The 461373-nt window shown below is 53.9% G+C and carries 368 protein-coding genes, 4 tRNA genes, 3 rRNA genes, 1 other RNA gene and 6 pseudogenes (1 of these 382 cut by a window edge); 196 read left to right on the forward strand and 186 right to left on the reverse strand.

The genetic code is table 11. The features are described 5' to 3' along the window. Positions 1–1942 (reverse strand): two-partner secretion domain-containing protein (locus tag SPI6313_RS24690; RefSeq protein WP_175551072.1); only part of this gene is annotated, 1942 nt, incomplete at its 3' end. A 201-nt stretch (positions 1943–2143) separates the two neighbouring features. Between SPI6313_RS24690 and SPI6313_RS04790 the strand changes: the two genes are divergently transcribed. Continuing rightward, complete coding sequence (locus SPI6313_RS04790; RefSeq protein WP_072619976.1) at positions 2144–2959, forward strand: DUF3153 domain-containing protein; 816 nt, start codon at positions 2144–2146, stop codon at positions 2957–2959. Positions 2960–3042: 83 nt separating this feature from the next. Then, positions 3043–3741, forward strand: coding sequence for a potassium channel family protein (locus SPI6313_RS04795; RefSeq protein ID WP_072619977.1), 699 nt, complete (start codon positions 3043–3045; stop codon positions 3739–3741). A 168-nt stretch (positions 3742–3909) separates the two neighbouring features. Here SPI6313_RS04795 and SPI6313_RS04800 read toward each other — a convergent pair whose 3' ends face one another. Further along, positions 3910–4662, reverse strand: a complete 753-nt coding sequence (locus tag SPI6313_RS04800) for a class I SAM-dependent methyltransferase (protein WP_072623000.1) — start codon at positions 4660–4662, stop codon at positions 3910–3912. 97 nt (positions 4663–4759) lie between these two features. Here SPI6313_RS04800 and SPI6313_RS04805 point away from each other — a divergent pair, with 97 nt between their 5' ends. Further along, on the forward strand, positions 4760–6202 hold the full coding sequence (locus tag SPI6313_RS04805; protein WP_072619978.1) for an aminotransferase class I/II-fold pyridoxal phosphate-dependent enzyme: 1443 nt from the start codon (positions 4760–4762) through the stop codon (positions 6200–6202). Between the two features lie 392 nt (positions 6203–6594). Here SPI6313_RS04805 and SPI6313_RS04810 read toward each other — a convergent pair whose 3' ends face one another. Continuing rightward, positions 6595–7938 (reverse strand): glycosyltransferase family 25 protein, encoded by a 1344-nt coding sequence (locus SPI6313_RS04810; protein WP_175551073.1) that lies wholly within the window; start codon positions 7936–7938, stop codon positions 6595–6597. Between the two features lie 224 nt (positions 7939–8162). Between SPI6313_RS04810 and SPI6313_RS04815 the strand changes: the two genes are divergently transcribed. The 4 genes from SPI6313_RS04815 (at position 8163) to SPI6313_RS04830 (ending at position 12615) form a co-directional block, all read left to right on the forward strand. Next, complete coding sequence (locus SPI6313_RS04815; RefSeq protein ID WP_072619980.1) at positions 8163–8492, forward strand: PqqD family protein; 330 nt, start codon at positions 8163–8165, stop codon at positions 8490–8492. A 262-nt stretch (positions 8493–8754) separates the two neighbouring features. Next, positions 8755–9393, forward strand: coding sequence for a hypothetical protein (locus SPI6313_RS23355; RefSeq protein WP_175551074.1), 639 nt, complete (start codon positions 8755–8757; stop codon positions 9391–9393). A gap of 250 nt (positions 9394–9643) precedes the next feature. Further along, entirely contained in the window at positions 9644–11761 is a 2118-nt protein-coding gene (locus SPI6313_RS04825) for a GlcNAc-transferase family protein (RefSeq protein WP_072619982.1), read from the forward strand. Positions 11762–11778: 17 nt separating this feature from the next. Continuing rightward, positions 11779–12615 carry a hypothetical protein gene (locus tag SPI6313_RS04830; protein ID WP_072619983.1) on the forward strand — a complete coding sequence of 279 codons (837 nt, stop codon included), beginning with the start codon at positions 11779–11781 and terminating at the stop codon, positions 12613–12615. Positions 12616–12627: 12 nt separating this feature from the next. Here the strand turns inward: SPI6313_RS04830 and SPI6313_RS04835 are convergent, their stop codons facing one another. Beyond that, positions 12628–13557, reverse strand: a complete 930-nt coding sequence (locus SPI6313_RS04835; protein ID WP_072619984.1) for an NAD-dependent epimerase/dehydratase family protein — start codon at positions 13555–13557, stop codon at positions 12628–12630. 534 nt (positions 13558–14091) lie between these two features. Beyond that, positions 14092–15027, reverse strand: a complete 936-nt coding sequence (locus SPI6313_RS04845; protein WP_072619986.1) for a diguanylate cyclase domain-containing protein — start codon at positions 15025–15027, stop codon at positions 14092–14094. A gap of 320 nt (positions 15028–15347) precedes the next feature. Between SPI6313_RS04845 and SPI6313_RS04850 the strand changes: the two genes are divergently transcribed. The 4 genes from SPI6313_RS04850 (at position 15348) to SPI6313_RS04865 (ending at position 18927) form a co-directional block, all read left to right on the forward strand. After that, positions 15348–15659: a DUF2973 domain-containing protein gene (locus tag SPI6313_RS04850; protein ID WP_072619987.1), complete on the forward strand. Its 312-nt coding sequence runs from the start codon at positions 15348–15350 to the stop codon at positions 15657–15659. Between the two features lie 86 nt (positions 15660–15745). Further along, positions 15746–16321, forward strand: a complete 576-nt coding sequence (locus SPI6313_RS04855; RefSeq protein ID WP_072619988.1) for a GNAT family N-acetyltransferase — start codon at positions 15746–15748, stop codon at positions 16319–16321. A gap of 146 nt (positions 16322–16467) precedes the next feature. Continuing rightward, on the forward strand, positions 16468–17403 hold the full coding sequence (locus tag SPI6313_RS04860; protein ID WP_217650504.1) for a bestrophin family protein: 936 nt from the start codon (positions 16468–16470) through the stop codon (positions 17401–17403). Positions 17404–17418: 15 nt separating this feature from the next. Next, complete coding sequence (locus SPI6313_RS04865; protein ID WP_072619990.1) at positions 17419–18927, forward strand: DASH family cryptochrome; 1509 nt, start codon at positions 17419–17421, stop codon at positions 18925–18927. A 17-nt stretch (positions 18928–18944) separates the two neighbouring features. Here SPI6313_RS04865 and SPI6313_RS04870 read toward each other — a convergent pair whose 3' ends face one another. The 4 genes from SPI6313_RS04870 to SPI6313_RS04885 all read right to left on the reverse strand — a co-directional run bounded on the left by SPI6313_RS04870 (position 18945) and on the right by SPI6313_RS04885 (position 24901). Continuing rightward, on the reverse strand, positions 18945–19826 hold the full coding sequence (locus SPI6313_RS04870; protein ID WP_072619991.1) for a pentapeptide repeat-containing protein: 882 nt from the start codon (positions 19824–19826) through the stop codon (positions 18945–18947). Positions 19827–20272: 446 nt separating this feature from the next. Further along, complete coding sequence (locus tag SPI6313_RS04875) at positions 20273–21181, reverse strand: helix-turn-helix domain-containing protein (protein ID WP_072619992.1); 909 nt, start codon at positions 21179–21181, stop codon at positions 20273–20275. A gap of 2 nt (positions 21182–21183) precedes the next feature. Continuing rightward, entirely contained in the window at positions 21184–22173 is a 990-nt protein-coding gene (locus tag SPI6313_RS04880; protein WP_072619993.1) for a hypothetical protein, read from the reverse strand. A gap of 217 nt (positions 22174–22390) precedes the next feature. Further along, positions 22391–24901: a glycogen/starch/alpha-glucan family phosphorylase gene (locus SPI6313_RS04885; protein ID WP_072623001.1), complete on the reverse strand. Its 2511-nt coding sequence runs from the start codon at positions 24899–24901 to the stop codon at positions 22391–22393. 256 nt (positions 24902–25157) lie between these two features. Here SPI6313_RS04885 and SPI6313_RS04890 point away from each other — a divergent pair, with 256 nt between their 5' ends. The 3 genes from SPI6313_RS04890 to SPI6313_RS04900 all read left to right on the forward strand — a co-directional run bounded on the left by SPI6313_RS04890 (position 25158) and on the right by SPI6313_RS04900 (position 29281). Then, positions 25158–27221, forward strand: coding sequence for a M3 family metallopeptidase (locus SPI6313_RS04890; RefSeq protein ID WP_072619994.1), 2064 nt, complete (start codon positions 25158–25160; stop codon positions 27219–27221). A gap of 234 nt (positions 27222–27455) precedes the next feature. Further along, on the forward strand, positions 27456–27971 hold the full coding sequence (locus SPI6313_RS22745) for a hypothetical protein (RefSeq protein WP_139276536.1): 516 nt from the start codon (positions 27456–27458) through the stop codon (positions 27969–27971). A gap of 74 nt (positions 27972–28045) precedes the next feature. Beyond that, positions 28046–29281: a hypothetical protein gene (locus SPI6313_RS04900; RefSeq protein ID WP_072619995.1), complete on the forward strand. Its 1236-nt coding sequence runs from the start codon at positions 28046–28048 to the stop codon at positions 29279–29281. 93 nt (positions 29282–29374) lie between these two features. Here SPI6313_RS04900 and SPI6313_RS04905 read toward each other — a convergent pair whose 3' ends face one another. Next, positions 29375–31099: a DUF262 domain-containing protein gene (locus tag SPI6313_RS04905; protein WP_072619996.1), complete on the reverse strand. Its 1725-nt coding sequence runs from the start codon at positions 31097–31099 to the stop codon at positions 29375–29377. 123 nt (positions 31100–31222) lie between these two features. On the opposite strand from SPI6313_RS04905, the gene SPI6313_RS04910 reads away from it, so the two are divergent. The 3 genes from SPI6313_RS04910 to SPI6313_RS04920 all read left to right on the forward strand — a co-directional run bounded on the left by SPI6313_RS04910 (position 31223) and on the right by SPI6313_RS04920 (position 34751). Beyond that, complete coding sequence (locus SPI6313_RS04910) at positions 31223–31990, forward strand: cysteine hydrolase family protein (protein ID WP_072619997.1); 768 nt, start codon at positions 31223–31225, stop codon at positions 31988–31990. Between the two features lie 99 nt (positions 31991–32089). After that, entirely contained in the window at positions 32090–32557 is a 468-nt protein-coding gene (locus tag SPI6313_RS04915; protein ID WP_072619998.1) for a cupin domain-containing protein, read from the forward strand. Between the two features lie 262 nt (positions 32558–32819). Continuing rightward, complete coding sequence (locus SPI6313_RS04920) at positions 32820–34751, forward strand: ABC-F family ATP-binding cassette domain-containing protein (protein ID WP_072619999.1); 1932 nt, start codon at positions 32820–32822, stop codon at positions 34749–34751. Positions 34752–34778: 27 nt separating this feature from the next. Here SPI6313_RS04920 and SPI6313_RS04925 read toward each other — a convergent pair whose 3' ends face one another. Beyond that, positions 34779–35126: a DUF760 domain-containing protein gene (locus tag SPI6313_RS04925; protein WP_072620000.1), complete on the reverse strand. Its 348-nt coding sequence runs from the start codon at positions 35124–35126 to the stop codon at positions 34779–34781. Between the two features lie 385 nt (positions 35127–35511). Between SPI6313_RS04925 and SPI6313_RS04930 the strand changes: the two genes are divergently transcribed. From SPI6313_RS04930 to ctpC, 4 genes are all read left to right on the forward strand, one after another. Continuing rightward, positions 35512–36426, forward strand: coding sequence for a pentapeptide repeat-containing protein (locus SPI6313_RS04930; protein ID WP_084668898.1), 915 nt, complete (start codon positions 35512–35514; stop codon positions 36424–36426). A 45-nt stretch (positions 36427–36471) separates the two neighbouring features. Then, positions 36472–37596 carry a tRNA (guanine-N1)-methyltransferase gene (locus tag SPI6313_RS04935; protein WP_072620001.1) on the forward strand — a complete coding sequence of 375 codons (1125 nt, stop codon included), beginning with the start codon at positions 36472–36474 and terminating at the stop codon, positions 37594–37596. A gap of 78 nt (positions 37597–37674) precedes the next feature. Further along, complete coding sequence (locus SPI6313_RS04940) at positions 37675–39369, forward strand: N-acetylmuramoyl-L-alanine amidase family protein (RefSeq protein ID WP_245788603.1); 1695 nt, start codon at positions 37675–37677, stop codon at positions 39367–39369. A 654-nt stretch (positions 39370–40023) separates the two neighbouring features. Further along, positions 40024–41334: a carboxyl-terminal processing protease CtpC gene (gene ctpC, locus SPI6313_RS04945; RefSeq protein ID WP_072620003.1), complete on the forward strand. Its 1311-nt coding sequence runs from the start codon at positions 40024–40026 to the stop codon at positions 41332–41334. Between the two features lie 19 nt (positions 41335–41353). Here ctpC and SPI6313_RS04950 read toward each other — a convergent pair whose 3' ends face one another. Then, positions 41354–41680 carry a 2Fe-2S iron-sulfur cluster-binding protein gene (locus tag SPI6313_RS04950; RefSeq protein ID WP_072620004.1) on the reverse strand — a complete coding sequence of 109 codons (327 nt, stop codon included), beginning with the start codon at positions 41678–41680 and terminating at the stop codon, positions 41354–41356. A 159-nt stretch (positions 41681–41839) separates the two neighbouring features. Between SPI6313_RS04950 and cimA the strand changes: the two genes are divergently transcribed. The 5 genes from cimA (at position 41840) to miaB (ending at position 46507) form a co-directional block, all read left to right on the forward strand. After that, the gene (gene cimA, locus SPI6313_RS04955; protein WP_072620005.1) at positions 41840–43468 is read left to right on the forward strand and encodes a citramalate synthase; all 1629 of its coding nucleotides are present in this window, start codon (positions 41840–41842) and stop codon (positions 43466–43468) included. Between the two features lie 53 nt (positions 43469–43521). Next, a complete protein-coding gene (locus SPI6313_RS25340; RefSeq protein ID WP_072620006.1) occupies positions 43522–43803 on the forward strand; it encodes a hypothetical protein in 282 nt (93 codons plus the stop codon). Between the two features lie 132 nt (positions 43804–43935). Further along, on the forward strand, positions 43936–44139 hold the full coding sequence (locus tag SPI6313_RS04965) for a cold-shock protein (RefSeq protein ID WP_072620007.1): 204 nt from the start codon (positions 43936–43938) through the stop codon (positions 44137–44139). 465 nt (positions 44140–44604) lie between these two features. Continuing rightward, positions 44605–44808, forward strand: a complete 204-nt coding sequence (locus tag SPI6313_RS04975; RefSeq protein ID WP_072620009.1) for a cold-shock protein — start codon at positions 44605–44607, stop codon at positions 44806–44808. A 346-nt stretch (positions 44809–45154) separates the two neighbouring features. Beyond that, a complete protein-coding gene (miaB, locus tag SPI6313_RS04980) occupies positions 45155–46507 on the forward strand; it encodes a tRNA (N6-isopentenyl adenosine(37)-C2)-methylthiotransferase MiaB (protein WP_072620010.1) in 1353 nt (450 codons plus the stop codon). A gap of 106 nt (positions 46508–46613) precedes the next feature. Here the strand turns inward: miaB and SPI6313_RS04985 are convergent, their stop codons facing one another. Beyond that, the gene (locus tag SPI6313_RS04985) at positions 46614–47642 is read right to left on the reverse strand and encodes a sulfotransferase family protein (RefSeq protein WP_072620011.1); all 1029 of its coding nucleotides are present in this window, start codon (positions 47640–47642) and stop codon (positions 46614–46616) included. Positions 47643–47749: 107 nt separating this feature from the next. Between SPI6313_RS04985 and SPI6313_RS24995 the strand changes: the two are divergent. The 3 genes and pseudogenes from SPI6313_RS24995 to SPI6313_RS05000 form a co-directional block, all read left to right on the forward strand. After that, positions 47750–47851, forward strand: a pseudogene (locus SPI6313_RS24995) (helix-turn-helix domain-containing protein); the annotation flags it as partial. Positions 47852–47925: 74 nt separating this feature from the next. Continuing rightward, on the forward strand, positions 47926–49680 hold the full coding sequence (locus SPI6313_RS04995) for an ATP-binding cassette domain-containing protein (RefSeq protein ID WP_217650506.1): 1755 nt from the start codon (positions 47926–47928) through the stop codon (positions 49678–49680). Positions 49681–49989: 309 nt separating this feature from the next. Beyond that, positions 49990–51090 (forward strand): isocitrate/isopropylmalate family dehydrogenase, encoded by a 1101-nt coding sequence (locus SPI6313_RS05000; protein ID WP_072620012.1) that lies wholly within the window; start codon positions 49990–49992, stop codon positions 51088–51090. Between the two features lie 222 nt (positions 51091–51312). Here the strand turns inward: SPI6313_RS05000 and SPI6313_RS05005 are convergent, their stop codons facing one another. The 4 genes from SPI6313_RS05005 to SPI6313_RS05020 form a co-directional block, all read right to left on the reverse strand. Beyond that, positions 51313–52119 (reverse strand): hypothetical protein, encoded by an 807-nt coding sequence (locus SPI6313_RS05005; RefSeq protein ID WP_072620013.1) that lies wholly within the window; start codon positions 52117–52119, stop codon positions 51313–51315. A 7-nt stretch (positions 52120–52126) separates the two neighbouring features. Next, positions 52127–53173 carry a tRNA dihydrouridine synthase DusB gene (dusB, locus tag SPI6313_RS05010; protein WP_072620014.1) on the reverse strand — a complete coding sequence of 349 codons (1047 nt, stop codon included), beginning with the start codon at positions 53171–53173 and terminating at the stop codon, positions 52127–52129. A gap of 186 nt (positions 53174–53359) precedes the next feature. Next, positions 53360–54268: an S-layer homology domain-containing protein gene (locus SPI6313_RS05015; RefSeq protein ID WP_072620015.1), complete on the reverse strand. Its 909-nt coding sequence runs from the start codon at positions 54266–54268 to the stop codon at positions 53360–53362. A 133-nt stretch (positions 54269–54401) separates the two neighbouring features. Further along, positions 54402–54848: a hypothetical protein gene (locus SPI6313_RS05020; protein ID WP_139276538.1), complete on the reverse strand. Its 447-nt coding sequence runs from the start codon at positions 54846–54848 to the stop codon at positions 54402–54404. Between the two features lie 161 nt (positions 54849–55009). Here SPI6313_RS05020 and pap point away from each other — a divergent pair, with 161 nt between their 5' ends. The 3 genes from pap (at position 55010) to SPI6313_RS05035 (ending at position 60166) form a co-directional block, all read left to right on the forward strand. Next, positions 55010–56503: a polyphosphate:AMP phosphotransferase gene (gene pap / locus SPI6313_RS05025; RefSeq protein WP_072620016.1), complete on the forward strand. Its 1494-nt coding sequence runs from the start codon at positions 55010–55012 to the stop codon at positions 56501–56503. Between the two features lie 231 nt (positions 56504–56734). Next, positions 56735–57772, forward strand: coding sequence for a YdcF family protein (locus SPI6313_RS05030; protein WP_072620017.1), 1038 nt, complete (start codon positions 56735–56737; stop codon positions 57770–57772). A gap of 102 nt (positions 57773–57874) precedes the next feature. Then, complete coding sequence (locus SPI6313_RS05035) at positions 57875–60166, forward strand: ATP-dependent helicase (protein WP_072620018.1); 2292 nt, start codon at positions 57875–57877, stop codon at positions 60164–60166. 106 nt (positions 60167–60272) lie between these two features. Here SPI6313_RS05035 and pstB read toward each other — a convergent pair whose 3' ends face one another. From pstB to SPI6313_RS05060, 5 genes are all read right to left on the reverse strand, one after another. Further along, complete coding sequence (gene pstB / locus SPI6313_RS05040) at positions 60273–61085, reverse strand: phosphate ABC transporter ATP-binding protein PstB (RefSeq protein ID WP_072620019.1); 813 nt, start codon at positions 61083–61085, stop codon at positions 60273–60275. Positions 61086–61177: 92 nt separating this feature from the next. Beyond that, positions 61178–62095 carry a phosphate ABC transporter permease PstA gene (pstA, locus tag SPI6313_RS05045; RefSeq protein WP_072620020.1) on the reverse strand — a complete coding sequence of 306 codons (918 nt, stop codon included), beginning with the start codon at positions 62093–62095 and terminating at the stop codon, positions 61178–61180. Beyond that, positions 62092–63078 (reverse strand): phosphate ABC transporter permease subunit PstC, encoded by a 987-nt coding sequence (gene pstC / locus SPI6313_RS05050; RefSeq protein WP_072620021.1) that lies wholly within the window; start codon positions 63076–63078, stop codon positions 62092–62094. Before pstC ends, pstA begins: the two co-directional genes overlap by 4 nt. A gap of 320 nt (positions 63079–63398) precedes the next feature. Then, positions 63399–64454: a PstS family phosphate ABC transporter substrate-binding protein gene (locus tag SPI6313_RS05055; RefSeq protein WP_139276540.1), complete on the reverse strand. Its 1056-nt coding sequence runs from the start codon at positions 64452–64454 to the stop codon at positions 63399–63401. Between the two features lie 473 nt (positions 64455–64927). Next, positions 64928–66484: an AAA family ATPase gene (locus tag SPI6313_RS05060; RefSeq protein WP_072620022.1), complete on the reverse strand. Its 1557-nt coding sequence runs from the start codon at positions 66482–66484 to the stop codon at positions 64928–64930. Between the two features lie 391 nt (positions 66485–66875). Here SPI6313_RS05060 and SPI6313_RS05065 point away from each other — a divergent pair. The 7 genes from SPI6313_RS05065 to SPI6313_RS05095 all read left to right on the forward strand — a co-directional run bounded on the left by SPI6313_RS05065 (position 66876) and on the right by SPI6313_RS05095 (position 73912). Then, positions 66876–68364: ribosomal RNA gene (locus SPI6313_RS05065) — 16S ribosomal RNA — on the forward strand. Positions 68365–68509: 145 nt separating this feature from the next. Then, positions 68510–68583, forward strand: a tRNA-Ile gene (locus SPI6313_RS05070). A 270-nt stretch (positions 68584–68853) separates the two neighbouring features. Next, a 23S ribosomal RNA gene (locus SPI6313_RS05075) occupies positions 68854–71674 on the forward strand. A gap of 35 nt (positions 71675–71709) precedes the next feature. After that, a 5S ribosomal RNA gene (gene rrf / locus SPI6313_RS05080) occupies positions 71710–71827 on the forward strand. The 16S, 23S and 5S rRNA genes sit together here with 1 tRNA gene alongside, the layout of an rRNA operon. Positions 71828–72158: 331 nt before the next feature. After that, entirely contained in the window at positions 72159–72485 is a 327-nt protein-coding gene (locus tag SPI6313_RS05085) for a Nif11-like leader peptide family natural product precursor (protein ID WP_072620023.1), read from the forward strand. Between the two features lie 97 nt (positions 72486–72582). Beyond that, entirely contained in the window at positions 72583–73425 is an 843-nt protein-coding gene (locus tag SPI6313_RS05090; protein ID WP_072620024.1) for a prohibitin family protein, read from the forward strand. A gap of 115 nt (positions 73426–73540) precedes the next feature. Next, positions 73541–73912 (forward strand): ribosomal maturation YjgA family protein, encoded by a 372-nt coding sequence (locus tag SPI6313_RS05095; protein ID WP_217650508.1) that lies wholly within the window; start codon positions 73541–73543, stop codon positions 73910–73912. Positions 73913–73921: 9 nt separating this feature from the next. On the opposite strand, the gene speE is transcribed toward SPI6313_RS05095, so the two are convergent. The 6 genes from speE to lgt all read right to left on the reverse strand — a co-directional run bounded on the left by speE (position 73922) and on the right by lgt (position 78854). After that, positions 73922–74794 carry a polyamine aminopropyltransferase gene (speE, locus tag SPI6313_RS05100; RefSeq protein ID WP_072620026.1) on the reverse strand — a complete coding sequence of 291 codons (873 nt, stop codon included), beginning with the start codon at positions 74792–74794 and terminating at the stop codon, positions 73922–73924. A 54-nt stretch (positions 74795–74848) separates the two neighbouring features. Then, positions 74849–75796, reverse strand: a complete 948-nt coding sequence (gene ispE / locus SPI6313_RS05105; RefSeq protein WP_072620027.1) for a 4-(cytidine 5'-diphospho)-2-C-methyl-D-erythritol kinase — start codon at positions 75794–75796, stop codon at positions 74849–74851. An 8-nt stretch (positions 75797–75804) separates the two neighbouring features. Continuing rightward, positions 75805–76635 carry a 16S rRNA (adenine(1518)-N(6)/adenine(1519)-N(6))-dimethyltransferase RsmA gene (gene rsmA / locus SPI6313_RS05110; protein ID WP_072620028.1) on the reverse strand — a complete coding sequence of 277 codons (831 nt, stop codon included), beginning with the start codon at positions 76633–76635 and terminating at the stop codon, positions 75805–75807. After that, positions 76635–77150, reverse strand: a complete 516-nt coding sequence (locus SPI6313_RS05115) for a cofactor assembly of complex C subunit B (protein ID WP_072620029.1) — start codon at positions 77148–77150, stop codon at positions 76635–76637. Before SPI6313_RS05115 ends, rsmA begins: the two co-directional genes overlap by 1 nt. 181 nt (positions 77151–77331) lie before the next feature. Then, on the reverse strand, positions 77332–77868 hold the full coding sequence (locus tag SPI6313_RS05120; protein WP_072620030.1) for a phycobiliprotein lyase: 537 nt from the start codon (positions 77866–77868) through the stop codon (positions 77332–77334). Positions 77869–78023: 155 nt separating this feature from the next. Continuing rightward, positions 78024–78854, reverse strand: a complete 831-nt coding sequence (gene lgt / locus SPI6313_RS05125; RefSeq protein ID WP_072620031.1) for a prolipoprotein diacylglyceryl transferase — start codon at positions 78852–78854, stop codon at positions 78024–78026. A gap of 39 nt (positions 78855–78893) precedes the next feature. Between lgt and SPI6313_RS05130 the strand changes: the two genes are divergently transcribed. Further along, entirely contained in the window at positions 78894–79736 is an 843-nt protein-coding gene (locus SPI6313_RS05130) for a methyltransferase domain-containing protein (protein ID WP_072620032.1), read from the forward strand. 426 nt (positions 79737–80162) lie between these two features. Here SPI6313_RS05130 and SPI6313_RS05135 read toward each other — a convergent pair whose 3' ends face one another. Beyond that, positions 80163–81860 carry an iron uptake porin gene (locus SPI6313_RS05135; RefSeq protein ID WP_072620033.1) on the reverse strand — a complete coding sequence of 566 codons (1698 nt, stop codon included), beginning with the start codon at positions 81858–81860 and terminating at the stop codon, positions 80163–80165. A 770-nt stretch (positions 81861–82630) separates the two neighbouring features. Here SPI6313_RS05135 and SPI6313_RS05140 point away from each other — a divergent pair. Then, positions 82631–83995 (forward strand): NAD-dependent succinate-semialdehyde dehydrogenase, encoded by a 1365-nt coding sequence (locus SPI6313_RS05140; protein ID WP_072620034.1) that lies wholly within the window; start codon positions 82631–82633, stop codon positions 83993–83995. 270 nt (positions 83996–84265) lie between these two features. Further along, positions 84266–85915 carry an acetolactate synthase large subunit gene (locus SPI6313_RS05145; RefSeq protein ID WP_072623005.1) on the forward strand — a complete coding sequence of 550 codons (1650 nt, stop codon included), beginning with the start codon at positions 84266–84268 and terminating at the stop codon, positions 85913–85915. A 238-nt stretch (positions 85916–86153) separates the two neighbouring features. On the opposite strand, the gene sppA is transcribed toward SPI6313_RS05145, so the two are convergent. Together sppA and fni are read right to left on the reverse strand one after the other, a co-directional pair. Then, positions 86154–87938, reverse strand: a complete 1785-nt coding sequence (gene sppA / locus SPI6313_RS05150) for a signal peptide peptidase SppA (RefSeq protein WP_072620035.1) — start codon at positions 87936–87938, stop codon at positions 86154–86156. Between the two features lie 16 nt (positions 87939–87954). Beyond that, the gene (fni, locus tag SPI6313_RS05155; protein ID WP_072620036.1) at positions 87955–88989 is read right to left on the reverse strand and encodes a type 2 isopentenyl-diphosphate Delta-isomerase; all 1035 of its coding nucleotides are present in this window, start codon (positions 88987–88989) and stop codon (positions 87955–87957) included. Positions 88990–89167: 178 nt separating this feature from the next. On the opposite strand from fni, the gene tpiA reads away from it, so the two are divergent. The 3 genes from tpiA (at position 89168) to hisB (ending at position 91543) form a co-directional block, all read left to right on the forward strand. Beyond that, entirely contained in the window at positions 89168–89902 is a 735-nt protein-coding gene (tpiA, locus tag SPI6313_RS05160; RefSeq protein WP_072620037.1) for a triose-phosphate isomerase, read from the forward strand. 108 nt (positions 89903–90010) lie between these two features. After that, positions 90011–90865 carry a dihydropteroate synthase gene (gene folP, locus SPI6313_RS05165; protein ID WP_072620038.1) on the forward strand — a complete coding sequence of 285 codons (855 nt, stop codon included), beginning with the start codon at positions 90011–90013 and terminating at the stop codon, positions 90863–90865. Positions 90866–90916: 51 nt separating this feature from the next. Further along, the gene (hisB, locus tag SPI6313_RS05170; protein WP_072620039.1) at positions 90917–91543 is read left to right on the forward strand and encodes an imidazoleglycerol-phosphate dehydratase HisB; all 627 of its coding nucleotides are present in this window, start codon (positions 90917–90919) and stop codon (positions 91541–91543) included. Between the two features lie 164 nt (positions 91544–91707). Here hisB and SPI6313_RS05175 read toward each other — a convergent pair whose 3' ends face one another. The 3 genes from SPI6313_RS05175 to hslO are packed head-to-tail and all read right to left on the reverse strand — an operon-like array spanning position 91708 to position 93727. Beyond that, positions 91708–92643, reverse strand: a complete 936-nt coding sequence (locus SPI6313_RS05175; RefSeq protein WP_072620040.1) for a putative 2-dehydropantoate 2-reductase — start codon at positions 92641–92643, stop codon at positions 91708–91710. Positions 92644–92646: 3 nt separating this feature from the next. Continuing rightward, on the reverse strand, positions 92647–92796 hold the full coding sequence (locus SPI6313_RS23360) for a hypothetical protein (RefSeq protein WP_175551075.1): 150 nt from the start codon (positions 92794–92796) through the stop codon (positions 92647–92649). 34 nt (positions 92797–92830) lie between these two features. After that, positions 92831–93727 (reverse strand): Hsp33 family molecular chaperone HslO, encoded by an 897-nt coding sequence (gene hslO / locus SPI6313_RS05180; protein ID WP_072620041.1) that lies wholly within the window; start codon positions 93725–93727, stop codon positions 92831–92833. Positions 93728–93946: 219 nt separating this feature from the next. On the opposite strand from hslO, the gene SPI6313_RS05185 reads away from it, so the two are divergent. The 3 genes from SPI6313_RS05185 (at position 93947) to SPI6313_RS23365 (ending at position 98929) form a co-directional block, all read left to right on the forward strand. Continuing rightward, on the forward strand, positions 93947–95503 hold the full coding sequence (locus tag SPI6313_RS05185) for a M16 family metallopeptidase (protein WP_084668901.1): 1557 nt from the start codon (positions 93947–93949) through the stop codon (positions 95501–95503). Between the two features lie 36 nt (positions 95504–95539). Continuing rightward, the gene (locus tag SPI6313_RS05190) at positions 95540–97027 is read left to right on the forward strand and encodes a M16 family metallopeptidase (RefSeq protein WP_072620042.1); all 1488 of its coding nucleotides are present in this window, start codon (positions 95540–95542) and stop codon (positions 97025–97027) included. Positions 97028–97285: 258 nt separating this feature from the next. Beyond that, positions 97286–98929 (forward strand): hypothetical protein, encoded by a 1644-nt coding sequence (locus SPI6313_RS23365; protein ID WP_072620043.1) that lies wholly within the window; start codon positions 97286–97288, stop codon positions 98927–98929. 172 nt (positions 98930–99101) lie between these two features. Here the strand turns inward: SPI6313_RS23365 and SPI6313_RS05200 are convergent, their stop codons facing one another. After that, positions 99102–100295: a BMP family ABC transporter substrate-binding protein gene (locus SPI6313_RS05200; RefSeq protein WP_072620044.1), complete on the reverse strand. Its 1194-nt coding sequence runs from the start codon at positions 100293–100295 to the stop codon at positions 99102–99104. 129 nt (positions 100296–100424) lie between these two features. Beyond that, positions 100425–100622 (reverse strand): hypothetical protein, encoded by a 198-nt coding sequence (locus tag SPI6313_RS05205; protein WP_072620045.1) that lies wholly within the window; start codon positions 100620–100622, stop codon positions 100425–100427. Here SPI6313_RS05205 and lspA point away from each other — a divergent pair. The 5 genes from lspA (at position 100608) to SPI6313_RS22755 (ending at position 106483) form a co-directional block, all read left to right on the forward strand. Then, positions 100608–101096: a signal peptidase II gene (lspA, locus tag SPI6313_RS05210; RefSeq protein ID WP_175551076.1), complete on the forward strand. Its 489-nt coding sequence runs from the start codon at positions 100608–100610 to the stop codon at positions 101094–101096. The genes SPI6313_RS05205 and lspA overlap by 15 nt on opposite strands. Beyond that, the gene (locus SPI6313_RS05215) at positions 101093–103309 is read left to right on the forward strand and encodes a transglycosylase domain-containing protein (protein WP_072620046.1); all 2217 of its coding nucleotides are present in this window, start codon (positions 101093–101095) and stop codon (positions 103307–103309) included. The genes lspA and SPI6313_RS05215 overlap by 4 nt, the downstream gene beginning before the upstream one ends. A gap of 69 nt (positions 103310–103378) precedes the next feature. Then, positions 103379–105028 carry an NAD+ synthase gene (locus tag SPI6313_RS05220; protein ID WP_072620047.1) on the forward strand — a complete coding sequence of 550 codons (1650 nt, stop codon included), beginning with the start codon at positions 103379–103381 and terminating at the stop codon, positions 105026–105028. Between the two features lie 99 nt (positions 105029–105127). Further along, positions 105128–105832, forward strand: a complete 705-nt coding sequence (locus SPI6313_RS05225) for a DUF4230 domain-containing protein (protein ID WP_072620048.1) — start codon at positions 105128–105130, stop codon at positions 105830–105832. 324 nt (positions 105833–106156) lie between these two features. Then, positions 106157–106483 (forward strand): hypothetical protein, encoded by a 327-nt coding sequence (locus tag SPI6313_RS22755; protein ID WP_139276544.1) that lies wholly within the window; start codon positions 106157–106159, stop codon positions 106481–106483. Here the strand turns inward: SPI6313_RS22755 and SPI6313_RS05230 are convergent. From SPI6313_RS05230 to SPI6313_RS05250, 5 genes are all read right to left on the reverse strand, one after another. Further along, positions 106413–107309, reverse strand: a complete 897-nt coding sequence (locus SPI6313_RS05230) for a helix-turn-helix domain-containing protein (RefSeq protein ID WP_072620049.1) — start codon at positions 107307–107309, stop codon at positions 106413–106415. The genes SPI6313_RS22755 and SPI6313_RS05230 overlap by 71 nt on opposite strands. Positions 107310–107556: 247 nt before the next feature. Further along, entirely contained in the window at positions 107557–107964 is a 408-nt protein-coding gene (locus SPI6313_RS05235) for a hypothetical protein (protein ID WP_072620050.1), read from the reverse strand. Positions 107965–108085: 121 nt separating this feature from the next. Next, the gene (gyrA, locus tag SPI6313_RS05240; protein WP_072620051.1) at positions 108086–110662 is read right to left on the reverse strand and encodes a DNA topoisomerase (ATP-hydrolyzing) subunit A; all 2577 of its coding nucleotides are present in this window, start codon (positions 110660–110662) and stop codon (positions 108086–108088) included. Between the two features lie 165 nt (positions 110663–110827). Beyond that, on the reverse strand, positions 110828–111814 hold the full coding sequence (thiL, locus tag SPI6313_RS05245; protein WP_072620052.1) for a thiamine-phosphate kinase: 987 nt from the start codon (positions 111812–111814) through the stop codon (positions 110828–110830). Between the two features lie 85 nt (positions 111815–111899). After that, positions 111900–113015, reverse strand: a complete 1116-nt coding sequence (locus SPI6313_RS05250) for a peptidylprolyl isomerase (protein ID WP_072623008.1) — start codon at positions 113013–113015, stop codon at positions 111900–111902. Between the two features lie 170 nt (positions 113016–113185). On the opposite strand from SPI6313_RS05250, the gene efp reads away from it, so the two are divergent. From efp to SPI6313_RS05265, 3 genes are all read left to right on the forward strand, one after another. Then, positions 113186–113746: an elongation factor P gene (efp, locus tag SPI6313_RS05255; protein ID WP_072620053.1), complete on the forward strand. Its 561-nt coding sequence runs from the start codon at positions 113186–113188 to the stop codon at positions 113744–113746. A gap of 114 nt (positions 113747–113860) precedes the next feature. Then, on the forward strand, positions 113861–114349 hold the full coding sequence (gene accB / locus SPI6313_RS05260) for an acetyl-CoA carboxylase biotin carboxyl carrier protein (protein WP_072620054.1): 489 nt from the start codon (positions 113861–113863) through the stop codon (positions 114347–114349). 126 nt (positions 114350–114475) lie between these two features. Then, positions 114476–114874 (forward strand): ArsR/SmtB family transcription factor, encoded by a 399-nt coding sequence (locus SPI6313_RS05265; RefSeq protein ID WP_072620055.1) that lies wholly within the window; start codon positions 114476–114478, stop codon positions 114872–114874. Positions 114875–114881: 7 nt separating this feature from the next. Here SPI6313_RS05265 and SPI6313_RS05270 read toward each other — a convergent pair whose 3' ends face one another. Further along, positions 114882–116930, reverse strand: coding sequence for an NAD(P)/FAD-dependent oxidoreductase (locus tag SPI6313_RS05270; protein ID WP_072620056.1), 2049 nt, complete (start codon positions 116928–116930; stop codon positions 114882–114884). Positions 116931–117111: 181 nt separating this feature from the next. On the opposite strand from SPI6313_RS05270, the gene SPI6313_RS05275 reads away from it, so the two are divergent. Together SPI6313_RS05275 and SPI6313_RS05280 are read left to right on the forward strand one after the other, a co-directional pair. After that, complete coding sequence (locus SPI6313_RS05275) at positions 117112–117384, forward strand: hypothetical protein (protein WP_072620057.1); 273 nt, start codon at positions 117112–117114, stop codon at positions 117382–117384. A gap of 80 nt (positions 117385–117464) precedes the next feature. Then, positions 117465–118247, forward strand: coding sequence for an SDR family NAD(P)-dependent oxidoreductase (locus tag SPI6313_RS05280; protein ID WP_072620058.1), 783 nt, complete (start codon positions 117465–117467; stop codon positions 118245–118247). Between the two features lie 14 nt (positions 118248–118261). Here the strand turns inward: SPI6313_RS05280 and SPI6313_RS05285 are convergent, their stop codons facing one another. Then, positions 118262–119326, reverse strand: a complete 1065-nt coding sequence (locus SPI6313_RS05285; RefSeq protein ID WP_072620059.1) for a peptidoglycan-binding domain-containing protein — start codon at positions 119324–119326, stop codon at positions 118262–118264. 56 nt (positions 119327–119382) lie between these two features. Further along, positions 119383–119988, reverse strand: a complete 606-nt coding sequence (gene coaE, locus SPI6313_RS05290; protein WP_072620060.1) for a dephospho-CoA kinase — start codon at positions 119986–119988, stop codon at positions 119383–119385. A 112-nt stretch (positions 119989–120100) separates the two neighbouring features. On the opposite strand from coaE, the gene SPI6313_RS05295 reads away from it, so the two are divergent. Further along, positions 120101–120982, forward strand: coding sequence for a 4-hydroxybenzoate solanesyltransferase (locus SPI6313_RS05295; protein WP_072620061.1), 882 nt, complete (start codon positions 120101–120103; stop codon positions 120980–120982). A gap of 6 nt (positions 120983–120988) precedes the next feature. Here SPI6313_RS05295 and SPI6313_RS05300 read toward each other — a convergent pair whose 3' ends face one another. Both SPI6313_RS05300 and SPI6313_RS05305 read right to left on the reverse strand, forming a co-directional pair. Beyond that, entirely contained in the window at positions 120989–121975 is a 987-nt protein-coding gene (locus tag SPI6313_RS05300) for a GGDEF domain-containing protein (RefSeq protein WP_072620062.1), read from the reverse strand. An 887-nt stretch (positions 121976–122862) separates the two neighbouring features. Continuing rightward, positions 122863–123057: a heavy-metal-associated domain-containing protein gene (locus SPI6313_RS05305; RefSeq protein WP_072620063.1), complete on the reverse strand. Its 195-nt coding sequence runs from the start codon at positions 123055–123057 to the stop codon at positions 122863–122865. 172 nt (positions 123058–123229) lie between these two features. Between SPI6313_RS05305 and SPI6313_RS05310 the strand changes: the two genes are divergently transcribed. Further along, on the forward strand, positions 123230–127561 hold the full coding sequence (locus SPI6313_RS05310) for a PAS domain S-box protein (protein ID WP_072620064.1): 4332 nt from the start codon (positions 123230–123232) through the stop codon (positions 127559–127561). Positions 127562–127797: 236 nt separating this feature from the next. Here SPI6313_RS05310 and SPI6313_RS05315 read toward each other — a convergent pair. Then, positions 127798–127871: transfer RNA gene (locus SPI6313_RS05315), tRNA-Pro, on the reverse strand. A gap of 130 nt (positions 127872–128001) precedes the next feature. Between SPI6313_RS05315 and SPI6313_RS05320 the strand changes: the two genes are divergently transcribed. Continuing rightward, positions 128002–129510: a UbiD family decarboxylase gene (locus tag SPI6313_RS05320; protein WP_072620065.1), complete on the forward strand. Its 1509-nt coding sequence runs from the start codon at positions 128002–128004 to the stop codon at positions 129508–129510. A 19-nt stretch (positions 129511–129529) separates the two neighbouring features. Here SPI6313_RS05320 and SPI6313_RS05325 read toward each other — a convergent pair whose 3' ends face one another. The 4 genes from SPI6313_RS05325 to SPI6313_RS05340 form a co-directional block, all read right to left on the reverse strand. Beyond that, the gene (locus tag SPI6313_RS05325) at positions 129530–130240 is read right to left on the reverse strand and encodes a hypothetical protein (protein WP_072620066.1); all 711 of its coding nucleotides are present in this window, start codon (positions 130238–130240) and stop codon (positions 129530–129532) included. Beyond that, a complete protein-coding gene (locus SPI6313_RS05330; RefSeq protein ID WP_072620067.1) occupies positions 130233–131420 on the reverse strand; it encodes an AAA family ATPase in 1188 nt (395 codons plus the stop codon). Before SPI6313_RS05330 ends, SPI6313_RS05325 begins: the two co-directional genes overlap by 8 nt. Before the next feature lie 260 nt (positions 131421–131680). Beyond that, positions 131681–132502: a SirB1 family protein gene (locus tag SPI6313_RS05335; RefSeq protein WP_072620068.1), complete on the reverse strand. Its 822-nt coding sequence runs from the start codon at positions 132500–132502 to the stop codon at positions 131681–131683. An 11-nt stretch (positions 132503–132513) separates the two neighbouring features. Continuing rightward, complete coding sequence (locus SPI6313_RS05340; RefSeq protein WP_072620069.1) at positions 132514–134232, reverse strand: ABC-F family ATP-binding cassette domain-containing protein; 1719 nt, start codon at positions 134230–134232, stop codon at positions 132514–132516. Positions 134233–134427: 195 nt separating this feature from the next. Here SPI6313_RS05340 and SPI6313_RS05345 point away from each other — a divergent pair, with 195 nt between their 5' ends. The 13 genes from SPI6313_RS05345 (at position 134428) to SPI6313_RS05405 (ending at position 167816) form a co-directional block, all read left to right on the forward strand. Then, on the forward strand, positions 134428–136341 hold the full coding sequence (locus SPI6313_RS05345; protein ID WP_072620070.1) for a sensor histidine kinase: 1914 nt from the start codon (positions 134428–134430) through the stop codon (positions 136339–136341). Between the two features lie 35 nt (positions 136342–136376). Continuing rightward, positions 136377–137987, forward strand: a complete 1611-nt coding sequence (locus SPI6313_RS05350) for a response regulator (protein WP_139276546.1) — start codon at positions 136377–136379, stop codon at positions 137985–137987. Between the two features lie 187 nt (positions 137988–138174). After that, a complete protein-coding gene (locus tag SPI6313_RS05355) occupies positions 138175–139098 on the forward strand; it encodes a bestrophin family protein (protein ID WP_072620072.1) in 924 nt (307 codons plus the stop codon). Between the two features lie 485 nt (positions 139099–139583). Further along, the gene (locus tag SPI6313_RS05360; RefSeq protein ID WP_072620073.1) at positions 139584–141206 is read left to right on the forward strand and encodes a B12-binding domain-containing radical SAM protein; all 1623 of its coding nucleotides are present in this window, start codon (positions 139584–139586) and stop codon (positions 141204–141206) included. An 86-nt stretch (positions 141207–141292) separates the two neighbouring features. Continuing rightward, positions 141293–142891, forward strand: coding sequence for a B12-binding domain-containing radical SAM protein (locus tag SPI6313_RS05365; protein ID WP_072620074.1), 1599 nt, complete (start codon positions 141293–141295; stop codon positions 142889–142891). A 147-nt stretch (positions 142892–143038) separates the two neighbouring features. After that, on the forward strand, positions 143039–144655 hold the full coding sequence (locus SPI6313_RS05370; RefSeq protein ID WP_072620075.1) for a B12-binding domain-containing radical SAM protein: 1617 nt from the start codon (positions 143039–143041) through the stop codon (positions 144653–144655). Between the two features lie 201 nt (positions 144656–144856). After that, the gene (locus tag SPI6313_RS05375; protein ID WP_072620076.1) at positions 144857–146764 is read left to right on the forward strand and encodes a cation:proton antiporter; all 1908 of its coding nucleotides are present in this window, start codon (positions 144857–144859) and stop codon (positions 146762–146764) included. Positions 146765–146898: 134 nt separating this feature from the next. Next, positions 146899–147021 carry a hypothetical protein gene (locus SPI6313_RS24695; RefSeq protein WP_281248360.1) on the forward strand — a complete coding sequence of 41 codons (123 nt, stop codon included), beginning with the start codon at positions 146899–146901 and terminating at the stop codon, positions 147019–147021. Positions 147022–147084: 63 nt separating this feature from the next. Next, the gene (locus SPI6313_RS05380; RefSeq protein ID WP_072620077.1) at positions 147085–148716 is read left to right on the forward strand and encodes an MBL fold metallo-hydrolase; all 1632 of its coding nucleotides are present in this window, start codon (positions 147085–147087) and stop codon (positions 148714–148716) included. A gap of 517 nt (positions 148717–149233) precedes the next feature. Further along, complete coding sequence (locus tag SPI6313_RS05390; protein WP_072620079.1) at positions 149234–149776, forward strand: tyrosine-type recombinase/integrase; 543 nt, start codon at positions 149234–149236, stop codon at positions 149774–149776. Between the two features lie 562 nt (positions 149777–150338). After that, complete coding sequence (locus tag SPI6313_RS05395; RefSeq protein WP_072620080.1) at positions 150339–159437, forward strand: non-ribosomal peptide synthetase; 9099 nt, start codon at positions 150339–150341, stop codon at positions 159435–159437. Between the two features lie 98 nt (positions 159438–159535). Then, a complete protein-coding gene (locus SPI6313_RS05400) occupies positions 159536–167044 on the forward strand; it encodes a type I polyketide synthase (RefSeq protein WP_072620081.1) in 7509 nt (2502 codons plus the stop codon). A 442-nt stretch (positions 167045–167486) separates the two neighbouring features. Beyond that, complete coding sequence (locus tag SPI6313_RS05405) at positions 167487–167816, forward strand: BolA family protein (RefSeq protein ID WP_084669178.1); 330 nt, start codon at positions 167487–167489, stop codon at positions 167814–167816. 158 nt (positions 167817–167974) lie between these two features. Here the strand turns inward: SPI6313_RS05405 and SPI6313_RS05410 are convergent, their stop codons facing one another. Beyond that, positions 167975–168592: a histidine phosphatase family protein gene (locus SPI6313_RS05410; protein ID WP_072620083.1), complete on the reverse strand. Its 618-nt coding sequence runs from the start codon at positions 168590–168592 to the stop codon at positions 167975–167977. A 253-nt stretch (positions 168593–168845) separates the two neighbouring features. Between SPI6313_RS05410 and SPI6313_RS05415 the strand changes: the two genes are divergently transcribed. From SPI6313_RS05415 to SPI6313_RS23370, 10 genes are all read left to right on the forward strand, one after another. Then, the gene (locus tag SPI6313_RS05415) at positions 168846–170015 is read left to right on the forward strand and encodes an iron-containing alcohol dehydrogenase (RefSeq protein ID WP_072620084.1); all 1170 of its coding nucleotides are present in this window, start codon (positions 168846–168848) and stop codon (positions 170013–170015) included. A 66-nt stretch (positions 170016–170081) separates the two neighbouring features. After that, complete coding sequence (locus SPI6313_RS05420; protein WP_072620085.1) at positions 170082–170954, forward strand: phytanoyl-CoA dioxygenase family protein; 873 nt, start codon at positions 170082–170084, stop codon at positions 170952–170954. A gap of 120 nt (positions 170955–171074) precedes the next feature. After that, positions 171075–171941, forward strand: coding sequence for an aspartate racemase/maleate isomerase family protein (locus SPI6313_RS05425; protein ID WP_139276548.1), 867 nt, complete (start codon positions 171075–171077; stop codon positions 171939–171941). A 247-nt stretch (positions 171942–172188) separates the two neighbouring features. Next, positions 172189–173067: a phytanoyl-CoA dioxygenase family protein gene (locus SPI6313_RS05430; protein WP_072620087.1), complete on the forward strand. Its 879-nt coding sequence runs from the start codon at positions 172189–172191 to the stop codon at positions 173065–173067. 201 nt (positions 173068–173268) lie between these two features. Beyond that, positions 173269–174096, forward strand: coding sequence for an IS1 family transposase (locus SPI6313_RS22220; RefSeq protein WP_084668882.1), 828 nt, complete (start codon positions 173269–173271; stop codon positions 174094–174096). 13 nt (positions 174097–174109) lie between these two features. Then, positions 174110–174997 (forward strand): formylglycine-generating enzyme family protein, encoded by an 888-nt coding sequence (locus tag SPI6313_RS05440; RefSeq protein WP_072620088.1) that lies wholly within the window; start codon positions 174110–174112, stop codon positions 174995–174997. Between the two features lie 510 nt (positions 174998–175507). Continuing rightward, the gene (locus SPI6313_RS05445; RefSeq protein ID WP_084668903.1) at positions 175508–175702 is read left to right on the forward strand and encodes a tyrosine-type recombinase/integrase; all 195 of its coding nucleotides are present in this window, start codon (positions 175508–175510) and stop codon (positions 175700–175702) included. 124 nt (positions 175703–175826) lie between these two features. Beyond that, on the forward strand, positions 175827–175997 hold the full coding sequence (gene psb34, locus SPI6313_RS22760) for a photosystem II assembly protein Psb34 (RefSeq protein WP_139276550.1): 171 nt from the start codon (positions 175827–175829) through the stop codon (positions 175995–175997). 316 nt (positions 175998–176313) lie between these two features. After that, positions 176314–177507, forward strand: a complete 1194-nt coding sequence (locus tag SPI6313_RS05450) for an RNA-guided endonuclease InsQ/TnpB family protein (RefSeq protein WP_139276552.1) — start codon at positions 176314–176316, stop codon at positions 177505–177507. Between the two features lie 544 nt (positions 177508–178051). Further along, the gene (locus SPI6313_RS23370) at positions 178052–178369 is read left to right on the forward strand and encodes a hypothetical protein (RefSeq protein WP_072620089.1); all 318 of its coding nucleotides are present in this window, start codon (positions 178052–178054) and stop codon (positions 178367–178369) included. Positions 178370–178447: 78 nt separating this feature from the next. Here the strand turns inward: SPI6313_RS23370 and SPI6313_RS05460 are convergent, their stop codons facing one another. Continuing rightward, positions 178448–179860, reverse strand: a complete 1413-nt coding sequence (locus SPI6313_RS05460) for an O-antigen ligase family protein (protein WP_072620090.1) — start codon at positions 179858–179860, stop codon at positions 178448–178450. Positions 179861–179994: 134 nt separating this feature from the next. Between SPI6313_RS05460 and uvrB the strand changes: the two genes are divergently transcribed. After that, positions 179995–181992: an excinuclease ABC subunit UvrB gene (gene uvrB / locus SPI6313_RS05465; protein ID WP_072620091.1), complete on the forward strand. Its 1998-nt coding sequence runs from the start codon at positions 179995–179997 to the stop codon at positions 181990–181992. A gap of 63 nt (positions 181993–182055) precedes the next feature. Here the strand turns inward: uvrB and SPI6313_RS05470 are convergent, their stop codons facing one another. Next, positions 182056–183543 (reverse strand): multicopper oxidase family protein, encoded by a 1488-nt coding sequence (locus SPI6313_RS05470; RefSeq protein ID WP_072620092.1) that lies wholly within the window; start codon positions 183541–183543, stop codon positions 182056–182058. 46 nt (positions 183544–183589) lie between these two features. After that, the gene (locus SPI6313_RS05475) at positions 183590–184108 is read right to left on the reverse strand and encodes a DUF411 domain-containing protein (RefSeq protein WP_072620093.1); all 519 of its coding nucleotides are present in this window, start codon (positions 184106–184108) and stop codon (positions 183590–183592) included. A 366-nt stretch (positions 184109–184474) separates the two neighbouring features. Between SPI6313_RS05475 and SPI6313_RS05480 the strand changes: the two genes are divergently transcribed. The 5 genes from SPI6313_RS05480 to vapC are packed head-to-tail and all read left to right on the forward strand — an operon-like array spanning position 184475 to position 189913. After that, on the forward strand, positions 184475–187018 hold the full coding sequence (locus SPI6313_RS05480; RefSeq protein ID WP_072620094.1) for a dynamin family protein: 2544 nt from the start codon (positions 184475–184477) through the stop codon (positions 187016–187018). 8 nt (positions 187019–187026) lie between these two features. Beyond that, a complete protein-coding gene (locus SPI6313_RS05485) occupies positions 187027–187953 on the forward strand; it encodes a hypothetical protein (RefSeq protein WP_072620095.1) in 927 nt (308 codons plus the stop codon). Between the two features lie 27 nt (positions 187954–187980). Next, positions 187981–189255 (forward strand): hypothetical protein, encoded by a 1275-nt coding sequence (locus SPI6313_RS05490; RefSeq protein ID WP_139276554.1) that lies wholly within the window; start codon positions 187981–187983, stop codon positions 189253–189255. A gap of 14 nt (positions 189256–189269) precedes the next feature. Then, positions 189270–189518: an antitoxin gene (locus SPI6313_RS05495; protein WP_072620096.1), complete on the forward strand. Its 249-nt coding sequence runs from the start codon at positions 189270–189272 to the stop codon at positions 189516–189518. Continuing rightward, positions 189515–189913 (forward strand): type II toxin-antitoxin system tRNA(fMet)-specific endonuclease VapC, encoded by a 399-nt coding sequence (gene vapC, locus SPI6313_RS05500; protein ID WP_072620097.1) that lies wholly within the window; start codon positions 189515–189517, stop codon positions 189911–189913. The genes SPI6313_RS05495 and vapC overlap by 4 nt, the downstream gene beginning before the upstream one ends. Positions 189914–190291: 378 nt before the next feature. On the opposite strand, the gene SPI6313_RS05505 is transcribed toward vapC, so the two are convergent. Then, positions 190292–193483 carry a DEAD/DEAH box helicase gene (locus SPI6313_RS05505; RefSeq protein WP_072620098.1) on the reverse strand — a complete coding sequence of 1064 codons (3192 nt, stop codon included), beginning with the start codon at positions 193481–193483 and terminating at the stop codon, positions 190292–190294. Positions 193484–193620: 137 nt separating this feature from the next. Here SPI6313_RS05505 and SPI6313_RS05510 point away from each other — a divergent pair, with 137 nt between their 5' ends. Both SPI6313_RS05510 and SPI6313_RS05515 read left to right on the forward strand, forming a co-directional pair. Further along, positions 193621–195768 carry a polyribonucleotide nucleotidyltransferase gene (locus SPI6313_RS05510; protein WP_072620099.1) on the forward strand — a complete coding sequence of 716 codons (2148 nt, stop codon included), beginning with the start codon at positions 193621–193623 and terminating at the stop codon, positions 195766–195768. Positions 195769–196052: 284 nt separating this feature from the next. Further along, the gene (locus SPI6313_RS05515; protein WP_072623010.1) at positions 196053–196718 is read left to right on the forward strand and encodes a DUF3120 domain-containing protein; all 666 of its coding nucleotides are present in this window, start codon (positions 196053–196055) and stop codon (positions 196716–196718) included. Positions 196719–196765: 47 nt separating this feature from the next. On the opposite strand, the gene SPI6313_RS05520 is transcribed toward SPI6313_RS05515, so the two are convergent. Together SPI6313_RS05520 and SPI6313_RS05525 are read right to left on the reverse strand one after the other, a co-directional pair. Beyond that, positions 196766–197428 (reverse strand): hypothetical protein, encoded by a 663-nt coding sequence (locus SPI6313_RS05520; protein WP_084668904.1) that lies wholly within the window; start codon positions 197426–197428, stop codon positions 196766–196768. Between the two features lie 224 nt (positions 197429–197652). After that, positions 197653–199338: a hypothetical protein gene (locus SPI6313_RS05525; RefSeq protein WP_139276556.1), complete on the reverse strand. Its 1686-nt coding sequence runs from the start codon at positions 199336–199338 to the stop codon at positions 197653–197655. A 556-nt stretch (positions 199339–199894) separates the two neighbouring features. Here SPI6313_RS05525 and SPI6313_RS25005 point away from each other — a divergent pair. Continuing rightward, positions 199895–200023 (forward strand): annotated as a pseudogene (locus SPI6313_RS25005) (RNA-guided endonuclease TnpB family protein); the annotation flags it as partial. Positions 200024–200076: 53 nt separating this feature from the next. Here the strand turns inward: SPI6313_RS25005 and SPI6313_RS05535 are convergent. Continuing rightward, positions 200077–201393: a DNA cytosine methyltransferase gene (locus SPI6313_RS05535; protein WP_139276558.1), complete on the reverse strand. Its 1317-nt coding sequence runs from the start codon at positions 201391–201393 to the stop codon at positions 200077–200079. Positions 201394–201504: 111 nt separating this feature from the next. On the opposite strand from SPI6313_RS05535, the gene SPI6313_RS05540 reads away from it, so the two are divergent. Both SPI6313_RS05540 and SPI6313_RS05545 read left to right on the forward strand, forming a co-directional pair. Continuing rightward, a complete protein-coding gene (locus tag SPI6313_RS05540) occupies positions 201505–202911 on the forward strand; it encodes a DnaJ domain-containing protein (protein ID WP_072620102.1) in 1407 nt (468 codons plus the stop codon). A gap of 23 nt (positions 202912–202934) precedes the next feature. Further along, positions 202935–203297, forward strand: coding sequence for a TIGR03792 family protein (locus SPI6313_RS05545; RefSeq protein WP_084668905.1), 363 nt, complete (start codon positions 202935–202937; stop codon positions 203295–203297). A gap of 216 nt (positions 203298–203513) precedes the next feature. On the opposite strand, the gene polA is transcribed toward SPI6313_RS05545, so the two are convergent. Next, positions 203514–206378, reverse strand: a complete 2865-nt coding sequence (polA, locus tag SPI6313_RS05550; protein WP_072620103.1) for a DNA polymerase I — start codon at positions 206376–206378, stop codon at positions 203514–203516. 84 nt (positions 206379–206462) lie between these two features. Then, a complete protein-coding gene (locus SPI6313_RS05555; RefSeq protein WP_072620104.1) occupies positions 206463–206657 on the reverse strand; it encodes a hypothetical protein in 195 nt (64 codons plus the stop codon). 239 nt (positions 206658–206896) lie between these two features. Here SPI6313_RS05555 and SPI6313_RS23905 point away from each other — a divergent pair, with 239 nt between their 5' ends. Next, the gene (locus SPI6313_RS23905; RefSeq protein ID WP_217650509.1) at positions 206897–208234 is read left to right on the forward strand and encodes a PPC domain-containing protein; all 1338 of its coding nucleotides are present in this window, start codon (positions 206897–206899) and stop codon (positions 208232–208234) included. A gap of 377 nt (positions 208235–208611) precedes the next feature. On the opposite strand, the gene SPI6313_RS05565 is transcribed toward SPI6313_RS23905, so the two are convergent. Further along, entirely contained in the window at positions 208612–209775 is a 1164-nt protein-coding gene (locus tag SPI6313_RS05565; RefSeq protein ID WP_072620105.1) for a pyridoxal-phosphate-dependent aminotransferase family protein, read from the reverse strand. Positions 209776–210057: 282 nt separating this feature from the next. Here SPI6313_RS05565 and lysS point away from each other — a divergent pair, with 282 nt between their 5' ends. Then, complete coding sequence (lysS, locus tag SPI6313_RS05570; RefSeq protein WP_072620106.1) at positions 210058–211767, forward strand: lysine--tRNA ligase; 1710 nt, start codon at positions 210058–210060, stop codon at positions 211765–211767. Positions 211768–211811: 44 nt separating this feature from the next. Here lysS and SPI6313_RS05575 read toward each other — a convergent pair whose 3' ends face one another. Beyond that, entirely contained in the window at positions 211812–212441 is a 630-nt protein-coding gene (locus tag SPI6313_RS05575; protein WP_072620107.1) for an NAD(P)-dependent oxidoreductase, read from the reverse strand. 172 nt (positions 212442–212613) lie between these two features. On the opposite strand from SPI6313_RS05575, the gene SPI6313_RS05580 reads away from it, so the two are divergent. Next, a complete protein-coding gene (locus SPI6313_RS05580) occupies positions 212614–213456 on the forward strand; it encodes a helix-turn-helix domain-containing protein (RefSeq protein WP_139276744.1) in 843 nt (280 codons plus the stop codon). A gap of 126 nt (positions 213457–213582) precedes the next feature. Here the strand turns inward: SPI6313_RS05580 and scpB are convergent, their stop codons facing one another. Continuing rightward, a complete protein-coding gene (gene scpB, locus SPI6313_RS05585) occupies positions 213583–214137 on the reverse strand; it encodes an SMC-Scp complex subunit ScpB (RefSeq protein ID WP_072620108.1) in 555 nt (184 codons plus the stop codon). Positions 214138–214170: 33 nt separating this feature from the next. After that, the gene (locus tag SPI6313_RS05590) at positions 214171–215022 is read right to left on the reverse strand and encodes an ABC transporter ATP-binding protein (protein ID WP_217650740.1); all 852 of its coding nucleotides are present in this window, start codon (positions 215020–215022) and stop codon (positions 214171–214173) included. A gap of 279 nt (positions 215023–215301) precedes the next feature. Between SPI6313_RS05590 and crr the strand changes: the two genes are divergently transcribed. Further along, complete coding sequence (gene crr / locus SPI6313_RS05595; RefSeq protein ID WP_072620110.1) at positions 215302–215811, forward strand: PTS glucose transporter subunit IIA; 510 nt, start codon at positions 215302–215304, stop codon at positions 215809–215811. Between the two features lie 275 nt (positions 215812–216086). Here crr and SPI6313_RS05600 read toward each other — a convergent pair whose 3' ends face one another. Continuing rightward, entirely contained in the window at positions 216087–217775 is a 1689-nt protein-coding gene (locus tag SPI6313_RS05600; protein ID WP_072620111.1) for a DUF3685 domain-containing protein, read from the reverse strand. Between the two features lie 149 nt (positions 217776–217924). Here SPI6313_RS05600 and ald point away from each other — a divergent pair, with 149 nt between their 5' ends. Continuing rightward, complete coding sequence (ald, locus tag SPI6313_RS05605) at positions 217925–219010, forward strand: alanine dehydrogenase (protein WP_072620112.1); 1086 nt, start codon at positions 217925–217927, stop codon at positions 219008–219010. A 188-nt stretch (positions 219011–219198) separates the two neighbouring features. Here the strand turns inward: ald and SPI6313_RS05610 are convergent, their stop codons facing one another. The 3 genes from SPI6313_RS05610 to SPI6313_RS05620 are packed head-to-tail and all read right to left on the reverse strand — an operon-like array spanning position 219199 to position 221722. Further along, a complete protein-coding gene (locus SPI6313_RS05610; protein ID WP_072620113.1) occupies positions 219199–219948 on the reverse strand; it encodes an HAD family hydrolase in 750 nt (249 codons plus the stop codon). Then, the gene (locus tag SPI6313_RS05615) at positions 219945–221177 is read right to left on the reverse strand and encodes a nucleotidyltransferase domain-containing protein (RefSeq protein ID WP_072620114.1); all 1233 of its coding nucleotides are present in this window, start codon (positions 221175–221177) and stop codon (positions 219945–219947) included. The genes SPI6313_RS05610 and SPI6313_RS05615 overlap by 4 nt, the downstream gene beginning before the upstream one ends. After that, positions 221150–221722, reverse strand: a complete 573-nt coding sequence (locus SPI6313_RS05620) for an Npun_F5749 family FMN-dependent PPOX-type flavoprotein (protein ID WP_072620115.1) — start codon at positions 221720–221722, stop codon at positions 221150–221152. Before SPI6313_RS05620 ends, SPI6313_RS05615 begins: the two co-directional genes overlap by 28 nt. 79 nt (positions 221723–221801) lie before the next feature. Here SPI6313_RS05620 and dxr point away from each other — a divergent pair, with 79 nt between their 5' ends. Continuing rightward, positions 221802–222992 carry a 1-deoxy-D-xylulose-5-phosphate reductoisomerase gene (gene dxr, locus SPI6313_RS05625; protein WP_072620116.1) on the forward strand — a complete coding sequence of 397 codons (1191 nt, stop codon included), beginning with the start codon at positions 221802–221804 and terminating at the stop codon, positions 222990–222992. A 17-nt stretch (positions 222993–223009) separates the two neighbouring features. Further along, positions 223010–223213: a hypothetical protein gene (locus SPI6313_RS05630; protein WP_072620117.1), complete on the forward strand. Its 204-nt coding sequence runs from the start codon at positions 223010–223012 to the stop codon at positions 223211–223213. Positions 223214–223229: 16 nt separating this feature from the next. On the opposite strand, the gene mnmE is transcribed toward SPI6313_RS05630, so the two are convergent. Then, entirely contained in the window at positions 223230–224600 is a 1371-nt protein-coding gene (gene mnmE / locus SPI6313_RS05635) for a tRNA uridine-5-carboxymethylaminomethyl(34) synthesis GTPase MnmE (RefSeq protein WP_072620118.1), read from the reverse strand. Positions 224601–224730: 130 nt separating this feature from the next. Here mnmE and SPI6313_RS05640 point away from each other — a divergent pair, with 130 nt between their 5' ends. Together SPI6313_RS05640 and recG are read left to right on the forward strand one after the other, a co-directional pair. Beyond that, the gene (locus SPI6313_RS05640) at positions 224731–225459 is read left to right on the forward strand and encodes a Uma2 family endonuclease (protein ID WP_072620119.1); all 729 of its coding nucleotides are present in this window, start codon (positions 224731–224733) and stop codon (positions 225457–225459) included. Positions 225460–226263: 804 nt separating this feature from the next. After that, entirely contained in the window at positions 226264–228711 is a 2448-nt protein-coding gene (gene recG, locus SPI6313_RS05645) for an ATP-dependent DNA helicase RecG (RefSeq protein ID WP_072620120.1), read from the forward strand. Here recG and SPI6313_RS23375 read toward each other — a convergent pair. The 3 genes from SPI6313_RS23375 to SPI6313_RS23915 all read right to left on the reverse strand — a co-directional run bounded on the left by SPI6313_RS23375 (position 228708) and on the right by SPI6313_RS23915 (position 229618). Then, entirely contained in the window at positions 228708–228854 is a 147-nt protein-coding gene (locus SPI6313_RS23375) for a hypothetical protein (RefSeq protein ID WP_175551078.1), read from the reverse strand. The two genes, recG and SPI6313_RS23375, sit on opposite strands and share 4 nt — an antisense overlap. After that, entirely contained in the window at positions 228838–229032 is a 195-nt protein-coding gene (locus SPI6313_RS25010) for a type II toxin-antitoxin system RelE/ParE family toxin (protein WP_342751628.1), read from the reverse strand. Before SPI6313_RS25010 ends, SPI6313_RS23375 begins: the two co-directional genes overlap by 17 nt. A gap of 127 nt (positions 229033–229159) precedes the next feature. After that, a complete protein-coding gene (locus tag SPI6313_RS23915) occupies positions 229160–229618 on the reverse strand; it encodes a type II toxin-antitoxin system ParD family antitoxin (RefSeq protein WP_217650513.1) in 459 nt (152 codons plus the stop codon). A gap of 18 nt (positions 229619–229636) precedes the next feature. Here SPI6313_RS23915 and SPI6313_RS05660 point away from each other — a divergent pair, with 18 nt between their 5' ends. From SPI6313_RS05660 to SPI6313_RS05675, 4 genes are all read left to right on the forward strand, one after another. Next, positions 229637–229885: a DUF4160 domain-containing protein gene (locus SPI6313_RS05660; protein ID WP_072620121.1), complete on the forward strand. Its 249-nt coding sequence runs from the start codon at positions 229637–229639 to the stop codon at positions 229883–229885. Positions 229886–229899: 14 nt separating this feature from the next. Beyond that, entirely contained in the window at positions 229900–230190 is a 291-nt protein-coding gene (locus SPI6313_RS05665; protein WP_072620122.1) for a DUF2442 domain-containing protein, read from the forward strand. Positions 230191–230369: 179 nt separating this feature from the next. Further along, positions 230370–230621, forward strand: a complete 252-nt coding sequence (locus SPI6313_RS05670) for a ribbon-helix-helix domain-containing protein (RefSeq protein ID WP_072620123.1) — start codon at positions 230370–230372, stop codon at positions 230619–230621. Between the two features lie 11 nt (positions 230622–230632). Further along, the gene (locus tag SPI6313_RS05675; protein WP_072620124.1) at positions 230633–230938 is read left to right on the forward strand and encodes a type II toxin-antitoxin system RelE/ParE family toxin; all 306 of its coding nucleotides are present in this window, start codon (positions 230633–230635) and stop codon (positions 230936–230938) included. Positions 230939–231051: 113 nt separating this feature from the next. Here the strand turns inward: SPI6313_RS05675 and SPI6313_RS05680 are convergent, their stop codons facing one another. The 8 genes from SPI6313_RS05680 to SPI6313_RS05710 form a co-directional block, all read right to left on the reverse strand. After that, positions 231052–231495: an aspartyl protease family protein gene (locus SPI6313_RS05680; RefSeq protein WP_072620125.1), complete on the reverse strand. Its 444-nt coding sequence runs from the start codon at positions 231493–231495 to the stop codon at positions 231052–231054. Between the two features lie 293 nt (positions 231496–231788). Next, positions 231789–234803: a S8 family serine peptidase gene (locus SPI6313_RS05685; RefSeq protein WP_072620126.1), complete on the reverse strand. Its 3015-nt coding sequence runs from the start codon at positions 234801–234803 to the stop codon at positions 231789–231791. 194 nt (positions 234804–234997) lie between these two features. Further along, positions 234998–235699: an NUDIX hydrolase gene (locus SPI6313_RS05690; protein ID WP_072620127.1), complete on the reverse strand. Its 702-nt coding sequence runs from the start codon at positions 235697–235699 to the stop codon at positions 234998–235000. Next, positions 235696–236262: a nicotinate-nucleotide adenylyltransferase gene (locus tag SPI6313_RS22225; RefSeq protein WP_084668906.1), complete on the reverse strand. Its 567-nt coding sequence runs from the start codon at positions 236260–236262 to the stop codon at positions 235696–235698. The genes SPI6313_RS05690 and SPI6313_RS22225 overlap by 4 nt, the downstream gene beginning before the upstream one ends. A 3-nt stretch (positions 236263–236265) precedes the next feature. Beyond that, positions 236266–237588, reverse strand: coding sequence for a nicotinate phosphoribosyltransferase (locus SPI6313_RS05695; protein WP_175551079.1), 1323 nt, complete (start codon positions 237586–237588; stop codon positions 236266–236268). Positions 237589–237635: 47 nt separating this feature from the next. Further along, positions 237636–238469, reverse strand: coding sequence for a phosphonate ABC transporter, permease protein PhnE (phnE, locus tag SPI6313_RS05700; RefSeq protein ID WP_072620128.1), 834 nt, complete (start codon positions 238467–238469; stop codon positions 237636–237638). Between the two features lie 13 nt (positions 238470–238482). Then, positions 238483–239394: a phosphate/phosphite/phosphonate ABC transporter substrate-binding protein gene (locus SPI6313_RS05705; RefSeq protein WP_084668907.1), complete on the reverse strand. Its 912-nt coding sequence runs from the start codon at positions 239392–239394 to the stop codon at positions 238483–238485. A gap of 93 nt (positions 239395–239487) precedes the next feature. Next, complete coding sequence (locus tag SPI6313_RS05710) at positions 239488–240384, reverse strand: metallophosphoesterase family protein (RefSeq protein WP_072620130.1); 897 nt, start codon at positions 240382–240384, stop codon at positions 239488–239490. A gap of 84 nt (positions 240385–240468) precedes the next feature. On the opposite strand from SPI6313_RS05710, the gene SPI6313_RS22780 reads away from it, so the two are divergent. Both SPI6313_RS22780 and SPI6313_RS05720 read left to right on the forward strand, forming a co-directional pair. Then, positions 240469–241518: a hypothetical protein gene (locus SPI6313_RS22780; protein ID WP_072620131.1), complete on the forward strand. Its 1050-nt coding sequence runs from the start codon at positions 240469–240471 to the stop codon at positions 241516–241518. A gap of 26 nt (positions 241519–241544) precedes the next feature. Beyond that, positions 241545–242507, forward strand: a complete 963-nt coding sequence (locus tag SPI6313_RS05720; RefSeq protein ID WP_072620132.1) for an Rpn family recombination-promoting nuclease/putative transposase — start codon at positions 241545–241547, stop codon at positions 242505–242507. Here the strand turns inward: SPI6313_RS05720 and SPI6313_RS05725 are convergent. From SPI6313_RS05725 to SPI6313_RS05735, 3 genes are all read right to left on the reverse strand, one after another. After that, a complete protein-coding gene (locus SPI6313_RS05725) occupies positions 242504–243052 on the reverse strand; it encodes a hypothetical protein (RefSeq protein WP_072620133.1) in 549 nt (182 codons plus the stop codon). The genes SPI6313_RS05720 and SPI6313_RS05725 overlap by 4 nt on opposite strands. Positions 243053–243064: 12 nt before the next feature. Then, entirely contained in the window at positions 243065–244570 is a 1506-nt protein-coding gene (locus SPI6313_RS24700; RefSeq protein ID WP_072620134.1) for a protein kinase domain-containing protein, read from the reverse strand. A gap of 243 nt (positions 244571–244813) precedes the next feature. Next, complete coding sequence (locus SPI6313_RS05735) at positions 244814–245815, reverse strand: LysR family transcriptional regulator (RefSeq protein ID WP_072620135.1); 1002 nt, start codon at positions 245813–245815, stop codon at positions 244814–244816. A gap of 251 nt (positions 245816–246066) precedes the next feature. Between SPI6313_RS05735 and SPI6313_RS05740 the strand changes: the two genes are divergently transcribed. The 5 genes from SPI6313_RS05740 to SPI6313_RS05760 all read left to right on the forward strand — a co-directional run bounded on the left by SPI6313_RS05740 (position 246067) and on the right by SPI6313_RS05760 (position 251168). After that, entirely contained in the window at positions 246067–246780 is a 714-nt protein-coding gene (locus tag SPI6313_RS05740) for an NnrU family protein (protein ID WP_072620136.1), read from the forward strand. A 71-nt stretch (positions 246781–246851) separates the two neighbouring features. Then, positions 246852–247169: a DUF6825 family protein gene (locus SPI6313_RS05745; protein WP_072620137.1), complete on the forward strand. Its 318-nt coding sequence runs from the start codon at positions 246852–246854 to the stop codon at positions 247167–247169. Positions 247170–247393: 224 nt separating this feature from the next. After that, entirely contained in the window at positions 247394–249022 is a 1629-nt protein-coding gene (locus SPI6313_RS05750; RefSeq protein ID WP_139276745.1) for an ABC1 kinase family protein, read from the forward strand. 63 nt (positions 249023–249085) lie between these two features. Continuing rightward, on the forward strand, positions 249086–249808 hold the full coding sequence (locus SPI6313_RS05755) for a Stp1/IreP family PP2C-type Ser/Thr phosphatase (RefSeq protein ID WP_072620139.1): 723 nt from the start codon (positions 249086–249088) through the stop codon (positions 249806–249808). A gap of 115 nt (positions 249809–249923) precedes the next feature. Then, a complete protein-coding gene (locus SPI6313_RS05760; RefSeq protein WP_072620140.1) occupies positions 249924–251168 on the forward strand; it encodes an ABC transporter permease in 1245 nt (414 codons plus the stop codon). Positions 251169–251181: 13 nt separating this feature from the next. On the opposite strand, the gene SPI6313_RS05765 is transcribed toward SPI6313_RS05760, so the two are convergent. Next, on the reverse strand, positions 251182–252411 hold the full coding sequence (locus SPI6313_RS05765) for a glycosyltransferase family 2 protein (RefSeq protein WP_072620141.1): 1230 nt from the start codon (positions 252409–252411) through the stop codon (positions 251182–251184). A gap of 111 nt (positions 252412–252522) precedes the next feature. Next, entirely contained in the window at positions 252523–253092 is a 570-nt protein-coding gene (gene pyrE, locus SPI6313_RS05770; RefSeq protein WP_072620142.1) for an orotate phosphoribosyltransferase, read from the reverse strand. 1195 nt (positions 253093–254287) lie between these two features. On the opposite strand from pyrE, the gene SPI6313_RS05775 reads away from it, so the two are divergent. The 3 genes from SPI6313_RS05775 (at position 254288) to SPI6313_RS05785 (ending at position 259384) form a co-directional block, all read left to right on the forward strand. Continuing rightward, a complete protein-coding gene (locus SPI6313_RS05775; protein WP_072620143.1) occupies positions 254288–257329 on the forward strand; it encodes a peptidase domain-containing ABC transporter in 3042 nt (1013 codons plus the stop codon). 135 nt (positions 257330–257464) lie between these two features. Continuing rightward, on the forward strand, positions 257465–258358 hold the full coding sequence (locus SPI6313_RS05780) for an inositol monophosphatase family protein (RefSeq protein ID WP_072623015.1): 894 nt from the start codon (positions 257465–257467) through the stop codon (positions 258356–258358). A gap of 6 nt (positions 258359–258364) precedes the next feature. After that, entirely contained in the window at positions 258365–259384 is a 1020-nt protein-coding gene (locus SPI6313_RS05785; protein ID WP_072620144.1) for an L-histidine N(alpha)-methyltransferase, read from the forward strand. Positions 259385–259620: 236 nt separating this feature from the next. Here the strand turns inward: SPI6313_RS05785 and SPI6313_RS05790 are convergent, their stop codons facing one another. From SPI6313_RS05790 to SPI6313_RS05810, 5 genes are all read right to left on the reverse strand, one after another. Then, on the reverse strand, positions 259621–260682 hold the full coding sequence (locus tag SPI6313_RS05790; RefSeq protein WP_072620145.1) for an LOG family protein: 1062 nt from the start codon (positions 260680–260682) through the stop codon (positions 259621–259623). Between the two features lie 170 nt (positions 260683–260852). Beyond that, positions 260853–261170, reverse strand: a complete 318-nt coding sequence (trxA, locus tag SPI6313_RS05795; RefSeq protein ID WP_072620146.1) for a thioredoxin — start codon at positions 261168–261170, stop codon at positions 260853–260855. A 454-nt stretch (positions 261171–261624) separates the two neighbouring features. Next, positions 261625–263022: an NCS2 family permease gene (locus SPI6313_RS05800; RefSeq protein WP_072620147.1), complete on the reverse strand. Its 1398-nt coding sequence runs from the start codon at positions 263020–263022 to the stop codon at positions 261625–261627. Positions 263023–263158: 136 nt separating this feature from the next. Then, positions 263159–264364, reverse strand: coding sequence for an aspartate aminotransferase (locus tag SPI6313_RS05805; RefSeq protein ID WP_072620148.1), 1206 nt, complete (start codon positions 264362–264364; stop codon positions 263159–263161). A gap of 50 nt (positions 264365–264414) precedes the next feature. Continuing rightward, positions 264415–265428, reverse strand: a complete 1014-nt coding sequence (locus SPI6313_RS05810; protein ID WP_072620149.1) for a 4-hydroxyphenylpyruvate dioxygenase family protein — start codon at positions 265426–265428, stop codon at positions 264415–264417. Positions 265429–265532: 104 nt separating this feature from the next. Here SPI6313_RS05810 and SPI6313_RS05815 point away from each other — a divergent pair, with 104 nt between their 5' ends. The 3 genes from SPI6313_RS05815 (at position 265533) to SPI6313_RS05825 (ending at position 268747) form a co-directional block, all read left to right on the forward strand. Continuing rightward, on the forward strand, positions 265533–265826 hold the full coding sequence (locus SPI6313_RS05815; protein WP_072620150.1) for a DUF3082 domain-containing protein: 294 nt from the start codon (positions 265533–265535) through the stop codon (positions 265824–265826). 1 nt (position 265827) lies between these two features. Continuing rightward, complete coding sequence (locus SPI6313_RS05820) at positions 265828–268047, forward strand: dynamin family protein (protein ID WP_072620151.1); 2220 nt, start codon at positions 265828–265830, stop codon at positions 268045–268047. 106 nt (positions 268048–268153) lie between these two features. Next, the gene (locus SPI6313_RS05825; RefSeq protein ID WP_072620152.1) at positions 268154–268747 is read left to right on the forward strand and encodes a fasciclin domain-containing protein; all 594 of its coding nucleotides are present in this window, start codon (positions 268154–268156) and stop codon (positions 268745–268747) included. Between the two features lie 758 nt (positions 268748–269505). On the opposite strand, the gene SPI6313_RS05830 is transcribed toward SPI6313_RS05825, so the two are convergent. From SPI6313_RS05830 to crtA, 4 genes are all read right to left on the reverse strand, one after another. Next, positions 269506–270441, reverse strand: a complete 936-nt coding sequence (locus SPI6313_RS05830; protein ID WP_072620153.1) for a histone deacetylase family protein — start codon at positions 270439–270441, stop codon at positions 269506–269508. Positions 270442–270767: 326 nt separating this feature from the next. Continuing rightward, positions 270768–271958: an HhoA/HhoB/HtrA family serine endopeptidase gene (locus SPI6313_RS05835; protein ID WP_072620154.1), complete on the reverse strand. Its 1191-nt coding sequence runs from the start codon at positions 271956–271958 to the stop codon at positions 270768–270770. A 261-nt stretch (positions 271959–272219) separates the two neighbouring features. Continuing rightward, on the reverse strand, positions 272220–273227 hold the full coding sequence (locus tag SPI6313_RS22240; RefSeq protein ID WP_084668910.1) for a cyanoexosortase A system-associated protein: 1008 nt from the start codon (positions 273225–273227) through the stop codon (positions 272220–272222). Next, positions 273217–274104 (reverse strand): cyanoexosortase A, encoded by an 888-nt coding sequence (gene crtA, locus SPI6313_RS05850; RefSeq protein WP_072620157.1) that lies wholly within the window; start codon positions 274102–274104, stop codon positions 273217–273219. Before crtA ends, SPI6313_RS22240 begins: the two co-directional genes overlap by 11 nt. A 397-nt stretch (positions 274105–274501) precedes the next feature. Here crtA and sigC point away from each other — a divergent pair, with 397 nt between their 5' ends. From sigC to SPI6313_RS05870, 4 genes are all read left to right on the forward strand, one after another. Beyond that, positions 274502–275842 carry an RNA polymerase sigma factor SigC gene (sigC, locus tag SPI6313_RS05855; RefSeq protein WP_072620158.1) on the forward strand — a complete coding sequence of 447 codons (1341 nt, stop codon included), beginning with the start codon at positions 274502–274504 and terminating at the stop codon, positions 275840–275842. A gap of 508 nt (positions 275843–276350) precedes the next feature. Then, entirely contained in the window at positions 276351–277466 is a 1116-nt protein-coding gene (locus SPI6313_RS05860) for a class I SAM-dependent methyltransferase (RefSeq protein ID WP_084668911.1), read from the forward strand. Positions 277467–277557: 91 nt separating this feature from the next. After that, positions 277558–278700, forward strand: coding sequence for a non-hydrolyzing UDP-N-acetylglucosamine 2-epimerase (gene wecB, locus SPI6313_RS05865; protein ID WP_072623017.1), 1143 nt, complete (start codon positions 277558–277560; stop codon positions 278698–278700). A gap of 61 nt (positions 278701–278761) precedes the next feature. Further along, positions 278762–279478: an energy-coupling factor ABC transporter ATP-binding protein gene (locus SPI6313_RS05870; RefSeq protein WP_072620159.1), complete on the forward strand. Its 717-nt coding sequence runs from the start codon at positions 278762–278764 to the stop codon at positions 279476–279478. Positions 279479–279518: 40 nt separating this feature from the next. On the opposite strand, the gene SPI6313_RS05875 is transcribed toward SPI6313_RS05870, so the two are convergent. Further along, positions 279519–280910, reverse strand: a complete 1392-nt coding sequence (locus SPI6313_RS05875) for a sensor histidine kinase (RefSeq protein WP_072620160.1) — start codon at positions 280908–280910, stop codon at positions 279519–279521. A 305-nt stretch (positions 280911–281215) separates the two neighbouring features. Between SPI6313_RS05875 and SPI6313_RS05880 the strand changes: the two genes are divergently transcribed. Then, entirely contained in the window at positions 281216–281716 is a 501-nt protein-coding gene (locus tag SPI6313_RS05880) for a GNAT family N-acetyltransferase (protein WP_072620161.1), read from the forward strand. On the opposite strand, the gene SPI6313_RS05885 is transcribed toward SPI6313_RS05880, so the two are convergent. The 6 genes and pseudogenes from SPI6313_RS05885 to SPI6313_RS05910 all read right to left on the reverse strand — a co-directional run. Continuing rightward, positions 281709–281945, reverse strand: coding sequence for an HNH endonuclease (locus SPI6313_RS05885; protein WP_072620162.1), 237 nt, complete (start codon positions 281943–281945; stop codon positions 281709–281711). The genes SPI6313_RS05880 and SPI6313_RS05885 overlap by 8 nt on opposite strands. Positions 281946–281972: 27 nt before the next feature. Next, the gene (locus SPI6313_RS05890) at positions 281973–282323 is read right to left on the reverse strand and encodes a KGK domain-containing protein (protein ID WP_072620163.1); all 351 of its coding nucleotides are present in this window, start codon (positions 282321–282323) and stop codon (positions 281973–281975) included. A gap of 83 nt (positions 282324–282406) precedes the next feature. Continuing rightward, positions 282407–282739, reverse strand: a complete 333-nt coding sequence (locus tag SPI6313_RS05895) for a KGK domain-containing protein (protein ID WP_072620164.1) — start codon at positions 282737–282739, stop codon at positions 282407–282409. A 693-nt stretch (positions 282740–283432) separates the two neighbouring features. Next, entirely contained in the window at positions 283433–285898 is a 2466-nt protein-coding gene (locus SPI6313_RS05900) for a dynamin-like GTPase family protein (protein WP_084668912.1), read from the reverse strand. A 452-nt stretch (positions 285899–286350) separates the two neighbouring features. After that, positions 286351–287145 (reverse strand): GUN4 domain-containing protein, encoded by a 795-nt coding sequence (locus SPI6313_RS05905; protein WP_072620165.1) that lies wholly within the window; start codon positions 287143–287145, stop codon positions 286351–286353. A gap of 52 nt (positions 287146–287197) precedes the next feature. Continuing rightward, positions 287198–292867, reverse strand: a pseudogene (locus SPI6313_RS05910) (hybrid sensor histidine kinase/response regulator); the annotation flags it as partial. A 466-nt stretch (positions 292868–293333) separates the two neighbouring features. Here SPI6313_RS05910 and SPI6313_RS05915 point away from each other — a divergent pair. After that, positions 293334–293570 (forward strand): hypothetical protein, encoded by a 237-nt coding sequence (locus SPI6313_RS05915; protein ID WP_072620167.1) that lies wholly within the window; start codon positions 293334–293336, stop codon positions 293568–293570. Between the two features lie 24 nt (positions 293571–293594). On the opposite strand, the gene SPI6313_RS05920 is transcribed toward SPI6313_RS05915, so the two are convergent. Continuing rightward, on the reverse strand, positions 293595–294863 hold the full coding sequence (locus tag SPI6313_RS05920) for an MFS transporter (RefSeq protein ID WP_072620168.1): 1269 nt from the start codon (positions 294861–294863) through the stop codon (positions 293595–293597). A 209-nt stretch (positions 294864–295072) separates the two neighbouring features. On the opposite strand from SPI6313_RS05920, the gene SPI6313_RS05925 reads away from it, so the two are divergent. The 4 genes from SPI6313_RS05925 to psbV all read left to right on the forward strand — a co-directional run bounded on the left by SPI6313_RS05925 (position 295073) and on the right by psbV (position 297641). Continuing rightward, positions 295073–295273 (forward strand): hypothetical protein, encoded by a 201-nt coding sequence (locus SPI6313_RS05925; RefSeq protein ID WP_139276560.1) that lies wholly within the window; start codon positions 295073–295075, stop codon positions 295271–295273. Between the two features lie 117 nt (positions 295274–295390). Beyond that, positions 295391–296131 (forward strand): sirohydrochlorin chelatase, encoded by a 741-nt coding sequence (locus SPI6313_RS05930; protein ID WP_072623018.1) that lies wholly within the window; start codon positions 295391–295393, stop codon positions 296129–296131. 60 nt (positions 296132–296191) lie between these two features. Beyond that, positions 296192–296941: a uroporphyrinogen-III C-methyltransferase gene (gene cobA / locus SPI6313_RS05935; RefSeq protein ID WP_072620170.1), complete on the forward strand. Its 750-nt coding sequence runs from the start codon at positions 296192–296194 to the stop codon at positions 296939–296941. Between the two features lie 205 nt (positions 296942–297146). Beyond that, positions 297147–297641, forward strand: a complete 495-nt coding sequence (psbV, locus tag SPI6313_RS05940; protein WP_217650745.1) for a photosystem II cytochrome c-550 — start codon at positions 297147–297149, stop codon at positions 297639–297641. Positions 297642–297835: 194 nt separating this feature from the next. Here the strand turns inward: psbV and bchB are convergent, their stop codons facing one another. From bchB to recJ, 3 genes are all read right to left on the reverse strand, one after another. Further along, positions 297836–299362 (reverse strand): ferredoxin:protochlorophyllide reductase (ATP-dependent) subunit B, encoded by a 1527-nt coding sequence (gene bchB, locus SPI6313_RS05945; protein WP_072620172.1) that lies wholly within the window; start codon positions 299360–299362, stop codon positions 297836–297838. 321 nt (positions 299363–299683) lie between these two features. Further along, positions 299684–300274 carry a hypothetical protein gene (locus tag SPI6313_RS05950; protein WP_072620173.1) on the reverse strand — a complete coding sequence of 197 codons (591 nt, stop codon included), beginning with the start codon at positions 300272–300274 and terminating at the stop codon, positions 299684–299686. Positions 300275–300339: 65 nt separating this feature from the next. After that, on the reverse strand, positions 300340–302643 hold the full coding sequence (gene recJ / locus SPI6313_RS05955) for a single-stranded-DNA-specific exonuclease RecJ (protein WP_072620174.1): 2304 nt from the start codon (positions 302641–302643) through the stop codon (positions 300340–300342). A gap of 360 nt (positions 302644–303003) precedes the next feature. Between recJ and SPI6313_RS24355 the strand changes: the two are divergent. Beyond that, positions 303004–303203 (forward strand): annotated as a pseudogene (locus tag SPI6313_RS24355) (IS4 family transposase); the annotation flags it as partial. A gap of 34 nt (positions 303204–303237) precedes the next feature. On the opposite strand, the gene SPI6313_RS05960 reads toward SPI6313_RS24355, so the two are convergent. From SPI6313_RS05960 to SPI6313_RS05970, 3 genes are read right to left on the reverse strand one after another with little or no spacing between them, the layout of a single operon-like run. Beyond that, positions 303238–303729, reverse strand: coding sequence for a YajQ family cyclic di-GMP-binding protein (locus SPI6313_RS05960; protein WP_072620175.1), 492 nt, complete (start codon positions 303727–303729; stop codon positions 303238–303240). A gap of 14 nt (positions 303730–303743) precedes the next feature. Continuing rightward, on the reverse strand, positions 303744–304160 hold the full coding sequence (locus tag SPI6313_RS05965; protein ID WP_072620176.1) for an MAPEG family protein: 417 nt from the start codon (positions 304158–304160) through the stop codon (positions 303744–303746). Between the two features lie 6 nt (positions 304161–304166). After that, complete coding sequence (locus SPI6313_RS05970) at positions 304167–304670, reverse strand: DNA recombination-mediator protein A (RefSeq protein WP_072620177.1); 504 nt, start codon at positions 304668–304670, stop codon at positions 304167–304169. A gap of 339 nt (positions 304671–305009) precedes the next feature. Here SPI6313_RS05970 and SPI6313_RS05975 point away from each other — a divergent pair, with 339 nt between their 5' ends. Next, positions 305010–305258 (forward strand): MoaD/ThiS family protein, encoded by a 249-nt coding sequence (locus SPI6313_RS05975; protein WP_072620178.1) that lies wholly within the window; start codon positions 305010–305012, stop codon positions 305256–305258. Positions 305259–305278: 20 nt separating this feature from the next. Here the strand turns inward: SPI6313_RS05975 and SPI6313_RS05980 are convergent, their stop codons facing one another. From SPI6313_RS05980 to smc, 3 genes are all read right to left on the reverse strand, one after another. After that, a complete protein-coding gene (locus SPI6313_RS05980) occupies positions 305279–306136 on the reverse strand; it encodes a leucine-rich repeat domain-containing protein (protein WP_084668914.1) in 858 nt (285 codons plus the stop codon). A 133-nt stretch (positions 306137–306269) separates the two neighbouring features. Continuing rightward, positions 306270–307202 (reverse strand): PRC-barrel domain-containing protein, encoded by a 933-nt coding sequence (locus SPI6313_RS05985; protein ID WP_072620179.1) that lies wholly within the window; start codon positions 307200–307202, stop codon positions 306270–306272. 156 nt (positions 307203–307358) lie between these two features. Further along, positions 307359–311006, reverse strand: coding sequence for a chromosome segregation protein SMC (smc, locus tag SPI6313_RS05990; RefSeq protein WP_072620180.1), 3648 nt, complete (start codon positions 311004–311006; stop codon positions 307359–307361). 70 nt (positions 311007–311076) lie between these two features. Between smc and SPI6313_RS05995 the strand changes: the two genes are divergently transcribed. Then, positions 311077–311715 (forward strand): alpha/beta hydrolase, encoded by a 639-nt coding sequence (locus tag SPI6313_RS05995; protein ID WP_072620181.1) that lies wholly within the window; start codon positions 311077–311079, stop codon positions 311713–311715. 24 nt (positions 311716–311739) lie between these two features. On the opposite strand, the gene SPI6313_RS23380 is transcribed toward SPI6313_RS05995, so the two are convergent. The 6 genes from SPI6313_RS23380 to SPI6313_RS06020 form a co-directional block, all read right to left on the reverse strand. Then, positions 311740–311907: a hypothetical protein gene (locus tag SPI6313_RS23380; protein ID WP_175551080.1), complete on the reverse strand. Its 168-nt coding sequence runs from the start codon at positions 311905–311907 to the stop codon at positions 311740–311742. Between the two features lie 16 nt (positions 311908–311923). Beyond that, positions 311924–312430: a DUF2752 domain-containing protein gene (locus SPI6313_RS06000; RefSeq protein WP_084668915.1), complete on the reverse strand. Its 507-nt coding sequence runs from the start codon at positions 312428–312430 to the stop codon at positions 311924–311926. Positions 312431–312451: 21 nt separating this feature from the next. After that, positions 312452–312586 carry a TM2 domain-containing protein gene (locus SPI6313_RS06005; protein WP_217650514.1) on the reverse strand — a complete coding sequence of 45 codons (135 nt, stop codon included), beginning with the start codon at positions 312584–312586 and terminating at the stop codon, positions 312452–312454. Between the two features lie 40 nt (positions 312587–312626). Beyond that, positions 312627–313751, reverse strand: a complete 1125-nt coding sequence (locus SPI6313_RS06010; protein WP_072620184.1) for an RNA-guided endonuclease InsQ/TnpB family protein — start codon at positions 313749–313751, stop codon at positions 312627–312629. A gap of 21 nt (positions 313752–313772) precedes the next feature. Further along, the gene (locus SPI6313_RS25345; RefSeq protein WP_084668916.1) at positions 313773–313934 is read right to left on the reverse strand and encodes an NINE protein; all 162 of its coding nucleotides are present in this window, start codon (positions 313932–313934) and stop codon (positions 313773–313775) included. A 163-nt stretch (positions 313935–314097) separates the two neighbouring features. Then, a tRNA-Ser gene (locus SPI6313_RS06020) sits at positions 314098–314184 on the reverse strand. Between the two features lie 174 nt (positions 314185–314358). On the opposite strand from SPI6313_RS06020, the gene SPI6313_RS06025 reads away from it, so the two are divergent. The 7 genes from SPI6313_RS06025 to SPI6313_RS06055 all read left to right on the forward strand — a co-directional run bounded on the left by SPI6313_RS06025 (position 314359) and on the right by SPI6313_RS06055 (position 324272). Then, positions 314359–318045 (forward strand): PAS domain S-box protein, encoded by a 3687-nt coding sequence (locus tag SPI6313_RS06025; protein WP_072620185.1) that lies wholly within the window; start codon positions 314359–314361, stop codon positions 318043–318045. Positions 318046–318319: 274 nt separating this feature from the next. After that, positions 318320–319684, forward strand: a complete 1365-nt coding sequence (locus SPI6313_RS06030; RefSeq protein ID WP_245788617.1) for a DUF2079 domain-containing protein — start codon at positions 318320–318322, stop codon at positions 319682–319684. Positions 319685–319754: 70 nt separating this feature from the next. Beyond that, positions 319755–321203: a hypothetical protein gene (locus SPI6313_RS06035; protein WP_139276565.1), complete on the forward strand. Its 1449-nt coding sequence runs from the start codon at positions 319755–319757 to the stop codon at positions 321201–321203. Then, a complete protein-coding gene (locus SPI6313_RS06040) occupies positions 321200–322102 on the forward strand; it encodes a hypothetical protein (protein WP_072620188.1) in 903 nt (300 codons plus the stop codon). The genes SPI6313_RS06035 and SPI6313_RS06040 overlap by 4 nt, the downstream gene beginning before the upstream one ends. A 462-nt stretch (positions 322103–322564) precedes the next feature. Next, positions 322565–323572 carry a pentapeptide repeat-containing protein gene (locus SPI6313_RS06045; RefSeq protein WP_072620189.1) on the forward strand — a complete coding sequence of 336 codons (1008 nt, stop codon included), beginning with the start codon at positions 322565–322567 and terminating at the stop codon, positions 323570–323572. Positions 323573–323635: 63 nt separating this feature from the next. After that, positions 323636–323881 carry a hypothetical protein gene (locus tag SPI6313_RS06050; protein ID WP_139276566.1) on the forward strand — a complete coding sequence of 82 codons (246 nt, stop codon included), beginning with the start codon at positions 323636–323638 and terminating at the stop codon, positions 323879–323881. A gap of 55 nt (positions 323882–323936) precedes the next feature. Next, the gene (locus SPI6313_RS06055; RefSeq protein ID WP_072620191.1) at positions 323937–324272 is read left to right on the forward strand and encodes a tRNA-binding protein; all 336 of its coding nucleotides are present in this window, start codon (positions 323937–323939) and stop codon (positions 324270–324272) included. A gap of 438 nt (positions 324273–324710) precedes the next feature. Here the strand turns inward: SPI6313_RS06055 and SPI6313_RS06060 are convergent, their stop codons facing one another. From SPI6313_RS06060 to SPI6313_RS06080, 5 genes are all read right to left on the reverse strand, one after another. Continuing rightward, positions 324711–325232, reverse strand: coding sequence for an FHA domain-containing protein (locus SPI6313_RS06060; protein ID WP_072620192.1), 522 nt, complete (start codon positions 325230–325232; stop codon positions 324711–324713). 140 nt (positions 325233–325372) lie between these two features. Further along, positions 325373–327751, reverse strand: coding sequence for a heavy metal translocating P-type ATPase (locus SPI6313_RS06065; protein ID WP_072620193.1), 2379 nt, complete (start codon positions 327749–327751; stop codon positions 325373–325375). 89 nt (positions 327752–327840) lie between these two features. Further along, a complete protein-coding gene (locus tag SPI6313_RS06070) occupies positions 327841–329184 on the reverse strand; it encodes a TldD/PmbA family protein (protein WP_072620194.1) in 1344 nt (447 codons plus the stop codon). A gap of 22 nt (positions 329185–329206) precedes the next feature. Further along, complete coding sequence (locus tag SPI6313_RS06075; RefSeq protein WP_072620195.1) at positions 329207–329764, reverse strand: Uma2 family endonuclease; 558 nt, start codon at positions 329762–329764, stop codon at positions 329207–329209. A 78-nt stretch (positions 329765–329842) separates the two neighbouring features. Continuing rightward, positions 329843–331315, reverse strand: coding sequence for a TldD/PmbA family protein (locus tag SPI6313_RS06080; RefSeq protein ID WP_072620196.1), 1473 nt, complete (start codon positions 331313–331315; stop codon positions 329843–329845). Between the two features lie 221 nt (positions 331316–331536). Here SPI6313_RS06080 and psbU point away from each other — a divergent pair, with 221 nt between their 5' ends. Together psbU and nadB are read left to right on the forward strand one after the other, a co-directional pair. Then, positions 331537–331920 (forward strand): photosystem II complex extrinsic protein PsbU, encoded by a 384-nt coding sequence (psbU, locus tag SPI6313_RS06085; RefSeq protein ID WP_072623019.1) that lies wholly within the window; start codon positions 331537–331539, stop codon positions 331918–331920. Positions 331921–332127: 207 nt separating this feature from the next. Next, positions 332128–333813, forward strand: coding sequence for an L-aspartate oxidase (gene nadB / locus SPI6313_RS06090; protein ID WP_072620197.1), 1686 nt, complete (start codon positions 332128–332130; stop codon positions 333811–333813). 44 nt (positions 333814–333857) lie between these two features. Here the strand turns inward: nadB and SPI6313_RS06095 are convergent, their stop codons facing one another. After that, positions 333858–334322, reverse strand: coding sequence for a hypothetical protein (locus tag SPI6313_RS06095; protein ID WP_084668917.1), 465 nt, complete (start codon positions 334320–334322; stop codon positions 333858–333860). Between the two features lie 147 nt (positions 334323–334469). Here SPI6313_RS06095 and SPI6313_RS06100 point away from each other — a divergent pair, with 147 nt between their 5' ends. Continuing rightward, the gene (locus SPI6313_RS06100) at positions 334470–336380 is read left to right on the forward strand and encodes a caspase family protein (protein WP_072620198.1); all 1911 of its coding nucleotides are present in this window, start codon (positions 334470–334472) and stop codon (positions 336378–336380) included. Positions 336381–336434: 54 nt separating this feature from the next. Beyond that, complete coding sequence (locus tag SPI6313_RS06105; protein ID WP_072620199.1) at positions 336435–337130, forward strand: M48 family metallopeptidase; 696 nt, start codon at positions 336435–336437, stop codon at positions 337128–337130. A 593-nt stretch (positions 337131–337723) separates the two neighbouring features. On the opposite strand, the gene SPI6313_RS23385 is transcribed toward SPI6313_RS06105, so the two are convergent. Together SPI6313_RS23385 and SPI6313_RS06110 are read right to left on the reverse strand one after the other, a co-directional pair. Continuing rightward, entirely contained in the window at positions 337724–337879 is a 156-nt protein-coding gene (locus SPI6313_RS23385; RefSeq protein ID WP_175551021.1) for a hypothetical protein, read from the reverse strand. 209 nt (positions 337880–338088) lie between these two features. Continuing rightward, complete coding sequence (locus SPI6313_RS06110) at positions 338089–339522, reverse strand: pyridoxal phosphate-dependent decarboxylase family protein (RefSeq protein ID WP_072623021.1); 1434 nt, start codon at positions 339520–339522, stop codon at positions 338089–338091. A gap of 115 nt (positions 339523–339637) precedes the next feature. Between SPI6313_RS06110 and SPI6313_RS06115 the strand changes: the two genes are divergently transcribed. Beyond that, positions 339638–340201 carry a TerD family protein gene (locus SPI6313_RS06115; RefSeq protein WP_072620200.1) on the forward strand — a complete coding sequence of 188 codons (564 nt, stop codon included), beginning with the start codon at positions 339638–339640 and terminating at the stop codon, positions 340199–340201. A 385-nt stretch (positions 340202–340586) separates the two neighbouring features. Here SPI6313_RS06115 and SPI6313_RS06120 read toward each other — a convergent pair whose 3' ends face one another. After that, positions 340587–342284, reverse strand: coding sequence for a potassium channel family protein (locus tag SPI6313_RS06120; RefSeq protein ID WP_072620201.1), 1698 nt, complete (start codon positions 342282–342284; stop codon positions 340587–340589). A gap of 223 nt (positions 342285–342507) precedes the next feature. On the opposite strand from SPI6313_RS06120, the gene bioU reads away from it, so the two are divergent. The 5 genes from bioU (at position 342508) to SPI6313_RS06145 (ending at position 349233) form a co-directional block, all read left to right on the forward strand. Beyond that, positions 342508–343485 (forward strand): (S)-8-amino-7-oxononanoate synthase BioU, encoded by a 978-nt coding sequence (bioU, locus tag SPI6313_RS06125; protein ID WP_072620202.1) that lies wholly within the window; start codon positions 342508–342510, stop codon positions 343483–343485. A gap of 129 nt (positions 343486–343614) precedes the next feature. Then, on the forward strand, positions 343615–345678 hold the full coding sequence (locus SPI6313_RS06130; RefSeq protein WP_072620203.1) for a PAS domain-containing protein: 2064 nt from the start codon (positions 343615–343617) through the stop codon (positions 345676–345678). A gap of 426 nt (positions 345679–346104) precedes the next feature. Then, entirely contained in the window at positions 346105–347040 is a 936-nt protein-coding gene (locus SPI6313_RS06135; protein WP_072620204.1) for a LysR family transcriptional regulator, read from the forward strand. An 83-nt stretch (positions 347041–347123) separates the two neighbouring features. Beyond that, positions 347124–348830 carry a helicase HerA domain-containing protein gene (locus SPI6313_RS06140; RefSeq protein WP_072620205.1) on the forward strand — a complete coding sequence of 569 codons (1707 nt, stop codon included), beginning with the start codon at positions 347124–347126 and terminating at the stop codon, positions 348828–348830. Positions 348831–348879: 49 nt separating this feature from the next. Further along, positions 348880–349233 carry a DOPA 4,5-dioxygenase family protein gene (locus SPI6313_RS06145; protein WP_217650515.1) on the forward strand — a complete coding sequence of 118 codons (354 nt, stop codon included), beginning with the start codon at positions 348880–348882 and terminating at the stop codon, positions 349231–349233. A 160-nt stretch (positions 349234–349393) separates the two neighbouring features. Here the strand turns inward: SPI6313_RS06145 and SPI6313_RS06150 are convergent, their stop codons facing one another. Then, entirely contained in the window at positions 349394–349726 is a 333-nt protein-coding gene (locus SPI6313_RS06150) for a hypothetical protein (RefSeq protein ID WP_072620207.1), read from the reverse strand. A 348-nt stretch (positions 349727–350074) separates the two neighbouring features. Between SPI6313_RS06150 and tmk the strand changes: the two genes are divergently transcribed. Then, positions 350075–350719 (forward strand): dTMP kinase, encoded by a 645-nt coding sequence (gene tmk / locus SPI6313_RS06155; RefSeq protein ID WP_072623022.1) that lies wholly within the window; start codon positions 350075–350077, stop codon positions 350717–350719. A 3-nt stretch (positions 350720–350722) separates the two neighbouring features. Here tmk and SPI6313_RS06160 read toward each other — a convergent pair whose 3' ends face one another. The 10 genes from SPI6313_RS06160 to SPI6313_RS06205 all read right to left on the reverse strand — a co-directional run bounded on the left by SPI6313_RS06160 (position 350723) and on the right by SPI6313_RS06205 (position 358100). Next, positions 350723–351280, reverse strand: a complete 558-nt coding sequence (locus tag SPI6313_RS06160) for a TolB family protein (RefSeq protein WP_072620208.1) — start codon at positions 351278–351280, stop codon at positions 350723–350725. A 12-nt stretch (positions 351281–351292) separates the two neighbouring features. Further along, a complete protein-coding gene (locus SPI6313_RS06165) occupies positions 351293–352294 on the reverse strand; it encodes a Ycf66 family protein (RefSeq protein ID WP_072620209.1) in 1002 nt (333 codons plus the stop codon). A 171-nt stretch (positions 352295–352465) separates the two neighbouring features. Beyond that, a complete protein-coding gene (gene psbX, locus SPI6313_RS06170; RefSeq protein ID WP_072620210.1) occupies positions 352466–352585 on the reverse strand; it encodes a photosystem II reaction center X protein in 120 nt (39 codons plus the stop codon). A 71-nt stretch (positions 352586–352656) separates the two neighbouring features. After that, a complete protein-coding gene (locus SPI6313_RS06175; protein WP_072620211.1) occupies positions 352657–353340 on the reverse strand; it encodes a HEAT repeat domain-containing protein in 684 nt (227 codons plus the stop codon). A gap of 39 nt (positions 353341–353379) precedes the next feature. Further along, a complete protein-coding gene (locus SPI6313_RS06180) occupies positions 353380–354003 on the reverse strand; it encodes a methyltransferase domain-containing protein (protein WP_072620212.1) in 624 nt (207 codons plus the stop codon). A 33-nt stretch (positions 354004–354036) separates the two neighbouring features. After that, positions 354037–354687, reverse strand: a complete 651-nt coding sequence (locus tag SPI6313_RS06185; RefSeq protein ID WP_072620213.1) for an HAS-barrel domain-containing protein — start codon at positions 354685–354687, stop codon at positions 354037–354039. A 132-nt stretch (positions 354688–354819) separates the two neighbouring features. After that, on the reverse strand, positions 354820–355011 hold the full coding sequence (locus tag SPI6313_RS06190; protein ID WP_072620214.1) for an NAD(P)H dehydrogenase subunit NdhS: 192 nt from the start codon (positions 355009–355011) through the stop codon (positions 354820–354822). A gap of 139 nt (positions 355012–355150) precedes the next feature. Next, a complete protein-coding gene (rodA, locus tag SPI6313_RS06195) occupies positions 355151–356410 on the reverse strand; it encodes a rod shape-determining protein RodA (RefSeq protein ID WP_072620215.1) in 1260 nt (419 codons plus the stop codon). A 45-nt stretch (positions 356411–356455) separates the two neighbouring features. Beyond that, positions 356456–357523, reverse strand: coding sequence for an Mrp/NBP35 family ATP-binding protein (locus tag SPI6313_RS06200; RefSeq protein ID WP_072620216.1), 1068 nt, complete (start codon positions 357521–357523; stop codon positions 356456–356458). Between the two features lie 94 nt (positions 357524–357617). After that, positions 357618–358100, reverse strand: coding sequence for an SRPBCC family protein (locus tag SPI6313_RS06205; RefSeq protein WP_072620217.1), 483 nt, complete (start codon positions 358098–358100; stop codon positions 357618–357620). Positions 358101–358334: 234 nt separating this feature from the next. Between SPI6313_RS06205 and hemF the strand changes: the two genes are divergently transcribed. The 6 genes from hemF (at position 358335) to SPI6313_RS06235 (ending at position 367112) form a co-directional block, all read left to right on the forward strand. Next, positions 358335–359366 carry an oxygen-dependent coproporphyrinogen oxidase gene (gene hemF / locus SPI6313_RS06210; protein WP_072620218.1) on the forward strand — a complete coding sequence of 344 codons (1032 nt, stop codon included), beginning with the start codon at positions 358335–358337 and terminating at the stop codon, positions 359364–359366. 361 nt (positions 359367–359727) lie between these two features. After that, positions 359728–360096 carry an STAS domain-containing protein gene (locus tag SPI6313_RS06215; protein ID WP_072620219.1) on the forward strand — a complete coding sequence of 123 codons (369 nt, stop codon included), beginning with the start codon at positions 359728–359730 and terminating at the stop codon, positions 360094–360096. A 225-nt stretch (positions 360097–360321) separates the two neighbouring features. Beyond that, the gene (locus SPI6313_RS06220) at positions 360322–363516 is read left to right on the forward strand and encodes a CHAT domain-containing tetratricopeptide repeat protein (protein WP_072620220.1); all 3195 of its coding nucleotides are present in this window, start codon (positions 360322–360324) and stop codon (positions 363514–363516) included. A gap of 272 nt (positions 363517–363788) precedes the next feature. Next, positions 363789–364868 (forward strand): magnesium chelatase ATPase subunit I, encoded by a 1080-nt coding sequence (gene bchI, locus SPI6313_RS06225; RefSeq protein ID WP_072620221.1) that lies wholly within the window; start codon positions 363789–363791, stop codon positions 364866–364868. A 25-nt stretch (positions 364869–364893) separates the two neighbouring features. Beyond that, a complete protein-coding gene (locus SPI6313_RS06230; protein ID WP_072620222.1) occupies positions 364894–365679 on the forward strand; it encodes an ATP-binding cassette domain-containing protein in 786 nt (261 codons plus the stop codon). 95 nt (positions 365680–365774) lie between these two features. After that, entirely contained in the window at positions 365775–367112 is a 1338-nt protein-coding gene (locus tag SPI6313_RS06235) for an MlaD family protein (protein WP_072620223.1), read from the forward strand. Here SPI6313_RS06235 and SPI6313_RS06240 read toward each other — a convergent pair. The 3 genes from SPI6313_RS06240 to SPI6313_RS06250 form a co-directional block, all read right to left on the reverse strand. After that, positions 367081–367983, reverse strand: a complete 903-nt coding sequence (locus SPI6313_RS06240; protein WP_072620224.1) for a D-alanyl-D-alanine carboxypeptidase — start codon at positions 367981–367983, stop codon at positions 367081–367083. The two genes, SPI6313_RS06235 and SPI6313_RS06240, sit on opposite strands and share 32 nt — an antisense overlap. Before the next feature lie 113 nt (positions 367984–368096). Beyond that, complete coding sequence (locus SPI6313_RS06245) at positions 368097–368786, reverse strand: glycosyltransferase family 2 protein (protein WP_072620225.1); 690 nt, start codon at positions 368784–368786, stop codon at positions 368097–368099. Continuing rightward, positions 368783–369496: a class I SAM-dependent methyltransferase gene (locus SPI6313_RS06250; protein ID WP_072620226.1), complete on the reverse strand. Its 714-nt coding sequence runs from the start codon at positions 369494–369496 to the stop codon at positions 368783–368785. The genes SPI6313_RS06245 and SPI6313_RS06250 overlap by 4 nt, the downstream gene beginning before the upstream one ends. Before the next feature lie 187 nt (positions 369497–369683). On the opposite strand from SPI6313_RS06250, the gene proB reads away from it, so the two are divergent. Beyond that, positions 369684–370817, forward strand: a complete 1134-nt coding sequence (gene proB, locus SPI6313_RS06255) for a glutamate 5-kinase (protein WP_072620227.1) — start codon at positions 369684–369686, stop codon at positions 370815–370817. A gap of 452 nt (positions 370818–371269) precedes the next feature. Then, positions 371270–372401 (forward strand): annotated as a pseudogene (locus tag SPI6313_RS22785) (IS630 family transposase). A gap of 22 nt (positions 372402–372423) precedes the next feature. On the opposite strand, the gene SPI6313_RS06270 reads toward SPI6313_RS22785, so the two are convergent. The 3 genes from SPI6313_RS06270 to SPI6313_RS06280 all read right to left on the reverse strand — a co-directional run bounded on the left by SPI6313_RS06270 (position 372424) and on the right by SPI6313_RS06280 (position 375020). Then, the gene (locus SPI6313_RS06270; RefSeq protein ID WP_072620229.1) at positions 372424–373104 is read right to left on the reverse strand and encodes a Uma2 family endonuclease; all 681 of its coding nucleotides are present in this window, start codon (positions 373102–373104) and stop codon (positions 372424–372426) included. A 48-nt stretch (positions 373105–373152) separates the two neighbouring features. Beyond that, positions 373153–374196, reverse strand: a complete 1044-nt coding sequence (locus tag SPI6313_RS06275) for a hypothetical protein (RefSeq protein WP_072620230.1) — start codon at positions 374194–374196, stop codon at positions 373153–373155. 368 nt (positions 374197–374564) lie between these two features. Next, positions 374565–375020 (reverse strand): hypothetical protein, encoded by a 456-nt coding sequence (locus SPI6313_RS06280; protein ID WP_072620231.1) that lies wholly within the window; start codon positions 375018–375020, stop codon positions 374565–374567. A 306-nt stretch (positions 375021–375326) separates the two neighbouring features. Between SPI6313_RS06280 and SPI6313_RS06285 the strand changes: the two genes are divergently transcribed. Both SPI6313_RS06285 and SPI6313_RS06290 read left to right on the forward strand, forming a co-directional pair. Next, the gene (locus tag SPI6313_RS06285) at positions 375327–376856 is read left to right on the forward strand and encodes a YifB family Mg chelatase-like AAA ATPase (protein WP_072620232.1); all 1530 of its coding nucleotides are present in this window, start codon (positions 375327–375329) and stop codon (positions 376854–376856) included. Between the two features lie 46 nt (positions 376857–376902). Continuing rightward, positions 376903–377478, forward strand: a complete 576-nt coding sequence (locus tag SPI6313_RS06290) for a Uma2 family endonuclease (protein WP_072620233.1) — start codon at positions 376903–376905, stop codon at positions 377476–377478. 73 nt (positions 377479–377551) lie between these two features. Here the strand turns inward: SPI6313_RS06290 and SPI6313_RS06295 are convergent, their stop codons facing one another. Then, positions 377552–377887 (reverse strand): XisI protein, encoded by a 336-nt coding sequence (locus SPI6313_RS06295; RefSeq protein ID WP_072620234.1) that lies wholly within the window; start codon positions 377885–377887, stop codon positions 377552–377554. Continuing rightward, the gene (locus tag SPI6313_RS06300) at positions 377875–378291 is read right to left on the reverse strand and encodes an element excision factor XisH family protein (protein WP_072620235.1); all 417 of its coding nucleotides are present in this window, start codon (positions 378289–378291) and stop codon (positions 377875–377877) included. The genes SPI6313_RS06295 and SPI6313_RS06300 overlap by 13 nt, the downstream gene beginning before the upstream one ends. Before the next feature lie 90 nt (positions 378292–378381). Between SPI6313_RS06300 and SPI6313_RS06305 the strand changes: the two genes are divergently transcribed. Further along, positions 378382–379188, forward strand: coding sequence for a TlyA family RNA methyltransferase (locus tag SPI6313_RS06305; RefSeq protein WP_072620236.1), 807 nt, complete (start codon positions 378382–378384; stop codon positions 379186–379188). A 96-nt stretch (positions 379189–379284) separates the two neighbouring features. Next, positions 379285–380247 carry an N-acetylmuramoyl-L-alanine amidase gene (locus SPI6313_RS06310; protein ID WP_072620237.1) on the forward strand — a complete coding sequence of 321 codons (963 nt, stop codon included), beginning with the start codon at positions 379285–379287 and terminating at the stop codon, positions 380245–380247. 25 nt (positions 380248–380272) lie between these two features. Here SPI6313_RS06310 and trmB read toward each other — a convergent pair whose 3' ends face one another. From trmB to SPI6313_RS06350, 8 genes are all read right to left on the reverse strand, one after another. Then, a complete protein-coding gene (trmB, locus tag SPI6313_RS06315; protein WP_072620238.1) occupies positions 380273–380914 on the reverse strand; it encodes a tRNA (guanosine(46)-N7)-methyltransferase TrmB in 642 nt (213 codons plus the stop codon). Positions 380915–381050: 136 nt separating this feature from the next. Next, a complete protein-coding gene (locus SPI6313_RS06320) occupies positions 381051–381806 on the reverse strand; it encodes a DUF429 domain-containing protein (RefSeq protein ID WP_072620239.1) in 756 nt (251 codons plus the stop codon). Further along, positions 381803–382672 (reverse strand): hypothetical protein, encoded by an 870-nt coding sequence (locus tag SPI6313_RS06325; protein WP_072620240.1) that lies wholly within the window; start codon positions 382670–382672, stop codon positions 381803–381805. Before SPI6313_RS06325 ends, SPI6313_RS06320 begins: the two co-directional genes overlap by 4 nt. Before the next feature lie 159 nt (positions 382673–382831). Further along, on the reverse strand, positions 382832–383983 hold the full coding sequence (locus SPI6313_RS06330; RefSeq protein ID WP_072620241.1) for an LptF/LptG family permease: 1152 nt from the start codon (positions 383981–383983) through the stop codon (positions 382832–382834). 104 nt (positions 383984–384087) lie between these two features. Further along, complete coding sequence (lptB, locus tag SPI6313_RS06335) at positions 384088–384816, reverse strand: LPS export ABC transporter ATP-binding protein (protein ID WP_072620242.1); 729 nt, start codon at positions 384814–384816, stop codon at positions 384088–384090. A gap of 96 nt (positions 384817–384912) precedes the next feature. After that, a complete protein-coding gene (locus SPI6313_RS06340; protein WP_072620243.1) occupies positions 384913–385476 on the reverse strand; it encodes an LptA/OstA family protein in 564 nt (187 codons plus the stop codon). 30 nt (positions 385477–385506) lie between these two features. Continuing rightward, a complete protein-coding gene (locus SPI6313_RS06345; protein ID WP_072620244.1) occupies positions 385507–385923 on the reverse strand; it encodes a DUF309 domain-containing protein in 417 nt (138 codons plus the stop codon). Positions 385924–385931: 8 nt separating this feature from the next. After that, positions 385932–386297, reverse strand: a complete 366-nt coding sequence (locus SPI6313_RS06350) for a ferredoxin-thioredoxin reductase catalytic domain-containing protein (protein ID WP_072620245.1) — start codon at positions 386295–386297, stop codon at positions 385932–385934. Positions 386298–386362: 65 nt separating this feature from the next. On the opposite strand from SPI6313_RS06350, the gene SPI6313_RS06355 reads away from it, so the two are divergent. The 4 genes from SPI6313_RS06355 to SPI6313_RS25015 all read left to right on the forward strand — a co-directional run bounded on the left by SPI6313_RS06355 (position 386363) and on the right by SPI6313_RS25015 (position 388493). Beyond that, the gene (locus tag SPI6313_RS06355; protein WP_072620246.1) at positions 386363–387049 is read left to right on the forward strand and encodes a ComF family protein; all 687 of its coding nucleotides are present in this window, start codon (positions 386363–386365) and stop codon (positions 387047–387049) included. 7 nt (positions 387050–387056) lie between these two features. Continuing rightward, complete coding sequence (locus SPI6313_RS06360; RefSeq protein WP_072620247.1) at positions 387057–387494, forward strand: GtrA family protein; 438 nt, start codon at positions 387057–387059, stop codon at positions 387492–387494. A 313-nt stretch (positions 387495–387807) separates the two neighbouring features. Beyond that, positions 387808–388146 (forward strand): P-II family nitrogen regulator, encoded by a 339-nt coding sequence (locus tag SPI6313_RS06365; protein WP_072620248.1) that lies wholly within the window; start codon positions 387808–387810, stop codon positions 388144–388146. Between the two features lie 116 nt (positions 388147–388262). Continuing rightward, positions 388263–388493, forward strand: coding sequence for a Uma2 family endonuclease (locus tag SPI6313_RS25015; RefSeq protein WP_084668918.1), 231 nt, complete (start codon positions 388263–388265; stop codon positions 388491–388493). On the opposite strand, the gene SPI6313_RS06375 is transcribed toward SPI6313_RS25015, so the two are convergent. The 9 genes from SPI6313_RS06375 to SPI6313_RS06415 all read right to left on the reverse strand — a co-directional run bounded on the left by SPI6313_RS06375 (position 388411) and on the right by SPI6313_RS06415 (position 400873). Then, a complete protein-coding gene (locus SPI6313_RS06375; RefSeq protein WP_072620249.1) occupies positions 388411–389721 on the reverse strand; it encodes an ATP-binding protein in 1311 nt (436 codons plus the stop codon). The genes SPI6313_RS25015 and SPI6313_RS06375 overlap by 83 nt on opposite strands. Before the next feature lie 158 nt (positions 389722–389879). Further along, positions 389880–390419 (reverse strand): L,D-transpeptidase, encoded by a 540-nt coding sequence (locus tag SPI6313_RS06380; RefSeq protein ID WP_217650752.1) that lies wholly within the window; start codon positions 390417–390419, stop codon positions 389880–389882. Continuing rightward, positions 390416–391558, reverse strand: coding sequence for a patatin-like phospholipase family protein (locus SPI6313_RS06385; RefSeq protein ID WP_084668919.1), 1143 nt, complete (start codon positions 391556–391558; stop codon positions 390416–390418). Before SPI6313_RS06385 ends, SPI6313_RS06380 begins: the two co-directional genes overlap by 4 nt. Before the next feature lie 118 nt (positions 391559–391676). Further along, a complete protein-coding gene (locus tag SPI6313_RS06390) occupies positions 391677–392249 on the reverse strand; it encodes a Uma2 family endonuclease (RefSeq protein WP_072620251.1) in 573 nt (190 codons plus the stop codon). Positions 392250–392487: 238 nt separating this feature from the next. Next, positions 392488–392778: a nucleotidyltransferase family protein gene (locus SPI6313_RS06395; protein WP_072620252.1), complete on the reverse strand. Its 291-nt coding sequence runs from the start codon at positions 392776–392778 to the stop codon at positions 392488–392490. 65 nt (positions 392779–392843) lie between these two features. Beyond that, on the reverse strand, positions 392844–393080 hold the full coding sequence (locus SPI6313_RS06400; RefSeq protein ID WP_072620253.1) for a hypothetical protein: 237 nt from the start codon (positions 393078–393080) through the stop codon (positions 392844–392846). Beyond that, positions 393068–393355, reverse strand: a complete 288-nt coding sequence (locus tag SPI6313_RS06405) for a hypothetical protein (protein WP_139276567.1) — start codon at positions 393353–393355, stop codon at positions 393068–393070. The genes SPI6313_RS06400 and SPI6313_RS06405 overlap by 13 nt, the downstream gene beginning before the upstream one ends. 17 nt (positions 393356–393372) lie before the next feature. Continuing rightward, positions 393373–396846 (reverse strand): Eco57I restriction-modification methylase domain-containing protein, encoded by a 3474-nt coding sequence (locus tag SPI6313_RS06410; protein WP_084668920.1) that lies wholly within the window; start codon positions 396844–396846, stop codon positions 393373–393375. Positions 396847–397516: 670 nt separating this feature from the next. Further along, complete coding sequence (locus SPI6313_RS06415) at positions 397517–400873, reverse strand: helicase-related protein (RefSeq protein ID WP_072620256.1); 3357 nt, start codon at positions 400871–400873, stop codon at positions 397517–397519. Between the two features lie 178 nt (positions 400874–401051). Here SPI6313_RS06415 and SPI6313_RS06420 point away from each other — a divergent pair, with 178 nt between their 5' ends. Next, positions 401052–402443, forward strand: coding sequence for a (Fe-S)-binding protein (locus SPI6313_RS06420; protein WP_072620257.1), 1392 nt, complete (start codon positions 401052–401054; stop codon positions 402441–402443). Positions 402444–403287: 844 nt separating this feature from the next. On the opposite strand, the gene SPI6313_RS06425 is transcribed toward SPI6313_RS06420, so the two are convergent. Beyond that, positions 403288–403361: transfer RNA gene (locus SPI6313_RS06425), tRNA-Met, on the reverse strand. A gap of 133 nt (positions 403362–403494) precedes the next feature. Further along, entirely contained in the window at positions 403495–403989 is a 495-nt protein-coding gene (locus SPI6313_RS06430; protein ID WP_072620258.1) for a hypothetical protein, read from the reverse strand. A gap of 299 nt (positions 403990–404288) precedes the next feature. Here SPI6313_RS06430 and SPI6313_RS06435 point away from each other — a divergent pair, with 299 nt between their 5' ends. Next, a complete protein-coding gene (locus SPI6313_RS06435) occupies positions 404289–405740 on the forward strand; it encodes a BCD family MFS transporter (protein ID WP_072620259.1) in 1452 nt (483 codons plus the stop codon). 116 nt (positions 405741–405856) lie between these two features. Here the strand turns inward: SPI6313_RS06435 and SPI6313_RS06440 are convergent, their stop codons facing one another. Continuing rightward, positions 405857–406528: a CADD family putative folate metabolism protein gene (locus SPI6313_RS06440; RefSeq protein WP_072623024.1), complete on the reverse strand. Its 672-nt coding sequence runs from the start codon at positions 406526–406528 to the stop codon at positions 405857–405859. A gap of 90 nt (positions 406529–406618) precedes the next feature. Here SPI6313_RS06440 and SPI6313_RS06445 point away from each other — a divergent pair, with 90 nt between their 5' ends. From SPI6313_RS06445 to ffs, 4 genes are all read left to right on the forward strand, one after another. Next, complete coding sequence (locus SPI6313_RS06445; RefSeq protein ID WP_072620260.1) at positions 406619–407134, forward strand: DUF4112 domain-containing protein; 516 nt, start codon at positions 406619–406621, stop codon at positions 407132–407134. Positions 407135–407246: 112 nt separating this feature from the next. Then, positions 407247–408437, forward strand: a complete 1191-nt coding sequence (locus tag SPI6313_RS06450) for an aminotransferase class V-fold PLP-dependent enzyme (RefSeq protein WP_072620261.1) — start codon at positions 407247–407249, stop codon at positions 408435–408437. A 432-nt stretch (positions 408438–408869) separates the two neighbouring features. Continuing rightward, entirely contained in the window at positions 408870–409565 is a 696-nt protein-coding gene (gene psb29, locus SPI6313_RS06455; RefSeq protein WP_072620262.1) for a photosystem II biogenesis protein Psp29, read from the forward strand. Between the two features lie 30 nt (positions 409566–409595). Continuing rightward, positions 409596–409692: signal recognition particle sRNA small type (ffs, locus tag SPI6313_RS06460), an RNA gene on the forward strand. 153 nt (positions 409693–409845) lie between these two features. Here ffs and ureE read toward each other — a convergent pair. The 3 genes from ureE to SPI6313_RS06475 all read right to left on the reverse strand — a co-directional run bounded on the left by ureE (position 409846) and on the right by SPI6313_RS06475 (position 411781). Continuing rightward, positions 409846–410301 (reverse strand): urease accessory protein UreE, encoded by a 456-nt coding sequence (ureE, locus tag SPI6313_RS06465; protein ID WP_084668921.1) that lies wholly within the window; start codon positions 410299–410301, stop codon positions 409846–409848. A gap of 12 nt (positions 410302–410313) precedes the next feature. Continuing rightward, a complete protein-coding gene (locus tag SPI6313_RS06470) occupies positions 410314–410760 on the reverse strand; it encodes a DUF4168 domain-containing protein (RefSeq protein ID WP_175551081.1) in 447 nt (148 codons plus the stop codon). A gap of 232 nt (positions 410761–410992) precedes the next feature. Next, the gene (locus tag SPI6313_RS06475) at positions 410993–411781 is read right to left on the reverse strand and encodes an ABC transporter permease (RefSeq protein WP_072620263.1); all 789 of its coding nucleotides are present in this window, start codon (positions 411779–411781) and stop codon (positions 410993–410995) included. Between the two features lie 73 nt (positions 411782–411854). On the opposite strand from SPI6313_RS06475, the gene SPI6313_RS06480 reads away from it, so the two are divergent. After that, positions 411855–413000, forward strand: a complete 1146-nt coding sequence (locus SPI6313_RS06480) for a DegT/DnrJ/EryC1/StrS family aminotransferase (RefSeq protein ID WP_175551082.1) — start codon at positions 411855–411857, stop codon at positions 412998–413000. Here SPI6313_RS06480 and SPI6313_RS06485 read toward each other — a convergent pair. Both SPI6313_RS06485 and SPI6313_RS06490 read right to left on the reverse strand, forming a co-directional pair. After that, positions 412955–414544: a S8 family serine peptidase gene (locus SPI6313_RS06485; RefSeq protein WP_072620265.1), complete on the reverse strand. Its 1590-nt coding sequence runs from the start codon at positions 414542–414544 to the stop codon at positions 412955–412957. The two genes, SPI6313_RS06480 and SPI6313_RS06485, sit on opposite strands and share 46 nt — an antisense overlap. A gap of 195 nt (positions 414545–414739) precedes the next feature. Continuing rightward, positions 414740–416176: a circularly permuted type 2 ATP-grasp protein gene (locus SPI6313_RS06490; RefSeq protein ID WP_072620266.1), complete on the reverse strand. Its 1437-nt coding sequence runs from the start codon at positions 416174–416176 to the stop codon at positions 414740–414742. A 159-nt stretch (positions 416177–416335) separates the two neighbouring features. Here SPI6313_RS06490 and SPI6313_RS06495 point away from each other — a divergent pair, with 159 nt between their 5' ends. The 7 genes from SPI6313_RS06495 to SPI6313_RS06520 are packed head-to-tail and all read left to right on the forward strand — an operon-like array spanning position 416336 to position 421299. Next, entirely contained in the window at positions 416336–417325 is a 990-nt protein-coding gene (locus SPI6313_RS06495) for an alpha-ketoacid dehydrogenase subunit beta (protein ID WP_072620267.1), read from the forward strand. A 6-nt stretch (positions 417326–417331) separates the two neighbouring features. Then, entirely contained in the window at positions 417332–418744 is a 1413-nt protein-coding gene (secD, locus tag SPI6313_RS06500; RefSeq protein WP_072620268.1) for a protein translocase subunit SecD, read from the forward strand. A gap of 51 nt (positions 418745–418795) precedes the next feature. Further along, positions 418796–419758, forward strand: a complete 963-nt coding sequence (secF, locus tag SPI6313_RS06505) for a protein translocase subunit SecF (protein ID WP_072620269.1) — start codon at positions 418796–418798, stop codon at positions 419756–419758. A gap of 5 nt (positions 419759–419763) precedes the next feature. Beyond that, on the forward strand, positions 419764–420144 hold the full coding sequence (locus SPI6313_RS06510; protein ID WP_072620270.1) for a hypothetical protein: 381 nt from the start codon (positions 419764–419766) through the stop codon (positions 420142–420144). Positions 420145–420151: 7 nt separating this feature from the next. Continuing rightward, entirely contained in the window at positions 420152–420538 is a 387-nt protein-coding gene (locus SPI6313_RS06515) for a hypothetical protein (RefSeq protein ID WP_072620271.1), read from the forward strand. Positions 420539–420583: 45 nt separating this feature from the next. Continuing rightward, positions 420584–420694 carry a delta-aminolevulinic acid dehydratase gene (locus tag SPI6313_RS25020; RefSeq protein ID WP_139276568.1) on the forward strand — a complete coding sequence of 37 codons (111 nt, stop codon included), beginning with the start codon at positions 420584–420586 and terminating at the stop codon, positions 420692–420694. Continuing rightward, a complete protein-coding gene (locus tag SPI6313_RS06520) occupies positions 420694–421299 on the forward strand; it encodes a molybdenum cofactor guanylyltransferase (RefSeq protein ID WP_072620272.1) in 606 nt (201 codons plus the stop codon). Before SPI6313_RS25020 ends, SPI6313_RS06520 begins: the two co-directional genes overlap by 1 nt. A gap of 62 nt (positions 421300–421361) precedes the next feature. Here SPI6313_RS06520 and SPI6313_RS06525 read toward each other — a convergent pair whose 3' ends face one another. From SPI6313_RS06525 to SPI6313_RS06535, 3 genes are all read right to left on the reverse strand, one after another. Continuing rightward, the gene (locus SPI6313_RS06525; RefSeq protein ID WP_072620273.1) at positions 421362–421706 is read right to left on the reverse strand and encodes a hypothetical protein; all 345 of its coding nucleotides are present in this window, start codon (positions 421704–421706) and stop codon (positions 421362–421364) included. A gap of 88 nt (positions 421707–421794) precedes the next feature. After that, complete coding sequence (psb35, locus tag SPI6313_RS06530; RefSeq protein ID WP_072620274.1) at positions 421795–421986, reverse strand: photosystem II assembly protein Psb35; 192 nt, start codon at positions 421984–421986, stop codon at positions 421795–421797. Positions 421987–422099: 113 nt separating this feature from the next. After that, positions 422100–424184 carry a PAS domain S-box protein gene (locus tag SPI6313_RS06535; RefSeq protein WP_072620275.1) on the reverse strand — a complete coding sequence of 695 codons (2085 nt, stop codon included), beginning with the start codon at positions 424182–424184 and terminating at the stop codon, positions 422100–422102. A 230-nt stretch (positions 424185–424414) separates the two neighbouring features. On the opposite strand from SPI6313_RS06535, the gene minC reads away from it, so the two are divergent. From minC to minE, 3 genes and pseudogenes are all read left to right on the forward strand, one after another. After that, positions 424415–425392 carry a septum site-determining protein MinC gene (minC, locus tag SPI6313_RS06540; protein ID WP_084668924.1) on the forward strand — a complete coding sequence of 326 codons (978 nt, stop codon included), beginning with the start codon at positions 424415–424417 and terminating at the stop codon, positions 425390–425392. Between the two features lie 105 nt (positions 425393–425497). Then, positions 425498–426301 (forward strand): septum site-determining protein MinD, encoded by an 804-nt coding sequence (minD, locus tag SPI6313_RS06545; protein WP_072620276.1) that lies wholly within the window; start codon positions 425498–425500, stop codon positions 426299–426301. Positions 426302–426326: 25 nt separating this feature from the next. Continuing rightward, positions 426327–426656: pseudogene (gene minE / locus SPI6313_RS25025) on the forward strand (cell division topological specificity factor MinE); the annotation flags it as partial. A 562-nt stretch (positions 426657–427218) separates the two neighbouring features. On the opposite strand, the gene SPI6313_RS23390 reads toward minE, so the two are convergent. The 3 genes from SPI6313_RS23390 to SPI6313_RS06560 form a co-directional block, all read right to left on the reverse strand. Further along, the gene (locus tag SPI6313_RS23390) at positions 427219–427374 is read right to left on the reverse strand and encodes a hypothetical protein (RefSeq protein ID WP_175551083.1); all 156 of its coding nucleotides are present in this window, start codon (positions 427372–427374) and stop codon (positions 427219–427221) included. Positions 427375–427377: 3 nt separating this feature from the next. Then, positions 427378–427467, reverse strand: coding sequence for a cytochrome b6-f complex subunit PetN (gene petN, locus SPI6313_RS24705; protein WP_072620278.1), 90 nt, complete (start codon positions 427465–427467; stop codon positions 427378–427380). A gap of 125 nt (positions 427468–427592) precedes the next feature. Then, positions 427593–428801 (reverse strand): hypothetical protein, encoded by a 1209-nt coding sequence (locus SPI6313_RS06560; protein ID WP_072620279.1) that lies wholly within the window; start codon positions 428799–428801, stop codon positions 427593–427595. Between the two features lie 127 nt (positions 428802–428928). Between SPI6313_RS06560 and SPI6313_RS06565 the strand changes: the two genes are divergently transcribed. The 5 genes from SPI6313_RS06565 (at position 428929) to SPI6313_RS06585 (ending at position 438319) form a co-directional block, all read left to right on the forward strand. Next, complete coding sequence (locus SPI6313_RS06565; RefSeq protein WP_072620280.1) at positions 428929–430275, forward strand: Mur ligase family protein; 1347 nt, start codon at positions 428929–428931, stop codon at positions 430273–430275. A gap of 188 nt (positions 430276–430463) precedes the next feature. Beyond that, positions 430464–431882, forward strand: a complete 1419-nt coding sequence (locus SPI6313_RS06570) for a hypothetical protein (RefSeq protein WP_072620281.1) — start codon at positions 430464–430466, stop codon at positions 431880–431882. 90 nt (positions 431883–431972) lie between these two features. Then, complete coding sequence (locus SPI6313_RS06575) at positions 431973–433415, forward strand: efflux RND transporter periplasmic adaptor subunit (protein WP_072620282.1); 1443 nt, start codon at positions 431973–431975, stop codon at positions 433413–433415. 472 nt (positions 433416–433887) lie between these two features. Then, entirely contained in the window at positions 433888–437211 is a 3324-nt protein-coding gene (locus tag SPI6313_RS06580; RefSeq protein ID WP_072620283.1) for a S8 family serine peptidase, read from the forward strand. A 517-nt stretch (positions 437212–437728) separates the two neighbouring features. After that, the gene (locus SPI6313_RS06585) at positions 437729–438319 is read left to right on the forward strand and encodes a transposase (protein WP_072620284.1); all 591 of its coding nucleotides are present in this window, start codon (positions 437729–437731) and stop codon (positions 438317–438319) included. A 197-nt stretch (positions 438320–438516) separates the two neighbouring features. On the opposite strand, the gene SPI6313_RS06590 is transcribed toward SPI6313_RS06585, so the two are convergent. Further along, the gene (locus tag SPI6313_RS06590) at positions 438517–439119 is read right to left on the reverse strand and encodes a Uma2 family endonuclease (RefSeq protein WP_072620285.1); all 603 of its coding nucleotides are present in this window, start codon (positions 439117–439119) and stop codon (positions 438517–438519) included. Between the two features lie 162 nt (positions 439120–439281). On the opposite strand from SPI6313_RS06590, the gene SPI6313_RS06595 reads away from it, so the two are divergent. The 3 genes from SPI6313_RS06595 (at position 439282) to SPI6313_RS06610 (ending at position 444994) form a co-directional block, all read left to right on the forward strand. Continuing rightward, positions 439282–440199: a CbiQ family ECF transporter T component gene (locus tag SPI6313_RS06595; RefSeq protein WP_072620286.1), complete on the forward strand. Its 918-nt coding sequence runs from the start codon at positions 439282–439284 to the stop codon at positions 440197–440199. A 161-nt stretch (positions 440200–440360) separates the two neighbouring features. Next, positions 440361–443774, forward strand: a complete 3414-nt coding sequence (locus tag SPI6313_RS22250; RefSeq protein ID WP_084668925.1) for a response regulator — start codon at positions 440361–440363, stop codon at positions 443772–443774. 11 nt (positions 443775–443785) lie between these two features. Further along, positions 443786–444994 carry a BaiN/RdsA family NAD(P)/FAD-dependent oxidoreductase gene (locus SPI6313_RS06610; protein ID WP_072620287.1) on the forward strand — a complete coding sequence of 403 codons (1209 nt, stop codon included), beginning with the start codon at positions 443786–443788 and terminating at the stop codon, positions 444992–444994. Here the strand turns inward: SPI6313_RS06610 and SPI6313_RS06615 are convergent. Beyond that, the gene (locus SPI6313_RS06615; protein WP_072620288.1) at positions 444989–447415 is read right to left on the reverse strand and encodes a glycoside hydrolase family 9 protein; all 2427 of its coding nucleotides are present in this window, start codon (positions 447413–447415) and stop codon (positions 444989–444991) included. The two genes, SPI6313_RS06610 and SPI6313_RS06615, sit on opposite strands and share 6 nt — an antisense overlap. A gap of 36 nt (positions 447416–447451) precedes the next feature. Further along, complete coding sequence (locus SPI6313_RS06620) at positions 447452–448804, reverse strand: oligosaccharide flippase family protein (protein ID WP_072620289.1); 1353 nt, start codon at positions 448802–448804, stop codon at positions 447452–447454. A 255-nt stretch (positions 448805–449059) separates the two neighbouring features. Between SPI6313_RS06620 and SPI6313_RS06625 the strand changes: the two genes are divergently transcribed. Beyond that, positions 449060–450058, forward strand: a complete 999-nt coding sequence (locus tag SPI6313_RS06625; RefSeq protein WP_072620290.1) for a sulfotransferase — start codon at positions 449060–449062, stop codon at positions 450056–450058. A 36-nt stretch (positions 450059–450094) separates the two neighbouring features. Further along, entirely contained in the window at positions 450095–451291 is a 1197-nt protein-coding gene (locus SPI6313_RS06630) for a glycosyltransferase family 4 protein (RefSeq protein ID WP_072620291.1), read from the forward strand. A 262-nt stretch (positions 451292–451553) separates the two neighbouring features. Here the strand turns inward: SPI6313_RS06630 and SPI6313_RS06635 are convergent, their stop codons facing one another. The 5 genes from SPI6313_RS06635 to SPI6313_RS06655 all read right to left on the reverse strand — a co-directional run bounded on the left by SPI6313_RS06635 (position 451554) and on the right by SPI6313_RS06655 (position 459016). Continuing rightward, on the reverse strand, positions 451554–452912 hold the full coding sequence (locus tag SPI6313_RS06635) for an FAD-binding oxidoreductase (protein WP_072620292.1): 1359 nt from the start codon (positions 452910–452912) through the stop codon (positions 451554–451556). Positions 452913–452981: 69 nt separating this feature from the next. Then, positions 452982–454166, reverse strand: a complete 1185-nt coding sequence (locus SPI6313_RS06640) for an FHA domain-containing serine/threonine-protein kinase (RefSeq protein WP_072620293.1) — start codon at positions 454164–454166, stop codon at positions 452982–452984. A gap of 125 nt (positions 454167–454291) precedes the next feature. Further along, positions 454292–456160, reverse strand: coding sequence for a serine/threonine phosphatase (locus tag SPI6313_RS06645; protein WP_217650518.1), 1869 nt, complete (start codon positions 456158–456160; stop codon positions 454292–454294). A gap of 405 nt (positions 456161–456565) precedes the next feature. Beyond that, complete coding sequence (gene asnS, locus SPI6313_RS06650) at positions 456566–457957, reverse strand: asparagine--tRNA ligase (RefSeq protein ID WP_072620295.1); 1392 nt, start codon at positions 457955–457957, stop codon at positions 456566–456568. A 63-nt stretch (positions 457958–458020) separates the two neighbouring features. Further along, on the reverse strand, positions 458021–459016 hold the full coding sequence (locus SPI6313_RS06655) for a DnaJ C-terminal domain-containing protein (RefSeq protein WP_072620296.1): 996 nt from the start codon (positions 459014–459016) through the stop codon (positions 458021–458023). Between the two features lie 327 nt (positions 459017–459343). On the opposite strand from SPI6313_RS06655, the gene SPI6313_RS06660 reads away from it, so the two are divergent. Further along, complete coding sequence (locus SPI6313_RS06660) at positions 459344–460549, forward strand: glycosyltransferase (RefSeq protein WP_072620297.1); 1206 nt, start codon at positions 459344–459346, stop codon at positions 460547–460549. Between the two features lie 226 nt (positions 460550–460775). Here SPI6313_RS06660 and SPI6313_RS06665 read toward each other — a convergent pair whose 3' ends face one another. Further along, positions 460776–461373 carry the 3' portion of a M48 family metallopeptidase gene (locus SPI6313_RS06665; RefSeq protein WP_072620298.1) on the reverse strand. 302 nt of this gene lie beyond the right edge of the window, so 598 of the gene's 900 nt are visible here — the last part of the coding sequence; the start codon falls outside the window, past its right edge; the stop codon is at positions 460776–460778.

A 461373-nucleotide genomic window follows, 5' to 3' on the forward strand; every position in this document is an offset into this window, starting at 1 on the left:
CCGTGCCGCCCCCACCCGGATTGGCATTGCTGCCGCCGACACCGTTGCCGCCTGCACCGCCCGCATTGCCGCCCAAGCCGCCGATAGGGATGTTGCTGCTGACGTTGCTGCCGCCGCCTGATCCACCGCCGCCGTTGCCGCCGTTGCCGCCGTTGCCGCCGGTTCCGGTGAGAGCGATCGCACCCCCATCGAGCACGCTGGCATTGATAAAAATTCCCGCACCGCCGTTGCCACCGTTGCCGCCGACTAAACCTGCCGCGCCGCCTTGGTTATTTTTGCCACCCGTTGCGCCGTTGCCTTGATCGGTTCCGGGGCTGCCGTGGCCGCCGATGCCGGTGAGGGCGATCGCCCCTGTGGTGATGAGGCTGCTGTGGTTGAGGGTGATGCCGTTGCCGCCGTTGGCTGTGCCTGTGCCGGTGAGGGCGATCGCCCCTGTGCCTGTGTTCAAAGTGGCGTGGTTGATCACGACGGAGCCGGAGCCGGTGTTGTCGGCGTTGCCGTGGAGGGCGATCGCACCGTTGCGGGTGGTGATGTCAGCGTTAACGGTAATGCCGTTGTGGGCCTGGGCAGTGAGGCTGATGCCAGGGGTGGTGAAGGTCAGGGGGGCGTTGAAGGCGATCGCATGGGTGGCTTCGAGGCGGATCGGGCTGGTGGCGGCATTGATCACGGCAGCATCCAGGCGGGAGACGGCGGGAACGTCGGCAAACAGGAGGGTTGGATTCGTGGTGTTGCCCCCCGTGGCGACGATTTCGATATCGATGGGATCGAGGCGGAGGAGGCCCGCTGCACCGTTGGGGGCGAGGGTGTTCACCGTGCCGTGAAAGCCGAGATAGTCCGCCCCGGAGACTTCGACGTTGCCGCCGTTGCCGCCGGTGGGACTGCCTTGGGCGGCAATGTGTCCGGCGAAATGGGTCGCGTGATCTGCCCAGATTGCCACTGTGCCGCCGTCGCTGCCCCCTTGGCCGTTGGCCTGGAGGCGGCTGGTGGCGTTGATATGGGTGCGTTGGGCGGTGAAGCCGTGGCCGGAACCGTTGAAATCGCCCCCGATCCGAATCGTGCCGGGTTGCGACCCGGATACGTCCAACTCAGCACCGAGCAGAGCAACGCGATCGCCCCACACATTCACCGCACCCCCCGGAGCCGCGATCGCCCCCCCAATGATCGCATCACCACCCCGCAGCGTCAGCCCATCCCACGGGCCCGTTAGATGGGCTGGCAGATCCACCGGGCGTAGCGTGGCGAGATCAGCAGGGGTAACGTGGGCGAGTTCGAGGGAGAGGAGGGAGCCGGGGCGTGTCAGGCGGAGGGATGCGCCGGGACGGGGAGCGGCGAGGGTGACGTGGGCAGCGGTGAGCGTGCCTGTGTTGAGGATCAGGGGGGCGATCGCCCCCAGTTCGCCTGGTACGTTTAAGGTTGCCGCATTGACGATAAACCCCTGGTTATCGGGGTTAAACTGCCAACCTGTCGGCTCACCGCTGAGGGTGGTGTAGTCGTTCGTGCCGAAGGCATGAAACACCCCTTCGGCAAAGTCGAGGCGATCGCTCGTCGCCAGGTAAAAACTCCCCGGCACATCCAACCCCGCCCCCGCCCCCATCACCCAACCCGCCGGATTAATCAGGTACAGATTCGCCCCACTTCCCGATAGCCGAATCAACCCCTCAATCACCGAAATATTCCCCCCCACCACACGCCCCAACACATTCGCTAGACCAGGCTGGGTGAGAAACTGGGCAACTTCCGCCGGGTTTAAGCCAAAGTCTTGAAAACTATGGAAGAGATTCGCGCCCCTGACTTGGCCGCCGGTGATGCGGTAGGTGTGGCCGTCGTGGTGAATCACTGTGCCCGTGCCGTCGGGGGCTGGGGTGATCGATTGAGCCTGCGCGGGCAGGGCGCGATCGCACAAGATAACACTCAATCCCAATGCCATCAACCAACGCAACATCGTTAGCATCTCCAGTTATAGACAATTCCTGATTTCACGTTCCTCGGATGGTCTGGGAACGTTGCCCACAGCATAGGCCAAATTGCAACGCTTAGAACGGGGAGCGATCGCGAAATTTTCCGCAGTTCGTGACAAAATGCTGGGGGGATAGTCTAAATTGAGCAAGATAACAAACGACCGCAACGGCTTGAGAGGTGGGGAATGACCAGAAGAAAACGGAGTTGGCTCCAGCAGTGGCGACGGGTGAAGCGTCAGGTGCGATCGCGCCTACATTATTTGTTGTTTTTGCTATTGTGTAGCCTCCTGTTGTCGGGATGTGTGCGTTATGACGTGGGCGTGAACGTGGTGGGGCAATATCAGGGCACGATTACCCAACATATTCAACTCGGCGAACAACTCACTAACTTTAGCCAGCGTGAAGTACAGGACTGGCTCAAAACCCTAGAGCAACGAGCCAAAGCCCTCCACGGCAAGGCCAAACGCAACTCTGACACCGACCTGGAAATCACGATTCCCTTCAGCAACGGTGCAGACTTACACCGCAAGTTTAACCAGTTTTTCAACCCCACCCAGCAGACCCCTGAACAACTGGCCACCGACCCATCACAAGATATTATCGAACTCTCTGCGGGTCTTGGTTTTACCCAAAGTAATTTCCTCTTGGTGGAGCGCGATCGCCTCCGGCTGGAAGTGGATTTGCGCAGTTTGGGCGGCTTGAATGGCGAGACGGCGTTTTTGTTGAATGCCAATACCCTGCTGAATTTGCAATTTAGCCTCACGACCCCCTGGGGAGCACGAGCGATCGCCGCCGAGGATAGCCTGGTGCAACGCCTCGGCCCGCAAACCATTTGGCAACTGCAACCGGGTCAACTGAACTACATCGAGGCCGTGTTTTGGGTTCCGAGTTTCCTTGGCTTAGGAACGGTGGTTATCATCGCCCTCGTGGTGGCCGGCAGTGGGCTAAAGCAGCGCTTTTTTACCCCGGCAATACCCCCAGCGCCGACGGTGGCGGATTAGTTTGGGAGGGTGGAGGCGCGATCGCGTCAGCATCGCTCTAAAATTGGTTTAACGTTATGGGAAGCCTTGCTTCTGCGTGAATCATGAACCTGCGGTCGTTGAAATTTCTGTCGAGTTTGCGTAAAGACAATCGTCAATTTGCTGTCATTGGCCTAGGGCGATTTGGGCGAGCGGTGGCGGCTTCGCTCTATGGCATGGGCTACGAAGTCCTCGGCACCGATATTGACGAAAGATTAGTCGCCTCTGCTCTTAACGAACAAATCGCCACCCATACGGTGCGTCTCGATTCCACAGAACCGACGGCCCTAAAGGAGGCAGGGATTTATGAATTTGATACGGTGGTCGTAGCGATCGGTAACTATGTCCAAGAAAGCATTATTACCACCCTCAATGTTAAAGAAGGCGGCGTTTCCCATGTGGTCGCCAAAGCCTCCTCCCAAATTCACGGCAAACTCCTCGAACGGGTGGGAGCCGATCAGGTGGTGTTTCCAGAGTACGAAGCAGGGTGCAGCCTCGCCTATACCCTCACCAAACCCGCCATTCTCGATCGCTTCGACCTTGACCCCCACCACAGCATCGTAGAAGTCCTCGTCCCCGAAGAATTCGACGGCAAAACGATCGCAGAAATCCAACTGCGCGGCCATTACGGTCTCACCCTCTTAGCCGTCGCCGAAGATGATGACACCTTCGAGATCAATCCCCTCCCCAATGTGCGCCTCCGCAAGGGGACAGCGATGGTCGTTTTAGGCTCAAATAAAGACCTAAAAAAACTCCCCATTTAACCACAAATTCCGGTGATTGGTCATTGCCAAAACCGCCCAGAACTGAAGTTCTGGGCTCAGAGCAAAAACCCGTTAAAACGGGTCCAGATTGAGTGGGCGATCGCCTACTTTCGTGATGAGCCAGGGATTTGAATCCCCGGCGGAGTAGATCGATTAATTATTTAATTGCTACGCAATCTTACGGGCAACATAGACCCCATAACTGATGTAGTCTCGATAGGTTTTATACAGGTTAATTTCGTGCCGTTCTGCGGTAACGATCGCTGCTGCCGCCTCGCTGTGATTATGTCGCGTTAAAAAGTCATCAAAGCGATCTTCCATCGGGTGATAATAGGTCTCTAACCAGGAGGATTCCGGCAAGATGAAATATCCAATTGGAGCATAGCCCTGCTGTTCTAAAATGCTCATTTTCGCCGATGCCACGTCCACTTCAGGATATTCAGTATTCCAATGGTCTTGGAGTTCACGGGGGCGCGATGCCGTGATCCACGTCAGTTCAGAAGCGACTAAAATACCGCCCGGTTTCAGATAACGTCGCCACTGGTTAACCCCATGGGCAAACCCAATATTGTAGATCGCACCTTCTGACCAAATCACATCAAATTGCTCATCCTCAAAAGGCAAATCATCCATCGAAGCGGCCAGGGTTGTGATTTTTTCGGCAATGCCTTGCTGCTGGGCGTGCTGTTTGAGGATCTCTAAAAATTCCGGCAGAAAATCCACCGCCGTAATCTGAGCATTTAACCGTTGTGCTAACACCAGCGTTGAAGCCCCGGTTCCACATCCCAAATCGGCAATTTTTAGCGGTGCGGCGGGGTCTAATTGGGCGAGATTGAGAGCCATTTCAGTCGCGGCATCACTACCCGGCCCTTGACGATCGCCGCCTTTATGGAAGTCGATCAGCAACGTATAATCATCCATTGGTTCTGTTGCAAAGGTTTGACTGGTGCAGAGGGATAGGATCGCCACCCGTTATGCCCATCACAGGCGATCGCTCCCCTTTTTTTCACGCTATATTATGACCCGATCCAGCCCCGATTTACCACTGTTAACCCAACTGATCGCCGCCGCACAACGGCAGCACGCCCCTTTTTATGCACCAGGGCATAAGCAAGGGCGGGGCTTTTCGGCAGCGATGGCAACACTGTTGCAACAGGCGGCGGCCTGTGACTTGCCAGAGTTGCCGGAGTTGGATAATTTGTTTGCGCCAGCGGGGGTAATTGAGGCAGCCCAGGACCTCGCGGCGGCAACCTTTGGGGCAGAGCGGACGTGGTTTTTAGTGAATGGGTCGAGTGGCGGCTTGATCGCAGCAATGTTGGCAATTTGCGGAGAGGGCGACAAAATTATCCTGCCGCGCACGGTGCATCGGTCAGTGATTTCGGGGTTAATTTTATCCGGCGCGATGCCGGTGTTTCTCAATCCGCCCTACGATGGAGCGCGGGATTTGAGTTATGGGATCACGCCGGAAGCCGTGGCGCAGGCGTTGCGAGATCATCCCGATGCGCGGGGGGTGTTGGTGGTGTATCCGACCTATCAGGGGGTCTGTGGGGATTTGGGGGCGATCGCATCCCTCACCCATGCCCACGGCCTACCGCTGATCGTCGATGAAGCCCACGGCCCCCATTTTGGCTTTCACCCCGATTTACCGCCGTCGGCCCTGAGTTTGGGCGCAGATCTGACGGTGCAATCCACCCACAAAGTCCTAGGGGCGTTAACCCAAGCCTCAATGCTCCACGGCCAGGGCGATCGCATCCCCTGGACTCGCCTCAATCGTGCCCTCGCCCTCATCCAAACCACCAGCCCCAGCTATCTCCTCCTCGCCTCCCTCGATGCCGCCCGCGCCCAAATGTCCGATCAGGGAACCGAATTAATGGGCCAAACCCTCGCCCTCAGCGATCGCGCCCATGCCCATCTCGCGCCCATCCCCCATTTGGACGTTTTAACTATGCCTGATCCTGCCCTGCCGGGGTTTTGGCAGGGCGATCGCACCCGGTTAACGCTGTTTGTGGATCGCCTCGGTTGGGACGGGTTCGCCGTTGATGAGTGGCTCCACACCACCCAAGGCGTGACGGCAGAACTCCCCCTCGCCCGCCATCTCACCTTTATCCTCAGCCTCGGCAACACCGTTGCCGATGTGGATTGCCTCGTTGCGGCCATGGCGCAACTTTCGCCCCGCGAACCGTTGCCCCCGTTGCCGACCCTCACCCCACCGTTACCGCCGATCCTTCTGTCCCCCCGCGCTGCCAGTTTTGCCCCCACGGCATCCGTCGCGATCGCCACCGCCATCGGTCAACCCTGCGGCGAGTTGATTTGCCCCTATCCGCCGGGGATTCCCGTGTTAATGCCAGGGGAAACAGTGACCGAGGCTGCGATCGCAACACTGCACCAGATCAAAACCCTCGGCGGGCAATTAACAGGCCTCAATGATCCGACCTTGGAAACGCTTCAGGTGATTATTTAAAAGGGTTGAGATGGCGCGAGATGTGTGGTTGCTAATGACTCCCCATGGAGGCGGGAGTTTTTCGCAGCTTTTTAGGGTTTTGTCTGGTAAGCTGATCAGCATCTAAACTGCATGTCAATGAGCCTGAAGCCCTTGCTCTAAGGGGATCACCCTAGAAATTCAAATGGAGATTAGCTTGACTCAATTCTAAAGGGCTGTCTCTCACCCTTTTCCTCAATCGCTACATCCCCCTTCTCGTCAAATCTTTCGCCCTCTCCTATCCCACTTTTGTCAGTCAATCAGGGGGTGAGATGTCAAGGGTTTTAATCTGCATCGTCAAAAGTATTATTCGGTTGAGTACGGTTTCTTATTATGGGGGGATTTGTCGAGGGGTGGGGAGAATCACGGGTGCATCAGAGGGTAAAGCGATCGCGCAATGCCGGATCTTCTTGAGATAGCAAAATCGGCTGACTCGACAACACTGGACGAGTGGCATAGCGTCCGGCAAAGGCACGAATATATTGATCAATCGCATAGTTCGTCTGATTCCACACCGCCACCCCCGCAATATCCGGTGGAATATCCCGCAGGATTTTGTCAAACACCGAAACATGGTACGCCAGAGCGTGGGCAGAGGTCATGGCACAGCAAGGATGTTCCAGGGCTTGGCAGTTCGGTGCGAGGGGAAATTGATTCCCCCACCGATGCCCCCCCATTTGAAAAATCTGCCAATCTATCCGCTTTAACTCTTCAACACAACGTGATACATCCTCAAGAATAGTATCTAAAAAAAGTGCATCATCTTCAAAGACAAGCACATTATCAAGACCTAATTGTTGAGCACGTTCAACAATCGTTCGATGGGATAATGTACAGCCAATATGATGAGATTCAGGGGTTTCAATCGCAGAAAAACGATGCACTCGGTGTAAAATTCCAAGTTTATAAAAGCGTTGTTCCATAATCTCCCACCGCTCAGGCTGTCGATCTAAGTTAATGCAATAAATCGCATCAAAATAGAAAAATGGATTTTCCAGTTCGGTGCTGATCTGTTGCTTGACTGTCGCAAAAGCACGGTGACCAAAATAATGCGCTCCATGCTCAAACATTGGCTCAAGTGACCACCCTAATTCGTGAAAGGCGATCGCATGATTCCGGATTGTCTCTTCCCAGGGCAACCACCCCAACGGGTTCGGATGCGGCGACGGACAAACCCTCAAACGCGACCACCCCAAGAACGGTAGACACTTCACCACGCCCCCTTGACGGCGATACTTTTCTTGTAAATAGCCAATCAATCCCCCGTCACCCAAAAAACGCGGATTCAGACCCGGCCAAGCCTCACGATGACAGGCGAATAAGCCTAGATCTTGCATCGCGATCGCAAAAGGCTCCCCCGCAATATCCTGACCCCGTTCATCACAACCCGACACCCCAAAACGTCCCTGCGACCATTGCGGTTCTAAATGAGTCGATTCAACAGCTAAAGTCTCCGTTAAGATTGGCCCCTGCCACAAATCCAGTGATGTTGACTCCGTTTGGCAATGGCGTAAAAGCTGCTGGATTGCGCCGGGACGGATTAACACCCCCGCCTCCAGACACAAAACATAAGGTGTGTTGGCCTCTTGCATCAACCGCTGGATTAAGACAGCTTGACTCGTGTGATCATAATCACAGAAAAATCGAGTTAATGGTGTACCGTAAGCATTACCCGGAGGTAGCTGCGCCTGACCCTGTCCATTAGATGTTCCCGCCACCACAATAAACTCTACAGAGTCTAAAACATCAGGATGGTAAAACTTGAATGTTTGAAGAGTCCAATCGATCAGGGTAAGATCTGCCAGGCTAATAATTCCAATCGTAAGCGGATGTGAACTAGAATTTTTAGTCTTCATCATCATGAGTAAGCTTAATGTTCATAAAAAAATCTTGAAATAGCTTACCATTTTTATTGATATTCTTTAGCGAATCAACACAGTCAATGTCAGGTAAATTCAACTCTATTTCTCCGACTGAGTTACCGAGTTTCTACGCTCAGACCAAACCCAACCACATTCCTGGGCTTGAGGTTCACAGCATTGCAAATGAACTCCTCATCTATTCCTTAGAGTTAGAAGTGAGTGTGACCCTCAATGCCTCAGCGCAAGTGATCTGGAATTTATGTAATGGTCAATCTAGCATTACTGAGATTATCGCTTCTCTGGCTCAGAGTCATGGCTTAAATCCCGAAGAAATTGCCTCGGATGTCATTACAACAGTAACCCGACTTCAGCAAGTTGGACTATTAGAGCTTTCCACTCAAGCACAATAAAAATTTTCTTTCTTCACATAATTTTCGATTACTTTTTAGGGTATGCAAATATACATTATCTCTTGGGCTTAATAATGGCGATGAAAAAAGAATTAAATGAGACTATCCAACACCAAAAATCAATGATATAGTTGAGAACTATAGCAAGCCTATTTGATTTGCGAAGCACTCAGTCCTGATCAACAAGGGGCTTAAGCTCCTTGCCTGTCTAGAGCTTCTTTAGGCTTGCGATAAGAGGTCAAAGTACAGAATATGCATATCCATGGCAATTTTAAATTATCAAGGTCACTCCATTGACCAGCAAGCAGAAACTAGGTTAGTCAGCCTTACGGATCTGTGGAAAGCGGCTAAACGCCCCGCCACCCAACGCCCCCTAGCTTGGGTGGGTTCCGTCCCTGTCCAAAAAGTGTTGGGCAGTATGGTGATGGAATCTCGTGCGGAAGCCATCTATGCTCCTCGACAAGAGTCGATCACAGGGATTGTGGGAATGCTCGTCACCGAACGCCAAGGAGGGACGCTGAGAACCTATGCAACCCCTGAGATTGCGCTGCTCTATACCCATGATCTCGGTGAAGAGATTCACGAGTGGGCATTGCAAGGGTTGGGCGCAGCATCGGGTACGCGCTGGCTCGCTCAATTGGTTCGAGGGCAGCAGGCGGAGGAACAGTATCGGCTGAAGCGACGCGCATTGCTGACGGCTGGGTGGGCGATTCCGGTGGTAACGGTGGTGGGGTTAAGCCAACACGCCCAAGCGCAGGTTTCGGGTCAATCGACAACCACAACAACGACAACGGCTGCAACGACGACGGCTGCAACGACGACGGCTGTGACGACGACGGCTGCAACGACGACGGCTGCAACGACGACGGCTGTGACGACGACGGCTGTGACGATAACATGACCACGACCAACCTCCCCCCCTCCATAAGATCCCTAGGTTAATTCTTATCTGCCTGGCATCTCTCTTGCTTGGGTAGTGGTTTCATGTAGTGAAATCTAGGGGTTCAACGCCTTGATTGTTCGTTATCTTTTCACTCCATCTTGTACCACTACCTTTTTTAAAGTCTTGAACTGAGTGAAGCTGAAGTCTCAGATATCGAACGCTCTCATGTTGTTTTGGCGATTTTCGAGATGTTTAAGCGTTATTTTTTATGCAACCATCAACCTCACTCAGTGACTCTATTTTTGTCCAAATTGCGGCTTATCGTGATCTAGAACTTGTGCCAACGGTGCGAGACGCGATCGCCCAAGCCGCCCAACCGGAGCGGATTCACTTTGGGATTTGTTGGCAATACGCCGATACTGAACTACACCTGATTGATTTATTACAAGACATCCCCAACTGTCGCATTACCGCCATTCCCGCCAAACAAGCTCAAGGCCTTGGCTGGGCACGCAACAAAGCCCAAAACCTCTGGGACGGTGAAGCCTACACCCTGCAAATTGATGCTCACATGCGCTTCGCCCCCCGCTGGGATGAGACCTTAATCACGATGTTGGCCCAATGTCCCAGCGAAAAACCTGTATTAAGCTCATATCCACCGGCTTATGTTCCCCCGCGAGACCTGGTCAGCCATACCCCCGCTCGTATGCGGGTCACCTATTTTATTGATCAGTGGGATCTCCGCCCCCAGGCTTATGGGGACTTAAGTGATTGTGATGCCCCCCAACCCGGTTCATTTATTGCCGGAGGATTTAGTTTTTCCTCAGCTCAGGTTATTCAAGAAGTCCCCCAAGATCCCAACATTTATTTCACCGATGAAATTCCCTATGCGGTGCGTTTATGGACTCATGGTTGGGATGTTTACCATCCTCATAAAGTGGTCTGTTGGCATTTTTATGGTGCAGGAAAAAACCGAATTGGGAATTGGGATGATAACCGTAGTTGGTGGCAGCGACAATGTCGTACTGCCACCTATACTAAGCAACTTTTGGGGATGGAACCGAGCACCCGTGATTTTGGCTGCTACGGGTTAGGCAAGCAGCGATCGCTTGCTGAGTTTGAGGCGCGAGTTAATGTCAATTTCAAGAAAAGAACGATCAATGGGGTGGTGGCAGATACCGAAGATGTTGCAGAAAAATCATCATCGTCAGAGCGCGATCGCACTCGCGAAAATGAGCTGCTCATGCTCTGTAGTCAACCCAACCATTCTGAGCTTCAAACCACCAAGCTGCTAGATTTAGCTCAGAATCACCTAGACTGGGATTACGTCCTGCGAGTCGCCACAGAACAGGGCATTATTCCCCTTTTATTTCAGAACCTCATTCAACACAACACGATTGATTTGTATTGGCAAGCAAAGCGTGATCTTAATCATGAATATCACGCCAATGTTATTCATAATCTGCAATATCAACAAGAACTTTTAACAATTTTAGGGCTGTTCCAAGCTCATAATATTCGAGCATTACCCTATAAAGGCGTAACATTAGCGATCGCTGCCTATGGTGATATTGTGCGGCGGCAATTTTGTGATCTAGACATTCTTGTTGATCCTGAGCAATTTATGCTCGCTCAAACTATTCTCACCGAACATCACTACCAAGCCCTCACCCCCAGTTCTGACCATGCCTGGGATTTTGTTCTGAGTAATGGCAAAATCACGCTTGATCTACATCGCTATCCAGTCCCTAAATTCTATGCATTTGATTTGACCTTCGATACCCTTTGGGAACAGGCTCAATCGGTTAAAATTCAAGATCAAATCATCATGATACCGTCCCCAGAAGACATGATTTTGATGTTAAGTATTCATGGCTTAAAAGATCGGTGGCGGCGGTTAATCTGGTTACGTGATTTAGCCGAAATCTTGCGATCTACTCCTGATTTAGATTGGGACTACATCTTAAAAACAGCACAGAAATTAGGTATTCAGCGGACGCTATATGTTGGGTTTAAATTAGCGCAGAGGGTTCTTGAGATTGAACTTCCTGAAATACTCACAGCATCAATGTCGCAGGACTCACAGCTAGATTGGTGCTGCAATTATTTACATAATCAACTGTTAGTTCCACTCAATAAATTACCTCAAGGTTTAGCTGCGATTATTGACTCATTTCGACTCGATTTAGGAGTTCGAGAACGCTGGCACGATCGAAGACGTTATATTTTGTTACGAATTCTATCCCCGACAAGCCGCGATCGCACTCTCCTAAACTTACCCAACGCCTTGAAGTTTCTATACCTCTTCATTCGCCCGGTACGCCTAGCCTATCGGTTTGCCTTTTCCCGCGTCCAACGTTTGAAGCAAGCCGAGTCAACTCCATAACCCTGTGACCTGCAAAGATGGCTCAAACAATGGTGTTTTCGTTTTGGATCACTCTCCAGGCTAAACAGGTTTATCTAAAGACAGACTTATCGGAAATTGCTGCACTCATTACCGAAGGATTTGCGGCGATGTTAGCCGACGATGAGCAGCAAATTATTGCTCAATTTTCAATCGTTCGGAAGGGTCAGGATTATCACGTTATTGATCAGGATACTGATCAAATCCTAGAGATTATTCATGATCGTGCGCACTGTTTCATTCAGCTTAAGTATCATGTCATGACCGCGTTGATTCAGGCGAATACTCAATGGCTTTGGTTTCATGCTGGAGCTGTGGCAAATCCCAACGGTGCAGTCCTCTTTCCGGCTACCGCTGGGGGTGGTAAAAGCACATTGACAACTTTTCTAACTCAACAGGGTTGGCAATATTGTAGTGATGATGTGGTTCCCCTCGATTTTTACACACAACAGATTTATCCTGTACCGCAAACGCCTCGCCCTCGTGGCGAGATTTCAACGTTGTTGAGTGCTCATCAACTCACCCAGGTCAAAAAACAGGCTGTTTCGTTCACGCCCCAACAGATCAGCGATCGCCCCCATCCTGTTCAAGCAATTATCTTTCCCCATTATCAACCAGACTCTGAAACGAAAATTCATTCTTGCTCTCCGGGACAAAGTATCACATTCTTACTGCAAAACTGTATTAATTTTCCAGATCATAAAACTCAAGCCATGCCTTTTTTAGTGAAGCTGATCCAACATATTCATCATTTTGAATTGGTGTATAGCGATCGCACGGCAGCTTGCTCTCAACTAGAACATCTTTCTCAACGTAATTGGTCTCTCGATCCTTGAACTTGCATAAAATTAGCTTCTAGAATCAACTCCCAACTGAGCCAATCCACTCTCCAGTGAAAATTGTGGTCTAATGTTCAGAAGCTGTTCTGCTTTGGTTGTATTTGCGAGCGAATGATGAATATCACCAGAACGAATTGGGTAATATTGAATTTTGCCGTGCCATTGAGGAAAGTTACATCGTAAACCTGTAATTAAGTCCAGTAGAGAAGATGACTGTCCCGTACCCAAGTTGATCGCTTCAAAGCTGCCATGATCGAGAGATACCGTTAAGGCTTGGCTGAATGCGATCGCTACATCTTGCACATAGATAAAGTCTCGTTGTTGGGAACCATCACCATAGATCATAATGGGCTTGTTTTGCTCCATAACTTGCTTAAAAATAGAAACAACATCACTATATTTTGAATTGACTTGCTGCTTGTTTCCATACACATTAAATAAACGCAAGGCGATCACTTGAAGTTTTAAACGAGGAGCAAACAGTTGCAAGTATTGTTCACTGGCGAGCTTTTGTAATCCATAGGGAGATGTGGGAATACAGGGTGTAGATTCTGCGATCGCATCATTTCCATCGCGAGCACCGTACACAGCGGCCGAACTTGCAAAAATCACTTTGGAAATCGAAAGTTTTTGACAAAGCTCAATCACTTTAACCGTCGTCGAAAGATTGTGATGATGAATTGAGATAATATTTTGCCAAGAATGATGTACAGACGGAATTGCAGCAAGGTGAATAATCGCATCAATAGGGGTTATGAAAGTCTCAGAAACTACATTCACAATATCCTCTGTAATCACATTATTCTGAAGCGATCGTGGTAAACCTTCTAAGTGTCCTGTAATCAGATTATCAACAATAGTGATTTGATGACTACGCTCTAGATGGCGAACAAGATAGGAACCAATAAAACCAGCACCACCAATAATCAAAACATGCATGAAATTAGCAATAAAGTATTTTTACTATGTACCTTTATTGTAAAGATTATCGAAATCAATATACAGCCTTTACCTTAATAACTAGGCACAGGAACAGCATTTGGTAAACCAGTTGTTCAAACACTTTGTAAGCTGATCAGGGTCTAAGCTGCATGTCAATGAGCCTGAAGTCCTTGCTGCAAGGGGATTGCCCTCGAAATTTAAATGGCGATTAGCTTAGTGTACCTTGTATTGTAGGTAAAGGCTGTAACTCTCTTCTATCACTGTGGGAAATTTCAACGAATTCTCGTGATCACAGCCAACGAAAGAATCAGCGTTTGAACCCACTCTGACAGAAGAGAGGTAAGAATTTTATATGGAGATTCTCTGGATAATTTTCTTATTAGCATTTTATACAGATTGTTTCCCCGTCATGATCGCTACTTCACTTCCTCAAAAGCGTCTGGGCATGGTTCGAGAGGTGATCCATCTCAAACATCCGATCACGCAGAGCAAACTGACATCGATTGCATTAATGCTGAGGGGATGCTGGCCTTAGTCTTGAAAGGCTTTGAGGCAGACTTTTTGGGGTTGGCTGTGGGCTTCGTTTAAGGCGGCTTCTACTGCCCGTAGCATGACTTCATAGGAGAAGGTGCGCCGGGGAATGAGGCTGGCAATGCCAATGCTGATTGTGATGATTGGGGTGGCGGCTTGGCGGGGATGGTTGATCTGGAGGGCTTGGATGCGTTGGGTCATGGTGTGGGCGATCGCGATCGCAGCGTCGGCGCGGCATTGGGGTAAGGCGATCATGAATTGATCCTCTCGATACCGTGCGAGAAAATGATGGATATCGGTTAGGGTTGCATAGAGGTGCTGCCCCACTTGGCCAAAACAGCGTTGACCCGCTCGAAAACCATAACTTTCTTCGTAGGCCATGAATTCATTGATTTGGCACAGCAACAGGGTTAAGGGCAACGCCTGGTGAGTGAGCAGATCCCATTGTTCAATGAGATATTGCGTCATGGTTTGGCTGTTCGGCAGGGTTTTGATCGGGTCGAGATCTGCGTCATTGTCATCATTTGGCTCGGTGAGTACCGCGATCGTCATTAAGCGTAACTGGAGGGTTAAACGGGCGATCGCTTCTGCTTCATAAAATGGGTACTCTAAATAGTCCGCCCCACCCACGGCAAAAACCCGCTCGCGATCGCACGGTCGGGTCGGGGTTCCCACAAACAGCACCGGCAAGGGTCGATTTTGAATCGCAGGGGGCAGCACGGTACAGAGATGATAACTATCTAGGGTTGGCAATTCCGTCGCGAGGAGGATTAGGGCGGGTAAGCGGGTGGCGATGGCGGCAGCGATCGCCGGGATATCGTCCACCGAGGCGCACCAGTGCAGTTGATAGTTTTGGGTTTGGCTGAATTGCTGAAACCACGCTGCAATGCTGGCATCAGCAGTGATCAGGAACAAAACAGGCGCAGGGGTCAGCATAGGGTCAACAAGGGCGACAGGGTTGCTAGAAAACGACAGTTTGAGGACAGAACAGTCCGCACCATGGAGACGCTGGCGAGCAAAAGACGTACCGTGAGGAACCGTAACAAACAGTTACAATGTGGTGGAGGGTTAGTGGCGAATTCATAACCGATTCTCGCAATCCGTGATGAGTGATAATCCGTGTAATAGGCAGGCCACGGTTGCCCTGAAGCCTGAGGGGGTAGCGTTGAGCGTCGCCATCACGTCCATTGATGGTCTTCATTAAACCTGTTCAAGAATGAGAACTGCTAGAATTTTGATACTAGAGGATGCTGCTTATGTTACAGATACTTTACATTTTGGTCTTTACTGTGATCGCTTTTTTCGCGGTGAGTAATTTGATTCGGAGTTTGGTTACCTTAAACATCGAATCTAATCGCCGTGTCCGGACTGGCCCTCAACCCCAAACGAACAGAGCACGCCGCCCCGTCTCAGCACCCCACCCTGAACTGTTAGACGACTATGGTCAACCCATTGATGAACCCTTGCTTGTGGTGCGTTCCATCAATGTAGACGATGCGCGTGAAAAATTGGATGCCCTGTATAAGGCCTCTCCCAGTTCATCTCCAGAGCCGACGGAAGAATCTTAACGCGGATCTGCGGCGGGGTCAGCCAATGGCAAGGGCGCGATCGCAGTTTGGCGCAAGGGTACGATGATGAACGGGATTAGACCGGCATGGGAATTTATCAAGTCCGCTTCGCTACGGAGGCTGATGCGCCCTGTTTAGTGGAGATTCACAATCGCAATGCTCGTGGGGCCTGTGACCGTTTTGATCGGGGTTTTTTGCTGGAGCCAACGAGTTTAGACGCAGTACAGGGAGCCTTGGGCAAGGGAACACGGTATCTAGTGGCAGTAAATGAGGGCGATCGCATCCTCGGTTTTGTCATGATCGCCCTCTCCCTGCTTAACCCCGTCCTGCGAGATAAAATTACCTGGACTAATCCCCACATCCCCGCCCAGACCCAGCGCGACAATCATCGCTATATTCAAATCTTGGCCGTTCACCCCGACGTGGCAGGGCGAGGGGTGGCCCGCACTCTCTATGAATCGCTCCCGATTCAGTTTCCCAATACCCTGTTTTCTGCCATCGTTGTCTGGCAACCGATTCAAAATCAGCGATCGCTCCAGTTCCATCAACGCCAAGGGTTTATCGAATTGGGCCGACTCCGCGCCGAGCAATTTCTCGACCTCCATAACTATGAAGCGATCGTGATCGGCAAAGCCACCCCACCCGCCACCTGGGATAGTTGATCAAGGTTGGATCGGGGTGCTTAAACATCCGGTGATCCAACCCTGATCACAAAAAAGACCGGAAAAATCTCCCTTGCGAATATCACCGTGAATCGCGTGAGCCTGACTTAGGATATGGTGAACGTTGATCCTGTGGTGTGATGCCCATGCCCCGCACAATTCCTGAAGAAAAACGCAATTGGTTCCGGTTTGTCTTTCAACTGCGAGCATCTGTGCTCCCCGCGATTTTGCCGCGCATTTTGGTTTGTTGTGGGTTTGCCCTGGGGGTGACGATGGTTCATCGGCAGGGTTGGCCGGTGTCGTTGCCGGTCGAAAGTAGTATTGTGCCGAGTTTGGTGCTGGGGTTGCTGCTGGTGTTTCGCACCAATACCGCCTACGAACGGTTTTGGGAGGGGCGTAAGCAGTGGGGGACGTTGGTGAATACGGTGCGCAACCTGGCGCGGCAGATTTGGGTCGCGATCGCCGCCGAAAACGCCCAAGACCGGGCCCAAAAAATCGCGATGATGCGGCTTTTGGTGGCCTTTGCCGTGACCACGAAACGCCATCTTCGTAGTGAAACGATGGCCTGTGATGAACTTGCGCCATTGATGCCTCAGCAGCGGTGCGATCGCCTCACCACCATGCACAATCCCCCCCTGGAAGTGGCCTTTTGGATTGGGGACTATCTGCAATTACAATACGATCGCGATCGCATCACCGCCTATCAACTGGCGGCCATGTTCAAACTGCTCGATACAATGGTGGATGTGTTAGGAGCTTGCGAGCGCATTCTAAAAACCCCCATCCCCCTCGCCTATTCGATCCACCTCAAGCAATTATTGCTGATCTACTGTCTCGGTCTTTCGTTTCAAATGGTGGATGAGTTTCGCTGGTGGACGGCGGTGGTGGTGGGCTTGGTGTCCTTTACCGTGTTCGGGATTGAGGAAATTGGCATCGAAATTGAAAACCCATTCGGCTACGATCGCAATGACCTCCCCCTCGATCAAATCTGCCAAACCATGGCGGCGAATATTGAAGACCTAATCACCCTTTCCCCCTCCGTCCAACAGTGGCACAAGCCCCCCTCCACCCTAGACGAATAATGCAGACTGAATCCCATGGCTGACCGTATTCTCCTGTGGTATCGCAATGATCTCCGCCTCCATGACCATGAACCGCTCCATCGTGCGGTGCAGACGGGTGGGCAAATCATCCCGGTCTATTGCATCGATCCGCGTCAGTTTGGCCAGACTCGTTTTGGATTTCCGAAAACGGGACAATGGCGCAGGCAATTTTTAGCCGCAGCGGTGGCGGATTTGCGGCAGAGTTTGCGATCGCACGGCAGCGATCTTATCCTCCGGTGGGGCGAACCAGAAGTGATCCTTCCCGATCTCGTGCGCACCCTCAAGATCACCGCCGTCTACGGTCACGCCGAAGCCACCTCCGAAGAAACCCAGGTGGAACACCGCCTCAGCACAGCCTTACAATCCCTCGGCGTTCCCCTGCGTCTCGTTTGGGGCGCAACCCTCACCCACCCGGAGGATCTCCCCTTTTCCCTCCCAGACCTGCCGGATCTGTTCACCCGATTTCGCCAACGGGTTGAAGCTGCCGGGCAGATTCGCCCCCCGTTTCCCCCTCCTGCCGCCTTGCCGCCGTTGCCTGCCATTGATTCGGGGGAATGGCCGCAAGAATTAGAACGATTGGAGGGCGATCGCACCCCTGATCCACGGGGAGTGTTAGCCTTTCAGGGGGGCGAAACCGCCGGATTCGCACGGTTACAAGCTTATTTTTGGCAGAGCGATCGCCTCAAAACCTACAAAGACACCCGCAACGGGATGCTCGGCCCGGACTATTCTTCCAAATTTTCCCCCTGGCTCGCCCTCGGCTGCCTCTCTCCCCGCTACATCTACGCCGAAGTCCGCCGCTACGAAACCGAACGGGTGCAAAATGATTCCACCTACTGGCTCATGTTTGAACTGTTATGGCGGGATTATTTTCGCTATGGGGCGGTGAATGGGGGCGATCGCCTCTTTCATGTCACAGGACTGCGGGGAATCAAACTCCCCTGGACGGTAGATTGGCCCCAATTTGACCAATGGCGGCGGGGCGAAACCGGGTATCCCCTCATTGATGCCAATCTGCGCGAACTGGCCCACACGGGCTTTATGTCCAATCGCGGGCGGCAAAACGTCGCCAGTTTCCTAACCAAAAACCTGGGGCTGGATTGGCGACTGGGGGCAGAATGGTTTGAATCTCTCCTGATTGACTACGATGTGTGCAGCAATTACGGCAACTGGAACTACACCGCTGGAGTGGGTAACGATGCCCGTGGCTTCCGCTATTTCAACAGTCTCAAACAGTCCAAAGACTACGACCCCCAAGGGGACTACGTTAAACATTGGCTACCCGAACTCGCTGCCCTGCCGCCTCACCTCGTCCATGAGCCATGGCGTTTAACCCCGGAAGAGCAACGGCGGTATGGGGTGCAGTTGGGGGTAGACTATCCGCGGCCGATGGTGGATTTTTTCATGTCGATTCGGCAGCAAGAACAACGCTATCAAGAGGCAACGGGTCAAGCCGCTGCCTCCCCTCGCCGCAAAAAATCACGCCCGCCACGATCCGAGTAGCAGTCTGTGCCGACGGGTTAAACGGCCCAGGTTAATTCGGGGGAAAAGAGATCAAACCGGTGATGTTCAGCCGGGGGGCGATCGCTATCGGAATCGTTGATTTCAGCTCCGTCCCAATCCACTCCCTGAAGGATCGCCTGATCCCAGCTTGTCCCCGTCAGGCGGGCTTGTTTCAAAATCGCGTTGGTGAGATCCGCCCGATCAAAGGAGGCCTTGATGAGGTTGGCGTTGCTAAAGTTCGCCCGGCTTAAATTCGCGCCCTGAAAATGGGTATTACAACATTTCGCCGCACTGAAATTGGCCCCAATCAGGATCGAATCTTGGCAGCGAGCATCACTGAGATCCACCCCTTCTAAATCCACGCCACTGAGATCCACATTTCGCAAAAATGCGGAAACGAGGGTAGCACCATTCGCCGACACCCCGCTGAGGTTAGCCTCACTGAGGCGCACTGCATTTAAGTTCGCCCAGTTGAGGTTGCAGCCGCTGAGATTCCCTTGGCGGAGGTTGGTTCTGTAGAGGGTTGCGCCGCTGAGGTTTGCCCCCCAAAGATTCGCCCGACGCAGGTTGGTGTGGGCCAGATTCGCCCCGGTGAGTTTGGCGCGAGGCAGTTTAGCGTTAATCATGAAGGCCCCTTCCAAGTTGGCCTTGGTGAGGTCGGCATCGGCGAGTTTGCTATCGCTCAGTTTGGCACAGTGCAGATTCGCCCAGTTGAGACAGGCGGCGCTGAAGTTGGCTTTGGTGAGAAAGGCTCGACTCAAGTTCGCGCCGCGTAGTTTGGCATTGCGAAAGTTAACGCCGATCAGTGTTGTGCCTCTGAGATCTGCACCACTGAGATCAACGCCGCTAAAGTCGCGCTGTCCCCGTTCGTAGCGTTGCAACAGTGATTGAACGTCCATAACAAAGCTCTAGATAAGAGTTCATGGCCTCGACGGCGATCGCAATCTTGAGGTGAGGTGTATGCTCTGTTTTTCCGAGTATTCTCGTCACTATCCAGCGGGAATGATGACGTTAGAGACTCAGGGTTTACACATCTCCAAGCGTCAATGGATGGGCTTGGGATTACTGCCGCTGGCTTAATTTTAAGCTGTTGGGGTCAGACCTGCATAAAAACCACGACCCAATATTTAGAAAAGTTTAAGATTATCAACTAATCATCATCAACTAATCATCATCAACGAGTTTTATCCCCTGGCAGTGGGCTAGGTTTGACTAGCGTTCTCCTGCGGCGATCGCAGCAATGATTCCGATGGGAGAGTCGGCATTGAGGCCGCGACAAACCCGAATCCCCCTGCCGGGGCAAAGGGATTTTAGGGGTGACCGTGAGGGGTTTGCTCCGGGAAAATTAGAGAAAATAGACCTGCCCATCGAGCAAAATCCGTGTGATTCCCTTGGCATAGAGATAAGACCGGGTTTTTTCAAACAGGTTGCTATCGGGCACTTTAATGACGCGGTGCGATCGCTGCTGAGAAAACCGCCGGGCCACCCGATGATTATCAAAAATCGGCAGGGTGCGCTGGCTCGTTTCATCGGAGGGAATCGAGCCAAGATCGCCAAACTCATGGAGAGGGCGGGTAATCAGTTCAGAGGTGCGATCGACCACGAGATAACAGGTGCGCGGAAACGTGGCGCGGGAGAGGGGCAGCACTTCTACACCATTGGCGGAACGGGGTTGAGGCTGGGGACGAGGCTCATCGTCATCGTCATCGTCTTCATCATCCCAGTCATCGTCATCATCGAATTCATCATCGTCTAATTCCGGCTCAAGATCTTGGTCATCAAGCAGGGTTTGAAACGGATCGAGGGATTCATCCTCATCGTCAGAGATGGGGTCTGGGGCAGACGTAACGACGGTTGCATTGCGTCGGATGGGTTTTTCCGTGGACGACGTAGCAACGAGTTCAATCGGTTTCGCCGGTTCAGGGTCAGGAATTGTTAGCTGCGTCGATCGTGATGATTGACGCTTACGGGGTTTACGACTGGTCGAGGTGGGCGAGTCGGCTTCGGGTTCATCCCCAGCCTGTTCCGTATACTGACGAATCACGTTAGCCGCACCGGTGGGGGTACGACTTAACCGCTTTTGCTGGATCAGATCTTCGTATTCGTGCTCGTTCAAACGACTTTTCAGAAAGCGGCTAATCGTAGAGCTACTGACTTGAAACCGCTCGGCTAGCGTTGATGTGGTTTCTTGCGGTTGATGGTACAAGTCAAGAATTTCTTGCTTGTCCGTCTCGGTTAACTTTCTGGGACTCATACTTATTCTGTGGTGGCGTTTGCCCGTCTGCGCCGACTTTTACGTGGTCGGCTGGAAATATCGAATTCTAACGCCGCACCAATGGCCAATAAGATACCACTAAATACGAAGAACACTTCTAGAAATCCCCCACTGGCGTACTCGGTGGGTAAGGTTGCTGCATATTTAAACCACATGTCTGCTAAGTATTTGGCAAGGGCGGCGGCGGCAATCATTTGCCAGGAGCGGGCAAAGGTTCCCCCCCAAAAGGCTAAGAGCAGCATGACGGCAATGATCAGCAAGGCCACATCGCAAATGATGTAGAAGAAGTTGATCGGGGCGGAAAATTGGAGCAAGCTGTCTTGGAGGGTATTGACCCAGATCGGGACGGGATGGCTGGGGGTTGCGTCGGTGTCTGGGGTTTCTGGGGGGAGGGTGGGCGCGGAGTCAATGGTGATTTCTGCTGTGATGGCGCTGGGTGGGGGGCTGTCTATGGCTTGGGCGGGGGCGATCGCAATCCACACCGCTAACGCTGTCCCGGCGAGGGCAATGACAATCAGCGTCACCCATTGCCACAGGGCGAGGCTCAACCGTTTTGAGAGCACCGCCAACACCATACCCACGCCTAAGCAGATATAGAATGCCATGTAAAACAGGTCGGCGGGGGACACTTCGGGATCAAGCTCCCAATAGATTTCCCAAAAGCCAAAAATGAGGTCGGCAATGAAGTAGGCCGAGATGCCGAGGCCGATGCCAAGCCAGACGTTACGACCGCTGGCAATTTTGGGGCTTTGCCAGTTGCGGTAACAGAGCGCGGCCCCGGCGATAAAGGGGATGCATTCAGCAATATAGGTTCCCCATAGATACCATAGGGTTTCTTCTACCTCCGGCTGAATGACGCTGAGGAGGAAGAATCCGAGTGATAAAACTCCCCAGACAATGCCGGCAATAATCACATTCTTGCTCGCCAGCCAAGACTGCGATTCTGATGTGTTGTCAACAGAGCTAGTCATAGGTCGTTGGGTAAAACGGTTGATGGTGCGATCGCTTTAACCGTTGATTGAATTAAAGCCACCCATCATCTTAATCTACTTGAGTCTTTTCCTTTGCAGACAAACTCGTTTCCTTTCTTAGCATCTCTTGACGAAGGGGAAAACCCCTAGAGAAAACGAGGGGCCAGATTGCCCCTCGTTCACCTCAAGCCAAGATTGAGCACTGACAGGATTGAAGTTACGACTTCAGACCGGCGGTTTCTTGGTTGTATTCTTCGAGTTCGATTTTGACGGGTTTGGCTTTCCAGATTTCGGTGACGTATTCGTGAATGGTGCGATCGCTCGAAAACTTACCCATCCGCGCCGCATTGAGGATCGACATCCGCGTCCAGCGGTCTTGATCCAAATACGCCTCGCTCACCTTATCTTGGCATTCCACATAGGCCCGGAAATCCGCCATCAGCATGTACTGATCGTTGTAGAGCAGGGAATCTACTAGGGGCTTAAACAGGTCGCGGTTGCCGTGGGAGAAGTACCCCGACGCGATGCGATCGATCACGGCTTGCAGTTCCATGTCGTTGTGATAGTAGGCCATGGGGTTGTAGCCCTGCATTTTCATCGTTATCACTTCTTCAGCGGTGAGGCCAAAGAGGAAGAAGTTTTCAGGCCCCGCTTCCTCGCGGATTTCGATATTCGCCCCGTCGAGGGTGCCGATGGTGAGCGCCCCGTTCATGGCAAATTTCATGTTGCCGGTTCCCGATGCCTCTTTCCCAGCGGTGGAAATCTGTTCGGACAGATCGGCAGCGGGGTAGATTTTTTCACCGAGGGAGACGTTGAAATTGGCAAGGAAGACGACTTTGATGCGATCGCGCACATCCGGGTCTTTATTGACAATATCCGCCACCGCATTCACCAGCTTAATCACCAGCTTCGCCATGAAATAGCCCGGCGCAGCCTTGCCGCCAAAGATGAACGTGCGCGGCACAATCTTCACCGCCGGATTTTGCTTAATCCGGTTATAGAGCGCGATGATATTGAGCACATCGAGCAACTGGCGTTTATACTCGTGAATCCGCTTCACCTGAACATCGAAAATTGAATTAGGATTCACTTCGATATTGTTCTTTTTCCAGATGTATGCCGCAAGATCTGTTTTGTTCGCCTGCTTAATCGCCCGCCATTCTTGGCAGAATTTCGGGTCATCAATGAACTGCTCCAACTTACGCATTTCATCGAGGTTTTTCACCCAGTCTGTGCCGATGCGATCGTTCATCAACTTCGCCAAGCGCGGGTTGCACAACAACACCCAGCGGCGCGGCGTGACCCCATTGGTTTTGTTAATAAACTTATCCGGCCACAGCCGCGCAAAATGGTTGAGGGTATCCTGTTTGAGCAATTCTGTATGAAGGGCTGCCACCCCATTAATCGCATGGCTCCCCACACAGGCCAAATTCGCCATCCGTACCGATTTTTGCGCCCCTTCTTCAATAATCGAGAGCTTACTCAACAATTCCGGCTCATCCGGGAACCAGGTACGGATATCTTCGAGGAAGCGAAAATTAATTTCGTAAATAATTTCCAAGTGGCGCGGTAACAGAGTTCCAAACAGATCCACCGACCACCGTTCGAGGGCTTCCGGCATCAGGGTGTGGTTGGTGTAGGCCAGGGTTTTTTGAGTGATGTACCACGACTTATCCCAATCCATATTGTGCTCATCCACCAGGAGGCGCATCAGTTCGGCAACGCTCACGGCGGGGTGGGTGTCGTTGAGTTGGATCGCGAAATGTTCGTGGAGATTGTCGAGGGTGTTGTGAATCCGTAGGTGGCGGCGGATGATGTCTTGGAGGGAAGCCGAGACGAAAAAGTATTGCTGTTCAAGGCGAAGTTGGCGACCTTGGGGGGTGTTGTCGTTGGGATAGAGAACTTTAGAAATATTCTCCGACGACATTTTGCTGGCCACTGCGCCATCGTAGTCCCCAGCGTTGAAGGCATCGAAGTTGAAGTCTTTATCTTCGCCCGCTTCCGCTCGCCACAGGCGCAGGGGATTCACGGTATTGGTGTTGAAGCCGGGTACGGGGGTGTCGTAGGGAATGGCGGTGATGCTGCGATCGGCGACCCAGGTGACTTTGGGTTGGCCTTTGTCATCGTGGGACATTTCCGTATGGCCGCCGAGTTTGACCTGAACGGTGGCTTCGGGGCGAGGGATTTCCCAGGGGTTGCCGTAGCGGAGCCATTTATCGGGGATTTCCGCTTGCCAGCCGTCGCGGATTTCTTGGTGAAAGATGCCAAATTCGTAACGAATGCCGTAGCCGATCGCAGGAATTTCTAAGTTCGCCAAAGAATCGAGGAAGCAGGCCGCCAACCGGCCTAAGCCACCGTTGCCCAGCCCTGGATCATGCTCTTGGTCGAGGATATCGCCCCAATTTAATCCTGCATCTTCGACGACTTTTTTCATGTCTTCGTAGATGCCGAGGTTGATCATGTTGTTCTCTAGGTGACGACCCATAAGAAACTCAGCGGAGAAGTAGCAGACGACTTTGACGTTCTGCTCTTCGTAGGTGTTCATCGTTTTGATGAAGCGGTGAATGAGGCGATCGCGCACTGTATAGGCCAGAGCCATATAAAAATCATTCGCCGTTGCCCACCGATAATATTTGCCTTGGATGTAGAACAAATTATCGGCAAACGCCCGCTTTAGCGTCTCCGGGCTCATCCCGGTTCGGTCATCTTCAACCCGAATCTGAATCATGTCTTGAGGGGAGATATTGGTTTGCACAGGAAGTTCTCGCTCCTTAATCCGTCAGTGCTTGGACTCATTGTGACGCGATATCCCCGATGATCTGTACTTCTTAATACTGTCTTTGATTCAGTCTCTGCCCCATCCCCCACCCAAAAACCGTCCCATGGCGCGAAATCCACACCCCCCTAGGCTTAGAAAATCCAGTAGCGTAGAAAAGACACAGTTGTGATCCCATCCACACAACGCGCAACTCCAAAATTTTTCTATGACACATTCTGACAATCCCCTGCTGCTTGGCTACGGTTTACCCCCCTTTGCCGCCATTACTCCCGATCACGTCGTCCCCGCCGTGACCCAACTCCTCCAAGACCTCACCACCGCCCAAGCCAAGCTCGAAGCCAGCGTCCCCCCCACCTGGTCAGGCTTAATCGAACCCCTCACCCAACTGGAAGAACGCCTCGGCTGGACGTGGGGCGTGATTTCTCACCTCATGGGCGTGAAAAACAGTCCCGAACTCCGCACCGCCTACGAACAAGTGGAGCCGGAATTGGTGAAGTTCAGTAATCAACTCAGCCAAAGTCAGCCCCTCTACCAAGCCCTGAAGCAATTGCGCGAGGGTGACACGTGGGCGAGCCTCGATGCAACCCAGCAGCGGATCGTAGAATCAGGGCTGCAAGATGCGGAATTAGCCGGCGTGGGCTTAACCGGGGAGGTAAAAGACCGCTTCAACGCGATTCAATTGGAACTTGCCGAACTGGGGACGCAGTTCTCTAACCATGTGTTAGACGCGACGAAAGCCTTTGAGTTGAAACTCACCGAGCCGGACGAAGTGGCCGGATTGCCGGAGAGTTGGCGCAGTTTGGCCGCCCAAACCGCCCGCCAAAAGGGTATCGACACCGCCACCCCTGAACAAGGGCCGTGGATCGTGACCCTGGATTTCCCCAATTTTGGCCCGTTTTTAAAGCACGCCCAACGCAGCGACCTCCGGGAAACTGTCTATCGCGCCTATGTGACGCGGGCGGCCAGTGGGGATCTCGACAATACGCCGCTGATCGATCGCATCCTCAAACTGCGTCAAGAAAAAGCTCAAATTCTCGGTTTTGATAATTTTGCGGAGTTGAGTTTGGCGCGGAAAATGGCCCCCAGTGTGGCAGCGGTGGAAGCCCTCCTCGAAGAATTGCGCCAAGCGAGCTACGACGCAGCCCAGCGAGAGTTAGCCGATTTAAACACCTTTGCCCAGCAGCCGGAATTGAATCTCTGGGATCTGTCCTATTGGTCGGAAAAACAACGACAAGCGAAGTTTGACCTGGACACGGAAGCCCTGCGCCCCTATTTCCCGCTGCCGGAGGTGTTGAAGGGGTTGTTTGGCTTGGCAGAACGGATTTTTGGGGTGGCGATCGCAGCCGCCGATGGGGTGGCTCCGGTGTGGCATGAGGACGTGCGCTATTTTGAGGTGAAAAATGGGGCGGGGGATGCGATCGCTGCCTTTTACCTCGACCCCTACAGCCGCCCCGCCGAAAAACGCGGCGGCGCTTGGATGGATGAATGCGTGGGCCGCGCCAAACTGGGCCAAACCACCCGCCTCCCCGTCGCCTATCTCATCTGCAACCAAATGCCCCCCGTGGACGATCGCCCCAGCCTGATGAACTTCGACGAAGTGGAAACCCTCTTCCATGAATTCGGCCACGGCCTGCAACATATGCTCACCCAAGTGGACTATCCCGGCGCATCGGGCATCCGTAACGTCGAATGGGACGCGGTGGAACTCCCCAGCCAATTCATGGAAAACTGGTGCTACGATCGCGCCACCCTCTTCGGCATGGCCAAACATTACCAAACCGGCGAACCGCTGCCCGAAGCAGACTACCAAAAACTCCTCGCCGCCCGCACCTACCAAAGCGGCATGGGAATGTTACGTCAGATCCATTTCAGCCTGTTGGATCTTGAACTCCATTCGCGCTATCAACCCGGCAGTGATGAGACTCCGTTTGATGTGCGCGATCGCCTCGCCCAAACCACCACCGTCATGCCCCCCCTCCCCGAAGATGCCTTCCTCTGCGCCTTCGGTCACATCTTCGCCGGGGGCTACGCCGCCGGCTACTACAGCTACAAATGGGCTGAAGTCCTCAGCGCCGATGCCTTCGCCGCCTTTGAAGAAGTGGGCCTCGAAAACGAAACCGCCATCCAGTCCGTCGGCCAAAAATTCCGCGACACCGTCCTCGGTCTCGGCGGCAGTTTACCCCCCATGGATGTTTTCAAAGCCTTCCGCGGCCGCGAACCCCAAACCGAAGCCCTCCTCCGCCATAGCGGTTTAGTCGCAACGGTATAATTCAATACACCCCACAGGCTCAATCTTTTAGGGTTGAACTTGTGCCATAGTGGCGCGATCGCACTCTCTTTTTATTCTTATAATTGGGGGTGCGATCGTACTCTTTAAAGTAAAGTTAATTTTTTATATTCTCGTATTTTGCCATGCTATGCTGACACTGAAATGCCAGCAAGATTTATTTCTCTACAGTTTCAAATCAAAAAAATCCCCTAGTTTCTTAGTATGAGAGGGAAAATGAAGAACGTTTGCTTCGGAATTGGTGTTGCATTGTGTGCATTATTTGCGCCCAGTGCAAATGCTGAAATGTACGATCTGGGTAAAGCTTCAACAGGTCAATCTATCACCCTAGATGGTAGTTCTGTTTCTATGAATGGGCCACGCAGCATGTCTGCTTGGGTTGGTTTTACCTACTATTTAGGACGCACGCGCTTTGCTGCGGAGGCTCATTGTTCACTGGGAGAATGGTATTCCGGTGGTTCTACCCATCGTCCCCAATCACAAGCAACTCGCAACATGCTCAGCATTGTTTGTTCCGCACGATGGCGTGATCCGAATGCTGAAGACACAGGATATATGTTGGTTTTCGATCCCCCTTCTAATGTGCGCGATCGCCCCAATGGAACTGTCATCGGGACTGTAACAGACATGATCGTGATTAATGTCTATCCAGAATCTCAAAATGGTTGGTTTTCTACCTCTCAGTTTGGCGGTGGCTGGATTCACGAATCACAAGTGCGGCCATTCTACTAATTTTGGATTTTCAAAAGGGTTGAGCATACGTTAATCATGCTTAACCCTGCATTCTTATTGAGAAATATAAACTAATGACACCTCTTAACGTAACGTTTGATATGCCTGTCGAAATTCTGTCAGGATTAATAAATGGCAGTTTATTTCGGAATGGCGGAGTCATTCAAGATGCATCTGGACGGGTTGTAATGTGGCTACGAGAAATCGGTGGGGCTGGACTATTAGCATCTAGTTCTAATTCTCTGATGCTGCCTAGTATTGATCCGGTGACTGGCATCCTAAATCTTGTGATGCAAGGTGTTAACGCAAGGATTTCAATGAGAGGGTTTGCGGCTGTTACACAGCAGCTTAATCAAATGCAAGGGATGTTAGGTGTGACGACAGCGGCGAGTATGTTGAGCTTAGGAGTTTCAGCGATGGGATTTGCTGTCATTTCAAAACGATTGAAAGAGCTAGAGCAGCGTTTAGAACATGTTCAAGTTTATTTGGAAAGAATTGACAAAAAAATTGATTTGAGCTTCTACGCCAATTTTCGAGCTGCATTAGATCTGGCAATGAATGCTTTTACGATGAGCAAAGGAGATAATCGGAGAAGTAGTGCTCTTGATGCAATTAATCAATTTCTAATGGCAGAGCATATATACACTGATTTATTAGATAAGGAGCTAGTTATTAATAGTCAGATCGGGGATGAATATTTATTAATTTTATGTCTTGCTTATATTGCAGAAGCAAGGTGTTATTTAGAGCTTGGAGAATTTGATACAGCAACCAGGCGACTGAAAGATGGAAGCGAACGGATCAAAAAACGCATTGAAACCTATGTGGATTTTTTGTTAACGTCAAATCCATTAATGTATTTACATCCAACATTAAAAGGGAAAACTGATTTATCTCGTCTTACAAGAGTTTACCAATGGAAAGATTCAGATCTTACAGAAAGTGATGTATTTGAGTTAATGAGAGATAAAATAGTACCGCCGAATGATAAAAATTGGAATTTTCAAGTTGATGAGTGGGTTAAATTGCTCCCGGCTTCGATTGTTGAACGCGATGATGTCAAAAAAGGAATTTGGGGGATTACAGAAGAGAGTAGAAGAGAAATTATTCAAAAACTCCCGGAATCACTGGCAGAAATGGAATCAATGATTGAAACAAGCCAAAGATTGACGGCTTACGAGCTAGAAGTCAAAGCTATTGATACCCTGGGAATTAGTTTTCAGGAGTGGTTGCAGCTTTGTCCCAATGAACCACAAGAAGACAGAAACTTAATGTATATTGTGCCAACAGAACCCCTTGAACTCAGTTAATAGCAGCGCACTGCTAGACTTAAGGCGATTGATTTCAATAGAACTTAAGTCTGAATAATTCCCGTTAGGTGAGGGAAATAGTGGCCGGGAAAGTCAGGGGCAAAAATCAGATTTCCAGATGTGGATCGCACGCTGGGCTAGGCGGCGTTGTCGATTAGCGATCGCATCCATATTCCATTCGTCAGCCATGATATTTTGTGTTAGCTGGTACACACTTTGTTGATAGGCCGTTTGTTTGATTTCGTAGGCTTGATTCCCCACTTGGCGATTTAAGGGGGGTTCTAATGGCGTGAGATTCCCAATCCGATAGATAACATCATCGAGTTGGGAGTCGGTGAAAGTTTTGTACCATGATTCAGCAGGTGATTCAGGTAAAATATGCTCCACTGAAAAGGCATCTTCTGTAATATCTGTTCGGTTTGAGGCATCCATTTCCAGCTTCCAAAGAATATACCGAACTAATGCCTTCTTTTGTCCTTTTGTGGATATGGAAAGAACAGAAAAATCCTGTGCGAATTTCTCATCGGTCACATAGACCGGACGCAGCGCTTCAAAAACTTGTCTAGGATAGACGATCGCACCATCCATAATCGCGATCGCCACCTTACTATACAGTGCTTCTAACTCATTGGGATTTAAACCACTGACCACTGTATAGCGAAAGGAAATGACGCAAATTAGTTTAAGCAATCGGGTGAAATTTTCATGCGCAAAGTGAGAGTAAGCCGCGAATAATGTGGGATATGCCTGCTTGACTCGAAATAATCCAAGCTCACGAATATAGGGCTGATTTTCGGGATAGTCACGCCAAAATTCATCATTGGCATTCCCTAGGGCAACGAAGAGACCGCTATAGGTTTCGAGTTGATCCAGCAAATCAAAAGCTTGCTCTCCACTGGTGACAGATTGTCGAATAATTTTAAATAAGCGATCGCGCCTGACTCTCGTTTCCTGAAGACTGAGATAATAGCGCAGAAACTCCGGAAATTTTTCCATCTGCACAGTGTTAATAATTCTACGCCATTGTCGCTGCGCTTCTTGCAAATCGTCGGGGCCTTGAAAGAGAGAAAAGAGATAATTCTTGAGTAAATCTGTTGAGCTAAGTTCGATGCCTCTAGCATTCAATGTTTCAAAGATAACGTAGGCGTTTAGCTCATCTTCCACATTGATTTGAATGAATAAAAGCTTTTGTGCAATGATACTCGTCAGAAAATCGGCTAAGTGTTCCCCATCTTGAACAATATCATACAGATTATCCAGTTGGGCAGCAAAATATTGAAACGCCTGCCAGAGTAATTGATTGGAGCGTGACAGGGCGCGTAAATTACGCGGGTGTCTCAGGTTGATTAAATTACTTTGATAGAAATCATTGTTATTTTCATTCAAAATGAGCTTGCTAGAGTAGCGTAGCGATCGCGGATCTTTATCGCTTAAATACGTACGCTTTAAAATTTCTTGTCGCTCCTGATTTGCCCCGCCATCCTCTCGTTTTTGAACCAATTGCTGAATCCTATCAATCACAGCAATCACAATAATGCTTAAGGTAGCGAGCCGTTGTTGACCATCAATGATGGTAAATTCTTTGGCGGTAGTGCTGGGATTTTGTAACACGATCGCCCCCATATAATGACTAGAATTAGAGTCAGCATCAGCTGTGAATTCTGTGTAAATGGTTAAAATATCCTGCCAAAGGTCTTCCCAGTTTTCCAACTGCCAAGAATAATCGCGTTGGAACGGGGGCACTCGGTAGATTTTGCCATTACCGATTAAGTCGCCAAAACTGGTAGTTTGGGTATCGAGGAGGTTGGTTCTAGCCATGATGGGAACACAGTTTCACCTTTAAGGTATCAGGAAACGATCGCCCCGCACAGGGTGAGCCGCTATCAAGATTGATGCCGTAGAATTTAAGTCTGAACGATATTGAACCTGTAGCGATCGCCCATGTCTGACTCACTGAAAACCCTCGGAACCCCGCCCAATGCGTGGCGCGTTGATGCCGATATTGCCGACCTCCGCCGTGAACCTCTTCCGCCTCAGATCATCACCGTTCCTACCCACTCGAAAACTCTGCGGCTGGATCTTGCCAAAACTGCTCTTTTGGTGATTGATATGCAAAATGATTTTTGTCATCCCGATGGGTGGTTGGCGGGAATTGGTGTGGATATTACCCCGGCCCGTGAACCGATCGCACCCTTGCAGCGATTTTTACCCGTCTTGCGATCGCACCACGTCCCGATCCTTTGGGTCAACTGGGGCAACCGTCCCGACCTCTTCAACATCAGCGCCGCCACCCGCCATGTGTATAACCCCACGGGCGACGGGATTGGCCTCGGTGATCCCCTGCCGAAAAACCAAGCCCCTGTCCTGGAGGCGGGCAGTTGGGCGGCGGCCGTCGTCGATGAACTCACCCCAGAACCCAATGATATTCGTGTCGATAAGTACCGGATGAGCGGGTTTTGGGATACGCCCTTGGATAGTATTTTGAAAAATCTGGGCCGCACGACCTTACTCTTTGCGGGGGTGAATAGTGATCAATGCGTGATGGCGACGCTCCAAGATGCGGCGTTTTTAAACTATGATTGCATTCTATTAAGCGATTGTGCCGCGACGACTTCCCCGGAATTTTGCACCCAAGCGACGCTTTATAACGTCAATCAATGTTTTGGCTTTGTGACAGATTCCGCCGCCTTTTTAGATGTATTGGAATAAAGGGTTAAAAGATGCGATCGCACCTCGTTCATTGCCCAGCAAACGCGCTACCCTAGCGGTAACATCTTGCCCCTGGTATCCTTCAACCCTGCCCTCACCATGACCGATCTATTAGATGCAACCAGTGACCATTGTGTGATTCCCGTGGTGAAGTCGCCCCGCGATTATCAAGCCTATCGGATTAGTCCCCAGGATACGAATCGATTGGCGATCGTGTTTGATCCGGATATTGCCTCGATGTCGTTAACCTTTTGTGTGGAAATTTTTGATCCAGGGGGAAAAACACCTCCGAACCGTCACAATATTGCCCTAGAAATGTTTTTTGTGTTGAAAGGGGAAGGGTTTGCCCTCTGTGATGGTAAGCAGGTTCCGATTCGGGCGGGAGATAGTTTACTAGTACCACCGACGGGAATTCATGAAGTCCATAATACGGGAGATGGGCGACTCTATGCCCTTTGTTTTATGGTACCCAATGAAGATTTTGCGGAGTTAATTCGGAGTGGGATTCCAGTTGAACTAGATGAAGAAGATATGCAGGTATTAGGCCGTGTTGATCGCGTACGCTAATCGCCATTTCAATTGCCAGGGCGATCCCCTTACAGCAAGGGCTTCAGGCTCATTGACATGCAGTTTAGATACTGATCAGCTTAGGTGGATGAGTCAGAATTGATCGGGTGGGATGGGCTTCTAATCATAATTCAGTAGGCTTTAGCCTACTTTCGCTCTGAGCCAGGGATTTAAATCCCTGGCGGATCTGAATCGTGGCAGCGAAGCGGCGGGATTTCGGCGGACATGAGATACTGGACAGTGACCCTCCGCCTACGATTTCATGAGTATTCTGACGCTTCAGGCTGTCCACAAAGATTTTGGCATTAAAGACATTCTCCGCTCTGCCAGTTGCAGCATTGAGGCAGGTGAAAAGGTTGGGCTGATTGGGGTGAATGGGTCGGGAAAATCGACGTTTTTAAAGATGATCGCAGGGTTGGAGCCGTTCGATGGGGGCGATCGCATCCTCAAATCCGGGGCCCGCGTCGTCTATCTGCCCCAACAGCCCGACATTGACCCCAACCTCACTGTATTAGATCAAGTGTTTGCCGACAGCAGTAACGCGATGGGATTGGTGCGGGAATATGAAGACCTTTCCCACCGGATGGCCCACGCCGCCGGGGACGATCTCGATCGCCTTATGAGTCGCCTCGCCACCGTCAGCGAACAGATGGATGCGATCGGGGCGTGGGAACTGGAAACCAACGCCAAAATTATTCTCAGTCGGTTGGGGATTGATGACTTTGAAGCACGGGTGGGCGACCTCTCAGGGGGGTATCGCAAGCGGATCGCCCTTGCCACTGCCCTCCTCGCCGATCCGGATCTGCTCCTGATGGACGAACCCACCAACCATCTCGATGCGGAATCCGTCGAATGGTTGCAAGACTACCTCACCCAATTTCGGGGCGCATTGTTGCTGATTACCCACGATCGCTACTTCCTCGATCGCGTCACCAATCGCATTTTAGAAATCGACCGCGCCGACCTCTACAGCTACGACGGCAATTATGCCTATTATCTAGAGAAAAAAGCCCTCGCCGAGGACGCAGCGGCCAGCAGTCAACGCAAGTATCAAGGCATCCTCCGGCGCGAATTGGAATGGCTTAAACGTGGCCCCAAAGCCCGCAGCACAAAGCAAAAAGCCCGCATCGATCGCATTGGTGAGATGCAAAACACCACCTTTAAAACGGCCAATAGCAGCGTTAGTATTGATACTCCGGGGCGGCGGATTGGCAAGAAAGTGATCGAACTGGTGGCGGTGAGTAAAAGTTACGGCGATCGCACCTTAATCAAGGACTTTTCCTATGAATTTGGGCCCAGCGATCGCATCGGCATTATCGGCGGCAATGGCGCGGGAAAATCCACCCTCATGAACATTATTACCGGTCGCATTCCCCCCGATTCCGGCACTGTAGACATCGGCAGCACGATCCATTTTGGCTACTTTGATCAACATTCCGAAAGTATGATCACCGCTAAAGAAGAAAACCAGCGTGTGATTGAATATATTAAGGACAGTGCCGAACTCGTCAAAACCAGCGACGGTGCGACGATCACCGCCTCACAAATGTTAGAGCGGTTTTTATTCCCATCAGATCAACAATATGCGCCGATTCATAAACTGTCGGGAGGGGAAAAACGGCGGCTGTTTTTACTCAAAATTTTAATGACTGCCCCCAATGTACTGATCCTCGATGAACCGACCAATGATCTAGATGTGCAAACCCTCGGTGTATTAGAAGACTATCTCGAAACCTTTAATGGCTGCGCGATTTGTGTGTCCCACGATCGCTACTTTCTAGACCGGACGGTGGAGTTTATTTTTGCCCTCGAACCCGGCGGGAGTTTGCGGCAATATCCCGGTAATTATTCGGTCTATCTCGATTACAAACGGGCCGAAGCTGCGATCGCCAAAGAAGCCGCCGCCCTCACCCCATCCCCAGCCCAATCCCCCGCGAAATCCTCACCCGACCCGAACAAAAACGCCACCCCATCCCGCCGCCTCTCCAACTACCAACGCCGCGAACTCGCCGAACTTGAAACCCAAATCCCCGAACTCGAAGCCCAAAAAGCCACATTAGAAGACAAAATCTACACCAATCCCCCCGCCGACTACAATCAACTGCAATCCCTCACCGATGAACTCGCCACCCTCACCGCCACCATTGATCAGGTCACAGAGCAATGGTTAGCCCTCGCAGAACTAGAGCAATAAGTCCTCATGGGGGGGCACTGGCTGGATTTACTGATCGGCGGGGGGGGTGTCGGGCGTGGTTTCGTTGCTGTGCCAATGCTGTTCGAGGGCCATCCGCTGCTCGGCTTTATGGAGAAAATAGCCCCCCATCATCGCCGATGCCAACAATTGACCCAATTGCTCGCGAGTGGTGCTCACTCTCACATCAAACTGCTGGGGTGGGAGGCCACCCAAGAGACCGATGATTTGTCCTTCCATGACTTGAGCCGCTTCGGTGCTCGGTTGGAATAGTTGGTTCGCGGTGTCTGCATTGAGGGTTTGCATGTATTGCCACAACTCATTTTGGCTGTGGTTGGCATCCAAGAAATTGGCGATCGCAGCATGGTGATTGTTCATGGTTCTGTCCTCTGCCGAAATGTCGTTTTAGAATCGTTAGCCCCACTGTAGCGAGCAAAACCCCACAGCTTGAGGGGTAGAACCGAACCCCCCAAGCTCGGATTTCCCAATCTTGAACCCAATTCGCTGCAATTCTTCAAACTTCTCATCGAAAAACACTCTAAACTCAAAGACGCTCTAAAATAAGTAAAGATTAGCCCTAGACATTGCTCGATCCTGGATATTGTCCCTTGATACAATATTCGTTCTGAATCGAAAAAATGCCCAGAATAGGAGGATGTAGGCAAGAAAGTATAGTACAAGCCGCTCAGTTGAGTCATCCCAAACCCCCAAGACTCAGATCCTTAGCGATCATGCACCCTAATCAATCACAGACCCGATAATCATGGATACGGAAGAACTTTTGCAACGCTACGCTAGTGGAGAACGAGACTTCCAAAAAGTCGATCTCCGGAACACCTTTCTCGGTGGAGTCGATCTGAGCGAAGCAAATTTCCGTGAAGCTGATTTAGCGGGCGCAAATTTAATCGGTGCGAAATTAGTCCGCGCCAACTTCCGCGAGGCCAACCTCACCGAAGCTCACCTCGAATCCAATCTCACCGAAGCCAATCTGATCAGCGCCAACCTCTACAAAGCCCACATGACCGGCGCGAAGGTACGAGATGCGAGTTTACGCGCTGCCAATTTGCAGGGCGCGATTTTAAAATCAGCCGATTTTACCAATGCGATTCTCAGTGAGGCGGACTTGCGCGATACGGACTTGAGTCGGGCGCGGTTGGTGAATTGCCATGTGGGGCGTGCCAAGTTGATGAAAGCACTGCTGATGGAGGCGAATCTCACTGAGGCGAATTTCACCAATGCGATTCTGATGGGGGCTAATCTGCACAGTGCAAACCTGACGGGGGCAGTGTTACATGGGGTCAACGCCACCAATGCCGATGCCAGTGATGCAGATTTTAGTCGGGCATTTTTGAATAGTGCGAACTTGGCAGGGATTAACTTGCAGCGGGCGAATATGCGAGCGGCGAATATGTCCTGGACAACGTTGCGCGGGGCGGATCTCACCGAGGCGAAACTGTATCGAGCGAAATTATGCTGGTCGAACTTGATCGGGGCGAAGCTCACCAATGCGGTGTTAATTGATGCGAATATCAATGAGACGAATTTTCGCAATGCTGACCTAACCGGGGCGGTGATGCCCAATGCGGGGACGGGGGAAACGTCGGAGGTTTCAACGGAGGTGAGCGATCAATTAATGGCACTGCGGGAACAGATTATGAAGGGCCGTCAACAGCAATGACGGGGATGCTCCTGGCGGACGGGGGGAATTGGGATTGCAGTTGTGATGGATGCGGGATGGCGGCAAGAGGGGCGGGTTGCGTTTCAGGTGGGGGCGGCGTTTTTTCGGCCGCAGAGCCGGATGGTGCGGGATTTAGGGGTGTTGGCGGCGGCGGTGCAACGGCGGTACACAGGCGCGTTGCGGGTGTTGGATGTGATGGCGGGTTGTGGGGTGCGATCGCTCCGCTACGGCCGCGAAAGTGGGGCGGATTTTGTCTGGGCCAATGAGGGCAATCCAGAACTAGCACCGCTTTTAACCGAAAATTTACGCCAACTCGCGACGACGATCCCCTATCAAATCTCTACGGAGAATGGGCGGCGGGTGTTGCTGGGTTGTGGGAGCCGTCAGGATTATTACGATCTGGTGGATGTGGATGGGTTTGGGGATACGATGCCGGAGTTGCCTTTGGCGTTGTGGGCGACGCGGTTGCAGGGGTCGGTGTATGTGACGAGTACCGATGGTCGTTCGCTGACGGGACATTTACCGGCGCAGATGGCGGGACGTTATGGTGTGGTGGCGCGATCGCACCCTGCCGCCCACGAGCAAGGCTTACGAATTCTCTTAGGAGCGTTACACCAACAGGCAACGGCGATGGGGTTTGGGATTCAGCCGGGTTTTTCCTTTTATACGGGGGGAACCTATCGGGTCTGGGCGCGATTAATTCCCCAACGACGGGCGAGGGCAGCAGACTATGGTTGGCTGGGCTATTGTCATGGCTGCGGTGAATATCAAACCCTAGCTTGGCAGCAGTTGGGGCGGGCGACCTGTGCAACGGAGGGGCGATCGCTGACGGTATCAGGGCCAATGTGGTTGGGGGCGCTGCACGATCGCACCTGGGTGAAAGCGATGGCGGCGATCGCGCAAGATTGGCACTGGCGCGACTGTGGCCAGCTTCTGGATCTGTTCACCGCTGAAGCCCAAATGCCCCCCTATTTCTACACCCTCCAAGCGATCGGCAAGCGGGGAAAACTGGATGTGCCGAAGCGATCGCACCTGATCACCGCCCTTCACGATCACGGCCATGAAGCGAGTGCAACCCACATCAACCCCGAAGCGATTAAAACCACGGCATCCTTGGCCGCTTGTGTGGCGATCGCGCAAGCTCTGCAAGGATCAAGAATGGTACAGTGAAAAGCAACTTTTTGAAGGGCGAGGGGATGTGTAATGAGACGATTTGGAGTGAGTGCCTGTCTTTTAGGATTGAGTCTGATGGCAAGCCCTGCCGCTGCTGAATCGGTTTCGTTAGTGTATCCCCCCAACGGCCATGAAACGACCGCCGCGCAAATTTTCCTGATTGGCACGGCTGATAGCACCGTGAGCGTCAACGGTACGACGATCCAGCAGAGTGCCCAAGGGCATTTCGCCCCCAGTTTTCCCCTGCAACTGGGAGAAAACCGCTTTACGATCCAGACTGGGGAGGCAACGATGACCCTCACCGTCATTCGTCGCCCGGTGGAAGTATTGCCCACAGGGGTCACATTTGCGCCCAACTCCCTCCAACCGACGCAAGATCTCGAACGGCTGCCGGGTGAGTCGATCTGTTTGAGTGCGATCGCACCTCCCCACAGCACTGTCACCGCCCGCCTCAGCGGCCAAACCTTCACCCTTCCCCCCCAACCCAGCACCGCCCAACTCCCCAGCAACGCCGCCATCCTCACCGCCCAAAACGACCCCATCCCCCGCACCACCACCCATTACCAAACCTGCCTCACCGCCGAGCAACCCGGTGACCTGGGTCAACCCACCTACACCCTGACGCGCTCCGGGGAAACCCTCCAAGCCGCCGCACCCGGTGCGATCGCGATCCTCAACCCCGATCAGCGCCAAGTGATTGAAGTCACGGCCGCCAGCGGCACGGCCCGCACCGGCCCCAGCACCACCTATTCCCGCCTCACCCCCCTACCCACGGGAACCCGCGCCACCGTCACCGGCCGCGAGGGAAATTGGTTGCGGCTTGACTATGGCGCTTGGATTAATGCCGATGAAACGCGGGTCTTGCCGGGGGCAACCGCCCCACCGGCCATGATTCGCAGCTTGAGCGGGCAGCCGGTGACGGGGGGGACTGAGATTGTCTTTCCCTTGACGGCTCCTGTGCCCGTGACTGTGACCCAGGGGGATGATACCTTTGCGTTAACCTTACATAATGCGATCGCCCAAACCGATACCATTTGGCTCGATGATAGCCCCCTGATTCGCCGCCTTGATTGGCAACAGGTCAACCCCACCACGATCGCCTACACCTTCCACCTCAAAACCGCCCAACAATGGGGCTACGACCTCCGCTACGAGGGCAGCAGTCTCCATCTCCTCCTCCGCCATCCGCCCCAAATTTCCGGCGAACAATTACAGGGGCTGCGGATCGTGCTCGATCCGGGCCATGGCGGGGCGGAATTGGGAGCGCGGGGGCCCGATGGCACGCCCGAAAAAGAGGTGAATTTGGCCGTATCGCGTCAGTTAAAACAGGCCCTCGAAGCACGGGGGGCAACGGTGCTAATGACCCGGACGGCGGATGTGGATCTGGGCTTGCGCGATCGCATGGACTACATCGCCCAGCAGCAACCGGATCTCGCCCTCTCCATCCATTACAACGCCCTCCCCGACAATGGCGACGCGGAAAATACCGCCGGGATTGGGATGTTTTGGTATCATCCCCAAGCCCATGATCTCGCGGTATTTTTGCACAATTATTTAGTGACAGAGTTAGACCGCCCGTCCTATGGGGTGTTTTGGAATAATCTCGCCTTAACTCGGCCGCAGATGGCTCCAACGATTTTGATGGAGTTGGGGTTTATGATTAACCCCGAAGAATTTGAATGGGTGATGAACCCCCAAGCGCAAACCCAATTAGCGCAGGCGATCGCCGCCGGTCTTACCCAATGGGTTCAGCAAGCATCCCAACCCTAACCCCATCCCTCACAGAAAATCAATGCCGTCGGATCATCCCAGGTCAATGAGGGCGATCGCAGTGTCGAGTATTTATTATCACGAAAGTTGACAAAATAAGGTTTCAGAGTACAGCACCGATAAGATCAAGATACGTGTTGTGCAGCGATCGTCAAACGTATTGATTTCCGTGGTTGTCTTGCCATATCTGTTGATCCCATTATCAATTGTTCCGATGGTACTTCTACAGGTTGTCCACCCGTTGTTCACCCAATCATTCCCCCAACCTCCCCATTAGGGGTAGAGTGCTCATGTCTGAATGGAATCGCAGACTCCAAGAAATTGGCTTAGTTATGGTTATTTTTTTGATAGCGATAGGGCTATGGTTGATTTTCTATCTTCGGAATGCCAATACCGGACAGGGGGAATGTATTGAAATTACCCCAGAAGGAGAACAAGTGACTCACCGAGGGAAACACTGTAAGTCAATGGAATTTTACTAGACCCTGCCATGGGTTCCTCGCCTCAGACCGGCAGATTTAAGGGGGAAATCAATGGGATCATTCCGGTTGAATGTACCCCGACCGAGGGGGGGAATCGACAAGCCAGTCCCAAAATCCTATGTTAGAGTGAGCTTGTGTGCTTAAGTTCTTCTCCTCATCCCAACAAGTGTTTATGGTATTGGCAAAACGTGGACTTGTCCTTGGAGCAACAGCGTTTATCTTGACCACTGTGGCAGTGACCGGCGCTGGGCTACATCTTTCCCAAGGTCAAATTTTAAATCTGAGCAGTAGCCCCAAGGAAGTCGTTGATGAAGTGTGGCAAATCATCAATCGTTATTACGTTGATGCCACGTTTAACCAGCAGGATTGGCGACAGATTCGCACGCAGTATCTAGAAGCGTCCTACGGGAATGACGAGGAAGCCTATACGGCGATCCGTGAGATGCTCGAAACCCTGGATGACCCCTACACGCGCTTCATGGACCCGGAAGAGTTCGAGGATATGCAGATCGATACATCGGGGTCGTTGACGGGGGTGGGGATTCAAATTGCGAAGGATGAGGAGAGCGATCGCCTCATCGTCGTGTCGCCCATTGACGACAGCCCGGCCTTCAATGCGGGGATTATTGCCAAAGACATCATTACGAAAATTGATGGCCAAGACACCTTGGGGATGGAGGTGAATGATGCGGTGCAACTGATTCGCGGTGAACGCGGCACAGAGGTGATCTTGACGATCCAACGGGGCGATCGCGAGATTGATTTTCCGATTGTGCGCGATCGTATTGAGATTCACCCCGTTCGTACCCGCATCGAAGAAACGCGATCGGGTAATGTGGCCTATATTCGCCTCACCCAATTTAACGCCAACGCCGCCCAAGACATGCGCGAGGCACTCCGAGAGTTTGAAGCAATGAACGGGCCGGATACGGTGGTGGGCTATGTGCTCGATTTACGCTCAAATCCGGGGGGACTCCTCAACGCCAGCGTGGACATTGCCCGGATGTGGCTTGACGAAGGCAAAATCGTCTCCACCCATGACCGTCGCGGCGAAGTGGAACGCCAAGTGGCGAACAACACCGCCCTGACGGATAAACCCCTGGTGGTGATGATTGACGGCGGTTCGGCCAGTGCCAGCGAGATTGTTTCTGCTGCCTTGCAAGATAATCAGCGGGCGATTTTGATTGGGACGGAGAGTTTTGGCAAAGGGTTGGTGCAGTCGGTGCGTCCCTTGAGTGATGGCTCAGGCTTGGCGGTGACGATCGCAGAATATCGCACCCCCAACGGCCGCAGCATCACCAAGGACAAGAAAATTAAGCCGGATGTGGTGGTGGAACTGAGCGATGAGGAGCGGGAAGAACTGCAACTCAACAACAATCGAATCGGGACGGTGGATGATCCTCAATTTGCCCGATCCCTTGAAGTGTTGCTCGAACAGGTGCTAACCCATAGCGGCACTCAATTGGAAGTGATGGTGCGTTAAGGGCTGCGTCCTGACCTCGTTACCAGAGAATGCGATCGCCCTGACCCCAGAAGCGATCGCATTTCTGTACCGTAATATCGCCCAAAACGTTCACCTGACAGGCCAAGCGCAGGCCGCTATCGGCTTTGTGGGGCGGGAGGGAAAGGCGCGATCGTTCTTTCCACTTCGGCTCGGACACCGGGCCAATAATCTTGACCGCACAGGTTCCACAGGAACCCAAGCCGCGACAGTTAATCACGCGGGCGTTACCGTTATAAAGGTCAATTTGGGCAGTTTGGAGGACTTGGCGAAGATTCGCACCGGTCTCGCAGGGTATGGATTTTCCTTGGGCTGTTACGGTTGGCATCGGTTTTCCTGATTGGGGACAATCTCTCGCTACAATTTTTGAAGACTCTCTTGATGCAGACTCGACGCATCACATGGGCTGATCTTAACGTAGTCTCATGATTGCAGGGCAGCGATCGCCCCTCCCCCCTTTGATTCAACACCCCTTATCCCTCAGGCAATGGACACGGCACGCAAAATCTGGCTCTACGACACCACCCTCCGCGATGGCGCTCAACGGGAAGGCATCGCCCTGTCCATTGACGACAAGCTCAAAATTGCCCGAAAACTCGATGAAATGGGGATTCCCTTCATTGAAGGAGGCTGGCCCGGAGCAAACCCCAAAGATGTGCAATTTTTCTGGCGACTCCAAGAAAAACCCCTCAGCCAAGCGGAGATCGTCGCCTTCTGTTCCACCCGTCGCCCCGGCAAACTCGCCGCCGAAGACCCCCTCTTTCAAGCCATTCTCGCCGCCGGAACGCGCTGGGTGACCATTTTTGGCAAGTCCTGGGATCTCCATGTTGAAGCGGGGTTAAAAACCACCCTGGCCGAAAACCTCGCCATGATTCGCGACACGATCGAATATCTCCGCAGCCAAGGGCGACGGGTGATCTACGATGCAGAACATTGGTTTGACGGCTACAAAGCTAACCCGGACTATGCCCTGCAAACCCTAAAAACCGCCTGGGATGCCGGGGCGGAATGGCTCGTCTTCTGTGACACCAACGGCGGCACGCTGCCCCACGACATTAGCCAGATCGTCCAAGGGGTATTCACCGCGTTTCCTGACCTCCGGGAACACCCCGACGCGCCCCGTTTGGGGATTCACACTCACAACGATTCAGAACTGGCGGTGGCCAATGCGATCGCCGCTGTGATGGATGGCGTGGCCATGGTACAAGGGACGATTAACGGCTACGGCGAACGCTGCGGCAATGCGAATCTCTGCTCGATTATTCCCAATTTGCAATTAAAACTGGACTATGACTGCATCGCGCCGGAACAGTTGCAGCAGTTGAGTTCCACCAGTCGAGCGATTAGTGAATGGGTGAATTTAGCCCCCAACGATCACGCGGCCTTTGTGGGTCGCTCTGCCTTTGCCCACAAGGGCGGCATTCATGTGTCGGCGGTGGCGCGAAATCCCCTCACCTATGAACATATCGCGCCCGAAGCGGTGGGCAATGAGCGGCGGATCGTGATTTCCGATCAATCGGGGTTGAGTAATGTGCTGGCGAAGGCGCGGACGTTTGGGATTGAACTTGATCCGAAGGGGACGGTATGCCGGGAGATTTTGACGCAATTGAAGCAACTGGAGAGCGAGGGGTATCAGTTCGAGGCGGCGGAGGCGAGTTTTGAACTGTTGATGCGCTCGGCCTTGGGACAGCGGCAGCCGTTGTTTACGTTGCAGGGGTTCCAGGTGCATTGCGATATTTTGCAGGGAATGGAACATTCTTACGGCAATAATGCGATCGCCACGATCAAAGCCAGCGTTGACGATCAGCCCCTTCTTGAAGTTGCCGAAGGGAATGGCCCGGTGTCCGCCCTGGATGCGGCCCTACGCAAGGCATTAGTGAAGTTCTACCCCGATGTGGCGACCTTCTACCTCACGGACTACAAAGTGCGCATTCTCGATAGTGCATCGGGAACCGACGCGATCACCCGTGTGTTGGTGGAGTCGAGCAACGGGGCGGAACGCTGGACAACGGTGGGGGTTTCGACCAACATTATCGATGCCTCCTATCGGGCGGTGGTAGAAGGGATTGAGTATGGGTTGCTGCTGAATACGCCAGCGATCGCACCTGTTTCCTAAAATGCCCCGGCTCATCCGTGCTATACTACAAGCTGTAGTTTCACAACACCACCATGCGACTCAAACGCTGGGAATCCCCCCGCCGTCGCGGTCGGAATCATAAAGGCAGCGGCGGATCAGCCCGACAACGACAGATCAAAAAACAACATAAGCTTTGGATGAAGCGGCTCAAAGCAAACCGCGACCCCCAAGACCCCCAAGAAGCGCGATCGCGATCGCGCTTCCTTTTTTTTGATCATCGATCATTTAATCCCACAGTGGAGACTACATCTGTTTCACTAGTTTCTAAAATTCTAAATTTATCCCGCTCCGAGACAAGATTCTTTAGATTTTAATTTTTCACTTTAGTTTAGAATGAACAGCCGCGAAAATTACTACTATAATCTGAGATTTAGTATTATCCAATTTGATAAACAATTTGTTATGATGGAGGCTCAGATTATTTCATACGAAAAGCGAGCTTCTCTATGGCCACAGGCACAGTAAAATGGTTTAACGAATCGAAAGGCTTCGGTTTTATCCAATCCGACGATGATAGCACTCAAGTCTTTGTTCATTTTTCCCAAATCAAAAGTACTGGTTTTCGAACCTTAGCAGAAGGGCAGAAGGTTTCCTACGATGTCGTCAGCGCCGCCAAAGGCCCCCAAGCCGAAAATGTTCATATCATCTAGTCACTCTTTCGCTGTCCTAGCAGATGAACAGCCTCAATCGTAGGACTTCATCTGTTGAAATTCATACTTTACAGTAACGTTCCAGTGCCAACCGGTATGAAGAGCATTAAAACTTAGGTTTTGAACGATTAAACGCTGACCCATCTGTGTTTCAGCATCTGAAAAAATAGATGTTAGTCCATGGCTGATTGTTGCAATCAGCCATTGTTGCGATCGCCCCTTTCGTTCCCTTTTCCCAAAGATCATGATCCGGAAGGGAATGAACACCCGATATGCGCGATCACTTTTTCGAGGGACTCAACGGCTCGAATTTTCCTCACTGAGGGTAGTCTATTGCGTCAGATCTGATGCGCGAGATCTTTTCTATTTTTTCTACTTTTGTTAAGAAGATCTAACCCTTTTATAAATTATTTGTTACTATGAATTTTGAAATAAAGTATTCAAACCTTTAAAGAGGAATGCACCATGGCAAGTGGCACAGTGGAATGGTTTAACAATACTAAAGGATTTGGTTTTATTCTGTCTGATGACGGACAGAAGGTCTTTGTTCACCATTCTTCGATCAAATCAGAGGGTTTCAGGGAATTACAAGAGGGGCAAAAGGTTACCTTTGATATTGTCCAAGCTCCCAAAGGGCCAGCCGCAGAAAATGTCCATGTGAAACAGTGAAGAAATTTGCATCAGCGCATGACTGTGATCTCCCGAAACAGGATGGTGCTTCACTGCCGAAACACACTGTCTTGATCAATTTTTCGGAAAGAGTCACCTCGTCCATCGCCCTTTCTCAATGATGGACATTGCTGGCCCTGGGAGTTTCAGGCTTCGCCTTTTGCTCAGGGTGCTTCACTAGAAAACGCAACTTCTAAATCTGAAGCGTGTTGATGGATGGCTGATCATTGCGATCAGCCATTGTTGCGATCAGCCATTGTTGCGATCGCATCCCATCCCCCAAGACAACATTTTCAGACAATTCTGTACAATAGAAAGGCTGTTTTGACCCACCCCGACCCCGCCCATGACTACCCCGCGCACCTATCACGTCATCACCTTCGGCTGTCAGATGAACAAAGCCGACTCCGAACGCATGGCTGGGGTATTAGACGATATGGGCATGATTGCCTGTGATGACCCCAACGCGGCGGATCTCGTGCTTTACAACACCTGCACTATCCGCGACAACGCCGAGCAAAAAGTGTATTCCTACCTCGGACGGCAGGCAAAACGGAAACAGACGCAACCGGACTTAACCCTTGTGGTGGCGGGCTGTGTGGCGCAACAGGAAGGCGAACAACTCCTGCGGCGCGTCCCGGAATTGGATTTGGTGATGGGGCCACAACATGCCAATCGCTTAGGGGATCTCCTTGATCAAGTGTTCGCCGGGCAGCAGGTGGTGGCCACTGATCCGATTCATATTGTCGAAGATATTACGAAGCCGCGCCGAGATAGTGAGGTGACGGCCTGGGTGAATGTGATCTATGGGTGCAATGAACGCTGCACCTATTGTGTGGTTCCGGGGGTGCGTGGGGTGGAACAGTCCCGCACACCGGAGGCAATTCGCGCCGAAATTGAAGACTTGGCACAACAAGGGTTTAAGGAAATCACGCTGTTAGGACAGAATATTGATGCTTACGGGCGCGATTTGCCGGGCAGCACCGCCGAGGGTCGCCATCAGCATACCTTGACGGATTTGCTCTATTTCATCCATGATGTGCCGGGGATTGAGCGAATTCGGTTTGCGACGAGTCACCCACGTTATTTTACGGAGCGGTTGGTGCGGGCTTGTGCGGAACTGCCGAAGGTGTGTGAGCATTTCCATATTCCGTTTCAGTCCGGGGATAATGAGGTGCTGAAGGCGATGGCGCGGGGCTATACCCAGGAGAAGTATCGGCGAATTATTGAGATGGTGCGGGACTATATGCCTGATGCGTCGATTAGTGCGGATGCGATCGTTGGGTTTCCGGGGGAAACGGAGGCACAGTTTCAGCGGACGTTAGATCTCGTTGAGGCGATTGGGTTCGATTTGCTCAATACGGCGGCCTATTCCCCCCGGCCGGGGACTCCGGCGGCGTTGTGGGAGCAGCAGGTGAGTGAGGAGGAGAAGCGCGATCGCCTCCAACGGCTCAATCGTCTGGTGGAAACGAAAGCGGTAGAGCGATCGCAACGGTATCGCGATCGCATTGAAGCAGTCCTCGTTGAAGCCCAAAACCCCAAAGACCCGACCCAAGTGATGGGCCGCACCCGAAGCAACCGTCTCACGTTCTTCGCGGGGGATATTGCCCAGTTAAACGGGCAAACCGTCCCGGTGAGAATCACGGAAATTCGCGCCTTCAGCCTCACCGGGGAACAGGTCGCGCCGGTGTTGGTGTAAGTGTTTAGCCGGTGTTAATTGCCTGTTGACCCATTGCCCCAAACCCTCTTCCATGGGGCGAGGGGCTTCATGATTTTGAAGGGCGATCGCCGGACGACATGACAAGCTAACCCAACCGGCCCAGCAGCCGATTCGCAAGATATTCTTGAGGATATTCATGGCGAGCGGGCCAATAAAACGGCTGTTGCGGTTCTTGGCGAGCATAATGGAACCGTTCAAAAATATAATCAGGCACGGTGCGATTAATTAAATGCACTTCTAAGGGAAAAATTTCCTGCTGCCACTGGTTAAGCCGGGCCTGAGAAATGCCCGAAAACGTTTGACCGGAGGTGCTATTCCCCTGCCATGCTTTCCCTAAAAAGGTGGGAGTTTCTAGAACTGGGTTGAAGTCTAGATCGAGCCAATCACAGAGTTGCCGGATCATAGCCTGTGAATCTAATAGTAAATCTTCATACTGGAGGACAAAATAATGGTCTAGCAGACGGCAATTTTTATCGAGATGATAAAAGGATTGAGTGATGCTGCGGATTTCTGTACCGATCCAGGGATAGTGCTCAATGATGCGTTTGTTGCGGTTGAAAATTTTGAATTTTCGTAGGGAAACGAGATTGGCATAGGGATTACGCACCACATGGATGAAACGAGCAGCGGGGAACATTTTTTGTAAATCAAGGGCAAATTCAAACGTCTCGGTACTTTTTTCAAGAATTCGACAATCTGGAGCAAGGGGGCGATCGAATAAGCTCTGATGAATTGCATTCATATAGATCAAAAATAAATCAGCCGGATTCATCACGTCAGACTGGCGATCGCATCCGGCAACGGCCTGCTCAACGGCCGCGTCAAACTGTTCTAAATTGAATCGTTCTTTAGAGATCGCATCGGAAAATGGGTTATCTTCCGTATTTGCATAGCGGATGCCTCCTTTAATGTTTTGAATAAATGCGTTGATGGTGCAAGGCCCTTTGCGATAGTGGGGGCTGTGCATCGCGTAGGAAATCCAATATTGCAGATGCTGAAAAAAATGGGTTTCAATGGGCGCAACAAATAAATCTGGATGACCATCAAACAGCGATCGCACCAAGCTCGTACCAGATTTATGGGTTCCAAACACAAAAATTGGGTTGTTATTCATGAAAACCTCCGTGAGCTTGGAAAACCCGCGTCTTCAGACCGGGGAGTAAAAGCGAACTCATGGGGCTTGAGCCGCACTCTCACAAGATGAATACTATAACGTGAGACATGGAACAAGCTTTTACGTACCGTTTTTATCCAACCGCAGAGCAAGAGCAGTTGCTCAGGCGGACGATTGGTTGTACCCGACTCGTCTATAACCGTACCCTAACCGTACCCTCTTTGCCTCAACCCTGGGCTTTGTCAGCCCCGATAGCTTTACCTTTCACCGATCGATTTTATTTTTGCTAGCGGTCATTTTGGGCGGGATTGGTACGGTGGAAGGGGCCTTAGTGGGGGCCGTGGTGTTGGTGCTGTTGCCGGAGTTGATTAAAGACTTTGCCACCTATCAACTGCTCGTGTTTGGGGTGCTGCTGCTCTTAACCCTGTGGCTCGCCCCGGCTGGGATCACCAGCCTGCTGAGTCGCTGGTTCGATCGCAAATCCCCCGTTTACCCGTTGGATACGCCGCCCGATGCGATGCCTGCCTTGATTACCCGTAACCATGTCGCTGCCGCGTTAGAGGTGGAGCGTGTGGGGATTCAGTTTGGTGGGGTGCGGGCGGTGAATGATGTCAGCCTGACCGCATCCCCTGGCACCGTCACCGCTGTGATTGGGCCGAACGGGGCGGGCAAAACCACGCTGCTGAATTTGATTGGCGGCTTTTACCAAACCCAAACCGGCACGATCCGCCTCGGTCAGACCGACCTTACGGCTCAGTCGGGTTTAGCGATCGCACGAGCAGGAGTCGGGCGCACCTTTCAGGCCACCCGGTTGTTTGACTCCCTCTCGGTGATTGATAACCTGCGCGTGGCAGCCCGTGAGGGACATCCCGGCTCGATCTTGGCGGCTCTGATCGGGCGGGGTAAAAATGCCCCCAAGCCGGAAAAAAATCTCCTAGAGGTGCTCTCCTTCGTGGGGTTTAAAGGAGATGTGCATCAAATTTCCGCCAACCTCCCGTTTGTAGACCGACGACTGGCGGAAATTGCCCGCGCCCTCGTGCTTGGCCCTCAATTGCTCTTACTCGATGAACCGGCCGCCGGACTCAATAAAGATGATAAGCAGACATTAGCCCGTTTGGTACGACGCATTGCCAGCAGCGGCATTCCGGTGATTCTGATTGAGCATGACATGGATCTGGTGATGGGAATTTCTGATCAGGTGGTGGTGCTCGATAGTGGCGATCGCATCTGTGTGGGCCCGCCGAAACAGGTGCAGCAAGACCCCGACGTTCTCGCCGCCTACCTGGGGGTGGAGTCTCCCAACCTCGCCCGCCCGGCAGCTCCCCATCCCCAAGCCCTGCTCACCGTGCGCCAGCTTGTGGCCGGCTACGACAAACTCAGAGTGCTCAAAGACATTGATCTCACCGTTAATGCCGGGGAACTAGTGGCCGTAATTGGGGCCAACGGAGCCGGGAAAAGCACCTTAATGAAGTCGATTACGCAACTCATCCAACCCTGGGCGGGTGATATTACCCTGGAAAATCGCTCCTTGATTGGCACGCCGACCTATGACATCACCCGGCAGGGTCTGGTGCTGGTTCCAGAAGGTCGTCAGGTGTTTAAGGAATTGACCGTGATCGATAATCTGCGCCTCGGAGCCTTCACCCGTCAGGATGACGACATTGAATCTGATATTGTCCAGGTGCTCGATCGCTTCCCTCGGTTACACAAGCGCCGCCACCAAAAAGCCGGCCTGTTATCGGGCGGAGAACAGCAAATGCTTGCCATTGGCCGGGGGCTAATGGGGCGACCCCACCTGCTGCTCCTCGATGAACCCTCCCTCGGTCTCGCCCCCAAATTGGTCACGGATCTATTCACCACCCTGGCCGAACTGCGGGATGAGGGAATGACAATTTTGCTGGTTGATCAGATGGCAAGCTTGGCGCTGGCGATCGCCGATCGTGCCTATCTCCTCGAAACGGGCCGAGTTGTCCAATCCGGGACAGGTCAAGAAATGGCCCAAAATGACCAAGTCATGAAAGCCTATCTCGGTGCTTAAACGCAATGCCAATCAAGGGTCATCATCTAGTCCCCACTCGTTTACGCACCTCACCATTCACCACGCATTCATCCACAGTCATGGCATCAAACGGCCAGAGATAGAGCGAATCCCCCCATTCCTGGGGAAAATGCAGACTCGATTGAGGTGTTTCTTGGGTCTCCTTTCGTCTGCGTTGATGCTTGGGGGTTGATGTCTCATTAAGATTGTTGGAAGCTTACCGATTCCGTGCCAAGCGTTACAACTGCGATCGCAAGCCATCCACCACAATTTCTGCAATAACGCCGTTTCAGGAATGTATTGTGTGCCATGGCAACTCAGCCACCCATACCAGCGATCGCCGTCATGCACGGAGATCAAACCGGAGAAGAACTCCTCCTCGAAGCCCTGCGCGTGCTCCAGCCGGACGTGATTCGTCAACCGCTGCAATGGATCGACTACGATTTGAGCCTCGACAATCGCCGGGCCACGAATAATCAAGTGGTGTGGAATGCAGCCGCCGCCACCTGCAAAACCGGCCTCGCCCTCAAAGCTGCCACCATCACCCCCGAAATCTCCGGCGACGTGGGCAGTCCCAACGCCATTTTGCGCGAAGCCTTGAGCGCGTCGGTGATTTTGCGCACCGGGCGACGCTTGCCCCAAATTCGACCCATCGGCGGGGTGTATGCACCGATCACGATCATGCGCATGGCGGTCGATGATGCCTATGGGGCGCAGGAATGGCGCGAACCCACCGACACCGGGGACGAAATCGCCTGGCGCACGTCTAAAATTAGCCGCTCGATCTGTCGCACTGTGGCGGAGTTTACCTTTACCCATGCCCAACGCACGGGCGCGAAAGTCTTCGGTGGGCCAAAGTTCACTGTCAGCGCCACCTATGAAGGTATGTTCAAAGAAGAGCTCGATGCGGCGGCCGAGCGTTATCCTGATGTGGCCTATCAACCGTTGCTGATTGATGCCACCTTTGCGCTGCTGTTACAAAATAGCGGCGAGGCGTTGGTGATTCCCGCCCTCAATCGTGATGGGGATTTACTGTCGGATATGGTGCTGCAAATGTACGGCAGTATTGCGGGGTCGGAAAGCTTGGTAATCGGGTTTGATCCGGCAACCTTGCAAGCAAAAACGGTAATGGCCGAAGCTCCCCACGGCACGGCCCCAGCCCTTTACGGTAAAAATATTGCTAACCCGATGGCGATGATTTTGGCGGGGGCGGCGTTGCTGACCTATGTGGGGAATCCGGTGTGCGATCGCGCCTCCCGTGCCATTTATGAATCCGTTTTCGAGGCCCTCTACGAAGGCAAAGCCACCCCCGATCTACGCGGCCAACTAAGTATGTCCGACTTCACCGACACCATCATCCAAAAAATCCAAACCAAGCTCGAAGTCTGGTCAACCCTCGAATCCACCTGAACACAGGGGAAGGAGTGCGATCGCGCCCCTTCCCCTAACACCCAATATGCTGCACTGGACTAGTTCATATTAACTACTGTTGTGTGTACGACAACGGCTGCACCAGATACACCGGAACAAGTGTTACGAGAGGTTGCCCAACGGATTGATCGGGTTGAATGCTTTGGGAGTGGCGATCGCAGACCTCGATCGCAATCCTGAAGACTCTGAATTGTGATCGCATCACTCAAAGCGATAGTTGTATTTTTCGATGATTAACTGTTCACGATCGGCCACGAGGGCGATCGCCGCCTCATCGTAGTAATCCCGAAAATGGCGATGGTTCGAGGGGTTGGACTTGTGAGACGATCGCACCTCGGCGGCTTGGATCGGGGTGAGGGGGTAGCCCACTTGGGCGAGGATCGTGATGAAATCCTCGCTGAGATGTTCCATGCGAATCACGGCGGTGAGCATATTTTGAGCTTGGTCGAAGTCGTAGAGGTGTGACCAGGTTTGGATGTGGGGTTGATAGAGGGGGGTGATATCGAGGCAATGGAGGCGGAGGTAGCGATAGGTCATCAATCCGGCGAAGGGTGCGATCGCACTGTGGGCATAGCCTTCGCGGAGATCATACTGACGTTGGGGGTCGAAGAGAAGATGCAGCCACTGGCGAAATTTTTGGGGATCATGGGCATCGCTGTAGAGGTCGGCCCACTGTTGGATCGGCTTGGTGAGTTCACCGCGTAGGTTTTTCAAGGCTCCGGTCGGGTGACGTGGCAGGTTTTTCAGATGGGGCCAAATTTCCCGCTCCCCCAGACGGCGACGGAGATCCCCCTGACCACTACAGCCAAACGCCCAGAGCGACACATACCAATCCCAAGGGTTGCGCACAGAACCAAGGATCACCTGGGAGCTATTGAGGTAGTGGCGCGGCATCCGGCGGTGTTTGCCGATCTGTTCGCCGCCGAGATAGGTGTTGAGGAGGCGAGCGATATGGGTGCAGGCGGTTTTTTGGAGTTGGAGATAAATTAAGGGTTCGGTGACAAACATGAAGGAGTTAGGACAGGATGGGCTGGGGGGCGGTGGTGGTTTGGGAGAGGGTGGCTTGTTCAATTGCCGCCGCTAACAAGCCTAACCCCGCTTCGACGGTTTCGATTTGGGAGAGGCGATCGCGCAATTCCCCCGCCCCCGGAAACCCCTTGCAATACCAGGCTAAATGTTTCCGAGATTGGTAGATCCCGCGCTGTCCTTTATAGTCCCACAGGCCGAGAAGATGGTCTTGGGCACAGGCAAGGGATGTGGCGATCGTCGGGTCGGGTAACAATTCCCCCCTGCGTAAAAAGTGGTCAATGTGACCCACCAAAAACGGATACCCCAACGTCCCCCGCGAACACATCACCCCATCGGCTCCGGTCTGCTCCAAACATTGCACCGCCGCCGCCACCGAAAAAATATCCCCATTGGCAATCACCGGCACAGTCACCGCCTCTTTCACCGTGCGAATCCAATCCCATTGCGCCGTTCCTGTGTAGCCCTGCTGCCGCGTCCGACCGTGGATCGTCAACATCTGCGCCCCCGCCTGCTCTAGGCGTTGGGCAAAGTCTACGATCGTAATTTCGCCATCACTCCATCCGAGGCGCGTTTTCACCGTCACGGGCACATCCACCGCCGCCACCACCGCCCGCACGATCGCTTCTGCTATCTCCGGCTGCCGCAGCAGGGATGAGCCGCCCCCACGTCGCGTGATTTTATTCACCGGACAGCCCATATTAATGTCAATGGTGGCGGCTCCTTCGGCAACGGCTTTGCGGGCCGCTTCCCCCATGAAATCGGGGCGACAGTCGAAGAGTTGAATACTGATCGGGTGTTCATCGGGGTCAATGGCCATCACTTGGGGCAGGGTGCGCAGGTGATGAAGTTCCGTGGCGCTGACCATTTCGGTATAGAGCATGGAGCGGGGGGCGTAGCGGCGCACGAGGCGACGAAACACGAGGTCAGTGACACCGGAAAGGGGGGATTGCAAAACCCGACTGTGGAGGGTGACAGAACCGATGCGGAGGGGTTGGGCGAGGCGGGTTTTGAGGGCGGGGGAGAGGGAGAGCATAGGGGCGGCAGAATCAAGCAAAGGAACAGCAGGAGCTAAAACGGTCTCCAAAAATTAATAGCATGGCTGCTCCGAAATTGTTGCCTGTCTCTTTAGGGTAAGAATGCAGTTGTCTTGAATTCAGTTTGCCATTCTGACGCTGGCGCGAACTGAAGACCACGCCAGCCAGTTCCTCAAATTAAGGGCTTATTTATTGCCCGGTGTGCGGCCGCCTTCGTCGTTGCTGCCCCCATGGGGGCGAGAATTACCCGGATCGCACCCTTCCGAACCATTGCCGATCCCTTGGTTGCAGTTTTGGCGAGCGGGGCGGGTGTTGGTGTCGGTGTTGGTGTTCGTTTCGATCGTGTTGGTTTCCGTCGTCTGTTCAATGGTGGTGATCTGATTCATGTCGATCACGTAAGGAGACGTAATGGCGGTCACTTGGCGGGTGCTGACGAGGGCTTGATACACTAAAACCGCCACATCAGCACGGGTGGCGATTTGGCTGAGGTTCAGGGTTTGGGTGTTGGGATTATTGATCACTAATCCATTCATGATTGCGGCAGCGATCGCCGGTCGGACAGTCGTCGGAACTTGGTTGAAATCGCTGAACAGATTCACCAGCGAATCGGTGGACTGAGTATAGGAATAGCCCAACCCTCTAACCAACGTGGTTATAACGTCGAGACGGGTCAGGGGTTGATCGGGATCAAAGGTCGTGGGTAAAAAGCCCATTTGATAGGCTGTTTGTAAGGACTTGAATGACCAGTGACCGGGGCTAATGCTGGGGAAGTTAGTGAGGGAGGTGGTGGCCGATCGCCCCTCAAAGGCTTGGGTGAGCATGGCGGCAAACTGGCCCAGGGTGACTGGCACATTGGGCTTAAATTCACCATCGGGGAAACCGCTGATGATGTTACGCTGCATCAGCACATCAATGAAACTGTTGGCCCAAAAATTCCCCGTCACATCCTCAAAGGCGAGCCAGTACGGGGTTTCCGTTTGCACCTGTGGGGTGGTTTCTTGAAACGGAGTTTGAGTGGCGATCGCATCCCCAGCCGGCAGCATCCCCAGCAGTCCCGTCACGGTCACCCAGGTCAAGGTTTTCAAAACCATCATAAAAATCTCCCAATAGTAACAACAAGCTTGGCCGTTTCAGGATACCAAGGGTTTGTGTTGCTTCCTACGGCAGATTGACGCGAAATCCGGGACAGGATGGAACATTGCAAGGGTAAATGCTCAAATCTCGCCGTTAGTTGGTGACGCAGTAGTCATTAATGCCGTTGACCAGTTCGGGTTCCCCCTGTACCGCTTGTTCCAGGCGGACTTTGGCAGTGTCTACCCCTTCGCGGTTGAGATCTTTGTAACTTTGGGAATACTCCCGTGTGGCGTTGGCGATTTCGGTGTACATCTTAACGAAGCCGCCTTGATATTCCTTCAGTTGGGGATCATCGAGTTGGAGAGATTGCATTGTTTGGGCGGCTTGATCCAGGGTATCAGCGGCTTGGAGCCACACCAACGAATCCTGATTGGTTTGATTGGCCGTGAGGATCTCGGTTTCCGCTGTCACTTGGTTGGCGATTTCCACAATGCGATTGCATTGCAGGACTTTATTGGGAGCACAGCTACTCGCTAACCCCGACACCACTAGCAGAATCATCAATGACACGCCACGCATACCGCCTCTCAAGTGAAACATGATGAGTTGATTATGAATGAATTCGGCATTGATTGTAACGCCATTTTCTCTGCGGCGTGATCCGGATTGCCAGCAGGATGGTCTTAAGTTTTTCCTTAATTTTGCAGGCGATCGCACGGTTATACGACAGGCTAATCTGAGAGGCCCTAGGGGAAAATTTCATGTTAGAGATGCTAGATTTGTCGCGATCGCTCGATAAGGCCACATACAAACGGGAAGTAGAAGCCTTAATGCAACAGTTGCGATCGCTGCAACAGTCCTGTTGGGAATCGCGCCTTCCCTTGTTGGTGGTGCTCGAAGGCTGGGCAGCGGCGGGGAAAGGGGCCTTGGTGAAAAAAATGGTCAACTACATGGACCCCCGTGGCTTCACCGTCTACCCCACCTTGCCCCCCACAGATACCGAACAGCAATACCCTTTTCTCTGGCGGTTTTGGCAACAGTTGCCACCCCAAGGGGCGATCGGGATTTTTTACCACAGTTGGTATACCCATGTCCTGGAAGATCGTCTCTTTGAACATCTGTCCTCCGAACGAGTGCCGCAAATGATGGCGCAGATCAACGCCTTTGAGCGGCAGTTAGCCGATGATGGGGTGGCGATCGCAAAATTCTACCTTCACCTCAGCCGCAAAGAACTCAAACACCGCCTCAAAAAAACCGCCAAAGACGAACTCACCGCCTGGCGGGTGCGCCCCGAAGACTGGCAGCAGCATAAACGCTACCACCAATATGTGGATCTCGCCGAGGAGATGCTGATCCAAACCAGCACCGGCATCGCGCCGTGGACGTTGGTGGAAAGTGATTGTAAACGGTGGGCACGGGTGAAAGTGTTATCTAAACTCGTGGCCGTGATCACCGAAGCCCTCGATCGCCGCGCCGCCCAGCCCCCCCCTGTCACCACGCCCCCCCAAGAAACCCTCCTCGCCACCGAACCCAACGCCTTGGCCTCGGCGGACTTAAGCCTCAAGCTGGAACGGGATGAGTATAAAGATCGGCTGCGGACGGCTCAATTAGAACTGCGTCGCCTCCAACAGCAGATTTTTCAACATCAGATTCCGGTGGTGTTGGTGTTTGAAGGCTGGGATGCCGCCGGGAAAGGGGGCGCGATTAAACGGTTGACGGATATTCTCGATCCCCGCAGTTATCGGGTTAATCCCTATGCGGCTCCGACGGCGGAAGAGAATCGCTATCATTACCTCTGGCGATTTTGGCGGACGTTGCCACCGGCTGGGAAGATTGGAATTTGCGATCGCAGTTGGTACGGTCGCGTGCTCGTGGAGCGCGTCGAAGGGTTTGCCACGGATCTGGAATGGCGCAGGGCCTACCGGGAAATTAACGAATTTGAAACCCAACTGACCACGAGCGGTTATGTAGTGGTGAAATTTTGGCTTCATATTGACCCGGAAGAACAACTGCGCCGCTTTGAACAACGACGCGAAAACCCCTTCCGGCAATACAAGCTCACCGATGAAGATTGGCGCAACCGCGATCGCTGGTCACTCTATGATGTAGCCGTGAACCAAATGATCGGCCGCACCAGCACGCCCACAGCTCCCTGGGTGGTAGTGCCGGGGAATGATAAATACTATGCGCGGGTATTTGTGATTGAAACGGTGATCCAAGCCATTCGCCAAGAGTTAACCCGCCGCACGGGTTAAGGGCAGGACTGATACAGCGAGACATACAAACAAGGGGATGTGCGCCCCTTGCCTCAACGCAAAGCTGAGAGCTTGGCCAGAAATTTGCGTCAGCCATGAAGGGTTGAGGTCGCTCCTGGGTCTGATGTGATGGGATCAGGTGCTGATCTGCCTGAAAGTGCGACAATAATTTGGGTTTGGGGTCGATTGGGCCTCAGAAAATGCGATCGCAACCAAGGGGATGCCCCAACTATGTTTGAAATTCTCACCAGTGTTCTGCTGCTGACCCTAATCTTAGTGTTGATCTATTACCTTTTGGTGCAGGTCATTCCCAAGCAGGCCTTGGTGGTGTTGGGTGGGGCATTTCTGTTGATGATTATTTTGGTGAGTTTCTTCGTGCCCAGTTATGGCCCAACGGCCCTGTTGTGGGAAATCATCTCACTGCCGCTCAAACCCATGGGGCTTGCGATTGTCCTCATTTTCATGTCGGTGCTGCGCATTAAAAAAGACAAGATCGAAAAGCCAGCCCCGACGTTTTTATGGGTCACATTAATTGTGCTTGTCATTTCCAGTAATCCCCTGATTGCCTATCAACTGGCGAAGCTGATGGAGCAAGAAGCCGTCAATATTGAAATCAAAAAACAGGGGATTTGCTTGGTGGATTGTCCTGCGGTAGGAGCCACCGTGAATAGCGGTGCGATCGTTCTGTTGGGAGCGGGCACAACGGAACCGAATATTCCCTATCGCACCCAAGTTCAACTCACGGATCAAGGCGATCGCCTCCTCTACACCGCCACTCTCTACCAAGAACAAACCGCACGGGGTAATTTTCCCCGTGTGATTGTCTGTGCGCCTCCCCGTACTGGCTTAGATGGCAATGAAGAACAACTCAACGAAGCCCAAGATATTTCGCGCATCTTGCAGCGCTTGGGCATTCCGGGTAATGTGATCGTGCTCGAAACGCGGGGCGTTCATCTCCATATGCACGCCGTCGAAGTGAAGCAAATTCTCACCCAAGCCGGGATCGGTAATACCCTCGTCACCCTCATTACCTCTGGCATCCGGCTCCGACGCGCCGCCCAAACCTTCCGCGAAGAAGGAATTAACATTATCCCTCGTCCAAGCAACTTCTATACCTTTCAAGGGGAAGGGACACCAAAGCGCAAACTCAGCCCTGCCGACCTCCTGCCCTCGATTCGGGCGTTGCAAATCACAACCCAGGTGGTGGAAGAATATTTTGCGACGATCTACTATTTCCTGCGGGGGTGGTTGTCGCCTGTGGTGTATTGATCCCGTTGATACCGGAAGCAACTGGTGAGGTCAGGGGGCTGAGGATCAAATTGGGGATCAGGTCTAAAATAAAACAGATGATCCTGTATTCTCGTTGAGTTTATGTCTGCATTACCGCCCTTGTCTGACCTGCCTCGCTCTGAATCTTGCGATCGCCTCATTGCCACCTTACGCGCCGGGTTACGGCCGGGGCAACAGGCGATCGCCGATTGGCAAGGGGGCGAGTTAGCGGTGTCGGCAGTGCCAGGGGCGGGGAAGTCCCACAGTATGGCCGTGGGGGCAGCGATCGCGATCGCTCGCCATCAACTCCACGCCCGTCAGCAGTTAGTGGTGGTCACCTTCACCCGTTCCGCTGCGGCCAATATTAAACACAAAATCCGGGCAACCCTCCAACAGTTGCAGCTTTCCGCCGCCGGGTTCATGGTGCAGACTCTCCATGGCTTAGCCCTACATATCGCCTCACGCCATCCGGAGGTGTCGGGGGTAGACCTCAATACCATGACCCTGATCACACCCACACGGAGTCATCGCCTGTTGCGTCAAGCGGTGGAACAGTGGCTGCGGGATCATCCAGAACAGTACCAAATCCTCCTGCGGGGGGTGCAGTTTGATGGGGAAGCGGCGGAACGGTTGCGGCGGCAGTCGGTACTGCGCACAGAAGTGTTGCCCAATCTCGGTAAGACGGCGATCCATGAGGCGAAAAGTTCTGGGATAACGCCGGAACAACTGCGGGCTGCCCATGGGGCAGTGGATGACCCCTACGATACATTGGCGATCGCGGCTGATATCTACGCTCAGTATGATGCGTTGATGCGATCGCACCACCTGATCGATTACGACGACATGATCCTGGCGGCGCTGCGGGTGTTAGCCCATGAACCCGTGCGCAAACTCTGGCAAGAGCAGATTTTTGCGGTGTTTGAAGATGAAGCCCAGGATTCTTCCCCGTTGCAAGCGCAGTTATTAACCCTCCTGGCCACCACACCGGATCAACAGCAATGCCATCTGGTGCGGGTGGGCGACCCGAATCAGGCGATTAACTCCACCTTTACCCCGGCTGATCCGTGGTATTTTAATCAATTTTGCGATCGCTGCAAGGAGCGCGATCGCCTCACCACCATGGATCAATCGGGCCGGAGCAGTCTTGTGATCCTCGAAGCAGCCAATCGGATGCTGGACTGGGCGAATGATCAGTTTGACCCCCAGCAACAGCCTGCGCCAGATCACCTCTTTCGCCGCCAAGCGATCCGCCCCGTTACCCTCAATGATCCCCAAGCCAACGCCAACCCTGATCCCACCGGGGCAGGGGTGGAAATTCACACCCCGCCGGATGTGAATGCCACAGTGCAGGCGATCGAAGCGGCAGCGATCGCCCACCTCACCGCCCACCCCGACCACAACGCCGCCATTCTCGTCCGGGAAAACCGCCAAGCCCACTTCCTCGCCCGTCAACTCACCCCCAGCCTCAAAGCCCGTAATATTCCCGTCTACGATGTCAACGCCACCCAACGCCACAGCAAAATTCCCAGCGACATCCTCAAAATCCTCCGCTTTATCAATCGCCCCCACTCCCCCAGTCACCTCAAAGATGCGCTTTCCGTCTTGGAAAAACGGGATCTGATCGCTGCTCAAGATTTGGATGCGTTAGCGATCGCCCCGGAGCAATTTCTCTACCCCACCCCCATCGATCCCCCCCTTGTGCCAGCAGCGATCGTCGCCCAACGCCACTGCACCCAACTCCTCCGCGCCGGAATTGAACTCCACCCCTACGATCTCCTCTCCTTCCTCGGTCTCACCCTCCAATACCAAGCCTCCGAACTCGCCACCCTCCAAAAACTCGCCGAGCGCCTCTTTCAACAAACCGCCCGCCAACGCACCCTCGCCGCCATCATCGACACCCTCCAAGACATCGTCACCGCCGAACAATTTGAAGCCGTCGAAGCAGACAGCGATGACCGCTACACCCAAGCCGGACAACTAACGATCATCACCATGCATAAAGCCAAGGGCCTGGATTGGGACTATGTGTTTTTGCCGTTCTTGCACGAGGATGTGATTCCGGGGGATGCCTGGATTCCCGCCGGTCAAAAGTTTTTAGGGGACTGGAGTTTAGGCGATGTGGTGCGGGCCCAAATTCGGGCGTTGGTGCGCCAGGCGGACGCTAACCCCCCTAAGCCATTACCCCAACCGGACGAAGCCTGGCACATTGCCCAACGCCTCAAAACCGCCGAAGAATACCGCCTCCTCTACGTTGCCATGACCCGGGCGAAACGGTTGCTGTGGCTGTCGGCAGCGCGTCAAGGCCCCTACCGTTGGAGTATGGTGCAGAGTCAGGGCACGATCCATAAACTGAATCCGAAACAGCCCTGTCCGGTGCTTCGGGCCTTGCGGTGATCGGTGCGAATCGGATCGGATGCTTGCCCAAATAATAAAAAAAGGTAGAACCTGTCTACCTTTTTGGATTGTGTTTGTGATGAAAGCCAGCCGAAGGCCAGCGCTGTTAGCCGAAGCGGCCACTGATGTATTCTTGGGTTTTTTCCTCTTTGGGGTTTTGGAAGATGATTTCGGTGCGATCGTATTCCACCAAATGCCCTACTTTCCCGCCTGCATCAGTGGCTTCGGCATTGTAAAACGCGGTCAAATCAGAGACCCGCGAAGCCTGTTGCATATTGTGGGTGACAATCACAATCGTGTATTGCTGTTTGAGTTCTTGGATCAGTTCCTCGACTTTGAGGGTGGAAATGGGGTCAAGGGCGGAACAGGGTTCATCCATCAGGATCACTTCTGGTGCGATCGCGATCGCCCGCGCAATACACAACCGCTGCTGCTGTCCTCCCGACAATGCCAACCCACTATCCTTGAGCTTATCTTTCACCTCATCCCACAGCGCCGCCCGCCGCAGCGAATCCTCTACCAACTTATCCATATCGCCGGTATAGCCGTTAATCCGCGCTCCAAAGGCAATATTTTCATAGATGGATTTTGGAAACGGATTCGGTTTCTGGAACACCATCCCAATCCGGCGGCGCATCTCCACCGGGTCAACTTTCGCCCCGTATACATCCTGGCCATGGAAGGTGATTCTACCCTTAACCTTTGCACTAGGAACCAAGTCATTCATCCGGTTAAAACACCGCAGAATCGTACTTTTGCCACAGCCTGAGGGGCCAATAAATGCCACCACTTGGTTATAGGGAATATCGAGGGATACATTTTGCACCGCCACCGATGATCCATAAAGCACAGAAACATCCTGGGCACGTAAAACGGCCTCTTTCACTAAATCCGGCGGAGACGTTGTCGAGTAAAACATAGGACACTTTAGAGAAATTTGAAATTTGACAATAATCTGAGAATCAATAGATGAATGGAGGCCCGATAGCGATCAACCGTCCGCACAATCCATCACACCCGACGCTGCAACTTATTCCGAAGGATGACCGCAAAAGAATTCATCACCAACAAAACCGCTAACAACACAATAATGCCCCCAGCGGCATTTTCATGAAATCCTGCCTGGGGCCGCGAAATCCAGTTATAGATTTGAATCGGCAGCACCACGAAAGGACTCTGGAGATTTTCCGGAAGAAACGTGATAAAGGTCAGTGCGCCAATCATAATCAGAGGGGCGGTTTCACCAATGGCACGAGACAACGCGAGAATTGTGCCGGTCAAAATCCCAGGAAAGGCAATGGGTAAAATCTGCTCCCAGATCACTTGCCAGCGGGTTGCGCCGAGGGCAAAGCCGGCAAATCTTAAGCTATCAGGGACGGCCCGCAGGGATTCACGCGTTGAAACGATGATAATGGGAAGAATCAGTAACACCAGGGTCAGAGCCCCCGATAGGACACTGCGCCCACCGGTGATCGGTTCCATGACACGGACAAAAATCTGAAGTCCCAATAAACCATAGATAATCGAGGGGACACCCGCCAGATTATTGATATTGATTTCGATGATTTGGGTGAGTTTGTTATCTTCGGCAAATTCTTCGAGATAGATACCGGAGCCAACCCCCAAGGGAAAGGCAATGATCGCAACGGTGATCATCAGCCATACTGTGCCGCCCAAGGCCGACAGAATACCGGCTCTCTCGGCATTACGAGAGGGAAAGTTACTGAGGAATTGCCAACTGACGCGACCGAGACCGTCACTGAGGACATCGAATAATAGTGTGGCCAGAATGGCGATCGCAATGACCACAGCTAGCCAAGTCAGAGCCGCGAACACTGCATCCAATCGATAACGCTTCGACAAATTGATATTGAAATCAGAAGCATCCGATGCAAGCTCTGGCGGCTTCGGTAGATTAGAAGGTGTCATTCGTACTTCTCCCGGAAACGACGCACAAACCAAAAGCTAAAAATATTCAGAGTCAGAGTCAGCACAAAGAGCGTCATCCCCACTGCAAAAATCGTCTCAAATTCCAACGAGCCTGCCGGGGTATCCCCCAAGCTCACCTTAACGATATAAGCCGTCATCGTCATCACAGGCACAAAGGGATTCACAAAGTCCAGATCCCATCCGATAATACGGGGATTTTGACCCGCTGCGAGGGTGACAATCATCGTCTCACCAATCGCCCGTGAAACTGCCAAAATAATCGACGAAACAATCCCCGACAACGCCGCCGGCAACACCACAGAAGTAATCGTCTCCCGCTTCGTAGCTCCCAAAGCGTAAGCGCCATCCCTTAAGCTACGGGGCACAGAGTAAATCGCATCTTCACTCAGGGATGCAATCAACGGGGTAATCATAATACCCAGTACGATGCCCGCACTCAATGCATTAAACGCCTGGACATCAAAAAAATCCTCCCACCCCGTGATGCCAGCCAGAAACTCAGCTCCACTTTGCAACAAGGGAGTCACAAACAGCAGTGCAAAATATCCGTACACCACGGTTGGAATTCCCGCCAGCACCTCCAAAAGGGGCTTGAGAATGCGACGAGTTTTATCACTGGCATACTCACTGAGACAGATCGCCGCCAACAATCCCAAGGGCACTGCCACCACAATGGCAATGGTAGAGGTCATCAACGTGGCACTGACCAGAACAAAAATTCCGAATTGAGCACTATTAAACTGTGGAGTCCAGCGAGTATCTGTGAAAAAATCCCAAATGGGGACTTTCTGGAAAAAAAGCCAAGTCTCGAAAATGAGCGTCATGACAATGCCAAGGGTAGTGGCAATAGAAATGAGCGCAAAAATCAAGAAAACTGTCCGAACAATGCTCTGAATGCGCTTATTTCGTTGGCGATTAGGGCGCCACAAGCTTGCATCAGATAGAGGAAGATTGCTAGCCATTACACATGGATTAAAAAATATAGATTTTGGGGTTTAGTTTGGTCATGAAGATCCATTCACTTAATCTCAGCTATTCTCAAGATTTAACTCTCCACCCAAAAAGACTAGGGTGCATCCCAGTGATGCAATCCCTCACCAACCCTCTCCTGAGGGAGAGGGCGTTTAGCTCCTTTATCCTGCGAGAGAAGGGCTGGGGATGAGGGTGCTCCCTGGCGATCTGTGTGAATCTGCAAAAATGGGATGCACCCAAAGACTATCTTCAAGAGTTTAGCAGAGGAGTCAGATTTAGTAATACGTTACTAAACCTGACTTCTACTTCGCTAGAGTTTGTCGGCGAGTTTCACCCCCACCGAAGATTCTCCTCCAAAAATTGAGCCTGTTGTCATTTCTTCAACACGCACAACCACTCGTTCATGAATATCAGCAGGCAGTGCAACATAGCCCACTTCTTCGATCAGGTATTCGTTGGCCAAATCCAGATGGTAGTTAACGAAGGCCGCAACTTCAGGCTTGGTTTCCAACGCTTCTTTTTTGACATAGAAGAAGATGGGACGGGCTAAGGGGTTGTAGGAACCATCTGCGATCGTTTCTACACTGGGGGTGACGCAATCACCATCCGAGTTTTCGATCTCAACAATTTTGAGAGAGTCTTTATTTTCTTCATAGTAGGCAAACCCAAAGAAACCAAGGGCTCCTGCATCAGACTCTACCCCTTGAACGGTGACATTGTCATCTTCACTGGCCGTATAGTCACCCCGGCTTTCTCCTTCTTCACCAGTCACAGCATCGGTGAAGTAGTCATAGGTACCTGAGTCAGTTCCAGCTCCGAAGAGGGCAAGGTCACTATCGGGAAAATCATCCCGAATTTGATTCCATTTTGTGACTTGGCCTTCAGCGGCAGGTTCCCACATTTTGCCCAGCTCTTCGGGCTTCAGGCAAGTAGCCCAGTCATTTTCCGGGTTGACGACGACAGATAACCCGTCGAAAGCGACCGGCACTTCCACATATTCGATGCCTGCTTCCTCACAAAGCTCCATTTCTTCTGCTTTGATCGGCCGCGATGCATTAGAAATGTCGGTTTCCCCAGCACAGAATTTTTCAAATCCTCCCCCTGAACCTGATACGCCAACAGTGACCCGCACATCAGGGTTTTCTGCCATGAATTCTTCGGCCATGGCTTCGGATATCGGGAACACGGTGCTGGAGCCATCTACTAAGACCTCTCCGCTGAGGCCACCTTCAGTGGTGGCCTCTTCACCAGCGGCACTATCAGCACCATCTGTGGGCGTGGAGCTTCCACAGGCAGCAAGGGCTAAGGTTAGGGCAACGACCGTGAGTTGAGTTGAAACGCGATGTTTCCGGGCATTAAAGATCATAACACTCCTCTGTTAGGTAATTCTTGACAAGCACAATGGTGCTAATGATTGATGGGTTGCTGGATATCATCTTGAACACACTTCATGTAGAAGTGAATCCTTTTTACTGTTACTTCAATTACATTTATTTTGTCAAATAAAGTATGGTTAAATAAACGTTAAGTTGAGGTAAAGAGATGATTATTGAGCAGGCGATCGCACCTTTAGGGTTTTCTTTGGATGAGATCTACATTGACAATGGTAGATTATCATGATCTCTGTTGAGAGAATATTCTATGCGATAAACTCATGACAACGATTATAAAAAAATCGTTGTGGAGCGAAGGCATTAAGTAGATTTATTCCATGAACATTCCATGAACACTGTAGAAGGTCAAGGGGAAACCAAGGATTAAGACCAAGTTAATGATCCTTAAATATTGGACTAAGATCCTGACTTATGACCCTTAGGTTTGGAATGTTCAAAATTCAGGTTATTCAGTGGGAAACAAGCATGCTAGGTTGGTTAGGCAATATCCTACTTCTTGACTGGGCTTCATCTGTAGCTGATGTTGTAGAGCTTTAAGGGTCTTGTTAAAATCTTCTGGGGTGGTTGTACTGAACAAAAGCTGATTGGTGAGTTTGTTGATGATCCAAGGACGAGCTGTTTCTGGGGCTTGTTGAGGGTTTTCAACTAAACAATAGATCCTTAATGCGCTTTGGTCTGATAGGGTACGATATTTTGTGAATTGTTCAATCTCATGGCATAGCTTTTCGATTAATTGACCAATAATATATTTAATTAAGACTGGCTCAAGGCTAAAACATAAACTCCCGACATCGGATGGAATGACTTCGAGGAGCGATCGCCGCTTTAAAGATTCCAACGCTGCCACAATTTGTGATGTTGACAATGTACTAAAGCGCAAATATTGTCGCAGTTGCCGAAGAGTGATCGGACGATTGGCAAGGGCAATCCAGTTGATAATGATTGATTCAGACTCGGAGAGCCGTTGGAGCTGCTGATAGAAAATTCCGGGCATAATATCCCCCAGCACTAATGTGCTTTGGCTGAGAAACTCATCAATGTGCCCGCCAAAAATTTCACGAATTGTATTGGCCATCAACTTTAGGGCTAAGGGATGACCCCGATACAGTTGAATGAAGTCATGGGTTCCTCTGGCACTGATATCGAATCCTTTGATAGCCAATACTTGCTTGGCTGCATTGAGATCCAATCCTCCAAGCTGAAAGTCACGGACTGGTAGATTGTGGCCGGTGAGCGAGGTGAGCTCTCGTAATTTTTCGCGTGTAATCACGACAACGCAGCTTTGGTGTGACTCTTGTCCAAGGCGGCGAAAGAGGTCGTGATAGTCCTGGTAATTCAATTGATATTGTCCGGCTAACTGGCCGCTACAGAGGATGGTCTCAACATCATCAAGGATTAACAGGCAACGGTATTGTCGCAAGGTGTCTAAGAGGTGGCCTAGGGGATCGTTGGGGGGTGTTGCTGGTGGCTGCCCTAGAACTGTATTGCATTCGTGAAGCAGTTCCGACAGAGAAGGGGCCCGACGCAGCGATCGCCGCAACACAAATTCAAACTGACTCTCTAGCTGTTCCGCGAATTTGACCGATAGCAGCGTTTTACCAATGCCGCCCATCCCAGACAGAATAATAAGACGGCAGCGATCGCATCCCACCCATTGCCCCAACTGCGCCAACTCTTCAACCCGACCATAGAACTGAGACCCATCAATCGACTCATCCCAATCCTGTCGAGACCCCCCCCCGCCACAATCACTATGGCGATCAACCACCTCTTCCCAATCCAAACCCAACACCTGGCAATACGCTTTAAACGCATGCGCATTAATGGCAGCCTTCCCCGACAAAAACCGCTTCCACGTTCCCAGTGAAATTCCATAAGCATACGGTCCCCCGGAATACCACGTTCGACCCGGCTCCAACAAATGACTCGCCGCCACAAAACAGGCATCATCCTCACCATTCCACCCCCAACCTCGCTCTCGACGAGCTTGTTGAATCCTCATCAACCCAAACCGAGATGCCTTTATTGTGGCCACCGCTCTATCGTCCTAGACTTGAGTACTCTTTATCTCAGTATGCGACTTCAATTCCCAGCGTGAAGACAGGACAACCCTCAAAACATTCCATAGCCCCATCCTCATAGGTACTTCTGAACTATATACTCACTTCTTGATTCAAAAAAATCCCCAGAACCTTATTCCTGAGAGGGTTCTGGGGATTTTGACTTAGAATCCCCAAAAATTCATTCCAAAAAGGGGTTGACAGTTCAGGGAAGGATAGATATATTGATAAATGCGCGGCAAACAAAACGCGCCCCGAACCTAGAAAAAAGAATAGTTTGAGAGCCGATAAAAAGGTTCCCCGTTAAACAAGAAACTAAGCTAAGGATAAACCAAAATGGAGAGTTTGATCCTGGCTCAGGATGAACGCTGGCGGTATGCCTAACACATGCAAGTCGAACGGTCTCTTCGGAGATAGTGGCGGACGGGTGAGTAACACGTGAGAATCTGGCTTCAGGATGGGGACAACAGTTGGAAACGACTGCTAATACCCGATATGCCGAAAGGTGAAAGATTTATCGCCTGAAGATGAGCTCGCGGCTGATTAGCTAGTTGGTGGGGTAAGAGCCTACCAAGGCGACGATCAGTAGCTGTTCTGAGAGGAAGATCAGCCACACTGGGACTGAGACACGGCCCAGACTCCTACGGGAGGCAGCAGTGGGGAATTTTCCGCAATGGGCGAAAGCCTGACGGAGCAATACCGCGTGCGGGAGGAAGGCCCTTGGGTCGTAAACCGCTTTTCTTAGGGAAGAAACCTGACGGTACCTAAGGAATAAGCCTCGGCTAACTCCGTGCCAGCAGCCGCGGTAATACGGAGGAGGCAAGCGTTATCCGGAATTATTGGGCGTAAAGAGTCCGTAGGTGGTTCATCAAGTCTGCTGTTAAAGCGTGCAGCTCAACTGCATATAGGCAGTGGAAACTGTTGAACTAGAGTATGGTAGGGGTAGGGGGAATTCCCAGTGTAGCGGTGAAATGCGTAGAGATTGGGAAGAACACCGGTGGCGAAAGCGCCCTACTGGGCCATAACTGACACTGAGGGACGAAAGCTAGGGTAGCGAATGGGATTAGATACCCCAGTAGTCCTAGCCGTAAACGATGGAAACTAGGCGTAGCTTGTATCGACCCGAGCTGTGCCGAAGCTAACGCGTTAAGTTTCCCGCCTGGGGAGTACGCACGCAAGTGTGAAACTCAAAGGAATTGACGGGGGCCCGCACAAGCGGTGGAGTATGTGGTTTAATTCGATGCAACGCGAAGAACCTTACCAAGGCTTGACATCCCGCGAATCTCTTGGAAACAGGAGAGTGCCTTCGGGAACGCGGAGACAGGTGGTGCATGGCTGTCGTCAGCTCGTGTCGTGAGATGTTGGGTTAAGTCCCGCAACGAGCGCAACCCTTGTCCTTAGTTGCCATCATTAAGTTGGGCACTCTAGGGAGACTGCCGGTGACAAACCGGAGGAAGGTGAGGATGACGTCAAGTCAGCATGCCCCTTACGTCTTGGGCTACACACGTACTACAATGGTTGGGACAAAGGGCAGCAAGCTCGCGAGAGTAAGCGAATCTCACCAAACCCAGCCTCAGTTCAGATTGCAGGCTGCAACTCGCCTGCATGAAGGAGGAATCGCTAGTAATCGCAGGTCAGCATACTGCGGTGAATCCGTTCCCGGGGCCTTGTACACACCGCCCGTCACACCATGGAAGCTGGCAACATCCGAAGTCGTTACTCCAACTGTTTACAGAGGAGGGCGCCGAAGGTGGGGCTAGTGACTGGGGTGAAGTCGTAACAAGGTAGCCGTACCGGAAGGTGTGGCTGGATCACCTCCTTTAAGGGAGACCTCAAAGGGATGAAGTCATCAGAAACCAAAGCGAAAGCAGAGGAATCTAAAAAACTAACTTCACTCAATGACATCCCAAGGTCGTTCGGAGAACCTGATTATCAATAAAGCTCTCAAACTATGGGGTTCGGAAAATGGGCTATTAGCTCAGGTGGTTAGAGCGCACCCCTGATAAGGGTGAGGTCCCTGGTTCAAGTCCAGGATGGCCCACATTTAACCGAGTCAGAACCAGAAAGACAGTAGCACCTATGAGGTAACAGCAAACTAGTGTCAAGACATAAGTTTTCACTGTGAAGCTGCATGATATCTCTAAGAGTGAATCAGAACGCTATCGAAGAAAAAAGTAAGGATAAGATTCAGCACTGCTCGAAAGAAGAGTAAATGCTGGATTTCAAGTCCAGCCCAGAACCTTGAAAACTGCATAGTCAAGAATCAAAAAGTGTAGAGAGTCCTGTTTAGCAGGAATCTTAAAACAAGTTAGGTCAAGTTACAAAGAGCTAACGGTGGATCCCTTGGCACACAGAGGCGAAGAAGGACGTAGCGACCGACGAAACGCTCCGGGGAGCTGGAAGCAAGCATTGATCCGGAGGTGTCCGAATGGGGCAACCCTGCATACTGCCCGCTGAATATATAGGCGGGAAAGAGCGAACGCAGCGAACTGAAACATCTTAGTAGCTGTAGGAAGAGAAAGCAAAAGCGATTCCCTAAGTAGCGGCGAGCGAAATGGGAACAGCCTAAACCTATCTCTAAGGAGATAGGGGTCGTGGGACAGTCACCAGAGACTAGAAAGGTTAAACGAAATAGTTGAAAGCTATACCAGAGAAGGTAAAAGTCCTGTAGTTGAAAACTAGACTAGCTCGACTGAATCCCGAGTAGCACGGAGCACGTGAAATTCCGTGTGAATCAGCGAGGACCACCTCGTAAGGCTAAATACTCCTGTGTGACCGATAGCGAACCAGTACCGCGAGGGAAAAGTGAAAAGAACCCCAGTGAGGGGAGTGAAATAGAACGTGAAACCGTTAGCTTACAAGCAGTGGGAGGACGATTTAACGTCTGACCGCGTGCCTGTTGAAGAATGAGCCGGCGACTTACAGGTTCTGGCAGGTTAAGACGGAAATGTCGAAGCCAAAGCGAAAGCGAGTCTGAATAGGGCGTTAGTCAGAATTTGTAGACCCGAACCCGGGTGATCTAACCATGTCCAGGATGAAGCTTGGGTAAAACCAAGTGGAGGTCCGAACCGACTAATGTTGAAAAATTAGCGGATGAGGTGTGGTTAGGGGTGAAATGCCAATCGAACCCGGAGCTAGCTGGTTCTCCCCGAAATGTGTTTAGGCGCAGCGGTTAAGAGATTGCATGGGGGGTAAAGCACTGTTTCGCTGCGGGCTGCGAGAGCGGTACCAAAGTGAGGCAAACTCAGAATACCCATGTAAAACTTAACCAGTAAGACGGTGGGGGATAAGCTTCATCGTCAAGAGGGAAACAGCCCAGACCACCAGCTAAGGTCCCCAAATGGACACTAAGTGAGTAAGGAGGTGGGAGTGCATAGACAACCAGGAGGTTTGCCTAGAAGTAGCCATCCTTGAAAGAGTGTGTAATAACTCACTGGTCAAGCGCTCCTGCGCCGAAAATGAACGGGGCTAAGTGTCCTACCGAAGCTGTGGACTTACTACGTAAGTGGTAGGGGAGCGTTCTGTATGGTGAGAAGCATTAGCGGCAAGCAGATGTGGACTGTACAGAAGTGAGAATGTCGGCTTGAGTAGCGAAAATATGTGTGAGAATCACATACCCCGAAACCCTAAGGGTTTCTCCGGAAGGCTCGTCCGCGGAGAGTTAGTCGGGACCTAAGGCGAGGCCGAAAGGCGTAGTCGATGGATACAGGGTACAAAATTCCCTGACTTCTAAGTGGGAGCTGCATAAGGGACGCATGAAAACTAGCCTTACCCTGATTGGATTGGGAGGAGTCTACGGACTCTGCAAGGTGAACGATAGTGCCAAGAAAAGCTTATGTAGTGATGAAAGCTTAGAACCCGTACCCGAAACCGACACAGGTAGGGTGGTAGAGAATACCGAGGGGCGCGAGGTAACTCTCTCTAAGGAACTCGGCAAAATTACCCCGTAACTTCGGGAGAAGGGGTGCCACCGAGAGGTGGTCGCAGTGAAGAGTCCCAGGCGACTGTTTACCAAAAACATAGGTCTCTGCCAACTCGCAAGAGGAAGTATAGGGGCTGACGCCTGCCCAGTGCCGGAAGGTTAAGGAAGTTGGTCAGTCTTCGGATGAAGCTAGCGACTGAAGCCCCGGTGAACGGCGGCCGTAACTATAACGGTCCTAAGGTAGCGAAATTCCTTGTCGGGTAAGTTCCGACCCGCACGAAAGGCGTAACGATCTGGGAGCTGTCTCGGAGAGAGGCTCGGCGAAATAGGATTGTCTGTGAAGATACGGACTCCCTGCACCTGGACAGAAAGACCCTATGAAGCTTTACTGTAGCCTGGCATTGTGTTCGGGCCTCAATTGCGCAGGATAGGTGGGAGGCGTTGAAGTAGCTCTTGTGGGAGTTATGGAGCCACTGGTGAGATACCACTCTATTGAGGCTAGAATTCTAACCCTAACCCGTTAGCCGGGAAGGGGACAGTTTCAGGTGGGCAGTTTGACTGGGGCGGTCGCCTCCAAAAAGGTAACGGAGGCGCGCAAAGGTTCCCTCAGGCTGGTTGGAAATCAGCCGCAGAGTGCAAAGGCAGAAGGGAGCTTGACTGCGAGACTGACAAGTCGAGCAGGGACGAAAGTCGGCCTTAGTGATCCGACGGCACTGCGTGGAAGGGCCGTCGCTCAACGGATAAAAGTTACTCTAGGGATAACAGGCTGATCTCCCCCAAGAGTCCACATCGACGGGGAGGTTTGGCACCTCGATGTCGGCTCATCGCAACCTGGGGCGGAAGTACGTCCCAAGGGTTGGGCTGTTCGCCCATTAAAGCGGTACGTGAGCTGGGTTCAGAACGTCGTGAGACAGTTCGGTCCATATCCGGTGCAGGCGCAAGAGCATTGAGAGGATTCTTCCTTAGTACGAGAGGACCGGGAAGAACGCACCTCTGGTGTACCTGTTATCGTGCCAACGGTAAACGCAGGGTAGCCAAGTGCGGAGCGGATAACCGCTGAAAGCATCTAAGTGGGAAGCCCACCTCAAGATGAGTGCTCTCATGGCATAAGCCAGTAAGGTCACGGGCAGACTACCCGTTAATAGGTGCTAGGTGGAAGTGCAGTAATGTATGCAGCCGAGGCATCCTAACAGACCGAGGGCTTGACCTCTATTTTTGATTCTTCTATGCAGTCTTGAAGGGATTGCTGGTGTCTAAGGCGTAGTGGTCCCACTCCGATTCCATCCCGAACTCGGTTGTGAAACGCTACAGCGGCGACGATACTTGGAGGGTTGCTTCCTGGTAAAATAGCTCGATGCCAGCTTCTATTTTTTGAAAGAGAACCACTAAGCTTTTAGTTTAGTGGTTCTCTTTGTGCTTTGATTCTGATGTTCTTCAAGTTTGTCCTTGTTGTTCTGGTTGCGTCAAGAGGTGGACTGCTTGTCACTTTCACGATGTTCGGCGGTGGATCTGAGTGTAGGGGGAAGGGATTGATCTTATAGATCTTTCATGATGTCTTAATGGGATGGTGTTAGGTGCTTGGTCTAACGATCGCACTCCATTAACTTTAGTAAAAGCCGTGAACGAGTTACTATGACGGCTTGAAAGTTCCTTTAAAATGAAGCGTGTGACCCATTGTAGAGAGTTAAGGCGTGATGTCTCGGCGAAACGATGTAATTCGATTTTTCCAACAGGTTTGTGATGATCCTGCTTTGCAAGATCAGCTAAAGCCTCCCTGTGAAGCAACGCGTCATGGTTTTGCCAGAATCGCGCAAGCATCGGGGTATAGCATTGACGGTGCCGACATTGATAACTATGTTCGCTTTGTCCAGTTTTACGGTGAATGCCAACAGGCGATCGCTCGTCATCAGGATGGACAGGAACCCCTAGCCCGTTGGCTCAATGATTGGCAAAAACACCTCAAGCGTTTTGAAGAAAACCCCCTTGACGATCGGCATGATACGATCAAGCGTTTTTTATAGTTTGTTTGCACTTCATGACCCCATATTATGATTGGGCGGCATTGAATCCGCCTGATCGCAGCTTTCTAATCGTTTCAATTTATTCAAGGAGAATCTTTTGCGTAATCAACCCACACCGAGCCTCCAGCCTATTATCGGCGGGATTATTGCTGCACTAATTGTCCTGATTGGGTTTAATGCCTTTGTCATTATCAATCCCGGCCAAGCTGGTGTGTTAAGCATTCTCGGTAAAGCCCAAGATGGCCCTTTGCTCGAAGGGATTCACTTCAAGCCTCCCCTCGTTTCTCAGGTGGATGTGTATGATGTTACGGTTCAGAAATTTGAAGTACCCGCCCAAAGTTCTACTAAAGATCTGCAAGAACTCACTGCGAGCTTTGCAATTAACTTTCGCCTTGACCCGCTGAATGTGGTGAATATTCGGCGTGAACAGGGCACGTTAGAAAATGTGGTGTCCAAGATTATTGCGCCGCAAACTCAAGAGTCCTTTAAGATTGCAGCGGCAATTCGGACGGTCGAAGAGTCGATTACCAAACGGGCTGAGTTGAAGGAGGATTTTGATGCGGCTCTAACGGAGCGTTTGGATAAGTATGGCATCGTTGTCTTGGATACCAGTGTTGTGGATTTGAATTTCTCGCCGGAATTTGCCCGTGCGGTGGAAGAGAAACAGATTGCAGAACAGCGATCGCAACGAGCGATCTACGTTGCCCGTGAAGCGGAACAACAAGCCCAGGCCGATATTAACCGGGCTACGGGTCGCGCTGAAGCACAACGGCTCCTTGCGGAGACCCTGAAAGCTCAGGGGGGTAGCTTGGTGCTCCAGAAAGAAGCGATCGAAGCGTGGCGCGAGGGTGGTGCTCAGATGCCGAAAGTGCTGGTGATGGGCAGTGATCAAAAGAATGGTGCGCCCTTTATCTTTAACCTCGGTGGTCTTCAAGAGTAACATCGCCGCTTGACCGGATCACGCTCAACTCAATACAGAATCCTTCTTCGTTTGAAGAGGGATTTTTTGGGTTTATGATGACGGGATGGTATGGGGAGGATCTGAGGTGGTGAGGTTGAATCGACGGGCATTGGTGGGGTTTTTAATTGTATTGGTGCTTGAGGTCTTGATCGCGGTGTTTGTGGATGATGGGATTATTCGGCCCTTGGGGGGGGATGTGTTGGTGGTGATTTTGCTATTTTTTGGGGTGCGATCGCTCTCCACCGCTCCGACGATCTGGATTGCGGTGAGCGTGCTGGTTTTTGCTTGGGGCGTGGAATTTGCCCAATATTTCCAGATCATCTATCGGTTGGGGTGGGAGGACAATGCGATCGCGCGTACCGTGATCGGCACGCGCTTTGATCCACGGGATCTCGTGGCCTATACCTTGGGGGCAGTGATCATTGCGATCGCCGAATATCGATGGGGAGACCGTTATTGGCGTTGATGCCCGGCCTCAGCATGGGCTATCGAGGATCGTTTTGATCTGACGCTGCATAAAGGTGGGCAAGGCAAAAGCCGCCCGGTGAATCGCCGAATTGTAATAGCGAAACTCCAGCCCCGATGCCGCCACCCGCGCTGGGTCAAAATCCGCGATCGGATCGAGGCCTTGAGACGCAAAGGTAAACGACCACAGCCCGCCCGGATAGCTCATGTTGGAATAGTTGTAGAGGCTCACGGTGGGGAAACAACGGTGCAAAATATCGAGTAGCTTATGTTGCATCGCAGCAAAGTAAAACGGCGATTCTCCCTGGGAGACCACCAGGCCACCAGGGTTAAGAATGCGAGCCAGATCGCAGTAAAACGTTTCGCCAAACAGAGGCGTTGCCGGGCCAATGGGGTCGGTGGAGTCCACCAGCACCACATCGAAGGTTTCGGCGGTTTCGGCCACGTACTTTACTCCATCTTCAATGCGGAGGGTGAGCTTAGGGTGATCCAAGGCTTGGGCCGTTTGGGGGATATGGTGGCGGCAGGCATTGACAACCACTTCATCAATTTCCACCATGACGCACTGCTCTACCGACGGATGGCGCAGCACTTCCCGCGCTGTACCGCCATCACCGCCGCCAATGATCAAAACCCGCTGGGGATGGGGATGGGTGAACAGGGGCACATGGACGAGCATATCGTGGTAGATAAACTCATCGGCTTCGGTGATCATGACGTAGCCGTCATTGAGGAGAATTTTGCCGTATTTTTCGGTATTGACGATCTCGACGTGCTGAAAGGGACTTTGCTCGGAAAAGAGAACTTCGGTAGCTCGGTAGCGAAGTTCGAGAAAGTCGTGTTTTTCCGTGGCCCAGAGTTCAGAATGGGGCGCAGTTGACATGGCAGTTATCGGGTTCAAAAATAGGCAACGATCGCACCCTGTAATTAGGCGTAATTAGGCGATCGTTGCGAGGTGAATTCCATTATTACTGAGTTTGGTAATCCAACACCCTAAATCAGGATCATTCACGGTCGCCAGGGTGGTCGCCTTCACCTGTTCTGCATGTTCTATGGAGTCACAAAGGGCAAACACACTAGGCCCTGACCCCGACATGATCGCCCCGATCGCGCCGGCATCGAGGAAGGTTTGGCGCAGTTGCGCAACTTGGGGATGGGCAGGCAGGACGATGGCTTCGAGGTCGTTGTGGAGATGGGCGGCGAGGGTGGCGGTGTTGCTCTGGGCGATCGCTTCAACCAGAGGGCCAGAGTGAATATGGCGGGCGCGATCGGCTTGGTCAGCGAGATCTTGAACGTAGGTATGGCCAAACTTTTGGCGATAGGTTTGGTAAGCCCAGGGGGTGGAAACGCTGAGGGATTTATGTTTGGCAAGGACAATCCACAAAGGTTGATGGGGACTGGGGAGCGCGTCGAGTTGTTCGCCGCGTCCAGTGGCGATCGCGGTTCCCCCCGATACACAGAAGGGAATATCAGACCCCAACTGCGCCGCCACGGTTTGTAATTCCCCTTGGGTTAACCCCAAATTCCACAGTAAATTAATCCCCACCAACACCGCCGCCGCATCTGCTGATCCCCCGGCTAAGCCAGCGGCCACGGGAATCCGTTTATCCAAGCGCATCGCCACACCGCCATGGGTGGCGAACGCATCGGGAAACTGCTGACTCATCAAGACAGCGGCTTTGTAGGCGAGGTTGTCTTCCTTGGCCCCAAGTTGAGCATCGGTACAGGTGAGACGGTGATAGGTGGAGTTGCTGGGCTGAATTTCGAGGCGATCGCCGAGATCAATACTCTGCATGATCATCACTAATTCATGGAATCCATCGGGGCGATCGCCAATAATTTCTAGGTACAGATTAATTTTGGCGGGGGCAATCAGCGTATACATGGGGGGCTTTAGGAATGAGAATTAGGGGGGCGATCGCCGAGGGCATCACTCAACGCCACCCATTGTGCCACGCTGAGGGTTTCGGGACGGGCTTCGGGGTTAATCCCCAGTTGAGTTAACAACGGGAGCAATTGTTCCGGTTCAATCAGACCCTTAATATTATTGCGCAACATTTTGCGCTTGCTGCTGAAGGCTTGCTTAATCAAAATTTCGAGGTGTTTCGGGTCGCGGGCGGGCTGAATCGGGGGACGGGGACGAAGCCGAATCACGGCCGATTCCACCTTGGGCGCAGGTTTAAAGGCCGTGCGCGGCACGGCGCAGATGATTTCCGCATCGGCTAGGTATTGCACCCGCACGGATAACACCCCAAAGGCTTTCGAGCCGGGGGAAGCAGAAACGCGATCGGCAATTTCCTTTTGCACCAACAGGACGATCACATCGTAGGGCGGCGTGACGGGTTGAGAGATGCGACCGAGGAGATATTCCAAGAGGGGGCCGGTGATGTTGTAGGGAATGTTGGCCACGACTTTATTCGGGGCTTGGAAGCAGGGCTGTTCGGCCAGTTGGGCGGCGAGATCCAGTTGGAGAATGTCCCCTTCAATAACGAAGAGATTGTCCACGGGAAAGCGTTTGGGGAGTTGCCGACAGAGGCCTTCGTCAATTTCGACCCCTACCACGGCGGCGGCTTTAGGGAGGAGATGTTGTGTCAGGGAGCCAGTGCCGGGGCCGATTTCGAGAATGCGATCGCTTGCCGTCAATTCCGCCGCGTTGATAATCGCACGTAAGGCCGCATCAGAGCGGAGCCAATGTTGGGCAAAGCGTTTACGAGGTCGTGGCATTAGGACTGCACCACCGTGGCAAATTGACGCTGAAGCTCGGCCAGTTCGTCCCGATGGCCCCGAACTTTGACGCGGTTCTTGTCCCCGGCTTCCACTTTCAATAACACTTGTTCAACACGGGCGGCTCGTTTCCAATAGAACACTCCGGCCAAGGGACAAAGGAGGGCGATCGCCACCCCAAAATCCCCCACCGCCGGCAATAAATAGGACAACACAAACCCCAAACACACCAACCCAATCCCCGCCAAGCCCGACAACAACACCGCCAAAAACAGACTAGGACGCACAAACCCCTCAAAGGTGGCTTGCCCTGTTTCATCATCCACCGTGATCAGTTGATAGGCCCGCCCCTCAAAATAGGTTTGCATTGCTAAAAAGAGTTGCTCCGTGGATTGGCTGGCTTCGAGTTCGATCTGTTCAATGCGTTCCTTAATCGAGGCACGAATGAAGAAGAACAGCCCAATCATCATCAGGACGGTTAAAAAAAGCGTTGAGGTGGTAATGGATGAGGTCATCGCAGGGGGCAGATTTAGCAGCGTCAATAGTTCTCTATTGTGCCTCGTTTTGGGAATCGGTGGGATCATCGGGCATGACTCACTCCTGAAAAACAGCGGGGCTTCTGCTGCGGTTAAACCAGACAGAAGCCCCGCCGTTCATCAATGAGATGATTCGGAGGCGATCAATCGACCATGAATTTTAGATCCGCTTTTCGAGGTATTGACCGATCATGATTTCCTGGCCCGCACGAGAGATGATTGATTGGCGGGTGCGGTATTGCGTGCCGATCAGTTTCAGTTCTTCTTCAAAGCTAGAGCCGTTGTATTCAGTGCGCAGACAGAGGATCTGTTCATTCGGACAGGTGTATTGGGCGGTGATCGGTTTAGGGGTCGCAAAGCCGCGATCGCGCAGGAGTAAATCGCCACAGACCCCGAAAATGGTTGAACCGGTGGCGGGTTTGCGATTTTGATTGGTGTAGGTACTTTCCCAGGTGACTTGAGTGCCACAGGAAACCGACGCAGGATCATCAAGGTCATGTAAGCCGGCCAAATGGAGGAGTTCGGGCGCACCTTGCTCTAAGAATTGAACGGTGAGCAGGCTTTCCACTTCTTGGGTGTCTCCACTGCTGAGGGTGTAGTAGCGGCGTTGCGAATGCCAATCTCCGGCAGTTTCCCGGAAAAACTGCTCAATTTGCGCGGCTAGGGGGGTGAAAAGGGTATGATTCACGACTTGCATAAAGTAAACCTGCGTGAGTGGTTGACCCATATTGGGGAAATATAGTCAAGAAAAAAGCAGTCTTTGTTACACAACTTTAACATCTTAAGTAAAGATTCGGGATCATAGACTGATCCCGAATCTTTAATAAACAAGCCTAATGAAGAATCGCGGGGTTAGTCAGGGGCAGGGGCGACCACATCGGGGAGCGATCGCTTCAACCGATAAATCCACACTAACCCCCATGCCCCAAGCGCAATTTGCGCCAAGCTAATGATCTGGGCAATGCGCAGGGGGCCAAACATGAGGCTATCGGTGCGTAAGCCTTCAATCCAAAAGCGTCCCACACTGTAGAGAATGAGATAGGCAAAAATCAATGTCCCCACTTTCAACGCGCCGGGATGCCGCAGCCCCCAAAAAAAGAGACTCAACAGCACCACAAACACCCCCAAATTCCAGAGGGATTCATAGAGAAAGGTGGGATGAAAATAGTCAAAACTCGACCATTGGGGCGGACGGTTGCGGAGGGGGATGAAAAGTTTCCAGGGTAGATCCGTGGGACGGCCAAAGGCTTCGGAGTTAAAGAAATTGCCCCAACGGCCGATCCCTTGACCGAGGATTAAGGACGGGGCGATCACGTCAATGAGTTGCCAAAAGGAGACCTGTTGCGATCGCGCAAACAGGATCGCCGCCAGGGTTCCCCCGATAATTGCGCCGTGAATCGCAATTCCCCCCTGCCAAATGGCAAAAATATCCAGAGGACGCGAGGCGTAGTTTTGCCACTCAAAGGCCACGTAATAGAGACGTGCGCCGGGAATTGCGCCAATGACTAGCCAGATCACCATATCCCCGACGAGATCGGGGTCAAGATTGCGTCGTTGGGCCAGCCATTGCGCTAGCGTCACCCCGATCACCACAGCACAGGCAATTAAAAACCCATACCATCGAATTGTCAGCGGCCCCAGTTCAAGCATGATCGGGCCAGGAGATTGAAACGCTAAAAGCATAGAATGACCATAGACTTTACTTGCCATCAACAGCCTACAATGACACTGCCCCTCTCTGAAAAAATTCGCCGCTTCTACGACACCACAAGCGGGCTTTGGGAAAAAATCTGGGGTGAGCATATGCACCACGGCTATTACGGTCGGGCGGGGTTGTCGAAGTGCGATCGCCGCCAAGCCCAAGTTGATCTCATTGAAGAACTCCTCGCCTGGGGGAACATTCAAGCCCCCCGCACGATCCTTGATGTGGGCTGCGGCATTGGCGGCAGTACCCTGCATCTGGCCCGGAAATATCAGGCAAACGCAACAGGAGTCACCCTTAGCCCCATCCAAGCCGGACGCGCCAAAGAACGCGCCCTCGAAGCAGGACTCACGCCCCACGCCGATTTTCAAGTTGCCGACGCTCTGGCCTTACCCTTTGCCGATCAATCCTTTGACCTCGTGTGGTCGCTGGAAAGTGGCGAGCATATGCCGGATAAGCAGCAATTTTTAAGAGAATGCTATCGGGTGCTAAAACCGGGCGGGACGTTGCTCTTAGCGACCTGGTGCCATCGCCCAGCGGATCAGATTCCCCTCACCCCCTCCGAGCAACACCACCTCAGCGAAATTTACCGCGTCTATCATTTGCCCTATGTGATTGCATTGCCGGAATATCGGGACATCGCCACACAGTTAGGATTTCAAGGGATACGCTGTGAGGATTGGTCTACGGCGGTGGCTCCGTTTTGGGATGTGGTGATTGATTCGGCATTGGCGTGGGAGGCGGTGACGGGGTTGGTGCAGTTGGGCGGGGAAGCGATCGAGGCGGCGCTCTCGCTTCGGTTGATGTCGTCGGGCTATGAACGGGGTTTAGTCCGTTTTGGCTTGCTGTGTGGTCAACGCTGAACGCCTGATACGAAATCCGCATCCACACCATGATTAAACCCCTAGGGAGCGAGACGCTCCCACGCCTGATGGAGTGCGGGCATCTTGCCCGCTCGCGATTCGAGACCCTCAATCCTCTGGAACTTGGGGTTCACGTTCCGGATTTCGTATAGCAATCCTATTTGATTCATGAACAGGCAAGGGGCTTAAGCCCCTTGTTGATGAGGAGATAAGTAATTGTGTAGGGTGGGCAATGCCCACCACAAGCCAGTTTTGGAGATCGCGTCTTACCGGATTATTTGCTTAAGCTCCATAAGCACCTTGTTGATGAGGAGATAAGATCTCCGATTGATTTAGGATCGCTATATGACATGAACCCACAAAAAAAGCGGTAGAGTAATCTACCGCTTTTGCCATTAGTATCTCTCAAACACGAAGGTGTGAGGTCTAGAACGTGAAGGTGGTGCGAATCGTACCGATCAACGCGCCATCATCCACTTGGTTGGGGCTAGTCAACCAGATCACGCCAGGGGTGATCGAGATGTTGTCGTTGACTTGGTACTTGTAGAACGCTTCGACGTGGTAGGGAGTTCCATCTTTGCGAACGCTAGATCCCAGAGCGTCAAAGTTCCCTAAGTAGGGTTGAGCACCTGCGAACAAGCCGAGCAAGTTACCTTCTTTACCCAAGTCGGGGAAAGCCAAGCCTAAACCATAGGTCCAAACTTCACCGTTGCCAGTACCAATGCCGATCATATCGGTATAGGTGGCAAAGCCGCTGAGGGCAATGGAGTCATTCAAACGCCAAGCAAACTCACCACCGTAGGAGTTGGTGACTTTGGTGAGAGCCGCCGCATTGGCAAAACCACTGCCCACAACACCGCGTGTTCCCACACCACCAGCATCAAAGACAGCCGTGCCGCTGGGGTGATACCCGTTGACGTAGGTCACACCGAGGGCAATATCGTCGTTGAGGTTGAAGTTGACTTGACCCAAGATGGCGTAGTCGCCATTGAACAAGCCATCAGCCGCGTCGCTGGCTTGACCGGCCAAGTAACCGACGGTAATAGTCGAGGGGCCGAGGATGCTTTCGATGGGGCTGAAGCCGAAGCTAAAGCCAGCACCGGCACCGCCGCCAATGCGATAGATGGGGTTGGAGGAAGCAAAGGTGGACAGCGCACCATTACCGCCGTCGAAGTCTTCAAAGTAGGGGTTGACGGTGGGAACAAAGTCGCTCCAGACCCCGCCCCTGGCGGCAACGTAGGCTTGGGAGTCCCGGAAGGGGAAGTAGTAGGCTAACCAGTCAACAACGACACCGTTATCGTCACTATTGTTGAAGGTTTGGGTGGGTTCACCGCTGGTGATGGGGGTGGGGTCGGGGATGCCAGGGATGCTGTAAGCGTTGGAGTTGAAAGTGTTGAGATTCCCGGTGGCTAAACGAGTGACCAGTTGGTCTTGACCGGTGAAGCTGGTGTTAAAGGTGAGACGCGCACGATAGCCAAAGACGGTGTTGGTATCGTCGTTGTCGGTGCTTTGGACATTGGGTAGACCATTCAAGACACCGGCTGCAATGTTTTGGGGGCTGGAGTCTTGGAAGATATCGGTGAGACCGAAGATTACTTCCCCTTGCAGTTTGGTGGTGGTGGAGAATTGGTTGTCTTCGAGGAAGGCGACGCGGGATTCGAGGTTATCGACGCGGGTGCCGAGGGTGGCGAGTTCGGCCTCGAATTCTTGCATGAGACGGCGGAGCGTCTCTAGGTCTTCTTTGGTGGCGAAGTCGGCGGTGGTTTCCGCGATCAGGCGCTCGATTTGTTGGAGACAGGCGTTGAGACCAGCGGCGAATTCGTAGCGGGAGAGGGCGCGGTTGCCCCGGAAGGTGCCGTTGGGATAGCCTTTGAGGCAGTCGTAGCGACGAACGAGGTCGTCGAGGGCTTGGAAGGCCCAGTCGCCAGGGGACACATCGCTGAACTGCGATGCACCAACGCCTTGGCTCATGGTGCCTTCGGTGCTGTAGGCATCAATTTGATTCAGGAGGTCGTTGACGGATGTTTCTTGGGCGATCGCAGCTTGGGTAAAGACGGGAGCCGTTCCCATTCCCAAAGCGACGAATGCGATCGCTGCTTTTTGATGTAATTTAGTACGAGCCATTAGAGGTTAACTCCTCAACACAGATTTGAAGTCCCTGAATTCTAACGTGCTTCCTTGTTCTGATGGGAGAGGTTGTGCAGCTTTGTTGATAGAAACTTTTTATAACTGGCCGTAATGTTGAGTGTGCCTGACTTTCATTTACTCAGGAATTAACCCGGCCCGATCTCTCAACGTTCACGAGAGATTGGGGCATGGGATCACCGTAAATCCAGCTTTACCTGCTGAAAACAGGATAAGTGAAGTCGGAATTCTACTGCAATTAATGACCGGGAATCACGGAATACGAGAAGGCTTAATTTCGAGATCTGAACGCGGGGGACTCATGGCCTGACACCATCGTTTTAGGGTCAATCTCAGCGAATTTCCGCCGCAATCATTCTCGCAAGATTGCCAGTTTTCGCATCCGCTTAGTGGCGGATTGAAACCCGACAATTCTCTGGACTAGCATCCTCATCTGGATAGTTAATCCCCAAAAGGGCATAAAATCATAGGGTTTTGTCGTTGGCGCGGTAAGTGATGTTGTGGCTCAGCAATGGATCGCAAAATTGGCCAGGATACAGGCAGGATTGATAAGAAATGGCTATCAAATAACCAATGGTTATCTAAGGGGGGTGGCAAGCCGGGGATGGAATTCCCTGGTTTTGAGGTGAATGCTTAAATCTTAATAAATTTGTAAAAAAAGATACATTTTTTTCGTTTTCCTTCAAGGGGAGGCCTAGACTAGAAAGATAACCTCACATCTATAACTTCAGTATTTAGGAGGCGAGGCAATGGGCATTGCGACCACCAATCCGGCCACAGGCGAAACCCTCAAAACCTTTCCCGCGCTCCATGACTCCGAACTTGAACGCCGCCTTGCCCACGGACAAGCGGCATTTTTAGACTATCGCCGCACGTCCTTTGAGCAACGAGGTCAATGGTTGTACCAAGCGGCGGCGCAACTTGAGGCGCACTGTGATGACTATGCCCGCTTGATGACGTTGGAAATGGGTAAAACCCACCAAAGCGCGATCGCAGAGGTGAAAAAAAGTGCCCTCGTCTGTCGCTACTATGCCGATCATGGGGCTGAGTTTTTGCAGGATCAACCGGGGGAAAGTGATAGTAGCTCTGCGTTTATCCGTTATCAGCCCTTGGGGATTGTGTTGGCGGTGATGCCGTGGAATTTTCCGTTTTGGCAGGTGTTTCGGTTTGCGGCTCCGGCGTTGATGGCGGGGAATGTGGGCCTGTTAAAACATGCGTCCAATGTGCCGCAATGTGCGATCGCCATTGAAGAGGTGTTTCAAAAAGCCGGATTCCCCAGTGGGGTGTTTCAAAGTTTGTTAATCACCGCGAGCCAAACTGAACCGGTGATCGCCGACGATCGCATCCAAGCCGTCACCCTCACCGGCAGCGAACTGGCGGGCAGTCGCGTCGCCGCTCTGGCGGGGAAACACATAAAAAAAACGGTCTTGGAATTGGGCGGCAGTGATCCATTTATTGTCATGGACAGCGCCGATCTTGACCTCGCGGTGCGTACCGCAACCACGGCACGGCTGATGAATAATGGTCAGTCCTGTATTGCAGCGAAACGGTTCATTCTCCATGAAGCGATCGCCCCCCAATTCACGGCCCAACTGATTGACCGTTTCCAAGCCCAGGTCATCGGTGATCCCATGGCTGCCAACACCGACATCGGCCCCCTCGCCACCGCCAGCATCCGGGATGAACTCGATCAGCAAGTACAAAAAACCGTCGCCATGGGCGGGCGCATTTTGACCGGTGGGCAGCCCTTGGACGGCCCCGGCTACTTTTACCCCCCGACGATTCTGAGCGATATTCCACCCCACAGCCCAGGAGCCACCGAAGAATTTTTTGGCCCTGTAGCTCTGTTGTTTACCGTGCCGGATTTAGAGGCGGCGATCGCCCTCGCCAACGCCACCCCCCTCGGCCTCGGAGCCAGCGCCTGGACAACCAACCCCACGGAACAAGATCGTTTCATTAACGATCTAGAAGCAGGAGCCGTTTTTATCAATGGTCTCGTTAAATCAGACCCACGCTTGCCCTTTGGCGGCACTAAACGATCCGGTTACGGACGAGAATTAGGAATGCAAGGAATTCATGAATTTGTCAATCTTAAGACAGTTTGGATTCGTTGAATCCCATACCCTGATAAAAATCTTAACATTTCATTTTTGGAGCTTAATCAACACCGAGAAATTGTCTATATCGTCGTGAAAGCGATCGCGCAAACCTTATCACTCAAGGTTTTCGTCTGTTTTCGCTAACAACACTCAACCCCTTCATTACGTTCAAACTCCCGTTTTAATAACATCCTGAACCCTTCTCCCTTAACCATCATGCTGACAAATCCCTTAAACGAAAACGAAATAACCATCAAACATAAAACCAATACAGGACATAAAATTGTGGGAGAATTCAACACCGCTGAACTCCTAGTTCAATGCCTCGAAAATGAAGGCGTTGAATATGTTTTTGGCTTGCCGGGTGAAGAAAATTTGCACGTGTTGCAAGCCCTGAAACATTCCTCGATCCAGTTCATCACCACCCGTCACGAACAGGGCGCAGCCTTTATGGCCGATGTCTATGGTCGGCTGACGGGCAAAGCGGGGGTTTGTCTATCCACCCTCGGCCCAGGGGCGACCAACCTGATGACCGGCGTAGCGGATGCCAACCTTGATGGAGCGCCCCTTGTCGCGATCACCGGCCAAGTGGGGACCGATCGCATGCACATTGAGTCTCATCAATACCTCGACCTGGTGGCGATGTTTGACCCTGTGACCAAGTGGAACACCCAAATCGTCCGCCCCAGTAATACCCCGGAAATTATTCGCAAAGCCTTTAAAATCGCCCAGCAAGAAAAACCCGGTGCAGTCCATATTGATCTGCCTGAAAATATTGCAGCGATGCCCGTGGGCGAAGCCTTCACCCTCCAACGGGACAGCCAAGAGCCGATCTATGCCTCCTTCCGGAGTTTCAACAAAGCGGCGGAGGTCATTTCTAAGGCGCAACATCCCTTGATTGTGGTGGGCAATGGGGCGATTCGGGCCAATGCCAGTGAAGCTCTGACGGAATTCGCGACCCGTCTGCAAATTCCGGTGGTGAATACGTTTATGGGTAAAGGGGTGATTCCCTATACCCATCCCCTATCGCTGTGGACGATTGGACTCCAGCAGCGGGATCATATTAGTTGTGCCTTTGATCAAGCGGATTTGGTGATTGCGATTGGCTATGACTTGATTGAATATTCGCCGAAAAAATGGAATCCTGGCGGCAAAGTTCCGATTATTCATATCGGTGCTGGCCCGGCGGAAATTGACAGTAGCTATATTCCCCTGGTGGAAGTGGTGGGGGATCTTTCCGACTCCCTATCGGAAATTATGAAACGTACCGATCGCACCGGCAGAGTGGTGGAATTCACCAGCCAGGTGCGGGCCGATATCATCGCGGACTATGAACAATATGCGCATGATACTGGTTTTCCGGTGAAGCCCCAAAAAATCATCTATGATCTGCGCCAAGTGATGGGTCCTGAAGATATTGTCATTTCTGATGTGGGTGCTCACAAGATGTGGATGGCGCGGCATTACCATTGCGATCGCCCCAATACCTGTTTAATTTCTAACGGGTTTGCCGCGATGGGAATTGCGATTCCCGGCGCATTGGCAGCGAAACTCGTTCACCCCGATCGCAATGTTGTCGCGGTGACCGGTGACGGTGGTTTTATGATGAATTCTCAAGAACTCGAAACGGCCCTACGGACTAAAACCCCCTTTGTGGTGTTGATCTTTAATGATCAGGGCTACGGCTTAATTGAGTGGAAGCAGATGAATCAATTTGGTGAATCGGCCTTTATTCATTTCACCAATCCGGATTTTGTCAAGTTTGCTGAAAGTATGGGCTTAAAGGGCTATCGCGTCGAATCCACGGAGTCGCTCATTCCGACGCTCAAGGAAGCTCTCGCCCAAAATGTCCCAACGGTGATTGATTGTCCTGTGGACTATCGCGAAAATCTCCGCTTTTCCCAAAAATCCGGGGATTTAACCTGCCATATTTAGGGATGCTAGATCCAATACGCCCCAAGCGGGTGACGCACAGCCCATGAAACGGCAGCGACCGGGACGCTCGCACTGCGGAGGATTGCGATCGCAACCGATGACATCATTCAGGCAAGGGGCTGAAGCCCTTTGCCTGTCCTCAAAAATCTGGCTACTGCCATAACTCACGACGACCCGATCTGAACTCGTCGAACTCAACATACTCCTCTGAGGAATCAGGGGAGTTTTTTGGTGGGGGTTAGCGGATGGTGAGGGTGGGGGCGATGGAATAGAGGTGGCGGGGGTCGCTGAAGCGGGTGAGGTGTTGGAGTTGGGTTTGGAGTTTAACCCATTCTTGGGTGAGGGGCGTGGTGTCTTGGATGGAGAAGGTGCGGAAGAGGAATTCTTCAAAGGTGAGTTCGTTTTGGTATTCTTCGATTTGCCAATTGTCTCCCAAGTCAGCGGTTTCGGCGGCGTAGGCGATCGCATCTTCTAAACCGCCAATTTGATCCACCAATCCATTCGCCGCCGCATCACTCCCTGACCAGACTCGCCCTTGGGCAATTGCCGCCACTTCAGACCGGGGCAGGTCTCGCGATCGCGCCACCTTGTCTAAAAACAGATTGTAAATTTGATCCACGAATTGCTGAATAGTGGCGAGTTCGGCTTCGGTTTTGGGGCGGGCAAGGGTGTCGATATCGGCCAAGGGCGCGGTTTTGACGCTGTCCCAGGTGATGCCGTTCTCGGTGGTAATGCCTTCCAAGTTGGGCAAGAGACCAAATACACCGATGGAACCGGTGATCGTGGTGCTTTCGGCAAAGATGCGATCGGACTCTAGGGCAATCCAGTAGCCCCCCGACGCGGCAACATTCCCCATGGAAACAATGATCGGTTTTTGTTCGCGGGTGAGTTGGAGTTCTCGCAGGATCAGGTCTGAGGCGGTGGCACTGCCCCCCGGACTATTAATCCGCAGGACGATCGCTTGGACATCCTCATCACGGCGCAGATCCCGAATTTGGCGAATCAGGCGATCGCTGCCGATCTGCTCCACTTCGCCTTCGCCATAGACAATCTCCCCAGCGGCGTAGAGGATGGCGATTTTGTTTTCGGCGTAATCGCCCGCGATCGCATCTTCTATTTCGTTGCGATAGTTGGATAGGGTGACCTGGCGAAATTGTTGTTTTGGCTCCTCCTCTTGTTCCGTGAGGGTGCGCAGTTCGGCGGCAACTTCGTCAAAATAGGCAACTTGATCGATTAATTCAGCTTGAACGGCGGCGGTGGGTAAGAGGAAGCCTTGGGTGGCGGCGATCGCCTGAAGGGCTTGGGGGGTTTGGTTGCGATCGCGCCCCACCGCCGTTAAAAATTCCTGCCACAGATCCCCCAAGAGGGCCGTCAACTGTTCCCGACTCGCGGCACTAAATTCCGTTTCAATAAACGGTTCGACCGCTGATTTATAGTTTCCCGCCCGCACCACCTGCACCCCCACGCCGAATTTTTCCAAAGCTCCCGTTAAAAAGGTTTGCTCTGCGCCGAGGCCATTAAATTCCAATTCGCCCATGGGATTAATCACCACCGTATCCGCCACGGAACCCAGGTAGTAATCCCCCTCGCTCCAATCCACGTCGTAGGCCATCACCCGCTTGCCAGACTCCTGAAATTCAACCAGGGCCGGGCGTAGAGCTTGGGCGGTGGCAAACCCCATCCCGGCTTCACCGCCACTCCCATCGATCAGCAGTCCGACGATGCGATCATCCTGGGCGGCTTCCGCGAGGGCGATTTTGGCTTGGCGGAGGGTGATGACATTACTTTCGACGGCGATCGCTTCGGTGAATTCATCGAGTAATTGACTGTCGCGGATCGGGGTGGAGAGGTCGAGGACGAGAATGGAGCGATCGCGCACCGTCGGTTCTTCCACATCCTCCGTCGTCGCCAACAGCGCCACCACCACCACCAAACCCGCCCCCGTACCGAGCAACACCAGGAACACCACAGCAGTAATCGTTCCAATCGCGCTCGCACTCACATCCCGCAAAAACTTCCACATCGCTTTTAAATCCTGCTTATGCCGATAGGTGACGCAACGATTGAGATTGTTGTAAGTCTGCGATCGTGCGGTTGCCTGTACAGAATAATACTGTAGCGATTTCTGCCTGGAGCAGTTGCACCAATTCCGCCACCGCTGTTTCTGACTCCGCTGCCGCCCGCAAAAAGGGCATCGCCAACCCCACCAAATCCGCCCCCAACGCCAACGCCTTCGACCCCTCTAACCCGTCGCGAATGCCACCCGACGCAATCAACGGCAACTGAGGCAAGAGATGACGCACCGTCACCAAACATTCCGCCGTCGGCAGCCCCCAATCTGAAAATGTCCGCCCTAAGCGGCGCTGCAACAGGGTTTCAGCCCGCTCACTTTCCACCTTAGCCCAGGAGGTTCCCCCCGCGCCCGCCACATCGATCGCTTTTACCCCCACATTTAACAGCCGTTGGGCCATCGCCGCCGAAATGCCATTCCCCACTTCCTTCGCAATCACGGGCACGGGCAATTGATGGCAAATGGTTTCGATTTTTTGCAGCAGGCCGCGAAAATTGCGATCGCCATTGGGCTGAATACATTCTTGCAGCGGGTTGAGATGGAGAATCAGGGCATCGGCTTCGAGGCAATCCACCACCTGACGGCATTGGTCAATGCCGTAGGTGTAGTTAAGCTGCACCGCGCCGAGGTTGGCAAACAGGAGAATATCCGGGGCCACCGTCCGCACCGCAAAGGTATCCGCCACCTCCGGCCGTTCCACCATTACCCGCTGAGAACCAACCCCCATGGCGAGACCGTATTGTTGAGCGATCGCTGCCAGATTGTGATTAATGCGGCGGGCCTCATCAGTGCCGCCGGTCATGGATGAGATGAGCAGTGGAGCCTTGAGAGACTTCCCCAAAAATGAGGTGCTGAGATCAATCTCGTCGTAGTTCAATTCCGGCAAGCAATGGTGATTGAAGCGATACTGTTCAAAGCCCGTGGTTTGTTGGCGGCACTGAACATCCTCTTCCAGACAAATCCGAATATGTTCTGCTTTACGGGTCTGAGTCGTGGGGGTCATGGATGGTGTGAGTCAGGGGCGAGTAAGTCAACAGATCCACTATAGATGGAGATGCTGATATCGATGGAGATGCTGACCGCGTGCAGTTTGTCAGTTCCATAACCTGCCCGCTAGCCTTAACACCCACAACAACTTAAACTGATAAAATCACAAATTCACTTAACCATTCTGTTTAACTGTGCGCAAAATTCTGATCGCGGGAAACTGGAAAATGTATAAAACTCAGGCAGAAGCGAAAGCGTTTCTCCAGAGTTTTTTACCGGCCATTGAAGAGACAGACCCCACCCGTGGGATTATTCTCTGCTCCCCCTTTACGGCCCTCGATTCGATGTCCCAAAATCTGCACGGGAGTCGGGTTCGCCTTGGGGCGCAGAATGTCCACTGGGAAGAAGTGGGAGCCTATACCGGCGAAGTGTCCGGGCCGATGTTAAAAGAAGTCGGGGTGAGCTATGTGATTGTTGGCCATAGCGAACGGCGGCAATATTTCGGGGAAACGGACGAGACGGTGAATCTTCGCCTCAAGGCTGCCCAGGGCTATCAGTTAACTCCAATCCTCTGCGTGGGTGAAACGAAGGCCCAGCGCGATGCTGGGGACACTGAAGCCGTGATCAGCAAGCAATTAGCACTGGATCTGGCTGGCATTGATCAGAGTAATTTGGTGATTGCCTATGAACCGATTTGGGCGATTGGAACAGGAGACACCTGCGCCGCTGATGAGGCAAATCGGGTGATCGGGCTGATTCGAGATCAACTGACGAACCCTAGTGTTTCGATCCAATATGGGGGATCGGTGAAGCCGGAAAATGTGGATGAGATTATGGCACAACCGGAAATTGATGGGGCTTTAGTGGGCGGTGCGAGTCTGGCAGCGGATGATTTTGCGCGGATTGTCAACTATCACTCAATCAGCTAGGGAAAATGGGCTAGATGCTTAGGACAGAAGCCGCCAGGGTTTCATGCTCTGGTGGGATTGTTGTTCCGGCGGTCTGCCTCCCTGAATACCACTGTGATCAAACGCGAGATGAATGATCCACGACGCTTAACGCCTTTGACGCTGCGCGATCGCACCTTTGTCTGGGGGTCGCGCACCTATTTGATGGGAATTCTCAATGTCACCCCCGATAGTTTTAGTGATGGTGGCCAGTTCGATCGCCCCGAAGCGGCGATCGCGCAAGTGCAAGCGATGCTCACCGCCGACGTGGACATCATTGATGTGGGCGGCCAATCCACCCGCCCCGGAGCCGAGCAGATCAGCCTAGAAACGGAACTGAGCCGCACCATTCCGGTGATCGAACGGATTCGCACGATCACCCATCGCCCCATTTCCATTGACACCACCCGCGCCGCCGTGGCCGAAGCGGCGATCCAAGCCGGGGCGGATCTGGTGAATGATATTTCCGGCGGCACGTTCGACCCGGAGATGTTCGCCGCCGTGGCCCAGCTTGGCGTGCCCTATATCCTGATGCACCTGCGCGGCACGCCGGAAACAATGCAAGCCCTGACGGACTATGCAGATCTGACGGCGGAGATTGGGGCGTTTTTTGAAATGCAAATCGCGACGGCTGAGGCGGCGGGGGTGGCGCGATCGCGCCTCATTCTCGATCCGGGGATTGGCTTTGCGAAAACCGCCGCGCAAAATGTGGAACTGATCCAGCGGCTGCGGGACTTTGATCGGTTTGATCTACCTCTTCTGGTCGGCCCGTCGCGAAAAAGCTTTATCGGTAAAATCCTCGATCAACCTCACCCACAACGGCGCGTGTGGGGCACGGCGGCGGCGGCCTGTGGTGCGATCGCCACTCGTTGCGACATTCTGCGCGTCCATGATGTGCCAGAACTCTACGATGTCTGTCGCGTTGCCGATACGCTGTGGCGTTGAGCCATTGCGTATACTAGATCTTTAATTCTTGCTCATTCCTCATCAAACCCTATGCAACTTAGCGATCGCCCCGCCACCGTCCCCACCCTGCACCGCACCGCCAGTGTCCACCGCAAAACCGGCGAAACCGACGTGCAAGTCAGCGTTACCCTTGATGGCACAGGTCAATGTCGCACCAAAACCGGAATTCCCTTTCTCGACCACATGCTCCATCAAATCGCCTCCCACGGCTTGGTTGACCTCGACATCCACGCCCACGGCGATTGGGAAATTGACGACCACCACACCAACGAAGATGTGGGGATTACCCTCGGCATGGCCTTGGCCCAAGCCTTGGGCGATCGCAAAGGCATTCACCGCTTCGGCCACTTCATCGCCCCCCTTGACGAAGCTCTCGTCGAAGTGGTGCTCGACTTCTCCGGACGGCCCCACCTCAGCTATGGCCTGGAGATTCCCACCGAGCGCGTCGGCACTTACGACACGCAACTGGTGCGCGAGTTTTTCGTGGCGATCGTCAACCATAGCCAACTCACCCTCCACATCACCCAACGCGCCGGGGTCAACTCCCACCACATCATCGAAGCCACCTTCAAAGCCTTCGCCCGCGCCCTCCGTATGGCCGTCGAAGTCGATCCCCGCCGCGCCCACCAAATCCCCAGTTCTAAAGGCGTGCTTTAATCCCAATTCTTGAGCCAAGCACCACTCTTGCCCTCAGCCTCCATCCCTCTTCCTTGAGTATCCGAATTCAGGATTAAACCTCTCCGGGTCAGGATGTAATATTCCCCCATCAGACCCGATGTTTTGATCTCTGGGGACGGCATCTGCTTGCCGTTGTGGGGAATTTAAAGGCGGCGATCGCGCTGATCGCAAAATTGCAATTGTTGGTAAAGCATCGCGATTTTCGGGAGGATCGCGCCCCGTGCCGTGGCCCAACGGAGGGGATTGCCGACGATCGCGTCCACTTCCAGGGGTCGCCCCGCTTCGTAATCCAGTTTCATACTCGTCAGATAGGGGGTCATTGCTTCCGTGTGGGCGAGCATTTGTTGCTGAAATTTGGGGGTAATCCTGCAATCACAGGCGGCGGCGGCGATCGCTACTTCATCCATCAAGTCTTCCACCAGTTGGCGTGTCGGGGGATGCTCCATCAGTACATTGGTTTGGGCATCCAACACCACCGACAGGCCGTTATAGGGAATATTCCACACCAGCTTTTCCCAACGACTTTGTAGCAAACTCGGCTGCATGACGATTTCAATCCCGGCGTGGTCAAAATCACCATAGATATGTTCTAGCTCTGGTGTGATCCCACAGGGGGTATAGTCGGGGCCGTATTGAGCGATCGCCACTTTCTCATAGTCCAAATGGCAAATATGCCCCGGCCCCACCTTGTTAGAACAGATAAAACACAGCCCCCCCACAATCGGATTTTGGGGAAATTGGGCCGCCAATTCCACCTCAGCCCCAAGGCCATTTTGCAGCACTAAAATTGTTGTATCTGGAGCCAATAACGGCGGGAGGATCTTAGCTAGCTGTTGATTTTGCGTCGCTTTGAGGGCGATTAACACCACCTCACAGGGCGGCATCTGCATCGGGTCATCATACACCTGCACCGTCGGCAGATGAAAATCGCCATAGACCGAATCCACCCGCAGGCCTTGGGTTTGGAGATGGTCATAATCACTCCGGGCGAGAAAATGCACCGCATGGCCCGCCCGCTGCAACCGGCCGCCATAATACCCGCCGATCGCCCCTGTGCCCACCACAGCATAGCGTGTCATCGTCTACCCCATCCTCCACAACATCCCTAAATCCATCGGGGCTGGAATCATTTCTCCCCGCAGATCTAATAATTCCACCAGTAACAAATAGCCCACGGCCAGAATGACCGAAATCGCACCGGTAATAATCGCGAGAACTTTACCCTTATCCATGCAATGATTCCCCTAGATTAAATAACGCTTCACCTTAGCCTAACTCTGTCTCTAAATCGGCGATCAGTTGGTTGAGATGCGCCACATCGGCTTGATACACTTCACCGCAAAAATGGCAGGTGGCTTCGGCTCCTTTGTCTTTTTCGATCATGTCTTTGAGTTCCGGCACGCCGAACAGTTTCAACGCCCCCAAGGCCCGATCAAAGGAGCAGTCGCATTGGTAGCGCACCATCTGCACTTCCGGGAAAATCTGGAGGCCGAGATCGCCGAGTAGACTGTCCAAAATATCCGGTAGGGTTTTGCCAGCCTGCAATAGAGGGGTAAACCCTTGGATGGCTCCGATCCGACTTTCGAGCAGTTCTACTAAAGAATCATCACGGGCGACCTTGGGCAGCACTTGCAACAGCAACCCCCCCGCCGCCGTCACACCCTCCGCCCCGACAAACACCCCTACTAATAACGCCGATGGGGTTTGTTCTGAGGTGAGGAGGTAATGGGCCACATCATCGCCAATTTCCCCCGATACCAATTCCACGGTGCTGGAATAGGGGTAGCCGTAGCCCACATCGCGCACGACGTAGAGAAAGCCGTTGCCGATCGCGCCCCCCACATCCAACTTACCCCGTGCATTAGGGGGAATTTCCACCGCTGGGTGAATCACATAGCCCCGCACGCTTCCGTCTAGCCCCGCATCCACGAGGAGACCGCCCAGGGGGCCATCACTGCGCACCCGTAAATTCACCCGCGAGCCGGGCTGCTTCATGCTTGAGGCGAGGAGTAAACCGGAGGCCATGGCTCGTCCGAGGGCGGCGGTGGCGACATAGGACAGGGTGTGGCGTTGACGAGCGTCTTCAGTTAAACGGGTGCTAATCACGCCCACGGCGCGGATTCCTCCGTCGGCGGCGGTGGCGCGAATGAGTTGGTCTGCCATGTAATGATGAACTGCGGTGATTGAGTGGTTTTCCTTGGAATACCATAGCGAATTTTGCTGTCTTCCCTGCATGGACGGGCGGATTTTTGGGATAGGTTGCGGCAGATTTCTAAAAAATTAAGGCACTATTGAAAGGAATGATCTCTGTCTGGATGATGCCATTGCTGCTGTTGGGCAGTGGTTTGCCCTTGAGATGACTATTGTTTTAGAAGTCCCCCTATGCCTGTGATGCGATCGCACCCTCGAATTCAACCCCTTGCCACCTGCCTGGGCTTGGTGATGCTCCTCTGGTGTCTCTTCACCACCAGCGCCGCCGCCCAAACCCCTAGCGCCTCAATGCAGCCCTACCTCGACCGGGTGAAAGCCAACATCACCGAATTCACCTTAGACAATGGCTTAAAATTCATTGTCCTTGAGCGGCACGATGCCCCGGTGGTGTCCTTCGCCACCTATGCCGATGTGGGGGGCGTGGATGAGCCGGACGGCCAAACCGGCGTGGCTCACTTTTTAGAACATTTGGCCTTCAAAGGCACAACGAAGATCGGCACGCGTGACTACGCTGCCGAAGTGAAATTACTCGATGAACTGGATCGCCTCCATGCCGAGATCAAAGCGGCCCAAGGCGACGACACCACCCCCGCTCAAACCGTTGCAGCACTCCAGGCTAAATTTGAGACGCTGCAAGGGAAAGCGGGGGAACTGGCGATCCAAAATCAATTTGGGCAAATTGTGGAGCAGGCCGGTGGCGTGGGTCTCAATGCGGCCACCTCAGCGGACTATACGATCTACACCTACAGCCTGCCCTCCAATAAGCTGGAATTGTGGATGTCCCTAGAATCAGAGCGATTTTTAGATCCGGTGTTTCGGGAATTTTTTAAAGAACAGCAAGTGATCCTCGAAGAGCGGCGCTGGCGCACGGACAATTCCCCGGTGGGTCAGATGGTTGAGGCGTTTCTCGATGCCGCCTATACTGTCCATCCCTACGGCCGCCCGGTGATTGGCTACAACGAAGACATCCGCAATTTAACGCGGCAAAATGTCCACGACTTTTTTGAAACCTATTATGTGCCGAATAATTTGACCATTGCGATCGTCGGGGATGTGCAGCCGCGTCGGGTCAAACAGTTGGCACAAACCTATTTTGGCCGCTATCCGAGCCGGCCGGAGGCCCCGGAAGTGACGGTGGTGGAACCGCCCCAAACGGAACCTCGGAGCGTCACCCTCAAGCTGGAGTCTGAACCCTGGTATCTCGAAGGCTATCACCGTCCCAACTTGATGCACCCCGATAGCATGGCCTACGACTTGATGGCGGCGATCTTGAGTGATGGTCGCACGTCGCGGCTCTATAAATCCCTGGTGCAAGAGCAGCAGGTTGCGCTCTCAGCGGCGGGCTTTGGCGGCTTTCCGGGGGATAAGTACCCGAATATGTTGCTGTTTTATGCGATGACGGCTCCGGGCCAGGATGTGGAAACGGTGGCGACGGCGCTCCATGGTGAGATTGAGCGGTTAAGGACGGAGCCGGTGACAGCCCAGGAGTTGGAACGGGTGAAGAATCAGGCGAAGGCGGGATTGTTGCGATCGCTCGATTCCAACAGCGGGATGTCGCGCCTGCTGTCGGAATATGACGGCAAAACCGGCAATTGGCGCAATGTGTTCCGCTATCTAGATGCGATCGACACCGTTACCCCCGCCCAAATTCAACGCATTGCCCAGGAAACCTTTGTCCCAGAAAACAAAACCATTGGGAAAATTCTCAACCAAAACACCCCTAACTAAGCCCTAGTTCTCCAGCAATTATTGAACACTCTCACTATGCGTCAACGATTTTTCTTTCTCGGTCGGCAAGCGATTTGGCTGAAACGACTACTCCTCGTCTGCGGTTCCCTGCTGATGGTTGTCCTCTCTGCTCCCACGGTGGCCGCTGCCACGGCCCAACATTATACGGATCTGGATTTTCCACCGCTGCGAGCGGTGGAACTGCCGGACTATGAACGCTACACCCTCCCCAATGGCATTGTGGTCTATCTTGTTGAAGACCATGAATTGCCCCTCGTGGATGGTCAGGCCCTGTTCCGGACAGGCGATCGCCTCGAACCCAGCGATAAAGTGGGCCTCGCGAGCATCACCGGAGCCGTCATGCGCAACGGTGGCACGACGGAGCATAGCCCCGATGAAATCAATGAATTTCTCGAACAGCGGGCCGCTGCGATTGAAACGGGGATTGATTCTTCCTCCGGCAGCGCCAGTTTTAGCAGCCTCAGTGAAGACCTCGAACCCGTGTTTGATCTGTTCGCCGAAGTGCTTCAGCATCCCGCCTTTCGAGAGGATAAACTCGCCCTCGAAAAGCAACAATGGCAAGGGGCGATCGCCCGTCGTAACGATAACCCTGACGATATTGCTCGCCGGGAATTTGACAAACACATCTACGGCCCGGATCATCCCTACGCCCGCACCGTTGAATACACCAACCTCGACAATATTGAGCGGGCTGATTTAATCCAGTTCTATCAACAATCGTTCCGCCCGGAACAGATGCTCCTGGGGATTGTGGGGGATTTTGACCCAGCGGTGATGAAAGCGAAGATCGCCGCAGCCTTTGGGGATTGGCAGCCCGCAACGATGGCTAGTCTGCCGGAGTTGCCCGCTGTGGAGCAGGTCAATCTGGGGAATCTCTTTTTTATCGAGCAGCCCCAACTGACCCAGAGTTATATCTACGTGGGGCATTTGGGCGGCGAATTGAGCGACCCCGACTATCCGGCATTGAGTGTGATGAATGGCGTGTTAAATGGTTTTGGGGGCCGGTTGTTTAATGAGGTGCGATCGCGCCAAGGCCTCGCCTATTCCGTCTATGGGTTTTGGAGTCCCCGCTATGACTATCCGGGCCTGTTCATTGCCGGGGGTCAAACCCGCTCTGATGCCACTGTCCCCTTTATTACCGCCCTCCAAACGGAAATCAACACCATTCGCACCACCCTCGTTTCCGATCCGGAACTCGCCTACGCCAAAGAATCAATTTTGAATTCCTTTGTGTTTAATTTTCAATCCCCATCACAACTGATTTCTCGGTTGATGCGGTACGAATATTATGGCTACCCGATGGACTTCATCTTCAGCTACCAAGACGCGGTCAAACGTACCACGGCCCAGGACATTCTCCAAGCCGCCCAAACTCATCTCAACCCGGAGCAACTCACGATGTTAATTGTCGGGAATTCGGCCGCCATTGATCCCCCCTTGGACACCCTCGGCGAAACCGTGCAAACTGTCGATATCACCATCCCCCAACCCCAAAACTCTTAACCCCCCTCAAGGGCCATCCGGCGACATTTTTTCCGCATCTCTCTCCCAATCCGATTGAGAGAGATTTTTTTTGATCCATCTTTGCCCCAGGATGCCGATCCTTGCGATCTATCCCGATGCAAACCCGGTGCAACCGCTCCCGTCTTGGGGTCAGCAAGATCCATGCGTTACGGTGGGAATAGATAGCGACTCTAATTGAGGCGATCGAAACATTGCGCCCGCTTAGGACTGTCGTTGATGCAAGCATCGGAGCAGATTATGTACTCCTTACACCAGACCCTCAGTATTGTGGGGCTAACCGTTGTGGCCAGTGGTTTAGTCGGGATGGCGGCTCAACCGAGCGATCGCACCCTCAAACCCCAAACGGTTTCACCCACGCCACGCCTGGCTCAATTTGGCCTGCCCGACATTGTGCCGGATGTGCCGGGTCTACCGGATACAATCCCCATTCCCGGCTTAGATGACCTCCTCGCTGGCGATCCGCCCCTGACCACGAGCCTCGCAGATGTGACCCGCGAAGTTCCCCTCCTTGATGGAGAAGCCTGGGGTGAACCCCAACCCCTGCAAAACTTGCCCCAAAACGATCGAGGCGCGTATTTAGCCACGCCGGGATTGTATGCAATCCAGCTTGAAAGTTACTGTTTGAAACCGGGAACCCACGGCCCAGGCGGAGGCGATGGCTATGGCTATGCGCCACTGGCGGGGCCACGAGCGGAGATGATCCGTAAAATTCTGCGCCAAACCGTTCACCATCCCAACATTTCCCAGCGTCAGGTGCAGGTGTTGTTGTGGGGAATTATTGCCCAAACCCGTTTGAGTGACATGGACGCAGAGGTGCAACAAGTGGCGCGGCAACTGTTGACAGAGGCAGAAATTGACACGATTAATGGGGATGCGTTGGGGCTGATTCCCGATGGGATGCGCCGCGAATTATTGGGACATTTGCCCGATCCGGTGCAGCGGGTGCTCAATGCCAAGGCTGAACTCCGGGAGCAGTTGAGCCGATCCAATGCGGCCTATGAGGAGCTTGAAGCGATCGCAATCTTAGACGGTGTTGCCCCCACGGGCGAAGGCAGTCGGACGATTCCGTCGCAGCGGTGGTCGTTGCATCCGGACGGCTATTTTGTCCGCTATTTTCCGTCGGGCTATCGTCGCACCCGGATGCAGGCGTTAGTACCCCGACCGGCGACGGTGGTTCGGGATGAGCGCGATCGCATTACCGCCATTGACTACGGCGACGGCTACCGAATCGAGACGGACTACAACGAGACCATTGGCGCGATTCCTGTGCCGGGGGAACCAGAGATGAAGATTTATCGGTTCAAGGCGGTGCGCTTGATTCGCCCCGGCAAGACGGTGACCGTGCGCGATCAAGGCTGGACTTTTGTGGGCACACCGACGACGGGAGCCGCAGACTTTGCGGATCTTGTGCAAGGGGATGCGATCGCCCTCAAAAACGCGACCCAACTCACCCAGCGGCGCAATACGTTCGACTGGCAAGACGCTCAAGCAGCCAACGAACGTTATCAAGATGCCAAGGACAAAGCCGACAAACTCGAAACCTACGGGGAAAGTCTCGATGAGCCAACCCGTGAAGAAGGGGAACAAGTCCTCGATCAAGACCATTACCAAGATGGACTTGAAACCGTCGTGGAAAACGACCCCGAAGCGAAAGGGGAATGGCTCGGTGAACATTTCCGCCGTACCCAACAAGCCTGGGCCTATGCCATTTGCCGAATTTCCAACCTCGGCAACGCGCACCAATGCGGTGATCCTGACCCTGACCCCGATCCTGATCCTGATCCCGATCCTGATCCCACTCCAGTCGAGCCGGGTGGTGATGCTGCTGTTCCCGGTAATACCAATCGCCAACGCCTTGGCCTCTCAAACCGTGCATGGTGATATCACCCGATCCTGAATGATGCGATCGCAGCTTGTGAGGGTGGGGAATGGCGCATAAATTGGGGATGAGGTGGAGAGACTTTGACGGTAAACAACTATCCCACAAAACCATCAAGACTTTACCAACCCTGGTCTTGTGGAATAGATTGTTCGCCCGTTTCGTTAAATCAGGCTAGCCTTCGACACTGCCATCCACACCTTCGACGAGCCAATCCATCGTCTCTAGTTCTACGGCGGTTTGCTCCAACTCTTCCCCGGCCGGGATTTTCACCTCGCCGGTGTTGTCCTGGATTTCGCCGGTATAAATCACCATCGAACTATCGGCAAACATCGCCTTGACTTCTTCGGCTTGGGCTTTGGCTTCATCACTGACAGCCGGGCCAAAGTCGGAGAGCTTCCAGAATCCGGATTCCAAGCCCCCCCGGACAATGTGGGGAATGTCGCCGTTCATCAAGGTTTTACCCTCCTTGAGCCATTCCACATATTGGGTGTAAATCGAAGTCCAATCCCATTCCGCCCCGGTGAGGTAGCCTTCCGGTGCGAGGGCTGACTGGTCGGCATGATAGCCACTGCTATACATACCGCGCCGTTCGGCGGTTTCGATCACCACCTTCGGGCTGTCCACATGGCAGGTGACGACATCAATTCCTTGGTCGGCCATGCTGTTAACGGCTTCGGCTTCTTTCACTGGCTCGGCCCAATCCCCGGTAAAGATGACCTGGGTGGTCACGTCAGGATTGACGCTTTTCGCGCCGAGGGTAAACCCATTGATATTCCGCAAGACTTGGGGGATGGGTTTGGCGGCGACAAAGCCGAGTTTATTACTTTCGGTAGTTAGGCCGGCCACGATGCCCGCCACATATTGGGCTTCGTCGATGTAGCCGAAATAGCTGCCGATGTTGTCGGGCATATCGTCGGTATAGAGACCGCCAGCATGGAGGAATTGAACGTCGGGGAATTCTTCGGCTAGTTTCAAAATGTGGGGGTCAAAGTAGCCGAAGGAGGTGGGAAACAGCACCGTTGCGCCGTCGATTTCGATCATGCTGCGCATCGCTTCTTCCACTTCGCTGGTTTCGGGGACGCTGGCTTGTTCGACGATCTTCACGCCGGGCAATTCTGCGATCGCCGCTGCCCCTTCTGCGTGGGCTTGGTTATAGCCAAAGTCATCCTTGGGCCCCACATAGAGAAACCCAATCACCAACTCTTCGCTGCCGCCACCACTGGCCGCCTCATCACCCTCATCACCGCCCTCCTGAGCAGGGGTGCAGCCAGTACCAAATTTAGCGGTGAGGCCAAAGGCGGTGGTGGCCAGCAAACCACGCAGCACTTGGCGGCGTGAAAACGGGAATTGTTTTGGGGGTTGCATCAATTCTAATCTCCTCAATGATGATCAAGTGGTTACTATCAAGCTGTTGATTGTTGCAATTGGGAATTGGGCAGGGGGGTAGATCACGCCCCAACGCCATACCCTAGATGACTGGAAGATCTACCAGAATTAGCACAGTTTGGCCTCTAAAATCGTAGCGGAGATGACCCGATAGACATTGACACTATCACCCGCCTTGGGCAGCCGAGCGATCATTTCCCCTAACCCCAACGCGGGCATCACACCAAAGCAGGCGCGATCGCGTCTCTCTTTTTCTGTAATACTAAAAAACGCACGCTTTTTTCTCCTGCCATGACTCTTCGCCATTCTTTGCTCAAACACCGCGCCTTCTGGCTCATGGCACTGTTGGGGCTGGCATTGGATCAAGTGACAAAATATTGGGTGATGCACCATTTTCAGCAAATTGGTGAGACGATTCCCCTCATGCCGGGAATTTTTCACTTTACCTATGTGGTGAATACCGGGGCGGCCTTTAGCCTGTTTGCCGGGGGGGCGGATTGGTTGCGGTGGTTGTCGTTGCTGGTGAGTTTGGGGCTGATGGCCTATGCCTGGTGGGGGCCGAAAATGGCGACCTTAGAACAAGTGGGCTATGGGTTGATCCTGTCGGGGGCGTTGGGAAACGGGATTTGCCGCTTTTTGTATCGCCATGTGGTGGATTTTCTCGATTTTCGGTGGATTAATTTTCCGGTGTTTAATCTGGCGGATGTCTTCATTAATATAGGAATTATTTGTCTGCTTTATCTGTCGTTTCGTCCCCCTGTCGAGCAGCCGCGCCTATGAGCACGAATCCCCTGACGCAATTTGTCACCCAACTCGTCCAACAGGTGAATACGGCCTTGGCGTTGAAGCCGGGGGCGCGGGTGCCGGAGCTTTGGGTGCAGACGGCGGAGGAGGAACAGGCGGCGGTGCATCAGTTGGTGGGCGATCGCTACCTCCTCGGCCGTAGTTCCCGCGCCAGTGATATTGTGGTGCGCAATCCAGTGGTCAGCCAGTTACACCTCTCCCTGAGCCGCGATCCGGAACATCCCCGCCAGTTCATCCTCAAAGACGAAAAATCCACCAACGGCATCTACATCGGGCGGCGGCGGCTGAAATCCCTGATGTTGCGCCATGGGGATGTGTTGACCCTGGGGCCGCCGGAATTGGCCAACGGAGTCCGGTTGCAATACCACAACCCGCCGCCGCAATGGGTGCGCGGCCTGCAATACGCCCTCTATGGGGTGGGGGGGCTGACGGGGTTGGTGACGTTGGGGATCTTGGTGGAATGGTCGAAAATTCCGGTCTATCCGCTGCCGTCGGGGGTGGAAGGGCCGGTGATGGTTTATTCCCGCGATCAAACCCCCCTGCGCCAACTGCCGACGCGATCGCACCAAGAACTCGACCGCCTGCGGGACTTTTCCCCCTATCTCCCCGATGCGGTGATCGCCTCGGAAGATAGCCGCTACTACTGGCATTTGGGCGTTGATCCCCTCGGTATCCTGCGGGCGGTGATTGTCAACCTGCAACGGCAGGGCATCGCCCAGGGCGCGAGTACAGTAACGCAGCAGTTGGCGCGGAGTTTGTACCCGGACTATGTGGGGCGGGACAATACGGCGGGGCGCAAAATTCGCGAAGCGATCGTCGCCCTCAAGCTCGAAACCTTTTACAGCAAAGATGAATTGCTGCGCACCTATTTAAACCGGGTGTATTTAGGGGTGGGGAGTTATGGGTTTGAGGATGCGGCGCAGTTTTATTTTGATAAGTCGGCGGCGGATTTAACCCTGGTCGAAGCGGCTTCCCTCGTGGCGATTCTCCCGGCTCCCAATGCCTATAACCCGGTGCAGGATTACGATACGGCGGTGCAGTTGCGCGATCGCATCATCGAACGGATGGCGCAAATGGGGATGATTTCCCAAGACGAAGCGAACCAGGCGCGGCGATCGCGCATTGAAGTCAGCCCCACGGCGGAGGAAACCCTCAGCAATACGATCGCCCCCTATTTCTACAGCTACATCTTCACCGAACTCCGCGAACGCCTGGGGGAGAGCCTGGCCCGGGAAGGTAACTTCATCGTTGAAACGGGCCTCGACATTGATAAGCAAGAAGCTGCCGAAGCCGCCTTAACAACCGCCGTTGAACAAAGCGGGGGCCGCGTCGGGTTTAGCCAAGGTGCGATCGTCACCCTCGACAGCAGCACCGGAACAATTCTCGCCCTTGTCGGGGGGCTAGACTTCGCCGCCAGCCAGTTTAACCGCGCCACGTCCGCCCAACGTCAACCCGGCTCCACCTTTAAACTCTTTGCCTATGCTGCCGCTTTGGATCAAGGCATCTCAGCGGGAAAGGCCTATGATTGCAGTCCGGTCACCTGGCAGGGGCAACGCTATCGGGGCTGTGAACGGAGCAGCGGCGCGATTAATATGTATCGGGGCATGGCGCAATCGGAAAATGCGGTGGCGATTCGGGTGGCGCAGGATGTGGGCCTCGATGGGTTGATTGCGATGGCGCGGCGGTTGGGGATTCAGTCCGAGTTGCGATCGTCGCCGGGGTTGGTGTTGGGGGAAAGTGAAACGAATGTTTTGGAAATGACGGGGGCCTATGGAGCGATCGCCAACAATGGCCAATGGAACCGCCCCCACGCCATCACCCGCGTTCTCGATAGCGGCGATTGCGTTGATCCCAACGATCCCCAAACCTGCCGCGTCATCTACGATGCGAGCCAAGACCGCACCGGCCAGCGGCAAGCCATTAGCACCCCCATCGCCCAAACCTTAACCACCTTCCTCCAGGGCGTGATCCAAGGCGGTACGGGGAGTCGAGCCGCGATCGGCTACGGCGAAGCGGGGAAAACCGGCACCACAGATAACGCCGTTGACCTCTGGTTTATCGGCTATGTCCCCGGCCGTAACCTCACCACCGGTATCTGGCTCGGCAACGATGACAACAGCCCCACCCGTGGCAGCAGCAGCAATGCCGCCCAACTCTGGCGCGACTACATGGGCAAAATCGTCCCCTAGGGCAGGGACAGCGATCGCGCCCCCGTCGGGTACGCTGAAAGCAAACCCCTGCTCCAGACTCCCATCGCCATGAAACTTGCGATCGCTCAACTCAACCCCACCATCGGCGACCTCAGCGGCAACGCCCGCCAAATTCTCACCGCTGCCCAAGGCGCGATCGCCCAAGGTGCAGACCTCCTCCTCACCCCTGAACTCTCCCTCTGTGGCTATCCCCCCCGCGATCTCCTCCTCAAACCGGGGTTCATCACCGCCATGCACCACGAAGTCCAAACCCTCGCCCAACAACTCCCGCCCCAACTCACGGTGTTAATCGGGGTCGTCGAACGCAACGCCCAAGCCACCACCACCGGTCAAAAACCCCTGTTTAACAGCATTGCCCTCGTCTCCGGCGGCACGGTGCAGCGTCTCTTTCCCAAACGCCTATTACCCACCTATGATGTATTTGACGAAGACCGTTATTTTGAACCCGGTCTGAAACCCAACCTCTTCACCCTCAACGGCTTGAAGATTGGGGTCACGATCTGCGAAGACCTTTGGAATGATGATCAGTTTTGGGGGAAACGCCTCTACGCCAGCGACCCAATCGCAGAACTGGCGGCATGGGGAGTGGATTTGATCGTCAATTTGTCAGCCTCGCCCTACCGGGTGGGGGTGCAGTCGGTGCGGGAAGCGATGCTCAGCCACGCCGCCCAACGGTTTAGCGTGCCGATTTTCTATGTGAATCAGGTGGGGGGCAATGATGATCTGGTGTTTGATGGCCAGAGTGTGGGGGTGGATGCGACCGGCCAAATCCTCTATCGAGCGGCGGCCTTTGCCCCGGATCTGCTCATGCTGACCGACCTTACACCTCCCACGCCCCGCCCGATCGCGCCCCGTCTCGAACCGGCGGCGGAACTCTGGGGGGCGTTGGTGTTGGGGGTGCGGGACTACGTGCGCAAATGTGGGTTTGCGCGGGTGGTGTTGGGCTTGAGTGGGGGGATTGATTCGGCGTTGGTGGCGGCGATCGCGGCCGCAGCCCTGGGCCCAGAAAATGTCCTGGGGGTGTTGATGCCGTCCCCCTACAGTTCCGATCATTCCCTCACTGATGCGATCGCCCTCGCGGAAAATCTCGGCATTGAACACCAAACGATCGCGATTCAATCGGCCATGACGGCCTTTGATCAACTGCTCGATCCCCTCTTTGCCGGTACGGAATTTGGGGTGGCGGAGGAAAATTTACAGTCTCGGATTCGGGGCAATGTGTTGATGGCGATCGCTAATAAATTTGGCCATCTCCTCCTCTCCACGGGGAATAAATCGGAAATGGCTGTGGGCTATTGCACCCTCTACGGCGACATGAACGGCGGTTTGGCCGTGATTGCCGATGTGCCCAAAACCCAAGTGTTTAAACTCTGCCATTGGCTCAACCGCGATCGCGACCTGATCCCCCCTAACATCCTCACCAAACCCCCCAGCGCCGAACTCAAACCCGGCCAAGTGGATCAAGATTCCCTCCCCCCCTACGATGTTTTGGACGATATTTTGGCGCGGTATGTGGAAAACCATGACGCGATCGCCAACATCATCGCCGCCGGCCATGATCCCGCCGTGGTGGAAACCGTCGTGCGCCTCGTTACCCGCGCCGAATTCAAACGCCGCCAAGCCCCACCGGGCCTGAAAATGACCGATCGCGCCTTTGGTACGGGTTGGCGAATGCCCATCGCCTGCCGGCATGGGTAATCGAGCCGGGTTGTTATAGTCGAGAGAGGGCGAGGGATGAGGGAAGGCGATCGCTCCCTCTTGCTCAGTTCCCCAATTGCTCCATACTGGCTCACTGCTATGCGTCTCACCGCCTTGATGACCCGCTTGGGTAAAGCCTTACCGTTTGTAACGGGAACCGCCGTGGCGATCGCTGTCCTCGTCACCGTCGATACGGTGCGGACGGGCGGGGCCTGGTTGCAACGCCTCGGCCAAGGGTTACGGATCACCACCTCCGAAGCTCAGGTGGATGTTACCTCGTTAATCGTCACCCAAATTCGCCAAGCCAGCGAACTCACCACAGCGATCTACAGCCTCGAAACCATCGTGCCCGCGGCCCAGAGTCGAGAATGGGCGGGGCTGACGGTGGGCACGACGAAACTACTCTACATCGCCCATGGCACGGTGCGGGCGGGGATTGATTTAAGCCAATTGCAGCCGGAAGATGTGACGATCCAGGGGAATGCCCTAACGGTGCGCCTGCCTGCTCCGGAAATTTTAGACCGGGCCATTGATGTGGAGCGATCGCAGGTCTACGACTACGATCGCGGCTTCCTCAACCTCGGCCCCGATGTGGCTCCCGACCTCCAAAGTCGCGCCCAACGAGAAACCCTCGCCCGCATTACCGCCGCCGCCTGCGACCAAGGCATCCTCGACCAAGCCAGCGATCGCGCCGAAGCAGCGATCGCGCAACTCCTCACCCTCTCCGGTTATACAGAGGTGAACGTCCAAACCGCCGCTCCCCAAACCTGCGATCTATCGCCCCAACCGTCCCCCTCCTCGTGATCAAAATCACCCGTTCGTCTCTGGGGGGTAACATCCCTAAAAGACCCATGCTACGGTTGAGCATGGGTCTTTTGAGGCGGTTCTTTGGGGGTCGCATCCTCACCCTTTGATTTCGATCATCCCCCTGAGCATCCCCCATCGGTTGATCGAAATCACACCAACAGGTCAGTATTATCACGCGATCGCTTCGATCCCTATCGCACCATCCTCACCCCTGCAATCACGCCTAGACCCCAAAAAAATCACCGCTCAAGCCCACGTATATCAAGGCGTTGAGCGGTTTTTCCTCAGACAATAGGTGCAGTCCTTCAGAGGTTGGTTGTGATGACATCCCCCCTACCGAAACGCCCCCCCGTTCTAGATCTGAATCATTTAAAAATCTTGTGTTGCTATGACCTAGTGATTGTCTGTTCCGACTCCAAGCGCCAATATCGCCTTTCGACCACCCAAGTTTCCTTTTGTGGCCTCGATGAACCGACCCAAGCCCTGCTCCTGGAGCAAGGCTATGCGCCGCCCCTGACCTGCGATCGCCACGGGAGTCTCGTCTGTCCTGTGCCGCTTCATAACCCCACAGCGATGCCTATTGAGTGGATGGGGGTGTGGTTTGAGTTGTTGATGAGACAGGAGCCACAATGCTGCTCGGAGGAGTGATTTGCGGCTGGGGTGGCGGTGTTGCAGTGTCGTCCTGGGACGATTGCCACAGGGTCGGCTGCTCCGGCGGCGCGATCGTGGCAAAAAAGGAATCAAAGACACTGGCATCTAGCCCCGCTGCCACCCAGCCATAGCCTCCGATAATCCCGGTAATACAGGCAATGTAGGCCGCATACACCGTCAACGGAGCTTCGCTGGACAGCAATGGTTTGGTGTTGAGGCTTGGGTTGTACCACGATGGAATGAGGTTTTCCGATTTCGGGTCATTCATCGTCAGACTGGCTAACTCGTGGAGATCAAGGGCTTGTCCAAGGCGGCGCAGAAAGCCGCGTAAATAGACATCTTCGGGCAATTTTTCCAATTGACCCGCTTCGAGGGCTTGAATGTGAATGACCGGTACGAGGGTTCGACTGGCTAGCTCGCCCTGGGTGAGGCGGCGGCGTTGGCGGATCTGTTTGATCTGCTGCCCCATTTGGCGATATTCCTGGTGTTTTTGGTCAATTGGGTCTTGTGGGGGCTGATCTGTTGGGGGGGATGCGGGCGATCCGACGGGGGCGAGTTTGGTGCGGGGGGAAGGGCTGGCCGGGGCGATCGCAGGTAAGGGCGCACAGTCCTCGATCTGAGCAATATACTGGAGCGTGGTTTGGATTGCTTCACGATTGAGGGCGCGGAGTAACGTCTGGATCACCTCCGGGCGTTCTCCGGTGAGATGCTGGAGTCCGGTTAATGCACCCTGGTAAATTTGGCCTTGGGTTAATTGATCTTCAATTTCACTCGATATTGACGCAGAGACAGGTGCGCTTAAACCCGTTTTCGGAAATTCCATAGGGGTGATTCTCAATGAGGGCAGGAGGAACAGGATACAACGGTCGGCTCGTTTCTCAAGGGTGCGATCGCGCCCATCGGTCACAGAACCCAATGACCCATCTAATTTGACCTGTCCGATACTGTTTCTCTGTTCAGATCATCCCCATTTGAGTCCGGATTATTTCTTGAGCTTGGTGAAAATATCAGGGAATTGACGGAACATTGTGGCTAATGTTCCGTCGATTAGCGGATTATGTCCCGCAATTTTAGGCAGATCGACGCGCTGAAGAGGCTGCGTCTAGGGCCACCGGAATCCGCTTTAAATTACTCGCCCGACACCAATCCACATCTGGGCCCACCCTGAATGTGACATAATCTTCCCCGTAGGCTTGCCAATAGGTCTGCACCTCGCCCGTTAAACCATGGGCATCATCAAGGCGCTGTACGATCGCCCCCGGTGGGAATTTTTGGGCAATGGGGTGATCCTGCCATTTTTGGAGTAACCGCAGGTGATCCTGTTGAGCGTCCGTTAAAAGTTGCCAGGTTTCCGTTTTCCAGTCTTGATATTGGGCCATTAGCTGCTCCACTTCACGCCACGTTTCCGCCGTTGCAATTAAATCGGCCAACGCTTGGGGGCTGTGAAGCTCAAAATCGGGAACAGGTAAGGCACTCATGAATTCTTAAAAAATAACAAAAACACTATATTCAGCGTATCCAGCCTAAAAGTCTAGACTAGACACTCTAAATATAGCGAGTTTGCGGCCGATTTTCTGGCCCTCGGTCTTTTTTTTTTGATTAGGATTCGAGGTCTTCTGCCTCGCCGTCCTCCCCGTCTTCACTGGGGGGAACCAGGGCCACAGCAGCGATCGCATCCTCTTGATCCAACCGCTGCACCCGTACCCCCGTCGCTGCCCGCGACTGAGGCGAAATCGCATCCACCACCTGGCGAATAATAATGCCGCGATGGGTAATCAGCATCAGTTCGTCGCCCTGATTGACCACACCCAGGGCCACCAATTCATCCTTTTTGACACGGAACTTAATCGCCCGCAGGCCCAAGCCCGCCCGCTTTTGCAGCCGGAATTGATCCACCGGAATCCGTTTGCCGTACCCCTGGGCCGTCACCGCCAACACCCACGGCCCGTCACCAATATCTGCGAGGACTTCCTCGCTGGCGGCGGTGGTGTCGTCCTCCTCGTCGCCTTCACTGACGGCCAAATCGGCAATAATCTGACTGGGGAGAATATCCATCCCGATCAACTCATCCCCCGACCGCAGCTTCATCGATTTTACCCCCCGCGTCGCCCGGCCCAGGGGACGCAACTGGGTATCATCGGCGCGGAAATGAATCGCCATCCCCTGCCGTGACCCGATGATAATGCTGTCGGTGGATTTCGTGAGACGCACCCAGCGCAGTTGATCCCCCTCAGCCAGGGAGATGGCGATCAGGCCATTGGTGCGAATGTTAGCAAAGGCGGAGAGGGCGGTTTTTTTGATAAAGCCGGTGCGGGTGAGCATTACCAAATATTCATCATCGGTGAACTCGCTGACGGCGATAATCGAGGTGATTTTTTCGTCGCGGGGGATGGGGAGCATCTGGACGATGGGCACGCCACGAGCTTGGCGGGAGGCGGTGGGGATTTTGTAGGCGTTGATCGAGTAGACGACGCCGCGATCGCTGAAAAACAGCACCACATTATGGTCGCAACAGGTGAGGAAATGCTCCACCGCATCGTTATCTTTAATCTTCGCCCCGGCTCGGCCACGGGTGGCCCGGTGTTGCGCCTCAAAGGTATTCACCGGCATCCGTTTGATGTAGCCCTGTTCCGTCAACAGGATCAGCACCGCTTCGTTGGCGATCAGGTCGGTTTCGTCGAGATCCCCTTCCGAGGCGAGGATTTCCGTGCGGCGGGGCGTGGCGTGGGTGGCCTTAATTTGCTCGGCTTCTTCAACAATGATTTCGTTGATCCGCTCCCGTCGCGCCAAAATATCCTGCAAATCGGTGATCGTCAGCAGTAATTCTTCGTGCTCGGCTTGGATTTTGTCCGCTTCGAGGGCGGTCAACCGGCGCAACTGCATTTGTAAAATTGCATCGGCTTGCAGCAAGGACAGACCAAACCCGGCCATTAAATCCTCTTTGGCGCTGGCGGTGTCGGCGGCGTGGCGGATGGTTTGGATGATGCGATCGAGGTTTTCCCCCAGGGCGATTAAGAACCCTTGGAGGATGTGATCCCGTTCTTGGGCTTTGCGGAGTTTGTATTGGGTACGGCGTTGGATGGTTTCAATGCGGAAGTCGAGGAAGACTTCGAGGAAGCGTTTGAGGTTGAGCAGTTGGGGGTCGCCGTTGACGATCGCCAACATATTCGCGCCGAAGTTGTTGCGAATCGGGGTTTGTTTGTAGAGGTTATTGAGAACGACGCGGGCGATCGCATCCCGTTTGAGTTCAATCACAATCCGCATTCCGTCGCGATCGCTCTCGTCGCGAATATCGGAAATGCCGTCAATTTTTTTATCGTTCACCAGATCGGCGATCTTCTCAATCAAGGCCGCCTTATTGGTTTGGTAGGGCAACGCGGTCACAATAATCGCCTCGCGATCGGGCCGTCCCGGCTGTTCGATCAAGTCAATGTGGGCCACCCCCTGCATCGTAATCGAGCCGCGCCCGGTCAAGTAGGCATCCTGAATACCGCTGTAGCCGAGAATTTGCCCCCCCGTGGGGAAATCGGGGCCTTTGATGATTTTGCACAGATCCTGAATCGGTAGCTCTGGATTGTGGATCAGTGCCACCATGCCATCGATAATTTCCCCCAGGTTATGGGGTGGAATATTGGTGGCCATGCCGACAGCAATCCCGGACGACCCATTCAGGAGCAGTTGTGGAATCCGCGACGGCAGCACCACCGGCTCCTGTTGGGAACCATCGAAGTTGTCGGCAAAATCGACGGTTTCCGCTTCGATATCCCGCAGCAGGGAATTCACCGTCAGGGTGTGGAGGCGGGATTCGGTGTAGCGCATCGCCGCTGGGGGGTCATTGTCCACCGAGCCGAAGTTCCCGTGACCCTGGATCAGCGGTTCGCGCATCGAAAAGTCTTGGGCCATGCGCACGAGGGCATCGTAGACGGCGGTATCCCCGTGGGGGTGATATTTACCGAGCACTTCCCCGACGACACGGGCGCATTTCCGGAAGGGGCGATCGGGGGTTAAGCCCAGTTCATACATCGCGTAGAGAATTCGACGGTGAACGGGTTTGAGTCCGTCTCTGGCATCGGGGAGCGCCCGCCCCACAATCACGCTCATGGCGTACTCTAGGTAGGATCGCGACATCTCGTTGCGTAGATCGGTCGGCAAAATCCGCTGTTCAGGGGCAGCCATAGAAAAAACTCCGTTTCGGTCGAACGTTTAAAGGTAGACGGAACAAGCAGCGATCGCCGCTCTTCCGTTTCCAGAGAAAACTGGCGATTAAGACAATGAAGCTTACCCATTCTATCATAGATGGGGCGTGGCTTTGGGCGATTTTGGCATTACCGGAAATCCCGGTTAAGGCTCGTTGGCGGTGGGGGTGAAGTGTTGAAAGCGTTGGGCGGGGTTGAGGGTGAGGAACGGGGCGCGATCGCACACCTGCACTATCGGATCGGCGTGGATCGTGCCGATGATCTGCGCGGTGGGGCCGAGGGCCGCGAGGAGGGCGATCGCATCCTCCGGCGGCACAATTAACACCAGTTCAAAATCTTCCCCGCCATACAAAGACCATTCACGGGCGCGATCGTCCCCCGCAACGGTGCGTAACACCGGATCAATGGGCAAGGTGTCTAATCTGGCCCCCACCCCCTCCAGGGCGCAGAGTTGCAGCACCCCATCGGCAAGGCCATCGCTGCTATCCATGCCGCTGATCCGGGGATAGTTTGCCAGGATAGGGAGACAATCGAGGCGGGGGCGGGGGTAGTGGTGGGCGCGGATCAAGGGGGCGCGATCGCTGTACTCGCCGCCCATCTCGTCAGGATTGAGGAGCAATTCTAACCCAGCGCGGGCGTTGCCGTGGTGGCCGGTAACGAGAATGCGATCGCCCACCTCTGCGCCCCGCCGTGGGATCACTCGTTCCGGGGCCACCTGACCAAAGGCCGTGATCGCGATCGTGGGGGTGGGCGATCGCGTCACATCCCCGCCCACCATCGGCGCGTGGTACTGATCCCCGCAGTGTTTCAGGCCGGTGTAAAGGGCTTCAATCCAATCCAGGCGCGTCGTTGGGGGCAGGCTCAACCCGACGGTAAACCCGATGGGGGTCGCGCCCATGGCGGCGAGGTCGGATAAATTGGCCGCAAGCGATCGCCACCCCACCGCATCCGGGGGCGTGGTTTTGTCGCTAAAATGCACCCCATCAACTAGGACATCCGTGGTCACCACCAACCGCTGCCCTGCCGCCATATCCAACACCGCCCCATCATCCCCAATCACCGCCGCCGGACAAAAGGCGTGCAGGCGTTGCAGGAGTTGATGTTCGCCGAGGTCTGCGATCGTTGTGGTCATGGGTTAACGCCTCAAAACAGCATCAGGCCATGATGATCATGGCCTGGTGTTGGGAGGTCATGATGCTTTGGCTGGGATCGCTGCACTATTGTGCCGCGCTGAAATGATCAAGGCCATCGACAACGCGAGCCGATTTAATCACATCGCCATCTTGGAGGGCTTGGAGCACCGCTTTGCCGTCCACGAGATAGCCGAAAACGGTATAGCGACCATCCAAGACATTGAAGCCGGGGGGCGTGAGTTCACTGTCAAAGAGGAAGAAGAAAAATTGCGACGAACCGCCATTGGGGTCATCGCTCGGACGGGCCAAGGCCATTGCACCGTAGGCGTTAAAGGGTAGGGCGAGATCGGCGAGGTACAGCCCAATTTCTTCGAGGGTGAATTCGTAAATCGGTTCGTTGTCACCCTTAACGAGAATTTCGAGGGGAATGGCGCGATATTCTTTGGTTTTGGGGTCAACAAAGCCCACTTCGGGGCCGTCCGGGTCGCCGGTTTGAATGATGTAGTCTTGGTTTTGGAAGAAGGGCAGGCCGTCGTAGAAACCGCGCTGGACGAGATCAACAAAGTTCCCGGCGTTGATCGGGGCACTGTAGCCATCGACGATCACGGTGAGGGTTCCTTGGGTGGTTTCGAGTTCGACGGTGGCGCGGCCTTTCAGTTGGGGCAGGTGGGCGTAGTCGTCGGGAATTTCAAAGGGGAAACCGTCCACCATCAGGGCTTCAAGCGCACCCACATGGGCGAGGGCTTGGCGGCGTGTTTCCCAGACGGTGTTTTTGTCGCGATCGTCGGCGGCGGTGCGGAGGGTTTCCACTTCGTCGCGCAGTTCGGCGAGGAGGTCTTGGGCGGTGGCGGTGCGATCGCTCCCCACACTGGCCAAAATCGCGTCATCCCCAAAGGTCAAGCTCCGGGATGCGGATTTAATGTCCCGATTCACGAGGCTCCAGCGCTTGCTCCGGAGTCCTTCGGAAATGGATTCTAAGCTGGTTTGGAGTTGGCGAATTTCTGGATTATCGATGGGGAGGGCGTAGCGGAGGATCGCTTGGGGGTCGGTGATGGCGTTGCCTTGGGCGAGACCAGCGTGGGCTGCGGGGGCAACGGTGGCGGTCGTGAGGAGGGCGATCGCGCCCACAGCCAAGACAAGCCAAGCACGTTTGAGCCAGGCTTGCACCATCTGCCGAACAGGAGAACGTAAAGATAACATAAAAAATAAAGACACAATATTCCAGTGAACCTTTTTCATCTTCCCATAAGTTTCACCCTCCCTGAATCTGCTGTTCAGCCCTCGCGAAGTAAAAGGGGATTCCTGCCAGGAGGGAACCCTAACGGGGGTACAATGGAGGGCGAATTGTCTCGGTCTCTTAAAATAACTCCATGATTTCGAGTAATGACTTTAGAACTGGCGTAACGATCAATTTAGATGGCTCTGTGTGGCGTGTCGTCGAATTTCTCCATGTGAAACCGGGGAAAGGGTCAGCATTTGTCCGGACAAAGCTTAAAAATGTGCAATCTGGCAGTGTGGTGGAACGTACCTTTCGGGCTGGTGAGACGGTTCCCCAAGCCATTCTCGAAAAACGCACCATGCAACACACCTATAAAGAAGGTGAAGACTTGGTGTTTATGGATATGGAAACCTTTGAGGAAATGCGAATTAGCCCGGACAAGGTGGGCGATCGCGTCAAATATCTCAAAGAAGAGATGGAAGTGAACATCGTCACCTGGGAAACGCAGGTGCTCGAAGTGGAACTGCCCAACTCCGTGGTGCTCGAAATCACGGAGACTGATCCCGGTGTCAAAGGCGACACCGCCACAGGGGGCACAAAACCTGCCATTGTGGAAACGGGAGCCCAAGTGATGGTGCCGCTCTTCCTTTCGATCGGAGAAAAGATTAAGATTGACACCCGCACCGATAGCTATCTCGGTCGCGACAACTAACACGGTGGGTAGCACGGAGTCTAGCGGTGAAGACTGAACATTTGGCATCGTCAGGCAACGTCACCCTCTTCTTTCACATCCTTTGATTTATTCGCTTTGAGGACAAGACTGCCGGTGTCTATAGACTTCCAAGAAATTCGTGAACTATTAGCGGCGATCGCGCCCACCGATATCACAGAACTCAGCCTCAAAAGCGAGGCCTTTGAACTCACCGTCAAAAAAGGTCACGGTGCCGTGATGCCCCTTACGTCCGCTCCCGCTGCGCCGGCCGTTGCCCCTGTCCCCGTGGCGGCTACCCCTCCCGCTGCTCCCGCTGCTGCTCCGGTGGCCGATACCGCCCCCGCCCCCACCAGTGATCCGAAATGGGTGGATATCACCTCACCCATGGTGGGGACGTTCTATCGCGCTCCGGCTCCCGATGAAGCACCGTTTGTGAATATGGGCGATCGCGTCACAACCGGGCAAACCGTGTGCATTATCGAAGCGATGAAACTCATGAACGAGATTGACGTGGAAATCTCCGGGCAAATCATGGAAATCCTCGTCGAAAACGGTGAACCCGTGGAATTTGGCCAGCCGCTGATGCGCGTTAACCCCGGTTAATCCCCCCAGCGGTGAGCCGCTCCCCATTCCACCTCACGACAATTCCGATCAAGGGTAGCTTCACATATTGTGATCAGGGGATGAGGCTGCTACTATTTTGGGATCACAACTTTCCGTGAACCTCCCATGCACCTCACACCGAAGCCTGTCTCGCAGGAAGTGGTTCAGCAACTCGCTGAGTACTTCAGCGTACTTAGTGAACCGATGCGCTTGAAACTTTTGAATCTGCTTCGAGACGGCGAGATGTGTGTGCAAGAATTGGTCGAAGCCACGCAGACGAGCCAAGCCAATGTTTCCAAACATCTGAAAGTGATGCTCCAAGCTGGGATTCTCAGTCGCCGCAGCGCCGGAACCTCCGCCTACTATCGCGTCGAAGATCCGCTGATTTATGACCTGTGTAATTTAGTCTGTAACCGTCTGGCGGCTCGCATCGAAAAGCAAGCCCGACAGTTCCGCGATTTTAGTCTCACTCCGCCGGCGATCGTGCCTAACAGCCTGTCCCGTCCCCTGCATCCCTCGGATTGAGGGATGATTAACCCACCGAAACCTGCTGTCGGGTTGGCGGGTGTTTCGGGAGGGGGGTGATGTGGGGCGATCGCTCAAAACCGCCCTTGATCCGGAGGCTAAGGCTGAGGCAATGGAGCCAGAGGGCCGGATAGCGGGATTCGAGCCAAGATTGCGATCGCACCAACCAGCCCGGAAACCAGCCCCGCAAACACCAGGCGAGCAACGATTCCACCGCAAACCAGAGATAACTCCCGATCCAGCGGATAAAGTCCCGCGTTCCGGCCTGCTCCCAAATCCAGGGCACAAGGCGAGGATTCATCACCGCCGCCTTCAATGCCAAGCGATTAAACGTCCACCACCCAAACCGATCCTTAATGAAGGTATCGGCAACCTCTGGCGGTTCCTCGGCGAGGAGACCAAAAAAGGTGTTCAGCATCGCATTCACCCGTTGGGGGGGTAGGGTTTTGCCCGTGGGAACCATCATTCCTTTGGAGAAGAGCCAAGTGACGGCGGTATTGCTCTGGTAGGCGCGAATCGTGTTGAGGTGTTTTGCGGCTAGGAGGTCATGCTGGAGGGCGGTATCGAGCAAGGTGGTGAGGCGGCCAAGGTTGCGCACGAGGGAGCCGAAGCCGGTAAAGACGAGGGGCGATTGTAACGAGGCGGCATCCCCGATCGCCACAATGCGATCAATGGCAACGGTGCGATCGCTCCCCCCCACGGAAAAATGCCCCGGAATATACCCAAACGTCGGCTTCTTCCACTCCAAGGCATCCAGGTCGCAGCGGCGATATTCTGGCAAAATCGTGAAAAAGTCCTCGTACATTTCCAGCAGTGAACCAGGATTCTCAGGATGCACTTGATGGTAGTGGAAGAGGTACACGGTCAAATCATCCCCTTCCACGGGGAACAATTCCCAAATCAACTGCCGCCCCCGCGAAATATCCCCGTGGGAATTTAACACATCCCCAAAATCGGGGTTCCACACCTCTTTGCTGATTCCCGACAGCACCGCTCCCACGGTGGGGCAAACACTATCAAAGGTGCGGCCACCGTTGAGTTGCCAGGCGATCGGGGAGGCGGTTCCCATCGCATCGACCACGAGGCGGGCGGTGGCGTTGCGATCGCGCCCCGTCGGGCGGTGAGTCATTTGTACCTGTACCCCATCAGTTGCCACATCGACGCGGGTAAATTCTGTTTCATCCCAAATCTCGCCCCCCGCCTGCCGGAACTTTTCCCCACACAGACGCAGCAACCGTTCCGAATCGATGGCAATGTTCAGGACGGTGGGGGTGTGGAGTACCTTGGCTTTTAAATGGGGGGGATTATTGCCGTCGAAAAACTTGTTAAATCCGTCCTGATATTCGCGGGCGATCAGGCTTTCAAACTCCTCGGTAGTGAACAGCCCCAACTCAATCAACTGCTGAAACTCGTCCCGCGAAATATTCCATTCCCGATTCATCCGTCCAAAGGCAAGCCGTTCAATCAACAAGACCCGATATCCCCGCTGGGCCATCACCGCTGCATGAATCACCCCCAACGCGCCGCCGATATAGATGAGGTCATAGTCTAGATTTGTGGCGAGGGGGGTGGACTGTTGAAACACCACCGAGCGCGGGGTTTGAGGATGTTTAACACTCTCGCGCCAGCGGGTTTCCCACCAGTAGGCTCGCTGTAAATCTCGTTCCCCCTGGGGCATTTTCTGGAAATAGTTCACCGTTTTGGGGTAGTGGGGGGCGAGGGCGGTGAAGATGTCGGTCTGTGTGAGATCTAGGGCAGGAGGAGCCGGATAGGTGAGGGGAAATGCCTGGGGGAGATTTTGGCTGAGATGGTCTTGAATGTCGCGTTCGTGGGGGAGGGGGCGATCGCTCCACCGAAACAGCTTGAGATAGGTGGTGCGTTGCAGCGACCAGAGGGCGATCGCTAACACCTGACCGGGCCGCTCCGGGAACTGCACCTGCACACCACCCGGCACAACCACACGCTCACCGTAGGGGGGCTGCCATTGGGTTTGCAGCCATGTCACCACGCAAGCGAGGTCAGGAGTGGGGATTTCGATGTAGAGCAGTTCGTTCATCAAAAAAAAGGGGGTCTGAAACCCGTCCTTTAGGACGGCTTTATATAAAGGGGAAGCAATACTTAAGATTTGACTGTTGTGTGCTGAGTTACATTCAGCGCATACTTAAGATAGTTTAATAAACTATCTTAAGATTCGATAAGTTTCCTAATCTTTAGTATGCAACGGGTGAACATTGGCTATGAATTATCCTATCCCACGAAGCCCCGAAGAAATTCGTGCGTTTCAAAAACAGCCGATTGATGAAGAGATGGTGGCGGCGGCGATCGCAGGAGTCGTGGAAATCTACCGCGCCCAAGGCAAAAGCGTCGATCAAATCCAATCGGATATCCTCACCGATCATCAGCTTCTCAACCCCAAACAACGGCAATGGTTGAGCGAAGTCCTCACCCAAGCCTGGCAAACATGGCCAGAACAGGCTGAAACGCCCCGCCATGATCCGAGACGGGCTTAAATTGTCCTGAGCAGCATCGTTTGGGGTTTGGGGGTCCCGCCCCTGATGGGCTGAATTGATCCACCGCAGAAAACACCATTGTGAACGGGAAACCCACCGCCTTAATTACCGGTGCAGCCAGCGACTTTGGGGCAGCCTTTGCCCATGTTTTTGCCCGCCATGGCTACGATCTTGTGTTGATCTCGCGCACGGCTGCCCCCATCCACCCCCTCGCAGAACAGCTCACCATGGAATTTCAGGCCTCGGTGAAAATTTTGCTCCATGACCTGTCCCATCCCAACGCCCCGGATACGATCGCCGCGCAGCTTCAACAAACCGGCATCGAGGTGCAAATTTTAGTGAACACATCAGAGCGCGGGGCATGGGGTCAGTTTGTGACAACGGATGCAACGGCGGAATGGCAGTTAATGCAGGTCAATATGGTGGCGTTGACCCAGTTAACGAAGGTGTTGCTGCCGGGGATGTTGCGACGTGGGACGGGAAAGATTCTCAATGTGGCATCGTTGGCGGCGTTTCAGCCGGAGTCCTGGCGGGCGGTGTATGAGGCGACCCAGGCCTATATCCTCGCGTTTTCCCAAGCGTTGGCGGCTGAATTGCAGGGTACAGGGGTGACGGTGACCGTCTTCTGCCCGCAACGGTGGGATCAATCCACTGCCTCCGATGATCTAGAGCGTGAGTCGGCGCTGACGACGATGGCGCAATGGGGCTATCAAGCTTTATTTGCGGGGCAGACGGTGGCGATTCCCGGTTGGAAACATCGCCTGATGGCGGCCATCACTGCCTTGCTGCCGCGCCGTTGGACGGGCGCGATCGCTGCTTTCCTCCTGCCTCACCCCCCAAGCCCCCCCGCCGATCGCCCGTAACCTTGGTGGATGGGTTATGGGGCTTCCGGGGTCGGGGGTTTGGTGCAGGTGAGGGTGAGATCGGGGGATTGGGCATCGAGGATTTCGCAGGTGCTGAAGCCGACAATGCCGTCGGGTAAAAGGGTATGGATGCGCTGAAAGTCTTTGACGGCTTGAACCGTGAGGCGGCCAAAGTAGCCGTCGAGGGGGCCGGTATAGAGGTCTAGATCCATGAGGATTTTTTGAATGACGAGGACATCTTTGCCATAGCTGCCGTAGCGGAGAATGTCACGAATGGTGAGAGGACGGGTGAGATCTACCTCGCTGAGGGAGAACGATCGCATCTGAGGGGGGCGGGTTGGGGGCGGGGCAGGGGTAGAGCGAGACGGGTTGAGGTCAAGGGTTAACGGACTGAGGGGCGATCGCAAGATCGGGGGCGTGAATTGGGGCGATCGTGGGTTGGGCGTTGCGGTTTGATCCGTTGGGGCGGTGGGGGCGATCGCCGGTGCTGTCCTGCCATTCCCTGCAATCGGGGCGGCTGTCCCCACCCCCGCACCCGAATTTGGCGCGGAAACGGGGGACTCTTCTGCCCCATCCAACTGAGATGACATCGCCCTCAGTTGGGCAAGACTGGCGCTCAGAGCTTCACCCTCACGCCCCGCCTGGACGCGAAGATTTAACGGGGGAAAGGTGCGATCGCTCGCGTCCGCCGGTTCTTCCTCAGCATCCACATCGACGGTGGGGGATGCGGTGATGGGGTTGGCTTCCGGTGGGGGGGAAGGCTCGCGCACGACGAGATCCGTGGTGAGTTGGACAATGGTTAAGATTGGCAGTCCAACACCTAACAGCACCGTGGCAAGAGTACTGTAGGGGATCTCTTTGATCTGCTTTTTGAACAGGAGAAACAGGAGAAAGAAGAAGGTTAACAGCGATAGCAGGATTAGCCCAGTGTAGTAGGGGATGTTGGGCGGTGACGCGGGGGTTGCGGGGGAGTGGGGCGGCGTGAGGGTTTCTTCTAAGGGTGTGGTTTGCGATCGCGCCCCATCTCTGAGGGCGAATCGGTCGTCTGTAATGTTGATGGCTGGATTGGCTAGGGACATTGCGTTAAGGACATTACCGACACACAGGATAGATTCAAACAAATTCTCCACTCATCTTAGGGGAATTTCGGGACGGGCTGATGGACAAGGGCCGTATTGACTTGGGACTGAAGCTCCGACAATGATCCTGTATTTTGAATTACCACATCCGCCGCCGCAACTTTATCCCCCAGGGACATTTGACTCTGGATACGCTGGTCGGCTTGGGCGGGGGTGAGGCGATCGCGCTCGATCAACCGCGATCGCTGCTGTTCCGGCTCACAAGCCACCACCCAAATTTCACTCACCCAATCCGTTAACTCCGCTTCAAACAATAACGGAATCATCAACACCACCGTAGGTGCATCCCGCAAGCCTGCCAACGCCTGATCAAAATAATGCCGGACAACGGGGTGAATCTGATCCTCTAACCACCGCCGCTCGGCGCGATCGCGAAACACCAGATCCCCCAGCCGTCCCCGATCCAAACTGCCATCCGCCCGGAGCATCACCGCCCCGAACCGCTGCGCGATCGCCGCCAACACCGGACTGCCCACCGCCACCGCCTGCCGCGCATAGAGATCCGCATCTAACACCGGGAGATGATGGTGCGTCACCAGGTGAGCCGCCACCGTACTTTTACCCGTGGCAATCCCGCCCGTTAAGCCGATTTTGCGCTGCATGGTCGTTCGTTCCTATCCTTTGAGGCTATTCCCACCGTAGGATACCCTTAAGATTCCCGTTAAACTTTTTAATATATTCCCCCATTATCCCGCCCAGAGAGGCTTAAACCCTATGACAGTGCGATCGCCCGAACCCCGTTGGCTCACCATTTATCGGCTCCTCCGGTGGGATAAACCCGCTGGCCGGTTGATCTTGATGATTCCGGCCCTGTGGGCGGTGGTGTTGGCGGCTCAGGGTGCGCCGCCGTTGCCCTTGGTGGGGGTGATTGTGGTGGGCACGCTTGCCACCAGTGCGGCGGGCTGTGTGGCGAACGACCTGTGGGATCGGGATATTGACCCCCAAGTGGAACGCACCAGCCAGCGTCCCCTTGCGGCGCGGAGTCTGTCGATTCAAACGGGGGTTGTGGTGGGGGCGATCGCGCTCCTCTGTGCGGCGGGGTTGGCCCTCTATTTAAATCCCCTTAGTTTTTGGCTCTGTGGGGCAGCCGTACCGTTTATTCTGCTGTATCCCGGTGCGAAGCGGGTGTTTCCGGTGCCGCAGTTGGTGTTGGCCCTGGCGTGGGGGTTTGCGGTGTTGATTAGTTGGGCCGCCGTGACGGGGAGTTTAACCCAGGCAACGGGGTGGCTCTGGGGGGCGGTGCTGCTCTGGACGCTGGGATTTGATACGGTCTATGCGATGAGCGATCGCGAAGATGATGCCAAAATTGGGATTTATTCCAGTGCGCTCTTTTTTGGCCGCTACGCTGCCATGGCCGTCGGGGTGTTTTTTCTGGGAACCGCTGGACTTTTAGCCGAGTTGGCGGTGCAATTGACCTTGCATTGGAGTTTTTGGCTCACCTGGGCGATCGCGCTCCTCGGCTGGCTCTGGCAAACCTGGCAACTCCAACGCCCGGATCTACCCCGTCCCCTCTACGGCCAAATCTTCAGCCAAAACGTGATCATCGGTTTCATTCTCCTGATCGGCATGATCGCCGGATCACTGCTGATGGGGTGATGGGAATTAGCGATCGCAATTCGGGCGAGGCTTTAAATTTTGGTTCACCACCTGGTTTCGTCCCCACACCTTCGCCTGCAACAGTCCCTGATCCGCACGGTTCAACAGACTTTTCCCCTCCGGATCATCATCCGGTTGCAAAGTGGCCGCCCCCACACTGATCGTAATCGTCAGCGTTAGATCGTTTTCGACGTGAAACGGCTGTTCCGCCACTAAGCACCGCAAACGTTGGGCAACATCCTGGGCTGTGTTCGCGTCCGCCTGCTTGAGCAGCACCACAAACTCTTCACCCCCGTAGCGAAAGATCACATCCTGATTGCGGAGATAGCTGCGAAAGCGTTGCGCCAATCGTTGTAAGACGCGATCGCCCACCACATGACCGTAGGCATCATTCACCCCCTTAAAAAAATCCACATCCAAAATCAACAAACTAAAGGGTTGATGCTGCGCAAACGCCCGTTGGGTTTGGCGGGGTAATTCCCACTCCAGCGCCCGGCGATTACTCAACTCCGTCAGCGGATCGGCGAGGGCAATACTAGAAAGAAAATCATTAGCCTGGATTAATTCATCCTGGTGCTTTAACCACCGTTGAGCCGCCGTGAGTTGGGCCAGCAAAAGCTGCTGCTCCGCCAGAAATAGCTCCGAAGCCCCCGCCGCCGTTAACCGGAGATAGGCATCCGCACCCTGACGCAGCAACGCGGCTTGAGTCAAAATCTCCCTTGGGCGATCGCTGGCAGTCAGATTAGCCTGAATCTCCACCCCCAGGCAATAGATGGCGCGGGGTAAAGCCGTTGCCAAAACCTGCCCTAAACCCTGGTGGATCAGTTCAGCACTGACGATGACCACTTGGGCCGTAGAGTGACGCAATGTTGCCAAAACATCAGTGTGCAGCACCCCGTGACAATACGCCGTGTTGCTGGGTTCAAGGTAGCGCTTCAGACATTGCTGGAATGCGCGATCGCCTATTACCACAGTAGATACATCTGTGTTCATCACTGGTAGGGATAACTGAATAGAGGGAAAAATGGCGGGAAAACCAATACGACTACTACACACTGAAATTCCAAAAATAGTGCTGTTATCCTACTGGTACAGAATAAAGCTCCATCGTTTCAGACATAATGTTCCAAGCGGAAATAATCTTTACTAAAATCTTAAAAATCGAGAATAATTTATGAACTTTTAATCAAGTTAAGCATTAAGCCATGCACTTTATCTTAGCTTTACTCCACGAAAGATACCAGTAAAAATACTGAATCAAAAAGTAAAAATTAAACCTCCGGCTAACCGTTGGGTTTGTTCCATGGCAATCCTATTTGATTCATAAACAGGCAAGGGACTTAAGACCCTTGGTGATGAGGAAATAAGATCTCCGATTGATTTAGGATCGCCATATGGCCATCTCATTCCATTTAAGGAGACTCAACTCTGAGAAACAAGGGGCGTTATTCCCTTGCCTTTTTCAATGGTGAAGTGAGATTGTGGTAGAGCGGCTTGCGAAAATGAGAACAGGACTGCTCACATCTGAAGAGGGACTAGAAACCCGCTTGATCTATACCGTTGGGTTGGATGGGTGATGGGTTTAGCAACGATGAGGAAACATTTTGATTCGACAAACGACGAGATCCCGCATCCTAGTATCACGACACACATTCACCAGTGGGTTACGGCGGATGACTAGATTGTAGTGATGGCAGGAGTTTAAGCCACCTCATCCACCCGACTGGACTGTTTCGGCTAAAGCTGTGTATTAGAAAATCGCTGAAATCCTCTGCAATGCAAAAAAATCAAAATCCTGTTGCACTATTTTAACTGAAATAGTCCACTACAATAAAGCCTGTTTTTAGCTGTGCCATTGCACTAGCCCAGGATACCCAACTCTAAGCCACCTCGTGGCCGACCGCCAGAATCATTGCTTTCACCTGTTCTCGATCTAGAGCACCGTTGACCGTAACCTGATGTTGGCTCAAGTCTGCCTCCACAATGGCAGCAGGGTCATTCGCTTTGATCGCATTGGTGATGGTTTTGACGCAGGCTTGACAAACCATACTCGGCACATGAATTTGAATCAGCATCTGAACAATTGGGTTACTGAACTAGGGTATTCCATTATCCCAATTCTAAGCCGTCCTGCCAGGATTGTAACAAGGCGGAAGATCCTTGGAGATGGTAAGACCTCTCCTCTGCAAGGATTGCGATGGACTATCGATCTCATCGTCTACAATATGTGCAGGTTGAGGTTCATGCATGGATAAACCGACAATCATTTGTGTTGATGATGAAATATTGGTGTTGTCAAGCTTGCGGGACTTGTTATACCAAGCGTTGGGTGATAACTATTGTATTGAAGTGGCAGAAAGTGGTGAAGAAGCGCTCGAACTGCTGACGGAGTTATTGCAGGATAAAGTTGAAATTCCATTGATCATCAGTGATCAATTAATGCCGGGTCTCAAGGGGGATGCGCTGCTGGTTGAAACCCATCGTCAATCTCCCAAAACATTGAATGTGATGCTGACGGGGCAAGTGAGTCCGGAGGCGATGGGTCGGGCGGTGAATCAAGCCAGTTTATATCAATACGTGGCTAAGCCTTGGAATGGCTCGGAACTGATTGAACTGGTGCGGACGGCGTTGCAAGATTATTTCCAGACTCAGAATCAGCAGGAGATTAACGTATCCTTACAGGCGTTAAATGTCCAGCTTGAAAAAGAAGTGGATGTCCGAACATCTATGCTGCGCTACAATCTCGCCCTGAATCGATTGATGGCTCAGGCATCAACGCAGTTGTTGAAGACGGCGGTGCAGGACTTGGATCAGGAGATTCAGGCTGTGTTGGAGCAGTTTGGAACGTTTATCCGGGTTGATCGGAGTTATTTGTTTCAGGCGTTGCCGTGTGGAAGGCGGGTGTCTTGTACCCATGAATGGTGTGCGTCGGGAATTACTGCCCATCAAGATGATTTGCAACGGGTTGAGTTGACGATGTTTCCGTGGGTGTTTGGGCGGATTTTTGCGGGGGAGACGGTGTATATCCCGGTGGTGGCTGACTGTTGGGAGGAGACTGAGGCGGCCCGGGAGGTGTTGATCCAGCAGGGGATTCAGTCGTTGCTGTGTGTGCCGATTATGGTGCAGGGGGAGTGTTTTGGGTTTGTGGGGTTTGATGCGGTGCGTCAGCAGCGTCAGTGGTCGGAGCAGGAGATTCAGGGGCTTCAGATCATGGGGGAATTGTTTGCGGGGGCGATTCAGCGACAGCGGACGGAGTTGGCGCTGCAAGAGAGTGAGGAGCGGTTTCGGAGTGCGTTTGATCATGCGGCGATTGGGATGGCGATTGTGAGTTTGGAGAATCGCTTTGTCAAGGTGAATGCGGTGTTTTGTGAGATGTTGGGGTATTCGGAGCGGGAGTTGCGATCGCTGACGTTTCCGCAGATTACTCACCCGGATGATCTCAGTGGGAATTTGCAGCAGCGGGAACGGTTGATGCGCGGCGAAGTCCAGAGTTATCAGCTTGAAAAGCGGTATCTGACGAAGCGACGGGCGGATATATGGGTGTTGCTGAATGTGGCCCTGGTGCGCGATCGCTCCGATCGCCCCCTTTATTTTGTGACGCAGATTCAAGATATCCGCGATCGTAAATGGATGGAACAGGCCATCCAAGACCGAGAGCAACGCCTCCGCCGCATCACCGACACAATTCCGAGTGTGGTCTATGTCTATCATTTATTACCCAATGGTGAGCATTTTTTCTCCTTTGCCAGTTCTGAGACGGAGCACCTCCACGAAGTTTCAGCCCAGGCAATGTGTGATGATCCCAACACCATTTTTGATCTGATTGTGCCGGACGATCGCGATCACCTCAATGCCTCCATTGCCCACTCTGCTGCAACCCTAGAACCTTGGCAGTGTGAATATCGCATTCGCACCGCCAGCGGCCGATTGAAATGGATACAAGGCACGGCTAAACCAGCCCGACAACCGGATCACAGCATTATTTGGTATGGAGTTTTAACCGAAGTAACGACTCTCAAAGAAACCGAAGCGGCGTTGCAAGAAAGTGAATCACGTCATCGAATGATGCTCGATGCGATTCCGGACTTGATGATTTTTATGGATGGGGATGGGGTGTATTTGGGTAAGTTCCGATCGCGCCATAGTCGAGACTTGATCCCGCTCGCCCAGGATCATCAGTCAATGGGTAAAAGTATCTTGGATCTGTTGCCGCCGGAGATCGCCCAACGCCAACTTGAGGCGGTTAAGGCAGCGATCGCCACCCAAACGGTACAAGTCTTTGAACAAGAACTCTGGTTCGAGGGTCAGCACATCTACGAAGAAGTCCGGATCATTCCCTATCACATCAACACGGCGCTCTTGATCATTCGGAACATTAACGATCGCAAGGAAGCCGAACTCGCCCTCCAACGCAGCGAAGCCAAAATGCGGGCGTTAATCAACGCGCTGCCGGATTTGTTGATCCGTATGCACCGGGATGGAACCCATCTAGAGATTCACAGTCCGACCACCTTTAACACTGTCGTGCCTTTGGCCGAGGCGATCGGCCGCAATATCCGGGATCTTTTGCCGCCAGAAATGGCCGAACAACGGTTAGCCTTCTGTGAGCGTGCCCTAGCAACAGGGGAAATTCAGCGTTATGAATTTCCGATCCAAGTCCAGGGTCAAGTGGCTTGGGAAGAGGCGCGGATTGTCCCCCTCAATGCCGATGAAGTGCTGATCGTAGTGCGAGATCTGACCCAGCGATATCAAGTGGAAGCGGCCCTGCGCCACAGTGAAGCGACGACCCGCGCTCTGCTCCAAGCCATTCCCGATATTTTGATTCAGTTGGATCGAGACGGCAATCGCCTCAACTTTTTTGCCCGCGACAATTTCCCGGTCTATAACCCGAACACGATTGCGATTGGGGGAAATATTCGGGATACGCTGCCGCCAGAGATTGTCCAAAAGCGGCTTGCCTGCATTGCAGCGGCTCTGGATACCGGGACGGTGCAAGTTGATGAATATACGCTGATCATTGATGATGATTTGCGGTATCAAGAGGCGCGGTTTGTGCCGATTTTGGACAATCAAGTGCTGGTGATTGTGCGGGATGTTAGCGATCGCAAACGCTTTGAACTCGAACTGCAACAGGCCAAAGATGCCGCCGAAGCCGCCAGCATCGCCAAAAGTCGGTTCCTCGCCAACATGAGCCATGAACTCCGTACCCCCCTCAACGCGATTTTAGGCTTTGCCCAGGTGATGGAGCGTGATGCAACCCTGAGTCCACACCACCAAGACAATCTCCAGATTATTCTCCGCAGTGGCGATCATTTGCTGTCGTTGATTAATAACATTCTGGATCTGTCCAAAATTGAAGCGGGTCACCTGACGGCCAACCCTGTCCCCTTTGATTTAATCAACCTGGTGCAGGCGGTGTATGATTTGCTGCACCATGCAGCGATCGCCAAAGGACTCCAGCTTGATCTCAGCCTTGATCCGCAAATCCCGCGCTATGTCTGTTCCGATTCCGTCAAATTACGCCAAATCCTGATCAATCTCGTCAGCAATGCGATTAAATTTACAGCCCACGGCTCTGTCAGACTACAGGTAATCCCCTGCACCACCGAAACCCGACCCGATGATCTGTCATTTTTGATCGAAGATACCGGCGTTGGTATCCATCCCCATGAACAATCGAAAATTTTTGAGGCCTTTGAACAAACCACGGCTGGGCAGAACGTCCCCAACGGAACCGGCCTGGGCTTAACCATCAGTATGCGGTTTGTGGAATTACTTGGGGGTCGCCTGATGCTCTGTAGCGAACCGGGGCAGGGCAGTACCTTCTGTGTGACATTACCAATGCCCGCCACCGATGCCATTCTCCCCACCGAACAGGCTGAGATGCGACGGGTGCAAGGGATCGCGACAGACTGTAGCCCTCCCCGTCTGCTGGTTGTGGATGCGGATGATCTTGGCCGTCGTTTTCTGGTGGAACTGCTTTCTAGCATCGGGTTTCAACTCCAAGCCGCCGCCACCGCCCCTGATGCTCTGGCTCAATGGCAAACCCACCGCCCAGATCTGATCATGATCGATCTCGATGTGCCGGATGCGCTGACGACCATGGAACAGATTCGCACTCAGGAAGCAGCGAACCCCACCGGGCAGCCGATGCCGATAATTGCCCTCACGGCCCATGCCTTTGAGCACGATCGCGAGGCTGCGATCGCCGCCGGTTGTGATGCATTTCTCCCTAAACCCTGCACCGAAGCAGATCTGCTCACGACACTCGCCTCTCATCTGAACATCATCTATACCTACAAATCCCCGGCCCCCAAACCGTCCCAAGACCCCCTCCCCACACTTCAACCCAACGATTTTGAAGGTCTTCCCCTGGCGTGGGTACAAAACCTCAACAAAATGGCAATGCTCTGCTACGACGTACAAGTGCATCAGTTGATCGCAGAACTTTCCCCCGACCACAATCGATTGCGCCAAATGTTGAGCCACCATGCCAATAATTTCGACATGGAGCCCATCATCAACGTCACGCAACTCTATTTAGAGCAGTGTGGTGAGTCTTTGGATCAAGTAGATTGACGTACTCCCCCGCATAAATGACGGGGGATTCTGGGTTCAGACAGCAATTGCAGGCGTAGCCCGTCTTATATTGCCTCGCCCGATGGACAACGCCCTGCCCATACGGTGCTCACCCCGGAATTTTACTTCGCGCTAGCGAACGCTTTTACTGTATCACCACCGAATCAATTCGGTTATTCGCTTATATCCCCCGAATAAAATTCAGGGGGCTTTACGCATCACGCTCGTAAAAAAAATCGGGATGACTGGATTCGAACCAGCGGCCCCTTCGTCCCGAACGAAGTGCGCTACCAAGCTGCGCCACATCCCGAAAATGAAGCTTTTCCACTATAGCATAGGGGTCTGGGTTTGGGACAAGGGGTGAATGTGGGGAATCCTTTGCGATCGCCCGCCCCCGGCCTCTACACTGTAAAGAAATGTAACCAAGCTGAGAGCAACCCATGGCGAGAGATTTACGGGGCTTTATCCAACAACTCGAAGACCGCGGCCAACTGCGCCGCATCACCGCCCCCGTTGACCCAGAACTCGAAATCGCAGAAATTTCCAACCGGATGCTCACCGCTGGCGGCCCCGGCTTGCTCTTTGAAAATGTCAAGGGGGCAAAATTTCCCGTCGCCGTCAATTTAATGGGCACAGTGGAGCGAATTTGTTGGGCGATGAACCGGGAAAACCTCGCCGAACTCGAAGACCTGGGGCGTAAGTTGGGGATGCTCCAACAGCCGAAGCCCCCGAAAACCCTCGCCCAGGGGGTTGATTTTGGCAAATTACTTTTTGATGTGGTCAAAGCCAAGCCGGGGCGCGATTTTTTCCCGCCCTGTCAGCAGGTGGTCATTGAAGAGGGTGATCTCGACCTCAATACCCTTCCCCTGATCCGTCCCTACAGCGGCGACGCGGGGAAAATCATCACCCTGGGGCTGGTGATTACGAAGGATGTGGAAACGGGCACGCCCAATGTGGGGGTTTATCGATTGCAATTGCAGTCGAACAAGACGATGACGGTGCATTGGCTCTCGGTGCGGGGCGGGGCGCGACATTTGCGCAAGGCGGCGGAGGCGGGGAAAAAGCTAGAAGTTGCGATCGCCCTCGGTGTCGATCCCTTAATCATCATGGCCGCCGCCACGCCGATCCCCGTGGATCTGTCCGAATGGCTCTTTGCGGGACTCTATGGCAAAAGCGGGGTCAAGCTGGCCAAATGTAAAACCGTGGATCTCGAAGTTCCGGCAGACTCTGAATTTGTCCTTGAAGGGACGATCACCCCTGGTGAAATGCTCCCTGATGGCCCCTTTGGCGATCACATGGGCTATTACGGCGGCGTGGAAGATTCGCCCCTGATCCGCTTCCACTGCATGACCCACCGCAAAGATCCGGTGTATCTCACCACCTTCAGCGGTCGCCCGCCAAAAGAAGAAGCGATGATGGCGATCGCCCTCAACCGCATCTATACTCCAATACTCCGCCAGCAAGTCTCAGAAATCACCGATTTCCTCCTCCCCATGGAAGCCCTCAGCTACAAAATGGCGATTATTGCGATCGACAAAGCCTACCCCGGCCAAGCCCGCCGCGCCGCCCTCGCCTTCTGGTCAGCCCTGCCCCAATTCACCTACACGAAATTTGTCGTCGTCGTCGATCAAGACATCAACATCCGCGATCCCCGTCAAGTGGTGTGGGCGATTAGCTCCAAAGTTGACCCCGTGCGCGATGTGTTCATCCTCCCCGACACTCCCTTTGATACCCTCGATTTTGCCAGCGAAAAAATCGGCCTCGGCGGCCGCATGGGCATCGATGCCACCACGAAAATCCCCCCGGAAACCGATCACGCCTGGGGCGAAGTCCTCGAATCTGACCCCGCCACAGCCGCCCAAGTGGATCAACGCTGGGCTGAATACGGCCTCGCCGATATCAACCTCACGGAAGTTGATCCCAATGTGTTCGGCTACGAAGTCCGTTAAATTCCCCAAACCCGTCTTGCTAAGGGGTGGGGCGATCGCAAATGTTCAAGATCATGGCCTCAAACTGTTCGGCTTGGGAACAGATTTGCTTAACCTGCTGCCATTGTTGGGTGAGGATTGGGGCATGAGTCCGGTATGCTCTCAGGTTCTTTTTAATGCGCTCGGCTTTGGGTAGCACTGCGAGGCCTGATTCCACATTAGGATTACATTCAGCTTGGGCAAGAAGTGAATGAGTTTGATTTAGCAGAGCGGCTGCTAGCCAGGTTCCTGAAGATTGAGCCGGTAGGCAGAGGAGGGCGCGATCGCCCAGTTCTACCAGCCCTAACCAGCTTTTGATCACCATTTCCAACGCATCTACCGTATCAGACACCGGTGGACAGGACATCCCACAGGGAAGTTGTGGCCAGGCATTGTCTTTTGCCCAAGTGACGACCGTACTACCACAGTCCGAATACTGCTTAAACGCGACATCGACATCGACATGAATGATGAGTAGATCAAAATTCACTAAAGTAGGATCGTCATGCCATGGGCCACGATGTCGCTGATGGGCTTCGTAGCACCATTTCAGCACACCCCCCCAACCCCCTCCCAGCCTTGGCTGTGTCGATTCTGGTTGCAAGGGGATCATGATGAAAGGGTTGGATAAAATGGCGTTGAGGGCAGCGTGAATCACTTCATAATCTGTCGGCCCCTCGGCAACAAGGGCAATGCGGAATGCCTCAGACATTGGGCACGGCTCCTAAATGTCCCATCAGCCACAGACGAGAGAGGGGATATTGTTGATTGAGTTCCATCAGTTGGGGTGTGAGAGTGAGGCGATTAATCACGGTTTGACCCTTATTGTTACGCTCGACCGCAAATAGACGCACCTCAGGATCGGATAAGTCTAAACCATCTAAAGCAGCAGGGTTATGGACGGTGAAAAGCAGTTGTCGATCCAGAGCATTGTGTTTTAGCCAACCGGCGATCCGCGAGATCAGTGCCTTCAGTAAGCGGGGGTTGAGTGCCTGATCTAGGTTGTCAATGGCCAATATTTTAGGGGCTTGAGTTAGGAGACAAAGTAACGCGGTAAACAGTACATAAAGTGCGCCTTCGCTAGCATCATAGGCAGTGAGTTCGTTACGGCTTTTTTGCATGAAGCGATCGCTAAATTTCAAAATCTGCTTAGTCCGTGGCACTTTGGGTGAGAGCAGGTTCGCTCCGTAGCTAGTGGTTTCAATATCCACAACCCAATCAATGAGTTCTAAAACTTGCTCCAAAATAGCTTCACCTTGCTCTCCCTGAGATTCCAAATGTTGCTGCAACATAGCGAACCCATGGGCCAGCTGTCCACCACTCAAACCCACGGGAAAACGAGATTGCTGGTCAGGCAAAATGCCGCGCAATGTGGGGGTATTTGGACAATAAATTGCAAAATCTTGGAGTTTTTGCATCAGTTGTGCAGCAGGGTTATCCATTGTCAAATTCACTAACTGTAAAGCCGCAAGTCCGGCTTGAGCATTCAGATTTTTCTTGTTACGAACTCCATCAGAAATGATGTCCGTTTTTCCATCATGAAGAACTTCGGTTTTATAAGACCAAGCGGGTTCAGGGGATTCAATAGGATTCAGTAAAGAAACGCGGTAAACAGCATTAGCTTCACTGGTTGCCTCAATCGTGATGTGGGGCGGAGTCCGCTCTGATGCAAATGAGCTTTTGTACAATCGGGGCAACCCTGCCCGCACTCCCCGCCGCAATAAACTTTCATCATCAACTACGCCGTTGGCTGCTGCCCCCAACACCCCCAAGGCTTCGAGGAGGTTGCTTTTACCAACACCATTCGCCCCAATAAAGCTGTTAACGCGACCGAGTTTAAGTGTGGCATGATAAATGGATTTAAAACCTCGAATGTCCACTTGGCGAATCATAGTGTAATTAATTATTATTAATCGGTTAAAGTCACGAGAGAACTATAGCCATTCTCTATGAAGGATAAATAGGCAAATGATGAATAGAAAAGGGGGTTTATCTCACTTTTGTGATCACTTCAGATCACCCACCCCTACGCATCCGGGTCGGAGATTTTTGAATGTGTCCCGACCGAAAGAGGGGCGTGATTCTAAGATTCACAATTGATCAAGGATCACTATAGTCCAGATTTGGGATGAGATCACGGGACGATCGCACTTCAACGGGTGGTGAGTTCGAGGAGGAGACGCTGGATCATGAGGGTGTCTTGGGCGTTGGGGGTGAGGTGGAGATACTGTTGGAGATCGTGGCGGGCGGCGGGCCAGTGTTGGAGTTCGTAGTGGAGGAGGCCGCGGGTGCGGTGTTCGAGGGGATGATCGGGGAAGAGGAGGAGGATGCGATCGCAGCAGGCAATTCCCTTCGTAAACTCCGATTGATTGAGATAAATGTGCTTGAGATTATTCAACATCCGCGCCAAAAACAGTTTGGCGGTGACGGGTTCTAAAAAGTGGGTTTGGAGGGTAATCGGGCGTTGATAGATTTGACTGAGGAGGGCTTCACAGTCTTGCTCAAAGAGGATTTCACCCCGATTAAAGGCATCGACAAAAATGCCCACCGCTTCAAATTCGGGGCGGATTAAAAAATGTCCTGGCATCCCGATCCCCACCATGGGAAAGTCGATGCGCTGGGAAATATCGAGATAAACGAGGGCGAGGGTGATGGGAATACCGAGGTGGCGATCGAGTACGTCGTTGAGGAAACTATTGCGGGGGTCGTAGTATTGGTCGGTGTTGCCTTGAAATTGGTGCTCGGTGTAGAGGACGTGGTTAATCGCCTCGATCACTTTCAAGGGGTAGGGGGTGGCGGGGAGGCGCGATCGCACTTCCGCCGCCAGGGTTTCAAGTTGCTCGTGACAGTGAGCCGGGTCGAGGTTGGGGTATTCCTCTTGGGCGATCGCCAAGGCCGCAGCGGTGAGATCGATCATCGCCTCCGGTTTTTGCACCAGAGTTTGAAACCATTGCCGGGCCGGAACAAGCACCATCGTGATCGCCCCTAGACCGTGGCTTTGTTCTTGCGGGCTTGCTCTTTTTCCTTTTGTTTGGCGCGTTTAGCGGCGCGTTTGGCGGCATCGGCTTCGGCTTGTTTTTGGGCTTCGATGCGGGCGTTTTCCTCGGCGATTTTGTCGAGATAGTAGTGATAATCGCCGTTGTAGACGACTAAATCCCCGTCCCGTACTTCGACGATTTTCGTGGCGACTTGGGAGATGAAATAGCGATCGTGGGAGACGATCAACACGGTGCCGTCGTAGTCGTGGAGGGCGGATTCGAGCATTTCCTTGGCGGGAATGTCGAGGTGATTCGTCGGCTCATCGAGGATCAACACATTCACCGGACAGAGCAGCATTTTCGCCAGAGCCAGGCGGGCTTTTTCACCCCCACTCAGGGCGGCGACGGGTTTGTACACTGTTTCACCGCTGAAGAGAAAACGACCGAGGAGGGTGCGGACTTCTTCGTTTTTCCAGTCGGGGACTTCGTCGTGAATCGTGTCGAGGACGCTTTTTTTAAGGTCGAGGGCTTCGGCTTGGTTTTGCTCGAAGTAGCCGGGGATGATGTTGTGATCGCCAAACTCGGCGGAACCATCTTCGGGAGATTCGAGGCCGACGATCATCCGGAGCAGGGTGGATTTACCGCAGCCGTTGGGGCCGAGGAAGGCGATGCGATCGCCCCGTTCCACGAGCAAATTCGCCCCTAAAAAGAGCACCTTATCGCCGTAGGTATGGGAAAGGTCTTCGATTTTTACCACTTCGCGGCCACTGCGGGAGGCAGTGGGGAAGGTGAATTTGAGGCTGCGGAGGTTGGCGATCGGGGCCTCGATGCGATCGATTTTGCCCAGTTGCTTTTCGCGGCTTTTTGCTTGGGTGCTGCGGGTGGCGCTGGCGCGGAATCGTTCGACGAATTCCTGTTGTTTGGCGATTTCTTTCTGTTGGCGTTCGTAGGTGCTGAGTTGGGCGGCTTGGGTTTCAGCTTTTTGGGCAAGGTAGGCGGAATAGTTGCCGAGATAGGTGGTGGAAACGCCGCGCTCGGTTTCGACGATCTGGGTGCAGAGGCGATCGAGGAATTCCCGGTCATGGGAGATCACCACCATCGGGGTTTTGAGGTCTTTTAAATAGCCTTCGAGCCATTCGATGGTTTCAAGATCGAGGTGATTGGTCGGCTCATCAAGGAGGAGCAGATCCGGGTCTTGGAGCATAATTTTGGCGAGACTAAGGCGCATTTGCCAGCCGCCGCTGAAGGTGCAGACGAGGCGATCGCCATCGTCAGGATCAAACCCCATTTCCGGTAAAATCTTCTCAATTTCCGCATCGAGGGCGTAGCCATTGAGGGCTTCAAACCGCCGCTGGAGCTTGTCCATCTTGTGGAGCAGAGTATCGAGGGTGTCGGGGTCAGCACTTTCCATGGCGTGGGTGACCCGCATTAACTCTGCGTGGGTGGTGTTAGCATCGTGAAACACCGTCCAAAGCTCTTCGCGCACAGTTCGGGCTGGGTCAACGTCAAATTCCTGCGTTAAATACCCGATTCTCAAGTCAGCGGGGCGGATGATCTTACCGCTCGTGGGTTCGATGTGCCCCATAATTATTTGCATCTGGGTGGATTTGCCCGCGCCGTTAACACCGACGAGGCCAATGCGATCGCTGTCTTTAACCTCCCACGTGACATCCTTAAGGACTTCTCCGGTCGGATAGATTTTACTGATATGTTCTAAGCGCAGCATTACACGTCCATCCCATGGCATCTCAATCCCTTGTACTTTACCAATGTTTACAAAAATCGCCAAACATCCCAAAACTCCAAGGCTCAGATTGCCCCCCATTAACCCGCCGTTCGGTGCGGATCATGATCCCGGCCTGAGCACCGTCGGTGTAGGTTGTGATTTGTTCAGAATTGGGGCGATTGGGTGGGGGTAACGATGAATCTGTTCACGGCTTGGTCTCTTAAGGTGCAGCATTGGCCGCTCCGTCACAAAATGGCGGTGGGGTATGCGCTGGTGATGATTTTGGGGATTTTGGGGTCTGCATTAGGGTTGGTGGTGGCGGACTATTACCAAGGCCAAGGCATTCAACAGTTAAGTGATGCGAATCGCCAAGCTCGGTTATTAACCCAATTGAATGGGGAAGTGGAGCGGGTGCGGTTGGCGGGGGTGCTGTTGGAGTCGCGCTTGGCGCAGCCAGAGCAACTGTTGGTGTTGCGATCGCGGATTCGGGAAGATGTGGAATCGTCCCAAATCACCGCCGCCAAGTTGATCGATTTCGTCGAGAGTGACCCCACTTGGCTCGCTGAAAACCCCACGAAACTGACCCTTTTTACGAGGGACTACGCGATGGCGTTGAAGTTGTACGCCCAGACCTTGGATGAGCTTTTTCCCAGCGATCGGTATCGTCTCACCTCCGCTGAGCGCCGTGACATTGCCCAAGCCCTCGCGGCTCTGCAAACCAAACCCGAACTGCAAATCCTCACCGGGGTCACCTGGCAACTGGAGCAAACGGTTTTGGCGGCCCAAAATCAAGCGATCGCCGCCGAAATCGAACTCGAAAACGCCCAGGGGATTGAAAAAGGGCTGATTGTCTTGAGCAATCTGGTTGCTGCGACCCTTGCCACCGTGGGAATTTTTAGATTGACCTGGGCGGCGCTGTATCCGTTAGAATCCCTGACAAAAACCGCCAAAACGATTGCGATCGCCCACGACTACAGCCTCCGTGCCCCGATTCAAACCCACGACGAAATCGGCGTTCTCGCCAAATCCTTCAACCGCCTCATCGCCCAAATCGAACAACAGACCCAACAACTGATCGCTGCCAAAGACAACGCCGAAGCCGCCAACCGGGCCAAAAGTACCTTCGTCGCCACCATGAGCCACGAACTCCGTACCCCCCTCAATGCGATTAGCGGCTTCACCCAACTCCTCGTCCTCGAACTCGATGACCCCCAGCACCAAAACTATCTCGAAACCATTCAACGCAGCAGTGAGCATCTCCTGACCCTGATCAACGACATCCTCGACATTAGCCGCCTCGAAGCCGGAAAAATTGACATTGTCCAAGAACCTGTAGATCTCCCCCACCTCTGGAGCACCCTAGAGGGGATGTTTCGGAGGCGGACGGAGTCTAAGGGGTTGGCGTTTCAGGTGGCGATCGCCCCCGATGTGCCCACCACCATAAAAACCGACGGCAAACGACTGCGGCAAGTCTTGATGAACCTCCTCAGTAACGCGATTAAATTCACCGAAACCGGCTCTGTCAGCCTCACCGTCACCTATGACCCAAGCGCCGCTCACCTCTGCCTGATAGTCACAGATACCGGGGTCGGCATTGCCCCGGAGGAAATGCCGCTCTTGTTTAAACCCTTTAGCCAAACCCAATCGGGCCAAGCCTTGCAACAGGGCACAGGGTTAGGACTGATGCTGTGTAAACAATTCATTGAACTCTTACAAGGGTCTATTGAAATCACCAGTGAAATCACCAGTCAGTTAAACCAAGGCACAACCGTGACCATCCAATTACCTGCGATCGCCCCAGTTCACACCTCCACCGCCGCCCCACTCCCCCAGGAGCAGCCCACCGCCGCCCTGAGCTTTGAGGACATGCAATCCTTTCCCACGGATTGGCTCCTCAATGCACGCCAACAAGCCACCTCTGCTGACTTTCAAGCCCTTGAGCATTTACTGAAGGTTGCTTTAACGGACTATACATTATCAGACCAACAGAAACGTATGATTGGACTAATGCAACAATGGGTTATAGATTATCGTTTTGATCTCATTACCGAGCTTCTCACCCCGCTAGAGGTTCAGCCGGAAGCCTCGTCAGAACACGATACGATTTAATTTCATCCATCGAAATTGTCAGTATGGACCAAGGCATGGGCAACCCACAATCCCCCCAAAAAAATATCATCATCGTTGACGATACACCGGCTAACCTCCGGCTCCTCTCTGCCATGCTGGGAGAACAGGGCTATCGGGTGCGCAGTGTGACCAATGGGGCGATGGCGATTAACGCGGCCCAAGCTAAGCCGCCGGATTTGATTTTGCTGGACATCAATATGCCGAAAATGAACGGCTATGAAGTCTGCCGCCGCCTCAAAGAATCGGAGTTGACCGCTGAGATTCCGGTGATTTTTTTGAGTGCGTTGGATGATGTGCAAGACAAGATTACGGCATTTCATGCGGGAGGGGTGGACTATGTGACAAAGCCCTTTCATTTTGAAGAGGTGCGGGTGCGGGTGCGCAATCAATTGGCACTGCGCCAAGCTCAGGAAGATGTGGCCCAAAAGTCGATCGCGCTGGAATCGTTTAGCTATGCGCTGCGGGCCCTGCACCGTTTGAATACGACGGATTATGAGTCATTTCCGGGACGCTTTCGAGATTATCTTCAGACGGGCTGTGAGTTGTTGGGGACTCAATGGGGCGGGATTACCAAGATCCAGGCGAACTACTATAGTCTGGTGGCGGCGATTCCGGAGTTATCGAGTGAGGACTCGCCGTGGCACGCGATTGCCTTTCCCACAGATCTAGATAAGACCTATTGTCATCAGGTGATTACCCAGCGGCAGACGGTGATGTATTCCGATGCAGCGACGCTGCCGGAGACGGAGCCGCCCATTGGGTCGCCGTGGCGATTTCATGCGTATCTGGGTACGCCGATTTGGGCGGGGGATGCGATCTATGGGACGTTGTATTTTGCGGATGGGGAGTCACGATCGCAGCCCTTTGCCATCCATGAGGTGGAGATTATCGAGTTGATGGCCCAGAGCTTGGGACGGGCGATCGCGGACTATCAAAGTAGTGAAAGCCGCCGCCGGGCAGAATTAGCCTTTCGCCTCGAAAAACAAAAATCCGAAAAACTGCTTCTCAATATCCTGCCGCAAAAGATTGCCCGTCGCCTCAAACAAGCCCAAACCTCCCTGGCGGAACAGTTCCCCGCTGCTACGGTGCTCATGATGCGGGTGGTGGGGGTGAATGACTGGTCACAGGATCTCAAACCCGCGCAGATTGTGCAGGTGCTCCATGACGTGTTTACCCTCTGCGATCGCACCCTCGAACAGTTTGGCCTCGAAGCAATCAAGGCGGTGGGGACGGTGTGTTTGGTGGTGGGGGGGGTTCCCGTCGCCCGCGAAGATCACCTAGAGGCGATCGCCGATGTGGCCCTGGCCCTCCAAGGTGCTCTGGCTCAATTCACCGTTCCGGACGAGCTGGCCGCCTTACCTGTGCCGTTACAGATCCGGATGGGGATGCAGACCGGCACTGTGATGGCAGGGGTGATTGGCACCAAACGTCATGACTATGATTTCTGGGGGGAAGCTGTGGATGATGCGATGGCCCTCGAAACCCAGTGTCCCACTAATCAGATTCATGTGTCGGCGCGGGTGTATGAACAACTCTGCGATCGCTACCAATTCACCCCCTGCGAGTCGGACACCCGTGCTCCCGCCGCTCCCACCTACTACCTCCTCGGCAAACAGGGAATTTAAGCGCGATCGCCCCCGCTGGCCTTGCCCGCTGCCAGCCGTTAAACGTTGTCAAATTGTTCAGGATTCCACCGCATATACTTGAACAATACCGAAACAGAGCCAGAATCTAACCGGTGATCACTCTTGTCGCGATCGCGTGCCTCCCTCTGCTGCTCTGGCATATCTCCCTAGGGGAAAAGGACATTCTATGGAAACCGATGAACGGAATTGGGGCAATTTAATTTTTGACTTCAAAGCATCTGTGATTCCGGCCATTATCGGCAAAGTCTTGATTGCGATATCTGTTGCGGCGATCGTCACCATCGCCTTCTACTTGAAGATTCCGGTGGGGAAAGAAGCTCTTTCGAGCATCATCCCCGAATTGGTGTTGGGCTTGCTCCTCGTCTTTCGCACCGACACCGCCTACAGCCGTTTTTGGGAAGGCAGCCAAATCATCAGCGATATTATCGATTTAAGCCGGGGTCTCGCCCGCCAAATTTCCGTCAATATTGATGCCCCAACTGACACCGAAGCCACCACCAAGCTCGCCCATATTCGCCTTGTGGGAATGTATCTCGCAGCGGTGAAACAGCACGTCCGCTATGAAGGCCCCAACGCGGAAATGCAGCCCTATTTGAGCGAATCTCAGTTTGCCGAATTGGAAAAGGCCCACCACATGCCAAACAAAATTGCCCAATGGTTATCGGATTATTTTCGAGATGTGCATCGGGCAGGCAAAATTTCTGACATGATGCTGGTGGAGTTAAATCGTATTTTGGATCAACTCACCCTCAGCATGGGGTCCTGTGAGCGGATTTTAACCACGCCCTTGCCGCGAGCCTATGCGATTCACCTCAAGCATTTGCTGTTGATTTATTGTTTTATCTTGCCGTTTAAGTTGGTGGGTGAGTTGCAGTGGGGAACCCCGATCGCGGTGGGGGTGATTGCCTTTGCGCTGTTGGGGATTGAGGAAATCGGCCTCGAAATTGAAAACCCCTTTGGCTACGATCCCAACGATTTACCCCTCGATCAACAATGCAAAGAACTGCGCACGGATATTGAAGCGATGGTGGAATTGCCGGTTGCGTCGCCGGTGGTTCCGTCACAGTGGGTGGAGCCGGAACTCCGGTAACGGCGGATGGAGGTTCACGACTTAATCCGGTCATTGAAAAAGGCTCTCAACCTCTAGCGAGCACGATGCTCGCATTACGAAATTACGAGCGTGATGCGTAAAGCCCCCTGAATTTTATTCGGGGGATATAAGCGAATAACCGAATTGATTTGGTGGTGATACGATAAAAGCGTTCGCTAGCGCGAAGTAAAATTCCGGGGTGAGCACCTTATGGGCAGGGCGTTGTCCATTGGGCTAGGCAAGATAAGACGGGCTACGCCTGCAATTGCTGTCTGAACCCAGAATCCCCCGTCATTTATGCGGGGGAGTACGTCAACGGATTATTCCCTTGAGTTTCATCAGCCGCATTGAACTCTTAACAGTACCGGGGTGCGATCGCACCTCGGTTTTTCGGTCAACAGGGCCGAGGGATTAACCGCGATCGCGCCATCTCTTCGGGGTTTCTAAGTTAAGATAGGGCACAAATTGGCGTGAGGCGACCCTATATGAATGTATTACTAATTTATCCTCTGTTCCCAAAAAGCTTTTGGTCGTTTGAAAAAACCCTAGAACTTGTCGGCCGGAAAGCGATGCTGCCCCCCCTCGGATTAGCCACCGTGGCCGCCATCTTACCCCAGGAGTGGAGTTTTAAACTGTGCGATCGCAACGTTAGCACCCTCACCGAAGCCGAGTGGGACTGGGCCGAACTCATCGTCCTCTCCGGTATGATCGTCCAAAAAGACGACATGCTCGCCCAAGTCGCCGAAGCCAAGGGACGCGGTAAAAAAGTGGCCGTCGGCGGCCCCTACGCCACCGCCCTCCACCCGGAAGTTAAAGCCGCCGGAGCCGATTATTTAATTCTCGATGAAGGAGAAATCACGCTCCCCATGTTCATCGAAGCCATCCAAAACGGAGCCGAATCCGGTACATTTCGCGCCACCGAAAAACCCGACGTTACCAGCACCCCCATCCCCCGCTTCGACCTCCTCGACTTCGACGCCTACTCCGAAATGGCCGTGCAATTCTCACGCGGTTGCCCCTTCCAATGCGAATTTTGCGACATCATCGTCCTCTACGGCCGCAAACCCCGCACCAAAGACCCCGAACAAATGCTCGCCGAACTCGATCGCCTCTACGAACTCGGCTGGCGGCGCGGCATCTTCATGGTGGACGACAACTTCATCGGCAACAAACGCAACGTCAAGCTGCTCCTCAAAGCAATGATCCCCTGGATGGAAGAGCGCGGCTATCCCTTCTCCTTTGATACCGAAGCCTCTGTAGATCTCGCCAACGATCAGGAACTGATGGATCTGATGACCGCTGCTGGGTTTGGGGCCGTCTTTTTGGGGATTGAAACCCCCGACGAAAGCAGCCTCGAAGTCACGAAAAAATTCCAAAACACCCGCGACCCCCTCAGCGAATCGATTCATAAAATCATCAGTTCTGGGCTGCGGGTGATGGCTGGGTTCATCATCGGGTTTGACGGCGAAAAAGCCGGAGCCGGGCAGCGGATTGTGGATTTTGTCGAAAAAACGACGATTCCCACGGCGATCTACAGTATGCTCCAAGCCTTGCCCGATACTGCCCTCTGGCATCGCCTCGAAAAAGAAGGCCGCCTCCTCAGCGGTGTGGGCAACATCAACCAAACCACCTTGATCAACTTTGTCCCTACCCGTCCCCTCGAAGACATTGCCCGCGAATATGTGGATGGGTTTATGCAACTGTATGACCCGATCGCATTTCTCGATCGCACCTATCGCCACTATCGCATCCTCGGTACGGCCCCCTGTCATGCCGAGCGCCGCCGCAAAATGAAGGGCAAACCCAAGGGCAAAACCGGGATCAAATGGCGCGAAGTTCAAGCGATGTTAACGCTCTTTTGGCGGCAGGGGCTTGTGCGCAAAACCCGGTTTAAATTCTGGGTCTATTTGGCGCAAATGTTCATTCACAATCGCGGCGGCATTCCTAGCTATTTAGGGGTTTGCGCTCAAATCGAGCATTTCTTGGAATATCGAGAAATCGTTAAAAACAATATCGAGACCCAACTCGAAGCCTTCCTCGTCGAAGAAAAGCGGCTGCGGGCACAGCAAGAACAAGAGCAGAAGATGGGCGAAAAAGCGATCGCCTAGTTCCGACCCCCGTGAGGTCATCCCTGGCCTCGCTGCTCTCTGTCAGCCCGTTTTAAGTCCCCACCCGTTGAGACGTTTTTAAAACCATGCGCGTTCTACTCCTTTACCCCCTCTTTCCGAAAAGTTTCTGGTCCTTTGAAAAAGCGATTAACTTAATTGGACGCAAGGCGTTTTTACCCCCCTTGGGATTAATTACCGTCGCCGCCATCTTGCCCCAAGAGTGGGAATTTCGCCTCGTGGATCGCAATGTCACCGAACTCACCGAAGCCGATTGGGATTGGGCAGATTTAGTCCTGTTGTCGGCGATGATTGTCCAAAAACCCGATCTGCTCGCTCAAATCGAAGAAGCCAAACGGCGGGGCAAAAAAGTGGCCGTCGGTGGCCCGTTCCCCACGTCGGTGCCGCAAGACTGCGAAGCGGCGGGGGCTGACTATCTCATTCTCGATGAGGGCGAAATTACTCTGCCCATGTTCGTTGAAGCAATCCAAAACGGAGCCGAATCTGGTAAATTCCGCGCCACGGAAAAACCCGATGTCACCAGCACCCCCATTCCCCGCTACGACCTGCTGGACATGAATGCCTACGCGATGATGTCGGTGCAGTTTTCACGGGGTTGTCCGTTCCAATGCGAGTTTTGCGACATTATTGTGCTCTACGGTCGCAAGCCGCGCACGAAAGAACCCGACCAGCTTTTAGCTGAGCTAGACCGCTTGTTTGAATTGGGCTGGCGCGGCACGGTGTTCATGGTGGATGATAATTTCATCGGTAATAAGCGCAATGTGAAGCGGCTTTTGGCAGAGTTGCAGCCTTGGATGGTGGAGAAGGGCTATCCCTTCACCTTTAACACCGAAGCCTCGGTGGATTTGGCCCAGGATCAAGAGATGATGGATGCGATGGTGGCCTGTAATTTTGGGTCGATCTTCGTGGGGATTGAAACGCCGGATGAGGATAGTTTGGCGGTGACGAAGAAGTTTCAAAATACCCGTGATCCGCTCAGTGAGTCGATCCATAAGATCCAGAGTTCTGGGATTCGGGTGATGGCGGGCTTTATTATTGGCTTTGATGGGGAGAAGACGGGGGCGGGCGATCGCATCGTCGAATTCGTCGAACAATGTGCCATTCCCCTCGCGGTGTTCAGTATGCTCCAGGCTCTGCCCGATACCGCCCTGTCCCATCGCCTCGCCAAGGAAGGCCGCCTCCTCGACACCAGCGGCGACATCAACCAAACCACGTTGATGAACTTTGTGCCCACCCGCCCCATCGAAGAGATCGCCGCCGAACATGTGCGCGGTTTCTGGAATCTCTACGATCCGCAAAAATTCCTCGATCGCACCTATCGCTGCTATCGCACCTTGGGCCAAGCGAACTTCCCGAAAAAAGAACGGAAGGCGAAAAAGCCCTTTGATTGGCGGGTGTTGAAGGCGTTGGTGTCTGTGTTTTGGTATCAGGGCATCGTGCGATCGACGCGCTGGACGTTCTGGCCGTACTTGTTTGCGATGCTGCGCCACAATCGAGGCGGGGTGGTGAGTTATCTGACCATCTGCGCTCAAATTGAGCATTTCTTGGAATATCGCCAATTGGTCAAGGACAATATTGAAACCCAAGTGGCGGCCTATTTAGCACAGGAACGGGAACTACGGGAAACATCAACCCCGTCAGAACAGGCGGTGAGTGCGATCGCTTAAATTCCCCGACCTCAACAGTCACCCTTTACAATCAAGCCTGTCCACTCCTGTGTTTAGGGTGGGGTGATGCCTTGAGCCACAGCCATTGGTTTGCCATTTATTTCCCTTGTATCTCATCGTCATCGTCAACACTGGAGCATCGCAATTTTGAACGTTCTACTGATTTATCCGTTATTCCCAAAAACCTTTTGGTCGTTTGAAAAAACCCTCGATCTCGTGGGTCGTAAGGCGATGTTGCCCCCCTTGGGTCTCGTGACTGTAGCGGCAATTTTGCCCCAAACCTGGGAGTTTCGACTGTGCGATCGCAACGTCTCCGAAATTGCCGATCAAGATTGGCAATGGGCGGATCTCGTCATCCTCTCCGGCATGATCGTCCAAAAAGAAGACTTCATCGCCCAAATTCGCGCCGCCAAGCAACGGGGTAAACTCGTCGCCGTTGGTGGCCCCTATCCCTCCTCCCTGCCCCAGGAATTAGAAGAAGCCGGCGCAGATTTTCTCGTCCTCGATGAAGGCGAATTAACCCTACCCATGTTTGTCGAAGCGATCGAAGCCGGAGCCACCCACGGCACGTTCCGCAGCGAAGAAAAACCCGATGTCACCATCACCCCCGTGCCCCGCTACGACCTCCTCGACCTCAGCGCCTACTCAGAAATGTCGGTGCAGTTCTCACGGGGATGCCCCTTTCAATGCGAATTTTGCGACATCATCGTGCTCTACGGTCGCAAACCCCGCACGAAAAACCCTGAGCAACTCCTGGCAGAACTGCAATATCTCTATGACTTGGGCTGGCGGCGGAGTATTTTCCTCGTTGATGACAACTTCATCGGCAACAAGCGCAACGTCAAGTTGCTGCTGAAGGCGATGATTCCTTGGATGCAAGAGCGGGGCTATCCCTTCACGGTGAACACAGAAGCCTCGGTGGACTTGGCCCAAGACCAGGAGTTAATGGATTCGATGGTGCAGGCTGGGTTTAGTGCGGTGTTCCTCGGCATTGAAACCCCCGACGAGGGCAGCCTCGAAGTCACCCGCAAATTCCAAAATACCCGTGACCCCCTCAGTGAATCGGTGCAAAACATTGTTCGCTCCGGGTTACGGGTGATGGCGGGATTCATTGTCGGGTTTGACGGCGAAAAGTCTGGCGCGGGGCAACGGATTGTGGAGTTTGTGGAAAAAACCACGATTCCCACGGCGTTTTTCAGTATGTTGCAGGCGCTCCCCAATACGGCCCTGTGGCATCGCTTAGAAAAAGAAGAGCGGCTCCTCGTTGGGGATACGGACAAGATGGGCAACCAAACCCAGTTAATGAACTTTATCCCGACCCGACCCATTGAAGAGATCGCCCAGGAATATATCAACGGCTTTTGGCAACTGTATGATCCGCTGAAATTCATGGAGCGGGCCTATGAGCATGTGTGTATTTTGGAAGCTGCGCCGAATCGATATCAGCGGCGTGTTTTTCAGCGGAATTTTAAGCGCACGGGCAGCGATCGCCAACCCTTAGATCTCTCCGTATTGCGAGCATTACTGATCATCTGTTGGCGGCAGGGGGTGATCCGCCAAACCCGTGTCCAGTTCTGGATTTACCTCGCCAAACTGCTCAAAAACTATCCCCTCGGTGTGGCCAGTTTCCTCGGTATCTGCGCTCAAATCGAACATTTCTTAGAGTACAGAAGTATTGTCAAGAGCCAGATCGAGGCCCAGTTGGCTCTGTTCCTCGCACAAAAAGCGCGTCATGATGCCCAACAGACCCAAGTAGCGGCCTAGGGCTGCTCCCAGGGGGACGGTGTCGGGATCGCTCGATCCGGATCAGTCGTTGCATCGACGGGAGGGGTTGCGATCGCAACCCCTCCCCCGTCCCCCCCCAAATGCCAATGCTAAAATAACCGCAATATGCGAATTGTGACCACTCCTAACGTTGATTTGTCACCTGCGGTGGTGAGTCTCGTTTCCTAGCCACAGAACATTATGGAAGGATCATTTACCTTAACCCTCCAAATTGTGATCGCAGTGCTCGCAGGCATTAGCGCACAAGTTTTAGGGGAAATCCTCAAAATTCCCAGCATTGTTTTTTTGCTGCTGCTGGGTATCCTTCTCGGTTCCGATGGTATCAACGTCCTGCATCCCCACGAACTCGGTGTCGGCCTTGAAGTCCTCGTTGCCCTCGCCGTAGCGATCATCCTCTTTGAAGGCGGCCTCAACCTCGAACTGCGGGCCCTCGGACGGGTCTCCGGCAGTCTCCGCAACCTCGTCACCATCGGCACGCTGATCACCCTCCTCGGCGGGGGGATGGCCGCCCATTGGCTCAGTGAATTTCCCTGGTCAATCGCCTTTCTCTACGCCGCCCTCGTTGTCGTCACTGGCCCCACGGTCATCGGCCCCCTCCTCAAACAAGTGGCCGTCGATCGCCGCGTTGCCACCCTCCTCGAAGGCGAAGGGGTGCTCATTGACCCTGTCGGCGCGATTCTCGCCGTCGTCGTCCTCGACACCATCCTCAACAGTGATGCCCTCCCCTCCGCCATCTTCACCAGTCTGCTCCTGCGCCTGGGGATCGGCATCCTCGTCGGGGGCTTAGGTGGCTGGCTCCTAGGGCTGATTCTCAAACAAAGTAATTTCCTCTCCGAAGACCTGAAAAACCTCGTGGTTTTAGCCGGTGTTTGGGGTCTTTTTGGTCTCTCGCAATACCTGCGGAGTGAATCGGGACTAATGGCCACCGTGATCGCTGGGTTAGTGCTCCGCGCCTCCTCTCTCCCGGAAGAACGGATGTTACGCCGCTTTAAGGGTCAACTGACCGTGTTGGGGGTCTCGGTGCTGTTCGTGCTCCTCGCGGCAGATCTGTCCCTGGCGAGTATCTTGGCCTTGGGGTGGGGGTCGGTGTTGACGGTGTTGACCTTGATGTTTGTGGTGCGACCCCTCAGTGTGGTGGTTTGCACCTGGAATAGTGACCTGAATTGGCGGCAAAAGCTCTTTGTGGCCTGGATTGCGCCGAAAGGAATTGTCTCGGCCTCGGTGGCTTCATTATTCGCCATCCTCCTCACGGAGCAGGGGATCAACGGGGGCGATGCAATTAAAGCCTTGGTGTTTTTAACGATCATGATGACGGTCTTTCTACAGGGACTCTCCGCCCGCTGGGTTGCCGATGCGCTGCAAATCACCTCCTCGGAGGCCACCGGGGCGGTGATTGTCGGCTGTACTCCCCTGGGGCGATTAATTGGGTCGCTGTTCCATGAAGAAGGGGAATCGGTGGTGATGATCGACACGGATTCAGAATCCTGTGCCCAGGCGCGGGCGGATGATCTGTCGGTGTTTCAAAGTAGTGCCCTTGATCCGGATGTGTTGGCCGAGGCGGGGATTGAGTCGATTGGGACGTTTGTGGCTCTGACGAGTAATGGGGAAGTGAATTCGGTCTTGGCCCAGCGGGCGGTGGAGGAGTTTGAGCCGCCACGGGTGTTTGCGGTGTTGCCGCGCCATGACAAAGAGACCGACAAAGCGAAAGTGAAGACTCCGAAAAAAATCACGTCGGCGTTTCAGCCCCACGTACCGATGAAGTTGTGGAATCAGTATCTACGGGATGGCCAGGTGAAGCTGGGGGAAACGGTGCTCAAGTCGTCGGGGTTTGCGTCTCAACAGGCTCATTTAGAGGCGTTGATTCGGGCGGGGGAATTGTTGCCGCTGTTGGTGAAACGTCAGAAGGGGCTGCAAGTGGCGGCGGCGGATGAAGATTGGCAGGCGGGCGATCGCATGATTTACCTGCTCCATGATCCCCGCCCGAAGTTGCTCAAACGCCTATCGGGAGGGAGTTCGACGGGCCGCCTCGCCCTCGAAACCCTGCCGGAAGTGGAAGAAGTGCCGCTGACGGCGGCGAGTAGTTTGTAGGCGCGATCGCACCTCGTCCACGGGTCAATTCTGGACAAATTCTGCGGAATTGAGGCGATCGCGCTCATTCTCTAAAATTGACCACTATCATAGGGGGGTAGATTTCCCATTGTGCTCACCTGAAGAACTGAACTATGGATATCAAACTGATTTTGGCGATTTTAACCGGTGTCTTCTTCGTCACAACCCTCTTTTTCGGAACTCAAAACGGCTTTTACGACTCCGATGATTACCATGGCAATGGTTCTGCCCATTAAAATCCCTCCCATCATGGCCCGGCTCATCCCTGATTCACGTCCCTCGTCACTGCGGGCATTGCCATGGGTGCGCCGGATCTGATTCCTAGCCCCAGCCATTCCCCCCTCGCCTGTCGTCCCTACGGTGTTGGCCACGATGGTGAGGGAATTTGTCTCATGGTGAAGATGGGGCCCTATCGTATTCTGCTCGACTGTGGCCTGCGCGATCCGGCTCCCCTCCTCACCGCCGACGCGCCCCCGGCGGATTTGGTGTTTTGTAGCCATGCCCATCGTGACCACACCCGCAGCCTCTTACCCCTGGCGCAGCAGTTTCCCCAGTTGCCGATCTACACCAGCGAGGTCACGGCGCAACTCTTGCCCTTTAATTGGGACATCACCACAACGATTCCAGAGTTGGCCTGTCGGCCGTTGCCGTGGCGATCGCCGGTGCATTTTTTCCCGGATTTAACGGCGCAACTGTTTCCGGCGGGCCATCTACCCGGTGCAGCGGTGATTTTGCTCACCTATACCACTCCCGAACGATCCTATACGGTGCTCTATACGGGGGATTTTTTCCTGTCTAACTCCCGCCTGGCCGAGGGTCTATCGCTGGAAACGATGCGAGGTTCATCGCCGGATGTGCTGATTATTGAAGGGTCTGCCGGAACCGCCCGCTATCCCCGTCGCCGCCAACTGGAAAAGCAATTTCTCACCCAAATTGAACAGGCCTTAGGGGCGCAAAAGTCCGTGGCCATTTTTGCGCCGCCCTTGGGGTTAGCCCAAGAAATTCTGATGTTGTTGCGATCGCACCACCAATTTACCGGGCGGGAGTTGGGGATTTGGGTCGGGCCGGACATTGCCCAGGGTTGCGATGCCTATCTGGAAATCTTGCCCCACTTGCCCGCAGCGGTGCAGAATTTTTCTCGCCATCAACCGCTGTTTTGGGATGACCAAATTTTACCCACAGTGAGCCGCTTCACGGACGCATCCACCCCCGCTGCGCCCTGTGTCTTGCTCACCAACCGGATGGAGGATTGGCAACAGTTGGAGGCGCGATCGCCCCAAGCCTGGACAGTGTTAATCCCAGAACATCACCACGATGTCCAAGTGAATATTGAAACCTTTCATTATCACGAGGCGGTCAGTATTGATTCCTACACCCTCACCGACCACAGTGACGGCCGCAACACGACGCAACTAATCCACAATATTCGCCCGCAACATATTCTGTTTGTCCATGGTTCACCGGCAGCGATCGCGGAACTCACCAGCCTCGAAGAATTGCAAAGCCGCTACAAACTCCACGCCCCCCGCAACGCCATGACCCTAGAGTTACCCGTGGGCGATCGCTTCATTCAACCCGCTGCCCCGATCCTCACCACCTATGAAGGCGAAATTAGCGAACTCGATGCGATGGTGAATATTGCCCTCCCCTCGGCCCTGAGCCATAACCCGATCTGGTCTACCTTTGCCGATACGGGCTTAGTGGAAGCCCGCTGGCAGGGGAATGAATTGATCCTGCGCGGCCTCTCTCAGCGGGAACTCTTGCGCCAAAGCAACGCCAATCGCATCCAAGCCGGTCAAGAATGTTGCCGCAATTGCCAATACTTGCAGGGCAAAACCTGTCAGAATCCTCAATCGCCCCTCTACGGATTCACCGTCACCCTAGACGGCTATTGCCCCGCCTTTGAAGCCGAGCCGGACCGGGAGACTTGACGCTCATCCAGCTAACATTGCTAAGTTATTGGGACAAGATGAGTTCCACAAGGTTGTTAAACCCTTTGACATTATTCGCAAACTGTTACCGTCTTTAAGTGCAGACGAATTGCGACAACTTCCTTCTCTGTTGTCTTAAGTCGGATTGTGCCAAGATTTTCTCCCGAAGCCCTCGTTTAATCAAGACGAGGGTTTTTGGTTAGAGTGAGTGTAGCTTCTTCAATTGCGAGTGGAAGATAAAAGGGATTGAAGGAGTCAGTCGGATCATTCGGATTATACAGAGCAGGTGACCCGCCATTCATGCACATTGATAAGCCTTCCTTATCAATAGACAAAATCATCACGGGTCTAGCGATCGCGCCCCGCCCCCCATTGATAAGCCCCCCATATATCCCCCCCTTCGCCCCCGTCCAGATCGCTAGACCCCTGACTCTCCCGTCAAAACACATCCCCACTAGACGAAAGTATAATTTTGTCTATTGGCTGTGGGAAGATAGGGATAGGGAGGTGAGTCACGATGAAAATTCAAGGGCATGGGCAGGCGGCGATTTTGTCAACCCAGGAGGAGCGGCGCTTATTCGTGGCGTTGGGGACGGAGCGCGATCGCGCAGTGTTTGGGATTTGCTTGTATTGTGGCTGTCGAATTTCCGAGGCGTTGCAATTGCAGGTACAGGATGTGAGTCCGACGGCGATCACTTTTCGGAAAGGAACCACAAAGGGGAAACAGCGGACGCGGCAGGTGCCCACTGCGCCTCGGTTGGCGATGATTTTGGCGAATTATCGGCGACCGACCGAAGGGTATTTGTTTCCAGGGCGGCGACCGGGGAGCCATTTACAGCGGTGTCGGGCAGATCAGATTTTGAAGGTGGCGACCCAGAAAGCGGGACTCCAGGGGGTTTCGACCCATTCCTTTCGGCGCACCGCCTTAACGCGGATGCACAATGCCGGTGTACCGCTGGCGGTGATTCGGGAGATTTCGGGGCATCAGACGTTGGCGGCCTTGCAGCGATATTTAGAAGTAGAGCCAGAGCAGATGGTGGTGGCGGTGGGGGCGATTTAGGGGTGTAGCGTGACGAGGATCATCCGTAACCGTAACGGGCGATCGCACCCTCTTGATCGTCTTCATGGCGTGACTGATGCGATCATCACAATATTTTAATCACGTTGCAACGGTTGGTAAGTGGTAAGCGTTCTTTTCACAGTTTTGAATCCCTGATTCTAGAAGGCCATGTTCTTCTTTTGATTCCAAGTTACCAAGTTCAATACTTATATTTTTTGGGTTTTCGGGGTTTGAGGTATAGAATGTGTAATCTAATACAGAATTTCAGGATTTTGATCACTAAAACCCTTCATATCTTGTTAGACTCGTTTTTTTCCCACCCTAAACTCGGAAGACCCTATTTTTTCTAGCTTTTTTTAGTTGAATTGTAAAAAAAATGTTACATAAGATTCATGCGTTAACCAATTACTGTATAAGTAAATGAAAAAGAATTTCGTCGAATTTTTATTAACTTAACCTTCCTATTTTGTAATTCCCTAGTTTTCATGGTTTCAAAAGGAAGCAACTAGCTCTGTATTGTTAAGATTGGAGCTTGAATTTAAGCAACAGACATTGAGAAATAATGCAATCTAATATTAAGAAAAAAAATAGTTATCCATTAGCTATTCAAGACTCTGAATCAAATTCCGAATATTCCTCCATTTTTGCATTATCAGAAACCCAAAAAAGTCTGTGGCAGCTTTACGAATTTGCGCCCAAAAGCACAGCCTATAACCGATACAAGGCGATTAAAATCAGTGCAGCGTTAGATGTAGAACAGTGGACAGCAGTTTGGCACGACATTATTCAGCGTCACCCCGCCTTACGAACAACCTACGGACTCAATTCGGCTGGGTTACCCGTGCAACTGGTGAATGCAGCGATCGCACCTCCCCTAGAAATCATTGATGCGACTGATTGGTCAGGTGAGCAGCTTCATCATGAGCTTGGAGAACGAGTTAATTGTCCTTTTGAGCTTGAAAAAGGAATATTTCGCCTCTATTTATTACAACAGAATGCCTCAGAATTTGTGCAACTTTTTGTCGCGCATCACATTGCTTTAGATGCCAAAAGTCAAGACTTGCTCTGCCAAGAATTTGCCGATCTTTACCAGGGTCAATTTTCAGAAATACCCTTAGCATATTCGGAGTTTGTGAAATGGGAAGCGGAGCGATTAGCGTCTGCTGATGGGGATGCAGCCCGACAGTATTGGCAACACCAATTAGCTGGGGAAATTCCGATCTTAAATTTACCAATTGATCGTCATCGGGCTACGGTTTTATCCTTCCAAGGCGCATCCTATCGCGTCCCTCTTGACTCTAGTCTGACCGCACCATTAAACGCCTCAGCTACCGATCCGTTTCAGCTTGCATTGGGGGTTTTTTATACCCTGCTGTATCGCTATTCGGGTCAATCTGATATTTTGGTGAGTGTTCCTCTCGAAAATCGGCAGGGTCATCGGAATTTTCAAGAGGCAATTGGCTGTTTTGAAACAGTGGGAATTCTTCGGGCTAATGTTGACGAAACGACGACAATTCAAAACCTGCTTAAAACGATCGCTCACCTCACCACAGATAGCGATCGCTATGCACTCGTTAACCCTCTAAACACAGCCATAAAAACGCATTTTGAATTGCAGCGTAACTTTAGTCAAATGCCGCTATCGTCTGTGATGTTTAATGGGCGCAAAGTAGACGAGAATTTGGCGAATTCTGGATCACAAACACTATCAATAAAACCCTATGATTTAACCGAAAAATGCGGCGCGGCTTACGATTTGACTCTGGAATTAGTGGATGCAAATCATGGGCTATATTTAGAGATTCACTACAATCGGGATCTGTGGAGTGAGGCGGCAATTCAGCGGCTTTCATCCCACTATTTACAACTTTTGGACGGCGCGATCGCACATCCCGAAAGCCCCGTGGCACAACTGCCCCTCTTAACGCCCCAAGAGCGCGAGCAAATTCTCACCACTTGGAATCAAACCGCTGCTGACTATCCCCGCGATCGCTGCATTCATCAGCTCTTTGAAGCACAGGTACAACAGACTCCCGATGCAATAGCGGTGGTGTTTGAGGCGCGATCGCTCACCTATGGCGAACTCAACCAACGGGCGAATCAACTCGCCCATTATCTCCAACAGTTGGGCGTGCAACCCGATACCCTGATCGGGATTTATATCGAGCGTTCCTTAGAAATGATGGTGGGACTATTGGGCATTCTTAAAGCCGGTGCGGCCTATGTTCCCCTCGATCCAAACTATCCCCCCGAACGGATCGAATACATTCTTGAAAACTCCGCTACCCCGATTTTAATAACCTCTAGCACAATGCTAGACTCCCTCCCAGAGCACCCCGCTAAAATCGTTTGTTTAGACCAAGATGCGGCCCAAATTACCCAACAACCTGACGATAATCTCGCTAGTAATGTCACCCCTCAAAACCGCTGTTACGTTATTTTTACATCCGGTTCGACGGGCAACCCAAAAGGCGTAGAAATTTGCCATCAATCTTTAGTGAATTTCATCACTGCCATGGCCGCCGCGCCGGGACTCACGGCCTCCGATTGCTTAGTGGCTGTCACTACGATTAGTTTTGATATTCATACCCTTGAACTCTATTTACCCTTAACTGTGGGCGCAACATTAGTGCTAGCCAGTCAAGAAACCACGGCCAACGGGTTAGGCTTGGCGGAATTAATGGCGACCCATAAGGCTACAGTCATGCAGGCTACTCCAGCCACTTGGCGGATGTTATTAAATGCTGATTGGGCGGGTTTACCATCATTAAAAGCCATTTGTGGCGGTGAAGCATTACCCCACGAATTGGCAGATCAACTCCTCGAAAAAGTGGGGATGTTGTGGAATATTTATGGCCCCACAGAAACGACGGTGTGGTCTACCACTTGTGAAGTGAAGCGCGATCGCGATCGCACCTCTGATCGCGCCGACCGACCCGAACCCATTGGCCGCCCCATTGCGAATACTCAAACCTACATTTTGGATGCCCTGATGCAACCCGTTCCCGTCGGTGTGCCGGGGGAATTTTATATTGGCGGTGATGGTGTAGCGCGGGGGTATTTTCAGCGGCCTGATTTAACCGCCGAACGCTTTTTAGATAATCCATTTTTGCCCGGTTCACGACTGTATAAAACCGGAGATTTAGCCCGGTATCAAGCTGATGGCACGATTGAATATATTGGCCGTCTGGATAATCAGGTCAAAATTCGGGGATTCCGCATCGAACTCGGTGAAATTGAAGCCACCTTAACCCAGCATCATCATGTGTCTCAATGTGTCACCCTCGCCCGCTCCGATGAACAGGGCAACCCTCGCTTGGTGGCCTATATTATCCCTGATCACACCCGTCAACCCGACCCCGACGCGGCGACCCCTTCGCCCACCTTTCAAACTGAAGAAACAAACATTCTTCAGGAATGGCAATTAGCTTGGGATAATGCCTACAACCAAACGGAAACGGCACAGGAATCGACCCTGAATATTTCCGGGTGGGATAGTAGTTATACGGGGGAACTCATTCCGGCAGAAGAGATGCGCGAATGGGTAACGGGTATCGTCGATCGCATCACAATTAACCATCCTCAGCGCGTTTTAGAATTGGGTTGCGGGACGGGAATGTTATTACTACGAATTGCGCCCCACTGCGAAACCTATTGGGGGGTAGATGCGGCACAACAAGGGTTAAATTATATTCAACAGCAGTTAAACGCCCTGCCTGGGGATTGGTCTCAGGTGCAATTAAAACAGCAACTCGCCCATGAATTTACGGATGTTAAACCGCAGTCCTTTGATGCGGTGGTGATTAATTCGGTGGTGCAATATTTTCCGAGTATTCAATATTTAGTGACGGTGCTTGAAGGGGCGGTGCAGGCGGTGGCTCCGGGGGGGTTTATTTTTGTGGGGGATGTGCGGAGTTTGCCGCTGTTGTCGGCGTTTCATAGTAGTGTGCAACTCCATAAAGCCGCTGATGATTTACCCCTCGCGCAACTCAAACAACAGGCCTATCAAGACCAACAATTAGATCAAGAGTTGGTGATTAGTCCGGACTTTTTCACGGCGTTGCAGACCCATTTACCGGCGATTACTGAGGTTGATATTCAACTGAAGCGGGGCGGGGCGCATAACGAAATGACGAAGTTTCGCTATGATGTGGTGCTGCGTGTGGGTGGGGCGGCAAAATCGCCCCCTCAAACCGTGCTTGATTGGCAGCAGGATCAGTTAAGCCTCGACTCTATCGTAGACACCCTCCGCGATCAGCAACCCGATCGCCTCCGGGTGCGAAATGTGCCCAATGCGCGACTGGTGGAGGATCTGCGCCTTTTGGAACTGCTGGACGACACCACTGCATTGCAAACCGTCGGGGAGTTGCGCCACCGCCTGCACCAGACGGCGACGACGGGGATTGAGCCGGAAGATTGGTGGGCGTTGGATGTGCCCTACGCGGTGGAGCTTCACTATGCAACGGATCGCCTTGATGCCTATGATGTGACGTTTTATCGCCGCAATTGCACCCATACTGACCCACAAAACGGGATGGGTGCAGCTCCGTCCTCAACGCGATCGCACGCCTGGCACACCTACGGGAATAATCCGGCCTTTGGTCAATTTGCCAGCAGTTTAGCGCCCAAGTTGCGGGAGTATTTGAGCCATAAACTGCCGGATTATATGGTTCCGTCGGCCTTTGTGGCGCTGCCCAGTTTTCCCCTGACACCGAATGGAAAAATTGATCGGCGATCGCTCCCCAGTCCGGAGTTTTTCCCGTCGGCTCAGGAGGCGGGGTTTGTCGCGCCGCGTAATGAAATTGAGCAGCAGGTGGCGCAAATTTGGTCGGAAGTGCTGGGTGTTTCGCCGATTGGGGTGTATTACGACTTCATTCAATTGGGGGGTCATTCCCTGCTGGCGATTCAGATTATGGTGTTGATCCAAACGCGCTTGCAGGTGAAGCTACCGATTCATAGTTTGTTTGACTCTCCGACGGTGGCGGAGTTGGCGGCACTGGTGCGGGCGGCGGAAGGGGTGGATACGGGGGCGGATATTCAGCCGACGGCCAGGACGCACAGCCTTCCCCTCTCCGTGGGTCAGGCGCAACTGTGGTTTCTCCATCAACTCAATCCCGCCGCTCCGGCCTATAACGAAGATGTGACGATCTTTTTCCAGGAAGAGCTTGATATTCCAGCGCTGGAGCAGAGTTTCACGGAGCTGATCCGCCGTCACGAAATTCTCCGCACCACGTTCCCCGCCGTGGATGGGCAACCGATCCAACAGATTCAGCCGCCGACTCCGTTTCAGATTGCGCGGGTGGATTTGCGATCGCACCCCGAAGCCGATCGCCCCACCCAGGCCGAAGCGATCGCCACGGCGCAATTGTGTATTCCCTTCGATCTGGCCCAGGGCCCGCTCATTCGTGCCACCGTTAGCCAACTGGGCGATCGCCACTATCAGCTCAATGTGGCGATGCACCATATTCTCTTCGATGGTGAATCCGGTAATAGCGTCCTGTTCCCCGAATTGAAAGCCCTCTACAATGCCTTGCGCCAGGGCATCGCCTCGCCCTTACCGGAACTCGATCTACAGTATGCCGACTTCGCCGCCTGGCAACGGGATTGGCTCCAGGGCGACTACGTGACCCAACAGCTCGCCTATTGGCAGAGTCGCCTGGAACATGCGCCGCCGCTGCTGTTTCCCACCGATCGCCCCCGCACCCCGAAAACCAGCACCGCCGGATCTTGGCTGGCGGTGGACATTCCCGCCCCCCTCACAGAAAAGCTCAAAATTTTAAGCCGTAAAGAAGGGGTGACGCTGTACATGACCCTCGTCACGGTGTTGCAAATCCTGCTCCATCGCTACACCGAGCAAACCGATATTATCCTCGGTACGGTGTCATCGCAGCACAACCGCGCCGAACTGCGGGGCATGATTGGCTATTTTCTCAATACTTTGGCGCTGCGCAGTGATCTTAGCGGTGAACCGGGGTTCCGCGCTTTGTTAAAACGAGTCCGCAAAACGGTGCTCGAAGCCTACGCGAATCAGGATGTGCCGTTTCAGGATGTGGTGAGTCGTTTTTGTGGCGATCGCCAAGGGAGCGATAACCCCCTGTTTCAGATTGTTTTTGCCTTTCAGCCCCCGGTGCTAGAAGATCCCAGCAGTTGGAATATTCAGCAATTTATGCTGGATAATGGGTCGTCTAAGTTTGATATTTCGTTCCTGTTAGAGGAGCGATCGCAGGGCATCACTAGCAAAATCGTCGGCAAAATTGAATACAAAACCGACCTATTCGATCGCGCCACGATTGAGCGACTGTTAGGGCATTTCCTCAACCTGCTCGCGGGGATTGTGAGCGACCCTGACCAGGCGATCGCCCAACTCCCTCTGCTCACCACCGCCGAACGTCAGCAAGTCCTCGTGGATTGGAACGATACCCACGCCGACTATCCCCTAGAAACCCGCCTCCATGAACTGTTTGAGCAGCAAGTTGAACGCCGCCCCGATGCGATCGCGGTCGTCTGTGGCAGCCATCAGCTCACCTATCGCCAACTGAACAATCGCGCCAACCAACTCGCCCACTACCTCCAAAAACAAGGGGTCAAACCCAATACTCTCGTGGGCTTGTCTGTGGAACGTTCCTTGGAAATGATGATCGGCCTGTACGGGATTATGAAAGCGGGCGGGGCTTATCTCCCCATCGATCCCACCTATCCGATCGAGCGGATCGACTATATGCTCAGCGATGCGAAGGTGTCGATCTTGCTCACGCAGCAGCATTTACGGGGGAATTTTGGTCATTTTGAGGGGCTGGTGTTGAGTCTAGATGGCGATCGCCCAGCGTCTCGGAACGAGAATCGCCCAGCGTCTCGGAACGAGAATCGCGCAGCATCTCGGAACGAGAATCGCGCCCTGCTCGACCTTGAACCCACGGATAACCTGCCCACCGTCGTCACCCAAGACGATCTGATCTATGTGATCTACACCTCCGGATCGACGGGCAAACCGAAAGGCGCGGCGATCTATCACCGCAGCGCGACCAATGTAGTGCATTGGTTTATCAAATACATCGGAATTACGGAGCGCGATCGCCCCCTGATCGTCTCCTCCTTCAGCTTCGACATCACCCATAAAAACTTCTACGCCCCCCTGATCCAAGGCGGCCAAATTCACCTCCTGCCCTCCAGTCGTTACGACCCCCAACTGGCCAGCCAACTGATCGAAGATCATCAGATCACCTGGGTTAACTGCACTCCTGGGGTCTTCTATCCCCTCACCGAACCGAAAAAAGAACGCACCTATCAAAAACTCGCCTCCCTGCGCTTCGCCATCCTCGGCGGTGAACCCATTTCCATCTCCCAACTGTGGGATTGGTTGAGTTCTGACCATTGTCACGCCACGATCCTCAACCACTACGGCCCCACGGAATGCACGGATCTATCAACCACCTATTGGGTGAAAGATCCAGCCCGCTATCTTGAACGCTCCATGCCCTTGGGTCATCCCATCGACAATGTGCAGACTCTCATTCTTAACTCGCAATTGCAGCCCGTCCCCGTGGGCGTGGTGGGTCAACTCTACATCAGCGGCATGGGTGTGGGGGCAGGGTATCTTAACCGCCCGGATCTCACCGCCGATCGCTTCATTGAGAATCCCTATCAGCCCGATTCCCGGATGTACAACACGGGGGACTTAGCGCGGTATTTGCCCAATGGGAATGTGGAATATTTGGGGCGGGTGGATCATCAGGTGAAGATTCGCGGTTTTCGGATTGAACTGGGGGAAGTGGAGACCGCGATCGAGCAGCATCCGGAGGTGAATCGTACCGTCGTGATCGCCCGTGAAGATACCCCAGGGGATAAGCGATTAGTGGCCTATGTTGTGCCGCGCCTCGAATCCCAAGATCCTGACCTTGAAACCGCTGACGGTGATCATGATGTCGATCGCGCTCTGACGGAATGGGAAAACGTGTTCAACAATATCTACGATCAAAGCGGTCAAGATCATGATTTAACCCTTGATCTCACCGGCTGGAATAGTAGCTATAGCGGCGAACCGATCCCCGCTGCGGAAATGCGGGAATGGGTTAACGCCACGATTAGCCGCATTCGCCACTATCAACCCCAACGGGTTTTAGAGATTGGCTGTGGTACGGGGATGCTCTTGCTGCAACTGGCTCCCACCTGTCCCCATTACATTGGCACCGAACTATCAAAACGGGTGATCGACGATCTCCAAGCCCGGATTCAGCAGTTACCGGGAGATTGGGGTCATGTGCAACTGTGTCACCAACAAGCCCAAGATTTTACGGGGCTGCACGGCCAGAATTTCGACACGATTATTCTCAATTCGGTGGTGCAATATTTCCCCAGTCTTGACTACCTGATCACGGTGTTGGGGCAGGCGATCGCCACCCTTGACCCCACCGGCGGCACGATCTTTATCGGGGATGTGCGTAGTTTACCCCTCCTCGAAGCCTTCCACGCCAGCATTCAACTGCACCAAGCCAGCGACGCGCTTACCACCGCGCAACTGCAACGGCGAATCGAACGGAAGGTACAGTTTGACAAAGAATTGGTGATTGATCCGGACTTCTTCGCAGCGTTGCCGACGCAGTTTCCGGCGATTACACAGGTGACGGTGTTGATTAAGCGAGGCGCGGCCCACCATGAGATGAATAAATATCGCTACGATGTGGCGCTCCAGGTGGGCGATGCTCGCACTCCGTCCCCCCTCACCCTTGACCCTGACCACTGCATTGATTGGCCCACCGCAGGATTAGCGATCGCCGACATCACCCACCGTCTCACCACGGAGCAGCCCCCCGCCTTGGTGGTGGCCAATGTCCCCAACGCTCGCCTGATGGCTGATTGTCGCATCGGGTCATTGCTCCGGGATGAGACCAGCGACCTGAAGACGGTGCAGGAACTGCGGCAACGGTTGCAGCAAGACACCCCCCCAGGCATTGAGCCGGAGGCGTGGTGGCGGTTGGAGCTGCCCTATACCGTGGAGTTGGTGGCTTCGGCGACGGCGTTAGAGTGTTATGACGTGGTGTTTACGGCTCCCGGTGGGGGCGGTGCGGCAGCGGTGCGATTCTCGCAGCCCCAACCCCCCAAACCCTGGGCAGACTACGCCAATAATCCCCTCTTCGCCCAAGCCGCCACCAAACTCGCCCCCCAACTCCACGGCTACCTCGGCGACAAACTCCCCGACTACATGATTCCATCGGCGTTTGTGTTGATGGAAACCCTGCCCCTCGCGCCCACGGGGAAAGTGGATCGCCGCGCTCTGCCGATCCCAGAACTGGGCCGAACCCAACTGAAGACCGCTTACGTGCAGCCCGAAACCGACGTAGAAGCTGCGATCGCCGCCATCTGGCAGCAGCTTTTACGGGTGGACAAAGTGGGGATTCACGATAATTTCTTCGACCTCGGCGGCCATTCGCTGCTGATCGTCAAAGCGAGTTATGAACTGTCTGAAACCCTCGATCAAAAAATTTCGGTGGTGGAACTGTTCCAATACCCGACGATCACCAGCCTGGCCGCCTATCTCAACCAACGCAGCGACCCCGACGCGGAACCCGACGCGGCCAAATTTGCCGAAAGTGAAAAACTCGCGGCCAAGCGGCGCAAACGTCAAGCGGGCCGCGACCAACGTCGAAAACGGCGCGATCGCTAATCGCCCCATCCAGCTACACCGTTTTGGAAGGCGGCTCCCGGCCGCGATACCCTTTGCCCCCCCCCATTCTGAATACATCTTTTGTGGAGAGAAGAGTAATGACAGTGCCGAATCAGGACAACTACCCAGAGTCAATGGATTCATCAGCGATCGCAATTATCGGGATGGCGGGACGCTTTCCCGGTGCGAATACCGTGGATGAACTGTGGCAGAACGTCCGCGACGGCCTGGAAACCATCACCTTCTTTAGCGATGACGAACTTCGCGCCGCCGGCGTTTCAGACCATTTGATCAATGATCCCAACTATGTCAAAGCCTCTCCGACGCTGCCGAATTTAGAAAAATTCGATGCCTATTTCTTTGACTACAGTGCTAAAGAAGCCCTCTATATGGACCCCCAACAACGGGTGTTTCTCGAATGTGCGTGGGAAGCTCTTGAACAGGCCGGTTATGCACCGGGAAGCTCGGATCAGACGATTGGGATTTATGGCGGTGCTTCGATTAGTTTGTATCTGCTCAATAATATTATTTATGATAATCACGTTTACGCCGGTCACATGACTAGCTCCCGCGAATCGGCGGTATTTGGCGGTAACGTGCCGGAATCCTTAACGACGCGGGTGGCGTATAAACTCAATTTGACCGGCCCGGCGGTGCATTTGTCGTCGGCTTGTTCGACGAGTTTGGTGGCGGTGCATAGTGCCTGTCAAAGTTTATTAAATGGGGAATGTGAGATGGCATTGGCGGGGGGAGTTTCCTACCTTGGTTCCCAAACCCAAGGCTATCTCTATGAAGAGGGGTTAGTGTTGTCTCCCGATGGCCATTGCCGTAGTTTTGATGCCCAGGGCAAAGGGACGCTCTGGGGGAATGGTGTGGGGTTGGTGGTGTTGAAACTGTTGGAGGACGCGATCGCCGATGGGGATTATATCCATGCCGTGATTCGCGGCTCGGCGGTGAATAACGACGGTAATTTAAAAGTGAGCCACAGTGCGCCCAGTGTGGACGGCCAAGCCCGCGCCATCTACCAAGCCCAAGACATCGCCGATATTGACCCCGCCACGATTACCTACATCGAAGCCCACGGCACGGCTACCGCCCTCGGTGATCCGATTGAAATTGCGGCCTTGACCCAGGCCTTTCGGGCGAAAACCGATCAAACGGGCTACTGTGCGCTGGGGTCATTAAAAAGTAATATCGGCCATCTCAGCGAAGCATCCGGGGTGGCGGGGTTGATTAAAACCACCTTGGCGTTGAAACATCAACAGATTCCGCCGACGCTGCATTTTGAAACGCCGAACCCCCAGATTGATTTTGAACATAGCCCGTTTTATGTGAATACGCGGCTGCGGGATTGGGACTGTAACGGCAGTCCGCGCCGGGCGGGGGTGAGTTCCTTCGGCATGGGCGGCACGAATGCCCATGTGGTGATCGAAGAATGGCCCGCTGATCCCGAACGCGATCGCGGACAAGAGCGATCCGCATTAGCGCACCAATCGCATCATCTCCTGCTCCTGTCGGCCAAAACTCCCACCGCCCTCGAAACCGCCACCACGAACCTCGTTAATCACCTCGAACACCACCCCGATTTAAATCTTGAGGATGTGGCCTATACCTTGGCGCGGGGTCGCAAAGCGTTTAAGCATCGCCGGATCGCGGTGGTGGATGGCGAAACGAGAATCGCAGATGTTTTCACCACCCACGCCGCCCAACGTACTCGCACGAATACTGGTGATCCCAAGGTGCGATCGCTGGTGTTCATGTGTTCCGGCCAAGGTTCGCAATATGTCTCCATGGGCCATGATCTTTACACCACAGAAGCCGTTTTTCGTGACTGTGTAGACGACTGTTGCGACCTGCTCCAGCCGATCCTCGGTTTAGACCTGCGCGATCTGCTCTATCCTGATGCTGACCCGGCTGCGGCGGCGGATCAGCTCAAGCAAACCGCCCTCACTCAACCGGCCTTATTCGTGATTGAATATGCCACCGCGCAATTGTGGATGTCCTGGGGAATAAAACCGGCCGCCCTAATTGGCCATAGTATCGGGGAATATGTGGCGGCAACCTTGGCGGGGGTGTTCAGCCGGGATGATGCCCTGGCGTTGGTGGCAAAACGGGGTGAATTAATGCAGTCGATGCCGGCTGGATCGATGTTGGCGGTTCCTCTGCCTGAAGCGCAGGTGGCTCCGATGCTGGCCGGGACGGCTCTAGAAATTGCCACGGTGAACAGTCCGGCCAATTGTGTGGTGTCGGGGCCGACGGCGGCCATTGAAACCTTGGCCGCGCAATTGGCAGATCAGGAAATCGAGGGGCGCATTTTACAAACCTCCCACGCCTTTCACTCGGCGATGATGGAGCCGATGTTACAGCCATTCCGGGAGGCGGTGCAGCGGGTGAGGTTGAATGTGCCGACGATTCCCTTTGTGTCGAATGTGACGGGAACTTGGATCACCCCTAGGGCGGCCACCGATCCGGAATACTATGTGCAGCAGTTGCGATCGCCCGTGCGTTTTGCCGCTGGGGTGCGGGTTTTATTTGATGATCCCGATCGCATTTTGCTCGAAATTGGCCCCGGCCGTACCCTCAGCACCCTGGCTAAACGTCATCCCGACAAGCCCAAAGACCAGTTAACCTTCACCTCCCTCCGTCATCCCCAGGAAAGCGGTTCCGATCGGGCGTTTCTGCTCAAGTCCCTTGGAGAATTATGGCTGGCCGGGGTCGAGATCGATTGGGAAGCATATTTTGGCGAGGAACTCCATTATCGCGTTCCCCTGCCCACCTATCCCTTCGAGCGGCAACGCTACTGGCTCGACCCGAAACCCGCCGCTAAAACCGCCCTCACCTACGACGGCAAAAAACCCGATCCCGCTGATTGGTTCTATCAACCCTCGTGGAAACGGGCGAATTTACCCGCTCAAGGGGCGCGATCGCTCCCCAGCCCGATCCTGATCTTTGTGGAGGCGGAGGAAACGCGATCGCACCTCCGCACCGCCTGCCCCGATGCCACCGTGATCACCGTCGCACCGGGGGAACAGTTCAGCGCCCTCGATGCCCACACCTACGCGATCGCACCCGACAACCCAGACGACTATCAAACACTAATCCAAACCCTCCAAGCCCAAGACCTCGCTCCCCAAGCGATCCTCCATCTCTGGAACATCACGCCCCCGCCAGAGCAACCCCTGAGCCTAGAGGGAGCCGCCACCGCCCAAACCCTCGGCTTTTATAGCCTTCTTTACCTCGTCCAAGCCCTCGATGCCCACAGCCTCACCCAAGATCTCGATCTCTTCGTGGGCGCGAACCACCTCCACAGCGTCACGGGTGAGGAAGCGATCGCCCCTGAAAAAGCAACCCTGATCGGGGCGGTGCGGGTGATTGCCCATGAATATCCCCAGATCCGTTGCTGCTGCGTCGATTTGGGACTCGGTGCGCGGGGCGTGACCCCGATGATCACCGAACTCGCGCACCTCAGCACGGCCCGATTCGTGGCCTATCGCGGCCCCTCCCGCTGGGTGGAAGGGTTCGAGGCCACGCCCCTCGCACCGCCGAATCTGGACGCGCTCCCCTTCCGCCCCCAGGGAACCTATCTAATTACCGGCGGCATGGGCGGTATGGGGTTAGTGTTTGCGGAATATTTGGCGAAAACCGTGCAGGCAACGTTAATCCTCGTGGCGCGATCGCCCCTCCCCCCTCGCACCGCTTGGCCCACCTGGCTCGCCACCCACACCGACCACGACCCCACCAGCCTCAAACTCCGCAAAATCCAACAACTCGAAACCTGGGGCGCAACGGTTCACACCCTCTGCGCCGATGTAGCCAATTTAGGGCAAATGGAAGAGGCGATCGCCCAAGTGCAACCCCAGTGCGGCCCAATTCGCGGCCTATTTCACACCGCAGGCGTGGCCGGGGGCGGCGTGATTCCCCTCAAAACCCGTGAAATTGCCGATCGCGTCCTCGCGCCCAAAGTTGCCGGGACGATCATCCTCGATCACCTCCTGCCAGAGGCGGATCTTGATTTTCGGGTGCTCTGTTCCTCGTTGGAATCGGTGTTAGGAACGGCGGGACAATTGGACTATTGCGCCGCGAATAATTTCCTCGATGCCTACGCCCACGCCAAAACTGCCCAAGGTGGCCCCCTCACCCTCAGTATTAATTGGGATGCCTGGCAACAGGTGGGGATGGCGGTGGATACCGCAAACTATGGCTTTGGTAATAAAGTTCTAGAGATTAAACCCCTCGATCACTATCTCTTTGAACAGTGCATTGTGGAGCCACAGCAAGAGATTTATCTCGGCACCCTTGATCCAAAGGTGCATTGGATGATTGGCGAACACGTTGTTTTAAATCTGCCCAGTTTAGTGGGGACGGCTTATTTAGAATTGGCGCGATCGGCCTATGAATGTCATAGCGGCCAGGCAACGGTTGAATTGTGTGATGTGTACTTTTTACAGTTCCTGTTTGTGGAAGGCGATCGCAAAGAATTACGGGTGATTTTAAATTTCAGCGATGATCCCATCACTTTTTCCATTCAAACCCTCGATGATGACGCGAAAACATGGGTCGAACATGCCCAAGGAAAAATCATTCCCGTTCCTAATCCTGACCCTAAACACTATGATCTAGGCGCGATCGCAACCCGCTGCGATCAAGAAATGATCGTGCCAGATTTGCAGTCATTACCAGACTATACCCACTACGGCCCCCGTTGGCTGAGTAATATCCAATGGCGTAAAGCCAGCGATGATCACAACCTCGCTCTGATGCAATTACCAACGGAATTTGTGCATGATTTAGATCACTATAAATTTCACCCGTCGATGGTAGATACTGCCACCTATGTGGTGGCGGATGTGTTGCCCAATGAACTCACCAGCAAACTTTCATTCTTTAAAGAAGACAGCACCTATTTACCCTACTTTTACGAGCGCGTTCAAATTAAAAGCGCATTGCCCCAAACCTTCTATTCCTACACCACGCGGGAGCTGCGGGGCCGCGATTGGAGCATTAACCTGTCATTTATCAATCCTGACGGCGTGGAGTTGGTGGCGATTACTAACTACACCTTGAAATATACCGATTCAGCCTACAGTATCAAGGAAAATCAAGATGCTCGCCAAGCAAAGAAACGCGCCACCCCAGCCCTCAATATTCCCTTAGAAGTGGCAATTTTACCGGAGGAAGGGATTGATACTGTGACGCGAATTTTGCAAAGTCGTATCGCACAAATGATCGTGTCTACGGTGGGGCTGGAGTATCAACAAAGTCTGTTAACCCAGAGGAATGAGTCGGACGAAACCGAAACCGAATTACGCTTTGAACGGCCCCAATTGAGTCAAGACTATGCCGCGCCGACAACGGAAGTGGAAAAAGCGATCGCCGCCATTTGGGAACAAGTTTTAGGGATTAAAGCCATCGGTATTTATGATAACTTCTTCGACCTCGGCGGCGACTCGTTGATCATTGTCCAGATCCTCCAAAAACTGCGCCAAACCCTGAGCGATCGCCTCACGATCAACGACCTCCTCAACGCCAACACGATCGCAGAACTGGCCCAAATCATCGACCCCACCGCCGCCAACACCGCCAAAGCCCTCCATCCCTGCCTCGTCAAATTCCGCGCCGGCAGCCCCAACGTTGCGCCCCTGTTTATCGTCCACCCTATCGCCGGAACCACGCGCAACTACCTCAACCTGCCCAACTGCCTCCCCCCAGAGCAACCGATCTACGCAATTCAACACCCCAAATGGACGGACGAAACCCGCCAATTCCGCACCATTCCCGAACTCGCCGCCTACTACCTCGAAGCCGTGCGCCAAATCCAGCCCCACGGCCCCTATTTCCTCAGCGGCTACAGTGGCGGCGTGTATTCCACCTACGAAATGGCGCAACAATTGACGGCAGCCGGGGAAACCGTCCCATTCCTCGCCCTGATCGACAAACCCCACTGGGAAACCGCCGCCGATAAACCCAATTGGCAAAATCCCGACTTTGGCACCGACCTCGAAACGATGGTCTATTACGCTGATATTCGTACCCCAAAAACTAACGGCGAAAGCCATCTCGCGGACTATCAAGCCCTCAATGATCTTGAAGAACAATTACCCTATTTCATTGAGCATTCGCCGTGGATTCAAGAGATGATGCCGCCGGATTCTAGCCCGGCAGAGTGGCGCATTTTTTGGGATGTGTTTGTGAGTTTGCGGATTATGAATGTTAATTATGAGTTGCAGCCCTACGACGGCCCGGCGCTCTATTTAGCCGCAGAAATTCGGGATATTTATAGTGAGCGATTTAATGAAAAACCGTGGTTTGATTTAATTTCAAAACTTCAGTTTATCGAAGTGCCGGGCGACCATGTGACGATGTGGCATCAACCCCAAATCCAGGTGCTGGCCCAAACGATTCAAAACTACGCCCACACGGATAATTATCAACCCGAAGCACCCCAGGTAATGCGTCAAGGACAAGCGCGGGAATTGAACTGCGATCGCCTCCTCACCCTCGCCCAAGAACGCACCCAACTCACCGACTTTGGTGATGAACATTTCCGCCCCGGCTTTGAACATCTAGTGACGGCCTTAAATCAAGAGGCGGCCTTGCATCCAATGGGGGCCACATTTATGCAAGAGTTGATCGTACAACTGTTGGTGAATCGTCTTGAAATTCAAGGCGAATTACAGCGTTATCCCGAAATTCTCAATGCCCCGATTCGGCAACCTCTGTTTATTTTCGGCTTGCCCCGGACGGGTTCCACCTATCTGCATAATCTTCTCTGTCAAGATCCGGCGGTGCGCTGGTTGCGGCTCTGGGAAGCCTACCGCCCCTATCCCGCTCCTGACCCTCTCACCCACGCCAGCGACCCCCGCATTGCCCAAACCCAAGCCACTTTTAAAAACTACGAATTCTTCACCCCCGAATCCACGGCGATGCATAAATATGATGCGATCGCACCAGAAGAGTGTGTCTGGTTATTGCAAAATGATTTCGCCTGCACAAGTTTTAGCTTCCTAACGCAAATTCCGTCCTATAGGGCGTGGTTAAACCAGCAGGACATGACCCCTGTTTATCACTATTACCGTCAGCAACTTCAGTTATTAGATTGGAAGTTTGGATCATCGCGGTGGGTGTTAAAAAATCCGTTCCATTTGGCAGATTTGGCGGCATTGAATACGACGTTCCCCGATGCTTGTTTTGTACAAACCCACCGCGATCCGCAGCAGGTCGTTGCATCCTATTGCCGTTTAATTAAAAATCTCCGGCCGGTGTATTCAGATCAGCTTGATCCGAAAGTGATTGGGGATGAAATTTTAGGCATTCTCTCTCATCAAGTGGAGCAAGGGATGAACGCTCGTCAGGCTATTGATCCGGCTCGTATCTGTGATGTGAATTTTGATGATTTGGTGCGTGATCCGGTGGGCATGGTTACTAAAATTTATCACCATTTTGGCTACGCTTTAAGTCCAGAGATGGAGCGTAATTTAAGCCAATATATTCACGCCAACCCTCGATATAAACATGGCAAATATAGTTACTCTTTAGAGGAATTTGACTTAGATGCTAATCAAGTGAAGAACGTGTTCAAAGATTATCTAGATCAATTTAAACTTTAAAGCGAATAGGCTACCCACTTTTACCACTGACTGCTTTATCTGCCCTCATCCCCCAGCCCCTTCTCCCAAAGTGGGATGCTCCCTTTTAATTGTTTTTGTCCTACCTGAATCCTTACGAATATTAGATTTCCTGTAAGGATTCAGGTACTTGAAACGCAGTCACAGCAAGGCTTTCAAAATCGAGGTGAGTTCTAAACTAACAGTTCATTCTCAATAATTACGCAAGACTAGGGGTTACAGCCTTGTTTATTGAGAATAACAAAATAGCTCAAAATAGCTGAAACCCATACTAAGCAATGCTTACAGCCAAATCCTCATGACCTGAATACTTACGATTTCCTAATGAATATTAGAGTGGTTGAGCATAGCTTGCCTTAGCGGCTTAGTCTATATTAAAATAAGCAATATTCTATTCTTTTTGTACTGCTGGAAAACAACCATTATGCAGAAGTCGGAAAAATACACTCAAACGTTTGAAAAATACACTCAAATGATTCAATCTCACCTTCCTGATGCTCAAGTTTTTCTTCATGATGTAACCGGGAAGGGAAATCACCTTAAGGCTTTGGTGATTTCCTCAAAATTTGTCGGAGCGAACAGGGTTAAGCAGCATAAAATGGTCTATGACTCATTACAAGAGCATTTGATTTCAAAAGTCATTCATTCTTTAGCATTAAATACCTATACTCCCGAAGGCTGGGAGAAAGACCCGCTTTCTAAATCCATTCCTAATTCTCCTATCTTTGCGAATTACGCTCAAAGTGATGATTAGAGGTTCGGTTAACAAATATAGGAGCAGAATTGTTTTTTAGAAGATGATCGCAAAGTGCCATTTACGAAGGCGATCGCTGATTTTGTAAAATATTTAGGATGTGGGTTTTGTGTACTTCGCTGTGTCCAACGACTGAGCGAAGTACACATTTTTGATTCTCACTCAGATCTCAGATGCGAGCGATCGCCCAATTTCTGCAACAAGGGGCCATGCAGCCCAATTGTAACCTGAGAGACAGATCCCTCTAATATCTCAATGCGATCGCGACACCGTCCTAAATCAATGCCCAATAAACTACATAACATCACCTGAATTGTTGTTTCATGGGAAACCACCAATGCATTTACGTCTTTATATTTTTCTCTTATTTCAGAGATTACCGCCATCGAACGACTGGCTACTTCGATCGCTGTTTCTCCTTTTTTGGGAGAATTCCAAGCTGGATCAGCCACCCAGTTCATATAATTCTCTAAATGATTATCTTTAACCCATGCATGGGTCTGGTCTTCCCAAACGCCAAAATTCATCTCTTGTAGTCCACCGCGCAACTGCATTTGAACACCGACTGCATCCGCTAGGGGTTTGGCTGTTGCCAGGGCACGTTTCATGGAACTCACATAAATCGTTTCCCAAGGAATCGATTGATAGGCAAGGACAAAAGCGTTTGCCATTTCTTGACCTTCTGGGGTTAAGTCTGGGTTCAGAGCACCACAATAGCGACCTTCTCGGCTCTGAATGGTTTCCCCGTGACATAGAAAGTAAAATGTTAAGCTCATACGCTCAAAATGTGATATTTGTCATAGCTTAGCATGAGTCGTCAGCCCTTTATCAAGCTCGCAATAGGTAGATTTGATCAGCAGATTGATCAGCAGATTGATCAGCAGAATAGTTTGTTAATATAAATGTTCGTTGTTTTTGATTATTAAATTTAATTAAAAGAATCGTTTTACTATTAAAAATTTTGCGTAGTTCTTGTTAATATTCTAGTAAGATTATTACTTATCCATATTCAAAAAAGATCTAATTGCCATGCAAAACTTTACAGCCTTTATTCCTACGAAAGTTCATTTTGGAAAAAATGCAGTCAAAGACATTGGTGATCATGCGTCAAAAATTGGTAGTCATGCCTTGTTCGTCTATGGCTGTGGCTCAGCTTTCAAAAATGGCAGTTATTCGGATACGCTCGACAAGCTCAAGCGTGCCAAAATCAACGTTACAGAATACGGTGGGATCACACCAAATCCACTGATTGATGATGTGGCTAAAGCGTCGAAACTAGGCAGAGAAAAAGGAGTTGATCTGGTGGTGGCGGTCGGTGGTGGCAGTGTCATTGACTCCGCTAAGGTCATCGCAATTTGTGTGGCCGATGAGTGTGATCCCTGGGAGATCATGGATCGTACACATCAGCCTCAATCGGCGGTTCCCATCTTTGCTGTCTTAACATTGGCAGCCACTGGAACAGAAATGAATCCGGCTTCTGTGATTCAGAATCCTCGCATTAAGCAGAAACTAGGATTCAGACATGAGTTTATGTATCCGTCTCATTCCTATTTAGATCCTGGTTATACCGTTTCAGTGCCCAGAAACTATACAGCTTATGGCATTGTAGATCTCATTGCTCATTGTCTTGAAGCCTGGTTTGGTGAGGGTGAGGCTTCTCTGTCTGATCGCTTTACGTTGGCGATTATTCAAGAAGCGATCGCCTATGGCCCGGCATTAATGGAGGATCTGACAAATTTTAATCTCCGCTCGAAAATCATGTGGGCGGCTACTAATGCCCTCAACAACACGACAATCTATGGTCGCAGTTCCCCGGATTGGGGGGTTCACATCCTCGCTCATACGTTGTCGGTGCTGTATGACACGGCTCACGGGGCAACCCTGTCGATCATTTATCCGGCATGGATGAAGGTGATGCGCGATCGCGCCGCTGATCGTATTGTCCCCCTCGGTGAAGCACTGTTTAATACCTCCGATGTGGATGAGACGATCCAATGTTTTGAGGACTTTTTCGCCCAGTTGGGTAGCCCGATTCGCTGCCAAGATGCCGGGATTGACCTGTCTTGTAAACAAGATATTTTGGACTTAATGAACCAAAATCAAGCCCAAGGCTTTAACTATCCTCTGTCTGTGGCCGAACGCGAAGCCATCCTCAACCAAATGTTTGCAGAAAAGCGGAGTTTAATCGCTTTGGTGTAACTCGTGGGTGCGATCGCACCCCTCCTTAAACTTAAATTATTCATCACTATTTCAGGAGTCGTCATTATGACCTCAATGCTTCAAAATCCCCCCACTTCCATTCGTCCTCTCACAGCAGAGGAACTCGCGTTTTATCACGAAAATGGGTATGTGATCGCCCGTCAAATGTTCGACACCGAAGAAATGGAACTGGTGCGATCGGTGTGCCAATCTGACCCCAAGCTGCAAGATGCCCTCAAAAAAGTGATCGATGACCAAGGGCGCACCTGGGGCGCGTCGGTGTGGTCGGGGTTGAACGATAGTTTGATGAGCGTGATTACCCAAACCGCCCGAATGGTGGAAGCCGCTGAGGCGATCACGGGGGAATCCTGTTATTTCATGTATTCCAAAATTGTCCAAAAACCGGCCTATGATGATGCGATCGTTTATTGGCATCAAGGCTTTCCGGCCTGGCATTACGACGGCTGCCCCTTCCCCGATCTCTTCGCCAGTTGCTCCATTGCCGTTAACAAAAACACCAAAAACAACGGCTGCCTCCAAGTAATTGAAAAATCCCATCGCCTCGGCCGGATTGATCATGTCGCCGAAGGGAATGCCGCTAAAGTACGCTGCGATCCTCGCCACATCACCCGCGCTCTCCAACATCTAGACGTAGTGGATTGTGAAATGGAATCCGGCGATGTGGTCTTTTTTCACGGCAATACTATTCATGGTTCAGTGGAAAATAAAACCGATGATGTTCGGATTTTGATGCATTGTCATTACAATGCGATGATCAATCGGCCGTCTGAAGATAAGCCAGAATCTCATTCCTGTGTTCCTCTGAAAAAACTGCCGGATTCTGCCATTAAAAATGGTCTTTATACCTCCGGTTTTGAAAGCAATAGTCAAAGCTGGAATTGGTATAATCAAGAGCCTGAAAGTTATCTCCAAAAATAGCATCACGAACTCACAAATATGTCTCGTATCGGTTAGATTTACTCTCATTTCTACTCCTTTGGTCAAAAGTTGGATGAGGGTGTTTAGAAATCAAAATTCAAACAAATGGAAATCAAAGACATGGTTAGCGAATCACCTGACAACAAAAAAGAGAAAAATCCCTCGATGAATCTTGGCAATGTTGCTCCGGTGCCTGTGGTGGGCTTTATCAGTCCTCCTGCTTGGTTAGATCCCGCACCCTATGAATTTACAACGGTGATTCAGGAACCCGTGTTGACTCAGCAGGCGATGCCGTTGTTACCGGATTTCGACTTTTCCTTTGATAATCTGGCCTCGGACGATTTGGCGGAGCAGCTTTGCCTCTGTGCCCAGAGTTTAAAAGCCGCAGGCTGTACTGTGGTGGTGCAGGTGGGGAATCCGTTTGCGTGGGCGAATGCGAAATCAGAAGCCGAAGCGCGGCGCAGAAATGACCGCATTGCCGCCGCGACCGATCTACCAACGATTATGACGACCCTGGCGATGGTCGATGCGTTGCGATCGCACCACGCCCAAAAAATCGCGATCACGACCACGTTCTACAGTCCAATTTGGCACAAGCGTTTCACCGCGTTTATGGCGCTGTGTGGCTTTGAGATTGTCCATGCGTCGAACTTTTTTCAGCAGGGTTTGGCCCAGCCCAGCAATGCAGAGGATGAGGAAGAGCATTTTCGCTATGCTGATTTAGAGAATTCGGTCGAGGATCTGAAGGCTTTGATCAAAGCCTCGGTGCAAGTGGTTCGGGATCGGACTCCGGATTGTGATGCGATCGCGATCGTCGGCACTGGGGCGAGAACCTTAGATATTTTGTGTGATCTAGAAGCGATCGCGCAATGCCCAGTCATCCCTGCGGATACGGCGGTATATTGGTGGGCTGCACAACAGCTAAACTTAACCTTGTTGCCCAACATGGGTCAGTTTAAAGACTTGTCTGATCAGTCATCACATTAAAATACTAATCACAAAAATGATGATCAAACGCATTCAAAAAAAGCTCAGTTAAACACAAGTTGAAGATTGTGACACAAGTGTAATTTTCTGTTACAATAGTAGCCACAATATTGATGTTTGAAACTCAACTATTATTCAAGGCAATCCATCACTAATTTTTCACGATCAAGACTGAACAAAATTACTGTGTGAATAGCCTTGAAACTCGATCAAAAGTCACCCTATTCAGGAGAATAAAAGTAACACCATGGTTTCACAAGTGACATCTTTAAAATCATCATCCGTTCGTCCGTTAACCCAGGATGAACTCAGCTTTTATCATGAGCATGGCTACGTCATTGTGCGGGGTCTCTTTGAGGCTGAAGAAATGGAAACGGTGCGATCGGTTTGTCAGTCCGATCCCAACCTAGAGAAGGCCCTGAAAAAGGTCATTGATAATGAGGGCAGAACCTGGGGGGCTTCGGTTTGGTCTGGAGTGAACGATAGCCTCTTAAGTGTTGTCACCCAGACGACCCGAATCATTGAGGCAGCCGAAGCGATCACCGGCGAAGAGTGTTACTTCATGTATGCCAAAATTGTCAAAAAAGCGCCCTACGATCAAAGCATTGCCCACTGGCATCAAGCCTATCCGGCATGGCATGACGAGGGCTGCCCGTTCCCCGATCTGTTTGCCACCTGCTCCATTGCCGTCAATCAAAGTACAAAAGAAAATGGCTGTTTTCAAGTCATCGATAAGTCTCACCGCTTAGGCCGCATTACCCATGTGGCGGAAGGCAATGCGGAAAAAGTGCGCTGCGAACCTAAACGGCTGGCAAAAGTGTTAGAACGTCACGAGATCATTAATTGTGAAATGGAACCCGGCGATGCTGTTTTTATGCACGCTAATACCATTCACGGTTCCCACGAAAATAACACCGGTGACACTCGCATTTTGATGCATTGCCATTACAATGCGATGGTCAATCGACCGTTAGAGGGTGGTAATTCATACGTGCATGGCGATGAACCTATCCAGAAACTGCCGGATTCTGCGATTAAAGATGGTCTTTATGCGTCAGGTTTTGAAATCGATAGCCAGGGGTGGAATTGGTATAACAAGGAGCCTGAAAATTATGGGAAAAAATAGCCCCGCTGGCTGAACATATTGCTCGCGTTAGTTAGATTTGCTCTCATCCCTAACCTCTTTTCGACATTGCTCCGGGCATCGTTTTTCTCCCAGGGAGAGGATGGGGTGAGGGTGTTAACGTTACTCCTTGGATATGTGGTAGTGCGTCAAAATGATGTGGGTTTGGTAAAGTAGAGGAATCGTTACCACTGCACTAAAACTATGGAATGTCGGCTCTGCGGTCATCCCAAAACCCACAAACACGGCAAAATGCCCAATGGTCATCAACGCTACTTCTGCCCTCACTGCCAGCAAACCTTTGCCGAGAGTTTTGACACCCTCTACTACTATCGCCATGTTACTCCGGAGCAGATTGAGCAAGTACTTCAAGCCCACAGTGAAGGCACTAGCTTGCGAGGAGTCAGCCGCATCAGCGGATTAGCCTATAACACCGTGGTCAGTATTATTCGTGCCGCCAGTGCTAAAGCTTTGCTGGTTCATAACGACCAAGTGCAGGGCGTGGAAACGGAGGACGTGAGTGCTGATGAGATGTGGTCATTCGTGAAAAAAAACAAACAATGCTTGCCCGAAGAAGTTGAAGTAGGCGATTGCTGGATTGCGATGAGTTTGGCAGATTCGAGCGGGTTAATCTTGACAGCACGAGTGGGGAAACACACCGATGAACTGATTGAAGAACTGGTGGTGAGCACGGAGGGAAAGACCCATTGCCAGCAATGGAATAGTGACAACTGGGGAGGATATGAGCGGGTACTGCCGCTGGAAATTGAGCACTACATTGGCAAAGACCAAACGCAACGGTTGGAGCGTACCAATGGAATTATCAGGCAGCAGACGGGTAGGTGGCATCGACGACAGAACAAGTTTGGCAAACTGTGGCAGCAGACAAAGGTGACGGTGCGTTTAGTGGTGAGTTATTTCAACTGGATCTGGCAGCACAGTCGCTACAAGAGCACGGCGGCACAACGAGCAGGATTGACTGACCATCGCTGGAGTTGGCAGGATATCCTCTCCTTCCCCACAATAATCTAATGCACTACCGGATATGTTTACGTTTGACGTGATTACCGTTGATGCCCTGGGTCAGATTTGCCAACGCCAGCCGGGCCGGGCAGAGTCCCGTTCGGAGTGCCTAGCTCCGGGGCTGGATGTGGAGATGGTACGGATTTCGGGCGGGTCGTTTGTGATGGGATCGCCTCCTGAGGAAGAGGGGCGCAATTGGTATCAGGTTTGGGATCACTCGCTCGATGGTTGCGATATTGAAGGGCCACAGCATGGGGTAGATGTGCCTGATTTTTGGCTGGGTCGGTATCCTGTTACTCAGGCGCAATGGCGCATTGTAGCAGGGTTTCCAGCGATTCAGTATGAGCTAGATCCGGAGCCGTCCCATTTTCAGGGGGACGATCGCCCCGTGGAACAGGTGTCTTGGCATGAGGCGCTGGAGTTTTGCGATCGCCTTTCCCGCCACACCCAACAGCATTATCACCTCCCCACCGAAGCCCAGTGGGAATATGCCTGTCGCGGCGGCACAACGACCCCGTTTCACTACGGGCCCACGATTACCCCCGATCTCGCCAACTATGCCCCCATCCCTGGCGAACATAACGGGGTGAGGTGGTCGGGTGCGTATGGTCATGGCCCCCTGGGGGTTTACCGCCAGCAAACCACGATCGTCGGCTCGTTTCCACCGAACCCGTTGGGACTCTACGATCTGCACGGCAACGTTTGGGAATGGTGCTTAGATGATTGGCATCCGGGCTATGACGGCGCACCCACCGATGGCAGGGCGTGGCGATCGCCCCACAGTGAAAAACGCATCCTACGCGGCGGCTCTTGGTTCTTCTTTCCCGACTTATGCCGCTCCGCCTTTCGGAACCGACGCACACCCGATACTCGCTTCAATCGCACAGGCTTTCGCCTCGCCTCGCAATAGTTCCATCGCCCAAAGGAAACCCCCCCAGCGCTCAACTTGGGAGGCATGATTTCGTTGGGGTTTAGGGAGATAAATCTGGAGACGGTCGAAAGAGCGGGTTAACCGATGCCGATCGCAATCCCAATTAGGGAAGAAACGAGGAGAAAAGCGATCGCACCTTGGACTAGCGATCGCTTTTGAACAGAAACCTACGGTTATGGCAAATTAATCGCCGGAAAACTATACATAGAAAGACTTTCAGAGATCGCCCTGGAAATTTAAATGGCGATTAGCTTACCCGGCCCTTCAGTGCTGGAACGGCTCGTTATTCGGGCTTGCTCGGAGGTCCACCTCCAACTCTTTGAATCCATATTTCAGTAGCTCTCCCCCGATCACCGTCAAGCGATTGATCAGCTTGCGTCAGTTCCCCAGGTGGAACAGCGATCTGACTTCTCGCACCTCAAGGACTATCCCCCTGCTGCAACAATCTCCACAATTCAAACTTATCTACAGCGGGGTAGAGCCGACTAGATTCTTCGGGAAGCCACCCAGAAAGCCGGGTTAGCGGGCATCTCCACCCATTCCTTTCGACGCACCGCCCTGACACGGATGCATAATGCGGGTGTGCCCTTGGCGGTGATTAAGGAACTATCGGGGCATCGGACCTTGGCGGCGTTGCAGCGGTATTTGGAGGTGGAGCCAGAGCAAATGATGGGGGCGATTTAATCGGAAACGGTAACATCTGTGACACTTATCACAGGATACAACTTGTCAAGTCACAGATACAATTCTTAATAGTCTGTTACTTTAGATGTAATGACACCTACTGATTCTTCCCTGGAGCTTTTCGATGTACACCACCATTAATCCTGACGGTCAACTCAACAACTACGCCATCGAGCAACCCACCTACTTCGCTCACTTCCCCACCCATCACGAGCAAGTCCGCTATCTCCAACAAGGTGCTGCTGCCCTTCTCCTCGTCGTTGCGCTCTTCGGTATTGCTGTGGGTGTCAGCTAAGTTGCTTTGTGCCATTAACCTGAATCTGACTTGTCCTCTGTGAATGCGATCGCAGGGGATTTTTTTTAGCCTTAATACCGGTATTCTGGCAAACTTTTATGCTGGTATTACCGGAATAGACGATAGCTTGAAAGCCCTGTGGCTTATGGAGGTTCACTATTTAATCCGGTCATTGAAAAAGGCTCTAAACCTCTAGCGAGCAAGATGCTCGCATTACGGAATTACCGGATTATTTCCTTAAGTTTCATTAGCCCAGGGATGAAAAGCAACGGCGGATTTAGCCGCATTCTTACGCCAGATATGCTAGCAGAAGGAAATGATTGTACTTGAGTTCAAAGCACGGGTAAAGCCTGACCAGGCTACCGCTATAGACGATGCTATCCGGACATCTCAGTTTGTCCGTAACAAAGCTGTGCGCTATTGGATGGATAGCCAAAAAGTCGGCAAATACGACCTTAGCAAGCTCTGCAAGGACTTGGCTGGGGAGTTTCCCTTTGCTAAGAAACTCAATTCCATGGCCCGTCAGGCTTCAGCAGAACGGGCCTGGAGTTCCATCAGTCGCTTCTATGAGCATGGCAAGAAGGGCATTAAGCCCGTAGGATTCCCCAAGTTCAAGAAGCATTCCCGCTCGGTGGAGTACAAAACCTCCGGCTGGAAACTACTGGGGCCGAAGCGCATCAAATTCACCGATGGCTTCGGGATTGGGGAATTGCGGTTGATCGGAACCTACGATCTGGCACGCTATGACGAATCCCTAATTAAGCGAGTTCGCCTCGTTCGTCGTGCCGATGGCTACTATGTTCAGTTCTGCATCCAGGTGAATGTTCAGGTGCAGAGTGAGCCGAGTCAAAAAGCTGTTGGCCTCGACCTCGGTTTGCGGTATTTTATCGCTGCCAGCGATGGCACTGTGGTGGAAACGCCGCAGTTCTATCGCCAGGCCGAAAAGCGGTTAAACAGAGCCAATCGGCAGAAGTCCAGAAAGTACCGTAAGGGGGCAAAACCACAGTCGAGGAACTATCACAAGGCCAGGAACCGGTACGCCCGGAAGCATTTAAGGGTAAGTAGGCAACGTAATGAGTGGGCGAAGAGCATCGCCTACTGCGTCATCCAATCTAACGATTTGGTTGCTTATGTTGGCGAAGCCTGCACGAAGTGCATAGATTTGAATGTGAAAGGGTTGGTTCGCAATCGGCATCTGGCTAAGTCGATTAGTGATGCGGGATGGTCAACGTTTCGCCGTTGGTTGGAGTATTTTGGCAGGAAATATGGGAAGGTAACGGTGGCCGTTCCTCCCCACTATACGAGCCAGGATTGCTCAAGCTGCGGCAAGCGGGTACATAAGGCACTCTCAGTCAGAACCCATCGCTGTCCGCATTGCGGCTATGAGGCTGACCGAGATGTGAATGCTGCCATCAACATCCTGCGCCTTGGACTCACTACCGTGGGGCACACGGGAAGTTATACGCTTGGGGAGATTGGGCCTCTGGCTGGGTTGGAGCAATCCTGCTGAGTTAAGTCCGGTCGATGAACCAAGAATCCCCGTCGCTTCAGCGCGGGGAGTGTCAAATTATTCTGGATGACTGGTATGCCTGGTTGACTGACAAAATTTAGTCAGGGTCATACCGGTATGTGCGTATGTTGAACTCGATTTGATAGGTGCGACGGTCGTGTTGTTTTCGAGAAGCCATAGCGGGTTCAGGGTCACGAGCCTGGGAAAAACAGACCGTCCTAATGAGCTGCCAACCCTGCTCCAAAGCGGTTTTGATCCAGTCCCAACCGATGGGATGTCTACTGAAGAGCGTGGCAAACATTGAGCTGATTTGCCTTCTACGCCTCTCTTTCGGGCAATGCACAGAGTAGACACCCATCGCTGGAATACGTTTTCTGGAAAAGCAAAAAACGAAAGTCAAAAAACAAGTCCTCTAATTAATACAGAGAGAGAGAATTAAAAAGTGGGGCTGGGCATCTTCCTCACGCTAAAAAGCTCGAATCCTACGCTCTAGAAATAGAGATCGTTACCGATGCAGTAGGTGGTAGAAGCCAGACGTGTATACTTGTATCGCTGTCTGGAGTATGTCACAAGTTTCGACATTTTACGGATCAAGAACAGGGCAACCCTGAACCGCTACCTCGACACCATCGGCCAATCTCACAAAACCCAATTCACCATTGCAGACATCCACGAACTCGCCAAACTCCAAGCGTTCCTTGGGGCAGACTTCGGTAGACATAGCCACAGCCAGTTTGCGGCTCTCAAACAACATGGATTAGTCGATCAGGCTTTCGCCAAATTCAGCATCAACGTCCAATTTTCCACCATCCAAACCATCCGGTACGACTACGGCCAAGAAACGCCGTTCGCGCAAGGTTGAGAACGGTACGGAAGAAGCCGCGATCGCCCAAGCCAAAACCGCCCAAGCCAAAACCGCCCAAGCCAAAACCGCCCAACTTCAAAAAGCCACCCACCAAGCCGAAATCGCCGCCGCTATCAAAACCGGGGTGCAAAAAACTAAAGCCCTGCGCGATCGCCAAACCCGCGCCGCTGCTGAAGATGAAGAGCGATCGCGTGCAGCCGAAATCATCTCCGGCGTTTTCCGAGGGATTAACGTTGGCTCATCAATCACCTCCTGACCCCCCAAACGAATCGAATAGGCAAACACCATGTAATACACCCAGAAAATATTTTCCCCCCGCATCAGCAGACTTTCGGTGATGTTGTACATGAAGAAAAACGTGAAAAACACCAACGGGCCAAAATCCTCCGGGGTATTGGTCACATAAATTCGCTTGATCGCCCGCATTAAAAACACCCCCAGACTAATCACAAAAAAGATCAGCCCCACCACCCCCACCTCCAAGAGCAGATCCACCACGCCATTATGAGCATGGGGCGGCGCATAGGTTCCAGAGAGGAGATTCACCGGCGGCGCACCCACCACCGCAATCCCTGCTTCGCCTGGGTAGATGGATTTTTTATCCCAAAACACGCCCCGTGCATAGCCCAGCCAGGGCCGTTGGGCCAAGCGCATAAAGGCATAGCCCCAAATATCTGTGCGGCCCGTGAGGGTGGGGTCACGCCCTAACCCGATCATAATCGCGTCCCAGTTACTAAAAAACACCGTTAACCCTGGCACCGATAGCCCAAAGATCACCGAAAAAATCATCACCATCACCAAGTTGCGCCATCGCAACGTCCGTAATAAAAACAGAGCAATCACCAACACAAAGAAAATAATCAGCCCGGATTTTGAGGTGGTCATCAAGGTGACGAAGAGCGACAGGCCTAAGCCAGCAGCGGCCCAAATGCGGTTATAGGTGGGGTCAAAGAGTAAGGGTAAATGGGCCGCCGCGCTCAGGGTCATCATTGTAGATAACTCGTTTTTTTGGGGATAGATGCCTTTCCAGGCCCCGGCAAATTTATCGTTGCGGTGTATCCCGGCGGGCATGGTAAAGGCCCAAAGGGTACTGAGGAGGGTGGCAACTTCGAGGCCCCAGGATAGGAGAATCACCTGTTTGCGCAAGGGAAAACGGCCCGCAATGTAGAGGGCGAAGGACATCATGTAGAGGATTTCGCGCACCTGGACATTGGTGGTTCCGGGCATTTCTGACCAGCCAAAGGAACAGAAGGAGATAGCATTCAGGATTAAGAGGGCAAGATCACCGCTGAGGACGTAGAGGGTCATTTGCCAGCGCAGCATCAGCATGATTACGGACATGAGAAAGACCCCATAGCGCACGAGGCTGTTTAATCCGCCACCGATAACTTCACTCAGGCTGCGGGTAAAAAATAAAATTCCGACGATCGCAAAGGTAGTTTCAGCAATTTCGATCGCTTTCTCACGGGTCAAGGAAATGCGCAACATATGACAATGAGGGGAAGTGCTCAGGAGAAAGTTTGTCCGATTCTAACCTGTTCGATCGCTGCTGACAGGGAGAACTAGGCGAGGGCGATCGCGCCAAAGCGTTAGAATGCGAGCAACGGATTGAGACTGTGGCCATGGGTTTTCAACTAAATGCACCCTTTGAACCGACGGGAGACCAACCGAGGGCGATCGCTGAACTCACCGCCTCCCTCACCCAGGGGCATCGTCTCCAAACCCTCCTGGGCGCAACGGGAACCGGCAAGACCCTGACCATGGCCCATGTGATCGCCAATCTGGGCCGCCCCACCTTAGTACTGGCCCACAACAAAACTCTAGCGGCGCAACTGTGCAACGAACTGCGGCAATTTTTCCCGGACCACGCGGTGGAATATTTCATCAGTTACTACGACTATTACCAACCCGAAGCCTATATTCCGGTCAGTGATACCTACATTGAAAAAAGCGCCTCGATTAATGAAGAAATTGATATGCTGCGCCACTCGGCGACGCGATCGCTCTTTGAACGGCGCGATGTGATCGTGGTCGCCTCGATTAGCTGCATCTATGGGTTGGGGATGCCCGCTGAATACCTCAAAGCCTCGATTCCCCTACGAGTGGGGGAAGAATTCGACCCGCGCCAACTGTTGCGGGCCCTGGTGACGGTGCAATATACCCGCAACGATGTGGAACTGAAGCGCGGTAACTTTCGCCTCCGGGGCGATGTGTTGGAAATTGTCCCCGCCTACGAAGATCGGATCATTCGCCTTGAATTTTTCGGGGATGAGGTGGATAGCATTCGGTATCTTGACCCGGTTTCGGGGGAGGTGTTGCAAAGTCTATCGGGGGTCAACATCTATCCGGCGCGGCACTTTGTCACCCCCACAGAGGCGATCGAGCGAGCCTGCCACGCTATTGAAACCGAACTCGCCGCCCAATTGGATCACCTTACCGCCGAAGCTAAACTCCTCGAAGCCCAACGCCTCAAACAGCGGACAAATTACGACCTGGAATTATTGCGGGAAGTGGGCTACTGCAATGGGGTGGAAAACTATTCGCGCCACCTGGCCGGACGGAATCCGGGTGATCCGCCGGAATGTTTGATCGATTATTTTCCCGATGATTGGCTGTTGATGATTGATGAATCCCATGTGACGGTTCCGCAGTTGCGGGGGATGTATAACGGCGACCAAGCGCGGAAAAAGGTATTGATTGATCATGGGTTTCGGCTGCCGAGTGCGGCGGACAATCGCCCCCTGAAGGCAGATGAGTTTTGGCAGAAGGTGGGGCAATGTGTGTTTGTGTCGGCCACGCCGGGGGATTGGGAGCTAGAGCAGTGTGAGGGGCGGATCGCAGAGCAAATTATCCGGCCGACGGGGGTGATTGACCCGGAAATTTTTGTGCGGCCGACCACGGGGCAAGTGGATGATCTGCTGGGTGAGATCTGCGATCGCGTCGATCGCCAGGAACGAGTGTTAATTACCACCCTGACAAAACGGATGGCGGAAGATCTGACGGAATATTTCCAAGAGCGATCGATCCGGGTGCGTTATTTGCACTCGGAAATTCAGTCCATTGAACGGATCGAGATTTTGCAAGGGTTGCGGGATGGGGAATTTGATGTGTTGATCGGGGTGAACCTGTTGCGGGAGGGGTTGGATCTGCCGGAGGTGTCCCTCGTGGCGATTATGGATGCGGACAAAGAAGGGTTTTTGCGGGCAGAGCGATCGCTGATCCAAACCATCGGCCGCGCCGCCCGTCACATTCGCGGCCAAGCGATTCTCTACGCCGACAACATCACCGGCAGCATGGATCGCGCCATTTCCGAAACCAACCGCCGCCGCACGATCCAGCAGGCCTACAACGAAAAACACAACATCACCCCCCAACCGATCGCGAAAAAATCCCAAACCAATTCGATCCTCAACTTCCTCAATATTTCCCGCCGCCTCAATGCCCAAGAACTCGCCCAGGTTTACAGCGCCCAGGACGAGATCAGCCTTGAACAACTCCCGGAGGTGATCCAACAATTAGAAGCTCAGATGCAAGACGCGGCGAAAAAAATGGAGTTTGAAGCAGCGGCGAAATATCGGGATCAGATTAAAGCCCTGCGCGATCGCCTCCTGGGGCGTTGACGGCATCTGTTAGGGACTCGGTACGATGAGATCGCGCCCAGTTCCTAGCCGTTGGACAAGCCCCTACACCATTTCAATCACCCCCATCATGCCCAGTTCTTCATGATCCAAAATGTGGCAATGGTAGACGGTGCGCCCCTTATAGGTGCGAAACGGAATCCGAATCCGGACGGTCTCCCCTGCCGCCACGAGCACCGTATCTTTCCAAGCGGGAGGGTTGAGGGGCTGGCCGTTGCGTTCGATCACCTGGAAGCGGTTGGTGTGGATGTGGAAGGGGTGATCCATGATGTCGATGTTTTGGATTAGCCAATCTTCCGTGGTGCCGACGGTAACGGTGGTGTGGACGGTATCCCCTTGGAAGGCTTGGCCATTGATTAAAAACGCCATGCCGTGACCGGGATTCATGCCGTGATGGAGGCGAAATTCGCGGGTTTGGCTCGGTTGGGGGAGGGGGTCAACGGGGATGAGGGAGGCGGGGAGGGTGAAGGGGGTGGGGGATGTGTCGGTGTAGGTGAGGGTGGCGAGAGTGGTGGCGGTTTGGGAACTTTGGGAACGGCGACCCATCATGCCCCTGCCCATCATCCCCATGCCCATACCGCCAGCGGTGCGTTGATAGGGTTCGTTGATCAGTGCATAGGTGCTGCGATCGCGATCGCCTTGGATCAACACATCTGCCCGCTCACCAGGGGCCAGCAAGAGCCGATCGAGGGGTTGGGGCTGGGCGAGACTGCCGCCGTCCGTGGCGATCAGGGTGAAGGGATGATCTTCTAGGCGCAGGTTGTAAAACTTGGAGGTGGCAGCGTTGACGATGCGGAGACGGAGCCAGCCTTGGGGCGCGATCGCAATATTCGGCTGTACATCCCCATTCACCGTATCGATCGCCCCTTCGCGGCCAATCATCTGCACACCATGGCGCGGCTGGGCAAAGCGATCCGCATTCTCAACGCCCGCCGGGTCAAAATCTTTCAAAAACAGAAACTCTTCCGGCAGGTCTGCCCCACTGTCGCGCAGCACCTCATCTAAATCCCCCCGCACGACGATTAACCCCCCCAACCCGGCAAAAATTTGCTGCGCCACATGGCCATGCAAATGGGGATGGTAATAGGCCAGGGTGGCGGGATGATCCGCCGGAATTTCAAACTCATAGGTGAAGGTGTCGCCAGGTTCGATGTGCCGAAAGACGTTATCAGCGGCTCCGGTGGGGGGAATATGCAAGCCGTGAAAATGGAGGTTGGTGGGGGCGGGTAGGCGGTTGGTGAAGGTGAGTTGGACGCGATCGCCCGGCTGCACCTCCAACCGTGGCCCCGGACTTTGGCCGTTATAACCCCAGATCGTCAGGGCTTGATTGCCGGTGTTCAGCCTGCCGGGTTCAGCGCTGAGATCAACGGCTAACCGTCCATTTTGACTCGTGAATACCGGGGGCGAGTTGAGTGATTTTACCGACACAGCGTTAACTGAGGGGGACGGGGCGGGGCGCGATCGCGCACATTGGCTCAAGAGCACTCCCCCCAAAACACTACCGCTGAGGGTGAAAAATTGTCGTCGCTGCATCGCTATTCTCTCCTAATCAAATCCAGATGTCCGGGGGAGGTTGTCCCTAGGAATCCTGGGGGTGTTCGGCAAATACTATCGGGTCTGCCTGATGGCGAAACCCATACACGGTATAGGGTTCGCGGATATCTCCCGCCTCCATTCCCGGAGAACCGAGGGGCATCCCAGGGGTGGCAATCCCTGCTAGATCGGGGCGTTCTGCTAACAGGCGAATCACATCATCGGCGGGGGTATGGCCTTCGATCACGTAGCCGGATGCGATCGCTGTATGGCAGGAGAGCAGATCATCCGGAACGCCATATTTGGCCTTAATCGCGTCCATATCTTCCGTGACGTTGTCCTCCACATCAAAGCCGCGCGATCGCATATGTTCTACCCAAGCACCGCAACACCCACAGGTCGGACTGCGATACGAAACGACGGTCACATTTTCCGGTGCTCTGGTGGCGGAACTCGTCGCATCAGCAAGCGTTGAAGAATTGGCGCAGGCGGTTAGTCCCAAACTGCCAATCACGAGGCAACCGATGAATAACCGGGTTGTCGCGGCGGTTAACGTTTGAATCATGGGTATCAATCCTGAAACTAGCAACAGAACAGCATGACGTGATCTGTAATCTCATTCAGATCGTAAACCCTCTAGTCAAGTGGAGGGTCAAGGGGGCCGAGAGAATCCGGTGAGATCCTTTGCCCTCCATTGCTATCCCCTTAACCGTCCATTTCTGCATCCATCGTTGTAGCTCTACCCAGTTAAGTTTTTGTCACGTTCAGCATCATCCCTTAACCCGCCTGATACACTGCCATCAGGTGTTTTTTCCTCTATCCGTCAACGGAGGCCATTTTTATCAATTTTTGGGTCTGATTTTAAAGTCTGGGGAAGGGTGCGATCGCCCTGGCCTCCCCCACCTCCTTTTTGTCGCTCCTGGAGAATCGTATGTCTAAGTCAGTTGAAGATTTGTTACAAGAAGTTCATGCCATTTTTCATGAGTTGGGGAATGACGTAGTGAACTTAGCGAATATTAACCGTTCTGATCTCATTGATAACTCAGGACTTCAAGTCTTGATTAAGAACTTTAGAGCGGTTTATGACGAAACAGCAGAACGTTTAAATTCTCCCACCTTGTCCATCGCCACACTAGGCACAACTTCAGCAGGAAAATCCACGATTGTTAATGCCCTGATTGGTCGTAAAGTTGCCCCCATTTTGAATGATGAGATGAGTGGCGGTGTTCTACGTCTCCAGGTAGCAAAACAATCAAAATTAATTATTAAAGGGGATGAGTCAAAAAACCAAAATTCCAAAAAGAAGCGCAGAAAGTCAAAAAAATCTGGACAGAAAAACCAAACGACTCATCCTTGGGAAGCGGGTGAGTGGATAGACTTAAGTGATGGGGAACTCTATGAACGGCTCAAATTTGTGATGAGTTCTTATCTTGAAACTCGAAGCACTGCAAACTGTCCAGCCCCTGATATTACTGTATTAGGAGAGCTTTTACCTGCAAATAATCGATTTTTATTGGGGCTTCCCTCTGGAATTGATATTGAATTTGTTGATTTACCGGGCTTAAAGTCTGTGAATGATGCGACAAATCTACGGGTTATTCAGTCCGAGTTCAAGAAATCCTGTTGTTTGGTTGCTTTAGACTATGGGCAAGTGGATGAGAAACATCGACAAGCACTTCTCAAAGAACTGCGAGACGTTGTGTATGGCATCATGGGCGTTTCTAATATTGAAAACTCCGATCAAGAAGCGAAAATTGCATCTATCATTTTTGTTTTAAATAAAGTTGATTTAAGAAATTCGGATGATCGCCCATTAGATGAGCAAATCGAGAAACTACAAAAAGAAATTAAAAAGGAACTATCTCTTAAAGAACTTCCGCAAATTATTCCATTCAGCGCACAACTACTCTATTATGCTCAATGCGCTTGGGGTGCAGGAAGTTTAGAAAAACCTTCTTCGATTAATCCACAACATCGCTTGGAATATTTGCGATCAATGTTTGATGATTGTATTAAAATTATCAAGCAAAAAAGACGCAGTAGTAGAGAGCTAAAATCATACTTCAGTGATATTGAAGACAACATTGAAAACGGTGAAGAGATCGATGATGAAACGATGAGGAAAATCCTTCAACATGCAATGGAATGGAGTGGAGGCCAGCAACTCTGGGATACATTAAGGCAGCGAATTGATGCATCCTTTGCTGAATTGGTTCTGTTGCCGACCTTACGGCCGTTGTTGCTCTCGTTGGATGTGTTACTCTCTCAAGTCAGTTTACAGATCAAAAACAGTATTCATGAAAAATCAGAGGAGATCAACAAGCTATTACAAGACTTAAATGATCGACAAAGTGAAATATCAACGCTGATAAAAAAAACACAACGCAATACTGAAGGGAGAGTACATGAAACAATCGAATCATTAAATTATACGGATTTAGTCATGGAACAAAACGAAGCAATAGACAACAGAAAAAGTGTTGTCAATTACAAAAAGCTAATAGCATCTGTGGCACAAGTTCGCGATGATCTCAATTGTGATGTAATTATTCCCGTTGAAGATGCATTAGGGAATAGCACTGCTGCTCATGATTTAGAGGATCAGTTAGAAGAAAATATTTCTTCATTCCATGCAAAGGAAATTGCCAGAGCATACGATAAGGTAGAAAAGATTCAGAAAGATTTTTCGCACAGAGCTGAATCTAGATGTTTTTATCAAAAGGTCAAAATGAATGATAAAAACGCTTGTCAGCAACTAGAGGAGGCAGAAAAACGCTACAGAAATTTGTGTGCTGTGATTCGTGATGCTCTTGTTAAGCAAGCAGAGTTAAGTATTCAGAAACAGTGTGAGTCACTGATTAAGACTGTTCAGGGATTTGCAAATGAGCAGAGTGACGATATTTTATCCAGTATTACTGAAATTTTTCCGGATTTAGAGAGTGTTCTCAGGACGGAATTTGAACAGGTAATTCAATCTAATCTTCCGCAATTACCTGAAAAATTCTTTGATCTATCTCCTCAGAGTATTAAGACTGCAACACAAACAAAGCAAGAGAAGGTTGGGCAAAAGACCGTACAAGAATCGTATACAAAGACTGTATTCTTTTTCTTTCAAGTCAAGAAAACCAGACCTGTCACCAAACCAGTGTATGAAGATATTGATTATCAAGAATTGGAGCTTCCTGATAATGATGCAATGGTTGATCAGTGGAGGGAAGGCATTGCAAACGGAGAGTCAGCGATCTGGGAAGTGTTTAGAGAATGGATTCAAAATCATTTACGCAACCTTAATCATGAGTTTACAGATGCAACAGATCGCGCCATCAACCTAAGCAAAAATTCAATTGAATCAAGAAAAAGAGTTAAAGAATATGAACTAGAAGAGTTCAAACAATACTGGCTGACGGTAGAGAAACGCAAAGAAAAATTAGCACAATGTCAGCAAAGATTACAACAACTTCTGCTAGGTGAATAAGAGAGAGTATGTCAGATCATTTTAAATATTTTTTAAGACTATGGGATAAGTTATATGAGAAACATAAAAATACAAATGTAATGAATGTCGATCAACTCATCGATCAACTCATCGAAGATTGGTTAAAAGAGTTCGGATTTGATCATCAAAAACAGCAACAAATATTTGACTATACAAAGTCATTTCGTGAAAATAGTGAAATTCAAAAATTTGCTCTTTCATTCTACAAAAGTCTTCTTTTAGCTACACACAAAAAGTTCTTTGGATTTCTTTCAGTAAAGTTACCTAATCCAAGAAATCTTATTCCTACACTTGAAAAAAACGTAGAAGATCTTAAAGAAGATTCTTTCAAAAATATCATAACTGATGCTATTAACAAAGAAAGCATGAACAGTCAAACCAAGTTACTTTTATTAATTGCATTTGCTCTAGCTTCCATTGGTATTGCAATTTATCTGCTTAACCAGAAACAGAACAGTGTGACAGGTAGGGGAAACACTGATCGAGAAGATAGCTATTCATCTTTACCTAAAACATCTAAAATCATTGTTTTCTTCGCATTAGATGCTGATCGCGCAGAAGAGACAAAAATTCTTGCCGACCTAGAAAATAAACGAATATCTCAAAACGTGATTAATTTTATGAGTCAAACCACTGACATCAAAACATTATGGCAAGGAAAAGAAGAAGACTATAATTCAAAGCTCAAAGAATGTTGGGACTGTCCATCGATCAAAGAAAAAGATCAATATGACATTTACTTAGTAAAAATGGAACTGGAATCTACTGAACCAGAATTTGAAGAAGGTTTGCCCGCATCTAGTTGGCGTAGGGCATTTAAAAGAATTTCAGATAACCATAATATCAAAATCGAAGTGTCAAAGCGAAAACCGAAAGAAGCCGTCAATAACCCCCATCTAAAAATCCCTAGATAGTCTTCATTTAGACTAGGAGTAAAAATCATGATTCCCGTTGCTTTAACTGCTTTATCGGCTAGTCCTGCCGTTGCTCTCGGCCTGGCTGGTGGTTCCCTTGTTCGTTATGGTAGTGTTGTTCGTCATGCGGCTGGCACTGCCCAAGGGGGGCAAATCGTCGCCCATTTATCCGAAGCCGCAGGACTTACCAGTAAACTAGCAACTTTAGCCGTAGCTCCACCCTTGGGAGCGGCACAACTCGCCATAGATGGCATTGGTCATGTTGCAACATTTAATAAGCTAGTCCGTATAGATAGCAAAATAACTGGCTTACAGCAAATTGCCGCTCAGATTTTAGGGGTTTCTCAAATTGCGGCCGGAGCGAGTGTTTTAGGGTTGGGGGTCAGTATTGCGGGCTTTGCTTACATGGGCTACAAACTGCACCAAGTCCAAAAATCCATTGGTCAACTGCAACAATCAATGGATGCGGGGTTTATTCGAGTCGAAGATCGTCTTGATCAACTCTCAATGCAACTGGGTTATATTCACTTGCTGGTTGTGGATAGCTTAGAACAACAAAAAAGGCAAAGTGTCGCCATTGCCAACCTCCATAAAGCCCTACTGATTAGCAAAATTGCCGATTTACAAGCAGAACTAGATAGCCTCAAACGCTTTCCGGATGATTCCCCCAAAGCTGCCCTAAAAGTTGCCGCATCCGCACGAGTATTTCTCGCCGCCCAAGCCACCCAAGCCCAACTTGAAGCAGAACCCAATACATTAATGCTCGTGGATGTTGCAACCCAAGGTTGGGCAGTGGCCACCGCCACCGAAGCGCAATTATTACTCAAACATGGATTAATTCAAGACGCTCAAGACGTTTTGCGTCAAACCGTCCCCCAACTGCAACAACACGCGGCAAACTGGGCCGGAAAACTCCTGAGTGATGAACGTCCCGAACTCAACACCGCCCAACGTTTCGCCACACCTCTGTTTAAACCTCACATCACCGCCGAACGAGTCGATCGCATCGTGCGAATTTCCCCCAGCGATCAAAATTTGTCCGCCGATCGCGCCTATCAAAAACGCACCAATGCTCAAGTTGAAGTAGAAATGGGCCGGACAAAACCGATGCTTACTCAACAATGGCAATATCGTCAGATCGCCCTAGCCGAATATTTAGACACCCTCAGCGAACTCACAGCCCGATTAGATAGCCTTCTGGCCTTTGCAGACCTGTGCGCCGCCCAAAACGTCAAAAACAGCACCCAACTCTTACCCCCCGCCGACGCTAAACCGGGGCTGTATTTACTCCCGGCATATTAAACTTCATAATCACCATGAATCCGACCCACATCCAAAAACACCAAAACGATAACGGCACGATCGTTCTTCCCCAAACGATTGATTTTCCCAGCGATCGCGTCTATGTCAAACATCTTAGTAATGCCCTGATTCTCATTCCTGCTGATAATCCCTGGCAAATTCTTTTCGATAGCCTTGAGCAATTTTCGGAAGATTGTTTTGAAAACTTTGATGTCGATCGCAACAAGTTTGTCCCCGATCAACGAGAGAAACTATTTCCATGAAATATCTCCTCGATACCAACATCTGTAGCTACATCATCAATAATAAACCGCCCCAAGTTACTCAACATTTTCAGCAATGTAGCTTCGGTGATATTGGAATTTCTAGTATTACCGTTGCTGAACTGAACTACGGCATTGCTAAAAGTAAACAGCGCGATCGAAATCGCTTTGCCCTGGAACAGTTCCTCGCCCCTCTAACCATTCTCCCCTTTGAGCGTGCTGCCAGCGATCGATATGGTGAACTGAGGCAATATCTTGAACACATTGGACAACCCATTGGCCCGATGGATATGCTCATCGCAGCCCATGCACTGAGTCTTGACGCAATCATTATCACGAATAATGTCCGGGAATTTCAGCGTGTTCCCGACCTTGTTGTTGAAAACTGGGTTTGACGTACTCCCCCGCATAAATGACGGGGGATTCTGGGTTCAGACAGCAATTGCAGGCGTAGCCCGTCTTATCTTGCCTAGCCCAATGGACAACGCCCTGCCCATACGGTGCTCACCCCGGAATTTTACTTCGCGCTAGCGAACGCTTTTATTGTATCACCACCGAATCAATTCGGTTATTCGCTTATATCCCCCGAATAAAATTCAGGGGGCTTTACGCATCACGCTCGTAATTTAGTTGACTCGCCTTTGCAGACCTGTGTGAAGCCCAAAACGTCAAAAACAGCACCCAACTCTTACCCCCCGCCGACGCTAAACCGGGGCTGTATTTGCTGCCTGCCACGGCATAGGAACAGAGGGCGCGATCGCACCACCCCAACTTTAACCCTCCTCCGCATCCATGATCGCCTGACTGTCGAGCATTAAGAGGGTGCGAAGTTGGTCGGTGTCGAGGGTGGTGAGCCATTGTTCACCGGCATCGACGGTTTGTTCCGCCAGTTGTTTTTTGCTTTCGATGATGTCGTTGATCCGCTCTTCGAGGGTTCCGGTGCAGACGAATTTATGGACTTGGACGTTGCGCTGTTGACCGATGCGGAAGGCGCGATCGGTGGCTTGGTTTTCCACGGCGGGATTCCACCAGCGGTCAACGTGGAAGACATGGTTAGCGCGGGTGAGGTTTAAGCCCGTCCCCCCGGCTTTGAGGGAGAGGAGGAAGATTTGCGGGCCGTTGGTGTCGCTTTGGAAGCGATCGATCATTTCTTGGCGTTGGGCGCGGGGGGTGGAGCCGTAGAGAAAGAGGACTTCGGTGTCGAGATGGCGGCTGAGGTAGGCTTGCAGGAGTTTGCCCCATTCGGCGAATTGGGTGAAGATCAAGGCGCGATCGCCCTCGGCAACGACTTCCTCTAACATCGCATGGAGGCGCAACAGTTTCCCCGATCGCATCCCGGTGATCAGCCCTTTTTCGCCCAAATATTGCGAGGGGTGATTGCACACTTGTTTGAGGCGCGTTAACAGCGTCAAGATCAAGCCATGACGCTGAATCCCTTTGGCCGCTTCGATATTTTCTAACGAGGTATCAACAAGAGTTTGATAGAGTTGAGCCTGTTCGGCGGACAGACCACAATAGACCGTCATTTCCTGCTTTTCGGGCAGGTCTTGGATGATGGTTTTGTCGGTTTTGAGGCGGCGGAGGATGAAGGGCCGCACCAGGGAGCGGAGGATTTGGAGGGAGTTGCGATCGCCGTACTTCTCGATCGGCGTGGCAAACCGTTTTTGGAAAAACTGCTGATCGCCCAAGAAATTGGGATTGAGAAAATCGAGAATAGACCACAATTCCGTGAGGCGATTTTCTACCGGCGTTCCGGTTAAGGCAATGCGAAACCCGGCCTTGAGGTGGCGCACCGCTTGGGACTGCTTCGCCTGGGCATTTTTGACATTTTGGGCCTCATCCAACACCACCCCCGACCATTTCACCTGCTCCAGGGTTTTCACATCCCGATACACCAGGGAATAACTGGTCAGCACCAAGTCTTTCTTTTGCACCGTGAGGACGAAGGGTTTACCTTTTTGGCGTTTTTCGCCGTGATGCACCCAAGTGGAGAGGGTGGGGGCAAATTTTTGAATTTCCCGCTCCCAATTGCTCAACACCGAGGTCGGACAAACCACCAGGGTGGGCTGATTGAGGGCTTCGGTTTCTTTTAAATGGAGGACAAAGGCAATCAATTGCAGGGTTTTCCCCAAGCCCATATCGTCGGCTAAACAGGCCCCAAGGCTCCATTGTTCCAGGAACGCCAGCCAACTCATGCCGCGAATTTGGTAGGGGCGGAGTGTGCCGTTGAATTGTTCCGGTTGGGGCAGAGATGCGATCGCGGTATTGTCCACCAACGCCGCGATCAACTCCTTCAACTTCCCAGTGGCGGTAAAACTGACCACGGGCAACTTCGCCAACAGTTGCGCTTCTCCGGTACTAAACCGCAGGGCATCTTCCACGGTCAGGTCTAAATTTGTGTCGGAATCAACACTCAGGATCGCTTGGGCCGCCCGCACATCCGCCGGTTGGAGGGCGAGCCATTCCCCGTTCACTTCCACGAGGGGCGATCGCTGATCGAGCAATTGCTCAAACTCTTCCGGGGAGACAGTTTGCTCCCCGATCGCCAATTCCAAACTGTAGATCAACGCAGTTTTTAACCCCAAGCGTTCGCCGCGTTTGCTGCGCACTTTGGCGGTGATTTTGATTCCCAAGCGTTTCTCCCCCGCCCCCGGTGCGAGGCCCGGCGGCAGCAGCACCGTCACCCCCATGTCCTGGAGTTGCTGCACCCGTGCCCGTACCAATTCGTAGGCTTCAATCGGGTTGAGCAAACAGCGCACCGGCTTGGCATCGGTGAGGCTGGCGCGGATCGGGTCGTAGACTTTGGCCGCTAGTCCGAGGCCGCGCAAGAGGGTTTCTTGGGGATCTTCGAGGACTTGATCCTGCACCGTAAGCTGATCAACGGGGTTTTTCCAGATCGTCTCGGCATCGATCGCACAGTCCACAGCATGGATTGAGCAAAGGGTGTAGTTCAGTTTCCAATCCGTCTGTCCCCAGGCCATTTCGCCGGGGGTGGGGGGGATGAGGTCGAGGCAAAGGCGGAATTGATTTTGGTTGAGTTTTTCCGTGGCGGGGGTGGCGATCGCATCTTGCACGGGCGATCGCCAGGTGGTCAGCACCGTATCCAAGCGTCGCAGGGCTTCGGGAGTCGTTTCCACCTTAGCCTGTTCCGGTTGTGCCAAGGCGTGCAGCCAGGGTTGCGCCAAGCTCTCCCGCTGGCCCGACGGCGCAAACGACACCCAAGGCCGAATCTGGGCATCCACCACATAACTTAAAAAATTCAGCACCACCGTTTGGGCATCAATCCAGGGGTCTTTGCGTTTTGGCTTCGCCCAGAGGGTTTGTTCCGTGGCATAGGCGCGACACAGACCCGGCATCGCCTTCGCAAACATCGTCAACCGAGCCTGATCCACCGCACTATCGAGCAACGGATACCACCCCGCTGTTTGATCCAACACCCCCGGCAACACCTTGCCCCGCGCCAACAAATCCAAACTCCAGCGGTACAGATGAGACCAAAACCGCAGAGCATCGCCCAACGAGGCTTTCCGCACCTGAAACGAGTTGAGGGGGAGATGGCGCAGGAAGATAGCCGCCTCAGCAGCGGGGAGCTTCACACCCTCCACTTGCCACCAATGCAGGGGTAACTTGCCAATATCGCTAATGTCTTGCTCATCTCCCGACAGCACCGGCAACAGTTCGGAGGAGTCCGACCGCGAACGGCGACGGGCAGAGGGGCGATCGCCTCGACTCGGCAGCGCAAAAATTTCCCGACAGATCAGCAGATCCGTTGTTAACTCAGCGGGCCAAAAGGAGCGCGATCGCACATAATCCTGTAATTTCGGGCCCGACATTGCCGCCGGATGGGTCGCCACCTCCACCGGAGCTTCTGTCCGCGTGGGAGCCGCCAAACGCCAGGTTTCCCCCCATAGAAAGAAATAACTCTCCGAAGGCTTGCAAATCCAACTCCCATGTAAAATTGCCATCGTTGCTGTTGCCAGTCGTTTTCTAAGGTATTGCGGAAGATTACCAACCCCTGTGCCATTGTCTCAGAGCGAGACTAAAGTGCTAGGATTGCCTACAGAAGAAGGAAATATGAAGTAAGAAAGGACAAGCACACAAGATGCAAGAATTTAACAAGTCGATATCCTTCGATGGACGGGATATTCGGCTCCAGACTGGACTACTTGCTCCGCAGGCTGGTGGCTCAGTACTGATTCAATCTGGAGAAACCGCAGTTTTAGTCACCGCAACACGTTCTACCGGTCGGGAAGGTATTGACTTTCTCCCCCTCTTGGTTGATTACGAAGAAAGACTCTATGCTGCGGGTCGGATTCCAGGGGGATTTCTGCGCCGAGAAGGCAGACCGCCCGAAAAAGTAACCTTGACGAGCCGTTTAATTGACCGTCCGCTGCGTCCCCTATTTCCCCAGTGGCTCCGAGATGATATTCAAATCGTCGCCACCACCCTCTCAATGGATGAGCAAGTTCCGCCGGATATTTTGGCGGTGACGGGTGCATCCGTTGCTGTCATCTTGGCACAAATCCCGTTTTGTGGCCCAATGGCAGCCGTGCGAGTCGGGCTTGTAGGGGATGATTTTATCATTAACCCGACATTTAAAGAAATTGCCGAAGGCGATCTCGATTTAGTTGTGGCCGGAACCCCGGACGGCGTTGTCATGGTGGAAGCCGGAGCCAACCAACTCCCCGAACAAGACATCATCGAAGCGATCGAATTTGGCTATGAAGCCGTGCAAGATCTGATCGCGGCCCAACGGGAATTAATGGCGGATTTAGGGTTGGAATTAGTCCAAGCCGAAGCCCCGGTCACCGATCCTGCCCTGGCTGACTTTGTCGCAAAACAGGCGACGAAAGGGATTGAAGGCGTGTTGCGTCAGTTTGACCTCGACAAACCTGCCCGCGATGAAGCCCTTGACGCGATTAAAGCCGCCGAAGTGGTGGAAAAAATTGCCACCTTGGCCGAGGATGACCCGGTGCGCGTGGCGGCTGAAGCCGATGGGAAAGCGGTGGGCAAAGTGTTTAAAGCCCTCACCAAAACCTTAATGCGGCAGCAGATTGTCAAAGATGGCGTGCGGGTCGATGGCCGCAAACTCGATGAAGTGCGGCCGATCAGTTGCCAAGTGGGCGTGTTGCCCGCACGGGTGCATGGGTCGGGTCTGTTCCAACGGGGGTTGACGCAGGTGTTGTCCCTGGCAACCTTGGGGACACCCAACGATGCCCAAGATATGGATGATCTCCATCCGGATACCGAGAAATATTATCTGCACCATTACAACTTCCCCCCCTATTCTGTGGGTGAGACGCGGCCGATGCGATCGCCCGGTCGCCGGGAAGTGGGTCATGGGGCGCTGGCGGAGCGGGCGATTTTGCCGGTCTTGCCCTCCCGCGATGATTTCCCCTATGTGCTTCGGGTCGTCTCGGAGGTGCTGTCCTCCAACGGGTCTACCTCCATGGGTTCCGTCTGTGGCTCGACGCTCGCCCTGATGGATGCCGGTGTGCCGATCACCAAACCCGTGAGCGGGACAGCGATGGGGTTGATCAAAGAAGGGGATGAAGTGCGCGTCCTGACGGATATTCAAGGCATTGAAGATTTCCTAGGGGACATGGACTTCAAAGTAGCCGGGACGGAGAACGGCATCACCGCCCTGCAAATGGACATGAAAATCACCGGTCTGTCCATGGATGTGATTAAACAAGCCGTGGAACAGGCCCAAGCCGGACGGCTCCATATCCTCGAAAAAATGCTGGCGGTGATTGATACCCCCCGTGCCGAACTCTCCCCCTACGCGCCGCGCCTCCTGTCGATCAAGATTGATCCTGACCTGATCGGGTTGGTGATTGGGCCAGGGGGCAAGATGATCAAGGGCATCACGGAACAAAGTGGAGCCAAGATTGATATTGCCGATGATGGCAATGTCACGATCTACTGTAATGATCCCGAAGGCGCAGCGATGGCCAAGCGGATTATTGAAGGGATGACTCGCAAGCTCCACGAAGGCGAAGTCTATTTCGGCAAAGTGACCCGGATCATCCAAATCGGGGCGTTTGTGGAAATCTTGCCGGGGAAAGAGGGAATGATTCACATTTCTCAACTGGCGGACTATCGCGTCGGCAAAGTCGAAGATGAAGTGGCCGTGGGCGATGAAGTGGTGGTGAAGGTGCGCGAAATTGATTCGCGGGGCCGGATCAACCTGACGCGTCTGGGGATTCATCCCGATGAAGCGGCTGAAGCACGGGCAGCGGCGGGCTAAATCGGCCCATCTGTTGGCATGACTTCACCATGGCCGATGTGAGTAAAAAAGCAAGGGGCGATCGCTTCTTGCTTTTTTGTGATCGAGGCAGCGATCGCACCTCCTGAACAATCTGAAGCCTTCCCCCCTGGGGGGGTATTCTCTAATGCCTTACCAGATCAGGCGTTGTCTCTATACCCCCTCTTGAGTCCACCGAAAGAAACGTGCTATCTTAATGAGGTAAAGATTTATAACACCCCCCTAAATCGTTGTTTGAACTCACTTGGTTCTTTCTTGGTGTTGACTTGGATGCGCCTCACACCACCCCCGTCAAACAAAGCCGCTGGCAAGCCTTTGGCTGGGCCTGTTTCCTCGTTTCAGTGCCTGTGTTTGTCCAAGCGCCTTTAGTCCGTTGGTTTCCGGTGCTCAGCTTGTTGTTAACGGGAGGGCTGTGGGTGTTGGCCTGGTGGCTGTCCGCTCGGTATCCGCAACAGTGGTGGGGCGACCTCGTACAGGGGTTTAGTTGGAGTTGGCTGGCGGGATCGCTGTATTGGGGGTGGTGGCGCAGTGAACCGTTGATGCATCTACCCATTGAAGCGATCGCGCTCCCGATTGCGATCTGGGGCATCCGTCACGGTTGGGGCAAGATTGGCCATAGCTTCTACCTCGGTTCCCTCGTCGGCACCGCGATCACCGATGGCTACTTCTACCTCACGGACTTGATCCCCTATTGGCGGCAGGCCATCGATGCCCCCCCGGAAAGCATTTCGATCATCCTGCGCGAAGCCGTGGCCAAGATGGAAACCCCCTGGGGGCTGGGCTGCGCTCTGCTGTTGATTGGTTTACTGCTGGCGTTGGGCTGTGTGCCCTTGAAACGCCCTTCCCTCGCCGCCTGGGTGTTTAGTGGTGCAGTCTTGAGTACCCTCGTGGTGGATGGCTTGTTTTGGGCTTCGGTGTATTTTGTCCTCTAGGACGGGCGCGATCGCCCCTTGGCCAACCTGGACATTCCCCCATTCGATTAAACACACCCTTCGATGTAGCCCACTTCCGGTAAGCGACCGGCCCGGATCATCGTGACGGTTCCGGTGTCATCAGTTTCAAAAATGACCCGGTAATCCTGACTGGCTTCCTCTTGGGGGACAAAAATTAAATACTCGCCACTGGGGACATATTCGTGGGGTTCGCTTTCAATTTGGCCTGGGTACAGGTTGCGAATCCTCTCGGCGCTGTCACCCACCTGAGCGCCGCTGAGGGTTGTCATCCCGGCGGCGAGGACTTCCACCCGTGCGATCGTGCCGTCTGTCACCATGACGGAAACATCCTCAAACCCCTCAATGGTGTAGTACAAGCAACCGTATTCCTCGCCGCCGCTGGCTCTTTGGGCGAAGCTTTGGCCGGTCGCCGCTTCGGCAGCGGCGATCGTCATCCCAACTTGGACAGGGCCGAGGCCAGTGGTGGTGATTTTGGTGTTGGCGGTGACGGGGGTGGTGCTGGGTTCGGGGTTGACGGCGGTTTGGGGGGCTTGGGGAATGGTTGGTTCGGGGGAGGGTGCTGCGGTGGGACTGGCGGGGTCTGGGGCGGAGTCGGTGGGGGCCGCGTTGGGGGTGGCTGGACTACAGGCCATGCCACTGAAGAGCAAAACGGCAAAACTGAGGGTGAGGGTTCGGCGGGGATTTAACATGGGACTCCTGGACGATCGCACGGCTGAGGGTTGCTCAACGCTGGGCTTGAATGTCTTGATCTTACGGGAGGGGCTGGCAAGATGGGCAGGAAATGGGGTCAATTCTTGGGCTGGGCTGTGTCGGAGGGGTGCGATCGCCCGCGAGTCTGGGCCGGGATCTCGTGATCCGCGTGACAGATCGAAAAAGTGGCAGGGCGCAGGGCTGATCCGTGGGTTTGCATCGCTTAGGGGATGAACCGGGGGCAGCGTTTGACGAGGGAGAGGGGGACGCGATCGCGCTCGACGGCATAGACCACAGGACAGCGGGGGAAAATTTGGGGCAGTTTTAAATAGGGCATGGCGATGTAGTAATTGGGGGGAACGCCCCGGTTGCCATAGTCGAGGTCAGTTTTGAGGTCGAGGAGGGTGAGATCCGGGCGGGCGAACATTTGGGCGATGTAGTCAGGCCCGCCGAGGGCGAGGGTGGCACCGGGGGCGGCATGGGCATTGACCCAGGCGATCGCTTCGCGGAGACTCACCCCCCAATAGTCCGTTTCGTAGAACCCATGGGCCGCCGGGAGACCGCCAGAAATGCGGTTGAAATAGACATATTGATGGGGATGGAGGGTTAGCATCGTGACGGCGATCGCACTCATGGCCACCGTTACCGCACTCAGGGCCACAAACCGCTGCCATTGCCCCACCAATTGCTGATAACTCCAGATCAAGCCCGTTGCCGCCAGCACCGCCAACCCCGGCACGAGGAAAAAGAATTGTCGCCAGCCGTGGTAGAGGGGGGTTTGATGGGCGATCGCCCAGGCCGGCACGAGGATCAACGGCAACACCACCATCACCGCAACCGCCCGTTGCCGATCCGTGAGCCGTCGAACATTGACCCCCAAAAAAATCACCCCCAACCCAGCGCTCACCTGCCACAGGAGCGGGGTCGTCTGCCAAATCCACACCGGCAGATAGTTCCAGGGCACAGCGGCGGCGGGCATGAACTCCCCCGCAAACAGCACTTGCCCCGGCCAGGCCGGTCGCGCCACCCGCAGCAGCGCCGAACCGAGCCAGCGCAGGGGATCAGACCAGGATGCCGGATGCAGCAGGAGGGTGGCGATCGCCCACATCATCCCGCTCACGCCATAAAAGGGCCAAAACCGGGTCACCATCCGCCCCCAGCCCCGCACCACCCCTTGGGTAATGGGGACTAACACCAACAGCACCACGCCCCCCATCCCCGTACTACAGACCACCCCGACCCCAACCCCATACAATGCCGCCTGCATCATCATCGGATACCAGCTTAGGGTCGGGGGTTGGGCATCCAATCGCTGGGACTCAGCGACCCAAGCCGCCCCGGCCACTGTGGCGATCGCAAACAGGGCCGCAAAGGGCATATCCTGCGGATTAAAAAAACCATGGGCCCAAAACCGAGGCATCAACGCCAACACCACCGGGCCAAACCAGGCATAGTCCAACCCCGTCAACATTGCCACCAGCGCCGCCACCGCTCCATAGGCCAAGAGGGTGACGAGGAACGTGAGGAGATGTTTCACCTGAATGCGGCGATAGATGGCTTGGGCGATCGCTCGTTCTTCCGCCTTGGATGCGATCGTGTCCCCATCGAAATCCACCCCCGCCCACGGCTTCCCCTCCCACCCATGCCGCACCACTTCCGTCAGCTGATACACCGCCTCCGCTATGCCATCAAAGCCCACCCCGTCATACTGAAACTCCGGCGGAATTTCACGCCCCAACCCGACCCACGCCGCGTTATATTTCACCGTGGCAATTTCCGCCCCCTCATCCCACGACACCCCATAATCCCCCACCGTCCCCACCCCAATCCCCCCCAACAGCAGCACGATTGTGGCGAGTTTCAACAGGGGCGCGATCGGGCTGGGGGTTAACGGTGCAGGAGGGGTCAAGGTTTGGGCCAAGCTCAACAGAGCGATTTTACCAGGGAAGGGCAGGATGTCTGAAAGCCCTGTCTCTTGAGAGCAGGGATGAAAGACGACTCGTGCAAATTTATTCGCCTACCGTCTTTAACCAATGTTTTTCCTTGTTGATTCATGGTTTTTGCGCTATAAGAATTAGCGTAAATTTATCGATCCTGATGCTAGTTTTTGAGTTTAGAGCCTGAGTACAGGATAAAAAATCAGGCTTTGGCTGAAACCCTGATGATTTCGTAGTTGGGTGGAACAATAGCAACACTCAACACGCTCCCTAAAAATCCATAGTCTGTTGTAGTGCGGGCATTTTGCCCGCTGGGATCAGACAAAATAGGGAGCAGGATGCTCCCACCCCATCAAAATCAAGATGCCGCCGTACATTTCAACTTTTGTCCTGTACTCAGGTTTAGAGCCTACGGAAAGCCCGAACAGTTCGCAGCTATTGATGAAGCGATTCGTACCGTGCAGTTTATTCGGAATAAGTGCATCCGCTTATGGATGGACAACCCGAAAACTAATAAGTATGACTTGATTAAAGTTGGCGCGGTGCGTAGTTGCATCTAACGATGTCATAGTCTATGAAGATTTGAGGATTAAGAATCTAGTTAAAAATCATTGTCTGGCAAAGTCAATTAATGACGCTGGTTGGTATCAATTTCGAGTGTCAAGATATACCGCCAAGAACTAAAGTTCTTGGCTCATAGCTCAAACCCGTTAAAACGGGTTATGAATGATTGGGGTGATGGTTTTGCGGGGGGTGGAGGGCCAACGGGGCGCGATCGCGTGGCTATCTACACCGTAATAGGTCGCCGCTTGGAGCATCTTCAACTGGAGCCACTCGCAGTGCTCCGAAACAGCGATCGCCTCTGGCCGTTGGCCCTCCACCCCCAAGGCCTGCCGCACCGATGTCGCCACCGCCCGCGCCAACAGGGGCGGCACTGAATTGCCAATCTGGCGGAACCCGTGCCACTTGGTGACATGGAAACGGAACCAATCCGGGTAGGAATGGAGGCGGGCGGCTTCGCGGACGGTGATACAGCGGGGGGTGCGGTAATGGATCGGGCGGGGTGAGGTAAAAGAACCGCGACTGCTGGGCGTGCCAGCGCGGAGGGTGTTACAAATGCCGTCGGGATGGAGGCGGAGAAAGCGGCTAACCGGGTCAAGGCGACCGGGGGGGGTGGCGGCGAAGCGAGCGATGGTGGTGGGGGTGTGGCGGGTGCGGATGCTGGCGGTGAGGGTGTGGGGATGATAAATCCGGGGCGCGGCGTAGTTATCGGGGTCAGGGGTGAAGCCTCGGAGTTGGGCTGCGTAGGGGCTAGGGGAACCAAAGTCCGCCGCGACAGCATCCTGCTTCCAGAGGGTTTCATATTGGTTCACTTCGGGCAGATCGGCGATCGCATCGGCCACCGTTGGCCCTGGGGGTAAGGCGATCGCTCCGTCGCTCCGGGTTGCCGGGCGGGTCGTGGGGGTGGGATAGGCCAGGGGCGGGCAGTCGTGCCGATAGCCCAAGAGAAACAGACGTTGACGATGTTGGGGCACACCAAAATCCGCCGCGTTCAGGGTTTGGTACGGGGTGACGACGTGATAGCCCTGGGCGTTAAAGTCCGCCACAATTTGCCCCAGGAGGGATTGCGATCGCTGAAACGCCAACCCCGCCACATTCTCCATCACAAAATACTTAGGCCGTAACTCCCCCACCACCCGGCCAAACTGCCGCACCAACTGATTACGCGGATCATGCTGTTGCCGCTTGCCAATAATCGAAAACCCCTGACAGGGCGGCCCCCCAAACACCACATCAATATCCTGATGCCCCAGGCGTGAGTTGGCCCGCAGTTGCGCCCCCGTTACTGCGCTCACACTCTGGCAAAACAGGGCAGTCTGGGGAAAGTTAAATTGATGCACCGCGCAATGGATCGGGTCTAGTTCTACCGCCGCCAATACCGCAAAACCAGCCTGTTCAAACCCCAAGGCCAAACCGCCGACCCCCGCAAATAAGTCCACCGCAATGGGTTGTTTTCGCTCGCTCACAATCCGGTTTTGTGTCGTTTTCCTGGTTCACTGTAGAGTACAGATATCCCTGTTTTGAGATTCTGGCGGCAATATTTAAGAATTAGGGATGGTTGTTTTGAGACATGGGCAATGAGTGATCTGTACTATCACATTTTGGGGCTACAACCGGGGGCGACAGCGGCTGAAATTAAACAGGCCTATCGCACCTTGGCGAAGCAATGGCATCCCGATCGCTTTTTAGACCAGCCCGAACAGCAAAAACGGGCGGCGGCTCGCTTCCAAGAAATTCACACCGCCTATGAATTCCTCAAGGATGCGACCCCAGACCCCGCCCCGCCTTCCCCAACGCCGACCCCAATGCCGCAGGTGGCGGTCAAACCCGCCAACGCTAGTTTTTACTATCAACTGGCGCTCACGGCAATTCATCAGGGGAGCGATCGCGATGCCGTCGAACACCTCACCCATGCGATTCACCTCGATCCCCATTACCAAGCGGCCTATCAATGCCGTGCCTTTCTCCATGAAAAACTCGGCTTTGCCCGACGAGCGGAGGCGGATTTTCGCAAGGCGGCGGAATTAAAAGTGGCGGCGGCCTATGCCCAATCGGAGCCGATCCCCGCGCCCGACCCATCACCCCCCACGCCCGACCCATCACCCCCCGCGCCCGACCCATCGCCCCCGTTGATCCAAAGCCCCCACCCGATTACCGCCCTCGCCCTCGATCCGACGGGGCAACGGTTGCTTCTCGCCCAAGGGCCGGGGGAGGTGTCCCTGTGGGATGGGGCGACGGGGGCCTTGGGCGATCGCTTCACGCCCGAATCACGCCCAGTGCAGCAGGTGTTGTGGCATCCCCACGCGGAACAGTGGGTGACGGTGAGCCAAGCACAGGGGGCTAAATTGTGGGGGCGATCCGCCGATGCCGGGCCGCTAACCTTGCGCTGGCATCAGGATGGGGTGCTGAGTGCGGCCTTTAGTCCGGATGGCCAGTCATTGATTGTGGGACGAACCGATCGCACGGTGCAACTGTGGCAGCTTTCGCCCCGTCGCTGTCGAACAATTAGCGGCTATCGGGCGGCGGTGGCGGCGATCGCCACCTCTCCCACCTCGACCCTCTTCGCCACGGGTGGCCTAGAACCCCAGATCCGGATTCGGGACTATCACACGGGCAAGCTGCGGCGATCGCTGCGCAGTAATGGCGGGGTGCTCTGTTTGGTCTATAGTCCCACGGGGCAATACCTAGCGGCGGGGGGCTACAATGCGATCGCGCAACTCTGGAATCTCGCCGAATCAGCACAACCCCGCCAATTAATCGCCCATCAATCCCGGATTACGGCGATCGCCTTTAGTCCCGACCATCTGCACATTGCGACAGGGGGCTGGGATCGCACGATTTACCTCTGGACTCTCACCACGGGAGATGCGATCGCCACTTTCACCGGCCACAGTGACGTTATTTCCGGCCTCGCCTTCCACCCCAACGGCTCCACCCTCTATAGCAGCAGTTGGGACGGCACGGTGCGAACCTGGTCTCTCTAGGGGGCGATCGCAGACCCTCAAAAATGGCAAAATACAAAAACTCAATCACCCCTATCCTGTCACTCCAAATCACGATGATCAACGAATGGCTCCGTTTTCGCGTAAAACCGGAACTCCGTGACCAATTTATCCGCACCGATCGAGAGGTGTGGGACAGTGCGATCGCCGCCTATCCCGGCTACCTCGGCAAAGAAGTGTGGCTCGGAGAGCCGCCCGATGAAGTGGTGGTGGTGGTGCATTGGCAAAGTGAAGCATTGTGGAAATCGGTGCCTAAAGACGTTGTCGATGCCACTGAAGCGAAATTTTCCGACCAATTCGGCGCAGATAACTACGAACTCCTCGAATTCCACGGCTACACGGTGCGCAGCCTCCCCCATAACCGCTAGGTCTGCGCCATAGCCAAACCCCGATCCGCCAAGAACTGAAGTTCTTGGCTCAGAGCGAAAGTGGACTAATGCCCACTGTGGAACCCGTGTGAACCGGTTTTCGCTGTGAGGCGGGGATTTCAATCCCCGACGGGGAGGAATCGCTACTGGGGTTATGGATCAGCCGTAACCCACGGATTTAAAGCGTGCCGTGACACTAGGGCGATGGGGGCGGGGTTATTTCGCCTCCATCCAGTTTGCGCCAGCGTGGATGTCTACATTGAGGGGAACATCTAGGGTTAACGCGGCGGCCATGACGGAGCGGATTAGGGGTTCAAGGCTGTCCCATTCGTCGGGGGGAACTTCGAGGACGAGTTCATCATGGACTTGGAGGAGGAGGTTGGCGCGGTAGGGTTCGAGGGCGCGATGGAGGTTGACCATGGCGATTTTGATGATGTCGGCGCTGGAGCCTTGGATCGGGGCGTTGGCGGCGGCGCGGAGCAGTTGAGAATCACCCAGGGACAGGCGTTTGAGGGACTCTAGATCGATCGCATCGGGATCACTGCCCCGGAGGGCGGTGACGGAGCGATCGCCAAAATTAAAATAGCGTCGCCGTTTGAGGAGGGTTTCCACATAACCGAGGGCGATCGCTTGGCGTTTTTGGCGTTCTAAATAGGCGAACACCTGGGCATAGCGATCGCGATAACGGTCGATAAACTCGCGCCCCTCCGTCGCACTCACCCCTGCTTCGCGCGCAAACCGCTGCGCCCCCATGCCATAAATCACCCCAAAATTAATCGTTTTCCCCAACCGCCGCTGATCGGGGGTCACCTCGTCTGTGTCAAACAGGAGCCGCGCCGTCACCGCATGGACATCATCGCCGCGTTGGTAAGCATCGAGGAGGATCGGTTCTTGGCTGAGGTGGGCGAGGATGCGCAGTTCGATTTGGGAATAGTCCGCCGCGACGAGGAGCCAGCCCTGACGGGGAAGGAAGGCTTGGCGAATTTGGCGGGAAAATTCGCTGCGGATCGGGATGTTTTGCAGGTTGGGGTTAGAGGAAGAGAGCCGCCCGGTACTGGTAACGGCTTGGTTAAAATCCGTATGGATGCGATCGCTGTCCGGGTTCACCAACAGGGGCAACGCATCCACATAGGTAGACTTCAACTTTGACAAGGTGCGATAGTTCAAAATGCAATCAATCACCGGATGATCCCCCTGTAATTTTTCCAAGGTGGCGTGATCCGTGGAATACCCGGTTTTTGTTTTTCGACTTTTACGGGTACTTAACCCCAAGGTTTCAAATAATAGTTGGCTCAGTTGTTTGGGCGATCCTAAGTTAAACTCTTCTCCCGCATCCTCGTAGGCTTGGGTTTCAATGGCGGCGAGTTGGTGGGCTAACTGGTCGGAGAGGGTTTTTAAATAGTCTTGATTGATACGAATTCCCAGGGATTCCATATCAGCCAAAACCCGCTCTAGGGGTAATTCCACCTGATCAAACAGCCTTTCTAGTTCCGGAAGGTGCTGTAATTCCGCTCGCAACGGTTCCACCAGTTGATAGGTGGCGTAGGCATCTAAACCGCAATACATCGCGATTGTTTCGATGGGTTGATCGGCAATGGTTTGACCTTTGGGAATATTGAGATCGCTGTAATGTTGGGCTTCAATATCGCCTAAATAGCGGTGGGAAAGGGCTGTTAAATTATGTTCACCATCGGGGCGCAGCACATAACTGGCAAGCATGGGATCAAACACAACGCCGTTTAATTCCAGGCCATGATGTTTCAAAACAAGGCGGTCAAATTTGGCGTTTTGGAAGACTTTCGGATAGTCGGCACTGGTGAGGATGGGGGCGAGGTGCGATCGCACCCTATCCCAGCTTAATTGTTCGCCCTGGGTATGGCCGATGGGAATATAGGCGACTTGATCCGGGTCGGTTCCCCAACAACAGCCTAGGCCGACGAGGTGGGCGGTGTGGGTGTCGAGGCCGGTGGTTTCGGTGTCCCAGGCGACGGGGTGGGCGGGGTCGGTGCAGGTTTGGAGTGTGGTGATTAGGGCGGCGAGTTTGGTGTCGCTGTTGATGATCTGGGGGGTAATGGCGGCGGGTTGAACGGCTTGGGCGGCTTGGGTTTCGGCGTAGGTAAAAAAGGCGATGTCGTCCGCTTCGACCGTGGGGCTGGGGTCAGTGCTGCCGAATTGCTGCTGCCATTGGTCGAACTGTCGAGCGAGTTGGTTGAGTTCGAGGCGTTGGAGTTCGGGGAGAATCCTGTCGCGATCGAGGCTGGGGAGGGTGAGGTCGGGGAGGGTGACGCTGAGGGGTACAGCTTGATTGATGGTGGCCAGTTGTTGGGAGAGGAGGGCGTTGGCGCGATCGCGCTCTAGTCGTCCCTGCACCGCCCCGGTGATCTCGTCGAGATGGTCATACACCGCCGTGAGGGTGTCGTACTGAGCGAGCAACTTCTGGGCGGTTTTTTCCCCCACGCCCAACACCCCCGGAATATCATCGGATTTATCGCCACAGAGGGCTTTGTAGTCGATCACCTGATCGGGACGTACCCCGAATTTTTCGCGCACGAGGGCTTCGTTGTATTCCGTGGCTCCGGCGATGCTGCTTTTTGTGAATCGATGTTCAAAATAAAGGATGCTGATTGCGGCGTGATCATCCACGAGTTGGAACAGATCGCGATCGCCACTGAGAATTTTCACCCCCACCCCGGCGGCTTTGCCCTGCCGCGCTAGGGTTCCCAAAATATCATCCGCTTCGTAGCCGGCTTGGGTGAGCACCGGAATCTGCATCAGGGCGAGGAGGGCTTGGAGATTTTCAAGATCGGGGAGGAAGTCGTCTGGGGGGGGCTTGCGGCTGCCTTTGTACTGGTCGTAGAGTTCGTGGCGGAAGGTGGGTTCTCTGCGGTCGAAGGCGATCGCTAAATAGTCCGGTTGATGGGCCTGCATTGTCTGCAAGAGGGCTTTGAGGAACCCAAAACAGACGTTGGTGGGAATGCCGCTCGCCGTGCGGAGGCCGCCGCTACTACTTTTTGCAAAGGCGTAGTAGGAGCGAAAGGCGAGGGAATGGCCATCAATGAGCAGGAGCGTGGAAGAGGTCAAGGCACGATTTGGATCAAGAACACCCCATTTATCCTAAGCGATCGCGCTGCCTTCTCTGGTTAGAATCCGCTGCGGGATTTCCGATTAGCCGTCTACCTGCTCAATCCAGTTGCGGCACTTGTGCCACACTTCAAGCTCAGATTTCCATTTTTCCATCTCAATGCGGAGGCGAGTGGGGTCCCCTACATAGGTATCGAGGATGCACTTGCGTTTCTCGATTTTGGTCTCAAGGGTTGAGGTTTCTTGAGCGATCGCATGTTGAATCTCGGCAAGTTTCATGGCAGGGAGGGCTGTACTGGGTAGGGTAATTGTTACAAATTTGTTAAATTAAATCACAGAATAGCATCAAAACTTGGTCTAAAGTGCAAGGCTCTTTGAGATCGTCCCAGAGCGTATCATTGACTTCAAGCTAGCCCCCATTGCCCCCAGTCACTCGGTTCCAAATTCCTCGATTTTCACCGGTTGATCACCGTTTATCATCCATTCAACGACTATCCTACTCGCTGACTATCATCACTATGTTTTTCATCCGACGTTGTGCGATCGCCCTCTCTTGTGGAGTGCTCATCCAAGGCATAGCTGATCCGGCCCGCGCCCAGCTAGAGCGTGAGCCGTCCCGACCTGTTGCCCAAATCCCCGCCCAGAATTCGGGGTTATCCGTGGTCGAGTACAAAGTCGTTCAGGAGTTAAACCGGGCCCGCTCCAATCCTCAACGGTATGCCCAATGGCTCACCACCCTCCGCACCTACTACAGCGACAATCAACTCCTCTTTCCCGGTGAAGACCCCATCACCCTCGCCGAAGGGGTGGAAGCTCTCGATGAAGCGATCGCCGTCCTCCAAACCTTTCGCCCCGCCCTTCCCCTCGATGTGTCCCCCGGCTTGAGCAATGCCTCAGCCACCGCCCTCAGCGCAGCCATGACCGGCACAATCCTCGCCAACAACGCCACCACCTTCACCCAAAGCATCGGCGGCACGCCCAGCCCGCTCCTCCTTGTGGCTCGTTTACTCATTGATGATGGTCAAGGCAATCGCCCCCGCCGCCAAGCCCTCTTCGACCCTGCCTATCGGATCGTCGGCGTAGCCTGTGAGGCCGAAAGCGGCTCAACGGCCCAAACCTGCGTGATTACCTATGCCGGATCAGCGAGCGATCGCATTCCCACCCAAATCACCGCACTCCCTCCCGTTACGCCCCAAGTTCCTGAAACCCCTGAAATTCCTGAAGTTCCTGTAACGCCCCAAGTTCCCGAAACCCCTGAAGTTCCTGAAGTTCCTGTAACGCCCGAAACCCCTGAAACCCCTGAAATTCCTGAAACGCCCCAAGTTCCTGAAACCCCTGAAACGCCCGAAATTCCTGAAACGCCCGAAATTCCTGAAACCCCTGAAGTTCCCAGCACCACAGCCCTACCAACCCCCGAAGATCCCAACGGTAGCGACATTGCTGCCCAACCCAGTACCACCACCAACCCAAACCCCCCCCCCGAAACCCGCAACCCTGAAATTGCCAGCCTGATCAATCCCGATCCTCAAAGTATCTCTCAGGGTTTTCTCTTGCTCCGTCAAGGCACTCTCGAAAACAACGATCGGCAGTACGAAGATGGGAGCTTTTATGATGAACATTTATTTGAAGGGCAAGCGGGACAATCGATCACGATTCAACTCCGGAGCAATGAGTTTGATACCTTTCTCGCTGTCTTTAATGAAAGTGGTTTAGAAATTCTGGCCCAAAACGATGATGCGAATGGTGAAAGTAATTCCAGCGTTACCATTACCCTCCCCTATAACGGCATCTATCGCATTTTTGTGAATGGGTACGGCAATGACGATCTTGGTCAATATACGATCACGATTCGCTAGAGGCGTGACACACCTTCATCGGTAGGTTACGGCTGATCCATAACCCCAGCAGCGATTCCTCCCCGTCGGGGATTGAAATCCCCGCCTCACAGCGAAAACCCGTTCACACGGGTTCCAGAGTGGGCATCAGCCCACTTTCGCTCTGAGCCAAGAACTTCAGTGCTTGGCGGATCGGGGTGGGGTTTGGGGTAAGGATAATGCGTGAACAAGCTGTAAAGCCTGATTGTAGCTGTGCCATGGCACTAGGGGGTGCGATCGCTCATCTTGCCGCCTTCTGTTGATCGGGGGGTGAACGGGATGCGATCGCGGGTTTGCCATGGCGATCGCATCCCAATTCCTCATGATCAACCGGGACAAGATCCGGCCCCGCGATCGTCCTAACGCCCCAACACTTGGCCCAACGCCGTCAGCACCGTTTCCACATTGTCAGGGCGGCTATTCGTGCCCATCAAGCCAATGCGCCACACCTGGCCGCTCAGTTCCCCTAGGCCGTTGCCAATTTCGAGGTTGTATTCATCCAAGAGGCGGCGCGTCACCGCCTTCGCATCCACCCCATCGGGAACCCGCACCGTGGTTAGGGTCGGGAGGCGATAGGCCCGCTCCACATGACAGCGCAGGCCCAACGCCTCTAAACCATCCCATAACTGTTCGGCATTGCGTTGATGGCGGGCCCACACCTGCTCTAGCCCTTCTTCGGACAGGAGACGGAGAGCCTCACGAATCGCATAGGTCATGTTGACCGGGGCCGTGTGGTGATAGACCCGACCATTGCCCCAATAGTTACGGAGCATGGACATATCTAAATACCAGTTGGCGACTTTAGTGCTGCGATTGTCGAGTTTTGCGAGGGCGCGGGGGCCCATGGTGAAGGGGGAAATTCCGGGGGGGCAGCTTAACCCTTTTTGGCTACAACTGTAGGCGAGATCTACATTCCATTCATCGAGGAAGAGGGGCACAGCCCCAAGGCTAGTGACAGTATCCACGAGCAAGAGGCAGTCAAATTCGCGACAGAGAGAACCAATCCCTTCGAGGGGTTGCCGCGCTCCGGTGGAGGTTTCAGCATGGACGAGGGCGAGGACTTGGGGGCGGCATTCTTCGAGGGCGGTGCGGAGTTCAGCGAGGCTAAACACATCCCCCCAGGATTTATGAAGGGTGCGCACGTCGGCCCGGTAGCGCCCCGCCATATCCACGAGACGATGCCCGAAGTACCCCGATACTCCAACGAGGACGCGATCGCCCGGCTCCACCACATTCGCTAAGGTGGCTTCCATTGCCGCCGACCCCGTGCCGCTGATCGGAAGGGTCATCGGGTTGGTGGTTTGCCAGGTGTAGCGCAGCAGGCTTTGCACCTCGTCCATCAGTTGGAGATAGGCAGGGTCGAGGTGGCCAATGGGTTGGCGGTTCAAGGCCGCAAGTACCGCTGGGTCTGCGTTGGAGGGGCCAGGGCCTAAGAGGAGGCGGGTGGGGACGTTGAGGGGGGCGAGGTGGAGGTGATCCTGTTGATTGACCGTGGGGGCCGTCAGGGGTTGGGGGGAAGCCATGGATTTTTGTTAAATTTGTTACCGTTCATTTCTTATTATCGGAGTCATTGCTCCCTTTTGTCTTTGAATTTTAGTTAACGTTTGGGGCGGGGATGGAGGGGCGATCGCACCGATTGATGATCGCTCAACCCTATACAGGAATTTGGTTCTAGGGTATAGTGGTCTCTGCTTAATTGACCGAATCGGCTCGCATAAATGTCGGAATTTTGCTATAATTGAATAGAAAATCAACACATCAACGCTTCCGTCTCCCTTGCCCAACCTCTACACCCTAATTAACCTATGGCTGCTGACACCAATCCCGCTCAATCCACGCTAGCCGACATCCGCGCCACCCGCCTCGAAAAGATCGATCAACTCCAAGCCGAAGGGATGAACCCCTACGCCTACCGGTGGGAATCCACCCACCACGCCGCTGAGTTGCAGGCCAAATACGCCGACCTGGCCCCGGAAGCGGAAGTGGAAGATCCTGTGGCGATCGCAGGTCGGATTATGGCGCGACGGGTCTTCGGAAAATTGGCATTTTTCACCCTCCAAGACGAGAGCGGCACGATTCAGCTTTACTTTGACAAAAAGCGCGTCACCGCCCACATGGAAGACCGCCCCAACGCCTTCAACCTCCTCAAAAAACTCACCGACGTAGGCGACATCATCGGTGTGACCGGCACGATCCGCCGTACCCAAAAAGGCGAACTCTCCGTCAACGTCAGCACCTACACGATGCTGACCAAATCCCTGCTGCCCCTCCCCGACAAATGGCACGGCCTCACCGACACGGAAAAACGCTACCGCCAACGCTACGTTGACCTCATCGTTAACCCGAACGTGCGCGAAACCTTCCGCCGCCGCGCCAAAATCACCGCCGCCATCCGTCGCTACCTCGACGACCACGACTTCATCGAAATCGAAACCCCCGTCCTGCAAAGTGAAGCCGGCGGCGCAGAAGCTCGCCCCTTCATCACCTACCACAACACCTTGCAGATGGATTTGTATCTGCGCATTGCCACGGAACTGCACCTCAAGCGGTTGATCGTGGGCGGCTTTGAAAAGGTGTTTGAATTGGGGCGGATTTTCCGGAATGAAGGGGTTTCGACCCGCCACAATCCGGAATTCACCTCCATTGAAATCTACCAAGCCTATGCCGACTATCACGACATGATGGCCCTCACGGAAGCCCTCGTCACCACCGCCGCTCAGGAGGTGCTCGGTACGCTCAAACTCCAATACCAAGGCACAGCGGTTGATCTCACCCCGCCCTGGCGACGGGTGACGATGCACGATGCAGTACGGGAGGCGACGGGGGTTGATTTGACGGCGTTTAGTGATGTGGGTGAGGCGATCGCAGCCGCCCAAGCCGTGGGCATTCATGTGCCGGACGATTGCGCCAGCATCGGGAATCTCCTCAATGCCGCCTTCGAGCAAAAAGTAGAAGCCACCCTCATTCAACCCACCTTTATCATTGACTATCCCCTGGAAATTTCGCCCCTGACGAAACCCCACCGGGAAAAAGCGGGCCTCGTGGAGCGGTTTGAATTGTTCATTGTCGGACGGGAAACGGCCAATAGCTTTTCGGAACTCACTGATCCTATCGACCAACGGCAACGTCTCGAAGCCCAGGCTGCGAAAAAGGCGGCGGGGGATGTGGAGGCCCATGGCGTGGATGAGGATTTTCTCGCGGCGTTGGAATATGGGATGCCGCCGACGGGGGGATTAGGAATTGGGATTGATCGCCTGGTGATGGTGCTGACCGATGCGCCAAGTATCCGGGATGTGATTGCGTTTCCGCTGTTGAAAAACACCAGCGCGGCGATCGCTTCAGCGGACTACGACGCGGAAAAAAAAATCCTCAAAGTGACCTTTAACCAAGGCAGCGTTTACCACTACAACGATGTGCCGCCCGACCTCTATCACGCGCTCAAACAAGCGCCGTCCCTCGGTCAATTTTTTAATGCACATATCCGCGAACAGTATGGATGCGATCGCATTGTTTAACACTGCCTCAATCACCCCATCCCGTGGGAGGGGGTGATTGAAAACTAATAGGACAGACTGATGGCTTGATGGAGTGAGACACGATCGCTCAATTGTTTGAGGATAAAATCTGCCACATCGGGCCGGGAAATTTTGAGGGCGGACGTGCGATCCGTGCCGGGGAAGCCGTAGCGATAATGGCCGGTGCGATCGCCCTCCACAAAGGCCCCCGGTCGGACAATCGTCCAATCCAACCCGCTGGCTCGCACATCCTGCTCCTGCCGCTCATGATCCGCAAAAACATAGCGCAAGATTAGCCCAAACATGATGCGTTTCCAGAAAAAGTTGAGGCTGCCCCAACTCTCCCCAGCACCGAGGGTAGTTTGACAGATCAGTCGCCGCACCCCCGTCCGCTGCATCGCTTCGATAATGTGGCGGGTTCCCTGCGATCGCACCGTGCCGGTGAGTTGTTGTCCTGATCCGAGGGTGCAGATGACGACATCTTGACCCTGCACCGCTTGCTCGACGGTGGCGCGATCGAACACGTCACCGGGAAACAGGTGCAAATGGGGGTGCTGAAGACCGAGGCCGGACGGGTTGCGGGCAAAGGCAGTGACGTGATGGCCTTGCGCCAAGGCTTGGGTCACCACATGGCGACCAACTGTACCCGTTGCGCCAAAAATCAAAAGTTTCATAAGATGTGCTCGTAAACAACATCCTTAGCTTAGGCAGGACAAGGGTTTGAGACTATCTGTTTCTTGCGGAGCTTGTACAATCGTGCGGTGAGTTGTGCCTGTTGACCCAGTGGGGCGATCGCACCCTTGACTATGATGGGAAAAAATTCCCGTCAAGAGTCCCGTGCACAATTTGGTTCTCTCCGATGCCGCATCCCAGTCTTGCCAGCAACATCTAGCCGCCCTGCGGGTCGAGTTGCTCCACAATCCTCCGGGTGAAGGCGATTTTCAGTCCACCGAGCACACCCTGTTTTTATCCTTAGCCTCGCGGCCCTTGTCGTATCTGCAAGTGCAGGATGGCAAGCGTTATCAGGGGGTATATCGTCCAGGGGATATGCTGATCACGCCTGCGCAAACGCCGCTGTTTGTGCGCTGGGAGGGGGAGGAACATTGTCTCAAAATTCAATTGGGGGCTGAGTTTTTGCAACGGGTGGCCCAAGACATTGTGAAAACGGCGGGCGATCGCCTCCAACTTCGTCCCGATTTTCAGGTGCGCAATGGGCAACTGGAAGCGATCGCCCGCCTCCTCCTCACGGAAACGCAACAGCCCGGCCTTGGCAACCCTCTCTATCAGGATTCCCTCACCAACGCCCTCGCCGTCAACCTCCTTCGCCACCACGCCACCACCACGCCCCACCTCCCCACCTACGACGGCGGCTTACCCCCTCCACATCTGCGCAAAATTCTGGACTATATCGAAGCTCATCTCGACCAAGAAATCCGACTCGAAGCCCTGGCCCAACTGCTGGGAATGAGTCAGTTTCACTTTAGCCGTCTCTTTAAACAGTCCATCGGCCTATCCCCCCACCGCTATCTGATTCAACAACGCATCGAACGGGCCAAACACCTGCTCAAACAGACCGATCAAGCCATTGTAGACATTGCCCTCAGTTGTGGATTCAACAGCCATAGCCATCTGAGCAAACAGTTTCGCCAAGTCACCGGAATCACCCCCAAGGCCTATCGAACAGGTTAACGCCAGGATCAACCTTGCCGCTGGTTCACCTATGACTGAAGCCATTGCTCTCACCCTAAATCTCTCTCCCAGAGCGGGGGAGGGACTTGAGTATTATCCGGATTCAGTCTGAGGCGATCGCTTCCCCTACTGGGGCGACTCGTCGAGTGCGATTTCGTCTAATGCTTCGGCGGGTTCTGAGAGGGGGCGGTGCTCCGCCATGATTTTCGAGAGTTCGTCTACTTCAAAATAATGGTGAAACTTGTCAGTGATTTCGAGGAGGTAGGAACGGCCTTCGGCTTGGCGGCGTTTGCGAACAAAGCCGAGTTCAACAAGTTCTTGCACCTGTTGGTAGGCGCTGCTGCCCCGGAGTTCGATCAGGTCGGTTTGGATGATCGGGGATTTGAGGGCGACGACGGCGAGGGTACGCAGAGCGCCGATGCCGAGTTCAGCGGGAACGAGGTGCTGAATCAGGGTTTCAAAGGTGGGGCGGAGTTGGAGGCTATACCCGGAGGGGGTTTCGACGATTTCTAGAGCACTGTCGCGGTGGGCGTAGTCGTCCATCAGTTCGAGGAGGGCATCGCTGGCGGTTTTGCGCCCACATCCGGCATAGTCTGCGATCGCCCCTAGGGTCATCGGTTGTCCTTTAAGGTAGAGAATCGCTTCGATACAGGTGGCGAGACGGGGGGCGGAATCGGTCATAGACAACTTAAACACACAGAATTGATCAACACATCAATCTAACTGATGGCCGGTGAGTTTGACAAAGATATCTTCAAGGTTGGAGGCGCGGCACATCATCCCGGTTTTGTCGGGGATGGTGTCGAGGTGGTCGCTGGCGGCTTGGAGGGTGGGGAAAAATTCCGATTCGAGGCGATCGCCCACCTGCCGCACAATTAACCCAGAGCCGTGCTTCGCCTTAAATTCCTCCAACGTTCCCAACTCAATCAACCGCCCTCCGTCCATAATGCCGATGCGATCGCACAAAAATTCCACCTCATCCATGTAGTGGGTGGTGAGCAACATCGTCATCCCTTGGCGGTTGAGGTCGCGGATAATTTCCCACAACCGGCGGCGATTTTGGGGGTCGAGGCCCACCGTGGGTTCATCCAAAAAGAGAATATCCGGTTCATGCATCAGGGCGCGGGCAATTTGGAGGCGGCGTTTCATCCCCCCGGAGAGGGTTTTAACGCGGTCATCTTTGCGATCGCTCAACTCCACATACCCCAACCACTGCTCAATCCGGCGCTGTCGTTCCCCCTTCGGAATATGATGCAACCGCCCATGAAACTCCAAATTTTCCCACACCGATAAATCAATATCAACACTCATCTGCTGCAACACCACCCCAATCGACCGCTTCACCAGCGCCGGATTATGGGTCACATCATGGCCCGCCACTTCAATCCGGCCGCTACTGGGTTCCGTCAAGGTAATCAACATCCGAATCGTGGTAGATTTCCCCGCCCCATTGGGCCCCAACAGCCCGAACATCTCCCCCGGCGAAATTTCAAACGAGAGATCCTGCACCACAGGAACGTTGTTGTAGAGTTTGCAGACGCGATCGAGAGTAACAGCAGACACGATAATTCAACCAGTAAAGGAGTGAGCAAACGTCCCGACAGCGCAGGACATTTCGTAGGGTAGCACCATTGCGAGACCAAGGGAGAAGAGTAACTTCATTGTGGCGATCGCAACCCGGTTTTTGTAGGGTGCGTTAGTAGGCGAGAAATTGGGTTGAAAATAGATTAACCTTACTTCCTGCGTAACGCACCAATCTTCAAAATCCTAAGTTTACTTGCACCTTTTGTACAAGTAGGATAGGATTGGCATGAAATTTATCCAATTCCAACAAGAAAGTTCAAAATGAGTTTGTTTGATAAATTAAGTGCTTTGGTAAGCGATGATAGTGCAGATGCAGGTGCTATAGATATTATTGCGCCACTTTCTGGTGAGATTGTAAACATTGAAGATGTCCCTGATGTTGTTTTTGCTGAGAAAATTATTGGTGATGGAATAGCTATCAAACCAGTAGGAAACAAAATGGTTGCACCTATAGATGGGACAATTAGAAAGATATTTCCGAGTAATGAGGCTTTTTCGATTGAATCAGACAATGGTGTTGAACTGCTTGTTCAGTTTGGTATAGACACAGTGAAGCTGAGAGGAGAAGGTTTTAAACGTATTGCGAAAGAAGGACAGGCGGTTAAAGTTGGTGATACTATCATAGAATTAGATTTAGATCTTTTGAAAATGAAGGCAAGATCAACATTAACTCCAGTTGTTATTTCCAATATGAATGAAATCAAAGATCTGAACAAACGTTCTGGTAGTGTTGTTGCGGGTGAAACTCCAATTTTGCGCGTAATAAAATAGTAGAGGTAAGGTGCGTTATCAAGCAAAAAAGCCGATTAAAAGAGTTAAATCCGACTTTCTGCGTAACGCACTAATCCCCAAAATCTAGTTTTTGTAGGGTGCGTTAGCAGGCGAGAAATTGGGTTGAAAATAGATTAACCTTACTTCCTGCGTAACGCACCAATCCCCAAAATTCAGCCATTGATGTGGTGCGTTACGGCGGATTTTAGATTATTTTCTTTGATGTAAATTTTAGCCGCCTAACACACCTTACAGGATTCACTAATTCGATCGCTTTACCCATTGCGGCGTTGATCTAAACTGTTGCCTAAGCCTTGGATGATGCCGCGTCCCACTAATCCCAGACCTTTCCCGATCACTTGGGTTAACAGATAGACCACCCCTTGGCCGAGCCAGGCGATGAGCGATCGCACCCTGGGCGCGATCGCATCTCGCGTTTCGAGGGCGATCGTCACCCACCAGCGGAGGCCTTGGAGTTGCTGGAGTTCCTCCTGTCGCGCTCCGTAGATGGATTGGTGGCGAATTGTGTTGCCGTCGAGATAGAAGAGGCGATAGCGACTTTCAAAAATGGCGCGGGGTTCGTGCCAATAGGCATCAAGACGGAACCGCCAGGATAATTCATTGCGGAAGCGGGTCAGGGCGCGGGTGGAAAAATAGCGGCGATCGTAGAGTTGATATTTCACCGCTTCCACGTCGGCATATTGATTGAGCACCAACTGGATCACGCCATTGGCTAACTGTAAGACGAGATGATCGAGCAGAATGGCCGATCGCGCTGCGGCTTCCGGTGATTCGCCGCGATAGTCGATCTGCTCGACGGGGATCGGGGTGTGATGGATCAGATGGGCGAGGAGGGCGGCGGCGTGGGGGCTTTGGGTGAGGGGGGCGGCGATGTTGGGAAATTCAGCCCAGACGAGATCGACGAGGGCAGTGTTTTGGCGTTGGCCGGGATAGTAGCGGCGCAACCATTCGAGGGTGATTTGTTGCCAGAGGTCGCGGAGAAGGTCGGGGGTTTGGCGGCGGATTGCGTCGGGGTCGAGTTGGAGGTGTTGGGCTTCGTCGCACCAGCGGGTCAGGGTTTGACTGATCAGATAGAGTAATTCTGAACAGCGATCGCGCCGCAAAATATCAATTTCCATCACCACGCCGCTTTTATTGACCAACCCCGCTCGGCTGGCACTGAGGAGGGGCGTAAACCGGGTTGCGATCGCGGTCAGTTCGGCAGCGGCTTCTACCAATTCTCCGGCGACATGTTCCGGTTCGGCAACCGCCGGAACCCGTTCCACCTCATCGGTGGGGGTCAAAATCACCTCCACCGGCAGCAGTTGATGCAGACACCACCGCGCCGCCCGTAGTTCGCGCTGTTGCCCTTGGAGGATCAAGCGATCGAGGGGAGCAAGGGGGGCTTGGTCGATGCGATCGCTCAACAGCGTTAGGGCTGTATTAATTTGGCTCAACCCGGAGCGGCGCAGGTTATACAGCCAAGTTGGGGGGCGGTTGGGGAAATGGGGAGACGGGATTAACCGAGTCGGGCGGTCTTTGGGCCAAACGATTTCTCCCGCTGCCACTTGCTCCAGGATCGAGCGGATCACCGCAGGGGAACTGCCCTTGGGACAATAGCCCTCAATGCCCAGATTTTTCAGGGTTTGGCGTTGGGCAGGATCGGAGCAGGGGGTGAGGAGAATGAGTAACTGTTCTGGATGGTGGATCTGCCATTGTTCGAGGCGACCCCAATCGCCACCGCAGTCGATTAGAGTAACGGGGGTGGCGGCAGCGGGTAAGGCAGCGATCGCCTCCGGTTCCGGCTCTGCATCCCACCCCCCCGCCACCACGATATACACCCACGACAGGGGACTTAAAACCGCAACTAACCCCAGACAGAAGACCGGATCAGGGTCGATAATGTGGAGCGCAATAGTGCGATCATCTGGGGAAGCATTGGGGGTGGGTTTCGCATTACTCACAGTCGCAGCAGCACATCCAAAGGCGCAACATTAACACAATATTTGGATTCCATTATCCCTGACTTTTCCCGTCGCGGGTCATCTTGTTCCAAATCCTGACTGATTTTCTAGAATTATCACCATACAACTTGAAATGAATGGCGATAACGATGGAAATTGGACTGCCCAAAGAAATCAAAGACCAAGAATTCCGCGTCGGCTTGACACCGAACAGTGTGCAAGTCCTCTGTAGCCGTGGGCATCATGTCTGGGTTGAAACCGGGGCAGGCTTGGGGTCAAGCTTTACCGATGCCGATTATGAGCAGGCGGGGGCGAAACTGGTCGCCACGGCGGCCGAAGCCTGGTCGCGGCCGATGGTGGTGAAAGTGAAAGAGCCGCTCACGAGGGAGTATGACTATCTCCACAAAGATCAGTTGCTGTTTACCTATTTGCACCTGGCCGCAGCCCGCAGTTTGACAGAAGCCCTGATGGCAGCGGGCGGCGTGGCGGTGGCCTATGAGTCGGTGGAGTTGCCGGGGGGACGGTTGCCCTTGCTTGCGCCGATGAGTGCGATCGCCGGTCGTCTTTCGGTACAGATGGGGGCGCGATATTTAGAAAAACAGCAGGGCGGTCGCGGCGTGCTGCTCAGTGGTGTGCCGGGGGTGAGTCCGGGGCGCGTGGTGATTCTCGGTGGCGGTGTTGTCGGCACGGAAGCGGCGAAAATGGCCATCGGTTTGGGGGCACAGGTACAAATTATTGATATCAATGTGGATCGCCTCACGGAACTGGAAAATCTCTTTGGCTCACGGGTGGAACTGCTCTACAGCACCCCCGCAACGATTGAAGCAGCCGTACTCAATGCCGATCTCGTCGTCGGGGCGGTGCTCGTGCCGGGGAAACAACCGCCGAAGCTCGTGACCCGCGCCATGGTGGAACGGATGCGCACCGGGGCGGTGATTGTGGATGTGGCGGTGGATCAGGGGGGCTGTATTGAAACCCTGCGCCCCACGTCCCACTCAGAACCCACCTACACCGAAGCGGGTGTCGTCCATGTGGGCATCCCCAATATGCCCGGCGCTGTGCCCTGGACGGCGACCCAAGCCCTGAACAACAGCACCCTGCCCTATACGCTGCAATTGGCGCAAGGGGGTGAAGGAGCGATCGCCCAAAATCCCGCCCTCAACAAGGGCTTAAACGTCAAACACGGCCAACTCATCCACCCCGCCGTCCGCGAAGAGTTCCCCGATTTGGTGTGACTCAGAAAAGACAACGCAGACTGAGCTGATCGAAGTCGGAGTGATCGGATTTTGATAGGCTCAACCTGAGGCTAGACAGTCCACTAGAAGCTCACACTCCAGAGGATTTCAGCAATGGTAGTGTGAGCCTCTGGCTCACTCATACTCGATCCAGCCTCGCAACTTGAGTTATGTATAAACCGTAGGGTCTAAGCAACGAGAAGCTGGCGGGCCCAGTCGAGGCTGAAATAAGGCGCGATCGCTTCCCCTTGAATGACCTTTAACGGCTGATCGGGTTCGCCGAGATGGTTCACCACCAGAGCCGCCGCTGTGAAGTCCTGACCTTGGGTGTAGGCATTGGCGGTGATCACGGTGGTGAGTCCGGCTTGGGTGGCTGCGGTGAGGCCGTGGGCGGAATCTTCCAACACCAGACAGGCTGATGCGGGTAGGTTCAATTCAGTTAAAACGTAGTGATAAATATCCGGGGCGGGCTTTTTCTGGGGCACAATATCCCCCGCTGCGATCACCTCAAACCAAGCCGGATCGAGGCTGGTTTCGAGGAGTGCCATCGCATTGGGGAGGGCGCTGGTGGTGGCGATCGCTAACCGCACTCCCGCCGCCCGTGCCGCTGTGATGAGACGTTCCACCCCTGGGCGGAGGGTAATGGTTCCGGCGGTGAGGAGTTGGTGATAATGCTCGCTTTTGTGGCGGTGGAGGCGGGCGATAAAGGCTTCGGGCGGGTCGGGGATGGGGGTATCGGCTTGGGCGGTTTGCCAATAGTGATGGATGCGTTCCTTGCCGCCGCTAATGGCGAGGAGCTTGCCGTACTCGGCGATCGACCAGTCCCAATCTAGACCGGCTTCGGTAAAGGCTTGGTTAAACGCCACCCGGTGACCGTCGCGCTCAGTTTCAGCCAGCGTACCATCAACATCAAAAATCAGGGCTTGGGGAAGGATCATTGCTTTGGCCTAACATGGCTCGCTGCCTTGAATCTTAGCATCTTGATTCCGATCGCTTGGCAATATTTGCGACTCAGGCGCAGGAAGCGGAGGGGATAGTACAGCCCATAGAGCCAGGGCGGCAGTTCAATCCAATCGAGGTCGCGTTCGTTGATCGGCAGCAGCAGGGTGAGGAGTGATCGCACCTGTTGGGGTGGGGTTTGGAGACGGAGGGGAAAGAGGCGATTTTCTAAAACGGTGGTGGCGGTGGGGTGGGGATCAGCGAGGCGATCGCACCGCTCCGCGATCAGGGGGTTCACAATGCGATCGCGCTGCACCTGACCCCGGACCTTCTCCGGCAACGTCACCCCTAACAGTCGTTCCACCAACCCCAACCCCAACAGCAACACCCGTTCGCCGTGATAGGCCCGACACCGTTCCCACAGCACCGCCCAATCCAACGCCGGATAGGCCTGCACCGCCGCCGCCAGATCGCAGAGATGCTGCAACTCTAGCCAGCCATCCTTTGCGCCATTTAAACAGAGTAATAAGAGCAGATCTTCCGGGCAGAGTTGCGGAAACGTGATGCCCTGATGGATGACCGGGTGCGATCGCGCCAGCACCGCCGCCACGGGCAATTGACAGGCAAAATAGGCCGGGGCAACACGCCAATGGAGGTCAAGCTGTACCCCCGTTTCGGGATGGTGTAACACCGTTTCATAATGGGTGTGCCAGCGGTGTTGCTGCTGGGGGAGCGAAAGGCGATCGCTGCATTGATACCCCAGCCCCTCTAACCACGCCTGCACCCGCGCCACCTGATCCACCTCCACCAACAGATCCAAATCCCGAATCCGTCGCTGGGTGACATTGCCGTAGAGCGACAGAGCCAGCGTCACCCCCTTCACCGGCAAAAGTTGCCACGGTTCCGAGGCGGCAGCCTGGAGCAGGTGACGCAGGGTGATCAGGAGTTGGAAATTGCGTTGGGTGTGGTAGTGAAACTGCTCTGTCCAACGGCTTTGCAGGTCTGGGGGGATCTGCTGCCAATGGTTCCCCTTGAGGCTGTGGTACAGGAGGGGAAAGACCCCATGCCAATGGGCTAAGTCCCCCAACGCGGCCCAGGCGAAATCGTCGGGAAACTCTACCGTTAGGGGGTCTGGATGGAACTGCGATCGACAAATGGCCAGCAACAACTCCAGGGGGCGAACGGGCTGAGGGGCGATGGCTATGGGTTGACGGGTTGCATGGCCCATTGGGTATCGGTTTGGGTGTATAGGTGGCGGGTTTGGGGGTCGCCCCGCAACAGTAAATGATCCACCTGTTGGGCGGTGAACAGCAACAGACAAAAGGCGGCGGGGGGCTGGTGCGGATCGACGGCGATCGCTTCTTCTCCCCCTTGTACCGGCTGCTTCGGTGCAGGCCAACCGAACTGAGCGCGGGCATTGTCGGAAATCTCTCGCCAGAGGGTGAGACGTTCGGCTTGGTCTTCAGGATTCCCCAATTCGGCGGTAATGATCGCAACTTGCCCTAACAGGCGAAACTGTTCGCGGGTTTTGGGGAAATACCAACAGAGTTCGGCCCAGGGATGGTGTTGCAAATGGGCAATTTTTTCGCTGCGGCGATCGCTGATCATCCGGAGGCGATCGCCCGCCTCACTAAACCCGCGAAACACCACGGTACGATTGGCCGGATCGCCCATGGGGGACACGGTGGCCAATTGCAGATAACGGGCATTGGGGAGGGCGCGGTTACGATGGAGGGCGCGGGCTAGGGGCGATCGCCACGGAGCAAGGGACATAAGGAATGGGCGAATCCATAGTACAGTTTTAACTAATTCTAAAAAAATTATTATTGACGTTACACACGGTAGATTTATTGTGAAAGCGATCGCAATCCTCGGCTCCACAGGTTCCATTGGGACGCAAACCCTCGATATCGTTGAACATCACCCCGATCAATTCCGCGTGGTGGGGTTAGCAGCGGGCAACAATGTTGACCTCCTCGCCGCCCAAGTGCGCCAATTTAAACCGGACATTGTCGCCATTCAAAACGAGCGTAAATTACCCGACCTGAAAGCTGCGATCGCCGACCTCGACCCCCAACCGATTATCCTCGCAGGTCAAGCCGGAGTCGTGGAAGTCGCCCGCTACGGAGATTCTACCAGCGTCGTCACCGGCATTGTGGGCTGTGCCGGCCTCCTCCCCACCCTAGCCGCGATCGAAGCCGGCAAAGACATCGCCCTCGCCAACAAAGAAACCCTGATTGCCGGTGCGCCCGTCGTCCTCCCCCTCGTGGAAAAACACGGCACGAAACTTCTCCCTGCCGACTCCGAACATTCCGCCATCTTCCAATGTCTCCAAGGCGTGCCAGCGGGAGGATTACGGCGGATTATCCTCACCGCCTCCGGGGGCGCATTCCGTGATCTGCCCGTGGAAAAGCTCGCCCAAGTTACCGTTGCCGATGCCCTCAAGCACCCCAACTGGTCGATGGGGCAAAAAATCACCATTGATTCCGCCACCCTGATGAATAAAGGCTTAGAGGTGATCGAAGCCCATTATCTTTTCGGGATGGACTACGACCATATTGATATTGTCATCCATCCCCAAAGCATTATTCATTCTCTGATCGAGGTGCAAGATACCTCGGTTTTGGCGCAATTGGGCTGGGCGGATATGCGCTTACCATTGCTCTATGCCCTCTCCTATCCCGATCGCCTCCCCACCCAATGGGAACCGCTGGATCTTGTCAAAGCGGGGGATCTCACGTTCCGGGAGCCGGATCACGCTAAATATCCCTGTATGCAACTGGCCTATGCCGCCGGGCGAGCCGGGGGCGCGATGCCAGCGGTGTTAAATGCCGCTAATGAACAGGTGGTGGCGCTGTTCCTGGAAGAAAAGGTGAAATTTGTGGCGATTCCTCAATTGATTGAACAGGTGTGCGATCGCTTCACCGCCCAAAACATGAGCCAACCCACCCTAGAGGATATTCTGGAAGCCGATCGCTGGGCCCGCCAAGCCGCCATTGAAGCCCTCGACGCTTTAGAAAAAACTACCGTTGCCCTGCGTTAAGTTCGCCCCTGACTGTTATGGAATTGCTTCTGCTTTTGGCTGCTCTTGCGATCGCTTGGCTGGTGTTTACGTGGTTAGTGAAAGTGCTCAAAACCAGCGTCCAAACGGCGTTCACGGTGGCCGTGATTTTGGTGGTGCTCCAAGTGACCCTTGGCATCGGCCCGCAGGATTTGTGGCATGCGATCGTGAATTTACCCCAAATCCTCTTTAGCCCTGATTGAAGCAAAAACAAACTGACTATTTTCCAATACAAAAACGGCTGAAAATTTGATCGAGGACGGATTCGGTGACTTCTTCGCCAGTGATTTCGCCGAGGGCTTGGATCGCGGTGCGCAGATCAATCGTCCAAAAATCGAGGGGGAGTTGGGCGGTGATGGTTTCGGCCACTTGCCCGATCGCACCTTGGGCCCGCGTTAGGGCGGCAGCTTGGCGTTGGTTGATCGCAATATCGAGATCAGCGGCGATCGCTCGTCCCTGCTCCACTTGGGCTAAAATTGCCGCCTCCAATGCTTCAATTCCCGTCTGGGTGGTCGCTGTGGTGGGGACGATGGTTTGGATTTCGGGCGGATAGGCTACCGATTCCGGCGGGGCGAGATCGGTTTTGTTGATCACTAAAATCAGCGGCCGGTGCTGAATGGCGGCGTAGATTTCCGTCTCGGCCACCGTCCAGCCCTGTACCGCATCCACCATCAACAGAATCAAATCCGCCTCAGTTGCAGCCCGGCGCGATCGCTCCACCCCAATCCGTTCCACCTGATCCCCCGTCTCCCGAATCCCCGCCGTATCAAGTACCTGAATCGGAATTCCCCCCACAATCAGGCTCGATTCCACCACATCCCGCGTTGTTCCGGGCAAGTCGGTGACGATGGCGCGATCGCTGCGACTCCAGGCATTTAAGAGGCTGGATTTTCCTACATTGGGCTGCCCGACGATCGCCACCTTCAAGCCACTGCGCAGCAACTCCCCCCGATCCGCCGTTGCTAAAATCTGCCCCACCTGAGCCGATACCTGGGCCACGGCTTCACGAATTGCCCCTTCATCCAACGGCGGTAAGTCATCTTCAAAATCAATCCGCGCCTCCACCTCCGCCAAAATATCCAAACACTGCGATCGCAATGCCCGCAGCGGCGCAGCGAGTTTGCCGTGGAGACCCGCGATCGCTGTCTGGGCCGCTTGGGGCGATCGCGCCCCCACCAAATCCGCCACACTTTCGGCCTGGGTCAAGTCAATCCGCCCATTCAGGAACGCCCGCAGGGAAAATTCCCCCGGTTGCGCCAATCGCGCCCCCGCCGCCAAGCAGAGATTCAACACCTGCTGCACCGGCATCATCCCGCCGTGACAGTGGAACTCCACCACATCTTCCCGCGTGAACGATCGCGGCGCAAGCATCAACAACAACAGGGCTTCATCCACCACCGCCCCCGTCTGGGGGTCGCGTACCGTGCCGTAGAGAATGCGGTGACTCTCCCAGGGTTGCCGTCCCGGTGCGTGGAACAGTTGCCGCGCGATCGCCACCGCGTCCCCGCCTGATAGCCGCACAATCCCGATACTCCCCTGGTTGGGAACAATTGCTGATGCGATCGCCGCGATCGTGTCGCCCTGTTGCATGGGTGCAGATGCTCCAAACGTGTTAATCCTGTGACCTTCTATCTTGGCCTGAGGGTCGCCCCCTTGTCACGGACGGAAAGAGTGCGATCGCTATAATAGACACCATAAACCCCGCTACTCTTCCCACGCCATGATCGCGACCCCCCAAGCCCTCACCATCACCTGGGAACCTTTACCGGAGGATTACTGTTTACCCGATGACCCCGTGGACAACCTCACGCAGTCTCTTCTCGCGGAAGCCCTCACCAACGCCTTCCGTCACCATCTTGATTCCACTGAGCCACACCTCATCGCTACTAACTACGGCATTTGTGCCACCCTCAACGACAAAATCGTCGTCAAGGCTCCGGATTGGGTTTATGTGCCTCACGTTGCAGCCCCCCCAGAGACAATCGAGCGGAGTTATACCCCTCAAGTCCACGGCGGGACTCCCTTAGTCGTCATGGAGTTTATCTCAGCAACAGAAGGCGGTGAATATTCGATTAAACCCACCTATCCGCCGGGCAAATGGTATTTCTATGAGCGGGTGTTACAGGTTCCGGTGTATGTGATTTTCAATCCCGTTCAATCTCTGCTCGAACTGTACCGCCTGGATGAAAATGGACGCTATCAACTGCAAACTCCAGATGCAGCGGAGCGGCATTGGTTGCCGGAGTTAGGTTTGGCGTTGGGGTCGTGGCAGGGAGAAGGGTTTGGGCGATCGGGGGATTGGTTGCGCTGGTGGGATGAGTCGGGGAATTTGCTGCTGTGGGATAGTGAACGGGCGGAGCAGGAGCGAGAACGAGCGGAGCAGGAACGAGCGCGAGCGGAGCGACTCTTGGCACAATTGCGGGCGGCGGGGTTAGATCCAGAGGCATAGCCTTCGAGTTTGAGAGAATTTGAGCCTGATCCGCCATTCGGCTGAATCTTGCTGGTCTCCAGGAATTTACGGAGGTGAAGGGTGAAACCCCCCACCTATACTGAAGGCTAACCATGATTAAACCCACCAATTAAGCCTCAACTGTCAGAGCAATCGATGGTTAGAGCGTGTTAGGGCGTGTCGTTAGGTTGCTCAACGTTTCGCGGACGGGATGCGATCGCATCATGGGCTTAATTGGCGTGTTTTCCCTGCTCGATGTCTTCTGTTCCAGCAGGAAAAAGAGTGAGCAACGTTTGTTAGCTCACCCTTGGGTAGATGTTTTGATGTATTTGTGAGACCTAGAAATTTTAGAACTAATTTGGGGGGACAGAAAAGAGCTAAAGCTGTGGTTAAACCACAATGATGACGAAAGCGACTCGTTTCTGCATTTGTCCATGGCAAAGCAGCCCCCAGACTGGCCCTGTAATTAAACCCTAGCCAAGCTATGGTTTGCCCGACACGGTGGCAAGACGAGCACCCGTAGACTATACTGTCATTAGCTGTGATTAAACCCAAAGCCCAACGTTTCGTTGGAGCTTTTTTTTATGAGCCATCCGGTCAGATGTGCGGGTGTTCCTTTTTACTAAACCGTAGTTTTGCGGATGCCGCCAAGGGGCAACGGGTTTACTTCCCGAAACTTTTATAAAAGGCTAAGACTATATGAAGCTTTGGTAAAGACACGAAGGGGATGCCACGTCAGAAACGGTACTTTTGTTCTTGATCCTGGACTCGCTACAATGAATTCGCTCCATCCCTCTCGCTGCCATGACCCACGCGCCGCCGGACTGGTTACGACTCAAAAAAGCCCTTGCCGTTGAAGCCGATCGCGGCTTTGCCGATATGCAGGGTAACCAGTATCGGTTTAGCGAGTTTATGACCCTCAGTTTTGGGCAAACTCTGCACCAAGGTACACCGGATCAGCGGCGACAATGGGCGAAACTGGCCGCGGATTTTGCCCGCTATCCGGAGGCAACCCTGAGCCAACGCCGGGCAGCGATCGCCGCCGCCCGCCATCTGATCCAAGCCCTCCTCGCTCCCCCCTCAACGCCCCAACCATCCCGCCTTCAGCGCACCCCCATCGCCCAAGCCTCCCCCAGTGCGGGGCCAATCTCTCTGGATCTGCCCTTGGTGGAGCTTCCGAGTCTGAAGGGGCGGCGAGGGGTGAAAGCCTTGGTGCGCTTAGATCTTTGCAGGGTGCGGGATGCGCTGTTTTACTATCCCCGCGACCATATCGACTATGCTCGCCAAGCCAATATTGCGGAGCTTGAACCGGGGGAAACGGTGACATTGATTGGGACGGTGAAGAGTTGCCGCTGTTTCACCAGTCCGCGCAATCAACAGTTAACAATCTGGGAATTACGATTGCGCGATCGCACCGGTCAAATTAAACTCAGTCGCTTCTATCACGGCTCTCGGTTTAGCAATCGCGGTTGGCAAAAATCCCAAGAGGCTTACTATCCCGTCGGTGTCACCGCTGCCGCCTCTGGACTGGTGAAGGCGAATAAATACGGCTTAACCCTCGATAACCCCGAAGTAGAAGTGCTCGATGGCCCCGATGGTGAATTGGAGTCGTTGAAAATTGGGCGGATTGTGCCGGTGTATCCCCTCACGGAAGGGGTGACGGCGGACAATGTGCGGCGGGCGATCGTGGCGGCACTGCCAGCAGTGGAACATTTAACCGACCCTCTTCCGATCGCGATTCGGGAGCAATATGGATTTGTCGATCTGCCCACCGCCCTGCGCCATCTCCATTTCCCTCCCGACCATGACCACCTCGCCCAAGCCCGCCGTCGCCTCATTTTTGATGAATTTTTCTACCTCCAATTGGGCTTTTTGCGCCGCCGTCAAGAGCGACAACAACAGCAGACCAGCGTTGTGTTAGCGACCACGGGGGAATTGAGCGATCGCTTCCGGACCCTCCTCCCCTTCCAACTCACCACCGCCCAACAACGAGTGATCAGCGACATCCTCCAAGACCTCGCCTCCGAAACCCCCATGAATCGCCTCGTCCAAGGCGATGTCGGGTCAGGAAAAACCGTCGTCGCCGTCGTCGCCATCCTCGCCGCCATCCAAGCCGGGTATCAAGCCGCCCTCATGGCCCCCACCGAAGTCCTCGCCGAACAGCATTACCGCAAACTCGTCGAATGGTTCAACCTCCTCCATCTCCCCGTTGAACTCCTCACCGGCTCCACCGGAGTCAAAAAACGCCGCGACATCCACAGCCAACTCTACACCGGCGAACTCCCGTTATTAGTCGGAACCCACGCCCTGATCGAAGACCCAGTACAGTTTCGCCAATTGGGCCTCGTGGTCATCGATGAGCAACACCGTTTTGGGGTCAAGCAACGGGCGCGACTCCTCGCCAAAGGTCAGTCCCCCCACGTCCTCACCATGACCGCCACCCCCATCCCCCGCACCCTCTCCCTCAGCCTCCACGGCGACCTCGATGTCTCCCAAATCGACGAACTCCCCCCCGGTCGCCAAGCCATCCAAACCACCGTTTTATCCGCCAAACAACGCCCCCAAGCCTACGACCTCATCCGCCGCGAACTCGCCCAAGGTCGCCAAGCCTACATCATTTTTCCCCTGATTGAAGAGTCGGAAAAACTCGACGTTAAAGCCGCCACCAAAGAACACGATCGCTTACAATCCACCATCTTTCCAGAAGTCCAAGTGGGACTCCTCCACGGTCGCATGAAAGGGGCAGAAAAAGAAGCAGCCCTGCGCCAATTTCGGGACAATGAAACGCCGATTATTGTGTCAACAACGGTGATTGAAGTAGGGGTCGATGTGCCCAATGCAACGGTAATGTTAATCGAAAATGCGGAGCGGTTCGGCCTATCCCAATTGCACCAATTACGGGGGCGCGTGGGGCGCGGATCGCATCAGTCCTATTGTTTTTTAATGAGTAGCAGTAAAAACCCAGATTCACGCCAACGGTTGAATGTGCTGGAACAGTCCCAAGATGGTTTTTTTATTGCAGAAATGGATCTGCGTTTACGGGGGCCGGGGGAAGTTTTGGGAACGCGGCAAACGGGTTTAGCAGATTTTGCTCTGGCCAGTTTAGTGGATGATCAAGATGTGTTGTTGTTGGCGCGGGATGGGGCAGAAAAACTCATTTTGGCTGATCCAGAATTGCGCGATCATCCCTCCTTAAAAGCAGAATTAGAAGAGCGCGATCGCAAACTGATGGGCGGCACCATGCTCAATTAAGGAATGCGGTAGAGGGGATGCGATCGCGCTATTATTCGGCCCTGCACTTCCCAAAAATCAAACCGTTGCCGGGTGGGTGGGGCGGCGGTGTGTTGGGGTTGATGGGGTTGGGGGCGCGATCGCGATTTAATTGTCTTCATCATAATCTGTCCCTAAAATGCTCATCATATCTCGCGATCCGTGGAGGACTCGAATAATCTCAACACCTGCGATCGTGACCTGATAAAAAATCAAATATTTTCTGAATCCTCTCACTGCGATTTGGCGAATATTTTGCAAGCGAACGTGGGAAAACTGACAGGATTTTCCGAGATTTGGCATTTATCCTAATTGTTTAAATGTCGCTTCTGCTGCATACAGAAATTGCTCTCCATTGTCTATATCATGGGCTGCAATATAGGTTGCAATTTCAATCAAATCGTGCATAACCTGGGGGCACTTCTGCACTTCACCCATGCTCTTTACCCTTGAGGCGTTCTTGCACGGCTTGGCGAATGTCTGCCCAATCACGATCATTCATCGTCATCGCGGGGCCTGAGTTTAATCCTGCAAGTAAACGAGTTTCAAGTTGTTCTTGGGCTTTCCGTTTTTGATCTTGACGAATCAGATCGCGCATGTACTCACTAATGCTGCCATACCCGCCGATTTTCACTTGTTCTTCGATGTAGTCCCGCATCGTATCGGGCAAGGATACATTCATGGTTTTCATGGCACGGTGTTTAATTAGGGTTGCACTCATTATGGCAATATTTGTCATTTCTTGCCATGATTGCAGCGACAACACGCCTAAGCCCCACGGAAAAACGTACCGCTGCCGGGTGGGTGGGGCGGCGGTGCGTTGGGGTTGATGGGGTTGGGGCGCGATCGGTGTTGTAGATAGTTTGAGGTAGAATTTTACAGTAATCATATTTTTTGCTTACGAAACATGCCAGAAATTACACGATTTTATGGAATCGTTATCAAAATGTTTTTTGGAGATCATTCTCCACCTCACTTTCATTCAATTTATGGTGAATATAATGCGCTGATTGGCATTGAATCTTTGCAAATCATTGAAGGAGATTTACCCAACCGTGCCGAAAAGATGGTACTGGAGTGGGCAACTTTATACCAAAAAGATTTAATCAATATTTGGAATAGTCAAGAATTTATCAAACTTCCACCCTTAAAATAATCAGATTAGAAGCTATGAAGCCACCTCATATCATTTCTGCTCAAGCCATTGATGACTGTACATTGCTAATTAAGTTCTCTAATCAAGAGATCCGAAAGTACAATATTTTGAAGTTATTAGAGAATCCCTTATTTTCTTTGCTCAAAAATCCTCACTTTTTTAAGAATTTTGAAATTGAAGCAGGGGGATATGCCTTGGTCTGGAATGAAAATATTGATATTAGTGAATACGAGTTGTGGAAAAATGGTATTCCTTTCACAGAGGAAGACTTGCATCACAATCTAGAACAGAGTGGCAATCTTTAGCAGAATTTTGACAAGCCCCACAGAAAAACGCACCGCTGCCGGGTGGGTGGGGGCGGCGGTGCGTTGGGGGTTATGGAGTGGGGGGCGCGATCGCGCTGGTCTCCCTTGTTTGTTGTAGCCGTTTTCAAGGGTTTGATTTAGACTCTAGGCAATAGAAACAATTGTCACTCTACCCAGCCATGAAGATTACCATTAACGACCAGCACCAAGATTTTATCGCCGCTCAAGTCGCAAGTGGGAAATATGCGAATGCGGACGAGGTGGTTGATTTGGCGGTACATCTTCTCGCCAAGTTGCAAGGGGAGTACCAAGATTGGATCGATGAGACACGAGCTAAGGTCAATGAGGCGATCGCGGAGTTAGAGGGTGGGGAAGGCTTAGAGGGTGAAATGGTCATGAAGCATTTTCGAGAGCAATTTCGCCGAGCCTAAAGGATAGCGACATGGAACGTCGTTATGTTATTGCACCATCTGCGAGCCGAGATTTACAGGAGATTGCAGACTATTATCTAATGCACAATGTTGAAGCGGGTGAGCAGCTTTTTCAAGCGTTCACTGAGAAGTGTCAACAGGTTGCTCGGTTTCCTTATTCGGGTCGTCGTTATTCGCACATTCGCGCCGACCTACGAGGGTTGACGGTATCGAGTTACATCATGTTGTATCGAGTGACCGCAGAAGTGGTTGAGGTGGTCAGATTTGTGAATGGCAGACGGAATATGGAAGCACTCTTTGAAAATGACAGTAATTAAGTGGGCGGATCTCATCCGCCCCGACAGACACGCTCAAGCCCGGACGGAAAACGCACCGCTGCGGGGTGGGTGGGGGCGGCGGTGTGTTGGGGTTTATGGGGTTGGGGGCGCGATCACAAAATTGTCAAATATGTATCCATTGATGTTTCCGGTAGAACTCGCAATTGTTGATTTTTTAAATCTAATTCAATGCCCAAGGCTTCAAGAGGAATCACACCAAGCAAGGGGTCACGTCCGCCGGGTAATTCTAAACATTCAAATGTGCCTTCACGTCCAAGCAAAGAAATACGGGCATCTTGAAAGATCTTGGCTTTACTGAAGCCGGTTGCTGTGGATACATCCACTTCTTTGAGCAAGTCTAAACCCAGTTGCGCGATCGCATCACTCGGCAAACATAGAGTTGTCGCGCCCGTATCAACTAGGACGTTATCGAGGGTGATGGAACGAACTTCCTCGGCGGGGAGCAGGCCTCGCCCTGCGTTAGCTTGGTCGATGCGATTGATGATTGTTAGGGTGGTGATGATTTTGCCCATGGGTGTTGCAGTTGGGGTTGACATGATTTTCGTCCCTGTGACTCTACCTTGATTATGGCTAATCTTGGCGGGGAGGGGCCCCATCTGCCCCGACAGACACGCCCGCGCCCGGACGGAAAAACGCACCGCTGCCGGGTGGGTGGGGGCGGCGGTGCGTTGGGGTTTAAGTAGGTCGGGGTAAAAAAGATCATCTATGTTGAGAAATGTAAATATCGCTGTACTCCTTATCAGATAGGGGCTTGAGCCTTGTTCACAGTCGGAAACATAGTTGATCATTTCAGGGCCGGCCTACTTATTGGGTTGGGGGCGCGATCGCGTTACCCATTCCAAATCACAGATTCTTTAATACCATTCTGTGCTTTCCAGAATGCGTGAAGTGGACTCATCGTGCGAGTCAGTACACTATTGACAGCCTGATTATAGGAGCCATAACCATTACTCACACTTCCACCAACATTCTGAACAGCAAGATGTAAATGATTCTGTTCATTCCCAGAGGAAAGAATCGTTTGACCTGCGGATATGGTAGAACCTTGCGAGAGCCAATATGAACCAGGGGGCTTCAAATGAACAAACCACCAGCGACGCCCCGTTTTTTGACCACTAGAATCAGTTTCGTCAATGGCCATTGTCCAGCCATTGTATTTCCCTTTGTAGATTTCCTTGTAAGGAGCAATTGCAACAACTCCATTGATAGGAGAACGAACGTTAGTAACACTGTTGCTAATATCTATGCCAGAGTGAGCAGAGGTAGAACCGTTGTAGTAACCACGATCATAGGCATATCCTGAAGTTACAGTTTTTGGATCACCAACAAAGATAGTCTTCGATAGATCTTCATATATCTTCAAAACGTCATCTGGCATGGGTTTAGTCCATTCTCCAGAACCAATGTGTGAGTGATATTTCCCATACTGACCACTTGCACCACCAACACGATCCCACATTGCTTCAATGCTCGCACCCTGCCAGTCTGCGCGATCGCTAAAGTAAGTAGTTAGAGCATCATCAATATTGGGATAGTAGTTGCCTAGTGAATCGGAATCAGGCATGATTTTCCAATCAGGATGATTGACACCCTCAATCTCATTGTTGTTGAGAACAGTGTGACCATCCGCACCACCCATTAACCAGATGGAGTTTTGTCCGGTTTTGTCATTTCGCCAGAGGATGTCGGACTTACCATCGCCGTTGAAGTCACCAGTCCCTTCCATTTTCCAATCCAGGTTATCAACAGTTGTAATCACATCGTTGTTGAGAACAGTGTGACCATCCGCACCACCCATTAACCAGATGGAGTTTTGTCCGGTTTTATCATTTCGCCAGAGGATGTCGGACTTACCATCGCCGTTGAAGTCATTTGGTGCAGAAGACTTAACGGGAGGTGTACCGAAAATCAACTCAAAAACGTTACCGAGAAATTTTTGGAATCCTGAACTTGTGGGATTATTGAAGATATTGAGGAAGGATCGCCACGACATGGAAGATTGCGAACCACTGACCGACTGGCCAGAAGCTGAACTGGTTGCGTCAGGATTGGCGGCTCGTTCCGTTGCTTCAAACTCCTCCTGGCCGCTCCAACTCAAGGAAATTCGTTGCAATTCCTTTTCGTATTCTTCGGCTTTGATGGTTTTCGCGAGGTGGACGGCGGCGGCGACGTTGAGTAGACCTGCGCCCGTTTCGAGGTCGGGGTTAGCAGCGCCGAGATCCGTGGCGGTTTGTTTGAGGAGCGCGATCGCTTGTTGATAACTCAAGTCCGGATTTGCTGCCCAGACCTGGGAAATTGCGCCCGTTACCTGTGCTGCTGCCATTGATGAACCATAGCCGCCCCCGATGGGATTTGCTTCCGTGCCGCCATTGGCCATAATGTCTAAGCCTTGGCCATAACTGGAATAGGTGGCGCGATCGTAGCCTTGCCAATTGGAAGCATCCGGGTCAACCTGTTCCGCTGCCCCCACCGTGATGATGTTGTCGAACCGTTCCGAGGCTTGACCCAACGCCGACATCAACGCCCCCTGATTCCCCGAAGCCGCCACAACGAGGACATCATTTTGCCGGGCATATTCCAACGCCGCCATTTCCATCGGTGTGAACTCGGTGCGGGTGGTCACGTTGCCCGCTGCGTCGATTTGGGTGAGGTCAAAACTGAGATTCACCACTGCGTTGGGTTGCTCCGACTCCACCGCCGCATCGACAAATTCCACCAGGGACTCCGCCCAGTGACCCGACCCGATCGCACGCCCCACCCAGAGCGGCGCATCATCATTCACATTGGTAATCAGACCCGCCACTTGTGTACCATGATTGTCTCCTTCACCTGTTGCGAGCAGCGAATTACTATCCTCATCGACAAAATCCGAACCCGTCAAAATCGCGTCCGCATCCATGCCCAACGCATCGGCATCGACCCCGGAATCAATCACGCCCACCAAGGGCTGAAACTCCCGCGCCGCTTCAAATTGCGCAGCGGTATAGTCCACATTATCGGTGTAGGCCTTCGCGTATTCGATCAAGGCTTCGCCCATGTTGTGGGTACGCCAATCGCGCCCCTCGGCGACCACTTCATCCATGAGGGCGGTTTCCGCTGTTGCGCCGCGCACCTGGAACACGATGTCGTTATAGTCGCGATCGCTCTCTGCGAGGGTGACATCTTCAAAGGCGAACGTATTGCCGTCGCCCGTCACATCGGCAACCTGGCCGAACTGTAGATCACTGTCGGGGCGGGACATGGAGAAGCGGACGTTTTCGATCTTGCCATTGGCCACCTCTTCGATGGAGTGATTCGACGCGAGCATGATTCCGAAGCGATCGCCCGCCTTCATGTCAAATTCCCGCACCCCTTGATAGTTCCCAGCGTTAAAATCCGCCTCGCGCATCCTGCCGCTGAACCGCGCCCCATCGGTGGCATCGGAAATCACCACATGGCCGTGCTCGGAATTACTTAACGCCCGCTGTGCTGCCAATTGGGTGAAATCTTCACGATCGGGATCGAGACCCTCCAGGCTGAAAATCCCCACTTCGCCGCGACGGAATGCGCCCCCATCAAAGAGAAAATCGATGCCCACCGTGCCATCCTCACCGACAGTAAACTCCCCGCCGGTGTAGGGAGAATCGGAGGGAGAGGCGAATGGGATTAACTCAATATCAGCGGGATCAAAAGGCAGGGAATCAGCGGTGCGATCGCCCTCTAAATTGTCCAGAAGATCATCAACATTGACATCATCGAAATCGGGCTGCTCGTCAAACGGACTATCTGCGATCGCACTCGGAGTCAGGATCGGTTCAAGGATGAAGGCGTGAAAGGTCGATGGGGATTGTGGAGACTTAGACATCGATAGTTACACGGTAATTTTGTGCAGAAGTGGGCGAGTTCGACAGAACTGGCTTGAATCATTCAGACAATAAATGCACCTGTTAAGTTATCTAGGATTTTTATTTCTTTTTATGCAGTGAAATCCGTTTTTTCTGTAAAGGTTCGATGAAGAATGGGGCGAGTTTTGTGAAAGATTCATGAAGGGCGAAGGCGTTACACAAACACAAGGGGTTTGTGGCGCAGGGGTTCAAAGGCGATCGCATCAAAGCGATAGAGACTCGCCGGGCGACCGGCTCCCCGTGAGGCCTTAACGCCCGTATCTTGGAGGATGCCAAGTTTGAGGAGACGGGCGCGGAAATTGGAATAGTCGGCAAAATTTTCGCCGAGGACGGTGCAGTAGAGTTGATAGACCTCGTTGAGGGTGAAGACATCGGGGAGGACTTCAAAGGCGATCGGGCTGTATTCGAGTTTGTTGCGGAGACGGCGCAGGCCGTAGTTGAGGATGTTGTGATGGTCGAAGGCGAGGGTGGGGAGGCTGGGGACGCTAAACCAAGCGGTCATCCCCCCTTCACGGGTAATCAGTTCGGCGGCTTCGCGGCGGACGAGGGCGAAATAACTAACGGAGAGGTAACGATGGGGGGCTGAGGCGCGATCGCTTCCCGGTGCGCCGAAGGTATACAACTGTTCTAGATAGAGGTTGTGAACTTTGATTTTTTCCTGGAGAATGCGACGGGCGGCGGCTTCGAGGGATTCCCCGTGACGGACGAGGGTTCCGGGCGGGCTCCATTGATGTTGACAGGGGGGGTGCAAGCGTTTAATCAACAGCACAAACAGCCGCTGCTGCTCTGGATCAACGGAAAAAATCACATTATCCACACCGACTTTAAATTCGGCTAAGGGGGCAGCACCGCTCATGAGGCATAGAGTTGGGTGCGATCGATATAGGCGGCGACGGGGGGCAGAATGGCGGTGCGATCGCCTTCCTGTCGGTAATGACTGGAGGAAACAGCCGGGGGGGTGCAGTCGGCGATCGCATAGTCCGCCCCCAAATCCTGCAACACCGCCAATGGCTCCCCATCAATCGGATAACCGGGGCGCGGCATAATCCGTAAGCGCACCTGTTGTAACAGTTCATCGACGTGATACCACTGGGGCAACTGGGCTAATAAATCCGACCCGATCACAAAATCAAACTGCGCTCCGGGCCAACGTTGCCGCGCCCGCTCGACGGTGTGGAGGGTACGGCGTTGGCTCAAGTCCGGATAGAGATGCACATGGGAACAGTCCCGCTGCAAGTCCTGCACCACGAGACCGAGCATTTCCATTCGATGCTCTAGGGGAGTTTGTCCGGCTTTCATCGGGTTATCGGAAGCCCAGACGGCAACGTGATCGTAATGGTGGGCGAGCCAGCGGAGGATCGTGGCGTGGCCAGCGGTGGGCGGGTCAGCACTGGTTCCAAAGAGGGCGATATGTTCCATGGGTTAGGCGCGGCGGCAGGACTGTTGGAGTTGGGCGAGGTCGGGGGAAATTTCGACCGGGTAGGGGGCGGGGTGGCGCAGGGCGCGGACGGGGTCGGGGAGTTGGGCGACGTTGGTTTGGGTGCGATCGCGAATTTCGGCCAAGGATTCCACAGGATAACACCGTTTACCCTGGCGCATCATCAACGTTAGGAGGGGGATTTCGCCGGGTTGGGCGGCGCTGGTGGCAAGGGTGAGGCGATCGCGCCCCGGTTGACGGTAGATCTGTTTACGCCCCGGATAGGTGGCCTTGCTGCTGGACTGTTTCATCGTCGGGATACCGTCAATGTCCACCAATTTATAGACCCCATTCACCGGGTTGCCCGTCACTAGGCGCGTTCCCACGCCGTAGCCCTGTAAACAGGCTCCCGCTGCCCGTAACCGCTCAATTTCCCATTCATCCAAATCCCCGCTGGCAAAAATCGCCGCCTCCGGTAAGAGGGCGTGAACCTGTTGGGAAAGGCTGACCAAATCCCCGGAATCGAGGCGAATCCCGGTGATGGTGCGATCGCCCGCGGCCAAGCGTTGGGCAGCGGCGATCGCATCGTAGGTATCAATTAACAAGGGCGCACCGGGAAAATAGCGATGAAACGCCGCCAAGGCTTCGTCTTCCGAGCCGGCGATCGCGCCAATCGCCATCACCAAAGCATGGGCCATCGTCCCCGCCGGTTTTTCCCCCAACTGCAACGCCGCTAATACATTCGACGTGGCATCTAATCCCGCCGCCAAGGCCGCCCGCGCCGCCCACACCGCCCCCTGGGGACTAAAGGCCCGCCGCGTCCCAAACTCCAAGATCATCGCCTCAGCCCCCGCTGCCTGCCGCAACCGGGCCGCCCGCGTCGCGATCAAGGTTTGATAATTCATCGTGTTGAGCAGATAGGTTTCCACCAGTTGCGCTTGCCACAGCGGCGCATCAATGCGTAACAGCGGCTCCTGGGGAAACACTGCCGTTCCTTCCGGTACCGCCCACAGATCCCCCGTGAACCCTCCCGCCGCCAACAGATCCCAAAATGCCGCCGGGGCTTGGTCAAAAATCCCCGTCGCCTGCAACGCCTCGATCTGCTTCGTGCTGAATCGGAACTCTGTCAAATACTCTAAAACCTGCTCTAGACCCATGGCGATCAGATAGCCAAAATCCGATGGGAGCGATCGCGCAAACAGTTCAAAACTGGCCGGTTTCATCGCCAACCCCTCCCCCACATAACAACTGGCCATCGTCAATTGATACAAGTCCGTCAGCAAACTGTAGTCAGTGGGAGTCAGGTGGAGGGATGAATTAGGGGTCATGATGAGCAGTAACGATGGGTGGTTAGCGAGGGGCGATCGCCCCTCGCTTAGGATAGCCGCTGGCGGAGTTGGGCACTGAGCCAATCGATCGCGCTCACCATGATCAAAATCAAGCCCAAAATTGTCGCCAAGCGGCCAAAATCCAATAATTTCAAACTGACTAGCAATTCATAGCCAATCCCCCCCGCCCCAACAATGCCGAGGATGACGGACGATCGCACATTGAATTCCCACAAATACAAGCTAATGCCCACCAACCCCGGCAACGCTTCCGGCAACACGGCAAAGGAAAAGGTTCGGATGCGATCGCACCCCGTCACCTCGATCGCTTCAATCGGTTCCGGGGGCAGGGTTTCCAACAGTTCAGCGTAGAGTTTCGCCATTGATCCCGTTGTATGGAACGCCACCCCCAACATTCCGGCAAAGGGACCCAACCCCACCACCGCCACAAAAAACAACGCAAAAATTGCCGTATCAATCCCCCGCAACAGATTTAACACCCCCCGCAACGGTAATGCGATCGCTGTTGCAGGGGTTAAGTTGCGGGCAATCAAGATCGACAACGGGAACGCCAACAGGATCGCGATGCCCGTACCGAGGAGGGCGATCGCCAAGGTTTCCCAGATTGCCACCATAAAACTGGGCAACTCCGACAGATCCGGCGGCCACGATCGCGTTACCCACGACCCCAAACGCGGCAACCCCGTCACCAACTCCCACAGGTTAATTTCCGTCGTGCGTACACTGGCGATCAGGAGCGCGATCGCCACCCCCACCAACCCGCATCGCCCCACCCACCACCGCCGACCCCGGCGACGCTGCTCCAGGCGCAGAATCTGATCGAGATGATCCGCTGAGGGGGGAGTTTGGGTGTTTGCCATCGGTCAGGCGCGATTAATTTAAGATGTTCACCGCTTTACCAGCGGCTTGGATCGGGGTGTAGTTTTTGCCGTCGGAACTGACGAATCCGGTGTAGTTTTCCGGCAGGAGTTCCTTGGCTTCGGCCGCGGAAATCTCCACCAAGGCAGTTTGTAAACCCTCGATCACATCGGCGGGTAAGCCGCCCCGCACGGCGATCGGGTCATTGGGCAGCGGGTCGGATTCCCAGATGATTTTGAGGTCGTCGCGGTTGATCCGGTCGGTGCTGGCTAATACGTCGAGGTTGCGATCGTAGTCCGAGGCGATGTCCACTTGGCCGCTGAGGACGGCGATCGCTTGGGCGGCGTGGGATGCCCCTTCGCTGTAATCAAACACTTGTTTGGGGTCAATGTTGCGGGTTTTAAACTCGGCGGTGGGAATCAGCCAACCGGAGGTAGACCCCACATCAGCGAGACTGATTTTCAATTGTTCCCCGGCCTGACTTTGGGCGATCGCGTCGTCCAAGGTGTCAAAGGGGGCATCGGCGCGAGCCATCAAAACCGAGTGGTAGGTGGGTTTTTCGTTATATTTCACCGTGGCGATCGCTTGAATCTCCGGCGTTTCATGGTTCGCCAAGACATAGCCCCAAGGGCCCAACCACGCCACATCTAACGTTCCTGCCCGCAGGGCCTCCGAAATCCCCACCCAATCTTCCGTCACGGTCACATCCGCTTCGCGATCCACCGCCGCCGCCAATTTCTCAAACAGGGGGTTAAATTGATCGCGGGTTTCGTTGGGGGTGGGGAAATAGGGGCCAACACCGAATTTTAGCGGGGCGGCTGCGTCCGCTTCGAGGTTGGGAGAAGTGCCACAGGCGACGGTTAACACCATCACCATTAGCCCCAACATGATGAATTCAACGTATCGCTTCAGGGTAGTTAACATCATTAAATGGATTGTGTGGTGTGGGCGTTCGAGACACCCTTTGTTGACGGTATCAGACGGGCTGAGATGGACGATGAAAACTTGCTGAGAGATGGATTAAGTGAGGCGAGCGATCGCGCCCCGATCAAACACCTGGCCATCGGTGCCAATCCCTGCAATCAAAATCTGATCCGGGTACACCGTATAGGAAGCAAAGCTCAATCGGGATACTGCATATTCTGTCCAGGCGGAATGTCCCACCGGTCGCAACCCAGCCCCCGCTCCGGTGATCATATAGGTCGTGCCATTGAGCGATCGCGTCCGCTCGTAGTGGTGTTCATGGCCGTTGATGTACAGTTGCACGCCATAGGTTTTAAATAAGGCCTTCGCCTGTTGGGCCCAGGTGGCTTGATTCATGCCATAGTGACCCGACCCATAGATCTGATGATGCCCAAACACCACCTTCCACGGCGCATCACTTGCCTGTAGCTGCTGTTCGAGCCAGGGCATTTGGTTCGCCCAATCTGCACCGGAGTTGGTATCGAGGGCGAAAAACTGCACCGCTCCCTGACGGAAGGTGTAGTAACGGCCGTCCATATTAAAACCGGGATACGCCACTTGCGGGTCGCCGTTTGCGGTACGAATGTCATGATTCCCCAAGACGGCACGGAAGGTGACCCCGGCGCTTAACAACGGTGCATAGGGTTTTTCAAAGACCTGATTGATTTTTTCGATTTCGCCATTGTTGTAGATGTTGTCGCCTGCCAGTACCACGAGGGGATAGGGGTTGGCGCGGTAATGGTTGGCCATGGCATTGGCGACGGCGTATTGATTAGAAACGCCGGTGCCCGTATCCGCCACGGAGACAAAGCGGAGGAGCGGTGTTTGAGGATCAACGCTTGGAGGTTGGATCGGTTGGGCGGTGCTGTGGGCGGAGAACGTGGATTCAGCACAGGCGCTGAACCCTAAGCCGGTCATGCCCATGAGGAGATGGAAAAAGTTACGACGCTTCATAATTTGACTAAAAACGGAATCTAGAGGTGATATGGTCGTGACAAGAGAGCACGTTTAACTTGTGGATGTGAGGGGGGAGCAGCGATGCCAGAAGACCATCAAGCAGAATCGAATCTGTCAAAAGAAGATGCTTTGCGCCAACTGCAAGGGCTGATTGCCCAGCTCGAAACAGTGGTGGGAAAATTAGAAACAACGACATCTGATGATGCTCTGCGATCGCTCCCCTTGGCAGACCTCACTCGTAGTGTAGACCAAGTTCTCACGGCCGTTCGGGCTGATCCACCAGAACCCGACCCCAGCCCGGCGGATGCGATCGCGCCTGATTCTGAACTGACAGAACCGGAACCCGCGCCCCCTACGGCATCAGAGCCGGAAGCCGAGCCGGAGGATTGGGGCGGATTTGACACCGACACCGATGAAAATCCCCCCACCGAACCGCTGCCGGAGCCGAAGGGCCTCGACGCTGTTTTACCCACCTTTAGACAACTGCAACGCACCTGGGATCGCCTCCTCAAGTCCGTGCGCAGTCTCCTCCCGGACAACCTCAACGAAACCCTATCGGATTGGATGTTAACGGGGATCATTAGCAGTGTGGTGGTGGTGGTGTTGATTGGGAGTGTGGTGTTAACGGGGGATGATTCGGCCCCGACAGCGATCGCGCCCACCGCCCCCTCCAGTCCGACGGCTCCCACCCTGTCCCCACGTCCTACGCCCACCGCCCCACCCACCCCACGCCCCACCCCAAAACCCGCCCCCACCCCCACACCCAAACCCCAGCCCGCCCCGGCAACCCCACCCCTCCGCCTCACCCCAGAACAACGATTGATCGCCGCCATTCAAGACCAAGTCGCGGAAATCACTAACCAATATGCCGAGGGTTTAATTCGCTCGATTCAAGCGGATTTTCTCAGCAGTCGTTTGGTGGTGACGGTGGGAGAAGCATGGTATGGCCTAGAAGCGCGGCGACAGGATCAAGTAGCCAATGAGGTATTGGTGCGATCGCGCCGTCTTGACTTCAGTCAAGTGGAATTGCTCGACGAAAACGGCGACCAAGTGGCCCGTAATCCGATCGTCGGCAGTGAAATGGTCATTCTCCAACGCAGTCCACTCCAAGAAGCGATCGCGCTTCCGTAATTCATCCGCATTTCTGAATTAAGCCGATGTACTACTTTGCCGAAAAATATATTAATCCGTTTACGGACTATGGGTTTAAAAAACTCTTTGGTGAAGAACCCAATAAGGATTTATTGCTGGATTTTCTAAATGAATTATTGAAAGATGAACAAGGGAAAATTACCCAACTCAACTACATCAAAAATGAGCAACTCGGCGCAACCAGTGTAGACCGCAAAGCCATTTTTGATCTGTACTGTGAAAATGAGCGGGGGGAAAAGTTCATTGTGGAACTGCAAAAGAGTCAACAGGACTTTTTTAAAGACCGCACGGTGTACTATTCCACATTCCCCATCCAAGAGCAAGCCCTCAGAGGGCAGTGGAACTATGAACTGAAGGCGGTTTATGCGATCGCGATCCTTGACTTCGTCTTTGAAGCCGATCGTGATAATCCTAATAAATATCGCTATGATGTCCAACTCACGGACATTGAAACCTGTCAAGTTTTCTATGATAAATTGACGTTTATTTATCTAGAGATGCCGAAGTTTAATAAAAGCTTGGCAGAACTGGAAACCCGATTTGATAAGTGGTTGTATTTGTTGCGCAACCTGACGCGGCTCCAAGGTGTGCCGCTGGAATTACAGGAAGAAATCTTTGAGAAAGCCTTTGAAGTGGCGGAAATTGCCCAGTTCAACCCGGAACAAGTCCGCTCCTATCAAGACAGCTTGAAATATTATCGTGATTTGCAAAACTCGATTGATACCGCCCATCGGCAAGGCCGGGAAGCAGGGATCGCCCAAGGAATCGAGGCGGGGATTGAACAGGGCATTGAACAGGGGATTGAACAGGGCATTGAACGGGGCATTGAACAGGGCATCCGACAAGTTGCGATCGCAGGTATTCAGCGCGGTCTCACGGATGATCTGCTGATCACGTTAACCGGCTTAACCCTGGAGCAGGTGCAGGAGTTGCGATCAGAGTTGCCGCCCCCGCCAGCCCCGGATTAACGACGGGGGAGGAATGCACCGGCGGGGCGCACCGTGCCCGCCCGACAGTCCCGCAGCCAGAGTTGAATGGCTTGGCCGATCACGCCGTTGCTGGTTTCGCGGGGGGGGAGGGGTTCGCTGCTGGTGTTGTCGCTGAAGCGGGTGAAGAGGTAGACGGAATACCAGCCTTGGGGGGTGGGGGTGAGAAAGAGCCAGTGATAGTGCTGCTGGGTGGTGGCGCGATCGCCACTAAACTGCTGCTCTAGGGTCGTGAAAAACACCTGTTTTGTGGGGTCATCGGGGAGAGGGTCACGACCGAGGGGGAGGGGTTCAAACTCGGCCCGGCCGGCGATCTGGACATAGGTAGCCCTGTCAAGGTTCGTGGCGGCTTCGCGGTCGAGGCGGCGCGATCGCTGAATCACACGATTGGCATAACTGGGCAAGTCCTTCAGGAGTTGCGTCGTTAACGGTTCCACCGTCTCCGGGCAAGTCCAGGCCGTCGCCGCCACCGGTTCCACCGAGGGAGCTTCTAGGCTCAATAGGGCCATTAATAGGCTGTCGAGCATGGCACGTTCCCCCTACAACATGGACGAGAGAATTTGATAAATCAGGCGGAATAGAGCCGTCACCAGCACCACCACCGCCCCCGCTAGCACCGCCAGGAACACATACCCCAACACACCACTGAGGGACAACGTCGTTAAGACCGCTTGCAGGGCGGCACTGCGATGAAACCAAGGAACTACCCTCACCAGTGCGACCGTGATTCCCCCCAGAATCGCAAAATCCCACTTTTCCAAGGCCCGCCGACTTTGGGCGTAGATCAACCCCCCCATGGACATCCCCCACAACCCAATACTGATCGGGGTGATCCCATTAACGAGGCTGATCGAGATCATCAAGAGTAAGGCCCCTTCAAACCCCGTAAAGGCGGAACTGGCGAGAATTTCCACTAACCCAAACTTGGGGGTGGAGCGGCGTGATGGGGCTGGGGTTGGTGGGATGGGGGCCGGTGGGGGGCCAGGTTGGGCAAGATTCGGGGCTGGGGCGGGGGGGGCTTGAGTGACAGTGGACTGAGATGCGGGGGCGACGGGGGGCGGGGGGGGCGCTGGGGTGGGGCTGCTGCGGGCGGCGGGGGTGTGGTTGAGGAGCAGCAGCACATCATCGGCGGATTGGAAGCGGTCTTTCGGGGTGGGGCGTAGCATTTTTTCGAGGATGGCGGCGGTGCGATCGCCCACCTGGGGTGCATGTTCGCGCCAAGTCCAACAATTGTTATAGGTGTCAAACAATTGATCCGACGCTTTCCCCGTCACCAACACTAAACAGGTCGCCCCCAATGCGTAGAGATCGGTCGAGGGATAGACTTGCGACCCTTGCATCTGTTCCGGGGGGGCAAAGCCCATGGAATAAATGCCCGTCGAATGTCCTGAGCCGGCACTCCCCGCCGTCACCTGTTTCACCGCCCCAAAATCCAGCAAATACAACCGCCCTTTGGTCGTGCGCATAATATTCGAGGGCTTGATATCGCGGTGAATCACGCCGCGCCCATGGACAAAGGACAACACATTGAGAATTTCCCGTAACACTTCTAGCATTTCGGCTTCGCTGTAGTTCCCCTTCGCGGCGAGTTCATGCTCTAAATCTTGACCATCAATAAATTCCTGAACGAGATAGAAAAATTGCTCGTCTTTGTTGCCTTGGCGATCGGGAATCACGAGGGGAAAGAAGGCAAAGGAGTCGGGAATTTGGCGGTGTTCACGGCCGAGGTCTTCTAAAACAGCCGCTTCCCGCTCAAAAAGACCTTGGGCAATTTCGAGTTGTTGCGCTGAAAGATTACCGGCGGGTTGAAATTGTTTAACGACGCAGTTGCGGAGGGAGGTGGTGTAGCGATCGCAAGCCAAAAATGCCGCCCCAAACCCCCCTTGGCCCAAAAGCTGCGTCGGTAGATAACGCCCCCCCAAAATCAACGGCATCCCGCACTGGGTGCAAAACTTTTGTTGAGTGGTTTTTAAGGTATTGGCATCATCAAGGTCAGCAAAATGATTACGGGAACCACAACTTGGACGGGTACAAAGAATTTCCATGAACTGCCAAACACCAAAAGAAATACGGGCGCGATCAATCCCACTCAAGATCAAGCGATTCGACCTCTAGCCTAGCTAGACGAGGGGAAATGTTCAATATAGCAATCCTATTTAAGTTTGAAACCCTCAGCCTTGAAAAACAAGGGGCTTAAGCCCCTGGCCTGTCCCGATCTGATTGAGGATTGCTATGTTATTAGCTGTCAGACATTGCGACTTGGCCCTTAGAACAGAGCATGGGAACGCTTACTCTTTGGTTTCAACGGCTAAGACGGGGGGCGTTTCGGGAGTGGGGTCGGCGGCGGGTTCAAAGAGTGAAAAATTCCCCTGGGTCGAAAATTCTGGCAAAATTTCCTTGACAAAGGCTTCAGCAGCCTTGGAGCGGTAGCGGCTGGGGTTAATAATCACCGCTAAGGTACGCCGCACCACCATATTGTCAATGGTCGCCCGGTGCAACACGTTCATCTTGAGTTCTTTCTCAATGGCGGAAATCGAAACAAAGGCGGCCCCCAATCCCGACTGCACCGCATTCTTGATCGCCTCAATGGAATTGAGTTCCATTTCCACCTTGAGGCGTTTGGGGTCAAGATTAGAGCGGGTTAAGACTTGGTCGATCACTTTGCGGATCGTGGATTGGGAGTCAAGGGCGATGAAGTTGAGGCGATAGAGATCCTCGCGCTGGATCGTTTCGACGGTGGCGAGGGGATGATTCACCGGCAGGATTAAGGCTAATTCATCTTCGGCGTAGGGGCGGACATGGAGGGTGTCTTGGAGTTCGGCGGGCACTTCACCGCCGATGATGGCGAGATCCACTTGGCCATTGGAGACACTCCAGGAGGTGCGGCGGGTGGAATGAACTTGGAGCTGAACGGAAACATCGGGGTAGCGTTGGCGAAATCGGCCAATCATCCGAGGCAGGAGATAGGTTCCGGTGGTTTGGGAGGCTCCGACGATCAATGTGCCGCCTTGGAGATTTTGGAGGTCTTCGATCGCCCGGCAGGTTTCTTGGCAAAGGCTGAGAATTTTTTCGCCGTAGTTGAGGAGAAGATGTCCGGCTTCGGTCATTTGAGCACGACGGCCACCCCGGTCAAACAGGGGCACGTCCATTTGGCGTTCAAGGTTTTGGACTTGGAGACTGACGGCGGGTTGAGAGACGTAAAGGCTATCGGCCGCACGTTTAAAACTGCCTTCGGTTGCGATCGCTTTGAGGATGCGCAGTTGATCCAGGGTGAACGGAATTTCAGACATACTTGTCCACGAGAGCGTGAGGAAAAGTGATGGAAACTCCCTTTAACCCATGCGCTTTGATTTACTTCTTTTATCAAAAACTTGAGGTTAATTAAGAGAATCTCCCTTAGACAATGACAGTATCATAAGTCGGGATCAACTTCTGTGATATTGATTAGTATTACTTAACAAAGCGTAGTGATTAACGTTAAAGTGGTCAAAGGATGAAGGGCTGTAAATCATTGAATCCATTAACTTTAATCAATAAATTTATGAATGTTGCGTGGTGGACAACGAGTCATACGGTGATGGCGGCCTTGCTGATCGGATTTGCGATCGCCCATAGCGGTCTTGCTGCCCTGCGACCCTGGGGCGAAGGGCTGATCGGGGCCCGTCTCTATCGCGTCGGCTTTGCCCTCGTGAGTATTCCCTTTGCCACGGTGTTGATCATCTACTTCTTTAACCATCGCTACGACGGGGCGACCCTCTGGCAGGTGCAAGGTGTGGCTGGTGTGCAGGCGACGGTGTGGATTTTGAGCGCGATTTCCTTTTTGTTTCTCTATCCCGCCACGTTTAATCTGCTCGAAATTGCCGCGATCGCTAAACCCGAAGTCCACCTCTACGAAACCGGCATCATTCGCATCACCCGCCACCCCCAAATGGTGGGCCAGGTGATCTGGTGCATCGCCCATACCCTCTGGCTCGGCACCACCTTCACCCTCGTCACCTCCCTCGGCCTGATCGCCCACCATGTTTTCGCCGTCTGGCACGGTGACTATCGCCTCGCCCAGAAGTACGGCGAGGCCTTCATTGCCGCGCGCGATCGCACCTCCGTCATCCCCTTCCGTGCCATCCTCGACGGTCGCCAAACCCTCCACCTCAAGGAATTCCTCAAACCCGCCTACCTCGGAGTCAGCGCCTTCATCGCCCTCCTCTGGTGGGGACACCCCTGGTTAATGGTCATGACCGCCAAAGTTCCCTGGTAGCCCAGCAAAATCCCGCCCCGATTGAATGCCTACGATATAATTTGTTACGAAGCCTAACGCAAACTAACCCCATGAGCGATCCCGTCACCCGTGCTTTCTTTGTTGGCCGCGCCCTCGCCTCCGTCTTAGGCGAAAAAGTCGAAGCCGCCTTCACAGATACCCTCAGCAATATCGGTAAATTTGAAGCCGAGCAACGCGAAAACATCCGCCAACTCACCACCGAAGTGATGAGCCGCGCCGATTATGACCTCGGCAACTTTGACCCCACTGCCGCCGAATCTCCCGCATCCCATCCCCCCCAGCGTCCGGCGGATCTCCAAGAAACCATCGACGACCTGCGGGCCGAAATTGCTCGCCTCCGCTCAGCCCTCACCACCCATCGCACCTAGATCCCATCGTCCCATGAGGCTAGAGTCCCCCAAACTCGTGCCTCCTCCGCTGATTTAAATTCTGTTAATAGTCCGTTGTTATTACCCCCCCTATAAAAAACCGCGTGTCTGCCCTTTCTCAACGATCGCTCCCCTACCCCTCTGACCTCAGCACCCCGGCCCAACCCGCCCAAATCGAAGCGGGCAAGGCGACCTATCGCTGGAATCGGGACAACTACTCCCCCATGCGCCGCCGCATGGACATTTGGCGGTTTGTCTTCACCTTCATCAGTGAACTGTGGTGGGATGCCAAAAAATGGACGTATCCCGGCGGTTACACCGACGAAAAACGCCGCATCCGTCGCCAAAAGCAAGCCGCCTGGGTGCGCGAAAGCTTCCTAGAACTGGGCCCCACCTTCATCAAGGTGGGTCAACTCTTCTCCACACGCGGGGATCTCTTCCCGATCGAATATGTGTCGGAACTCACCAAACTCCAAGACCGCGTCCCGGCTTTCTCCTTCGAGCGCGTCACCAGCATTATTGAAGCAGACACCGGCAAAACCATCGGCGAACTCTTCGCCAGTTTTGACCCGACTCCCCTCGCCGCCGCCAGTCTCGGCCAAGTTCACCGCGCCCAACTCCACACCGGCGAAGACGTGGTGGTCAAAGTCCAGCGCCCCGGCCTGAAAAAACTCTTTACCATTGACCTCGCCATCCTGAAACGGATCACGCAATATTTCCAAAATCATCCCCGCTGGGGTCGGGGTCGCGATTGGCTGGGGATTTACGAAGAATGTTGCCGGATTTTGTGGGAAGAAACAGATTATCTCCTCGAAGGCCAGAGTGCCGATATGTTCCGGCGGCACTTTCGTGAGTTTGATTGGGTGCGAGTCCCAAAGGTATTTTGGCGCTATACCTCCCCCCGTGTTTTGACCTTGGAATATGTGCCGGGGATTAAGATTAGCCACTATGAAGCCTTAGAAGCCGCTGGGTTAGATCGTAAACGGTTGGCTCGTCAAGGGGCAGAGGCCTATTTACAACAATTGCTCAATAATGGGTTTTTCCATGCTGACCCCCACCCCGGTAATATTGCCGTGGCTCCTGATGGGGCGATGATTTTCTACGATTTCGGGATGATGGGGCGGATTAATGCCAATGTTCGCGCCGGGTTGATGGAGACGCTGTTTGGGATTGCGGAGAAGAATAGCGATCGCGTCATTGCCTCTTTAATCAAACTCGGTGCTCTCCAACCCATCGGCGACATGGGGCCCGTGCGGCGATCGGTGCAATATATGCTCGATAACTTCATGGACAAGCCCTTTGAGGAGCAGTCGATCAGCGCCATCAGTGATGACCTCTACGACGTGGCCTATGATCAGCCCTTCCGCTTTCCGGCCACCTTCACCTTTGTGATGCGGGCCTTTTCCACTCTCGAAGGCGTGGGCAAAGGTCTCGACCCTGAATTTAACTTTATGGAAGTGGCGAAGCCCTTTGCAATGGAAATCATGACCAACACCAACCCCAACAACGGCGGCAGCATCCTCGATGAACTGGGCCGCCAAGCGGCCCAAGTCAGCAGCACCGCCCTCGGCCTGCCCCGCCGTATCGAAGACACGATCGAAAAACTCGATCGCGGTGATATTCGGGTGCGGGTGCGATCGAGCGAGTCCGATCGCATCCTGCGCCGCTTGGGGATGGTGCAGATGCTCACCAACCACACCATCCTGCTCACGGGTTTGGTGATATCGGCGACCCTCTTCGTGGTCAATGATTTGATCATCCTAGCCGTGCTCGTCGCGTTGGCGGCGATTGGGGTTGGTGTGCTCCTGCTGCGATCGCTTCAAAAACTAAATCGTTACGATCGCTTACCATAATGTCCCACCCGTAACGGAGGGGATTAGAATCGCAGTTAATATTACTTACGCAAAAGTTGGGCTATGGCACGTCGCTTTACGGGGCTTACAGACACAGGGATTGTCCGCTCAGTCAACCAAGATGATTTCTACATTGATCCTGAGGGACGATTTTTCATCGTTGCCGATGGCATGGGTGGCCACGCGGGGGGTCAAGAAGCGAGTCGCATCGCCACAGAAACGATCAAGACCTATCTTGACGAAAATTGGAACGCCACCATTACCACCCCAGAACTCCTCGAAAAGGCAATCTGGGAAGCCAATCAAGACATCCTCGATGATCAAGACACCCACCCCGAACGGGCAGACATGGGCACTACCGTCGTGGTCTTGGTGTTCCGAGAGGATCGGCCTTGGTGTGCCCATATTGGCGATTCTCGCTGTTACCGCCTGCGCCAGGATACGTTAGAGCAGATCACCGAAGATCAAACCTGGGTAGCACGGGCGATGAAAATGGGCGATCTCTCCCCAGAAGATGCCCGGAATCATCCCTGGCGGCATGTGCTGTCCCAATGCTTGGGGCGGCGTGACCTCAATCAATTGGATATTCAACAGGTGAAAATTCTGCCGGGCGATCGCTGTCTCCTCTGTAGCGACGGCCTCACCGAAGAAGTCCACGATCGCGAAATCTACACCCACCTCAGCAGCAACGACGACTGCGAAGCCGCCGCCACCGCCCTGATCAACGCCGCCAAAACCAACGGCGGCTCCGATAACATCACCGTCGTCATCCTCGCTGAAACCTGATCGCCGCCGTTGTTGCCCTTCCCGGAACCGGTGGGGTGTCGGTCCTGGGTCTCACGGAAGACAGCAGCCCACGTCTCCCCTGCACGCACCGATTGATCCCTCTGCTCACGTCCCTATGGTATCGCTGGCCCGTCGTAACCTGTTTGAAGATTTGCCTCGCTTCCTGGTGGCCCAGGCAGGCATTATGTTTGCGGTTAGCCTCGTCACGATTCAAACCGGAATTCTCCAAGGGTTCACCCGCTCCACCACCCTGTTGATCGATCAATCCAAAGCGGATCTATGGATTACCTCGGATCAGTTTGTCTATTTAGAACTGACCGAACCCATTGCCCTCGCCACCCTCAATATTGCCGCCGAGGTGGACGGAGTAGAAAAAGCGGAAGCGGTGATGCGAGGCTTTGGACGCTGGTATATTCCCAACGAGGAATTAACCTCAGTGCGGATTTTTGGGTTTGATCCCCAGGGGGAATTGTTCGTGCCGGGTATGCTCCAAGCGGGCAAAGTGGAGGATCTCACGCAGCCCGATACGATTCTCGTGGATCAAAGCAATTTGGATTCTTTGCATTTGGAGGGAGTGGGCGATCGCGCCCGCATCGACTCCCGCCCCACCACCGTCGTGGGAGTCACCAAAGACACCCAATCCATCGCCTCAAGCTCCTATATTTTCACCTCCCTGGAAAATGCCAACGCCTACACCAATTCAGGCTTTTCCTCCGAAGTGCAATGCCGCTATGACGAAGGCGACCTCAACTGCGTCAACACCTACACCGCCGACAATCCCCTCGCCACCCCCAACCCCCCCGCCCCCGAACCCCTCAACCAAGCCACCCCGATCACCTTCATTCTGATTAAAGCCACCGACCCCGAAAATTTAGAGGGCTTAAAAGCACGCCTCACGGATCAATTGCCCGGCACAAAAGTGTTTACCACCGCAGAACTTTCCGACATCACCCGCACCTATTGGCAACGCCGCACCGGCATCGGCTTTATTTTGGGACTGGGGACGGCGGTGGGGGTGATTGTGGGCATGGTAATTGTGGGACAAATTCTCTACGCTTCGGTATCCGACCACATTAAAGAATTCGGCACCCTCAAGGCCATGGGCGCGTCCGATCGCTTCATCTACAGCATCATCATTGAACAAGCCCTCTGGATGTCGGTGTTGGGCTATTTACCAGGGATGTCCCTTTGTTTGGGGGTGTCCTATTGGGCCCTCACCACCCAAGGCATTTTGATTTTAATTACGCCCCTAACGGCGGCGGGGGTGCTGGTGGTGGCGATGGGGATGTGTGTGGGGTCGGCCTTGTTCGCGATCCAAAAAGTGACGCGGGTTGATCCGGCGATCGTCTTTAAGGCTTAGGGGCGATCGCAGTTTAGGGCTTTTGTTCGGGGGGCGATTCTCGTTCGGGGGCGATCGCATCCCGTTCCGTGCGCACCCATTGGGCTTCGGGGCGGACGAGAAAGCGAAAATAGAGGGGGATTTTCCAGAGAATGTAAAACGGGATTGAGAGGAGGGTGAGGGCGGGGAGATCTTGGCGGCCAAACTTGAGCCAGGCAGCGAGGATGGCCGTGAGCAGCAACAGACCCGCGATCGCCCCCAGTCCCACCGGCCAGATCCACAGCCACCCGATCGCCCACAGGCCTAGGGAAACCCCCATCATCCCCACCCAGATCACCACCAATAACGACAACGGCGGCACTGCCAACTCTAGCCCCAAGGTGAGCAGGTCTAAGCGGCCTTGTTTGACCCCAGCAGCCAAGAGTTGGGGGACAAAGGTGGTGAGGGTGTGGAGGTGGCCATGTTCCCAGCGGGTGCGTTGGCTGGTGGCGGCGGCGGCTTGGCTGGGGAGTCGGCCTAAAACGAGGGTGGTGGGGCAAAATTGGGGCGGATGGCCGGCGATCGCTAAATCCAATCCCAATTTCATATCTTCGACAATTTCCCCACTGGCCAAATCCACCGAACGAATCACCGCCCAGGGAAACGCCATCCCCGTCCCCGTCAACAGGCAGGATTGCCCCCCTTGCCACAACCCCAAGGGCCGCACCAAATTTTTCACCTTAAACGCAAAGGCCGACACCGCATCTTTGGCCTGGGGGTGGTCGGGTTTTGCCATCAAATAGAGGGACTGAATCGGGCGATTCAACCCTTGGGCTTGGGCGGCAATTTGTTTCACCGTGCCCGGTTGCACATCGCAATCCGCGTCAATCATCACCACCACCGCCGGGGGATCGGGGGCGAGATGTTGCAAGCCAAAATCCAGGGCATAGCCTTTGCCCCGTTGCTGCTCATTGTGGCGTTCGAGCACCGTCACCCCTAGATTCTGGGCAATGTCGGCGGTGTCATCGCTGCAATTGTCCGCCACCACGACAATCTGCGCCGGATCATCCACCTCCGGCAGGAGTTGGGCGAGGGTGTGACGAATGCCCAACGCTTCGTTGTGGGCGGGAATCAGGATCGCCGTGGCGGGCATGGCGAGGGTGGGGCTGAGGGGAGTGGCACGAGCGGCGATCGCGGCTAAACATTCCAACCACAACACCCCGCAGAGCAGCAAAATCCCTGCCATGGCCACCATCATCACGCCTGAAAGTATTCCGATTATCATGGTCAATCCCTGTTAAAAATTAGGTTGCGATCGCCCCACCGCCCAGAGTCACAGCAGCCCAAGACTCAGGGGCGCTTTACTGTTCCGGCGATCCTGTCCAAAAACCGGAGACTAAACACTTTGGGCGGCGGCTTGGAGGTCGCGGATTGAAAAAATCGCTTCAAACTCTAAATCATTGGCAGCGTAACAGGCCTGGCCCCCCTGTTCACGATCCACTAACGCCATAATTTTAGTCACGGTATAGCCCGCATTGCGCAAGTGTTCCACCGCTTGCAGTGCCGATTGACCCGTCGTGACCACATCTTCGAGCACCACCACATTTGCCCCAGTCGGGAGATTCGGGCCTTCGATGTAGGCCTTGGTGCCGTGCCCTTTCGGGTGTTTGCGCACGATCAAGGCGGGGATCGGGCGGGCTTCGAGTTCTGAAACTAAACTCACGGCCGTCACCATGGGGTCAGCCCCCAGGGTGAGACCGCCCACGCCATGGGTGTCGGGGGGCAACATCGCCCAGAGGAGTCGCCCGACAGTTAAAGCACCATCGGCGCGGAGGGTGACTTGCTTGCTGTTGATGTAGTAGGTACTTTTTTGGCCGGAGGAGAGGACAAAATCACCTTCTTGATAGGCAAATTGGAGGAGGAGATCGAGGAGGTGTTGGCGCAGTTCAGCGATCGCAGTGGTCATGATCCCAAGTGATTTCAAAACAATGGTGTATTCTCAGTAAACCGCAAACCGGAGCGGAATGGGAACGCAGCAATCTCGCCCCTTGTTCCCTACCAACTACCAGAGAGTATTGCGGTGCTCCGCACCCGAAAGGCTTCACGGCCAAAATAGCCAGAGTCGTTAAACGAGCGTCTGGCTATTATGTGATGCTCTTATTCCAAGTCAAGGATGTTGCCATTAAAGAGGTAGTCCCCTGTTATGACCTCGACCGCTGAAAAACCCTCTCAGTCAAGACTTCGACTTCTACATCTCAACTTTTGTCAGTCAACCAGAGCTTCTAGGGAATTGACGTACTCCCCCGCATAAATGACGGGGGATTCTGGGTTCAGACAGCAATTGCAGGCGTAGCCCGTCTTATCTTGCCTAGCCCAATGGACAACGCCCTGCCCATAAGGTGCTCACCCCGGAATTTTACTTCGCGCTAGCGAACGCTTTTATTGTATCACCACCGAATCAATTCGGTTATTCGCTTATATCCCCCAAATAAAATTCAGGGGGCTTTACGCATCACGCTCGTAATCACCTTTGTCCCATGAAAGACTGTTTGGTGGTTGCTTCTCCTGCTATTGGGGATGGTTGCGATGGTAATAGGCGTAGCTCACTGGGTTAATACTCAAGATTTGATGCAAACATCAAAGTATGCTTCTTGTCCTGGCGTGACATCCAGAGCGCAACGGAATGTTAACGTGCAGTCAACTCAAACCGCATCCCCAACAACGGGCTTTCCCAGCCCTGCATTTTTGGAATCACTGAGAGTGTGCCCCCTTCACCCCGCTGCCGCCCCTTGAGCAGGATGTGGTTAGGATCGAACAAGTAATGATTGACTGGACGCTACGTTTCTTGCTCCTGCTTAACTTTTTTTGTGAACCGTCTCTCGCTGATCACAAGCGATCGCAAAATCCAGGCGATCGCACATTATCCCTTGATATCCTCTAGGGCCATAAAACGGGACAAAATACAACCCCAGATCGAGACGACTTGCGATCGCTGACCGCTATATATATTTATTTATTACTGATCACAAGCGATCGCAGATGAGTGCGATCGCCCATCGTCTCACCCGTGACTTTCCCCCTGAACCCAATCCATCTAGCCGCCCGTGGAGCGAATTGGGTATCCTTGAGGGGTCATCTCGGATCTGTGATTGCGCTGCGCCATGCCCTACACCGTTGCTGAAATTCAAACCTTTCTGGGACAACGCACCCCCTTTCGTCAACTTCCCCCCGAAGCCCAGCGCACCCTGATGGCACAGATTCGCCCCCTCCGGTATCGCATGGGGCAAACCCTCCTGATTCGTGACCAAATTCCCCCGCACATCATCATGCTCTACGAAGGGCAAGTGCGGCTGATTGGTTACGATGCCACCACCAAGCTTCCTCTCACCCTCCAACGCCTCGAAGCTGGGGATCTGGTGGGGTGGGTGAGTTTGTTGCGGGGGATTTCCTGCGAAACGGCGATCGCATCGACGGAAACCGTCGCCCTCACCCTCGCCGCCGAGCCATTTTTCGCCCTCCTCAATCAATACCCCGACTTTGCCCACCAGTTCCATCATCAGACGGCGATCGCTGAAATCTTCGATCTCCTCTGTCGTCGCCCCATCCCCAACCTCACCGACAGCAACGCCCTCAAAACCCTCGTCCTCCAAGCATCCCGCAACGCCCAAGTCTGTAGCCTCCCCCCCGGTCGCCACCTCCTCGACGCAGAACCCGCCCACGTCCTCCAATACCCCAACCTCCTTTGGTTTGTCAGTGGCGGCGGTCAAGTCACCCATTTTAAACCCGGCTATCCCCTCCACCTCTCGCCCCAACAGCGCAGCCTCGAAGTTGTCGGCAACTATCCCGCCCGCTTAATCGGTATCCAAGAGGCGGATCTAATCCTGACGATGCCAGAAGCGATCGCCCCCAGCCCTTCCCCCACTACCGACCCCGACACGATCACCCTGCCAGACACCCCGGCCGCCATCCCCTACGCCGAAGCATCCTCCCCCCAATCCTCCCCCTCCGAGCCGCCCCCCACCGCTGCCCCACCCCCGCCGCCCCCGTCCCGCCAATCCTATCCCCACGTCAAAGGCGGCTCCCAACTAGATGCAGCGGTGGCCTGCTTCCAGATGTTGAGCCAACATTTTCGGATGCCCTTCCGCCGCGAAGTGATTCAGCGCGTCCTCGCCGATCAGATCCAGCGACAGGGAAACCTATCCCTCTATAACTGCGGTTCAGTGGCGGAATTGATGGGATTAAACGCCCAATTAGTCAATATTCCCGCCAGTGCCCTGATGCGCCTTGAAGGGCCCGCCCTCGTTCAGTGGCAAGACCGGCTCGCAGTGCTCTATGAGATCAGCGATCGCCTCATCGTCATCGGTGCGCCGGAAATCGGCATTCTCCGCCGCAAACCGAAAGACTTCCTCGAAGCCTGGGATCAAGTGGGGCAAGTGCTGCTGATTCGCCCCTCAAAATATACCCCCCAAGAACGGTTTGGCCTGAGTTGGTTTCTGCCCGTTTTATGGAAATATAAAGGAGTTTTATTAGAAGTCTTTGTCGCGTCGTTTTTTGTGCAACTTTTTGCCTTAGCGAATCCCTTAATTATTCAGGTGATTATTGATAAGGTGATTGTCCAAAACAGTGCCGAAACGTTGCAAGTGTTGGGGATTTTTCTCCTCGGTGTGGCAATTTTTGAATTCATCCTCAGTACGGTACGCACCTATCTGTTTGTCGATACCACCAACCGGATTGATATGTCCCTGGGGTCAGAAATTATTGACCACTTGTTACGGTTACCCCTGCGCTATTTTGATCGCCGCCCGGTGGGGGAATTATCAAGCCGAGTCAACGAGTTGGAAAATATTCGTTCATTCTTAACGGGGACAGCCTTAACCGTAGTTTTAGATGCGATCTTTTCGGTAATTTACATAGCCGTGATGTTTTTCTACAGTTGGAAACTGTCACTAATGGCGTTGTCGATCCTGCCTGTGTTTGTGATTTCAACGCTGATTTTCTCCCCGTTAATCCGTCGCCAACTGCGTCACAAAGCCGAACGCAACGCCCAAACTCAATCCCATCTCGTGGAAGTGATGTCGGGAATTCAAACCGTGAAAGCCCAAAATATCGAACTGCGATCGCGCTGGCGGTGGCAAGAATATTACGCCCGTTACGTGTCCGCCGGATTTAAAACCGTCCAAACCTCCACCTTAGCGAACTCCGCCAGCACATTTTTAAACAAAGTATCGGGGCTGTTAGTCCTCTGGGGTGGAGCCTATTTAGTTCTCGAAGGCGACCTGAGTTTAGGGCAATTAATCGCCTTCCGAATTATTGCCAGTTATGTCACCAGTCCCCTGCTACGGATGGCGCAACTGTGGCAGAACTTCCAGGAAATGGGCCTATCCTTAGAACGCTTGGGCGATATTCTCGATAATCCCCAAGAGGGCGAGGCCGATCGCGGTAATATTCCCATGCCGGAGGTGCAAGGACAGGTGAAATATGAGAATGTTTCCTTCCGTTTTAAAAAGCAAGGGGCGCTGCAATTGGTGAATGTTAATCTTGAGATTCCGGCGGGGAGTTTTGTGGGCATTGTCGGGAAAAGTGGGGCGGGGAAAAGTACGTTAACGAAGCTGTTGGTGCGGCTTTATGACCTGGAAGGGGGGCGAATTTTGCTCGATGGTTATGATGTGGCTAAGGTGGAATTGTATTCCCTGCGGCGGCAGATTGGGGTGGTTCCCCAAGATCCCCTTTTATTTGATGGGACGGTGCAGGAAAATATTGCGATGAACAACCCGGAAGCGTCAAGCGATGAGGTGATCGAGGCGGCGAAGGTGGCGGCGGCCCATGATTTTATTATGGAGTTGCCCAGTGGCTACAATACGCGAGTGGGGGAACGGGGGGCATCTTTGTCGGGGGGACAGCGGCAACGGATTGCGATCGCTCGGACCGTCCTCCAACGCCCGGCCTTTTTGGTCTTGGACGAAGCCACCAGCGCCCTCGACTATCCCACGGAGCAGCAGGTCTGTAGTAATTTGGCCCAAGCTTTTCGCGATCGCACCGTTCTCTTCATCACCCACCGTCTCAGCACCGTCCAACAGGCCGATCGCATCGTGATGATGGATGCCGGATCGGTGGTGGAAGTGGGAACCCATGCCGAACTCGTCGCCCTTCAAGGCCGCTACTGTGCCCTTTACCAACAACAGGGCGCACGCACCTTGGGCTAGCCCCTTTATCCCTAACCCTTCTCCCACGGGAGCAGGAAGCGAAAAGCCCTCGCCTGAGGGAGAGGGTTGGGTGAGGGATTCAGATTCATTCAAAAACACGCGATAATGAAACCCGCTGCCGCGCTTACTGAACTCATGCCTACGTTGCCCACTGCCCGCGAACTCTTTACCACCCTGCTGCCCCAACTGCGCATTGCGGCCAACTATGCCCGTGAAATTCAAAGCCGGATAGTGGCTCAACCGGAAAAAGGCACGTCGGATAATTTTTTCTCCACCGCCCTCACCGATGCGGATCTCTCGGTGCAAACCTTCATTGAAGTGTCGCTCTTGAGTCAATTTCCCCAGGTGCGCTTCTATGGCGAAGAACATGCCCAATCCTACAACACCAAATATTTTCGGGGCATCGACCTCGGCACAGAGCCGGGGGATTATCTGATCACCCTTGATCCCATTGATGGAACGCGCTGGTATATGGACGGCACGGATAACTATCAAATTGTCTTGACGGTGTTGGATCAGGATGATTATCTCGGCGTGTTGATTGTCAGCCCGGCGACCCAAGATTATTTTTGTACCCTGCGGGGGGAGGGGTGTCAGTGGGGAACGTTGAGCATGGGTTTAGATGATTTAATTCCGGTTTACATGGATTTGTCAGAACCGAAAGTGTATATTTCCTGGGGGATGGAAGCGATCGCGCCCCATCTTCCCCCCGCCTATCAAGCCGTCCGCAGCCGCGACTACACCACCACCAACCCCCGCCCCAACTTCAGCCGCATCCTGCGGGGCGATCTCTGCGGGGCGGTGCTGCGGGCCGGGAAATGGCTCGATGGGGCGGCGTTGGCGTTTTCGGTGCGGGAAATGGGGGGCGTGGTGACGCTCCATGATGGCTCGCCTGTGCCGCCGATGTCGAGTTGTGAGGAATATCAATTGCCGGGGTTGGTGGTGGCCTATCGCCCTGAGGTTCACGCTGATTTGTTGCAAGCGGTGCAAGCGAGTCAGGCGGCGGGTGATCTTGCAGAGCAGGAGTAAGCAGACATGGCGATCGCAACGCAGATTAATCCAGAGTTTTATCGGGTCTTTTCCCCGGCGCAAGTGCGGGAAATCATCGCACATTTAAAGCGCGATCGCGCCATTCCCTTTAAATTTTTCTATCAGGGCAAACTGGTCGAAGCCTGGGAAGCGTTAAATGTGCAACAAGACCAAGCCCCGATCAGCAGTGCCAAAACTGACGAGGCATTTTTAAAACGGGTTTGCATCCATCTCTTTCAAACGGAAACAGGATGCGATCGCTGGAACCTAATCGACATCGGCGCGGGCAATCCTCAACTGGTGCGGAAATTGGTGGGGACATTTCTCGAAAATCATTGCCTCAACACCTACGTGGCCCTGGACATTAGCCCCGATCTCCTCACCCTTTCAGAAACCACCCTCACCACTTGGTTCCCAACCTTGCCTTGGCGCGGTCAACAGTGGGATTTTGAACGCGACCCGATGCCGGAAGCGATCGCTTCCTATCGCCAGACTCCCCAAGCAGCTTCAAATCTTTACCTCTATCTCGGCGGCACGTTCTGCAATGTGGGCGATCGCATCGCCGTCCTCAAAAATATCGCCGCCGGGATGGAGCCGGGCGAATGGCTCTGCATCAGCTTTAGTGTTGATTTTCGCGATGCGGGCCCCCGTGAATTTGACCCTACCCACCACATATCCCACCAAGCCAGCCAATTCATCCTCAACAGCTTCGGCATTCACCCAGACCACGCTGAAATTGTCGGCTATTTTGACCCCGATTGGAGCGGCTACAAAACTGACATTCGCCTCCAGGCTGATTATCAACTTCGGGTTGATTATCCAGACGGAGAACAGGACGCGATCGCCTTCCAGGCCGGCGACGCGATCAACATCTATCGCTTCTTTTCCTATGGGATCGAACCCGACACCAGCGCCCCTCAGATCCTCGCCGACTTCCAAACCGCCGGCCTCGAAATCCTCTCCTACCGCATCGAAGCCCTCCTCTCCCGCGCCATGATCGTCTGTTGTCGAACCGGGGCGGGTTAATGGTTAACGCTGCGCCCGCTGATATAGCGATCGCGTCCCTGTTGTTTGGTGCTGTGAGCGAAAGACTCAGGATTCGCCCCTTGTTTGAGATATACCTTAAGCGGTGGGTTACGGTGGATTGCTAAATTGCGGTGATAGCGGGGGTTTAAGCCGTCTAATCCACCCTACGATCGCGCCTCATTTTGGCTGGGCCATGGCATTGGTGTGAGACCCAAGAGCCAGGGTGCGATCGCGCTTTACTTGCGTTCTGGGTGGTCACTTTCGGGTAAAAAAGCGCCCAATTGATTGATTTTGCTGATCATTTGGATCAGGCGGGCCGCGTCCTTTTGGTTGAATTCAAACTGTAAGCGGGGTAAATGGAGTGTGCCGTCATCCTGTTCTGCGGGGAGTGCGGTGCATTTTTCGATCGTGCCCTGCACTAAAATGTCGCTAAACTCACGGTTGAGAAATGCGATCGCATCGTCGGCTAGTTCACTATTCAAGCGCATCACAAACTTGTGATCCACATAGCGGCTCGAATGATAAACCCGATAAAAGCGGTTAATCACCCCACAGGCGAGATCCAGATCATCGGTAATTGTGTAGATGCTGGGGTCATCGGGGCTGATTAAGCCTTCCCGCAGCAGGTGTTCGCGGATATGGTCGTCGAGGGAATTCCAATAGTCGCTACCCGGTTCATTGATCAACACCACTGGGGCGGGGCCATATTTCCCCGTTTGCAAGAGGGTCAAACTCTCAAAGGCTTCGTCTAACGTGCCAAATCCACCGGGAAATAAAGCGATCGCATCACTTTCCCGCAGGAAAAACAGCTTCCGCGTGAAGAAATATTTAAAGCTCATCAGCTTGTCATCCCCAGCAATGTACGCATTCGCCCCTTGCTCAAAGGGAAGCTGAATATTTAAACCAAAAGACTGCTCACGGCCTGCGCCTTCATTGCCCGCCGCCATGATGCCATCCCCCGCGCCGGTAATCACCATAAACCCCTGTTGGGTCATGCGGTGGGCAAAATCCACAGCCATCTTATAAATGGGTTGATCCGCCGGGGTACGGGCCGAGCCGAAAATACTCACTTTGCGAATGTGGCGATGGGGATAGAAGACCTGGAAACCACCTTCAAGGTCTTCCATCGCAGCGGTGAGAATTTTCCAATCGAGGCGATCCACCTGTTCCTCAGTGAGCCGGAGGATCACATTCAGAGCACGTTTAACATATTTTTGATGCTGGAGCTTGTCCCAGCGATCGAGCAGTGTAGTGAGAGCATGGCTCAGATCGTCGGGGGCTGCGTCTGGAGTAACCATAGGAGCGAGGAGGGAGTAAGGTGATCTATTTTACCGGAATTCCGGACGGGAATTGAAAGATCGCCGCTGCTCCGCGACTCTGAGGTGTTACGCCCTAAACCAAACCCCTCTGGGTTGAAAGAGGGGTTTGGCTCAGGGGTGCGATCGCTTGCAAGTCTGAACAGCAATGTTTAAAGATATTTTTCGAGGGTACTGGCTAGAGTCGTTTTCGGAACCGCCCCAACCACCATATCAACACGCTGACCTTCTTTGAAGATCATCAACGTGGGAATACTCCGAATCCCATATTGACTTGCCACAGCAGGGTTCTCATCGGTATTGAGTTTGACCACTTTTACTTTGCCATCATATTGTTGAGCAATTTCGTCAACGACGGGAGCAACCATTCGGCAGGGCCCACACCAAGGTGCCCAAAAGTCAACAAGGACGGGAATGTCGCAATCTAATACAACGGCTTTAAATTCTTGATCTGTAACTGGTTCGGTCATTGGGTTGGGATTCCTTTACCGGTCTATCATTATACTGGGTAATTCTAACATAGTAAAAGCACCCATTCCTCCATATCTTAGGGAACTGATTTGAACGTTAACACGATTGTGTTTCTTAAGACTTGGAGCGTTGCGTTTGCCGGGTTAAGCAACCCTAGGGCATTCGGCGGTGGGGATTGAGGGGTGGCGGAGAGAACGGAGCATGGCACGAAAAAACCGCCCAATCGCTTGGGCGGGAAAGTGGTGTGAGGAGTGAACGGAAACTTTCGTCTCCGCACAATTCCATTGTAAGGTACTGCTTTAGTTTTGCCAGGTTTCGTTGATTAGATTGGGGGCGAAACGCTCAGGAGGACGCGATTGAGTTCGGGAATCTGTCTCTTATTTTTTCATGCGTTGTAGAGTGGCGTAGGGGTCAGGTTCAACTGATTCTTATTCTTTAGTCAATCTGTCTCAGTTATGCGATCGCAAACTTAACCACAAAGAGAACCGCCAACACCCACATCGCAACTTTGGTTTCTTGGAATTTGCCTTGCATGGCTTTGATGACCGGATAGGTAATCAACCCCACCGCCAGACCTTCAGCGATGGAATAGCTCAACGGCATAATCAAAATGGTTAAAAATGAGGGGATCGACTCCGCCGGATCATCCCAACGAATATAGCGCAAACTGCCCGCCATTAAGACCCCCACAATCACCAACGCCGGAGCCGTGGCAAATCCCGGAATCGCCGCCAAGAGGGGAATAAACAAAATCGACAGGGCAAACAAAACCGCACTGCTCACCGCCGTTAAGCCGCTGCGCCCGCCTTCGGCGACACCGGACGCGGATTCGATGTAGCTGGTGACAGTGGATGTGCCCAGGAGTGCGCCAGCGGTGGTGCCGATGGCATCGGCCATGAAGGCTTTATTCACGTTGGGAAATTCGCCCTCGTCATTAATGTAGCCGGCTTTGATGCCCAACCCGGTCAGGGTTCCCACGGTATCGAACAAGTCCACAAACAGGAAGACAAAAATCACCGAGACGAGTTGCCCAATGTTGATGCTGCCGAGTTGACCGATCCCGACAAAGGCCTGACCGATCAGGTCAACGGGAAGTTGGGGCAGGGCGACGAGGCCTTCCGGGGGGGAGGCAATGCCAAGAATCCAGCCTAAAATTGCGGTGGCGAGGATGCCCCAGAGCAGAGCACCTTTGACCCGACGCGCTACGAAGGCGGCGGTGATGAAGATACCCGCGATCGCCATTAAGGTATTGGGATTACTCAGATCGCCGAGGGTGGTGATCGTGGCTTCGTAGGGGACGATTAGCCCCGCGCCGCCCACTTCAGTGCTGCCAGAAAGGGCGATGTAGGCGATGAATAGACCGATCCCGGCGGCAGTGGCGTGTTTGATGCATTCGGGAATGACGTTGACGATCTGGGCGCGAACATCCGTGAGGGTGAGCACGATGAAGATGATGCCTTCGATGAACACCGCTGCGAGGGCAACGCGCCAATCAACCCCCAGCCCAATCACGACGGAGAAGGCAAAGTAGGCGTTTAAGCCCATGCCGGGGGCGAGGGCGAAGGGAAAGTTGCCGTAGAGACCCATGATCAGGGTGGCGATCGCGGCGGATAGGGCCGTTGCGATCGCAATTTCACCAAACAGATCCCCGGATTCTTCGAGGAAAATCGCGTTGGAGAGAATCACCGGGTTGACGACCAAGATATAGGCCATGGTGAAGAAGGTTGTGATCCCGGCCATCACTTCAGTGCGGACATCGGTTTGCAGTTCCGCGAGATGAAAAAATTTGCTTAACCCACGTTCCGGTTCCGGCGTGGGGGGTTGAGGGTGCGAGACGGAATCAGGAGTCATACGGCACAGAATCACCAAAATTTACAGGGGCAATTGTAAAGGGTTTGATGAAATTGCATAGTACGACAGATACAAAGTGCTCAAGATGGGGCGCGATCGCCCTTGAGATCCACCCCCATCTGGTTGGGTCTGCGAATTAGTGAGAGGGGACGGTGCTGTAGTCGTAGCGAATCCCGGCCTGTTTGAGGCGGTTGATCGCTTCACCGAGGCGATCGCAATCAGCGATCAAACTCACCCGCACATAGCCTTCCCCCGCTTCCCCAAAGGCATTCCCCGGCGTGACCACCACCCCCGTTGTTTGCAGCAGATCCAGAGCGAAATCCGTCGAACTCATCCCCACCGAGCAGGGAATCCAGAGATACATCGTCGCCTTCGTCGGAGCCACAGACCAGCCCAACTCACCCAACCCCGCGATCACAAAATCCCGCCGTTCCTGATAGCGACGCTGGGCCCGTTGCACATATTCATCCGGCAACTGCAACGCCGTTTGAGCAGCGGCCTGAATCGCGGAGAAAATCCCATAATCCAGGTTTGTTTTTAACGTGCGTAACCCCTGAATCACCTGGGCATTGCCCACCACAAACCCCACACGCCAACCCGCCATGTTGTAGGTTTTCGACAGGGTATGAAACTCCACACCGATTTCCTTCGCGCCGGGAATTTCCAGCAAGCTCGTGGGTTGATAGCCATCAAACGCCAATTCTGCATAACACAGATCATGCACCAGCAAGATTTCATAATGCCGCGCAAATTTAACGATTTCTTCAAAAAATTCGCGGGGGGCGGTGGCGGTGGTGGGATTGTTCGGATAGTTGAAATAGAGAATCTTGGCGCGGCGGGCCTGCTCTTCCGGGATGCGGCTCAGGTCGATCAGCCAATCTTGGGCGGCGTTGAGTTCCATCGTGGCGATCTCAGCCCCGGCAATCATCGGCCCGCGAAAATGAGCCGGATAGGCCGGACTGGGCACTAGCACCACATCCCCCGGATTCACGTAGGCGAGGGCGAGGTGGGTTAAGCCTTCTTTTGACCCCAAGAGCGGCAGGGCTTCGCTATCGGGGTCAAGATCGACACTGTAGCAGCGTTTATACCAGCGAGCGATCGCATCTCGAAAATCCCCCGTTCCTTCAAAGGGCGGATACCCATGCACCAACGGATTCTCAAACGCCGCCGTCGCTGCCTCAATCACCGGCCGGGGAGCCATCCCATCCGGGTTCCCCATCCCCAAATCAATCAGATCCAAACCCTGCTCACGGGCGCGGGCTTTTAATTCGTCCAAGCGAGCAAACACGTAAGGCGGTAATGCACTTAACCGATCAGCCGGGGTAATCCAATTGTCACGCATGGGCGAAGCTCAACAAAAATGCAAAGGGGAAAGTTTGTAAAACTTGTATTCTAGTTGCCTTTGCCCCGCGAAGCAATTGCCGGCTGCTGTTGTTGGTGCGCTTCGATCGCTTCAAATAAGGCCTGAAAATTACCCTCTCCAAATCCCTGGGCCTGATCCCGCCGTTCAATCAGCTCCAAGAAAAAGGTGAGTTGATCAAAAATCGGCTGGGTGAAAATTTGCAGCAGGAGGGTGTTGGGGCTGGGGCGATCAACGAGAATTTGTGCGGCCCGAATCGCCTGCCAATCCTCAGCACTGAGGGGCAAGTGGGGATATTTTTCCTGCACGGTGGCGTAGTACTGGGTTGGCACGGAAAGAAACTGTACCCCAGCCTTGCGGAGGCGTTGGGTCATCGGCAAGATAGCGGCAGGGGCGAGGGCGATATGCTGCACGCCGGGGCCGCCGTTGTGGTGGAGGAAGTCTTGGATTTGGGAATGGGCGGTGCTGGGTTCGTTGATGGGGAGTTGCAGGCCGGTGTCGGGATGGGTGAGGACTTGGGAATGGAGACCGGAGGTATGGGTGCGAATGTCAAAGCGTTGTTGGGGGACGAGGCCAAAGACGGCTTGATACCAAGCGACAGCGGCGTTGAGTTCGCCTTGGGGGACATTGAGGACGATGTGATCGATGGTGAGGGGGGTGGTTTGGCGGGGCAGTGGGGGCGGCAGGGTGGGCAGGAGGGGATGGCGGAGGCCCCAGGGGGTGACGAGGGTGGGGGCGCTGCTGTAGGGGGTGGGGTGAATCTGGCCGCCGTGGGCTTGGGCGCGGGCGAGGATTGCGTCGGGGTCGGGGACGGTGAGGGCGATCGCACTCACCCCAGGGCTATGGTGTTGAAGATAGGCCGCCACAGGGCTCTGGGGTGTTTGGGCCGAGGCAAGACGGAACCGCACCGTACCGCACACCACATCCCCGTTGATTGTGTCACCATCCACACGAATCGGCAGGGCCGTGAAGCCGAGTTTTTGGACAAACCAGGTTTGCCAGTAGCGTGCATCATGCACATAAAACTGAACGTGATGAATCTGCATTCGTTCTGACCTCATCCGGCATAGGTTTGCCCGTATTTTAAATGAATTGCTTTTGCGTTTCGGGATCGCCCCTTATAGAATCGATGAAGAATCATTGATCAACCATGACCCAACCTGCGCCTGATACTCCCGCCACCACACCCCTGCGCTGCATCACTGGGGCAGCGATCGCAAGCTCCCTCGGTACGGCCCTCTATTTTCTCACCTGCAATATTGCCAACACCTTCGCCGCCAAGCCCCTGCCCACGGTGAATGCGACGGCGATGAATCTCGCTGTCGCCGTGCGTACCCTCGTGGTGGGAGTCGCTACACTGGGGACAGCTGTTTTTGCGATCGCTGCCGTCGGCCTACTCGCGTTAGCGGTACAACTCCAATTCACCCGTCAACAGCAGCCGTAAGATGTCCTCCCAGCAGTTTCAAGCCGCCTACGAGAATTTACACAATCTAGGAATGCTCTTGGTGCAGTTCTTGCAAAACCTCCGCGCCAAGCAAGTCGCCCCCGAAGCAGACCGCTCCACCCTCCGCAGCCTTGAAACTGACATTGAGCAAACGCTCTACGCCCTCCACGAGCAACGCTACCAAGTGGCAGTGATCGCCGCCATGAAGGCCGGGAAAAGTACCTTTCTTAATGCCTTGATCGGGGCCGATGTCCTCGCCTCAGAAACCGAATCCTGCACCGTCTGCCGCACGGAAATTAAACCCATCGCAGCCGGTCAAATCCCCTACCTCCTCGAATACCGTGAAACCGAACGCCACCCCGTCACCATCGCTCAAGGCGATTCCCACTTCATCCGCCAGCAATTTCTCCAACGCACCCATCTGATCCGCGCCACGGGCAACCGCGATCGCACCACCCGCTTCGAGCTTTACCACCCGATCGCCGCCCTCGATCACTATACCTGTCTCAACGGCTTCACCCTCGTCGATACCCCCGGCCCCAACGAATGGCGCGACACCGCCCTCGATACCCTCTACCTGCGCGAAACCACCCTCGACGCGCTCCGCAACTGTGAGGTGATCATCTTTCTGTTGGACTACTCCTCCTTTAAAGACAGCACCAACTCCGAACTACTGCACAACCTCACCCAACATCGCGGTGAATTTCTCGAACGCAGCCAACGCGCCGTCTACTTCATCCTCAACAAAATCGACCGCAAAACCGAAGAAGACCGCCCCATCGCCCACGTCATCGACGATCTACGCCGCAGCTTGCAAGAATTCGGCATCCGTAACCCCGTGATTTATCCCGCCAGTGCCTGGCAAGGGTTGCTGGCGAAATTGATCCAGAGCGATCGCGCCAGTGAAACCCATCTCAAAGACTTCAAACGCTTCTTTTCCGGTCGCTACGCCGAAGAAACCCCCGACGGCGATCTGCTCATGCCCTCCCCCTATAAAGTCGCCGATCGCGCCCTCCAAGACAGTCTCATCCCCGGCATTGAACAATCGATCCTCTCCGATATTGTCCGTAATTCCGGCTGGAATCTCCTGCGGGATGTGGCCGCCAAACTCGATAAATCTGCCCACGCCATTGAAGATATTCTCAACACCCGTATTCAAGGCTGGAGCATTGAAATTCAACCCCTCCGCCAACGGATGGAAGAATACAAACGCTTGGCAAAAAATGCGATTATTCAAATTCGCGGCGTTAAACGCTTAGTCGAAGATCAAGAACAAAAACTCGTTGAACAATTTCGCTGGCAAATTACCGACTTTGCCGAACATGCGAAAGTGGCAATTCAACAGGAATTTGATCTGTTTGTGCAATACCGCTTTTCTGACTTTAATCCCTACAGTGCCCCTGAACCCGATCCCGCTAACCCCGCCGATCCCCCTAACTTTCACGTTCCCAAAAATCTCGCCGACTCCTTTAAATCCGTCGTCCGCAAATTCATCGCCGACGATGCGGAAAACCCCTACGCGATCCACTGCAACGGCGAAGCAGAAGTAGAACAGGTCAAGCAAGACATTAATCGCTTTTGTTCCCTGCTGATTAAAGACTGGTGGACCAATACCCAAGATCATCTCTCCCGCTACGGCACGCAAATTCGGCGGGAATTAGTGGACGAAATGCAGCGTAATATCCAAGATATTTCCGATGAGTTATCGCAATATTTAGGGGAAGCGTTGGAAATTTCGATGAATATCAACCCGATTCAAATGTTGGTGTTTGATTTTCAGGGCATCGATACCCAAGTGCAACAACAAACGGAAAATTACACCCGCTGGACTCGCGAGAAAAAAAGTGCCCTCTGTCGCGATTATGAAGTAGATATTCAAGTGGATGATCACCGCTCCTATTACGAAATTGATTTGCGCCAAACTATTGAAGCGATTCAGTATGAAATTGATTCCCAAACACGGGGCAGTTTACTGGTTGTGGAGCGGGTGATCAAGCAACAGGTGGCGGAGGATTTCGGCCTGGTCGAAAAACAAATTAACGACTATATCAACCGCTTTTTAGCGGAGTTCGATCGCCTCTTGAAGGAACGGGAAACCCGCGAGGCGGAAGTGGATCAAATCCTGGCTTTTTTAGCAGTTCAGAAACAAGGTTTAGACCGTTACTTGGCAAATCTGAAGGAGATCCAACAACTCCTCGATAGTTGGCGGCCGGTGCAGTAGGCGCGATCGCGCTCCGACATTCGGCGTATCCCAGCCCCTAATCGCCACCATCTTCAAAAAAACTGATTAGACTGGGGGGGTAGACTTCGCAAAACTTTACATTGCCATGACCGTACAACCCTTCTCTCAATCCTTGATGGTTCTTGCAGCCGTGATGGGTTTGGGGGGCGCGATCGCCCTTCCCGTACAAGCCGAACCCCAGCCCCAAGCCCCTATCCAAGTGGCCCAAGCCGAAACCCCCGGCACGATTGTCGATGTGGCGAGCGGTAACGAAGCCTTTGAAACCTTGGTGGCAGCCGTTCAAGCCGCTGGTTTGGTGGAAACGCTTTCTGGAGAAGGGCCGTTCACCGTGTTCGCACCCACTGACGAAGCCTTCGCAGAACTTCCCGATGGTGTCGTTGATGCCCTCCTCAAACCCGAAAACCGCGACCTGCTCACCGAGATCCTCACCTACCATGTCGTCCCTGGTGAAGTGATGTCGAGCGACCTCGAAACGGGCCCGGTGGAAACCTTGAATGGCGGTTTGGCGGTGCGGGTTGACCCCGATAAAGTGGTGGTCAATAACGGCAGTGTGATTATGCCCGATGTGCCGGCCAGCAACGGTGTGATCCATGCGATTAATCGCGTCTTGATCCCCGCAGGTGTGGCGGATGAATTGGCGAGCCGGATGCAACCGGAACCGATCCGCGGCCTGTGGTAAAGAGTGATTGGGAAGAGCTAATTCGCGATCAGTGATGCAACGCGGATTGTCTAGTTTAAAGATTTGAGTGAAAGGCGGCCAGGGAATGAACTCCTCGCCGCTTTTCACGATTTGATGCAAACATCAACTGATCCGGATGGCTCCTGCTCCATCCACCTCGAAGAGTTAGTGAGCCAATCGAAGAGTTAGTGAGCCAATCGAAGAGTTAGTGAGCCAATCGAAGAGTTAGTGAGCCAATCGAAGAGTTAGTGAGCCAATCGAAGAGTTAGTGAGCCAATCGAAGAGTTAGTGAGCCAATCGAAGAGTTAGTGAGCCAATCGAAGAGTTAGTGAGCCAATCGAAGAGTTAGTGAGCCAATCGAAGAGTTAGTGAGCCAATCGAAGAGCTAGTGAGCCAATCGAAGAGGTAGTGAGCCAGAGGCTCACACTACTGATGTATTAATTTTCTGTTGTAGTGCGAGCTTCTAGCTCGCGATCTTCTCACAACTGCTCGCGATCTTCTCACAGCTGTATTAATTTTCTGTTGTAGTGCGAGCTTCTAGCTCGCGATCTTCTCACAACTGCTCGCGATCTTCTCACAGCTGTATTAATTTTCTGTTGTAGTGCGAGCTTCTAGCTCGCGATCTTCTCACAACTGCTCGCGATCTTCTCACAGCTGTATTAATTTTCTGTTGTAGTGCGAGCTTCTAGCTCGCGATCTTCTCACAACTGCTCGCGATCTTCTCACACTGGTGTTTCCTGTGGCTTAATCAACCCCAATCAGGCAGGGGTGGGAGTGGGTTCGAGGTAGGCGGCGATCGTGGCGCAGACAGAGGCGGAGAGGCTGGGGAGATCGTAGCCGCCTTCGAGGCCGAACATGAGGCGGGGGGCTAGGTTGCGGATTTGGGTGGTGAATGTGCCGAAATCGTCGGGATGGAGGGAGACCCCCGCGAGGGGATCGTCGTGGTTGGCATCGTAGCCGGCACTGACGATCAGGAGGTCGGGGCGGGCTTGGGTGAGGAAGGGGAGGACGTGATCGGTGAAGGCGGCTTGGTAGTCGGTGCGATCGCTCCCTGCCCCCATCGGGATATTGAGCACATTGTGATGGTGGCCGGTTTCGTCGGCTTTGCCTGTGCCGGGGTAGCAGGGCCATTGATGGAGCGAGCAATAGGCGATCGCAGGGTGCTGTTCAGCGATCGCTTGGGTGCCGTTGCCATGATGTACATCCCAATCGAGGATCGCGACGCGCTCGATGCCCGGTTTCGTGAGGGCATAATGGGCCGCGATCGCCGCATTGGAAAACAGACAAAACCCCATCCCCATCTGTGCCGTGGCATGATGACCCGGTGGCCGTGCCAGGACAAACGCGGGTTCTTGTTTACAAGCGAGATCCACCCCATCGAGCCAGGCATTCACTGCCAGCAGTGCCACCGCGTAGCTGTGGGGCGAAACGGGCGTATCCATATCAATCGCGCCGCCGCCGGGCCGTTGGGCTAATCGTTGCACCACCTCGATATAGTCCGCAGCGTGAACCTGCTCAACCCAGGGCAGCGCATCGCGATCGGCTAGGGGGGTGGGGGTGCGCCAGGTGAGGCGATCGCAAAACGGTGCGGCTTTTAACGCATCAACGATCGCGGTTAACCGTTCTGGGCGTTCAGGGTGATAACTGCCGGTGTCATGGTCGAGAAAACGATCCGAATAAATAATAGAAAACATGGTGGCTCCCCTAGCATCACCGCCTATTTTAAGGGTAAGTCTTCACTCTCGGAGCCATGGGCCAAGTAATAGCAGTCACTTCACCACCCCCAAGCCTTTGGCTATGGGCGGACCACTGCGACGGATCTTGGTAGACAACTTGATTCGGACAGGCAAGGGGCTTAAGCCCCTTGTTTCAAAGGCTCTGAATGTCCTAACTACCTTGGCTAGTGCTATAACCCGAAAAAAAAGCCCCGTTTGTGGGTCTGCCCCCTAATGAACAAGGGGCGATGACCTGAAACGGAGCCGATTGAGGAGCAAGAAGAAACGGGAAAACTTGAGGAAACCTATTGCTCTAATGTGCCAACAGTGACATTGATATCCAGGCTGCGGCCGGCGCGATCCACTTGCAAGGTGAGGCGATCGCCCACCTTAGTTTGGCTCACCTGATTTTGAATCACGCTCGGATCATCAACGCCCTGACCGGCAATCTGTTGCACCACATCCCCCGGCTGCAACCCAGCCCGATCAGCGGGGGAATTGGGCGCAACTTGGACGATCAGCACACCTGTTTCGGACTGAATATCGAGACCGCCTTGCTGTTTCGCCTGTTGCCGCACCTCCGGGGTGAGGGGAACCATTTGAATCCCGACGAAGGCATGTTCAGCGCGACCGTTGGCCATCAGTTGCGCGGCGATGTCTTGGGCTTGGTTGATAGGAATCGCAAACCCAAGGCCCTGGGCGTTACGGATAATCGCCGTATTGATGCCGATCACTTCGCCGCGATCGTTGAGCAGCGGCCCGCCGGAATTGCCGGGGTTGATGGCGGCATCGGTTTGAATAAAGTTCACCCGTTTGTCCGGGATACCCACTTGGGAACTGCTGCGACCCGTGCCGCTAATAATTCCGGTGGTGACGGTGCTATCCAAACCGAGGGGATTCCCGATCGCGATCGCCCATTCACCGGGTTGCAATTGCGCAGAATCTCCGATCTTCACTGTCGGCAAGTTTTCCGCGTCAATTTTCACCACCGCCACATCGGTTACGGGATCAGCACCCACGACACGCCCATCAAACGTCCGACCATCCTTGAGGGTGACCGTAACGGTGTCCGCCCCATCCACCACATGGGCATTGGTTAAAATTTCGCCATTGGCAGCGGTGATGAAGCCGGAACCCGACCCCCGTTGGATCTGTTCATCGGGGAGATTCGGCGGCATGAATTGCCGGAAAAAGGGGTTATTAAATTCCGGGGGCATTTGGGTTTTGACCGTGCGGGACGCATCGATGCGCACCACCGCATTGCCGGATTGTTGCACCACCTCGGCGACAAAATTACGGGGCACGATCGAGGGGGATGTGGGGGCGATCGCTTGAGCCAATCCCGTCGGGGTTGAAGACATTAAGGGTTGACGATAAAACTGTTGGCCGCCGATGGCTAACCCCGCACCCATGACCACAAGCGAGAGATGGGTCAACCATTTGAAGCGACGGGGAGCCGTAGGGGAAGAGGGGGCAGGAGTTTGAGAATCAGTCATGGTAATCCAGGAAATGAACGACGTGGCAGGACGAGAAAAGAAAAAAGAGAGGGGACGCCTCCCCCCTCTAATTGGGTGTTGTTATGATGTCCAAGGTGAGTCGTGGGCTACACCAGGGGAGGGTGTGAGAGGTTATTCCGTAGCCCACGTGTCCTTACTTGATTCTCACTATAGGCAGCGGATGTCACAGGGTCGTCACAGGAATATGAAGAAGGTGTGTCCTGCCCAGACAGTTTTGAAATTGGCGATTTTGGAGGGGAACTAGAGGGGCGGAAATTGACCCTCCCAGGTGTCAAACCAGTCTCGCCAAGCAGCTTCGAGTTGGTCTTGGGTTTGGTCGGGGTCATCACCCAGGGGGATATACATCAATGTCCAGAGACAGCGATCGTCTCGCCAGCGATCGCGCCCCAACAACCACGGAATCACCCGACCCATCACCGTATCATAAAGCTCCTGATTGCGTTGGAACTGATCCGGCGACACCGTGCTCAACCCACGCGGGTTAATGCAAGTGCTGATATAGGCATAGTCATCATAGGTGAGTTGAGCAAACGCCCCCGTCTCCGGACTCTGGCGAATGAGGGCGACAATTTCTTCCCCATCCGCCTTACCCTGGAAGCGTTCATGCTCACGGGTAAACAGATCAACCCCGCCCAAGGTTTCCGTCACATAGCGAATCTCCACATCCAACGGTGTGCGCCCCTGCCGATAGCGATAGTGACGACCCGCACGATAGCTAGACCCTTCATATTCAGGCTTTTCCACCGGCTTGATCGACTCACTATCCGTAAAGTTCCAGCCCTCGATCTCGATGGTTTCCGGAAACTCATAGGCCTGCAAATTCCCCACCCTCGGATCAGTGAACACCCGCACCGCCACCCCCACAACGATCAGAACATTCAACGCCAAAATCGGCAGCCAAAGGCGCGTTGGTGCTGACGCTGGGAGACTCGGTGACACAGCCGCCTCCGAGTCAGGAATGGGTGCTGATTCATCAGCCTCGGATGGTTCAGCAACGGGTTCAGGAACGGATGCTGATTCATCAGCAACGGGTTCAGGAACGGGTGGGGCTTCCTCCGAGGATGCTGATTCTAGGGGAGGTGTTGACTCGCCAGGGATTGGATCAGCCAAGGATTCTGATGTAGCCGGTGGCGTGGACTCAGCACCGTTGGCGGAATCAGTGGAGGATGGGGGTTCAGGATCGGGGGTAGGGGGATGGGGTTGAGATTCGGGGTTGGATTGAGATGATTTGAAAGAATTAGGTTCCATGCTCGGAAGATTGAGGAGAATCAGAGGGTTCGGGTTGGATGAAACGGTAGCAAATGCCCCCTAGCAGGATCACCCCGATGGCTCCAAAAATTTGTGAACCGTCACCCACGTGCCAATAGTCAAAGGTTTCTGTGTTGAAATTGTTAATTAAAAATGCCATCAGGGCGACGCGCACCCCGTTGATGATAAAACCGAGGGCGATCGCAATCAAGGGCGATAACCATTTCCCGGCTCGACTCGTCTTGAAAATGATTAAGAAAAGGAACGACAGTCGCAACAGAAAATCAATGATGCCCGCCCCGGAACACCCTTCATGAACGCGCACAATGGAGCGGGATAAGTTGATATAGACATCATCAGTCAGTAAGGGATTCATGCCCACCAGACTGAGGCCAAAGGTGGAGGCTTTCGCCGTGGCCATGGTGAGATTTTGTCCCGTTACACTTTGAAGAATCGCCTCTAGCCCTCCTGCGAGAAACCGCTCGCCCGGTAGGGCCAGAATGGCGAAGGCTAGCAGTTCTTTGCGGTACTGGCCAAGATGTTCCCAGCCGGAGGCAATGAGCGCCAAGCTGAAGGCAAAGATCAGGGGTAGTGCCTGGACGAAAACCCCGCCGCTAGAAATCTGTAACGTTTTAAAGAGAGCGAGTCCGAGAATTGTGGTTCCGAGTAGACTAGAGAAGAGGGTGCTGCGGAATGTCAAGGATTCTTTTTTATCCCAGACCATGGAGGCGATCGCCCCCCAAAAAATAAAACTAATACTCAGGCTTTTCATGTCTCCCGTCTGATCCGTCAGCGCGAGATGAAACAGCATCAAACTCGCCGCTAATCCTAACAGCCAATAGCGAGTCTCTTGGGCAACTTTGAGAGTATTTAACATAGAGTGATGGTGATGAGGGACGAAGTCAGCGGCGATCGGATCTAACGGTTTGGCCCAACTCTCTTGGAGTGGGGGCGATCCAGATTGATCCAGAGGGTGGCAACTCAGGAACCATAACCTGCGTCCATTGCTTTAGATCCAACGGTTGAGCCTGATCACTAAAGCCGCCATTTTCCAACTATAACCGGAACTGAAAAACTCTATTTTTCTCCGATCAGGGTCAAATTCTTCAAAATCCTTCGGGAATCATTGAATCCAGTGATGTAGATTAATCCAGCCCTTGACGGAGGTCACCCGTTTTGTCTCTAAAGTCCCCTATCCTAGGGGATGAGGGGTCATTCCCCCCGGCTTGACCCGAAGCGATCGTTTTCCTCCCCTTCGATTGATAGAAATTGCCATGTCACAAACTTCCTTTAGCACGCCCCCAGATGACCCTACGCTTGATGCGCCCCTAGGGTCATCAGATCGTGACACGTTCTCCTCTTCTGCGGTTGATGATGTCAGCAATGATGTGGACTACACCGAAAGTGATGACACCCCAGAGGTGAAGCGCACGGGTCGCACCACAACGGATCTCGTTCGACTCTACCTCACCGAAATTGGCCGGGTTCCCCTCCTCAAGCGCGATGAGGAGGTGTCCGAAGCCCAAATCATTCAGCGTTATGTGCAATTGATGGAATTGCGCAGCCAAGCGGCAGAACAGGGCGAAATTCCCGATCCTTTGCTGCTCTGTAAACTCCTGCTACGCTGCTCTGATGCCGACGACCTTTGGCATTCCTACTTGGTGTACCGCCATCACCTGCAAGTGATGTATCGGTTTGTGCTGTTGATTCAAGCCCACGATCGCCTCGCGGCCCAATTGGGCCATCGCCCCTCCTGGGAACGCTGGGCCCGCACGCTAGAGATGGAAACGGATCAACTCAAACAAGCCCTCTCCCATGGCAAAGCCCATTGGGCAATGATTTCAGAGTTGACCGTGGCAGAACTCGATGAGGCGCAAAAGTCCGGGATTCAAGCCAAGGAACATATGATCAAGGCGAATTTACGCCTGGTGGTATCGGTGGCGAAGAAGTACCAAAACCGGGGCTTAGAGTTATTGGACTTGATCCAAGAGGGAACCCTGGGCCTAGAACGGGCGGTGGAGAAGTTTGACCCGACGAAGGGCTATCGCTTCAGTACCTATGCTTACTGGTGGATTCGCCAGGGGATTACGCGGGCGATCGCCACCCAAAGCCGCACGATCCGCCTCCCGGTTCACATCACCGAAAAACTCAACAAAATTAAAAAAGCCCAACGCAAAATTTCCCAAGAAAAGGGCCGCACCGCCCGCACCGAAGACATCGCCAAAGAGCTAGATATGACCGCTGAACAGGTGCGGGAAGTCCTCCTGCGTGTGCCGCGATCGGTGTCTTTGGAAATCAAGGTCGGGAAAGAGAAGGACACCGAATTGGGTGATCTCCTGGAAACCGAAGAAGCCTCCCCCGAAGATAATTTAATGCGGGAAGCTTTGTTGCGGGAGTTGCAACAACTGTTAGCTGACCTCACCACCCGCGAGCGGGAAGTGATCCAACTGCGCTATGGCTTAAAAACGGGTAATCCCTATTCCCTCGCGGAAATTGGCCGCGCCCTCGAACTGTCACGGGAACGAGTGCGCCAAATCGAAGCCAAGGCGTTGCAAAAACTCCGCCAACCGAAACGCCGGAACCGCGTGCGGGATTATTTGGAAAATTTGACGTGATAATACCGTAACGGCAAAGCGTGCTCATTGTGACGTTTAACACCCTGGAAACAACCCCGTTTCCAGGGTGTTTTTTGATCGGTTGCGGTGGTTGTGCTCAGTTGTGCTCAGTTGTGCTCAATCTGAGTACAGGACAAAAGTTGAAATGTACGGCGGCATCTTGATTTTGATGGGGTGGGAGCATCCTGCTCCCTATTTTGTCTGATCCCAGCGGGCAAGATGCCCACACTACAACAGACTATGGATTTTTAGGGAGCGTGTTGAGTTTTGCTATTGTTCCACCCAACTACGAAATCATCAGGGTTTCAGCCAAAGCCTGATTTTTTGTCCTGTACTCAGGTGCTCACTATGGCAGTCTTCAATAATTGATACAGTTTTTGACTCCCCTCTCCCGGTGGGCGAGGGGCTGGGGGTGAGGGCTTGATTCGCACTGGCTCTCACTCTTCCTTCAAAGCCTTGCTACACTAAGGAGCTATGCAATTCATTCACCCTCGTCTATTCAGTCTGTATGGCTACGCAATTTATTAATCCCTTCATCAATATTCTGCAAGCGGGTCTGCCCACACGCGAGGCATTCGGCCAAGCTGCCTATACGACCTTTCAATACGGAAAAAGTGCGATCAGTTTGGCTCATAAGACCGTGGGCGATCGCATTGTGGATTGGTTCCTCGGCGATCAACGCCCCGCCACCCAGCGGCTATCGCCAGAATTGCTCCAAACCCTCCAAAAACGTCAGCAGGATTTGCTAGAGGAAGATTGGCAGGATGCCCAGGCGGGGCTTTATCCGGAAACGCTGCTGTTTGAAACAGCGTGGGATGATGTGGTGCGCTACTATCCCCAGGTGTGGATCGATTGGCTGACGGTGGTAGAACGGCGGCGCAACCAGGAAAAACACACCTTTGCGCCGGAGGTTGATCGCGATCGCTACCCGGCCTACTATCTCCAAAACTTCCATTATCAAACCGATGGCTACCTCAGCGAGCAGTCGGCGAATCTCTACGATTTGCAAGTGGAAATTCTGTTTAATGGGGCAGCGAACCCGATGCGGCGACGGGTGCTCAAGCCGTTAAAACAAGGCATCGCGACACAGTTCGAGGCGATCGCCCCGGCGGATCTCAAGATTCTCGATGTGGCCTGCGGCACGGGCTACACCCTCCAAGCCCTCCGCGCCACCTTCCCCCAAGCCGCTCTCTACGGTGTGGATCTGTCTCCTGCCTATCTCCGCAAAGCTAACCAAATCCTCAGTGCGCAACCCGGTGAACTGCCCCAACTGATCCAAGCCCCCGCCGAAGCCCTGCCCTACCAGGACAACTATGTTCACGGTCTTACCTCGGTTTTCCTGTTCCATGAACTGCCCGGCGCGGTACGCCAAGCAGCGATCGCTGAAATGTTCCGCGTCCTCAAACCTGGCGGCACAGTGGTTCTCTGTGATTCGGTTCAAATGATGGATATTGAAGGGTTTGGGCCGATGTTAGAGAATTTCCCCGCCCTCTTCCATGAACCCTACTATCGTCACTATTGCCAAGATGATCTCGTCGCCCACTTAGAGCAGGTCGGATTTACCAACGTGACCACCACTACCCACCACGTCAGCAAGTATTGGCTGGCCCACAAACCGAGTTAACCCGGTGCAACCCTGCACCGAAGGTTTCGGAATCTTGCTACATTAACGGGGGGCACTGGCCCGTTTTTTTTCGTTGGTAATGTGGTTTGGCATGGCTTCCCTTCCCTGTATTGATATTATTTTGGGCACGCGCCCCGAAGCGATTAAACTCGCTCCGGTGATTCAACAGTTTCGCCAAGCAACATCCCTCAAAACGCGGGTGATCTTAACCGGGCAACACCGAGAAATGGTGGATCAAGTGATGGCGCTGTTTGAAATCCAAGCCGATCATGATCTGGAGATCATGCAGCCCCGGCAAACCTTGACGGATATCACCCAACGCACCTTACAGGGATTATCGGCGTGGTTTGAGCGCGATCGCCCCGCCTGCGTCTTAGTCCAAGGGGATACCACCACCGCCTTCGCCGCCGCCCTCGCCGCCTTTTATCAACAAATTCCCGTCGGCCATGTGGAAGCCGGATTGCGCACCGATAACCTCTTTAACCCCTATCCCGAAGAAGCCAATCGCCGCCTCATCTCCCAACTCGCTCAACTCCACTTTGCCCCCACGTCGATGGCCGTGGCTAACCTCGCCAAATCCGACGTGACCGGCGCAGTCCACCCAACGGGCAACACCGTGATCGACGCGCTGCTACGGGTGGCGGCGACCCATCCCCCCTGCCCCGTGCCGGGCCTGGATTGGGAGCAGTATCGTGTCATTTTGACGACGGTGCATCGTCGCGAAAATTGGGGCGAACCCCTGCGGGATATTCTGGCGGGCTTAACCCAGGTACTCACGGATTGCCCCGATGCGGCGTTGCTCTTGCCGATGCACCGCAACCCGACGGTACGAGAACCGATTCAACAGGCCTTGGGAGATCATCCCCGTGTCTTTTTAACGGAACCCTTGGACTATGGGCAATTGGTGGGGGCAATTCAACGCTGTACGCTGTTGCTGACGGATTCGGGGGGGCTGCAAGAGGAAGCGCCCAGTTTGGGTAAGCCGGTGCTGGTGCTGCGGGAGACAACGGAACGCCCGGAAGCAGTGCAGGCGGGAACGGCGAAATTAATCGGCACAGCTCCGGAGGCGATCGCTTCCCACGCCCAAACATTACTCAGCGATCGCGCCGCCTATGAGGCGATGGCCACGGCGATTAATCCCTTTGGGGATGGCCAAGCGTCGGCGCGAATTTTAGCGATCGTCCAGGATTTTTTGGCATCCGGTGCAACCATAGACCCATCAAACGAAAGATGATCTTGAGAGCAAGGCAGGGGATACGCACGATAATTTTGATCAGGGAACGGAAAGATCCGCCATGACGGTTGCGCTGTCGATTCAGAACCTCCAGTTTGACTATGCCCAGGGTCTGCCGTTGTTTCGCGATCTCTCGTTAACCCTGAAGGCGGGGGAAAAGGTGGGACTGGTGGGGCCGAATGGGGCGGGGAAAACCTCGCTATTTTTATTGATTTCGGGGGTGCTTGCGCCGCGTCGAGGGACGATTGAGGTGTTTGGGCAGTCGGTGCGGCGGGGGCGGTTTCAGCCGGCGGTGGGGTTGGTGTTTCAAAATCCGGATGATCAATTGTTTTGTCCGACGGTGCGGGAGGATGTGGCCTTTGGGGCAGATAATTTGGGGTTATCAGATGCTGAGGTGCGCGATCGCGTCGATCGGGCGTTACAGATGACGGGGACTGAGCATTTAGCCGATCGCGCCCCCCACCAGCTTTCCGGGGGTGAAAAATGTATGGCGGCGATCGCTTCCGTCCTCGTCATGCATCCCCGCTTAATGCTCTACGACGAACCCACCGCCCATCTAGATTTGGCCGCCCGTCGTCAACTGATTGAGTTTTTTCACCACGCCTCCCAAACCCTGCTGATTTCCTCCCACGATTTAGAAATGATCGTGGAAGTGTGCGATCGCACCCTCCTTCTCAACCATCAGCGCATCCTAGCCGATGGCCCCACCAAAACCATCCTCGCCAACGCCGAACTCCTCACCGCCAATCGCCTCGAAGTGCCCCACTCTCTCCGCTAAGGCCTGGCTTGAAGTTGGGTAATCCCTCGTGAAGACCAGCCTAAGAGGACGGCGATCGCGGCAGCGTCACCGTAAAACAACTGCCCGCCCCTAATTCCGACTCAAAAATAATCGTCCCGCCCAACAGTTCCACACATTTACGGGCGATCGCTAACCCCAACCCCGTCCCCGGCACTGTGCCCACATTCCCCGCCCGGTGAAAACATTCAAACAAACGCGGCCGATCCGCCGGAGGGATACCAATACCGCGATCGCTCACCTGAAAAATAGCCAACTGGGACGTAATCTCCAACCTCAACTGCACCGACTGATCCAGCGCCGAATATTTCAGCGCATTAGATAGCAAATGAGTCAACACCTGCTGCAACAGGATCGGGTCAAGCTCCACATCCACATCCTCCCCCGTCAACTGGAAATGAATCCGCACCCCATCTTCGGGATTCACCACCGCCAACTCATCCATGCTCTGGCGACAGACCCGCACCACATTCGTCGGCTGATGCTGCACCTCCATTTCTCCCGCCTCTGCCTGGCTCACCCACAGCACTTCATTGATCAACTTATTCATGTGCTGAGTCGCCCGGCAAATTTGCTGAAAACAGTTGTGACGCTGCCTGGTATTCAAGCGGGAATATTGATGGGCTAGGGATTCCGCCGCTAGGGAAATCACCGTTAAGGGGGTGCGATATTCATGGGAAATCGTACGGATCATGCGAGACTTTAACTCGCTCAATTCTTTTTCCTTCAGTAGGGCTTTGTCTTGTTCTTCTTGGTGGGTGGAGGATTCCGCCTGCAACAAAACGCGCAATTGCTGCACCGAGATCGCCGCCTGTTGTGCCACATACAACGCCGATTGTTGATGGGCATCCGTGAACGGGGTCGAGTCCACCGATGCGATTAACAACAGGCCGAACACTGGCGCAGCGGGGGAACTGTGATCCAAAATGGGAACAACAAACTGCGATCGCAACGTTTTAATCAGGCCCGATGTCGTCGGATCAGCCGGATAATGAACCTGGTGTAACCGCAACGCATGATCCTGTAAATCCGACTGTTGCTGTTGACTGAGATGCTGCAACAGAGTTTGAATCAGATCCGCTTGGGTTTGGCTCATCAGCGGCTGTTTACTGCGGAAAAACAACTCACAGGTTTTAGGGTGCATCAACACCCCCGCTGTCACATCACAGGGAACCAGCAGTTGCAAATGTTCGAGCAGCGATTGAAACAGTTGCTCGTAGTCTAAAATTGATCCAATTTGCTCGGCCAGATGGTGAAATAATTCCCATTGCATCGTGCGCTGTTGTACTTGGGCCTCAATCCGCTCCTCGATCTGGGCTTGCAGCGATCGCAATTCCTGCTGCGCGATCGCTAACTGAGCTTCGGCTTGATGGCGCAGTTGACGTTCATGGTTCAACTCCTGCTGTAACGGCATCAGATCGAGAGGTTGTGCTGTCGCTTTTGCTAACTGGTCGGATTTGTCCTTGCCTATCTCTGTCAAAACATTGCTCGGAATGACATCATGCGATCGCGAAGATCTAAAAAATCAGATCTTCAGGATAGATTGGGAAACAATTGCAATTCAATAGGGTGATTTTTATCAACTTCAATAACCGAATCCTTAGCATTGTAAACTCTTTTAGAAAACTATTAAATTTTCTTAACGTCTTGCACAGACTTAAACGCATCTCCGCAACGGGTATGGTTTGATCAGGGGTGCGACTCATTCACCCATGCTCTATGCCGGTTCAATTACGCCCCACCACCCCAGATGATCTTGATTTTGTCATCATGGCGGAAAACCATCCTGATAACAACCGCTATATTCAGCAATGGCCACGCGAACAACACGCAGCGGCGTTAAATGACCCCAATATTGCCCATTCCATCATCATTCACCCCGACCATGCCAAGCCCATCGGCTATACGATTCTTATTGGTTTAACCAGTCCTCACCGCTGCATCACCCTCCAGCGTTTTGTCGTCATGGTCAAGGGCCGAGGCTATGGCCGGCAAACCTTAGAACGAATTCTCCATCAGGTGTTTAACAAGCACCAAGCCCACCGATTTCAACTCGACGTGAAAGACTCCAACACCCGCGCCCAATCTCTTTATCAATCCTTGGGGTTTGTGGTCGAAGGCACATTACGCGACTGCATTTATACACAATGGGGTTTTGAATCGTTCCTAATAATGTCCATTCTCGAACCCGAATATCGCGATCGCATCACCCTTAACTAAAATGCCGCTTAAATCTCGGATCAAGATGATGTTTTTTGCGCTGGTTACAAGTGCGGCACAGGGTTTGTAAATTACTGAGATCATTCGTGCCCCCTTTCGCCAAGGGAATAATATGATCCACCTGTAACTCCGCCTGACTGCCACAACTTTTACAAGTGTTGCGATCGCGCTCAAACACAAACTTCCGCACCTCCGGCGGCATCGGAATCCGTGGTGTTTTTTCCTGCATCACTTCCCCATTCCCCACTAAAAAATCTCACAAAGAACGCCGAATCTCATCTAAAGAATCATCTGTAGACTCATTCTTTTCTGTGTTTTCAATAACTTCATCAGGGCAAAACTCAAAAACCGAACGAATCCTAACTTTTCCTTTGATCCACTCTCCAGTTTTGATCTCTAGAATTTCACCATTAAATCCACCTGCACTAAGTACCCGACTATGGTGTAGCTTTCCTAACCTAGCTGAAGCCAACTGCTCATTTATTTTTTCATAGCTCTGCTGTAAAACAATATCAATATGTGGTCGTAAATCTACAGCTTTGAACGTTGACCCACCAATATTAATAATTGCGTTGTCGCTAGATAATTCTTGAAAATCTGAGTTCATGATAAATACTTAGAGAATTTCAAGTCGGATTATTGTGATAAAAGTCCAGCACGATCACTTAAGATTGTACTGGGCTTTGGCGATTAACGTAGATCATCAAGAGGGGACTGAGAACCACCAGATTCATCTGGACAGAACTCAATCAAAACTTTCACTCTGACTTTTCCGGATTTCCACTTTCCTTCACTAATACTCAATACTTCACAATCAACCCCTTCCGTAACCCATTTCTTGGGCTTACCATAAGACTCATCATCCCAAGACTGCTCATGTATGTTAATCACTTTACAAGATAATATCTTAGTGATTTCTGCCATCTTGAACATTGGATACGATGCAAGATAACTATGCATTGATTTGTCTTGAACAGAAATGACATCACCTGCATTTGTTAATGCTTCAAACTTTTGATTCATTACGATCAGACTCCTATAGACTAGCAGCGAGTATACTAACAAAATACAAGAAAGTCAATATTTAGGCGTATCGTCAGATCAAAGATTTTCTATGTCTGAGGTATATGAGTAGATAAGGTGAATAATGTTAGCGATCTTGATTTTTAAAAATCAAGATCTGTCTTGGTCATCTAGGCAATATTCAAACGTTATCTTGACCTGCACTCGTCGAATCTTCCACTTGCCGTCAATGAATGTATTTAAAAGTCCAAATTGAAAACTTTCTGTTTTCCATTGATGAGACGAAGATAAGGCATTATGCCAATGCAATGTCATTAAAATAACGGCATTATGGCATATTTTTTGAATGGTGGTGATTAACGTCAGATTCGGATGATGATTGAGAGGGACTTGACCTATTTCCTGGAAAGAATTCGTATCGCTTCCATCTCCGGTTAGTGCTTCACAGGATTGACTCATCACAATTAGCCCCAAAAGTGCAGGTATTGCAAATATATCAAAAGACTATGAAGAAATCAATCACAAAAATAATGATTTTTTAACAAAGAGTTGAGCCATAATTTGATGCACCCAGGTTGTGCGTGTAATCACTGAATTCAATGTATTGAGCAAAACTTAATATAGCAAGGTGAGCATTGCCCACCCCGCTAATTAGGGTTAACATTCGTTAACCCTCCGGTTAAGTGTTAAACATTAAACAGAGTCGGGAATTGATTCAAACTCCGCATCAATAGGAGCAGTTTCATCAGGTTTTGCTGGGGGTTCAATGGCATCGAAGGTTAACGAAATCAGGGGCAATTGCTTGCTAAAGAGATTGAACGATTGAAGACAAGCATTAATGCCTTTGATGGCTTCGTTATAGGTATTGATTTTCGCCAAGGTTATCGAAAGTTGCTCTTTGTTTTTGGCGATTTTTAATTCTGCCTCTTGTTCTAGGGTTTGTTCGAGATAGGCGCGGGCTTGGTCATATTGTTGGAGGATGTCGAGTTTGAATTGAGCCGTGAGGGGGAGAACTTGAGTTTTGATGGTTTGGTTGATCGCTTGGCGGAAATTGCTGCGAATCGTGGCGGCGACTTTGGGTTCAAAATCCAGCTTCAGAAGTTGACGGATCGCGGGTTCTGCATCGACGATACTTTCTGCACCGTAGGTTTGGGAGGTTTGCTGGAGGGTTTGGCGGAATTGGTAGATCGAAAATGTACCTTCATCGTAAAAACGGGGACTTTCGCGGACGTAGCGATCGCACTCCCGCCGCGCCTCATTTTCCACCAACTCTAACAGGGTTTTCGTCAACGCCTTAAACCGTCCTTCTAAGCCGCTATCTTGACCCAATAACCGATACAAGTTGCGGTAACAGTCCGTTTTTTTCACCGACTCAAACAACCGCTCACAGAAGTTTTCCACCACAGTTTGGGCATGTTCAATTAACACATCTTCTAGCTCATTGGCGAGGTAGTATAGAGCCTCCACCAGAACGGCGAGAAATGGGGCTGTGGCATTGCGAGGATGGGTTCCCGTTGCTGTTTTATAGGCATCACGCACGGAAAACACATGCAATAATTCATCGAGCCGCGCCACCATGCGCGTTTTTAAGCGGGTGAAGTCGCGCTCAAACTCTGGATCTTCTTGGGCGATGATGCTGTTGATTTCTGTGGTGAGGTAGTCCTCAAATTCGCTACCAATGCGTTGGAGTTCCTGATTTAAAACATCCAACTCTTGAGCCTTCATCGCATCAATTTCGCGGGGCTGACTTTCTAGATTATCCCGTTGAAGACTGTAGTGATTTTGCAGCAAGATACAAATGGGCTGTAATTCATCGGCTAAGGCTTCAAAGAGTTGGGGGCGTTTTTCTTCTGTTAAATATCGGGTGATTGCGTTGCGAAAGTCTTCGATGCCACTGTCTTCGATTAACTTATCGAGCAGGGGTTGACCCCAGTCACTGAGAATGCGCACATAGTTTTCATTGGGAGTCTCAAAACTATTGACAGAAACGCGAAATTCACTGCGGGCGAGTTTTCCAGAACTGGCGCAATATTGGTTAAACCCATTGATAAATTGGGGGGTTTCTTCTTCGCCGCCGATACCTTTGACACTTTCGGCAAAGATAGAATCGAGACCGAAGCGATCGCGCCCACTGGTTTGCTTCACTTGGCTGCCATAAAAGCCCAACATACCACTGGTTTTATAGATGCGTTGGCTGTCGCGAAATTGAGTTTGAATCAGGCTATCAAGGCGTTGGCGCAGTTGGGGATTGTACCAGGTTTCATCGATGCGATTGAAGGCGTAGAAAATGCGATCGCGGATGCTGGGGTTTTGGCGCATTTTTTCGAGCAATTCCGTTTCTTCGCTACTCATGTCCCCGGCGGAGGCGGGTTTTAACACCGTGACTACGGCGGAGGTATCGGGGTGTTCGATTTTGCGATAGGTGAGTTCGGCATCTTTTTTCACCGGGGCATCAATGCCGGGCAAATCCACTAAAACATTGCCATCTTCAAGGAGAGGATGGTGACAGTAATATTGCAACCGTTTGAGAACGGCGCTATTGCTGCCGCGTCGGGCATAGCCAGCGGCTTCGGCGAGGTTGGTGAAGTTGAATTGCTCCATGGAATAGGTGGCGTTTTGGAGCGCTTGGATGCGATCGCAGTTTTGGGCGTAACCTTCGAGGAGGAGGAGTAGCCCTTTGGCTTGTTTGGCGCGATCGGATTTGCTTTCGCCTTTTTCGTCGGCGATGATCCGCTGACAATTAGTGATCACAATCTCGCGGGCATCGGCATTGTTGATGTTAATGTTGGCAGAAATCCCCAGGCGATCGCACAACATTTTCACCTGGTCGCGAATTTCGGCTTCGCTTAAAAACGTGAGCACAACACGCTCGGCATCGGGTTCGGCATATTCGATGTAGCATTCTGTGCCCGTAGCGTGGCCTTCGGCGCTGTAGAGCAATTCCCGCTCCAAGAGGGCATTGATCAACATCGATTTCCCGGCACTAAATGCGCCCGCAAAGACGATTTCAAATTGCGGCGCGATCGCTTTGTGCAGAGCGGTTTCAACGGCGGTGGTGTCCTGTTGCGATCGCAATTCGGGCTGTTGATGCAACAGAGTCAGCACGGTGCTAACTTGGTCGTTGAGATGGCTACAGGTGGGACTGTCCTGAATGGTCATACTTGTGATGGGGTTGGATGTTAACGTTCATCCTATGCCTACAGGCGCGATTGAAGTTCCTACCTACGCCTGCGGTGTGGATATCTTTACTCTAGGCGGTACGGGAATCTTGCGTCTAGTTTGCGAAACGATTCTACGGCTGATCCATAACGCTGCAATGACTAAATCTCAGGGCAGCGAGGGAGGCGATCGCACTCCACAGGATGACAATCCCCAACAGATACGAAATCCGGTCAAGCTAAACCCAAAATTGGTGGAAATGAGTTCGCCGCACCCCGATCCGCTAAGAACTTCAGTTCTTGGCTCATAGCGAAAGTGGGCTTCGGCCCACTTTGGAACCCATTTTAATCGGTTTTCGCTCTGAGGCGGGGATTAAAATCCCCGACTAGGGGGAACTTGGGTTATGGATCAGCAGTGGCCCAAGCCGGGTGAGGGATTGAGGGTGAGGGCGACTAGATCCCGCATTTATCGAGCCGGGACATCAAGGTCGCAAAGGCGCGGCTTCCCCCTTCCCAACCACTGACAAACCAAATCAACCCATCACCGAGGACGGGCAGGTGACCGGTGGGGGCATTGAGGCTGAAATCCAGTTCTTGATAGGTGAGCCAGCGATCGCCCTCGGCATCGTACCAGCCGAGTTTTTGGCTGAGGGTGGGCCAGACTTGGGTGATCGCCAGTCGGTTGCTGTTCAGTTCAAAGGTCATATTTTTCTGCAAACTAAAGCCAAATTGCCCCTGACTCGCCGAGAGCCACAGCCGATTAATTGCCCGCAGTTCCCGCGCTGGAAAATGATCAAGATCGGTTTCGGTGAGAAAGCCTTGTTTTTGACGATGGGCGATCGTAATCATCAGCTTCGCCGTCATCCAGTCCGCCTGTTGCCATTGCCGCTGTTTGAGGAGGTGCTTTAGTTCGCTGTAGTCAATGGTGGGCGGGCGGGGGGCAGGGGGTGGGGGCGGTTCACTCACGGCCTGGGTGGCGAGGGTTTCGGTTTGATGCTGAATCAGATCCGTCACATGGTTTAACTGTTGCTGAAGCTGGTCGAGTTTTTCCCCAAGGCCTCGGCTGGCTTCGAGCTTGGCCCACATCCGCTGGGCCCAGAGCAGTCGGGCGTGTTCAGCTTCGCGGTACTCGGCGGGGAGTTGGCCCATCAGGAGCGGCGAGAGTTCATTTAAATCCCAGCCACAGTGGGTACAAAACTGCACTAACCCTTCGGCGTATTCAGTTTGGCAAACAGGACATTGAAGCATCAGAAATTAAACCCATCAATTGAGACAACAGAACGAGATGCCCTGAAGCGTCCTACGCTTCGACCTTTAACAGGACTTCACCTTCCATCAAACGGCGGGCTGCGTCGAGTAAAACTTCTTCGGTGTAGGGTTTCGTGAAGTAGCCTTTGGCTCCCCGTTCGGCGGCGGCGAGTTGGTGTTTTTTCGCGCCCCGTGAGGTGAGCATGGCAATGGGAATCTGCTTCAGGGCTTCGTCTTCAGAGACATGACTCAACAGGGTGAGACCGTCCATTTTTGGCATTTCAATATCGCAAAAGGCGAGATCGGGGTTGAGGCCGCCTTGGAGTTTATCGAGGGCATCTTTGCCATCGCGGGCTTGGTCGACTTCATAGCCGGCTTTTTCAAAGGTCATCGAGAGGAGCGATCGCACCGTAATCGAGTCATCAATGATCAACACACGGGGTTGATGGCGGAGGGGTTGCGCTTGGTGGGAGCGGGACGCAGCCGAGCTGGGCGGGGCTGGCGGCGGGGCTGTGTCGGCGGGGCTAATTTGTGTCGGTGCATCCTCAAACTCAAAATCTTGGATGATCGTCGAGCGATCGTCAAGGGGGAGATCCTGATCGTCCACCGGTTCCGGGGCGGGAGCATGGGCAGTCGGTTCGGCTTGCGCATGGGTGGTTAAACCGGGGGCGCGGACGCTGTCTTTGAGGAGGATTTCACCGCGACGAATGCGATCGGCGGCGGCGAGTAAATCTTGCTCCACGTAGGGCTTGGTGAAGTAGCCACTGGCTCCCCGTTCGGCGGCGACTTTGCGATGGCGTTCGGCTCCCCGTGAGGTGAGCATGGCGACGGGAATGCGTTGCAGGTCTGCATCTTCGTGGATTGTTCCGAGGAGTTCGAGGCCATCCATCCGGGGCATTTCAATATCACAGAAGATCAGGTCGGGGCGTAAACCGCCTTTGAGTTGTTCCCAGGCTTCTTTGCCGTCGCGGGCTTGTTCGACTTCATAGCCGGCTTTTTCAAAGGTCATCGAGAGGAGCGATCGCACCGTCACCGAATCATCAATAATCAACACATGGGCCTGCTGTTCCGGCTGGGCAGCGATCGGAGCCGTGACCACCGGATCAGGGGTGGGGGTCGGGGGAGCCTTGGGTTTAGCCGCCCATTGCGTCCGGATACTGCCCTCTAGGAGCACATCACCCTGAATCATCCGCTCCGCCGCATCCAAGAGCACATCTTCTAAATAGGGCTTGGTGAAGTAGCCACTGGCTCCCCGTTCAGCGGCAACTTTGCGATGGCGTTCCGCCCCCCGTGAGGTGAGCATCGCAATGGGAATCTGTCGTAATTCTTCATCCTGGGATAAGCGTTCGAGGAGGTCTAAGCCGTCAATCCGAGGCATTTCAATATCACAGAAAATAATGTCACAGGGCAGCCCCGATCGCAGCTTATCCCAGGCATCTTGACCATCGCGGGCCTGTTCGACGCGATAGCCGGCTTTCCCAAAGGTCATCGAGAGCAATTCGCGCACCGTGATCGAGTCATCGACGATCAACACCGTCGGCTCCGATCGCACAATGCTGCCCTGCTCTTCCGGGAGATTGTTCATCGTCTGCCAGATGTTGGCGGTTTCCTTGCGGAGCCGACCTTGGGCGAGTTCGATCAGTTCGAGCACATCGGCGATCGCCATAATCGTTCCATCGCCGCGCACCGTCGCCCCAGCGATCCCCGCCGGCTTCGGCACCGGCCCCTGTAACTGCTTGATCACGATCTCCTGCTCTCCGATCACCTGATCCACACCCACCGCAATGTGATGATCCGCCCCCCGTAACAACACCACCGGCAGAATATTATCCTCGCGCTTATTGCCGTAGAAACTCCCCCGCCCAATCCGACGGGTATAGGTCAACAGCGATGACAGATGATAGTACGGCAACAGCATATCCCGGTATTGCACACAGGGCTGACCCTGGGCATTGCGGCGGATCTTGTGGTGCGGCAGATCGATCATGTCCTCCACCCCATCGAGGGGGAACGCGATCGGTGCATTCTCACTCACACAGCAGAGGGCTTTCCCAATACTGAGGGTTAAGGGTAAGCGAATCGTAAAGGTCGTCCCCTTGTTTAGTTTTGAGTCAATCGTCACCGTACCGCGAATCTCATGGATACTCGTGAGCACCACATCGAGACCCACCCCCCGTCCGGCAAAATTATCCGCTTGATCCTTCGTACTAAACCCCGCGTTAAACAGCAATTCAAAGGTGCTCTGTTCATCCATTTGGGCCGCCTGAGTAGCGGTGATCACGCCTTTATCAATGGCTTTTTGACGCACACGGACGGCATCGATTCCCGCACCATCGTCGGAGACGGCGATCACCGTTTGGTTCCCCTGTTGCATCGCACTGACTTTAATGTGACCGGCTTGGGGTTTGCCCGATGCGAGGCGAATTTCCGGCGGTTCAATCCCATGGGTCAGGGCGTTGTTCACCAAGTGCGTCAGGGGATCGGACAGATGCTCTAAGAGCATTTTGTCGATTAAGGTTTCTTGGCCTTCGAGTTCAAGATTGGCTTGTTTGTTGAGTTGGGGTGCGATCCGGCGCACGGCGAGGGGTAAGCGGGATGCCGTGGTGCCAAAGGGGATCATCCGTGATTTATTGAGTCCTTCTTGGAGTTGGGAGGTGACTTGACGGAGGGTGCGCGCCACTTGGTCAATGTCATCAACAAGGAATTGGATGTCAGCGGTGGATTCCCGGACGCGGACGATCATTTCAATGGTTTCTTGGGCGAGTTCGTGGAATTTGGTGAAACTGTCCATTTCCAATTCATCAAACTCGCTCTTGGTTTCGGGTTGAGCTTGGCCGTTGGGGAGGATGGGGCCAAAGTCGCCGCCCCCCTGTTTGCTGCGATATTCGCGACGACTCCGTAAGAGGGCATCTTCGAGGAGCGATCGCTCATACAGGTCTTGCATCCGACCACCCACATCGTTGAGGTTTTGCACCTGGTGCATCAAGTTGTCGAGGAATTGGCGGAGGCGTTCTTCGTCTCCTTCTAGGCTGTTCCGGTTGACCACCAGTTCCCCGACGAGGTTGTTGAGGTTGTCCATCTGTTTGACGGGAACCTTGAGGGTGGCTTCGACGGTGGGTTTGCTGCGTGGCTTGGCGGCGGGGCGTTGAACAGAGCTAATCTCTCCGGCTTTTTGCCGGGTTTCTTGCATGATGTTGATCAAGTCATCCCAATCACCATCATCGGCGGCGAGGGGGTCAGGGTCAGGGGCGATCGCCGGGGTGGGTGCTGCCCCGTTGGCGGGCTGAGGCGGTTGGTGGGGCTGCTGGTCGAGGAGTTGTTCGAGGGCGGTGAAGGAGGTGGCGAGGGTGAGGTGCTTGGCTTCGTCGAGGGGCGATCGCTCCACCCGGGCCATCAGTTCATCGAGTTGGTCGTAGTAGCAAGGGCCCTCGGCGCTCGTGGGGGTGGCGGGAGCGGCGGCAGGTGGGGGCGGCGGCGCGACGGGTTGAGCGGGTTGGGCCGATTCAGCGGCAAAAAGGGCTTCGAGTGCGTCCACATCCGCCACGGCAGCCTCATCGGCGGCACTGTCCGCCGCTGCACTGGACTCTAGCAAGGCTTCTAATTCCTCAAAGTCATCAATATTGAGGGATGCTGGCGCAACGGGAGCCGCGTCATCCAAGAGATCCGCGAGGTCTGCGTCGGTTGTCGTCGGTTCCCCGCTGAGGAAGGCTTCGAGGTCATCGATCTCGTTGCGATCAATGCGATCGCCCCTCCCATCAGCCATCGTCTCAAACAAGGCATCAAATTCCGCATGATCCAGCGTTTCCTCGGCTGGGGTATCGAGGTCGCCAAACAAATCATCAAAGGATGCCGTCACATCGGCGGGCACAGAGGGGGCGGGAGCTTCCACTGCGGCGCTGGGACTGAATGAATCCTGAAGATCGCCCTCTCCCGTGAAGAACGCCCCCAATTCATCCATGTCTGCGGCCGTTAACGAGTCGCCCTCATCCCCGATCAAGCCGTCTAACTCGTTGATCTCACCCGGCTCTAGGCTCATCGCCGTATCCTCTCCACTCAGGAAGGCGGCCAAATCATCATCGATCGCACTATTGTCACTCAAGAACGACGAATCATCAGCGAAGAGATCATCGAGGGATTCGTCCGATGAGGGGGTAGCCGTGGGCGGCCTGCCATTCCCGGCCCTGGCTGCGTCCCCCAACGCCCCAAAGGGATCAATTTCAAAACTGTTGAGGGTTTCCGGCTCATCACTAAACATTGCTTCAGAGGACGAGTCCTCACCAATCGCTAATAAATCCCCAAATTCATCACCACTATCGGGCAGGGGCGAGGGTGATTCCGTCACAAGCAGGGGCGGGATCAGTCCTCCCTCCGCCTGATGGGAGAGCAGCCCATGGGTATCGGCATCTTCTAGATCCGCAAAGAGGTCGTCTAAATCCTGATCCAATTCACTATGGACTTCACCGCTAGCACTGGCTCCCGCATGGCTGGGTTGAGTCGGAATATTAGCGATCGCCGCTACATCCGTCTCCGTCTCAAAGGAAAAATCAGTGCCGAACAAATCCCCCACCGATTCAGCCCCGGTCGTGGGGAGGGAGTCCGATCCGGTGTGCCCAATGGCGAGCAAGTCATCATCCGGAGAAAACAAGTCCGTGGCTTGGATCGTCGCCGCGCCGAGATCCTCATTCGTCAAGGTACTCTCATTGCCAAACAAATCATCGAGTTCCTCGCTCAAATGGGTCTCTTGAGCCGCCGATACCGAAGGCTCCGGACGATTGGAATAGGTATCAAAGGCGCTGAGGAGGTTGTCTAATTCTTCCCCTTCGATGGGGGGAGTGGTGTCAAATTCATTGAGGAGCGCTTCGAGGTCGTCACTGTCGGTACTCGCTGCGGGGTGTTGCGTCGGCTCCCTGAGATCGTCGGTTAAAAAGTCGGCAATATCCGGGTCGTCCTCCATGGCTGGGGCTGTTTGGGCCTCAAACAGGGAAAAATCTGCCTCATCGGGCGATGTGGAGGCGGCCTGGGCCAAGGCTTGGAGGGCGGCGCTGGGGTGAAGGTCGGTTTGACCTTGGACGAGGTGGGGCGCGTTCTGCTGAAGATCGGCGAGGATTTGTTGACTGGTGATGGTGTAGGGATTGTGGGGGATGGCGATCGCGGCTTGGGCTGCCTGGGTGATCTGGCTCCAGCCCGATTTTGGCCAGGCCTGGCCCACGTCTGCCAAGGTTTGGCAATGGCGCTGGATTTGGACTCGATTCGCTGCATCGTCGGGCTGCTTGGCCAGCACCGTCAGGGCATTCAAGGCCGTGATCATCTCGTCGGGCAGGGCCTCGCCGCCCATCCCTTGATCTTGGGTTAGGGCTTCGAGGTGGGGGCCGATGCGATCGCACAGCGGTTGAACGCGATCGAGCATCCCTTGGGCATAGTCTGGGTCAAGGTCTGAGGTGGCTTCGAGGGTTTCTATGCCTGCAAGCAAAATGCTGTAAAGCTGATGGATATCATCCCGTAGGCCTGAGTCTACGGTAGCGGGATGATTTTTGAGGTGCTTGAAATAGTCTTCAAGGCGATGGGCCGTGAAACGGATACATTCCAAATCCAGCATGGCCGCGCCACCCTTGATGGAATGAGCACCCCGATAGATCTCATGAATTTGCTCTGGATCATCAATGGTCTGTTGAAAATCCTGCAAACTTGCATCCATGATCTCTAGATGCTCTTGCGCTTCTAAGATGAAGTACCCCGTAATTTTTTTGCGTTGTTCTGCATCCATCGCTTTGCTTACCCCTAGCCACCATCGTTTTGTTGATTCTGTCGGAGGAGACCCCATCCATCGCCAATGTACTCAACCCCAAAAATACAGTGACCCTGTTCCCATTATGCAAGGTTCACCTCGCAACGTCTGACCCAAACATGGGCAAGCCGGGCCAAGGGTCTCCGTCCCCCGCATTTCCTTGCACCCAACAATCCAAAATTACTCTCCTCAAGGGTAGCGAAAAATTCTCTGGCAAGGTATTTTTTAACCCATTCTGCCCAGGATCACATCATGATGGCGATCGCAAACGACTTAGATCACGCCTGATCATGACTGACATTACCGCCGGTAAGGACCCAAGATCACGCCGGATCGGGTTCTCCATCACAGAATCTTGCCAAGTCCCTGAGGATACTAAACCGTAAGCCCATCACGTTCTGTTATGAGTATGTCTAACCTAGAAGAACAGCCCCGCTTACTCCCTGGCGCATTATCGGATTTATTTGCTCAGGTGACGACAACGGGCGAATTAACCCTAGCGGATCGCTACGGTTTGATGGCGGCGTTGCTCAGTGACACGCTGCTCGATGAAGAGCGGGCTTCCATTGATCGCCTGTTGCGGGCAGCGCGGTTGGGTCGGACGCAGGTGGTGGATAAGTTGTCGGCGTTGCCGGATTAGGGGGTTTTGCCCGGTTAGGGACATTTAAGAATGGGGATCTTGGGCGTAGATGTCGCGGCCTTGGCCGATCGCAAATCGAAAGGAGTGGGCGAGGTCTTTGCTCGAACGGGTCAGAAACAGGATTAGGGCGCAGAGGGAAAGTCCGGTGGCGATCGCAAACATGCCCCGATACCCCAAACTCGCCGCAAATGCCCCCGACATCGGCCCCCCCAAGGCAATCCCCAGATCAAACCCGCCAATGCAGACGGAATACACTTGCCCCCGCTCCCTGGGCATAGAGCGATCGGCCACCAGGGCGGTCATCATCGGGATCAAAATGCCCGCGCCCGCCCCTTCGGCTAAGGCTCCGAGGAGAAAGTCTAGGGCACTGTTGGCGTGGGTGAGCAGGGCCATGGAGAGAATGTACGCGACGAGGCTGCCGGTGATGAAGATGCCGCGACCGAGGCGATCGGAGGCGCGACCGGTGAAGATGCGGACGGAAAAACTGGCGATCGCCACCGCCGTATAGAACAGCCCTGCATTGAGGGCCACCCCAGTATCTCGAATATAGGCCGGTAAAAACGTGGTTAAGGTGCCGAACACCGTCCCCACCAACAGCAAAACCAGGGCGGGAATCTGGAGCCGGGGGCTTTGGGCAAGGGTGAAGAGGCGACCCAAGCCGAGCCAAGCGAGGAGCGATCGCGATTGGGGTGCTTGGGGGTCGGGATCATGGGATGCGATCGGGGCATCGGTAATCAAACTCGCCAGGGCAAAGCCAATCAACCCCAACAGACCCGACACCACAAACACCACCGGAAAACCGTAAGCATCTCCTAAAAACCCCCCCACCGCCGGCCCCAAGGCCATCCCAATCGGAACCACCAGGGTCATGTAGCCCAACACCTCCCCGCGTTGGTCGCGGGGCGCAAAATCCAAGACCAAGGTACTGTAACCCGTGGTCATCCCGGCAATGCTGAGGCCATGGATGGCGCGTAGCAGGGCCAAGATCGGCAGGGACGTGAGAAAAAGATAGCCAAAGGGGGCGAGGCCCACCGCCAGCGTTCCGATTTGCACCACCAACTTCCGGCTGCGCTCATCAGACCATCGCCCCAACACCCCCCGCGTCAACAGCAATCCGATCGCAAAACTCCCCATCACCAAACCCACCTGTTGCTGGGTTGCGCCCACGGATTCAATGTAGAGCGGCAAGGTGGGGAGCAGAATCGTGAGGCTTGACCAAAAACAGAGGGCCGTGCAAAACAGGCAGAGCAGATTACGACGAATCGACGGAGCGAGGCGCAGGAGAACAATCACAGAGAATAGGGCAAGGCTAACGGGGATTATGACAGAATCTTTGCTTCAAGTTAACACTTCTTCACAGTAGGTTGCTAGACTGATCCGACCGTCTCGGAAAGATGCTAAATTGAAGGCGACTCAAAGACCCAATTCAGGGGTGCATTCGTTCGGATTTTCTCTAGTGATAATGGGAGCGATCGCGTATGGAAATGTTGAGCTACACTCACATGACAATGGTGCATGAAGACACCATCGGCCCGCTGAATCTGCAACCCCTGTCTTTTAACTGTCGCTTGAGCATTAAGCGTGTTTCAAGCACAGTGGCGATTGTGGGGATGTTGATGTTAGGGAGTTTCACTGCCTTGATGACATCGGCGATTTCTCGACCCGCAGGGGTATCGGGGCCGTCTTCGGTGTCTGGGTTTTAACATCATTCAATCCAAGTGGTGTTAAATCCCCCTCCCCTCGACATCGCGAGGGGTTTTTCATGGCAAGCTTGGGCCGCATGGGTTCACTGGCATTCTTGTTCTTTTAAGGGTTATCTCTTGTCTACTGCATATCTATTCATTGCTCACGGCAGCCGCGATCCTCGGTCTCAAACGGCCCTGGAGTCCCTCGCGCAGCAGGTGCAAACCGCATGGGCCCGCGACCATAATGCACCGGCCTGGATTGCCACCGCTGTGCTCGAACTCGCCCCCCAACCGCTCCATCAGCAAATCCTGACGGCGATCGCCCAAGCGCGATCGCAGGGTGCTCAACACCTCATCCTGCTGCCCCTCTTTCTCCTGCCCGGTGTCCATGTGCGCGAAGACATCCCCCACGAAGTCGCCCTCGCCCAAGCCATGGGCGATCGCCCCCTCCCGATTGCCATTGCCCCCTACGTGGGCAGTCATCTCGGCATGACGGCCCTCTTGCGGCGACAGTTTGCCCTCTATCCCCACCGGGGGCGAATTCTGTTGGCCCACGGCAGTCGGCGCATCGGCGGCAATCAACCCGTAGAGGCCATGGCCCAGCGTCTCACCGCCATCCCTGCCTATTGGTCGGTGCAGCCCAGTCTCCCCCAACAACTCCAGCGCTTCGTTACCGATGAACAGACCCATTGGATCATTCAGCCCTATTTTTTATTTCCAGGGGGGATTACCGATGCGATCGCCCAGCAGTTAGCCGACCTGCGCCCCCAATGGCCCAACGCCACCCTTGATCTAGGAATCGCCTTAAGTGATACCCCCGAATTCATCCCCCTGATCCTGGACTGGATGCACCAACCGGATCTCACCCTGTCTTAACTCACCAGCCTCCCCTTTAATCATCACTCGTTTTAGCGGTAATCATTTTTAGCGGTAGCCATGAATCAAACCACCCCTGTGGGCAACGTGTATTTAGTAGGTGCTGGGCCGGGTGATCCGGGCCTGATGACCTTAAAAGGCAAAGGACTCCTCGAATGTGCCGATGTTGTGGTCTACGATGCCCTCGTGAGTCCGGCCATTCTCGCGATGATTAACCCCCAAGCCGAACAAATCAACGCGGGCAAACGGCGGGGCCGCCATTCCAAAGCCCAGGATGAAACCACCCAATTGCTGATCGAAAAAGCCCAAGACCATGCAATCGTCGTGCGTCTTAAGGGGGGCGATCCCTTTGTCTTTGGTCGGGGGGGGGAAGAAATGGCGGATTTGCGGGCGGCGGGGATTGCGGTGGAGGTGATTCCGGGGATTACGGCGGGGATTGCTGCGCCGGCCTATGCGGGGATTCCGGTGACCCATCGTGGGGTGAGTTGTTCGGTGACCTTTGTGACGGGCCATGAAGCGGCGGGGAAATATTGCCCCCAGGTGAATTGGCGAGCGATCGCCCAAAGCTCCGAAACCATCGTTGTCTACATGGGCATTCATAACCTGCCCACCATTACCCACGAACTCCAGGCCGGCGGCCTCAGCCCCGACACCCCCATCGCCTTGATTCGCTGGGGAACGCGCCCCGAACAAGCCGAACTGATCGCCACCCTCGCTACGATTCAGGCGGCTGTGGAACAAAGCGGCTTTGAGGCCCCGGCGGTGGCTGTGATCGGATCAGTGGTGAATCTTCAAGCGCAACTCTTGTAAGTTCCCTCTCGGAGCGTCCCTTTGCATCCTATAATTTATGGGAATTGCTTAATTAATCGTGGGATGCTTCCTTGAGCCAGTCATCATTCGTGTTATTGTCCACTCTTGCTCGCGTGATGAGAAGTGTTATCCCCACGGGTTAAGCCCACGCTGTATTGCTGAAAAAAAGAGAAGAATGGATCACACACCACTTTGGAGGAGAATGATGCGCCCTGTGAGATTAATCCTTGTGGCGATCGCAACCCTAGTTTTTGGATGGCAATTTGCGGTAAACCCAGCATCAGCGATCAACGTTGATCAGAAATACCGAGAAATTGTGATTAATCCTGCCGGGGAAACCGCTGTTATTAGTAACGAAGATCTCGAACACGGTAAGCGATTATTTAATGACACCTGTTCGCAATGCCACATGGCCGGACGAACCAAAACCAACCCCAACGTCACCCTGCGCCTTGAAGATCTCGAAGGGGCAGAACCCCCGCGTGATAACGTGGCTGCGATCGTTGATTTCACCAATAGCCCGATGACCTACGATGGTGAAATTGACCTCAGTGACCTCCACCCCAGCACGAAGCGTGCCGATCTCTGGCCCGAAATGCGCGGCTATACCCAAGACGACCTCCGCGATATTGCCGGTTACATCTTGGTTCAACCCAAACTCCAAGGCTACATGTGGGGCGGCGGAAAAACCGTCAACTAGCTCATCCTAGCCCTTGGCCTTCCATCATCAATGATGAGAACAACGCACCAAGCACGAGCCGCAAAGCTGTGCTTGGTGTTTTTATCTATCTTGATTGGAGGCGATGGGGGCGCGATCGCACCCGAAGAAAATTCCCTTCTGAAGACGATTCAGAAGGGAATAGCATCTGTGTTGAATCATAGGTGACTGGCGAACTAAGCGCCGACGGATTCCTTCGCGGCATACATCACTTCGAGACTGATCTGGCTGATGTTGCGATCGCGGGCAAATTTTTCGGTATTCCGCTTCACTTTGCCGCGCACAAACCCAGGCACTTTGTTGAGTTCGGTTTTGGCTTCTTTTGTCCAATTCAGATCGGAATCGGCTGAAATGCCTTTCGTGATCACTTCTTTTGTGTCATGACCGCCGAAGATTTCCAGGAGATGATCTTCCATGCCTAATGTGAAGGAATTATAGACCAAATCCGCAATTTGGTTTGTGCCTTCGTAGCCCAAAAAGGGACGATAGCCGATGGGGAAATCTTGAATATGGATCGGGGCGGCAATCACACCACAGGGAATATTCAGGCGTTTCCCCACATGGCGTTCCATCTGCGTGCCGAAAATGGCCGAGGGTTCAATGCGTGCGATCGCATCCCCAATTTCGCCATGATCTTCACTGATCAACACTTCATCACAATACTCGCTCACCTCCTGGCGGAACCAGTCAGCATCATATTTGCAATAGGTTCCCGCCAACACCACATGAATCCCCATTTCCCGGACGAGAATTTTCGTCATTGCAGCGGCGTGGGTATTGTCGCCAAACACAACCGCTTTTTTTCCCGTCAGGTTTTGGCAGTCAATGGAGCGCGAAAACCAAGCCGCTTGGGAGACATGGAGGGTTTGATTTTCGATGAAGTCTTCATAATCCACATCCGCCCCTTGGGCGTTGAGAATGCCTTGGATAGCGCGGATGCAGCGGGCGGTATCCACCACGCCCATAGGGGTGATATCGACGGACGGTGTGCCAAATTCTGCTTCTAAATATTGGGCTGCCATCGGCCCCATTTCGCGGTAGGGTACGAGGTTGAACCAGGCTTTGGGTAAGGTTTTGAGTTGCTCAACGGTGGCCCCTTCCGGGATGACGGTATTCACCGTAATGCCGAGATCTGCCATTAACCGCTTCAGTTCGGTGCAGTCGTGGCGATTGTGGAAGCCGAGGGTGGACACACCGAGGATGTTGACAGAAGGCTGCTCGGTTTTGGTGGTGTCGAGGTCGCCTTGTTTGCGGGCTTTTTTGATGTAGTATTCGATGATTTGCTGGAGGGTGCGATCGCCTGCCTGCAACTCATTAACGCGATAGTGATTGACATCGGCCAACATCACATCACATTGAGAATCCAGTTGAGCGCGATCGACAAAATTCTGTAAATCTTCTTGGAGAATGCTGGAGGTACAAGTGGGCGTGAGCACGATTAAATCGGGATGCTCTTCGCCATCTTTACGGGTGATATTATCCACCACTTTTTCTTGGGAACCCCGCGCTAATACGTTGCGATCCACCACGCTGGTGGTGACGGGGGTAAAATTCCGCTCCCGTTCGAGCATCGATCGCATCACATTAAAATAGTCATCACCGAGGGGCGCATGCATAATGGCATGGACATTTTTAAAGGAACTCGCCACCCGTAACGTACCAATATGGGCAGGCCCTGCATACATCCAATACGCCAATTTCATAACGAGTTAGCCTCCGTGATAAGTATAAATACAGGTCAATGTATCGTAATGAATCTGAGAATTAATCAATCCGATTCTGGTTGTGTATTGTCTCAGAAACCTTCAAGGAATCGCTCGCTTCTGTTACATATTGTCGTCTTTGCTCATTAGCCTTGAAATAGCCCGGAATTCGGAGCGATCGCACTCCTTCGTTCAACCAGAAATCACGATAAAACTTAATACTTATTCGTAGTTTTTAATATAACCTTAATATAACCATCGTGAGCAGAAGGGTTGTGTTAGCGCCGCGTAACGCACCGGAGACAAAGGCGGGTTTAAGCCTTAAACCTTGATCACACTGGGTGCACCGGGAGCCGCCACGATGCGCCGACAGCCGGAATCCGGGAACGCCCATTGACAATGGCGCTCCTCCGGTTTGCCCCAGCAGAGGCCTAAATAGACTTCTGTTAAACCTGCATCCACTTCGGCCCATTCGGCCTCTTTAACCAGTTCTTCGACGAGTTCCGGGGAGAGGGGTTGTTGCTCTTTCCCCATCAGCCACAGTTTTAATGGGGCGCTCACCTGTCGCCAAAAGGTCATGATTGCGGCCTTTGCGTCGCGCAGTTGGTCAAAGTCGGAGGGGATGGCAATCAGTTGGGTATGGACTTCGGGAAAACTCACTTCAACGCCATTAAAGCGACAGGTGCGCCAAATTAAACCAGAGACCTGGTGCTCTTGCTGGTAGGCGTGGATTTGCTCGCGAAATTCTCGGTAGGCGTAGACTTTGCTGATCTTATTGGCTCCCAGGGCGAGGGAGAGAACGGGGTCGTCTTGGAAGCGATCGCGGGCCGACAGTAAAACGCGCTTGCCCTGGTAACTGGCTCGCATTTCTTGGTCGAGGATATCGATCAATTGCGCGGTGGTGTAAGCCATGATTTGCGATGCTGCTGCGTAAAGTCTTTTAGGCATAATAACGCCGTTTTGTAAAGATGATCCGATTAAGTTTCCGATTCGGCTAATTTCTGCTGGACGGTGGTGAGGGGGACACGCTCGAAATAGGTGTGGCGAAAGTGAGTTTCGGCGATCGCATCACATAATTGCGTCACCACAACATCGGCGGCGGCGGCATCGGTGGGGGATTGGTAAGCGGTGATCCGGATGCCTTGGGGGGTATGTTCCTGGCTAAATCCCATGGCGGTGAGGGCGGCGAGACTGAGGGTTAATTGGCGATCGCTCACCTGCAACGCGGCTTGAAAATCGGCAAGGGTGACGGTGTGGCCGGTGGTGTGGAGGTGCTGGGCCATGCCGATCAACCGTTTGAGGTGGTCTTCCGGGGAGGGAGCGGCGGGGGCATGGTAGGCGAGGGCGAGGGGTTGGGCTTGATGGACGGCGCGGTGAAAGCGTTGTTGGATGTCATCCCAAACTAGGGGACAGTGATCCACCCGGACGCAGTCGATGCGATCGGCGTTGGGGTCGGGGTCGGTGCGCCAGTCGAGAATGGCGGGGGTTTGCGCGGTGTTGGGGCTGTGGGCTTGGCTGGGGCGGAGGTCGATGAGGCGGATTTCGTAGCGATTTTGGTAGGTGTTGTAGTCGAGTTCAGCGATCGCATCATAGCGGCGATCGCCCTGCAATTCATCCGAATAATGTCCCCACCAGACCCCCGGAAACCCTTGGGATGAGGTGCGATCGCAGATCATAAATTGAGTTTTAATATATTTCACCTGTTTGCCGCTGCGGTCTTTAATATTCGCGTTGCGCACTGTTTGAAACCAGCAATCTTCGATCAACAGCAGCGGCGCAGGATTCCCCATGCCACAGGGTTCGAGGAGTTTTAATTCCTTAAACAGTGTTTCCCCCAATTCCGCCACAGTGACGCTTAAATCCACGGCGATCGTCGGGCGCAGTTGCGTCGGGTCGGGCAATTGACGGCGCAAGGCTTGGTTAATCCCTTCCCGGAAGAGGGGTAAATTGTCCGCTGCCAAACTCAGCCCCGCCGCGAAGGGATGCCCCCCAAACCGATGCAACAACTCCCGCTGACTGTAGACCAACTGATAGAGATCAATGCCATGGGTCGATCGCGCCGAACCCCGCGCCATCCCGTCATCCCCCAGGGTGAGTAAAATCGTCGGTCGGCCATAGTCCTGGGCTACCTGACCCGCCACCAACCCCAGCACCCCCGCCGACCATTGGGGATCATCCAAAACAATCACATGGGTGGTGGACAGATCCACCTGTTCGAGGCGTTTTTCCACCGCAGCCACCATGGTTTTTTGCAATTCCTTACGGCGGGTGTTGGCGAGTTCGGTTTGTTCAGCTAAGGCTTGACATCGGGGGCGATCGCGACTCGTTAGCAACTCCACACAAAACCGCGCATCCCCCTGAATCCGGCTCACTGCATTAATCCGCGGCCCAATCCCAAAGGAAATATCCGTGGGGCGATCGCCGCTCCGTTTGCACAGTTTCAGGAGTTCCGCCACACCGGGACGGGTTGCCGTTTGGGGATGATCTTGTTTCCGAAGCTGCTCAATCCCCACCTGCGCCAAATATCGACAATCCCCCTGGAGCGCCACAAGATCGGCAATTAACCCGATCGCAACGAGATCCAGTAAATCCGTGAGGGGTGTTTGGGGCAGATCCGGAAAACGTTGATACAGGGCTTCGACGAGTTTGTAGGCCACCGCCACACCGGAGAGGTGATAGAGGGGATGATCGGCGGCGAAATAGCGGGGGTTAATTATTGCCACCACGTCGGGACGTTCCGGGGGGAGGGTGTGGTGATCGGTGACGATGATCTCAAGGCCGAGGGTGTGGGCGTGGGCGATTTCCGTCAGGTTGGTGCTGCCGGTGTCGCAGGTGACGATCAATGTTGTGCCCTCGGTGGCGAGGCGATCGAGGTTGGCGATATTCAGACCGTGGGATTCGCGATCGCGGTTCGGAATATAGTAATCCAACTGCTCCGGGGGGAAAAACTGCCCCAACCCATCCCACAGCACACTCGTAGACGTGATCCCGTCCGCATCAAAATCCCCCCAGATCGTCACCCGTTCCCCATCCTGACGGGCGCGATCTAACCGAGCCACGGCCCGCTTCATTTCCACCCCAAAGGCGAAGGGGTCACAGGGTTGATAAGTGCGAGGGTCAATGAAGCGATCGAGGGAGGCGCGATCGCGAATCCCCCGCCGCCATAACAATTGCGCCACCTTCTCCCCGGCAGATTGCCCACAATACCGCCCCACCGCCACCAGAAAATCAGCGGGTAAGTCCATTAAAGCAACCTGCTGCCACCGTGCTTGTAACGCCATCACCTCTCCTTCAGACTAGATAATTAATCGTTATAGCGAATTGCGAAACGATAAGAACGCCACCTCCCCCTTTTATGGAACTTAAGAAAATAATCCGGTAATGTAGCGGACTGTGAAAATAGGGGAATCAAGATGAGCAAAAGAACAGTGCGTTGGTAAGATAATCGCCATTTAAATTTCCAGGGCGATCCCCTTACAGCAAGGGCTTTAGGATCATTGACATGCAGTTTAGATGCTGATCAGCTTATGTAAACAAAGAAGAAGAAGTAAGACGTTTGGGTCTTTGGGGTTTGAGGTATAAAATGTGCAATCTGATACAGAATTTCAGGATTTTGATCACTGAAACCCTTCATATCTCGTTTGGCTCTGGCGTTTGTCTGGGCGATAAAAGCGGGCTTATGGCGACATACTTATCAACCGATTCGCCTGATCAAGTCCCAGGGTCGTAGTGCTCGGAGTTTATTTCGTGATGGTTTGACCTACTCCGCCACTTTTTCTGCAATTCTGCCTCTTTTCGTGCTCCTTTCTTTAACCCTATTCAATTTTTGTCCTGTCCTTAGTCCACTGATAGCAAACAGTGAAAGATCAATCAGATTAGCGATAGTTATTGAATTGGAGTGCCACGGGGAAGTCTTCTTCTTTGAGGAACTGCATCACAGCTTGGAGATCATCTTTAGATTTGGCGGAAATCCGTACCGAATCCCCTTGAATTGAGGCTTGCACTTTTTTAAAGGAATCCCGGATCATTTTGGTGATTGTCTTGGCAAGCTCTTTTTCGATGCCTTTTTTCAGGGTGATTTCTTGGCGAATGCGGCTACCTTTGGCAGCTTCAGCCGTGCCGTAGTCAAAGATTTTTTGGGAGAGATTGCGCTTGGCGGCTTTTTGGCGCAAGATGTCTTGGATCGTGTCCAAGGTCATTTCGCTATTGGTGGTAATGGTGATGCTGGTGTCGCCGAGTTCAACGGTGCTGTTGGTGTTTTTTAAGTCGTAGCGGTTTTTCAATTCTCGCAGCACTTGATCCACTGTGTTTACCATCTCTTGACGGTCAAAATCACTGACGACATCAAAGGAAAAGGTAGAAGCCATAAATTACCCTAAAATCAACCAAACGAACGTAATGTATCCAGACTCAAGCTGTAGAGCGTAATGCTACAGATCATGCCGATGCCGAACATCAGCGATCGCGCCAACGGCACATCCAGAATATAAAACAGGATATAGAAAAACCGAGCAATGAGAAAGGCGATCGCCGCATAACCGGCCCCGGCCGCTTCAACCCCCGTTACATAAGCCATAAACGCCGCCGCCCCATAGACAATCAACGCTTCAAAAGAATTTTGATGGGCCCAGGTGGCTCGCTTGGCATAGTCCGGTAAGCGATCAAGCATCGCACGGGGCGCACTCAAATCCGCTCCCCCTTTCAGTCGCCCGTAGGCTACGACTCCAAAGGGCAGATACACCAAAATTACAGTTCCCACAATGGAATACAACAACAAAGTCGCCACAGGAATCGCCATACTCACCTAATCGAAATAAAATAACGTAACGACCTTGCGCTGTTCTTCCGCTTCTGTGCAGGTTTGCAAGAGGGTGTGACTGTCGTGGAAAGCGAAGCAGATCAATTGTTGACAGCGTGAAATAATCTCACGGTTACAGAGGGAACTGGCTTCGGCGAGGGACAATTGATCATTGTCGGAATGCTCCACCAGATGCACGACGCTTTCGAGGGCATCACGGGACTCTCGCGGTTGGCGCGACAGACTTTGGGGAAGAATCACGGTTAAAAGATTGGGATCAGCCCGCATCGCTCCTCGAATCGCCGCGAGGTTAGTGCCCGTCGCTCCGGATGTCATTAAGCGGTTGCCGCCTAAGACCAGAGCGTAGCTCATGACTTCAATGAGATTCTGATGCGTGATCGGAACATGACGCGACCCTAAGAGGGCAATTCGCTTAGAACTGGTTTGCTGAATCGTGGCCAGTTCTTGCGCGAGGGTATCAATTTCTTGAACTTCGATCGGCTGACTCAAGTTGGGTGTTTAGTCTGAAAACTACGATGGGAATTGTAACGCGCTCCTCTGCGGAAAGGCAGAGAATTTTGGGACAAAACAGGAAATTTCAGGATGGTCTCTGAAGATTGCTTGACCCAATGGACAGCGTTTTGCCCATGCGTTGTTTTACGAAATACTGTCGCGACGAATTTTGAGGGATTCGCGGCTAAGTACCCGCATTATACAGGATGAAGACCGAATCCAGTGTTTTGAGCGGCGATCGCAAGGACGGGACAAAGGGCAATAGGATAAAATTTGTGTCGCGCTTCATTTCCGGAGCAAGGCCGCTGATAATTAATCGACAATTTTTCCATTTTTATGATTGAGGTCAAGATTAAACTGTTTGCCGCTTATCAGGAAGCCTATCAACAGTCAGAAATTCGCCGCACGGTTCCCAGCAATACACCTGTACTAACTATTCTGGAGCAGGTGATTCAGGAGCATCCTGAGCTTGAGCCGTGGCGATCGCTGACTCGCTTCGGAGTGAATTATCAATTTGTCCCCCCCGAAACACGGCTGCGCGATGGCGATGAGGTGGTCTTAATCCCCCCCGTCAGCGGTGGGTGACCTCATATTTCACGAATCGCCTAATAAGCGAGCCACTCTGGTTGCTCAAAACTACAAATTGATGCAGGCTGAAGCGGGCAAATCTGTTCCTGTAGGGGATTGCCATGCAACCCAAGCCGTTGAAGATTGTTAAGAGCAGCCAGAGGACTAATATCCTCAATCTCGTTGCCACTCAGCCCAAGCGTTTGAAGATTGTTAAGAGCAGCCAGAGGACTAATATCCTCAATCTCGTTGTCACTCAGCCAAAGCGTTTGAAGATTGTTAAGGGCAGCCAGAGGACTAATATCCTCAATCTCGTTGCCACTCAGCCCAAGCTGTTGAAGATTGGTTAAAGACGCAAGGAGATTAATATCCTCAATTGCATTGTCACTCAGCCCAAGCCATTGAAGATTGGACAAAGCAGCTAGGGGACTAATGTCCTCAATCTCGTTGTCATACAGCCAAAGCGTTTGAAGATTGTTAAGAGCAGCCAGAGGACTAATATCCTCAATCTCGTTGCTAGTCAGCACAAGCCATTGAAGATTGGACAGAGCAGCCAGGGGACTAATGTCCTTGATCTCGTTGCCATACAGCCCAAGCTGTTGAAAATTGGACAGAGCAGCCAGGGGACTAATGTCCTCAATCTCGTTGTCATCCAGCCAAAGCTGTTGAAGATTGGACAGAGCAGACTGTGCTTCATTACAATCGTCTGTCCCTGCTTCTTCCAGCAAAATTTCAACGGTGTGCTGTGCTGCTGGGGTTAACAGCTCCTGTTGATTACACCAGTCCGCAAAGGTCTCAAATTCACGGGTATCGACCTGGGCAAATGCAGGAACTGCTCTTAATAGTGAGACACAAATACCAGCAATCAGAGCTAAGTGTCGGGGGGATTTCAACATGGCTCGATAAAACAAAGAACCTGAATACAACATGACTTCCTTTCCTTTATCGAAGCGGCAACTGAACACAAGTGATAGCCCCATGTCAAAAAAGCCCCTCGCCTAGCGGGAGAGGGGTTGGGGTGAGGGCAAATTAATAGTCCTCGTATTCGGGTTCGCGGCGTTTTTCGGGGATGTTCACGGGCGGCGGGTTGTAGGGTTCGGGGTCGTCGTCCCACACATCTTCGTCGATGCTGTTGTAGGTGGGTTCGGGGTCGAGGGAAGCCCGTTGGGGCGGGCGGCGGGGTTCGTCCCAGTTGGATTCTTCGGCGTAGTCGTCTTCGTAACGGATCGCTCTGGCCTGACGTTTGGGGAGCGATCGCGGCTGTGAATCTTCATATTCATCCTCATCCCATACCGGCTCGTAGGGTCGCTCCAACGGCTTCGCCACCGGCCGCGCATCCACGGGAATCCCAGTTCCCAGTTGATTTTCCGGGCGAGCCGTCGGGGTGTAGTAGGGGTCTTCCTCGTCCCGTTCCCAGGGAGCGCGGCCAATGCCCACCCGTTCGAGCCAGCCCACACTCAACTGCCGCAGTCGTTCTTCAGAGCCTTCAAACACAATGATCCGATTCGGCCCAGTGCTGACAATTTCCTCCACGGGTAATTCGTAGGTACTGACCACCTGCTCCGGAATCAGCGGTAAACCAATGGAGGCGATAATCAACGACACCACCTGCCCATCGACAATATTGAACTGAAAATCCCGGACGCGCCCCAGGAGTTCACCCACTTCCGTAATCACCTCGCAATTGACCAAATTGCTGTAGGCTTCGGCATCAATATCTTCAATCACATCCTCATCGGGAACTAAAAGGACATCCCCCGCCTTTTCGATGCTGTTGAGGTACATATATTTCGGCATTCCGGTCATGGCTAAGACATTATCCCGGAGTCCCAAGGCCACCACTTCACGGCGATCGATGTCTACCAAGAGATTTTTCACAACGCCAAGCTGACGGGCTGAATCGTTGGTGATGACTTTGGTATTGATAATTTCTGAGCGAATCCGAATAGTATCTGTGGTCATTGTGTTTTATTGTTCGAGCCTTGGACGTTGCGAAAACGGGCGGTGGGGGCTGAGTCTTCAATATTAAAGGTGCGCAGAACAGACACCCTTTAACCTTGATGCCCACGATAGTGATTCACAAAATAGTACCCAATTCCCAAAATAGTACCAGTATCTTCACAACTTAATGCCGAGAACCTGAGTGTATGCGCCTCTGGCTTGGGTCACGCCAATGGTGCGTTGGGAGGCTTCAATCATCGGACGGCGCAAACTGACGACAATAAATTGAGCCTCTTCGGCCTGCTTTTTGATCATTTTAGCCAATCGCTCCACATTTGCCCCGTCGAGGAACATATCCACCTCATCGAAAGCATAGAACGGTGAGGGGCGATAGCGTTGTAGGGCAAAGATGAAACTCAGGGCGGTGAGGGACTTTTCGCCCCCGGACATGGAACTGAGGCGTTGAACGGGTTTGCCTTTGGGATGGGCCACGAGGGTGAGTCCCCCGGCAAAGGGATCGCTATCATTTTCTAGTTTTAGATGGCCGTCGCCTTCGGAGAGGGTGGCGAAGATGGTTTGAAAGTTGGTATTGACTGCGTCGAAGGATTCCCGGAAGGCGCGGAGGCGGAGGGTGGTGAAGGTTTCGATCCGCAGTAGGAGTTCGGTGCGTTCGGCGGCGAGGGTGGCGAGTTTTTCGGAGAGTTCTGTGAGGCGGGTTTGGGTGCGTTCATGTTCGTCGAGGGCGAGCATGTTGACGGGTTCCATGGCTTCGAGGCGACGCTGGGCGGTTTGGATTTGCCCTTGGAGGTGGGTGAGTTGTTCGGTGTAGGTGGAAAAGCTAAGGGGGCGATCGCGCTTCGGTTTCTCGTCTTCGAGTTCGACGCTGATTAGGTCGGGGACGACGGGGAGGGGATTGGGGAGGCGGTCTTCGTGGTCGGTGACTTGGTGGTAGAGGTGCGCGATCGCATTTTTCCGTTCCTGTTGGGTGCTGTGGAGTTTGTCCCGTTCCCAGGTGTGGCTTTGGTGCTGTTGTTGGAGGCGATTGAGGTGGGTGGCGGCGCGATCGCGCTCCGTTTTTGCGGTGCCGAGGCGGGCGGTGAGTTGGGCGAGGGTGGCTTCGGTGATCTGGAGGGTTTGGGCGAGTTCACTGTGGCGATCGTTCAGCGTGGCCAGGGTTTGGCGATAGTTGTGTTGCTGCTGTTGTTCGGTGGTTCGTTGGGTTTCAGCGGTTTCAATCCGTTCTTGGAGGCGGAGAATCTGGGTTTCAAGCTGGGTGCGCTCGGCTTCGGCATCCCGTAACACCGTCTGCTGTTCTGTGAGGTGTTGCTCTTGGCTGTGAATCGCCTGCTGGATCGCCTGCCACTCGCTGGAGGCTTGGCCAGTTTCGAGGGCGGCCAGTTGGGTTTCGAGGGTGTGGAGTTCGGCTTCCGTGGGGGGAATGGTTTGGGTGAGATGATCGAGGCGAGTTTGGACTTCGGCTTGGGCGGCGGTGGTTTGGGTGATCTGGGTGCAGAGGTGATCAAGGCTGGTTTGGAGGCGATCGCGCTCTTTTTGATCCTGTTGGGCGCGGAGGCTTTCGGTGGCGAAGGTTTGGCGGCAATCGCTGAGGGTTTGGCTGAGGTGAGCGAGGCGATCGCGCTTTTGGGCCAAGGTTTGCTCACAGGTAGCGAGAACGGTGTCAATTTCCGCCAGGCGATCGCGCAACTGCTGCAACTCCGCCGATTCCCCCGCCGCCGCCGTGCCAAAATGCAACGTCGAACGCCCGGAACGACTCCCCCCGGACAGCGCCCCGCTGGTTTCGAGCAACTCCCCCTCTAGGGTGATGATCCGACTTTTGCCAAGGAGCGATCGCGCCGTTGCCAAATCTTCAAACACCGCCGTTGAACCAAACACATAGGCAAAAATCGGCCGATAACGCGGCTCACAGTCCACCAACTTCACCGCATAGTCCACAAACCCCCGCGCCTGCCGGAGTTGCCCCACCGACTGCATCCCCGGCGCTCGAATCGTATTCAACGGCAAAAACGTCGCCCGCCCCGCCCGCTCCCGTTTCAGCAGTTCAATCCCCTGGGCCGCCACCCGGTCATCTTCCACAACAATTTGCCCCAACCGTCCCCCCGCTGCCGTCTCCAACGCCACCTGATAGGGCTTTTCCACCTGGCCCAATTGCGCCACCAAGCCACAGACCCCCGGCAATTTCGCATTGAGAATCACCTGTGTGGCATGGGTTCCCTGGGCTTCCTGTTGGGCGTGGGTGCGGGCTTCGAGGCGATCCAGTTGCCGTTGGCGATCGCGCTGCTCCGTCACTAATCGGGTTTGCGTGTCTTGGGTCAGTTTTAATTCCGCGTCCGTTTGGGCATAGATTGCCGCCACGTCTTGAATCCGCCTTTCCAATTGCCCTAAGTCCTCCGCCGTTGCCGGGGCTTGGTTGGCCAATTCGGTGGTTAATTGCTCAACCTGGGCGGTCTGTTCCTGGTGGGTCTGTTGCAACCGGGCGAGGCGTTCTTGGAGTTGCGCTTGTTCGGTGCGTTGGGGATTGAGGGTCTGCTGGAGACTGCTGATCTGTTTGGTTAATGCGGTTTGCTCCTGTACCCAAGCTTCCGACGCAGCGGCAACCCCTTGGGCCTGGTCGCGCAATTGATTAAGGTGATTTTGGGCTTGAATCACCGTTTGGCGGTGTTGAACGAGGGTGATGGTGTCGAGGTGGTGCTGGGTTTGGGTGAGGTCGGTTAACCGTTGTTGAAGTTTGACAATTTCGAGGCGGAGGCGTTCTTGGGTGTGATGGCTGGTGGCGATCGCGGTTTCCGTGTCCTGGGCTTGCTGTTGCAATTGCTCCAGTTGCAGCCGTTGCTTCGTCAGTTCAGAATTCACCGCGATTTGTTGATCTTCACCGAGATCCTTCACCACGGCATTGAGGCGATCGCAGTCCCCCTGAGCCTTGTCTAACTCCGTGGCCAATTGCGTCAACCGTTCAGCTAACTGGCTTAACGTCGCTTCCCCCGCCTGATAGTGCCGTTCTGCCTGTTCAATTTGTTGCTGCAACGCCTTCCACTGCAAAACAATTTCCCACTGTTGCCAGAGGTGGATTTGCTCTCGCAAAGCTTGGTATTTCTCAGCCTTGATGCGATCAGCCGCCAAACGATCCAAACTGCGCCGCAACTCCTGTTCAATCAGCCGAAACCGATCCTCCTGCTCCCGCACTTCGTCCAAGGTCGATCGCACTTGCCCAATCTTGCGGTCAAATTCCGCCACCCCCGCCAACTCATCAATAATCTCGCGCCGCTCCCGGCCATTCATCGTAATAATCCGGGTCACATCCCCCTGTAATACGACGTTGTAGCCCTCGGAATAAATCCGCAACCGCCGCAACTGTTCATGTAAATCCGTTGCCGTCGCCGGTTCACCGTTAATAAAATAGGTCGAAGTGTAGCCGCCGCTTTTCGTCACCCGCAGCCGCCGCGTCACCGTCCATTCCGCCGTTAATTCGCCCCGCGCCGCTGCATCTTCTGCTTTTTCCGCCTCCGATGCCGCCTCCCCAAACCAGTCCGCATCGTGCCAATCGCTGAGGTCAAAGGTCACCGACACACTCACTTCGGAGGTTCCCTTCGTGGTTTGCTGTTTATGGTTGACCAAATCCGGCAGCCGTTCGGCCCGCATTCCCTTGGAACTGGCTAAGCCCAGACAAAACAAGAGCGCATCTAAAATGTTGGATTTTCCCGATCCATTGGGCCCCGACACCACCGTAAACCCATCTAAAAAGGGGATGGCGATCGTGCCCCCAAAGGATTTGAAGTGGGAAAGCTCAACGCGCTTGATGTGAACCATACCAGCAAGAGGGTTTCAGGCTATTGTTTATACCATACCGCCTTGTTCATAATACAGACGCTCTTACACCATGGTCTTTGATGCGATCGCTCTCCCGCCCCGTAATGGTCAACCCCCCGATCATCTCCTCGTCGCTCTTCACGGCTGGGGTGCAAACCGCTACGACCTCGCTGGGTTAGCCCCCTACCTCAACCTGCCCACCTATCAATTCATCTTTCCCAACGCCCCCTTTGCCCATCCCCAAGTCCCCGGCGGGCGGGCTTGGTATGCCCTGGAATACAGCAACATCCCAGCGTTTGAACTGCGCCAACTCACCGGCCTAGAGGAAGCCCGCCAACAGCTTCGGGATTGGCTGCCGACATTAGAGGCGGAAACGGGCATTCCCTTGACGAAAACGGTGCTATTGGGGTTTTCCCAAGGGGGCGCGATGGCTCTCGATGTGGGGCTACAGTTGCCCCTCGCGGGCCTTTGCAGCATCAGCGGCTATCCCCACACCCCGCTCATGGTGACGGCTGACCCGGTGCCGCCGGTTTTGGTGGTGCATGGCCAGGTTGATCCAGTCGTGCCGTTGGTGGCGGCGCGGCAGGTACAGCAGGAACTCACCGCCGCCCAAGTGCCGCTAACCTATCGAGAATTGCCCGCGATGGGCCACGACATCCCGCCCCAAGCCCTCGCCCTCGTTCAACAATTCATTACGGCGTTGGGGTAGCAAGGCGGCGTTCGTTTTGACCCCTCAGCGGCGCGATCGCTGCATAGCATACATCACGGCAAATCCCCCTTGTAAGCTGAGGATCAGACCGTAATATTTCCAAAATCCGTTAATGTCTAGCCCGGAAAACAGTCCAAAGCATCCCATCGCCAATAGAGTCAGCCAGAGAAATGCACTGCGCTGGTTAGACATCGTTCAATCCTCCATCCTATAATCCTGAAAACCATCGGTGGAGTGGCGCGGCGGCGATGCTCGTGGCCAATTCGCCGGACTGGGCTAAACTCCACAATCGTAGGCCGTGATAGGTCAGCAACGCCATTAACACTAGCAATGTCACCCGTTGCCGTTGGAGCCAGTCCGCCAAGGCAGGATAGCGAATTTTTTGGCCGGTGTAGAGTTCAAGGCTGAGGTGGATTGCGATGCCCACACAGGCGGTAAACACCAGGGGGCCAAAGAGATGAAAGGCGATCGCCCCGTCAAAATCCCCCCGCGCCAGGGCCACAAAGGAGCGTGTCATTCCACAGCCTGGACAGGGAACCCCCGTCACCTTCAACACCGGACAAAAGAAGGGGGATGAGCCGCCCCCATGGCCAAAGAAATAGGCCCCTAAAATCGGAGAGGTCACCATAGATAACCCAGCCAGCCGCACATGGCGACTGACTCGATCTAAGGGGTGACGCTGAAGTGCCGGAGGTCGAGGGGGGGGGGTCATCATGACGTTGTAATAACAGCTATGCTAAGAATCTTGCAAATCTCGACCGTCGCTGTCTTTCAAGCCACCTGTCAAAATTTGAATAAAATCAATTAAGGCCCAGATGCCGCAACCGCCACAGGTAATGATTTGAAAGATGCCGAGCTTGGTGTAGCCCAATTGACTTACTCCCCCGTTTAGAAAACGGGGGATTCTGGGATCAAACAGCAATAGCAGGCAACGCCTGTCTGACATCACCTAACCCAATGGCTGAAGCCCCAGCCACTTTAATATTCATCGCCGCATTCTCATCCCGGTCATTCTCTGTCGAGCAACTGGGACACCGCCAATGGCGAGTCTCTAAATCCAGATGCTCCAAAATATGACCACAACTTGAACCGGTCTTGCTCGAAGGGAACCAGCGGTCAACATAGACCACCCGCTTCCCCTTCTTCGTCGCCACCCACTCCAGGATTTGCAGAAACTCCCGAAACGCCAAATCACTCACCTTACGCCCCCAAAGCCGCTGCATCGCCTTGAGGTTCAAGGTTTCAAAACACAGCACATCAAACTGATTCGTCAGTTGATGGGCTAACTTCCAAAACCAGTCCCGCCGTCGATGGGCAATATCTTCATGCTTGCGGGCTAAGTTTAATCGGGCACGTTCCCGATTCGCTGAACCCTTTTGCTTACGGGACAACTCTCGACTCGCTTTGCGAACTGCATTGAGTGACTGCTTGAAGAACAAGGGGGCATCAATCTTGAATCCCTCAGAACAGGTCAGAAACGTCTTAAGTCCAAAATCAAAACCAGCAATTTGACCTGTCTCGGTTTTGACTTGGGGTTCTGACAGGGTATCTACCGTGACAATCATGAACAGTTCTCCCAAGGGAGTTCGTTTAATCGTCACGGTCTTGACCTTGCCCTCAATGGGACGAGAGTTCCAATATTGATAGACTTTGTTCCCAATCCTGACCCGGTTGCCACCGAGGAATTTGTACCCAGCTTGCTTGAGGGTGAAGGATTTGTATTTTCGGGTTTTCTTGAAGTTGGGCGGTCGAACGCTTCTATCTTTGTGTTTGAAGAACAGTTGATACGCTTTCTCAATTCGTTGGCAGATATCCTGTACGGCTTGAGAACCCACCTGCAACCACCAGGGGTTCCGTTTCCGAAGCTTGGCGATGTGTTTTTGCAGTCGGGCGCAGTTCAAGTGCTTGCCCCACATTCGGTAGTACCGTTTGTGGAGGGCAACACAATGGTTGTAGATACGCCCTGCGGCATTGATTGTCCGCTTGAGGTATCTATTCCGCTTATGCTGGTAGAGCTTGAACTTGAGCGTTTTCATGGTTGCTATGATACCTCGGTATCACGGCTGAATAAATTCAGCCCTTCGCTTATATCCCCCGTTTGGAAAACGGGGGATATAAGCTTTACATTCGTAAAACCGATGAACACCCAGAAAACCGAGAAAAAAGCAGAGGAGTGCTGCGACAACCTTTGATTTAGGAGGCGAATTTGAAGAACTCATTGCGGTAGATTTTAGGAGAAATGGTGAAAATTTTTCAGCCTCAGTATAACTACGAAGCTGAAACAGATCGGGGATATCGGTAGAAAATTAACGTTTAACGTTACGGTGTGGGATGGGAGGCGATCGCGAGAACGTCTACCACCCACTGAGGGGAATTAGGGAACGGAGAGGGGGGGATTCGAACCCCCGAGACCGTTGCCGGCCTAACGGTTTTCGAGACCGTCGCATTCAACCACTCTGCCACCTCTCCAAGGGGCGTGATTTCCAGTCTCCTATGATAGCGCATTGCTGGCCTCTGGGGGGAATCGGGGGGATAGCCCTAGATTCCCTGAATCTCCTACACTGAGAAAGTAGATAGAGAGTGACTCAGGGTCTCTGTAATCGTGATTTTGTCAGCGTTTTTAACTCTTTAAAAAGAATTTTCATGTCTGCCGATCTTCCTCCGATTCTCGGTTTAGCCGATATTTTGGCGCAGTCTCCCTGTGCGATCGCAGTGTTAGATCAAACCCTGCGCTATCACTGGATGAGTGACCGTTGGCAGGTAGACTATGGCCTCGATGCAGCCTCGGTGGGCCAGCCCTATGACCGGAGCAACCCTGTACCGGAGAGTTGGCCCGCTGCCCTACAGCAGGCCTTGACCGGCACGCCTCAACAGGGATGCGATCGCCACCCCCTCCCCACGGGCGAAACCGTAGCAATGCAATGGACAATCACCCCATGGCGCACCGCAGGCACGATCAGCGGCGTAATCATCCACAGTCAACAACAACCCGACTTGACCCCGTCGCCGCTTGCCCATCCCCAAACCCCAGAGGATATCAATGATGTCGCTTGGGCCGAAATTTTCAATCTTTCCCCCAACTTAATCTGCCTGGTGGATGGGGACGGGCATTTGCTCCATCTCAATCAGGCTTGGGAGATCACCCTCGGTTGGTCGGTGGAGCAGCTTCGTTCAGCGCCGGTGATCGATTGGATTCATCCCGATGATGTGCAATCAACCCTAGAGATTATGCAACGGGTCAATCAGGGGGAGATCTGTGTGTCCTTTGAAAATCGCTACCGTCGTCAGGATGGTTCCTATTGTTGGTTGGCGTGGACGGCGGCGAGGATAGAGTCTCAGGGGTGCATTTATGGGCTGGCGCGGGATGTGAGCGATCGCAAAAAAACCCAAACCGCCATCAACGCCCAACAGGAATTACTCCAAAACATCATTGACACAACCCCTCAATGGCTGGTGGTGAAAGACAATCAAGGCCGGTTCGTGGTGGTGAATCAGGCCATGGCCAAGGTCTGGGGAACCACGCCGGATCAATTAATCGGGAAGTGCGATGCGGATTTGATCGCTAACCCGGACGAAGTGGCTCAGATTCTCCGGGATGATCAATGGGTGCGGGAGAATCGTCACGATAAAATCATCCCGGAAGAATCCCTGACCGATGCGGCGGGGAATGTGCGTTGGGTGCGCACGAGTAAGCATCCGTTGAAGTTGTCGAACCAAACTGATCCCTATCTTTTGGTGTCGATCTATGACATTACCGATCGCAAACAGTCGGAAGAAGCCCTGCGCCAGAGTGAGCAACGCTATCAAGTGTTGGCAGAAACGGCCCCGGTGGGCATTTTCCATAGTGATGCGGCCGGGCGCTGTACCTATGTGAATCAGCAGATTTGTATTTTGATGGGGCTGAATTTTATCGCCATCCAAGGACAACATTGGATGGCGGTGATTCACCCTCAGGATCGCGATCGCGTCAAAAACGAATGGAGCCGGGCCCAATCGGAAAACCAATGTTTTCAATCGGAATATCGGTTTTTGCGGCCCGATCAGTCTGTGCGCTGGGTCTATACCCAAGTGCAGACGATTGTTGATGCGGAACAGGATGGTCAAATCACCGGCTATGTGGGCACTTGCACCGATGTGACCGAGCGCAAGCTCGCTGAGGCTGAGTTACAACGCTACAAGCAAGCGGTGGATAGTGCGAGTGATGCCATTAGCCTGACGGATTTGATCGGCCGGGTGATCTATGTGAATGATGCGTTTCAAGCCCTGTATGATTGCGATGATCTTGAGCAATTGCGACAACAGGGGGGGTTGATCGGGTTGTTTACCGATGCGGGGTTGATGGATGAGATCATCACCGCAGCCACGGCGGGGCGGGGTTGGAGTTGCGAGATTGAACAGCGATCGCTCACCGGTCGCCCGTTACAGGTGGCCCTGCGGGCCAATCCCATTCGCAGCAACCAAGACCAGATTGTCGGGTTAGTGGTGATTGCCACGGATATTCACGATCGCAAAGAAGCCGAAGCCGCCCTCCAAGCCAGTGAAGCCACGAACCAAGCCATCCTCAAAGCCATCCCGGATCTGATGTTCCGTCTCAGTGACGATGGCGTTTTTCTGGACTATATCCCCCCCGATTCATTTCGGGATATTCTCTCGGCTGACTGTGAGCGGACGGGGCGACACATCGCCGATGTCGTGCCTGCGGATTTGGCGCAACGCAATCTCTACTATGCAAAACGTGCGATCGCAACACAAACCCTCCAGGTCTACGAACAGACGGTAAATATCGACGGTGAGACTCAATTTGAGGAAGTGCGGGTCGTCCCCATTGAGGCGGATCAGACCTTATTTATTGTGCGCGATATTAGCGATCGCAAACGGATCGAAGCCTCCCTCCTCGACTTTGCCCAACGCCTCCAATCCCAAGTTCAGCGGGAGCAATTTCTCAATCGCCTCTCGGCCCAAATTCGCAGTTCCCTCGAACAGCCCGCCGAAGCCATTATTCAACAGGCGATCGAAGCTATCCGCAGCATCCTCGCCATTGATCGCGTTCATTTTGCCTGGTACATCACCAACGTTGAAACACCCTATTGGGACGTGATCGCCGAATCCCGCGAAGCAGAAATGCCCGATTTTAAAGGCATCTATCCTGCCGATCAGGTCGGCCCCATGGCTGAAATTCTGCTCCGCCTTGAGATCATTTGTGAAGATGATGTCAGCGCGATTCCCGATCCCATTTATCGGCAGCTTGTGGAATCCCTCAACTATCGATCCGTACTCGTGGTTCCCCTCGAAGTGCAATCAGGAATCATTGGCGTGCTCGTCTGTAGCCATAGCCAAGAAATTCGCCATTGGCACGATACTGAAATTGACCTTGTTAAATCTGCGATTAATCAATTAGCGATCGCCACCAACCAAGCCCTCCTCTACGCCCAAAGCCGCGCCAGCAACGAAGAACTGCGCCAAACCCTCGAAGAACTCAACCGCACCCAATCCCAACTCATCCAAACCGAAAAAATGTCCAGTTTGGGGCAACTCGTGGCCGGAGTCGCCCACGAAATCAACAACCCCGTCAACTTCATCTACGGCAACATTGACCACGCCCGCGACTACATCAACGACCTCCTCCAACTGATCGCCCTCTACCAACAGCACTACCCCGACCCCCAACTGATCATCGCCGATCATATCGACGACATCGATCTCCCCTTCCTCCTTGATGATCTCCCGAAAATGCTCCAATCCATGCGCGTCGGCGCAGAACGAATCAAAGAAATCGTCGCCTCGTTGCGCACCTTCTCCCGCATGGACGAATCCGAAATGAAAGCCGTCGATATTCACGACGGCATCGAAAGCACCCTGATGATCTTGCACAATCGGCTCAAATCAAAACCTCACTCTGCGGGGATTGAAGTGATTCGTGACTATGGCGATTTACCCAAAGTCGAATGCTATGCCGGTCAACTCAATCAGGTGTTTATGAACATCTTGAGTAATGCGATCGATGCCCTTCTCGATCAATCCGACGACAACCAAGCCCCAACGATCACCATCCAAACACGCCTCCACCCCGCCGAAAATCAAGTCGAAATCAGGATTCAAGACAATGGAACTGGCATCGATCCTAATCACATCAGCCGTCTCTTTAATCCATTTTTTACCACCAAGGAAATAGGCAAAGGCACCGGGCTGGGGCTTTCAATTAGCTATCAAATTATTACCGAAAAACACGGCGGAACCTTACACTGTGAATCCAATTTAGGGTCTGGGACTTGTTTTATCATTGTGATTCCTCTCCAGCAAACCTTACAGCCAGTTCGACAATCTCGATAAAGCTTCACCCCTCGCCTTCAACTCTCCTGAATACTTTTGTCCACCGAAACCCACCCATTGACCCTAAACTTTTTTGGTATGCTATAGCAATCCTATTTGATTCATGAACAGGCAAGGGGCTTAAGCCCCTTGTTGATGAGGAGATTAGATCTCCGATTGATTTAGGATCGCTATATAGCAACCTCAAGCCGGTGGACATTGTGATTAGATTACTCTCAGTTTACATTTTGGATAGGTAATGCAGCGACCAAAAATCATTTTGTATTGGGGTATAGTGCAGAGTCTGATTCTCTTTAGCTGCGCCTCAATTCGGCATCTTCTGTTTAATTCCCATGCTTTTGATCTAGGCTGGTTTGATCAAGCAACCTATCTGATTTCGATGGGCAAACCTCCCATTGTGTCCTTTTCCGGCTTCCATATTCTCGGTGATCATGGGGCGTGGATTTTTTATCCCCTCGCTGCCTTGTATTGGATCTATCCATCGGTGTATTGGCTCTTTGCCGTGCAAGCGATCGCCCTTTCTTTGGGGGGCATCCTCGCGGCTAAACTAGCGCAACAAGCCGGATTATCCTCAGGTCACACCGTTGCGATCGCCCTGGTTTACAACCTCTATCCTGTGGTTTTCAACGCGAATCTCTTTGATTTTCACCCCGATACCCTCGCAATTCCAGCCATTTTAGGAGCCGTGCTAGCGTTGCGATCGCGGCGTTTCTTGACCTTTTTAGGCTGTATTTTGTTAATCCTTGGTTGCAAAGCCATTTTGTCACTAACGGTGGTTGGTTTAGGCCTATGGATTGTATTGGGGGAGCGGCCCAAATGGTATGGATTCTGGGCCATGCTCTTAGCAACTGCGTGGTTTATCTTTACCACCCAATGGATTTTTCCCCACTTCACCGGTATGGATGCGGCAGTGGAAATGTCCGATGGCCGCTATGACTATTTAGGGGATTCCATTGGTGAAATCATTCAAACCCTCATTTTACAGCCACACCGCATTCTCGGCCCAGTGTTGAGTTTGGCTAACTTAGAATATTTAGTGCTACTATTTGCGCCGATCTTTTGGATTTTACGACCTCGCTATAGCCTGCCGTTAATCGGTGCAGCCCCCGCCCTAATCTTAAATTTAATTACTACCTATCAACCCCAAAAAGACCTCGTTCATCAATACGCTCTGCCGATTTTACCCTTCTTCATTCTCACTGCGATCGCCATTCTCAACCACCACCCCAAATCCTTCATCTACCGGCCTAAATTTCTCATTGCTTGGGCAACGATTGGCTTTCTCGCCCTCGGTAAATATTATCATTTCGGCAGTCTCTATCTTGAAAAGCTCGATACTTGGGCAACGATGCGAGATGCGATCGCCCAAATCGAACCCCGTAGCGGCGTGATCACCCAAGGCGAATACGCCCCTCACCTCACCCATCGCCCTGAAATTTATCTCATTGACACCACCCTACCCCAGCGCGATCTCACCCCCATCGACGCGATTTTATTGAATCGTCGGCATCCCGGTGAATTTCCTGATACGATTGAAGCCGCTCAACGCTATCTTCAAAGCCGCCCTGATTTCACTGTGACCTACAGCAAAAACGATGTCTTTCTCTTTCAAAAAATCGTTCCTGGTTCCCCTCAATAACACCATTAACCGCATTCCCAAATCTATCTTTATCGCGATCATTTTAGGGATATACCTCGCGCTAGGTGTGATGGGAATTTTGCATCATGAACTGTGGCGAGATGAGGCGAATGTGTGGCTCCGGGCGTGGGATGCTGATTCGTGGTCTAGTTTTGTGGCAAGTATTAAAGATGATGGACATCCGTGGCTTTGGTATGTTGTGGTGTATGGGGTATATCAAATTACCACGAATCCGCTTGCAATGCAGTTTTTTCACTTGGGCATCGCGGTTTTTTTTAGTTATGTATGGCTGAGCTCTTCACCCTTTTCTCGACTGCATCAAATTTTAGTGTGTTTTGGCTATTATTGCGCCTATGAATATGCGTTAATTAGTCGCAATTATGCCTTTGGCATTTTAGGGGTTTTTCTCTTTTGTGCGCTGTTTGAAACGCGCCGCCGGACGTATGTGGGTTTGGCGTTGAGTTTAGCGCTTATGATGCAAGCGAATATTTACGCGATGATTTTAGCGATCGCGGCCATCCTGGCCCTCTGCGTGGATTACGGGATCACGCCAGACCCTTGGCTCAAAACGCGGCGGCGCTGGGTTGATTTGGTTCTGAGTATCGCCATCGTTGCGATCGTCGGGTGGCAATCCTTGCAGCAAATGATTCCGAGTGAAGCGGGAAACTATGCGTCGGGTTGGGTGGTGCGGTTCAACGGGTTGCGGGTGTTGGAAGCTCTGTCTAAACTGTGGTCGAGTTATGTGCTGTTGATCACGCCCCAAAACAATTATCAAGATTTGATTTTATTGGCGATCGCCTCTTTAATTCTCTTTTTTATTTTCGCCCAATCCTTACGCCATACACCCGTTGCACTGATCTTTTACCTCGTCGCTAATCTGGGGATTTTTTGCTTTTCCTATTTAAAATTCATGGGCGCGATTCGTCATGTGGGGCATTTAGCGATCGCGCTGATCGTGGCGCTCTGGATTGCCGATTATTATCCTGATTCTCGTTGCGATCCAACCCAATCCCCCCCGACTGCGCGTCCTTGGCAAAAACTGGCTTCAACTACCTTAACTATTATTTTAAGTAGTCAAGCGATCGCGGGCATTTTGGCGATGATCAATGACCTTCGTTATCCGTTTTCGGCAGGTCAAGCCACTGCCCACTATTTACAAGCCGAACAGTTAGATGATGCGCTAATTGTTGGCAGCCCAGACTATACGATGTCGCCCATTGCTCTTTATTTAAAACGTCAAATTTACTATCCAGAACTGCAACGATTGGGCAGCTTTACTCGCTATACAACAGATCGTAACCCTGTGGATCAGCCCACCATTTTGGCACAACTGATCACCCTCTTTCGCCATCAACCTCAATCCGAAATTATCTTGATTTTGAATCAACCCCTGAGGGCTGAACATCCCGATCTTTGTATTCAACCCTTAACGGAATTGACGGAAAGTTTAATCCACGATGAAAAATTTTATCTCTACCGTGTTGAATTTCAATGTGCTGCGGCTCCTGTGCTGCCATGATTCGAGAACCGGATGCGATCGCTGATCACGGTGTTGAGGGCGCGATCGCTCTTTGGTGGCGGCAGGTTCCCCCGTGGCAGGGGCGAAAAACGGGATATTTAGGGCGGTTTACCTGTAGGAATGCGGCTCAAGGGGTGGGGCTGTTAAGCGAGGCATGGCAACGGTTGCGGGCCGAAGGGTGTGAGGTGGCGATCGCTCCCATTGACGGCAGTACCTGGCAACCCTATCGCGCCGTGCTTGACCCCGGCACTGCGCCCCCCTTCGCCCTCGAACCGATCACCCCGCCCCACCACCTCGCGGCCCTAGAGCGGGCGGGCTTTTCATCTGTTTTGACCTATCAATCTACTCGCTGCGAGAATCTGACGCGGCATGATGGGCGGGCGGAGGTGCGGCGCGATCGCTTCAGCCAAGACGGCCTCAGGATCAGACCCGTTGATCTGGGTCAACTCTCCTCAGAATTGTGGCAAATCCATGGCCTCATTCATGCTGCTTTTGCCCCTACGCCCTTGTTTACTGCCCTGGCCTATCCCCAATTTGAGCAGCAATATCGGCAGCTTTTGCCCCAATTACGGCCCGAATTGATCCGAGTCGCCTGTGTTAGCGGGCAAGTTGTGGGGCTGGCCTTCGCGTTTCCTGATTGGTGTGATTCCGCAGGGCAAACCGTAGTTTTGAAAACCCTGGCCCGCTGGCCAGGGCGAGCCTATGGCGGGTTGGGGCGGGTGTTGGTGGCGGATTGTCATCGGGTGGCGGCGCAGTTGGGGTATGGGCGGGTGATTCATGCGTTGATGCGCGATCGCAACCCATCCCAAGCGATCAGCCGCCGTTATGCTCAGCCGCACCCCTTGCGACGCTATGCCCTCTTTGCCAAGGTTTTTGATCGAGTGCAGCGTCAAGACTGAATCGTCGGATCATCTTGAATGTCCAACGCTCAGTGTGACGGTGCGTTGCGCTTCGCTCACAGCATCTTACTGCCATGACACAGCTAAAATCAGGCTTTACAGCTTGTTCACTCATTCCCCTCACCCCAAACCCCGATCCCGCCAAGAACTTTAGTTCTTGGCTCAGAGCGAAAGTGGGCTGATGCCCACTGTGGAACCAGTGTGAACGGGTTTTCGCTGTGAGGCGGAAATTTCAATCCTCGACGGGGAGGAATCGCTGCTGGGGTTATGGATCAGCCGTAACCCACTGATTAACGTGTGCCGTAACAGTAGAGTTCGTTAGACAGGATCGGCGATCGCCCTCCGCAACTCCTCACGCCGCCTTGACCCTTTCATCCCTTTGGCTAGTGTGCGTTTGCCTTTGATGATAGCGTTAGATGCAGAACCCGTTGACTCACCCTTTCGACCCTGTGTAAATCTGTTATGACTGCTGCTTTGGTTTTCGTTAATTCTTTCCCCGATTTGGCGACGCTGCACCTGATCTTGAATCAGTCTGACGATCGCACGACGCTGCAATTACAACTTCAGGTTTGTCCGCAATGGTTACCCCTCGGCGCGGGACGGGTTCATTGGGCGTTGCGGGGTAGTGGGCTACATTTGACGTTGCCCCATTTACCAGCTTCGGAGTCGATGACCTCGGAGTTTGGCCCGGTGGAAATTAGCGGCGATCGCACCCTGCATTGGTCGCTCACCTTCCCTCCCCAAGCCCATCACTTGGATCAAACCCTCCTTACCCTGCCCCATCCGCCCCAGGATCTTCAACTGGATCTCGTGCCCCGGTTGGCGGACTGTGCTGTCTTGGCAACGGAAGGGTTGTGGACTCGTGATCTGAGTCCGAATCAACAGGCGATCGCCAAACGTGCGATCGTTAAAGCCCTCTGGTCTGCCCTACCGCCCTTCCTCTGCCGCATCACCACCGACTCCCCCCCCGCCTCCCCTGCCCAATTTCCCACCACCATCCCCACCTTAGAGACAATTCTCACGACATCCACCGCTGGGATTCTCGACCTGGCCCAGTTGGCCCAGCTTGATCCTGCCGTTGACTTTGCTGGGGGTGATTTTCTCGGCGTGGATTTGCAAGAAGCCGATTTAAGCGGGGCAGACTTGCGCGGGGTGAATCTGCGCGGGGCGGATCTCAGCGATGCGGATCTCAGCGGGGCAAACCTGAGCGGGGCAAACCTGAGCGGGGCGGACTTGAGCGGCGCATTTTTGGAAAACGCCAACCTGAGCGGGGCAAATCTTCAGCGGGCGAGCTTGGCTCTGGTGTCCTTGGCGGGGGTGAACCTCAGCCAGGCGAATCTATGCGGGGCAACGGTTAGCGAAACCGTCTGGACGGGGGCGACCCTGACTCAGATGACGCTGGGGGATAATTTAGGGTTAACGCCCACGGCGCAGCAGCAGTTGATCGAACGGGGGGCGATCGCACCATAGCAACGGATGGCACAGAATGAGTATGATTTGATCACGTTCACTATGATCGGGAGTCTTCAGTCTATGTCTCATGAACATCAGCGATCGCCAGCATCCCTGAAGCCCGCGATCGGTCGTTTCTTCGTTGGGTCTAGCGTTGGTGCCATGGTTGCCGCCCTGCCCATCCTCTACGGATCATCCCCCGCCCTGACACCGCTTCATCTGGGGATTGTCGCAGCCCTAGTACTGCTTTGCGGTGGTCTCGCTAGCCTCTGGGGTTCTGCCTTCCTCAACGCCCTGATCCGCACATTCGACAGCACCGGCCTTTAAACCTGAAGAGGTCTAGGGCGTTCAGCATCACCAGTGATCCAGGAGCATCAGACCCATGCACGAGGCAAGTTACGCCGATTTTTTGACACTGGAAATCCACACCGGCACAATCATCCAGGCGGAACCCTTCCCCGCCGCCCGCAAACCCGCCTATCGCCTTTGGATCGACTTTGGCCCCTTGGGGGTGAAAAAATCCAGCGCCCAAATCACCGATCTATACACCCCCGACAGTCTGATCGGGCGCATGATCACTGCCATCACTAACATTCCTCCCCGCCAAATTGCCAATTTTATGTCCGAGGTGTTGGTGTTGGGGGTGGTGCAGGTGGATGGATCGGTGGTGCTGTTGGAGCCGGAGCGGCCCGTGGCGGCGGGGCAACGGATTGCCTAAACACGGGGCAGATCCCAGATCCATTAGGGTGAAACCCAGTCTGATCGGGCTTGAGGCTTTTGCCTGTTGCTCAACGGTTGACTGAGCTTGTGCCTAATCCCCCTCTCAACCGGGGCAGCGCGTTAGAAGCTCGCACGATCGAGGATTTTAGGAAGGGTAGAGCCTCTAGCTCACTGAATGCCCGCACTCGACTAACAGCCTGGGTTAGGGATCGGCAATAGTCGATATTGTTAGGACAGGCAAGGGGCTTAAGCCCCTTGTTCCTAGAGATTCCCTTGTCCTAAGCAACCTGGCTACGGCTATATCCGCAGTAGCTCACGGGGCGAGAGACTTCTGATCTGTAGAGGATTTCTGAACAGGCTGTATGATTGCTTGAGGATTGGCATTGCCCTGGGGCTTGGTCTCATCTCTGCTGTGTTGTCCTGCACTTCAGAGCTTCTAGACATCCTTTCGATTCGAGGCGGTGTCTTGTTCTGGGTCAAGGAGGATGTCGTCCTGATGTTTTGCCGTTTCCGTGTCTCCGGACATCATCGCGGGGTCAATCAGCGTAATGTCGAAGGGGTCTTCTGGGGACATGACGGGTAAGTTATCGGCGTTGGTTTGGGCTGGAAAAATACGCGATTGATAGATCGCGGACACTTGGGGGCCAAAGACGACCTCGTCGCCATGCTGTAAGTTGTGTATGGACAGTTTTTTGCCGTTGATCAGAAGCCCATTGACGCTGGGTCGTCCTTTTGTGTCTCCATCAACGATTTGATAGAGCACAGTGCCATCGCTGCGGGTTTTCCGGTTTAGAACTGCGTGATGGCGGGAAACAAATTGGGAACTGAGGTGAATATCACAACTGCGATCGCGCCCAATCAGGTACGACTCAGTCAAAAGTGGGACAGAACGCCGTCCCCTGGCATCATCAACGATCAGTAAATGTTCTTGCTGCAATTTTGGTGTCGGTGCAGTCATAGACAACCCGTGTGCCTCATGTTGCTGATTGAGGAAAAAAAGTGATGTGGCACGTTTGTGCCCAAGAAACCGTATGTTCAAGCTGTGATTACTTATCATTGTGTCACAGCCCAATGACTCTCTAAACCAGAAAAAATAATCTAGTGCGACAGAGTTGATGGAGCAGAATCTTTAAGGGGGGGTCGGCGATTCCGTAATAAGAGTGAATTGGTCACTACAATAACGGAGCTTAACGCCATCAATGCCCCCGCCATGGGTGGACTTAACAAAAATCCAAACCGAGGCAAGAGAAGACCCGCCGCCGTGGGAATCAGAACGCTATTGTACCCCAAGGCCCAGGCTAAGTTTTGCCGAATTTTAGCAAACGTGGCTCGACTCAAATGTAATACACTTTCGACGGCTTGTAAGCCCAGTTCTGCATTGGGGGGCTGCATCAGGACGATATCAGCGGTTTCGAGAGCCACATCCGTGCCGCTATGGAGGGCGATCCCCACATCCGCCTGAGCCAGGGCGGGGGCATCGTTAATGCCGTCGCCCACCATGGCCACGCGGTGATTTTGGGCTTGGAGGGCTTGGATGTGGTCGGCTTTGGCGGTGGGGAGGACTTGGGCGAGAACTTGGGTGATGTTGAGTTGGGCGGCGATCGCGGCCGCCGCATCGGGATGATCGCCCGTGAGTAACACCACATTCAAGCCCATCTGTTGTAAATTCTCCACCGTTTGCCGCGCATCGGCCCGCAGGGGATCACTCAACGCCATCAAGCCAATACAGGTGTGATCTAAGGCGAGATAGATCACCGTTTGCCCCCCTTGGGCGAGGGAGTGCTGAATCACGTCGAGGGCGGCGGGGATCGGGATGTTGCCCTGCTGAAGCCAGGCGGCATTACCGACGCGACAGAGGGCGGGGGGGTGATCGGGGCGGTGGATGGTGGCGATCGCCCCATACCCCGGCGCACTGACAAAATCCGCCGTCGGATAGAGGTTGAGATTGCGCTGGGCGGCGGCGGTGAGGATCGCCGTGGCCAGGGGGTGCTGGCTGCCCTGCTCAATGCTGGCGGCGAATCGCACGAGATGATCGGCGCTCCAATCATTGAGGGGATGAATTTCGGTGACTTGGGGACGGCCTTGGGTGAGGGTTCCGGTTTTATCAAAGACGATGGTATCCACACGGTGCGCTGCTTCGAGGCTGTCGCCGCCTTTGATCAGCAACCCTTGTTCTGCGCCGCGACTCGTTCCCACCAGGATCGCGGTGGGGGTGGCGAGGCCGAGGGCGCAGGGACAGGCGACGACGAGCACGGCGATCGCCAGTTTCAAACTGATTAAGCTAGGGACACTGGCGATCGCTTGACCCGCCAACCATTGATCGCCCCAGATCTGCCAGAGCAGGAAGGTGAGGAGAGCGATCGCCATCACCCCATAGGCGAAATACCCCGAAAGCTGATCCGCCAAGCTCTGAATCGGAGCCTTGCGGGTTTGGGCGGTTTCCACGGCGGCGGTAATTTGGGAAAGGAGGGTATCCTCGCCAATCCGCTGGACTTTGACGGCGATCATGCCGCTTTGGTTCAGGGTTCCCGCCGTCACCGTATCCCCGATCTGTTTCGTGACCGGGAACGATTCCCCCGTCAACATCGATTCATCCACACTGGACGACCCCTGCATCACCTCGCCATCAACGGGAATTTTTTCCCCCGGCAAGACCCGCACCCATTCCCCCACCCGCAGCGATCGCACCGGAATCGTGATGCCGCTTTCCTGGGCGGTGTCGGCAGTGCTGATCAGGCGGGCGGTTTGGGGTTGGAGTTGAATTAAGGCCTCTAGGGCGGCGGTGGCGCGGCTGCGGGCTTGGCCTTCGAGGGTGCGCCCTAAAAAGACAAAGCCCAACAACATCACCGGCTCATCAAAAAAACAGTCCCAGCCCAACTGTGGCCACAGCAACGCCGCACAACTGGCTAAATAGGCGCTTCCCGTCCCCAACGCCACGAGGGTATTCATATTCGGGTTACCGTAGCGGAGACTCCGCGCCCCATCAGTGAAAATCTCCCGGCCGGGAATGGCGATCGCTAAGGTCGCCAAGGCCCAATGCACTGCGATATGTCCCAAAACGGGAATTTCCGGGCCGCCCCAATGGTGCCAATGGCCCAATAGGGAAAAGAGCAACAGCCCCGCCGCGATCCAAAGGCGTTGACGGTGGGCTTGGCGTTCGGCGGCGGCGCGATCGCGCCAATTCGGTGTCGTCGGGGTCGCTGTATCCTCTGGGCGGGGGGTACTGGGAAAACCCCGTTGGGTGAGGTAGTCCGCCATGGCCTGCGGGGTGATCGCGTCGGGGTCGTAATCCACCACGGCGATCGCTGTAATCAAATTGACACAGGCCGCATGAACACCGGGCTGCTGCTTGAGTTGCCGCTCCACCGCCGCCACACAGCCCGCGCACTGCATCCCATCCACATCGAGGGTCAGGGTGGTGAGGGGTGAAGGCGTCGGGGGCTTAGGGGTGGGTAGGGCGGGGGAAAGGGTAGTCATAGACAGGGATTAAGGTCGGCAATAGGGTGATCTTAGCGGGGAAACGGGAGCGATGGTGATAGGCGGCGATCGCCCCCAATGCCTCCCCCTTAGGATTCCCCCGTCACCGACACATCATCCACCCAGATCCGAGGGCAAACCCCGCCCGGTGTCAGTTCCGGTTCCGACTCCACATAGATAATCGCCTTGAGCAGATCCCGAAAGTCGCCGGCGATCGTCGCCGAATCCACACTGATTTTCTCCCCCTTATTCACCAACCAACCATCAAAGGGCAAGGAAAACGACCCCTGAAGCGCACTCACCCCCGCATGGAGGGCACTGAGATCATCAATCAGCAGCACATTCTCCGCCTCATTTAAACTGTATTGCGTCTCGCTGGGTTGACCGGGGAACACATGATAAAAATGGGGGCTGACGCTGACTTTCGCGCCAATATTGGCGTGGCCTGTAGGTTGGGCGTTCATCCGTTTAGCGGTGCCAGTGCTGTGGATGAAGCGGGTGAGGATACCGTTTTCGATCAGTGGGACGCGGCGCGTAGGTGTGCCTTCGCCGTCGAAGGTTTCGGCACTGACATTTTGAGGATGGAGGGCATCATCGGCCAGGGAGAGGAGGGGAGACGCGATCGCTGTACCGATGGATTCCGGGGTAGACAAGCTCTGTTTATCTAAGACGCTTTGGGCATTGAACAGGTTAGAAAAGGCTCCGAGCAGACCTAAAAAGGCTTCCCCCGAAAAGACAACGCGATATTTACCCGATGGGATTTTTTGGTAATTGAGATGACTAATGGTTTTCTCGCGGGCTTCGGTGATGCAGTCCGCGATCGCTAAACTCCCCAACCCCGGACTCATCCGAAAACTCCCCGCACTCCGAGGCTTTTTCCCCTCCTCCTCTGTCTTGCTATACAAATACACCGACGCATAGGTGCGAGCTTCAGACCGTAACGCCCCCGCACTATTGAGATAAAACCGCTCAATCTCCTGCTGCGACAACCCGTTATAGGGCACGCTATGAATCGCTGGATGGGCTTCCATCAGGGCTTTTTCCGCATCCACCAAGGCGGTGATCAAGTCAGTGACGGGGGCCGGTTCAGCCATGGAAGTGTCCACAGCGGGCAGGGGCGCGGTGGATTCCGGGCTGAAGTCAGGGATATGCTCTTTGACACCGAAAATACTCGCATCCTGGGCGGTTTTCAGGGCCAATTCAATCCCCACCGGGTCTACATCGGTGGTACTCGTCACGCCCATCGTGCCTTGGTCATTCCAGACCCGCACAATCACACTCGAACGGTTGGAGGCTTTCACCTGCTTCGGTTCACCATGATCCACTTGGACGCTAGTCGAGTCGGTATTCGCGCCATAAACATCATATTTGTGTACCCCTAATTTTTGGGCAATGTCGGCGGTGTATTGGGCAAGATCTTGAATTTGAACCATAACTGAATCCTTGGAAAAATCACTAAACGGTTAAGCAGGCAAAAATATCATCAACAGTGGGCTGCCAGGGGTCAAGCTGGGGCAGTATGGGCGGCTGGGCTTGGCTCTCGTGGGTTTGGGGAGAATGATGCAGCCCAAAGGAGAGGATGAGGCGATCGCGAGGCTCAATGAGCCAGCCCACCCTTGTCCCCTGTGCCAAACAAAACAGAATTTTATCAATCACCCGAATTGAAGACTGCTCCGGGGAGAGGATTTCGATCAGCCAATCCGGGGCCAGGCAAAAATCATCGGCAATGTCTCCGGCTGAATCGCGAGGAATGCGATCCGTCTGAAACACACTGATGTCAGGAACAATGGAGCGATCGCCCAAGGTACATCGCAATTCACTAAAAGCCCGCACATTTTTTTTTTGATAATTGATCTCAGCCGTGAGGGTTGATTGAATCGCGCTGTGTTTTCCTTTGGGCATGGGTTTTTGATCAATATACCCGTGACGATATTCTCGTGGCGGTTGTGTTTCAGGTTGAGCCAGAAACTCGGCCAATGTAAATAAGGTGGGAGGTGACGAGAGTGCAGTCATAGGTCAAACACAGAGATTGCTCGTGTGGGCAGGGTGGGCAATGCCCACCCTGCATGATGATCGGATTCAGGGGTGGAGTTAGCGGCCGCCGACGGTGATCGAGTCCACCTTAATATGAGGCTGGCCGACGGTGACATAGATGCCGCCGCTGATCGAGCCACAGAACCCCGGCGCGAGGCTGAGATCATTGGAACACATCGAAATTTTGTGCATGATGTCCTTGGCTTCGCCGATCAAAATTGCGCCCTTGAGGGGTTTGGTGACTTTGCCGTTTTCGATCAGATAGGCCTCATCCACGCCGAAATTGAATTCACCCGTAGGGCCCACACTGCCGCCGCCCATCTTTTTGCAGTAAATCCCCTTATCGATGGAGGCGAAAATATCCTCCACGGAGCAATCACCGGGGGCAATGTAGGTGTTGCGCATCCGGGAGGCGGCGGCGTAGGTGTAGTTTTGGCGGCGACCGCTGCCGGTGCGCGGATGGCCGGTGCGCATTTGGCCAGCGCGATCGCTCAAAAAGTTTTTCAGAATGCCATTTTCAATCAACAGCGTCCGCTGGGTGGGCATTCCCTCATCATCCATATCGAGAGTACCAAAGGCATCATCAGAGCGTCCTTCGTCCCAGGCCGTCAGGTTTTCATGGGCGATTTTTTGACCCTTCATCTCCATGAATGGCGTGGTTTTGCGTTCAATTTGTGTCGTTTCGAGCAAGTGACCGCAGGCCTCATGGAAAATCACCCCGCCGAAATGATTCGCCATCACGATCGGATAGGTTCCCGACTCCACATAGTCCGCGTAGAGCATCTGCCCCGCACTTTCGGCCACGTCGGCGGCAGCTTTCTGGTAGTTCCAATTGCGGAGGAAATCCGGATCACTAGTGTCCCCATCCCGCAGCCCGTTGGAGGTGCGATGTTCCCCATCGGCGCAGAGCACATTACAAGACACCGATTGTGTCAGGCGAATATCCCGCGCAAAGGTGCCATCACTGGACGCGACGAGCACCTCTTGCCAATCTCGGAAAAATGCTGCTCGCCGCGATCGCACATGGGAGGCCGCTTTTTCCAGACTGGCCGTGGTAGCGAGGAGAATGTCGCCCATTTCTTCGATGGAACTACATTCGGGGAGCCAGAGTTCTTTATCTTTGGCCTTGGCGTAGTCCCGCAGCAGTTCGAGGCACACTTCCGGGATGAAGGCCGTGGGAGCCGGGAGGCTCAAGCCCAGAATCGAGAGGGCTTTTTCGAGGGCAGTTTTGAGGCCGTTGAAGGTGAGGTCGTTGGTACTGACGTAGCAGTCAGCCTTGCCACGAAAGACGCGAATCCCTGCCCCGGTGGTCAAGCTGGGGGAAATGCTGGTAATGAGATCATCCTCTGCCAAGCAACTAATATAGTTAACCCGTTCGAGAAAAAATTCAACGAAATCTGCACCGGCGGCTCGACCCAGGCCGAGGAGGGTGGATAGGGGCGCTTCCCAAGTGCCGTCAAAGCGGGCTGGGGTGGCGAGATAGTCTAGGCTGGGGAGTTCTTGGGTGAGTAACAGAGTGCTTGGAGCCATAGGGATTTGAGTGGGGTGGGTTCGCTTCACTACATCATGGGCTTGGGGAGTTCCCCAGTTGCTTAGTCTAACAAACTCCATGGGGTGGGCTTTGTGGCAAATGTAACGGATGATGGCCGTGGGGCGACCCCTGGTAGGATAAGATGATTGGATATTAAATGACTATAAATAGAATGGCTGCGGTCGTTCTATTCATGCTTGCAGAGGAGGATTTTGAGTTGATGAAGAGATTAGTCAACTGGCTACTGGTTGCGGTATTTTCCGTGGGTGTATTGTGCTGGGGTGCTCAAGCGAGCCCAGCGATAGGTGCGCCGTTGCGGAATAATGCAGATGCGATGCTAGAGACTGAGTTTGGGGCAAAACTTGACCTCAATAATACAAATGTTCGAGCGTTCCGGAAGCTGCGGGGCTTCTACCCCACCTTGGCCCAAAAAATTGTCGGCAATGCTCCCTATGAGTCTGTCGAGGACGTTTTGGACATTAAGGGGCTGAGTGAAACGCAGAAACAACGCTTAAAGGATAATTTGGACAAGTTCACGGTTGTCCCGGTGACGGATGTGTTTACCGAAGGAGATACCCGTTTAAACAATGGGATCTACGACTAGGACAGAGTGAGGGCGTGAGACGGTAGCTTAACCGTTAGGGTTGAACCGATCGCGATCGCACCTCTTTAGGTTCATGATCCGGAACCCACTCCTAAAGGGGTGGGCTTTTTTGTGGGGGATTGGGGCGCGATCGCCCCGAACTTGCACCGAAACCGTAGAGAATCCCCCTGAGCCTGCTATAGTCTCAAAAAATTGTTCAATCGTGCCATGACTGTTTCTCGCTCATCGGGGGCTATGCCGGCTGCTGTGGATGTGGTGGTAGTGGGAGCAGGGGCCGCGGGGCTGTATGCCGCCCTCTGTCTGCCCAGCCAGTATTCTGTCTGTTTGATTACCAAGGAAACGCTCGACACGGGGGCGAGCCAGTGGGCCCAGGGCGGCATTGCGGCGGCGATCGCGCCTACCGATGCGCCGGTGTTTCATCGCGATGATACCCTCAAAGCCGGGGCGGGATTGTGTGACAAAACGGCAGTGGAATTCCTCGTTGATCATGCTGCCGATGCGATCGCGCAGTTGGTGGACTACGGTGTGGCCTTCGATCGCCACGACGGACAATTAGCCATGACCCTCGAAGCGGCCCATTCTCAGCCCCGCGTCCTCCATGCTGCCGATACCACCGGGCGGGCGATCGTCTCGATCCTGATTGAACAGGTGATGCAACGCCCGAATATTCAAGTGTTTTCCCAAACCCTCGCCCTCAAACTCTGGCAAACCCCCGACGGGAGCCGCTGTCAGGGCTTGGGGCTGTGGTATCAGGATCAAATCCATTGGTTGCGGGCGGGGGCGGTGGTGTTGGCCACGGGGGGCGGCGGTCAGGTGTTTGCCCAGACGACGAATCCCACGGTGAGCACGGGGGATGGCGTGGCCTTGGCCGGGCGAGCGGGGGCGCAGTTGCGGGATTTGGAGTTTTTCCAGTTTCACCCCACGGCCTTAGCGCAACCGGGTGCGCCGCGCTTTTTAATTAGCGAGGCCGTGCGGGGCGAAGGGGCGCATTTGGTGGATGGTAAGGGCGATCGCTTTGCCTTCAAATACCATCCCAAGGGGGAACTCGCGCCCCGCGATCGCGTCAGTCGGGCCATTTTTGACTATCTCGAAGCCACCGAACCCGATCCGACTCAGGGCCGAGTCTTCCTCGACCTCAGCCCCATTGAGCGCGATCGCATCCGTTACCGCTTCCCCAACATCATCCGTGTCTGTCAACAATGGGGCATCGATCCATACCAAGAACCCATTCCGGTCACGCCCGCCGCCCATTATTGGATGGGGGGCATTGTGGTGAATGTGAAGAATGAAACCTCCCTGCCGGGTCTGTATGCCGTGGGGGAAGTGGCGAGTACCGGGGTACATGGGGCGAACCGCTTGGCGAGCAATTCCCTTTTAGAATGTGTGGTCTATGCGTCGCGTCTCAGTCAGTTAACCGTCACCTCGCCCCCAGAGGAACCCACGATACAACCGGAACCCCACGCCCTCGCAGACTGTGATCTCGCGGCGATGACCCAACAGCGGCAGGCGTTGCAGCGGTTGATGTGGCACAGTGCGGGGATTTGCCGATCGCAGGCGGTGTTAGAGGCAGCGATCGCCCAGGTGGAGCAATGGCAAGGGGAATTTGAACAGGTGGCGATCGTGCAGCAACTCCGCGCCCTCACCCCCACCATGGAATTCATCAAAACAGAAACCGCACTGCCCGTGATTCGCCAGGTGGTGGAAACCGATAATCTCCTGGAGGTGGCGCGATTAATCCTCAAAAGTGCCGCCTTTCGCACCGAGAGCCGGGGCGGTCATTTTCGCCAAGACTACCCCGAATCTGATCCCACCTGGGCAAGCCATACGGTAATTGAGGGCGATCGCTGGTCAAAAATTCCCTGTCAATCGCCAAGGTCTGAAGCTGATCGGTGATTTTCCCCTCGCAGTTTCCCCCCGTTGCGCCAGCTTGCTGGGGCTTAGGGTGATGGGGGGGTGTCTGCTTCGGGGTCAAAGCCGAGGAGTTGTTTGGTCATGGGGAAATAGGTGGCCCATTGTTGGGGGTCGGGGAGGTTGACCCAGTCGCGGCGGGTGACGTGGAGGCGCAGGAGGGGAGCGATGAAGCCGTTATTTTTGCCGTAGATGGTGGTGGTGGCGGTGGTGCTGAGGGGGTTGCTGTCGAATTGGCGTTGTACAGCGGCGCGGGCGACGGCTTCAGCACGGCGGAGAAAGGTTTCGTAGGTGTCGTCGGTGCGGCGTTGGAGTTCGACGGAGCGGGGTTGGATTTGGGCGAGGCTGGGGGGGGGTGCGATCGCACGTCCCACGTTCATTGCAAGCATCAGACCCAAACCGATGACCACCAGACCCAGTCCGCTCCTGGGCCGCAGGCTGGGAACGATGGGGGGGTGAATGGTCTTGTTGCTGGTGGTGTTTTTCGCTATCATGCCAAACCTCTAGGATCGCCCAAATCCGTTATAACACCCTGCGATCGCTCCGCTTTGTGATTGTTTACGATTCCAGCCCCCCCAGAACGAGAGAGAATCGAGGAATTCCGTTAAAATTAGCTTGCAACCTGTTCAAGTACTGGGGATATGGCAGACTACACCGCGTTGGCAATTGGCATCAATCGCTATCAATACATTCAACCCCTCAACTACGCCCAAGATGATGCTCAAGCCATCTATCAACTGTTGGTGGAAGAGACAGAACTCCCCCCGGAGCAGGCGTTGCTATTAACCGATGCTTCCCCCTGGGTGGGAAACCAGACCACAGAACCCACGAAAGAGACGATCGGCCATTGGATTGACACCTGGCTAACGACGCAATCGGGCACATTGCTCTGGTTTTTCTTTAGTGGTTATGGGGTGAGTTGGCAAGGGGTGGATTATTTGATGCCCATTGACGGCAACCCGGCGGATATTCCGGGGACAGGGATTCCGGTGGAAGACTTGTTCAAGCGGTTACAGGGACAGGGCGATCGCCGCATCTTAGCCCTGCTGGATATTAACCGTTCGCCGGGGGTGATTGCCGGTGAACCCGTCGGGGCCCAATTGGCCCAACTCGCGCCGGAAATGGGCGTTTCGCTGCTGCTGTCGAGTCAGATTGAAGAATCCTCCCATGAGGCGGTGGCCTTGGGCCATGGCATGTTTACGGCGGCACTCCTCGAAGCCCTGCGCTATTTTGGCTCCCAAACCACCCTGGATAGCATCAGCAGTTATCTCTACGAACGGTTGCCGGAATTGAGTGAACACCATTGGCGGCCAGTGCAACATCCGCTGATTATTATTCCGTCGATTGAGTTTGCCCAAGCGCCGCTGTTGCCCCAAGGTCGGGGCGAAGCGGTGGCCCCTGTGCCCCCGTTGGCGGCGGTGGCGGCCCCGATGGTGCCGGAGAACGGGACGGTCACGGCGGAGGCGGAAGAGTTTCCGCCGGAATTGGCGGCTGAACCCTTGGGCGCACCCCCCGAAGAGAATGAGGTTGAGGTGACGGAACCGACGCGATCGCTGGATCTCCCCCCCTTCTCGCCCCCGCCCCCGGCTTCGATGCTGAACCCCCCCACCACAGCCCCCAATGTCCCCCCCGCCGCCCCGCCATCCCCGGCCCGGCCCTCAAAATCTCAACAATCTTGGCTGATCTGGGGCGGTGGGTTGCTTTTGATCCTGGGCTTGTTAGGGTTGCTGAATTGGATGTTTGGTGGCGATCGCACCCCGGCCCCGGACACCGCCACCGATCCGGCCACGGAAGCCCCGATCACCCCCGTGCCAGCGGGGGATGCCGCATCCCCCGCTGCCCCAGACCCGAACGCGGCAACTCCCCCGGCGGAGGTTCCCCCGACCGATGCCCCGGCCCAAGCTCCCACCGCTGCCCCAACGACGGATGCGGCGGCTGTGCCCACCACCCTAGAAGAGAGTCAAGCCATTTTGGCGCGGGCCCGCACCTATATCCAGTCCAACCAAGCCTCCGGGTTTAGTCGGGCGATCGCTGAAGCGAACCGCATTCCCCCCGGTGCGCCCCTCTACACCGAAGCCCAAGCGGATATCAACCGCTGGAGTCAGGTGATTTTAGACATTGCCAAGGGTCGGGCGAATCAGGGTCAGTTTGATGCGGCGATCGCAGCGGCCCAACTAATTCCCGCCAGCCAAACCCAGAGCCACGCCGCCGCCCAGCAAAGCATCGCCCAATGGACACAAAACGCCGCCCTCCAAACACAAAACTCCGAAAAAATCCGCGCCGCCCGTCGGATGATTCGCTACACCCAAGCCTCGTCGTATATTCAAGGCATCAATGCATTGAAAACCATTCCCGCCGGTCAACCGGGCTATCAACAGGCCCAAGACTTGATCAAACGCTGGGGTGAGCAAATTTATCTGATTGCCAATTCACGGGCGGCGCGGGGTGAGTTTGAGCAGGCGATCGCCACCGCACAACTCGTCCCAGCCGATGCCCCCAACTATCAAGCCGCCCAAAGTGCGATCGCCCGCTGGCAAAAAGGACAACGCTAGGGATCGCGAAAGTCCCAGAATCCGTACAATAGGGATGGTTGCTGTGTCAGTATCATGCCTTCAATTACTCTTTGTGGCTTAAGCATCCGCGTCACGCGCAAACCGATTAAGCACCTCTACCTCAAGGTGCATCCCCTGGATGGGCGGATCTCCCTCTCGGCTCCTGATACGATGCAGTGGGACGAACTTGAGCAGTTTGTGCGCTGTAAGTTGGCGTGGATTCAACGCCATCGCGATCGCATCCAAGCCCAATCCCCCCCCACTCATCGGCAATGGCAAAGCGGCGAAACCCACTACTTCCAAGGGCAAGCCTACGAACTCACCCTCTGCCCCACCGCCGGCAAACCCAGTGTGACACCCACCGCCCACACCCTCGAACTCCACAGCCCCCCCCACAGCACCGCCACCCAACGCCAGCAAATCCTCCACGGTTGGTATCGACATCAACTCAAGCTGATGATTCCGCCTCTGTTGCACCACTGGCAAACCCGGATCGGGGTCACGGTGAATGAATGGCGAATTAAACAGATGAAAACCCGCTGGGGCAGTTGCAATATTATCGCCAAGCGGATTTGGCTCAACTTAGAACTGGTGAAGTTTTCCCCTGCTTGCCTTGAATATGTCCTCGTCCATGAGTTGATCCACCTCTTGGAGCCGAGCCACAATGCCCGCTTTTACCGCTTGATGGATCAGTTTTTACCGGCATGGCGCGATCGTAAAGCCGAACTCGAAGCCCATTGGTATTGTTAGGCCGTGGTGATGCTTAAATCGGTAGTAGTAAAGAAGTAGTGACAGGTGATTTTTGTGAGATTGATATGATAGAAATAGACCCTGTTTATTTATCATGATGCGATTAAGCTAATCAGCATCTAAACTGCATGCCAATGAGCCTGAAGCCCTTGCTGTAAGGAGATCGCTCTGGAAATTTAAATGGCAATTAGATTACTTGATGAAGCAAGTCACTACTTCTTTACCACTACCGAAAATTGTGACCAAAGACTAAAAAAAAGAGGTGCGATCGCCACACAACACCCCCACAGGACAATCAAGACGGGTGCATTGTCGATGGGATGAATAACGTTAAACCCAAAGAAGGGGAGCCATGATGACTTCCCTTTGCATATAGCAATCCTATTTGATTCATCAACAAGGGGCTTAGGCCCCTTGTTGATGAGGAGATAAGATCTTCGATTGATTTAGGATCGCTATAGTTGAATCGCAATAGTCATAACACCGCTAAAATCAGGCTTGATTGTTGGGTTAGGCGGCTACACGATCACCTATCACTGCAATTTAGCAATCCGCCCCAATCCACCGATTCAGGTGTGTTGCAAGACTAGAGTTTAATAATCAGCTTTGACGGCCTTCCGGCGTAAATCACCCGTGAAGGGTTGAACCCCGATTTCTGGATAATCTTGATCCGTAGGCATAAAGATACGCCCGATCGCTTCCGTCAAAAATTGACCCATTTCGTTCAGCATTTTCGTGAGCTTCATCATAATGTCCTCCTAATTCAGAAAACTGATTACCAACTCGATCGCACATGAATTTCTATACATTTAGTATGAAATAAATGGGGTTTCATGGTGAGTGGAAGGGGTGAATCTGAAACTAAATGTTTCATTGGTTTGTAAATCTTCGCTATTGCTGAGTCCTGACGTTTTTAATGTGACGATTTGTGTGGAAGTGGTGGGGATGGTGTCGCGGTTTAGCGGTGGGTTTCTGCAAAGTGATCGATGTGCTGGAAGAGGTCGAGAATGTGCGATCGTTCCGTGTAGGGATTCAATAACACTGCCTTGAGCCAAGCGGCTCCTTGGTAGCGGGGCAAGGAGAGGAAAAATCGCCTGGTTTGGATCAGGGTTTGCTGAAGGGCCCGGTTCCAAGCGTCCCACTCAGTCGGGGCAAGCCAGTCCGGTGTGCCACGAAAACAGAGAATATTCATCTCCGGGGGGCTGGCGAGGGTGAGGTAGGGGCGGGCTTGGATTTGGGCGGCGAATTCAGCGGTGCGGGGGTAGCTGTCGTTGATTAAGGCGGCGTAACCGGCGCGGCCGATGTGCTGAAGCGAGAGCCAGAGTTTCAATATATCGGCGTGGCGGGTGCCTTGTACGGAGATTTCGCCGAGGTTGGGCCAGTCTTCGTCTTGGTGCATGTAGGGGGCGGCGATGCGGAATTGGGTGTGGGCGGATTTCAGATCGCGAAACAGCACCATGGCGCAGGTTTTGGCGACGTAGAGCCATTTTTGAGGGTTGAAGGTGACGGAATCGGCTTGTTCAATCCCGGCGAGGCGATCGCATTCCTGGGGCGAGAAGATCAACGCCCCGCCATAGGCTGCATCCACATGAAACCAAAGCTGATGAGCACGGGCGATCGCCGCCATTTCCGGCAGGGGATCAATGTTGCCTGTCACTGTTGTGCCCGCGATCCCGACGATCGCAAAGGGGGTTTGACCGGCGGCTTGGGCGGCGGCGAGCTTGGCGGTGAGATCCGGGAGGTGAACTTGGGCGCGATCGGTGGTGGCGAGGGGAATCACCGCCTCTGTGCCTAAGCCCAGGAGCATCGCGGCTTTTTGGATTGAGGTGTGGGCTAGTTCGGAGGCGAAGAGGACGGGGCGATGGTTGCCGATGCCCTGGGTGACGGCGTTGGGAAAGGCGCGGTTGCGAGCCACGGCCAGGGCGTGGAGGTTGGCCAACGTGCCGCCACTGACGAGGACTCCCCCAGCGCGATCGCCCAGGCCAAACATCTGGGCAATCTGGCGCAACACCAACGGCTCCAACCGCGAAAACAGGGGAGACATTTCCACACTGAGGAGGTTGTTATTCAAGGCAGCGGCGATCGCATCGCCCACAATCGACACCGTGGTCGGCAGGGAATCCATGTGGCCCCAATAGCCGGGATGGGCGGCATTCATCGAGGCGGCGCAGAGGGTTTTTAGGGTGGGGAGGAGGTCGGCTAGGGGGGTGGATTGGTCGGGGATTGGCGCGATCGCCTCCAAGTCCAACGCGGCGGGCACGAGGTCGCGGTGATCGGCGGTGGTGGCTTGGTCGAGGAGCACTGCCAAGCCTTGGCGCAGGAGGGTTTCAACGGCGATCGCATTCGCACCGCTGGGATCAATAAACGCATCAGGGGGCAACACAGCAGCCATGGGGAGTTTAGAGCGATTGATAGGAAATTCCATTGTGCCAGGTTGTGGCCCTGCTCCAGGGAACCAAAATCGGTTGATTAGAATGGGAAAGCACCATCATTTCGGAGTCCGTGTCATGACGATTAATCTCAGTAAAGGCCAGGGGATCAGCTTAGCGAAAGCTGCACCGGGCTTGAAAAGTGCCTGGGTGGGTCTGGGTTGGGATGTGAGCGCGAGTACGAGCGCCTTTGACCTGGATACCTCGGTCTTTCTGTTGGGGGCCAATGGCAAATTGGTGAGCGACCAGCATTTTATTTTCTATAACAATCTCAAATCCCCCGATGGGGCGGTGGAGCATTACGGCGACAACCGCACCGGCCAAGGCTCCGGCGATGATGAAACCATTGAGGTGAACCTCGCCCGCGTTGATGCAGCCATAGAAGAGATGATTTTTGTGGTGACGATTCATGAGGCGGTGCAGCGATCGCAAAACTTCGGCCAAGTCAAAAACGCCTTCATTCGCCTTGCCGATGCCAGCACCGAAGCTGAAGTTGCCCGCTACGAACTTGACGAAGACTTTTCCACCGAAACCTCGCTCGAATTCGGTCGCCTCTATCGCCAAGATGGCAGTTGGCAATTCCAAGCCGTGGGCAAAGGCTACACCACCGATCTCGGCGGCTTCCTCGCGAAATATAACTAATCCAACCCCCTCCCCAGAGGCTACTGCTTATATAGCACTAGCCAGGGCAGTGAGGACATTCAGAGACCCTAGAACAAGGGGCTTATGAAACTTAAGGAAATAATCCGGTAATTCCGTAATGCGAGCATCTTGCTCGCTAGAGGTTTAGAGCCTTTTTCAATGACCGGATTAAATAGTGAACCTCCATAAGCCCCTTGCCTGTCCTCACGAATTTGTCCACTGCTATACAGACATAACCCAAGCAGCGGTTCCCCCCATCGGGGATTGAAACCCCCGCCTCAGAGCGAAAACCCGTTAACACGGATTCCACAGTGGGCATCAGCCCACTTTCGCTCTGAGCCAAGAACTGAAGTTCTTGGCGGAGCTCGCTACCCTAGGGTTGGGGTTAAACCTCACGCAGCAATACTTCTGGGGGTTGACTGCGCCAAAGTTGCTCTAGTCCCGTGGCGGGCATTGTCAGGTAGAGCACATCATTAGCTTGCAACGCCGTTTCCAACAACATCCAGCCGTGAACATGGCGGCCTTGGGTTTCCACATAGAGGGGCACAAAATCCGCATCCCGCGCCGCATCCCGCACCAACCGACCACAAAACGGATGTAACGGGGTGATCATCATTGCCAACGCCACCCACAACAATTCATCCGTCATGCCATTGCCCAAAATCCGCCCACCCAAGGCCGCAGCGGCAAAGGATGGGGTGGCGAGTTCCGTGGGACAGAGCACCGTTTCAAACTCAAACACTTGCTGCACGGAGAGGGAAAACTGGGGGTCGTGGTTGCGGACGATGACGGGGAGTTTGGGGGTGGTTCCCTTGGCGCAGAGGGCGATTTCCACATTGACCATGTCGCTGCTGGTGGCGGCGACGAGGGCGGCGGCGTTGGTAATGTTGGCGGCGTTGAGGGTGCTGGCGAGGCTGGCATCTTCGATGATCACGGGGATGCCCATGGATCGCGCCGAATGGAGAAAGCGATTGTTGGGGTCGTTTTCGAGCACCACGACTTCGTAGCCCTGATGGAGTAATTGCTGTACGATGCGGAATCCGACACCGCCGAGGCCGCAGACAATGTAGTGATGGCGATAGGGGACTTGGGCGGCGGCCCAAAATTGGCGCAGTTGGCTCCCTAAGATGAAGTCATTAATCAGGGCGTAGCAAATGCCGATCACTCCAGCACCGATGATCATCATGATCGCGGTGAAGACTTTGATGATGTCGGGGGCTTGTTCGGCCACTTGTTCTTGACCGCCTGCGCCGGTAATCATGCCGACGGAGAAATAGAGGGCATCGACGGGGGAGGTGTTGAAGTTGACGCTGACGTAGGTGGCGGTGGCGAGGATGATGGTGGCGAAGAGGGCGAGGGTGACGATCGCAACGGAACGGCCATAGTTTTTGAACTTGCGTAAACTGGTAATGGCTTTGATGAATTTTCTGAAGCGCGATCGCCGCGAAGACCGGATCGTCGGTTGCGTGCCGATAATTAAGCGATCGCCCACTTGGAGGGTCTTCCCTTCGATTACCGCTGTCACAAGATCGTAGTCTTCGCAGGCCGACAGATAGTAAATCAACATCCGGCTGCGGCTTTCCCACAGTTCACTGAGGCGACGGCCCAACCAGGGATGATCGCGGTCAATGATTTCCTCATGGATCGGCCAGGTTTGGTCGTAGAGTTGCAACTGACCGATGGCCTTGCTGCCCAAGGCAGCGAAGGTAAAAATCGGTGCGGCCAGCTTCGCAACGCTCATGCTGACATGGTTGCTGAGGGTCTGATCGAGGCGTTCCCCTAGGGTGTGGTTAAAAATGCGATTGATGATCCGGATTTTAGAATTAATCATCCGGGCCCGCGTCACGATTTCGAGATTCATCGCATCGTCATTACTGGTGAGGACGAGGGTATGGGCAAAGCGTAAACCAGCGGCCATGAGGGTGCTGTTACTGCGGAGATCGCCGAGGATAATCTCGCCACTGCTTTCACCAGGGACGGGGCGATCGCTCACCCCCACCACTTCGGCCCCCTGTTGACGGAGAAGATGAAAAATCTGATAGCCGGTTCGCCCCAAGCCATAGACGATGATCTTTGGTTTCATTGCGAACATTCGCCACGAGGACGACACGATTTGTGCATGATCCAGGATAGTCTGCGCCTGCTCGTATTGTGACGAAACTTAAGGGAAGAAAGTGTATCTCAATACACTTAAGTTAGGGTGGGGTCGCCTGACAGCGTTTTGCTAAGACTAGTGATCAAAGTGGCCAGGAAGACAAGCGCAGAGGGGATAATAGGAGGTCGGTTGTACAGCATAGGAGGCTGAAATGATTAAGGTTGGACTTTTAGGATTTGGCGGGCTGGGCCAAGCTGCCGCCCAACTACTCAACGCTAAGCAGGAAATGCGTCTGGTGGCCGTTGCCGATAAACAAGGCTACGCCTACGATTCGGCAGGATTAGCCGTGTCAGACTGTTGTGCGGTGTATCAAAACCAAGGTTCCGTTGGGTATCTGGAAGCGGGCGGTGTTTTGAGCCAGACGAGTATTGCGGAACTGATCGCAGCGGCGGATGTGGATGGATATTTTCTGGCACTGCCGAATTTGCCGAATACCTTTATGGCGACGGTGGCGGAGCAGTTTTTGGCGGCGGGGTGGCGTGGCGTTTTGGTGGATGCCCTGAAGCGGACGAGTGCGATGGAGCAGTTGATTGCCATGGGCGATCGCTTCCAACAGGCCGGGATCACCTATTTAACTGGTTGCGGTGCGACCCCTGGACTCCTCACCGCTGCGGCGGTGGTGGCGGCTCAGAGTTACGCCGAGGTGCATCACGTCAAAATCACCTTCGGGGTCGGGATTGCCAACTGGGAAGCGTATCGGGCGACAATCCGGGAAGATATTGCCCACATGCCCGGTTTTACGGTGGAACAAGCCCAGGCGATGAGTGATGCGGAAATCGAAGCCCTCTTAGACCGGATGCATGGGGTGTTGTCGTTGGAAAATATGGAGCATGCCGACGATATTATGCTGGAGTTGGCGGGGATTTGCGATCGCGATCGCGTCACCGTCGGCGGCATCGTCGATACGCGCAACGCCAAAAAACCCCTCAGCACCAACGTCCAGATCACCGGCCGCACCTTTGAAGGGAAAATCTCCACCCACACCTTCACCCTCGGCGATGAAACCAGCATGGCCGCCAATGTCTGCGGCCCAGCCTTTGGGTATCTCAAAGCCGGAATAGACCTGAACCGACGCGGCATGACCGGGTTGTTAACCGCAGCGGATGTGATGCCCAAATTTGTACGTTAAGGGGGTTTGACGGTGACACCCTCTCCCCGCCTCACCGCCTGGGGAGGGGCGCGATGATCCCACGGTTTACCCTGAACTGACCTGGGATCATTCCCACGCTAAACTGAAATAGACCTGCCCAGTTAACTAATGGCCCAGTCTGCTGCTTCGACTCCCCTTAGTCACCTCTGGATTGAACAATCCCCCACAGCGATCGCCATTTTTGATCGAAATCTTTGTTGTGTGGTCGCCAGTGAGCGGTGGCGCAAATTGTACGGCCTTAATTCCGATCAAGCAGTGCAGGGTGTCGCCTTCGCGCAGTTAGTCCCCTCCCTCCCGGAGCATTGGACGGCGGTGCTGCGACGCAGTTTGAGCGGCAGCCACGAGAGTAGTGATGGCGAAGTGGTGACCTTGGCAAGCGGGAAACGCGCCTGGGTACAGTGGGAGAGTTCCCCCTGGCGCGATGAAACGGGGGCGATCGCCGGGGTGATCTGGTGTGGGATGGCCTTAACCCAGCAAAAACGGCGCGAACTCCGCCAACAGCAACATTACGAAACCCTGCGAATGATCCTCGATCATTCGGTGCAACTGATGGCGCTCCTGAGTCCCGATGGCCGGATTTTGGAGGTGAATAATACAACCCTCGTTTGGGCGCGATTGCAGCGGGAGTCCTTGGTGGGGATGTTGTTTTGGGATGTGCCCTGGTGGGAGATGTCGGTGTCGATGCAGGCGAAGTTGAAGGGGGCGATCGCCAAGGCAGCGAATGGGGAATGGGTGCAGCGGGATATCACCGTCTATCGCGGGGATGAGGTGAAAACCCTGAGTTTTTCGATCACGCCGATCACCGATGAACGGGGGCAGGTGCTCTATTTACTGCCGGAAGGCCATGATGTGAGCGATCGCAAAGCCGTTGAGCAGGCCCTCGCCCAGAGTGAAGCCAACTGGCTTGCCGCCCAAAAAATCGCCCATGTGGGGAGTTGGGAATGGAATATTCTCACCGGTCACGTCACCTGGAGTGACGAAATCTTTCGGATCTATGGTCTCCCCATCGAGCAAACCCCCCCCAGCTTTGACGAGCAAGCCCAACACATCCACCCCGACGATCGCCAACGTTTCTACACCACCCTCTACAACACCATCTATCGCGAAGATCCCTACAGCCTCGAATTTCGCATCCTCCGCCCCGACCAGAGCATCCGCTACATCTACGCCCAAGGCCAACCCCTGCGCACGGACACCGGGGAAGTATCCCACCTGGCGGGGGTGTTGATGGATATTAGCGATCGCAAGCACCCCGACGCGCCCCAGCCGCCCCAAGTCTCCCCCCTCGAACTCGAAAAACTCCAGCGCGAACTCCAACGCACCCAATCCCACCTGATCCAAAACGAAAAAATGTCCAGCTTAGGGCAACTGCTCGCCGGAGTCGCCCACGAAATCAACAACCCCGTCAACTTCATCTACGGCAATCTCCGGCACGCCGAAGACTACGTTAACGACATCCTCAATCTCCTGTCCCTCTACCAAAAAGGCTATCCCCAGCCCCACGCCGACATTGTTGAAGAAGCCGAAGCCATGGATCTAGAGTTTCTCGTTGATGATCTGCCGCAAATTTTTTCATCCATGCAAATGGGGGCCGATCGGATCAAAGAAATTGTCGCCTCGCTGCGGACTTTCTCCCGGACGGATGAAACCGAAGTGAAGTCGATGAACCTCCATGACGGCATTGAAAGCACCCTGATCATTTTGCAAAATCGCCTCAAGCCCCGTTCTGAATCCCCCGGCATCCAAATCATCAAACAATACAGCAACATCCCCCCGATCGATGGCTACCCAGGACAATTTAATCAAGTGTTGATGAACATTCTCAGCAATGCGATCGATGCCCTCGAAGAACGGGATCAACATCGCACCTATGCAGAGATAGAAGCCGACCCCAGTATCATCAAAATTACCACCGCCCTGCATCCTCCAAATCACGTCGAGCTGAGTTTGGCGGACAATGGCCCCGGCATTCCCACGGAGATTCAGTCACGTTTATTTGATGAGTTTTTCACCACCAAACCGGTGGGCAAAGGTACGGGTTTAGGGTTGTCCATTAGTTATAAAATCATCACCGAAAGACATCACGGGGAACTAGTTTGCCAATCCACACCGGGTCAAGGGACAGAGTTCATCATCACGATTCCCATTCAGCATCCCCCCGATGGGGATTAGGGGATCTGTGGGGTTGGAGTTCAACGCTTGGAGTTCAACGCAGAGACGATGATGGCCCTGGGGTGAAGGTGCGATCGCACCGTTTAGGTTCACAAATCACTGTGATAATTCTGCCTAATCTCATTCGTTTTAGCATAGATTTAATTCAATTTAATTTGAATTAACATAGTTTTTTGACTATATTTAAAAAGGCAGCAAAACGCCCAACACGAGATTCCTCTGGACTGTCTAGGGTCTAGATCGTCTGGATTGGGGTTTCTGGGTTAATACTGGCGTTGCTGTGATCAGACTAGGGAGTATCTCTCGTCAATGCCAGGGGGTGGGCCCTCAACCCTGTGTTTGCTGTTGATGTTTTAGTGATTGATGTTTTAGTGATTGATGTTCTAGCGATTGATGTTTTAGCGATCGCCGCAGGAGAAAACCTCTGTGATTCATGCCACCTTGCACCAGCTTAAAGTTTTTGAAACCACGGCCCGCCATGGTAGCTTTACCCGTGCAGCCGAGGAGTTGATGATTACCCAGCCCACGGTGTCGAGTCAGATTAAACAACTCACCACCGCCATCGGCTTACCCCTATTTGAACAAATTGGCAAACGCCTCTACCTCACCGATGCGGGACAAGAACTCTTAACCACCAGCCAAGATATCTTTGGCCGTCTGGATAATTTTGAAATGACGGTGGCCGATTTAAAAGGTAAAAAACAAGGTAAACTCCGCATCACAGCAATCACCACCGCCAAGTATTTTGTGCCTCGCCTCTTAGGGTCGTTTTGTCAGCTTCACCCGGATATTGATATTTCTCTTCAGGTGACGAACCATCATGATATGCAGCAGCGGATGCACGATAACCTGGATGACCTCTATATCCTCAGTCAACCGCCGGAAGGGATTGATCTCCACACTGCCCCGTTTTTAGAAAATCCCCTCGTGGTGGTGGCCAATGTGGATCATCCCTTGGCGCAGCGGCGAAAAATCCCGATCAAGGCCTTAAATGGGGAACAGTTCATTATGCGAGAACAGGGGTCAGGGACACGGCAAGCGGTGCAGAAACTCTTTGCCAAATATCGAATTTCTGTGCCAGTGCGGTTGGAGTTGGGGAGTAATGAGGCGATCAAGCAGGCGATCGCCGGCAACCTCGGTATCTCTGTTCTGTCTTACCACAGTCTCACCGCCGAAGGAGGGATGCCCGAATTAACCGTGCTCAATGTTGCCCATTTCCCGATCCAGCGGCAGTGGTACGTGGCAAATCTGGCGACCAAACAGCTATCGGTGATCGCCGAAACCTTCCGGGACTATCTCGTCGAAGAAAGTCGCCCCTTTCAAACGCGCCTGAATGATTCCCTGCTCGCGATCGCCTCTTAACCTGCACCCGATTGAACCACCCCGAACCCGGTGCGATAAGCTAGGGAAGCGAACAATCGATCCCCCTTTGCCCGATCGCACCCATGACGCAACATCCGATCATCCCCCTCGGCTCCGTGGTTCAAGGCTCCCTCAGTCAAGGCATTGAGGTACGCCTCCATCCTGATGTGTCCGTTGAAGACATGCGGGTGGGTAAATTTTTGGTGATTAAAGGGGTGCGATCGCACTTCTTTTGCCTCCTCACCGATGTCACCCTCGGCACCACCAGCCCCCGCATCCTCACCAACCCCCCGCCCCCCGGTGACGACTTTCTCCACGCCGTCCTCGCCGGCAGCAGCATCTACGGCACGATCAACCTCTCCCCCATGTTGATGCTGATTCCCGACAGCCAACCCAACCCCGACCGCAACGGCGACAGCACCCTCGCCTCCTTCACCGCCAACAGCAACAGCGACACCGTCCTCCTCCCCGTCAAAACCATTCCCAGCCATTTCAGCCAAGTATTTGATGCCAGCGAGCGCGATTTTCGCATCGTCTTCGGCTGGGAAGATGACCCCCAGCGTAAAAACTTCGCCGTTGGTCAACCCCTTGATATGGATGTGCCCGTTTGTCTCAATTTAGAGCGATTTGTTGAGCGTAGTAACGGCATTTTTGGCAAGTCCGGTACGGGTAAATCCTTCCTCACCCGCCTGATCTTATCCGGCATCATCCACAAGCAAGCCGGGGTAAATCTCATGTTTGATATGCACTCAGAATATGGCTGGGAAGCCATGAAAGAGGGCAAAAATATCAGCACCGTCAAAGGCTTAAAACAACTTTTTCAAAACCGCGTTGAAATCTTCACCCTAGACCCCGAATCCACCAACCGGCGAGGGGTGCGTGATGCCCAAGAACTCTATTTAAGCTATGACCAAATCGAAATTGAAGACCTGCGCTTAGTGACGCACGAACTGGGCTTATCCGATGCTAGTTTAGACAATGCAAACATCCTATCTTCTGAGTTTGGCAAGGCGTGGATTGTGCAATTATTGAGCATGACCAATGAAGAGATTAGCGAATTCTGCGAAACGAAACAAGGTCACAAAGGCTCGATTATGTCCCTCCAACGTAAACTCATGCGGTTGGATTCTTTGAAGTATATTCGCGCCACTTGTCCCCGTAATTATATTGATCAGGTTTTGGAATATTTAGACGCAGGTAAACACGTCATCATTGAGTTTGGCTCGCAATCTAATTTGTTGTCCTATATGTTGGCGACGAACATGATCACGCGCCGAATTCATGCCAGTTATGTGAGAAAAGCCGATCGCTTTCTCCGCTCCAAAGATGAGCGCGATCGCCCCCGTCAACTGGTGATCACGATCGAAGAAGCTCACCGTTTCCTGGATTCGAGCATCGTCCACCAAACCATTTTCGGCACGATCGCCCGCGAAATGCGTAAATATTTCGTCACCCTCCTGGTGGTGGATCAACGCCCGTCGGGAATTGACAATGAGGTGATGTCTCAGGTGGGGACGCGGATCACTTGTCTGCTCAATGATGATAAGGATATTGACGCAATTTTTACCGGAGTTTCGGGGGGGCAAGGGCTGCGATCGGTGTTGGCTAAGTTGGATTCTAAACAGCAGGCGTTGATCCTCGGTCACGCCGTACCGATGCCGGTGGTGGTGCGCACTCGTCCCTACGATAGTGATTTTTATACCGAAATCGGCGATCGCGATTGGCAGGATGTCTCGGATCAAGACTTGGCCACCGAAGCGGCCATCGCTCGTAGCGATCTAGGGTTTTAATGCTCTAGAATCCCTCAATCTAAACCCAATTAAGATGATGAAAAACGCCATGATCAAACGGCCGGTTAATACTTGCGATCGCTACCATGCCCATGTTTATTTTGATGCCGAAACCATCGCCCCAGCCTCGGCTCTATGCGCCGCAGCGGGCGAGCAGTTTGGCGTTGCCGTTGGTCATGTCCATCAAAAACTTGTTGGCCCTCATCCCTGCTGGAGCTGCCAACTCAGTTTTGACAAAACCCAATTTGATACCTTAATTCCCTGGCTGGATCAGGAGCGCGATCGTTTAACCATCCTCATCCACGGGGTCACGGGGAATGACCTGGCGGATCACACAGAATATGCGGCTTGGCTGGGCGATCCCGTCCCACTGAATCTTACGATTTTTGAGGTGCAATCTTGACCTTACCCCCTATCCGCTGCCTTCCACCGGGTTGACTGACAAAAGATCGGACTCAACTCCCGAAATCCCTTGCCAAGTCTGGCTTTCAGCTTAAAAGAATAGAATCCCTAGTATCCGTTTGCCCTATTCGTTTTCGCAGCAGCCGTACTTCTCGGCTCGATTACTGAAGCTGCCACAGGGTGTTATCTTGGATATTTTTGCAGACATCATCAAAAACCTTCCGACAATGGTTGTCTGTCGAGAGGGGCAGTTCCTCGTTTTTTAGAATGCAATTAAGATGCACTTTTTTAGACGCAGTGCTTTGATAATCCACCAATGCTTCAACCGTTACGAGCTTGGCGAACTTAACTTGTCCAGGGTGTTCTCGCCCAACAACGTACTCATTGTTACGATAAATGATTTCAAAGTTACAGGCTTGCAAAACAGTATCAAGATGGGAGAGGAGGGTATCTAGTGAGTTTTCACTGTAGAATGAGCAGGAATAACGAGCCATAATTTCCCCGTACTTTCCTCGTGGTCTAAGGTGATCAGCTTGGCTATCATGACAGCGATGGCCTATCAATTATCCCAAGGGTATTTGCAGCTACTCTAGCGTTTTTTTCAAAATCTGTCAGCTATGCCCGCCAGGAACATCGCATTGTACCCGCCGGATTCATGGTCGGGGCTTCATGCGCGTAACGTGCCGTAGGCATTGGGTTTCGATGCCCCAGAGACGGCTAAACTCCTGATTGATTGCCGTGGCTGTTGGTTTGATGATGTCGTGATTTCCTGCGAAATGATGCTGTGGAATCAGCACTATATCGATTTTCAGACTGAAGTATTAAAAGAAGATAAAGTTATGATGTCCGGTCAATTTATTGTGTTTGAAGGGGGAGAAGGTGCGGGAAAAACGACGCAGTTACGGCGATCGCATGCTTGGTTAAAGGCGCAATGGGGGCAACAGCGGGCGATTCTCCAGACCCGTGAGCCGGGCGGGACACCCTTGGGGAGCAAACTGCGCGATATTCTGCTCCATAGTGGTGCGGTGGTGGATCGGGCTGAATTACTTTTGTTTGCTGCCGATCGCGCTCAACATGTGGACACGGTGATCCAGCCGGCGTTATCCCAAGGGGCGATGGTGCTGTGCGATCGCTTTACCGATTCCACCTGGGCTTACCAAGGCTATGGGCGGGGCCTTGATCTCACACTGATCGCCCAATTAAATGCGATCGCCACCCATCACCTCACCCCCCATCTCACCTTCTGGCTGGATCTTCCCGTGGAAGTGGGTCTCGCCCGCAGTCAACGGGAGGGCCAGCGCGATCGCATTGAACAGGCAGATCTGTCCTTTCATCGGCGGGTACGGGAGGGGTTTACCCACCTCGTCCAGCAGGAACCGGAGCGAATCGTGCGGATCGATGCGTCCCAACCGGCGGATCAAGTCCAGCAGGCAATTCAAACGGTGTTGCGATCGCGGGGCTATGTCCCCCCCGAATCCTCGGATTAATCCCTACGGTTCAATCACCGTGCCATCTTCAATATCCAATTCCACATTGGGCCCCCGATCCAGCACCTCTACATCCCACTGGCCACGGCGGGCGGTTTCAAAACTGATGTAGCGGCCGTCGGGGCTGATTTTTGGGTTGCGCACCCAATAGCGATAGCGACGGGTGAGAATTTCGGAGCGTTGAATGGCGCGATCGTAGCAGGCGATCGCGGGTCGTCCTTCTTCATTCACTAGATAGACGATGTAGCGACCCGTGCGGCTGAGGCTGGGGCTTTGGACTAAGGTGCGGTCTTGATTGAGTCCCGTTAGGGTTAAAAATCGCTTGGTGCTGAGGTTATACACCGCAATTTGTGCCGAGCCGTTGCGGTTGGTGATGAACGCCACTAATTTGCCATCGCCGCTGAGGGTGGGCTGTTCATCGGTAAAGCGGCTATTGAGGGCCACGGGTTCGATGCTGGCGGGTTCGTTCTGGCAGGCGGAGAGGGAAATTGCGATCGCACCCACTACCCCCCCCCATCGCCCCAACCATCGCCAGGGCCATCGTCTGAATCCCAGAATCATAGGTCTAGGGCCTTAATACTCCGTCGATCCCACCGGGGGTTCAACGTCATCATCGTAGGGGCGATCCGGACGGCGGCGCGATCGCGGTTCCTCAAAGTCCAGATCCGGTTCATCCTCGTAATCCGGTGGCTCGCGGTCTACCCCCGCATCAAAATCATCCTCGCCATAGTCATCGTACTCATCCCCATAGTGGTCATCACGGGGCGCTGAAGATCGAGGCGGTTCCGGTTCTAGTGCTTCGTCGTAGTCCACATAGTCCACGTAGGGCGCGGGTTCTTCGTCTTCATAGAGTGCCGCATTGCGGGCCGAACCATTGCGGCGTGGCCGTTCCGGTTCACTCACTGTCCGATCCGGGCGACGGGATGGCGATCGCCGCCCCGACCGGCGTTCCTCAACGCCTTCAGTTTCTTCCCACTCATCTTCCCAAGCGTCATAGCGATCAGCGTAGCGCGTTTCATCGGGGGGATAGTCGCGGCTCGGTGGGGTATCGCGGGCCGGACGACGACTGCGGGGCGATCGCGGCGGTGGGCTGCTACGGTCTGTTGTCGGACGAGCGGCGCGGCTCCGGGGCGATGGAGCCGGGGCATCATCGTAGTCATCACTCCCCCGCAGCCGTTTGCGGGGCACAGATGCAGGCTCACGGTAGGCAGGCTCTAGCTCGTCGTAGTCCGGTTCTCGATAGGCACGGTAGGAACGGCTCACCGGGCGGTCATCATCGACGATGGGCGTGCTGCGGCGGGCTTGCTCGGTGGCAAGTCCCCTTAGCCTCAGGGTTTCAAAGGCAAAAAAGAAGGTGGCTAAGGTGAGGAGAAATTGCCCCAACTGCATCAGCGGGTCAAATTTCCAACCGTAGGCAATCAAAATCCCACCACAGACCAACCCGACCGCAGAGAAAAAGATATCGTAGTCCCTCGATAGTTCTGGCTTAATCGAGCGTAAAAAATAAAGTCCTGCACCAGCAACGGCCAAGAAGACCCCCAAAATGCTGGCTGAATTCCATCCAAAATTGATCATTACTGCTTCTTAAGCGTCAAGCTCGCGATCGCTGAACACGGGTGTTCTGTTCTTTCTACCTTAGCGAAATCTGCCCATTGCGCCCAGGAAAACCCTACCCCTAGGAAAAGACCTCAGAATCGAGGGGCAATGCTGCTGACGATCCTGAGGCCACAGGGTTGCAATAAACCCTTAGGAACGGGAGATTTTATCTTTCTGGCTAATAAAAACGAGGGCAACGGTTGCGGGAACGACGACAACCAATGTACCGGCCAGTAAGCTGTAAAGAAAGTTGGCTAAAGACGGTGTCATTGTATTTAGTAACCTGATATTGAACGAAGAATTAGCATTTATTGTAGAGGGTTTTGTGCCTCCCGTGATCCTTAATCTGCGTCGGGTAACAGCTCTGCGAGGCGTTGGCGGGACAATGTTGCAGCTTGAGCCACTTGCGGATGAGCATCTTTGGCGAGGAAGTTGAGGGCGGATTTCGCTTTCTCACTGGGTAAATGGCCCAGGGCTTCGGCTAAGCGTTGCCGCACGAGCCAATCCTCAGAGCCGGCAAAGTCCAGCATCGCATCGGTGGCATCGAGGGCTTTAATTTCCCCCAGAGCGGCGATCGCCGCTTGCTGAATCACCACCTCCTCACTTTTCAGGGCGTTGAGGAGTACAGATTTCGCCCGCACGTCTTTTAAATTTCCCAAGGACACCGCCGCACTAAACCGCACAAGCCATTGGGTATCTTCGTAAAAAGCCCGCACCAAGGGTTCAAAGGCCCGTTGATCTTCGAGATAGCCCAAGGCTCCGGCCGCGTCCGCCCGAATACCGTAATCTGGATCGGTTTCTAAAAGGCGCACCAAAATAGGGAAGGATTCTTCTGTAGATTTGATGCCGAGGGCAAACACCGCCATGGAGCGGATTTGTAGGACTTCATCGTTGAGCACTTTTTTGATTAACGGCAGGGCTTCCAAGGCGGAAACGTGGCGTAAGGATGCGAGGGCGACCATGCGATCGCGGGAATTGGGGCTGTCGAGGTTGACCTCGATTTGGCTTAAATTCAGGGGAGCCATGACAATTCTGAAAAAACAGTTAACTTATCGTAACAATTTTCAGATTACGGTCGGAGTGAAGCGGGCCTGGCCTTGGCCCCAATGTTCTTCCCCGTGACGCTTGGGTAAGGATGCGGTGAGGGGGACGAGGTGGAAGGGGTGAAAGTGGTGATGGAAGTGGGCGTGGAGTTGCTCCGGGGTCGAACCAAAAGGCGGGCCACCGGGGCGGTGGTGGGTGAAGAAAATGGCCAGCAGTTCGCCTTGGGGTTTGAGGATGTGGTGGACGAGTTGGACGTAGCGATCGCGCTGACTCGGATCGATGGCGCAAAAACAGGTGTGTTCTACCACGTAATCAAACTGAGCCGGGGATTCAGCCGCGAGATCAAAAATATTGCGGTTGAGAAATTGCGCGGCAACACCCGCTGTTGCCGCGTTGCGTTCAGCCTGGGCAATGGCAGCGGGGGCGAAGTCAAACCCGATCACCGTTGCGCCTGCTTGGGCAAAGGCGATCGCATCATGGCCCGCCCCGCAACCGAGCACCGCCACCCGTTTCCCCGCCACTGCGGTTCCATGGCAGTCCAACCAGGCTACAAACCCCGGCGCAGCCTGCCCCAAGTCCCACGGCGGCACTCCTTGTTGATAGCGCGTTTCCCAAAACCCTGGTGTCTGGATAGAGTCGTTCATGTCTTCCTTGGCTCCGATGTGCAACACCCCACCTCAGGCATGCACCTGACTGAGTACGTAGCGCAAACTATCGTAATCATCCTTTAATAAAATTCCCAGCGTGCGCCCGGCTTTGATCAACCAGTTGCGATCGCCCTGCCGCAACTGAAACGCCGCCCGCAACGTGGCCGCAATTAAGCTTTCCACCGGCACATGGCTCACCTGCAACAGAGTCCGCAGAAAATCCATCTCTTCCGTAAACCGCTTCACCTCGTCGGGTTCACAGCGATAGACGGCTTGGTGAATTTGGGGCGGGCGGGGGGGTAGGTATTGAAACACTTGGGGCGATCGCCCCGGCCCCGGCACTAAAAATCCCACAATCGCAACGCGAAATTCCGTCTTCAACATCGCAAAAATTTGCGGCTGCTCTTCGCGCAACTCTTCGAGGGACATCCCCAACGCCCGCGCCCGATGCACCGAATCAATCGGGGTTGTGGTGGCGTAGGTGATCACGCCTAAAACGGTATTGCCGGACTCCTCATCCAATGCCTTCACCCAACTGCCAAAGGGGGGCATGACGGGAAATTTCAACTCCTCCGGCTCCAAACATTGCGCCAAGAAATCTGTTGTTGCCGTTTCAATCACTTCCGCAATATGGTTGGGGCGGGGGCGATCGGTGGAAAATTGGGGTAAGGGTAAGCGCATCGGCAGGGGCGGGGCTGAAGGATGAGAAACGCATCAAAAATAGCCCTCTGGCCTTGTTCCAGGATTCGGAATTGAGCGGATTGACCCAACGCGCAACGGGTCAGCATCGCACCGAGACCAGAGGTGAATCGTTTATTTTTTCTTGCCTTTGCTGAGATCCACGGTTTCGAGTTCAGCCAGCTTGAAGGTGACCAACTTATCCCAGTTGCCCCCTTCAAACAACACGGCAACATTGCCGTCGCTAATGCGTTGCACCAATCCTTCAAACTCATAATAGGTGTCATTAGGATTTTTGACGCGAACTGTTGCACCAGGTAAAATCATGAGTATTTTCCTTTGATTCAAAATCACAGAATTACGAGTGAGACTGCTCTGAAACAGACTGCCCGCCCCTATCTTGCCATATTCCTTTGATCCGACGGGATCGGGATGATGGATCTAGGGGCTAAGGTGGGGGCGATCGCTAACGGAAATGCATCCGAGGTCGATGGTTTGCCACCGATTCCACCAGGCCCAAGGCGAGGAAATTCGTCAGCAAGGCCGACCGTCCGTAGCTAATCCAGGGCAGCGGCAACCCGGTAATCGGCGACACCCCCACCGTCATGCCAATATTCACAAACACCTGAAACGCAATCATTGACAGCACGCCCACCGCTAACAGAGAACCAAAGTTATCCTTGGCATTTTGGGCAATGACGATCAGCCGCAGGCAGATTAACCAAAAGGCAAAAATGACAATGATTGAGCCGATGAACCCCAGTTCTTCCCCCACAGCGGAAAAAATGAAGTCGGTATGTTGTTCGGGGATGAAGTCTAGTTGGGTTTGGGTTCCGTTGAAGAGTCCTTCGCCCCAGAGTTCCCCGGCCCCGATGGCGATGCGGGATTGAATGAGGTGATAGCCTCCACCGAGGGGGTCTTTTTCCGGGTTGAGAAAGAGGATAAGGCGGTCTTTTTGGTAATCCTTGAGCAGTCCCCAAAAGACTTGGCCGAGGACGGCGGCCGCCCAGTTAATCGCAACGACGATGGGGGTGCTGATTTGCCGGAGGGGGAGGGTAAACCAAGCGATCGCACAGACCAACACCGTCCAAATTCCACAGGCGGGCAACGAGATCCCGTACAACACCGCCGCCACCATCGGCGAGACCAACAGGAGCAGCCAAGCGGGTTTAACGTTCGCCCAATAGAGCATGCCCAGGGTAATCGCCCCAAAGACTAATGCTGTCCCCAAATCCGGCTGCACAAAAATCAAAATCCAGGGAACCATCGTGATCGCTAAAACCCGAAAGACAGAATCAAGGGTTGTGGCAGGGCGATCGTGAAGCAGGGCCGCCAAGGTGATAATCAACCCCACTTTGGCAAATTCGGAAGGTTGGACATTAAACCCACCGATGGTGAGCCAACTTTGCGCCCCATTCGCCGTATGACCCGCCAACATCACCACCACGAGGGTGACATTCATTAGGGCATAGATCGGCCAGTGCCATTGCAGTAAAAATTCATACTGAAACTGAGAGATTGCGAGGGTAATTACCAGGCCGATTAACCCCACGAGCCAATGTTGCCACCAGTCGGTAATGCCTTGGCGCAGTTCGATACTGTGGATCATCACCCCCCCAAAGATGGTGAGGCCGACCACGAGGGCGAGGAGGAAAAAGTCCAGGTTTTGCCAACCGAGCCACCATTGTCGCCATTGAGATTTTTCGTTATGGGATCGCTGCAACATAGGACGCTAGTAGATAAAGAGTGGTCGTCGTTCAACGGGTCAGGGCTACGTTAGGGCCGCAACGGATACTCGCGCGGCGATGCTTTGGGCAATTTTGGTCAGGGCTTGGGCGGAGGCGGATTCGGGCTGAGCGACGACGATGGGAATGCCGCGATCGCCCCCTTCTCGCACCGGAATTTCCAACGGAACCCCACCAATCAGAGGCACACCCAATTCAGCGGCGGTATTCGCCCCACCCCCCGATCCAAACAGGTCATACCGCTTTTCCGGACAATCCGGCGGAATGAAATAACTCATATTTTCCACAATACCCAAGACATTCACCCCCAATTGTTCAAACATTTTTAAGCCCCGGCGAGCGTCCACCAAGGAAACCGTTTGGGGCGTGGTGACAATCACCACCCCAGCCATGGGGACGGCCTGGGCCATGGTTAATTGAGCATCACCGGTGCCGGGGGGCAAATCGACAACGAGATAATCTAGGTTCCCCCAATTCACCTGATAGAGGAATTGGCGAATGATGCCGTTGAGCATTGGCCCCCGCCAAATCACGGGCTGGTCTGGGTCAATGAGGAAGCCCATGGACACCATTTTGAGGCCATGATTCACCGCCGGTTGCAGAATATCTTGACCCTGGGCATCTTTTTGGACATCGACTTTCGCATCGGTCAAGCCCAGCATGGTGGGGGCGTTGGGCCCGTAGATATCCGCATCAAGGAGACCAACGGCAGCCCCACTTTGGGCGAGGGCAACGGCAATATTGACGGCGACGGTGCTTTTGCCCACGCCACCTTTGCCGCTCGAAACGGCGATGATATTTTTCACACCGGCGATGCCCTGTTGATCCGGCAGGGATTTTTGTTGGGGAGTTTCGGCAGTGACTTCGACTTCAACGGCCTCAACGCCCGGTAGTTGACGGACGGCTTTTTGGCAGTCTTCGACAATGAATTCCCGGAGGGGACAGGCGGGGGTGGTGAGCACGAGGGTAAAGCGGACGGTTCCCCCGGCAATCTGCACATTCCGGATCATGTTGAGTTCGACTAAGCTCTTTTGTAGCTCTGGGTCTTGGACAGGACGCAAAACGTTTAAAACAGCCGTTGAGTCTAGAGTCATTAGTTTGTGAAGGTTTGTAATTTTATTGTTTATCCTACCGTTTTCGGGGACGGGGCGGCGATTTCTGCGATCGCGTCTCCCCAGGCTGCCAAGGTTACAGCGGAGCCGGACGCTCCACCGCCTGGGCTAAGTTATCAGCAACCCGCGCCACATAGGGACGAATCACCCACCACAACACCGGTGAGAGCAAACCCCTCAGGGTGACAGAATAGGAAATATACGTGCCACACACCGATGATTCAAACTGATAGGTGACACGATTTTCCACACCAGGAATCGCTAAAAAGCGCACACTCAAGAGTTTACGCGGATCAACTTGCTCCACAAATATCCGAATCGGGATCGGGGTGAAGCGCGTCACAACTTGATAGATCAGTCCAGGTTTAGCCATTAAGCCGTTCGGGACGTTGGTGCGGGCAAGCAAGGGATTCCAAGATACATCGGCGAGGTTGATGAGTTTTTGCCAGAGGGCATCGACCGAAGCCCGGCAGAGAACTCGGTAGCGTTTGTTGAGCCGGAACTGGCAAAACAGGTAGCCACGAGCCACAAGGAGCTTAAACGAAATTTGAAAAATCATAGCGCTTGTGTAGCAACCGCCTATCCATAAGATCAATCCCTATTCTATGCAAGTTCTTGATGGATCGAACTCTTCAACCAGGAAGTGCCTCAGCAGGGGAGGTCTTTGAGAGTGTCTGCACCAGAGGATGTTGCATTTTGTGAGGGGAGTGCGATCGCACCGAAGTGAATGTGCGAAGATCAACGCCACACGACAAGTTTTGTCTATTTAAGAATTAATTTTTGCTTTAATGCTATGACAGCTTCTCCAACGCAGCTTAACCAATCACAACATCCCAACCTGCCCCCCGCCGATTCCCGGGCGCGGATCAGTGCCTTCATGAAAGGTGTGCAGGACAGTATTTGTCAAGGTCTTGAGGAACTCGATGGGGTTGGCACATTTCGCGAAGATTCTTGGGATCGCGAAGAAGGCGGCGGGGGCCGGTCGCGGGTGATCCGGGATGGCGATGTGTTTGAACAAGGGGGGGTCAACTTTTCGGAAGTGTGGGGCAAAACCCTCCCCCCATCGATTCTGCAAAATCGCCCCGATGCCGCCGGTCATGAATTCTATGCCACCGGTACTTCCATGGTGCTCCATCCCCGCAACCCCTACATCCCCACGGTTCACCTCAACTATCGCTATTTTGAAGCGGGCCCCGTCTGGTGGTTCGGCGGTGGGGCAGATTTAACCCCCTACTACCCCTTTCACGAAGATGCCCATCATTTTCACACCACCTACAAGGCGGCGTGCGATCGCCACAATCCCCACTACTACAACATCTTCAAAGCCTGGTGTGATGAATATTTCTACCTGAAGCACCGTAACGAAGCGCGGGGCATCGGCGGGATTTTCTTCGACTACCAAGACGATCGCGGCGAACTCTATCGCGGCCCCAACCCCGACCAAGCCGCCGCTGACTATAGCCGTCAACTGGGGGATGTTCCCTCTCGCACCTGGGAAGAAGTGTTCGCCTTTGTGAAAGACTGTAGCGAGGCCTTTTTACCGGCCTATGTGCCCATTGCCCAGAAACGACGCGGGACGGAGTACAGCGATCGCGAACGCCAATTCCAACTCTATCGACGGGGGCGTTACGTCGAATTCAACCTCGTCTACGATCGCGGTACCATCTTCGGCCTCCAAACCAACGGACGCACCGAATCGATCCTGATGTCCTTGCCGCCCCTCGTGCGTTGGGAATATTGCTACCAGCCTGAACCCAACAGCCGCGAAGCTGAACTCTATGACACCTTCCTAAAACCCCAAGATTGGGCAAACTGGTCTGCCTAACCCCAGACCCCGCAGGCATCGCCCCAAGTCGGGATGCAATGCCTGCGGGGAACAGGTTCGAGTCGCATGGGTCAACGGACTCAGTGAACCAAACAGATGACTAGTACACCAGAATCACTTTGGGCTGTCTCCCCACAACAGAGTTTTTCTGGTAAGCTGTATACAAACTCAAACCCTTATCAATACAAGGGGGTGAGCATCCATCCAATGTCCACGCTTACCCAACGCAAACCGAACCATCCACACCCACTCGCTGCGATCGCTTGATCAACGTTAGGGTAGTGATCAGTAAGGGTTAACCTGAGTAGCGATTTTCAGATGTTGGCACACTATATTGCTTGAGTTTGAGGCCAGTTGACGCGTGATTCACATTGATCAGAAAAAACACACAACCCAAGACCAAACCCAAGTTATTGTTTTAGCGCCTAGCGGACGTTTAGACATCACGACGGCTTGGCAATTTCGGTTAAAGTTGCAAGAGTGTATTTCTAAACTCAGCCGCCATGTTGTGGTTAACCTCAGTCAGGTTAACTTCATCGATAGCTCTGGGTTAACGTCCCTGGTGGCTGGCATGCGTGATGCCGACAAGGTGAAAGGAAGCTTCCGAATTTGTAATGTCCATCCCGAAGCGAAACTTGTGTTTGAAGTCACAATGATGGACTCGGTCTTTGAGATTTTTGAGACGGAAGAAGAAGCCCTTGATGGCGTTCCTCGTGCAATGTCGAGCTAATGGTGAGACCACCCGGATAATCCCACCGCTTTTATCCCACTGCCGAGCAAAAAAAAGTTTGCTCAGGCTTATGTTCGTTTGTACTTAACTCATCTATAGCAATCCTATTTGATTCATGAACAGGCAAGGGGCCTAAGCCCCTTGTTGATGAGGAGATAAGATCTTCGATTGATTTAGGATCGCGATAGATCAGATTAGGACAGGAAACAGTGAGGGAGACAACACATGGTGAAGCGCGTCGGATTGGCTCTGCTGGGGGTGGTGACTGTGGGAATTTTGCCACTGTCGGGGCTGGTGCGTGGGGCGATCGCTCAACCCTCAACCGCAGCCGAGCGGGTCGTGATTGACGGACAACTGACCGCTGACAGTCCAGTCTATGACGACGGAACCTATTACAATCTGTACCCGTTGACTGTCCAGGCGGGGGACAGTATTCAAGTTGATTTGATCAGCACGGAGTTTGACGGGGTTTTAAAACTCTATGACAGCGAAGGCCAGAACCTAGCCCAAAATAACAACGGGGGCGAGGGGAATAATGCGAAACTCATCGAAACGATCCCCACTGAGGGGGACTATGCGATCGTGGTGTTGACGGATCAGCCTGGAGCCATGGGACGCTATCAAATTCGTGCCCAGGCGGCCGCCCCGGATGTTGTGGCGCAGTTGGCCCGTGCCCAGGCCTTGAGTCAGCAGGTGGCCGCCGCTCTCCAAACCCAAGACTATCAACAGGCCTTACCCTGGGCGCAGGAGGCGTTAGCATTGCGCCATGGCATTTTTGGGGATGATCATTTTTATACGATGACGAGTCTGACCCTGTTGGGGTATGTGTATCGGGAGTTGGGGGAATATCGTCAGGCGGAACAGGTGTTGCAGCGGGCTTTGGCGGGGATCGGGACAGAGTTGGGGGAGTTCAATCAATCAGCCGCGATCGCCCACGGCAACATTGCGGATCTTTATGTCAAGATGGGACGCTACAGCGAGGCGATTCCGTTTCAGGAAGCGGCGATTCGGGTCTGGGAAGCCAATTATGGCCCTGACCATCCCCACACCGCCACCAGCGTTAACCAATTGGGACACCTCTACTTTCAAACCGGAGCGTATGAGAAGGTGGAGCCTTTTTTTCAGCGATCGCTCGCCATCCGCGAGGCGAGTTTGGGCCCTGACCATCCGGCCACGGCGGTGAGCTTGAATGGTCTGGCCCTGTTGTATCAACGCCTGGGTCGCTATGCCGAAGCAGAACCGCTGTTGCGGCGATCGCTCCAAATCATCGGGCCCACCACCGCCGAAAATCGCACCGCCAAAGCCGCCAATCTCGACAACCTGGCGCAACTCTTGGAGTCGTTAGATCGCCCTGCCCAGGCCGAACAGTACTATCAGCAGGCGTTAGACCTCCGCGAACAGGATGCGGAACGCCATCCCCTGGACTGGGCGAAAATCTTGAACAACATTGCTGCCTTTTATCAACGCCAAAACCGCCTGGCCGAAGCTGAACCATTGTATGAGCGTGTGATGGCGATTCATGAGCAAGTCCTCAGCCCGGATCATCCGGACTATGCCCTCAGTGCCCATAATTTAGCGTCGCTGTACCATCGCACGGGCCGCTATGCTCAAGCCGAGGCGTTGTTACACAGGGCGATCGCCGTCCGAGAGCAAACCCTCGGCCCCACCCACCCCCTCACTCAGTTGAGCCTTGGTAATTTGGCCCTCCTGCGCTGGGCCCAAGGGGATGCCACCGCCGCCACGGTGCAATTAACCCGTACCCTCGATCGCCAGGAAACCACCCTCGATCGGCTCTTGGCGATCGGGTCTGAACGACAAAAACGCGCCTATTTGCAAACGATTAACGGGTTCACCCATGCCGCTGTTTCCCTCAGTCAACAGGGCGCACCGGAGAGCGAGGCAGCGGCTCGTTTGGCCCTGACCACGATTTTGCGGCGCAAAGGGCGAATTTTAGACGCACTCACCGATAATCAAGCGACCCTACGCCAAAACCTCACCCCAACGAATCGACGCTTGCGCGATCGCATCAACACCACCCGTAGCGACCTCACCCAAGCCATTTTTAACCCGCCCACCCCCCTCAACGACGACTACCGCCACCATGTCGCCCACCTCACCACCAGCCTCGATCGCCTTGAAGCCGATCTCGCCCGCATTAGTGCTGAATTCCGCGTCGAACAAACCCCCGTCACCCTCACCGCCGTCCAGGCCGCCCTCCCAGCCAATGCGGCTTTGATTGAATTCATCAAGTATCGCCCCTTTGATCCCCAAACCTTTGAGCAAGACGACTTTCGCTATGGGGTTTATCTCCTCAATGCGGATGGGGCCGTCCATTGGGCTGATCTCGGCCCCGCCGCCGAAATTGACCTCCTCGCCCAACGCTTTCGCAACACGGCCCAGCAATTCCGCCGCCCCCACGCCGTGCGCACCGCTGCCCGCGAGCTAGAACACCGCCTCTTTGAGCGGCTTCGTCCCCAACTGGCGGCGGTGGAGCATCTGCTGATTGCCCCCGATGGTGAACTGAATATTATTCCCTTCGCGGCTCTCCTCAACCCCCAAGCTGAATACCTGATCACCACCCACCAAATTACCCTCCTCACCAGTGGCCGCGACCTGCTGCGCTTGCAATTGAACCGCGTCAGCCAATCACCGCCGGTGATTTTAGGCGATATCAACTATGGTGCGACGGCGGAACCAGGGGAAACGGGGAGCGATCGCAGCCCCTCCGATCAATCAGCGCTCACCTTCCGTCCGCTTCCCGCCACGGCGGCCGAAGTGCAACGCATTGCCGATCTCTATCCCACCGCCATCCTTTTCACGCAGCACAACGCCACCGAAGATCAACTCACGCAATACCCGCGCCCCGCCATTCTGCACCTGGCCACCCACGGATTTTTTTTAGATGCGATCGCCACTGCCACCGGAGTCGAGTTTGACCCCAGCCAACGCCAGGCCACATCCCTGGCCATCCCTAGCCCTGAACTCGATGCAAATCCCCTCCTCCGCGCCGGCCTCGCCCTCGCCGGATTTAACGATCGCACCTCCCGCCGTCCCTCCCAAGATAATGATGGCGTGCTCACGGCCCTCGAAGTGGCCGGGCTGAATTTGTGGGGGACAAAACTGGTGTTTCTCTCTGCCTGTGAAACGGGGGTGGGGGATATTGCCAACGGGGAAGGGGTCTACGGATTGCGGCGAGCCTTGGTGATTGCCGGGGCAGAAAGCCAAGTGTTGAGCCTCTGGCAAGTGGATGATACCGCCACCCAAACCCTCGCCGTAGCCTATTACCAAAACATCCAAAACCGCCTCGGCCGCAGCGCCGCCCTTCGCCAAGTCCAACTCACCCTGCTCCAAAGCGATAACTATGCCCACCCCTATTTCTGGGCCGCCTTCACTCCATCGGGCGATTGGCGATCGCTATAGTGCAGTGCCAACCCATGCACAGCCCGAAACCCCTCACCTTCCTTGGGGTAACTGCCGATCCATCACCCCAGTGGCGAGACTGGAGTGGGGGGAGGGCATCCCTCAGGGGATACTCCTATCTGGACACTCCCCGCGCTAAAGCGACGGGGCTTTCAGACTCCCGCACTATTTTCGCAAGGGATGCCCTGGGTAGGATTGCTTAACGTCCTGTGTCACAATGGGGGATGTTGAAAATTGTCTAAAATCGCACTCTTAATCTTACTGTTATTGCAATGACCGTTACCCCTCAAGCTCCCCCAAAACATGAAACGCGCCGCTTGGTGTTTCCCTTTACGGCAATTGTTGGCCAAGAAGAGATGAAATTGGCGTTGTTGCTCAATGTCATTGACCCCAAGATTGGTGGGGTGATGATTATGGGCGATCGCGGCACGGGGAAATCTACGACGATTCGTGCCTTGGCTGACCTGTTACCGGCGATTCCGGTGGTGGAAAATGACCCCTTTAACAGCGATCCCCATAACCCAGAACTGATGGGGGATGAGGCACGGAGCCGTTACGAGCAGGGTCAGAGCCTCCCCGAAGCGGCGATGAAAGTGCCGATGGTGGACTTGCCTTTGGGGGCGACAGAGGACCGGGTTTGCGGCACGATTGATATTGAAAAAGCACTGTCTGAAGGGGTCAAAGCCTTTGAACCGGGGCTGCTGGCGAAGGCGAATCGCGGCATCTTGTATGTGGATGAGGTGAACTTGTTGGATGATCACCTGGTGGATGTGCTGCTGGATTCGGCGGCCAGTGGCTGGAATACAGTGGAGCGCGAGGGGATTTCGATCCGGCATCCGGCGCGGTTTGTGTTGGTGGGATCGGGGAACCCGGAAGAGGGGGAATTGCGGCCCCAGTTATTAGATCGGTTCGGGATGCACGCGGAGATTCGCACGGTGAAGCAACCGGCGTTGCGAGTGGAAATTGTGGAGCAGCGATCGGCCTTTGACCAAGATCCCCACGGTTTTTACAGTACCCATGCCACGGAGCAAGAGGCGCTTCAGGTGAAGATTGTCGAAGCCCAGGAGCGGTTGCCCCAGGTGACGCTGGAGTATGAGTTACGGGTGGGCATTTCGGAGGTTTGCTCGGAACTGGATGTAGACGGACTCCGGGGTGATATTGTCACGAATCGGGCGGCGAAGGCGATCGCAGCCCTCGAAGGACGAACCACCGTTACTCTCGATGATATTCGCCGGGTGGTGACCCTGTGTTTACGCCATCGTCTGCGCAAAGATCCCCTCGAATCCATTGATTCGGGCTATAAAGTGGAGAAGGCTTTTAACCGCGTCTTTGGCGTGGCGGAAGCAGAATAATGTTGCTGTGGTGGTGCGATCGCCCATGTCCTCTGAACCGATCATTCAACTGCGAAATGTCACCAAACGCTTTGGCTCCAAGGTGATTCTCGATGGGGTCAATCTTGACATTTACCCCTGTGATGCTTTGGCGATTATTGGCCCGTCAGGAACGGGAAAATCAACGATTCTGCGCATTATGGCGGGGTTGCTCGAACCGGATTCGGGGGCAGTCTACGTGAAGGGAGAACGCCGTAAGGGGTTGATCGAAGACTATCCTGATCCGATTACGATCAGCATGGTGTTTCAGCATGCGGCGTTGTTCGATTCCCTGACGGTGGAGGAGAATGTCGGGTTTAGTCTGATGCAACATTCCAAGCTGCCCCGCGCTACGGTGCGCCAATTAGTGCGCGATCGCCTCAGTCTTGTTGGTCTAGGCAACATCGGGGCCCAATACCCGGCGGAACTCTCCGGCGGGATGAAAAAGCGAGTCAGCTTTGCACGGGCGATCATGACCGACCCCAGCAATCCCGCCAACAATCCGGAAGTGATTCTCTACGATGAACCCACGGCAGGCCTTGATCCGATTGCGTCCACTGTCATTGAAGACCTGGTGCGTCATCTACAACGGGATGTCAATGACTGTAAAACCTATGTGATGGTCACCCACCAAGACAGCACAATTCGGCGCACGGCGGATCGGGTGATTTTTCTCTTCAATGGCAAAGTGCAGTGGGATGCCCCCGTTGAAGAGATTGATCATACCGATAATCCCTTGGTGCGACAATTTTTCAGTGCGAGTACGGAGGGGCCGATTCCGGTGATCGCATAAACCCAGGGGATAGAGTAGCGTAGGAAGGAAGAAGGGAATGGCTGTGTTCACCCTGTCTGCTTGAGTCGAGTCAGTTGTTGTGAGGAGATACACCAATGCGATCGCGCACCATTCGAGAAGGTTCTGTGGGTCTATTCATTCTGCTGGGCCTTGCACTCTTTGTTACGGTTATTCTGTGGTTGCGAGGCATTCGGTTCGGGGACGATAGTTATACGATCCGGATTGAATTTTCCGACAGTAACGGCATGATTGTCGGCGGTAGTGTGCGCTATCGGGGGGTCAAAATTGGCACGATTGAAGAGCTTATCCCCACCACCAACGGGATTGAAGCCGTGGTGTCCATCTCGCCGGCGGATTTGTTGATGCCCAAGAATGTGCAGATTGAAGCGAACCAATCCGGCCTGATTAGCGAAACCACCATCGACATCACCCCCCTCACCCAGGTGAAAGATCCCGAAAATTTGCCCTCGCCCCTCAGTTCTCGCTGTGACTCGGATCTGGTTATTTGTGGGGGCGATCGCCTTCAAGGGGTGACAGGCATCAGCTTCAACGCCGCCGTCCGCAGCACGATGCGCCTCAGCGAAAGTTTTACCGACCCCGAATTTTTCGGGAACATCACCAGCCTCACCGCCAACGCCAGCCAAGCCGCCGCGAGAATTGGCAGTCTCAGCACCGAACTCACCCAACTGTCGCGCTCCGTTCGGGCCCAAATTCAAGCCATTTCCGGCACTGCCAACACAGTCACCGCCATCACCGCCACCACAGCCCGCCAGATCAACAGTACCGCCGCCGCCTATCAAACCACCGCCGTCGAACTCAACACCCTCACCAGCAGTCTCAACAGCCTGATTGTTGAAAACCGCACCAACATCGCGGGCACCCTCAACAGCATCAGCAGCACCAGCACCGAACTCACGACCCTGATTCAGAATTTTAATACCACCCTCGAAACCGCCGACACCCGCGATCTTCTCAACAATCTTGAGGTACTCACCGCCAATGCCGCCGCAGCGTCCAATGCTTTGAAAACCACGGCCGATGCGCTGAATGATCCCAACACGATCCTCAATCTCCAGCGCACCCTCAACGCTGCCCGCGCCACCTTTGAAAATGTCCAAAAAATTACCGCTGATCTTGATGAACTCACCGGTAACCCCGCCTTTCGTCAGGATTTACAAGAGCTGATTCAAGGACTCAGCGGTTTGGTGTCCTCCACACAGGATCTCGAAAACCAAATTTATCTCGCGCAACAGCTTGCCACGGAGGAGCAGGCTTTGGGTCAGTCGGTGCAGAACAACAGCGATCGCCATCCCCCAGAGGACGAGGCAATTTTCGCACCCCGTTCCCCTGAAGAGCGTCGCCGGGCGGCCATCGAACTCTTTTCCGAACCAGCCCCCACGCCTACACCGGCGAACAAGAATACTGACGAGTAATTTGCACCATGATGTTGTCAATGCCATTGAGGAGCACCTGGCCCGATTGACCGGGATAGTTGACGACGACGCTGGCGATCAGGGTTCCGTATTGGGCGTGCTCCACGTAGCCGGAGAGGGCGCGAACGCCGTTGAGCGTGCCGGTTTTGGCGTGGACAATACCGTAGGCGGGGGTGGAGCGTAGACGGTTGGTGAGGGTTCCGCTGACCCCCGCCACCGGGAGAGAGCGATAGAAGGTCTCTTGACCATAGCCGAGGTTACGCATGCCGCGCAGGGTGGTGGCGATCGCCCTCGGTGTTGCTAAATTTTGCCGCGAGAGTCCCGAACCATCCACCTGACGGAAACTCCCACGGGACACGCCGAGGGGTTCGAGGGCATTTTGGACAGCGTTGCTGCCCCCGATGCCGCGAAAGAGAACATCCGCGTAGCCGTTATCACTGCGCTGGTTGGTGGTGTAGACCCAGCGATCGAGGGTGGTTGAACGAATGGGGGAGTTGGGATCGTAGAGTTGGAGGGCGGCGGCGGTGGTGAAGAGTTTGATGTTAGAGGCCGGGATGAACAGTTCATCGGCATTGTGGCTGTAGATTACCTGTCCTGTGGTCAAGCTTTCTAAATACACGCCCCATTTCCCGTTACGATAGGGCGACTGTTGCAGAATGTTGTTGATGTTGCTGTTGAGTTGGGCAGCACAGGCGGGGGGGACCGCAGCGAATTGGGCGGTGTTGCTCAGGTGGGGTAGATCGGGGGCCGCGATCGGGGTTGCTTCGACGGGGAAACTGTTGGCCTGGGGGTTGGCGATCGCCGCTGAACTCACGCCCCCTAAGAGGGAAAGAGAAAGAGCGATCGCGCTGAGGTGAAACCGTTGTGTCATGAGTTGTGGGCGGAGTGTGTAAAGATTTTCGACATGATATCACTCCACCGAGACGATTATGCTAGGGGCAAAGGTTCCATCTGCACCCGCCGCCCAGTCGGGAACCCCAACCGCTAGGGCCACAGGCCATAGCGAACAATACAGTAAATGGCTCGAACGCCATCTTTCCAATTAATTTTCTTGCCTTCCTTATAGGTGCGCCCGTAGTAGGAAATGCTCACTTCATAGATGCGACAGTCCAACCGCGCCACCTTAGCCGTAATTTCTGGCTCAAACCCAAAGCGATTTTCCCGAATTTTGATTGATTGGATAATCTCACGGCGAAAGGCTTTGTAACAGGTTTCCATATCTGAGAGGTTCAGATTGGTGAACATATTCGAGAGCATCGTTAAGAAGCGATTGCCGACGGTGTGCCAGTAGTAGAGTACCCGATGAGCGCGACCGCCTAAAAAGCGTGACCCAAACACCACATCAGCGCGATCGCTCAAGATCGGCTCAATCACAATCGGATATTCCTGGGGGTCATATTCCAAATCCGCATCCTGAACAATGACAATATCCCCCGTCGCTGCCCCAAACCCAGTGCGCAGGGCCGCCCCTTTGCCTCGATTGCGAGGATGATAAATAACCTGGTCTACTTGAGGCTGAATATCCTGCTCTAAGATCTCACGAGTGCCATCGGTGGAGCCATCATCCACAATGATGATTTCGAGGGAGTCCACGGGCGCGGCTTTGACGGCGGCGATAATTTGGTGGATGGTTTGAGCTTCGTTGTAGCAGGGGATGATGACCGAAAGTTTCATAAATGGGTTGGAGAAGCGATCGCAATTAAGGATAAACCACGGGGAGGCTCAATCTGATCCTCAATCGCTTTAAACAAGGGCACAAGGCGATTAAACAGACCCACTTGTCCCGATGAGGGGACAGTCCGCTTGAGCAGTGAGCCATTCACCCACCAGCCAGGGATACCGGCCAGGTTGAAGTAGCGCAGGGTTTCGGGGGTTAATTGGGCTGCGTCGAGAATCTGAGCAAGGGAGGTTTTGTTATAGCGGCGATAGTGACCAACGTTGGCATCAAGGGAACTGTAGAGACGTTGGCCCGCCGGAACTTTGAGGATTAAGCGACCGCCAGGGGTGAGGAGGTTCCGCAGCCGGTGGAGAAATTCGGCATCCTGTTCGATATGTTCGAGGACATCGAGCAAAATCACGGTGTCGAACGGATCATCCCAGTGCATCTGAGTTGCATCACCGGTCAGAAATTCCACCTGGGGGGCTTGGGGTAGGCGCGATCGCGCCGTTGCCACATAGTCCGCATCGAGATCCACCGCCGTCAGATGGCGACAATGCTGGGCGAGGTGGATGGTGAAATTTCCCGTGCCGCAGCCAATTTCAAGAACGCGATCGCCTAAATACGGTTCAATTTGAGAAAAAACCCAGGTATTGAACTGATCCGCCTTGGCTAAGTAGTCTAACCAATGAGTTTGTGCGTGACTCAGAGACGCTTGCTGGATCATATATTACAAAACGTTACTGGAAGGAGTATCTGTTGATTGTACTCGGAGATCGAGATTTCTTTAGAGGTGGGGCAGACTGTTTTTATCGAAATTTTGGGTGAAAATTTCCCAAGACCCACGTTCAAAACCCGATAGGCTAAGGGGATAAATCCATCTGATTGACTCTTTTGCCCCCGTTGACCTGACTATGCCCCAAACCCTTGTGATCAAAATTGGCACATCGAGCCTAACCCATCCTGAAACTCGCCAACTGGCGATCGCCACCCTCGGCGCATTGGTGGAGACCCTCACCGCCCTACGTACCGCTGGGCATCGCGTGGTTTTGGTGTCGTCCGGGGCGGTAGGGGTAGGGGCCAGCCGCTTGAAATTAACGGAACGGCCCCGCACGATGCCACGCAAACAGGCCGTGGCCGCCGTTGGTCAAGGGCGATTGATGCGGGTCTATGACGATCTGTTTACCAGTTTGAATCAAGCGATCGCCCAAATCCTCCTCACCCGTCGCGACCTGATCGACCGCAATGCCTACGTCAACGCCTACAACACCCTCCAAGCCCTCTTTGAATTGGGTGTGATTCCCATCGTGAATGAGAATGACACCGTGGCCGTGGAAGAATTAAAATTCGGCGACAATGATACCCTCTCGGCCTTAGTGGCGAGTTTAGTGGAAGCCGATTGGTTGTTTTTACTCACCGATGTGGATCGCCTCTATTCCGCCGACCCCCGCACCGATCCCAACGCTTTCCCCATTGCGCGGGTGACGGTGGAAGAGTTGGCCAATTTGCAAGTGGAGGCGGGCGATCGCGGTTCTCAATGGGGAACCGGGGGGATGCAGACTAAAATCGCCGCTGCCCGGATTGCCACCAGTGCCGGGGTCCGCACCGCCATCCTCAAGGGCACAACCCCCCACAATATTTTTGCACTGCTCAACGGGGCTGATCTGGGGACACAGTTTGACCCCCAACCCCGCCCAGATAATGCCCGGAAACGGTGGATCGCCCATAGCCTCGTCGCTCGCGGTCGCCTCTATCTTGACGAGGGCGCAGTGACGGCCATTTGCCAAAACGGAACATCGCTCCTGCCGGCGGGGATTCATCGCATCGAAGGAGAGTTTCAAACGTCCGAGGCGGTGATTTTGTGCGATCGCCACGGTCAAGAAGTGGCGCGGGGCATTGTCAACTACAACAGCCACGAAATCGCCCAAATCCTAGGGCAACAGTCCGAAAAAATCCCCAGCATTCTCGGTTACGGCGGCCCCGAAACGGTGATCCATCGGGATAATCTGGTGCTGAAAGGGAGTTATAGCAGTGGACAAATTTGTTAGGACAGGCAAGGGGCTTATGGAGGTTAACTATTTAATCCGGTAATTGAAAAAGGCTCTAAACCTCTAGCGAGCAAGATGCTCGCATTACGGAATTACCGGATTATTTCCGTAAGTTTCATAAGCCCCTTGTTCCAGAGTCTCTACATGTCCTAACTGCCCTGGCTAGTGCTATAACCCAAGCGGGATAGCAAGCCTTTGGCCGTGCTATCCCTCAATTGTGCAGTGATCACAGTGATTACACCCATAGATTAAATTTGCCTAGTGCAGCGTCAATGCCAAGAATGAGGATGTTTGTAGGGTGCTGTTAGCGAAGCGTAACGCACCGTCCCATTGAGCGTTGGACATTCAATACGATCCGAATATTAAGGCTTGACCCTGCACTAGTGCTTAGTCAAAGAGATAGTGCCGAGTGAGAAGAGTAAGATGAAGTCAGTTTCTCAACCAAGGCTGACATGGTCAAAAAATACGTTGTGCGCTTAAGCGACGAAGAACGACAAAACCTCCAGGAAATTGTCACCACGGGGAAACGAGCTGCGGCTCTGATCAATCATGCCCGAATTCTCCTCAAAGCCGATTGCCAGCAATCCCCCGGTTGGCGAGATCAGGATATAAAAGAAGCCCTTGATATTAGCCTTAGAACCATTGAGCGAGTGCGGAAACGATTTGTCGAAGAGGGGCTAGAGGCAGCCTTAAGCCCTCGTCCCCATCCCCGTCGCCCCCGAAAAGTGGATGGGCACACGGANGCACACTTAGTGGGCGTGTGCTGTAGTGAACCGCCCGCAGGTCAGGGGCGATGGACGTTACGTTTATTAGCACAGCAGATGGGTGGAGTTGGACTATGTCGATGACATCAGCCATGAAAGCGTGCGGCAACTGCTAAAAAAAACGAACTCCAACCCTGGCGACAAAGCTGTTGGGTAATTCCACCCGAGCCAAAGCGCAGAGTTTGTCTGGCATATGGAGGCAGTCTTGACGGTCTATCAGACGGATTACACCCCAAACATGCCTGTGATTTGCATTGATGAAGCGAGCAAACAGTTAGTCAAAGAAACCCGCCTACCCATTCCGGCTCAACCGGGGCAGCCCGAACGGGTGGATTATGAATATGAGCGCAACGGGACAGCCAACCTGTTTATGGTCTGTGAACCGATGATTGGGTGGCGGCGCGTGACGGTCACAGAGCGTCGCACCGCAGTAGATTATGCCCACTTGCTCAAAACGTTAGTGGATATCGATTACGCCCAAGCCCAAAAAATCATTGTCATTCAGGATAATCTCAATACTCATTCCCCGGCCTCACTCTACAAAGCCTTTGAACCGGCAGAAGCACAACGCATCTTGAGTCGATTGGAATTCTGCCATACCCCCAAACATGGCAGTTGGCTGAATATGGCCGAGATTGAACTGAGTGTTTTGAGTCGTCAGTGCTTAAGTCGCCGGATTCCTGATCAGGAGACACTCAAGCGTGAAGTGGATGCCTGGCAAGACGAGCGCAATCATCAGGAAACATGGATTGATTGGCGATTTACAACGGCTGATGCCAGGCTAAAATTACAACATCTCTATCCGTCAATTGATTGTTGACTGGACACTAGACTCAAACTCATCAACGTTCCCTAGGTTGTTCTGAGGCGATGAGGTGGGTTTGAATCCACTGGTGCGCGTCGCGTTTGAGGCGGCTGACGGGTTCGGAGGTGAGGCGGGGAAGACAGTGCGCCATTAAGTCTAGGATGGGGATTTGGGGAAAAATTGCACTGCGATCGCACTGTTCATAGATCCCATTCCGCAGTTGCCAAATTTCCAGAGTCCCCTGCTGATAGCGCCACAATTCCGGAACCCCAAACTGTGCGTAGGCGGCGAGATGAGTCGGAGATGTGATGTCAATTTCGATCGCCAAATCCGGGGGCGGGTCAACCGTTAAATCAAGCCGACCCAACCCCACCATGCGGGCCGCATTTTGAATATAAAAACAGTCATCCAGTTCAATACCCACCTGAAGATCTTGCCGTTTCAGCGTTGTGGAACCGTAGGGTTCCCAGTCGAGTTCGAGGGCATCTAAGACCAGTTCAATCAAGATGACAATCAAACGCTTGATTTTTTCATGTTCTGGGAGCGGCATTCGGAGTTCAAGGCGGCAATGATGATAGGCCAGGCGGGGCAGGGTGCGATCGCACCACCGAGTTAAAATCTGCTCAAATTCCGCCCACTCAATGCCATTTAACCCCAAGGTTTGGCCGGGCTGTAGCTCAATTTTGCGTAGATCAATCGGGCAGGATTGGACAGCCATGGCGGGAGAGGGGAGCGACGCTTGTCGCCCCCATTGTAGCAATCGGCCTTAACCCTCTGAGGCCGGGTCATCGAGGATGCGGAGGCGCACCTGTTTTTCGCCGGATTCATCAAGCTGCACCTCGATCACATCCTGGGTGAGGACGTGGAGGCTGTTGAGGAGCGATCGCAGGTGAGGATTGCTCGCCCCCGTGTCCACATAGAGGCGATCGGCGAGACTGCCCAAGCGTCGCCAGGTGGTGTAGAGCTTGCCCACAGTTTGCTCTAGGGTGGTGGCTTGTTTAACGAGGTCGGCGGTGGTGTTGAGACAGTCGAGGCGGAGGGCTTCTTCGAGGGCCATTTCCAGGTCGATATCGGCGCGGCGCAGGGTTTGCACTTGGGCGGCAGCGTCAAGGTATTTCGAGAGGTTTTTGGCCTCCGTGGTGAGGGTTTTGACCATGTCGAGGTTGGGGGAGTTCGCCGCTTCCCCTTGAATAGTTTTCAGGTGAGCATCGGGGAGTTTTTCCATTTCCCGGACGAGGGGGGCAATGTGGCGCGGGGCGATGCTGCCGTCGGCGGCTTTGGCTTTGATTTCGTCGGGGAGGAGGTCGGAACTGACGGCTGTCCATTCGTCGGTGAGTTGTTTGACTTCGCGGCGGGTGATGCGATCGCCCCCTGCTGCGGCCTCACTCACCATCCGCTGCACTTCGGGGTCGGCTTTGGCAGTTTCCATAAAGGCGTTTTTGCTGAACCGATTGATCGCCGCCGGGTCGAGTTGTCCTTCAGCCAGGAGGGTGTCGGCACTGTTGGCCAGTTGGATCAGGTTGTAAGCTTGGCTTTTGGTGATTTCCCGCTGTTTGAGCCAGTTGAGAAAACCGGTGCCGCGCCCTTCACCGCCACGTTTTTCGCGATCGCGCACCGCCCGCAAGACCCGACCCCGCCAAATATCCGTTTGCAGATCAAACCGCTCGCAGATATTCCACACTTCTTCTAATTGTTGAGCAAACTCATGGTCATGGATCTGATCATCGTCTGGATCAGGCAGTTGAAAATCAAAATCAGCGGGAACAGCGAGGGCCGCTGCGAGTTCGTCACGAGAAGGAGTGGTTTCCACAGGTCAAGTCGGAGGAAGATTGCGACGGCCATTATGCCACGTTCGTCCCGACCTCCTTTAAAATTCAGACGGTATCGAGCCATCTGGTTTGAGTGCGATCGCACTTCATCAGCAATCTGCTGAGTCAGTCGGTGCATCTAGAGGATAATGCTGACTCACATAGGCCATAACCTCTTTAACAAGGCTGATAATTTCCTTGTAGGGCGGTTGGCTTTCATGTTCTTGATGGGTGTAGAGCCAAATCGGACATACTATTTTTCGTTGATAAAAGACAAGATAGATACATCGCCCATATCTGGCAGCTCCTTGTAATCCAGGGAGGCGATTCCACTTCATTTTCCGCAATTCAGGAGCATCAAGCAACGGTTTCAGCTTTTCACGAAAACTGGGGATTGGCATACTGCCTTTAAATCCGAAAAACATTCCAAAAGTGATTCATTTTCAATGGCTGATAAGATTCCATCAATCAATGAATCGATAGCCAAAATAACGGCTAAAAACTCTCGACCAAATCCTTGTCGATAAGCTTGGTAAAACACAAATGCGGCCTGAATATTTTCGATAAGCCCAATCAATCCACCGTGATTAGGAGAATGAACAATGGAATAGGCCAAGTCTTTCAATGCTTGCTGACTTTCTTTTGGCAACTCATCCCATCGTTTTTCAATTTGCTCAGCAAATTCACCAATTTTTTGGGCACTCACTGCGTATTCTTGTTGTTTTAGTTTCGCTTTCTTTGCTTTGTCTATATCTCGATTGAGTGTTGCAATATCTCTTGGGGTCAATTCAGAAAAGTTCTTGAGTTCCAGAATAGCTGTACTCATATTTTTCCAGGTTATTTTGATACTAAAAAAATGAGAATATTATACATTTGTTCCCAAGCTTAACAGTTGTTTCCTTTATACACTTTTAGCCCAAATATAGGGGGGCTGATTGACTACAATATACCCCAAATTTTCGCCCGGCGAATACCATGCCTTCTTGAAATTAGTACGTCTGAACGATGATGGGAGGAAGATTGAGACGGCCACTATGCCACGTTCGCCCCGACCTCCTTTAAAATTCAGACGGTATCGAGCGAGAGTTTCGGCTTGAAGCGAGATCACCCGTCCTCAATCCCCAAAATCATCATGCTAGCCAGAGTTTGGAGTGCGTCTGTTGTCGGCATCCATGCCGTCCAAATCGGTGTTGAAGTCGATGTGTCCGGGGGTCTCCCCAAAACGATCCTCGTCGGTTTGCCCGATGCCGCTGTTCAAGAATCCCGCGAGCGCGTTAATGCCGCCCTGAAAAACTCCGGTTTCGCCTTCCCGATGCGGAAGATCCTCGTTAACCTCACCCCCGCCGATCTCCGCAAAGAAGGCCCCAGCTTCGACCTCCCGATTAGTATGGGCATTCTCGCCGCCTCCGAACAGATCAACACCCAACTTTTGGGGGATTTTATTTTTATTGGGGAATTGTCCCTGGATGGCAGTTTGCGACCTGTGGCGGGGGTGTTGCCCGTGGCCGCAGCGGCGAAACAGTTGGGGATGCGCGGCCTGATTCTCCCCGCTGACAATGCCCAAGAAGCCGCCGTGGTGGAAGGGTTGGACATTTACGGGTTTAAGTACCTCAGCGAGATTGCGGCCTTTTGCGATCGCCCCCAAGACCATCAACCCGTCACCCTCAATCGCGATGTCTTCAAAACCGAACCCTGGCTCGGCATCCCCGATCTCAAGGATGTGAAGGGCCAAGCCCAGGCCCGCCGCGCCTTGGAAATCGCCGCCGCTGGGGGCCATAACCTGATTTTCGTCGGGCCACCGGGCAGCGGTAAAACCATGCTGGCCCGCCGTTTGCCGGGGATTCTTCCCGCCTTAACCTTTTCTGAAGCGTTGGAAGTATCCCAAATTCATTCCGTGGCGGGGCTGTTGAAAAATCGCGGCACATTGGTACGGGAGCGACCCTTTCGCAGCCCCCACCATTCCGCGTCGGGGCCGTCGTTGGTGGGGGGTGGGAGTATTCCGAAGCCGGGGGAAATTTCCCTGGCTCACCGTGGCATCTTATTTCTCGATGAGCTAACCGAATTTAAACGGAATGTTTTAGAATTCCTGCGCCAACCCCTCGAAGATGGCCAGGTGACGATTACCCGGACGCGGCAATCGGTGGAGTTTCCCGCCCAATTTACCCTGATCGCCAGTACGAACCCCTGCCCCTGCGGCTATTACGGCGACACGATCCAGGCTTGTACCTGTGGCCCGATCCAGCGGGAACGGTATTGGGCGAAACTGTCGGGGCCGTTGATGGATCGTATTGATCTTCAGGTGGCGGTGAATCGGTTGAAGCCCGATGAGATGATGGGGCAGGCTCAGGGGGAAGGGTCGGCATCGGTGCGCGATCGCGTCCAACGAGCGCGACAGATTGCGAGCGATCGCTTTGCTGCCGAACCCCAAATCCAAGCCAACGCCGACATGCAAAGCCGCCACCTCCGCGACCATTGCGCCCTTGATGATGCCTGTCGCACCCTCCTCGAAACCGCAATTCGCAAACTCGGCCTCTCCGCCCGCGCCATGGATCGCATCCTCAAAGTGGCCCGCACGATCGCCGATCTCGAAAGCGCCGCCACGATCCAAACCCCCCACATCGCCGAAGCCATCCAATACCGCACCATCGACCGCATGCAGTGATTCCCCTTTAAAATAATCATCAGAATCACCCAAGAGGTCTATCATCATGAGCGTCTCACCCTTAACCGTGCAACGCCCCAGCATTGATGACTATTTCACCCAAGAAACTACCTCCGAACACCGTTATGAATATCGCGATGGACTCATCACTGAAATGACCGGTGGAACCCCAGAACATAATGAATTAAGCGGTAGTTTAGTGGTGCTATTACGCCTCGCACTCAAGGGAAAACCCTATCAAGTTTTTGCCACAGATCAACGGCTTTGGATTCCAGAAAAAAACCTCTACACCTACCCCGATTTAATGGTGATGCCTAAGCCAATTTCGCGCCAAGAGGGGCGATCGGATACGGTGATCAATCCCATTTTTATCGCTGAAGTTCTCTCCAAATCCACCCGCAGTTATGACCGCGACGAAAAATTTGAGGCCTATCGCACCATCCCCACCTTTCAAGACTATTTACTCATCGATCAATACCGGATTCACCTTGAGCATTATGTTAAACAACAGGATCATCAATGGCTTTTTACCGAGTATGATGATCCGGCTGCACAGGTTCACCTAACCTCACTCCCCATCGTGATTCCTGTGGCAGAGCTATACGCAGGGATTGAGTTTTAAACCCTCAATGTCGGGGCGAAAGATTTTTCGCCCCTACGCCAATTCGGGATCGACGTGAGCCAATTTCACCCAATCAGCCCACGGCATAGGGGGTGAACTTGCGTTTAAACTCCGAATGCCAGCCCAAGACAATATCATGAGCCGGAACCCCTAATTCCATCAAACGCTCTGCCACTGGCATTTCTGTGCCGTTATATTGCACCCACACTTTACCGTTTTGAATATCAAAGTGAAGCACGGGGCCAAAGACTCGTTTTGAACCTTGCCAACCCACATAAGCCAGTTGGTAATGATCATGAGTTTCATCAAAAATGAGTTGAGCTTGGACGGTGTCTCGATGATTCGCGATCGCACAATGTTCGCTCAAAATTTGCTTAATCGCGGCTCGATACTGTTCTAATTGATCCATCGTTCAATCACCTCCCGATCAGGATTATAAAGAATGAGTTTGACTTGATTGCGTTGTAGAGAACGCTGAATAAAGGGAAGCTCAAAAAAATCAGCATAGGTTTCAACTGGAACAGCCAAATAAACGAAGCGATCAGGCTCTTGTTCTTCAAGGGCTTGGCAATAATTGAGATACTGACCGAGAGCAGTGTGAAAACTACTAATATCGGAGTCTTGAATAAAACTTTTAATTTCAACGGCAATTTTTTCGGATTCACGTTCAGCCGCGATCGCACTCTCTGCCGCCAATTCAATTTGTAGCTTGATGGCTTCACTAATCGCAATCGGAAACGGATCATGGATAATCGTCCACCCATCTTTAATGAGTGCTGTTTTAACCTGTTGATGAAAAATGTCTCTTGCCATAGGGAATCGGGCGATCGCAATCAACACCCTCCAATTCTATCGCCACACTTTGCTAGACTGCTGACACAACAAGGGACGAACGACGAACCGATGAAAAAACAACGCCTGGATCTGCTACTGGTGGAACGGAATTTGTGTGAATCGCGGCAATGGGCGCAGCGGGTGATTCGGGCGGGGGATGTGAAGGTGAATCAGCAGCGGGTGGATAAGCCGGGGACGGAGGTGGCCATTGATGCAGAGATTGAGGTGAAGGCGAAACCGCCCTATGTGTCGCGGGGGGGGGAGAAGTTGGCGAAGGCGTTGGCGGTGTTTGGGGTGGCGGTGCGCGATCGCATCTGTCTCGATGGCGGCATTTCCACGGGGGGCTTTACCGATTGTCTGTTGCAACAGGGGGCGAAACAGGTCTATGGCGTGGATGTGGGCTATGGCCAGGTGGCTTGGTCACTGCGCCAAGATCCCCGCGTCATCCTCAGAGAACGGACGAATCTACGCCACTTGACCCCGGAGGATCTTTACGGTGAGGCGGATCGGGCGGATCTAGGCGTGGCGGATCTGTCGTTTATTTCCCTGACGAAGGTTTTACCGGCTTTTTGGGCCTTGCTCGCCGCGCCACGGGATTTAATCGTGCTGGTGAAGCCACAGTTTGAAGTGGGGAAAGCACGGGTGGGAAAAAAGGGGGTGGTGCGTGATCCCCGCGATCATGCTGATGCGATTTGGGGGGTGATCACGGCGGCGCAGGGGTTGGGCTGGCAGTATCAGGGTCTGGCCTGGTCGCCGATTACGGGGCCAGCGGGGAATGTGGAATATTTGCTCTGGTTGAGGGAAGGGGAGGGGGAGGGGATCGATCTCAGTATGGTGCGGGAGTTGACGGCAGGCGCGATCGCAGCCCTCCGTTAATCTCGATCAATTCAGGCCTCAATACTTAAGTTCCGCAGCAGGACGAAACCCCCTTGATATAATGCAAACCAGCGTCCAACATCGGGGAAGATTGCTGTGAAATTTGGGATCGACATGGGACATAATGCACCGCCAGATACGGGTGCATCGGGCTGGGCGAAGGAAGACGACCTCACTAAGGCCGTTGGCACGCGGGTGAGGGCCAAACTCGCCGCTCTGGGTCATATTGCGGTGAATTGCAATCCGAGTTCTGCCTATAGCGTCTTGGATTCCCTCAACAAGCGGGTCAGCATAGCTAATGCGCAAAATGTGGATCTCTACGTTTCGATTCATTTCAACGCGTTCAATGGCAATGCGAACGGGGCAGAAGTGTTTGCGGTTAGTTCCTCTGGGGAACGCTACGCCAAGCCGGTTTTAAGTGAAATTGTGCGGCTGGGCTTTTTCAACCGGGGGGTGAAGGATGGATCACATCTCTATGTGCTGAAAAATACCTGGATGCCCGCGATTTTGATTGAGTGCTGTTTTATTGATTCCTGGCGCGATCGCGACCTCTACGACACGGAACGGATGGCTAATGCGATCGTCACCGGCCTGACGGGGCAAAGTCCCGTGGTGACTCCCCCCCCCAACACCGAGCAAAACACAGGCGGTTCCACACCTCCCACTTCCTTTGATGCCCAAGTGTTGAAACTTCAGCAGCAGTTAAATCAGTTGCAAATTCGCGATCGCAACAACAAACCCCTCGGCGAAGATGGCCTGATCGGCCCCGCCACCCGTTTCGCCACCCAACGCTTCAACGACCTCATGGCCATCACCAGCGGCGACACCGCCAGCGCCGCCACCTGGAAAGCGATCGCCGAAATCCTCGCCCGTCCCATCCTCCGCCCCAGCCACGCCACTGGCAAAGCCGTGCGCTATGTGCAATTCCGGATCGGAACCGCGATCGACGGTATTTTTGGCTCCCAAACCGCCACCGCCGTCCGTCGCTTCCAACTCCAAACCCACATCACCGTTGACGGCATTGTCGGCCCCCAATGCTGGGGTAAACTCCTCGTCTAGGCCATCCGCCGCCCATTTTTTGAGGTCAGGATGACTGACGGGCGAACAAGCTGCGATAGACGGGCTGGCCTTTGCGGTGGGTGGCGCGTTCCCGTTCAGTGGTGACGGGGAGGGGGTTTTCTGGCAACCAGGGGGCATCGTGTTGACAAACAAAGGCGGGATGGGCGGTAAATTGGTGGGTCATTTCTTGGGCGATCGCCTCCACATCCGACTGCAAAAACACCCGCGCCCCCCCAGGTAACCGCTCCGCCAACAACGCCACCAACTCCGGCTGCACCACCCGCCGCTTCGCATGGCGCTGCTTAAACCACGGATCAGGAAACTGAATCGACACCCACTGCACCCGACCCGGCGGCAACGAGTCGAAAATCTGTACCCCGTCCACATTGACATTACAAAATAAGTAATGCAGATTTTTTAACCTCTCTTCATCCCGAATTCGGTTCGCTTCCTCCACCAACGATTCGCGAATTTCCAGCCCCAGAATATTCCAATCCGGTTGTAGCGGCGCAAGCATCAACGGAAACCGCCCCCGCGCACAGCCAATATCGAGGTGAATCGGTCGGCTCATATCCTCAAACACCTGCGACCAATCCGGCAACACCACCGGGTTTTGATATTTTTTCGCAAGGGGGTTAACGTGCTGACGAACGCGGACTCTAGGCATGGCTCAAAGGATGAAGGATGACGGCAGAAGGCGGAAGGCGGAATTGGATGTTAGAAATCCCAGTTGATCAGGGGCTGAAGCATTGCCAATAGTCGCATCGATCCCATGGATTCGATCAACCGTGCAATGGGGTGGCTTAACATTCTGGGCAGGGAGCAAGGGTTGCTACCGGGGCCGGGATCACAATATATCCGGTTTCGGTAGTGCCGAAGACCCAATTGCGATCGCGCCCCCAATACCACCAGTGGGCGGCGATGTAGGCACAGAGGAGGCTATCGAGTTGGTCTTCGATCGCTTTTAGGGCTTTGCCTGTGAGGGGGGCGAAATCGGGGAGGGCGGGCAGGGGAGATAAGAGCGGGGGATCTAAGCGGGGCAGGACGGTGTAGAGATAGGTGCGGAGTTGGGCGAGGGCTGTTTTGCGATCGCTTAATCGTCCCTTTTTATATTTCAAAATCCGATCCAACCCAAACAGGTGAATCATCGCCGGATGGGGAAACACCTCGATTTGATAGCGGCCGAGAGCTTGGGGGGTGATGTCCGGGGCATGGTGAAACCCCCGCTCGGTGAGTGCTTTCCCTAACCCCACGGTTTGCCGAGCGAAAGGGCGGCCCTGATTGGCGGGATAGCAGCCTGCATGGTAGCGGCCAAAATGGCGATGGGTGAGGCGATCGGGGCGGCGGGTTCCGGTGGGGTTGGGGATAATCGTCGGGGCATCGATGGCAATGATGCCGGGGTCAGTGGGGGCAAGGGTGCGATCGCACCAGTCCAACACATCCGCCGCCGTCGCCACCGTTCCCCAATCCACAAACCGCAACCCCACCCCATCCCACCGCAACCCACAGACCCCACTCGCCCCCGACGACCACCCCAAATCAACCCCTAAACAATTCATGGTGTGGAATTGAGCGGATCAGCAAAGGTATTAATATCACCACCGCCCACCCGTTGAAAGCCCTGTTGCGCCCCAGCATTGGGAGTCAGTTGGCGGCGTTGATTGCTAGGAACGTTAGGGGCTTGGGGTGTGGCCGTCGTGGGATTGCCGGGGGTTGGATTCGTGGGGATGGCGCGGCGGCCCGTCGGCGGCAAGGCGGGGATAGCCGTGGGTGTGGTGGGCGTATTCCGGCGGGTGCGTGTGGGTGGCACAGCGGGAACCGCACTCGACGGCACAGCAGAATTATCCGGAATGCCGAGATTATTGGCGTTGTCATAACGCGAAGTCTGGGGCGTTGGGGCCGCATTGGCGGGAGTCCCTGGCCCATCGGTGGCATTCCCCTGCTGCTCCAGTGCCGTTTGGAGGGGATTTGTGGTCGGTTCAGCGGTGGGACTCTCCCCGTTAAGAGCGCGATCGAGGGCGGAACGCGGCGGGGGTTGATCGGGCTGGACAGTGGTGGCCGAGGTGGCATTATCCGCCGGAGTCGGGGGCGTGAGCAGAGGATTATCCGCGTTTTGCTGCGCGTTATCGGCCTCCTGTTGCTTCATGAATTGTTCGAGCAAACTGGGTTCCTGTTCACCCTCTTCCGGAGAGGAGGCCGGCGGAGCACCCGTGTAGGAACTCTCTGACCGGCCAAACCAAAAGGATAAATCCCCTAACTCCGCATCTTTTTCCAAATCCTCACGGGATAAGGTGGGGTTGAGGCGCAAAATGCGGTCAATCCAGGGGCTATCGGCATGGCTTTCACTGAGCCAGTTGGGGTTGAGGATATAGCTCCACAGTGATGCTCCCACCAAAACCCCCACGACGGTCGAGCCGATCACCATGGGACGTTTATAAAATGGGCGGGGAGCGAGATCTAGTCCCTCAACGGGGTGATGTGGGTGATGTGGGTGATGGGAAGAGTGATGCGGATGAGAAGACATGGCACAACGGGCACGACTTCTTTAGTTTAAGAGATTTTTTGCAGATGGCCAGGTGTGGGATCAACGGGCGACTTGGAAGAGGATCACGCCACCAACGCCAAGGCCTAAGACATTGGTGATCCAGGCGGAGGGAAAGGGGGGAATGACACCGGCCACGCCCATGGCTCCGGTGGTGGTGAAGAGGGTGTAATACAAAAAGATGGTCAAGACACTAATGGCGAAACTGGTGGCGCGTCCCCCTTGCGATCGCGTCCCCAACGCCGCCCCCACCAGCCCGAAAATGAAGCAGGCAAAGGGAAAGGAAATTTTTTGATGGAGTCGTACCGTGATTTTACGAATTTGTTGTAAATCACCACTGATGCGCAGCACTTTGAGATGGTCGCGGGCTTGGGCGATGGTCATTTCGGTGTTATCCCGCACCCGTTCGACCAAATCGAGGGGAGCGCGGGGCAGTTGCAGTTGTTCGCGGTCAAAGCGGAGAATATTCCGAAACGACCCATCGGGATCGATCAGATAAATCGTGCCATTGAAAAAATCCCACTTCCCTTCACGGGGATTCCATTGCGCTGAATCGGAGGTGATGATCTGATTGATGCCCTGCTGACTGCGATCCACCACGGTGAGCTTATGCATGGATTGCCCGTCGTAGCGTTCGGCATAGAAAAGGCGACTGAGGACGTTGCGAGATTGGCCCGTGTCATCGACCACATCGTGATATTCCGGATAGAGAATGTTGCTGTCTTGGAATTGGGGGGTTTCGCCGGTGAGGGCTTCTTCAAGGGTGATGGCGGCGTAGTAGTTGGCACGCGGTACAACGATATCGTTAAAAATAAAGGTCAACGCCGTGATCGCTAAACTGACGATCAACCCCGGCACAACAATCCGATACACACTCACCCCCACGCTGCGCAGGGCGATCAGTTCGCTATCGGCGGCCAAGCGACTGTAGGCCATCAGGGTAGCCAAAAGGATCGACATGGGGAAGGCGTAGCAGATGAATTGGGGCGAACTGAGGGCGGCCACTTTGAAGGCCACCGAGAGGGGTAGACCAAATTCCGTCACCCGCCGCACGAGGTCGAACAATACCCCCACCGCAAACCCCAGGGAGGAAAACAGCCCAACGCCAAAGAGGAACGGCGCGAGAATTTCCCCGATGATGTAGCGATCGAGGACTGACCAGGGAGCACGGATGCGGGGAAGTTCTAGGGCCATGGGGGTGCAGGAGTAAAACGAAACAGGATGGGGGGGCGTGGGTGTGAACCGGACGGGGCGCGATCGCGCCTGAACCTAGGATAATTCTGAATCTCGCTAACCGTTTAAATTTGGAAATCCTCACCGAGATAATACTGACGCACGAGATCATTCTCGTAGAGTTCATCGGCGGTGCCGGAGGCGAGGATCGTGCCTTCGCGCATGATGTAGGCGCGATCGGTGATGGCGAGGGTTTCGCGGACGTTGTGGTCGGTGATTAAAATTCCCATGGGGCGATCGCGCAATTGGGCCACCATTTTTTGAATTTCCGACACCGCGATCGGGTCAACCCCGGCAAAGGGTTCATCCAGCAACAGAAATTCCGGGCCATATTGTCCCGTCGCGAGAGAGCGGGCTAATTCCGTCCGCCGCCGTTCTCCCCCCGACACGTAGCAGCTTTTGGTGTGGGCCACCTGTTCGAGGCGAAATTCACCGAGGAGGGTTTTGAGGCGGTAATGGCGTTCTTGGGGGGAAAGGGGGCCTTGTTCGAGGACGAGTTCCAGGTTTTCAGCAACGGTGAGGTTACGAAAAATGCTGGCCTGTTGGGTGAGGTAGCCGATGCCAAGGTGCGATCGCTCATTGAGCGATAGTTTTGTGATTTCGCGATTATTCAGCCACACCGTCCCCTCATTGGGTTTCACCAGCCCCGTCGCCATATAAAACGTCGTCGTTTTCCCGGCTCCGTTCGGCCCCAACAACCCGACAATCTCACCCAAGGACACCTGCACCGTCACCCGATCCACCACGACCCGCTTGCCGTATCGCTTTTTGACATTTTTAAGGTAGATGGTCATGGGAGGTTAAAGACTGATTAAGGATCGCCCATCGAATATCATCCCAGGAAATGCAGATCAGCGCCAACGGGGCCGGATCATCCCTGGAATGGTGGGTTATCGTGGTCCATTGAGGTCAGATGGGCGGGGATTAAACGGGTCTGGGGTTGCGGTGGGCGGGGCTGGGACTTCATCGCTGTAGGGGCGTTTGAAGGCGGGTTTGGGGTTGAAGGGGGGCGCAGGTTCTGGGGCGGGGGTCGTTGGCGGCGCGTCGGGGTCAGAAATGATGTAGATCGATTCCACTTGGCGATCGGGTTGGGGCGTGGCGATGAAGCGACCCTCCTCGATCAAGTAGGTGACGGTTTCGCCGCGAATGCTGTTGCCCTCTTGGAGGACGTAGACATTGCCCGTCATCACGATCCGGCGTTCGCGGCTGAAGTATTGCGCCTGGGCCGAGGTGGCTTGGATTTGGCGGGCGGGATAATCGACGCGAACATTGCCCGTAGCGGTGATGATGCCGGTGATTTGGTCGGCTTCTTGGATATCAGAGCGGACGGTGATGGCGCGACCGTCTTGGGCGATCGCCGGGGTTCGGCCCCCAAGGGCGATCGCCCCCCCCAACACCAGCGGCACAACCACAGTCCACAGCCAACGACGATTTAAAAATGGCACAGTACCCATAGCTTTCACAGTTAAAAACGGCCCAATACTCTAGATTCCCTTTTCCGCGCTGCTGTTCCCCTTTCCTGACGAATCGAGCCATTGCACGTCCGGCAGGGGGAAATCCATCCCTGCGTTCCCCTGAGCCGCATCATTCTGAACGGCTAACTGCTGAAGTTGCCCCAGGAGGGCCAAACTCGTCGCCATCAAGCGATCCACATCAATCCCTGAAAACTCCGGTTGATAGTCCCGCAGCCGCCGCACCCCTTCCCCCAGGAGCATTACCGCCCCCCGCTGATTGTGGTTTTCCAAGTGATAGCAAGCCACCGCCACCTGTAACACCCCTTGATAGAACTGCTTTTCAGGCTCTAGGGCTTCGATCCACAGGGCTTCGAGGGTGTCATGGCAGGCGTAGAAGTCTTGGCGCTGAAATTCGCCAATGGCTTGGCTGAAGGCATTTGGAATCATGGAACTGGTTAGGACAGACTTTCCCGTGCTTTGATCAACTCGTCCATGGTGATGTCTTGTTGGTCGCCGGCGAAGTCATTATCGGGGGTGATGAACAGCATACAGTGGCATTCTTTGCGTTCCCGCATCGGCACACAGGGACAGTTCCAATAGGCGGCTTTGACCTCGGCTTCTTTGTCTTCGTAATGGCGGCAGGGGCACAGGGGTGAGCCGAGTTCGTCTTTATGGCGGGCCAGCCCTTCAATCACAACGGCGGTGACAGACGGATCAACACAAAAGTAGGTATCGGTGCGCTTGGCGTAGGTTTCCGAAAAACTTTTCATCGCTTCGAGGGTTTTTGTGCCGTTCTGCGGTTGATCGTTTGTCGAAGTCATAGGTTTTGTGGTGTAATGCTAGACAATTTCACCAGCATTGTATCGCAAGCTGCTGACCTCTTCCTATGGCCCTTCCCTGGTTCCGGGGGCTGTTGTCCCTGATTTTTCAAGAGACTTGCCCCCTGTGTTACCAAACGGCGGCAACGGTATTCTGTCCCGATTGTCAGCAGCGGGTGCAGGCCTGTCAGCGATCGCACCCCCCCGAACCCCAAAAAATCCTCGCCTGGGGAACCTATCGTGAGGGGTTGCGCGAGGCGATCGCCGCCCTCAAATTCAAAAACAACCCCCAACTGGCCCGCCCCCTCGGTCATTGGCTCGCCGCTGCCTGGCTCGCCCAAGCCCCGCCCAAGCTGCGCCCCATCGTCGTCCCCCTCCCCATGCACGCCGCCAAACGCCAAGAGCGGGGCTTTGACCATGCCGAACTGTTAGCCCGTCACTTTTGTCATTACGCCCATCTCCCCCTCGCCGCCCAGGGTCTCGAACGCAGCCGCGCCACCCAAGCCATGTTCCAACTCAACGCCCAAGAACGCCAGCGCAACATCGCCGGAGCCTTCACCCTCGGCCCGGATTTTCGCCGTCGTTTACCGAAACGGCCGATCCTCTTGCTCGATGACATTTATACTACGGGAGCAACGGTAAAAGCAGCGGCTCAGGTGCTCCGTCGTGCTGAATTAACCCTCGCTGGAGTTGTTGTCCTGGCTGTGCCCCACCGGTCTTCCCGTTCGACTGTGCCGCGATCGCCCTCTCGCTAAATCTCCCATGACTTCCCTTCCCCTCAAAACCCGCGTCAACCAATTTTTCGCCAAACCCATGGTGCGGTGGTGGATTGTGGGTCTTTTTTTCACTGGGTTTAACTTTCCCCTGCTCTACGTCCTCAAGGAAGTGGCCGGCTTCTCCGTGGCGATCGCCTCCCTGATCGCCGCCGAACTGACCACGATCATTCGCTTTTTCCTCAACGATCGCTGGGTCTTCGGCCATCCCGCCCCCACCTGGAAACGCTTTTGGCAATACCACGTCACCAACTTTGGCAGTTTCGTCGTTTGGTGGGGGGGCGTGAACCTGTTTGATGCGATCGGTGTTTACTATCTGCTCGCGGCCCTCCTCGCCACCTTCACCTCTGTGGGGTTGAGCATGATCACCAATTTTCTCTGGATTTGGCGAAAAAAGCCCTCTTCCTCCGACCATTCTGCCCCTTGACCGCCTCAATTGTTGTCAATTCCTAAAATTCTCCGTAAAAGTGGCTCGAAATTGAAAAACTCGTTCTATCTTAAGGGTTGAGCTTCGTGCTCACAGAGACGCTGTAACGTAAATCTAGCCTCTGAATCACTCTGTTCCCCCCTCGGTCGTACCGATGGCGGCGTGTCAGACTCTCATAATTCCTCAATTGTGGGAAGATATCACGGTTGGATTGTACGTCAGCCAACAAAAGGAACTCACGCAAGCTGTTAGGGTTTGTTGTGAGTGAAGCATCATTAAATAGGACTTAATTGATCGTTAAGGAGTTGTCATCTTGAAAAAAGTAGAAGCTATTATCCGGCCTTTCAAGCTCGATGAAGTCAAAATCGCCCTTGTCAATGCAGGCATCGTGGGAATGACGGTCTCCGAAGTGCGCGGTTTCGGTCGCCAAAAGGGGCAAACGGAACGCTATCGGGGTTCAGAATACACGGTGGAATTTCTCCAAAAGCTCAAGGTGGAGCTAGTTGTGGAAGATAGCCAAGTGGCCATGGTGACGGAAAAAATCATCGCGGCATCTAGAACGGGTGAGATTGGAGACGGGAAAATCTTTGTGACCCCCGTTGAAAAAACGATTCGGATTCGGACTGGCGAAGAAAATCTCGAAGCGGTCTAGCGATCGCACCCACACCACCGATTCAATCCAGGGTTGGCCCACGCCAACCCTTTTCGCTGGCAGGGGTTCAGGATGCGATCGCGTACAATCAAAGCAGCATTGCTAGGGAATGCGCCATGACACACCCGGCAAGCCCACGCCCACCCCACCTCACACCCCAAGCCTATTTTGAGTGGGAAGCCCAACAAGACTTGCGCTATGAATATTTTGATGGTGATGTTTTTGCGATGACCGGGGGAACCTTGCCCCACGCTGATATTGCCCTCAATTTAGCCAGTCTATGCCGCGCCTCTCTGCGCCGATGCTGCGAGGATTGTGGCCCCGTTCGGCGCGGAGGTGGTCGATGAATTGGCGGGCGGTGCGGCCGGAGCGGCCATTGTGGCGGGTGGCCCATTGGCGGGCGCGGAAATCGAGGTCATCGGGGGGGATGTCGAGGCCTGCGGCTTGGGCGAGATGGCGGACGATCGCTAAATACAAATCTTGATCCGCCGGGCCAAAGGTGAGGGTGAGGCCGAAGCGATCGCTAAAGGACAACTTTTCCTGTACCGTGTCCCAACTGTGAACCTCTTCGCGCTCCATTGGACGGGGGCGGTCTTCAAAGAATTCGCGGATTAAATGGCGACGGTTGGAGGTGGCATAGACCACCACATTCGCCGGGCGAGCCGTGACGCTGCCTTCAAGCACCACTTTTAAGGATTTAAAGGCTTCGTCATCTTCTTCAAAGGACAGGTCATCCACAAAAATAATGAACTTTTGCGGCAGGTTGCGGAGGGGATCGAGGATTGCCGGGAGATTGTGCAACTCGGCTTTGGCGACTTCAATGAGGCGGAGACCGCGATCGCCGTAGGCCGTTAGCAACCCTTTAATCAGCGACGATTTCCCCGACCCCCGACTACCGTAAAGCAACACATGCAACGCGGGTAATCCCTGTAATAAATACTCCGTATTGCTGATCAGTTGGGCTTTTTGGTCGTCGTAGCCCACCAACTGCGGCAACTGCACCGGGTCGGGGTTGGCAATTCCGTGCAACGCGCCTCCTTGCCACCGGAACGCCCGATACTGTCCCCATTTTCCGACCCCTTGCTGCTGGTAATGCTGGGCGAGGGGCGCGATCGCATCTGGCCAATAGTGCCAATCACTCAAGAGCGTTTTTCCGTCGTCTCCCGTCCAAATCACCGGAGACTGGGGCAACTTACACACCGCCCGCACCCAGTGGGCAAGCTGAGCCGGATCGCAGTGGGCCAATTGTTGCAAGGCGTGGAGATCATGGCGAGCGGCAGCTGATAAAGTCGGGTTAATCGCTGGGAAGGGATGCCGTTGCGCCGCCTGACTAAAGGGATTATCCGATCGCAAAATGGCGGCCGTGATCAACGCGGGCCAACTCTTGCCCGTGGCGGCGATCGCAGCAAACCATTGCCCATAGGCCTGGAGCGATTGGGTGGCGTTGCCGCCTTGGAGGGTCGTTAAAAGCTGTAAAAACTGTTGCGCGATCGGTTGTGCCACCACATCACGATAGAGCAGCAGAGACGCAGCCTGTTGTTGGAGAAGATGCAGGGAGGGATTGACGGCAGACATGGGCAATGACTTCAGGGGGGTTTGTTTCAATTATTGCGAATCTTGGCGACGCTTCCCGATTAAATCAGATCCCCGCACTGGATTACCCCTGTGACAAGGCGGCTTTAGGCCCTTGCCCCTGTGGATGAACCGCCCCAGCCCCAGTGCGATCGCCTCCCTCACGGTTCCACGATCACCGGTGTGCCCAGCGTCACCGCTGCAAACAACGCCTCAATATCCGCATTCCGCATCCGCACACAGCCATGGGACACCGCTTGACCAATGAGCGACTCGTCCGGCGTGCCATGGAAGCCGATCGCATTCGTCCCATCCGTCCAAAACCCGATCCACCGCGCCCCCAACGGATTATCCGGCCCCGGCGGCACGATCGCATTGGTAAACGGATGCTGCCAGGTGGGGTTCGCCACCTTTTGGCGGACGTGAAATTCCCCCGTAGGGGTTTCCCAGCCTGAGCGCCCGACGGCAACAGGATAGGACACGATCAGGGTTTCGCCGTGGTAGTAGTCCACACGGCGATCGCTCAGTCGCAACACCAGCCGCTCTGCCGTTGGTAAAAAGGATTCCCCCCGGCCCAGCCCCGGAATATCCACCCCCGCCGAGATCACAATTTCCGGCATCGCCCAACCCACCGCCGGCCAACCCGCCAGCAGTAAACTCCCCAAAATGATCCCCATCGGCCAGCGATCGCGCCCCTTCATCGCCACTCCTCCATTGCAAACCCATCCCGCTCTGACAACACCACACTACTCACCCAGGCTTGCAGGGCTTCGGTGATCGTGATTTCGCGGGTTTGGTGGTACGAAGTCGGGATGCGGAGGGTTTGATTGTGAAAATAGCCCGTGGCGAGGGCCTGTAAAATTTGCATATTTTCCGGACTCGCATCATCAATATCTTCGCAGACTTGGAGGCGTTTGCCCTTGAGATCGCGGCGAAGTTGGGCAAGGTGTTCGGGGTCGAGCCATTGGTGCAGACTGTCGGCGGTGAGTTTCGGCTGAAGGCGGATGTAGTGGTTCGGATAGCGATCGCCCAAGGTCACCACCTGCTGCGCCGTCTCTTCCATCACATCCTGGGGCGCATCCATCAGCACATCGGCAATCCGTTTTCCCCACTGGGCCAGCCCCCAATGTTTCGTATCTTTGTAGGGATAGCCCGTCGTACTTTCCCCCGTCCCAATCGATAAAATCCGCAAATCTTTGAGGGCATAGCCCAGCTTTAACGCCGCCACGATCGCACAGGTACTCGGATTATTCGCCCCCACGCCCCCATCCACCAGGGAGCAACTGTAACCATTGGCCTGAAGTGGATAGGAGGGAAAAAATGTCGGAGCCGAAGCCGAACAAATCACCGCCTCCCACACCTTGCTCTGGGAATACCACGCCGCTTCCCAACTTTTAAAAATCACGGGGTGACGTAGCATCGTATCGTAGGCGGTGATCAGGAGTTTGGGGGTCTGGCGTTGCAGATCCGCGAGAGTGCGCTGGCCGTATTGTTCTTTGAGGACAGATTCTAGGCCCGCGTGGGAAAATTTGGGGGCCGACAAGCCATGTTGCAAGACTAAGGGCAAGCGTTGGGGCGCGAAATAGCCCCAATAGCCCTGATAGGGAAAAATCCGCCGCCCTTTTTGCAGATAAAGCTGCATCATCTGTTCGCTGCTTGTCCCCAGGGCGAGACCTGCCGCAAGGATTGCCCCCGTGGAGGTTCCGGCGATCAGGTCAAAGTAATCATGGATGCGCTTGCCGGTTTGTTGGAGCAATTCTGCTTCGATCAAGGCTAAAAGCTGGGCGGACAGCACGCCGCGCATCCCTCCCCCATCAAGACAAAGTATTTTAAAGGCCATCACTCACCACCCTAATCAATGTGCTGTTTTGCGCGTGTTTCTCTAAATCATACGGGTTGAGTTCCGGTGGGTGCTGGATTTTGAGAAAAAAGTTAGGAGAGAGGTGCGATCGCACTTCCTAGCGACCCAACGTGAGCCATTGAAAGAGTTGGTTCACCGTGAGGTCGAGCGCAAGATCGGAGAGGGTGGGGAGGGGTTGATCGTCGCGGTAGATGGTGATCTGTTGGGGCGGATGAAGCGTGAGAACGGCGCGATCGCCGGGGTCAATGAGCCACCCTAATTCACTTCCGGCGGCCAGACAGAAGAGGATATTACTCATCACTTTGGTGGTGGATTGGCCGGGGGAGAGGATTTCGATCGTCCAATCTGGAGGGGTGAGAATGGCGGCGGTATTGAGTTCACCTGTGGGGGTGAAGGGGATGTTTGCCCACCGCAGCACGGCAATATCCGGAACGAGGGAGCGCCCCCCGAAGGTGCAGCGCAGTTCTGGAAAGGCGGCGGCAATGGCTAACGATTCGGCGCTGTGGTTGATGGCGGTGGCGAGTTTGAGTTGCAGCCGGGAATGGTGGGGTTGGGGCATCGGTTTTTGATGGGCTGCGCCGTCGATATATTCCCACGCGGAGGATGTTTCAAGGTCGGCGGTTTCTAGGAACGCTTCGAGGCTGAGGGGGGCGGCAGTGGTGGGGGTCATGGGCAGAATCTGAGGGGATTCGTGTCATTTCAATAGTAATCGCAGGGGTCAAGAAGTTGTGGACTGGGAATGTCGTTCGGGGTGACATTTTTCGCAAAAAAATCGAGGCAGTGGCGCGATCGCGCTCCATCGGCTGCCCAGTGACGGCATCAATCCAGGGATTGAAGGATGCTTTGGATATTTTGTTTCAAAATCGGAAGTTGTTCTGCGATGTCTAATAATTTTTCACGATCGCGTCTCATAGGGGGATAGCTTCCTGAAGAACCTGGTGACGAATCCTGCTACGGAGTCCCTGCTCGGTGACAACATCAACGGGACATTCAAGCAGGTCTTGTAATTCCATGAGTAAGCCGCCTAAATCGAGTAAGCTGCGTCCTTTTTCTAGTTCAACTAAAAAGTCAATATCACTCTCGGCATCAGCTTCACCTCTGGCAACGGAGCCAAAGATGCGGATATTATATGCGCCATATTTGATGGCTAGGTTGAAAATGTCTGCGCGTTTTTGTTGTAATTTTTCTTTAAGGTTCATGGTCGGGTGTCATGGGTTATGGGGCGATCGCGCGGGTATGCCTCTAGATCGGATCGGCTGCTGGTTCAGAGGGGTTCTGCTATTTTTGTGAGTGAACCCATTTCGACGGTGACGGTATCGAGGCGATTATCGTTGGGACGATAGGAGAGAAGTTCGATCCCGATGGGTTCGCCTGTGGTTAAGTCTTTGATCAAAATGATGCCGTTGCCGAGTTCTGTGGCGATTTGATTTTTGCGGGGAGGTTGCCAGAAAACGGTGAGCAGTTCCATTTCAGGTTCGTAGTAGATTCTTACTTGTGCCATAGGGTTTCTCCTTCTTTGATTGCATCAGTTTGATAGGCTGTGATCAAAAAACCATCTCCGTTTAAACGACGAGCAACAGCAGCTACCCAGCGTTTTTCTTTGAGAATGAGGTAAAACAGCAGCACATTAGGATCATGACTACTGCGGCGAATTTTGTCAGGGTTCGATAAGGTTTGTTGAATTTCTAGTTCTAGATCAGCAATATCAGGATGTTTCAAGATTATTTTTTGCCAGTATTCTTCTGATGTGCGAACGGTAAAGTTCAGGGGTGTCATTACTTCAAATCTATTCGTCAATTATCACTTCCTGAGTTTTTTTGTGGTTTGCTTTGTGCTCGATAGGCATTTAATGCGGCTGTTTTGGTGTCGTCGGGGACGATGGGGAAGGTGCTGAGGATGTGGCTAAATTCTGCTTCGGTTAAGCCATACAAATGGGCGATGATGCCGTCGAGTTCGGCGCGGAGTTGGGCGCGGTGAGCGGGGTTGGTGCTGCCGTTCTGGTGGGAACCGAGACCAACGGCGGCGGCTAGGTCATCAAATTCCGGGGTGGTACAAATCAATTGCGCAGCGCGATCGCAAATCTCCCCAAACCACGAATCACCTGCTTGGAGGCGAGGGATTGGTGTTGCGTAAACATAAAACATATTGCAATGAGCCGTCACTTTTTGTCTCAATATAGAATCAACTATAAAGCTATCTAAAATGGCAGATACTAGAATTAATTCTCGATGATCAAGAAAATTCATAGATGTAATTAATGTATTACCTGTGAAAATCTTAGGCGGTAAAATTGTTGAAATCATTGTTCGCTCATTGGTGCTAGAAGCAACATCTCGAAAGCCTAAGCGATAGCCTTGATAATCCAATTTTTGCCCCTGATCAACTGCTTTTTTTCCTAAAACTGCCTTGCGTCCTTCCTGTTCATCAACCCAATAGCGCGGCTGGGCAAATTGATGATTAAATTGGTGGATCATTTTGCCTTCGTAGAGGGGGAGCCGTCCCGGTGCAGGTTCAGGTTTGAAAAGATGACTATCATTCGTCATATCAAATTCACGGGTTAGTTTTAGATTCCATTTGCCCTCGATTTTTTCGCCCAAGAGGGGAAATTTCAGCATTTTTTCAGCAATGACAATATCAATCGGCTGCTTAAACTCCATCACAGACAGCGAATCTGGTGACAAGCGACGCACAAGCGAAACTGATAAGTGAATTTTTTCATCTTTATCATAAAGAAAATCACCCAATTCGCTAGGTCTGATCGCTTCTCGTGGGTTAATACGAAAAACGCCATCAAACCCTTCAGTATAATTTCCCTTTTGAAATGCTAATAAAGAAAACTTGAAAGCGTGATGAACTGATTCAAAAATAAATTTTTCATTAGATAGTCCAAACAAGCTATCTAGTTGACATTGAGAAAATAGCATTTCTCGAAGCTGCTTTGAACCAAGATCCGTATAAATGCCTGCGGGCAAAATAATCCCACAGCGTCCACGCGGTCGCAATAGTTTAAAACAACGCTCTAAAAATAACTTATAAAGATTGATATCCGTCCCGGCTTTGCGACCGTTGACAATTGAAATCTGATTTGCATAATCTTCCGACGAACGATAATAGGCACTAACGTGGGGAAATTGGCTCTGGTAGTCATTCCAAGCCTGGGCAATCTCTGGATCTTCTAAAAGCTTTTTCTTTGCCTTTTGAAACGCCTTGATATCCATCTTTTTCTTCGTTACCAAGTCGCTATATTTGGCGAAAAATTCCTTCGCATTGGGTTTAAACACCTCCCAGGGTGGATTAGCAATAATCGCATCAAACCCGCCCCGCTTAAACACCGCATCAAAATGATAGCCCCAGTGAAACGGCTTCAACGCCTCAATATCTGCAATGTCTAATAACCGCTTTTTCGCCTTCCCCGTTAACTGCGCCTCCTCATACTGAATCCCCAGATTTTGACCAAATTCATCTAATAACAGTTTATTTAATTTAGCCTGCGACGCTTGATTTAACTTCTCGATGTGATTTCGTAACTGCAACAAGCGCGTTTCCTGTGGCAAATCTTCATCCACCGCCTGAAAAGCGTGTTTTTTGTACAGCGCAATACTTTTGTTTTTGTCCTTTAAAATCGCCTCATATTCCGAAGCCGCCAACCCTGACAATAAATTCCCCTGGATTGCCGTCGGCCCCAATAGATTTTTCTGCGTTGGATCGTGGCCAAACTGTCGCCCACCCCCCAAACGATCGAACCCCTCCCCATCAACCCGAATCAACCCGATCAACGAATTACCCGCCATAATATTAAAATCAATATTCGGCAACGGCTCCAAATCTTCCACCCGTTTCGCCGCCGCCACCAACGCCAAAAATAACCGCAACTTCGCGATTTCCGTCGCCTCCTCCATGATGTCCACACCATAGAGATTGTCCGTAATAATCCGCTTCTTCACGTAATATTCTAACGACGGATGCCGAGCCACCTCCTGTAACCAAACCCCGATTTTTTCCGTCGGGTCAAACCGCTGCACCCGCGCCACCACACCCTCGTAAACCGCGATTAACGTCTTCATCGCCGCCACCAAAAACGCCCCCGATCCACAGGCCGGATCGAGCAACGTTAATCCCGGCAAAATCTCCACCAATAACCGCTCACACTCCTCCGGAGTTAACGCCGCATACACCACATCCTCACAGCCCAACCGCTCCCGAATTAAGGTTTTAATCGTGCGATCGCAGAGATATTCCGTGATTTCCGGGCGCGTGTAGTAGGCTCCAAACTCCTTTTGGTTAATATATTTCTCGAAAATATAGCCCAACACATCCGGGTTAATTTCCAGCGGGTCTTTATCCGGGCGATCGTCCAAATGCCAGGAATACCGCGCAAACAAATTAAACACCGCCTGAAACGCTTCATCCTTGATCGTAATATCGGGATATTTTTCCTCAATGGGATGCCGCAAAAATAAACCGCCATTCAAATAACAAATTTTGCCTAACTGCTGGCGAATAGCCGGGTTGCGCTCATACTCCGGTTTCGCAAACCCTTCAAAAAATAAATCCTTCAAAAACCCGTAGAAATTCTCACCCTGCGCCTGACACCCCTGTAATTTGTCCTGTAAATAGTTCGCATTGCCCCGATCGAGAAAATAGCGACGCTGCAAAAAATAGACAAACATCAACCGATTGAGCAACACCGAACCATACCACCGCCGATCTGCGATCGCGCCAATCCCCTCCATCTGGCCACAAAAATCAGCGTGCAACCCCTCAAAATCTTGAAAAAACTGCTTCGTAACCGCTTCAATGTCAAACCCTTTTTTCACCTTTTGGGTCACATCCACATGGGTTAACTGGTCTTCCTCGTTCCAATCAATCACCAACGCCTCTAACTTTTGCAGCAACGGCTCCGCACTTTGGCCGACGCGATAGGACTGCGATCGCACCTTGGCCCGCTGCCCCGGTTCCGGCTTCAACCACAGCCAATCCTGAGCCGTCCGCCCCCCATCCCCAAACACCAACAAATGCGCCTGACTGTATTCCTTGAGGCGGCTCGCCAGTTGTTTCCGTTGCTTCGGCGCGGGCATCTCAGCCCGGATGCACTGATACACCACAAAACCGCGTTTTTGCGCGATCGGGATGACCTCGAAGGTTTCCGCCTCCAGTGCCAGCGGCAACCCCGGCCCATCCACCCGATCCCATCCCAATTCCTCCAAAAACAGGGCCTCAAACTCAAACCCCGTTAAATACCGTTGCGCCCGACTGCGATTCAACATGATGGTAAACCTCTCTCAATTGTCTCAATCTACCCTAAAACCTTGCGTTGCCCTCATCCCCAGCCCTTCTCCCGTAGGAGCTACTGCTTATACATAACGTTCAAATGTTGGCCTAAGTTGCGAGCGATCCCCCTAAATCCCCCTTCACAAAGGGGGACTTTGAACGGCTCCCCCCTTCACAAAGGGGGACTTTGAACGGCTCCCCCCTTCACAAAGGGAACTTTGAACGGCTCCCCCCTTCACAAAGGGAACTTTGAACGGCTCCCCCCTTCACAAAGGGGGACTTTGAACGGCTCCCCCCTTCACAAAGGGAACTTTGAACGGCTCCCCCCTTCACAAAGGGGACTTTGAACGGCTCCCCCCTTCACAAAGGGGACTTTGAACGGCTCCCCCCTTCACAAAGGGAACTTTGAACGGCTCCCCCCTTCACAAAGGGGGACTTTGAACGGCTCCCCCCTTCACAAAGGGAACTTTGAACGGCTCCCCCCTTCACAAAGGGGACTTTGAACGGCTCCCCCCTTCACAAAGGGGACTTTGAACGGCTCCCCCCTTCACAAAGGGAACTTTGAACGGCTCCCCCCTTCACAAAGGGGGGCTGGGGGGGATCGGCGAGAGTGTCAGCACTGGGGTAGCAGTTTGTGTATCAGCAGTAGCCCGCAGGAGCAGAGAGCTAGCCCCGAAACAACCCCAGCGAGCAAATCACCTGCGCCCCTGGCTGCTGTTCTTCTGTGTCCATCACGCATAACAGGTTTTCCTCCCAGAGGACGCGGACTAAATGCGCCAGTTGTTCATTGCTAATGCCGGAGCGTAATTCTCGCTTCAGACGGGCGATCGCCTGCTGTTTTAACGGGTATTGATGGATGCCTTCAATGGCCCGCTCTAAGGTCTCCCATTCCTTGCCTTGGGTGAATAGTGGCTCGGTTTCGCGGCGATGTTGGCTATAGGCTAAGAGGCGATTGTAGGTGCGGGCGGCGGCGCTGCGGGGATTGCCGAGGGTTCCCGGTAGGGTTTTGCTCTGCTCGGTGATCAGTTCGCCGCCACGCTTGACGAGTTCGTGATGGTCGCGATCGCGCGGTAGCGGGGGCGTGTCGAGGCTGCATCGCGCCATCCGCAAGATCCGCATCTGGGATTGGGTGACGCTGTTGCCGTGGCGATCCACCCAGGCGAGGGCATCGGTGCCGCTGTTGGTGCGCAGATAGAGTAAGACCCCTTCGGGATCAAGGCCGGTGGGTTCGTGGGGACGGGTGGCATAGACCACATCGGGCAGGGCTTCGATTTCTGCTTTGAGCCGGGGATTGGCAGCGATCGCACTTTGCCAAATCTGCAACGCCTCGGAGGTGAGATCAACTTCGCCGTCTTCGTCCTCCTCATCCAAGACCCCGGATCGTTCATGGTACAGATTTAACAGCATTTCGCGGCTTTGCTCGTCCTCAAAAAAAGCCTCATCGGTTCCCACCACGTCCTGATTTTCCTGGAGGCGATCGCGCAATCGCCCCCGCAAATTAATCAACCGCTCCACCCCATCCGCCGGTAAAAATGAATAGCACATAATATCTACTGCCTCTTGACCGATGCGATCGACCCGCCCCGCCCGCTGAATGAGCCGAATAATCGCCCAAGGCAAATCGTAATTTAAAATAATCGCGCAGTCCTGAAGGTTTTGCCCCTCACTGAGCACATCAGTGGCGATGAGGACCCGTATCTGCTCCTGGGGTGCGATCGGTCGTTGATTACTCACCGGACTAAATCGCCACGCTAGGGCCGTGGGGTCGGAGGATTGGCCCGTCGCCACCGCTAGCCGCTCAATGCCCTGGTTTGCTAATGCCTCCCCTAGATACTTTGCCGTGTCCGCAAACTGGGTGAAAATCAGCACTTTCTCGTTGGGATGCTGCCCTTGGAGGACATTCACCAAGGCCGCTAATTTGCGATCGGTCGCTGGGTTCCACTCCCCCGCGAGGTTGAGAATACTCCGCAGGGCTTGGGCATCGTCGGCTAAATGTTCCGCCAGTTGTGGCCCGAAAAGATTCGCCCGCAACCATTTAAACCGCTGCGGGTATTGCTCACGATAGCGGTCATAGATCGCGGCGGCCCGTTGGCCAAAGGGGGAACCGAGCTGGGAATCGCGATCCTCCACCTCTGACTCGTCTTCCCAATCCTGCTGTAGGAGCGCATCGGGATCGGCATCTTGGGTGTCGAGTAAGGCCGCGTCCTGGGAGCCGATCGGGAGGGGGAGATCGTGAGCGATCGCATACAAGTACACTTCATTGCGGAGTAAATGCCGCTCGATGGACTGCAAGAATGCTGCGCCGCTACTTTCTAGGCGTTTAAATAAATTGGTACGGCAAAATCCCATCAACCGCTGTCCAGCGTGGGACAGGTTAGCCAGTTGTTGGGCTTCGGGGGGATTGGCGGGGGGGTTCGGTTCGGGGGCGATGTATTGGCCCAGACCATACCGGGGAAGACGCAGGGCATTGATCACATCAACGACGCGATCGCCATACAAGCGGCTGTAGGAATCGGTGTGGGGGTCGCCCATCGTGAAGCGTACCGTGCGGGGTCGCCGTCGGGGGAAGTAGGCGCGATCGCCGTTGGGAAATTGGAGATACGACCGTTCTCCGTCCTGATGGCCATAGGTTTTTTTGATGAAGCTGCGCGTCCGGCGCACCATGTAGCGGCTCATCAGTTGTTGCCAATCTTCCGGCTCGGTACTGTGCTCAAAGGCGAGGAGCGATCGGACGGGTGTAGCGGAATGTTTACGCCGAAACTCCATTTCACCGCCCAAGGTGCGCACATAGGCTTCGGGTTTAATCCCTAAATCTGCATCAGAATGCAGAAAAAGCCGTAACTGAGCCGAGAGATCAAGATAGGTTTTGTTGTAGGGCGTGGCGGTGAGTAAGATGCAGCGGCTGCCGCTGGTTTCGATATAGTCTTTGATCGCTTGGTAGCGTTTGCCGTCGGTGTTGCGGAGGTTGTGGCTTTCATCAATCAACACCAGACGGAAACGGGCGGGAATATTGGGTAACTCTTGAACAACACGACTGAGGGGAACCACCTTGGCCGCAAGACCGTAGCGATCTATATAGCCCTGCCACATTTTTTCTAAATTTTTAGGACAGATGATCAGCGTGCTCGTGCCGTGGTCTTCTTGATAGAGATAGGCGATCGCTGTCCCCACTAAAGTTTTTCCTAATCCCACCACGTCACCAATGATCACCCCGCCGCGACTGTTTAACTTTTTTGCCGCCACCTGTACCGCTGCTTCCTGAAAAGACAACAGACCAAACCCAGTGGGGGCGCGGTATTGGCTCAGACCGTCCCGTGCTTCCTGGGAGAGGTGATAGGCCATTTTGAGATAAATATAGTAGGGTTTGAGCGATCGCCCCGCCCAACTGCGATCGATGATGTCTGCCAGTTCTGCGGTAATATCCAGACAAAAATTATCCTCCCACCGCTCGACAAACCATTGTTCGAGCTTTTGGGTATCATCACGATCCACCACTTCCACATTCAGTTCCCCTTGGGATCTCAACCCGGAAAAGGTGAGGTTACTGCTGCCCACATAGCCAAGGATCGGCGTGGCGCGATCGTCGCGATAAATCAGATACAGCTTGGCGTGGAGGGGATGGCGCAGGAAAAGTTTAACCTGGAGTTTACCGGTGAGAAGTTGCGATCGCAGTCGTTTTAACCCCGCTTCATCGGCCACCGTGGGCGCACCATAGGTCAGTTGCCGCCGAAATTCCTCAGCCATCCGCGCTTTCAAGGCGATCGCCTGCCCCCGATCGATTCGATCCGGCTTTAAACCAATGGCTAAATCCCGCCGGAGCACATCGCTCGGCAGGCGATACATCCCCACCAACAAGCGACAGGTGCGCTCGCCCCCCTCAAACGGTTCAATATCCCGGTCAAGCTGTTGCCAGCCCCGCAGGTTAAAGTAGCCCACGCAAAAATCCGCCCGATAGGCCTGCTTCAGATAGGCTCGTAATTCCGGCAAGAGGGGCTGTTCAATATTGTCGTAAATGCTTGACATGGGCTTTACCGAGGGGAGATGCTCCCTATGCTAATTTTTTTTAGACCAAAAATCTGGAATGCAACATGATTTTGCTCCTTGCTGCGATCGCCCCCCTCCTGAAAACTCACTGCTACACTACGAAAACGGCTACGGGTGCAATGCCCTGCCCGCTGTTGCTCGTTGTTTCCCACTTCCTATGTCAACGTCCTCGACTTCCTCCAATCCTCAGTCTTTTCTCAATGCGCCCCTCGATGCGGGGATTACAGACCTAGGCGGTCACGATGGTTTTGATGCCCAAGACCCGCCCCGCCCCGACCTGATCAATACCTGCATTCATTGCGGATTTTGTTTATCGACCTGCCCTAGTTATCGTGTTTTGGGGACAGAAATGGATTCGCCTCGCGGTCGGATTTACCTCATGGATGCGATCAACAAGGGAGAAACTCCGTTAAATGCGGCGACAAGCCAACATTTTGATAGTTGTCTGGGGTGCTTGGCTTGTGTGTCTACCTGTCCGTCGGGGGTGAAATATGACGAATTAATCGCGGCGACGCGGCCCCAGGTGGAACGGAACCAGCCCCGCAATGGGTGGGAACGGGGCTTGCGATCGCTCATTTTCAACCTCTTTCCCTATCCGGCTCGGTTGCGGCCGTTGTTGGTATTTCTCTGGCTCTATCAGGTGAGCGGGTTACAAGCGATCGTCCGCCAGACCGGGATTTTAAAGCAACTCTTTCCCCGGTTGGCGGCGATGGAATCGATTTTGCCCCGGCTGAATTGGGGGATGATTTTTTCGGATCAATTACCGGACGTGATCCCGGCCCAGGGGGAGAAACGCTATCGCGTCGGGATGGTGCTGGGCTGTGTGCAGCGGTTGTTTTTCTCGCCGGTGAATGAGGCGACGGCGCGGGTGTTGACGGCCAATGGGTGCGAAGTGGTGATTCCGAAAACCCAGGGTTGCTGTGCGGCACTCCCGGCCCACCAAGGACAAGAGGCCCAAGCGGCGGATCTCGCCCGGCAGATGGTGGCGAGTTTTGCGGATCTGGATTTGGATTATATCGTGATTAATGCGGCGGGCTGTGGTCATACCTTGAAGGAATACGAACATATTTTGCGCCATGATGCGGGCGATCGCGATCGCGGTGCGGCATTTTCAGCGAAGGTGCGCGATGTCCATGAATTTCTCGCGGAAGTGGGATTAACCGCGCCCCTGTCGCCGTTGACCGATGGCGAATTAGCCGTGGTCTATCAAGATGCCTGTCATCTGATCCACGGCCAACGGATTACGAGCCAACCCCGCCAACTGTTGCAGCAAATTCCGGGGGTGACGCTGCGCGAGCCTGTGGATGCGGCGCTCTGTTGCGGCAGTGCGGGGGTGTATAACCTGCTTCAGCCAGAGGTGGCCGATGAGTTGGGACAGCAAAAGGTGGCGAATCTGCTCAATACGGGGGCGGATTTGATCGCGTCTCCCAATCCCGGCTGTTCGCTGCAAATCCGCAAACATTTACAGGGCCGAGGCGATGCGATCGCGCTCTACCATCCCATCGAACTCTTGGATCGCTCCCTGCGGAATGTGGGGCTTGAGGGATAATCACAGGGATTGCTCAGGGGCTGCGGCCCCTTGTGATCCGAAATCTGAGGTTGTGACCTTAAAACAGAAGATGGCGGTCGGATTTTGTTTGGGGTGAGTGAGCCAGAGGCTCACACTACCATGACATTGATGTTCTGGAGTGCGAGCTTCTAGCTCGCTGCTTTAAATTCCCAATTGCCGGTATCGTGATTAACCATGACATTGATGTTCTGGAGTGCGAGCTTCTAGCTCGCTGCTCCGTAAAACACGAAGATGGCGGTCGGATTTTGTTTGGGGTGAGTGAGCCAGAGGCTCACACTACCATGACATTGATGTTCTGGAGTGCGAGCTTCTAGCTCGCTGCTTTAAATTCCCAATTGCCGGTATCGTGATTAACCATGACATTGATGTTCTGGAGTGCGAGCTTCTAGCTCGCTGCTCCGTAAAACACGAAGATGGCGGTCGGATTTTGTTTGGGGTGAGTGAGCCAGAGGCTCACACTACCATGACATTGATGTTCTGGAGTGCGAGCTTCTAGCTCGCTGCTTTAAATTCCCAATTGCCGGTATCGTGATTAACCATGACATTGATGCTCTGGAGTGCGAGCTTCTAGCTCGCTGCTCCGTAAAACAGAAGATGGCGGTCGGATTTTGTTTGGGGTGAGTGAGCCAGAGGCTCACACTACCATGACATTGATGCTCTGGAGTGCGAGCTTCTAGCTCGCTGCTTTAAATTCCCAATTGCCGGTATCGTGATTAACCATGACATTGATGCTCTGGAGTGCGAGCTTCTAGCTCGCTGCTCAGTAAAACAGAAATCACCCATCAAAAAAGACACCGTTCTAAAAACAGTGCCTTTTTTTAAATGGCGGGAGGCGGATTTGAACCACCGACCTTCGGGTTATGAGCCCGACGAGCTACCAGACTGCTCTATCCCGCGTCGTCTTTGCTTACTATAACAGGTACACACCCGGATCTACAAGTTTAGCAAAAAAGAATCTTGAATCACAGTCGGCGCGACGGTGGAGGAGGGCGATCGCTCGCTCCTCCTCGTCAGCCTTGATCCAGATTCATTATTGAGCGGCGTTCTGTTGAGCGTAGGTTAAATAGCCTTGGTATTCCGTCACCTTCTGCTGGGCAGTTTCGTAGTTCGGGTCACCCGCAGGCACTTGTTGCATCAGAGCGATCGCCGTTTGCCACTGCGTCACAACCGCTTGCCACGCCGCTGCATCTTGGGCCGTTTGCACCGCATTGGCCGCGGCCATGGCTTCATTCACCGCATCGCGGAATGGAGTTTGGGACGGGGGCACGTTGGGCGCAGCAGCAGGAGCGGCAGCAGGAGCGGCAGCATTGGGATCGGCGGGGGCAGCATTCGGGTCAGCCGGGGCAGCATTGGGATCGGCGGGGGCAGCATTCGGGTCAGCGGGGACGGCATTGGGGTCAACCGCCACAGGAGCCGGGACTGGCTCCTCCGTAGCAAAGGGATTGATGGAGTTGATAAATCCACAACCGGCCAACAATGTCAGCCAGATAACGGTTAAAACCGGGGTCAATTGAGAGCGATTCATGGGCAATGCTGGGTAATAGAATGGTGGGCGATGAATCTGTAGGGCTATTTTAGCGGAACTCACTAAATAATCGACAGTTTTGTCCGGAATTGCAAGGGATTCAGGCTACGGTAGGGCGTGCAGTCATCGGAAACAGGACAGAACCAGTATAGAGTTGAGAGCATTATTTTGTCGCTGTGCTGAGATGGTTTTGGCGTTAAAGTATTGTGACGAGAGGCGATCGCGCCACTGCCCTGCTCGTGCTTAACCTTTCATTTGATCCCGTTTAGCTTTTTCATTGACATTGCAGCGAACCCACCATGACTGTTGATTCTTCCTTAACCGCCGTTGATCCTAACCCCGACCTACCGCCTGATCTGGGTCTATTCACCATTCTCCGTTTGGGGCTGTTTAACCTGGGGTTGGGCCTCATGTCCGTCCTCACGGTGGCGGTGCTCAATCGCGTCATGATTAGCGAGTTGGGGATTCCCGGCTGGGTGACGGCTGGTGCGATCGCGCTGCCCTATCTCGTCTCACCGGCGCGGGTTTGGTTTGGGCAACTCTCGGATTCTCGCCCGTTGTGGGGTCTCTATCGCACCGGCTACGTGCGGTTGGGGGTGGTGATGATGGGAATTATGGTGTGGTTGGCGGTGCAGGTGGTGTGGCAATTGGGGGGAGCCGTGGCCGCTGCGGGTCAATGGTCATGGCAAGACCCAGCGATTTTGGGCTGGGCGATCGCATTGAGTATGATTTTCCTGGTTTACGGCTTGGCGGTGAGTGCCTGCTCGATTCCCTTCACCGCGTTGCTCGTGGATGTATCCGACGAAAGTAAGCGATCAAAACTCGTGGCGATCGTCTGGTCAAAACTAATGGTGGGGATTGTGATCGGTGGCATCGGTGGGGCGATTTGGGGCAAAATCTTCATCCCCGAAGACCTCGGCGATCCCCTCACCACCCTCTACGGGCCAATCACCGCCCTGTTCACCGCTGTGCCTGTTATCTTTTTCGGCCTCGCCCTGATCGCCACCTGGGGCATCGAGCGCACCTATTCCCGCTTTCAACGCCGCTCCGCCAGTCACCGCCGCGAGGATAGCGTCACCCTCCAAGACACGATCCGCCTCCTCACCACGAACCGCCAAACCGGAATTTTCTTTAGTTTCCTCCTGATTTTGACCATCGGCCTCTTTCTCCAAGAAGCGGTGTTAGAACCCTACGGCGGCGAGGTGTTCGGGATGGCGATCGGAGAAACAACGGCCCTCAATTCGTTTTGGGGGATTGGGATTTTGCTGGGGTACAGTGCCACGGGCTTTTTTCTCATTCCCCGGTTTGGCAAAAAACAGGTGACAAAATGGGGCTGCGGGTTGGTGGCGGTGTGTTTTATTTTGATTATTCTGGCGGGATTCACCCAGGAAGCGCAGGTGCTGAAGGGGGCGATGATCCTGTTTGGAATTGCGGCGGGGATGACGACGATTGGCTCGATTAATCTCATGCTGGATCTGACAACGGCGGAAACGGCGGGCACGTTTGTCGGGGCGTGGGGGTTATCCCAGGCGATCGCCCGTGGTCTCGCGATTTTTTCCGGCGGTGTGATTCTCGATGTCAGTCGCAGTCTGTTCCAAATCCCCCTTTTGGCCTACGGGGCGGTGTTTCTGTTGCAGTCGATTAGTATGATCGTGGCGATCGCACTCCTGGCCCGCGTCGATGTGGCGGAATTCCGCGCCAATACCCGCACCGTCCTCGCCACCGCCATGGAAGCCGATTTGGACGGTTAGGCCATTCACAACCGAGCAGCAAACATCCCTCAAACGTCGGTAGGGTGGGCAATTGCCCACCCTACGACTTTCTAATCTACTTCCCCCTTTTCAAGGGGGATTGAGGGGGATCACCCTTAGCAGTGGGCTGCGTACACGCCGTCGAGGAGTTGGTTTAAGGCCTGCACAGCGGTTGCAGTGGCGTTAATCGCGGCCGCTTGATCCTCTGGGGTGGTGCAGAGTTTTGCGATCGCATCCCGCGTCATTTGGCTGTGAACTTCATCCGCCTGTTCGTGAACTTGGAAAAACGACAACGCCGCATCGCCATCAATGCCGTAATACGCCTTCAAGCCCGCGATTTTCGTCGTGGACACCGCCGGAATTTGGGATTCATAGGCATAGAGTGCCGCCATCCCCACCGCCGGATTTTCCGAGCGGGACAAGGCTTTTAACGTTTGCACTGATGCCTTTGTATCCTGGGCCGGTTCGTGGTTCAGCACCGCGTCACGATCCACCCCCAAACCTTCGGCAAACCGCAGCCACAATTCCGGGTGATGGTTCGCGCCGCGCTCTTCTTCGATCAAGTTTTCAAGAAGCATTTGTCGCACGGACAAATCATCACAGGCCGCGTGGGTTGCACTCACATAGGTGGGGAAAAAGTGGACTTGGTGATAATACTCCTTGGCGTATTCTTGCAGCGCCGTCAGGGTCAGTTTGCCCTCGTTCCAGAGTTGATAGAACTTATGCTTGAGGAGGTGATGCTCGTCCACGATCGCATCGAGTTGAGCCAACAAGTCTTGCTCGGTCATCGGTTTTTCGAGAGTGAACATAAGGCAGCCGTTGTCCTTTCGTGTTAAATATCGGCCAATGTATCACGACTCTCCCTAAATTTCCTGACTATGCCCACCCCCAACCCCGCCCCAACCCCCACCACCTCCAACCCCTCCCCCGAAACCGCCACCCTCGAACGGCTCCGCAAATTAACCCGCCTCCTCGATGAAGCGATCGCCATCCCCGGCACGGATATTCGCCTCGGCCTTGATCCAATTTTGGGCTTACTCCCCGCCGCTGGGGACTACATCAGCTTAGGCGTGTCCACCTACATCATTTGGCAGGCCTATCGCCTCGGCACGGCCCCCGCCACCCTGGGGCGAATGGTGGTCAACCTGCTGATTGATGCCTTAGTGGGGACGATTCCGGCGGTGGGAGACTTCTTTGATGTGGCCTGGAAAGCCAATGTCCAAAACCTCGCCCTCTTAGAAACCCACATGGCCAGCGGGCCGATCCGAGAACGGCGCGATCGCTGGTTTTTAGTCGCGCTGGTGGTGGGCATGGGTGCGATCGCCCTGATCACCACAGGGCTATCCCTGCTCATCCTGCGGGCGATTCTCTACAGACTCGCCGGAGCCAATTAACAAACCCCCAGAGTTCGGTACACTTGAGGGTGTCATGGGCTAGCCGTTGCAACCTTAGGCTTGCTTGCCTTTAGCCCATGAAACTGATGTTTCTCATCTGGCCCTGCTCTCCATGACCATGAACCCCGCCGCCACCTCTCCCCTCCAACGTCACCGCCAACAGTTTCCCGGCCTCGTGAACAAAGCCTACTTCAACTTTGGGGGTCAAGGGACAATGCCAAAAACCGCGATGGAAGCCATCTATCGCGCCTATGAATATGTGCAGCAACAGGGGCCATTTTCCAGCAAGGTCAACGATTGGGTGATGCAAGAAAGTGCAGCGATGCGGGCCGCCCTCGCCACAGAACTCGGCACAGTCCCCGACACGATTACCCTGACCGAAAACGTCACAGCGGGCTGCAATATCGCCCTCTGGGGGATTCCCTGGCAAGCGGGGGATCATATTTTGATCACCGATTGTGAACATCCGGGCATCATTGCGATCATCAAAGAAATCGCCCGGCGCTTTCAAGTGCGCGTCTCCACCTGCCCGATTATGGCGACCCTGAACCGGGGCAATCCGGCGGTGGTGATTGACCAACATATTCAACCCAGTACGCGCCTGGTGGTGATCTCTCATCTGCTCTGGAATACGGGCCAGGTCTTGCCCCTGGAGGAAATTGTCGCTGTTTGCCGCAGCCGCAGCACAAGCGATCGCCCCGTGCAATTGCTCGTCGATGCGGCCCAGTCCGTAGGGTCAATGCCGTTGAAGTTGTTGGAGTCGGGGGTGGATTTCTACGCCTTCACGGGGCACAAATGGCTCTGTGGCCCGGCGGGAGTAGGCGGTCTGTTTGTGCGTCCGGAAGCCCTCGAAACCATCGCCCCCACCTACATCGGTTGGCGGGGGATCACCATGGACAGCACCGGGATGCCCACGGGCTGGAAACCCAACGGGACACGCTTTGAAGTGGCGACTTCGGCCTATCCCCTCTATGCCGGGTTACGGGCTGCGATCGCCACCCACGCCAAATGGGGAACCGCCGAAGAACGCCAACTCCAAATCCAAAAAAACGCCGAATACCTCTGGCAAGGCCTCTCCCTCCTCCCCAAGGTGCAATGCCTGCGCACCACCCCCCCCGATGCCGGCCTCGTCTCCTTCCGCCTCAAAGCCGACATTCCCCACAAACAACTCGTCCAAGCCCTCGAACAACAAGGCTTCTACCTGCGCACCATCGTCAGCCCCGACTGTGTCCGTGCCTGCGTCCACTACCTCACCCTCCCCGCCGAAATGGATCAATTAATCCGCGTCTTGGCGAGTTTGTAGCCCTAGATAACATCGTCTAATAAAAGGAAACATCTATATCGTCAAGTCTAGCTATGTTAGCCCCATTTATGAGTTTCAGAAAAGTCTCCGGATCAGAAGTCGGGCGAGGGAAAGGGTGAAGTGGTAGATGCACCCTGATGAATCATTCTCGGCCAATTTTTTGGCCGAGAATTTTTTTCGGTTGGCTGCCCAGGAAAATTCAGGAAAACCGCCGCGACTGATTACTTCAGGACCCTAACCCCGTGCCATTCTCGGTTGCGTACTGTTGATCCGGTGCTGGGTTATCAAGGGATAGGGCAGTAAGTACCTTGGAGAAACCCAAAGGCTCGTTATCGATTCTATTGATCGGCATTAGTCCCTTGCCGGATGCTCAACAAAAACAGAAGACCGTGTGCGACAATAGAACCACCGTCTCATCTTAAAGTTGGCTCTGTGGATACTGTTCGTACTGTTTCGGATACAAAACGAGATTTTTATACTTACCATACTCGTCCTATCAACTCGATCTATCGACGGGTGATCGAGGAATTGATGGTCGAGATGCATTTGCTGTCGGTAAATGTGAATTTCAACTACGACCCTATTTTTGCGCTGGGGGTCGTGACGGCCTATGAGCGCTTTATGGCCGGTTATCAGCCTGAGCAGGATAAGGAATCTATTTTTCAAGCACTTTGTCGCTCAGTGGGGCGTGATCCCCAGCAGTTTCGCCACGATGCTGAACAGTTACGCGCCAATTGCAGCCCGGTCACGGTGGAGCAGTTGGCTAATTGGAGTAGTGCGTTAGCGTCGCAAGAGGGGGCGCAACTGCTTTATGAAACGTTGAAGGCGATCGCGTTTAATCAATTGTTCAAATATAGCCGCCTCTTTGGGATTGGCCTCTATAGTCTTGTGGAAGCGGCGAGCGAAACGGGTGAAGTCTCTCCAGATTTCAGCACGTTGAAAGAAATGGGAGAAGCTCTACATTTGCCCATTGAGAAGCTCTCGAAGGATCTCGAACTGTATCGAAGTAACCTCGAAAAACTGGCGCAGGCTCGTGAGGTGCTTGATGATGTGATGGAAGCCGATCGCAAGAAGCGTCAACAGCGATCGCTGGAAAAAACCCAGCCGATGGATACCGCCGGTAGTTAAGGCCTGACTTCATATGGTATGCTGAAAAGTGGCTCGGATCGATGCGATCGTAACGCCCAAATCTTGTCAGGACCGGAAGGTAGCAGCAATACGGGATGCTTATGGTAGGCGTAGACTCCGGGCCGCTTTTATGGCCATTTTCCAACACGGTTGATCGGCCTCATCCCGTAACCTTAACCGAGTCCAAACCTGAAGATGAGTGAATCTTGGATCGGGGATGAGTCAACCAGGAGCCAGAGGCTCACGCTACCCTCATTTTTTGAATGGGTCTTTGTCATTTTTAGGCGTGATCGTGGTTGTGATACGCGCCAGCCTCTGGATAAAAGGGGGCTGTTTCTGCCGTGACCGTTGCCCCTAGATGGTCGAGCATCTGTGCGAGGACGGGATCGGGGCTGAATCTGAGGTGGTTGGCGGTCACTTCAAGGGGGACGTGGCGATTGCCCAAGTGATAGGCTGCCCGCAGCAGTGTGGTGGGGTCGGGAGCGGTGACCGTCAACACGGGTTCGGGCTGGGCTGTGATCTGGACAATCTCACCGGTTTCGGCTTCGAGATAGTCTCCGGCTTGAAGTCCGGTTCCCCGTGGGAGGGCGAGGGTTAGGGTGATGGTGCCAACCGTGAAGTGATGGCGGGTGCGGGTGCGATCGCCCGCTGTCAGGGGCAAAATTTGGGTTGGCCCTGGATGAGGCGGGCAATGGGGTAACCGCCGGATCAGTTTAAGCGATCGAGGTTCAGCCATAAATCAGCGTCCTTAACGGCGGCAAGCATCACTAAATTCCGGTTGACGGCACAACTGCTCCATTTGAGAGCGAATTTGGCCGCGCACTTGGGCATTGCCTTGCGCCAAGCGCGTGATCTCGTTAAATCGCCGGTTGGTTAGGCCATAGCTTTCCACAATGCGAGCAGCGCGGCTGCAATATTCTTGGGCAATGTTGCCGCCCGGTAAGCCACTGAAAACCGATGAGCAAACGATATTCGGATTGCCGCCTGCATTGCGAATTTCCTGGGCAGCGGCGCGTCGATGGGGTTCCATGGCCAGGACTGCCTTGGCATATTTGGCGACCTCATCGGAGTTGGGGGGATTTTGGGCATAGGCTGCCGTGGTCAAAATGTGGGATGGACGTGCGGTAATGTTCGGTGTGATGCCCATCACCGTGCTAGCCGTTGCTAAGAGGCTGATAAGCGCAAGGTTGCGCATTGAAACCCAAGGGAAAGTCGTCAATATACGAACCATAATCGCCAATTGTCACAGTTGAAATGAATGGTAGTGCGAGAAAGTCTTACACCTCCTATGAACTATTTTAAAAACTAAAGTTCCAACTGGGGTACTAATCTGGTAAAACCTTAAGACTTGATCAGGTTTGTGTTGATAATTCTCCATCCATAGGGCCGATGACTCGATATCTTCTGAGATGGACATGGGGTGGGGATTAATGGGGATCGAGGCGGATGAGTTGGGATTGGGCATTGAAGAGGTGGCGACTCATGCCGAGGGTGATGGCGATCGCAGCCATAGCTTCGGCGCAGGCCACCATGAACAGGATGAGGAGTTGATAGGAAGCGGCTTCGAGGGGTGGGGAGCCGCCGAGGACTTGGCCGGTGAACATCCCCGGCAGGGTGACAAGACCAACGACGGTCATGCGGTTGATCAAGGGGAGGAGACTGGCGCGGATCGCATCGCGGCGATAGGTGGCGATCGCTTGCTGGGGAGTCGCCCCTAGGCTGAGGTGGGTGAGGATTTCCACGGGGTTCCGGCGCACCGTGGTGAGGAGGCGTTCCCCGGCGATCGTGGCGGCGTTCATGGCATTGCCCAAGACCATCCCCGCCAAGGGAATAAAATATTGCGGGCTGTACCAGGTGGGGGGTTGGATAATCACGATCAGGGCGTAGCTGAGGGTGAGGGCGGTACTGGCGAAGAGACTGAGCCAGAGGGTGGGCAGAAGGTTGAAGCCGGGGGTGTCAATTTGGTTATGGGCGGTGATGGCGGCAATGGTGAGCATGGCGAGGGCGATCGCCACCACACTCCAGGGTTGATTGAGGGCGAAGACGAGATCTAAGATTGCCCCGGCTGCCATCAGTTGCAAAATGGCCCGCCCGGTGGCCATGAGGAGATTTTGGCTTAAGTCCAACCGTTGCCAGAGGGAGAGAGCGATCGCCCCCCCCATCAAGGCCAAGGCCAAGGCCAAATCGAGGAAGTCGAGGGGAATTACCGGTGTCATGCGTGCATCATCTCCATGACAAAATTAGAATAATCTGATTAGATCAGTTAAAAATTTTGATAGCATTAAGCGCGTGAATACAATTCCCCCGTTAGACCTAACCCGGCAATACCAAACCTTAGACGCTGAAGTCGGTCAAGCCGTGATGGAAGTCCTGCGTTCCGGTCGCTATATTGGCGGGGCCACTGTCGCTGCCTTTGAAACTGCCTTTGCCCACTATATCGGAACCCAGCAGGCGGTGGGCTGCAACTCCGGCACCGATGCCCTCTATCTTGCCCTCCGCGCCCTCAACATCGGCCCTGGGGATGAAGTGATTACCACGCCCTTTACGTTCATTGCCACGGCGGAAGTGATTTCCGTCGTCGGGGCCACGCCGGTGTTTGTGGATATTCAGCCCGATTCGTTTAACCTCGACCCGGACAACATCGCCGCCGCGATTACCCCACGCACGAAAGCGATTATGCCGGTGCATTTATTTGGCTGCCCGGTGGATATGACGGCGGTGATGGCGATCGCACAAACCCACGGCATCCCGGTGATTGAAGACTGTGCCCAAGCCACGGGGGCCCAATGGCAGGGGCAAAAGGTGGGCAGCATCGGCCATGTGGGCTGTTTTAGTTTTTTTCCGACGAAGAATCTAGGGGCCTGTGGCGATGGGGGGGCGATCGCCACCAATGATCCGGAACTATCGCAACTGTTTTTACAACTGCGCGAACATGGCCAATCCGAACGCTACATCCACACCAAAACGGGGGTGAATAGTCGCCTTGATGCGCTTCAGGCGGCGATCTTGACGATTAAGCTGCGGTATTTGGATCAGTGGAATCAGGGGCGCGATCGCGTCGCGCAACGCTACGCGGAAATCCTGCCCACCTTGCCCGATCTGGTCTGTCCGACGATCCCGGCCGGGGGGCAAACGGTGTGGAATCAATACACGGTGCGGATTAAGAGTGTCGATGGTACGGGAACCGAGCGCGATCGCGTCCGCGCCGCCCTCCAGGAGCACGGCATCAGCTCGATGGTCTACTATCCCCGTCCCCTCCATTTGCAGCCCGTGTATGAATCCTTGGGCTATCAGCCCGGTGATCTGCCCCAGGCTGAACGGGCTGCGATGGAAGTGCTTTCGCTGCCGATGTTTCCGGAACTCACCGCCGAGGAACAAGACCAGATTGCCTATGGGCTTAACGCTGCGTTTGCCGTCCACCAAGCAATGCCGTAGGGCTGGATTGGGGTGTTGACGGTGGTGCGATGGACGACCCGAATTTTATACTGACCGCTGCGGGGGATGGCACAGAAGAGGTGTTCAACGCTGTCAATGGCACTCACCGACGAGCAAACACTATCGGCTAAGTCGTCGCTGTCGGCGGGTAATAAATAGAGATCGAGATTATTTAAGCCGCGATCGCTAAACGATTCACCACGATCAAACACCTCATTGCCATTACTGTCGTTAAGCTCCACATGGCGATTCCAAGTGAGGGTAACTGCCGCGTATTTCCCAGCGGGAAGGGTCTCGGTCAGCAGATAATCCTGAGGGTTATTCGCCTTCACTTGACCATAGTTCCAGCCCCGCGCCGGCACTGGCCCCGGTTGCCACTGGCCGCCGCTGAGTTGTTGATAGGCGCGAAAGGCATTGAGTTGACCCGCCCCCAGTTGAATATCCAAGGGCACAGCGGGATCATTGGCCGCATCACCCCCAAACCAGCTTTGATGATTTTTGCCCAAGACCGTGCGCGTTTGGCCTAAGTACGACCCATCCCCTGGATCTTGGACTTTATCGGCGGCGTTGAGTAACACGGCTTTCATCACTTCACTGCGACGCACATCCAGACTAAACCGCCCGGCATTGAGTTCGCGATCGCCATACTCCTGCAACACCGCCACCGTCCCCACCACATGGGGAGCCGCAAAACTCGTCCCCGACACCGGACTCACATCCCCCGCCTCGTCATACATCGCAATCCGACTACCGGGAGCCACCAAGCTAATCGAGCGGCGCAAATCTGCATTAATTTCCCGCCGGATCAAGGTGCGCCCAATCCCTTCCGGTAATGCACTCAAGTTAGAAAAATCCAGTTTCCGAAATAGCCCGTCAAATTGTCCCGAAGATGCCACCGTCACCCCATTAAAATTATCCGTCGGGATCGCAATTCCCCCCGATCCCTGATTGCCTGCCACCACATAAAGTGCGTTATGGACTCGTGCCGACCAATCAATACAGCGGGTCAGCAAGGCTTGGCCATCGAGCACGGGATTCTCGCGGGGGTCGCGATCGAGGGGTTCGCCAAAGCTGAAGTTAATCGCCCGCACATCATCGTTATTCTGCTGGGCCACATGTTGCGCCGCGAGGCATTGTCGCGCCTGACCATCGCGAGCGGATGACCCCACCGCAGACGCATAGAGTTGCGCCCCTGGGGCCACCCCTCGCAGGCGTTTATCCTGGCTCACCATCACCGTGGCGACCATGGTGGCATGGGCATCCACATGGGCATTGGCCGCCGCAACGGTATCCCGGTAAAACACCCCTGCCACATCTAGGAAACGCAGTTCGGACGCTCGTTTATCACGACCAAACTGAATTGGTCGGCCAATTTCCACTTGGCCAATGCCAATTTTGCGCCCGATCAGGTTGTAGGGAGATTCATGGAGACGACGGACATCAATACCGCGATCGCCCGTCGATTCGTCAAGGGCAGCGGTCGGGAGGGCAAATGTAATGGTGAGGAGACTCCCGCATAGCCACGGGAAATAAGATTTGATCATGGTTGGGTCTAAAGAGGGGCAAGGCTTGAGGCTTCACGGCTTCGACGGCCTATTTTAGCGGGGATGAAATCAAGATGCGTCGGACTGAAGGATCTTGAGGGCATGGGGATGGAGTGCGATCGCCCCCCATCCCCCCACAGCAAAGCGAGATCACGCTGGATGTGATCTCGCTTTGTCCTGCTCGATCCAGCGCGGTTATGTCGTCAGCACCCAGGTATCTTTACTGCCGCCCCCTTGGGAAGAGTTCACCACCAACGAGCCTTTTTTGAGGGCGACGCGAGTCAGACCGCCAGGATGCACATGGATATCCTCGCCGCGATGGAGAATATAGGGACGCAGATCCACATGGCGGCCTTCGATGCTGTTTTCGATCAACGTTGGGACACGGGAGAGGCAGAGGGTGGGCTGGGCGATGTAGTTGCGGGGATTAGCTTTGATTTTTTCGGCGAATTCCGCCCGCTCTTCGGCGGTGGATTGTATCCCCACGAGCATCCCGTAGCCGCCGGCCTCGTTGGCCGCCTTCACCACCAATTCTGCTAAATGATCGAGGACATAGGCGCGATCGCTCTCCCGCCAGCATAAATACGTGGGCACATTGGACAGCAGCGGCTCCTCATCGAGATAATAGCGGATCATCTCTGGCACATAGGCATAGACCACCTTATCATCCGCCACCCCTGTCCCCGGCGCATTGGCCAAGGCCACCCGCCCCTCGCGGTACACCTCCATCAACCCCGGCACACCCAGCATCGAATCAGCGCGGAACGCCTGAGGATCGAGGAATTCATCATCCAAACGACGATAAATCACATCAATGCGGCGCAGTCCTTTCGTGGTGCGCATCTGTAAATACCCATCGACGACGACGAGATCTCGCCCTTCCACCAACTCCACCCCCATCTGCTGGGCGAGGAAGGAATGCTCATAATAGGCCGAGTTATAGATTCCCGGTGTCAGCACCACAACGGTGGGGGTTTGCAATTGCGGCGGCGCGAGATTCAGCAGCGTTTCTAACAGATGGCTGGGGTAATCATCCACGGGTTGGATCGCCATGGTTTGAAAAATATTCGGGAAGGTGCTTTTCATCACCCGCCGATTTTCCAGCACGTAGGACACCCCGGAGGGGACGCGCAAATTATCTTCCAGGACGTACCATTGGCCGTCGCGATCGCGCACCAAATCCGTCCCCGTAATATGACACCAAATATCCTGGGGCGGCTTCAACCCCACACAGGGCTTGAGAAAACCAGGAGCCGATTCCACAATTTCACGGGGGACAGTGCCATCTTTCAGAATGTGTTGCTCCCCGTAAATATCCGCCAAAAACAGATTCAACGCCCGGATGCGTTGTTGCAAACCCTGGGCCAGCCATTGCCAATCTTGAGCCGCAATAATCCGGGGAATAATATCAAAGGGAAACACCCGCTCCACGCCCTGATTATCGCTGTAAACATTGAACGTGACCCCCAGCTTAAACAGGGCAATTTGAGCCGTTTTTTGATGTTGTTCGAGTTCTTGGGGACTGAGTTTGCGCATCCAATCGATGAGGGGAGCCGCCGATGGTCGGGGCGTGCCGGATGCTTCAAAAAGTTCATCGTAAAAGGCATCAGCTTGGGGATCGTACTGGTCCATAGTCACAAAACGGTGGGGAGGGTCAAAAACCCAATGCCTTTTTAGCTTTAGGGAAAGCCACCCAGATTTTTGTAGCCCAGGCTACAGGTCTTGGATTGCCGTTCCCACGCCCAATAAAATGATAGGATTGCATTTGCTGTCTAGGTTAAGGGTTAGGGCATGGCCGAAACACTGTTTTTTAATGCGTTACGGGAAGCAACCGACGAAGAAATGGCACGGGATGAAACCGTGTTCGTACTCGGTGAGGACGTGGGACAGTACGGTGGGTCGTATAAAGTCACGAAAGGTCTTTATGAAAAGTATGGCGAACTCCGGGTGCTCGATACCCCGATCGCAGAAAATAGCTTTAGTGGAATGGCGGTGGGTGCGGCGATGACCGGCCTCCGCCCGATTATTGAAGGGATGAACATGGGGTTCCTCCTGCTCGCCTTCAACCAAATCGCCAACAACGCCGGGATGCTGCGCTACACCTCCGGCGGTAACTTTAAAATTCCGGTGGTGATCCGGGGGCCCGGTGGGGTGGGGCGACAGTTGGGCGCGGAACATTCCCAACGCCTCGAAGCCTATTTCCATGCCGTGCCGGGGCTGAAAATTGTGGCCTGCTCCACTCCGTATAATGCCAAGGGGTTACTGAAGGCGGCGATTCGGGACGAAAACCCGGTGCTGTTTTTTGAGCATGTGCTGCTATACAACCTCAAGGAGCAGTTACCGGATCATGAATACATCTGTGCGCTGGATAAGGCGGAATTAGTGCGGCCGGGCAGCGATGTGACGATTCTTACCTATTCGCGGATGCGTCATCACTGTACCCAGGCGATGAAGTTGATCGAAAAAGAAGGGTTAGGTTATGACCCGGAGATCATTGATTTGATTTCTTTGAAACCCTTTGACATGGAAGCGATCGCCGAATCCGTGCGCAAAACCCATAAGGTGATCATCGTTGAAGAATGCATGAAAACCGGCGGGATTGCCGCTGAACTCAGTGCGCTGATCAACGAACAGCTTTTTGATGAACTCGATGCCCCGGTGATGCGGTTGTCCTCCCAAGACATTCCCACGCCCTACAACGGCATGCTCGAACACCTTACGATTATTCAACCGCCGCAAATTGTCGAAGCGGTGAAAAGTCTGATGACATTGCAGGTTTAGTCTCTGATGCAGAAACAAAGTCTCACCTTTGCCACGATTATGGGCCTTGTGTTGGCCGCGATCGCTCTCTTGGTCATCCTCCCAATTAACCAAGGGCTAGACCTCAAAGGCGGCGCTCGTCTGACGCTCCAAGTGCAGCCCACCGAAGCCATTACCACCATCACCTCGGAAAACCTCACCGATGCCAAAACGGTGATCGAAAACCGGGTCAACGGGTTGGGGGTCTCCGAGCCATTGATCCAAACGGTGGAACCCGACAAAATTGTCGTGCAGTTGCCAGGGGTGAGCAGCACTGAGCAGGCCGAACAGGTGTTAGGTGAGACAGCGCAACTGGAGTTCCGGGCCCAAAAACCCGGCACCGAAGGGCAAGTGCAGGTGGAATCCCAACTCCAAGCCATCGCCCAAGGAACTCTCGACACCGTGAGCAGCGATCCGGAGGCCACCCCCACAGACATCGCCCAAGCGCGGGAAGACTTGGCCCAGGCCAATGCTGCGATCGCGAACCTCTTTGAAGACAGCGACTTCACCGGAGAATATCTCACCAATGCCGTCGCCGCTCCCCTCAATACCGGGGGCGATCAATGGCAAGTGGAAATCACCTTCAACGAGCGCGGTGGCCAAATGTTCGCCGACCTGACGAAAGCCGTCGCTGGCACCGGGCGCGGCTTAGGCATCTTTCTCGATAATGTCTTGATCAGTTCGCCCCGTGTGGATGCCCAATACGCCGAAACCGGGATCACTGGGGGACGCGCCTCAATTAGTGGTAGTTTTGACCTCGAAAGTGCCACCAATCTCGCCATCCAACTGCGCGGCGGTGCCCTCCCCTTCCCCATTGAACTGGTGGAAAATCGCACCATCGGCGCAACCTTGGGACGCGACAGTGTGAACCGCAGCTTGATTGCGGGGATTTCCGGGCTGGTGTTGGTGTTGATTTTTATGGTGGTGTATTACCGCTTGCCGGGGGCGTTGGCGGATGTATCTCTGGTGATTTATACGATTTTGACCCTGGCGTGCTACTCCTTGATTGGCGTTACCCTGACGCTGCCGGGGATCGCCGGGTTTATCCTCAGTATCGGGATGGCGGTGGATGCCAATGTCTTGATTTTTGAGCGGACGCGGGAAGAACTGCGATCGGGCAAAACGCTCTATCGGTCGGTGGAGTCGGGATTTTATCGCGCCTTTTCGAGCATCCTGGATAGTAATGTGACGACCTTGATTGCTTGTGGGGCGTTGTTTTGGTTGGGGTCGGGGTTGGTGAAGGGGTTCGCGCTCACCTTGGCGATCGGGGTGGGGGTGAGTATGTTTACGGCGTTGACCTGTAGCCGCACGCTGCTGTTGTTGGTGGTGCTGGGGGTGCCGGGGGTGCGACAACAACCGGAACTCTTTTGCCCCAATTTGCCCACGAATCCCGCCAATTGATCACCGGGATGGGGGGCTAGGAATTGATTATTGGGTTCTGTAGAAAAAGCAATGCGACTGAATATTATTAAGCAGCGGCGACTCTGGTGGGGGATTTCCTTGGGGGCGATCGCCCTCAGTGTGGTGGCCATGGCGATCTCGTTCCAACAGTTTGGTTCTCCCATTCGTCCCGGCTTGGATTTTGTGGGGGGAACTCGGATTCAACTGACCCTGGAATGTGTGGCGACTGAAACCTGTGCAGACCCGATTGATGTGTCCACAGTGCGAGATGCGATCGCCCCCCTCGGTCTGGAAAACAGTGCCATCCAAGTGGTGGAAGACTACACCCTCTCGATCCGGAGTAATACCCTGGACGTGGACGATCGCACCACCGTAATCGACGAGCTTACTGAGGCGATCGGGGCGTTCGATCTGCAAACTATTCAAGTGGACACCGTTGGGCCAACGGTGGGCGAAGAACTACTCACCGCTGGGGTGCGGGCGTTGTTAGCGTCCTTTTTTGGCATTGTGGTTTACCTGAGTTTTCGGTTCCGGTTTGACTATGCTGTGTTTGCGATCGTGGCCCTGTTTCACGATGTTTTCATTACAGCAGGCGCGTTTGCATTTTTGGGATTCACCACCGGCAACGAAATTGACAGCTTGTTTTTGGTGGCTCTGCTGACGATCATCGGGTTTTCCGTGAACGATACTGTGGTGATCTACGATCGCATCCGAGAAATCGATGAAGCCAGTGAACCTGGAACCTCCATCGACGAGATTGTAGACACCGCCGTTAATCAAACCCTCACCCGTTCGATTAACACCAGCTTGACCACCATTCTGCCCCTCGTGGCGATTTTCCTCTTCGGCGGTCAGACCTTGCAATATTTCGCCCTCGCGTTGATTATCGGTTTCCTCGCCGGGGCCTATTCCAGCATCTTCATTGCCAGCACCCTCCTCGCTTGGTGGCGTGAGCGCCAGGAAATCCCCGCCGACGATGATCCGATTGCCGCACAACTCTCCGATGAAGCGTGACTCCCATGGCCCTGTCCCCTGACCAAGAAGACCGCCTCCAGCGTCTCCATCGCCTCACGGTATATGGGCGTTGGGGGGTGGTGGTGGTGTCGTGGGTGGTGCTCGCACCCCTGGCCCTGTGGGGAATGCGGGAACAGTTGTCCCTGTTGCAGGATTATTTCACCTGGGCGGGGCTGCGCTATGGCTTGATCTTTCATCCTTGGAGTGCGATCGCCCTCAGTTTTTGTGTCGCCATCACCGCCAGTGTTCTCGTTTGGCAAAGTCGCAATATTCTCTTTGGTTTACCCCAGCGCGAACGTCAACGCCTTTCCAAAAAACTGGCCGCCATTGAGCGCCAAGGCCAACAGCACCCCCTCTGGCGCTGGATTCATCAGACCCCGCCCTAACTCACCCATGAAACCTAAATTCAAAACCCGCCAAGCGTGGGAGCAAGCCCAAACCCTGATGCAACCCACCCTGATTCGCGTTGTGGATCAACTCCGCCAACGGGTGGACGAATCACCCTGGGAGGGGGAATACGAAGACGTTGAAGAACCGTTACCGGGGTTTCAATTGCGACTTCAGCAGGGCGATCGCACCCATGTTTTGAATCTGTGGGACTTGTGTTTTCAAGTGTGTTGTTTGAACTATCCCGCGCCCCACAGCATCGATGCAGACCCAGAAGTAGACCTTGACCTACAACTTTTGGATGCAGCGGGAGAAGTGGAATGGAACATCCTGGATGAGAAAGTACGCCAGGTGTTAGCGACCACCTTTGCGACCCTAGAATCTTCGCCTTAACAGTTTCAATACCGCTAAAATAAACGCAACGTTATCCCTTATTCCATGACTCTGATTCATTCTGAAACGTGGCATACCTGGGTGGATCTAATCTGTACCGTTCTTTTCCTCTGCACGGTGATTTTGGCGTTCTGGTTCGCCTCACGGATGGATTAATGCAGCTCTCCCCCCACCTCGCCGCCTTGATTTTAGCCGGGGGTCAAAGCACACGGATGGGAACCGACAAAGCCCGGCAACGGTGGCGCGGCGTTCCCCTCCTGCGGCAGGTGTACGATCGCATCTCCCCCCTCGCTGCCCCGGTCTACTGCCTCACCCCTTGGCCGGAGCGGTATTCTGACCTCTTGCCTTCAACCTGTATCTTTTTACCGGAACCCCAACCGGGCCAAGGGCCCGCCGTTGCCTTGGGGGATGCGATCGCTCAACTCACACCGCCACCGCCTTGGCTCCTCGTCACCGCCTGCGATCTCCCCTGCCTAAACCCCACCCGCTTACAAACCTGGGCGGATCAACTCCCCCCCCTACCGCCTGACATCCTCGCCGCGATTCCTCACCATAAAGACACCGCAAGCTGGGAACCCCTCTGTGGTTTCTATCGCGGCACGATTGGCCCAACCCTACAGGCCTATCTTGCCCAAGGGGGGCGATCGCTTCAGGGGTTGCTCGCTCACATTCCCGTCCAGCCCTTGCCCATTGCGAAGGGCGATCGCGCCAGTTTTCACAACTGCAACACCCCCCAAGATCTCAAAATCTCCCCCGACTAACATCGGCAGAGATTCAAACGAGATGCAATAATTATCCCCCCTAGGGAGGGGTAGAGTTCCGGTTAGATCACACCCGGGCCCCGGCCACCCGGCGTATTAATCTCTTTGCGTTTTTGCGCCTTGGCAATTTCCTCGTCTCGGAGTTGTTCGCGGCGATCGCCCCGCTCATTAACATACATTTCCGGTTCCACAGCAAAGTTATTTAAAAGACCTTCGCGATCCGAGGTATACCCTGCGGTGGTGTCAATCGAACCGTCTTGAGATTCAGGCAATTCTTGATAGTTTTCGCCCTCTCGTTCAATCCGAGCCGCTGTCTCAGCCGAGACAATCTTCCGGTCGTATTGAGCACCTGCGGGTTGAGTATTTTCGGTGCTTTGATTTTGGTTATTTTGGGTTGGGTAATTCATGGATTACACCTCATTGTGACAACAGAATTAAGACTGGGTAGGCATGATTGCAATGAAGAGATCGATCACACCATTGGTGTCTTACTCGTTAGGCATCGGATTCTACTTTGGGGATCAGATCAGGGCGTTCTTTATCCTTCCAGCCGAGGGGACGTTTGGAGTTATACCAGGCAATTGATCCGAGGGTAATGGCGAGGATAAATCCAATCCCAAGGGTCAAGGTTAAACCGATGGGGGTATGCACAACGGCTTCGAGATGGTTGAGGCTTGAAAGGGTCATAAATAAACGGTATTGATGTCTTCACTTATCAAGGTAGTGCGATCGCACCCCAGCAAACCTCTATCAAAATGCAGAACTTCCCCTCTTTCAGAAGAGAGATACGGTCGATCGGGTTAATTCTCTTTGGGTTCACGTTGGCGCAGCGGAATCTTAATCACAAACTCGGTGCCTTGTCCAGGAGCCGAGTGACAGGTTAGCGTCCCCCCGTGCTTTTCAGCCACCACTTGATAGCTGATCGACAGACCCATACCCGTACCTTTGCCCACCTCCTTCGTCGTAAAGAACGGGTCAAAAATGCGATCGCGCACCTGCTCTGGAATCCCCAGGCCATTATCCGCAATGGTGATCACCGCTGTATTTTCAGCTTCGAGATAGGTTTTGATCGTGATGGTCGGCTGTGCAAGGGCCTGCACCTGGAGGGCATCATCAAGGGCATCAATCCCATTCGTCAGAATATTCATAAACACCTGGTTTAATTGACCAGGGAAGCATTCGATGCGAGGCAGGTTGCCATAGTCTCGGTTGATGGTGATTGCGGGGCGATCGCTGTATTTCTTGAGCCGATGATGCAGAATCATAATCGTGCTATCAATCCCCTCATGGATATCCGCATCTTTGAGGTCCATTTCATCCATGCGCGAAAAATTACGCAACGACAGCACAATGGCACGGATGCGATCGGCCCCTATTTTCATTGAGGTGAGGAGTTTGGGCAAGTCTTCGATTAAAAACTCAAGATCAAGATCCTCAACGGCTTCTTCGATCGCCGCTCCGGGTTCTGGAAATGTGTCCTGATAGAGTCGAATGATTGCTAGTAAATCATCCGTGTACCCCTTGGCATGGGTCAGATTGCCAAAAATAAAGTTCACCGGATTATTAATCTCATGGGCAATCCCCGCCACCAACTGACCCAAACTCGACATCTTCTCCGATTGAATCATCTGTAACTGAGTTTGCTTCAGTTCTTCTAAGGTTTGCTCTAATGTGGCACTGTATGCTTTGATTTGCGCTTCTGCTTGCTTCCGCTCCGTAATATCGATGCCATATCCAATGCGGCCAATGACATTACCATCTATGTCTTTTTCCAAGGAGAGCGCGATCAAAACATCAATTTCTTGACCCCATTTATTAATAACTTGGGTTTCTATTTCATGGTGTCCCTTTATTTTTAATGGCTCAATAATGCTAGCGCGAAGGTAGTCTTGCAGACGTTCAGGGTATAAGATGCTGACGTGCTGACCGATCGCTTCTTGAGCGGTATAGCCATACAGGTCTTCTGCCCCCTTACTCCAGGTGGTCATGATGCCCTCATTGTCTAGGGAAATAATCGCACCTTTGACTTGATCGAGCAGTTTGGCTTGTTTTCGGAGGGCCGCCTCAGCGTTTTTTTGCACGGTGATATCGCGAGCCGTGGCATAGAGGACTGGATTGTCTAGATCCGGGGCGGATGTCCACGCGAGCCAACGGTAGGAGCCATCTTGACAACGATAGCGATTTTCAAAGGCTGCAATGCTTCCCCCCTCCGCAATTTGACTGGCAACCGCAAGGGTTGAGGCTTGATCATCAGGGTGAACAAAGGAAATAAACGGCTGGGCAAAGAATTCGGCTTGGGTGTAGCCTAATTTTCGCTCAAAGGCGGGGTTAACTCGTTTGAAGTAGCCGTCAAATCCCGCAATCCCTAACATATCCTCAGTGAGGTTAAAGAAGCTTTTCAGTTCAGAACTGCGTTGGGCAAGTTCACGCTCTAAACCTTGATTGACGGCTGCTAGCTCCTGGTTTGCTTTGGCGAGAGCCAGTTCTGCTGCTTTCTGGCGCGTGATTACCTCTGTAAACATAATCAAACCTCCCACGTCGCCCGATTCCCTGTGCCAAGGACGCACTTCCCACTTGAGCCAATCAATGCCCCCATCAGCACGGGGAAACGCTTCTTCTTCCCGACGTTCGATCGCTCCTTGTAAACACTGTTGATGAATTGCTTTCCACTCTTCGCTAATTTCGGGAAAAATATCGTAATGGCATTGACCGATAATGTTGCGATCGCCGAGTCCATAGTCTTCTAGCCAGCGGCGACTGGTGATGATGTAGCGCACATCGGTGTCAAAGAGGGCGATCGCAGCAGGGGCATGCTCGATCAAAAGCCGCAACGGATGGAACGCAGAGATGTTCTGGAAACCGGCAGCAGGAAAAGAAAATTCCATATTGAAAATTGGCAGGTTGCAACAATTTTTCCTCAATGATACTCGATATAATTTTGAGCGCAGAGGATGCACCAATGCTCTTTGTGCCGGGCTGTTATCCCTCGACGATGGGTGCAGACGATCGAGGGGGATGGGTTTTCTGGCCCGTCTGTCCCATGAGTCACCGGCCATTTTGGTTGCCAGGGTGCGGTAGGATTGCGAGCATTGATTATGTTGATTTGCGGCTATAGATGTCTGACCCTGAACTCACTCGCCCCGACGACACTGACGGTGCATCCCCCGCACCGGAGGACTCTCCACCCGTGCCGACCGCGCCGCCGGATGACCTAACCCAAGGGTTAGCGATTCCGCCCCATGTCGCCAAGGGTAAAGGAAAATCCACCGGGAACCCCCCGGAGCAGCCCACGGCGAACGGCGAGACGACATTGAGTGAGGCCCCACCAGAGCCACCCCCCGCCACGGGCTTAAAAAATGTCTCGGCTCAGGTGCGGTTGACGGGTCAGGAGGGGGTGGTGCGGGTGTTGTTGCCGGACATGGATAAAACCCCCACGTCTTGGCTGGAAATGTGGGAGCGGCTAAAGCAACGCCTTGCTACGGGGGAACGCTTTTGGCAGGGGGGCGCGATCGCCCATCTCGTCGCGGGGAAACATTTACTTGATGGGCGGCAATTGCAGGCGATCGCCGAAGCCCTAGCCAGCGTCGATCTGGATCTACAACGGGTCGCCACCAGTCGCCGCCAAACCGCCGTCACCGCTGCTGGAGCCGGCTATTCCGTCGAGCAAACGGGCCCGCATTTGGCAAAACCCGCCCCCACTGCCCAGGCTTGGGCTGAACCGCTTTACCTTAAATCCACGGTGCGATCGGGGGTAGAGGTGACCCATCCGGGGACGATTGTGGTGTTTGGGGATACGAATCCGGGCAGTGAGATTATTGCAGCGGGGGATATTGTGGTGGTGGGTCGCCTGCGGGGCATTGCCCATGCGGGGGCAGAGGGAAACCGCGCCTGTCAGATTTTTGCCCTCAAAATGGAGGCGATGCAGCTTCGGATTGCGGAGGCGATCGCTCGTCCCCCCGAAACCCCCGTCGATCAGCTTTATCCCGAAATTGCCTACATGACCGCCACCGGTATTCGTCTGGCCCCAGCCCATGGCTTTTTTAAAACCCATTCCTTTTCGCGTCCGGCCGAAAGTTGGATAGAATCACCCTGAGGATGATGATAGGGGGGGGTGCGATCGCGATACGGACACAGTACGGATCAATCCCGGATATGATGGAAACTTTAAACGCTGACTGGCTCACCGGTTAAAACTTTTATGACTCGAATTATCGTTGTGACCTCTGGGAAGGGGGGTGTAGGCAAAACAACAACAACCGCCAATCTAGGCACTGCCTTAGCGAAGCGGGGCCATAAAGTGGTGCTGGTGGATGCGGATTTTGGCTTACGGAATCTAGATTTACTCTTGGGGTTAGAAAATCGTGTCGTCTATACGGCTGTAGAAGCGATCGCCGGTGAATGTCGCCTCGAACAAGCCCTCGTCAAAGATAAACGCCAACCCAGTCTTGCCCTGCTCCCCGCTGCCCAAAACCGCAATAAAGAATCCGTCACCCCCGAACAGATGAAAAAACTGGTGATGGCGCTACAAAAAGCCTTTGATTATATTGTGGTGGACTGTCCGGCGGGGATTGAACTGGGCTTTCGTAATGCCATTTCGGCGGCCAATGAAGCGATCATCGTCACCACCCCCGAAGTCACCGCCGTCCGCGATGCCGATCGCGTCATCGGCCTCCTCGAAGCCAACGATATTCGCGCCATTCGGTTAATTGTCAACCGCATTCGCCCCTCCATGGTGGAAATGCAAGACATGATGAGCGTTGAAGATGTTTTAGAAATTTTAGCCGTGCCGCTGTTGGGGATCATTCCCGATGATGAGCGAATTATTACGGCGAGTAATCGCGGCGAACCGATCGCCCTCAATCAAGACCGATCCTTACCGGCGATCGCCTTTAACAACATTGCCCGCCGTCTGGATGGGGAAGAGGTTCCATTCCTGGACCTCATGGCCGCCCATAACAATCTGTTTAATCGAATTCGTCGCTTTTTCCGAGGGTCAAGTTAACGTTAACTAAGAGCGAATTGTGTTCATGGTGAAGCCATTTTGGGATGCGATTAATGGACTATGGGGGCAACTGTTCCACCGAACAGCCACCGATAGCCGCAGTACAGCGAAACAGCGGCTCCAACTTGTGATCGCTCATGATCGCGCTGGCCTGAGTCCGGAAACCCTCGAAGCCATGCGCCAAGAAATCCTCACCGTCCTCGCCCGCTACGTGGACATTGATTCAGACGAGTCGGAATTCTCCCTCTCTAGTGATTCACGGACAACCTCCCTGGTGGCAAACCTCCCGATCCGCCGCGTCCGCACTGAGCCACAACCGGACGAACCGCAGCCCCCCGCCAGTGATGAGCCATCCCCCAGTCCCGACGCTGCCGAGTCCGACCCTGCCCCGCCCAAGCCGGACGTAAGCTCGTCGGCATTAGTGGCCCAAGCCTCGGATCATCCTAGTCCTGAGGCCGTTGAGCCTACCCTTGAGGCCGTTGAGCTTGTCCCGGAGGCCGAACCCACCCCCTCCCTTGATCCAGAACCCCAAGCCTCTCCCCCCGCCCAGGCCGACGACACCGCAACGGCTGCACCGGAACCAAGCCCGACGCAACCAGAGCCAGAATCCCCAGCACCAGAGCCAGAGCAACCCACTGAATCAACCCACGCCACGCCACCCCCAGAGGGTAAACGCCCAGACCCCTACGCTGCGACCATTCCCCCCAAACCGGCTGAATCCCCGGTGATATCACCAAACCCGGATGCGGGGGAAATTGAAACCAATGGCCATGGGGAGGGGGATGAGTGGCGATCGCCTTGGGATGATTGATTTTTTGCGCTGATGGGGTGGGATGGTGGTGGGTCAGGCAAACGACAAAGCGACCCCCATCCCGATGATCGGAATCTGGAGATCGCTACAAGCAATGCTTGCGCCACTATTGCATTTTTTTATCGCGACCTTGGCGACGGCGATCGCGCCATTCAATCGTAGAAAGGTAAATCACCCCGCCACTGATGGCAATCAATAAAGCGATCGCCGCCAAGAACAGCACGTCGAGAATGGAAATGTTGTGAAACAGTTCAGCATTCATGATCTAGAATCCGTTACGCGCCCAGACAACCATCGCGATCGACCATGTAAAGAGAGATAAAACTCCAACCCAACCCAGCGTCATGATATCCATAGCAATTTAAAAGTGCGTTCGTTTTAAAACATCACTCCCCATTATGCCATCAAAGACGCGGTACAACGGGAGAACCAGCCTCCCCATTGCCCCAATATCCATCCATTCACCCCAAAACGATCCCCCTAGGGAGCCGTCGTCACCACCCCCGTCGATTGCCCCCCATCCAGCGAGACAAAGTGAATCGTCCGCACCATATTATTGGGCAACTGGACAAGATAGGTTTGCGCACCAAGGGGAACTAATTGACCGTTCAACTGTTCGAGTCGGGTTTTGACCTGTTGCTCTAGCTCTGAGTTGGGGAAAGGTTGGCTCACTTTGCCCCTGGCGAGTAATTTGTCAGGATTTTTTTCAAGTTCCTTGGGCGGGTTAGTGATCGGATCGGTCAGGGCAAAATCAGACATTGATTTTTCGGTGTAGAGTTGGGCGAAGAGTTGCTCGAATTGGCGTTCTTCGGCGGTAAGGTTTTCAATGTTCTTGAGTTGTGCGATTTCAGTGGGCTGCAAGGCTTGGGACAGCAGCATGATGATCGTCTGCTGATCAATGGAAATCAGGTGCAGGTAGCGGGGGGTAACATTCGCCGTTGACACTTTATAAACCCGAAACGCCGGATCATCGCTCACCACTTCTAAGGGGTTAAATTCCCGCTGCGGCACTTCTGCCTGATAAAACTCGCCCACCTTCGCGAGGGAATCGCGGGTATTCATGGCGGCGCGATCGTACTGGGGCGGCAAGAGATTCACCGAACCGGCCAAGGCTTTACCGTAAACCGGAAAATTCACAAAGGGATCAACCGCTTGACCCCCATCCCCACCGCTACCACCGCCCCCTGGTGTCGTCGTAGCGGGGCCATCCTCCCCTGCACTTTTTCCGCCGCCGCGTTCATGGGTCGGTGCGCCCGGTTCTGGGCTGGTGTTGGGGGTGGGTTCGGTTTTGGGGGTCGATTCCGAGGATGGGGTGGGTGTGGCTGGCGTGGGGGAGGCTTGGGGTCGGGGACGTTTATCCAGGGCGCGTTCATCCACCACAAGCTCATCCGCCCGGTTGAGGGGCTGCGCACGGGATGATCGGGACGGACGCACCGGATCACCCGCTGGTTTTGTCCCCAGGGGCATGGGTGTGATCCCTGATTCGGGTGGTGCGGGGGGTAACTCGCCTAAGCCCGGTAATTGGGTGATTTTGATCGTATCTTCGGGGGCAATTTCCGGCTCTGCCTCGGTTAAGGAGGGCGAGGCCGGCATGGGCAGCCAGAGGAGTGCCCCATGTAATCCCACCGATAACAGCAGCATCGGGCGTACCCACCGTTTCGGATCTCGTAATTGGTTCAACATCATCATCGTCACCACTCCTCACCATCTATTGTTATGACAGACGCGATCGCTCCTCTCGCGGTTTCCTATTCGCTGGTTTCCGCTTCCTTCTATAGTAAAGTTTGGACTTTCAGGATGGACAAGTGAGGGCGCGATGAATTTACTGGATCGAGTGCGATTGGGGGCAGCGGTTGCCACAGCAAAAGCAATCACGGCGATTGTGAAAGGACTCAAGCTCGGAGCCGCCAGCGTGCTTCCCGGTTCCATTGCCCGTCGTCTCCATCCCCGCTTACTCCCTTTACTGTTTGAGCAGGTCAAATCCGGTGTGGTGTTAATCGTCGGCACCAACGGCAAAACCACCACCTCCCTCCTGCTGCGCACCATCCTCGAACAGCAAGGCAAGCGCGTCACCCACAACGCCACCGGAGCCAACCTGATTAACGGCTTGATCACCGCCCTCCTCGCCGATACCGATGCCTTCGGCACCTTGGATCGGGATTATGCCATTCTCGAAGTGGATGAAAACATCCTGCCCCTGGTGCTCAAAGACTGCCGCCCCCGCTATATTTTGGCGTTGAATTTATTCCGTGATCAACTGGATCGCTACGGCGAAGTGGATACGATTAGCCGCCGCTGGCAAAGTGCGATCGCGCCCCTCCCCGCCGATACCACCATCATCCTCAACGCCGACGATCCCACCCTCAACTTCCTCGGCCAAAACCTCACCCAAACCGTCCGCTATTTCGGCCTCAATGAACCCGATCGCTACCTCAGCGAAATTCCCCACGCTGTCGATTCGATCTACTGCCCCCAATGTGGTGCATCCCTGGATTACCAAGGGGTTTATCTCTCTCACCTCGGCGATTATGCCTGCCCCAGTTGTGATTTCAAAAAACACCCTCTCGCCATCAATAGCCCAGAATGGGGACAAATCTTAATCGGTATTTACAACAAATACAACACCCTCGCCGCCGCCCTCCTCGCCCAAACCATGGGCATCGATCGCAACGCCATCACCCAAACCATTCAAACCTTTAAAGCCGCCTTTGGCCGCGCCGAAGAACTCACCTACGAGGGCAAACATATTCGCATTTTGTTGTCTAAAAATCCCGTCGGTTTAAACGAATCCATCCGCGCCGTCAATGAGTTAAAACTCGCTGGCAAATCCTCCGTCACCTTCCTGATTTTGAACGATCGCACCCCCGATGGCACCGATGTCTCTTGGATCTGGGATGTGGACACCGAACCCCTCACCGCATCGGGGGGCATAATCATCGTCAGCGGCGATCGCACCTATGACATGGCCCTCCGTATTCAATACAGCCAAGCCAACGCCCCCGGCCAAGCCAACCCCTGCGAACTGATCCCCGACGACAATCTGCAATCCGCCCTCAAGACTGCGATCGCCCGCACCCCCGCCCACGAAACCCTCCACATCGTCCCCACCTATTCCGCCATGCTCGAAGTCCGCAAACTCCTCACCGGCCGCGAAATTTTATAACCGGTCACAGTTTTTCGAGCATCCTTGTGGTGCAATGGTTTACCGATCTTTGAGCCATCAAGATTAACCAATGTTGCGGGTTTTGGAGATCAACCGATTCAATGCATCGTGCATAAAAATTGCTCGGATACCCTGATAAGTAAAGTATAGGGAAATCCTTTTTTGCAACGTGTATTGGTACCAAGGTCATGAGCTTTGCTGCGTTTGACAATTGGCTGGATTGGCCGACCCCTCGACTGGGTCAACATTGGCAACTGGGCCAACGCCAAGAGACCCAGGACTATGTTTTGATGGGGGGGGATGTCCGCATTAGTCTCTCGGCGGCTGAGTGTCAGGTGTTGCAAGAGTTTAACGGCACTACAACCCTGGGAGCGATCGCCCAACGCTGGGCAACGCAATCATCCGATCCGGACTTCATCCCCCGCTTGCTCCAAAAACTGATTGACCATGGTGTGTTAAGCCTGAACACCCCTGACGGTTCCTCAGATGCCCCCCCTCGTCCAGCGGGACAATCCCCCCTCAATCCAGGCGTGGAATGGCGTTATAACCCTGATGGGTATTGGATTTTACGCAATCCTACCCACAAAACCTATATGCAGGCCAGCGAGGCCCATAAACAGGTGATGGAGGGTCTAGGACGGCAACCGTTGGCGCAATTGCTGCTACAAGCGGGGATCTCAAAATCGGAGTTTCAAGGGTTTTATCAACAAATGGCAGCCACGGGGATGCTTGCGGGGACGGAACCCCGCAAACCACCACGGGGCAAGTTTAACCCGCTGCAATTGTTGTTTTTTAAAATGCCGTTGATTAATCCCGATCGCTGGCTGCAAGGGGTTGCGCCGGGGTTGGTGTGGGTGTGGACGCGGCCGTTTGCCTGGGGGCTGGTGGTGTTTTTGACGGTGAGTGTGGTGGTGGGGCTGTATCACGGGGGGGCGATCGCCTATCAAGCCCAGCAACTGATGGCGGTTTATGGGTCGAGTTTGTGGCTGCCGTTTATTGGCGTGACGATCCTCGTTGTGGTCTGCCACGAACTGGGCCACGCCTTGACCCTGAAACATTATCATGGCATCGTGCCGGAAATGGGGGTGCTCTGGATGTGCCTTTTTCCGGCGGCCTATACCGATACGTCCGATTCCTATTGTCTGAAGCGCACCCATCGGGTTTGGGTGGTGGCGGCGGGGTTGATTGTGCAGATTGCGATCGCAGCGATCGCCTTTTGGGTGTGGACATTTGCCGCCCGCGAAAGTTGGCTAAGTACCGCCAGCATCATGGCGATGATGGCCGGACTCCTCACCGTTATCTTGAACCTTAACCCCCTGGCCCGCTTCGACGGCTACTATCTCGCCGTCGCCATCACCGGGATCAACAATCTCCGCAGTCGTGCCTTCCTCCTGTACAAATGCTGGCTCACCGGGCAGCCCACCCCAGAAGACCCAGAAGATATCCCCTTTCTGGCGTTCTATGCGCCGTTTAGTCTGGTCTATATCTGGTTCGTGTTTGGATTTTTATTCTGGCGCTTGGTGGACTGGACATTGTTGAATGCTCCGATGACGGTGTTAGCCCTCATCGTCCTCTGGCTCGTTTACTACTATTGGCCCAGCGATTAAATTTCAATATTGCTTGCAACCTATCTTGGGTGGGGGATGTCCAACCTGCCGATCTACTGCTGATCTACCATTGATTCATCACAAGGTCTTATGTCTCAATCTTCTACCCCAGAATCTTCCCCCCTCAAAGTCAATCCCCCGAAGGCAAAAGCCGCACCCAAGGCCGCACCTAAACCCGCACCGTCACCCCAAAAACTGCTCCCAGAGCCTCCAAGTTCCCTCTCTGAACCCATTTTTGCCGTGCCGCGTTGGATTGCGATCGCAGGCGTGCTCACCGCCCTCGCTGCCGCTGGCTTCATCCCAGTTCCCAACGATGTCATCACAGCAGGCGTCCTCGAACCCCCCATCACTAACCGCCTGTTTATGCAAGTCCCCGGCACCGTCGTCGAGTTTTTTGTGGAAACGGGAGACCTGATCCAACCCAATCAAAAAATCGCCCGCGTCAGCACCCTCGAACTCGAAGACGAAATCCTCACCACTCAACAACAACTCCAAGAACAAGAACGCCAACTCGACCAACTTCAGCAACGTCTCCCCGTCCTCCACAGCCGGATGATGGAAACCCAAATGGCCAGCCAAGCGATCCAAAATCAAGCCGGACGGATTAATCAACGGCTCACCAGCGAACCCCCCGCCATCCAACAAATCCGCCAGCAACAGGTGGTGATGTTGCAAAATATCCAAGCCCTCCGCACCGAAATCGCCCACCTCGAAGATCAAGAAGCAATCGTGCGGGCGGATTTGAAACGCTACCGTGCGATCTGGGCGAAACCCGGTGGGCGGGGTGTGTTGAGTGAGCAGGAAGTTGGGCGCAAACGGAGCGAATTGAGTACGGTACTCAGTACCAAAGACCGCAAAATTAGCGAAATCAGCAGCATTCAGCAACAAATCAGTGGGAAAAATGCTGAGGTCGCGACCTTGCAGCAGGATTGGCAAGAGGAATTAGGGGCAAGTAGCGATCGCTGGCAGCAAAACAACGCCAGCATCATCACCGCCCAGCGCGAACTCTTCGCCGCCCAAAGCGAACTTACCCACCTCCAAACCCTCGTTAACACCTCCAAACAAAAACTCCAAACCCTCCAAGAACGCCGCGACACCAGCCAAACCCTCATCACCACAGAAGGCGGCAGGGTGCTCTCAACCGATCTTCAGGAAAAGCTCGGACGCAAAATGCAGGAGAACGAATCGATTCTCGAAATTGCCAATATTGACAGTCTTGATGTGGCGATCGATGTGCCCCAGGTGGATAAGACCAATGTAGCCAAAGGTGCGATCGTCAAGATTCGCTTTCACGAACCGGGTTATCCTGTCCGCACTGCCATTATTCAAGACATTGATCCCGAAGTTAAAACTGACGACACCGGCCAGAAACTCCTCACTGCCCGCACCACTATTAATAATCCTGAATATCTCCTATTACCCAATCAAAAAATCAACGCCCAGATTGTAGGGAAGAAAATCCCGCTCTATGAAAAAATCACTCTCGAAGTCCGCAAACATCTCAATTGGACTCGTTATGGCTTCGGAGAATAGGTTTTAAATTACTATTTTTCTTGCGTAATATTACTGATATCCAACGTGATTATTCAGTCTCTAATGAGATCCCATTCACAGTCTGAAACACAGGGTGATTGAGCATCTGGGTTCCGTAATTTCACTGATCTTTTGGGAAGTCATACCCATAGATTGACTATTTTTGCGATCGCAGTTCGCCCACTGGCAAGGGATTGCGCGATCGCACCCCTCAAAATGAGCTTCCCTGCCACCCTTTATCTCTACTTCATAAAACCCAATCACTCTTCATTGAAGATTTACCGCCAACAATGAATTCCATTGATACCGTTAACCTATAAGCATTCAGGAAATCATCAGATCATCCGAAAACTTTTTGAGAGATTTTGCATAAAAAATCACCAAACTCCTAGAGACAGAATAAAGCAGAACTTTTCATCGTCCCGGTTCATTCATCACCCATCCAAAACATTGTAGGTAAGGAGCATCAGCCATGTTCGGCAAACGCAAATCGGCCCGTCGCCATCGTCAGTCCTTGATTCTTGAGCCCATCTGGACACCCATGGGAGTCATTCCCGGCGGCGATGATGGTGATGTTGATCTCAGTGACTTTGATGGCGGAGGGCTTGATAGCTTTGAAGGCACAGTGGATCTCGTCGATGACTACACCTCAGGGGTCTTCACCGTTGGCGACTCCGGTGATATCACGATTGATTTCCTCTACGATGGCGGCTTCTACAGCAACGGTGAAGTCGGGATTTTCAGCCTTGAGGGGATGGACGAATTTGAAATCGGCAGCCAAGACTTTATCAAAGAAGCCGCCAATCGTGCCCTCAGTGGCTCCGAATTGGGCCATGTGGTGATTTCCGATGCCACCGAAGGCGCACGCTTTAGCGGTCACATGGGTGAGGGCAATTTTAATTCCGGCGACTATCAAGAAGGCAGTGCCGTGAAGATGCGAGCTGGGGATCAATTCGGCATCATGCTGGCGGCGAATCACTCCATGGAAGAAGTGGCCGAGGGTAAAACCTGGAGCGTCCGCTTCTCGATGTCCACCGCTAACCCCGATGACGGTCTCCAGTTTGGCCAAGTCGCCGATGTTACGGGTGATGGCAATACCTTCGCCTTTGAAGATTTGAGTGTGGATAGCAGCGATCGTGACTACAACGACATCGTCTTCCAAATCCAAGGCGCAACCGGTGAAGCGGCTCTGATGGATGAAGTGGTCGCTGAAGGTCAAGACTGGCGCACCGATGATGTGGGGATTGAGATCCTGGCCTACACCACCGAGGTCATGGAAAAACTGGAGCTAGAAAACCGGGGCCGCCAGACTTTTGTGGGGATTATTGACACGGGTTTTGCCGCCGATAATCCCGATCTTGATTATGACAACATCCAGTTGGGCAGCGATTTTGTCGATGGTGATACCAATCCTTTGCTGGATGATGCTCAAGGAAATGAGCACGGGACACATATCGCAGGGATCATTGGCGCGACTCAAGATAATGGTCTCGGCATTGATGGGATTAATGATGATGCACCGCTTTGGTTTGGTCGTGCGATCGGGTCGGGTGAATGGGAAAATTCTCTCAAGGAGTTTGTTGATGCAGCCGCTGATTCGGGTCAACCCAATGCCGTGGTTAACCTGAGTTTGGATCTCACTCAAGTTGACGCGAATGGTGAGGTGACAACGCGCTATGAATTTACCCCCCAAGAACGACAGGCGATCGAATATGCGCGGCAAAATGGCGTGTTGCTGGTGGTCTCGGCGGGGAATGATGGCGGTGTGATGTCGGTGTTGGGTCAGGCTTCCCAGGAGTTTGACAACATCATCACGGTGGGTGCAGCCGATGGTACGGAACGCGCTGACTATTCCAGTTACGGCAATGGCTTAGACCTCTTGGCGGAGGGCGGCACTGAGGAAAATCCGATCACATCGCTGGTGGATGATGGTATCGGCACGATGGCGGGAACGTCGGTGGCAACGGCTCAGGTGACGGGTGCAGTGTCGCGGGTCTGGGCGGCGAATCCAGAGTTAAGTTATCGCCAGGTGATCGCCATTCTCAAAGAGACGGCAACGGATCTGGCTACGCCGGGTTGGGATGCTGAGACGGGTGCGGGGTTGCTCAATTTAGCAGCAGCGATCCAGGTGGCACGAGAAACCCAAGGTGAGGTTTATACTCCTGCGGCGATCGTTGCACCGGATAGTTGGGCAGGTGCAGGTCAGTTTACGCCCGGTGAACGAGCCGTTCAAAATTATGACGCTCACGGCTCAGGACGAAGGTTTTATAAAGGTTGGCTACGGGATTACAACACCGTTGATAAACTCTGGTTCACTGTCAACTCCTTTACACCCAATTTCCAATTCTCACTAGATCAATATGGCGCACGAATTACGCTGCGAGATAAGTATGGCGACAAGGTTGTCTCTGGCAGTCCGCATAATGCTGTGGCTTGGTATGGCGCAGCGGATCTCTGGCCTGGCGAATATTATCTGGAAGTCGAGAAAAAAGATAGCGATGATATTGACTACCAGGTAGCTATGAACTTCTATGGTGAATCTGTTGGAGATCATGATGATGGAACATTTACGCTTCCATATCCTGAGCAACCGGAGCCAGAAGAACCAGAGACTCCTGAACCCGAAGAACCGGAGGAGCCAGAAGAACCTCAAACTCCTGTTGCACCAGCGCCAGGGACGGGTAAGGTTCCAGCCAATGCGGGGAGTCATGTCAATACGGTAACGAGTCTGCTGGGTGTGGTGACACATTATTACAATAATGGTCACTTGATCGCTGGCCCCTTTGGTTTGTCTTATTGGTATCAGTACGGTACGGGTCGCTCCTTAATTGATGGGCTGTTACCATCACCGAACCGTCCGATTGAACTTGAAAATGTGGGTAAATACACATTTGAGATCAAACCAACAACCGAGAATCTCACATTTAACCGTGGTCAAGACTGGACAACATCTACAGGGTATAAATTCGCTTTCCAGAATGACGGCAATTTGGTGATGCGGAATCCTGAGGGTCAAGCTATCTGGGCAACAGGGACACATGACACAGGTGCAGACAGGTTTGTGGTTCAGGCAGATGGAAATGTTGTCCTTTATGAGGGCAGCGAAGCACTTTGGGCAACGGATACGAATGATAATCCTGGTGCGTACTTTGCGATTCAGGGTGATGGGAATTTAGTTGTTTACTCTTCCGATGATGATCCTTTGTTTGAGTCAGGAACACATACAGATCCAGGGACATTAACTGCATCGTTGGATTGGTTATCTACTCCTTTCACCAATCAGCAATATATCCAACGATTATATGGGCATAGTGAAGGTACTTGGACTCGTGGTTTGGATCCTGACCATAACGGAATAGATACTACGGATACAGTGGCTCCGTATCAAGTCCGAGCTTTAGTTGGAGGTGAAGTTCTTCGTATGCGTAATGGTGGAAGGGTATTTACTGATGTTCGCTGGCAACTAACAGATCCTGAGTACGGATCGGGAATTAATCCTGCTACTCAAATGCGTGAATATCAAATATGGAATGACAATAACGAAGTTGTGATCTACAACCAAGACTTAGATCGCACATTTATATATTGGCATTTTGCGAATGTAGATGTTCAAGTGGGTCAGGATATTAATCCTGGAGAAGTTCTTGGTATTGAAGGTGATACAGGATTTTCGGCTGGCCAACATACTCATTTAGAAGTTCGTCAAGGACGAGGAACAGGAGGTGCAGTAGAAAATCCATTAGTAACATTGGGTAATGCACGAGGCAGGGAGATTTTAGATCGAAACTACCATTAGGTCATCCCGCTTTTCAGTTGCTGAAATGACGTTAAATGATCAGGTACTTTTGCCTGATCGCACTTTTTTTCTTAACACAAAAGAATACAACCCCATAAACCCCAACGTACCGCCGCCCAAACCCTCCCCGCAGCGGTGCATTTTCTTCATCACCCCCACCCCAAGACGCAAGAGGGCGCAAGCGTTGCGCCCCTACACATATTCAAAATTCATACCACCCGTAGGGGCGGATCGCATCCGCCCAAACCCACCACGCCACAAATCCGCCAATTCCCCATCCATCGTTTCCCCATTTCGCAAAACCATTGGGCGCAAGCGTTGCGCCCCTACCAAAATTCACATCATCCGCCCACACCCATCACACCGCAAACCCATCAATTCCCCATCCCGTTTAACCATTGGGCACAAACGTTGCGCCCCTACCAAAATTCACATCACCCGTGGGGATGAATGCGATCTGCCCGATCGCGCCCCCGCGAGTACAATAAACCCGTTGTCCCATGCGCCGCCCATCGCCATGAAATACAACCCCAAAATCCACCATCGCCAATCCATTCGTCTGCGGGGTTACGACTACACCCAACCTGGAGCATATTTTGTCACCATCTGCACCTACAAAAAACAATGTTGGTTCGGAGAAGTCCGCAACGGCACAATGTATCGCAATCAAATCGGGAACTTGGTTGCCCACGAATGGTTAAAATCGCCTCAAATTCGGGATAACGTGAAGCTAGATGCTTGGGTTGTGATGCCGAATCATCTGCATGGCATTGTCTGGTTGCTCGAAACCAAAACCCGTAGGGGCGCAACGCTTGCGCCCAGACCCTGCGCAACCCCACACCAAGGATGGGGGCGATCGCGCAACGAATTAGGCTCATTTATCGCCGGATTTAAAAGCAGCGTCACCCGCCAAATCAATCAACTCCGAGAGCATTCTGAATTACCGATCTGGCAGCGCAACTATTACGAAACAATCATCCGAGACGACACTGCATTACACTCCATCCGAAACTACATCCAACAGAATCCAGAACAGTGGCTACAGGATAAAGAACATCCTCAACGCCATACCGAATTCACAAAATTATCCCTCGATTTGGTGTTCTGAACCAGACTTCTGTAGGGGCGCAAGCGTTGCGCCCGATCGCATCCGCCCGATCGCACCAACCCGATCACGTCCATCCAAACCCCCCGATGATTGCCGCACACCTATTTACAAATATTGAGCGCAAATTGGGTGCAATTTGGGCGCAAGTGTTGCGCCCCTACAGGGGTGTTACCATCCTCAATAAACCCCAACACATTCTATTCTTGATCACTCGGTTGCCCTACTTCATCGGGTTCCTCAAAAACTACATCTTCATAGAGTTGCTCAAAACTGATTTTGAAATCAATACTTTGGAGATGGACGGGGGTGTCGGGTTCGTAAAATTGTAATGTCCAGAGTCCTGATTGATCGCGTCGGAATATATTGACTCGTGGCTGGGTTTGGCTGATGACGACGTATTCTTGTAGGGTTTCAATCTGTTGATAATCAAAGAATTTATCGCCACGATCGCAAGCCTCAGTTTCTGGGGATAGGACTTCAATGATTAGACAGGGGTGTTGCTTGAATTGTTTTAAGGCGCGATCGCGCTCATCACAGGTCACCAAAACATCGGGATAGTAATAACAATTAGTCGCGTCGATGCGCGTTTTCATATCTGCCATGTAAACCCGACAGCCGGAACCTCGTACATGGCTGCGGAGCAACGCGAAAATGTTACCCGCAATGGTGACATGGGCTTCACTTGCGCCTGCCATCGCGTAGATTTCGCCAGCGCGGTATTCGTGTTTGATCGGGCTGTCCTGTTCGTGGGCGAGGTATTCTGCTGCTGAGAGTTGGAGATCGTGGGGATTCGCAATCATGACAATTCTTGCTGAGCGGTAGTACTTCTATATTATCTCATGGGTAAAGGGGGCGATCGCATCGCTGCCCGTGTCACGGAATTCGAGCAATGGACTACAGTAGGGAGGGTTAATTGGTAAATCGCGGTCGGTGTCTGGGCGCGATTCTGCTTGGATACTGTTATGGACTTATTGCGATCGCTCCCTATTGGTCTTTATCTTGAACAGCCCGTCACCTGGCTGCACCACCTCGATCCGCGTGTGAAGTTGGGGTGGTTGATGACATTTTTGCTCGCGCCGATTTTGGCGAATAATGCCTGTCGGATTGCCCTGGTGGGGTTGTTGATTCTCTTAACCCTGACGGCGCGGATTCCCTGGCGGGCCTGGAAGCAGCAAATGGGCTGGCTCTTGATCGTGGCGGGGTTAGCGTTTGTGATTACCTGTATTTTTGATGATGGTCTTGCCCTCACGAGTCAGCCCCGCCTCGTCGGGGCAGAATTGTCAGATATCACCGCCACGGGCTACCAATTTGGCGACTATCGCGACATTCAGCCCACGCCCTACGACTATGTGGTGTTGTCGGTGGGACGCATTACCGTGACGCGGCATTCTCTGGATTTGGCGACCCGTTTTACAACCCTTTTGTTTACCTTGGTTTACAGCACGAGCCTTTATCTGTTGGTGACGGCTCCCGAAGAAATTACCACGGGCCTCGAACAATTACTTGACCCATTGAACCGCTTTAAGATTCCGATTACGGAAATTTTGTTGACGTTGACGTTGGCGTTGCGGTTCATTCCGTTGGTGCTGGAAGAGGTGCAAAATTTGACGCGATCGGTGCGCACGCGGGCGATTAATTGGAAAAAAATTGGGCTGAAACAGACGATACAGATCTGGCTGGTGGTGGCGGAGCGGTTGATTGAGAATTTGTTATTGCGGGCCGAACAGATTGCCCTGGCGATGAATGTGCGGGGGTTCACTGCGCCGAACGAGCATCGGGTGCAGTGGCATCGGTTGCAGTTGCGCTGGGGGGATGGGGTGGCGATCGCACTCCTCATTCTGTTGTGGTGGGCGCGGTTAAGCGTGGGGTGGATGGTGTGAAGCACGCCATAGATGAGCAATGGCCTGGGTTAAAATCCTGGGGTTCCGTCGCGATCTGGAATGAACGGCCTACTATTGTTATTGGTGGGTCTACTGAGGGTTAATGTATCCAAAATTAGGCTCCCAATCTGTCCCTTGCATTTCGAGTCTTTGAAAGACCCATGGCGAGTCACAAAGTCCTCATATTAGATGGTGATAGTGTTGTCCGCAGCAAATTGCGCCGACTACTCCCCCCCGGCAGCTATGAAATTGCGGAGGCTAGTGATGGCGAGTCAGGGCTAGCTCTGATTCACCAAGAACGGGGGCGGATTCGGTTTATTTTGCTCAATGCGGCGCTGGCGAAGGTGAGCGGTTGGGATGTGGTGGCTCACTTGAAAGCCGATTCAGATTTTCAACATATTCCCCTGGTGGTGATGCGGGGTTCCCAGCGTCAAGATCCGGATCTCACGGAGCCGGTCTACGCAGCGGTGGAGGTTCTGGATAAACCCTTTGAGCGATCGCAACTCAAACGCGCCGTTAAAACTGCAATCCAAAAAGCGAAGGCTCTCAACCCACAGAAGAACGCCCCCAAAGCGGTAAAAAAAGCGGTAGAACCTGCGATCGCGCCCCCCATACCTGAACCTCCACCGAAATTCTCCGCTCCTAAACCTCCACCACACCCCCCCACTGTTCCGCCAGCCCCGGTGATTCCAGCGATCGCGGACAATCCCCCAACGATTCCCCCCACAGACCCAACACCCGTTGAGGATCTCGACCCCACCGATCTAGAAAATGCCTTTGAAGACTATGTGGATTTTGGAAATTTAGCGGCAGAACAGCCAGAGGGGGATGATCCCTTTGCGGGGTTGGATGATTTTATGGCCTCCGCTGAAGCGTCCGAGACCCTCGACCTCCCCGAAGAACTGCAACTCATTGATGATTTTGAGGCCTTACCCCACGACCTCGAACAGCCACCCTTTGACCCCACCTCCGGGTTTACTCAGCCGTTCATCCGGCCCCAAGCCTCAGAGGTGCAGTCCACCCCAGCCCCGTCTGATCCTGCCGTTCCCACCCCCTACACCCGCGACACCCAGACCCCGCCTGACCTGGAGCTAGAACCGGAGGATTTGGTTAATTCGCCTGCGTTGAGTTCAGAGTTTAGCCGGGGGGGGATGTTTAGTGCGCCGCCGGTGGGGGAGTTTTACGAGGAGGATGAGGCGATCGCGCCAGTCCCGCGTCCGTCTGCCGTCGTTCCCGCTGCGGATCTCACCGTGGCACCCGATTCGGTGGAGGATACTGTCTTTGGCGATTTTGGCGTTGATCAGCCGTCCGCCCCGGATGACGCGCCGGAATCGGCCACCGATGACGTGCCGTTGGAGTTTAACCCAGAGGCCTTTTGGAATCAGGAGCCAGCGATCGCGCCGTCCCCCTCAGCCTTTGACCTCGACGAAGACGAGCACCCCTTTGAGGACGAAGATCTTTCTAGTTTTCTCACCCGGCCCGCCGCCATTCCGCCCCGCAAACTCGATGCAGAGGACGAAACCGACGATCTCTTCCTCACCCCCGACCCTGAACCCCCCTCCGATGATCTGGCCCCCCTAGATTTAGGGTTGGATCATCCCTTTGCAGAGATACCAGCGGACTCGATGGCCGCGACGAACGCCAGCGATGCCGCCTCAGACTTTCTCGCCGAGCCAGATCCCGCCCCCATCCCCGACCCGATTATTGATCCGGCCCTGGCCTATACCCCAAGCGACCAGCCCGATGCAGAGATACCGTTAGCCGGGGAAGACGAGGGGGAATCTCAGCTTACGGTCGGGGCTGACACTGCCGATGTTGCCGGAACCGGGGATGATTTCACCCTAGGGAATGATTTTGAGTTTGATCTTTCAAGCTGGGAACCCGATGCGGTCACGCCGATGCCCGATCCCCTCCTAGATGCGGATGATCATCCGATCGCGCCCCTGGGAGAAATTCAGTTTGACCCCTCGGATCAACTCGAACCGGATACCGAGGAGAATACGGTGTTAGGCGAGACGCGATCGCCCGCCCCTCCCCCCACCGATCCAGGTGACCCCTTCGCCGCGCTCGATGATTTCACCCTGGCCACCCCCGACGCAGAAAACACCATCCTGGCAGATAAGCAAACCAGCCCCCCCATTGCCAACCGCCTCGAACAACAACTGGATGCGGCCTTAGCCTCCGAGGATGCGGAAAAGGCTGATGATGGTGATGATGTCGATGTGCTCAACGACAGCCCCGAATATACCGTCCTCGAAGACAAGCAAGAGATTGACCCGGCCCAGTTTCCGCGCTTTTCCTTTGAAAATCCTGACACCAAACCCACCCTGCTCCAAGAGGGCATGGTGACGCTGTTGGGGTTTGATGAAGTGAAGATGCGGTTTGAAAGCCGTCTTGAGTCCGAACGAAACGCCGCCCTCCGGGATGCCTTGGACTACGGAGAAGAAGGTTATGATCTGGTGATCAATGCCCTGCGAGACGAAGCGGGGCCAGTGCGTGACGCAGCGGAACAGTTGATTAAAGAACAGTTGCGCAAGTCCAAACACGCCCGCCCCCTCGCCCAGCAAGCCTGGTTAGAGGTGGAGTGCATCAGCGTCATTACGGGCCATTCCCATTGGGTGCAGACGGTGGCGATCGCTCAAGATAACCGCACCCTCGTCAGCGGCAGCAAAGACAGCACGATCAAAACCTGGGATCTGCGCACCGGCCGCGAAACCGGCACGATCACCGGCCATGCCGCCTCTGTCCTCTCCATCGCCATCAGTCCCGACGGCGACCACATCATCAGCAGCAGCACCGACAACACGATCCGGATTTGGGACATTCACAACGGCACGGAAATTCAAGCGATTAGCGGTGATGCCCACCATAAAATCTACGTCGTCGCCCTCAGCCCAGACGGCAGCGTGATCATCAGTGCCAGTGCCGACCAAACCGCCAAGCCGGAATTTGAAACCGGCCTTTCCGGGCTGCTTAGTTATCTCCCCTCAAAAACCACCTCGCCCCTGTTGTCGTTGATTAACTTCATTCGGCGCAGTCGGGAAATTAAGCTGTGGGATCTGCCCACGGGTAAAGTGAAAGGGAGTTTAGTGGGCTATTCCAAAGGGGTGACGGATCTCGCGATCACGCCCAAGGGGGATAAGGTGGTGAGCGGCAGTCGCGACCACACGATTAAAGTTTGGGATCTGGAAACGCGCAAAACCCTAAACACCCTCTGGGGCCATACCGATGAGATTCGCTCGGTGGTGGTGACCACCAATGGTCAATATGTGGTGAGTGGGAGTCGCGATCGCACGATCAAAATTTGGGATCTGCGCACCGGCCATGTCCTCCGCACCCTGCGCGGCCACAGCCAATCCGTCACCTCCATCGCCATCAGCCCCGACGGCAAAACGATCATCAGCGGCAGCCGCGATGCGACCTTGAGAATCTGGGACTTTGACAGCGGCGAACACCTCAACACCTTAATGGGTCACACCGACCTGATCCGCTCTGTGGCCATCAGTCCCGACGGCCGCACGATCGTCAGCGGTAGCCGCGACAATACGATCCGGGTGTGGGCGGTGAAAGGGTGAGGATTGCATCCATGCGCATTGGTGTGATCGGCGGCGGCGCGGCGGGATTTTTTGGGGCGATTACAGCGGCGTTAACGAACCCTCAGGCCGAGGTGACGATCTTCGAGGCTGCCCCGGAACCCCTGGGGAAAGTCCGCATTTCCGGCGGCGGCCGGTGCAATGTGACGCACCATTGTTTTGATCCGGCCCAGTTGGTGCAGCAGTATCCACGGGGGGGGCGGGCGTTGCGGGGGGCGTTTTCGCGGTTTCAGCCAGAGGATACGGTGGCTTGGTTTGCGGCGCGGGGGGTGCCGTTAAAAACCGAGGCCGATGGCCGGATGTTCCCGATCACCGACGATGCCGCGACGATCGCAGATTGCCTCATCCACACTGCACGAGCGGCAGGGGTACAGGTGCGTTTAAAAACCCCCGTGCGCGGCATCGAGCGGCGCGATCGCTGGCAGATCCAGTTAAAGCAGGAACGGTGGGACTGCGATCGCCTCCTCCTCGCCACGGGTTCCAATCGCCTCGCCTACCGTTGGATCGAGTCCCTCGGCCATACCCTGATCCCCCCCGTGCCCTCCCTCTTCACCTTCAAACTCAATGATCCGCGCCTGCGAGATCTCGCCGGGGTCAGCGTCGATCCGGCGATCGTCACCCTCGGCCCCGGCAAAACCAAACTGCAACAAACCGGCCCCCTACTGATCACCCATTGGGGTCTAAGCGGCCCCGCCGTCCTCAAGCTCTCCGCCTGGGGAGCGCGACACCTCCATGACCAGCGCTATCACGCCCCCTTAACGATTAACTGGTGTCCCGGCGAAACCCCCGACAGCCTCCGCCAGATCCTCGCTGCCACCAAACACGCCACCCCCAAGCGCAAAGTTAGCACCGCCCCCCCGGTTCCCCTCCCGAAACGCCTCTGGCAGCGCTTCGTTGCCCTCAACCTCGCCAACCCCGATCAACTCTGGGCCCACCTGAGCAAAGCCGAACTCCTCAGCCTCGCCCGCGAACTCACCCAAGGCCAGTATCACATCACCGGCAAAGGGGTGTTTAAGGAGGAATTTGTTACCTGTGGCGGCGTGGAGTTAAAAGAAGTGGACTTTAAAACCTTGGCCAGTCGTCGCTGTCCGGGTCTTTATTTCGCTGGGGAAGTGCTTGATGTGGACGGGGTAACGGGGGGGTTTAATTTCCAAAATGCCTGGACGACGGGCTGGCTCGCCGGACGTGCGATCGCCCTATGAATCACCAGCGGGCAAGAGACTCACACTCCTTGGGGGATCGGTGGCGGCCAGGTAGCCCCAAGCGTAGGTGGTGGGGCCCATGGACTGTGCGATCGTGAATTCTGTGACGGCGGGAAAGAGAAAAATATCAAAGTAGGCCTCGGTGGTGGGCCATTGGCTGGGGTCGGGGAAGGTGACGGGGCGGAAGCGGTCGAAGGTCCAGTAATGGCTGTATTTAACGACATCGAGGGGGCCGTAGATGGGGATGCCGGGGGGTGGGGCTTGGGCTTGGATGCGGGCATCGATAATGAGGGGGTTTTGGGGGGGGTGATGACCGAGGCCGGTAATGGTGGTGATGTTGTCGGGGTTGGCTCCGAGGGCGAATTGACTGACGACGATCGCACCTCGATAATACTGTTCTTGACCCGTTAACACATGGGCCCGAATCAGGGCGATCGCTTTCGGAGCGCCGAAACTACTGCCCCAGCCAATGGGCTGATAGGGGTCATCCTTCGCCCAGCGAAAGCCCGTTTGTTGGGAAAAAGCCAGGACAAGATCCGCTTCTTTGATCAGGGCGCGGCGGGCCTGGCGTTGCACGCGGGAGTCAGCGGGGCGATCGCGCAAACGAGCATAGACAAAGGCCGCATCCCGTTGATGATGGCTAGCCCACTGCAGGGTTGGCGCGTCGGGATCATCAAACACCGTGGTTTGTAGAAAAAGATCATGCCAACGGGATTCCCCGGTGAGGCGGTAGAGTTCGACGGCGGCGAGGTTGCGGGCATCGTTAACCTGGTGGGGGAGGGGGTTTAAGCCATGGGCAGCGGCGGGATCGGTGCGGGCGGCTTCGGCGTAGGTCATGGCGGCGATCGCACTGCGGCGATAGGTTTGGGCCAAGTCAGGGGCGCGATCCTGAAGGATCGTTGCCACCTGCGCCGCCCCCCCCGCATAGAGATAACTCGACCACAGATCCGGCCCATACACATAGGTCGGTAGGGTATTCTGCCAACTGGCTTCACCGCGATGGGGATGGGAACTCGATTCAATCCCACCACGCACGCCCCCATTGGGCAGTTGCAAGCGCCGGAAAAAGTCCAGATTCCACAGGGCTTCATTCACCAAGTCGGGCAGGCTGGGGTAGTCCTGGGGAATGTTCAAGCCCAGTTGGGTAATGCGGGGCGCAATTTCGACGAGTTCCAACTGTAGGCGGGTGGCTTCGAGGTGCTGAATCCGGCGATCCCAATCCCCCGCATCAAAATACCCCCCCCAGGCTTCCGGCACGGGGGTTGTGCTGGTTTCAGCTTGTAAGGCTTCAAAAACGCTTTCATCCCCAAGTCCCATGGTGGTTTCCATGAGGGTGGTGCGGGCTTGGTAGATGGGGGTGTCGTCGGGGTGGAAGGGACGGGGGCGTGTCCAATCGGTGTAGGGCTGGGTGAGGGGGATGCCGCTGCGTTGATGGTAGAAACCACGGGCCACGGTGCGGTAGGCCGTTTTCCAAATGTCAGGGGCGATCGCAAAGGGCAGCGAACAGCCCACGGTTGCCACACAGAGGCGATAGCGGCCGGGGGTGCGGAGGTTACTAAAGTCGAGGCTGTAGACATCGGTGAGGGTATAGTTGCGATCGCGGGGATCTTCGGATTCCGTCGCCGTTTTGGTTAATTGCGCCTGGCCGGTGAATTGAATGCGATCGCTCCCCGCCGCCACCACCGTAAACTCCAAACCCTCCGGATAGGACCAGCCCCCCCCGTTGCCCACCCACAACGACAAAAACCCCACTTTCACCGGATCATCCGGTCGAAACCCCAACTGCGACACATGCACCGCCTCGCTCCATTGCCGTTGGGGATCGTAGCGGAACGTGACCGCAGATAAGGCCAGGGGCGATCGCTCAAAGGACAGGGTATAGGTTTTGCCAACGCTTAACGGCTGGGAAAAGCGGAGATAGAGCCGATGGCGCACGGGCCAATCCAGTTCGCCCCGGCTGAGTTGGGCCATGTCCGTCGGCTTGCTTTTGCGAAACACCGCCCCCGGTTGACGGGCTTGGCGATAGTTCGGATCATTCTCGGAGGCGAGGCGATAGTGATTGCTTTGGTCGGCCCAGTTGGGGTCGAGGCGATCGCCCTCGTAGCGATCAAAGCCATAGAGAAGATCGTGATTGGGGCCGACGAGGTTACCGATGAGGGTTTTATTGCGCCGTACCCAGGGCTGATCATCCCGTGTCACGATGCGATCGCCCGGTTCCGGTTGGTACGGTGTTTGCTGAGCGTGAACCACAGCACCGAGGTTAAATTCCACCGCCACCAGCGTCCCATCCACTGGATATACCTGAATCGGGGCGGTCGGAGTAGACATCGATGCCACACCCAAGAGCCAGCCCCCCCGCCAGATCAAGGCAATCAGGAGAACTGCGATCGCAACACCACTCCACCGATATCCCTTGAGCACGCTTGTTTCCTCCGTCGTCTATGGTTTCGCCCTCATTCAATAATAGGTTTCAAACATTAGATCGAGGGGCATTCCCCAATCCGCCCCATAGCGCAGCACCAACATCACCCCCAACATCCCCACACAAAACACCGTACTCAGAAAATCTTGGCGCAAACAGAGCATTTGCTCTTGCTTCAAGCCATACAACGACACCAGATAGGGGAAAAAATCACTCAAGGAAATAATCGCGATCGCCCAGGGCAGCCCCCCCCAGGTATATGCCAAGGGCACACCCACCGCCATCACCAATAAACTCGCAAAATTGCTGTAGGCGTTGTACACCGGCTTGCCCACCGCCAACAACGCTGGGCTATGGGTATAAAACAGCACCGCAAACCAGATCCCCACCGACAAAACCGGCAACATCCAGGCCGCCTGATCGTAGCGATCATCATAGAGCGCCAAAATCACCAAATCCCCAAACGCCATAAAAATCGCCACCCCTAGCCCAGAACCTAACAACAACGGCCACCGCTGTCGCTGAATTTTGCGCACCAGTTGCGCCCTGGGGAGTCCGTTATTTTGGGAAATGGCCGGGAAGATGACCTTCGTGCTGAGGCGTTTTAAAAGTTTGCGGGGAATATTAGCCATCGTGTAGGCGATCGTATACACCCCCAACATAGAAAACGGCAGCAACTTCGCCAAAATGAGGCGATCGGACTGCTCGGCCAAAAACATCATGATTGCCGCCACAAAAATCCACCGCCCAAAGGAGGCCAATTCCTCTAAGGATTCCCGGTCAAGCTGCCAACGCGGTAACGGCTCTTTAAAAAAGCAATAACTGCCAATGGTTTTACACAACGTTCCCGCTAACCCCCCTAGGGCCAGGGCCCAAATGGTCGGACTCAGCCACGCCCAAGTGATCATCACCACTAGCCCCAACACACTTGCGCCCAGTTCAAGCATCGTCAGTTTCCCCACCTCCAGACGACGATTGAGGGTGAAAAATGCATTGGAGCGAACACCATCCAGGACAGTCGTGAACCCGACTAGGGGCAGGAGGGGGAGCAAGTTGGGATCACCATAAAAGTTAGCAGCGGGAACCGTTAGGGCGAGGCAAACCCCCCATAAAATTAGCCCCCGAATCACCTGCACTGTCCAAGCGGTGTTTAAAAAGGTGGGATCTTCTCCCCGTGGACTCTGGACGACGCTTTGATTCACGCCCACATCGGAAAAGAGTTCCAAACCCATGCGGAGGGTGGTGGCGAGGGCCATCAGCCCGAAGAATTCCGGGACGAGCAGACGGGTGAGGATGAGGTTATTGACGAAGCGGAGCATTTGTTGTGCTCCGTAGCCAAATAAGACCCAGGTTGCACCACGAACAGCGCGTTTTTTAATCGAAGCCATAATTTTAGGGGGGAAGGGAAAAAGCCGCAGAATGAATCCAGGGGTGGACAACCCTGTCATCGTTCCATGCTAGTGAATCCTAGGGGATGACGCTGAGAATTGCGATCGCACTGTTTGCCTGTTCTCCGGTTGAATCAGGTAATCCGTTAAGTTTGGCAGCCAGGGGGATGCTTTTTCTCTCTGTAAATCTCTCACTTCTGTCCGGATCGGGCAACGTATGATGGTGAGGAATGACTTGGCTTATTCCTTTTTTCCATGCAAAACTACGCTTTGATTGTGGGTCACGGTCGCTCCGGGACAAACTGGCTCCTTGATATCCTGGATGCGAGTCCCCTGACCTACTGCCGCAACGAACCCAACGAAGTCCACGATTCCCCCTGCCAAAAACTCGCTCCCCTCTGGCAGGGTGGCCAAGATGTGGCCACCATGACCGATATGGCTGCCCATTGGGATGAGATTGCGGCTTGGATGGGGAGCCGCATGGGAGAGCGGGATCATCGCCTCGCCACCCCGAAGCAGTATGTGCATCCCTGGGCACAAAAATTGGGGGTGGCGTATTATCCGGCGCGTCCAAAGATTCGTCAGGCCTTGCGAACGGCGTTCCCAGGGATGCGGGCGGGAGAATGGCCGATGCCTTGGTGGGTGGGGGATCAGCAAAAACTAGAGCAGGCCTACGCGGTGCTGAAGATTAACCAGGCGGCGCGGGTGGCGGTGTGGTTGCTCAAAAACCGCCCCCAGGTTCCCGTGCTGCATATTGTGCGCCATCCGGGGGGGCGGCTGAATTCCTGGCTGAATCGATTTTTGGCGGTGCGCGATCGCGATCGCATTAACCAACGCAACAAAGACCGCCTCCGGGATGTGCTAGCCGTATCCCCAGAATGGAGCGATCGCATCGGAGACAAGATCGACGCAATGCCCATCGCCGAAAGTGAAATGTGGTTCTGGCGCTATGTCACCGAAACCATCCACCAAGCCGGCGAGGGCCTCCCCCATTATCACCTCATCCTTTACGAAAACCTCGCCCATGACCCCATCGGTACAGCCCGACAAGTGTACGAAATGTGTGATCAACCCTGGACACCGGACATTGAAGCCTTAATCCGAGCCGGAACCAAAGAATCGGTTTGGGGTGCGATCCAAGGGACACCGATGAGCGTTGCCCAAGCCTGGCGCAAAAAACTCAAGCCCGACGAAATTGAATCCGTCAATCATGTCCTCGACAGCAGCATCATGGCCCACTGGTGGGATGAGTAATTCGCCTTCGATCTAAACCCCCTGAACAAAACAATCATGAAACCCCTCAAAATTCTCTATGCCTCTGGCCCGGTGGATGCGGCAAGTGTGTATGACTATTGGCGCAACGGTGAAGTTGATCCGTACCATTGCACGCTGCCCTTTGTCTATCAATTTTTTGATCTCTGCCGGAGCTTGAATGCACAGTTTTATGTGCTGTCTCGTTGTCAGCGCCCTGGGATGATTCAAGATGGTAACGGCAAAATCAAGCATAGTCCCGTGCCCTTTGAAACGAGTTCGCCGCTGCTCTACTATGGGGGGCAATTGTGGGCGGGGTTGCATTTGATTTGGGAAGCGATCGCCTACCGTCCCGATGTGCTCGTCATTCAGGGCGGGCGCGTTTTTCCCTTCTTCCTCTCCCCCATCGCCTGGTTAGGGATTAAAGTGGTTCCCTCCTATCATTGTGTGCTTTGGGCTAAATATCGCCCCCAAAGTCAGGCCATGAAACTGATTTGGGCCTTAAATCGCCGCCTCTTTAGCAAAGATGCCACCGCGATTCTCTCCACCTCCCCCGATATCACCGCCCAAATCCACGAACTCACCCAGGGTAAACCCCGGCCCATTACGCAATTCCTGTCGATTTATCAACCTGACCAGTTCAGCGATTTTGCCCCGCCTCACCATGATCAGAGTTGTTTCAAGATTCTCTATGTGGGACGGATGCGCGAGAACAAAGGCATTTTCGACCTCCTCACCATTGCCCAGCGTTTCCGTGCGGAAAATTACACCACGATTCAGATTGATCTCTGCGGCACAGGGCCGGATCTCGAACCGCTGCAAGCGGCGGCCGCTGCGGCGGGATTGAGCGATCGCTTTGTCTGCCATGGCCACTGTAGCCGCCCCGTTCTCCTCGAAAAATACGAGCAAGCCCAGGTCGTGATCGTCCCGACCACGACCCGCTTTGTGGAAGGGTTTAACCAAGTGGTGCTCGAAGGGGTTTTATCCGGCCGTCCGGTGATCACATCGGCGGTTTGCCCTGCGATTCACTATGTCCGTGAAGCCGTGATGGAAGTGCCCCCGGACGATGTGCAGGCTTACGGAGATGCGATCTTGAAGCTCTACCATGATCCGGAGCTTTACCAGGAAAAACACCGCACCTGTCTGAAAATTCGCGATCGCTTCTTCGACCTCTCCCAAGGCTGGGGTGCAAAATTCCACAGCATCCTCCAAGCCCAGGGGTTAACGCCGTCTTGAGGTGCGAATGTGTGAACCAGAGGCTCACAGCACCTTTGGGCTACGGCCGATACATCACCCACGTTGCGAGTCTGGAGTGGGTATCAGTGAGCCAGAGGCTCACACTATCCTGATCAGAGGGGATCAACCGCAGGCGAGGGTAAGGTATCAGTGAGCCAGAGGCTCACACTACCCTGCCTGGAATCCTTTGTCGTGCGAGCTTCCTCGCTACCCTGATCAGAGGGGATCAACCGCAGGCGAGGGTCAGGTCGATCGTCTCGCGTTACGCCGTCGGGGGATATTTCTCAAACCAAGCCCGCATTTTGCCGGGGTTGAGCAGACCGTAGGGGTCTACTTGTTCTTTAAAGGCGAGTTGTACCGGGTCGATCACTTTGCGGCCGCCATCTTCGAGGATGTAGGTGTGGGGGTTAGCGATCGCGCAGCCGTTCGCTTCGTGGTAGTGAATAATTTCGTTGAGGCGTTCGGGGGTGGAGTAGCGCACCAGTTGCAGCCCCGCCGGAATCGCCTTGCCATTGACCCGCAAAAACTCCAAATGCACCATCACCTCATCCCCAAACTCACGGATCATCTTGTCCACATTTTCGAGGGTAAAGAAAAAGGTTTGCAAATAGGTCAAGGTGGGATCGACGGCGCGGGCGTGGAGGGTGGTATGGTTCCAGGTAAATTCAGCGAGATTGATCCCTTTTTGGGCATCGGTGGCGGGTTTGGTGTAGGCGATCGCGCCGTTAAATTCTGCCACCAAATCCTGCAACGGAGCGAGGGACGATTCCGCCAGGATCAAGAGGGCGCAGGATTTTCCGGCGGGAATATAGGTCTGTAAGGCCGCGAAATATTGCGGAATGGGATCGGCGTGGATGCTGACTAATTTTTTAATCAGGGCATCGGCATCGCTGAGGGTTTGGCCAAATTGGGCGGCGGCGGCAAAGTCGTCAAAGGTGACGATCGCTTCGGCCCAATCGTAGGCCGGAGCGAGGGGGACTTCCAATTGGGTGATAATGCCATTGGTGCCGTAGGCGTGGTTGACCTGCTGAACCGCGTCGCCGCGCAGTTCGAGAACGCGGGGGGTGTCTTCGAGGGTGACGACGCGGACGGCGTGGAGATTGCCGCGATCGCGCAATTGTCCGTAGGTAATCGAGCCGATGCCGCCACTGCCGCCGCCAATGAAGCCGCCGATCGTCGCCGTGCGATAGGTGGAGGGATACATCCGCCATTCCCACCCTTGGGGACGGGCTTGTTTATCAAACGTCGCCAAGCGCACCCCCGGATCAACGCAGGCCACCCCGCCTTTAAGCCAGTGGATCGCGTTGAGTTTCGTCAAGTCCACGACAATCCCGCCATCGAGGGGAATACATTGCCCATAGTTACCTGTTCCCGCGCCGCGCACCGTCAGGGGAATCCGATGGTTAACGCAGACTTGCGCCACCCGCAGCACCTCCGCTTCGGTGGTGGGACGCACCACCAAGTTCGCCCGCTTGTGGCCCAATTGCGCGGCGAGGATGGGGCTGAAGTCGTAGTAGTCTAGGGAGAGCTTGGTGAGTTGGTTGGGGTCGGCGATCGCTTCAATGCCGGCCAATTCAGTGGCGATCGCGTCCCAATTGATCGAAGCAGCAGTAAACGTCATCGGTTGTCGCGTCCCTTCACGGATGGAAAAATTTAGCCCTATTGTATCGAGATGCTTGGGGCAGCGGGTTTAGACCTGGGCGACTGGGGGGGGAACACAAGCCTGGAGCGCCGCAGCCAGGGCGATCGCATCGGGGTAGCGATCGCTGACCTTGGGCGCGGTGACCCGTTCAATCACCTGGCGAAGTTCGTCACTCAACCCCGGCACACTGGCCACCGAAAAGCGGGGGATGTGATGGTCAAAGCGGTAGTATTGCACCGGAGAATTCCCCGTCAGCAGATAGGTCAAGGTCGGGCCGATGGCAAACAGATCCGACTGGGGGCAGGGTTGACCGCGATCCTGTTCCGGGGCGGTATAGCCTTCGGCCCCGATCCGTGTGCCGTAGGGTGTGCCCACCTCCTTCACCGCCCCAAAATCGAGCAAAACCAGGGTGCGATCGCGATTGCGCACCATCACATTAGCCGGCTTCACATCCCGATGCACCAAGGGCGGCGTTAACCCATGGAGATAGGCCAAAATCTCACACAACTGCACCATCCACCCCACCACCTCCGGCAGCGACACCACCCCCCATTGCCGCACCCACTGCTCCAAATTCACCCCATGCACCAACTCCATCACCAAATAGGTCTTCCCCGCCTCACTAAACGAATCGTAATAGCGCGGAATCCCGCTATGATTCAACCCCTGTAAAATTCGCACCTCCCGCGCAAACAACTCCTGGGCCTTCGCCAGTTGGGCCATATCTGCATTCATCGCCTTCAACACCACGAGTTGATTTTGGATCACATCCCGCGCCAGATAAGTCGTCCCCATCCCCCCCTGGCCTAAGGTTTTCAGCACTTGGTAGTGGCGGATAATCTGCTGAGGCTGGTAGAGGGTTTGGCCACAATGAATGCAGAACAAAGCCGTGGGAGGATTGTTGGGATGGGTACAAGGGGTCAGGGGGGCCGTGGTTCGCGTTTGTTGAAACTGAATGCGGGGGCCACCACGGGCAAACTGCATCAGTGCCCCGTTGGTGACTAAACTTTCGCGGACGGATTGACCATTGAGAAACGTCCCATTGGCCCCATAGCTCAACAGCCGCCATTGATCCCCGTGGGGCACAAGTTCCGCATGGTAGCGCGACACTTCTTGAGAATAGTCCAAGACAATATCATTATCGTCAGCCCGCCCAATCCGGACGCGCTCCGGATTGCGGAATTTCCATTCCTGGAGCGGCGTGCGACCATCCAATAGGGTGAGGATCAGCATGGAATGATGAGCGTAAACAACAAGAATGTACCGTGAGCCGTTCAGTCCATTGTGCATCCCGCTGGCGAGCATGACCGCTGCTCCCTTGTCTGGCGGTAGCGGGGCGATCGCACGCCCAAAAACCGTTAGAACTGATCCGCATTGGGTCGCATCTTAATCCGAATCACGACCCCGGTGATGTTGTCATGGCCGTTGAACTCGTTGGCGAAATCCACGAGTTCAATAATGCCGCTGTCGAGGTTGGCTTTCGAGGCGATCAGGGGGGTGAGGTAGGTGGCGTAATGCTGTTCGATCAGGTCATTGTCCGAAATGCCATCGGAACAGAGCAGCAAGAGGGTGTCTTCGTTGAGTTCGATAAATTGCACGTCGGGGTGGACGTAATCGTTATCGCGGGGGCCGAGGGCTTGGGTGAGTTGGTAGGCATCGGGGCGGGCGTAGGCATCTTGGGGATCAACGCCGCGTAGGATTTCCCGTTGGCCCACTTCGTGATCAACGGTGAGTTGTTCGACCCCGTGTTTACGGGTGACACGATAGACACGACTATCGCCGACGTGAGCGATCGCAATATTAATATCCGACACCAACACCATCACCAACGTTGTCCCCATGCGACCACTGCCGGAGCGGGCATTTTTCATGTTGACGGAATAGAGTTTTTCATTGGTGATCAAAATCCCTTCGCGGATGATGTCTTCATTGGGAAGCTGCGATCGGTCTGACCAATGGGTTTGGAAATATTGCTGGAGGGTTTCGACCGCCATGGCGCTGGCCACTTCCCCGGCAGCATGGCCGCCCATGCCATCACAGACAATGTACAACCCGTTGGACTGCACATGCTTGCTCATGACATTTTCCCGGCGCACGGTGCTCGTTTCAATGCCGAAGTGGTCTTCGTTGTGATCCCGTTGTTGGCCAATGTCGGTAAAACCCGCATCGCTCAAACTCAGCAGTTGCATCGGGAGTACGACGGTGGGCATATCATCGCCCATGCCGCGATACACCATTTTGTCGGGGTCTTCTTCGGTGTTGACGGGGTCGGGGGTGGGGTCAGTGTCGGCGGTGGGGGTGGCTTCTTCGATTTCCTGTTGACGGGCGATCGCTTGCAATTCCGTGCGGGCTTGATCAACGGTTTCAATCTCCCCCTCGCTGAGACGCTCTAGCAGGGTCATCATCGGCCCGTACAAGGTGCGCCCCGATGCCGAAAAGAGCCGTTTCCACAGTTGACCCAATTCCCTGAGGGGGGGCGCACCTTGCTCCGCTGGATCGGGGAGCAAGAGGGCAAAACAGAGCAATTGATCTTCATCGAGGCGGAGGTTTTCATCGGTCAAAAGACTTTGACAGCAGTGGAATTTTGCCAACTCCGACCACAGCCGCAGGGTTTCGTCCAACCAATAGAGCAACTGGGAAAAGGGAATCGCCTCACTGCCCCAAGCATCGATCAGTAAATCCCAATCCGCCCGATGTTCGACGACAATAATCCCATGGCCATCTCTTTGCCAGGTATCTTGCAAGACTGGAATGGCAGGGCTGAGGGATTCTTGCAGAACGAGATAGGGAATCGCCGGATCACACACACCCACCTGTCGCCAAAACTCGATGTTGGGGTCATCGGCGATGGGGCCGGTGGCGGCGGCGGTTTCGCTGCCGTCTTGCTGTTCGATTAAGGTTTCGAGATAGGTTTTTTGGAGGGGTTGACTGTCCCACACTCTGATCTCACTGGTGGGGGTTTCGGGGGGGACGAGGGCTTGGTAACGCTCGGACACATCAAGGGGACTGAAGGGGGTTTGTTCCGGTTCGGGTTGCAGCGGATAGGCGATCGCCAACCATTCCTGCGCCACCATTGCCCCACATTCCGGGCAATCCTTTGCCGTCCAACTCACCTCCGAATCACAAATCGGGCAAGTTTGGGTTACTAGTGAACTGCCACACCGCTGACAAAATTTATTCGCTTCAGGGTTCTCAAATTGGCACTCAGGGCAAACGATCATAACCATGATAGGGATAGAGGCTAAACAACGAGGGAATAGAAATGCGTTTCAAATCAAACGATAGACACAACCCCAACGAAGCATTGCCCCGCCCTAGAGATATCGTCTTGGCTTGACTGCACCTGATCCAATCGTAGCAAGGGACATTGTTGGACTCTGCCATTGTTTCTCTACCAGAATAGTCAGAGAATTCCGCTAACTCTGGCGTGATCTTTGCGAAATACCCTGTCAATGGTGGGGTTGTATCACGACGTTAGCAGAGAATCCAGACCCGGATGAATTTCTCAACAAAATAACTACCAAGATCCGTCGCCGTGCTCCGTCCATAGCCAAAGGCTTGGGGGGTGGTGAAGCGACTTAACCAGACAATCATGCATGGGTCTCAGGGTCTGATCGGGGGTGGGCGGTGCGTTAAAACTCCGCACTGAGGGGGCTACGGGGGAAGGGGATCACATCGCGGATGTTGCCCATGCCCGTCATGAACTGAACGACGCGCTCAAACCCAAGGCCAAACCCGGCATGGGGGACGCTGCCATAGCGGCGGAGATCCCGATACCACCAGAGGTCATCTAGGGGCATTTGGGCGGCGGCAATGCGTTGGTCGAGGATGTCGAGGCGTTCTTCCCGTTGGGAACCGCCGACGATTTCGCCGATTTTCGGGGCGAGGATGTCCATGGCGGCGACGGTTTTGCCGTCATCACTGAGGCGCATATAGAAGGCTTTGATTGCTGTGGGGTAGTCGGTGACGATGACGGGTTTTTTAAAGAGGTCTTCGGCGAGGTAGCGTTCGTGTTCCGATTGCAGATCCAACCCCCAGGAGACGGGATAGTCAAAGGTGCGATCGCACCTCTCCAAATAGCGCACCGCCTCGGTATAGGTAATCCGCTCGAACTCGTTGTTAATGATATTGTCCGCCGTGGCCAGCACGGACTTGTCAATGCGTTGATTGAAAAACTCCATATCCTCCGGGCAGGTGTCGAGGACGAATTTAAAAATATGTTTTAAAAATGCCTCGGCGAGATCCATATTGCCGATCAGGTCACAAAAAGCCATTTCTGGCTCCACCATCCAAAACTCCGCCAAGTGGCGGGAGGTGTTGGAGTTTTCCGCCCGGAAGGTGGGGCCAAAGGTGTAGACATTGCTGAACGCCATCGCCATCACTTCCGCTTCCAGTTGGCCGCTGACGGTGAGATAGGCGGGTTTACCAAAAAAGTCTTGGCTAAAATCGATCGCGCCCTGGTCTGTTTTCGGCACATTGCCCAGATCGAGGCTCGTGACGTGGAACAGTTCCCCCGCCCCTTCGCAGTCGTTGGTGGTGATCAACGGCGTATGCACCCAGAGGAAGCCGCGAGATTGGAAAAAGTCGTGAATCGCCCGCGCACAGGCATTCCGCACCCGGAACACCGCACCCAGGGTGTTGGTGCGCGATCGCAAATGGCCAATCTCCCGCAAAAACTCAAAGGAATGGCGTTTCTTCTGCAACGGATAGGTTTCCGGGTCAGAACCGCCCAACACATCGAGGGATTCCGGCACTAACTCGATCCGTTGCCCCTTCCCTTCCGAGGCTTTGAGCCTGCCGCTCACCGACACCGACGCGCCGATCGTGATCTGTTTGAGCACCGCTTCGTAGTCCGGAAAACTACCCTCAATCACCACCTGAAGATTGGCCAACGCGGAGCCATCATTAACTTCCATAAAGGCGAATCCTTTTAACTCCCGCGTCGTGCGCACCCAGCCCTGAATCGTGACCGATTGATCCGGTTGGCCGTGGCGGAGAAGTTCGATGATGCTGCGTTTTTCCATGGTGGTTACAAAGGGCGTGAATCGTGAATGGGGGCAAGGGGTTGAAGCCCCTTGGGGGCAAGACTAGAGGCGGATTTGTCCGAGGTGGGTGCGGGGGTTGTCGCTGCGGGCGTTGCGGAGTTTTTCGTAATATTCCTTTTCGAGGGAATTGGGGTTCGCGGGGGTGGCGATGATGATTTTAACGAGTTGGTCGGTGCGATCGCCCTTCGGACTCGTCCAGCCTTTCCCCCGCAGGCGCAGGGTTTGGCCGGTGCGAATCCCCGGCGGAATCTTCATCGACACCTGACCATCGGGGGTCGGCACTTCAATTGATCCCCCCAACACCGCTTCATCGGGGCTAATCGGCACTTCACAGGTTAAATTATCCCCGTCAAAATTGAAAAAACTATGGGAATCAATATTGACATTTAAATACAGGTCGCCCCGTTGGCGCGTCATCGGGTCAATCGTGCCCTTGCCCCGCACCCGTACCCGGCTCCCCGGCTTCGCCCCCGCCGGAATCCGCACATCAATAATTTCGCCGTTGAGATTAAGCCGCTTTTGCACGCCCCGAAAGGCTTCACTCAGGGTCAGTTTGAGATTCGCCTCACTGACACCGCCGCCTCTGGATGCAGTTTGGTAATCGGTGCGAAAGCCGGTGGTGGAGCGATAGCCTGGGCCGGGGTTGGCGGTGCGGGTGGTGCGGGTGCGAGTGCTGCCGCCCATGCCACCGAGGAGGTCATTGATAAATTCTTCAAAACTGCCGTATTGACCAAAGTCAAAACCGCCAAAATCGACATTTGTACCGCCCCGACCGTAGGGGCTACCGCCGGGTTGCGCACCGGCTTGTTTCCAATATTGACCAAATTGATCGTATTTGCGCCGTTTGTCGCTGTCGGAGAGGACTTCGTAGGCCTCGCTGGCTTCTTTGAAGCGGGCTTCGGCGGCTTGATCACCGGGATTGCGATCGGGGTGATACTTCAAGGCAAGTTTGCGGAAGGCTTTTTTAATGTCTTCTGCGGTGGCTGTTTTCGTCACGCCTAAGGTGGCGTAGTAGTCCTTGAAGTCGGTGGAAGCCATAAACTTCGATCTCCTCGCGCCCGGTGTTGGTCTGTCTATTGTTCTTGACTAGGATAACAGAGCGATTCTCTGGGTTCGGTTCGGTTTTTCCGACTTGGGGGAAGATTGGTCCATTTCACTCCGGGTTATTAAAAGGATGGCGGGAGAAAAGAGGTAGGGATCGAGGGGAATTGTTTTTGACAAGGGGGGCGATCGCTGATCCTGCTGATCGTGAACAGGCGAATCACCCTGTGGTCTCCTCAAGGTCCAGATCCCCCTAAGATTAAGACGACCGATGAAGACGGATGACCGACAACAAACCTGTGCTCAATTGAAGGGGGTGACGAGATGCGGATTGGCTATTTAACAGGAACCTATCCACGCGCAACGGATACCTTTATTCAGCGGGAAATTTTTGCCCTGCGCGATCGCGGCTTGGAGGTGAAAACCTTTGCGGTGCGGCGACCGAGTGCGGCGCAATTGGTGGGGGAGGAGCAGCGTCAAGAGTGCGATCGCACCTATTACCTCTTGCCCCCGCAACTGCCCCAACTGATCCAAGATCACCTCGCTCTCTTTTTCCAAAGTCCGGGCCGCTATTGGGCGGGCTTGAAACTCGCCCAGCGCACCAGTCAGCCCGGTTTACGGGGCTTGCTCTATCAATGGGTGTATTTTGTCGAAGCGGGCAGCCTCGCGCGACAGTTGCAACAGCAAAATATTGACCATCTCCACAATCATTTAGGGGATTCGAGTTGTTCCGTGGCAATGTTGGCGGCGCATTTAGGCGATCGCCCCTACAGCTTCACCCTCCACGGCCCCTATATTTTCTACGACCCCTACCGCTGGCACGTGGGCACAAAAATTGAACAAGCCCGCTTCGTGATCTGTATTAGCCACTTTTGCCGCAGCCAAGCGATGTATTTTGCCCCCTTCACCGCTTGGTCAAAGTTAAACATTGTCCATTGCGGCGTTGATCCCCAACTCTTTCCCTTGGTGCGCCATCAAGGGGTCGGCAATCGCCTGCTTTACGTCGGGCGGCTCTCCGCCGCCAAGGGCTTACCGATTCTCCTTGACAGCCTCAGCCAACTGAAAAGCGATTACCCCGATCTCTGTTTGACGGTGGTGGGGGACGGTGAAGATCGTCAAATTCTCGAACAATTGACCGTGCAGCGGGGGTTAGAAAAACACGTGAAGTATGTGGGGTATAAGTCCCAGGCGGAGGTGCGCGACGCGATGCAACACACCGATGTGTTTGTCTTGCCGAGCTTTGCCGAAGGTGTGCCGGTGTCGTTGATGGAGGCGATGGCGGCGGGTGTGCCGGTGGTGACGACCCGGATCGCGGGGATTAGTGAACTCGTCGATGATGGGGTGAGCGGTTATCTGGTGCCGCCGGGGGATAGTGAAGAGTTAACCCTAAAAATTTGCCGCCTGTTGGATCAGCCAGAATTGCGATCGCAATTTGGCAGCGCCGGCCGCGCCAAGGTCGAAGCCGAATTCAACATCCACATTGAGGCCAACCGCCTCCACCAAGTGCTGATCGAATCCTGTTCAGCCTGATTACCCTAAAAAAAAGCCCTCTCCCAGCGGGCTACTGCTTATACATAACCTCCAAATACTGACCTAACCTGGGATTGATCCCCCTAAATCCCCCTTTTAAAGGGGGACTTTTTCCAATTCCCCCCTTTGAAAAGGGGGGCTAGGGGGGATCACGAGAGTTTTGGGACTTGAGATCGATTTGTGTATAAGCGATAGCCCAGCGGGAGAGGGGGGTGAGGGGTTTAGATTATTGGCACTGGATGCGATCGCTAATCACTCCCTTCATATCCAAGCAATACTCCAGCGTATCCATCCCCGCCGTTTCCGTCGCCGTCGGTGGATTCGCCGCGATCATCGCCTTCAAATTCTCCACCCGTGCCCCCGGATTCGGGTGCGTACTGAGGATCGTCATACCGCGACCGCCCCCCTGTTGGGCCAACTTCGTCATAAAATTCACCATCCCATTGGGGTTATAACCCGTGCGGCGCAACAGACTTAAGCCCACCTCATCCGACTCATTTTCATCGCCCCGACTATTGGGCAAATTCAACGCCACATCTACCCCCAACTGCACCACCTGGGCTTGATCTAACCCGGCCGCCGAGAGAATCCCCTGCTGCACCGCCCGTTCACGCATTTGGTTAATCGCGTGTTTCTCAATAATGTGGCCCATCTCATGGCCAATCACCCCGGCTAATTCCGCTTCCGTATCCGCCATCAACATCAGCCCGGCATTGATATAGACATAGCCGCCCATCGTCGCAAAGGCGTTGACATTGGGATCATTCACCACCTGAAACGTGAAATCAATCTCCCGCCGTTCTTCTGGGGTCAAAATCGCTTCC

The organism is Spirulina major PCC 6313 (genome assembly GCF_001890765.1).
In the GTDB taxonomy this organism is placed as follows: domain Bacteria; phylum Cyanobacteriota; class Cyanobacteriia; order Cyanobacteriales; family Spirulinaceae; genus Spirulina; species Spirulina major.

Coding starts and splice junctions, on each gene's coding strand:
- SPI6313_RS05300 (WP_072620062.1), bottom strand. CDS start 121,975: ATGAACACAGATGTATCTACTGTGGTAATAGGCGATCGCGCATTCCAG.
- SPI6313_RS05330 (WP_072620067.1), bottom strand. CDS start 131,420: ATGATTCGCCAAGTGGACATTCGAGGTTTTAAATCCATTTATCATGCC.
- SPI6313_RS25015 (WP_084668918.1), top strand. CDS start 388,263: ATGACACACCCGGCAAGCCCACGCCCACCCCACCTCACACCCCAAGCC.
- SPI6313_RS23385 (WP_175551021.1), bottom strand. CDS start 337,879: ATGATGAAGCTCACGAAAATGCTGAACGAAATGGGTCAATTTTTGACG.
- SPI6313_RS04870 (WP_072619991.1), bottom strand. CDS start 19,826: ATGGACGTTCAATCACTGTTGCAACGCTACGAACGGGGACAGCGCGAC.
- SPI6313_RS05305 (WP_072620063.1), bottom strand. CDS start 123,057: ATGCTGATTCAAATTCATGTGCCGAGTATGGTTTGTCAAGCCTGCGTC.
- SPI6313_RS25345 (WP_084668916.1), bottom strand. CDS start 313,934: ATGAGTTCTTCAAATTCGCCTCCTAAATCAAAGGTTGTCGCAGCACTC.
- SPI6313_RS04965 (WP_072620007.1), top strand. CDS start 43,936: ATGGCCACAGGCACAGTAAAATGGTTTAACGAATCGAAAGGCTTCGGT.
- SPI6313_RS06060 (WP_072620192.1), bottom strand. CDS start 325,232: ATGACTGCACCGACACCAAAATTGCAGCAAGAACATTTACTGATCGTT.
- SPI6313_RS04910 (WP_072619997.1), top strand. CDS start 31,223: ATGTCTGACTCACTGAAAACCCTCGGAACCCCGCCCAATGCGTGGCGC.
- hisB (WP_072620039.1), top strand. CDS start 90,917: ATGCAACTTAGCGATCGCCCCGCCACCGTCCCCACCCTGCACCGCACC.
- SPI6313_RS05875 (WP_072620160.1), bottom strand. CDS start 280,910: ATGCCGTTACAGCAGGAGTTGAACCATGAACGTCAACTGCGCCATCAA.
- SPI6313_RS05060 (WP_072620022.1), bottom strand. CDS start 66,484: ATGAGGATTCAACAAGCTCGTCGAGAGCGAGGTTGGGGGTGGAATGGT.
- SPI6313_RS23915 (WP_217650513.1), bottom strand. CDS start 229,618: ATGATTACTGTAAAATTCTACCTCAAACTATCTACAACACCGATCGCG.
- SPI6313_RS06040 (WP_072620188.1), top strand. CDS start 321,200: ATGATTCGAGAACCGGATGCGATCGCTGATCACGGTGTTGAGGGCGCG.
- minC (WP_084668924.1), top strand. CDS start 424,415: ATGTCTGACCCTGAACTCACTCGCCCCGACGACACTGACGGTGCATCC.
- SPI6313_RS04885 (WP_072623001.1), bottom strand. CDS start 24,901: ATGATTCAGATTCGGGTTGAAGATGACCGAACCGGGATGAGCCCGGAG.
- SPI6313_RS04835 (WP_072619984.1), bottom strand. CDS start 13,557: ATGCATGTTTTGATTATTGGTGGTGCTGGTTTTATTGGTTCCTATCTT.
- SPI6313_RS05575 (WP_072620107.1), bottom strand. CDS start 212,441: ATGAAACTTTTGATTTTTGGCGCAACGGGTACAGTTGGTCGCCATGTG.
- SPI6313_RS06490 (WP_072620266.1), bottom strand. CDS start 416,176: ATGGACCAGTACGATCCCCAAGCTGATGCCTTTTACGATGAACTTTTT.
- SPI6313_RS06570 (WP_072620281.1), top strand. CDS start 430,464: ATGAGCTTTGCTGCGTTTGACAATTGGCTGGATTGGCCGACCCCTCGA.
- SPI6313_RS06575 (WP_072620282.1), top strand. CDS start 431,973: ATGTCTCAATCTTCTACCCCAGAATCTTCCCCCCTCAAAGTCAATCCC.
- SPI6313_RS06270 (WP_072620229.1), bottom strand. CDS start 373,104: ATGGCTGTCCAATCCTGCCCGATTGATCTACGCAAAATTGAGCTACAG.
- SPI6313_RS06470 (WP_175551081.1), bottom strand. CDS start 410,760: ATGCGCAACCTTGCGCTTATCAGCCTCTTAGCAACGGCTAGCACGGTG.
- SPI6313_RS04975 (WP_072620009.1), top strand. CDS start 44,605: ATGGCAAGTGGCACAGTGGAATGGTTTAACAATACTAAAGGATTTGGT.
- SPI6313_RS05380 (WP_072620077.1), top strand. CDS start 147,085: ATGGGTGCGCCGGATCTGATTCCTAGCCCCAGCCATTCCCCCCTCGCC.
- SPI6313_RS05540 (WP_072620102.1), top strand. CDS start 201,505: ATGAGTGATCTGTACTATCACATTTTGGGGCTACAACCGGGGGCGACA.
- SPI6313_RS22745 (WP_139276536.1), top strand. CDS start 27,456: ATGAAGAACGTTTGCTTCGGAATTGGTGTTGCATTGTGTGCATTATTT.
- SPI6313_RS05375 (WP_072620076.1), top strand. CDS start 144,857: ATGGAAGGATCATTTACCTTAACCCTCCAAATTGTGATCGCAGTGCTC.
- SPI6313_RS05440 (WP_072620088.1), top strand. CDS start 174,110: ATGTTTACGTTTGACGTGATTACCGTTGATGCCCTGGGTCAGATTTGC.
- SPI6313_RS05295 (WP_072620061.1), top strand. CDS start 120,101: ATGACAGTGCGATCGCCCGAACCCCGTTGGCTCACCATTTATCGGCTC.
- rodA (WP_072620215.1), bottom strand. CDS start 356,410: ATGTTGCAGCGATCCCATAACGAAAAATCTCAATGGCGACAATGGTGG.
- SPI6313_RS04790 (WP_072619976.1), top strand. CDS start 2,144: ATGACCAGAAGAAAACGGAGTTGGCTCCAGCAGTGGCGACGGGTGAAG.
- SPI6313_RS05745 (WP_072620137.1), top strand. CDS start 246,852: ATGAGCGATCCCGTCACCCGTGCTTTCTTTGTTGGCCGCGCCCTCGCC.
- lgt (WP_072620031.1), bottom strand. CDS start 78,854: ATGCTTTTAGCGTTTCAATCTCCTGGCCCGATCATGCTTGAACTGGGG.
- SPI6313_RS05720 (WP_072620132.1), top strand. CDS start 241,545: ATGTACTACTTTGCCGAAAAATATATTAATCCGTTTACGGACTATGGG.
- SPI6313_RS06415 (WP_072620256.1), bottom strand. CDS start 400,873: ATGTCAAGCATTTACGACAATATTGAACAGCCCCTCTTGCCGGAATTA.
- SPI6313_RS05395 (WP_072620080.1), top strand. CDS start 150,339: ATGCAATCTAATATTAAGAAAAAAAATAGTTATCCATTAGCTATTCAA.
- SPI6313_RS06175 (WP_072620211.1), bottom strand. CDS start 353,340: ATGGCTCCCCTGAATTTAAGCCAAATCGAGGTCAACCTCGACAGCCCC.
- SPI6313_RS06560 (WP_072620279.1), bottom strand. CDS start 428,801: ATGATGATGTTGAACCAATTACGAGATCCGAAACGGTGGGTACGCCCG.
- SPI6313_RS05480 (WP_072620094.1), top strand. CDS start 184,475: ATGTCTAAGTCAGTTGAAGATTTGTTACAAGAAGTTCATGCCATTTTT.
- SPI6313_RS06080 (WP_072620196.1), bottom strand. CDS start 331,315: ATGGCTCCAAGCACTCTGTTACTCACCCAAGAACTCCCCAGCCTAGAC.
- SPI6313_RS05675 (WP_072620124.1), top strand. CDS start 230,633: ATGGAACGTCGTTATGTTATTGCACCATCTGCGAGCCGAGATTTACAG.
- SPI6313_RS04860 (WP_217650504.1), top strand. CDS start 16,468: ATGCCCCGCACAATTCCTGAAGAAAAACGCAATTGGTTCCGGTTTGTC.
- SPI6313_RS06660 (WP_072620297.1), top strand. CDS start 459,344: ATGCGGATTGGCTATTTAACAGGAACCTATCCACGCGCAACGGATACC.
- SPI6313_RS23355 (WP_175551074.1), top strand. CDS start 8,755: ATGGCAATTTTAAATTATCAAGGTCACTCCATTGACCAGCAAGCAGAA.
- SPI6313_RS05265 (WP_072620055.1), top strand. CDS start 114,476: ATGCACCTCACACCGAAGCCTGTCTCGCAGGAAGTGGTTCAGCAACTC.
- SPI6313_RS06475 (WP_072620263.1), bottom strand. CDS start 411,781: ATGACACCGGTAATTCCCCTCGACTTCCTCGATTTGGCCTTGGCCTTG.
- SPI6313_RS06625 (WP_072620290.1), top strand. CDS start 449,060: ATGCAAAACTACGCTTTGATTGTGGGTCACGGTCGCTCCGGGACAAAC.
- SPI6313_RS05710 (WP_072620130.1), bottom strand. CDS start 240,384: ATGAAGCGTCGTAACTTTTTCCATCTCCTCATGGGCATGACCGGCTTA.
- SPI6313_RS06320 (WP_072620239.1), bottom strand. CDS start 381,806: ATGAATTGTTTAGGGGTTGATTTGGGGTGGTCGTCGGGGGCGAGTGGG.
- SPI6313_RS06205 (WP_072620217.1), bottom strand. CDS start 358,100: ATGATTTTTCAAATTTCGTTTAAGCTCCTTGTGGCTCGTGGCTACCTG.
- SPI6313_RS05790 (WP_072620145.1), bottom strand. CDS start 260,682: ATGGTTACTCCAGACGCAGCCCCCGACGATCTGAGCCATGCTCTCACT.
- SPI6313_RS06200 (WP_072620216.1), bottom strand. CDS start 357,523: ATGACTCTAGACTCAACGGCTGTTTTAAACGTTTTGCGTCCTGTCCAA.
- SPI6313_RS06525 (WP_072620273.1), bottom strand. CDS start 421,706: ATGAATTACCCAACCCAAAATAACCAAAATCAAAGCACCGAAAATACT.
- efp (WP_072620053.1), top strand. CDS start 113,186: ATGATTTCGAGTAATGACTTTAGAACTGGCGTAACGATCAATTTAGAT.
- SPI6313_RS23375 (WP_175551078.1), bottom strand. CDS start 228,854: ATGATGAAGACAATTAAATCGCGATCGCGCCCCCAACCCCATCAACCC.
- SPI6313_RS06145 (WP_217650515.1), top strand. CDS start 348,880: ATGATCAAACGGCCGGTTAATACTTGCGATCGCTACCATGCCCATGTT.
- SPI6313_RS05695 (WP_175551079.1), bottom strand. CDS start 237,588: ATGACCCCTAATTCATCCCTCCACCTGACTCCCACTGACTACAGTTTG.
- fni (WP_072620036.1), bottom strand. CDS start 88,989: ATGACCCCCACGACTCAGACCCGTAAAGCAGAACATATTCGGATTTGT.
- SPI6313_RS06070 (WP_072620194.1), bottom strand. CDS start 329,184: ATGGTTCAAATTCAAGATCTTGCCCAATACACCGCCGACATTGCCCAA.
- trxA (WP_072620146.1), bottom strand. CDS start 261,170: ATGACCGAACCAGTTACAGATCAAGAATTTAAAGCCGTTGTATTAGAT.
- SPI6313_RS06330 (WP_072620241.1), bottom strand. CDS start 383,983: ATGGCCCTAGAACTTCCCCGCATCCGTGCTCCCTGGTCAGTCCTCGAT.
- lysS (WP_072620106.1), top strand. CDS start 210,058: ATGGCTGCTGACACCAATCCCGCTCAATCCACGCTAGCCGACATCCGC.
- SPI6313_RS06440 (WP_072623024.1), bottom strand. CDS start 406,528: ATGACCGAGCAAGACTTGTTGGCTCAACTCGATGCGATCGTGGACGAG.
- SPI6313_RS06595 (WP_072620286.1), top strand. CDS start 439,282: ATGGACTTATTGCGATCGCTCCCTATTGGTCTTTATCTTGAACAGCCC.
- crr (WP_072620110.1), top strand. CDS start 215,302: ATGAGTTTGTTTGATAAATTAAGTGCTTTGGTAAGCGATGATAGTGCA.
- SPI6313_RS04850 (WP_072619987.1), top strand. CDS start 15,348: ATGTTACAGATACTTTACATTTTGGTCTTTACTGTGATCGCTTTTTTC.
- SPI6313_RS05175 (WP_072620040.1), bottom strand. CDS start 92,643: ATGACACGCTATGCTGTGGTGGGCACAGGGGCGATCGGCGGGTATTAT.
- SPI6313_RS05740 (WP_072620136.1), top strand. CDS start 246,067: ATGAATGTTGCGTGGTGGACAACGAGTCATACGGTGATGGCGGCCTTG.
- SPI6313_RS04830 (WP_072619983.1), top strand. CDS start 11,779: ATGGCTCAAACAATGGTGTTTTCGTTTTGGATCACTCTCCAGGCTAAA.
- lptB (WP_072620242.1), bottom strand. CDS start 384,816: ATGACCATCTACCTTAAAAATGTCAAAAAGCGATACGGCAAGCGGGTC.
- psbV (WP_217650745.1), top strand. CDS start 297,147: ATGCGCCCTGTGAGATTAATCCTTGTGGCGATCGCAACCCTAGTTTTT.
- SPI6313_RS05220 (WP_072620047.1), top strand. CDS start 103,379: ATGAAACTTGCGATCGCTCAACTCAACCCCACCATCGGCGACCTCAGC.
- SPI6313_RS05020 (WP_139276538.1), bottom strand. CDS start 54,848: ATGTTTCACTTGAGAGGCGGTATGCGTGGCGTGTCATTGATGATTCTG.
- SPI6313_RS05870 (WP_072620159.1), top strand. CDS start 278,762: ATGACGGTTGCGCTGTCGATTCAGAACCTCCAGTTTGACTATGCCCAG.
- recJ (WP_072620174.1), bottom strand. CDS start 302,643: ATGGCGTTACAAGCACGGTGGCAGCAGGTTGCTTTAATGGACTTACCC.
- SPI6313_RS05000 (WP_072620012.1), top strand. CDS start 49,990: ATGGCAACTCAGCCACCCATACCAGCGATCGCCGTCATGCACGGAGAT.
- SPI6313_RS06395 (WP_072620252.1), bottom strand. CDS start 392,778: ATGAACCTTAAAGAAAAATTACAACAAAAACGCGCAGACATTTTCAAC.
- SPI6313_RS05880 (WP_072620161.1), top strand. CDS start 281,216: ATGCCGGTTCAATTACGCCCCACCACCCCAGATGATCTTGATTTTGTC.
- SPI6313_RS06430 (WP_072620258.1), bottom strand. CDS start 403,989: ATGAATCGCTCTCAATTGACCCCGGTTTTAACCGTTATCTGGCTGACA.
- SPI6313_RS04825 (WP_072619982.1), top strand. CDS start 9,644: ATGCAACCATCAACCTCACTCAGTGACTCTATTTTTGTCCAAATTGCG.
- SPI6313_RS06050 (WP_139276566.1), top strand. CDS start 323,636: ATGTCTCATGAACATCAGCGATCGCCAGCATCCCTGAAGCCCGCGATC.
- SPI6313_RS05890 (WP_072620163.1), bottom strand. CDS start 282,323: ATGAACTCAGATTTTCAAGAATTATCTAGCGACAACGCAATTATTAAT.
- cobA (WP_072620170.1), top strand. CDS start 296,192: ATGAATCAAACCACCCCTGTGGGCAACGTGTATTTAGTAGGTGCTGGG.
- asnS (WP_072620295.1), bottom strand. CDS start 457,957: ATGGAAAAACGCAGCATCATCGAACTTCTCCGCCACGGCCAACCGGAT.
- SPI6313_RS05640 (WP_072620119.1), top strand. CDS start 224,731: ATGATCGCGACCCCCCAAGCCCTCACCATCACCTGGGAACCTTTACCG.
- SPI6313_RS05815 (WP_072620150.1), top strand. CDS start 265,533: ATGACCCAACCTGCGCCTGATACTCCCGCCACCACACCCCTGCGCTGC.
- SPI6313_RS05615 (WP_072620114.1), bottom strand. CDS start 221,177: ATGGGCCATGCAACCCGTCAACCCATAGCCATCGCCCCTCAGCCCGTT.
- SPI6313_RS05825 (WP_072620152.1), top strand. CDS start 268,154: ATGACCGTACAACCCTTCTCTCAATCCTTGATGGTTCTTGCAGCCGTG.
- SPI6313_RS05360 (WP_072620073.1), top strand. CDS start 139,584: ATGAATGTATTACTAATTTATCCTCTGTTCCCAAAAAGCTTTTGGTCG.
- SPI6313_RS06445 (WP_072620260.1), top strand. CDS start 406,619: ATGCCCACCCCCAACCCCGCCCCAACCCCCACCACCTCCAACCCCTCC.
- SPI6313_RS22755 (WP_139276544.1), top strand. CDS start 106,157: ATGACATCCCCCCTACCGAAACGCCCCCCCGTTCTAGATCTGAATCAT.
- SPI6313_RS05135 (WP_072620033.1), bottom strand. CDS start 81,860: ATGGCTCGTACTAAATTACATCAAAAAGCAGCGATCGCATTCGTCGCT.
- SPI6313_RS06435 (WP_072620259.1), top strand. CDS start 404,289: ATGACTGTTGATTCTTCCTTAACCGCCGTTGATCCTAACCCCGACCTA.
- psbX (WP_072620210.1), bottom strand. CDS start 352,585: ATGACACCGTCTTTAGCCAACTTTCTTTACAGCTTACTGGCCGGTACA.
- SPI6313_RS04935 (WP_072620001.1), top strand. CDS start 36,472: ATGGATGCGGGATGGCGGCAAGAGGGGCGGGTTGCGTTTCAGGTGGGG.
- SPI6313_RS05905 (WP_072620165.1), bottom strand. CDS start 287,145: ATGCTTCAATGTCCTGTTTGCCAAACTGAATACGCCGAAGGGTTAGTG.
- pyrE (WP_072620142.1), bottom strand. CDS start 253,092: ATGACCACTGCGATCGCTGAACTGCGCCAACACCTCCTCGATCTCCTC.
- SPI6313_RS05235 (WP_072620050.1), bottom strand. CDS start 107,964: ATGAGTGCCTTACCTGTTCCCGATTTTGAGCTTCACAGCCCCCAAGCG.
- SPI6313_RS05820 (WP_072620151.1), top strand. CDS start 265,828: ATGTCCTCCCAGCAGTTTCAAGCCGCCTACGAGAATTTACACAATCTA.
- secD (WP_072620268.1), top strand. CDS start 417,332: ATGCAGAAACAAAGTCTCACCTTTGCCACGATTATGGGCCTTGTGTTG.
- SPI6313_RS05520 (WP_084668904.1), bottom strand. CDS start 197,428: ATGTTAAATCCCCGCCGAACCCTCACCCTCAGTTTTGCCGTTTTGCTC.
- SPI6313_RS25340 (WP_072620006.1), top strand. CDS start 43,522: ATGCGACTCAAACGCTGGGAATCCCCCCGCCGTCGCGGTCGGAATCAT.
- SPI6313_RS04940 (WP_245788603.1), top strand. CDS start 37,675: ATGGCAAGCCCTGCCGCTGCTGAATCGGTTTCGTTAGTGTATCCCCCC.
- SPI6313_RS22250 (WP_084668925.1), top strand. CDS start 440,361: ATGGCGAGTCACAAAGTCCTCATATTAGATGGTGATAGTGTTGTCCGC.
- minD (WP_072620276.1), top strand. CDS start 425,498: ATGACTCGAATTATCGTTGTGACCTCTGGGAAGGGGGGTGTAGGCAAA.
- SPI6313_RS06565 (WP_072620280.1), top strand. CDS start 428,929: ATGAATTTACTGGATCGAGTGCGATTGGGGGCAGCGGTTGCCACAGCA.
- SPI6313_RS06535 (WP_072620275.1), bottom strand. CDS start 424,184: ATGGAATTTTCTTTTCCTGCTGCCGGTTTCCAGAACATCTCTGCGTTC.
- SPI6313_RS06000 (WP_084668915.1), bottom strand. CDS start 312,430: ATGATGACCCCCCCCCCTCGACCTCCGGCACTTCAGCGTCACCCCTTA.
- SPI6313_RS05350 (WP_139276546.1), top strand. CDS start 136,377: ATGGGCAACCCACAATCCCCCCAAAAAAATATCATCATCGTTGACGAT.
- folP (WP_072620038.1), top strand. CDS start 90,011: ATGAATGATCCACGACGCTTAACGCCTTTGACGCTGCGCGATCGCACC.
- tmk (WP_072623022.1), top strand. CDS start 350,075: ATGTCCGGTCAATTTATTGTGTTTGAAGGGGGAGAAGGTGCGGGAAAA.
- ald (WP_072620112.1), top strand. CDS start 217,925: ATGGAAATTGGACTGCCCAAAGAAATCAAAGACCAAGAATTCCGCGTC.
- SPI6313_RS05450 (WP_139276552.1), top strand. CDS start 176,314: ATGATTGTACTTGAGTTCAAAGCACGGGTAAAGCCTGACCAGGCTACC.
- SPI6313_RS22780 (WP_072620131.1), top strand. CDS start 240,469: ATGCCAGAAGACCATCAAGCAGAATCGAATCTGTCAAAAGAAGATGCT.
- SPI6313_RS06485 (WP_072620265.1), bottom strand. CDS start 414,544: ATGATCAAATCTTATTTCCCGTGGCTATGCGGGAGTCTCCTCACCATT.
- SPI6313_RS05055 (WP_139276540.1), bottom strand. CDS start 64,454: ATGATCTTTAATGCCCGGAAACATCGCGTTTCAACTCAACTCACGGTC.
- sppA (WP_072620035.1), bottom strand. CDS start 87,938: ATGTGGAAGTTTTTGCGGGATGTGAGTGCGAGCGCGATTGGAACGATT.
- thiL (WP_072620052.1), bottom strand. CDS start 111,814: ATGACCACAACGATCGCAGACCTCGGCGAACATCAACTCCTGCAACGC.
- SPI6313_RS05285 (WP_072620059.1), bottom strand. CDS start 119,326: ATGTCCCTAGCCAATCCAGCCATCAACATTACAGACGACCGATTCGCC.
- lspA (WP_175551076.1), top strand. CDS start 100,608: ATGACTCTTCGCCATTCTTTGCTCAAACACCGCGCCTTCTGGCTCATG.
- SPI6313_RS05485 (WP_072620095.1), top strand. CDS start 187,027: ATGTCAGATCATTTTAAATATTTTTTAAGACTATGGGATAAGTTATAT.
- SPI6313_RS06010 (WP_072620184.1), bottom strand. CDS start 313,751: ATGAAAACGCTCAAGTTCAAGCTCTACCAGCATAAGCGGAATAGATAC.
- SPI6313_RS05985 (WP_072620179.1), bottom strand. CDS start 307,202: ATGACCACAGATACTATTCGGATTCGCTCAGAAATTATCAATACCAAA.
- SPI6313_RS05185 (WP_084668901.1), top strand. CDS start 93,947: ATGCCTGTGATGCGATCGCACCCTCGAATTCAACCCCTTGCCACCTGC.
- SPI6313_RS06325 (WP_072620240.1), bottom strand. CDS start 382,672: ATGGTGATCGGCTCGACCGTCGTGGGGGTTTTGGTGGGAGCATCACTG.
- SPI6313_RS05995 (WP_072620181.1), top strand. CDS start 311,077: ATGGTCTTTGATGCGATCGCTCTCCCGCCCCGTAATGGTCAACCCCCC.
- SPI6313_RS05750 (WP_139276745.1), top strand. CDS start 247,394: ATGCGCCGCCGCATGGACATTTGGCGGTTTGTCTTCACCTTCATCAGT.
- SPI6313_RS06585 (WP_072620284.1), top strand. CDS start 437,729: ATGAAATACAACCCCAAAATCCACCATCGCCAATCCATTCGTCTGCGG.
- SPI6313_RS25010 (WP_342751628.1), bottom strand. CDS start 229,032: ATGCCAAATCTCGGAAAATCCTGTCAGTTTTCCCACGTTCGCTTGCAA.
- SPI6313_RS05925 (WP_139276560.1), top strand. CDS start 295,073: ATGACAATGGTGCATGAAGACACCATCGGCCCGCTGAATCTGCAACCC.
- SPI6313_RS05225 (WP_072620048.1), top strand. CDS start 105,128: ATGCGTCTCACCGCCTTGATGACCCGCTTGGGTAAAGCCTTACCGTTT.
- SPI6313_RS06180 (WP_072620212.1), bottom strand. CDS start 354,003: ATGAACGACTCTATCCAGACACCAGGGTTTTGGGAAACGCGCTATCAA.
- SPI6313_RS05670 (WP_072620123.1), top strand. CDS start 230,370: ATGAAGATTACCATTAACGACCAGCACCAAGATTTTATCGCCGCTCAA.
- SPI6313_RS05755 (WP_072620139.1), top strand. CDS start 249,086: ATGGCACGTCGCTTTACGGGGCTTACAGACACAGGGATTGTCCGCTCA.
- SPI6313_RS06590 (WP_072620285.1), bottom strand. CDS start 439,119: ATGATTGCGAATCCCCACGATCTCCAACTCTCAGCAGCAGAATACCTC.
- SPI6313_RS06165 (WP_072620209.1), bottom strand. CDS start 352,294: ATGATCAATTTTGGATGGAATTCAGCCAGCATTTTGGGGGTCTTCTTG.
- SPI6313_RS05215 (WP_072620046.1), top strand. CDS start 101,093: ATGAGCACGAATCCCCTGACGCAATTTGTCACCCAACTCGTCCAACAG.
- SPI6313_RS05190 (WP_072620042.1), top strand. CDS start 95,540: ATGCGTCAACGATTTTTCTTTCTCGGTCGGCAAGCGATTTGGCTGAAA.
- SPI6313_RS05835 (WP_072620154.1), bottom strand. CDS start 271,958: ATGACTGATTCTCAAACTCCTGCCCCCTCTTCCCCTACGGCTCCCCGT.
- SPI6313_RS06385 (WP_084668919.1), bottom strand. CDS start 391,558: ATGGCCTTTAAAATACTTTGTCTTGATGGGGGAGGGATGCGCGGCGTG.
- SPI6313_RS05115 (WP_072620029.1), bottom strand. CDS start 77,150: ATGACCTCATCCATTACCACCTCAACGCTTTTTTTAACCGTCCTGATG.
- SPI6313_RS05415 (WP_072620084.1), top strand. CDS start 168,846: ATGCAAAACTTTACAGCCTTTATTCCTACGAAAGTTCATTTTGGAAAA.
- SPI6313_RS04915 (WP_072619998.1), top strand. CDS start 32,090: ATGACCGATCTATTAGATGCAACCAGTGACCATTGTGTGATTCCCGTG.
- SPI6313_RS05430 (WP_072620087.1), top strand. CDS start 172,189: ATGGTTTCACAAGTGACATCTTTAAAATCATCATCCGTTCGTCCGTTA.
- SPI6313_RS06100 (WP_072620198.1), top strand. CDS start 334,470: ATGGCAGACTACACCGCGTTGGCAATTGGCATCAATCGCTATCAATAC.
- SPI6313_RS05885 (WP_072620162.1), bottom strand. CDS start 281,945: ATGCAGGAAAAAACACCACGGATTCCGATGCCGCCGGAGGTGCGGAAG.
- SPI6313_RS06350 (WP_072620245.1), bottom strand. CDS start 386,297: ATGACTTCGACAAACGATCAACCGCAGAACGGCACAAAAACCCTCGAA.
- SPI6313_RS04930 (WP_084668898.1), top strand. CDS start 35,512: ATGGATACGGAAGAACTTTTGCAACGCTACGCTAGTGGAGAACGAGAC.
- ctpC (WP_072620003.1), top strand. CDS start 40,024: ATGGTATTGGCAAAACGTGGACTTGTCCTTGGAGCAACAGCGTTTATC.
- SPI6313_RS04845 (WP_072619986.1), bottom strand. CDS start 15,027: ATGCTGACCCCTGCGCCTGTTTTGTTCCTGATCACTGCTGATGCCAGC.
- SPI6313_RS22240 (WP_084668910.1), bottom strand. CDS start 273,227: ATGGAACCTAATTCTTTCAAATCATCTCAATCCAACCCCGAATCTCAA.
- scpB (WP_072620108.1), bottom strand. CDS start 214,137: ATGACCGATTCCGCCCCCCGTCTCGCCACCTGTATCGAAGCGATTCTC.
- SPI6313_RS05310 (WP_072620064.1), top strand. CDS start 123,230: ATGGATAAACCGACAATCATTTGTGTTGATGATGAAATATTGGTGTTG.
- SPI6313_RS05805 (WP_072620148.1), bottom strand. CDS start 264,364: ATGCGTGACAATTGGATTACCCCGGCTGATCGGTTAAGTGCATTACCG.
- SPI6313_RS06190 (WP_072620214.1), bottom strand. CDS start 355,011: ATGATTTTACCTGGTGCAACAGTTCGCGTCAAAAATCCTAATGACACC.
- SPI6313_RS05320 (WP_072620065.1), top strand. CDS start 128,002: ATGGCGAGAGATTTACGGGGCTTTATCCAACAACTCGAAGACCGCGGC.
- SPI6313_RS05725 (WP_072620133.1), bottom strand. CDS start 243,052: ATGCTCGACAGCCTATTAATGGCCCTATTGAGCCTAGAAGCTCCCTCG.
- uvrB (WP_072620091.1), top strand. CDS start 179,995: ATGGGTTTTCAACTAAATGCACCCTTTGAACCGACGGGAGACCAACCG.
- SPI6313_RS05475 (WP_072620093.1), bottom strand. CDS start 184,108: ATGATTCAAACGTTAACCGCCGCGACAACCCGGTTATTCATCGGTTGC.
- SPI6313_RS06495 (WP_072620267.1), top strand. CDS start 416,336: ATGGCCGAAACACTGTTTTTTAATGCGTTACGGGAAGCAACCGACGAA.
- SPI6313_RS05425 (WP_139276548.1), top strand. CDS start 171,075: ATGGTTAGCGAATCACCTGACAACAAAAAAGAGAAAAATCCCTCGATG.
- SPI6313_RS05345 (WP_072620070.1), top strand. CDS start 134,428: ATGAATCTGTTCACGGCTTGGTCTCTTAAGGTGCAGCATTGGCCGCTC.
- nadB (WP_072620197.1), top strand. CDS start 332,128: ATGACTGTTTCTCGCTCATCGGGGGCTATGCCGGCTGCTGTGGATGTG.
- SPI6313_RS06235 (WP_072620223.1), top strand. CDS start 365,775: ATGCGATCGCGCACCATTCGAGAAGGTTCTGTGGGTCTATTCATTCTG.
- SPI6313_RS05545 (WP_084668905.1), top strand. CDS start 202,935: ATGGCAAAATACAAAAACTCAATCACCCCTATCCTGTCACTCCAAATC.
- SPI6313_RS04905 (WP_072619996.1), bottom strand. CDS start 31,099: ATGGCTAGAACCAACCTCCTCGATACCCAAACTACCAGTTTTGGCGAC.
- SPI6313_RS22220 (WP_084668882.1), top strand. CDS start 173,269: ATGGAATGTCGGCTCTGCGGTCATCCCAAAACCCACAAACACGGCAAA.
- SPI6313_RS04865 (WP_072619990.1), top strand. CDS start 17,419: ATGGCTGACCGTATTCTCCTGTGGTATCGCAATGATCTCCGCCTCCAT.
- ispE (WP_072620027.1), bottom strand. CDS start 75,796: ATGTATACGCTGATTGCCCCCGCCAAAATTAATCTGTACCTAGAAATT.
- SPI6313_RS04800 (WP_072623000.1), bottom strand. CDS start 4,662: ATGGATGATTATACGTTGCTGATCGACTTCCATAAAGGCGGCGATCGT.
- SPI6313_RS06515 (WP_072620271.1), top strand. CDS start 420,152: ATGAAACCTAAATTCAAAACCCGCCAAGCGTGGGAGCAAGCCCAAACC.
- rsmA (WP_072620028.1), bottom strand. CDS start 76,635: ATGCCACGACCTCGTAAACGCTTTGCCCAACATTGGCTCCGCTCTGAT.
- sigC (WP_072620158.1), top strand. CDS start 274,502: ATGTCACAAACTTCCTTTAGCACGCCCCCAGATGACCCTACGCTTGAT.
- SPI6313_RS06340 (WP_072620243.1), bottom strand. CDS start 385,476: ATGGGTACTGTGCCATTTTTAAATCGTCGTTGGCTGTGGACTGTGGTT.
- SPI6313_RS04890 (WP_072619994.1), top strand. CDS start 25,158: ATGACACATTCTGACAATCCCCTGCTGCTTGGCTACGGTTTACCCCCC.
- SPI6313_RS06220 (WP_072620220.1), top strand. CDS start 360,322: ATGGTGAAGCGCGTCGGATTGGCTCTGCTGGGGGTGGTGACTGTGGGA.
- SPI6313_RS06240 (WP_072620224.1), bottom strand. CDS start 367,983: ATGACACAACGGTTTCACCTCAGCGCGATCGCTCTTTCTCTTTCCCTC.
- gyrA (WP_072620051.1), bottom strand. CDS start 110,662: ATGGCTGCCCCTGAACAGCGGATTTTGCCGACCGATCTACGCAACGAG.
- SPI6313_RS06450 (WP_072620261.1), top strand. CDS start 407,247: ATGACCATGAACCCCGCCGCCACCTCTCCCCTCCAACGTCACCGCCAA.
- SPI6313_RS06045 (WP_072620189.1), top strand. CDS start 322,565: ATGACTGCTGCTTTGGTTTTCGTTAATTCTTTCCCCGATTTGGCGACG.
- SPI6313_RS06110 (WP_072623021.1), bottom strand. CDS start 339,522: ATGGCTGCTGTGTTGCCCCCTGATGCGTTTATTGATCCCAGCGGTGCG.
- dusB (WP_072620014.1), bottom strand. CDS start 53,173: ATGCTCTCCCTCTCCCCCGCCCTCAAAACCCGCCTCGCCCAACCCCTC.
- SPI6313_RS05685 (WP_072620126.1), bottom strand. CDS start 234,803: ATGTCTAAGTCTCCACAATCCCCATCGACCTTTCACGCCTTCATCCTT.
- SPI6313_RS06380 (WP_217650752.1), bottom strand. CDS start 390,419: ATGAAGGGGCGCGATCGCTGGCCGATGGGGATCATTTTGGGGAGTTTA.
- SPI6313_RS05460 (WP_072620090.1), bottom strand. CDS start 179,860: ATGTTGCGCATTTCCTTGACCCGTGAGAAAGCGATCGAAATTGCTGAA.
- SPI6313_RS06655 (WP_072620296.1), bottom strand. CDS start 459,016: ATGGCTTCCACCGACTTCAAGGACTACTACGCCACCTTAGGCGTGACG.
- SPI6313_RS05030 (WP_072620017.1), top strand. CDS start 56,735: ATGTTTGAAATTCTCACCAGTGTTCTGCTGCTGACCCTAATCTTAGTG.
- phnE (WP_072620128.1), bottom strand. CDS start 238,469: ATGGCAAACACCCAAACTCCCCCCTCAGCGGATCATCTCGATCAGATT.
- SPI6313_RS06390 (WP_072620251.1), bottom strand. CDS start 392,249: ATGACCCCCACCACTGCCGCCCCCCTCAGCCTCGAAGCGTTCCTAGAA.
- SPI6313_RS05200 (WP_072620044.1), bottom strand. CDS start 100,295: ATGCAACCCCCAAAACAATTCCCGTTTTCACGCCGCCAAGTGCTGCGT.
- SPI6313_RS05355 (WP_072620072.1), top strand. CDS start 138,175: ATGGAAACCGATGAACGGAATTGGGGCAATTTAATTTTTGACTTCAAA.
- SPI6313_RS04815 (WP_072619980.1), top strand. CDS start 8,163: ATGTCAGGTAAATTCAACTCTATTTCTCCGACTGAGTTACCGAGTTTC.
- SPI6313_RS06160 (WP_072620208.1), bottom strand. CDS start 351,280: ATGATTCTGGGATTCAGACGATGGCCCTGGCGATGGTTGGGGCGATGG.
- bioU (WP_072620202.1), top strand. CDS start 342,508: ATGATTAAGGTTGGACTTTTAGGATTTGGCGGGCTGGGCCAAGCTGCC.
- SPI6313_RS05960 (WP_072620175.1), bottom strand. CDS start 303,729: ATGGCTTCTACCTTTTCCTTTGATGTCGTCAGTGATTTTGACCGTCAA.
- SPI6313_RS06345 (WP_072620244.1), bottom strand. CDS start 385,923: ATGATTCCAAATGCCTTCAGCCAAGCCATTGGCGAATTTCAGCGCCAA.
- ureE (WP_084668921.1), bottom strand. CDS start 410,301: ATGGCTGAACCTCGATCGCTTAAACTGATCCGGCGGTTACCCCATTGC.
- SPI6313_RS05365 (WP_072620074.1), top strand. CDS start 141,293: ATGCGCGTTCTACTCCTTTACCCCCTCTTTCCGAAAAGTTTCTGGTCC.
- SPI6313_RS23390 (WP_175551083.1), bottom strand. CDS start 427,374: ATGAATGCTGAACTGTTTCACAACATTTCCATTCTCGACGTGCTGTTC.
- SPI6313_RS05950 (WP_072620173.1), bottom strand. CDS start 300,274: ATGGCTTACACCACCGCGCAATTGATCGATATCCTCGACCAAGAAATG.
- SPI6313_RS04880 (WP_072619993.1), bottom strand. CDS start 22,173: ATGACTAGCTCTGTTGACAACACATCAGAATCGCAGTCTTGGCTGGCG.
- SPI6313_RS06025 (WP_072620185.1), top strand. CDS start 314,359: ATGTCTGCCGATCTTCCTCCGATTCTCGGTTTAGCCGATATTTTGGCG.
- SPI6313_RS04855 (WP_072619988.1), top strand. CDS start 15,746: ATGGGAATTTATCAAGTCCGCTTCGCTACGGAGGCTGATGCGCCCTGT.
- SPI6313_RS04875 (WP_072619992.1), bottom strand. CDS start 21,181: ATGAGTCCCAGAAAGTTAACCGAGACGGACAAGCAAGAAATTCTTGAC.
- SPI6313_RS05205 (WP_072620045.1), bottom strand. CDS start 100,622: ATGGCGAAGAGTCATGGCAGGAGAAAAAAGCGTGCGTTTTTTAGTATT.
- SPI6313_RS05410 (WP_072620083.1), bottom strand. CDS start 168,592: ATGAGCTTAACATTTTACTTTCTATGTCACGGGGAAACCATTCAGAGC.
- petN (WP_072620278.1), bottom strand. CDS start 427,467: ATGGATATCATGACGCTGGGTTGGGTTGGAGTTTTATCTCTCTTTACA.
- SPI6313_RS04950 (WP_072620004.1), bottom strand. CDS start 41,680: ATGCCAACCGTAACAGCCCAAGGAAAATCCATACCCTGCGAGACCGGT.
- hslO (WP_072620041.1), bottom strand. CDS start 93,727: ATGGCAGACCAACTCATTCGCGCCACCGCCGCCGACGGAGGAATCCGC.
- SPI6313_RS06400 (WP_072620253.1), bottom strand. CDS start 393,080: ATGGCACAAGTAAGAATCTACTACGAACCTGAAATGGAACTGCTCACC.
- SPI6313_RS05705 (WP_084668907.1), bottom strand. CDS start 239,394: ATGATGTTAACTACCCTGAAGCGATACGTTGAATTCATCATGTTGGGG.
- SPI6313_RS06130 (WP_072620203.1), top strand. CDS start 343,615: ATGGCCCAGTCTGCTGCTTCGACTCCCCTTAGTCACCTCTGGATTGAA.
- SPI6313_RS06055 (WP_072620191.1), top strand. CDS start 323,937: ATGCACGAGGCAAGTTACGCCGATTTTTTGACACTGGAAATCCACACC.
- SPI6313_RS05965 (WP_072620176.1), bottom strand. CDS start 304,160: ATGGCGATTCCTGTGGCGACTTTGTTGTTGTATTCCATTGTGGGAACT.
- vapC (WP_072620097.1), top strand. CDS start 189,515: ATGAAATATCTCCTCGATACCAACATCTGTAGCTACATCATCAATAAT.
- SPI6313_RS05785 (WP_072620144.1), top strand. CDS start 258,365: ATGGCGATCGCAACGCAGATTAATCCAGAGTTTTATCGGGTCTTTTCC.
- pstB (WP_072620019.1), bottom strand. CDS start 61,085: ATGTTTTACTCGACAACGTCTCCGCCGGATTTAGTGAAAGAGGCCGTT.
- SPI6313_RS05340 (WP_072620069.1), bottom strand. CDS start 134,232: ATGCTGCGCTTAGAACATATCAGTAAAATCTATCCGACCGGAGAAGTC.
- psb35 (WP_072620274.1), bottom strand. CDS start 421,986: ATGACCCTTTCAAGCCTCAACCATCTCGAAGCCGTTGTGCATACCCCC.
- psb34 (WP_139276550.1), top strand. CDS start 175,827: ATGTACACCACCATTAATCCTGACGGTCAACTCAACAACTACGCCATC.
- SPI6313_RS06520 (WP_072620272.1), top strand. CDS start 420,694: ATGCAGCTCTCCCCCCACCTCGCCGCCTTGATTTTAGCCGGGGGTCAA.
- SPI6313_RS05680 (WP_072620125.1), bottom strand. CDS start 231,495: ATGTCAACCCCAACTGCAACACCCATGGGCAAAATCATCACCACCCTA.
- SPI6313_RS05915 (WP_072620167.1), top strand. CDS start 293,334: ATGAGTATGTCTAACCTAGAAGAACAGCCCCGCTTACTCCCTGGCGCA.
- SPI6313_RS05250 (WP_072623008.1), bottom strand. CDS start 113,015: ATGTTATCTTTACGTTCTCCTGTTCGGCAGATGGTGCAAGCCTGGCTC.
- SPI6313_RS05620 (WP_072620115.1), bottom strand. CDS start 221,722: ATGTCCCTTGCTCCGTGGCGATCGCCCCTAGCCCGCGCCCTCCATCGT.
- SPI6313_RS05780 (WP_072623015.1), top strand. CDS start 257,465: ATGCCTACGTTGCCCACTGCCCGCGAACTCTTTACCACCCTGCTGCCC.
- SPI6313_RS25020 (WP_139276568.1), top strand. CDS start 420,584: ATGACTCTGATTCATTCTGAAACGTGGCATACCTGGGTGGATCTAATC.
- SPI6313_RS06355 (WP_072620246.1), top strand. CDS start 386,363: ATGGCCCTTCCCTGGTTCCGGGGGCTGTTGTCCCTGATTTTTCAAGAG.
- cimA (WP_072620005.1), top strand. CDS start 41,840: ATGGACACGGCACGCAAAATCTGGCTCTACGACACCACCCTCCGCGAT.
- SPI6313_RS06150 (WP_072620207.1), bottom strand. CDS start 349,726: ATGGCTCGTTATTCCTGCTCATTCTACAGTGAAAACTCACTAGATACC.
- SPI6313_RS06300 (WP_072620235.1), bottom strand. CDS start 378,291: ATGGCAAGAGACATTTTTCATCAACAGGTTAAAACAGCACTCATTAAA.
- SPI6313_RS06420 (WP_072620257.1), top strand. CDS start 401,052: ATGTCAACGTCCTCGACTTCCTCCAATCCTCAGTCTTTTCTCAATGCG.
- proB (WP_072620227.1), top strand. CDS start 369,684: ATGCCCCAAACCCTTGTGATCAAAATTGGCACATCGAGCCTAACCCAT.
- SPI6313_RS05895 (WP_072620164.1), bottom strand. CDS start 282,739: ATGAATCAAAAGTTTGAAGCATTAACAAATGCAGGTGATGTCATTTCT.
- SPI6313_RS06140 (WP_072620205.1), top strand. CDS start 347,124: ATGACGCAACATCCGATCATCCCCCTCGGCTCCGTGGTTCAAGGCTCC.
- SPI6313_RS23360 (WP_175551075.1), bottom strand. CDS start 92,796: ATGGATAAGGGTAAAGTTCTCGCGATTATTACCGGTGCGATTTCGGTC.
- SPI6313_RS05830 (WP_072620153.1), bottom strand. CDS start 270,441: ATGTTTTCTATTATTTATTCGGATCGTTTTCTCGACCATGACACCGGC.
- SPI6313_RS05860 (WP_084668911.1), top strand. CDS start 276,351: ATGGCTACGCAATTTATTAATCCCTTCATCAATATTCTGCAAGCGGGT.
- SPI6313_RS23905 (WP_217650509.1), top strand. CDS start 206,897: ATGTTTTTCATCCGACGTTGTGCGATCGCCCTCTCTTGTGGAGTGCTC.
- wecB (WP_072623017.1), top strand. CDS start 277,558: ATGGCTTCCCTTCCCTGTATTGATATTATTTTGGGCACGCGCCCCGAA.
- SPI6313_RS06410 (WP_084668920.1), bottom strand. CDS start 396,846: ATGTTGAATCGCAGTCGGGCGCAACGGTATTTAACGGGGTTTGAGTTT.
- SPI6313_RS06610 (WP_072620287.1), top strand. CDS start 443,786: ATGCGCATTGGTGTGATCGGCGGCGGCGCGGCGGGATTTTTTGGGGCG.
- SPI6313_RS06075 (WP_072620195.1), bottom strand. CDS start 329,764: ATGACTGCACTCTCGTCACCTCCCACCTTATTTACATTGGCCGAGTTT.
- SPI6313_RS05505 (WP_072620098.1), bottom strand. CDS start 193,483: ATGGCAATTTTACATGGGAGTTGGATTTGCAAGCCTTCGGAGAGTTAT.
- trmB (WP_072620238.1), bottom strand. CDS start 380,914: ATGCCTAGAGTCCGCGTTCGTCAGCACGTTAACCCCCTTGCGAAAAAA.
- mnmE (WP_072620118.1), bottom strand. CDS start 224,600: ATGCAACAGGGCGACACGATCGCGGCGATCGCATCAGCAATTGTTCCC.
- SPI6313_RS05335 (WP_072620068.1), bottom strand. CDS start 132,502: ATGGTGCTTGTTCCGGCCCGGCAATGGTTTCAAACTCTGGTGCAAAAA.
- SPI6313_RS06630 (WP_072620291.1), top strand. CDS start 450,095: ATGAAACCCCTCAAAATTCTCTATGCCTCTGGCCCGGTGGATGCGGCA.
- SPI6313_RS05015 (WP_072620015.1), bottom strand. CDS start 54,268: ATGATGGTTTTGAAAACCTTGACCTGGGTGACCGTGACGGGACTGCTG.
- SPI6313_RS05610 (WP_072620113.1), bottom strand. CDS start 219,948: ATGATCCTTCCCCAAGCCCTGATTTTTGATGTTGATGGTACGCTGGCT.
- SPI6313_RS05275 (WP_072620057.1), top strand. CDS start 117,112: ATGAATTATCCTATCCCACGAAGCCCCGAAGAAATTCGTGCGTTTCAA.
- SPI6313_RS05400 (WP_072620081.1), top strand. CDS start 159,536: ATGACAGTGCCGAATCAGGACAACTACCCAGAGTCAATGGATTCATCA.
- hemF (WP_072620218.1), top strand. CDS start 358,335: ATGACAGCTTCTCCAACGCAGCTTAACCAATCACAACATCCCAACCTG.
- bchB (WP_072620172.1), bottom strand. CDS start 299,362: ATGAAATTGGCGTATTGGATGTATGCAGGGCCTGCCCATATTGGTACG.
- pstC (WP_072620021.1), bottom strand. CDS start 63,078: ATGGCTAGCAATCTTCCTCTATCTGATGCAAGCTTGTGGCGCCCTAAT.
- SPI6313_RS05140 (WP_072620034.1), top strand. CDS start 82,631: ATGGGCATTGCGACCACCAATCCGGCCACAGGCGAAACCCTCAAAACC.
- SPI6313_RS04805 (WP_072619978.1), top strand. CDS start 4,760: ATGACCCGATCCAGCCCCGATTTACCACTGTTAACCCAACTGATCGCC.
- SPI6313_RS06185 (WP_072620213.1), bottom strand. CDS start 354,687: ATGCGCTTACCCTTACCCCAATTTTCCACCGATCGCCCCCGCCCCAAC.
- SPI6313_RS05470 (WP_072620092.1), bottom strand. CDS start 183,543: ATGCAGCGACGACAATTTTTCACCCTCAGCGGTAGTGTTTTGGGGGGA.
- SPI6313_RS04985 (WP_072620011.1), bottom strand. CDS start 47,642: ATGAATAACAACCCAATTTTTGTGTTTGGAACCCATAAATCTGGTACG.
- SPI6313_RS22225 (WP_084668906.1), bottom strand. CDS start 236,262: ATGGAACATATCGCCCTCTTTGGAACCAGTGCTGACCCGCCCACCGCT.
- SPI6313_RS06115 (WP_072620200.1), top strand. CDS start 339,638: ATGACGATTAATCTCAGTAAAGGCCAGGGGATCAGCTTAGCGAAAGCT.
- SPI6313_RS06635 (WP_072620292.1), bottom strand. CDS start 452,912: ATGACGTTTACTGCTGCTTCGATCAATTGGGACGCGATCGCCACTGAA.
- SPI6313_RS23365 (WP_072620043.1), top strand. CDS start 97,286: ATGTACTCCTTACACCAGACCCTCAGTATTGTGGGGCTAACCGTTGTG.
- SPI6313_RS06245 (WP_072620225.1), bottom strand. CDS start 368,786: ATGAAACTTTCGGTCATCATCCCCTGCTACAACGAAGCTCAAACCATC.
- SPI6313_RS05900 (WP_084668912.1), bottom strand. CDS start 285,898: ATGACCATTCAGGACAGTCCCACCTGTAGCCATCTCAACGACCAAGTT.
- SPI6313_RS05565 (WP_072620105.1), bottom strand. CDS start 209,775: ATGGCTTCCCCCCAACCCCTGACGGCCCCCACGGTCAATCAACAGGAT.
- coaE (WP_072620060.1), bottom strand. CDS start 119,988: ATGCAGCGCAAAATCGGCTTAACGGGCGGGATTGCCACGGGTAAAAGT.
- SPI6313_RS05390 (WP_072620079.1), top strand. CDS start 149,234: ATGAAAATTCAAGGGCATGGGCAGGCGGCGATTTTGTCAACCCAGGAG.
- SPI6313_RS06620 (WP_072620289.1), bottom strand. CDS start 448,804: ATGGCTTCGATTAAAAAACGCGCTGTTCGTGGTGCAACCTGGGTCTTA.
- SPI6313_RS05555 (WP_072620104.1), bottom strand. CDS start 206,657: ATGAAACTTGCCGAGATTCAACATGCGATCGCTCAAGAAACCTCAACC.
- miaB (WP_072620010.1), top strand. CDS start 45,155: ATGACTACCCCGCGCACCTATCACGTCATCACCTTCGGCTGTCAGATG.
- SPI6313_RS06375 (WP_072620249.1), bottom strand. CDS start 389,721: ATGTCTGCCGTCAATCCCTCCCTGCATCTTCTCCAACAACAGGCTGCG.
- SPI6313_RS05630 (WP_072620117.1), top strand. CDS start 223,010: ATGGAATTGCTTCTGCTTTTGGCTGCTCTTGCGATCGCTTGGCTGGTG.
- SPI6313_RS23380 (WP_175551080.1), bottom strand. CDS start 311,907: ATGTCTAACCAGCGCAGTGCATTTCTCTGGCTGACTCTATTGGCGATG.
- SPI6313_RS05490 (WP_139276554.1), top strand. CDS start 187,981: ATGATTCCCGTTGCTTTAACTGCTTTATCGGCTAGTCCTGCCGTTGCT.
- SPI6313_RS04925 (WP_072620000.1), bottom strand. CDS start 35,126: ATGAACAATCACCATGCTGCGATCGCCAATTTCTTGGATGCCAACCAC.
- SPI6313_RS05230 (WP_072620049.1), bottom strand. CDS start 107,309: ATGGAATTTCCGAAAACGGGTTTAAGCGCACCTGTCTCTGCGTCAATA.
- SPI6313_RS06640 (WP_072620293.1), bottom strand. CDS start 454,166: ATGCTGATCCTCACCCTATTGGATGGTCGCACGCCGCTCCAGGAATGG.
- SPI6313_RS06065 (WP_072620193.1), bottom strand. CDS start 327,751: ATGACTACCCTTTCCCCCGCCCTACCCACCCCTAAGCCCCCGACGCCT.
- SPI6313_RS06285 (WP_072620232.1), top strand. CDS start 375,327: ATGCTAGCCAGAGTTTGGAGTGCGTCTGTTGTCGGCATCCATGCCGTC.
- SPI6313_RS05760 (WP_072620140.1), top strand. CDS start 249,924: ATGGTATCGCTGGCCCGTCGTAACCTGTTTGAAGATTTGCCTCGCTTC.
- SPI6313_RS06360 (WP_072620247.1), top strand. CDS start 387,057: ATGACTTCCCTTCCCCTCAAAACCCGCGTCAACCAATTTTTCGCCAAA.
- SPI6313_RS06295 (WP_072620234.1), bottom strand. CDS start 377,887: ATGGATCAATTAGAACAGTATCGAGCCGCGATTAAGCAAATTTTGAGC.
- SPI6313_RS05735 (WP_072620135.1), bottom strand. CDS start 245,815: ATGTCTGAAATTCCGTTCACCCTGGATCAACTGCGCATCCTCAAAGCG.
- SPI6313_RS06095 (WP_084668917.1), bottom strand. CDS start 334,322: ATGATAGCGAAAAACACCACCAGCAACAAGACCATTCACCCCCCCATC.
- SPI6313_RS24700 (WP_072620134.1), bottom strand. CDS start 244,570: ATGGAAATTCTTTGTACCCGTCCAAGTTGTGGTTCCCGTAATCATTTT.
- crtA (WP_072620157.1), bottom strand. CDS start 274,104: ATGTTAAATACTCTCAAAGTTGCCCAAGAGACTCGCTATTGGCTGTTA.
- SPI6313_RS06290 (WP_072620233.1), top strand. CDS start 376,903: ATGAGCGTCTCACCCTTAACCGTGCAACGCCCCAGCATTGATGACTAT.
- smc (WP_072620180.1), bottom strand. CDS start 311,006: ATGGTTCACATCAAGCGCGTTGAGCTTTCCCACTTCAAATCCTTTGGG.
- pstA (WP_072620020.1), bottom strand. CDS start 62,095: ATGACACCTTCTAATCTACCGAAGCCGCCAGAGCTTGCATCGGATGCT.
- SPI6313_RS05085 (WP_072620023.1), top strand. CDS start 72,159: ATGTCTCGGCGAAACGATGTAATTCGATTTTTCCAACAGGTTTGTGAT.
- SPI6313_RS05270 (WP_072620056.1), bottom strand. CDS start 116,930: ATGAACGAACTGCTCTACATCGAAATCCCCACTCCTGACCTCGCTTGC.
- SPI6313_RS06305 (WP_072620236.1), top strand. CDS start 378,382: ATGAAAAAACAACGCCTGGATCTGCTACTGGTGGAACGGAATTTGTGT.
- SPI6313_RS06580 (WP_072620283.1), top strand. CDS start 433,888: ATGTTCGGCAAACGCAAATCGGCCCGTCGCCATCGTCAGTCCTTGATT.
- speE (WP_072620026.1), bottom strand. CDS start 74,794: ATGTCAACTGCGCCCCATTCTGAACTCTGGGCCACGGAAAAACACGAC.
- SPI6313_RS05765 (WP_072620141.1), bottom strand. CDS start 252,411: ATGATAATCGGAATACTTTCAGGCGTGATGATGGTGGCCATGGCAGGG.
- SPI6313_RS06645 (WP_217650518.1), bottom strand. CDS start 456,160: ATGGTTATGATCGTTTGCCCTGAGTGCCAATTTGAGAACCCTGAAGCG.
- SPI6313_RS24695 (WP_281248360.1), top strand. CDS start 146,899: ATGGATATCAAACTGATTTTGGCGATTTTAACCGGTGTCTTCTTCGTC.
- SPI6313_RS05325 (WP_072620066.1), bottom strand. CDS start 130,240: ATGTCTGAGGCATTCCGCATTGCCCTTGTTGCCGAGGGGCCGACAGAT.
- SPI6313_RS05810 (WP_072620149.1), bottom strand. CDS start 265,428: ATGCAGATTCATCACGTTCAGTTTTATGTGCATGATGCACGCTACTGG.
- SPI6313_RS05980 (WP_084668914.1), bottom strand. CDS start 306,136: ATGTTGAAATCCCCCCGACACTTAGCTCTGATTGCTGGTATTTGTGTC.
- recG (WP_072620120.1), top strand. CDS start 226,264: ATGACCCACGCGCCGCCGGACTGGTTACGACTCAAAAAAGCCCTTGCC.
- SPI6313_RS05120 (WP_072620030.1), bottom strand. CDS start 77,868: ATGCAAGTCGTGAATCATACCCTTTTCACCCCCCTAGCCGCGCAAATT.
- SPI6313_RS05405 (WP_084669178.1), top strand. CDS start 167,487: ATGCAGAAGTCGGAAAAATACACTCAAACGTTTGAAAAATACACTCAA.
- pap (WP_072620016.1), top strand. CDS start 55,010: ATGTTAGAGATGCTAGATTTGTCGCGATCGCTCGATAAGGCCACATAC.
- SPI6313_RS05800 (WP_072620147.1), bottom strand. CDS start 263,022: ATGACTCCTGATTCCGTCTCGCACCCTCAACCCCCCACGCCGGAACCG.
- SPI6313_RS05035 (WP_072620018.1), top strand. CDS start 57,875: ATGTCTGCATTACCGCCCTTGTCTGACCTGCCTCGCTCTGAATCTTGC.
- SPI6313_RS05420 (WP_072620085.1), top strand. CDS start 170,082: ATGACCTCAATGCTTCAAAATCCCCCCACTTCCATTCGTCCTCTCACA.
- SPI6313_RS06405 (WP_139276567.1), bottom strand. CDS start 393,355: ATGACACCCCTGAACTTTACCGTTCGCACATCAGAAGAATACTGGCAA.
- SPI6313_RS06120 (WP_072620201.1), bottom strand. CDS start 342,284: ATGAAACCAAAGATCATCGTCTATGGCTTGGGGCGAACCGGCTATCAG.
- SPI6313_RS05775 (WP_072620143.1), top strand. CDS start 254,288: ATGCCCTACACCGTTGCTGAAATTCAAACCTTTCTGGGACAACGCACC.
- SPI6313_RS05130 (WP_072620032.1), top strand. CDS start 78,894: ATGACACTGCCCCTCTCTGAAAAAATTCGCCGCTTCTACGACACCACA.
- SPI6313_RS05690 (WP_072620127.1), bottom strand. CDS start 235,699: ATGAGCGGTGCTGCCCCCTTAGCCGAATTTAAAGTCGGTGTGGATAAT.
- secF (WP_072620269.1), top strand. CDS start 418,796: ATGCGACTGAATATTATTAAGCAGCGGCGACTCTGGTGGGGGATTTCC.
- bchI (WP_072620221.1), top strand. CDS start 363,789: ATGACCGTTACCCCTCAAGCTCCCCCAAAACATGAAACGCGCCGCTTG.
- SPI6313_RS05660 (WP_072620121.1), top strand. CDS start 229,637: ATGCCAGAAATTACACGATTTTATGGAATCGTTATCAAAATGTTTTTT.
- SPI6313_RS04795 (WP_072619977.1), top strand. CDS start 3,043: ATGAACCTGCGGTCGTTGAAATTTCTGTCGAGTTTGCGTAAAGACAAT.
- SPI6313_RS05665 (WP_072620122.1), top strand. CDS start 229,900: ATGAAGCCACCTCATATCATTTCTGCTCAAGCCATTGATGACTGTACA.
- SPI6313_RS06510 (WP_072620270.1), top strand. CDS start 419,764: ATGGCCCTGTCCCCTGACCAAGAAGACCGCCTCCAGCGTCTCCATCGC.
- SPI6313_RS04920 (WP_072619999.1), top strand. CDS start 32,820: ATGAGTATTCTGACGCTTCAGGCTGTCCACAAAGATTTTGGCATTAAA.
- SPI6313_RS05510 (WP_072620099.1), top strand. CDS start 193,621: ATGCAAGAATTTAACAAGTCGATATCCTTCGATGGACGGGATATTCGG.
- SPI6313_RS06035 (WP_139276565.1), top strand. CDS start 319,755: ATGGGAATTTTGCATCATGAACTGTGGCGAGATGAGGCGAATGTGTGG.
- SPI6313_RS05005 (WP_072620013.1), bottom strand. CDS start 52,119: ATGTTTGTCACCGAACCCTTAATTTATCTCCAACTCCAAAAAACCGCC.
- SPI6313_RS06250 (WP_072620226.1), bottom strand. CDS start 369,496: ATGATCCAGCAAGCGTCTCTGAGTCACGCACAAACTCATTGGTTAGAC.
- SPI6313_RS06105 (WP_072620199.1), top strand. CDS start 336,435: ATGCCTTCAATTACTCTTTGTGGCTTAAGCATCCGCGTCACGCGCAAA.
- SPI6313_RS06230 (WP_072620222.1), top strand. CDS start 364,894: ATGTCCTCTGAACCGATCATTCAACTGCGAAATGTCACCAAACGCTTT.
- SPI6313_RS05495 (WP_072620096.1), top strand. CDS start 189,270: ATGAATCCGACCCACATCCAAAAACACCAAAACGATAACGGCACGATC.
- SPI6313_RS04900 (WP_072619995.1), top strand. CDS start 28,046: ATGACACCTCTTAACGTAACGTTTGATATGCCTGTCGAAATTCTGTCA.
- SPI6313_RS06280 (WP_072620231.1), bottom strand. CDS start 375,020: ATGAGTACAGCTATTCTGGAACTCAAGAACTTTTCTGAATTGACCCCA.
- SPI6313_RS05975 (WP_072620178.1), top strand. CDS start 305,010: ATGATTGAGGTCAAGATTAAACTGTTTGCCGCTTATCAGGAAGCCTAT.
- psbU (WP_072623019.1), top strand. CDS start 331,537: ATGAAGAGATTAGTCAACTGGCTACTGGTTGCGGTATTTTCCGTGGGT.